At 73.7% G+C, this 449218-nt stretch carries 407 protein-coding genes, 4 tRNA genes, 5 pseudogenes and 1 riboswitch; of the genes and pseudogenes, 171 read left to right on the top strand and 245 right to left on the bottom strand.

Annotated elements, in window-relative coordinates:
- Positions 1 to 130 precede the first annotated feature (130 nt).
- On the top strand, positions 131 to 1006 hold the full coding sequence (locus ACIGHB_RS02080) for an acetylxylan esterase (protein WP_399908745.1): 876 nt from the start codon (positions 131 to 133) through the stop codon (positions 1004 to 1006).
- Positions 1007 to 1081: 75 nt separating this feature from the next.
- On the opposite strand, the gene ACIGHB_RS02075 is transcribed toward ACIGHB_RS02080, so the two are convergent.
- Positions 1082 to 1441 carry a GNAT family N-acetyltransferase gene (locus tag ACIGHB_RS02075; RefSeq protein WP_360310101.1) on the bottom strand — a complete coding sequence of 120 codons (360 nt, stop codon included), beginning with the start codon at positions 1439 to 1441 and terminating at the stop codon, positions 1082 to 1084.
- A 207-nt stretch (positions 1442 to 1648) separates the two neighbouring features.
- Between ACIGHB_RS02075 and ACIGHB_RS02070 the strand changes: the two genes are divergently transcribed.
- Positions 1649 to 2209: an NUDIX domain-containing protein gene (locus ACIGHB_RS02070; protein WP_399908743.1), complete on the top strand. Its 561-nt coding sequence runs from the start codon at positions 1649 to 1651 to the stop codon at positions 2207 to 2209.
- Between the two features lie 13 nt (positions 2210 to 2222).
- On the opposite strand, the gene ACIGHB_RS02065 is transcribed toward ACIGHB_RS02070, so the two are convergent.
- Positions 2223 to 3485, bottom strand: a complete 1263-nt coding sequence (locus ACIGHB_RS02065) for an MFS transporter (protein WP_399908741.1) — start codon at positions 3483 to 3485, stop codon at positions 2223 to 2225.
- A 71-nt stretch (positions 3486 to 3556) separates the two neighbouring features.
- On the opposite strand from ACIGHB_RS02065, the gene ACIGHB_RS02060 reads away from it, so the two are divergent.
- The gene (locus ACIGHB_RS02060; protein ID WP_399908739.1) at positions 3557 to 4552 is read left to right on the top strand and encodes a GlxA family transcriptional regulator; all 996 of its coding nucleotides are present in this window, start codon (positions 3557 to 3559) and stop codon (positions 4550 to 4552) included.
- A gap of 34 nt (positions 4553 to 4586) precedes the next feature.
- On the opposite strand, the gene ACIGHB_RS02055 is transcribed toward ACIGHB_RS02060, so the two are convergent.
- Positions 4587 to 6827, bottom strand: coding sequence for a glycoside hydrolase family 9 protein (locus ACIGHB_RS02055; RefSeq protein WP_399908737.1), 2241 nt, complete (start codon positions 6825 to 6827; stop codon positions 4587 to 4589).
- A gap of 470 nt (positions 6828 to 7297) precedes the next feature.
- On the opposite strand from ACIGHB_RS02055, the gene ACIGHB_RS02050 reads away from it, so the two are divergent.
- Positions 7298 to 10702 carry a S8 family peptidase gene (locus ACIGHB_RS02050; protein ID WP_399908735.1) on the top strand — a complete coding sequence of 1135 codons (3405 nt, stop codon included), beginning with the start codon at positions 7298 to 7300 and terminating at the stop codon, positions 10700 to 10702.
- Between the two features lie 90 nt (positions 10703 to 10792).
- Here ACIGHB_RS02050 and ACIGHB_RS02045 read toward each other — a convergent pair whose 3' ends face one another.
- The gene (locus tag ACIGHB_RS02045) at positions 10793 to 11476 is read right to left on the bottom strand and encodes a DNA alkylation repair protein (RefSeq protein WP_399908733.1); all 684 of its coding nucleotides are present in this window, start codon (positions 11474 to 11476) and stop codon (positions 10793 to 10795) included.
- A 140-nt stretch (positions 11477 to 11616) separates the two neighbouring features.
- Between ACIGHB_RS02045 and ACIGHB_RS02040 the strand changes: the two genes are divergently transcribed.
- The 3 genes from ACIGHB_RS02040 to ACIGHB_RS02030 all read left to right on the top strand — a co-directional run bounded on the left by ACIGHB_RS02040 (position 11617) and on the right by ACIGHB_RS02030 (position 13307).
- The gene (locus ACIGHB_RS02040) at positions 11617 to 11814 is read left to right on the top strand and encodes a hypothetical protein (RefSeq protein ID WP_360322609.1); all 198 of its coding nucleotides are present in this window, start codon (positions 11617 to 11619) and stop codon (positions 11812 to 11814) included.
- 102 nt (positions 11815 to 11916) lie between these two features.
- The gene (locus tag ACIGHB_RS02035) at positions 11917 to 12507 is read left to right on the top strand and encodes a hypothetical protein (RefSeq protein WP_399908731.1); all 591 of its coding nucleotides are present in this window, start codon (positions 11917 to 11919) and stop codon (positions 12505 to 12507) included.
- Between the two features lie 83 nt (positions 12508 to 12590).
- Positions 12591 to 13307, top strand: coding sequence for a DUF6766 family protein (locus ACIGHB_RS02030; RefSeq protein ID WP_360322218.1), 717 nt, complete (start codon positions 12591 to 12593; stop codon positions 13305 to 13307).
- A gap of 19 nt (positions 13308 to 13326) precedes the next feature.
- On the opposite strand, the gene ACIGHB_RS02025 is transcribed toward ACIGHB_RS02030, so the two are convergent.
- The 7 genes from ACIGHB_RS02025 to ACIGHB_RS01995 form a co-directional block, all read right to left on the bottom strand.
- The gene (locus ACIGHB_RS02025; protein ID WP_399908728.1) at positions 13327 to 14166 is read right to left on the bottom strand and encodes a metallophosphoesterase; all 840 of its coding nucleotides are present in this window, start codon (positions 14164 to 14166) and stop codon (positions 13327 to 13329) included.
- Positions 14163 to 14597 (bottom strand): BON domain-containing protein, encoded by a 435-nt coding sequence (locus ACIGHB_RS02020; protein ID WP_399908726.1) that lies wholly within the window; start codon positions 14595 to 14597, stop codon positions 14163 to 14165. The genes ACIGHB_RS02025 and ACIGHB_RS02020 overlap by 4 nt, the downstream gene beginning before the upstream one ends.
- Complete coding sequence (locus ACIGHB_RS02015) at positions 14590 to 15246, bottom strand: nucleotidyltransferase family protein (protein WP_360322239.1); 657 nt, start codon at positions 15244 to 15246, stop codon at positions 14590 to 14592. The genes ACIGHB_RS02020 and ACIGHB_RS02015 overlap by 8 nt, the downstream gene beginning before the upstream one ends.
- Before the next feature lie 5 nt (positions 15247 to 15251).
- Entirely contained in the window at positions 15252 to 16274 is a 1023-nt protein-coding gene (locus ACIGHB_RS02010; protein WP_399908724.1) for an iron-containing redox enzyme family protein, read from the bottom strand.
- Between the two features lie 102 nt (positions 16275 to 16376).
- Positions 16377 to 16661, bottom strand: coding sequence for a CDGSH iron-sulfur domain-containing protein (locus ACIGHB_RS02005; protein ID WP_399908722.1), 285 nt, complete (start codon positions 16659 to 16661; stop codon positions 16377 to 16379).
- A gap of 137 nt (positions 16662 to 16798) precedes the next feature.
- Entirely contained in the window at positions 16799 to 17491 is a 693-nt protein-coding gene (locus ACIGHB_RS02000) for an HAD family hydrolase (protein WP_399908720.1), read from the bottom strand.
- Positions 17491 to 18240 (bottom strand): HemK2/MTQ2 family protein methyltransferase, encoded by a 750-nt coding sequence (locus ACIGHB_RS01995; RefSeq protein WP_399908718.1) that lies wholly within the window; start codon positions 18238 to 18240, stop codon positions 17491 to 17493. The genes ACIGHB_RS02000 and ACIGHB_RS01995 overlap by 1 nt, the downstream gene beginning before the upstream one ends.
- A gap of 167 nt (positions 18241 to 18407) precedes the next feature.
- On the opposite strand from ACIGHB_RS01995, the gene ACIGHB_RS01990 reads away from it, so the two are divergent.
- The 3 genes from ACIGHB_RS01990 (at position 18408) to ACIGHB_RS01980 (ending at position 20498) form a co-directional block, all read left to right on the top strand.
- A complete protein-coding gene (locus ACIGHB_RS01990; protein WP_360320399.1) occupies positions 18408 to 18998 on the top strand; it encodes an SRPBCC family protein in 591 nt (196 codons plus the stop codon).
- Between the two features lie 2 nt (positions 18999 to 19000).
- Complete coding sequence (locus tag ACIGHB_RS01985; protein WP_360320402.1) at positions 19001 to 19480, top strand: hypothetical protein; 480 nt, start codon at positions 19001 to 19003, stop codon at positions 19478 to 19480.
- Positions 19481 to 19655: 175 nt separating this feature from the next.
- Positions 19656 to 20498, top strand: a complete 843-nt coding sequence (locus ACIGHB_RS01980) for a class I SAM-dependent methyltransferase (RefSeq protein WP_399908716.1) — start codon at positions 19656 to 19658, stop codon at positions 20496 to 20498.
- On the opposite strand, the gene ACIGHB_RS01975 is transcribed toward ACIGHB_RS01980, so the two are convergent.
- Both ACIGHB_RS01975 and ACIGHB_RS01970 read right to left on the bottom strand, forming a co-directional pair.
- Complete coding sequence (locus ACIGHB_RS01975; protein ID WP_399908714.1) at positions 20467 to 21669, bottom strand: MFS transporter; 1203 nt, start codon at positions 21667 to 21669, stop codon at positions 20467 to 20469. The two genes, ACIGHB_RS01980 and ACIGHB_RS01975, sit on opposite strands and share 32 nt — an antisense overlap.
- Positions 21670 to 21846: 177 nt before the next feature.
- Positions 21847 to 22134 carry a hypothetical protein gene (locus ACIGHB_RS01970; RefSeq protein ID WP_360320411.1) on the bottom strand — a complete coding sequence of 96 codons (288 nt, stop codon included), beginning with the start codon at positions 22132 to 22134 and terminating at the stop codon, positions 21847 to 21849.
- A gap of 146 nt (positions 22135 to 22280) precedes the next feature.
- Here ACIGHB_RS01970 and ACIGHB_RS01965 point away from each other — a divergent pair, with 146 nt between their 5' ends.
- On the top strand, positions 22281 to 22817 hold the full coding sequence (locus tag ACIGHB_RS01965; protein WP_399908711.1) for an isochorismatase family cysteine hydrolase: 537 nt from the start codon (positions 22281 to 22283) through the stop codon (positions 22815 to 22817).
- Positions 22818 to 22867: 50 nt separating this feature from the next.
- Here the strand turns inward: ACIGHB_RS01965 and ACIGHB_RS01960 are convergent, their stop codons facing one another.
- Together ACIGHB_RS01960 and ACIGHB_RS01955 are read right to left on the bottom strand one after the other, a co-directional pair.
- Positions 22868 to 23086: a hypothetical protein gene (locus tag ACIGHB_RS01960; RefSeq protein WP_360320417.1), complete on the bottom strand. Its 219-nt coding sequence runs from the start codon at positions 23084 to 23086 to the stop codon at positions 22868 to 22870.
- 162 nt (positions 23087 to 23248) lie between these two features.
- Entirely contained in the window at positions 23249 to 24541 is a 1293-nt protein-coding gene (locus ACIGHB_RS01955; protein WP_399908709.1) for an MDR family MFS transporter, read from the bottom strand.
- Positions 24542 to 25164: 623 nt separating this feature from the next.
- Between ACIGHB_RS01955 and ACIGHB_RS01950 the strand changes: the two genes are divergently transcribed.
- The 13 genes from ACIGHB_RS01950 (at position 25165) to ectB (ending at position 40401) form a co-directional block, all read left to right on the top strand.
- Complete coding sequence (locus ACIGHB_RS01950) at positions 25165 to 25641, top strand: hypothetical protein (protein ID WP_360320423.1); 477 nt, start codon at positions 25165 to 25167, stop codon at positions 25639 to 25641.
- Positions 25632 to 26111 carry a GNAT family N-acetyltransferase gene (locus tag ACIGHB_RS01945; RefSeq protein ID WP_360320426.1) on the top strand — a complete coding sequence of 160 codons (480 nt, stop codon included), beginning with the start codon at positions 25632 to 25634 and terminating at the stop codon, positions 26109 to 26111. Before ACIGHB_RS01950 ends, ACIGHB_RS01945 begins: the two co-directional genes overlap by 10 nt.
- A complete protein-coding gene (locus ACIGHB_RS01940) occupies positions 26108 to 27757 on the top strand; it encodes an amino acid adenylation domain-containing protein (RefSeq protein WP_399908706.1) in 1650 nt (549 codons plus the stop codon). The genes ACIGHB_RS01945 and ACIGHB_RS01940 overlap by 4 nt, the downstream gene beginning before the upstream one ends.
- Complete coding sequence (locus ACIGHB_RS01935; protein WP_360320432.1) at positions 27750 to 28688, top strand: alpha/beta hydrolase fold domain-containing protein; 939 nt, start codon at positions 27750 to 27752, stop codon at positions 28686 to 28688. The genes ACIGHB_RS01940 and ACIGHB_RS01935 overlap by 8 nt, the downstream gene beginning before the upstream one ends.
- Positions 28685 to 30373 carry an AMP-binding protein gene (locus tag ACIGHB_RS01930; protein ID WP_399908704.1) on the top strand — a complete coding sequence of 563 codons (1689 nt, stop codon included), beginning with the start codon at positions 28685 to 28687 and terminating at the stop codon, positions 30371 to 30373. Before ACIGHB_RS01935 ends, ACIGHB_RS01930 begins: the two co-directional genes overlap by 4 nt.
- On the top strand, positions 30370 to 31077 hold the full coding sequence (locus tag ACIGHB_RS01925; RefSeq protein WP_399908702.1) for a rhodanese-like domain-containing protein: 708 nt from the start codon (positions 30370 to 30372) through the stop codon (positions 31075 to 31077). Before ACIGHB_RS01930 ends, ACIGHB_RS01925 begins: the two co-directional genes overlap by 4 nt.
- Positions 31078 to 31133: 56 nt before the next feature.
- Entirely contained in the window at positions 31134 to 32393 is a 1260-nt protein-coding gene (locus tag ACIGHB_RS01920) for an NAD(P)/FAD-dependent oxidoreductase (RefSeq protein WP_399908700.1), read from the top strand.
- 113 nt (positions 32394 to 32506) lie between these two features.
- Complete coding sequence (locus ACIGHB_RS01915; RefSeq protein ID WP_360320444.1) at positions 32507 to 33073, top strand: DUF3291 domain-containing protein; 567 nt, start codon at positions 32507 to 32509, stop codon at positions 33071 to 33073.
- A 41-nt stretch (positions 33074 to 33114) separates the two neighbouring features.
- On the top strand, positions 33115 to 35088 hold the full coding sequence (locus tag ACIGHB_RS01910; RefSeq protein WP_360320447.1) for a class I tRNA ligase family protein: 1974 nt from the start codon (positions 33115 to 33117) through the stop codon (positions 35086 to 35088).
- Positions 35089 to 35135: 47 nt separating this feature from the next.
- Positions 35136 to 36380, top strand: a complete 1245-nt coding sequence (locus tag ACIGHB_RS01905; RefSeq protein ID WP_399908697.1) for an FAD-dependent oxidoreductase — start codon at positions 35136 to 35138, stop codon at positions 36378 to 36380.
- A gap of 203 nt (positions 36381 to 36583) precedes the next feature.
- Positions 36584 to 37870 carry a SidA/IucD/PvdA family monooxygenase gene (locus ACIGHB_RS01900; RefSeq protein ID WP_360320453.1) on the top strand — a complete coding sequence of 429 codons (1287 nt, stop codon included), beginning with the start codon at positions 36584 to 36586 and terminating at the stop codon, positions 37868 to 37870.
- Positions 37867 to 39060, top strand: coding sequence for an amino acid:polyamine antiporter (locus tag ACIGHB_RS01895; RefSeq protein WP_399908695.1), 1194 nt, complete (start codon positions 37867 to 37869; stop codon positions 39058 to 39060). The genes ACIGHB_RS01900 and ACIGHB_RS01895 overlap by 4 nt, the downstream gene beginning before the upstream one ends.
- 90 nt (positions 39061 to 39150) lie before the next feature.
- A complete protein-coding gene (gene ectB, locus ACIGHB_RS01890; protein ID WP_399908692.1) occupies positions 39151 to 40401 on the top strand; it encodes a diaminobutyrate--2-oxoglutarate transaminase in 1251 nt (416 codons plus the stop codon).
- 88 nt (positions 40402 to 40489) lie between these two features.
- On the opposite strand, the pseudogene ACIGHB_RS01885 reads toward ectB, so the two are convergent.
- Positions 40490 to 40843: pseudogene (locus ACIGHB_RS01885) on the bottom strand (winged helix-turn-helix transcriptional regulator); the annotation flags it as partial.
- A 101-nt stretch (positions 40844 to 40944) separates the two neighbouring features.
- Between ACIGHB_RS01885 and ACIGHB_RS01880 the strand changes: the two are divergent.
- Together ACIGHB_RS01880 and ACIGHB_RS01875 are read left to right on the top strand one after the other, a co-directional pair.
- Entirely contained in the window at positions 40945 to 42156 is a 1212-nt protein-coding gene (locus ACIGHB_RS01880) for a pyridoxal phosphate-dependent aminotransferase (RefSeq protein ID WP_360319371.1), read from the top strand.
- A gap of 160 nt (positions 42157 to 42316) precedes the next feature.
- Positions 42317 to 43615: an acetyl-CoA carboxylase biotin carboxylase subunit family protein gene (locus tag ACIGHB_RS01875; protein ID WP_399908690.1), complete on the top strand. Its 1299-nt coding sequence runs from the start codon at positions 42317 to 42319 to the stop codon at positions 43613 to 43615.
- 66 nt (positions 43616 to 43681) lie between these two features.
- On the opposite strand, the gene ACIGHB_RS01870 is transcribed toward ACIGHB_RS01875, so the two are convergent.
- The 9 genes from ACIGHB_RS01870 to ACIGHB_RS01830 form a co-directional block, all read right to left on the bottom strand.
- On the bottom strand, positions 43682 to 44578 hold the full coding sequence (locus ACIGHB_RS01870) for a peptidoglycan-binding protein (protein WP_399908688.1): 897 nt from the start codon (positions 44576 to 44578) through the stop codon (positions 43682 to 43684).
- Positions 44579 to 44836: 258 nt separating this feature from the next.
- The gene (locus ACIGHB_RS01865; RefSeq protein WP_399908686.1) at positions 44837 to 45283 is read right to left on the bottom strand and encodes an SSI family serine proteinase inhibitor; all 447 of its coding nucleotides are present in this window, start codon (positions 45281 to 45283) and stop codon (positions 44837 to 44839) included.
- A gap of 469 nt (positions 45284 to 45752) precedes the next feature.
- Entirely contained in the window at positions 45753 to 47459 is a 1707-nt protein-coding gene (locus tag ACIGHB_RS01860; RefSeq protein WP_399908684.1) for an FG-GAP-like repeat-containing protein, read from the bottom strand.
- 48 nt (positions 47460 to 47507) lie between these two features.
- Positions 47508 to 48683: a transglycosylase family protein gene (locus ACIGHB_RS01855; RefSeq protein ID WP_399908682.1), complete on the bottom strand. Its 1176-nt coding sequence runs from the start codon at positions 48681 to 48683 to the stop codon at positions 47508 to 47510.
- Between the two features lie 136 nt (positions 48684 to 48819).
- Positions 48820 to 50127, bottom strand: coding sequence for a peptidoglycan DD-metalloendopeptidase family protein (locus ACIGHB_RS01850; RefSeq protein WP_399908680.1), 1308 nt, complete (start codon positions 50125 to 50127; stop codon positions 48820 to 48822).
- Positions 50128 to 50298: 171 nt separating this feature from the next.
- The gene (locus tag ACIGHB_RS01845) at positions 50299 to 51609 is read right to left on the bottom strand and encodes an FG-GAP-like repeat-containing protein (RefSeq protein ID WP_399908679.1); all 1311 of its coding nucleotides are present in this window, start codon (positions 51607 to 51609) and stop codon (positions 50299 to 50301) included.
- Positions 51610 to 51776: 167 nt separating this feature from the next.
- A complete protein-coding gene (locus ACIGHB_RS01840; RefSeq protein WP_399908677.1) occupies positions 51777 to 52682 on the bottom strand; it encodes a hypothetical protein in 906 nt (301 codons plus the stop codon).
- Positions 52683 to 52739: 57 nt separating this feature from the next.
- Positions 52740 to 52919: a hypothetical protein gene (locus tag ACIGHB_RS01835; protein WP_399908675.1), complete on the bottom strand. Its 180-nt coding sequence runs from the start codon at positions 52917 to 52919 to the stop codon at positions 52740 to 52742.
- Between the two features lie 143 nt (positions 52920 to 53062).
- A complete protein-coding gene (locus ACIGHB_RS01830; RefSeq protein ID WP_399908673.1) occupies positions 53063 to 53419 on the bottom strand; it encodes a hypothetical protein in 357 nt (118 codons plus the stop codon).
- A 148-nt stretch (positions 53420 to 53567) separates the two neighbouring features.
- Between ACIGHB_RS01830 and ACIGHB_RS01825 the strand changes: the two genes are divergently transcribed.
- Positions 53568 to 54560, top strand: coding sequence for a LuxR C-terminal-related transcriptional regulator (locus tag ACIGHB_RS01825; protein WP_399908671.1), 993 nt, complete (start codon positions 53568 to 53570; stop codon positions 54558 to 54560).
- A gap of 166 nt (positions 54561 to 54726) precedes the next feature.
- Here the strand turns inward: ACIGHB_RS01825 and ACIGHB_RS01820 are convergent.
- Positions 54727 to 54800: transfer RNA gene (locus tag ACIGHB_RS01820), tRNA-Pro, on the bottom strand.
- Positions 54801 to 54905: 105 nt separating this feature from the next.
- Between ACIGHB_RS01820 and ACIGHB_RS01815 the strand changes: the two genes are divergently transcribed.
- A complete protein-coding gene (locus ACIGHB_RS01815; protein ID WP_399908669.1) occupies positions 54906 to 55430 on the top strand; it encodes a DUF309 domain-containing protein in 525 nt (174 codons plus the stop codon).
- A 32-nt stretch (positions 55431 to 55462) separates the two neighbouring features.
- Here ACIGHB_RS01815 and ACIGHB_RS01810 read toward each other — a convergent pair whose 3' ends face one another.
- Complete coding sequence (locus ACIGHB_RS01810) at positions 55463 to 55828, bottom strand: DUF488 domain-containing protein (protein WP_399908667.1); 366 nt, start codon at positions 55826 to 55828, stop codon at positions 55463 to 55465.
- 29 nt (positions 55829 to 55857) lie between these two features.
- On the bottom strand, positions 55858 to 56460 hold the full coding sequence (locus tag ACIGHB_RS01805) for a TetR/AcrR family transcriptional regulator C-terminal ligand-binding domain-containing protein (protein ID WP_399908665.1): 603 nt from the start codon (positions 56458 to 56460) through the stop codon (positions 55858 to 55860).
- Positions 56461 to 56647: 187 nt separating this feature from the next.
- On the opposite strand from ACIGHB_RS01805, the gene ACIGHB_RS01800 reads away from it, so the two are divergent.
- From ACIGHB_RS01800 to ACIGHB_RS01770, 7 genes are all read left to right on the top strand, one after another.
- On the top strand, positions 56648 to 57529 hold the full coding sequence (locus ACIGHB_RS01800; RefSeq protein WP_399908663.1) for a phosphatase PAP2 family protein: 882 nt from the start codon (positions 56648 to 56650) through the stop codon (positions 57527 to 57529).
- Positions 57526 to 58572 carry a DMT family transporter gene (locus ACIGHB_RS01795; protein ID WP_399908661.1) on the top strand — a complete coding sequence of 349 codons (1047 nt, stop codon included), beginning with the start codon at positions 57526 to 57528 and terminating at the stop codon, positions 58570 to 58572. Before ACIGHB_RS01800 ends, ACIGHB_RS01795 begins: the two co-directional genes overlap by 4 nt.
- 136 nt (positions 58573 to 58708) lie before the next feature.
- Positions 58709 to 59752, top strand: a complete 1044-nt coding sequence (locus ACIGHB_RS01790; protein ID WP_388881335.1) for an SPFH domain-containing protein — start codon at positions 58709 to 58711, stop codon at positions 59750 to 59752.
- Positions 59749 to 60642, top strand: a complete 894-nt coding sequence (locus tag ACIGHB_RS01785; protein WP_399908659.1) for a hypothetical protein — start codon at positions 59749 to 59751, stop codon at positions 60640 to 60642. Before ACIGHB_RS01790 ends, ACIGHB_RS01785 begins: the two co-directional genes overlap by 4 nt.
- 224 nt (positions 60643 to 60866) lie before the next feature.
- The gene (locus ACIGHB_RS01780; RefSeq protein ID WP_360319934.1) at positions 60867 to 61733 is read left to right on the top strand and encodes a GNAT family N-acetyltransferase; all 867 of its coding nucleotides are present in this window, start codon (positions 60867 to 60869) and stop codon (positions 61731 to 61733) included.
- Positions 61734 to 62666: 933 nt separating this feature from the next.
- Entirely contained in the window at positions 62667 to 64361 is a 1695-nt protein-coding gene (locus ACIGHB_RS01775; RefSeq protein WP_360319943.1) for a S8 family serine peptidase, read from the top strand.
- Between the two features lie 222 nt (positions 64362 to 64583).
- The gene (locus ACIGHB_RS01770; protein WP_399908656.1) at positions 64584 to 67559 is read left to right on the top strand and encodes an AAA family ATPase; all 2976 of its coding nucleotides are present in this window, start codon (positions 64584 to 64586) and stop codon (positions 67557 to 67559) included.
- Between the two features lie 77 nt (positions 67560 to 67636).
- Here ACIGHB_RS01770 and ACIGHB_RS01765 read toward each other — a convergent pair whose 3' ends face one another.
- Entirely contained in the window at positions 67637 to 68311 is a 675-nt protein-coding gene (locus tag ACIGHB_RS01765) for a 1,4-alpha-glucan branching protein (RefSeq protein ID WP_399908655.1), read from the bottom strand.
- Between the two features lie 161 nt (positions 68312 to 68472).
- Here ACIGHB_RS01765 and ACIGHB_RS01760 point away from each other — a divergent pair, with 161 nt between their 5' ends.
- Together ACIGHB_RS01760 and ACIGHB_RS01755 are read left to right on the top strand one after the other, a co-directional pair.
- A complete protein-coding gene (locus ACIGHB_RS01760) occupies positions 68473 to 69795 on the top strand; it encodes a hypothetical protein (RefSeq protein ID WP_360312322.1) in 1323 nt (440 codons plus the stop codon).
- Between the two features lie 57 nt (positions 69796 to 69852).
- Entirely contained in the window at positions 69853 to 70320 is a 468-nt protein-coding gene (locus ACIGHB_RS01755) for a hypothetical protein (protein WP_399908652.1), read from the top strand.
- 59 nt (positions 70321 to 70379) lie between these two features.
- Here ACIGHB_RS01755 and ACIGHB_RS01750 read toward each other — a convergent pair whose 3' ends face one another.
- Positions 70380 to 71714, bottom strand: a complete 1335-nt coding sequence (locus ACIGHB_RS01750; RefSeq protein ID WP_399908650.1) for a cytochrome P450 — start codon at positions 71712 to 71714, stop codon at positions 70380 to 70382.
- A 280-nt stretch (positions 71715 to 71994) separates the two neighbouring features.
- Between ACIGHB_RS01750 and ACIGHB_RS01745 the strand changes: the two genes are divergently transcribed.
- Positions 71995 to 73452: a cellulose binding domain-containing protein gene (locus tag ACIGHB_RS01745; RefSeq protein WP_399908648.1), complete on the top strand. Its 1458-nt coding sequence runs from the start codon at positions 71995 to 71997 to the stop codon at positions 73450 to 73452.
- A gap of 19 nt (positions 73453 to 73471) precedes the next feature.
- On the opposite strand, the gene ACIGHB_RS01740 is transcribed toward ACIGHB_RS01745, so the two are convergent.
- Positions 73472 to 74995 carry an AMP-binding protein gene (locus tag ACIGHB_RS01740; protein ID WP_360312341.1) on the bottom strand — a complete coding sequence of 508 codons (1524 nt, stop codon included), beginning with the start codon at positions 74993 to 74995 and terminating at the stop codon, positions 73472 to 73474.
- A 75-nt stretch (positions 74996 to 75070) separates the two neighbouring features.
- Here ACIGHB_RS01740 and ACIGHB_RS01735 point away from each other — a divergent pair, with 75 nt between their 5' ends.
- From ACIGHB_RS01735 to ACIGHB_RS01715, 5 genes are all read left to right on the top strand, one after another.
- Positions 75071 to 75754, top strand: a complete 684-nt coding sequence (locus ACIGHB_RS01735) for a TetR/AcrR family transcriptional regulator (RefSeq protein ID WP_399908646.1) — start codon at positions 75071 to 75073, stop codon at positions 75752 to 75754.
- Between the two features lie 129 nt (positions 75755 to 75883).
- Positions 75884 to 77503, top strand: a complete 1620-nt coding sequence (locus tag ACIGHB_RS01730; RefSeq protein ID WP_399909344.1) for an acyl-CoA dehydrogenase family protein — start codon at positions 75884 to 75886, stop codon at positions 77501 to 77503.
- Between the two features lie 298 nt (positions 77504 to 77801).
- Entirely contained in the window at positions 77802 to 78392 is a 591-nt protein-coding gene (locus tag ACIGHB_RS01725; protein WP_399908644.1) for an RNA polymerase sigma factor, read from the top strand.
- Positions 78389 to 78832, top strand: a complete 444-nt coding sequence (locus tag ACIGHB_RS01720) for a hypothetical protein (protein WP_399908642.1) — start codon at positions 78389 to 78391, stop codon at positions 78830 to 78832. Before ACIGHB_RS01725 ends, ACIGHB_RS01720 begins: the two co-directional genes overlap by 4 nt.
- A gap of 257 nt (positions 78833 to 79089) precedes the next feature.
- The gene (locus tag ACIGHB_RS01715; RefSeq protein ID WP_399908640.1) at positions 79090 to 80736 is read left to right on the top strand and encodes an ABC-F family ATP-binding cassette domain-containing protein; all 1647 of its coding nucleotides are present in this window, start codon (positions 79090 to 79092) and stop codon (positions 80734 to 80736) included.
- Positions 80737 to 80748: 12 nt separating this feature from the next.
- On the opposite strand, the gene ACIGHB_RS01710 is transcribed toward ACIGHB_RS01715, so the two are convergent.
- Positions 80749 to 82743 (bottom strand): serine hydrolase domain-containing protein, encoded by a 1995-nt coding sequence (locus tag ACIGHB_RS01710; RefSeq protein ID WP_399908638.1) that lies wholly within the window; start codon positions 82741 to 82743, stop codon positions 80749 to 80751.
- Positions 82744 to 82868: 125 nt separating this feature from the next.
- Here ACIGHB_RS01710 and ACIGHB_RS01705 point away from each other — a divergent pair, with 125 nt between their 5' ends.
- Positions 82869 to 84731 (top strand): sensor histidine kinase, encoded by a 1863-nt coding sequence (locus ACIGHB_RS01705; protein WP_399908636.1) that lies wholly within the window; start codon positions 82869 to 82871, stop codon positions 84729 to 84731.
- Between the two features lie 13 nt (positions 84732 to 84744).
- On the opposite strand, the gene ACIGHB_RS01700 is transcribed toward ACIGHB_RS01705, so the two are convergent.
- Both ACIGHB_RS01700 and ACIGHB_RS01695 read right to left on the bottom strand, forming a co-directional pair.
- Positions 84745 to 85353, bottom strand: coding sequence for a response regulator transcription factor (locus tag ACIGHB_RS01700; RefSeq protein ID WP_360312355.1), 609 nt, complete (start codon positions 85351 to 85353; stop codon positions 84745 to 84747).
- A gap of 111 nt (positions 85354 to 85464) precedes the next feature.
- A tRNA-Pro gene (locus tag ACIGHB_RS01695) sits at positions 85465 to 85538 on the bottom strand.
- Positions 85539 to 85910: 372 nt separating this feature from the next.
- Here ACIGHB_RS01695 and ACIGHB_RS01690 point away from each other — a divergent pair.
- Entirely contained in the window at positions 85911 to 87119 is a 1209-nt protein-coding gene (locus ACIGHB_RS01690; protein WP_360312357.1) for an acyl-CoA dehydrogenase family protein, read from the top strand.
- Positions 87120 to 87190: 71 nt separating this feature from the next.
- Here the strand turns inward: ACIGHB_RS01690 and ACIGHB_RS01685 are convergent, their stop codons facing one another.
- The 5 genes from ACIGHB_RS01685 to ACIGHB_RS01665 are packed head-to-tail and all read right to left on the bottom strand — an operon-like array spanning position 87191 to position 91084.
- A complete protein-coding gene (locus ACIGHB_RS01685) occupies positions 87191 to 87757 on the bottom strand; it encodes a GAF domain-containing protein (RefSeq protein ID WP_360312359.1) in 567 nt (188 codons plus the stop codon).
- Positions 87754 to 88377 (bottom strand): ATP/GTP-binding protein, encoded by a 624-nt coding sequence (locus ACIGHB_RS01680; RefSeq protein ID WP_360312361.1) that lies wholly within the window; start codon positions 88375 to 88377, stop codon positions 87754 to 87756. The genes ACIGHB_RS01685 and ACIGHB_RS01680 overlap by 4 nt, the downstream gene beginning before the upstream one ends.
- On the bottom strand, positions 88355 to 88726 hold the full coding sequence (locus ACIGHB_RS01675; RefSeq protein ID WP_360312479.1) for a DUF742 domain-containing protein: 372 nt from the start codon (positions 88724 to 88726) through the stop codon (positions 88355 to 88357). Before ACIGHB_RS01675 ends, ACIGHB_RS01680 begins: the two co-directional genes overlap by 23 nt.
- Before the next feature lie 2 nt (positions 88727 to 88728).
- On the bottom strand, positions 88729 to 89163 hold the full coding sequence (locus ACIGHB_RS01670) for a roadblock/LC7 domain-containing protein (RefSeq protein WP_351105369.1): 435 nt from the start codon (positions 89161 to 89163) through the stop codon (positions 88729 to 88731).
- Between the two features lie 7 nt (positions 89164 to 89170).
- Positions 89171 to 91084 (bottom strand): sensor histidine kinase, encoded by a 1914-nt coding sequence (locus tag ACIGHB_RS01665; RefSeq protein ID WP_399908632.1) that lies wholly within the window; start codon positions 91082 to 91084, stop codon positions 89171 to 89173.
- A gap of 533 nt (positions 91085 to 91617) precedes the next feature.
- On the opposite strand from ACIGHB_RS01665, the gene ACIGHB_RS01660 reads away from it, so the two are divergent.
- Positions 91618 to 92025 (top strand): NTP pyrophosphohydrolase, encoded by a 408-nt coding sequence (locus tag ACIGHB_RS01660; RefSeq protein WP_399908630.1) that lies wholly within the window; start codon positions 91618 to 91620, stop codon positions 92023 to 92025.
- 15 nt (positions 92026 to 92040) lie between these two features.
- Here the strand turns inward: ACIGHB_RS01660 and ACIGHB_RS01655 are convergent, their stop codons facing one another.
- On the bottom strand, positions 92041 to 93342 hold the full coding sequence (locus ACIGHB_RS01655) for a serine hydrolase domain-containing protein (protein ID WP_399908629.1): 1302 nt from the start codon (positions 93340 to 93342) through the stop codon (positions 92041 to 92043).
- Positions 93343 to 93565: 223 nt separating this feature from the next.
- Positions 93566 to 95182, bottom strand: coding sequence for an alpha/beta hydrolase (locus ACIGHB_RS01650; protein WP_360312369.1), 1617 nt, complete (start codon positions 95180 to 95182; stop codon positions 93566 to 93568).
- 377 nt (positions 95183 to 95559) lie between these two features.
- Here ACIGHB_RS01650 and ACIGHB_RS01645 point away from each other — a divergent pair, with 377 nt between their 5' ends.
- Positions 95560 to 96627: a mechanosensitive ion channel family protein gene (locus ACIGHB_RS01645; RefSeq protein WP_399908627.1), complete on the top strand. Its 1068-nt coding sequence runs from the start codon at positions 95560 to 95562 to the stop codon at positions 96625 to 96627.
- A 12-nt stretch (positions 96628 to 96639) separates the two neighbouring features.
- Here ACIGHB_RS01645 and ACIGHB_RS01640 read toward each other — a convergent pair whose 3' ends face one another.
- Entirely contained in the window at positions 96640 to 96897 is a 258-nt protein-coding gene (locus tag ACIGHB_RS01640) for a DUF6479 family protein (RefSeq protein WP_399908625.1), read from the bottom strand.
- Between the two features lie 179 nt (positions 96898 to 97076).
- Here ACIGHB_RS01640 and ACIGHB_RS01635 point away from each other — a divergent pair, with 179 nt between their 5' ends.
- On the top strand, positions 97077 to 97589 hold the full coding sequence (locus ACIGHB_RS01635; protein WP_388881402.1) for a GNAT family N-acetyltransferase: 513 nt from the start codon (positions 97077 to 97079) through the stop codon (positions 97587 to 97589).
- Between the two features lie 28 nt (positions 97590 to 97617).
- On the opposite strand, the gene ACIGHB_RS01630 is transcribed toward ACIGHB_RS01635, so the two are convergent.
- The 8 genes from ACIGHB_RS01630 to ACIGHB_RS01595 form a co-directional block, all read right to left on the bottom strand.
- Positions 97618 to 97815: a hypothetical protein gene (locus tag ACIGHB_RS01630; protein WP_399908622.1), complete on the bottom strand. Its 198-nt coding sequence runs from the start codon at positions 97813 to 97815 to the stop codon at positions 97618 to 97620.
- Positions 97816 to 97930: 115 nt separating this feature from the next.
- Positions 97931 to 98572: a response regulator transcription factor gene (locus ACIGHB_RS01625; protein ID WP_360312379.1), complete on the bottom strand. Its 642-nt coding sequence runs from the start codon at positions 98570 to 98572 to the stop codon at positions 97931 to 97933.
- Positions 98565 to 99857, bottom strand: coding sequence for a sensor histidine kinase (locus ACIGHB_RS01620; protein WP_399908620.1), 1293 nt, complete (start codon positions 99855 to 99857; stop codon positions 98565 to 98567). The genes ACIGHB_RS01625 and ACIGHB_RS01620 overlap by 8 nt, the downstream gene beginning before the upstream one ends.
- A gap of 57 nt (positions 99858 to 99914) precedes the next feature.
- Positions 99915 to 100676, bottom strand: coding sequence for an ABC transporter permease (locus tag ACIGHB_RS01615; protein ID WP_399908618.1), 762 nt, complete (start codon positions 100674 to 100676; stop codon positions 99915 to 99917).
- Between the two features lie 62 nt (positions 100677 to 100738).
- Positions 100739 to 101647 (bottom strand): ABC transporter ATP-binding protein, encoded by a 909-nt coding sequence (locus tag ACIGHB_RS01610; RefSeq protein ID WP_399908616.1) that lies wholly within the window; start codon positions 101645 to 101647, stop codon positions 100739 to 100741.
- Positions 101648 to 101728: 81 nt separating this feature from the next.
- The gene (locus ACIGHB_RS01605; RefSeq protein ID WP_399908614.1) at positions 101729 to 102028 is read right to left on the bottom strand and encodes a hypothetical protein; all 300 of its coding nucleotides are present in this window, start codon (positions 102026 to 102028) and stop codon (positions 101729 to 101731) included.
- 338 nt (positions 102029 to 102366) lie between these two features.
- Positions 102367 to 103050 carry a ScbR family autoregulator-binding transcription factor gene (locus tag ACIGHB_RS01600; RefSeq protein WP_399908612.1) on the bottom strand — a complete coding sequence of 228 codons (684 nt, stop codon included), beginning with the start codon at positions 103048 to 103050 and terminating at the stop codon, positions 102367 to 102369.
- Positions 103051 to 103083: 33 nt separating this feature from the next.
- Positions 103084 to 103713, bottom strand: a complete 630-nt coding sequence (locus ACIGHB_RS01595) for a TetR family transcriptional regulator (RefSeq protein ID WP_399908610.1) — start codon at positions 103711 to 103713, stop codon at positions 103084 to 103086.
- A gap of 571 nt (positions 103714 to 104284) precedes the next feature.
- On the opposite strand from ACIGHB_RS01595, the gene ACIGHB_RS01590 reads away from it, so the two are divergent.
- Both ACIGHB_RS01590 and ACIGHB_RS01585 read left to right on the top strand, forming a co-directional pair.
- Positions 104285 to 105193, top strand: a complete 909-nt coding sequence (locus ACIGHB_RS01590) for a ScbA/BarX family gamma-butyrolactone biosynthesis protein (RefSeq protein WP_360312393.1) — start codon at positions 104285 to 104287, stop codon at positions 105191 to 105193.
- Positions 105194 to 105346: 153 nt separating this feature from the next.
- Positions 105347 to 106117: a LuxR C-terminal-related transcriptional regulator gene (locus tag ACIGHB_RS01585; RefSeq protein WP_399908608.1), complete on the top strand. Its 771-nt coding sequence runs from the start codon at positions 105347 to 105349 to the stop codon at positions 106115 to 106117.
- 193 nt (positions 106118 to 106310) lie between these two features.
- Here ACIGHB_RS01585 and ACIGHB_RS01580 read toward each other — a convergent pair whose 3' ends face one another.
- Positions 106311 to 107288, bottom strand: coding sequence for an aldo/keto reductase (locus ACIGHB_RS01580; protein ID WP_399908606.1), 978 nt, complete (start codon positions 107286 to 107288; stop codon positions 106311 to 106313).
- 242 nt (positions 107289 to 107530) lie between these two features.
- Between ACIGHB_RS01580 and ACIGHB_RS01575 the strand changes: the two genes are divergently transcribed.
- From ACIGHB_RS01575 to ACIGHB_RS01530, 10 genes are all read left to right on the top strand, one after another.
- Positions 107531 to 108022: a hotdog fold thioesterase gene (locus ACIGHB_RS01575; protein ID WP_399908605.1), complete on the top strand. Its 492-nt coding sequence runs from the start codon at positions 107531 to 107533 to the stop codon at positions 108020 to 108022.
- Between the two features lie 138 nt (positions 108023 to 108160).
- On the top strand, positions 108161 to 109126 hold the full coding sequence (locus ACIGHB_RS01570) for an AvrD family protein (protein WP_399908603.1): 966 nt from the start codon (positions 108161 to 108163) through the stop codon (positions 109124 to 109126).
- Positions 109123 to 110124: a beta-ketoacyl-ACP synthase III gene (locus tag ACIGHB_RS01565; protein ID WP_399908601.1), complete on the top strand. Its 1002-nt coding sequence runs from the start codon at positions 109123 to 109125 to the stop codon at positions 110122 to 110124. Before ACIGHB_RS01570 ends, ACIGHB_RS01565 begins: the two co-directional genes overlap by 4 nt.
- Positions 110125 to 110179: 55 nt before the next feature.
- Positions 110180 to 110434 carry an acyl carrier protein gene (locus ACIGHB_RS01560; RefSeq protein WP_360312405.1) on the top strand — a complete coding sequence of 85 codons (255 nt, stop codon included), beginning with the start codon at positions 110180 to 110182 and terminating at the stop codon, positions 110432 to 110434.
- A 14-nt stretch (positions 110435 to 110448) separates the two neighbouring features.
- Positions 110449 to 111204 (top strand): histidine phosphatase family protein, encoded by a 756-nt coding sequence (locus ACIGHB_RS01555; RefSeq protein ID WP_399908598.1) that lies wholly within the window; start codon positions 110449 to 110451, stop codon positions 111202 to 111204.
- Positions 111201 to 111494 carry a putative quinol monooxygenase gene (locus tag ACIGHB_RS01550; RefSeq protein WP_360312409.1) on the top strand — a complete coding sequence of 98 codons (294 nt, stop codon included), beginning with the start codon at positions 111201 to 111203 and terminating at the stop codon, positions 111492 to 111494. Before ACIGHB_RS01555 ends, ACIGHB_RS01550 begins: the two co-directional genes overlap by 4 nt.
- Positions 111495 to 111497: 3 nt before the next feature.
- On the top strand, positions 111498 to 113078 hold the full coding sequence (locus ACIGHB_RS01545; RefSeq protein ID WP_399908596.1) for an FAD-dependent monooxygenase: 1581 nt from the start codon (positions 111498 to 111500) through the stop codon (positions 113076 to 113078).
- A 62-nt stretch (positions 113079 to 113140) separates the two neighbouring features.
- Positions 113141 to 113716 (top strand): carboxymuconolactone decarboxylase family protein, encoded by a 576-nt coding sequence (locus ACIGHB_RS01540; protein WP_360312413.1) that lies wholly within the window; start codon positions 113141 to 113143, stop codon positions 113714 to 113716.
- An 11-nt stretch (positions 113717 to 113727) separates the two neighbouring features.
- A complete protein-coding gene (locus ACIGHB_RS01535; protein WP_360312415.1) occupies positions 113728 to 114708 on the top strand; it encodes an aldo/keto reductase in 981 nt (326 codons plus the stop codon).
- Between the two features lie 21 nt (positions 114709 to 114729).
- The gene (locus ACIGHB_RS01530; protein WP_360312417.1) at positions 114730 to 115677 is read left to right on the top strand and encodes a ketoacyl-ACP synthase III family protein; all 948 of its coding nucleotides are present in this window, start codon (positions 114730 to 114732) and stop codon (positions 115675 to 115677) included.
- A gap of 62 nt (positions 115678 to 115739) precedes the next feature.
- On the opposite strand, the gene ACIGHB_RS01525 is transcribed toward ACIGHB_RS01530, so the two are convergent.
- The 3 genes and pseudogenes from ACIGHB_RS01525 to ACIGHB_RS01515 form a co-directional block, all read right to left on the bottom strand.
- Positions 115740 to 116597: a helix-turn-helix transcriptional regulator gene (locus ACIGHB_RS01525; protein ID WP_399908593.1), complete on the bottom strand. Its 858-nt coding sequence runs from the start codon at positions 116595 to 116597 to the stop codon at positions 115740 to 115742.
- A gap of 116 nt (positions 116598 to 116713) precedes the next feature.
- Complete coding sequence (locus tag ACIGHB_RS01520; RefSeq protein WP_399908591.1) at positions 116714 to 118159, bottom strand: MFS transporter; 1446 nt, start codon at positions 118157 to 118159, stop codon at positions 116714 to 116716.
- 151 nt (positions 118160 to 118310) lie between these two features.
- Positions 118311 to 119509, bottom strand: a pseudogene (locus tag ACIGHB_RS01515) (MBL fold metallo-hydrolase).
- A 112-nt stretch (positions 119510 to 119621) separates the two neighbouring features.
- Between ACIGHB_RS01515 and ACIGHB_RS01510 the strand changes: the two are divergent.
- Entirely contained in the window at positions 119622 to 120800 is a 1179-nt protein-coding gene (locus ACIGHB_RS01510; protein ID WP_360312425.1) for a Glu/Leu/Phe/Val dehydrogenase dimerization domain-containing protein, read from the top strand.
- A 62-nt stretch (positions 120801 to 120862) separates the two neighbouring features.
- Positions 120863 to 121468 carry a TetR/AcrR family transcriptional regulator gene (locus tag ACIGHB_RS01505; RefSeq protein ID WP_360312427.1) on the top strand — a complete coding sequence of 202 codons (606 nt, stop codon included), beginning with the start codon at positions 120863 to 120865 and terminating at the stop codon, positions 121466 to 121468.
- Positions 121469 to 121606: 138 nt separating this feature from the next.
- On the opposite strand, the gene ACIGHB_RS01500 is transcribed toward ACIGHB_RS01505, so the two are convergent.
- The 3 genes from ACIGHB_RS01500 to ACIGHB_RS01490 all read right to left on the bottom strand — a co-directional run bounded on the left by ACIGHB_RS01500 (position 121607) and on the right by ACIGHB_RS01490 (position 124036).
- Positions 121607 to 122398 (bottom strand): SIMPL domain-containing protein, encoded by a 792-nt coding sequence (locus tag ACIGHB_RS01500; RefSeq protein WP_360312429.1) that lies wholly within the window; start codon positions 122396 to 122398, stop codon positions 121607 to 121609.
- Between the two features lie 153 nt (positions 122399 to 122551).
- Positions 122552 to 123574, bottom strand: a complete 1023-nt coding sequence (locus ACIGHB_RS01495; protein WP_399909342.1) for a DUF6745 domain-containing protein — start codon at positions 123572 to 123574, stop codon at positions 122552 to 122554.
- A gap of 135 nt (positions 123575 to 123709) precedes the next feature.
- Positions 123710 to 124036 carry a hypothetical protein gene (locus tag ACIGHB_RS01490; RefSeq protein ID WP_360312431.1) on the bottom strand — a complete coding sequence of 109 codons (327 nt, stop codon included), beginning with the start codon at positions 124034 to 124036 and terminating at the stop codon, positions 123710 to 123712.
- Positions 124037 to 124205: 169 nt separating this feature from the next.
- Between ACIGHB_RS01490 and ACIGHB_RS01485 the strand changes: the two genes are divergently transcribed.
- The 5 genes from ACIGHB_RS01485 to ACIGHB_RS01465 all read left to right on the top strand — a co-directional run bounded on the left by ACIGHB_RS01485 (position 124206) and on the right by ACIGHB_RS01465 (position 129520).
- On the top strand, positions 124206 to 125171 hold the full coding sequence (locus ACIGHB_RS01485; RefSeq protein ID WP_399908588.1) for an STM4015 family protein: 966 nt from the start codon (positions 124206 to 124208) through the stop codon (positions 125169 to 125171).
- Positions 125168 to 126373, top strand: a complete 1206-nt coding sequence (locus ACIGHB_RS01480) for an STM4014 family protein (protein WP_399908586.1) — start codon at positions 125168 to 125170, stop codon at positions 126371 to 126373. The genes ACIGHB_RS01485 and ACIGHB_RS01480 overlap by 4 nt, the downstream gene beginning before the upstream one ends.
- A 119-nt stretch (positions 126374 to 126492) precedes the next feature.
- Positions 126493 to 127314, top strand: a complete 822-nt coding sequence (locus ACIGHB_RS01475) for an STM4013/SEN3800 family hydrolase (RefSeq protein ID WP_388874406.1) — start codon at positions 126493 to 126495, stop codon at positions 127312 to 127314.
- A complete protein-coding gene (locus ACIGHB_RS01470; RefSeq protein ID WP_399908584.1) occupies positions 127311 to 128648 on the top strand; it encodes an STM4012 family radical SAM protein in 1338 nt (445 codons plus the stop codon). Before ACIGHB_RS01475 ends, ACIGHB_RS01470 begins: the two co-directional genes overlap by 4 nt.
- 8 nt (positions 128649 to 128656) lie before the next feature.
- Positions 128657 to 129520 carry an STM4011 family radical SAM protein gene (locus tag ACIGHB_RS01465; RefSeq protein WP_399908581.1) on the top strand — a complete coding sequence of 288 codons (864 nt, stop codon included), beginning with the start codon at positions 128657 to 128659 and terminating at the stop codon, positions 129518 to 129520.
- On the opposite strand, the gene ACIGHB_RS01460 is transcribed toward ACIGHB_RS01465, so the two are convergent.
- Both ACIGHB_RS01460 and ACIGHB_RS01455 read right to left on the bottom strand, forming a co-directional pair.
- Positions 129507 to 130310, bottom strand: a complete 804-nt coding sequence (locus tag ACIGHB_RS01460) for an SGNH/GDSL hydrolase family protein (RefSeq protein ID WP_399908578.1) — start codon at positions 130308 to 130310, stop codon at positions 129507 to 129509. The two genes, ACIGHB_RS01465 and ACIGHB_RS01460, sit on opposite strands and share 14 nt — an antisense overlap.
- A 168-nt stretch (positions 130311 to 130478) precedes the next feature.
- Positions 130479 to 131447: a peptidoglycan DD-metalloendopeptidase family protein gene (locus ACIGHB_RS01455; protein ID WP_399908575.1), complete on the bottom strand. Its 969-nt coding sequence runs from the start codon at positions 131445 to 131447 to the stop codon at positions 130479 to 130481.
- 4 nt (positions 131448 to 131451) lie between these two features.
- Positions 131452 to 131615: riboswitch (cyclic di-AMP (ydaO/yuaA leader) on the bottom strand.
- Positions 131616 to 132003: 388 nt separating this feature from the next.
- On the opposite strand from ACIGHB_RS01455, the gene ACIGHB_RS01450 reads away from it, so the two are divergent.
- On the top strand, positions 132004 to 132825 hold the full coding sequence (locus ACIGHB_RS01450; protein WP_399908572.1) for a tyrosine-protein phosphatase: 822 nt from the start codon (positions 132004 to 132006) through the stop codon (positions 132823 to 132825).
- A 24-nt stretch (positions 132826 to 132849) separates the two neighbouring features.
- Here the strand turns inward: ACIGHB_RS01450 and ACIGHB_RS01445 are convergent, their stop codons facing one another.
- From ACIGHB_RS01445 to ACIGHB_RS01365, 17 genes are all read right to left on the bottom strand, one after another.
- Complete coding sequence (locus ACIGHB_RS01445; RefSeq protein WP_360312484.1) at positions 132850 to 133014, bottom strand: DUF6126 family protein; 165 nt, start codon at positions 133012 to 133014, stop codon at positions 132850 to 132852.
- 29 nt (positions 133015 to 133043) lie between these two features.
- Positions 133044 to 133673 carry a helix-turn-helix domain-containing protein gene (locus ACIGHB_RS01440; RefSeq protein WP_360312447.1) on the bottom strand — a complete coding sequence of 210 codons (630 nt, stop codon included), beginning with the start codon at positions 133671 to 133673 and terminating at the stop codon, positions 133044 to 133046.
- 74 nt (positions 133674 to 133747) lie between these two features.
- Positions 133748 to 135133: an aspartate aminotransferase family protein gene (locus tag ACIGHB_RS01435; RefSeq protein WP_399908568.1), complete on the bottom strand. Its 1386-nt coding sequence runs from the start codon at positions 135131 to 135133 to the stop codon at positions 133748 to 133750.
- Between the two features lie 10 nt (positions 135134 to 135143).
- On the bottom strand, positions 135144 to 136160 hold the full coding sequence (hpnH, locus tag ACIGHB_RS01430) for an adenosyl-hopene transferase HpnH (RefSeq protein ID WP_360312451.1): 1017 nt from the start codon (positions 136158 to 136160) through the stop codon (positions 135144 to 135146).
- A 7-nt stretch (positions 136161 to 136167) separates the two neighbouring features.
- Positions 136168 to 136827, bottom strand: a complete 660-nt coding sequence (locus tag ACIGHB_RS01425; RefSeq protein ID WP_399908564.1) for a 1-hydroxy-2-methyl-2-butenyl 4-diphosphate reductase — start codon at positions 136825 to 136827, stop codon at positions 136168 to 136170.
- Positions 136827 to 138848: a squalene--hopene cyclase gene (gene shc, locus ACIGHB_RS01420; RefSeq protein WP_399908561.1), complete on the bottom strand. Its 2022-nt coding sequence runs from the start codon at positions 138846 to 138848 to the stop codon at positions 136827 to 136829. Before shc ends, ACIGHB_RS01425 begins: the two co-directional genes overlap by 1 nt.
- A gap of 107 nt (positions 138849 to 138955) precedes the next feature.
- Positions 138956 to 140056: a polyprenyl synthetase family protein gene (locus ACIGHB_RS01415; protein WP_360312457.1), complete on the bottom strand. Its 1101-nt coding sequence runs from the start codon at positions 140054 to 140056 to the stop codon at positions 138956 to 138958.
- Positions 140053 to 141453, bottom strand: coding sequence for a hydroxysqualene dehydroxylase HpnE (gene hpnE, locus ACIGHB_RS01410; RefSeq protein WP_399908558.1), 1401 nt, complete (start codon positions 141451 to 141453; stop codon positions 140053 to 140055). Before hpnE ends, ACIGHB_RS01415 begins: the two co-directional genes overlap by 4 nt.
- The gene (hpnD, locus tag ACIGHB_RS01405; protein ID WP_399909340.1) at positions 141453 to 142391 is read right to left on the bottom strand and encodes a presqualene diphosphate synthase HpnD; all 939 of its coding nucleotides are present in this window, start codon (positions 142389 to 142391) and stop codon (positions 141453 to 141455) included. Before hpnD ends, hpnE begins: the two co-directional genes overlap by 1 nt.
- A gap of 2 nt (positions 142392 to 142393) precedes the next feature.
- Positions 142394 to 143311 (bottom strand): squalene synthase HpnC, encoded by a 918-nt coding sequence (gene hpnC, locus ACIGHB_RS01400; protein ID WP_399908555.1) that lies wholly within the window; start codon positions 143309 to 143311, stop codon positions 142394 to 142396.
- A gap of 229 nt (positions 143312 to 143540) precedes the next feature.
- A complete protein-coding gene (locus tag ACIGHB_RS01395) occupies positions 143541 to 144176 on the bottom strand; it encodes a TetR/AcrR family transcriptional regulator (RefSeq protein ID WP_399908552.1) in 636 nt (211 codons plus the stop codon).
- Between the two features lie 120 nt (positions 144177 to 144296).
- Positions 144297 to 145085, bottom strand: coding sequence for an ABC transporter ATP-binding protein (locus ACIGHB_RS01390; RefSeq protein ID WP_360312465.1), 789 nt, complete (start codon positions 145083 to 145085; stop codon positions 144297 to 144299).
- Entirely contained in the window at positions 145078 to 146010 is a 933-nt protein-coding gene (locus ACIGHB_RS01385; RefSeq protein ID WP_360312467.1) for an ABC transporter permease, read from the bottom strand. Before ACIGHB_RS01385 ends, ACIGHB_RS01390 begins: the two co-directional genes overlap by 8 nt.
- 164 nt (positions 146011 to 146174) lie before the next feature.
- Complete coding sequence (locus ACIGHB_RS01380) at positions 146175 to 146954, bottom strand: CDP-alcohol phosphatidyltransferase family protein (protein WP_399908548.1); 780 nt, start codon at positions 146952 to 146954, stop codon at positions 146175 to 146177.
- Positions 146932 to 147993: an iron-containing alcohol dehydrogenase family protein gene (locus ACIGHB_RS01375; protein WP_360312471.1), complete on the bottom strand. Its 1062-nt coding sequence runs from the start codon at positions 147991 to 147993 to the stop codon at positions 146932 to 146934. The genes ACIGHB_RS01380 and ACIGHB_RS01375 overlap by 23 nt, the downstream gene beginning before the upstream one ends.
- Positions 147981 to 148730: a sugar phosphate nucleotidyltransferase gene (locus ACIGHB_RS01370; protein ID WP_388873379.1), complete on the bottom strand. Its 750-nt coding sequence runs from the start codon at positions 148728 to 148730 to the stop codon at positions 147981 to 147983. The genes ACIGHB_RS01375 and ACIGHB_RS01370 overlap by 13 nt, the downstream gene beginning before the upstream one ends.
- Positions 148727 to 150544 (bottom strand): DUF5941 domain-containing protein, encoded by a 1818-nt coding sequence (locus ACIGHB_RS01365; RefSeq protein WP_399909338.1) that lies wholly within the window; start codon positions 150542 to 150544, stop codon positions 148727 to 148729. The genes ACIGHB_RS01370 and ACIGHB_RS01365 overlap by 4 nt, the downstream gene beginning before the upstream one ends.
- 410 nt (positions 150545 to 150954) lie before the next feature.
- On the opposite strand from ACIGHB_RS01365, the gene ACIGHB_RS01360 reads away from it, so the two are divergent.
- The 3 genes from ACIGHB_RS01360 to idi all read left to right on the top strand — a co-directional run bounded on the left by ACIGHB_RS01360 (position 150955) and on the right by idi (position 154147).
- Positions 150955 to 151896, top strand: coding sequence for a cation diffusion facilitator family transporter (locus ACIGHB_RS01360; protein WP_399908544.1), 942 nt, complete (start codon positions 150955 to 150957; stop codon positions 151894 to 151896).
- 189 nt (positions 151897 to 152085) lie between these two features.
- On the top strand, positions 152086 to 153363 hold the full coding sequence (locus ACIGHB_RS01355) for a GNAT family N-acetyltransferase (RefSeq protein ID WP_399908541.1): 1278 nt from the start codon (positions 152086 to 152088) through the stop codon (positions 153361 to 153363).
- A gap of 151 nt (positions 153364 to 153514) precedes the next feature.
- On the top strand, positions 153515 to 154147 hold the full coding sequence (gene idi, locus ACIGHB_RS01350; protein WP_399908538.1) for an isopentenyl-diphosphate Delta-isomerase: 633 nt from the start codon (positions 153515 to 153517) through the stop codon (positions 154145 to 154147).
- Here the strand turns inward: idi and ACIGHB_RS01345 are convergent.
- Positions 154113 to 154628, bottom strand: a complete 516-nt coding sequence (locus tag ACIGHB_RS01345) for an ATP-binding protein (RefSeq protein WP_360321613.1) — start codon at positions 154626 to 154628, stop codon at positions 154113 to 154115. The genes idi and ACIGHB_RS01345 overlap by 35 nt on opposite strands.
- Before the next feature lie 130 nt (positions 154629 to 154758).
- On the bottom strand, positions 154759 to 155454 hold the full coding sequence (locus ACIGHB_RS01340; RefSeq protein WP_399908534.1) for an HdeD family acid-resistance protein: 696 nt from the start codon (positions 155452 to 155454) through the stop codon (positions 154759 to 154761).
- Positions 155455 to 155525: 71 nt separating this feature from the next.
- Between ACIGHB_RS01340 and ACIGHB_RS01335 the strand changes: the two genes are divergently transcribed.
- Entirely contained in the window at positions 155526 to 156278 is a 753-nt protein-coding gene (locus ACIGHB_RS01335; RefSeq protein WP_360321607.1) for an enoyl-CoA hydratase/isomerase family protein, read from the top strand.
- Between the two features lie 3 nt (positions 156279 to 156281).
- Here ACIGHB_RS01335 and ACIGHB_RS01330 read toward each other — a convergent pair whose 3' ends face one another.
- On the bottom strand, positions 156282 to 156923 hold the full coding sequence (locus ACIGHB_RS01330; RefSeq protein ID WP_399908531.1) for a DJ-1/PfpI family protein: 642 nt from the start codon (positions 156921 to 156923) through the stop codon (positions 156282 to 156284).
- A gap of 13 nt (positions 156924 to 156936) precedes the next feature.
- Positions 156937 to 157959: a GlxA family transcriptional regulator gene (locus ACIGHB_RS01325; RefSeq protein ID WP_399908528.1), complete on the bottom strand. Its 1023-nt coding sequence runs from the start codon at positions 157957 to 157959 to the stop codon at positions 156937 to 156939.
- Between the two features lie 325 nt (positions 157960 to 158284).
- Between ACIGHB_RS01325 and ACIGHB_RS01320 the strand changes: the two genes are divergently transcribed.
- Both ACIGHB_RS01320 and ACIGHB_RS01315 read left to right on the top strand, forming a co-directional pair.
- Positions 158285 to 159151: a hypothetical protein gene (locus ACIGHB_RS01320; protein ID WP_360321598.1), complete on the top strand. Its 867-nt coding sequence runs from the start codon at positions 158285 to 158287 to the stop codon at positions 159149 to 159151.
- Positions 159152 to 159281: 130 nt separating this feature from the next.
- Positions 159282 to 161726: a Tex family protein gene (locus tag ACIGHB_RS01315; RefSeq protein ID WP_399908524.1), complete on the top strand. Its 2445-nt coding sequence runs from the start codon at positions 159282 to 159284 to the stop codon at positions 161724 to 161726.
- Positions 161727 to 161997: 271 nt separating this feature from the next.
- On the opposite strand, the gene ACIGHB_RS01310 is transcribed toward ACIGHB_RS01315, so the two are convergent.
- Positions 161998 to 162612, bottom strand: coding sequence for a TetR/AcrR family transcriptional regulator (locus tag ACIGHB_RS01310; protein ID WP_399908521.1), 615 nt, complete (start codon positions 162610 to 162612; stop codon positions 161998 to 162000).
- A gap of 72 nt (positions 162613 to 162684) precedes the next feature.
- Between ACIGHB_RS01310 and ACIGHB_RS01305 the strand changes: the two genes are divergently transcribed.
- Positions 162685 to 163110, top strand: a complete 426-nt coding sequence (locus tag ACIGHB_RS01305) for a hypothetical protein (protein ID WP_399908518.1) — start codon at positions 162685 to 162687, stop codon at positions 163108 to 163110.
- Here the strand turns inward: ACIGHB_RS01305 and ACIGHB_RS01300 are convergent.
- The 5 genes from ACIGHB_RS01300 to ACIGHB_RS01280 all read right to left on the bottom strand — a co-directional run bounded on the left by ACIGHB_RS01300 (position 163064) and on the right by ACIGHB_RS01280 (position 167926).
- Positions 163064 to 163468, bottom strand: coding sequence for a hypothetical protein (locus ACIGHB_RS01300; RefSeq protein ID WP_360322464.1), 405 nt, complete (start codon positions 163466 to 163468; stop codon positions 163064 to 163066). The two genes, ACIGHB_RS01305 and ACIGHB_RS01300, sit on opposite strands and share 47 nt — an antisense overlap.
- Positions 163465 to 164202, bottom strand: coding sequence for a 2-phosphosulfolactate phosphatase (locus tag ACIGHB_RS01295; RefSeq protein WP_399908515.1), 738 nt, complete (start codon positions 164200 to 164202; stop codon positions 163465 to 163467). The genes ACIGHB_RS01300 and ACIGHB_RS01295 overlap by 4 nt, the downstream gene beginning before the upstream one ends.
- Positions 164202 to 165839, bottom strand: coding sequence for an ABC-F family ATP-binding cassette domain-containing protein (locus tag ACIGHB_RS01290; RefSeq protein ID WP_399908512.1), 1638 nt, complete (start codon positions 165837 to 165839; stop codon positions 164202 to 164204). Before ACIGHB_RS01290 ends, ACIGHB_RS01295 begins: the two co-directional genes overlap by 1 nt.
- A 357-nt stretch (positions 165840 to 166196) precedes the next feature.
- Entirely contained in the window at positions 166197 to 166502 is a 306-nt protein-coding gene (locus ACIGHB_RS01285; RefSeq protein WP_360315864.1) for a hypothetical protein, read from the bottom strand.
- A gap of 116 nt (positions 166503 to 166618) precedes the next feature.
- A complete protein-coding gene (locus ACIGHB_RS01280) occupies positions 166619 to 167926 on the bottom strand; it encodes a M14 family metallocarboxypeptidase (RefSeq protein ID WP_399908509.1) in 1308 nt (435 codons plus the stop codon).
- Between the two features lie 223 nt (positions 167927 to 168149).
- Here ACIGHB_RS01280 and ACIGHB_RS01275 point away from each other — a divergent pair, with 223 nt between their 5' ends.
- Positions 168150 to 169679 (top strand): M1 family metallopeptidase, encoded by a 1530-nt coding sequence (locus tag ACIGHB_RS01275; RefSeq protein ID WP_399908506.1) that lies wholly within the window; start codon positions 168150 to 168152, stop codon positions 169677 to 169679.
- A gap of 25 nt (positions 169680 to 169704) precedes the next feature.
- Here ACIGHB_RS01275 and ACIGHB_RS01270 read toward each other — a convergent pair whose 3' ends face one another.
- Positions 169705 to 170607, bottom strand: coding sequence for an oxygenase MpaB family protein (locus ACIGHB_RS01270; RefSeq protein ID WP_360315872.1), 903 nt, complete (start codon positions 170605 to 170607; stop codon positions 169705 to 169707).
- Positions 170608 to 170776: 169 nt separating this feature from the next.
- The gene (locus tag ACIGHB_RS01265) at positions 170777 to 171268 is read right to left on the bottom strand and encodes a hypothetical protein (RefSeq protein ID WP_360315875.1); all 492 of its coding nucleotides are present in this window, start codon (positions 171266 to 171268) and stop codon (positions 170777 to 170779) included.
- A 172-nt stretch (positions 171269 to 171440) separates the two neighbouring features.
- Here ACIGHB_RS01265 and sph point away from each other — a divergent pair, with 172 nt between their 5' ends.
- Positions 171441 to 172421, top strand: a complete 981-nt coding sequence (gene sph / locus ACIGHB_RS01260; protein WP_399908503.1) for a sphingomyelin phosphodiesterase — start codon at positions 171441 to 171443, stop codon at positions 172419 to 172421.
- Between the two features lie 22 nt (positions 172422 to 172443).
- On the opposite strand, the gene ACIGHB_RS01255 is transcribed toward sph, so the two are convergent.
- Positions 172444 to 172899 carry a hypothetical protein gene (locus ACIGHB_RS01255; RefSeq protein ID WP_399908500.1) on the bottom strand — a complete coding sequence of 152 codons (456 nt, stop codon included), beginning with the start codon at positions 172897 to 172899 and terminating at the stop codon, positions 172444 to 172446.
- A 127-nt stretch (positions 172900 to 173026) separates the two neighbouring features.
- Between ACIGHB_RS01255 and ACIGHB_RS01250 the strand changes: the two genes are divergently transcribed.
- Genes ACIGHB_RS01250 through ACIGHB_RS01240 form a run of 3 tightly spaced genes read left to right on the top strand, consistent with a single transcriptional unit; the run spans position 173027 to position 174571 of the window.
- Complete coding sequence (locus ACIGHB_RS01250; RefSeq protein WP_360315884.1) at positions 173027 to 173236, top strand: helix-turn-helix domain-containing protein; 210 nt, start codon at positions 173027 to 173029, stop codon at positions 173234 to 173236.
- Entirely contained in the window at positions 173236 to 173778 is a 543-nt protein-coding gene (locus ACIGHB_RS01245) for a Clp protease N-terminal domain-containing protein (RefSeq protein WP_360315886.1), read from the top strand. Before ACIGHB_RS01250 ends, ACIGHB_RS01245 begins: the two co-directional genes overlap by 1 nt.
- Positions 173779 to 173833: 55 nt before the next feature.
- A complete protein-coding gene (locus ACIGHB_RS01240) occupies positions 173834 to 174571 on the top strand; it encodes a MerR family transcriptional regulator (RefSeq protein WP_388873441.1) in 738 nt (245 codons plus the stop codon).
- On the opposite strand, the gene ACIGHB_RS01235 is transcribed toward ACIGHB_RS01240, so the two are convergent.
- The 4 genes from ACIGHB_RS01235 to ACIGHB_RS01220 form a co-directional block, all read right to left on the bottom strand.
- Positions 174558 to 176732: a 3-hydroxyacyl-CoA dehydrogenase NAD-binding domain-containing protein gene (locus ACIGHB_RS01235; protein WP_399908495.1), complete on the bottom strand. Its 2175-nt coding sequence runs from the start codon at positions 176730 to 176732 to the stop codon at positions 174558 to 174560. The genes ACIGHB_RS01240 and ACIGHB_RS01235 overlap by 14 nt on opposite strands.
- 44 nt (positions 176733 to 176776) lie before the next feature.
- A complete protein-coding gene (locus tag ACIGHB_RS01230; RefSeq protein ID WP_360315894.1) occupies positions 176777 to 177991 on the bottom strand; it encodes an acetyl-CoA C-acetyltransferase in 1215 nt (404 codons plus the stop codon).
- Between the two features lie 67 nt (positions 177992 to 178058).
- Positions 178059 to 179210, bottom strand: coding sequence for an acyl-CoA dehydrogenase family protein (locus ACIGHB_RS01225; RefSeq protein WP_399908492.1), 1152 nt, complete (start codon positions 179208 to 179210; stop codon positions 178059 to 178061).
- A complete protein-coding gene (locus ACIGHB_RS01220) occupies positions 179207 to 180400 on the bottom strand; it encodes a CaiB/BaiF CoA transferase family protein (RefSeq protein ID WP_399908489.1) in 1194 nt (397 codons plus the stop codon). Before ACIGHB_RS01220 ends, ACIGHB_RS01225 begins: the two co-directional genes overlap by 4 nt.
- A 247-nt stretch (positions 180401 to 180647) precedes the next feature.
- On the opposite strand from ACIGHB_RS01220, the gene ACIGHB_RS01215 reads away from it, so the two are divergent.
- Entirely contained in the window at positions 180648 to 181865 is a 1218-nt protein-coding gene (locus tag ACIGHB_RS01215) for a saccharopine dehydrogenase family protein (RefSeq protein WP_399909336.1), read from the top strand.
- Positions 181866 to 181926: 61 nt separating this feature from the next.
- On the opposite strand, the gene ACIGHB_RS01210 is transcribed toward ACIGHB_RS01215, so the two are convergent.
- The 4 genes from ACIGHB_RS01210 to ACIGHB_RS01195 all read right to left on the bottom strand — a co-directional run bounded on the left by ACIGHB_RS01210 (position 181927) and on the right by ACIGHB_RS01195 (position 183824).
- Complete coding sequence (locus tag ACIGHB_RS01210; RefSeq protein ID WP_360315903.1) at positions 181927 to 182358, bottom strand: RidA family protein; 432 nt, start codon at positions 182356 to 182358, stop codon at positions 181927 to 181929.
- Positions 182359 to 182475: 117 nt separating this feature from the next.
- Positions 182476 to 182922, bottom strand: a complete 447-nt coding sequence (locus tag ACIGHB_RS01205) for a VOC family protein (RefSeq protein WP_399908486.1) — start codon at positions 182920 to 182922, stop codon at positions 182476 to 182478.
- Positions 182919 to 183059, bottom strand: coding sequence for a morphogenic membrane protein MmpA (mmpA, locus tag ACIGHB_RS01200; RefSeq protein WP_399908483.1), 141 nt, complete (start codon positions 183057 to 183059; stop codon positions 182919 to 182921). Before mmpA ends, ACIGHB_RS01205 begins: the two co-directional genes overlap by 4 nt.
- Positions 183060 to 183119: 60 nt before the next feature.
- Entirely contained in the window at positions 183120 to 183824 is a 705-nt protein-coding gene (locus ACIGHB_RS01195; protein WP_399908480.1) for an endonuclease V, read from the bottom strand.
- 62 nt (positions 183825 to 183886) lie between these two features.
- Here ACIGHB_RS01195 and ACIGHB_RS01190 point away from each other — a divergent pair, with 62 nt between their 5' ends.
- A complete protein-coding gene (locus ACIGHB_RS01190) occupies positions 183887 to 184447 on the top strand; it encodes an SMI1/KNR4 family protein (protein WP_360315911.1) in 561 nt (186 codons plus the stop codon).
- Between the two features lie 34 nt (positions 184448 to 184481).
- Positions 184482 to 184781 carry a YciI family protein gene (locus tag ACIGHB_RS01185; RefSeq protein ID WP_360315913.1) on the top strand — a complete coding sequence of 100 codons (300 nt, stop codon included), beginning with the start codon at positions 184482 to 184484 and terminating at the stop codon, positions 184779 to 184781.
- Positions 184782 to 184824: 43 nt separating this feature from the next.
- Here the strand turns inward: ACIGHB_RS01185 and ACIGHB_RS01180 are convergent, their stop codons facing one another.
- Complete coding sequence (locus tag ACIGHB_RS01180; protein ID WP_399908476.1) at positions 184825 to 186048, bottom strand: WD40/YVTN/BNR-like repeat-containing protein; 1224 nt, start codon at positions 186046 to 186048, stop codon at positions 184825 to 184827.
- Between the two features lie 181 nt (positions 186049 to 186229).
- Between ACIGHB_RS01180 and ACIGHB_RS01175 the strand changes: the two genes are divergently transcribed.
- The 3 genes from ACIGHB_RS01175 (at position 186230) to ACIGHB_RS01165 (ending at position 189214) form a co-directional block, all read left to right on the top strand.
- Positions 186230 to 186721: a (4Fe-4S)-binding protein gene (locus ACIGHB_RS01175; RefSeq protein ID WP_399908473.1), complete on the top strand. Its 492-nt coding sequence runs from the start codon at positions 186230 to 186232 to the stop codon at positions 186719 to 186721.
- 140 nt (positions 186722 to 186861) lie between these two features.
- Positions 186862 to 187278 (top strand): SsgA family sporulation/cell division regulator, encoded by a 417-nt coding sequence (locus tag ACIGHB_RS01170; protein ID WP_360315917.1) that lies wholly within the window; start codon positions 186862 to 186864, stop codon positions 187276 to 187278.
- A 253-nt stretch (positions 187279 to 187531) separates the two neighbouring features.
- Complete coding sequence (locus ACIGHB_RS01165; protein ID WP_399908470.1) at positions 187532 to 189214, top strand: ABC-F family ATP-binding cassette domain-containing protein; 1683 nt, start codon at positions 187532 to 187534, stop codon at positions 189212 to 189214.
- Here ACIGHB_RS01165 and ACIGHB_RS01160 read toward each other — a convergent pair.
- Entirely contained in the window at positions 189200 to 189676 is a 477-nt protein-coding gene (locus ACIGHB_RS01160) for an ATP-binding protein (protein WP_360315921.1), read from the bottom strand. The genes ACIGHB_RS01165 and ACIGHB_RS01160 overlap by 15 nt on opposite strands.
- A gap of 192 nt (positions 189677 to 189868) precedes the next feature.
- Between ACIGHB_RS01160 and ACIGHB_RS01155 the strand changes: the two genes are divergently transcribed.
- The 3 genes from ACIGHB_RS01155 to ACIGHB_RS01145 all read left to right on the top strand — a co-directional run bounded on the left by ACIGHB_RS01155 (position 189869) and on the right by ACIGHB_RS01145 (position 192172).
- Positions 189869 to 190714, top strand: a complete 846-nt coding sequence (locus tag ACIGHB_RS01155; RefSeq protein WP_360315924.1) for a helix-turn-helix transcriptional regulator — start codon at positions 189869 to 189871, stop codon at positions 190712 to 190714.
- Positions 190715 to 190725: 11 nt separating this feature from the next.
- Complete coding sequence (locus ACIGHB_RS01150) at positions 190726 to 190992, top strand: hypothetical protein (protein ID WP_399908466.1); 267 nt, start codon at positions 190726 to 190728, stop codon at positions 190990 to 190992.
- Between the two features lie 205 nt (positions 190993 to 191197).
- Positions 191198 to 192172, top strand: a complete 975-nt coding sequence (locus tag ACIGHB_RS01145; RefSeq protein WP_399908463.1) for an acyl-ACP desaturase — start codon at positions 191198 to 191200, stop codon at positions 192170 to 192172.
- Positions 192173 to 192200: 28 nt separating this feature from the next.
- Here ACIGHB_RS01145 and ACIGHB_RS01140 read toward each other — a convergent pair whose 3' ends face one another.
- Together ACIGHB_RS01140 and ligD are read right to left on the bottom strand one after the other, a co-directional pair.
- Entirely contained in the window at positions 192201 to 192473 is a 273-nt protein-coding gene (locus ACIGHB_RS01140) for a WhiB family transcriptional regulator (protein WP_360315931.1), read from the bottom strand.
- Positions 192474 to 192518: 45 nt separating this feature from the next.
- Positions 192519 to 193631 (bottom strand): non-homologous end-joining DNA ligase, encoded by a 1113-nt coding sequence (gene ligD, locus ACIGHB_RS01135; protein ID WP_360315934.1) that lies wholly within the window; start codon positions 193629 to 193631, stop codon positions 192519 to 192521.
- 52 nt (positions 193632 to 193683) lie between these two features.
- Here ligD and ACIGHB_RS01130 point away from each other — a divergent pair, with 52 nt between their 5' ends.
- The 3 genes from ACIGHB_RS01130 to ACIGHB_RS01120 all read left to right on the top strand — a co-directional run bounded on the left by ACIGHB_RS01130 (position 193684) and on the right by ACIGHB_RS01120 (position 197513).
- On the top strand, positions 193684 to 194742 hold the full coding sequence (locus ACIGHB_RS01130; protein ID WP_360315937.1) for an ATP-dependent DNA ligase: 1059 nt from the start codon (positions 193684 to 193686) through the stop codon (positions 194740 to 194742).
- 356 nt (positions 194743 to 195098) lie between these two features.
- Positions 195099 to 195347 carry a hypothetical protein gene (locus ACIGHB_RS01125; RefSeq protein ID WP_388874417.1) on the top strand — a complete coding sequence of 83 codons (249 nt, stop codon included), beginning with the start codon at positions 195099 to 195101 and terminating at the stop codon, positions 195345 to 195347.
- A 159-nt stretch (positions 195348 to 195506) separates the two neighbouring features.
- Positions 195507 to 197513: an MDR family MFS transporter gene (locus ACIGHB_RS01120; protein ID WP_399909334.1), complete on the top strand. Its 2007-nt coding sequence runs from the start codon at positions 195507 to 195509 to the stop codon at positions 197511 to 197513.
- Positions 197514 to 197639: 126 nt separating this feature from the next.
- Here the strand turns inward: ACIGHB_RS01120 and ACIGHB_RS01115 are convergent, their stop codons facing one another.
- On the bottom strand, positions 197640 to 198086 hold the full coding sequence (locus tag ACIGHB_RS01115) for a YchJ family protein (RefSeq protein WP_399908459.1): 447 nt from the start codon (positions 198084 to 198086) through the stop codon (positions 197640 to 197642).
- A gap of 128 nt (positions 198087 to 198214) precedes the next feature.
- On the opposite strand from ACIGHB_RS01115, the gene ACIGHB_RS01110 reads away from it, so the two are divergent.
- A complete protein-coding gene (locus ACIGHB_RS01110) occupies positions 198215 to 199558 on the top strand; it encodes a 6-phospho-beta-glucosidase (protein ID WP_399908456.1) in 1344 nt (447 codons plus the stop codon).
- A 55-nt stretch (positions 199559 to 199613) separates the two neighbouring features.
- Here ACIGHB_RS01110 and ACIGHB_RS01105 read toward each other — a convergent pair whose 3' ends face one another.
- The 3 genes from ACIGHB_RS01105 to ACIGHB_RS01095 all read right to left on the bottom strand — a co-directional run bounded on the left by ACIGHB_RS01105 (position 199614) and on the right by ACIGHB_RS01095 (position 201619).
- Complete coding sequence (locus tag ACIGHB_RS01105) at positions 199614 to 200432, bottom strand: SAM-dependent methyltransferase (protein WP_360315950.1); 819 nt, start codon at positions 200430 to 200432, stop codon at positions 199614 to 199616.
- Positions 200433 to 200506: 74 nt separating this feature from the next.
- A complete protein-coding gene (locus ACIGHB_RS01100; protein WP_360315952.1) occupies positions 200507 to 200743 on the bottom strand; it encodes a DUF397 domain-containing protein in 237 nt (78 codons plus the stop codon).
- Entirely contained in the window at positions 200744 to 201619 is an 876-nt protein-coding gene (locus ACIGHB_RS01095; RefSeq protein WP_360315955.1) for a helix-turn-helix transcriptional regulator, read from the bottom strand. It lies immediately after the preceding gene.
- Positions 201620 to 201867: 248 nt separating this feature from the next.
- On the opposite strand from ACIGHB_RS01095, the gene ACIGHB_RS01090 reads away from it, so the two are divergent.
- The 3 genes from ACIGHB_RS01090 to ACIGHB_RS01080 are packed head-to-tail and all read left to right on the top strand — an operon-like array spanning position 201868 to position 203552.
- A complete protein-coding gene (locus ACIGHB_RS01090; RefSeq protein WP_360315958.1) occupies positions 201868 to 202374 on the top strand; it encodes an ATP-binding protein in 507 nt (168 codons plus the stop codon).
- Positions 202368 to 202808, top strand: a complete 441-nt coding sequence (locus ACIGHB_RS01085) for a hypothetical protein (RefSeq protein ID WP_399908451.1) — start codon at positions 202368 to 202370, stop codon at positions 202806 to 202808. The genes ACIGHB_RS01090 and ACIGHB_RS01085 overlap by 7 nt, the downstream gene beginning before the upstream one ends.
- 33 nt (positions 202809 to 202841) lie before the next feature.
- Entirely contained in the window at positions 202842 to 203552 is a 711-nt protein-coding gene (locus ACIGHB_RS01080; RefSeq protein ID WP_399908448.1) for a class I SAM-dependent DNA methyltransferase, read from the top strand.
- Here the strand turns inward: ACIGHB_RS01080 and ACIGHB_RS01075 are convergent.
- The 5 genes from ACIGHB_RS01075 to ACIGHB_RS01055 form a co-directional block, all read right to left on the bottom strand.
- Positions 203549 to 205108 (bottom strand): hypothetical protein, encoded by a 1560-nt coding sequence (locus tag ACIGHB_RS01075; protein ID WP_399908445.1) that lies wholly within the window; start codon positions 205106 to 205108, stop codon positions 203549 to 203551. The two genes, ACIGHB_RS01080 and ACIGHB_RS01075, sit on opposite strands and share 4 nt — an antisense overlap.
- A 72-nt stretch (positions 205109 to 205180) precedes the next feature.
- Positions 205181 to 205268 (bottom strand) — tRNA-Leu (locus tag ACIGHB_RS01070).
- Between the two features lie 288 nt (positions 205269 to 205556).
- Positions 205557 to 206189, bottom strand: coding sequence for a class F sortase (locus tag ACIGHB_RS01065; RefSeq protein ID WP_399908442.1), 633 nt, complete (start codon positions 206187 to 206189; stop codon positions 205557 to 205559).
- 80 nt (positions 206190 to 206269) lie between these two features.
- Positions 206270 to 206905: a hypothetical protein gene (locus ACIGHB_RS01060; protein WP_399908439.1), complete on the bottom strand. Its 636-nt coding sequence runs from the start codon at positions 206903 to 206905 to the stop codon at positions 206270 to 206272.
- Between the two features lie 166 nt (positions 206906 to 207071).
- Positions 207072 to 208016, bottom strand: a complete 945-nt coding sequence (locus ACIGHB_RS01055; RefSeq protein WP_399908436.1) for a beta-ketoacyl-ACP synthase III — start codon at positions 208014 to 208016, stop codon at positions 207072 to 207074.
- 219 nt (positions 208017 to 208235) lie between these two features.
- On the opposite strand from ACIGHB_RS01055, the gene fdhD reads away from it, so the two are divergent.
- Complete coding sequence (gene fdhD / locus ACIGHB_RS01050) at positions 208236 to 209063, top strand: formate dehydrogenase accessory sulfurtransferase FdhD (protein WP_399908433.1); 828 nt, start codon at positions 208236 to 208238, stop codon at positions 209061 to 209063.
- A gap of 18 nt (positions 209064 to 209081) precedes the next feature.
- On the opposite strand, the gene ACIGHB_RS01045 is transcribed toward fdhD, so the two are convergent.
- Genes ACIGHB_RS01045 through ACIGHB_RS01035 form a run of 3 tightly spaced genes read right to left on the bottom strand, consistent with a single transcriptional unit; the run spans position 209082 to position 211116 of the window.
- The gene (locus ACIGHB_RS01045; RefSeq protein WP_360315979.1) at positions 209082 to 209465 is read right to left on the bottom strand and encodes a (2Fe-2S) ferredoxin domain-containing protein; all 384 of its coding nucleotides are present in this window, start codon (positions 209463 to 209465) and stop codon (positions 209082 to 209084) included.
- Positions 209462 to 209983, bottom strand: coding sequence for an isochorismatase family protein (locus ACIGHB_RS01040; RefSeq protein WP_360315981.1), 522 nt, complete (start codon positions 209981 to 209983; stop codon positions 209462 to 209464). Before ACIGHB_RS01040 ends, ACIGHB_RS01045 begins: the two co-directional genes overlap by 4 nt.
- A 35-nt stretch (positions 209984 to 210018) precedes the next feature.
- On the bottom strand, positions 210019 to 211116 hold the full coding sequence (locus ACIGHB_RS01035; protein ID WP_399908430.1) for a bile acid:sodium symporter family protein: 1098 nt from the start codon (positions 211114 to 211116) through the stop codon (positions 210019 to 210021).
- A gap of 139 nt (positions 211117 to 211255) precedes the next feature.
- Here ACIGHB_RS01035 and ACIGHB_RS01030 point away from each other — a divergent pair, with 139 nt between their 5' ends.
- From ACIGHB_RS01030 to ACIGHB_RS01015, 4 genes are all read left to right on the top strand, one after another.
- On the top strand, positions 211256 to 212128 hold the full coding sequence (locus ACIGHB_RS01030; protein ID WP_399908427.1) for a LysR family transcriptional regulator: 873 nt from the start codon (positions 211256 to 211258) through the stop codon (positions 212126 to 212128).
- A 325-nt stretch (positions 212129 to 212453) separates the two neighbouring features.
- A complete protein-coding gene (locus ACIGHB_RS01025) occupies positions 212454 to 214295 on the top strand; it encodes an AMP-dependent synthetase/ligase (RefSeq protein ID WP_399908424.1) in 1842 nt (613 codons plus the stop codon).
- Between the two features lie 164 nt (positions 214296 to 214459).
- A complete protein-coding gene (locus ACIGHB_RS01020) occupies positions 214460 to 215251 on the top strand; it encodes an aldo/keto reductase (RefSeq protein WP_399909332.1) in 792 nt (263 codons plus the stop codon).
- A gap of 8 nt (positions 215252 to 215259) precedes the next feature.
- Positions 215260 to 215745, top strand: coding sequence for an RICIN domain-containing protein (locus ACIGHB_RS01015; RefSeq protein WP_399908421.1), 486 nt, complete (start codon positions 215260 to 215262; stop codon positions 215743 to 215745).
- Positions 215746 to 215773: 28 nt separating this feature from the next.
- On the opposite strand, the gene ACIGHB_RS01010 is transcribed toward ACIGHB_RS01015, so the two are convergent.
- Positions 215774 to 216820 (bottom strand): class I SAM-dependent methyltransferase, encoded by a 1047-nt coding sequence (locus ACIGHB_RS01010; protein WP_399908418.1) that lies wholly within the window; start codon positions 216818 to 216820, stop codon positions 215774 to 215776.
- 278 nt (positions 216821 to 217098) lie between these two features.
- Between ACIGHB_RS01010 and ACIGHB_RS01005 the strand changes: the two genes are divergently transcribed.
- Positions 217099 to 218727 (top strand): ABC-F family ATP-binding cassette domain-containing protein, encoded by a 1629-nt coding sequence (locus ACIGHB_RS01005; RefSeq protein WP_399908415.1) that lies wholly within the window; start codon positions 217099 to 217101, stop codon positions 218725 to 218727.
- On the opposite strand, the gene ACIGHB_RS01000 is transcribed toward ACIGHB_RS01005, so the two are convergent.
- On the bottom strand, positions 218724 to 219461 hold the full coding sequence (locus ACIGHB_RS01000; protein WP_399909330.1) for a class I SAM-dependent methyltransferase: 738 nt from the start codon (positions 219459 to 219461) through the stop codon (positions 218724 to 218726). The genes ACIGHB_RS01005 and ACIGHB_RS01000 overlap by 4 nt on opposite strands.
- 97 nt (positions 219462 to 219558) lie before the next feature.
- On the bottom strand, positions 219559 to 219864 hold the full coding sequence (locus ACIGHB_RS00995) for a 4a-hydroxytetrahydrobiopterin dehydratase (protein ID WP_360316004.1): 306 nt from the start codon (positions 219862 to 219864) through the stop codon (positions 219559 to 219561).
- Between the two features lie 101 nt (positions 219865 to 219965).
- Between ACIGHB_RS00995 and ACIGHB_RS00990 the strand changes: the two genes are divergently transcribed.
- Positions 219966 to 220769, top strand: a complete 804-nt coding sequence (locus ACIGHB_RS00990; protein WP_399908412.1) for a helix-turn-helix domain-containing protein — start codon at positions 219966 to 219968, stop codon at positions 220767 to 220769.
- On the opposite strand, the gene ACIGHB_RS00985 is transcribed toward ACIGHB_RS00990, so the two are convergent.
- From ACIGHB_RS00985 to ACIGHB_RS00955, 7 genes are all read right to left on the bottom strand, one after another.
- On the bottom strand, positions 220759 to 221175 hold the full coding sequence (locus ACIGHB_RS00985) for a hypothetical protein (RefSeq protein ID WP_399908409.1): 417 nt from the start codon (positions 221173 to 221175) through the stop codon (positions 220759 to 220761). The genes ACIGHB_RS00990 and ACIGHB_RS00985 overlap by 11 nt on opposite strands.
- Positions 221176 to 221326: 151 nt before the next feature.
- Positions 221327 to 223129, bottom strand: a complete 1803-nt coding sequence (locus ACIGHB_RS00980) for an alpha/beta hydrolase (protein ID WP_399908406.1) — start codon at positions 223127 to 223129, stop codon at positions 221327 to 221329.
- Between the two features lie 104 nt (positions 223130 to 223233).
- Positions 223234 to 223401 carry a hypothetical protein gene (locus tag ACIGHB_RS00975; RefSeq protein WP_399908403.1) on the bottom strand — a complete coding sequence of 56 codons (168 nt, stop codon included), beginning with the start codon at positions 223399 to 223401 and terminating at the stop codon, positions 223234 to 223236.
- A 53-nt stretch (positions 223402 to 223454) separates the two neighbouring features.
- A complete protein-coding gene (locus ACIGHB_RS00970; protein WP_360313786.1) occupies positions 223455 to 223862 on the bottom strand; it encodes a hypothetical protein in 408 nt (135 codons plus the stop codon).
- A gap of 66 nt (positions 223863 to 223928) precedes the next feature.
- A complete protein-coding gene (locus ACIGHB_RS00965; RefSeq protein WP_399908399.1) occupies positions 223929 to 225359 on the bottom strand; it encodes an amino acid permease in 1431 nt (476 codons plus the stop codon).
- 84 nt (positions 225360 to 225443) lie between these two features.
- The gene (locus ACIGHB_RS00960) at positions 225444 to 227645 is read right to left on the bottom strand and encodes a phage holin family protein (RefSeq protein WP_399908396.1); all 2202 of its coding nucleotides are present in this window, start codon (positions 227643 to 227645) and stop codon (positions 225444 to 225446) included.
- A 104-nt stretch (positions 227646 to 227749) separates the two neighbouring features.
- On the bottom strand, positions 227750 to 228154 hold the full coding sequence (locus ACIGHB_RS00955) for a hypothetical protein (protein ID WP_399908393.1): 405 nt from the start codon (positions 228152 to 228154) through the stop codon (positions 227750 to 227752).
- Positions 228155 to 228244: 90 nt separating this feature from the next.
- On the opposite strand from ACIGHB_RS00955, the gene ACIGHB_RS00950 reads away from it, so the two are divergent.
- On the top strand, positions 228245 to 229024 hold the full coding sequence (locus tag ACIGHB_RS00950) for an MBL fold metallo-hydrolase (protein WP_360313778.1): 780 nt from the start codon (positions 228245 to 228247) through the stop codon (positions 229022 to 229024).
- Positions 229021 to 229671 carry a DedA family protein gene (locus ACIGHB_RS00945; RefSeq protein WP_399908390.1) on the top strand — a complete coding sequence of 217 codons (651 nt, stop codon included), beginning with the start codon at positions 229021 to 229023 and terminating at the stop codon, positions 229669 to 229671. Before ACIGHB_RS00950 ends, ACIGHB_RS00945 begins: the two co-directional genes overlap by 4 nt.
- Here the strand turns inward: ACIGHB_RS00945 and ACIGHB_RS00940 are convergent.
- Together ACIGHB_RS00940 and ACIGHB_RS00935 are read right to left on the bottom strand one after the other, a co-directional pair.
- Positions 229651 to 230691, bottom strand: a complete 1041-nt coding sequence (locus ACIGHB_RS00940) for an MBL fold metallo-hydrolase (RefSeq protein ID WP_360313774.1) — start codon at positions 230689 to 230691, stop codon at positions 229651 to 229653. The genes ACIGHB_RS00945 and ACIGHB_RS00940 overlap by 21 nt on opposite strands.
- Positions 230688 to 231953, bottom strand: coding sequence for an aminotransferase class I/II-fold pyridoxal phosphate-dependent enzyme (locus ACIGHB_RS00935; protein ID WP_399908386.1), 1266 nt, complete (start codon positions 231951 to 231953; stop codon positions 230688 to 230690). Before ACIGHB_RS00935 ends, ACIGHB_RS00940 begins: the two co-directional genes overlap by 4 nt.
- Before the next feature lie 521 nt (positions 231954 to 232474).
- On the opposite strand from ACIGHB_RS00935, the gene ACIGHB_RS00930 reads away from it, so the two are divergent.
- Positions 232475 to 233311, top strand: a complete 837-nt coding sequence (locus tag ACIGHB_RS00930) for a methyltransferase domain-containing protein (protein WP_399908383.1) — start codon at positions 232475 to 232477, stop codon at positions 233309 to 233311.
- 234 nt (positions 233312 to 233545) lie between these two features.
- Complete coding sequence (locus ACIGHB_RS00925; protein ID WP_360313768.1) at positions 233546 to 233881, top strand: DUF6204 family protein; 336 nt, start codon at positions 233546 to 233548, stop codon at positions 233879 to 233881.
- Here the strand turns inward: ACIGHB_RS00925 and ACIGHB_RS00920 are convergent.
- The 3 genes from ACIGHB_RS00920 to ACIGHB_RS00910 all read right to left on the bottom strand — a co-directional run bounded on the left by ACIGHB_RS00920 (position 233862) and on the right by ACIGHB_RS00910 (position 235268).
- Entirely contained in the window at positions 233862 to 234407 is a 546-nt protein-coding gene (locus ACIGHB_RS00920) for a GNAT family protein (protein ID WP_360313766.1), read from the bottom strand. The genes ACIGHB_RS00925 and ACIGHB_RS00920 overlap by 20 nt on opposite strands.
- A gap of 250 nt (positions 234408 to 234657) precedes the next feature.
- A complete protein-coding gene (locus tag ACIGHB_RS00915) occupies positions 234658 to 235020 on the bottom strand; it encodes a hypothetical protein (protein WP_360313764.1) in 363 nt (120 codons plus the stop codon).
- Positions 235017 to 235268: a LapA family protein gene (locus ACIGHB_RS00910; RefSeq protein ID WP_360313762.1), complete on the bottom strand. Its 252-nt coding sequence runs from the start codon at positions 235266 to 235268 to the stop codon at positions 235017 to 235019. Before ACIGHB_RS00910 ends, ACIGHB_RS00915 begins: the two co-directional genes overlap by 4 nt.
- 158 nt (positions 235269 to 235426) lie before the next feature.
- Between ACIGHB_RS00910 and ACIGHB_RS00905 the strand changes: the two genes are divergently transcribed.
- From ACIGHB_RS00905 to ACIGHB_RS00895, 3 genes are all read left to right on the top strand, one after another.
- On the top strand, positions 235427 to 236188 hold the full coding sequence (locus tag ACIGHB_RS00905; RefSeq protein WP_388873599.1) for a GntR family transcriptional regulator: 762 nt from the start codon (positions 235427 to 235429) through the stop codon (positions 236186 to 236188).
- A 134-nt stretch (positions 236189 to 236322) separates the two neighbouring features.
- Positions 236323 to 237438, top strand: a complete 1116-nt coding sequence (locus ACIGHB_RS00900; RefSeq protein ID WP_399908377.1) for an adenosine deaminase — start codon at positions 236323 to 236325, stop codon at positions 237436 to 237438.
- Positions 237439 to 237500: 62 nt separating this feature from the next.
- On the top strand, positions 237501 to 238178 hold the full coding sequence (locus tag ACIGHB_RS00895) for a GntR family transcriptional regulator (protein ID WP_360313756.1): 678 nt from the start codon (positions 237501 to 237503) through the stop codon (positions 238176 to 238178).
- 134 nt (positions 238179 to 238312) lie between these two features.
- On the opposite strand, the gene ACIGHB_RS00890 is transcribed toward ACIGHB_RS00895, so the two are convergent.
- From ACIGHB_RS00890 to ACIGHB_RS00870, 5 genes are all read right to left on the bottom strand, one after another.
- Positions 238313 to 239257 carry an LD-carboxypeptidase gene (locus ACIGHB_RS00890; protein ID WP_399908373.1) on the bottom strand — a complete coding sequence of 315 codons (945 nt, stop codon included), beginning with the start codon at positions 239255 to 239257 and terminating at the stop codon, positions 238313 to 238315.
- Positions 239254 to 241254, bottom strand: a complete 2001-nt coding sequence (locus ACIGHB_RS00885; RefSeq protein WP_399908370.1) for a S9 family peptidase — start codon at positions 241252 to 241254, stop codon at positions 239254 to 239256. The genes ACIGHB_RS00890 and ACIGHB_RS00885 overlap by 4 nt, the downstream gene beginning before the upstream one ends.
- A gap of 81 nt (positions 241255 to 241335) precedes the next feature.
- Positions 241336 to 242796 (bottom strand): M20/M25/M40 family metallo-hydrolase, encoded by a 1461-nt coding sequence (locus ACIGHB_RS00880; protein WP_399908367.1) that lies wholly within the window; start codon positions 242794 to 242796, stop codon positions 241336 to 241338.
- Entirely contained in the window at positions 242789 to 243622 is an 834-nt protein-coding gene (locus tag ACIGHB_RS00875; protein WP_360313748.1) for a M55 family metallopeptidase, read from the bottom strand. The genes ACIGHB_RS00880 and ACIGHB_RS00875 overlap by 8 nt, the downstream gene beginning before the upstream one ends.
- Positions 243623 to 243721: 99 nt before the next feature.
- Positions 243722 to 245455, bottom strand: coding sequence for a hypothetical protein (locus tag ACIGHB_RS00870; protein WP_399908364.1), 1734 nt, complete (start codon positions 245453 to 245455; stop codon positions 243722 to 243724).
- A 207-nt stretch (positions 245456 to 245662) separates the two neighbouring features.
- Between ACIGHB_RS00870 and ACIGHB_RS00865 the strand changes: the two genes are divergently transcribed.
- Entirely contained in the window at positions 245663 to 246889 is a 1227-nt protein-coding gene (locus ACIGHB_RS00865; RefSeq protein WP_399908361.1) for a hypothetical protein, read from the top strand.
- A 10-nt stretch (positions 246890 to 246899) separates the two neighbouring features.
- Here the strand turns inward: ACIGHB_RS00865 and ACIGHB_RS00860 are convergent, their stop codons facing one another.
- Together ACIGHB_RS00860 and ACIGHB_RS00855 are read right to left on the bottom strand one after the other, a co-directional pair.
- The gene (locus tag ACIGHB_RS00860) at positions 246900 to 249368 is read right to left on the bottom strand and encodes an MFS transporter (protein ID WP_399908358.1); all 2469 of its coding nucleotides are present in this window, start codon (positions 249366 to 249368) and stop codon (positions 246900 to 246902) included.
- Positions 249369 to 249628: 260 nt separating this feature from the next.
- On the bottom strand, positions 249629 to 250072 hold the full coding sequence (locus ACIGHB_RS00855; RefSeq protein ID WP_388873628.1) for an SRPBCC family protein: 444 nt from the start codon (positions 250070 to 250072) through the stop codon (positions 249629 to 249631).
- A gap of 171 nt (positions 250073 to 250243) precedes the next feature.
- Between ACIGHB_RS00855 and ACIGHB_RS00850 the strand changes: the two genes are divergently transcribed.
- From ACIGHB_RS00850 to ACIGHB_RS00840, 3 genes are all read left to right on the top strand, one after another.
- Entirely contained in the window at positions 250244 to 251275 is a 1032-nt protein-coding gene (locus tag ACIGHB_RS00850) for an Rv2578c family radical SAM protein (RefSeq protein WP_399908354.1), read from the top strand.
- Between the two features lie 112 nt (positions 251276 to 251387).
- On the top strand, positions 251388 to 253145 hold the full coding sequence (locus ACIGHB_RS00845) for an alpha/beta hydrolase (protein WP_399908351.1): 1758 nt from the start codon (positions 251388 to 251390) through the stop codon (positions 253143 to 253145).
- Positions 253146 to 253226: 81 nt separating this feature from the next.
- Complete coding sequence (locus ACIGHB_RS00840; RefSeq protein ID WP_360313736.1) at positions 253227 to 253670, top strand: RidA family protein; 444 nt, start codon at positions 253227 to 253229, stop codon at positions 253668 to 253670.
- A gap of 73 nt (positions 253671 to 253743) precedes the next feature.
- Here ACIGHB_RS00840 and ACIGHB_RS00835 read toward each other — a convergent pair whose 3' ends face one another.
- On the bottom strand, positions 253744 to 254361 hold the full coding sequence (locus tag ACIGHB_RS00835; protein WP_360313734.1) for a HEAT repeat domain-containing protein: 618 nt from the start codon (positions 254359 to 254361) through the stop codon (positions 253744 to 253746).
- Between the two features lie 358 nt (positions 254362 to 254719).
- On the opposite strand from ACIGHB_RS00835, the gene ACIGHB_RS00830 reads away from it, so the two are divergent.
- The 9 genes from ACIGHB_RS00830 to pssA all read left to right on the top strand — a co-directional run bounded on the left by ACIGHB_RS00830 (position 254720) and on the right by pssA (position 265672).
- Positions 254720 to 256501, top strand: coding sequence for a 3-hydroxyacyl-CoA dehydrogenase family protein (locus ACIGHB_RS00830; protein WP_399908348.1), 1782 nt, complete (start codon positions 254720 to 254722; stop codon positions 256499 to 256501).
- An 82-nt stretch (positions 256502 to 256583) separates the two neighbouring features.
- A complete protein-coding gene (locus ACIGHB_RS00825; protein WP_388873645.1) occupies positions 256584 to 257441 on the top strand; it encodes a TetR family transcriptional regulator in 858 nt (285 codons plus the stop codon).
- 419 nt (positions 257442 to 257860) lie between these two features.
- Positions 257861 to 259198, top strand: a complete 1338-nt coding sequence (gene ccrA / locus ACIGHB_RS00820) for a crotonyl-CoA carboxylase/reductase (RefSeq protein WP_360313728.1) — start codon at positions 257861 to 257863, stop codon at positions 259196 to 259198.
- A gap of 10 nt (positions 259199 to 259208) precedes the next feature.
- Complete coding sequence (locus ACIGHB_RS00815) at positions 259209 to 261269, top strand: protein meaA (RefSeq protein ID WP_399908344.1); 2061 nt, start codon at positions 259209 to 259211, stop codon at positions 261267 to 261269.
- Complete coding sequence (locus tag ACIGHB_RS00810; protein WP_360313724.1) at positions 261266 to 262240, top strand: CoA ester lyase; 975 nt, start codon at positions 261266 to 261268, stop codon at positions 262238 to 262240. The genes ACIGHB_RS00815 and ACIGHB_RS00810 overlap by 4 nt, the downstream gene beginning before the upstream one ends.
- A gap of 4 nt (positions 262241 to 262244) precedes the next feature.
- Entirely contained in the window at positions 262245 to 262769 is a 525-nt protein-coding gene (locus ACIGHB_RS00805) for a MaoC family dehydratase (RefSeq protein WP_319013327.1), read from the top strand.
- 3 nt (positions 262770 to 262772) lie between these two features.
- Positions 262773 to 263978: an acyl-CoA dehydrogenase family protein gene (locus tag ACIGHB_RS00800; protein ID WP_360313722.1), complete on the top strand. Its 1206-nt coding sequence runs from the start codon at positions 262773 to 262775 to the stop codon at positions 263976 to 263978.
- 169 nt (positions 263979 to 264147) lie between these two features.
- Entirely contained in the window at positions 264148 to 264804 is a 657-nt protein-coding gene (locus ACIGHB_RS00795) for a phosphatidylserine decarboxylase (RefSeq protein WP_319013328.1), read from the top strand.
- On the top strand, positions 264797 to 265672 hold the full coding sequence (gene pssA / locus ACIGHB_RS00790; RefSeq protein ID WP_360313800.1) for a CDP-diacylglycerol--serine O-phosphatidyltransferase: 876 nt from the start codon (positions 264797 to 264799) through the stop codon (positions 265670 to 265672). Before ACIGHB_RS00795 ends, pssA begins: the two co-directional genes overlap by 8 nt.
- A gap of 58 nt (positions 265673 to 265730) precedes the next feature.
- Here the strand turns inward: pssA and ACIGHB_RS00785 are convergent, their stop codons facing one another.
- The 8 genes and pseudogenes from ACIGHB_RS00785 to ACIGHB_RS00750 form a co-directional block, all read right to left on the bottom strand.
- Positions 265731 to 266231, bottom strand: coding sequence for a GNAT family N-acetyltransferase (locus ACIGHB_RS00785; RefSeq protein ID WP_399909328.1), 501 nt, complete (start codon positions 266229 to 266231; stop codon positions 265731 to 265733).
- 69 nt (positions 266232 to 266300) lie between these two features.
- Positions 266301 to 266717, bottom strand: a pseudogene (locus ACIGHB_RS00780) (GNAT family N-acetyltransferase); the annotation flags it as partial.
- Positions 266714 to 267850, bottom strand: a complete 1137-nt coding sequence (locus ACIGHB_RS00775; RefSeq protein WP_360313720.1) for a winged helix DNA-binding domain-containing protein — start codon at positions 267848 to 267850, stop codon at positions 266714 to 266716. The pseudogene ACIGHB_RS00780 and the gene ACIGHB_RS00775, both read right to left, overlap by 4 nt.
- Positions 267851 to 267910: 60 nt before the next feature.
- Positions 267911 to 269179, bottom strand: coding sequence for an ABC transporter substrate-binding protein (locus ACIGHB_RS00770; RefSeq protein WP_360313718.1), 1269 nt, complete (start codon positions 269177 to 269179; stop codon positions 267911 to 267913).
- Positions 269176 to 270258 carry a branched-chain amino acid ABC transporter permease gene (locus ACIGHB_RS00765; protein WP_399908338.1) on the bottom strand — a complete coding sequence of 361 codons (1083 nt, stop codon included), beginning with the start codon at positions 270256 to 270258 and terminating at the stop codon, positions 269176 to 269178. The genes ACIGHB_RS00770 and ACIGHB_RS00765 overlap by 4 nt, the downstream gene beginning before the upstream one ends.
- Positions 270251 to 271141, bottom strand: a complete 891-nt coding sequence (locus tag ACIGHB_RS00760; RefSeq protein WP_360313716.1) for a branched-chain amino acid ABC transporter permease — start codon at positions 271139 to 271141, stop codon at positions 270251 to 270253. The genes ACIGHB_RS00765 and ACIGHB_RS00760 overlap by 8 nt, the downstream gene beginning before the upstream one ends.
- The gene (locus tag ACIGHB_RS00755) at positions 271138 to 271908 is read right to left on the bottom strand and encodes an ABC transporter ATP-binding protein (protein WP_399909326.1); all 771 of its coding nucleotides are present in this window, start codon (positions 271906 to 271908) and stop codon (positions 271138 to 271140) included. The genes ACIGHB_RS00760 and ACIGHB_RS00755 overlap by 4 nt, the downstream gene beginning before the upstream one ends.
- A 236-nt stretch (positions 271909 to 272144) precedes the next feature.
- On the bottom strand, positions 272145 to 273002 hold the full coding sequence (locus tag ACIGHB_RS00750; RefSeq protein ID WP_399908334.1) for an ABC transporter ATP-binding protein: 858 nt from the start codon (positions 273000 to 273002) through the stop codon (positions 272145 to 272147).
- A 206-nt stretch (positions 273003 to 273208) separates the two neighbouring features.
- Here ACIGHB_RS00750 and ACIGHB_RS00745 point away from each other — a divergent pair, with 206 nt between their 5' ends.
- Both ACIGHB_RS00745 and ACIGHB_RS00740 read left to right on the top strand, forming a co-directional pair.
- Entirely contained in the window at positions 273209 to 274408 is a 1200-nt protein-coding gene (locus ACIGHB_RS00745) for a helix-turn-helix domain-containing protein (RefSeq protein WP_360313714.1), read from the top strand.
- Positions 274409 to 274442: 34 nt separating this feature from the next.
- Positions 274443 to 275042, top strand: coding sequence for a hypothetical protein (locus ACIGHB_RS00740; protein WP_399908331.1), 600 nt, complete (start codon positions 274443 to 274445; stop codon positions 275040 to 275042).
- Between the two features lie 46 nt (positions 275043 to 275088).
- Here ACIGHB_RS00740 and ACIGHB_RS00735 read toward each other — a convergent pair whose 3' ends face one another.
- Positions 275089 to 276240, bottom strand: a complete 1152-nt coding sequence (locus ACIGHB_RS00735) for a glycerate kinase (protein WP_360313710.1) — start codon at positions 276238 to 276240, stop codon at positions 275089 to 275091.
- A 112-nt stretch (positions 276241 to 276352) separates the two neighbouring features.
- Between ACIGHB_RS00735 and ACIGHB_RS00730 the strand changes: the two genes are divergently transcribed.
- From ACIGHB_RS00730 to ACIGHB_RS00720, 3 genes are all read left to right on the top strand, one after another.
- Complete coding sequence (locus ACIGHB_RS00730; RefSeq protein ID WP_360313708.1) at positions 276353 to 278065, top strand: BCCT family transporter; 1713 nt, start codon at positions 276353 to 276355, stop codon at positions 278063 to 278065.
- Between the two features lie 212 nt (positions 278066 to 278277).
- Positions 278278 to 279276 (top strand): ADP-ribosylglycohydrolase family protein, encoded by a 999-nt coding sequence (locus tag ACIGHB_RS00725; RefSeq protein WP_399909324.1) that lies wholly within the window; start codon positions 278278 to 278280, stop codon positions 279274 to 279276.
- Positions 279273 to 279767 (top strand): NUDIX hydrolase, encoded by a 495-nt coding sequence (locus ACIGHB_RS00720; RefSeq protein WP_360313704.1) that lies wholly within the window; start codon positions 279273 to 279275, stop codon positions 279765 to 279767. Before ACIGHB_RS00725 ends, ACIGHB_RS00720 begins: the two co-directional genes overlap by 4 nt.
- A gap of 7 nt (positions 279768 to 279774) precedes the next feature.
- Here the strand turns inward: ACIGHB_RS00720 and ACIGHB_RS00715 are convergent, their stop codons facing one another.
- The 8 genes from ACIGHB_RS00715 to ACIGHB_RS00680 all read right to left on the bottom strand — a co-directional run bounded on the left by ACIGHB_RS00715 (position 279775) and on the right by ACIGHB_RS00680 (position 286254).
- The gene (locus tag ACIGHB_RS00715) at positions 279775 to 279960 is read right to left on the bottom strand and encodes a hypothetical protein (protein WP_399908327.1); all 186 of its coding nucleotides are present in this window, start codon (positions 279958 to 279960) and stop codon (positions 279775 to 279777) included.
- Complete coding sequence (locus ACIGHB_RS00710) at positions 279957 to 280160, bottom strand: type II toxin-antitoxin system VapB family antitoxin (protein WP_360313700.1); 204 nt, start codon at positions 280158 to 280160, stop codon at positions 279957 to 279959. The genes ACIGHB_RS00715 and ACIGHB_RS00710 overlap by 4 nt, the downstream gene beginning before the upstream one ends.
- A gap of 78 nt (positions 280161 to 280238) precedes the next feature.
- Entirely contained in the window at positions 280239 to 280745 is a 507-nt protein-coding gene (locus tag ACIGHB_RS00705; protein WP_360313698.1) for a methylated-DNA--[protein]-cysteine S-methyltransferase, read from the bottom strand.
- A gap of 12 nt (positions 280746 to 280757) precedes the next feature.
- On the bottom strand, positions 280758 to 282227 hold the full coding sequence (locus tag ACIGHB_RS00700; RefSeq protein WP_399908323.1) for an AlkA N-terminal domain-containing protein: 1470 nt from the start codon (positions 282225 to 282227) through the stop codon (positions 280758 to 280760).
- Positions 282228 to 282370: 143 nt separating this feature from the next.
- Entirely contained in the window at positions 282371 to 283150 is a 780-nt protein-coding gene (locus ACIGHB_RS00695; protein WP_399908320.1) for a metallophosphoesterase, read from the bottom strand.
- A 117-nt stretch (positions 283151 to 283267) separates the two neighbouring features.
- A complete protein-coding gene (locus tag ACIGHB_RS00690) occupies positions 283268 to 283888 on the bottom strand; it encodes an L-threonylcarbamoyladenylate synthase (RefSeq protein WP_360313692.1) in 621 nt (206 codons plus the stop codon).
- 9 nt (positions 283889 to 283897) lie between these two features.
- Positions 283898 to 285331, bottom strand: a complete 1434-nt coding sequence (locus ACIGHB_RS00685; RefSeq protein ID WP_399908317.1) for a phytoene desaturase family protein — start codon at positions 285329 to 285331, stop codon at positions 283898 to 283900.
- Between the two features lie 74 nt (positions 285332 to 285405).
- Positions 285406 to 286254, bottom strand: coding sequence for an inositol monophosphatase family protein (locus ACIGHB_RS00680; protein ID WP_360313688.1), 849 nt, complete (start codon positions 286252 to 286254; stop codon positions 285406 to 285408).
- Positions 286255 to 286388: 134 nt separating this feature from the next.
- On the opposite strand from ACIGHB_RS00680, the gene ACIGHB_RS00675 reads away from it, so the two are divergent.
- Together ACIGHB_RS00675 and ACIGHB_RS00670 are read left to right on the top strand one after the other, a co-directional pair.
- Positions 286389 to 287444 (top strand): biotin/lipoate A/B protein ligase family protein, encoded by a 1056-nt coding sequence (locus tag ACIGHB_RS00675; protein WP_391077336.1) that lies wholly within the window; start codon positions 286389 to 286391, stop codon positions 287442 to 287444.
- A 200-nt stretch (positions 287445 to 287644) separates the two neighbouring features.
- A complete protein-coding gene (locus ACIGHB_RS00670; protein ID WP_399908314.1) occupies positions 287645 to 288451 on the top strand; it encodes a serine protease in 807 nt (268 codons plus the stop codon).
- Between the two features lie 114 nt (positions 288452 to 288565).
- On the opposite strand, the gene ACIGHB_RS00665 is transcribed toward ACIGHB_RS00670, so the two are convergent.
- From ACIGHB_RS00665 to ACIGHB_RS00655, 3 genes are all read right to left on the bottom strand, one after another.
- Positions 288566 to 288650: transfer RNA gene (locus tag ACIGHB_RS00665), tRNA-Leu, on the bottom strand.
- A 99-nt stretch (positions 288651 to 288749) separates the two neighbouring features.
- The gene (locus ACIGHB_RS00660) at positions 288750 to 289163 is read right to left on the bottom strand and encodes a VOC family protein (protein WP_360313684.1); all 414 of its coding nucleotides are present in this window, start codon (positions 289161 to 289163) and stop codon (positions 288750 to 288752) included.
- A 160-nt stretch (positions 289164 to 289323) separates the two neighbouring features.
- Positions 289324 to 289938, bottom strand: a complete 615-nt coding sequence (locus tag ACIGHB_RS00655; RefSeq protein ID WP_399908310.1) for a TetR/AcrR family transcriptional regulator — start codon at positions 289936 to 289938, stop codon at positions 289324 to 289326.
- A gap of 84 nt (positions 289939 to 290022) precedes the next feature.
- Between ACIGHB_RS00655 and ACIGHB_RS00650 the strand changes: the two genes are divergently transcribed.
- Positions 290023 to 290325 carry a hypothetical protein gene (locus ACIGHB_RS00650; protein WP_360313680.1) on the top strand — a complete coding sequence of 101 codons (303 nt, stop codon included), beginning with the start codon at positions 290023 to 290025 and terminating at the stop codon, positions 290323 to 290325.
- A gap of 150 nt (positions 290326 to 290475) precedes the next feature.
- On the opposite strand, the gene ACIGHB_RS00645 is transcribed toward ACIGHB_RS00650, so the two are convergent.
- The 9 genes from ACIGHB_RS00645 to ACIGHB_RS00605 form a co-directional block, all read right to left on the bottom strand.
- Positions 290476 to 291087, bottom strand: a complete 612-nt coding sequence (locus tag ACIGHB_RS00645; protein ID WP_399908307.1) for a hypothetical protein — start codon at positions 291085 to 291087, stop codon at positions 290476 to 290478.
- A 22-nt stretch (positions 291088 to 291109) separates the two neighbouring features.
- A complete protein-coding gene (locus ACIGHB_RS00640; RefSeq protein ID WP_399908304.1) occupies positions 291110 to 301447 on the bottom strand; it encodes a LamG-like jellyroll fold domain-containing protein in 10338 nt (3445 codons plus the stop codon).
- Positions 301448 to 301972: 525 nt separating this feature from the next.
- The gene (locus tag ACIGHB_RS00635; RefSeq protein WP_399908301.1) at positions 301973 to 302986 is read right to left on the bottom strand and encodes a TIGR03842 family LLM class F420-dependent oxidoreductase; all 1014 of its coding nucleotides are present in this window, start codon (positions 302984 to 302986) and stop codon (positions 301973 to 301975) included.
- A 12-nt stretch (positions 302987 to 302998) separates the two neighbouring features.
- On the bottom strand, positions 302999 to 304402 hold the full coding sequence (gene hydA / locus ACIGHB_RS00630; protein ID WP_399908298.1) for a dihydropyrimidinase: 1404 nt from the start codon (positions 304400 to 304402) through the stop codon (positions 302999 to 303001).
- A gap of 19 nt (positions 304403 to 304421) precedes the next feature.
- On the bottom strand, positions 304422 to 305702 hold the full coding sequence (locus ACIGHB_RS00625) for an aspartate aminotransferase family protein (RefSeq protein ID WP_360313671.1): 1281 nt from the start codon (positions 305700 to 305702) through the stop codon (positions 304422 to 304424).
- Positions 305699 to 306538 carry a nitrilase-related carbon-nitrogen hydrolase gene (locus ACIGHB_RS00620; protein WP_360313669.1) on the bottom strand — a complete coding sequence of 280 codons (840 nt, stop codon included), beginning with the start codon at positions 306536 to 306538 and terminating at the stop codon, positions 305699 to 305701. Before ACIGHB_RS00620 ends, ACIGHB_RS00625 begins: the two co-directional genes overlap by 4 nt.
- A gap of 248 nt (positions 306539 to 306786) precedes the next feature.
- A complete protein-coding gene (locus ACIGHB_RS00615; RefSeq protein WP_399908294.1) occupies positions 306787 to 308031 on the bottom strand; it encodes a UL36 very large tegument protein in 1245 nt (414 codons plus the stop codon).
- A gap of 212 nt (positions 308032 to 308243) precedes the next feature.
- A complete protein-coding gene (locus ACIGHB_RS00610) occupies positions 308244 to 308657 on the bottom strand; it encodes a PPOX class F420-dependent oxidoreductase (RefSeq protein WP_360322380.1) in 414 nt (137 codons plus the stop codon).
- Positions 308658 to 308804: 147 nt separating this feature from the next.
- On the bottom strand, positions 308805 to 309182 hold the full coding sequence (locus ACIGHB_RS00605) for a winged helix-turn-helix transcriptional regulator (protein WP_399908290.1): 378 nt from the start codon (positions 309180 to 309182) through the stop codon (positions 308805 to 308807).
- A gap of 66 nt (positions 309183 to 309248) precedes the next feature.
- Here ACIGHB_RS00605 and ACIGHB_RS00600 point away from each other — a divergent pair, with 66 nt between their 5' ends.
- A complete protein-coding gene (locus ACIGHB_RS00600; protein ID WP_399908287.1) occupies positions 309249 to 309914 on the top strand; it encodes an NAD(P)-dependent oxidoreductase in 666 nt (221 codons plus the stop codon).
- Between the two features lie 93 nt (positions 309915 to 310007).
- Here the strand turns inward: ACIGHB_RS00600 and ACIGHB_RS00595 are convergent, their stop codons facing one another.
- Positions 310008 to 310259 carry a helix-turn-helix transcriptional regulator gene (locus ACIGHB_RS00595; RefSeq protein WP_360322389.1) on the bottom strand — a complete coding sequence of 84 codons (252 nt, stop codon included), beginning with the start codon at positions 310257 to 310259 and terminating at the stop codon, positions 310008 to 310010.
- A gap of 52 nt (positions 310260 to 310311) precedes the next feature.
- On the opposite strand from ACIGHB_RS00595, the gene map reads away from it, so the two are divergent.
- A complete protein-coding gene (gene map / locus ACIGHB_RS00590) occupies positions 310312 to 311079 on the top strand; it encodes a type I methionyl aminopeptidase (RefSeq protein ID WP_399908283.1) in 768 nt (255 codons plus the stop codon).
- Positions 311080 to 311142: 63 nt separating this feature from the next.
- Here map and ggt read toward each other — a convergent pair whose 3' ends face one another.
- Positions 311143 to 313107 carry a gamma-glutamyltransferase gene (ggt, locus tag ACIGHB_RS00585; RefSeq protein ID WP_399908280.1) on the bottom strand — a complete coding sequence of 655 codons (1965 nt, stop codon included), beginning with the start codon at positions 313105 to 313107 and terminating at the stop codon, positions 311143 to 311145.
- 115 nt (positions 313108 to 313222) lie between these two features.
- Here ggt and ACIGHB_RS00580 point away from each other — a divergent pair, with 115 nt between their 5' ends.
- A complete protein-coding gene (locus ACIGHB_RS00580) occupies positions 313223 to 313954 on the top strand; it encodes a hypothetical protein (protein WP_360319646.1) in 732 nt (243 codons plus the stop codon).
- Here the strand turns inward: ACIGHB_RS00580 and ACIGHB_RS00575 are convergent.
- Positions 313920 to 315134: a cytochrome P450 gene (locus tag ACIGHB_RS00575; protein WP_399908277.1), complete on the bottom strand. Its 1215-nt coding sequence runs from the start codon at positions 315132 to 315134 to the stop codon at positions 313920 to 313922. The two genes, ACIGHB_RS00580 and ACIGHB_RS00575, sit on opposite strands and share 35 nt — an antisense overlap.
- Positions 315135 to 315345: 211 nt before the next feature.
- On the opposite strand from ACIGHB_RS00575, the gene ACIGHB_RS00570 reads away from it, so the two are divergent.
- Positions 315346 to 316899 carry a CocE/NonD family hydrolase gene (locus ACIGHB_RS00570; RefSeq protein ID WP_399908274.1) on the top strand — a complete coding sequence of 518 codons (1554 nt, stop codon included), beginning with the start codon at positions 315346 to 315348 and terminating at the stop codon, positions 316897 to 316899.
- Positions 316900 to 316951: 52 nt separating this feature from the next.
- Here the strand turns inward: ACIGHB_RS00570 and ACIGHB_RS00565 are convergent, their stop codons facing one another.
- From ACIGHB_RS00565 to ACIGHB_RS00500, 14 genes are all read right to left on the bottom strand, one after another.
- Positions 316952 to 317818, bottom strand: a complete 867-nt coding sequence (locus ACIGHB_RS00565) for an amino acid ABC transporter permease (protein WP_399908271.1) — start codon at positions 317816 to 317818, stop codon at positions 316952 to 316954.
- Positions 317815 to 318459, bottom strand: a complete 645-nt coding sequence (locus ACIGHB_RS00560; RefSeq protein ID WP_360319638.1) for an amino acid ABC transporter permease — start codon at positions 318457 to 318459, stop codon at positions 317815 to 317817. The genes ACIGHB_RS00565 and ACIGHB_RS00560 overlap by 4 nt, the downstream gene beginning before the upstream one ends.
- Positions 318460 to 318476: 17 nt before the next feature.
- Positions 318477 to 319406 carry a glutamate ABC transporter substrate-binding protein gene (locus tag ACIGHB_RS00555; RefSeq protein WP_399908267.1) on the bottom strand — a complete coding sequence of 310 codons (930 nt, stop codon included), beginning with the start codon at positions 319404 to 319406 and terminating at the stop codon, positions 318477 to 318479.
- 14 nt (positions 319407 to 319420) lie between these two features.
- A complete protein-coding gene (locus tag ACIGHB_RS00550; RefSeq protein ID WP_360319634.1) occupies positions 319421 to 320164 on the bottom strand; it encodes an amino acid ABC transporter ATP-binding protein in 744 nt (247 codons plus the stop codon).
- Between the two features lie 168 nt (positions 320165 to 320332).
- Entirely contained in the window at positions 320333 to 320770 is a 438-nt protein-coding gene (locus ACIGHB_RS00545; protein ID WP_360319632.1) for a DUF6278 family protein, read from the bottom strand.
- Between the two features lie 121 nt (positions 320771 to 320891).
- Positions 320892 to 321671, bottom strand: a complete 780-nt coding sequence (locus ACIGHB_RS00540) for an exodeoxyribonuclease III (RefSeq protein ID WP_360319630.1) — start codon at positions 321669 to 321671, stop codon at positions 320892 to 320894.
- A 45-nt stretch (positions 321672 to 321716) separates the two neighbouring features.
- Positions 321717 to 322349, bottom strand: coding sequence for an MBL fold metallo-hydrolase (locus ACIGHB_RS00535; protein ID WP_399908262.1), 633 nt, complete (start codon positions 322347 to 322349; stop codon positions 321717 to 321719).
- A 93-nt stretch (positions 322350 to 322442) separates the two neighbouring features.
- Positions 322443 to 323714: an alpha/beta fold hydrolase gene (locus ACIGHB_RS00530; RefSeq protein ID WP_360319626.1), complete on the bottom strand. Its 1272-nt coding sequence runs from the start codon at positions 323712 to 323714 to the stop codon at positions 322443 to 322445.
- Positions 323715 to 323822: 108 nt separating this feature from the next.
- On the bottom strand, positions 323823 to 325259 hold the full coding sequence (locus tag ACIGHB_RS00525; protein WP_399908259.1) for a DEAD/DEAH box helicase: 1437 nt from the start codon (positions 325257 to 325259) through the stop codon (positions 323823 to 323825).
- Positions 325260 to 325308: 49 nt separating this feature from the next.
- Positions 325309 to 325908, bottom strand: coding sequence for a hypothetical protein (locus ACIGHB_RS00520; protein WP_360319622.1), 600 nt, complete (start codon positions 325906 to 325908; stop codon positions 325309 to 325311).
- On the bottom strand, positions 325905 to 327068 hold the full coding sequence (locus tag ACIGHB_RS00515) for an ROK family glucokinase (RefSeq protein WP_360319620.1): 1164 nt from the start codon (positions 327066 to 327068) through the stop codon (positions 325905 to 325907). The genes ACIGHB_RS00520 and ACIGHB_RS00515 overlap by 4 nt, the downstream gene beginning before the upstream one ends.
- 55 nt (positions 327069 to 327123) lie before the next feature.
- Positions 327124 to 327942 carry an ATP-binding cassette domain-containing protein gene (locus tag ACIGHB_RS00510; RefSeq protein ID WP_399909322.1) on the bottom strand — a complete coding sequence of 273 codons (819 nt, stop codon included), beginning with the start codon at positions 327940 to 327942 and terminating at the stop codon, positions 327124 to 327126.
- Positions 327909 to 328970, bottom strand: a complete 1062-nt coding sequence (locus ACIGHB_RS00505; RefSeq protein WP_360319616.1) for an ABC transporter permease — start codon at positions 328968 to 328970, stop codon at positions 327909 to 327911. The genes ACIGHB_RS00510 and ACIGHB_RS00505 overlap by 34 nt, the downstream gene beginning before the upstream one ends.
- Positions 328967 to 329998: a sugar ABC transporter substrate-binding protein gene (locus ACIGHB_RS00500; protein ID WP_360319614.1), complete on the bottom strand. Its 1032-nt coding sequence runs from the start codon at positions 329996 to 329998 to the stop codon at positions 328967 to 328969. The genes ACIGHB_RS00505 and ACIGHB_RS00500 overlap by 4 nt, the downstream gene beginning before the upstream one ends.
- A gap of 293 nt (positions 329999 to 330291) precedes the next feature.
- Here ACIGHB_RS00500 and ACIGHB_RS00495 point away from each other — a divergent pair, with 293 nt between their 5' ends.
- Positions 330292 to 331284: a Gfo/Idh/MocA family oxidoreductase gene (locus ACIGHB_RS00495; protein WP_399908254.1), complete on the top strand. Its 993-nt coding sequence runs from the start codon at positions 330292 to 330294 to the stop codon at positions 331282 to 331284.
- An 87-nt stretch (positions 331285 to 331371) separates the two neighbouring features.
- Here ACIGHB_RS00495 and ACIGHB_RS00490 read toward each other — a convergent pair whose 3' ends face one another.
- Both ACIGHB_RS00490 and ACIGHB_RS00485 read right to left on the bottom strand, forming a co-directional pair.
- A complete protein-coding gene (locus ACIGHB_RS00490; RefSeq protein WP_360319610.1) occupies positions 331372 to 332058 on the bottom strand; it encodes a response regulator transcription factor in 687 nt (228 codons plus the stop codon).
- On the bottom strand, positions 332055 to 333269 hold the full coding sequence (locus ACIGHB_RS00485; protein ID WP_399908250.1) for a sensor histidine kinase: 1215 nt from the start codon (positions 333267 to 333269) through the stop codon (positions 332055 to 332057). The genes ACIGHB_RS00490 and ACIGHB_RS00485 overlap by 4 nt, the downstream gene beginning before the upstream one ends.
- A 144-nt stretch (positions 333270 to 333413) precedes the next feature.
- On the opposite strand from ACIGHB_RS00485, the gene ACIGHB_RS00480 reads away from it, so the two are divergent.
- Positions 333414 to 333638 (top strand): hypothetical protein, encoded by a 225-nt coding sequence (locus ACIGHB_RS00480; protein ID WP_399908247.1) that lies wholly within the window; start codon positions 333414 to 333416, stop codon positions 333636 to 333638.
- Between the two features lie 2 nt (positions 333639 to 333640).
- Here the strand turns inward: ACIGHB_RS00480 and ACIGHB_RS00475 are convergent, their stop codons facing one another.
- A complete protein-coding gene (locus ACIGHB_RS00475; RefSeq protein WP_360319648.1) occupies positions 333641 to 334579 on the bottom strand; it encodes a DMT family transporter in 939 nt (312 codons plus the stop codon).
- A gap of 141 nt (positions 334580 to 334720) precedes the next feature.
- Positions 334721 to 335329 carry a dihydrofolate reductase family protein gene (locus ACIGHB_RS00470; protein ID WP_399908244.1) on the bottom strand — a complete coding sequence of 203 codons (609 nt, stop codon included), beginning with the start codon at positions 335327 to 335329 and terminating at the stop codon, positions 334721 to 334723.
- Between the two features lie 173 nt (positions 335330 to 335502).
- On the opposite strand from ACIGHB_RS00470, the gene ACIGHB_RS00465 reads away from it, so the two are divergent.
- Complete coding sequence (locus tag ACIGHB_RS00465; RefSeq protein ID WP_399908241.1) at positions 335503 to 336243, top strand: SDR family NAD(P)-dependent oxidoreductase; 741 nt, start codon at positions 335503 to 335505, stop codon at positions 336241 to 336243.
- Between the two features lie 387 nt (positions 336244 to 336630).
- On the opposite strand, the gene alc is transcribed toward ACIGHB_RS00465, so the two are convergent.
- Together alc and allB are read right to left on the bottom strand one after the other, a co-directional pair.
- A complete protein-coding gene (gene alc / locus ACIGHB_RS00460; RefSeq protein ID WP_399908239.1) occupies positions 336631 to 337749 on the bottom strand; it encodes an allantoicase in 1119 nt (372 codons plus the stop codon).
- 3 nt (positions 337750 to 337752) lie between these two features.
- Positions 337753 to 339087 carry an allantoinase AllB gene (gene allB, locus ACIGHB_RS00455; protein WP_399908236.1) on the bottom strand — a complete coding sequence of 445 codons (1335 nt, stop codon included), beginning with the start codon at positions 339085 to 339087 and terminating at the stop codon, positions 337753 to 337755.
- A 329-nt stretch (positions 339088 to 339416) separates the two neighbouring features.
- Here allB and ACIGHB_RS00450 point away from each other — a divergent pair, with 329 nt between their 5' ends.
- The gene (locus ACIGHB_RS00450; protein ID WP_360319596.1) at positions 339417 to 340223 is read left to right on the top strand and encodes an IclR family transcriptional regulator; all 807 of its coding nucleotides are present in this window, start codon (positions 339417 to 339419) and stop codon (positions 340221 to 340223) included.
- Between the two features lie 123 nt (positions 340224 to 340346).
- Here the strand turns inward: ACIGHB_RS00450 and ACIGHB_RS00445 are convergent, their stop codons facing one another.
- Together ACIGHB_RS00445 and ACIGHB_RS00440 are read right to left on the bottom strand one after the other, a co-directional pair.
- Positions 340347 to 341033, bottom strand: a complete 687-nt coding sequence (locus tag ACIGHB_RS00445; RefSeq protein WP_399908232.1) for an ABC transporter ATP-binding protein — start codon at positions 341031 to 341033, stop codon at positions 340347 to 340349.
- The gene (locus tag ACIGHB_RS00440) at positions 341030 to 342103 is read right to left on the bottom strand and encodes an ABC transporter permease (RefSeq protein WP_399908229.1); all 1074 of its coding nucleotides are present in this window, start codon (positions 342101 to 342103) and stop codon (positions 341030 to 341032) included. The genes ACIGHB_RS00445 and ACIGHB_RS00440 overlap by 4 nt, the downstream gene beginning before the upstream one ends.
- A gap of 112 nt (positions 342104 to 342215) precedes the next feature.
- Here ACIGHB_RS00440 and ACIGHB_RS00435 point away from each other — a divergent pair, with 112 nt between their 5' ends.
- Both ACIGHB_RS00435 and ACIGHB_RS00430 read left to right on the top strand, forming a co-directional pair.
- On the top strand, positions 342216 to 343379 hold the full coding sequence (locus ACIGHB_RS00435; RefSeq protein WP_399908227.1) for a sensor histidine kinase: 1164 nt from the start codon (positions 342216 to 342218) through the stop codon (positions 343377 to 343379).
- Positions 343376 to 344014, top strand: coding sequence for a response regulator transcription factor (locus ACIGHB_RS00430; protein WP_360319100.1), 639 nt, complete (start codon positions 343376 to 343378; stop codon positions 344012 to 344014). Before ACIGHB_RS00435 ends, ACIGHB_RS00430 begins: the two co-directional genes overlap by 4 nt.
- A 39-nt stretch (positions 344015 to 344053) precedes the next feature.
- On the opposite strand, the gene ACIGHB_RS00425 is transcribed toward ACIGHB_RS00430, so the two are convergent.
- Complete coding sequence (locus tag ACIGHB_RS00425) at positions 344054 to 344383, bottom strand: DUF5955 family protein (RefSeq protein ID WP_399908223.1); 330 nt, start codon at positions 344381 to 344383, stop codon at positions 344054 to 344056.
- Positions 344384 to 344540: 157 nt separating this feature from the next.
- Between ACIGHB_RS00425 and ACIGHB_RS00420 the strand changes: the two genes are divergently transcribed.
- From ACIGHB_RS00420 to ACIGHB_RS00410, 3 genes are all read left to right on the top strand, one after another.
- Positions 344541 to 345170 (top strand): NTP transferase domain-containing protein, encoded by a 630-nt coding sequence (locus ACIGHB_RS00420; protein WP_399908220.1) that lies wholly within the window; start codon positions 344541 to 344543, stop codon positions 345168 to 345170.
- A 255-nt stretch (positions 345171 to 345425) separates the two neighbouring features.
- The gene (gene aceB, locus ACIGHB_RS00415) at positions 345426 to 347048 is read left to right on the top strand and encodes a malate synthase A (RefSeq protein WP_360319106.1); all 1623 of its coding nucleotides are present in this window, start codon (positions 345426 to 345428) and stop codon (positions 347046 to 347048) included.
- A 233-nt stretch (positions 347049 to 347281) separates the two neighbouring features.
- Positions 347282 to 348427: a GDSL-type esterase/lipase family protein gene (locus tag ACIGHB_RS00410; protein ID WP_399908216.1), complete on the top strand. Its 1146-nt coding sequence runs from the start codon at positions 347282 to 347284 to the stop codon at positions 348425 to 348427.
- A gap of 27 nt (positions 348428 to 348454) precedes the next feature.
- On the opposite strand, the gene ACIGHB_RS00405 is transcribed toward ACIGHB_RS00410, so the two are convergent.
- Positions 348455 to 350257: a hypothetical protein gene (locus ACIGHB_RS00405; RefSeq protein ID WP_399908213.1), complete on the bottom strand. Its 1803-nt coding sequence runs from the start codon at positions 350255 to 350257 to the stop codon at positions 348455 to 348457.
- A 59-nt stretch (positions 350258 to 350316) separates the two neighbouring features.
- Entirely contained in the window at positions 350317 to 351270 is a 954-nt protein-coding gene (locus tag ACIGHB_RS00400) for a fibronectin type III domain-containing protein (protein WP_399908210.1), read from the bottom strand.
- Between the two features lie 143 nt (positions 351271 to 351413).
- On the opposite strand from ACIGHB_RS00400, the gene ACIGHB_RS00395 reads away from it, so the two are divergent.
- On the top strand, positions 351414 to 352025 hold the full coding sequence (locus ACIGHB_RS00395; RefSeq protein WP_399908207.1) for a hypothetical protein: 612 nt from the start codon (positions 351414 to 351416) through the stop codon (positions 352023 to 352025).
- 131 nt (positions 352026 to 352156) lie between these two features.
- Here ACIGHB_RS00395 and ACIGHB_RS00390 read toward each other — a convergent pair whose 3' ends face one another.
- The 8 genes from ACIGHB_RS00390 to ACIGHB_RS00355 all read right to left on the bottom strand — a co-directional run bounded on the left by ACIGHB_RS00390 (position 352157) and on the right by ACIGHB_RS00355 (position 359517).
- Complete coding sequence (locus ACIGHB_RS00390) at positions 352157 to 353497, bottom strand: nucleobase:cation symporter-2 family protein (RefSeq protein ID WP_360319144.1); 1341 nt, start codon at positions 353495 to 353497, stop codon at positions 352157 to 352159.
- Positions 353498 to 353890: 393 nt separating this feature from the next.
- Positions 353891 to 355282, bottom strand: a complete 1392-nt coding sequence (locus ACIGHB_RS00385; protein ID WP_360319116.1) for an 8-oxoguanine deaminase — start codon at positions 355280 to 355282, stop codon at positions 353891 to 353893.
- 75 nt (positions 355283 to 355357) lie between these two features.
- Entirely contained in the window at positions 355358 to 356776 is a 1419-nt protein-coding gene (locus ACIGHB_RS00380; RefSeq protein ID WP_360319118.1) for a nucleobase:cation symporter-2 family protein, read from the bottom strand.
- A 93-nt stretch (positions 356777 to 356869) separates the two neighbouring features.
- Positions 356870 to 357793, bottom strand: coding sequence for a factor-independent urate hydroxylase (gene pucL, locus ACIGHB_RS00375; protein ID WP_360319120.1), 924 nt, complete (start codon positions 357791 to 357793; stop codon positions 356870 to 356872).
- Between the two features lie 5 nt (positions 357794 to 357798).
- Complete coding sequence (gene uraH / locus ACIGHB_RS00370) at positions 357799 to 358206, bottom strand: hydroxyisourate hydrolase (protein WP_360319122.1); 408 nt, start codon at positions 358204 to 358206, stop codon at positions 357799 to 357801.
- A complete protein-coding gene (gene uraD, locus ACIGHB_RS00365; protein ID WP_360319124.1) occupies positions 358203 to 358718 on the bottom strand; it encodes a 2-oxo-4-hydroxy-4-carboxy-5-ureidoimidazoline decarboxylase in 516 nt (171 codons plus the stop codon). The genes uraH and uraD overlap by 4 nt, the downstream gene beginning before the upstream one ends.
- A 155-nt stretch (positions 358719 to 358873) precedes the next feature.
- The gene (locus ACIGHB_RS00360) at positions 358874 to 359212 is read right to left on the bottom strand and encodes a helix-turn-helix domain-containing protein (RefSeq protein ID WP_360319146.1); all 339 of its coding nucleotides are present in this window, start codon (positions 359210 to 359212) and stop codon (positions 358874 to 358876) included.
- Positions 359213 to 359256: 44 nt separating this feature from the next.
- Positions 359257 to 359517, bottom strand: a complete 261-nt coding sequence (locus ACIGHB_RS00355) for a hypothetical protein (protein ID WP_037881565.1) — start codon at positions 359515 to 359517, stop codon at positions 359257 to 359259.
- A gap of 140 nt (positions 359518 to 359657) precedes the next feature.
- On the opposite strand from ACIGHB_RS00355, the gene ACIGHB_RS00350 reads away from it, so the two are divergent.
- The 4 genes from ACIGHB_RS00350 (at position 359658) to ACIGHB_RS00335 (ending at position 364262) form a co-directional block, all read left to right on the top strand.
- Positions 359658 to 360509: a TIM barrel protein gene (locus tag ACIGHB_RS00350; RefSeq protein WP_360319126.1), complete on the top strand. Its 852-nt coding sequence runs from the start codon at positions 359658 to 359660 to the stop codon at positions 360507 to 360509.
- A 44-nt stretch (positions 360510 to 360553) separates the two neighbouring features.
- Positions 360554 to 361444 carry a 2-hydroxy-3-oxopropionate reductase gene (locus ACIGHB_RS00345; protein WP_399908199.1) on the top strand — a complete coding sequence of 297 codons (891 nt, stop codon included), beginning with the start codon at positions 360554 to 360556 and terminating at the stop codon, positions 361442 to 361444.
- 186 nt (positions 361445 to 361630) lie between these two features.
- Positions 361631 to 363088 (top strand): catalase, encoded by a 1458-nt coding sequence (locus ACIGHB_RS00340; RefSeq protein WP_360319130.1) that lies wholly within the window; start codon positions 361631 to 361633, stop codon positions 363086 to 363088.
- A 508-nt stretch (positions 363089 to 363596) separates the two neighbouring features.
- Positions 363597 to 364262 (top strand): HNH endonuclease, encoded by a 666-nt coding sequence (locus tag ACIGHB_RS00335; protein ID WP_399908195.1) that lies wholly within the window; start codon positions 363597 to 363599, stop codon positions 364260 to 364262.
- On the opposite strand, the gene ACIGHB_RS00330 is transcribed toward ACIGHB_RS00335, so the two are convergent.
- Positions 364198 to 365433 carry an MFS transporter gene (locus ACIGHB_RS00330; protein ID WP_399908193.1) on the bottom strand — a complete coding sequence of 412 codons (1236 nt, stop codon included), beginning with the start codon at positions 365431 to 365433 and terminating at the stop codon, positions 364198 to 364200. The two genes, ACIGHB_RS00335 and ACIGHB_RS00330, sit on opposite strands and share 65 nt — an antisense overlap.
- Positions 365434 to 365645: 212 nt before the next feature.
- Between ACIGHB_RS00330 and ACIGHB_RS00325 the strand changes: the two genes are divergently transcribed.
- A complete protein-coding gene (locus tag ACIGHB_RS00325; RefSeq protein WP_399908190.1) occupies positions 365646 to 366635 on the top strand; it encodes an ArsR family transcriptional regulator in 990 nt (329 codons plus the stop codon).
- Here ACIGHB_RS00325 and ACIGHB_RS00320 read toward each other — a convergent pair.
- Complete coding sequence (locus tag ACIGHB_RS00320; RefSeq protein WP_399908187.1) at positions 366632 to 367027, bottom strand: hypothetical protein; 396 nt, start codon at positions 367025 to 367027, stop codon at positions 366632 to 366634. The genes ACIGHB_RS00325 and ACIGHB_RS00320 overlap by 4 nt on opposite strands.
- 233 nt (positions 367028 to 367260) lie before the next feature.
- Entirely contained in the window at positions 367261 to 369048 is a 1788-nt protein-coding gene (gene gcl / locus ACIGHB_RS00315; protein ID WP_360319140.1) for a glyoxylate carboligase, read from the bottom strand.
- 912 nt (positions 369049 to 369960) lie between these two features.
- Between gcl and ACIGHB_RS00310 the strand changes: the two are divergent.
- The 3 genes and pseudogenes from ACIGHB_RS00310 to ACIGHB_RS00300 all read left to right on the top strand — a co-directional run.
- Positions 369961 to 370392, top strand: a pseudogene (locus tag ACIGHB_RS00310) (hypothetical protein); the annotation flags it as partial.
- A gap of 90 nt (positions 370393 to 370482) precedes the next feature.
- Complete coding sequence (locus ACIGHB_RS00305) at positions 370483 to 371250, top strand: TIGR04222 domain-containing membrane protein (RefSeq protein WP_399908184.1); 768 nt, start codon at positions 370483 to 370485, stop codon at positions 371248 to 371250.
- Between the two features lie 19 nt (positions 371251 to 371269).
- On the top strand, positions 371270 to 371812 hold the full coding sequence (locus ACIGHB_RS00300) for a GNAT family N-acetyltransferase (RefSeq protein ID WP_360316991.1): 543 nt from the start codon (positions 371270 to 371272) through the stop codon (positions 371810 to 371812).
- Here ACIGHB_RS00300 and ACIGHB_RS00295 read toward each other — a convergent pair.
- A complete protein-coding gene (locus tag ACIGHB_RS00295) occupies positions 371809 to 373443 on the bottom strand; it encodes an AMP-binding protein (RefSeq protein ID WP_399908180.1) in 1635 nt (544 codons plus the stop codon). The two genes, ACIGHB_RS00300 and ACIGHB_RS00295, sit on opposite strands and share 4 nt — an antisense overlap.
- Positions 373440 to 375122 (bottom strand): AMP-binding protein, encoded by a 1683-nt coding sequence (locus tag ACIGHB_RS00290; protein ID WP_399908177.1) that lies wholly within the window; start codon positions 375120 to 375122, stop codon positions 373440 to 373442. Before ACIGHB_RS00290 ends, ACIGHB_RS00295 begins: the two co-directional genes overlap by 4 nt.
- 128 nt (positions 375123 to 375250) lie before the next feature.
- Between ACIGHB_RS00290 and ACIGHB_RS00285 the strand changes: the two genes are divergently transcribed.
- Positions 375251 to 376099: a LuxR C-terminal-related transcriptional regulator gene (locus tag ACIGHB_RS00285; RefSeq protein WP_399908174.1), complete on the top strand. Its 849-nt coding sequence runs from the start codon at positions 375251 to 375253 to the stop codon at positions 376097 to 376099.
- Here ACIGHB_RS00285 and ACIGHB_RS00280 read toward each other — a convergent pair.
- Positions 376005 to 376652, bottom strand: coding sequence for an SUKH-3 domain-containing protein (locus ACIGHB_RS00280; RefSeq protein WP_399908171.1), 648 nt, complete (start codon positions 376650 to 376652; stop codon positions 376005 to 376007). The two genes, ACIGHB_RS00285 and ACIGHB_RS00280, sit on opposite strands and share 95 nt — an antisense overlap.
- Positions 376653 to 376668: 16 nt before the next feature.
- Positions 376669 to 377775, bottom strand: a complete 1107-nt coding sequence (locus tag ACIGHB_RS00275) for a winged helix DNA-binding domain-containing protein (RefSeq protein ID WP_399908167.1) — start codon at positions 377773 to 377775, stop codon at positions 376669 to 376671.
- A 212-nt stretch (positions 377776 to 377987) separates the two neighbouring features.
- Between ACIGHB_RS00275 and ACIGHB_RS00270 the strand changes: the two genes are divergently transcribed.
- On the top strand, positions 377988 to 379094 hold the full coding sequence (locus ACIGHB_RS00270) for a magnesium and cobalt transport protein CorA (protein ID WP_399908164.1): 1107 nt from the start codon (positions 377988 to 377990) through the stop codon (positions 379092 to 379094).
- 30 nt (positions 379095 to 379124) lie between these two features.
- Here ACIGHB_RS00270 and ACIGHB_RS00265 read toward each other — a convergent pair whose 3' ends face one another.
- From ACIGHB_RS00265 to ACIGHB_RS00225, 9 genes are all read right to left on the bottom strand, one after another.
- On the bottom strand, positions 379125 to 380510 hold the full coding sequence (locus tag ACIGHB_RS00265) for an ABC transporter substrate-binding protein (protein WP_399908161.1): 1386 nt from the start codon (positions 380508 to 380510) through the stop codon (positions 379125 to 379127).
- A 96-nt stretch (positions 380511 to 380606) separates the two neighbouring features.
- Positions 380607 to 384899 carry a discoidin domain-containing protein gene (locus ACIGHB_RS00260; RefSeq protein WP_399908157.1) on the bottom strand — a complete coding sequence of 1431 codons (4293 nt, stop codon included), beginning with the start codon at positions 384897 to 384899 and terminating at the stop codon, positions 380607 to 380609.
- Between the two features lie 81 nt (positions 384900 to 384980).
- Complete coding sequence (locus tag ACIGHB_RS00255; protein WP_399908154.1) at positions 384981 to 388364, bottom strand: CARDB domain-containing protein; 3384 nt, start codon at positions 388362 to 388364, stop codon at positions 384981 to 384983.
- 383 nt (positions 388365 to 388747) lie between these two features.
- Complete coding sequence (locus ACIGHB_RS00250; protein ID WP_399908151.1) at positions 388748 to 389758, bottom strand: LacI family DNA-binding transcriptional regulator; 1011 nt, start codon at positions 389756 to 389758, stop codon at positions 388748 to 388750.
- Positions 389759 to 389881: 123 nt separating this feature from the next.
- Positions 389882 to 391918 carry a glycosyl hydrolase family 28-related protein gene (locus tag ACIGHB_RS00245; RefSeq protein WP_399908148.1) on the bottom strand — a complete coding sequence of 679 codons (2037 nt, stop codon included), beginning with the start codon at positions 391916 to 391918 and terminating at the stop codon, positions 389882 to 389884.
- 297 nt (positions 391919 to 392215) lie between these two features.
- Complete coding sequence (locus ACIGHB_RS00240; protein ID WP_399908145.1) at positions 392216 to 393826, bottom strand: glycoside hydrolase family 13 protein; 1611 nt, start codon at positions 393824 to 393826, stop codon at positions 392216 to 392218.
- Positions 393827 to 393948: 122 nt separating this feature from the next.
- Positions 393949 to 394809 carry a carbohydrate ABC transporter permease gene (locus ACIGHB_RS00235; RefSeq protein ID WP_399909319.1) on the bottom strand — a complete coding sequence of 287 codons (861 nt, stop codon included), beginning with the start codon at positions 394807 to 394809 and terminating at the stop codon, positions 393949 to 393951.
- Between the two features lie 133 nt (positions 394810 to 394942).
- Positions 394943 to 395905 (bottom strand): carbohydrate ABC transporter permease, encoded by a 963-nt coding sequence (locus ACIGHB_RS00230; RefSeq protein ID WP_399908142.1) that lies wholly within the window; start codon positions 395903 to 395905, stop codon positions 394943 to 394945.
- A gap of 95 nt (positions 395906 to 396000) precedes the next feature.
- On the bottom strand, positions 396001 to 397335 hold the full coding sequence (locus ACIGHB_RS00225; RefSeq protein WP_399908138.1) for an ABC transporter substrate-binding protein: 1335 nt from the start codon (positions 397333 to 397335) through the stop codon (positions 396001 to 396003).
- 791 nt (positions 397336 to 398126) lie between these two features.
- Between ACIGHB_RS00225 and ACIGHB_RS00220 the strand changes: the two genes are divergently transcribed.
- Positions 398127 to 399506: an MFS transporter gene (locus ACIGHB_RS00220; RefSeq protein WP_399908135.1), complete on the top strand. Its 1380-nt coding sequence runs from the start codon at positions 398127 to 398129 to the stop codon at positions 399504 to 399506.
- Between the two features lie 251 nt (positions 399507 to 399757).
- Here ACIGHB_RS00220 and ACIGHB_RS00215 read toward each other — a convergent pair whose 3' ends face one another.
- Positions 399758 to 400357, bottom strand: a complete 600-nt coding sequence (locus ACIGHB_RS00215) for a TetR/AcrR family transcriptional regulator (protein ID WP_399908132.1) — start codon at positions 400355 to 400357, stop codon at positions 399758 to 399760.
- Positions 400358 to 400528: 171 nt separating this feature from the next.
- Here ACIGHB_RS00215 and ACIGHB_RS00210 point away from each other — a divergent pair, with 171 nt between their 5' ends.
- Genes ACIGHB_RS00210 through ACIGHB_RS00200 form a run of 3 tightly spaced genes read left to right on the top strand, consistent with a single transcriptional unit; the run spans position 400529 to position 404530 of the window.
- Positions 400529 to 402094: a class I adenylate-forming enzyme family protein gene (locus ACIGHB_RS00210; RefSeq protein ID WP_399908129.1), complete on the top strand. Its 1566-nt coding sequence runs from the start codon at positions 400529 to 400531 to the stop codon at positions 402092 to 402094.
- 32 nt (positions 402095 to 402126) lie between these two features.
- Positions 402127 to 403329 carry an acyl-CoA dehydrogenase family protein gene (locus tag ACIGHB_RS00205; protein ID WP_399908127.1) on the top strand — a complete coding sequence of 401 codons (1203 nt, stop codon included), beginning with the start codon at positions 402127 to 402129 and terminating at the stop codon, positions 403327 to 403329.
- A gap of 37 nt (positions 403330 to 403366) precedes the next feature.
- A complete protein-coding gene (locus ACIGHB_RS00200) occupies positions 403367 to 404530 on the top strand; it encodes a CaiB/BaiF CoA-transferase family protein (RefSeq protein ID WP_360319301.1) in 1164 nt (387 codons plus the stop codon).
- Here ACIGHB_RS00200 and ACIGHB_RS00195 read toward each other — a convergent pair whose 3' ends face one another.
- Genes ACIGHB_RS00195 through ACIGHB_RS00185 form a run of 3 tightly spaced genes read right to left on the bottom strand, consistent with a single transcriptional unit; the run spans position 404531 to position 408636 of the window.
- Positions 404531 to 406030 carry an amidase gene (locus tag ACIGHB_RS00195; RefSeq protein WP_399908123.1) on the bottom strand — a complete coding sequence of 500 codons (1500 nt, stop codon included), beginning with the start codon at positions 406028 to 406030 and terminating at the stop codon, positions 404531 to 404533.
- Positions 406031 to 406072: 42 nt separating this feature from the next.
- On the bottom strand, positions 406073 to 407389 hold the full coding sequence (locus ACIGHB_RS00190; RefSeq protein ID WP_399908120.1) for an amidohydrolase: 1317 nt from the start codon (positions 407387 to 407389) through the stop codon (positions 406073 to 406075).
- Positions 407386 to 408636, bottom strand: coding sequence for an MFS transporter (locus ACIGHB_RS00185; RefSeq protein WP_399908117.1), 1251 nt, complete (start codon positions 408634 to 408636; stop codon positions 407386 to 407388). Before ACIGHB_RS00185 ends, ACIGHB_RS00190 begins: the two co-directional genes overlap by 4 nt.
- 113 nt (positions 408637 to 408749) lie before the next feature.
- Here ACIGHB_RS00185 and ACIGHB_RS00180 point away from each other — a divergent pair, with 113 nt between their 5' ends.
- From ACIGHB_RS00180 to griH, 4 genes are all read left to right on the top strand, one after another.
- Entirely contained in the window at positions 408750 to 409793 is a 1044-nt protein-coding gene (locus tag ACIGHB_RS00180; protein WP_399908115.1) for an Lrp/AsnC family transcriptional regulator, read from the top strand.
- Positions 409794 to 409970: 177 nt separating this feature from the next.
- Positions 409971 to 411233 carry an aspartate kinase gene (locus ACIGHB_RS00175; RefSeq protein WP_360319311.1) on the top strand — a complete coding sequence of 421 codons (1263 nt, stop codon included), beginning with the start codon at positions 409971 to 409973 and terminating at the stop codon, positions 411231 to 411233.
- A 67-nt stretch (positions 411234 to 411300) separates the two neighbouring features.
- Positions 411301 to 412131: a 2-amino-3,7-dideoxy-D-threo-hept-6-ulosonate synthase gene (locus ACIGHB_RS00170; protein ID WP_360319313.1), complete on the top strand. Its 831-nt coding sequence runs from the start codon at positions 411301 to 411303 to the stop codon at positions 412129 to 412131.
- A gap of 33 nt (positions 412132 to 412164) precedes the next feature.
- Positions 412165 to 413271, top strand: a complete 1107-nt coding sequence (gene griH / locus ACIGHB_RS00165; RefSeq protein WP_360319315.1) for a 3-amino-4-hydroxybenzoic acid synthase — start codon at positions 412165 to 412167, stop codon at positions 413269 to 413271.
- A 60-nt stretch (positions 413272 to 413331) separates the two neighbouring features.
- Here griH and ACIGHB_RS00160 read toward each other — a convergent pair whose 3' ends face one another.
- The 9 genes from ACIGHB_RS00160 to ACIGHB_RS00120 all read right to left on the bottom strand — a co-directional run bounded on the left by ACIGHB_RS00160 (position 413332) and on the right by ACIGHB_RS00120 (position 423351).
- Positions 413332 to 414597 carry an MFS transporter gene (locus tag ACIGHB_RS00160; RefSeq protein ID WP_399908111.1) on the bottom strand — a complete coding sequence of 422 codons (1266 nt, stop codon included), beginning with the start codon at positions 414595 to 414597 and terminating at the stop codon, positions 413332 to 413334.
- Between the two features lie 79 nt (positions 414598 to 414676).
- Complete coding sequence (gene griF / locus ACIGHB_RS00155) at positions 414677 to 415597, bottom strand: grixazone synthase (protein ID WP_360319319.1); 921 nt, start codon at positions 415595 to 415597, stop codon at positions 414677 to 414679.
- A 29-nt stretch (positions 415598 to 415626) separates the two neighbouring features.
- A complete protein-coding gene (locus ACIGHB_RS00150; RefSeq protein ID WP_360319321.1) occupies positions 415627 to 416022 on the bottom strand; it encodes a tyrosinase family oxidase copper chaperone in 396 nt (131 codons plus the stop codon).
- Positions 416023 to 416108: 86 nt separating this feature from the next.
- A complete protein-coding gene (locus tag ACIGHB_RS00145; protein WP_399908106.1) occupies positions 416109 to 417485 on the bottom strand; it encodes an aldehyde dehydrogenase family protein in 1377 nt (458 codons plus the stop codon).
- On the bottom strand, positions 417485 to 418543 hold the full coding sequence (locus ACIGHB_RS00140) for an AMP-binding protein (protein WP_388874340.1): 1059 nt from the start codon (positions 418541 to 418543) through the stop codon (positions 417485 to 417487). Before ACIGHB_RS00140 ends, ACIGHB_RS00145 begins: the two co-directional genes overlap by 1 nt.
- Positions 418544 to 418672: 129 nt before the next feature.
- Positions 418673 to 420040: an MFS transporter gene (locus ACIGHB_RS00135; protein WP_360319327.1), complete on the bottom strand. Its 1368-nt coding sequence runs from the start codon at positions 420038 to 420040 to the stop codon at positions 418673 to 418675.
- Between the two features lie 134 nt (positions 420041 to 420174).
- Complete coding sequence (locus tag ACIGHB_RS00130; RefSeq protein WP_399908102.1) at positions 420175 to 421548, bottom strand: FAD-binding oxidoreductase; 1374 nt, start codon at positions 421546 to 421548, stop codon at positions 420175 to 420177.
- Between the two features lie 141 nt (positions 421549 to 421689).
- Positions 421690 to 422553 (bottom strand): AfsR/SARP family transcriptional regulator, encoded by an 864-nt coding sequence (locus ACIGHB_RS00125; RefSeq protein WP_360319331.1) that lies wholly within the window; start codon positions 422551 to 422553, stop codon positions 421690 to 421692.
- Positions 422554 to 422613: 60 nt separating this feature from the next.
- Positions 422614 to 423351 (bottom strand): NAD(P)-binding domain-containing protein, encoded by a 738-nt coding sequence (locus ACIGHB_RS00120; RefSeq protein WP_399908098.1) that lies wholly within the window; start codon positions 423349 to 423351, stop codon positions 422614 to 422616.
- Positions 423352 to 423613: 262 nt separating this feature from the next.
- Between ACIGHB_RS00120 and ACIGHB_RS00115 the strand changes: the two genes are divergently transcribed.
- On the top strand, positions 423614 to 424753 hold the full coding sequence (locus ACIGHB_RS00115) for a helix-turn-helix transcriptional regulator (RefSeq protein ID WP_360319335.1): 1140 nt from the start codon (positions 423614 to 423616) through the stop codon (positions 424751 to 424753).
- A 103-nt stretch (positions 424754 to 424856) separates the two neighbouring features.
- Here ACIGHB_RS00115 and ACIGHB_RS00110 read toward each other — a convergent pair whose 3' ends face one another.
- The 3 genes from ACIGHB_RS00110 to ACIGHB_RS00100 all read right to left on the bottom strand — a co-directional run bounded on the left by ACIGHB_RS00110 (position 424857) and on the right by ACIGHB_RS00100 (position 428246).
- Positions 424857 to 425342: an SRPBCC family protein gene (locus ACIGHB_RS00110; protein WP_360319337.1), complete on the bottom strand. Its 486-nt coding sequence runs from the start codon at positions 425340 to 425342 to the stop codon at positions 424857 to 424859.
- A gap of 194 nt (positions 425343 to 425536) precedes the next feature.
- Positions 425537 to 425854: an SAV_915 family protein gene (locus ACIGHB_RS00105; RefSeq protein WP_360319339.1), complete on the bottom strand. Its 318-nt coding sequence runs from the start codon at positions 425852 to 425854 to the stop codon at positions 425537 to 425539.
- 112 nt (positions 425855 to 425966) lie between these two features.
- Positions 425967 to 428246, bottom strand: coding sequence for an RICIN domain-containing protein (locus ACIGHB_RS00100; RefSeq protein ID WP_399908093.1), 2280 nt, complete (start codon positions 428244 to 428246; stop codon positions 425967 to 425969).
- Positions 428247 to 428478: 232 nt separating this feature from the next.
- Here ACIGHB_RS00100 and ACIGHB_RS00095 point away from each other — a divergent pair, with 232 nt between their 5' ends.
- Complete coding sequence (locus ACIGHB_RS00095; RefSeq protein WP_399908090.1) at positions 428479 to 429477, top strand: LacI family DNA-binding transcriptional regulator; 999 nt, start codon at positions 428479 to 428481, stop codon at positions 429475 to 429477.
- A 132-nt stretch (positions 429478 to 429609) separates the two neighbouring features.
- On the opposite strand, the gene ACIGHB_RS00090 is transcribed toward ACIGHB_RS00095, so the two are convergent.
- The 4 genes from ACIGHB_RS00090 to ACIGHB_RS00075 form a co-directional block, all read right to left on the bottom strand.
- A complete protein-coding gene (locus tag ACIGHB_RS00090) occupies positions 429610 to 432180 on the bottom strand; it encodes a choice-of-anchor A family protein (protein WP_399908087.1) in 2571 nt (856 codons plus the stop codon).
- A 73-nt stretch (positions 432181 to 432253) separates the two neighbouring features.
- A complete protein-coding gene (locus tag ACIGHB_RS00085; RefSeq protein ID WP_399908084.1) occupies positions 432254 to 433150 on the bottom strand; it encodes a YhjD/YihY/BrkB family envelope integrity protein in 897 nt (298 codons plus the stop codon).
- A gap of 221 nt (positions 433151 to 433371) precedes the next feature.
- Entirely contained in the window at positions 433372 to 434163 is a 792-nt protein-coding gene (locus ACIGHB_RS00080) for a DUF4239 domain-containing protein (RefSeq protein WP_399908081.1), read from the bottom strand.
- A 147-nt stretch (positions 434164 to 434310) separates the two neighbouring features.
- Positions 434311 to 435189, bottom strand: coding sequence for an alpha/beta hydrolase (locus tag ACIGHB_RS00075; protein WP_399908077.1), 879 nt, complete (start codon positions 435187 to 435189; stop codon positions 434311 to 434313).
- Positions 435190 to 435549: 360 nt separating this feature from the next.
- Between ACIGHB_RS00075 and ACIGHB_RS00070 the strand changes: the two genes are divergently transcribed.
- Positions 435550 to 436005, top strand: a complete 456-nt coding sequence (locus tag ACIGHB_RS00070) for a tellurite resistance TerB family protein (RefSeq protein WP_399908074.1) — start codon at positions 435550 to 435552, stop codon at positions 436003 to 436005.
- Positions 436006 to 436043: 38 nt separating this feature from the next.
- Here ACIGHB_RS00070 and ACIGHB_RS00065 read toward each other — a convergent pair whose 3' ends face one another.
- Together ACIGHB_RS00065 and ACIGHB_RS00060 are read right to left on the bottom strand one after the other, a co-directional pair.
- Entirely contained in the window at positions 436044 to 436988 is a 945-nt protein-coding gene (locus ACIGHB_RS00065; protein ID WP_360321976.1) for a M56 family metallopeptidase, read from the bottom strand.
- Positions 436989 to 437157: 169 nt separating this feature from the next.
- Positions 437158 to 437565, bottom strand: a pseudogene (locus ACIGHB_RS00060) (BlaI/MecI/CopY family transcriptional regulator); the annotation flags it as partial.
- A 157-nt stretch (positions 437566 to 437722) separates the two neighbouring features.
- Here ACIGHB_RS00060 and ACIGHB_RS00055 point away from each other — a divergent pair.
- On the top strand, positions 437723 to 437923 hold the full coding sequence (locus ACIGHB_RS00055) for a twin-arginine translocase TatA/TatE family subunit (RefSeq protein WP_388874455.1): 201 nt from the start codon (positions 437723 to 437725) through the stop codon (positions 437921 to 437923).
- Between the two features lie 28 nt (positions 437924 to 437951).
- Here ACIGHB_RS00055 and ACIGHB_RS00050 read toward each other — a convergent pair whose 3' ends face one another.
- The 3 genes from ACIGHB_RS00050 to ACIGHB_RS00040 form a co-directional block, all read right to left on the bottom strand.
- Entirely contained in the window at positions 437952 to 439313 is a 1362-nt protein-coding gene (locus ACIGHB_RS00050; protein WP_399908070.1) for a DUF1254 domain-containing protein, read from the bottom strand.
- Positions 439314 to 439458: 145 nt separating this feature from the next.
- Positions 439459 to 440064, bottom strand: a complete 606-nt coding sequence (locus tag ACIGHB_RS00045; protein ID WP_399908067.1) for a TetR/AcrR family transcriptional regulator — start codon at positions 440062 to 440064, stop codon at positions 439459 to 439461.
- An 82-nt stretch (positions 440065 to 440146) separates the two neighbouring features.
- Complete coding sequence (locus ACIGHB_RS00040; RefSeq protein WP_399908064.1) at positions 440147 to 441388, bottom strand: alanine racemase; 1242 nt, start codon at positions 441386 to 441388, stop codon at positions 440147 to 440149.
- Positions 441389 to 441599: 211 nt separating this feature from the next.
- Between ACIGHB_RS00040 and ACIGHB_RS00035 the strand changes: the two genes are divergently transcribed.
- The 3 genes from ACIGHB_RS00035 (at position 441600) to ACIGHB_RS00025 (ending at position 445448) form a co-directional block, all read left to right on the top strand.
- On the top strand, positions 441600 to 442931 hold the full coding sequence (locus tag ACIGHB_RS00035; RefSeq protein ID WP_399908061.1) for a D-arabinono-1,4-lactone oxidase: 1332 nt from the start codon (positions 441600 to 441602) through the stop codon (positions 442929 to 442931).
- A gap of 84 nt (positions 442932 to 443015) precedes the next feature.
- Complete coding sequence (gene corA / locus ACIGHB_RS00030) at positions 443016 to 444098, top strand: magnesium/cobalt transporter CorA (RefSeq protein WP_360321740.1); 1083 nt, start codon at positions 443016 to 443018, stop codon at positions 444096 to 444098.
- Positions 444099 to 444230: 132 nt separating this feature from the next.
- Positions 444231 to 445448 (top strand): sensor histidine kinase, encoded by a 1218-nt coding sequence (locus tag ACIGHB_RS00025; RefSeq protein ID WP_399908058.1) that lies wholly within the window; start codon positions 444231 to 444233, stop codon positions 445446 to 445448.
- 61 nt (positions 445449 to 445509) lie between these two features.
- Here ACIGHB_RS00025 and ACIGHB_RS00020 read toward each other — a convergent pair whose 3' ends face one another.
- The 3 genes from ACIGHB_RS00020 to ACIGHB_RS00010 form a co-directional block, all read right to left on the bottom strand.
- Positions 445510 to 446100: a TetR/AcrR family transcriptional regulator gene (locus tag ACIGHB_RS00020; RefSeq protein ID WP_360321722.1), complete on the bottom strand. Its 591-nt coding sequence runs from the start codon at positions 446098 to 446100 to the stop codon at positions 445510 to 445512.
- Between the two features lie 63 nt (positions 446101 to 446163).
- A complete protein-coding gene (locus ACIGHB_RS00015; RefSeq protein ID WP_399908054.1) occupies positions 446164 to 447144 on the bottom strand; it encodes an NAD-dependent epimerase/dehydratase family protein in 981 nt (326 codons plus the stop codon).
- 43 nt (positions 447145 to 447187) lie between these two features.
- A complete protein-coding gene (locus ACIGHB_RS00010) occupies positions 447188 to 448132 on the bottom strand; it encodes a ScbA/BarX family gamma-butyrolactone biosynthesis protein (protein WP_399908051.1) in 945 nt (314 codons plus the stop codon).
- A 128-nt stretch (positions 448133 to 448260) separates the two neighbouring features.
- Here ACIGHB_RS00010 and ACIGHB_RS00005 point away from each other — a divergent pair, with 128 nt between their 5' ends.
- Positions 448261 to 448938 (top strand): ScbR family autoregulator-binding transcription factor, encoded by a 678-nt coding sequence (locus tag ACIGHB_RS00005; RefSeq protein ID WP_360321713.1) that lies wholly within the window; start codon positions 448261 to 448263, stop codon positions 448936 to 448938.
- The last annotated feature ends 280 nt before the right edge of the window (positions 448939 to 449218 follow it).

Here is a 449218-nt window from a genome sequence, read left to right as displayed (position 1 = left end):
GGCAGGTGCACAGGCGGGCGGGCGCAGGACTGGGCCCGCGCGCACAGACTCCTCGGGCCGGGCCGCTCCACGATGTCCCTGGCCACGGTCGCGAGGACGCGCGACCGTACGGAACCACAGAGGAGTTCCCATGCCAGGGAGAACGAGGCGCCGTCTGTTCGGCGGTCTGCTGCTCGCCGTGCTGCTGGCGCTCGGCACGACACCCGCCACGGCGGAACCCGGGACGGCGACGGCCGGCGGCATCCCGCCGGTGGGCACTGCCTGGGGCGAGCCGGGCCCGTACGAGGTGGACGTGGACATCGAGGCGGTGCACACCTTCTACCACCCCAGGACGATGGGTCCGTCCGGCGAGCGGCACCCGGTGGTGATCTGGGGGAACGGTACGGGCGCCGTGCCCGGGATCTACAGCTCGCTGCTGCGGCACTGGGCGAGCCACGGCTTCATCGTCGCCGCCGCCAACACGCCCACCTCCAACTTCGCGATCAGCATGCGGGCCGGGATCGACGTGCTGGAGCGGCGGAACGCCGACCCCGGCAGCGAGTACTTCGGCAAGGTGGACCTGGAGCGGATCGGCTCGGCGGGGCACTCGCAGGGCGGGGCGGCGGCGGTGAACGCGGCGATCGACGCGCGGGTGGACACGGCGGTGCCGATCCAGCCGGGGCCGCTGACCGATCCGGACCTCACCGACGTGCCGGTCTTCTACCTGGCCGGGCAGCGCGATCTGACGGTGTGGCCGGCGCTGGTGAAGGCGCTGTACCGCGACTCGGGGCACCTGCCGGCCGTCTACGGGGAGGTGCGCGGCGCCGGTCACCTGTCGTCCATCGGGGACGGCGGGGACTTCCGCGCCCCGACCACCGCGTGGCTGCGGTTCTGGCTGATGGGCGACGAGAACGCGCGCGGGGTCTTCTTCGGCCCGGGCTGCGGCGCCTGCGGGGACGACGGGCTGTGGTCGGGATGGGACCGCAACGCACGGGCGCAGGCGATCCCGGGCCCCGGCGGCGACTGAACCACGGGACCAGCCGCGACCGGCGGACCCGCCCGGCCGGGCGCACCACCCGCCCGGCCGGTCGCCCGCCGGGGGTCAGCGGCCGAGACGCGCGTCCAGCCAGCTGAGCACCTCGGGCGTGACCGGGTCGGTGAGGTCGGCGAACTCCTCGTGCTTCTTCAGGAACTTGGCCACGTACGGGCAGACGGGCACGATCCGCATCCCGGCGGCGCGCACGTCGGTCAGCGCCTGCTCGACGAGGATCCCGGCGAGGCCCCGGCCCGCGTAGGCGTCGTCGATCTCGGTGTGGAAGAACACCCGGCGGTCGTCGCGGTCGCGGTACGCGGTGAGCCCGGCCCGCTCCCCGTCGACGAGGATCTCGTACCGGTGCCGTTCGTCCACACGCCGGACGACGGGGGTGCCGGGGGTGACGGTCTCTTCGACCTGCTCGGTCATTGCGGCGGCCTTTCGGGGCGTGAGGGTCGGACGCTCTCGGTCCCGTTCACCCTACTCCGCGGTATCCGCAGGTGGGACGGGCCGGACGGCCGGGATCGGACAGGGAGGCGGGACGGCGGAGCGGCCGAAACGCCTGTGCACGCCGGGAGGGTCGGGCTCGTTGGACACCGGCGAGCCCGATCCCCCGACCGCCCCACGGAGGCCGACATGCAGCCCCTGCCCGCACCCGCCGTACCGCCCCTCCTGCCCGTGGACGAGTTCGTCGCGACGCTGCCGAAGGCCACCCTGTTCGGGGCGGTGTACTTCACCGACGGGGACGACCGTCCGGTGCAGCTCCGCGCCGTCTACAGCGACGACCACCCGTGGCAGCTGCCGGGCGGTACGGCCGAGGCGGGCGAGCGACCGTGGCAGACCGCGGTGCGGGAGACCGAGGAGGAGACCGGCCTCGTGGTGGCCGGTCCCCCGCGTCTGCTGGCGGCCGTCTTCGGACTGCCGGGAGCCGCGTGGCCGCTGGCGACCGCCGGGTTCGTGTTCGACGGCGGGCGGCTCAGCGACCGGCAGATCGCGGAGCTCGTCCTCGACCCCGCGGAGCACGACGAGGTCCGTGTCCTTCCGCTCCAGGACTGGCGGCCCCTGATGCCGCCCCGGGACTTCGTCCGCCTGACCGCCTTCGCGGAGGCCCGCCGCACGGGCCGCGCCGCGTACGTCGGCACATGGGACTGGGACGAGTCCGCCGCCCCGGAGCCTGCGGGGGAGGCCGCTCCTTGACCGGCCCCGCGGCTCAGGCGCTCGGGGCGCGGCGGAGGCCGCGGATCGCCGGGACGGCGAGGAGGGCCGCGCTCGCCGCCACGCAGGTGCCCGCCGAGACAAGAAGGAAGTGGTGCGGGGTGGTCAGGGCGGTGGCGGGACCTGCGAGGAGCTGGCCCGCGGAGATGCCGGAGACCGAACCGGCGAGCTCGTAGGCGGTGACGCGGTTGAGGACCTCGGGCGGGGTGTGGGTCTGCACGCTGGTGGCCCACATCACCGACCAGAAGGCGAGGGCGGCGCCGGCCGTGGCGTGCGCCGCGAAGAGCGCGGAGAGTCCGGCGTCCAGGGCCACGGAGAGCGGCAGCGCGGTGTAGAGGAGCATCGCGGTGGCACCGGCGGCGAGCGGCCGGGCGGGGCGCAGCCGGAGCGCGACGAGACCGCCCAGGACCGTGCCCGCGCCGAGGAACGAGACCGTCAGGCCGTACGCGTGCGGGCCGAGGCGGTCGCCGATCAGGGCCGAACTCAGCGGCACCAGCGGTCCGAAGACCAGGACGCCGTGGACGACCCAGACCAGGATCACCGCCCACATCCACGTCCGGGCGCGGAACTCCCGCCAGCCCTGGCGCAGATCGCGGCGGAGCGAACTCCCCTTCCGGGGCTCGGAGTCCGGGACTCTCCGGGGCAGCCGGAGGAGGGCGAGGCAGAGGGCGCTGACGAGGAAGGTGGCGGCGTCGACGGCGTACACGGTCCCGGCGTCGGTCACGGCGATCAGCAGGCCCGCGAGCGCCGGGCCGAGGAGGTGGGCGAGGGCGTCGGCCACCTTGAGGGTGGCGTTGGCCCGCTGCGGGTCGCGGGCGACGAGCGGGACCATCCCGTTCACCCCGGGCAGGAACATGGCGACGGCCGCGCCGGCCAGCGCCGCCATGGCGAGGAGCAGCCAGAACGGCGGCCGTCCGGTGAAGAACGCCACGGCCAGCACGCCCTGGGTGGCGACCCGGACAAGGTCCGCGCCGACCATCATCCGGCGGGCGCCGAACCGGTCGGCCAGGACGCCGCCGAAGAGGACGAGAAGGACGAAGGTGCCGGTCCAGACGCCGAGGACGAGGCCGGCGCCGGTGACGCCGTACAGCGCGCCGACGGCCAGCGCGGCGGCGACGGGCATCATCGCGTCGCCGAAGAGGGAGACCGCGCGGGCGGTGAAGTAGAGGGCGAACCGGCGGTCCCACAAGGGGTGTCGGGGGTGTGGCGGCGGGAGGGGGGCGGAGGGGGCGCGGAGGCCGGGCCGTTCGGTGGTCACCGCACCGATGGTGGTCCAGACCTTTCGCCGTCCCCAGTGTCCCGAACGACACGATGGAGTACTTTCGCGCCATGACCCTCCGTCCCCGCGCCGGCTCCCCTCCTCCGCACCGGGTCGTGGCGCTGCTCGGCTCCCCGCAGCCGGCCTTCCCGCTGGCCTGCGCGTCCGAGGTGTTCGGCGACCACGGGCCGGCGATCCCCGCGCGGTACGCGTTCGAGGTCTGCGCCGAGCGGCCGGGGGCGGTCGGGACCGACGCCGGCTACGCCATGGTGGTCACGGCGGGCCTGGAGGCGCTGGAGCGCGCGGACACGGTGCTGGTGCCCGGCCGGGGGCCGTCGGCCGGGAGCGGGGTGCCGCCGGAGGTGGTCGCCGCGGTGCGGCGGGCGCACCGGCGCGGGGCCCGGATCGTGGGGCTCTGCGGGGGCGCCTTCGTCCTGGCCGCCGCCGGGCTGCTCGACGGGCGGCGGGCGGCCACGCACTGGGCGCGCGCCGCCGAACTCGCCTCCCTCTTCCCCCTGGTGCGGGTGGATCCCGCGGTGCTGTACGTGGACCACGGCGACGTCGCCACGAGCGCCGGGGCGGCGGCGGGCGTGGACCTGTGCCTGCATCTGGTGAGCGCCGACCAGGGCGCCGCGTACGCGACCCGGATCGCCCGGCGCCTGGTGATGCCGCCGCATCGCGAGGGCTGCCAGTTGCAGTACGCGGAGCGGCCGGCCGCCGGGCCGGCCGCGGACTCGCTGGCGCCGCTCCTGGACTGGCTGGGCGAGCGGCTGGAGGAGCCGGTGTCCGTCGCCGACATGGCGGCCCGCGCGCGGGTCTCGCCCCGGACGCTGACCCGGCGCTTCACCGAGCAGCTGGGCATCAGTCCGGGGCGCTGGCTCCTCGACCGGCGGATCGCGGCGACCCGGGCGCTCCTGGAGGAGACGGACCTGCCGGTGGAGACGATCGCCCGGCGGGTCGGGCTCTCCTCGGCCGTCAACCTCCGCCGCCGCTTCCACGAGGCCCTGCGTACGACCCCCGCCGCCTACCGGCGCGCCTTTCGCGCGGAGCACTCCGGGTCGAGGTAGCGGGGGTCCGGGTAGCGGGGGTCCTGGCGGTGGGTCAGTGCTGGTCGGCCACGAAGGAGGCCATCCAGGTCAGGGCGGAGTTCCAGTTGATGGTGAGTTCGTTGGTGGACCAGGACTGGATGTCGTCGATGTAGCAGAACTGGCCGGTGCAGCCCTTGAGTTTCGCCTGCGCGAGCGGGTCCTGGATGCTGGAGTTGGGGCCACCCGAGAGCGAACCGGCGGGCGGGTGCGGGAGGTTCGGGTCCAGCTGGTGGGCGTACCAGCGACTGTGCTGGTTGTGCGCGTGGACCTCGCCGTAGCCGGTGACGTAGGAGACGTTGAGGGCGTTGCGGCCGAGGACGTAGTCCATGCTCTGGACGGCTCCGTCGCGGTACTTGGCGCTGCCGGTCAGGTCGTGGGCGGTGGCGAGGACGACGGCGTTGTTGAGGATCTGGTGGGTGGAGCCCCAGTCGTACCTCTGGCCCTCGGGGGCGTACGGCATGCCGTAGGGGTGGGCCTTCAGGGTGGCGAGGTAGCGGTCGGCGCCGGCCCGGACGGACTGGCGGACCCGGTCGCGGCCGGGGAGGCGGCTGGGGACGGTGGCGAGGTCGAGGCGGGCGGCGGCGGCGGTGGCCGCCCAGTCGAAGGCGACGGGACCGAAGACGTCGGCGGTGTGGAGCGGTGAGGCCAGGACGTGGTCCTGGAACTCCTTCTCGCCGGTGGTGAGGTAGAGCTCGGCGGCGGCCCAGTAGAACTCGTCGGTGACGTTCCGGTCGGCGTAGGCGCCGCCGCCGATGCCGTCGCTCTCGGAGGCGAGGACGTCGGGGTGGGCCAGGGCGGCGGCCCAGGCGGTGCGGGCGGCGGTGAGCGCGGTGGCCGCGAACCGGGGGTCGTACTCCTCGTAGAGGCGGGCGGCCTGGGCGGCGGTCGCGGCGAGGTTGAGGGTGGCGGCGGTGGTCGGCGGGTGCAGTTCGCGCTTCTGCGGGTCGTCCGCGGGCATCAGCGGCAGGCCGGTCCACTGCTCGTCGTGGATCTTGTGGTGGGCCATGCCGGCGAGGGGCTCGCCGGCCGGGACCTGCATCTTGAGCAGGAACTCCAGTTCCCAGCGGGCCTCGTCGAGGATGTCGGGGACGCCGTTGCCGCTCTCGGGGAGGGCGAGGGTGCCGTCGCCGAGGGCGTCGGGGTCGCCGGTGCGGGCGTGCAGGGCGCGCTCGTGGGTGGCGAGGAGCTGCCAGACGGAGATGCCGCCGTTGACGACGTACTTGCCGTGGTCGCCGGCGTCGTACCAGCCGCCGGTGACGTCCAGGGTGTAGTCGCAGACGCCGGGTTGGCAGGGGACCGCGCCGTCTCCCTGGTTGGGGGCGACGTCGAGGTGGCCGGCCGCGCGGCCGTGGCCGGGGCGCAGGTCCTCGCGAATGGGGGTGCCGCTGCGCTGGGTGTAGTAGAACTTCGCGGCGTCCAGGCGGAGTCGGTCGTACGCCTCGGTGCCGATGTCGAACGGGCGGCTGGTCGCGCCGTCGGCGACGAGGGTGAACCCCCGGCCGGTGCGGCGGTGTTCGCCGAAGTCGAGGGAGTGGACGTTCTGCCCGGAGGAGGGGTCCACTCCGCGCGGGAGGGTGCGGCCGTGCGCGACGACGGTGCCGGCCGCGTCCTTCAGCTGCCAGGGGAGCCGCTCGGTGGCCTCGGTGACGAGGGTGGCGTTCTTGGGGCCCCGGGGCAGGTAGGCGACCTGGTTGACCCGGACGCGGGGGCCGGTGTCGGGCTCGTACGCCTCCGGGGGCACCCCGCCGAGCAGGGAGACGTCGTCGAGGCAGAAGCGCCAGGGGGCGGCGGCGCCGCCGAGCTGGAAGGCGACCTGCCCCCGGTCGGTGTCCACCGGGGAGACGAAGGTGTACGCGTAGCTGTCGCCGGAGACGCTCAGCCGCGGAACGACCTCGTGGTAGGCGTCGTACGGGGCGACCTGGAGGCCGACGACCGCGCGGACGGAGTGGCCGGCGGGGGTGCCGTCGGCGCGGAAGGCGATGCGGTACGACTCGCCCTTGACGAGCGTGAGGTCGTTCTGTCCGACGGCGGCGTCCCAGGTGTTCGTGGTGGAGCCGGGCACGTCGGCGCAGAGGGTGCCGCCGGTGGTCGCGGCGGTGACGCCGCTGGTCCACCAGGAGTCGGCGCCGGAGTCGAAGGTGCCGTTCCTGATGGTCTCGACCTCCTCGGCTCCCGCCGGTCCTGCGGGCACCGCGGTGAGGCCCGCCGCCAGAAGGGCCGTCAGGGACAGCAGGGCGGTACTGCGTCGGTTCACGTCCGGACTCCTCCGAGGGGGGGGTGGAGAGCGCACCCGGAGTGGGAGCGCTCCCAAGCGACCGGTGGCCATCCTTGTGGCCGGACCGCGGGATCGTCAACGGCCCGGACGGGACCAGGCTCCCGCGGCCCGGTTACGGCCAATCGGAGAGCGAGGCTCCGCCAGGGACGGCGGCGCCCCCCGGAAAGCCCCCACACCTGGGACGCCGCCGCCCGTCCGGCACCGCCGTCGCACAGCCATCGCACGGGTGTCACAGGCTCGTCACACGCCCGTCGTCACCCCATCGAACTCACGCCCTCCGGCGTGGCCGGAAACCATAGGCTCCAACGCCCCGCTCCCCCGGCGCCGTTGATCACCGCCCCGGTGACCTCGGATACTGCGCTGGCCGACCGCGGGCGCCGTTCGCGCCGCTGGCCGGATTCGACCACCCCACCTCATCCCAAGCTCCTGGGGGAGACTTGCGCGCACCCGTGCGGAAAGCACGTGCCTTCACGATCGCGGCGGCCACCTCGGTGGCCCTCGTGGCCGGCATGACCGGCCCGGCCACGGCGACCACGCCCACCACTCCGAACAGCCCGAACAACTCGACCAGTTCGACCGGCTCGAACGCCTCCGCTCCCCGCCCGGCCCGGATCGGCGGTGACCAGACCATCCCGCTCGTCACCGGCGACCGGGTCGTGGTGGACGCCGAGGGCCGGATGGTGCGGTTCGAGGCCGCGCCCGGCCGCGAACGCATACCCGTCGAGGTGCGGCGCACCGGCGACCGCACCCTGGTGGTGCCCGCCGACGCGGCGCCGCTGATCGCGGACGGCCGGCTCGACCAGCGGCTCTTCGACCTCTCCGTGCTCACCGACCCCCGGCTGCGGGCGCGTCACCGCTCCGGACTGCGTCTCATCGTCCGGTACGACGGGAACGCCGGCTCCGCGCGGGCCTCGCTCCGCGCCGCCGGGGACACCGAGGTGCGCCGCACCTTCCCGACGCTCGGCGCCGACGCCCTGCTCGCCTCCCAGGACGACCTGACCCGGGTCTGGGAGGCGCTGACCGACCGGCGGGTGGGCGGCGCCCGGACCGCCGCCGCCGGCATCGGCACGGTGTGGCTGGACGGGGTGCGGGGCGCGAGCCTCGACCGCAGCGTCCGGCAGATCGGCGCCGACCGGGCCTGGGAGTCCGGCTTCGACGGCACCGGCGTGCGGATCGCGGTCCTCGACACCGGCGTCGACAAGACCCACGAGGACCTGCGGACCCGGGTCGTCGGCGAGAAGAACTTCTCCGCCTCCCCCGACGCCGTGGACCGCGTCGGCCACGGCACCCACGTCGCCTCGATCGCCGCCGGCACCGGCGCGCGGTCCGGCGGCCGGTTCAAGGGCGTGGCGCCCGGCGCCGAGGTGATCAGCGGCAAGGTCCTCGACGACGAGGGGTACGGCGACGACTCCGCCGTCCTCGCGGGCATGGAGTGGGCCGCCGCCGAGGGCGCCGACGTGGTGAACCTCAGCCTCGGCAGCCCCGACAGCCCCGGTGTCGACCCGCTGGAGGCGGCGATCGACCGGCTCTCCGCCGAGAAGGGCATCCTCTTCGCGGTCGCCGCCGGCAACGACGGCGAGGCCGGCGCCTCGACGGTCGGCTCGCCCGGCAGCGCGGACGCCGCGCTGACCGTCGGCGCCGTCGACCACGACGACCGGCTCGCCCCCTTCTCCGGCACCGGCCCGCGCGTCGGCGACGGCGCCGTCAAACCGGACGTGACCGCGCCCGGTGTCGCCATCACGGCGGCCGCCGCGCCCGGCAGCGCGCTCGACACGCGCCCCGGCGTCCCGCACCCGGCGCCGGGCTACCTCCAGATCGACGGCACCTCGATGGCGACGCCGCACGTGGCGGGCGCGGCGGCGCTCCTCAAGCAGCGGCACCCCGGCTGGACCTCCGCCGAGCTCAAGGGCGCGCTGACCGGGTCCGCCGAGGGCGGGGCCGGCCTCGGCGCCTTCCAGCAGGGCACCGGCCGCGTCCGGGTCGACCGCGCGCTGGCCGGGACCGTGATCCCCGCGCCGGTGTCGCTGGACTTCGGCACGGCCCGCTGGCCGCACGCCGACGACGAGCCGGTCACCCGGAAGGTCGGCTACCGCAACCTCGGGACGGCCGACGTCACGCTCGACCTGTCGGTCTCCGGCCTGGGCCCGGCGGGCGAGCCCGCCCCGGAGGGCTTCTTCACGCTCGGCGCCTCCCGGGTCACCGTGCCGGCCGGCGGAACGGCGGAGGTCGAGCTCACCGCCGACACCCGCGTGGGCGGGACCGACGGCTCCTTCACCGGATACGTCACCGCCACCGGCGCCGGCCTCTCCGTCCGTACCGCCGCCGTGGCCGTGCGGGAGGCGGAGTCGTACGACCTCACCGTCCGCACCCTCGGCCGCGACGGCGCCGACGCCCGGGACTTCGCCAACACCCTGACCGGCATCGCCGGCCCGGCGGCCGGCTTCCAGGCCCGCGTCGACAACGAGCCCGGCAGCCACACGCTCCGCGTGCCCAAGGGGTCGTACACCCTCAACACGGCCGTCTACGAGGACCCTTCGGACTACACCAAGGGCACCGACTGGATCGCGCAGCCGAGGCTCGACGTCTCCGGCGACACGACGGTCACGGTCGACGCGCGCACGACGAAGCCCGTGGACCTGACCGTGCCGGGGAAGGACCGGTCGGACTACGCGGGCACGTACTACGAGCGGGACACCGAGATCGGCCGGGTCGGCAACGGCTGGGTGCTGCGGGGCTTCACCGGCTTCCGCACCGCCCACCAGGGCCCGGCCGTCACCGACGGCTCGCTGCTCCAGACCTGGGACGCCCACTTCCTCAAGGACGCCGGCAGCCAGTACGCGGTGGCCTTCGGCGGGAAGGCGGAGACCGTCGCGACCGGGTACTCCCGGCACGTGAAGGCGGAGGAGTTCGCCACCCTGAAGGTGGGCCTCGGCGCCTCCGCCCCCGGCAAGTCCGCGCTCGCCTCCCCCTACGCACACCTGCCGGGGGCGCCGGAGGGCAACGGCTTCTCCGCCCCGCAGCCGGCGCCGGGCACCCGTACCTTCCACGTCTCGACGGCGGACGGCGTCCGCTGGCTGACCCGGTTCAACCAGCTGGGCGCGCCCGACGAGTGGGGCTACCCCGCCTTCGAAGGCGGCTACGAGACGGCCGCGCCGCAGCGGTACGAAGCCGGCCGGACGTACGGGGAGCGCTTCAACACCGGTGTCTTCGGCCCGCTCCTGGGCGACGGCATGGGCGTCTTCCGTACGGCGCCGGACCCGGCGACGGGCGAGCAGGGGCTCGTCGGCGCGGTGCCGCTGCTGGCCGACGGCCGGGGCCACCCGGGTTCCACCCGGTACTCCTCGGCCACGACGACGCTGTACCGCGACGGCGAGAAGATCGCGTCGAACGAGGATCCGCTGAGCGGTGCGGAGCCCTTCCCGGTCGACGGCGCCGACGCCGCGTACCGGCTGGTCACCTCGGTGGAGCGGCCGGCCGACGTGGCCGGGGTGTCCACCCGGGTCGAGACCTCGTTCGCGTTCCGGTCGCGGCAGGTCGCCGAGACCACGGCGCTGCCGGTGTCCACGGTCCGCTTCGCGGCGCCGGTGGACCTCGCCACGCGGGCCCCCGCGGGGGCGTGGGTCGCGGTCCCGGTGACCGTGCAGGGCTCGGCCGCGGGCAAGAACCTCAAGTCGCTGACGGTGAAGGTCAGCGACGACGGGGGGACGACCTGGCGGACGGTGCGGGTCGCCGGCGGACGCGTCCTGGTGAAGACCCCGGCGAAGGGGGCGGGGATCTCGCTCGCCGCCGAGGTCACCGACAAGCAGGGCAACACGTCGACCGTGTCGATCCGCAACGCCTGGATCGGCGGGTGACGGCCGCCCGTCCGGGGCCGGTGCCCGCCGGGCAGACGTCCCCGGACGGGCGGTGACGCGGGCACCCGCGTGACCTCCGGCGCCGCGCGGCTACGCCTCGCGGCGCCGGACCATCTCGGTGATCCAGGCGGGGGCGTAGGGGGAGGTGCAGCCCGGCGAGGTGGGGTAGTCCTTGAGGACACCCAGGCGCTCGCCGATGGCGAGGGCCCGGGCTCGGTGCGCGGGGTGCTCGATGCCGATCTGGGCGAGGCAGTGGTTCATGGCCCACTGGAGCCGTTCGGGGGCGTCCTTCATCTCCGCCTCGACGGTGTCGAGGAGGGCGTCGAGGTCGAGCCCTTCGGGGCGCTTCGCGACCCGCTCCGTGGTGAGGGCCCAGCCGGCGCTCGCGACGACGGGGTCCGGGTCCGCGAGCCAGGCGCCGCGCAGCTCCTCGGCGTGCGCGCTCTTCTTGACGACGTAATTGACGAGCCAGTCGTGGACCTTGGGGGCGCGGGCCTCGCGGAGCATGGTGTCGAGTTCGTCGCGCGTGAAGGACTTGGGACGGCAGACGAGGAGGGCGAGGAGCCGGGCGGCGGTGTCGCCGGTCTCCCAGAGCCCCCGGGCCAGCTCCTGCTGCGTCTTGAGCCGCTTGGCGAGCGCGCGGAGCTGGGTGAGGTTGACTCCGTGGTCGTCGCCGTGCCGTTCGTTGACCTCGCGTATCCGCGGGTTCTCCAGCGCGGCCAGCTCCGCCGTCACCTCGGCCAGTACCTCGTCCACCGCCGCCGTCCCGGTCATCGGGTCCTCCACTCGTTCGCGTACCGATGCCAGCCTACGGGCCCCGCCGATCCGGGGACGAGCCGCGCCGCGACGGCTGGAGGCGGCCGCTCCGGGTAGACGCCGTCCAGGAGAACCGGAGTGGAAGGGCGGCGAGGACGATGCGGGAGCACCCGGGCGGCGAGGCGTCGGAGCCGGCGGCCGGCTGCCGTTCCCGGCTCACGGACGAGGAGTTCCGGACGCTGATGCGGGAGGCCAGGTCCCTGGCCCGGCGCGGCATCCTCGGCCGCCCGCCACCGGACGAGACCGACTTCGCGCTCCGCGCCCGGCACGCGGAGTTCGGCGCGGCGGTCCACTGAGGGATCCCCGGGGGCGATCGGGTGAAGCCGGTCGCGCGCGCGGCCCCGCGTCTCGGGGCCGCGCGCCCGACGCGGGCAGGGTGGGGCCATGAGGGTGACTCCATGACGCGGCGGACGAGCACGACCGGCGGCGCGCTCCGGACCCGCCCCGCGCTCCGGACCCGCCGCGCGTCCCGGGCCCGCCCCGCGCCCCGGACCCGCCCCGCGCTCCGGACCCGCCGCGCGCTCCGGAGCCGCTCCGTGCCCGCCACCCGCCCCGTGCCCGCCACCCGCCGCCTCTGCCGTGGCCCGGGCGGTGTGCTCGCGGCCGTGCTGGTGGCCGTGGCGCTGCTCGGCGGGTGCGGGGCCTCCGGGGCGCGCGAGGACGGGGCGACCGACGCCGGACGGCGGTTCGCCGCCGCTCTCACGGCCGGGGACTACCGCGCCGGCTGCGGCCTGCTGGCGCCCGAGACCCGCGAGCAGGTCGAGCAGGACGCCCGGACGGGGTGCGGGCCGGCGCTGCGCGAGGCGGGGCTGCCGGAGGCCGGCGAGCCGCGCGGCGTCGACGTCTACGGGAGCGAGGCGCTGCTGCGGATGACCGGCGACACGCTGTTCCTGTCGCGGTTCGACGCCGGCTGGCTGGTGGTCGCGGCCGGGTGCGCGCCGCCGGCCGCGGCGGACGACACGTACCGCTGCTCCGTGAAGGGAGGCTGACGGATGAGGGCCGTGTTCGCCGGCTGTGTCCTGACGATCCTGGGCGGTCTCGCCTACTTCACGCTCATCGGGGCGATGCACCGGTGACGCCCGGGGACGCGGGCCGCCCGGACGGCGGCGGCGGGCGGACGGGCTTCTGGCGGGCCAACAGCCTCACCCTCGTCTTCGGCGGCGCCTTCCTCCTCGTCCTCGCCTGCCAGGCGGTGGCCGGCCGGGCCGAGTTCAACGAGCAGCTGACCGTGGCGGGGCTCCAGCCGGTCGGCTTCGGCGCGTACCTCGCCACCTCCGACTTCGCCGTGGACGTCACCGAGAACTGGCAGTCCGAGTTCCTCCAGTTCTTCCTCTACGTGTACGGGACCGTCCACCTGCTCCAGCGCGGCTCACCGGAGTCGAAGCCCCTCGACCGGGCGGGGACCGAGAGCGAGCGCGAGCAGCGGATGGGCGACCACGCGCGGGCCGACTCGCCCCGCTGGGCGAGCACCAAGGACTGGCGGCAGGCGCTGTACGCGCGGTCGCTCGGCCTGACCATGGCCGCGTTCTTCCTGCTGTCCTGGTTCGCGCAGTCGGTCGCGGGCGCCGCCGCGTACAACGGCGTACGGCTGCGGCAGCTCCAGGATCCGATCGGCTGGGGCGCCTACCTCGTCTCGGCCGACTTCTGGAACCGCTCGCTCCAGAACTGGCAGTCCGAGCTCCTCGCCGTCGCCGCGATGGCCGTCCTCTCCGTCTATCTCCGCCAGCGCGGCTCCCCGGAGTCAAAACCGGTCGGCTCCGCCCACGCGACCACCGGCATCGAGGGCTGAGCGCGCCCGCGCGGGACGGTCACCGCGTGCCGTAGCGGGCCGGGGTCGACGCGGTGGCGGAGTCGGTGCCGGCCGTGGCGCCGGTCCCGTGGCCGTCGAGCGGGAGGCGGTAGAGGGCGAATGCGTGGTCGATCACGGGCTGGGCGACGTTCCGGACGCGGACCCCGCCCGCCGTCATGCCGTGCTCGGTGCCGAGGTGGGCGTGACCGTGCACCGCGAGGTCGGCGCCCTGGGCGTCGATGGCCTCGGCGAGGAGGTAGCTGCCAAGGAAGGGGTAGATCTCCAGCGGCTCCCCGGCGAGGGTGTCGGGCACCGGGGAGAAGTGCGTGAGCGCGACGCGGACGGCGCAGCCGTGCTCGGACAGCTCGGCGAGGGCGCGGGCCAGGAGGGCGGCGCTGCGCCGGGTGGTCCGGACGAACGCCTTCATCTCCGGCTCCCCGAACTCGCCCGCGCTGCGTCCGACGAACCCGCCGCAGAAGCCCTTCACCCCGGCGACGCCGACCTTGTGACCCGCGACGGGCAGGACGATGCTCTCGCCCTCCAGGACGTGCACGCCGGCGTCGCGGAGCACCCGGGTGACCTCGGCGGGCTGGTCGGCGTGGTGGTCGTGGTTGCCGAGCACGGCGACGACGGGGACACCGAGGCCGGCGACCTCGGCGGCCACCACCTCGGCCTCGGCGGCGTAGCCGTGGCGGGTCAGGTCACCGGCCAGGAGCAGCAGGTCGGCGCAGTCGGGGAGGGTCTCGAAGGCGGGGCGGAGCAGGCCCCGGCAGTCCTCGCCGAGGTGGATGTCGCCGACCGCGGCCACGCGGACGGCGGCCGTCCCCGGGCCGGTCCTCTCCGGTCCGAGCAGGGTCATGGCAGGTCCTCCCCGTGGTCGGGCGCGTCCCGGCCGGCGACGGCGATCTCGGTGCGCACCGAGCAGCCGGTGAGGGTGTCGCGCGCGAGGTCCAGGATCTCGTCGCGGCGGGTGGGGCTGGGCACGGTCCCGGTGAGCAGGACGACGCCGCCGCGCCGCTCCACCCGGACACCGAGCTCGGCCTGCCCGTCGACGGCGAGCCGCTCCCGCAGCAGGGCGATGCGGTAGTCGTCCGCGTACGGCTCGGGGCCGGGCGCGGGGTGCGTGAACGGCTCCGGGCGGGACGCCGGGTGGGTGTGCGGTTCCGGGCCGGGCGCGGGGTCCGGGTACCCCGTGCCCCGTGCCGTGTACGGCTCCGGGCCGGGCGCCGGGTGTGCGTACCGCTCCGGGCCGGGCGCCTCGGGGGCGGCTCGCTCCGGTCGGTCAGTCATGGCGGGTCGCCTCCTCTTCTCCGGTCGGCGGGGTGTGCGGGAGGACGTCGAGGAGGCCGAGGAGGTAGAGGAAGGCGACGGCCATGGGGTGGTCGCGGGTCTCCTCGCGGACCCGGTCCCAGTCGACGCGCTCGCGCAGGCCGCGGGCGACCGGCAGCAGGGCGCCGTAGTCGCAGTGGTGCTCGGACAGCGCGGCGAGGCGGCCGGTCATCAGGTCGGTCGGGTCGATCACCGGCAGGTGGACGGAGTCGACGGGGAGGATCCGGGCCCGGTCGAGGAGCTCCGTGGTGACGGCCCGTCCCGCCAGCGAGAAGATCAGGTCGATCTGTTCGCCGCCGCTGCGGGCCTTGATCAGCCAGTCCTCGGGCGGGTCCACGATCCGGATGCCGCGCTCGCGCAGCAGCCCGACGACGGTCTCGGCGTCCTCCGCGCGGAGCGCGAAGTCGGTGTCGTGCTGGAGCCGGACCGGGATGCCGTACGCGTAGGCGGCGACGCTGCCGACGAGGGCGAACGGGCAGCCGGAGCTCTTCAGGACGGCGCCGACCTCCTTGGTGACCTCCAGGATCGCCTGGGTGTGGTCGGGCGGCAGGACGCCGGGGGCCCGGCCGGCTCCGCCGGCGTCGTCTCCGGTGTACGTGGCGTGTGCCATGAGGTTCATTTCTCCTCCTCGACGGGGGCCCGCAGGGCGGTGGAGCCTGAGCGCCAGGCGTCGGAGACGCTCGTGGCGAGGGCGTCCTCCAGGAGGACGGTGGCGCGCGCGCCGAAGGCGACGTCTGCGGCGAGCCCGGGTTCCTCGGCGAGCAGTCCGCCGACGACCTCGCGCCGGACCAGCTGCTCGTGGACGGCGTCGGCCTCCACGTGCTCGTCGTAGAACCGGGCCGCGTCCTCGCCGGCCCCGCACCGGTGCAGGGCCGCGGCGTGGCGGGAGGCGGCGGGCGGCGAGGTGATCTCCAGGACGGCGAAGTGGCCGACGAGGGCGCCCCGGCGGGCGCGGTGGAGGCCGAACAGCGACATGACGTTGGCGCAGGCGAGGGCGGGCGCCCCGACGGCCGGCAGGTAGTGGCCGGGGGACGGGTCGAGCCGGAGGGCGCGCATCAGGTCCGCGTAGAGCCGCGCGTGGACCCGCTCCTCCCGGCCCGCGCCGAACTCGTCGTACAGGATCGTCGCCATGCCCGCCTTGGCGCGCCCGCGCAGCCGGGGCAGTACCCAGGCGTGCGGGTCGGACTCCCGCAGCTGCTGCACCGAGCGCAGCACCGCGTACTCCCGCAGCTGCTCCAGGGTGCCGTGGCGCAGCAGGTGGCGGGAGAGGCCCGCGCCGTCGGGCCGCTCGATCAGCAGGCCGTCGAAGACCTCGTCGGGCGTTTGGGGGCCGGGGCACGCCTCGCGCAGCGCCTCCTCGAACCGGCGCTCCAGGAGGGCGCGCAGGGCGAGCAGGTCCGGGTCCCATTCGGCGGAGTCCGGTACGCCGGCGAAGCCGCGGTAGTGGAGTTCGTAGCCGAGGTGCAGGGCCAGCTGGACGTCCTCGCCGTACGGGTCGGCTGCCGCGACGGCTCCGGGCCCGGGCAGTGTGCCGGGCCGGCCGCGCAGCCGGGCGGCGACGGCGGCGGAGAGGTCCCCGCGGGCCGGGGGCAGGGCGGGCGCCCTGGGCTCCGCGGCGCTCGGGGCGGTGATCGTCATGGCGGGTCTCCTCGGTGGGGAGCGTCGGGCGGGCGGATCGGGGGGGGGAGTCAGCCGGGCGGCTCGGCGGGGGCGTCGGAAAGGCGGCTCGGCGGGGAGGCGTCAGTCGGGCGGCTCGGGGTCGGACCGCCGGGGCCGGGCTCGCCGGCGGTGGCTGGTGTCGCAGAACGGGTCCCGCAGGCTGCGGCGGCACCGGCAGAGCGCGACGACGGGCCGCTCGCTGCGGCGTACGGTCCCGTCGGCCATGACGACCTCCACGGGCCCTTCGATCAGCAGGGGCCCTTCCGCGAGGGGGGTGACCCGGACTGCGGGGTCACGGCCGGCGGGGTCCCGGTCGGCGGGGGCGGGGACCGCCGGGGCGGTGGGCTGCTCTGGTACGGGTTCCACGGTCGACTCCTCCCTCCGGGGGGCCGTGGGGGCCGGGGGCGACCCCGGCCCCCACGGGACGGATGCCCTGACGCCTGCCCCCTCTCCGCCCGCCCATGCCTGGCCGGACCGGCGACGGGACGGTCGCCGTGCCCGGTTCAGCGCGGCGGGCGGGCCAGCGGGCCGCTGTCGAGGTGGCGCAGGAGGGTGAGGGCGTCCTCGTGGACGACGACCGCTCCGGCGTCCTCCAGTTCGCGGCGGCTGGTGCCGCCGGTGAGGAGTCCGACGCAGGGCACTCCGGCGCGTCCCGCGGCCTCGACGTCCCACACGGTGTCCCCGACGAGCACGGCGTCCTCGGGGTCGGCGCCCACCTTGTCCAGGGCGGCCCGCACCAGGTCGGGCGCGGGTTTGGTGGCGGTGACGTCGGCGCTGGAGGTGGCCGCGTCGATGACGTCGTCGGCGCCGAGCCGGGCGCGTACGGCGGCCACCTCCTCCTCCGACGCCGAGCTGGCGAGCACCACCCGCCAGCCCCGGGCGGCGGTGGCGCGCAGCAGTTCGGCGGCGCCGTCGAAGGGGGCGAGGGTGTCGAACCAGGTGGCGTAGAGCGTGGCGTGCGCGCCCGCGATCGCCTCGTCGTCGCCGGTCGAGCGGTCGGCGCCGAGGACGGCGTCGAGGAGCCGGTCCGCGCCCATGCCGACGGCGCGGTGGATCCGGGCCATCGGCACGGTGTGACCGTGCTGCCGCAGGGCCATCCACCAGGTGAGGGTGTGGAGGTAGTTGGTGTCGACGAGGGTGCCGTCGACGTCGAACAGGGCGACGCCGCGGGCCTGGGGTGCGGGGTGCGGGGTCATCACGTCTCCCGGGGGCGGAGGGGTGGCGCGGGGCCGGCGCCGTCCTCGGGCGCCGGCCCGGCGCGACCGGCCGGTGTGGACGGGGCCGTGCCGGGGACCGGGGCGCGGACGGCGCGGATCACCACGAGCTGTTCGGTCCGGGTGCCCGGCGCCGTGAGGCCGCGCCGCTCGAACCAGGCGGCCCTGGCCGTCATGACCGGCCCGTACGGCTGGGTGCGGCGGGCGACCACCTGGGCCCGCAGCCCTCCGGCGCGCAGTCCGTCGAGCGTGGCGGCGACCCCGCTGAGCGAGGACTGGACGAGCAGCAGGACGCCGTGGGGCGCGAGGACGCCGGGCGCGGCCAGGCAGATCCGGTCGAGGAGGAGTCGGCCGTCGTGCCCGGCGTCCCAGGCCCGTGCGGGCCCCGAGCGAGGCGGGTCCGCCTCGGGCGCCGGTACGTAGGGCGGGTTGGCGGTGACGAGGTCGAACCGCTCCCCCACGACCGGTGCGGCGAGGTCGCCGCGCAGGACGCGGACCCGGCAGCCGCGCAGGCGCGCGTTGCGGCGGGCGGCCGTGACGGCCGCCGCGGCGATGTCGGCGGCGGTCGCCCGGGCGCCCCGGCGGGCCGCCGCGATGGCGAGGACGCCGGTGCCGGTGCACAGGTCCAGGGTGCGGGCGCCGCGGTCCAGGCGCTCGCGGGCGAGGCTCTCCAGGAGCAGGGCGGTGTCCGCCTGGGGGGCGTACACGCCGGGCGGTACGAGCGTTCTCATGGGTCGCACCGGGCGCGGCTACCCACTGTGTCGTCCGCCACGCGCGCGTGGCGGACGAACGGGTGAAGAGGTGGGGCGCGTGGGGCGGGCGAGCGGGTCGGCCGGTGGTTACGCCCCCGGGGCGGGGGTAGCCGCGCGCCGACAGGCACTCCGTCGTACCCAGGGAGATGACCGAGATGGTGCACGACACGATCGAGGTGGAGGCCCCGCTGCGCGAGGTCTACGACCAGTGGACGCAGTTCGAGGAGTTTCCGCGTTTCATGGACGGGGTCGAGGAGGTCCGGCAGCTGGACGACCGGCTCTGCCACTGGCGGACCAGGATCGCGGGCGCGACCCGTGAGTTCGACACCGAGATCGTCGACCAGCTTCCCGACCAGCGCATCGCCTGGCGGACGGTCGGTGGCGACGTGAAGCAGCAGGGCGTCGTCACGTTCGAACGCGTCGATGACGCGCACACGCGCGTGCAGCTCAGCATGGAGGTGGAGCCCTCCGGCATCACCGACAAGGCCGCGAAGGCCCTGGGCGTGGTGGAGAGCCGGATCGAGGGCGATCTCCAGCGGTTCAAGCACTTCATCGAGGAACGCGACCGCGCGACCGGCGGCTGGCGCGGCCGGCTGCGCCCCGGCGACAGCGCGGGCGGATCCACCCCCACCGATCCGGCCACACCGACCGACGACATCCCTCCGTACGGCATGGCGACGCCCCCGTCGGAGGACATGCCGCGGCGGGGCGGGCCGCCGTACGACGGCCCCATGTAGTCATGGAACCCTCGGCCGTCGTCATGAACGACCCGCGCTCCGCTTCCGGCCCCGCCGCCGGCTCCGGCTCCGGCTTCTCGCTGCTCGACGTCTCGCTCCACACGGAGGAGCGGGGCCGGCTCCCGGTGGCCCTGGGCGGCGGCGCGGCGGACGCCGTACCCCTGGTCCTCGCGGAGGGCACGGTGGTGAGCCTCGGGCTGACCTTCCGGCTGGGTCTTGAGGTGGACGCGCTGACCTTCGAGGAGGAGCGCGCCCGGGACGGTCGGGTGCTCGCGACCACCCGGACGCTGCTCGGCGGCTTCCGCCGGGGCGGGCCGTACGAGGTGTGGCTGCCGCCGCAGCGGATGCCCGTGGGCAAGGCGCACTGCGGCCTGTACCTGGTCACCGGCCGGGTGACGGACGGCCACGGCCGGGAACTGGCCCGGGAGGACCACCACGTCCGCCTGGTCCATGTGACCGGACCGCCCACGGCCGCCTTCTGAACGGGAGGGGCGGGCTACGGACTGTCACCCGAACGGCCGCCTCGGATGCGGGCGGTACGGCCGGGGTGGACGATCGAGAGGGCGACGGCCCGGCCGGCCGCACGCCCTTCCCTCCCCCGCCCGCGTGAAGGGGTGGTACTCCCATGACCTCACCCATGAGATCACCCGTTTCCTCATGTACGGCCCCCCGCCGGACCCCGTCGTGACCCCGGGCGCGGACGACGGCGGTGGCGGCGGCCGCTACGGCGAGGCCGTGTTCCCGCCGGAGCGGGCGGGCGAGGGCGAGCGGATCGACCTCGGGGCGCTCGCCTACGACGACGTCACGCTGGCCCGGCTGACCGCGCTCGGCGCCGGGCCCGGCTGGCGCTGCCTCGACGTCGGCGCCGGGACGGGCACGGTGTCCCGCAGGCTCCTCCTGGAGGCCGGGGTGGAGCGGGTGCTGGCCGTCGACCGGGACGTACGGTTCCTGGCCGAGCGGCCCGTGCCGGGGCTCGACCCGCTGGAGGCCGACGTCACGGCACCGGACTTCTCCCCCGGCCGGTTCCGGCTCGTCCACGCGCGGTTCGTGCTGATGCACCTCCCGGAGCGGGAGCGGGTGGTGGCCCGGCTGGCGGAGCTGGTCGAACCCGGCGGGTGGTTGGTGCTGAGCGACGCCGTGGACCTGACGACCGAGGTGGCGCCCGGGACGCCGTACACGCGGGCGATGCGGGCCATGTGGCGGGGGCTGCGGGAGAGCATCGGCACGGACGTCTCCTGGGTCCCGGCGTACCCGGCGCTGCTCCGCGCGGCCGGTCTGGCCGGCGTGGCCGCCGAGATCCACGTGCCGCCGCTGGTGCCGGGCAGCCCGATCAGCCGGTTCTGGGCGGACACCTGGGAGCGGAGCCGGGCGGCGATGGTCGCGACGGGCCTGGTGGACGACGCGGCCCTCGACGAGGCCGTGCGGTACCTGGGAGCGGAGGAGTGCGCGGCGCTGTCGGCCGGGATGCTCACGGTGTGGGGGCGTCGGCCCCCGTCCTGATCCGCCGCAGCAGGTAGGCGGCGGCCGAGGCGACCAGGACCAGCATGCAGGCGATGAAGACCAGGCCCGCGCCTTCCAGGCCGAGCGGGTCGGCCAGCAGGCCGACCCCGATCACCGGGATCGAGATGCCGGTGTACGCGACGACGAACAGCGACGAGATGACGGCGGCCCGCCGGTCGGGGGGCGAGGCCGCGGCGACCGCCGTGAGCGCCGCCCGGAAGGCGAGGCCCTGGCCGATGCCGCCGACGAGGGCGGCGAGGACGACGAGGGCGAGCTGGTCGGTGTAGAGGGCGCCGCCGAGCAGGAGGAGGCCGGCGAGGAGCACGGCGCAGCCCAGCGGCAGCGAGCGGGTGGGCCCGACACGCCCTGCGGCGACCTGCCCCGCCGTGGAGGCGAAGAACGCGAGGGCGACGACGAGGCCGCTGACGGCGTGGTTGTCGACGCCCAGATAACGGGCGAGGAAGGCGGGGCTGACGGAGGTGAAGACGCCGAAGAGGGCGAAGCCCACGAAGGAGGCGACGGCCGCCGGCACGAAAACGGCCCGCACGCGCGCGGGGAGCTCGGGTTTCCGGGGGCGTACGGCGCTGAGCGGCTTCGTCTCGGCCACCGTCTCGGGCAGCCACTGGAGGACCAGGGCCGATACGGCGACCAGGGCGAGGTGGACGGCGAAGGGCAGCAGCAGCGGATCGGGGGCGTACTCGGCGAGCAGGCCGGCGAGGAGGGGGCCGCAGCCGAGGCCGCCCATGTTGGCGGCGGTCGCGACGAGGGTGGCGCGGGCGGTGCCGCCGGGCGGGGCGAGCTCCATCACGTAGGCGGTGGCGGCGCCGGTGAAGAGGCCCGCGGAGAGCCCGGACAGCAGCCGGCCGGCGTACAGCCAGCCCAGCGCGTCGGCGCAGAGGAAGCAGACGGCGCTCGCCGCCGCGAAGGCGAGTCCCCAGCGCAGGGTGGGGCGCCTGCCGATGGTGTCGGAGGCGTTGCCGGCGAGCAGCAGCACGCCGATGACCCCGAACGCGTACACGGCGTAGACCACCGTGACGGTGAGTTCGGAGAAGCCGAACTTCTCCTGGTAGAGGGGGTAGAGCGGGGTCGGGAGCGTGGTCCCCGCCATGCACACCACGAACACCGCTCCGCCGAGCAGACAGGGCAGCCACCCGCGTCGATCACCGGCCATACCGGCGACCGTAACCTCCCGCCCGCCACCCCGCTTCCCGCGGAACGGCGAACGGCGCAACGGCGCAACGGCGAGGCCGGGGCGCCGGGGGGGCTCCGCCGTACGCCGTGCCGTGGGGCTGCCGGTCAGCGGACCGCTCAGCCGGTCAGCAGGTCAGCCGGTCAGCCGGTCAGCCGGTCAGCCGTTCGCGCCCGGTACCCAGTAGTTGTGCGTGCTCACCACGCGGGGCCTGGGCCGGTCCGCCCAGCCGAGGTCGGCCGCGACGGGCATCATCTTCTCGGCGAACGCCTTCATCTGCTCCTCGCTCGCCCAGATGTCGAAGATCTCCAGGCCGCTGTCGGTCCCCACGCACGCGTGGGCGAGGCAGCCGTCGAAGACCCCTGGCATGGACTGGAGCCTGGCGTGGAGCGTGTCGTACTGGTCCGTGCTGACTCCGTCGAGGACGGCGTGGACGAGGATCGCCATGATCCTTCCTCCTCGTGAGGCGACGGTCCGCCCCCTCCCCACCAGCACACCACGCCCGCCCGTCGACGGCACCCGCGCGGCTCCGCGTGCGCGACCCCGGCCGTACATGTATGCCGGAGGTACGCGGACGAGGAGGGTGCCCCGCCATGACACGCCCGGCGCTGGTCGTGATCGACATGCTGAACACCTACGCGCACGACGACGCGGAGCTGCTCGTGCCGTCGGTGACGGCCGCGCTGCCCGCGATCGAGGACCTGCTGGACCGGGCGCGGGCGGCGGGGGCGCCGGTCGTCTACGCCAACGACAACTTCGGCCAGTGGCGCTCCCACCACGGGGAGATCCTCGACCTGGCGCTCTCGGGCCGCCACCCGGAGCTGGTGGAGCCGGTACGGCCCGACGACGACGCGCTGTTCGTGGTGAAGGCGCGGCACTCGGTCTTCTACGAGACGCCGCTCGCGTACCTGCTCCGCTCGCTCGACGTGACCGACCTCGTCCTCACCGGCCAGGTCACCGAGCAGTGCGTGCTGTACTCGGCGCTGGACGCCCACATCCGGCATCTGGGCGTGACGGTCCCCCGGGACGCGGTCGCCCACATCCACGCGGATCTGGCGCGGGCGGCGCTGCGGATGATCGAGCGGAACATGGACGGCCGGATCGTCGACGCCGCCGACGTCGTGTTCTGACCGTCCGTGCGTCCGCCTGTCCCTCCGCGCACGGGTTCCGAACGGGTTCGCTAGAGGGCGAACCCCAGGAGGGCCACCTCCATGGGGAGGGCGGGGCGCTCGGGCAGGGCGGGCGGCTCCTGGCCGCGGCCGGTGTGGGTCGGGGGCACCGGGCGCAGGGCGGCGAGGCCGTCGGCGGCCCAGGGGGCGCCGGTGGCGGGGAGGGACAGGGTCATCCTCCGGCCGTCGGGCAGGGTCGTCTCCAGCGTGTTCGGGTCGTTCGTCCGCATGGCACCTCACTCGGTTCGCGCACGTTGGATCACGGCTCTCGGAAGGAAGGACGGAGGCGGGGGCGGAGGAGTTCCCTCCGCCCCACGTGGCCCCGGGACACCGGGGCGGGCGAGGCCGTTTAACTCCGCGTGCGTTCGGGACACCGGGGCGGGCGAGGCCGTTCAGCCCGCGTCGGGCGCCGCCGGGGCCGACGCGGCGGCTTCCGGCTGCTGGTCCCGGTCCTTGTCCCTGGCCTCGGCGCGGCGGGTGAGGCGCTTGCCGATGCCGAGCTGCGCGCCCGCGGCGACGAGGGCGACGGCGAGGCAGCCGATCCAGAGCGGGCCGGCGCCCCAGGTGTGGATCACCCAGCCGCCGACGAGCGGCGCGACGACGGCGGAGCCGGTCCAGGCGACCTGGTAGAGGCCCTGGTAGCGGCCGCGCAGGTGGTCGGGGGAGATGCGGGCGACGAGCGCGAAGCTGGTGGGGGTGTTGCCGATCTCGCCCAGTGTCCAGACGACGATCGAGGCGCCGTAGATCCAGGCGGAGTCGCCGAGGAGGAGGACGGAGTAGCCGATGCCGACCGTGGCCGAGGAGCCGGCGAGCACCCACGACTCGGGGAAGCGCTTGTAGAGCCGGGTGAGCGGCAGTTGCACGGCGACGATCACGATGCCGTTGAGCGCGGCGACCTGTCCGTAGGTGCTCGGCGAGAAGCCGTCCTGGCCCATCGCGATGGGCAGTCCGCTCTCGGACTGGAGCAGGATCGTGAGGACGAGGAACTGGGCGGCGACGAACGCGACGAAGCTCCGGTCGCGCAGCACGGTGCCGAACCCGCCGCCGGCGGCCTCCTCCTCCGCCTCCGTGGGCTCGGCGGCCCGTGCCCGGCCGGGCACCCGGGTCGCGATCATCACCGCGCCGATCAGGGTGGTGGCGCCGTTGAGCCAGAACAGGGCGGTGTAGCCGGTGAGGGAGACGAGGCCGACGGAGAGCATCGCGATGGAGTAACCCACGTTGATGGCCCAGAAGTTGAGCGAGTAGGCGCGGACCTGGTCCTTGCCGGGGATGACGTCGGCGATCAGCGCGTTGTGGGCGGGCCGGGTCGCGTTGTTCGTCACGCCGACGACGAAGGCGCCGACGATCAGGGCCCACGGGGAGCGGGCGTAGGCGAGGGCGATCATGCTGGCCGCGGTGGCGGCGAGGGCGGCGACGAGCGTCGGCTTGTGGCCGAACCGGTCCCCCAGGGCGCCGCCGAACGGCCCCGCCACGAGCGAGCCGACGCCGATGCCGGCGACGACGGTGCCCGCGAAGGCGGCGCTGCGGTCCAGTTCCTCGGTGATGTAGAAGGCGAGCAGCGGCATCACGAACCCGCAGGCGCGGTTGATGAGCTGGGCGGTCCACAGCCACCAGAAGCCGGACGGAAGCCCGCCGAAGGTCGCGGCGAAGGACGCGCGCGCCTTCGTCAGTGGCCGGATTCCCATGCGTTCTCCTTCGTCATGACACCGTCGGACGGGGCGGATGGTACGAGACCGGGGTTCCGCGGGTCCGAACACCGAATGAATACCGGTCGGATCGATTCCGCGAAAGGCGGGAATGCGCCACACGTCTCGAACCGCACCCCGGACGGCACTTCTCGGACATCCCTTTCGGTCAGCGTTTCCCGGCCATCCGTCCGTGGTCGGCACTTCTCGGACAGCGCTTCTCGGACAGTTCACCGGAGAGCGCGCCGGACAGATGCGTGAACCGCCCCTGAATGTGGTTCACCGGGGCGTTGGGGAAGATTTCGGCCGAAGAGTGCCGGTGTTCTTCCGGCGGGGGTTACCGTGGGCTCGATGGGGTCCCCATAGCGGACCCGACGCACCGGAGTTGAACACGTTTCACACAAACGGCGAGGTCAGCGGGGGCTTTCGCGCGGCCCTCCCAATCTCTATGATCTTACTCGCGCACCGACCCCATGCAGTGATGTACCGCGATATATGAGGATCAGACATCTGAGTTCCTCCCGTTCTTCTCAGCACTTCCGTCACGCTGATCCACGACAGCCCGGAGGCGAAGAGCACGTGAAAGACATCGAACGCGAACCGAGGGCGGGGATCAGCCCGCGATGAACCCTCTGACCTACACACCGCGCCTCGTGAAAGCGCTCCCGCCGGTGCACGTGAACGGCCGCGCGCTGAAGGCGTACGCGATGTTCGCCGACCCCGAGCGGGCCGGAGAGCTCCCGAAGCCCGAGTTCCTGGAGCGCCACGCGGCCACGGTGCTGAGCCGGAGCCCGGAGACGGGCGACCACGCGGCCGGCTTCCTCATCCTTCACCGCGGCGCAGAAGGAACGTATCTTCTGGTGAGTCAGTGGTACGACGCCGACATGCTGAAGCACTGGGTGCGCGGCGCGGTGGTCGACACCGAGGGGAACACCGCCTTCGAGCCCCTCCCCCAGCGGGACCTGATCGCCTGCGTCTGGGAGCTCGAAGTGGTGAGGTTCGAGCGGGACGCCTGGGTGAACACCGTGCTGGCGCGCGGCAGCGACGACCGGGCCGCCATCGACGCGTACCTGGAAACGACCTTCTCGGGGTGGGTGTGAAGCACGACATCGAGGTCCGGCCGATCGAGCCGGACCATCTGGACGCGCTGCTCGGACTGTGCGTGGAACACGCGGAGTACGAGAAGGCGGACTTCCACGAGAACGGTCAGGTGGAGCGCTGGCGTTCGGCGTTCTTCGGGGAGCGGCCGGCGCTGCACGGCTGGGTCGCGCTGGACGGCGGGAAGCCCTGCGGCTTCATGACCGTGACCGTCGACTTCGCCACCTGGAGCGCGGAGCGGTTCGCCTACATGGACTGCCTGTACCTCCAGGAGGCGTACCGCGGCAGGGGGCTCGGGCGGGTCTTCCTGGAGCGGCTGCGGGAGTTCGCGCTCGCCGAGGGATGCGGCTGGGCCGAGTGGCAGACGCCCCGGGACAACGAGGCGGGGATCGGCTTCTACGCCCGCATGGGTGCCCGCACCAAGGAGAAGGTCCGCTTCCACTACGACGTAGGGGTGCGTGACGCCTCATGACGATCCGTCCCGAACCGAAGACTCCCGCCCCCTTACCCCCGTGGTCGATCGACCCCTCCGACCAGGGCGGACCGGCGCCCGCGCTCGGCGACCTGGTCCGCTCGGCGGCGCTGAACGGGCCGGACCGTCCGGCCCTCCACGACGGACGACTCGGCCTCACCTTCGCCGAGCTGGAGCGGCGGGCCACGACGCTCGCCGCCTGGCTCGCCGAGCGGGGGGTGGCACCGGACGACCGGGTGGCGATCCTCGCCGAGAAGAGCGCGCTGATGCCGGTGCTGGCCCTCGCGATCTGGAAGTGCGGCGCCGTCTACGTGCCCCTCGACGGTACGGCCCCGGAACCCCGGCTGCGCGGGCTGCTCGGCCGGCTGGAACCCCGGGTGGTGCTCGCCCTCGACGACCGGGAGCCCGTGACCGGCGACGCCGTCTGGGCCGGCCGGACCGAGCTGGACGAGGTCCTGTCGGGGCCGGCGCGCCCCTGGGCGACCGTGCCGCACGGCCCGGAGTCCACGGCGTACATCATCTTCACCTCGGGCTCCACGGGTGAGCCCAAGGGCGTGGAGATCACCGTCGCCAACCTGGTCGCCTACTTCGGCAACCACAACGACGTGCTGCGGTTCACACCGGAGTCCCGGGTGTTCAGCCTCTCCCCCTTCCACTTCGACGTGTCGATCGAGGACACGCTGCTGCCGCTGTCGCTGGGCGCGTACGTCCACCAGTTCCGCGGCATGCACGCCGGCGCGGTGATGCGGGCGGTCATCACCCGCGAGCGGATCACCCACCTGATCGCCGTCTCCACCCTGCTGACGATGATCACCGAGGGCGGGCGGCACGTCACCCGGGAGAACTTCCCGAACCTGGAGATGGTGATGACGGGCGCGGAGGTCTGCGACCCCGGCGTCATCAACGTCTGGAAGGACGGCCTCCCCGAGGTCCGGGTGATCAACGTGTACGGGCCGACCGAGGCGACCATCGTCTGCGTCGCCCACGAGATCGAGCGGGTCGACCGGGAGCGCGTCGGCTCCTACCCGATCGGGCGGCCCCTGCGCGGGGTGGCCGCGCGGATCATGGACGACGGCGTCGAGGTCCACGAGCCGGGCCGCGTAGGCGAGTTGTGGATCGGCGGCGAGCAGGTCATGCGCGGCTACTACGGGCAGCCGGAGGAGACCGCCCGGCGGGTGGTCGAGGTGGACGGCGTCCGCTACTACCGCACCGGCGACCTGTGCGGCTACGACGAGAACGGCGACATCGTCTTCCGCGGCCGGAACGACGACGAGGTGAAGCTGGCCGGCCGGCGGATCCACCTGGGCGAGATCCGGCAGACCGTGCTCAGCTGCCCCGGTGTCGAGCGGGCGGCCGTCGCGCTGGTCCCGCGCCTGGGCCACGACGTGATCGCCCTGGTGGTCATGGCGCCCGACCGGGCGGTCCTCGCGGCCGCGGAGAAGCGCCTCGCGGAGCTGCTGCCCGCGTACATGCTCCCGACCGTGGTCGCCTGGTCGCCGGAGCTCACCGTCTCCTCCACGGGCAAGACGGACGAGAAGGCGCTGATGCGGCGGCTCGCCGAGGCGGCCCGGGACACGAGCGCGACCCGATTCGTGTTCACCCCCGCGGGCGAGGTCGAACCGGTGGGTGAGGACGCCCATGCCTGACGCCGGCACGGACGTGGACGCTCAGGCGGCGGCCCTCCACCCCGAGTTCGCCCGGCTGGCCACCGCCCGCCGGATCATGGCGGTCCGCGGCTCCACCGGCTCCCTCGCGGAGGACCGGGCCAACGCCGAGCGGTGGATCGCCCGCTTCGGCGGCGCCGTGGACCCCGCGGACGGCGCGGCGGTCGAGACGGGCCCGCACGGGGTCACCGTCCGGCCCGCCCGGGAGGACCCGGACAGCCCGTGGGTCGTGTACATCCACGGCGGCGGGATGGTCTACTACTCGACGACCGTCTTCCAGCCCTTCTTACGCACCCTGGCGGGCACCCTCCGAGCGCCGGTGGAGGCGTTCGACTATCCGAAGGCGCCGGAGCACACGGTCGAGGAGTCGGTGGAGCTCCTCGCGGACCGGATCGCCTCCCGCCGACGGAGCCTGACGGACCGTCCGATCGTCCTCGCGGGCGACAGCGTCGGCGGACTCCTCGCGCTCTACCTCAGCCTGCGGGTGCTGCCCGGGGCGTTCGCCCGGATCGTCCTCCTCTACCCCGTGCTCGACCTGCGGACGGAGCGCGCCTCCTACGGGACCTTCGGCGAGGGGCACTTCCTCGACCGGGACGCCATGCGGCTCTTCACCTCCTTCCTCGAACCCCATTTCTCCGCCCGGGACTTCGACCCGATGCGGCTGCCGGACGCGGACCTGGCACGGCTGCCGGACACCTCGATCGTCACCGCGGGATACGACGTCCTGAGGGACGAGGGGCTGGCCTGGGCCGAGCAGACCGCCGGCCGCGCACCCGGCCGCCTGCGGCACCGCCACTTCCCCGACCTGCCCCACGACTTCTGCCTGTACGCCGGACGGCTGGCCTCGGCCGGGAGCGCCGTCGCCGAGATCGCCAGGACCGCCTTCCCCCTCACAGAACGGGACCTGACATGACCGCCAGGACCGGCGCGGTGACGCTGCCGCCGTGGTCGACCGATCCCGCCGCCGCGGGCGGACCTCCGCCCGCCCTCGGCGACCTCCTCGCGGCCCCGGCCCGCAAGTGGCCGGAGCGGGTCGCGATCGACGACGGGGCCACCCGGTACACCTTCGCCGAGCTCGAACAGGGCGCGCTGAGGATCGCGGGCTGGCTGGCCGGGCAGGGGGTGGGCCCGGGTGACCGGGTCGCGGTCCTCACCGAGACCAAGCCTGTCATGCCCATGATCATCTTGGGCATCTGGAAGCGCGGCGCCGTCCACGTGCCCCTCGACTCCGCCGAACCCGGGCACCGGACCCTCGACCTGCTCCGGCGGGTCCGGCCGGCCGCCGTGATCACGCCACGGGGCGCGCCGGACCCGCTCCCCGGCACCCCGACCCTGGACGGGGAGGGGCTGGTCCCCTTCCTCTCCGGCCCCGGCGCGGACGGGGAAGGACCGGTCCCCCACACCTCCGGCCCCGGCGCCCCGCACACCACCCTGGCCCACGGGCCCGAGGACACCGCCTACATCGTCTTCGCCTCCGGCGCCACGGGCGTGCCGCAGGGCGCCGAGATCACCGCCGCCGGGCTGCTCGCCCACTTCACCGGCCACAACGAGGTGCTGCGCCTCACCCCCGACTCCCGGGTCCTGGGCCTCTCCCCGTTCCACTTCGACGTGTCCCTCCTGGACACCCTGCTCCCCCTGTCGGTGGGCGCCTCCGTCCACCAGTACCGCGGCCTCCCGGTCCCCGCCCTGCTGCGCGCCGCGGTCGCCCGGCACGGGATCACGCACCTCCTCGCCGTCACCGTGCTGCTCGACCTGTTCACGCGCGACGCCCGGCAGATCACCCGGGAGAAGCTCCCCAGCCTGGAGGTGGTCATGACGGGGGCCCAGGTCTGCCCGTCGGCCGTCCTCCGCGTCTGGGCCGAGCAGGTCCCCGGGGTCCGGCTGGTGCAGGCGTTCGGTCCGCCCGAGGCCACGATCTTCGGCTTCACCCACACCGTCGGGCCCGAGGAGACGGCCGGCGAGGACCCCTGCCCCGTCGGCCGCCCCCTGCGGGGCACCCTCGCCCGGCTCGTCCGGGACGGGGCCGAGGTCCACGGACCCGGCGCGGAGGGAGAGCTCTGGATCGGCGGCCCGCAGGTCATGCGCGGCTACTTCGACCAGCCCGAGGAGACGGCCCGCCTGGTCGTCGAGGCCGACGGGACCCGCTGGTTCCGCACCGGGGACGTCTGCGCGTACGACGCCGACGGCGCCCTCGTGCTGCGCCGCCACGCGGACGAACGGATCGTGTGGCTGGCGGGCCGCCGCACCCATCTGCACGAGATCGAGCGGGCCGCCCTGAGCTTCCCCGGCGTCGAGCGGGCCACCGCCACCGCGGTCCCGCGCGGCGGCCGCGACGTCGTGGCCCTGGTGGTCGCCGCGAAGGAGCGGCGGAACCTCCCCGACGTGACCGAGCACCTCCGCGACCGCCTGCCCGAGCCCCTGCGCCCGGCCCTGCTCGGCTGGAACCGCCCCTCCCCCGCCCCCTGGGAACCGGACCGCGCCGGGTCCGCCCTGGCCGGACGGATCGGCGCGGCGACCGCCGGACCCCCGCACGCGACGTACTTCGAACTGTCGGCCGACGGCGCCGTCGAACCCTTTGATGACGAGGTGGAGATATGAGCACAGCGGTGAACGACACGGTCAGGGAGAAGGTCGCGGAGTACCTGGAGACGGCGCTGGGCAAGCCGGTGGACCTCGCCCCGCTCCCCGACTCCACTCCGCTCAACACGCTCGGCCTGGACTCCCTCCTGACCATCAGCGTCCTCGTCACCCTCCTGGAGGACGCCGGAGTGGACCTCGGCGAGCACGCCGACTCCCTGGTCACCCCCAGCACCCTCGGCGACCTGTACGCCCTCGCCGGCCGCTTCCTGGGCGAGCCGGAGGAGCAGGCCCCCGCCGCCGCGAGCGGCCCCGCCGAGCCCCGCGAGCAGAACGACCAACTCGCCTACTACCAGGCCAAACTCGCGTACGAGATCGACTCGGCCGACCTCCAGGACGCCCTCGACGCCGGCCAGGACCTCGTCGTGGTCGACGGCCGGAGCAGCGAGTCGTACGCCGCCGAGCACATCCCCGGCGCGGTCAGCGTCCCGCACCGCTCGATCTCCCAGGAGTCGCTGGCCGGCCTCTCCAAGGCACCGCTGTACGTGACCTACTGCGACGGCATCGGCTGCAACGCCTCGACCAAGACGGCGATCAAGCTGGCGACGGCGGGCTTCCGGGTCAAGGAGCTGATCGGCGGCCTCGACTGGTGGAAGCGGGACGGCCACCCGACCGAGGGCCACGCCGCCCCGGCCCACACCCATCACGCCGGCTGCGGGTGCTAAGGCCCGCCGCCGTACCGGAACCGTCCGCCCGAACCGCAGATGTGGGGAGCCGATCCGTGAGCAGCACCGAGGAGCACGACGCAGCGCCGCTGGACGTGGCGGTGGTGGGCGGCAGTCTGGCGGGCTGCGCCACCGCCGTCCACTTCGCCACGATGGGGTACCGGGTGGCGGTCTTCGAGAAGAAGGCGGCCCCCGACACGTACCACAAGCAGCTCTGCACCCACTTCGTGCAGCCGCACACCGTCCCGCTGCTGAACGCCCTCGGGCTCGCCCATCTCCGGGAGCCCGACCGGTCGGTGGCGACCAAGGCCGTGTTCGTGACGCCCGGCGGGGTGGTCGAGACGCCGGGCCCCGGGTACGACCCCGAGCTGCCGGAGTCGTACGCGCTGAACCTGGAGCGGCGGGTCCTCGACCCGGCGATCCGGGAGTCCGCGCGGCGGCACGGCGTCCGGTTCGTCGAGGCCACGGGGGTCGAGGGCGTCGAGCGGGACGAGGACGGCTGGACCGTGCGCACGGCGGCCGAGTCCGGTGCCCGGCGGTACCGGGCCCGGCTGGTGGTGGCGGCGGACGGACGGCGCTCGCGTCTCGCCGGGCTGCTCGGCAACGAGGCCGACAGCCGCCCCAACGAACGGGCCGCGCTCTTCGGCTACTTCACGGGGATCGAGGCGCCGGCCGACAACCGGTCGGTCTTCGTGATGAACGAGCGGGACCTGGCGTGCAGCTACCCGCTCGTCGGCGGCAGGACCGAGCTGGTCCTCTTCGCGGAGAAGTCCCGGGTCGAGGGGTGGCGCGGCTCGGACGGGCGGATGGCGGAGTTCCTGAAGTACTTCGACGGGCTCGCGGAGGCCCCGTCGGTGACGAACGCGGTCCCGGAGGGGCCGCTGCTCGGGTACGCCGACTACCCGAGCCTCATCCGGCGGCCGGTGGCCGGCTCCGTCCCCTTCGTCGGCGACGCGGCCCTGTCCCTGGACGCCATGAGCGGCGTCGGCTGCGGGTTCGCGCTCCTCACCGCCCAGCTCCTCGCCCACTCCTTCGCCGGACGGACGCTGGACGCCGAGGGCGTCCGCGAAGGGCTCGACGCCTACCGGCAGCGGTTCGAGAAGACCCTGCTGCCGCACGCGGAGGGCATCTGCGGGGACTCCCTCGTCGACAAGGACGAGACCACCCGCAAGCGCATGTTCGAGACCATCTGCGGAAATCGGGAACTGAGCGGGAAATACCTGGCACTGACCGGCCGCATGATCATGCCGGCCGAATTCCAGCGCGCCTTCATGAAGGGCCTGATGGCCCGCGGTTCGGCCGCCGCGCGGAAATAGCCCCGCCCCTCGCGTAAAGCTCGTCCGCATCGTCCGCATAAAGAGATTCGCCCCGCAAGAATTACACCGTCCCCCACGACCGGAACCATTTCACGAGGGAAGGACCGAGACCGATGGCGCGTGTCGCGTTCACGACGTTCGCGATCCTCAAGGAACCGTACGGACACCCTGAGGTGCAGGAGTTCGACGACCTGACGCCGCCGACCTTCGAGGAGGCGGAGAACAGCCCGGGATTCGTCGCGCGGGCGAAAGAGGAACCCAACCAGAGCCATCTCAGCAATTTCCACCGGGACTGGGGCGACTGGGGGAAGTTCGAGGTGCCCCGCTTCTACACCGGCGGGCGGACCGACGAGACCGACAGCCGGGCCTGCACCCTCTCCCTCTGGGCCGACCTGGAGTCCGTCTTCGCCTTCGCCTACGGCGGCCTGCACCGCACCACCCTGAGCCGGCGGCACGAGTGGTTCCTGAAGCCGGAGTGGCCGACGTACGCGGCCTGGTGGGTGGCCGACGACGCCACCCCCACCTGGGCGGACGCCTGCGTCCGGCTGGAGCACCTGCACGACCACGGCTCCTCGCCGTTCTCCTTCTCCTTCCGCAAGCCGTTCGACGCCGACGGCGCCCCGACCAAGGTGAACGCCTCGGCCGCCCGCCGCGCCTCCGGCTCCGGCCCCGCCTCCTGACACCGCCCGGCCCGTCCCTTCCACTCCACCAGGGGAAAACCGTGATCACGCGCGCCTTCGACCGTTCGGCGATGAGCTGGTCGTACGAGATGCACCTCCAACCCATGCTGTCCGCGACCGACATCGAGGGCCTGCCGTTCGGCTCCGTCTTCGGCAGCGTCCCCGCCCGCACCACCTCCAAGCGCCACGCCCACCAGGACGGCGAGATGTTCATCGTCCTGGCCGGAAAGGCGGTCGTCGTCCTCGGCGACGAGGAGCGCGAGCTGGGACCGGGGCACGTCTGCTACCTGTCGCCGTTCGGCTTCCACGAGATCCGCAACGACCACGACGAGCCCTTCGACATCGTCTCGGTGTACTGGGAACACATCCCGAGCGCCGTCGCCGTCCTGGAGAAGTCGCCGCCGCGCGACCGGCTCGCCGACCGCACCCTGGTGTGCTGCCCGCCGGTCACCCCCAACGGCGGCCTCCACCTCGGCCACCTCGCCGGCCCCTACGTCCGCGCCGACATGATGGTGCGCGCCCTGCGCAGCACCGGCCGCGACGCCCGGCACACCACCGGCACCGACGACAACCAGTCGTACCTCGCCACCGCCGCCCTGCTTCGGGGCAGCACCCCGACGGCCGTGGCCACCGCCGAGGGCGACGGCATCGTGGCGACGCTCCGCGCGGTCGGCGTCGGCGTCGACCGGCTCACGCGCCCCCTGACGGACCCGGGCCACGGCGACCGGATGCGCGCCCTGCTCGACCTGGTGAAGGCGTCGCCCGCGGTACGGGAGGAGGAGCGGGAGCAGGCGTACTGCCCCGACTGCGAGCTGTCGCTGCACCAGGCGTTCGCCAGCGGGAACTGCGCGCACTGCGACGCGCCGAGCGTCGGCGAGATCTGCGAGGCGTGCGGGCGGCCCAACGAGGCCCGGGAGCTGACCGGCCTGAAGTGCCGGATCTGCGGGACGGCCGCCGTCATCCGCCCGGAGCGCGGGCTCTGGCTCGACATGAACGCCTACGCGGACGAGCTGCGGGAGTACCTGCGGGTCTCGGCCACCGCTCCCGACCTGCGGATCCTGGTGGAACGGCTGCTGGACGAGGGGCTGCCGCCGTACCGGCTCGACCGGGTCACCGACTGGGGCGTCGACCTGGGCGGCGGCCGGGCCCTCGACGCGTGGGCGGACCTCGCGCTGGCCTTCCTCGACGCCGCGAGGACCGAGGCGGAGGACGGCGGTCCCGCCCGGATCGTGCTCTTCCTCGGCTACGACAACAGCTTCTACTACGCGGTGCTGCTGCCGGTCCTCGCCCTCGCGGCCGGCCTGCGGGAGTACCTGCCGGACGCCTTCGTCACCAACCAGTTCCTGCACCTGGGCGACGAGAAGTTCTCCACCAGCCGGGGCCACGCCGTCTGGGCCGACGACGCGCTCGCCGAGGCGGGACCGGACGCCGTCCGCCTGGCGCTGCTGCGCGACGCCCCGGAGGGCCGGGTCACCCGGATCACCGAGGAGCGGGCCGGCCGGCTGACCGAGGATCCGCTGTACCTCGCGGCGCACGCCTGGCTCGACGGCTTCGCGGCGCTGCACGGGGCGGGCGACGGCGTGGTGCCCGGCACCGGCGCCTGGACGGACGCGCACCGCGAGTTCTACCGCTACCTCAACCTGACGACACGTCAACTCGACGGTCTGGTCCTGCCGGAGGCGTTCAGCGCCCGCGGCTACGTCGACCTGCTCGACTCCTTCGTGAAGCGCTGCGCCGAGTTCCGGGCGACGGAGGAGGTGGCCCGCAGGGTGCCGTCGCTGGCGGAGGAGGCCCGGACCAGCCTGGCGCTCGAATACCTGGCGGCCAAGGTCTTCGCCGCGCTGGCCTGGCCGGTCACCCCCGGTCTCGCCGAGCGGGTCTGGACGTGGCTCGGCCTGCCCGGCGAGCCGGTCCGCGAGGCCGACTGGTCCTTCCTGCCCTCCGGCACCCGGTGCGCGGCGCCCGCGCCCGCCCCCGCCACGGCGGCCGTCCCCGCCGCGAGCGGGCGGTCGTGAGCGACCCCGGCCCGGCCGGCCCCGCCCCCGGCGGGGAACCTCCCGCCGTGGCGGACGTCGTGGTGGTGGGCGCCGGGATCACCGGCGCCGCCGTCGCGCACCACCTGGCACGCCGGGGCGCGTCCGTCGTCGTCCTGGAGCAGGCGGCCCGCCCCGGAGCCGCCGGGGCGACCGGCTTCTCCGGCGGGATGGTGCGCGCCTACGACCCCGACCCGGCCGTCGCCCCGCTGGCGGTGGCGGGCCTGGCCGCCTACCGGGACCCGGGGCGCTGGGCGTCGGGGCGGGTCCCGCTGCGCACGGTCGGCGCGGTGACCGCCGCCGACCCCGCAGAGGAGGCCGCCTTACGCGAGGCCGCGCGGCGGATCAACGCGGCCCTCGGCACCACGGCGCACGTGGTGACGGGGCCCTCGGAGGCGGCGGGCGTCCGGCTGGCCGGCGGGATCGCCCTGGTCGAGCCCGAGGCGGGCTGGGTGGCCCCGGCGGAGGTCACGGCGGACTGGCTGGAGCAGGCGCGCGCCGACGGCGCCGCCGTCCGCTGCGGGGTGCGGGTGCGGGCGGTGGAGGCGCGCGGCGGACGCCCGGTGGTCCTCACCGACGCGGGCCCGGTGCTCGCCGGGGCCGTGGTGGCGGCGGTCGGACCGTGGGGGGCGGACCCGGTCCCCGGGCTGCGGCCCGCCGTGCCGGTCCGCTCGCGGTCGATCCAGGTGAGCATCGTCGGGCGCGACCCGTCCGCGCCCGCCCACGCGACCTTCGTCGACCTGCGGACCGGCCTGTACGCCAAGCCGGTCGGCGCCGACCGGACGCTGCTCGGCATGCCGCACCTGGTCTGGGACGCGCGGATCGGCGCCCCGCCGGACCCGGACCACGCGCGGGCGACGGTCGCCGCGCTGACCGCGCACTTCCCGTGGCTCGCCTCGGCCCCGCACCTCGACACGATCCGCGCCGCCGACGCGTACGGTGACCCGGCAGGCGAGGGGCCGGCGTCCGGCCTGCTCACGGGGACCGGCGTGCCCCACGTGTGGGCGGTACGCGGCTGGAACGGCGGCGGCGTGAAGACGGCGCCGGAGGCCGGCCGCCGCATCGCCGAGGCCGTCCTGGCCGACGCGTTTCCGGGCGATACGGCTCCGGTGCGCGCCTTCCCGGCCGATGCGTTTCCGGCCCGCGCCGTCCCGGCCGACGACAGCCCAGCCCGCGCCGTCCCAGCCGATACGGCTCCGGCCCGCGCCGTCCCGGCCGATGCGGCTCCGGCGCGCGCCTTCCCCGCCTCGGACTCCTGTCCCGGCGGCGTCTGACGGCCCGCCAGGCCGCCCGGCCCGCCGTCCGACGGCAGGCCCGGCCCCACCCGCCGGGCCCCACCCGCCGGGCCCGACCCGCCCGGCCGATCCCACCTGGCCGATCCCACCCGGCCCGACCGCCCGTGGGCGGCGCCCGAAGCGCCGCCGCCCGGCTGCACCACTCCCATTCGCTCCCGTCTCGCTCTCGTCAAGGGGGAACAGTGACCACCCGCTGCCATGATGTGCTCGGCATAGGCTTCGGTCCGGCCAACCTGGCTCTCGCCATCGCGCTGGAGGAAGAGGGACACGACCTCGACATCCGCTTCCTGGAGGCCCGCCCGGGCCCGTCCTGGCAGAGCGCGATGATGCTCGACGGCTCGGACATCCAGAACCACCCGGTGCGCGACCTGGTGTCGCTGCGCAACCCGCGCAGCCGCTACAGCTTCATCAACTACCTGTTCGAGAACGGCCGTCTGCTCGACCACCTCAACCTCCCGATGGAGTTCCCGCTGCGCAAGGAGTACGCGCAGTACGTCACCTGGGCCGCCGGCCACTTCGGCCGCCTGGTCGACTACGGGACCCACGTCACCGGCGTCACGCTGGGCCGGGACGCGGACGGGCTGCCGCGCTACACGGTCACCACGTCCGCCGGGGAGACGCTCCAGGCGCGGGCCCTCGTGGTCGGCACCGGTCGGGCGCCGTTCGTCCCGGAGCCGTTCGACGCGGTGGACTCGCCGCGCGTCTTCCATCTGACGCGGTACCTGCCGGCCCTGCGGGAGCTGGAGGAGGCGGGGGTGGTGCCGCGCCGGGTGACGGTCGTCGGCGGCAGCCAGAGCGCGGTCGAGCTCACCCTCGACCTCGCCCGCCGCTACCCGCAGGCCCAGGTGACGACTCTCGTACGGTCGCTGACGCTCCGTGAGAAGGACACCAGCCCGTTCAGCGAGGAGGGGTACTTCCCCGGCTTCACCGACTACTACTACGGCGCCTCCCGTGAACGGAAGGACGCCATCGACCAGTTCATGCGGCTGACGAACTACTCCTCCGCCGACGGGGACGTGCTGCGCGAGCTGTACCGGCTCATCTACGAACAGCGGCTCGACGGCGAGCAGCGGGTGTTCGTCAGCGGCAGCCGGCAGGTGCGCTCGCTCGAAGTCGGCGAGGACGGCGTCCGGATGAGCGTGGACGAGCTGAACACCGGGGTCTCGGAGGTCCACGAGGCCGACTTCGTGGTCCTCGCCACCGGCTTCCGGGACCTCGGCCCGGCCGCCCACCAGGAACGGGTCCCGGCCCTGATGCGCGGGGTGGCGGAGGAGTTCGCGTTCGACGCCCACGGCTATCTGGCCGTCGGCCCGGACTACGAGGTGCGGCCGGTGGCGCCCGAGACGCCGGCGCTCTTCCTCAACGGCCTGTGCGAGTCCAGCCACGGCATCGGCGACGCCGGCTCGTTCAGCCTGCTGTCGCTCCGCGCCAAGGTGATCGCGGAGAGCCTCCGGAAGCGCCTCCCGTGACGGAGCCACCGGAAACGGCACCGGTGGCGGGGCCGGCGGACGCGACGACACCCATGCAGCCGGCCGCGGGGCGGCCCGAGCGGGCGATCGCCGGGCGGGTCGCGGGCGGGGTGCTCGGGGCCGGCCTGCTGGTCATGCCGCCCGTCGTCGCGGACCTCGCGGGCGGGGACGCGCTCCTCGTCTGGGCCGCCCACGTGGTGCTCGGCGGCTCGGTCGCCCTGGTGCTGGCCCTGCTGGTCCGCGCCCGGATCGGCCCGTCCTCGCTGGCGGGGGCGGTCGGGGCGCTCCTCGGCGGCTGGGCGGAGCGGGCGGTGGACGGCGTCTTCGCGGTCGCCTTCACCGCCGGGCAGGCGGCGATCGCCTGGTTCGCCGCGACGGCGCTGCTGACCGCCGCCGACGGGGCGCCGCCCCCGCCGGGCGCGGGCGGGCAGGCGCTCGCCCTGGGCGTGCTGGCCGTGGGCGTGGCGGGGGCGCTGGCTCCGCTGACGCCGCCGGCCGCGCTGCTGCGGTGGCGTCCGTGGGTCGCGGGCGGGCTCGCGCTCGCCTGCGCCGTGTGGCTCTGGCCCGCCGACCCGGGCGCGGGCACGGCGCTGGCGCCGTCGGGGCTCTCGGGGGCGTCGGCGCTGTGGCTGGCGCTCACGGCGCTGTTCTTCGCCGGGGTCGGCTGGGAGGTCGTCACGGCGGCCGTCCCCGCCGCCTCGGCCGGCCCGCGGCGCACGGCCGTCGGCGTGGTCCTCGGCGCGGTCTTCGTGGGGGTCGTCTACCTGGGCCTCGCGGCGGTCCAGGGCCTGGGCGCCCGCGCCCCGGCCGGGGCCCCGCTGCGCTGGGTGCTCGCCGTGGCGACCGCCGCCGTCCTGACGTCCTACGTCCTCACCAACGTCCGCACCGCGGCCCGGATCGCGGCCCGGCTGCACCCCGCCGGGCGCCGGTCCCCCGCGCGGCGCCCCGCCCCGGCGCTCGTCGCGGCGGTCGGCGCGGCCTGCTGCGCCTTCGCCTGGGCGGGGGCGCGGGACGGCGGCGTACCCCTGCTGCTGCTCGGTCCGGCCGCGGCGGCGCTGGTCGGGTACGCGCTGGCCGCCGCGGCGGCGGTACGGCACGGCGGGCCGCTCCTGCGGGCCGCCGGGGCGCTGCTGCTGGCCGTGCTGGTGGGCCTGGCGGTGCTCGCCGTCCCGGCCCTCTCCGGCGTCTGACCCCGCCGGACCGCTCCTCCCTCTCGTAAGGCTCCCTTCCACCCCCTCTCGTACGGCTCCCTTCCACCCCCCTCTCCGAGGAGACCCCTCATGAACGCCTTCCCCCTCGAATCCGAGGTCCGCAGCTACAGCCGGAACTGGCCCGTGGTCTTCGACCAGGCGCGGGGCAGCCGGCTGACCGCCCGTGACGGGCGGGCGTACCTGGACTTCTTCGCGGGCGCGAGCGCCCTCAACTACGGCCACAACCATCCGGTGCTGAAGCGGGCGCTGCTCGACTACCTGGAGCGGGACGGGGTCACGCACAGCCTGGACATGCTGACGGCGGCGAAGGAGGAGTTCCTCGCCGAGTTCGGGGCGCGGGTTCTCGCGCCCCGGCGGCTGGAGTACAAGGTGCAGTTCCCCGGCCCCACGGGCACCAACAGCGTGGAGGCGGCGCTGAAACTGGCCCGGAAGGTGACCGGGCGTCAGACGGTGGTGGCCTTCACGGGCGGCTTCCACGGCATGTCCCTGGGCGCCCTCGCGGTGACCGGGAACGCGGCCAAGCGCGGCGGGGCGGGCGTGCCGCTCGGGCACACCTGGCGGCTTCCGTACGACGGCTTCGCCGACGGCGAGGTCTCGGGCCTGCGGCTGCTCGACGCGATGCTCGACGACAGCAGCAGCGGCCTCGACCTGCCCGCCGCCGTGATCGTGGAGACGGTGCAGGGCGAGGGCGGCGTGAAGCCGGCCGGTGCCGCGTGGCTCGCGGACCTGGCGGAGCTGTGCGACCGGCGGAGGATCTTGCTGATCGTGGACGACATCCAGATGGGGTGCGGGCGGACCGGCCCGTTCTTCAGCTTCGAGGCGGCCGGGATCACTCCCGACATCGTCTGCCTGTCGAAGTCCCTGAGCGGGTACGGGCTGCCGATGGCGCTGACGCTCTTCCGCGCCGAGCTGGACGTGTGGCAGCCGGGCGAGCACAACGGCACGTTCCGCGGCAACAACCCGGCGTTCGTGACGGCGACGGCGGCGCTGCGGGAGTTCTGGGCGGACAGCGCCCTGGAGAAGCAGACCGAGGTGCGGGGCGCGCTCTTCGAGGAGCGGCTCGGCGAGCTGGCCGGGGCGTACGCGGCGCACGTGTCGGCGCGGCGGGGGCGCGGCCTGGCCTGGGGTCTGGCCTTCCGGGAGGCGGCGCTCGCCCGGCGGGTCGCCGACGCGGCCTTCGCCCGCGGGCTCCTGGTGGAGACCTCGGGCTCGGACGACGAGGTGGTGAAGCTGCTGCCGCCGCTGACCGCCACCGACGAGGAACTGGCGGAGGGCCTGGACATCCTGCGGGACGCGGTGGCGGCGGGCGTGAGCGGCTGAGCGCGGGGACGCGGCGGCCGCCGGGGGGTCACGGCCGCGCGGCCGCGGCCGGTTCCGCCGCCACCGGTCCGGTCGTACCGCCGGCGGTGAACCAGTGGGTGCGGACCGCGTCCGTGGGGCGCGGTTCGCCGAGCGCGTCGAGGCCCCAGGCGGCCAGGGCCTCGACGACCGGGCGCAGTTCGGCGCCGCGCGCGGTGAGCTGGTAGACGGTCGCGTTGGCGGGCCGCTCCAGGCGGCGGCGCTCGACCAGTTCCTCGCCCTCCAGCTGCTTGAGCCGGCCCGCGAGGATGTCGGTGGAGACGCCGGGGAGGTCGGCGTGGAGGTCGGTGTACCGCCGCGGGCCGTGCAGCAGCTCCCGGACGATCAGCAGGCTCCAGCGCTCCCCCACCGCGTCCAGGGCTCGGGCGACGGCGCAGTACTGGTCGTAGCTTCGGCGTGGCATGGTCGTCAGCATAGCCAAAGAGTTGGACTTTCCAAGTAGGAACTTGGTAGAACAAAGCAGCCACGGCGGCGCGGATGACGGTCACGGTCGGGAGGCCGCAGATGAGTTTTCGACAGTCCAGCAAACTGAAGGACGTGTGCTACGAGATCCGTGGCCCGGTCGTCGACCAGGCCAACGCCCTTGAGGAGGCGGGTCACAGCGTCCTGCGGCTGAACACCGGCAATCCGGCGCCGTTCGGCTTCGAGGTGCCGGAGGAGATCCTCCAGGACATCATCCGCAACCTGCCCCACGCGCACGGCTACAGCGACGCCCGGGGCATCCTGCCGGCCCGGCGGGCGGTGATGCAGTACTACCAGCAGCGCGGTGTCACGGGTGTGACCGTCGACGACGTCTACCTCGGCAACGGCGCCTCGGAGCTGATCCAGATGGCCGTCCAGGCGCTGGTGGACGACGGCGACGAGGTGCTCGTGCCGATGCCCGACTACCCGCTGTGGACCGCCGTGGTGCGGTTCGCCGGCGGCCGGGCCGTGCACTACCTGTGCGACGAGGAGGCCGACTGGTTCCCCGACCTCGACGACATCGCCGCGAAGATCACCGACCGCACCAAGGCCATCGTCGTCATCAACCCCAACAACCCGACGGGCGCGGTCTATTCGAAGGAGCTCCTGGAGGGCATCCTCGAACTCGCCCGCCGCCACGGCCTGATGGTGCTGGCCGACGAGATCTACGACAAGATCCTCTACGACGACACCGAGCACCACTGCCTGGCCGCGCTCAGCGACGACGTGCTGACCCTCACCTTCAACGGCCTGTCCAAGTCGTACCGCGTGGCCGGATACCGCAGCGGCTGGCTGGTCGTCTCCGGACCGAAGGAGCTGGCCGGCGACTACCTGGAGGGCCTGACCATGCTGGCCGGCATGCGGCTCTGCCCCAACGTGCCGGCCCAGTACGCCGTCCAGGCCGCGCTCGGCGGGCGGCAGTCCATCCACGACCTCACCCTGCCGACGGGCAGGCTGACCGAGCAGCGGGACGTGGCATGGCGGGCCCTCAACGAGATCCCGGGCGTGAGCTGCGTCAAGCCGAAGGGCGCCCTGTACGCCTTCGCCAAGCTCGACCCCGACGTGCACAAGATCGTCGACGACGAGCGGCTCGTCCTCGACCTGCTGCTCCGCGAGAAGATCCACCTGGTCCAGGGCACCGGCTTCAACTGGCCCCGCCCGGACCACTTCCGCTTCGTCACGCTGCCGCGCGCCGACGACCTGGAGACCGCGATCAACCGCATCGGCCGCTTCCTCTCCACCTACCGCCAGTAGCGGCGCGGGAGCGGGCGTACGGTTCCGGCCAAATCCCTGTCCGGGGCCACCGATTGACGTATCACCGGACCGTGGACGCGCCACGGACGGGCAAGCTGGATCATGAAGAGACCGTTCCTCGCACCCGGCACCCGTGGTGCACCCCACCGGAGGAGCTCCGTTGAACCCCCAGAGCCAACGCCCGCCCGCCGTGATCGTCATGAGCGACCTGGCGGCCCTCGCCCGCCAGCACCGGCTGATCACCGACATCGCGGAGCGCGGGCTGGCGCCGCTGGTCGTCGTCGGCCCCACCACCGACCTGGCGAAGCTGACCGGACACATCGAGGACCCGGCCCACCCGCTCTCCCGGATCCGGGCCGTCCGCCAGTTCCCCGACGCCGCGATCGCCGGCGTCCTCGCCTCCGTGCAGGACTGGATCGCCGCGTACGACATACGCGGTGTGATCTGCAGCGGCGAGGTCTTCGTCGACCCGTGCGGCGTCCTCTCCGAGGCGCTCGGCCTGCCGGGCCCCGGAACCTGGGCGGCCCGCGTCTGCCGCGACAAGGTGATGCAGCGCGTCATCCTCCGCGACCACGGCCCCGTGTGGCGGGCCTTCGCCCCCCACCAGCGGGACTCCGCCGCCGCCGACGCGTACCCCGCGGTCGTCAAGCCGGCCGGGCGGATGTTCAGTTCGGGCGTCGTCCGCGTCGAGAACGACGAGGAGCTGCGGGCCGCGCTCACCCAGTACGAGCCGGACGAGACGATCCTCGTGGAGGAGCTGGTCGACGGACCGGAGTTCTCGGTCGAGGCCCTCGTCCACAACGGCGAACTGCTGTGGAGCGGCGTCACCGCCAAGCTCACCAACGAGGACGACAGCCGCTTCTTCACCGAGATCGGCCACACCAGCCCCGCCGACGTGCCGCTCGCCCACTCGGACGCGCTCGTCACCGCCAACGCCGCGATCCTCAAGGCGCTGCGCTTCGACAGCGGCATCACCCACGCCGAGTTCCGGCTCCGCGACGGCCAGCCGGTCCTCATGGAGATCGCCGCCCGCCTCCCCGGCGACGCCATCACCATGATGTGGCACCTCGCCACCGGCAAGCCCATCGAGCCCGCCATCGTCGACCTCGCCCTCGGCGTGCGCCCCGACTACCCGACGCCGACCCGACGGGCCGTGCAGCGCTTCGTCGAGCACACCCCCGGCCGGCTGACGGACGTCCGCTACGAGGGCGAGCCGGTGTCCTGGATCGTCGACGACGCGGTCTGGCCCCTCGTCGAGGCCACCACCCCCGACGCGCCCGCCCGCTGCGCCTCGGTCATGGTCGCCCTCCCCCGGAACGCCCGCCTGGGCACCCTCGCCGACTCGTCCGGCCGCTCGGCCTACGTCGTCGCGGACCTGCCCTGGGACGCCGACCCGGTCGCGGAGGTCCGCGCCTACACGGACCGCGTCGAGCTGACCATCGAGCCCGACCCCGCCTGACCCACCCCGAGGACGGACCCCGCCCGCGACGCGGGGTCCGCCCGACGGCCCCTCGCAAGGGCACCGTCAACCATCCCACCCACCCCACTCATCACGACCCTCGTCCCCGTCCTCGCCGCTCCCCCCGCCCCGGCCGCCCCTCCCGGTCTCGGCGCGCAGGGCGGCACGGGTCAGCGGCCCGTACGCGCCCCGCTCCTCCGGGATGTCACGGGCTTCCTGAAAGCGGCTCAGGGCCACCGCGACGAACGAGCTGAACGTCCCGTCGGCGGAGCCGAGGTACAGGTGGAGCCGCTGGAGACGCCACTGGAGGTCCTCGACCTCGGGCCCGCTGCTGCCGACGCGGAGAACCTCCGGATCCGGACGCCCGGACGGCCGGGCACTCCCGGTGTGCGACGGCTCCGGCGGAGGCGCGACGGGAGACGCCGACGTCCGTACGGGCACGGGAGGACGGGCCACCGGGCTCTCGGTCCCGGCCGCGGTCGGAGTCACGGGGACCGTCGCCGACGGAGCGGAGCGCGTACGCGACGGCCCGGGGCCCGTCGACTCCGCGTCCGGGCTCGACGCGTCCAGGGTCTCCGGGGTCTCCACGCTCTCCGGAGTCGACCGGGTGGGCGGGGTCGACGGGGTCGACGGGATCGGCGGGGTCGACGGGGCAGCCGGCAGATCGGGCATCGTGAGGGTCAGCTCGTCCGGGCGCGCCCGGTCGATTCCGGAGGTGAGCCCGACCGCCAGCCCGATCCCGGCGGCGACCGCCCCGGCGACCAGCAGCGGAAGCGACGGACCGTCACCCCGCCTCCGCCGCCTGGACGCCTTGGCCGCCGCCCTCGTCGGAGTCGGAGCACCGTCGAAGAGTGCGAGGTCCTGCACCCGGGCCCCGGGGCCGTCACCGTCGGGCCGGGCGACCTTGCCGAAGACGTCATGGCCCCGCGACAGGGGGATCGGCTCCGGTTCGGGTGTGCGCATGCGGGTGCTCCAGAGGGGGTGAAGCCGTGGACGGTGCGGCGAGAGCGTGAAGAGCGGGGAGAAGCCGAGGAGACTTTGACCGGCGCTCAAGCTAGCCGTCAACTACCCCCATTCCACCCGAAATGCGCACACTCAAGACGTAGATTCTTAAACAACCCTTAATAAGTGACGCACGCCACTCCCGCAACACCGGGGCGGCACCACGGATCGCCAACTCACCGCAGTGCCGCCCGAGATGACCGCGAGCCGAAGCCTCCGTCAGAAAGCGAAGACCGCGCCGCCCGCCGTACGGGCCCTCAGTTCGCACGGGTTGACGTAGGTCGCGGACCAGGCGACGCGCCGCCCCTGCCAGACCCCGTCACCGGTGAGCGTGACCGGGTTCCACTCGCGCGTACAGGGCCGGCCGTCCCGTAAGCCCGTCAGGCTCGTGAAGTCACCGCCGGCCGAGGTCAGTTCCGCGCAGGCCGCTTCCGGCGCGGGGTGACTCCCGGCCGGGAGCGGCAGGCACGTCAGGGTGACCGCGCGGACGACGGTGCCGACCGCCGGGTCCGCACCCTCGCCGACGGTGAGCACGAGCGCCGACGGCGCGTGAAGGCTTGCGGGCGCCGCCTCGGCGGTGCCGGCGCCGGTGAAGGCGGTGCCGACGAGCGCGAGGCCGGTCACGGTGGCGAACGCGGTGGCGCCGAGGGTACGGAATGTGCGCACGGGGGTGTCCCTTCGCGGGTGACAGAGAAGCTGCGAGCCGATCGGCCGCGCACCGGAGTCTTGTCGACGCGGAGGGTGATCGCACCTGCCGACGCAACGATCCGGCCGCACCCCGCCCGGCGACCTACCGACTGTTCGTTCGCCCAGCTGAGAGGCGGTACCCCGACACCCCGCCCCGCCCCACGAAGCCGAACACCCCAGGTAGTACAAACCCGGACACTCCGCTGACCTGCACCCTCCCGAAACTGGTCCAGAACGCGACGACCCACACCGCCCCATGATCGTCCGGAACCCAGGGCCCGCCCCGCCCCGGCACCCCCGAAAACACGAAAGGCCGCCCCCTCACGAAGGAGAGAACGACCTCCGACCAGCGTTTCCGCATGGTCGGGACGACAGGATGTGAACCTGCGCCTACGTGCTGCCGTCATCGAGCCCGGCGATGACTCCGACGTCCGCTGCGGACGCGTCCTCAGCGCAGCAGGTCGGTGGTGGAGAAGCCCCATCCGGCCTTGACCATGGCGGCGAAGGTGGCGTTTCCGTTCAGCGCTCCGCTGCCGGCGTAGAACTGGACGGTTCCAGCGTGGTCCCGGGCGAGCAGGTCCGGCTTGCCGTCCCCGTTGACGTCCCCGGGGGCGAGGACCGTGTTGTACACCTGCCAGCCGTGGCCGATCTGCGTCCGCGTTCCCAGCGTCCCCGTGCCGGTCCCGGGGTACACGAACAACACTCCGGCCGTGTCGCGTGCGATGACGTCGGCCTTGCCGTCGCCTGTGACATCGCCCGGGGCGAGCACGGTGTCGTAGATGTCCCAGCCATGGCCGATGCGGATCTTGGCGTCGACCTTTCCGTCACCCTTGCCCGGGACGAGGTACAAGTCGCCGTTGTCGAAGGCGACGATCAGGTCGGGGCGGCCGTCGCCGTCCATGTCGGGGGTGGAGTCGAGGGCCGTCGCGGCCTGCCAGCCCCAACCGACCTTCTGCGGCGTGGAGAAGAAGAGCTCGGTGGTGTGGCCGGGGCGGAAATGGAGGTCTCCGGCGCTGTCGATCGAGTACAGGTCCTCTCCGCCGCCGTCGTGGTCGGCGCCCCGTGCGATCAGGCGCAGGTCGCTCATGCCGGCGCCGACCTTGCAGGGGATGGCGGTGAGGCTGCCGTCGGTCCGACCGAAGTGTCGCCAGAGGTCGCCCGCCGCGTCGCGGCGCAGCATGTCGGCCCTGCCGTCGTCGGGGTTGTTGCACGTGGACCAGGTGGCGGCGCCCCGGTAGGCGTAGTGGTCCGAGACCGAGGCGATCCGCGGAAGGGCGTCGCCGGCGACGTTCTTGAAGTGGTTCTTGCTGAGGAAGATGTAGTCGAGCTTGGCCTCGGGGTCGTCAGCCTTCGCCATGAGCGTGGGGGCACCCGAACGGCAGTGCCCGGCTGGGGGGTTGAGGGCGGTGCAGGCGTTGGTGAACCGGCTCGTGTCCGTCTCGTCGACCTCGGTGAAGCGGCCGGTGCCGCCGGAGTGGCTGTAGAGCGAGTCGAGGACCGGGGAGAGCGGCGCGTTGGCCTGGCCTCCGCTGTAGCGAGGGTTGAAGTCGCCGCCCAGGACGACCGGGATGCCCTGGTCGATCCAGGTGTTGGAGAGGGTCGCCAGCTTCTGGGCCTGCTGCTTCGCGACGTTCGTGTTCGCGGAGTACAGGTGCACCGAGCAGCTCCGGGTGGTGCGCCCTTGGAGGGGGGCGTCCACGCAGATGGCCGGCCACTCCTCCGAACCGCCTTCCAGGCCCGTGGCAAGGTCGATGACCTGGAGATTGGTGGCGGTTCCCTTCGTGAAGATCGCGAGGCCGTAGTCGCCCTCCACCGGGTTCGCCACGGAGTCGTCCTTGCAGAGGTCGCCAGAGGTATCCCTGGCCGGCGTCTGCGTGTCGGTGAACTTGCCGGTGTAACCGAGGGCGCCGAGCTTGTCCTCCAGCCTGGAGAACTGCGTCCGGCAGACCTCCTGCAGGAAGAGGACGTCCGACTTCCAGGTCACGGCCTCGTTGTAGACGGTCTGGACGCGGTTGGCGACCTCGTCGGACGCGGTGCTGCAATCCCCGTTGTTGCCACAGATGTTGTAGCTGAGGAAACGCAGGACGGGTGCGGAGGACGGGGTGACGGTGTCCGCCTGCGCGGTGGGGGCGGACAGAGCGGTCAGAGCGGTCACAGCGAGTGCCGCGGCTATCGCTGCTTGACGCAAACGCATGGTGATTCCTCAGCTGTAGATGTGGTAGCCGTAGCCGATCTTGGTGGCGCCGGTGAAGGTGCCGTTGCCGACGCCCATGTGGGTGAAGAGGTCGCCGTTGGTGTCGCGGGCGATGATGTCGGCGACACCGGTCCTGTTGATGTCACCCGGGCCGGTGATGGCGTTGTACTTGTTCCAGCCGGTCCCGATCTTCGTGGCACCCGTGAACGTGCCGTCACCCTTGCCCATGTAGGAGTAGAGGTTGCCGCTCTTGTCCCGGGCCAGGAGGTCGGGGTTCCCGGTGTTGTTGATGTCGCCGGCGCCGATGATCGTGTCGTACTGGTCCCAGCCGTAACCGATCTTCGTGGCACCGGTGAACGTGCCGTCACCGACCCCCATGTGAGCCCACAGGTCACCATTGGCGTCCCGGGCGATGATGTCGGCGACACCGGTGTTGTTGATGTCACCGACACCCACGATCAGGTCGTACTTGTTCCAGCCCCCACCGATCTTCGTCGCACCCGTGAACGTGCCATCACCCTTCCCCATGTAGGCGAAGAGATTGCCACTCTTGTCCCGGGCCAGGACATCAGGGTTACCGGTGTTGTTGATGTCCCCGGCACCGATGACCATGTCGTACTTGTCCCAGCCCCAACCGATCTTCGTGGCACCCGTGAACGTGCCATCGCCCTTCCCCATGTAGGCGAAGAGGTCCCCGTCGGCGTCCCGCGCGAGGTAATCGGCCACACCGGTCCTGTTGATGTCCCCGACCCCGATGATCGGAGAGACACCCGCCACCATCGACGGCACCGGAGTGCCGGGGAAGGGTTCGGCGGTGTCGGCCGCGAGTCCCGCCAGCGGACCGCAGTGCGGCCAGGCCGACTCACCCTGTTCCGCGAGGACCCGCTCGCCGACGATGATCTGCTCGGTCTTGGTGGCGAGGTTGGCCGTGGCGGCGAACTCGGTGCCGCCGAAAGCGGACCACGTCTGTGCGCTGAACTGGATGCCGCCGTAGTACGTCGGCGAGGTGTTGCTGACCCTCGTCCAGTCTCCGCCGCTCTCGCACTGGGCGAGCTTGTCCCAGGTGGCGACGGAGGCAGCGCCGGCGGAGCTGCCGCCCGCCAGGACCGAGACGGAGACGGCGGCGGTCACGGCGAGGACGCCGGCGGCCTTGTGGGCACGGGTTTTGTACGGGCGAGGCTGCATGGGAGGTTCTCCGGAATGGCAGGAGGCACCGGGCGCGAAGGACCGCGGTACGGGGAACGAGAGGACTGGGGGAAGGAGGGGGAGGGGGCGCAGCTCAGGGGCTGCCGCGCCCCGTCGGAACGTCCCCAGGCGCGGTTCAGCTGTAGATGTTGTAGCCGTAGCCGATCTTGGTGGGCCCGGTGAAGGTGCCGTTGCCGACGCCCATGTGGGTGAAGAGGTCGCCGTTGGTGTCGCGGGCGATGATGTCGGCGACACCCGTGTTGTTGATGTCACCCGGGCCGGTGATGGCGTTGTACTTGTTCCACCCGGTCCCGATCTTCGTGGCACCCGTGAACGTGCCGTCACCCTTGCCCATGTAGGAGTAGAGGTTGCCGCTCTTGTCCCGGGCCAGAAGGTCGGGGTTCCCGGTGTTGTTGATGTCGCCGGCACCGATGATCGTGTCGTACTGGTCCCAGCCGTAACCGATCTTCGTAGCACCGGTGAACGTGCCGTCACCGACACCCATGTGAGCCCACAGGTCACCGTTGGCGTCCCGGGCGATGATGTCGGCGACACCGGTGTTGTTGATGTCACCGACACCCACGATCAGGTCGTACTTGTTCCAGCCCCCACCGATCTTCGTGGCACCCGTGAACGTGCCATCACCCTTCCCCATGTAGGCGAAGAGATTGCCACTCTTGTCCCGGGCCAGGACATCAGGGTTACCGGTGTTGTTGATGTCACCGGCACCGATGACCATGTCGTACTTGTCCCAGCCCCAACCGATCTTCGTCGCACCCGTGAACGTGCCGTCACCCTTCCCCATATAGGCGAAGAGGTCCCCGTCGGCGTCCCGCGCGAGGTAATCGGCCACACCGGTCCTGTTGATGTCCCCGACCCCGATGATCGGAGAGACACCCGCCACCATCGACGGCACCGGAGTGCCACAGTTCTTGCTGGCGAACTCCTGGATTCCTCCGCCGTACGACGCGCCGTCGAAGGTGATGGGCTGGCCCACACCGTTGAGGGTCTGCTCGAAGTGCAGATGCGCGCCCTGGGAGTTGCCGGTGTTGCCTACCCTTCCGACGATCTGGCCCGCCCGCACCCTCGCGCCCGCGGTGACGTCGACGGCGGAGAGGTGCGCGTAGTGGGTGGTCCAGCCGCCGCCGTGGTCGATGCGGACGTTTACGCCCGCCCAGCCCCCGCTGTTTCCCGCGACCTCGACGGTGCCGGCGGCGCTGGCCGCCACGGGCGCTCCCGTGTCGTCACCGGGGTATCGGTTGAGGTCGACGGAGTGCGTCGGGTTGTGACCCGCGTACGTGCTTGCCGTCCATATCTCGCCGCAGGGGGCCGGGAGTTGGAAGTCGGGACGCTCGACGGCGTGGGCACCGGAGGCGCTCAAGGTGAGTGTTCCCGCCGAGATGGCAACGACGAGGGCGGAGTTGAGAGAGCGACGCATGGACATGAAGGCCCCTTGTTGAGGAAGTACGTGGGAGAGGGGTGGAGCGAGGGGGGAGCGGCGGAATCCCGGAGCGGTCCGTGTGGTTCCGCCGCTCGTGCCACCAGGGAGAACAGGCACCCTCGACGGCGGCGAGGCCGGAGGTCAGCCGTGGATCAGGCGGGGGTCAGGCGAGGATCACTTGTAGATGTGGTAGCCGTAGCCGATCTTGGTGGCGCCGGTGAAGGTGCCGTTGCCGACGCCCATGTGGGTGAAGAGGTCGCCGTTGGTGTCGCGGGCGATGATGTCGGCGACACCGGTGTTGTTGATGTCCCCGGGGCCGGTGATGGCGTTGTACTTGTTCCACCCGGTCCCGATCTTCGTGGCGCCAGTGAACGTGCCGTCGCCCTTGCCCATGTAGGAGTAGAGGTTGCCGCTCTTGTCCCGGGCCAGGAGGTCGGGGTTCCCGGTGTTGTTGATGTCGCCGGCGCCGATGATGGTGTCGTACTGGTCCCAGCCGTAGCCGATCTTCGTGGCACCGGTGAACGTGCCGTCACCGACACCCATGTGAGCCCACAGGTCACCATTGGCATCCCGGGCGATGATGTCGGCGACACCGGTGTTGTTGATGTCACCGACACCCACGATCAGGTCGTACTTGTTCCAGCCCCCACCGATCTTCGTGGCACCCGTGAACGTGCCATCACCCTTGCCCATGTAGGCGAAGAGATTGCCACTCTTGTCCCGGGCCAGGACATCAGGGTTACCGGTGTTGTTGATGTCACCGGCACCGATGACCATGTCGTACTTGTCCCAGCCCCAACCGATCTTCGTCGCCCCCGTGAACGTACCGTCGCCCTTCCCCATGTAGGCGAAGAGGTCCCCGTCGGCGTCCCGGGCGAGGTAATCGGCCACACCGGTCCTGTTGATGTCCCCGACCCCGATGATCGGAGAGACACCCGCCACCATCGACGGCGCGCGGTCGATTCCGCCGATCGGCGAGACGTAGCCGCTGACCTTCTGGGAGTTGTAGTAACCGGAGGCGCTGATGGTGCCGTAGGTCACGGCGCCGCTCTGGTTGCCGCCGATGGTGGTGATGGTGCCGTCGGCGTTGATGGACCTGACGAGTGCGACGTGATCGGCGTAGCCCGCACCGTTGTAGTTGAAGACCACCGCGTCACCCACGTGCGGCGTCTGCGTCAGACCGCCGTTGTACTGGCCGAAGCTGCCTGCTGCCGCGGTGAGCCCGGTGACGTTCACACCAGCCTGCCCCCACACCCACTTCGCGAAGTCGGCACACCACGCCTCACTGCAGCTGTTGTAATAGCCGGAGCCTCCGGCGCTGTTCGTGTCGCACGGCCCGTTGCCGAGGTTCTGCTCCGCTATCCCCATGATCGTCGAACCGACACTGGCCGCAGCGGGCTGAGCACCGGCGAACACGAGGGCGGGAGCGAGCAGCGAGGTGGCGAGCATTCCCTGCAGGGTTCGCCGGAGGGACACCTTGGGCATGTACTGACTCCTGTCTTTGGGCATGGGGACGTCCATGAGGCACACGGGTGCCGTTGAAGATGAGGGGGCTCGGCGCGCGGCCACCGGTCGGGCGGCGACCCGAACTCACCGCGCGCGTCGAGGAATGTGGTGCCGGAGCACCTGGCGGTGCCGGTGACGGGGGTCGTTCAGGGCGCGATCGTCACCTTCGCCACGGCCTTCCCGGCCTGTTGGTTGGACGGCTGGGAGACCGCGTACACCTGGAGTTCGGTGGCGCCGGCGCCAAGGCCGGCGGCGAGCGCGACCCGGTAACGGATGGTCGTCGTCGCGCCCTTGGGGAGCGGCGCGCCGCCGGTCGCGGCGAGCAGGTAGTCCATGCCCGTCGCCTGGGGCAGCGGGGCCGGCTGCCAGGCACCGCTCACCGGGTCGAGGCGCTCCAGCCGGCCGGCGACCGAGCCGAGGGGTGCGAGCCCGCCGTCGTACTGGTCGAACCGCACCACGGGAGCGATGAGCGGGAAGTCGGTGTCGCCGGTGTTGCGCAAGGTCACACTGAACTCCACCGGCGCGCCGCCGGACACCAGTCGGGGCGCGGCCGGCAGGCCCGTGATCCGCGCGGTGAGCTCGGCGGCATCCCTCACGGTCAGCCGCCCTTCAGGAAGGCGCTGCTGTGTGCCCGTGGGTACGGGATGCGTCGTCGGCGTGGTACGTGGTGGCTCGGTACGGGTCCTGGGAGCCACCGGCGCAGTGTCCTGCGGCGTCCGGAGGTCTTGGGGAGGCTGCCGGGTCCGTCCGTTCGGCTCGGCCCGTCCGGTCTGGTCGGTCTGCCCGGCGTGCTCGGCCTGCGAGAGCGTCGGGGACTGCTGGGACTGCTGGGATTGCTGGGACTGCAAGGACTGTGAGGGCTGCGGGGTGGGCGTCGAGGTCGAGCCGCCAGGAAGTGCGGTTGCGATCGGGGCGGGGGCGGCGGCCCTGGCCGGCATGGCGGGCGGATGCGAGCTGCCGCAGGCCACGAGCGAGCCGGTGAGTCCGGCGGCGATCAGGACCCCTGCGGCGAGCCGCCGAGACGTGTGGGTACTGGAGTTGACGAACTTCATGAGCGGGTTCCTCCGCGCGGGGCCGATGTCTTGCGGTGACGGGCGCAGCCCCGGCGACTAACCCCAGATCATGTTGCCGCTGGGCTCGGAGGCGACGACCACGTTCTCGGTGGCGACGGAGGGAGCGCTCTCGGCCGGATCTGCCGGTCCGTCGAGGGTCGAACCGAGGGTCGAGCCGAGGGCGATGAGGGAGAGAGCGGCGACCGCGGCGGCCTTGACGAGAGCGGTGCGAAGCATGGTCCTGGTCCTTCGTCTGCGAGGTGTACGGCTGTCCGGTGCTCACGTCCCGCGGTGGCGCTTGCTCCGGTGGTGTCTGCCCGGGCGGTGTCCCTGGCTGACGAGTTCAGCTTCGTCGCAGTTCAGGCGGGTTAAAAGAGGAATCAGGTGGACGGAAAGGGCCGTGGACGGATCTGTCCATCGTGGCGAGGAGAGGACAGGAGACGCTCGTAGAACGGGGTCACCAAGGGAACCGTGGCGCTGACGAGCTCCCATGCCGCGAGGGAGGGCTGAGTGGCGAGGGCACGACGGCAGAGCGCCTCGGCGCGTGCCTCGGCCTCGCTCAGCGAGTCCGCGAGGAGGAAGACCGCCACTACGGGATGCGGTGTGGCGTGCAGGTGCGTCACCACGTGCTCGACGCGGTCTTCGTCACGCGCGGCGGAGAGGAACAACTCGTTCAGGTGGGGGGGAAGTACCGCGCCCGGCCCGAGCGGCCTGAGCGCGGCGTGAATCAGCTGCATGGGAGCGAGGTTCCCAAAGTGCGCAACAGGTTCACAGGTCACCATTGATGGCACTTCCGGCAGTGGCCGGAACCGGCCACAGCCTCGACCTGCAGCGATGTCATACAGTCGTTCAATCATCATGTAACTGTCACAAGGGGGGAACCGAATGCTCACCGCACTCGGCCTTGATGCCATGTCTGAAGCCGTGTATCGCGGCATGCTCGCGCATCCACAGGATGGGGTGAACGCCCTCGCCGAGCGCCTCGGGACGACCGGGACAGTCGTGCGCCAAGCCCTGGACACACTGAGCGAGTTGTCTCTGCTGCGCCCGTCCGGCGAACACGAGGGAATGCTGCGGGCTGTCTCCCCTGACATCGGGATGGAGATCCTGATGGCACGACAGCAGGCGGAGCTCGCCGCTCAGCAGCTGCGGATCGAAGCCTCCCGCGCCGCGGCCGCCCAGCTCATCGCCGAGTACGCCGATCTTCGCCCCGCCAGCATGCATCCAGGCGTCGAGCAGCTCATCGGCATCGACCAGATCCGCGACTGTCTGACGCGACTGACCCGGGACGTCCGCGAGGAGGTCATGACGTTCGCGCCCGCCGGCGCCCAGAAGCCCGAACACATCGAGGCGGCGCAACCGCTCGATCGCGCCCTGCTGGAACGCGGTGTCCGGATGCGCACCGTCTATCTCGACAGCGTTCGCAACAGCCCGCACACCGTCGCGTACGTGAACTGGCTCGCCGAACTCGGTGGCCACGTCCGTACCGTCCCCTCGCTGCCCACCCGCATGATCGTGGTCGACAGGACCACCGCCGTGATTCCGGTGAGCAGCGACGACACCGCGGCGGGCGCCGTCGTCCTTACCGGGCAGGGGACGCTCACGGCTCTCTGTGCCCTGTTCGATCACATTTGGGATGTCGCCCAGCCGCTGGGCAACGCGGTCGGCGTCAACAACAAGGGGCTCAGCGCCCAGGAACAGAGTGTGATCGAACTGCTCGCCAAGGGCTGCACCGACGAGGTCATCGCGAAGCGACTCGGCGTGTCCCCGCGCACTGCCCGCCGCCTGGCCAGCGACCTCATGGAGCGGCTGGGGGCGCGCAGCCGCTTCGAGGCAGGAGTCCGCTCGGTCCAGCAGGGCTGGCTCCCCGCCCGCTGACCCGCGGCCGCGGGACGGGGCGGGGCGGGGCGGGGCGAAGCACACACGCAGGCTGCCAGACCAGGACCTTCCCTCCTCCGCCCCGGCGGGCGTCCCGACGCCTGAAACGATCAAGGGGCCGTTTCAGATTGCTCTGAAACGGCCCCTGATCTGCGACTCTTTCGAGTCGGGACGACAGGATTTGAACCTGCGACCCCTTGACCCCCAGTCAAGTGCGCTACCAAGCTGCGCCACGTCCCGGTGCTCGTCGGCGGCGGGGAATCCCGCGTCGGCGTGCAGGAGAACATTACCTCACTCCGCGGGTGGCGATCACCCGTGGGTGGGGCGGGGGCGGAGAATGGCGGGATGAGCGGTGACGGCGGGCGGGCGGGCGGCGGGCGGGACCGGGACGCCGAGGGGCGGGCGCGGAGCGCGCGGCCGCGGGACGGGCTGGGGCGGCCCTTGCCGTACGGGGCGGAGGGGGTGGCGCGGCAGCCCGAGGGGGTGGTGCGGGCGCCGGCGGAGACCGTGCGGGAGGCGCAGCGGCTGCTGGACGCGGGGATGCCGTTCCACGCGCACGAGGTCTTCGAGGACGCGTGGAAGTCGGGGCCCGAGGGCGAGCGGGAGCTGTGGCAGGGGCTGGCGCAGCTGGCCGTGGGGCTGACGCACGCCGCCCGGGGGAACGCGACGGGCGGCGCGCGGCTGCTGCGGCGGGGGGCCGGGCGGGTCGCCGCCTACGCGGACGGGGGCGGGGAGACGTACGGCGTGGACGTCGCCGGTCTCGTGGCCTGGGCCGGGGAGCTGGCCGGGCGCGTCGCCGCGCCCGGCGGTGGTCCTGGTGCCGCGCCTCCGGAAGCCGCCGGGGAGGCTCCTCGGTTGACGGGGGCGTGAGCGGGGTCAGGTGAGGAGGGGTGTGAGCGGGGTCAGGGGGTCAGCTGTTCCTTCAGGACCGTCGTGTGGCTGGTCCCGGGGTCCTTCGTGGCGGTGAGGAGGGTGATCGTCCGCGTTTCGGCGAGGGTGCGGAGGCGGGCGAGGGAGGCGGCTGCCTCGGGGGCTTCGAGTTCGGTCTCGTAGCGGCGGCGGAACTCGTCGTAGTCGCCGTCGGGGCCGTGGTACCAGCGGCGGAGTTCCGTGGACGGCGTGAGGGCCTTCGGCCATTCGTCGACGCGGGCGTCGGCCTTGGCGAGGCCGCGCGGCCAGAGCCGGTCGACGAGGACCCTGACCCCGTCGTCGGGGGACGGGGGGTCGTAGACGCGGCGGACGCGGACGTCGGGGGTGGTGGCGGGCATGGTTCCAGGGTGCGCGCCCCAGACGTCCGTCACCTGTCGACGCGCAGGACCGGCAGCAGGACGGCGTCGACGAAGGCGCGGGCGGCGGAGGCGTCGGGGAAGCGGTCCTCCAGGAGCCTTTCGATGCGGAGCAGTCCCATGAGGCTGGGGGCGACGAAGGCGATGGCCGGGTTGTCGGCGGCGACCTCGCCGCGCTCGACCGCGCGCTGGACGACGGCGTCGATGGCCGCGACCTCGGGGGCGATGACGGTCTCGCGCAGGGCGGTGCGCAGATCGGGGTGCTGGAGGTACGCCTGGGCGACGGCCTCCATCAGCTCGGTGTCCCGCTCGTGGCGGGCGGAGGCGACGCGGGCCGCCTCGTGCAGGTCGCCGGCGAGGCTGCCGGTGTCGATGCCGGTGAAGATCACGCAGCGGCGGGCGGCCAGGGCCGCGGTGACGAGCCGCGGTTTGGTGCCCCACTGCCGGTAGAGGGTGGCCTTGCCGCACTTGGTGCGGGCCGCGACCCCCTCCATGGTGACCGCGTCGTAGCCGCCTTCGCGCAGGAGGCAGAGCACGGCCTCGTACAGCTCCGCCTCGCGCTCCGGCGTGATCTTGCTGCGGCGGGCGGCGGCGGTGGCGGCCTGGGTGGACATCGGGCCCTCCTACGGGAGTTCTGCACATACGAGAGTAGGGGGTGCACAATCGAGACGCAAACGTATCGAGACGCTTGCGTCTCGATGAAATCGGATCTAGAGTTCCTCCGTTTGTTGGGGATGTTGCAGGTTTGACCGATTGACCGATGGGTCGATCGACCGATTCATCGATGGGAAGTGCCGCGCCATGGCTACCCGGATACGCGGGACACGCGGGCCCCGTCCCGCCTCCCCGGCGGAGGGCGCGCGACCGCCCCTCGCGCGCGAGCTGCTGCTCGTCACCGGGCTCTTCCTCGTCTACAAGTTCGGCCGGCTCCTCGCCAACGGCCACGAGACCCGCGCCTTCCACAACGCCGACCGGGTGTGGGACACCGAACGCGCCCTCCACCTCCCCGGCGAGGGCGCGATCCAGCAGCTCCTGCTCCACGGCGAGCCGCTGATCCGGGTCGCGAACACCTACTACGCGGCCGTGCACTTCCCGGCCACGATCGCCTTCCTCGCCTGGCTGTACTGGCGCCGCCCCGCCCACTACCTGTGGTCCCGGCGCGTCCTCGCACTGGTCACCGGCGCGGCCCTGGCCCTGCACATCCTGGTGCCGCTCGCACCGCCCCGGATGCTCGCCGCCACCGGCCTCGTCGACACCGCCCGGGTCTACGGCCCGTCCGTGTACGGCGCCACTCCCGAGGCGGACTCGATGGCGAACCAGTTCGCCGCGATGCCGTCGCTGCACTTCGGCTGGGCGCTGATGGTCGCGATCGGCCTCATCGCGGCGACCCGCTCCCCGCTGCGCCGGTGGTGGCTGCTGCACCCCGCGCTGACGCTCCTGGTGATCGTCGGCACGGCCAACCACTACTGGCTGGACGCCCTCGCCGCGACCGTGCTGCTGGGCCTCGCGCTGCTCGTCGTCCCGGCGCCGCCCGCGAGCCCGTCGGCGCCGCCCGCCGATCAGACAGCGTCCGCCGCTGGGGCCGTGCCCTCCGGGGCCGCACCCTCCCGATCCGTACTCGACGGGGCCGTGCCCTCCTCGGCCGTACCTTCCGCGGCCGTACCCTCCGGGGCGCCGCGATGAGCACCGCCGCCGGCACCGTCCTCGCGGTGCTCCTCTCCCTCGTCTCCTCCGCCGGGTACGCGCTCGCCGCCGTCGCCCAGGCCAGGCTCGCCGCCGCACCCTCGACCCCGTCGGGACGGGGAGCGCTGCGGGCGCTGCTCGCGCGCGGCCAGTGGTGGTGGGCCGTCGGCCTCAACGCCGCAGGAGCCCTCGCCCACGTCGCCGCCCTCCACTACGGGCCGCTGACGCTGGTGCAGCCGCTGGGCGCGCTGACCCTCGTGGCCGCGCTGCCGCTGGGCGCGTACACCGCCCGGCGCCGGGTGACCCGTACCGAGTGGCGGGGCGCGCTGTGGACCCTGGCGGGGCTCGTCGGCCTGGTCGCGGTCACCGGGCCGGCCGCGCCCGGCGAGGCGCTGAGCCTGCGCGAGTCCCTCGTGGTCGCGGCGGCGACGGCGCTGCTGATCGCGGCGCTCACCGCCGGCCGGCGGGCCGGGCGCGGGGACGGCGGCGTGCGGGCCAACGGGCTCGGGCACGCCACCGCCTCCGGGATCGCCTCCGGCGTCGCGTCCGCGCTCACCCAGACGCTCACCGCCGCGCTGGCGGTCGGACTGCCGGGCGGACAGCCGTCGTGGTGGCAGACGACGCTGCTCGCGCTGCTGATCTCGGCGTTCGCGGTCGGCGGCCTGCTTCTCTCGCAGACCGCCTACCGGGGCGGGCTCGCCGCCCCGCTCGCGGTGGTGAACCTGGCGAACCCGGCCGCCGCCGCCGTCATCGGCGTCGCACTGCTCGGCGAGAGCTTCCGCGCGGGCGCCTGGGGCTGGCCGATCGCCGCCGGCGCGGCGCTGGTCGCGGCCCGGGGCGTCGTCCTCCTCACCACCGGAGGTCCGGCGGCACCCGCGCCCGCCCCCGTACGCGTACCGGAACCGGTCACCCTCCGCGCCTCGGAGCCCGCCCCCGTACCCGCCCCCGCCGCACCAGTCGACGAGCCCGGCGCCGCCGCGAGCCTGGCCGGGGCGCTGGGGGGCGCGCTCACTCCCGTACCGGAGGCGGAGCCGGCTCGCTGAGCCAGGGCCCCATAGGTCCGGTCTTCCCTCGGACCCCGCCCCACCGGCACCACCCGCCACCCCACCCCCTTTATGTCACCTTGACGACAACCATCGATCAGCCCTATCGTCATGATGACGACAAGGGGGTTCTCTCATGGCCGACATCACCCGCCGCGCCGGCTGGCGCCATCTCCGCTCCGCGCCCACCGCCCACATCCGCCACCAGCGGCGCGGCCGGCTCGCGCACGACGGCGCCGGGCTCAGCTTCTGGTTCCGGCCGCTCAGCGCGGCGCTGTCCGAAGTGCCGGTGGACGACCGGGAGCTGGCGATGGCCTTCCACGCGCGGACGGCGGACTTCCAGGACGTGAGCGTGCAGTCCACCGTCACGTACCGGATCGGGGACCCGGCCGTCGCCGCCGCCCGCCTCGACTTCTCCATCGACCCCGACACCGGCGCCTGGCGCGGCACGCCCCTGGAGCAGATCGCGACCCTGCTGACCGAGACGGCGCAGCAGCACGCGCTCGACGTGCTCGCCCGCACCTCGCTCGCGCAGGCGCTGGTGGACGGCGTGGCGGCGGTACGGGAGCGGATCACCGACGGGCTCGCCGCCGAGCCCCGGCTACCGGCGACCGGCATCGAGGTGGTCGCCGTCCGCGTGGTCGCGATCCGGCCCGAGCCCGAGGTCGAGCGCGCCCTGCGCACCCCGGCCCGGGAGCAGATCCAGCAGGAGGCCGACCGGGCCACGTACGAGCGGCGCGCGGTCGCCGTCGAGCGCGAGCGGACCATCGCAGAGAACGAGCTGGCCAGCAAGATCGAACTGGCCCGGCAGGAGGAGCGGCTGGTCGAGCAGCGCGGCACCAACGCGCGGCGGGAGGCCGAGGAGTCCGCCGCCGCCGACGCGGTACGGGCGGAGGCGGAGGCCGTACGGAAGGTGCGCCTGGCGCGGGCCGAGGCGGAGGCCGCGCGGGAGGTGGGCGAGGCGAGGGCCGCCGCGCAGACGGCCTGGCTCCAGGCGCACGCCGCCGCCGAACCGGCCGTCCTGCACGCCCTGGCGCTCACCCGGGCCGCCGAGCAGCTGCCCCGCATCGAGCACCTCACCCTCTCCCCCGACGTCCTGACCGGCCTCCTCGCGAAGCTGGGCGACGGCGGTGCCCACCGGGCCGCCGGCGGCCGCGACGGCGGCGGGGCGCGCGCGTGAGCCTGGCGCCCCGGGCGGTCCTCGTGCACCGCAGGACGGAGTACGAGGAGCTGCTCGCCCGGCACGGGACGCACGGCCAGGCGGCCTTCTTCCTGGCGGCGCGCGGCCGCTCGGCCGACGAGGTCCGGGAGCGGCACGAGCGGACGCGGCGGGCGCTCGCCGCCGTCGCCGGGGCCGTGCCGCTGACGTGGCGGCAGACCCGGGTGGAACGCGCCGACCTGGACCGGTTCCTCTTCGGCCCCGAGGACGTGGTGGTGGTCGTCGGCCAGGACGGTCTCGTCGCCAACACCGCCAAGTACCTCGCCGGCCAGCCCGTCGTCGGCATCGACGCCGACCCGGGGCGCAACGCGGGCGTGCTCGTGCGCCACCGGCCGGCGGACGCCCGCGGGCTGCTCCCGTACGCGGCGGACGCCGGTGCCGCCGCCGACGAGCTGACCATGGTCGCGGCGGCCACGGACGACGGCCAGCGGCTGCTCGCCCTCAACGAGATCTACGTGGGGCCGCCCGGCCACCAGACCGCCCGCTACACCCTGGACGCGGGGGACCCGGAGCCCGAACCCCAGGCGTCCTCGGGGGTGCTGGCCGGCACGGGCACGGGGGCGACCGGCTGGCTGCGGTCGCTCTGGCAGCAGCGCTCCAGCGGGCTCGCCCTGCCGTCGCCGACGGAGCCGCGCCTCGCCTGGTTCGTCCGCGAGGCGTGGCCGTCGCCGACGACGGGGACGAGCCGCGTCGAGGGCGTCCTCGGGGCCGGGCAGGGCCTCCGCCTCACCGTGGAGTCCGACCGCCTGGTCGCCTTCGGCGACGGCGTCGAGTCCGACACCCTCGACCTGACCTGGGGCCAGACCGTCCGCCTCTCCGTCGCCGACACCCGCCTCCGGCTGGTGTCCTGACCCGCGCTGCGGCTTCGGCTCCCCGGCGCGGCCGGAATCGATCGGCGCGGCTCGGGGGAGGGTGCCAGGGGGCGCTAGGGTGGGGCGCTTTGACCGATTTGGTGTGCGGTGACAGGCATGTCGTACGACCTGCCGGAGGTCCGGGGCCGGCTCCCGCGAGGGCCGGCTCCGCCCGCCCGTACTCCGCCCCTTCCCCGCTCGCCCCGGCACTCGAAGGAACGCCCGTGACCACGCTCTCCCCCGGTTCGCTCGTCGTCGCCCGCGCCACCCGCGCCGAGTGGGAGCTCGTCCGGGCCTGGTGCGCGGAGGAGGGATGGAACCCCGGACGGGCGGACGGCGACGCCTTCTTCGCGCAGGATCCGGACGGGTTCTTCCTGGGCCGGCTCGACGGCGTGCCGGTCTCCGCCGTCTCGGTGGTCACCTACGGGGACGCCTACGCGTTCCTCGGCTTCTACCTCGTCCGGCCCGAACTGCGCGGACAGGGCCTCGGACTCGCGACGTGGCGGGCCGGACTCGCCCACGCGGGCGGCCGGACGGTGGGCCTCGACGGGGTGCCGGCCCAGCAGGACAACTACCGGCGCTCCGGGTTCGTGACCGCGTACCGGACCGCCCGTTATGTCGGGGAAGTCCCCTCCCCCGGGCGGCCGGTGTCCGGGGTCGTACCGGCCGAGTCGGTCGATCCGGCGCAACTCGCCGCGTACGACGCGGCCTGCCACCACGCCGAGCGGCCCCGGTTCCTCTCCGCCTGGCTGACGACTCCGGGGCACCGCGCCCTGGCCAGGGTCGAGGACGGCCGCGTGACCGGCTACGGCGTCGTGCGGCCCTCGCAGGACGAGGCGCGCGTGGGGCCGCTCTTCGCGGACGGGCCGGCGGACGCGGCGGCGCTGCTCGACGCGCTGGCGGAGGCGGCCCGGGGGTTCGGGGCGCGGGCGATCGCCGTCGACATGCCGGAGACCAACCCGGCCGCGGCCCGCCTCGCGGAGGAGCGCGGACTCACGCCGACCTTCGAGACGGCCCGGATGTACACCGGCCCGGTGCGGCCGGTCGCGACGGAACGCGTCTTCGGCGTCACGACCCTCGAACTCGGCTGAGAGCGACCCGCTTTCGGCCGGTTCCGGCCATTTCGCTCCACCCCGGGCGGCGACCCGGCCCCATACGCGGCCGCCCATGAGGGGACCCGTACGGGGCCGTTCACGCGGGGACCCGTACGGCGCCGCTCCCTCACGGGATCCCGTACGGGGCCACCGCACTCCCGCTCACCCGCCCCCGGCAGACCCCGCGCACCCCTGACCCCGCCCCTGCCCCGCCCCTGACCCCGACGAACCCCGCGTACCCCTGAGGCCCCCCGACGGACCCCGCGCACCCCCGACCCCGCCCCGGATCCCGACGGGCCCCACGCACCTCTGAGACCCCCTCACACAGCCCCGCGGCCACCCCTCCCCGGCCTCGTCGGCACGCGCGCAGCACCGTGCCTCGTCCCCGTGCCCCCGGCATCCTTCCCCGCCCCTGCGCGCCCCTTCGTCGCAGCTCAGGGGCGCTCACCCCGCCCCCGGCCCACCCCCGCGCGCCCGCCCGCGCGCCTCGCCCGGAGGCCGCCGCGGGGGTCCCCCTCCCCGCCCCTGAGGGGCGACAAGGGTTTTCCCCGTATCGCGTTCACCTCCCCGTTCCCTACTGTCCTCCGCACCGGCGGATAACATCCCCCGCAGCGCACCTGACAGGTGCATGCGGGGAGATCACCACCGGTGACGGCCTTGACCCGGGCCGTCGGCGCCGGTGGCGGCGCACGGGCCCCCCAGCCCAGGGACCACGGACGCGACCCCACTTCGCCCCGCGACTCCCGCGCCGCCGCCACTGCTCCGCACCTACGTCGTACTCGAAAGGGCCACACCTTGAACGGTTCCAGGCGGAGAGTCATATCCGTGGTCGCCACCGCCGCGATCATCGGAGCCACTGCCACCACCACCGGGGCGTTCGCCGCCGCCCCGGCCGCTCCCACCCCGAAGCCCGCGCCGGCTTCGCAGACCATGCGGGCGCTCCCCAGCGCCCCGGTCGAGAAGGTCATCGTCACCTACAAGAGCCAGGCCGCCGAGGCCGGTTCCAACACCGCCGCGAAGACCGACACCGCCGAGAAGGCCGCGAAGACGGGCGAGAAGCTCGCCTTCGAGCGACGCCTCTCCGGCGGCGGCGCCCTGGTCGACCTGGGCGACTCCGCCACTCCGCAGGACGTGAACGAGGTCATGGCCGCCTTCCGGGCGGACCCGTCCGTCGCCGCGGTCGAGCCGGACATCCGCGCCTACGCGATGGCCGCCGCGCCGAACGACACCGACTACGCCAAGCAGTGGGACCTCTTCGAGGCCACCGGCGGCATGAACGTCCCCTCGGCCTGGGACAAGACGACCGGCTCCGGCGTCACCGTCGCCGTGATCGACACCGGCTACGCCGCCCACAGCGACCTCGCGGCCAACACGGTCGCCGGGTACGACTTCATCTCCACCTCCTCCGACGCCCGCGACGGCAACGGCCGCGACGCGGACGCCAAGGACGAGGGCGACTGGAACGCCACCGACAACGAGTGCGGCCTCGGCTCGAAGGCGTCGAACTCCTCGTGGCACGGCACCCACGTGGCCGGCACCATCGGCGCCGTCACGAACAACTCCAAGGGCATCGCGGGCATCGCGTACGGCGCGAAGGTCCAGCATGTCCGGGTCCTCGGCAAGTGCGGCGGTTCGTCCTCCGACATCGCCGACGCCATCACCTGGGCCTCCGGCGGCACCGTGTCGGGCATCCCGGCCAACGCCACCCCCGCCAAGGTCATCAACCTGAGCCTCGGCGGCGCCAGCTCCACCTGCCCGAGCGTCTACCAGAACGCGATCAACGGCGCCGTCTCGCGCGGCACCACCGTCGTCGTCGCCGCGGGCAACAGCAACGCCAACACCTCCGGCTTCACGCCCGCGAACTGCTCGAACGTCATCACGGTGGCGTCGACCAGCCGCGAGGGCAACCGTTCGTTCTACTCGAACTACGGCACCCTGGTGGACGTGTCCGCCCCGGGCGGCGAGACCCGCCGCGCGACCGACACGCCCGGCACCGTCACCACGCCCCAGAACGGCATCCACTCCACGCTGAACTCGGGCACGACCACCCAGTCGGCCGAGAACTACAAGCCCTACCAGGGCACCTCCATGGCCGCGCCGCACATCGCGGGCCTCGCCGCCCTCCTGAAGTCGGCCAAGAGCACCCTCACGCCGGCCCAGATCGAGACCGCCATCAAGGGCAACGCCCGCCCGCTGCCCGGCACCTGCTCCGGCGGCTGCGGCACCGGCATCGCCGACGCGGCCAAGACCGTGGACGCGGTCACCGGCACCACCCAGCCGGGCACCCCGTTCACCAACTCCACCGACGTCACGATCTCCGACAACACCACCGTGTCGTCCTCGATCGCCGTCACCGGCCGCACCGGCAACGCCCCCGCCGCCCTCAAGGTCGACGTGGACATCAAGCACACCTGGCGCGGGGACCTGGTCGTCGACCTGGTCGCCCCCGACGGCACGGTGCGCAACCTGAAGGCTTCCTCCTCCTCGGACAGCGCCGACAACGTCCTCGCGACGTACACGGTCGACGCCTCCAGCGAGGTCGCCAACGGCACCTGGAAGCTCCAGGTCCGCGATGTGGCCTCGGGTGACACCGGCTACATCGACTCCTGGAGCCTCACCTTCTGATCCTCCGCTCCACCTCACTGACACCACCCCCCACACCAGCATCACCGCTGGTCAGCGACGCCCTCGTGGTCTACACCACGAGGGCGTCGCCGAGTTCCGGAAAGGTCGGCGGGCGGTGGCGCGTGTCCGTATGCCGGACAAGGCCCCTGGACGGGGACCGTGGGCTCCGTATCCTCTGCGCAGGGCTCATGGGCGGGGCCCACGGGCGGAGGTGGCGACCAGGTGACGACGGTTCCGCACGGCACCCTGCCCGCACGAGCCCCCGGCGGGGCCGGACCCGCGGCCCCGGTGGGCCGCGAGGAGCTGCTCGCCCGGCTGGAGAACGTCCTGCACGCGCGGGGCCGCGCCCTGCTCACGGGGCCCGCCGGCGTCGGCAAGACCGAGGTCGCGCTGGCCGCCGCCGCCCGCGCCGAGGCCCGCGGCGAGACCGTGCTGTGGCTCGCCGCCCTCCCCGCCGACCGCACGATCCCCGGCGCCGCAGCCGCCGCCCTCGTCGCCTCCGTGGCGACCACCGTCGTCCGGCCGGGTCCGCGCACCGAACCGGGATCCCTCGCGGAGGACCCCCCGGCGGGCCCCGCCGACGCCCCAGGCCCCGAAGCGCTGCCCGTCGGCGTGTTCGCCTCCGGCGTCTTCGACGACCTGCCGGGACCGCAGCGCACCGCCGTCGCCATGCTCTGCCGCGAGGCACCCATCCAGCAGGGCGGCTGGGACCCGATCGCCCTGCGCCTGGGCATCGCCCGCATCCTGCGCGCGCTGACCTCCCGGGGGCCGGTGCTGCTCGTCGTCGACGGCGCCGAGTTCCTCGACCCCGACAGCACCGACCTGCTCCGCTTCGCCCTCCACCTCGCCCCGCCGTCGCTACGCGTGATCGCCGTCGAGACACCGGAGCCGTACGGGGACACCCACCCCGCCGACGGACCGGAGCCCGGCTCCCCCGGCCGGCCGCACCCGGTGCACTCCGCGCACCTGTGGGTGCCGTCCGAGGCGGACCTGCTGCTCGTCCCGCCGCTGCACGCCGACGAGATCGCCGAACTCCTCATCCACCACCGGCTGCCGTCCCGGATGGCCGGCCGCATCCACCGCGCCAGCGGCGGCAACCCCCGGCTCGCCCTCGCCGTCGGCCGCTCCCTCGCCGACGCCCGCACCCCCGTGCACCACGCCGAGGCCCTGACGCTCTCCGGCCGCGCCCGGGACCTCGCCCGGCAGCTCCTGGGCGCCGCTCCCCCGCCGGTCCGGGCCACCCTGCTCCTCGCCGCGCTCGCGCTGCGCCCCTCCGCGACGCTGGTGCGCCGGGCCGGACGGCCCGAGGCCGAGGCCGAACTGGCGGCGGCCGAGCGCGCCGGGCTGGTCTCGCTCGCCGAGGACGGCTCGCTCGCCTTCACCGCCGGGCTGCTGCCGTCCACCCTGGTGCACGACGCCTGCTGGGCGGAGCGCAGCGCCGGCCACGCCGCGCTCGCCGAGGTCGTCGACGACCCGGTGGAGGCGGTACGCCACCGGGCGCTGGCCACCGACCGGCCGGACGAGGAGCTGGCCGCCGAGGTCGCGGCGGCGGCGGAGGCCGCCCGGCGGCGCGGCAACAACGCGCTCGCCGCCGAACTCGCCCTGCTGGCCGCCGAGTCGACGCCGGGCCGGGACGGCGCCCGGCGGATCGCCCGCCTGGTGGACGCGGCCGAGGAGGCCGCCCGCGCCGCCCGCGCCGACCTGGCCATGCGGGCCACCACCGACCTGCTCGCGCGGGACGCCTCGCCCGCCGACCGGGTGCGGGCCCGCCTCGCCGTCCTGGACACGGCGGGACAGGGCCTCACCGACCTGGACGACATGTACGTGCACGCCATGGAGGACTCCGAGGGCGCGACCGCGCTCCGGGCGGCCGTACAGCTCCGACTGGCCGTCAAGTACGTGCTGGCGGACGGCGATCCGGAGCGGTCCCGGACGGCGGCGATGGAGTCCGCCGCGCTCGCCGCATCCGTCGGCGACCCGCGCACCGCCGCGCAGGCGCTGACCGTGCAGGCCCGGATGGAACGGGCCCTGGGCTCCCCGGACGCCGAACCGGTGCTGGCCAGGGCACGGGACCTCGAACTCGCGGAGCGTCCGCTCGGCATCCGCAACGCCGCCCAGATCCTGACGATCCGTCACGCCCTGTTCGACGACCGGCTCCACGACGCCCGGGACGAGCTGAACGCGCTGCTGCCGCTGGTGCAGCGGCGCGGCTCGGTCGAGGATGCCATCGAACTGTTCCGTACGCTCGCGGAGATCGAGTCCCGGATGGGCGCGTGCGCCGCCGCCCTGGCGCACGCCGGCCAGTCGCTGGCGCTCACCCTGGAGGCGGGCCTGTCCCCCGGACCCGCCTGGTACGCGCTGGCGCTCGCCGAGACCGCGGGCGGCAGCCTGGGCCGGGCGGCGAGCTACGCGCGGCGGAGCGCGCAGGCGTCGGAGGAGGAGGGCGACCGGGTCTTCCTCTCGCGCAGCCGGTACGCGCTCGGCCGCGTCCAGCTGGTCAACGGCGACGTGGCGGCGGCCCTGGAGACCCTGCGCCGGGTGCAGGCCGACGAGCGGGCGCAGTCGACGGTGGACCCGTCGATGCTGCGCTGGCACGAGGAGCTGGCGGAGGCACTGCTCGCGCACGACGCCGTCGACGAGGCCCTCGCGCTGCTCGCGGAGGTGCGGCCGGTGGCCGAACGACTGGGCCGCACCACGGTGTTGCTCGGGTGCGACCGGGCGCAGGCGCTGTGCCTGGCGGCGGAGGGCCGGACGGACGAGGCGGCGGAGCTGCTGACCCGGACCGCCGGCCGGTTCGCGGAGGCCGGGCTGCCGCTGGAGCAGGGCCGTGCGCTGATGGCGCTGGCCCGGGTGGAGCGGAAGCGGCGGCGGCGGTCGGCGGCGCAGTCGGCGCTGCACGGGGCGGCCACGGTCTTCGAGCGGGCGGGGGCGGCGCCGTGGCTGGCGCTGGCCACGGAGGCGCCGGCCGGCGAGCTGCCGGGGGCCGCGCCGGGCGGTGACGAGGCGCCGACGGCGCTGGCCTCGCTGACGGAGGCGGAGCTGCGGCTCGCCCGGCTCGTGGGGCAGGGCGCCTCGAACCAGGAGGCGGCGGCGAAGCTGTTCCTGAGCGTGAAGACCGTGGAGGCGCGGCTGACCCGCATCTACCAGAAGCTGGACGTCCGTTCCCGCGCCCAGCTGGCGACGGCGCTCCGTCCCTAGGACCCGCGGGACCAGGACCCGCGGGACCAGGACCCGCGTGAACTGGCGGTCCCGGTACGGAGCGCGCGCCGCCCGGGTCAGTCCCGGCGGACCGTGATGTACGCGCCCCTCGCGGTGGCGCCCTCGGCGCCGGCCGGGGTCCACTCGGCGGTGACGCCGCCGAGGACGCCGGAGCCCTCCCGGTCCTCGCCCGCCGCCTGGCTCAGGACCCGGTGGAAGCGGAGGGTGAGCGGCGTGTCGGCGCCGGGCACCCGGATCCGTACGTCGGTGCCCGCGGGCCCGTCGGTGACGTCCAGGACCTCGGCGTCGCCTTCCGGGGCCGGGACGTCCAGGGAGGCGGTGACGGTCGGGTCGGCGGCGTCGCTGACGGACTGCTGCTGGGGCACGGCCCGGCCGGCGAGGAGCGCGTGGACCTGGCCGACCAGGACCGGGTCGTGGGCGCCGTCGTAGATCCAGCGGGTGCCGAGCACGCCGTGCTCGGAGGTGCCGATGAGGGCGGACTCGGCGCCGTCGAGGGGCTTGCCCCGGTACGTCATGGGCACCAGGTACGCGGCCGCGTCCCGGCCCTCGCCGTCGGTGACGACCATGAACTCGATGCCCACCTCGCCCTCCGGGTCGTCGAGCCGGAACCCGCCGCACCTCACCGGGTTCGGTGCCGCCGGGCCCGCCGTGTACCAGGCGCGGGTGGGCAGCCAGGCGGCGATGAGTTCCTGCTTCGTCGGCTGCAACGTGGTGCGGTGGATGACGGCCATGGGCGGGTCGCTTCCTCTCCTCGGGACCAGGAGCCGTCAACGTAACAGAGCCGTGGGCGGGGGGAGGCCGGGCGCCGCCCACCCGGCGTCCGCACGGCCGCGACCTCGTGTGATGATCCCGGGGACGTGGATCCGCGGGTGATCCACGGGGGAGAGAGACCATGGGATTCACGGACGCCAACGGCGTCGACCTGTCGGGTGTCACCGGCAGGCTCGTGCAGACGGTCGACCTGGTGCAGGGCCCCGCCCCGCAGGCGATAGCCACCGACACCGTCAACGGGCATGTCTTCGTGCTCCAGTTGGAGTCCTCGGCGACCGCGCCGGGCGACTCCGGCCACATGTACCTGAACCGCGTCGACCGCGCGACGGGCGCGGTCACCGGTTCCATGCGGCTGAAGGGCTTCGGCCACGGACTGTCGATGGGCTGTCAGGCGGTGGGCGCGGACAGCTACTTGTGGACCGAGTGCGGACCGCTGCACATCACGAGCGGCGGGGTCGCCTTCGGCAAGTCCGTCACCCGCTTCAAGTTCGTCGAGGACGGGGTGCTGGACGCCACGGCGATCCCGCAGGCGCGGAGGTTCACCCCGCCCGGCTCCACGGCGGGCACCGGCCCCTCGCTCGACCCGACCACCGGACTGCTGACCGTCATGTACCACAAGGACGGCAAGCGGCACTTCACCCGGTACGACGCCACGCGCGCCGCCGCCGGCGACTGGACGCCCGTCGGCACGACCTTCGTCATGCCGGCCGGCGAGGACGTCACGCCGGCCGTGCCGTCGCCGTACCCGCTGGAGAAGACGCTCACCTCGCAGGGCTACCAGACGCTGGGCGGCGTGCTGTACGCGTACCACTGGGCGCCGTACGACGCGAAGAACCACCCGGAGACGGTGCCGAGCGCCTTCCCCGGCGTCACCTTCATGACCTCGTACGACTGGGCGACCGGGCAGCGCCTCGACCGCCAGGTCGTCACCTCCGCGGACGGCCTGGAGCGGCGCGAGCCGGAGGGCGTCGCCGTCGAGGTGGACCCGGCCACGCAGGAGACCAGGCTGCTCTTCGGATTCAGCAACACCGTGCCCGGCACGACCGGTTCACGGGACGTCACCGTCTGCTGGTACCCGACGAAGCCGGCGGTGGACGGCGTCAAGGTCCTGGCGGACTGGACGGACCTCACGCTCGCCTCCGGCGTCACCCCGGGCGCCGACCGCCCGCGCGGCCGGCTCGTCGCCCTCGCCGGCACGACCTACCTCCAGCTGCGCGGGAGCCTGAACTGCTCGCTCACCGCGGACGGCAGGATCGCGACCCTGCCGCACCGGCTGCGCCCGACCCGGCTCGCCCGCCAGAACGTGCCGAGGAACAACAACACGGGGCGGTGCGTGTGCCGCGTCGAGGCCAACATCCGCGGCGAGTTGTGGGCGTACGGCGCCTACGCCGACAACGCGATCACCTGGATCGACCTGGACGGCGTCTCGGTCGCCTGGCGCTGACCGCCCGTCCCGCCCCTCCCCCCCGTCTCCCTGTCTCTTCACTCCGGAGGAACCCTCATGTCCCAGCAGCCGACCAGTCGCCGTTCCCTGCTCGCCGCCGCGCTCGCCACGCCCGTCGCCGCCGTCGCCGTCCCCCTCGCCACGGCCGCCCCGGCCGCCGCCGCCCCCGTCGACGGCTGCCAGACCGTCGTCGACTGGACCGCCGTCACGCCCGCGGCCGGGATCACGCCCGACGCCGCCGCCCCGCTCCAGGCCCGGGTCATCCGCCTGGCGGGCACGGAGTTCCTCCAGTTCCGCGGCACCGTCACCTGCAACCTCACCGCCGACGCCACGCTCGGCACCCTGCCGCCCACGATCGTCCCGCCCAAGCTGACCCGCGGCGTCGTGCCCCGCAACAACAGCCAGGGCATCAACGCGATCCGCGTCGAGGCGAACACGGCCGGCGCCGTCAAGATCTACGGCCCGCAGGCGTCCAACCCGGTCACCTGGATCCAGCTCGACTCCTTCTCCTCCGTACTGCGCTGACCCGCCCGCCCCGAAGGCCCGGCGACCATGCCCCCCGCGCACGGCCGCCGGTCCGGCTCTCAGCGCCGCACCCGGAGGACGGCGAGTGTGGGGCCGTCGGGGCGGACGGTGAGGCCGTAAGCGGTCTTGTGGGGGACGGAGAGGAAGCGGGGCACGGGGCCTGGCAACAGGTGTTCGAGGAGGGTCACGGACTCGCGGAGGGCGAACTGGAGGCCCAGGCAGGCGCGGGGGCCGAGGCCGAAGGGGAGGTGGGCGCCGGGGTGGGCGGGGCGCCGGCCGGGGGTGGTGAAGCGGGTGGGGTCGAAGGTCTCGGGGGAGGGCCAGAGGGCCGGATCGCGGTGGACGAGGTAGGGGCAGACGAGCAGGTCGGTGCCGGCGGGGAGGGCGTGTCCCGCGAGGGTGTCGGGCTCGGTGGCGTGACGGGGCAGGATCCAGGCCGAGGGGTAGAGGCGGAGCGTCTCGTGGACGAGGGCCTGGACGGCCTCCCGGCGCTCGGGCGAGCCGTCGGGGCCGGCCGCGAGGGCGTGTTCCCGGGCCTGCGGGTGGCGGTCCAGGAGGAGGTACAGCCAGGTCAGGGTGGTGGCGGTGGTCTCGTGGCCGGCCATGAGGAGGGTGACGAGTTCGTCGCGGATCAGCCGGTCGGTGTACTCGGGCCGGGTCGCGGACGCGTCGACGAGGACGTGCAGCAGGCCGGGCCCTTCGGGTCCGGGGTCGCTGTCCCGGGCGGCGCGGACGGCCCGTTCGGCGACGGCGTCGATGCGGGCGATGTCGGCGGCGACGGCGGCCTGGGCGGCGATCCTGTCGGCGGGCAGGCTGGGCAGGGCGGCCACCACCCCGGCGACGGAGCCGAGTTCGCTCTCGGTGGCCGGATCGAGCGGCGTGCTGGTCAGGGCGCGCCAGATGGTGTCGAGGGCGAAGCGGCGCAGCTCGTCGCCGAGGTCGAAGACCTCCCCGGTGCGGGCGTACGTCTCCCAGCGGGCGGCGGTCACCCGGGCGGCGGCGGTGATCCGCGCCTCGTAGCGGCGCATGCCCCGGCCGGTGAACTGGGACTGGAGGAGCCGGCGTTGACGCTGCCAGGCGTCCCCGGTGGCGGAGAGGACGCCGTCTCCGACGAGGACCCGGGCGCGGTGGGAGCGTTTGACGTACCGGTCGGGGTGGTGGGCGAGGACGTGCCGGACGGCGTCCGGGTCGGTGACCAGCACGGTGGGCGGGAGGCCGGGCGCGGGGCGGAACGCGCCGACCCCGCCGAGCCGTTCGCGGACGAGGGCGAGCAGGTCGACCAGTTCGCCGCCCCGGGCGTGCCAGTCGGCGACGAGTCCGGGGGCGAGTTCGGGGACCGGCCGTCCGGCCGGGCCCGGTGTCTGGCGGGCGCCGGGGGGTGCGGGGATGGCCACGGCGGGGCTCCTGTTCGGCGTCCGCACGCCCTCGCGTGCGGGGTGGCGCGGGCACCTCGCACTGTAGGGGCGCGGGGCCTCGGGGCGACAGCGCGGCTCCGGCCGTGCCGTCGGCGGGTGGCCTGAACTGCGCGTTGTTCGGAGCGTGTTCGGTTGCGTGCACGGAGCGGGCGTACGAGATCCGTCCACTCCGTTGACGCGCCCGCGACAGTAAGGAAGCTTTACTGACAACTACCGCCCCAGCGAACCGCCGCCGTCCGGCGGAAGGAGACGACCCAGCATGCGCAGAGCGATTCCGGCCGCGGTCGCGACGGCCGTCGCCGGCCTGATCGCCGCGGGGTTCACGGCCCCGCGGGCCGAGGCCGCCGCCCCCGCCCTCACCGTCTCGGTCGGCCGGGCGAGCGTCTGGAGCACCGGGTACGGCGCCGACGTGAGCGTGACGAACGGCGGGGACGCGCCCGCGACCGGGTGGACGGTGGAGTTCGACCTGCCGGAGGGCACCGCGGTCACCAGCCACTGGTCGGCGACGAAGACCCAGAGCGGCCGCCACTACACCTTCACGAACGTCTCCTGGAACGGCTCGGTCGCGCCGGGCGCGACCCAGGGCTTCGGCTTCAACGCGAGCGGGCTCGGCCTCCCCCTCAACTGCACGGTCAACGGCGCCCCGTGCCAGGGCGGCACTCCCACACCCACCCCCACACCGACGCCGAGCCCCACCCCGACCCCGACCCCGACGCCCACGTCCACGACCACCCCGCCCTCCGGTCCCGTCATCGACGTCGACACGGCGGCGGAGCTCCGTACCGCGCTCGCCTCGGCGGCGCCCGGGCAGACGATCCGGATGGCGCCCGGCGAGTACCGGGGCTCCTTCGTCGCCCAGCGCCCCGGCACCGCGGACCGGCCCGTCACGCTGACCGGTCCGCGTACCGCGGTGCTCGTCAACGACGGGCCGTCCGGCAGCGGACCGTCCTGCCCGGTCCCCACCGCGGGCTGGGACCCCGGCTACGGCCTGTGGCTGTACCAGGCCCCGTACTGGAACCTGGAGGGCTTCACCGTCCGCGACTCCAAGAAGGGGGTCGTACTCGACGCCTCCCCGCACGTGACCGCGACCGGGCTCCATGTGCACGGCGTCGACGAGGAGGGCGTGCACTTCCGGCGTTCCTCGTCGGACGGCGTGCTCCGCGACTCGACGGTCGAGAGGACGGGGCTCGTCCAGCCGGGGTACGGCGAGGGCGTCTACATCGGCTCGGCCGGCTCCAACTGGGGCTGCCACGGCAACGCGGGCGGCGCCGACCGTTCGGACCGGGTGCGGGTGGAGAACAACCGGATCGGCCCGGACGTCGCCGCCGAGGCGATCGACGTCAAGGAGGGCACCTTCGGCGGTGTCATCCGGGGCAACACCTTCGACGGGCGCGGGATCAGCGGGCAGAACTCGGCGGACTCGTGGATCGACGTGAAGGGCGTCGACTATCTGATCGAGGGCAACACCGGCGTCTTCACGGCGCCGGGCACCTTCGCCAACGGCTACGAGACCCACAACCCGGCCACCACCCCCGCCTTCCCGAACGGCTGCGGCAACGTGTGGCGCGGCAACTCCTCCGACCTCGGCGGTGCCGGCGCCTACGCGATCCGGGTCACGTCGACGTCGAAGTGCCCGGGCCGGCTCAACGTGGTGCACGCCTCGAACACCGTCAGGAACGCCACGAGCGGCCTCACCAACATCGCCGTCACCCCCTGAGGACCGGCCGGGCCCGCGGTCACGCCCCGGCCAGCTCCGACCGCAGCACGTGCTTGGTGACCTTCCCCGAGGGCGTACGGGGGAGGCTGTCGCGGAGCACGAGTTCGCGCGGGATCTTGTAGCGCGCGAGGCGGGGCGCCAGCCAGGTCCGGAGGGCGTCCGCGTCCGGGCGGGCGTCCGCGCGGGGCACGACGACGGCGACGACGGTCTCGCCCCACTGCGGGTGCGGGCGTCCGACGACGGCGACGTCGGCGACGTCCGGGTGCCCGCGCAGGACGCCCTCGACCTCCTGCGAGGCCACGTTCTCGCCGCCGGTGATGATGACGTCCTTCATCCGGTCGACGATCGTGACGAAACCGTCCTCGTCGATCCGGCCGAGGTCGCCGCTGCGGTACCAGTCCCCGGCGAACGCCTCGGCGGTGGCGGCCTCGTCGTCGAGGTAGCCGACCATCCGGGTGTCCGCGCGCAGCCAGATCTCGCCGTCCTCGCCCGCCCGGGCGTCGGCGCCGTCCGGGCGGACGACCCTGAGGTCCACGCCGGGCATGCCGCCGCGCCCGATGGCGCCCGCCTTCCCGACCTGTTCCGCGGGTGAGAGCGAGGCGCCGACCGGGCCCATCTCGCTCATGCCGTAGACCTGGTGGAAGGCGTCGGAGCCGTACGCCTTCATGAGCCGCCGGGCGGTGTCGGCGTCGAGCGGCCCCGCGCCGTAGATCCAGGCGCGGACGGACGACAGGTCGTACGCGGCGAAGTCCGGGACCACCTGGGTGGGGGCGATCAGCGCGATCGGCGCGCCGAAGACGGCGGTGACCCGGTGCCGCTGGACGGCCTCCAGCATGCCGCGCGGCTCGTACTCGCGCTGGAGGACGACGGTGCCGCCGAGGAGGAGGGTGCCGAGGGTCCAGTTGTTGAGCGGGGAGGCGTGCCAGATCGGCATGCAGATCAGGAAGCGCTCATCCCGGTGGAGGGGGACGGTGGCGGCCGTGTAGGTGGCGGCGAGGGCGATGCCGCGGTGGGTGTGGACGCAGCCCTTGGGGGTGCCGGAGGTGCCCGAGGTGTAGAGGATCTGGGCGATCCCCTCGTCGCCGGAGGGCTCGCCGGTCCAGGGCTCGGCGGCGGCGACGAGGGATTCGAAGGAGTCGGCCGGGCGCGCGTCCCCGGTGGCGTCGGGGTGGCTGACCAGCCAGGTCGTGTCGGTGCCGGCCGCCGTCGCGCGGGTGCCGATCTCCGCGTCGACGACGGCGAGGCGGGCGCCGCAGTGGCGCAGCTGCCGGGCGACCTCGGCGGTCTGGAGCTTGTGGTTGACCGGGACGAGGGTGGCGCCCGCGTACCAGGCGCCGAAGGCGGCGAGGAGGAAGGCCGGGGTGTTGTACGTCATCACCGCCACCCGGTCGCCGGGCCGGACCCCGGCGGCGTGCAGCACGGTCGCGGCGCGCCGGGCCTCGGTGGCGAACTCGCCGTAGGTCCAGCGCTGTTCGCCGTAGACGACGGCTTCCTTGGTGCCGGCCGCGCGGGCGGCGCCGTCCAGCAGGGCGCAGAGGTGCATCACGTTCTCCTGACGTGCCCGGGCCGGGGGGAGCCGGCCGTGGCGGGAAACTCTGAATGATGGTTCACTTCTTTCATGGCCTACCGCAAGACCCCTGCCGAGATCCGCCGGCTCGAAGCCGCCCGGGAGCACCTGGTCGCCTGCGCCACCTCGGTCGTCGCCGAGGTGGGCTGGGCGCAGGCGTCCGTGACCGCGGTCGCCGACGCCGCCGGCATCGCGGCCGGCTCCGTCTACCAGCACTTCCCGTCCAAGGCCGCGCTCGCCGTGGAGGTCTTCCGGCGCGCCGCCGGGCGCGAGGTGGAGGTGCTCGGCGAGGTCCTGGCCGCGCCCGGCGACCCGGTCGAGCGGCTGAGCCGGGGCATCCACGTCTTCGCCCGCCGGGCCCTGGAGAACCGCGGGCTCGCCTACGCCCTGCTCGCCGCCCCGGCCGAGCCCGCCGTCGGCGCCGAGCGGCTCGACTTCCGGCGCCGCTACCGCGCGCTCTTCGCCGAGGTGATCCGCGAGGGCATCGCCGGCGGCGCGCTCCCCGAGCAGAACGGCGAGATCACCGCCGCCGCGCTCACCGGCGCGATCGGCGAGGTCCTCGTCGACCCGCTCGGCGCCCCCGGCGCGACCACCACCGAAGCCCTCCTCACCGACCTCACCGCCATGGCCCTGCGCTGCGCGGGCGCCCCGGCCCGCCCCGAGAGCCGAGCCCCCGCGTCCCGGCCCGAGAGCCACGCCCCGGACCGCCCGTACGCCGGCCCGGACGGGCCCTGACCCGGCCGGCGCCCACCGACCCGTACCGCCCCGTCTTCCGGAGGAGCACCCACCGTGACCACGACTCCCGGCTCCGACACCACGACCGCCGGCGTCCCCGGCGCCGCGCCCCAGAGCCGTCCCACCGCCGTGACGCACGCCGTCACCAACCAGGCCCCGCCGCTCACCGGCCACGACGCCGCCGCCGACCCCGTGCTGCTCGAAGGCGTCGAGCGCGAGGGCGCCGGCTGGCACCTGGACGACCTGCACCGCCTCGGCCGGATCGTCGGGAGCGAGGAGGCCCAGCACTGGGCCGACCAGGCCAACCGCCACGAGCCCCAACTCCGCACCCACGACCGCTACGGCAACCGCGTCGACGAGGTCGAGTTCCACCCGGCCTACCACCGGCTCATGGACCTCTCCGTCGGCGCGGGCCTCGCGGGGGCCGCCTGGGCCGACGACCGGCCCGGCGCCCATGTGGCGCGCGCCGGCGGCTTCATGCTCGCCGGGATGCTGGAACCCGGCCACATGTGCCCGGTCTCGATGACGTACGCCGTCGTCCCCGCCCTGCGCCACTCCCCCGAGCTCGCCAAGACGTACGTGCCGCTGCTCACCACCCGGTCGTACGACCCCGGCCTTCGCACCCCGACGGAGAAGAGCGGGCTGCTCGCCGGGATGGGCATGACCGAGAAGCAGGGCGGCAGCGACGTCCGCGCCAACACCACCACCGCCACCGAACTCCCGGACGGCACCTGGAGGCTGCGCGGCCACAAGTGGTTCACCAGCGCCCCGATGAACGACCTGTTCCTCGTCCTCGCGCAGGCACCCGGCGGACTGTCCTGCTTCCTCGTCCCGCGCGTGCTGCCCGACGGCAGCCGCAACACCTTCCGGATCCAGCGGCTCAAGGACAAGCTCGGCAACCGCTCCAACGCCTCCAGCGAGCCGGAGTTCGACGACACCGTGGCCTGGCTGGTCGGCACCGAGGGCAAGGGCGTGCGGACCATCATCGACATGGTGACCATGACCCGCCTGGACTGCGTCCTCGGCTCCGCCGCCGGGATCCGCGCCGCGCTCGCCCAGGCGGCCCACCACGCCCGCCACCGCTCGGTCTTCGGCGCGACCCTGATCGACCAGCCGCTGATGCGCAACGTCCTCGCCGACCTGGCGCTGGAGTCGGAGGCCGCCACCACCCTCGGCCTGCGGCTGGCCGGCGCGGCCGACCGCGCCCGGCTCGGCGACGAGGGCGAGCGCGCCTTCCTCCGCCTGGCCACCGCCGTCGGCAAGTACTGGGTGTGCAAGCGCCAGCCCGCCGCCGTCGCCGAAGCCCTCGAATGCCTGGGCGGCAACGGCTACGACGAGGCGTCGGGCCTGCCCCGCCTCTACCGCGAGGCCCCGCTCAACAGCATCTGGGAGGGCTCCGGCAACGTCAGCGCCCTCGACCTGCTGCGCGCCCTGGCCCGCGAGCCGGAGGCCCTGGCGGCGTTCCGTACGGAGATCGAGGCGGCGGCCGGCGCCGACCGGCGGCTCGACGCGGCCTGGACCGCGCTCCAGGGCGAGCTGCGGCTCACCGAGGACGCGCCGCTGCGCGCCCGCCGGGTCGCCGAGCGGGCCGCGCTCGTCCTCCAGGGCTCCCTCCTCGTCCGGTACGCCCCGGCGGCGGTGGCCGACGCGTTCTGCGCGTCGCGGCTCTCCGGCGACCAGGGCCTCGCCTTCGGCACCCTGCCCCCCGCGACGGACTTCGCCGGACTGCTGACCCGCCTGCCGGTCTGACCGGCGCCCTCCCGCACCCCGACCGCGGCACCCCGCCGTGACGCACGTCCGCACCCCCGCCGCGAAGAAGCTCGCGGCGGGGGTGAATCCTTTTCGCGTCCCGCCGACTCCTTTCCCCGTACCGGCCGCACGGGCCGGTCCACCGGAAGGAGCCACCATGCTGGTCACCGCACTCGTCGCCGTCGGAGCCGTCCTGATCGGGGCGTGCTCCTGGCACCTGCTGCGCCGGTACCGGAGCCGGGTCTGACCCGGGCGCCCACCGGAGCGACGCGGAGCACCACGAGGAAGAGGACAGCACATGAACCGACGCTTCTCCTGGCCCGACGAGCGGCTGGTCAGGGCGGCCCAGGACGGCGACGTCGCCTCCCTGACCACGGTCGTCATGGAGTCCCAGCCGCACGTGCGGAGGTTCGCCCTGTCGCTGTGCGCCTCCCCGCAGGACGCGGAGGACGCGGCGCAGGAGGCGCTGATCATCCTGTACCGGAAGATCGGCACCCTGCGGGCGACGGGGGCGCTCGCCTCGTGGATGTTCCGCATCGTCCGCAACGAATGCCTCCGGCAGGTCCGGCAGCTCGTCCGGCGGGGCGAGGAACCGGACGCCGGGCAGGAGACGGCGGCGGAGCCGTCCGCCGAGGAGGCCGTCCTGCACCGCCTGGAGGCGCGGCGGATCGCCGCCGCCGTCGGCGCCCTCCCCCGCGACCAGCGACAGGTCCTCCTCATGCGCGACGTGCAGGGCCTGCCCGGCAGGACCGTCGCCCGCGCGCTCGGCCTGAGCGACGCGGCGATGAAGTCCCGCCTGCACCGGGCGCGGGCCGCCCTGCGCCACGCCCTGACCGCGCCCGAACCCGCCGTCCTTGCCCCCACCGCCGAAGGAGACCCGCGACCGTGACCACCCCACGCACCCTCGACACCGAGAAGCCCGCACCGGCCCCCCACGACCACCCCGCCCAGCGCCCCGGCCACCCTGGCGAGCCCACCCAGCCCACCGGCCACGCCGGCACGCCCGGCCAGCCCACCGGCCACCCCGGCACGCCCGACACGCCCGGCCCGCGCCCCGACTACGCCAGCCGGTCCGTCCCGCGCCACCTCGCGCGCGGTGCCGTCGGCTTCGGGCTGATCGCCGGCTCGCTCGCCCTGATCCCGGTCACCGGGCCCGTCAGCCTGCTCGCGGCGCCCCTCGCCCTGATCGCCTTCCGCGGCTGCCCCACCTGCTGGGCGGTCGGCCTGGCGCAGACGATCTCCCGCGGCCGCCTGGAGCGCCGGTGCGCCGACGGCGTCTGCACCCTCACCCCGGCCGGGCCGCGCCCCGCCGGAACGCCCCGGCGATAAATTCCGCACCTCGGAAAGGAACAGCTGTTACGGTGACGGGGACCTCGGCCCTTTCAGGGCCGGACCCCTTCGACGAGGAGCAGCAGACGTGGCGGGTGACGACGACATCTCCGGGTGAGATCCGGAGCTGACGGCCACCGGACGCGCCGAGGAGCGCGACGCCGGAGTGGCCCGTTCGTCGTACCCCTTTTTCCTCGTCCGCCCGGGGCGGAGCCCTGTCCGTCGCCCGCCCCCCGTCCTCGCCCGAGGTCATCGCCATGTCCCACGCCCCTTCCTCCACCACCGTCGTCTGCTCGGACCTGTCGTTCTCCTGGCCCGACGACACCCCCGTCTTCCAGGACCTGTCGTTCAGCCTGACCGGCGGCCGTACGGGCCTCGTCGCGCCCAACGGCTCCGGGAAGAGCACCCTGCTCAAGCTGATCGCCGGTGAGCTGCGCCCCACCTCGGGCACGGTGACCGTCGGCGGCACGCTGGGCTACCTCCCGCAGAGCCTGCCCCTGACCGCCGGGCTCACCGTCGCCGACGTGCTCGGCGTCGCCGAAGTCATCCGCGCCCTCGACGCCGTCGAGTCCGGCGACGTCTCCGAGGAGCACTTCACCACCATCGGCGACGACTGGGACATCGAGGAGCGGACCCGCGACCGGCTCGACCGGCTCGGACTCGGCGGGCTCGCCCTCGACCGCACCCTCGGCACCCTCAGCGGGGGCCAGATCGTCTCCCTCGGCCTGGCCGCGCAGCTGCTCAAGCGGCCCGACGTGCTGCTGCTCGACGAGCCGACGAACAACCTGGACCGGGAGGCCCGGCACAAGCTGTACGACACGCTGGACGACTACGACGGTCTCCTCCTCGTCGTCGCCCACGACCGGGCGCTGCTCGACCGCATGGACGCGATCGCCGAGCTCGGCGGCTCCCGGCTGCGCCTGTACGGGGGTGACTTCACCGCCTACGAGGAGGCCGTGCGGAGCGAGCAGGAGGTCGCGGAGAAGAACGTGCGCAACGCGGAGCAGGAGCTGAAGCGCGAGAAGCGCGAGCTCCAGCAGGCCCGCGAGCGCGCCGAGCGGCGGGCGAGCAACGCCGCCCGCAACCTCAAGAACGCCGGGCTGCCGCGGATCTTCGCCGGCACGATGAAGCGCGGCGCCCAGGAGTCCGCGGGCCGGGCCGGGCAGACGCACGCGTCCCGGGTCGGCGACGCGCAGGCCCGGCTCGACGAGGCCGGGCGCGCCCTGCGGGACGAGCAGCGCCTCGTCCTGGACCTGCCCGACACCCGGGTGCCGGCCGGACGGAACCTCTTCCTCGGCGAGGGCATGCGGGTCCGGTACGACGGGCGGGACGTCTTCGCCGAGGGCGGTGTGGACCTGTCCGTACGGGGCCCCGAGCGGATCGCGCTGACCGGCCCCAACGGCTCGGGAAAGACGACCCTGATGCGGCTGGTCACGGGTGAACTCACCCCGGACGACGGCCTGGTCAAGCGCGGCGACGGGCGGATCGCCACCCTGTCGCAGCGCCTCGACCTGCTGGACCCGGACCGCACGGTGGCGGAGAACTTCGCCGCGTTCGCGCCCGAGCGCCCCGAGGCGGAGCGGATGAACCTGCTGGCGCGGTTCCTCTTCCGGGGCGCGGGGGCACACCTGCCGGTCGGCGCCCTCTCCGGCGGGGAGCTGCTCCGGGCCACCCTCGCCTGCGTCCTGTGCGCCGACCCCGCGCCCCAGTTGCTGCTGCTCGACGAGCCGACCAACAACCTCGACCTGGTCAGCGTGGGCCAGCTGGAGAGCGCGCTCGACGCGTACCGGGGCGCGTTCATGGTGGTCAGCCACGACGAACGGTTCCTCGCCGCGATCGGTGTGAACCGCTGGCTGCGCCTGGAGGACGGAGTGCTCCGCACGACGGGAGCGCCGGGGATGTGACCCGGCCCGCCGTCAGCCGGCGAGCCGGGCGAAGGGCTCTGCCACCAGGTGGTAGGCGAGGAGCATGCCCGCGGTGGAGACGGAGGCGAGCGCGGTGAGCGTGAAGAGGGCGCGGCCGGTGCGGGTCCACCACCCCCGCTGCCAGGCCGCGACCGCGCCCGCCACCACGACCGGGGACGCCACGACCAGGGCCGTACCCAGGCCGGTGACCACGGACAGCAGGGGGGAGCCCAGCGGCACGCTCTCCATCATGGCGTTGCCGTCCGCGACGACCGCCGCGAGCGCCCCCGTGAAGGCCACCGCGAGCAGCCCGGTCACCGCCGCCGCGGCGCGCGCGGCGCGTGCCGCGCGCGGGTGCGGCGGCCGGCCGCGGAGGCGCCGCGCGGCCGCCGCCGCGGGGAACCCGAGCGCGCCGAGGGCCGACACGGCGAGGCCGGACCCGAGCAGGGCCAGGTGCAGGGCCGGGGACTGGCGCCACGACAGCTTCTCGTAGGCCGTCGTCGGCGTCGCCGAGGAGACGAGGAGGCCGTCGGAGGTGAAGGCGAGGGTGGCACCGCTGCCGCCCCGCTCCCGGAAGAGTCCGCCGCCCAGCGCGGTCCAGCGCTGCTCGTGCCGGTCGGGGTCGAGGGAGAGACCGGTGGTGCGCAGCCCGTCCGCTCCGTCCTCCTCGACCGAGACCGCTCCCACCAGCCCTTCGACGGCCATCAGACTCGTGCGGCTGACCCGGGCGGAGCGGTAGCTGCCGGCGTACGCCGCGGGGGCGGGGCCGGGCGCGGTGCCGGGCGCGGTGTCGGCGGCGGCGCCGGGGGCGGTGTCGGGGGTGGCGTCGGCGGCGGTCGGGGCGAGCGCGTCGACGACGTGGTCGATCAGCTGCCTGCCGTCCCACCCCGCGCGGCCGTCGGTGCCGTCGCCGTTGAAGACCACGAAGATCCCCAGCTCCTGTTCCGGAAGCAGCAGCAGGCTGGAGTGGAACCCGGGGATGTCGCCGTCCTTGAACCAGCCGGTGCGCCCGCCGCGCCGCCACTCCTCGTAGCCGTAGCCGATGCCGGGCAGCCGGGGATCCTGACGGTGGTGGACCCGCCGCATCAGGCGGTTCGCCGCCGAGTCCGCGGTGAGCTGGTCGACGAGCCAGCGGCCCATGTCGCCCGCGGTGCTGACCGCGCCCGGGCCCGCCGCGCTCCACGCTCCGTACTGGCCCCGGGCCTCGGCCCATCCTGAGGAGCCGTCGGGCCGGTAGCCGCGGGCCAGGTGCGCCGCGATCCGCTCGGGCTGCGGCTGCGCGAAGGTGGAGCGGGTCATGCCCAGCGGCCGGAGGATGTGCGTGTCGACGTACGCGGGGAAGTCCTGTCCGGAGGCGTCGGCGACGAGCTGACCGGCGAGGGCGTAGGCGTAGTTGTCGTACGCGGCGGTCTCGCCGGGTGCGCGCACCCGCGGGGGCCGACGCGAGGTGAGGCTCTCGGCGAGCGGCCCCACGTCCTCGGGCGCGGTCTCGTTGCGGCCCACGAGGTCGCTGTCGAAACCGGCGGTGTGGGTGAGCAGGTGGTCCAGGGTGACGGGGCGGCCGGGGTGGGTGTCGGGGACGACGACCTCGCGGAGGTGGTCGTTCACGTCGGCCCTCGGGTCGATCCTTCCCTCGGTGACGAGCCGGGACGCGGCCTGGGCGGTGAACAGCTTGGCGAGGGAGCCGAGGAAGAAGCCGGTGCGCTCGGCGTCGACGGGTGTCCGGGTGCGGACGTCGGCGACGCCGTACCCCTTGGCCAGGACCGTCTTCCCGCCGTGGACGACCGTGACGGCCGCGCCCGGGATGCGGTCGTTCCTCAGGTGCCCGGCGACGGCGGTGTCGACCAGCGACTCCAGGTCCACGGGGGCCGCGGCCCCGGCGAGGGCGGGCGCGGTGCCGGCGAGGGCGGGCGCGGCCCCGGCGAACAGGGTGGTCGCGGTGACGGTGAACAGGGCGGTCGCGGTGACGGTGATCGTGGCGAGGGCCCGCATCGGCTTCGTACGCATGCGTCGACCCTCCCGTCCGGGGGCGGGGCGGCGGCAGTGCGAGGCGCACCGGTCCTTGTGTATTTCGCACGGGTGGGGCGTGAGCGGGGGTGGGTGCGACCGCCGGCCGGCGTTAGCGTGGCCCCGTGATCACGTGGGGGGAAGGGACCGGCAGCCGGGACGAGGGCGCGTCGGGGCGGGGCGCGGGAGGCTCACGGCCGCCGGGGCCCGGCGGGGACGCGGCCGAGTCGTCCCGGGGGCCGGTGGCGGTCGTCTCGGTGCTGCCGGCGCTCGTGCTGTTCGGCTTCGCCATCGAACCCGGCCGGCTGCTTCCGGGTCCCGCCGCCGTCCTGGTGCTGTCGGTGCAGCTGGTCACCTGCCTGCCCTGGACGCGGCGGCTGCGCGGGGCGTGGACGCTCGCCGCGCAGATTCTGCTCGCCCCCTGGGCGGGGTTGCCCGGTTTCCTCGCCGCCTCCGTGCTCCTCGCCGTCGAACGGCCGGTCCGCTGGCCGCTGTTCGCCCTCGTCGTGCTCGCCGCGGGACCGCTCGCGCCCGGCGACGGCGGCGTCTTCTCCGTGCTCAACGGCATCGGCAACGCCTTCGCCCACGGGCTCGTCATCTACGCGCTCAGCCGGCTCATCGACCTGTACGCCGAACTTCACGCCACCCGCGGGGCCCTCGCCGCCGCCCGGGTCGCCGCCGAGCGGAAGCAGACCGGTCGGGAGCTGGAGGCGGTCCTCGGTACCGCCCTCGCCTCGGTCATCGCGCTGGCGGGCCGGGGGCGGCAGGCGGCACGGGAGCTGGTGACGGTGGCGCGGGAGGCGGCGGCACGCGTGCGGGCCGCACCGGCGCCGCAGTCGGCCGGCCCGGCGGACACCTCGCCCCGGGCCATGACGCCGCGCCTTGCGTGGCCCATCGTGATCGCCACGCACCTCGAATACCTGGCCGTGGGCGCGGTGTTCCTGCTCGGCGAGGAGCTGCCGGCCTGGCGCACCGCCCTGTACGCGGCGGCGCTCACCGTCGTCATGGCCCTCCAGGCGTACCACTCCCTTCCCCGGCCGCCCGGCGTCCGGCCCCGGTACGCGGCCTGGACGCTCGGCGCCCAGGTCGGCCTCGCCCTGGGCATGCTGGCCGTTCCCGACGGCCCCTACCCCCAGTTGGTCGCCTTCGCCGCCGCGTCCACGCTGATCGTCCTGCCGGCACGGGTCGCCTGGCCGGCCGCGACGGTGCTCACCGCCTCCGCCGCGGGGGCGGCCCTCGCGCGGACCGGCGGGCCGGGGGCGTACGGCACCGCGCTCCTCGTCCTGGACATCGTGGTCATCACGCTGGTCTTCCACGGCCTGGCCCTGCTCACCCGCCTCGTCCACCAGGTCCGGGAGGCCCGCGAGGCGCTGGCCTCGCTCGCCGTGGCGCGGGAGCGGCGGCGGATCGCGCGGGACGTCCACGATCTGCTCGGCTACGGGCTCAACGCGATCGCCCTGAAGGGTGAGCTGGCCGACCGCGTTCCCGACGCGCGGCAGGCCGAGGGCCACCTGGCCGACGCGGCACGGCTGGCCGGGCGGGTCCTCGCCGACCTGCGGGCGATCCCCGGGGCGGCGGCGGAGCTGACGCTCGACGGCGAACTGGCCTCCGCCCGGGAGGTCCTGGCCGCCGCGGGCATCAGGGTGCGGGTGCGGGGAGGCGCCGCCGCCCCGGGTCCGGCGGAGGAGGCGCTGTACGCCACGGTGCTGCGGGAGGCCATGACCAACGTCCTGCGGCACGCTCCCGCGACCCGCTGGTGCGCGATCGAGTTCGGACCGGGCATGCTCCGTGTCACCAACGAGGCCGACCCCGACGGCCGGCCGTCGGCTCCCGCCGCCGACGCCCCGGGCGGCAACGGCATCGGGAACCTGCGCGACCGGGCGGCCCTCCTCGGCGCGCGCCTCCGGGCGGGCCCGACTCCCGACGGACGCGGCTACGCCCTGACGCTGCTCACGGAGCCGCACCCCTCCCCCGCGGCCACGTCGTGACCCGCGGCTCCCGTCAGGCCAGCCAGCCCTGTCGGCGGGCGATCCGCACCGCGTCCAGCCGGTTGCGGGCGTCGAGCTTGGTGACGGCCGCGCCGAGGTAGTTGCGTACCGTGCCCTGCGACAGGTGCAGCTCGCGGGCGATCTCGGCGAGCTCACCGCCGTCGGCGGCGAGCCGCAGGACGTCCGTCTCCCGTGCGGTCAGCGGACTCTGACGGGCCATGAGCGCCTCGGCGGCCAGCTCGGGGTCGATGACGCGCTCGCCGGCCGCGACCCTGCGCACCGCGTCCGCGAGCCGGTCCGGCGGCGCGTCCTTCAGCATGAAGCCGCTCGCCCGGGCCGCGAGCGCCGACCGCAGGATCTCGGGGCGCCCCAGGGCGGTGAGGATCAGGATCCGGCACTCCGGCAGCGCGGCGACCAGGTCGCGGGCGGCGGTCAGCCCGTCCCCGCCGGGCATCTCGACGTCGAGGACCGCGACGGTGGGCCGGTGCGCCAGGGCGGCGGGGACGACCGCGTCCCCGCGGGCCACCTCGGCCACGACCTCCATGTCGGACTCCAGGCCCAGCAGGGCGACCAGCGCCCCCCGGATCAGGTGCATGTCCTCGGCCAGCAGAATCCGTATCACGAGACCTCCCCCGCCTGCCGGGCACGGCCGTCGGCGCACCGCGCCCGGGAACGATCGAGGGGCCGTCTCAGATTTCTCTGAGACGGCCCCTCGATTCACGACTCCGTCGAGTCGGGACGACAGGATTTGAACCTGCGACCCCTTGACCCCCAGTCAAGTGCGCTACCAAGCTGCGCCACGTCCCGGTGCCCGTCTGACCTGGGGTTTCCCCCGGCCCGGCGTGCAAGAGAACAATACCGCACTTCCCCTGGTGGTCACGAACCGCTTGCTCTGCGTCCCCCGGGACGGTGGCTGGAAGCGGCAGTCTTGCCGGTGGCACATGGCAGAAAGTCGCCCCTGGACAAATCCGCCCGGGCGGACTCAGGGGCTCCAGATCCCACCAAACACAGTCCGAAGTGATCGTCAATAGCATCTGTTTCGGACAAAGACCCGGGCAATATTGATCCACCCCGGAAAGATCAACACCATGAAGTGTCGGCCTGTTCGGGACGGGACCACTGCCGATGCACCACCTGTCCGGACCATGCCGGGCAGGCGTTTCGCAGGGAGGGACTCGTATGGACAGCTACTTCAGCAGCCGGCTTCATCATCAGCTCAGGGAGACGGTCCGAGGCTTCGCGGAACGGGAGGTGCGACCCCGGATAGCCGAGATGGAGGAATCCCGGACGGTCCACCACGAGCTGTCCCGGCTCATCGCCGAGCAGGGCTGGCTGGGGGCGACGATCAGCCCCGAGTACGGCGGCATGGGCGCCGGCCACCTGGCGAAGACGATCATCATCGAGGAGCTCTCCCGGGTCAGCGGCGCCATGGGCGCCATGGTCCAGGCGTCCCAGCTCGGCACCGCCAAGATCGTCCACTTCGGCTCCGACGCCCAGCGCAAGACCTGGCTGCCGCGGGTCGCCTCCGGCGCCTGCCTCCCGACGATCGCGGTGACCGAGCCGGAGTCCGGCGGGCACGTCCTGGGCATGTCGGCGAGCGCGGTGCGCGACGGCGACGACTACATCCTGAACGGCAGCAAGGTGTACGTCGGCAACAGCCACGTCGGCGACCTGCACGGCGTCGTGGTCAGGACGGGGCCCGGTTCGAAGGGGCTCACCGCCTTCCTCGTCGAGTCCGACCGGCCGGGCTTCCGGCTCGGGCCGCAGCAGCCCGCGATGGGCCTGCACGGCTTCAGCTTCGGCGAGCTGATCTTCGAGGACTGCCGGGTCCCGGCCGCGAACCGGCTCGGCGACGAGGGCGACGGCCTCGCCGTCGCGTACTCCTCCAGCGTGCTGTACGGGCGGGCGAACCTCACCGCCGTCTCGCTCGGCATCCACCAGGCGATCCTGGAGGAGACCACGCGCTTCGCCTCCGAGCGGATCCGCTACGGCAAGCCGCTCTCCGAACTCCCCACGGTCAAGATCAAGCTCGGCCAGATGCAGTCCCGGCTGATGACCGCCCGGCTCGCCGCGTACCACGCGGTGCACCTGCTCGACCAGGGCCTCTCCTGCGACACCGAGCTGATGAACGCCAAGCTGGTGAACGTCGAGTCGGCCATCGACTCGGGCCGCAACGCCATGGAGATCCACGCCGCCGCCGGCCTCTTCACGGACCGGTCCATCGAGCGCTACCTCCGCGACGCCCACCACATCTTCGCCCCGGCCGGCACCTCCGACGTACAGCTCCTCCGGCTGGGCGAGGTCGCCCTCGGCCAGGACAAGGGCAGCTGGTCGGAGCGGCTCTCCGAGCTGGTCCGCACCCCGGACCTGGAGCCCGCCTCCGCGTGACGGGACGCGCGGGGCCCGTACGGCAGGTGCCGTACGGGCCCTCGCCCTGCCCGGAACCGGTCCGGAACGGGTCAGAACATCGAGTCCTCGCGGCGGTGGATCTGCTCCACCAGCTCCGCCGCCATCGCCTTGATGGTCTCCAGGCCCGACCGGCCCCACGGCCGGACATCGGTGTCGACCACGCAGATGGTGCCGAGCGCGACGCCCGTGCGGTCGATCAGCGGCGCGCCCATGTACGAGCGGATGCCGATCTCGTCGACGACCGGGTTGCCGGCGAAGCGCGGGTAGTCGCAGACGTCCTCCAGGACGAGCGCCTTCCTGCGGACGACGACGTGCGGGCAGTAGCCGTGGTCCCGGGCCATGAACCGGCCGACGCCGCCCGCGCCCGCCGCGCCGAGGTCGGTGCCCGAGTGGGAGCCGCCCGGAGTGTGCAGCCCGGCGAAGAACTGCCGGTTCTCGTCGATGAAGTTGACCATCGAGAAGGGGGCGCCGGTCACGTCGGCGAGCCGGTGCGCGAACTCGTCGAAGGCCGGGTCGGGACGCTCCCCGAGGCCGAGTTCGCGCAGCCGCCGGACCCGGTCCGGGGCCTCCTTGTCGATGGGGGTCAGGAGGAGGTGACCCGTCGGGTCGTAGGTCATGGCGTGACTCCGAAGCTCGGCGCGGGGGCCGGGGTCGAGTTGAGGAGGTGCTGGACGAGGGTCAGGAGGGTACTGATGGCGGAGCTGGAGATCCGGGCGTCGCACAGCACGATCGGCACGTCCCGGCCGAGGTCGAGGGCCTGCCGGATCTCGTCCGGCTCGTAGCGGAAGGCCCCGTCGAACTCGTTGACGGCCACCACGAAGGCGATGCCCCGCCGCTCGAAGAAGTCGATCGCGGAGAAGCATTCCTGGAGGCGGCGGGTGTCGGCGAGGACGACCGCTCCGAGCGCCCCCTCGGACAGCTCGTCCCACATGAACCAGAACCGCTCCTGGCCCGGGGTGCCGAAGAGGTAGAGGACGTTGCGGTCGTCGAGGGTGATCCGGCCGAAGTCCATGGCCACGGTGGTCGTGGACTTGTTCTCCACGCCCTCCAGGCTGTCGGTGGCCGCGCTGACCGAGGTCAGCAGCTCCTCCGTGCTGAGCGGTTCGATCTCGCTGACCGCGCCGACGAAGGTCGTCTTTCCCACGCCGAAACCGCCCGCCACCAGGATCTTCAGCGCGGTGGGGAAGGGATCGGCCGCGAAACCGTCATGGCGTTCAGAGCCGCTGTCGTAGGCCATCGAGCACTGCCTCCAGCAAGGAACGGTCGGATGGGTTGGCGTGGAAGCGCGGGGCCCGCGCGGTGAGGGCCCCGCAGTCCACGAGGTCGGAGAGGAGGACCTTGGTGACGACGGCCGGGAGCCTTAAGTGCGCCGCGATCTCGGCCACCGAGGTGGGCCCGTCGCACAGCCTGAGGGCCAGGCTGTGCTCGGGGCCCATATGGGGCTGCGGGCCGGATCCGGTCGCCATCACCAGGGAGAGCAGGTCGAGCGAGGCGGTGGGCTTGGTCCGTCCGCCACTGACGGTGTACGGGCGGATCAGCCGGCCGGCCGCGTCGTCGAGCCAGGGCCCTTCCTGCGGAGGAGACACGTTCACTGACCGGCGCCACCCGCCGCTGCGGCCGCCTGCCGGGCGGGGGTCACGAGGTACGGGCGGACGCTCTTGACCAGCATCGCCATCTCGTAGCCGAGGACGGCGGCGTCGGCCTCCCGGCCCGCGAGCACGGCCAGGCAGGTGCCGGACCCCGCCGTGGACACGAAGAGCAGGGTGGAGTCGAGCTCCACGACGACCTGGCGGACCTCGCCGCCGTCGCCGAACCGGACGCCGGCGCTGCGGCCGAGCGAGTAGAGCCCGGAGGCGAGGGCCGCCATGTGGTCGGCCGCGTCGGGGTCGAGCCCGTGTACGGACTTCACCAGGCCGTCGGAGGAGAGCAGGACCGCGCTGCGGGTGTACGGGACCCGCTGGACCAGACCGCTCAACAGCCAGTCGAGATCCGAGGAATGGCCGGTCGGCACATTGCTCGCCATCGTGTATCTACTCCTTGTGCGCGTCGCCGTGACGCAGCGACTCCTGGGGGGTGGGCTGGGATTCGGCCAGGCCGATCCCACGCTGGAACGCGGCCATCAGGCCGGGGTCGTGCAGGGCGTGGTCCTCGGCGGCGCGGCCCTGCGGCTGGTCGCGCAGCTGCGGGACCAGGTGCTCCTGGGCGCGCCGCTTGGGCAGGTCGGGCCGGCCGGGCGCCTCCGCGCGCGGCGCGGGGGGCGCCGGCGGTACGGCGGCGCCGAAGCCCGCGGGGGCGGCGCCGTGGTCCGCGTACCCGCCCGCCGCTCCGGTGCCGGAGGGGACGTAGGGGTTCGGGCCGAGGGGCTCCTCGGGCCGGGCGGCGAGCCGCTCCGGAGCGACGGGCGCGGCGGGTGCGACCGGTGCGACGGGCGCGGGGGATGCGGCCGGCGCGGGGGCCTGGTAGGGGTACGCGGCGGGGGCCGGGGCCTCCAGGGGCGCGGTCGCGGGGGCGGGGACCCCGGCGGGCGGAAACGGCGCCGGGGCGTCGGTCCCGGGGTGCGGCGGCCGGTCGGTCTGGGGCCGGTCGTGCTGCGGCTGGGGCTGCGGCTGCGGCCGGCTCTGGGGCTGCTGGGGCTGCTGGGGCGGCGGCGGGGTGCCTCCGCCGGTGACCGCCGCGTTCTGCCGCTCGTGCTGGGCGAGGCCCTCGGGGTCGGCGCCGAGGAGGCCCTGCGGGAGGACGAGGACGGCCTGGATGCCGCCGTAGATGTTCGACTGGAGGCGGACGGCGATGCCGTGGCGCCGGGCCAGCGCGGAGACGACGAAGAGGCCGATGCGGCCGTCCTGGAGCAGATGGGCGACGTTGACCTGGTCGGGGTCGGCGAGCAGGGCGTTCATCTTGTTCTGCTCGGTGACCGGCATGCCGAGGCCGCGGTCCTCGACCTCGATGGCGAGGCCGGCGGTGACGTACTGGGCGCGCAGCAGCACGGTGGTGTTGGGCGCGGAGAACACCGTGGCGTTCTCGACGAGTTCGGCGAGCAGGTGGATGACGTCGGCGACGGCGTGGCCGCGGAGGGTGCCGTCGATCGGCGGGACGAGCTTGACCCGGGGGTACTGCTCGACCTCGGCGATGGAGGAGCGGAGCACCTCGGTCATGGTGACCGGGTTGGACCACTGGCGGCGGGAGATGGCGCCGCCGAGGACGGCGAGGTTCTCGGCGTGGCGGCGGATGCGGGTGGCCAGGTGGTCGACGTGGAAGAGGCCCTTGAGCAGCTCCGGGTCCTCGACCTCGTTCTCCAGTTCGTCGAGGAGCTGGATCTCGCGGTGGACGAGGGACTGGAGCCGGCGGGCGAGGTTCACGAAGACCTCGACCTTCTGCTCGTTGCCGACGCTGCTGGAGAGCCGGGACGCCTGGACGACGGCGGCGACGGCCGCCTCGTGGGAGCGGGCCAGTTCGGCGCCGAGGCGGTCGAACTCGTCGCCGCCGGTGGTGTCGGGGAGGGCGGGCCGGGGGGCGAGGTCCTCGCCGCGGCGCAACTGCTCGACGATCGTGCGCAGTTCGCCCTGGTCCCGGGTCGCGTCGCGGCGGACGCCGGAGACCCGGGCGAGGACGGCCCGGGCGGCCCGGTCGGCGCCGAGGGCGGCGGCCGTCACGGAGGCGATGGCGAGGGCGGCGGCTCCGGTGAGCGCGGCCCACAGGCCGGGCGTCGGGCTCGTGCCGGTGGAGCGGAGGGTGAAGAGGACGGCGGCGGCGCCGCCGAGGGCGACGGCGACGGCGGGGAGGACCGAGGCGCGCAGCAGCTGGGGGCGTATGCGGACGTCGGCGGGGGTGGCCGTCGCGGGCCTGGCCTGAGTCGTGCCGGTGGTCGAGGTGCGAGCGCCCGAACGGCCGTGCCGCCCGCCCTCGCGGCGGTCGGACCGCGGGGCGGGTGCGCGAAGTTGTGACATGGATGTCCTTGGTACGTGCCCGGAATTCGGCGTACTGAGGGGTACTGGGGGTACGGATGGCTGGGGGTGTGCGGGGGCTGCTGATGGTGCTTCAGGTGAGGACGGCAGGTGCGATGAGCCTACCGATGATCACCGACCACACAGAGTAGTCGTCAACCGTTCGCGCGGGGTCCGCAGTTGGCAAACCTGCCCGTAGACCTGCGGAGTCTGCTATCGGGGCCGCCATGGGCGGCTGAGATCGATTGGCCGAAAGTCGCCCTACCGGCAGGCGAATTGCCGCGAGCGGAACCATACGAAAGAGGGCGGAGGCGCCAATTGACCTCTTTCCGCTGCGGAAACGTCTCAGGTCCCGGGCGGACCGGAATCCCCGGAAGGGCGCGGTCCGGCCTTTCCCCGCCCCGCTCGTCACGCAGCGTGCACACGTCCGGAGCGTCGCGTTCCGCCGCCGGACGCCGGTCGCGCCGCCCCGGCTCCGTGACCGTCGGTGAGAGCCGTGCGCCCCGGGCCGGCGCCGGGGCTGCCATGCTGGTGCCATGAGCGCCGAAGCCCCCTCGCCCCGTCCCCTGCTCGTCGTGGACGGGGCCAACGTCGTGGGATCCGTGCCGGACGGGTGGTGGCGCGACCGGCGCGGGGCCGCGGAGCGCCTGCGGGACCGGCTCGCGGCGGCCGGCGGGCCCGCCGACGGGCCGTGGCCGGGGCCGTACGAGATCGTGCTGGTGGTCGAGGGACGGGCCCGCGGGGTGGCGTCCGTGCCGGGCGTCCGGGTGGAGGAGGCGGAGGGCAGCGGCGACGACCTGATCGCCGAGCTGGCCCGGAACGCCGACGGCCGGCCGTGTCTGGTGATCACGGCCGACCGTGAGCTGCGCCGGCGGGTGGAGGAGACGGGGGCCCGCTGCGCGGGGCCCCGCAGCCTCCCCCGTACGACCGGCGGGAACGCCTAGCGCCGGCCCGCGGGGTCAGTGGCGCTCGGGCAGGTCGCGCTCGGCGGGCAGCGGCGCGCTGTCGGCGGTCGCGGCGGCGGACCCGCCGCGCGCGGACACCTTCGGCGCGGGCTTCGGCGCCGGCTTCGGGCCGCAGAAGGCCGCTTCCAGGGTGCCGCCGAGCGCCGTGTTGGCGGCACCGCGGTTGGAGGTGTTCGCGACCGCCGACAGGCTGCGCCGGCCGTCGCGGGTGGAGAAGGCGTACGTGTAGTAGCCCTGCACGGTGCCGGTGTGGCCGAACACCTGGGCGCCGCAGGACAGGTCGTAGCGGCGCAGGCCGAGCCCGTAGAAACGGGTGTCGGTGGTGTCGGTCGGGGTGACCGTCGTCATCTCCTCCATCATCGCCGGGGAGAGCAGCCGGCCGCGCATGAGCGCGCTGGTGAAGGTGTTCAGGTCGGCGGGGGTGGAGATGACGGCTCCGGCCGACTGCGCCCAGGAGACGGTCTGCTCGGTGGAGTCCACCAGCGGCTCGCCGGCCGCGTCCGGGTGCAGGTAGCCGCGGACCCGGAGGCCCTTGATGCGCGTGTCGGGGTGGACGTAGGAGGTGTCGCGCAGCTTCAGCGGCTTGAAGATGCGGCGCTCGTAGGCGCGGTCGACCGGCTTGCCGGTGAGCTTCTCGATGAGCATGCCGACGACCACGAAGTTGGCGTTCGAGTAGCGGTAGGAGACGCCGGGTTCGGTGGTGCGCGGCTCGGCGAGCGAGAGGTCGACGAGCTCCTGGTAGGTGAAGACCCGGTTCCGTACGGCCTCGAAGCCCGGCACGGTGTCGGCGAACATCGCGTTGGTGTAGTCCGCGAGGCCGCTGCGGTGGGTCAGGAGGTGGCGGACCGTGATCCGGTCGTCGGGCAGGAGCCCGGGCAGGTAGCGGTTGACCGGAGCGTCCAGCTCCAGCCGGTCCTCCTCCACCAGCTGGAGCAGGACGACGGTCGAGAAGGTCTTGCTGACGCTGCCGATCCGGAAGCGGGCGTGGATGTCCATCGGCGCCCCGGAGGCGCGGTCGCGGACGCCCGCGGTCAGGCTCTCGACCCCGCCGGGACCGGTGAAGCGCGCCATCGCGCCCGGGGCGCCCTGGGCCATGGCCGCGTCCAGGGCGGCGCGGACGCCGGCCAGGTCGGGGGCGGGGGTCGCCGGGGTCGCGGCGGAGGCGGCGGATCCGGTGGAGGCGGCGGGGAGGGGCGCGGCGGTCGCGGTCGCGGCGGGCGCGAGTCCGGCGGCGAGCGCGGCGATCAGGGTGGCGGCGGCGCCGGTGGTCAGACGGCGGTGGGACGTCAGGGGCACGGTGAATCCTCGGCTGCTCACGTGGTGTTCGGCGCGGCGCACGCCCTCCGTGGCCGCGGGGCCGGGCACACGCGCCGGTGAAGCCGGCCGTGCCCCCGTGCCCACTGATCATGAGGGTCCGCGGCGGCGAAGGGTTCCCGGGCGCGGGGCACACGCCCGGAAATCCTTCGTTCCGGTGGTGCGGGGCCTCCCCGAGACGGGAAGGCCCCGGTCCCGTTTCCGGTCAGAGACCCTGCGGGGACGGCAGCGGGAGCCTCGGCTCGGCGCCGGCCCGCTGCGGCGCCGCCGCGCACGTCACGTCGGACGAGGGCAGCCGGCCCGTCGTCAGATAGGCGGTGGCGGGGGCGTCGGCGCAGGATCCGGAGCCGTACACGCCGTGCCCCTGGCCGCCGAGGACGGTGACCATGCGGGCGCCCTTCATGACCCGGCGCAGGCCCTGACCGCTGACCAGCGGCGTCTGGGAGTCCCACTCGTTCTGCAGGATCAGCGCCCCGCTCGCGTTGTTCACGCGGGTGGCGGGCTCGTCGCCGGCCGGCCAGAACGCGCACGGCTTGATGTGGGAGGCGATGTCGCCGTAGAGCGGGTACGCCGCCTTGTCGCGGATCGCGTCACGGCGGTACCGCTCCGGGTCGCGCGGCCAGGCACGGGTGTCGGCGCAGACGACGGACCAGAAGCTCGCGTCCATGTTGTCGGCGGGGACCTCGGCCCGGGCCCAGGTCGTGGGCGTCGCGGCGAACGACGGCGGGGCGGGGCGCTCCGGCGCGGTCCGCCGGGACGGCGCCGGCGACGGGGTGCCGCCCTCGGCGGCGGTCCTCAGCCGGACCACCAGGTCGGCGGCGGCCTCCGGGTCGAAGAAGGAGGCCCGGGCGCCGGCCCTGATGTCGTCGCCGGTCAGCTTCTGGCCCTCGAATTCGATCGGGGCGCGGTCGGCGCGCGCGACCAGCTTCCAGAAGGCGGCGCGGACCTCCCGGGGGGTGTCCCCGAGCCGGTACGTGGCGTCCCGCCGCGCGGTCCAGCCCGCCCAGCGGGCGAACGCCGGTTCCGCGCCCTCCGCCCACACCTGGATCATGCCGCGCCAGATCCGCGCGGGGTCGACGGCGCTGTCCAGCACGAACCGGTCGGCGCGCTGCGGGAACATCTGGGTGTAGACGGCGCCGAGATAGGTGCCGTAGGAGTAGCCCAGGTACGAGATCTTCCGCTCGCCGAGGACGGCGCGGACGACGTCCATGTCGCGGGCGGTGTTGCGCGTGGTCAGGTGGGGCAGGACGGCGCCGTTCCGCGCCCGGCACTTCTCGGCCACCGTCCGCGCCCAGCGGACGTCCCGGTCGAACGAGGCGGCCTTGTAGGGGCGTTGCCAGTTCAGCTCGTCGCCGGTGAGGCCGCAGCTCACCGGGGAGCTGCGGCCGACGCCGCGCGGGTCGAAGCCGATGAGGTCGTACGTCCGCTTCACGGCGTCGGGCAGTTGCGGGGCCATCCACAGCGGCATGTCGAGGCCGGGGCCGCCGGGACCTCCCGGGTTGAGGAGCAGGACGCCTCGCCGGTCCCGGGGGCTGGTGGCCTTCGCCCGGGAGATCGCGAGGTCGAGCTTGCGGCCGGCGGGGTCGCCGTAGTCGAGGGGGACCTTGAGGGTGGCGCATTCGAGGTCGGCGGGCGCCTGCGGGTCGCAGGGCGCCCAGCGGGGCTTCTGCCGGAGGTACGGCGCTAACGCGTCGGCGGTGGCGGTGGCGGTGGCCGCCGCCGAGGCCCGCGCGGGGGCGGGTGCGGCGACGGCGGGGGTCAGGGCGGGCAGGAGCGTCGCGGCGGCGGTGACGGCCACGACGGAGGCTATCCGGGTGCGCACAGGGCGTCAGTTCCTCGTGGGTGCGGAGGGATCGGTCCGCAGCACCCTTTCGCGGATCGGGTCGGTACGGAATCCCGCGCGAGGAGCGGATCGTGTACGCCTCAGGGAGGAGGCGCGTGCGCCGAAATGGTCCTTGCGGAGGCGAACGCGTACGCCCGCGATCGCGTCCGCCGTCTTCGCGTCCACCGTCCTCGCCCCCGCCGTCTTCGCGTCCACCGTCCTCGCGTCCGCCGTCTTCGCGTCCGCCTGCTTCCGTGTCCGCCTGCCTTCGCGTTCACCCGCCTTCGAGCCCACCCGCCTTCGCGTCCGGGCGGGGCCGGGTGGCCCCGTCCGTCACCGAATTGTTTGGCCGGGGCGGCGGCGGTCAGGCGGAGGGCATGGAGAACTCGCTGCGGCTGTTGATCGCCCTGTGCGGCTCCGCGCTCGTCGCGTACGCCGTCGTCCGCGCGGCGGACCTGACGGCCCGCCGGGCGGACGCCCGGCGCCCCGGCACGCCCTTGTGGGGGCTGCTGCGCCGCTGCCGTACACCGCTGTTCGTCGTCCTGTTCACCGCCCTGCTCGGCTGGGCGGTGCGCGTCACCGACTGGGCGCCGGCGCAGGACCACGCCGGTCTCGCCGCCCGGGTCCGGGTGCTCTGCCTGATCGGCAGCGGCGCCTGGCTGACGGTCCGGGTCGCCACCGCCCTGGTGGAGTCCTCGTACGCGCGCTACGCGGGCCGCACCCTGGACCGGGCGCGGGTGCGCCGGGTGCGGACCCAGGTCACGCTCATCACCCGCGTGATGTCGGTGGCCGTCGGGGTGGTCGCCTGCGCGGTGGCGCTCGTGACCTTCCCGTCGTTCCGGGCGCTGGGCACGTCGCTGCTCGCCTCGGCCGGGATCATCGGGATCGTGGCCGGCGTGGCGGCGCAGTCGACGCTCGGCAACCTCTTCGCAGGCTTCCAGATCGCCTTCGGCGACATGGTCCGGATCGGCGACACGGTCGTCGTCGACGGCGAGTGGGGCCTGGTCGAGGAGATCACCCTCACCTTCCTCACCGTCCGCACCTGGGACGAGCGGCGGGTGACCCTGCCGGTCTCGTACTTCACCTCACGCCCCTTCGAGAACTGGTCCCGGGGCGGCGCCGAGATGACCGGCACGGTCTTCGTCCACTGCGACCACGCCACTCCGGTGGCGGAGCTCCGGGCCCATCTGCGCGACTTCCTCGGCTCGTGCTCCGGCTGGGACGGACGCGGCTGGGACCTCTCCGTCACGGACACCTCGCCCACCGGCATCACCGTCCGCGCGCTGGTCACGGCGAAGGATCCGGACGAGCTGTGGACCGTGCGCTGCGCGGTCCGCGAGGAGCTGGTCCGCTGGCTCGCCAGGGAGCACCCGGCCGCGCTCCCGAGGATCGTCACGTCCCCGCCGCCGGACGGCGGGGACGGACCGGCCCCGGTGACGGGCTGAGGCCCCTCCCGGTCAGCCCCGGACGTCGCCGTCGCCGTGCTCCCGCCGCTCGTCGGGCGTCGACCAGGAGTCGTCGCGGGGTGCCGCGGGCTGCGCGGCCGTGGGGTCTGCCTGGGACCGGCGACGGCGCGCCGCGCGGCGGGAGCCCCACCAGAAGGCGGCGAGGAGGAGGGCGACGACGACGGCCCCGATGACGAGGCCGAAGGCCAGGGCGTTCGAGCCCGCCGAGGCGAGGACGGGTGCGGCCGTGGAGAGGGATGCGCTGGTCATGGGCGCCTTCCGGTCGAGGGCGGGCGCGCGTCGCGGCTCTCGGGCGAGCCTCGCGCGCCAGGACACACGACGCGTCTCTCCCGTAGCGGTGACGACAAACGCGGCGGCGACCACCGACGTACCGGCGCCGGCGGTACGTACCCCGGACGTGCGGCCCGGGTGTCGGGCAAGCTGGGGGCATGAGCGACTTGTACGGTGCCGCCGTCGTCCTGCGTCCCGCCGTCCCGGCGGACGTCCCCGCCCTGGCCGCCGTCCGCGCCACGCCCGAGGTGCGGGCCCGCTGGCGGGGCGCGGACGACCTGGCCGGGGAGGTCGCCTCCGACCTGGAGGACCCCGCGACGCGCTGTCTGACGATCCTGTACCAGGACCGGATCGTCGGCATGATCCAGTGGTACTCCGAGGACGAGCCGGACTACCGGCACGCCGGGATCGATCTGTTCCTCGACCCGTCGGTGCACGGCCGGGGCCTGGGCACGGACGCCGTCCGCACCCTCGCCCGGCACCTCGTGGACGACCACGGCTTCCACCGGCTGGTCATCGATCCGGCCGCCGACAACGCGGCGGCGATCCGCTGCTACGAGAAGGCCGGGTTCCGCCCCGTCGGGGTGATGCGCCGGTACGAGCGCGGCGCGGACGGCACCTGGCACGACGGTCTGCTGATGGACCTGCTGGCGGCGGAGCTGGTGCGCTGAGCCGGCGGCGGCGGGCCGCCCGGCGGCTTCAGCCGCAGCCCCCGCACCCTCCGCAGCCACCGCCGCCGCCGCAACCGCCGCCACAGCTGCTGCTGTTGCTGCTGCCGCCGCCGGCCCCGCCGCTGCTTCCGCCGCCCCCGCTCTTGTCCGAGCCGTCGCGCCCGATGGCGCGGACGACGACCCAGACGACGAACACGACGACCCCCACTCCCACGATCTCCGCCACGGTCTCCCCCTCCGCCGCCGTCCTTCGACGGCTCGGGACGGGTATACCCACCCGTCGGGCGGACGGAGCGGTTCAGGGGCGTGAGCGACGCCACGCCCTCCTCCCGGGGGGCGGGTCAGCCCCGGCCGAGGATCCCGCGGTCGTAGCCGGCGGCGACGGCCGCGGCCCGGTCCTTGACGGCGAGCTTGGCGTAGATGTGGGTGAGGTGGGTCTTCACCGTGGCCTCGCTGATGAAGAGTTCGGCGGCGATCTCCCGGTTGGAGGTGCCCCGGGCGACCAGGACGAGGATCTCGCGCTCACGGGCCGAGAGGGTGGCGTCGACGGGCTCGGCGGGGCGGCGGACGGCGCTGACGAGGCGGGTGGCGACGGCCGGGGAGAGGACGGTGCGCCCCTCGGCGGCGGCCCGTACAGCGGCGAACAGCTCGTCGCGGGGCGCGTCCTTGAGGAGGTAGCCGGTCGCCCCGGCCTCGATGGCGGGGAGGGTGTCGGTGTCCGTGTCGTACGTGGTGAGCACGAGGATCCGGGCGCGGGCGCCGTGCCGGGCGAGGGCGGCGATCGCCTCGACACCGCCGCCGGCGGGCATCCGCAGGTCCATGAGGACGACGTCCGGGTCGAGGCGGAGGGCGAGTTCGACGGCCTCGACGCCCCCGGACGCCTCGCCGAGGACGCGGAATCCGGGGTCGGCGTCGAACATGCCGCGCAGGCCGTCCCGGACGACGGGGTGGTCGTCGACGAGGAGCAGGGTGATCTCAGTCATGGCGGGCCAGCGGTACGCGAACGGAGATCGCCGTGCCCTCCCCCACCGCCGACTCGACCTCGACCTCCCCGGCGAGGCGGGCGGCGCGGGCCCGCATGCCGTCGAGTCCGAAGCCGCCGTGGGAGCCGCGGGCGAGGGGCGCGGCGGGATCGAAGCCGCGTCCGTCGTCGCGGATGTCGAGGACGACCTCGTCGCCCATGTACGAGAGGGTGACCCCGGCGCGGCCGGCCCCGGAGTGGCGTTCGGCGTTGGCCAGCGCCTCCTGGGCGATGCGGAGCAGGGTGGCGGCGACCTCGTCGTGGAGCGGGTGCGCGGTGCCGGTGGCCGTGAAACGGCCGCTGATGCCGGTGCGTTCGGACCAGCCGGCGACGGTCTTCTCCAGCGCGTCGGGCAGCGTGTCGTGCTCCAGGGCGACCGGGGACAGGTTCTGCACGGAGCGGCGCGCCTCGCCGAGGCTGTGCCGGGCGAGCGCGGCGGCCCGCTGGTGGTGGACGCGGGCCTGCCCGGCGTCGGCGGTGTCGGCGGCCTGGAGCTGGGCGATGATGCCGGTGAGCCCCTGGGCGAGGGTGTCGTGGATCTCGGCGGCGAGCCGGCGGCGTTCGTCGGCGACGCCGGCCTCCCGCGCCTGGAGGACGAGTTGGGCCTGGAGGGTGGCGTTCTCGGCGAGCGCCTGCTCCAGGCGGGCGTTGGTCCGGGCGAGCTGGGCGATGGTCGCGGAGCGTTCGGCCGCCTTCTCGGTCTCCTTGGCGCCGAGGTGCGCGAGGCCGGTGGCGAGTCCGGCGTTCAGGAGGAACAGCGCGGTGAAGGCCACCCATTGGAGGGTGGAGGACGGCGGCAGCCCGCCGGACTGGGAGCCGGCCATGGTGAGGGCGACGGCGAGCAGCCCCGACCGGACGAACAGCGGCCGGTTCGGCAGCAGTTGGACGGCGTCGAAATAGCCGACGCAGGCGAAGACGGCGAAGAACGGGTTGAGCCAGGTGAGGACGAAGGCGAGCGCCGTGCGCAGCGCGAAGTAGGCGGCGGAGGCGGGCCCCGGGGCGTCCGGGACGAGCGGGTCGGCTCCGGGGTCGTCCGCGCTCCCGGGAGGCGGTACGGGCGTCCGCCGCGTCTGCCAGGACAGCTGGAGGACGAGGACGGCGGCGACCAGGACGCCCGCGACGACCGGCTCGGTCCCGGGCATCATCTCACCCGCGGTGGCTCCGGAGAGCGCCGTGGCGGTGCCGAGGAGCACGTACGGCCCCCAGCGGTGGAACTGCCGCCACCGTTCCTCGACCGTCACCGCCATGCCCCGTACCCCTTCCGCCGCCCCGTACCGCCGTACGCCCCCGCCCTGCCCCTTCCGTCACTCCCAGCGGAAGCGTCGGATCGCGGTCGCCGTCAGCGCGACCGCCCAGAAGGCCATCACGCCGACCGCGAGCAGGCTCGGCCAGCCGCCGCGCGTCGCCTCGTCGAGGGCCCGCGAGGCGGCGCCGTACGGCGTGAACTCCACGATCCGGCGCAGCGTATCCGGCATCGCCTGGACGGGCACCCAGACGCCCGCCGTGAACATGGTCGGGAAGAAGACGGCCGTACCGACCGCGGTGGCGATCTTCTGGGTGCGGGAGAGCCCGCAGACCGCCGAACCGAGGGCCAGGGCGCCCGCGGCGGCGAGGAGCAGCGCGGCGAGGTAGCCGGGGAGGTTCTCGGGCAGGGCGACGGCGAACGCGGCCCGGCCGACCGCGATCACCAGCAGCGCGGAGACCAGCGCGGCGGCGGCGTGCAGCACGAGCTGGGCGGTGAGCAGGGCGGCCGGACGGACCGGGGTGGCGGACATGCGGCGCAGGATGCCGCGCTCGCGGTAGCCGGCGAGGACCGGTGGCATGGCCTGGAGTCCGGCCATGATCAGGGCGAAGAGGACGGAGACGGGGACGTAGAGGTCGATCACGCGCCGGCCGCCGAGCTCGGGTGAGACCTCCCGCATGGACGGGATGAGCCCGAGGATCACCAGGAGGACGGTCGGCGAGACCATCACCCAGAACAGGGAGGCGGGTTCGCGGGCGAAGAGGCGGGCCTCGGTCCTGAGGACCGCGCGGGTGGCGGAGGCCGGTGCGGTGGTGGTGGCCATGGGACTGCTCCTGTCGCGGAGGGGCGGTGTCGGGGACCGTCGGTGTTCAGGGCGGGCGGTGTTCAGGAGGGTCCCTGCCCGGAGGTGAGGTCGAGGTAGGCGTCGTCGAGGGTGGTGTCGGTGATGCGCAGGCCCCGGGCGGTGACCGCGCGGCGGGCGAGCAGGGACACGAAGGCGTCGACGGTGGCGTCCGTGCCGGTCACGACGGTGCGGCCGTCGCGGGAGGTCACGTCCGCGGCGCCGGGCAGGGCGGTGAGTTCGGTCGGGTCCAGGGGGCTGTCGTCGGCGAAGGAGATCATCCGGGCGGTGGCGGAGCGGCCGATGAGCCCGGCGGGGGTGTCGAGGGCCGTGACCCGGCCCCGGTCGATCACCGCGATGCGGTCGCAGAGCCGCTGGGCCTCCTCCATGACGTGGGTGACGAGGAGGACGGTGACCCCGCCCGCGCGGATGTCCTCGACGAGCGCCCAGGTGTCGCGGCGGGCCCGGGGGTCGAGCCCGGTGGTGAGTTCGTCGAGGACGACGGCACGGGGGTCGCCGACGAGCGCGAGGGCGATGAAGAGGCGCTGCTTCTGTCCGCCGGACAACTTCCCGAAGCGGACGTCCAGATGGGCGTCGAGCCCGAGCCGCGCGGCGAGCGCGCGCCAGTCGGCGGGCCGCTCGTAGAAGGAGGCGTACAGCTCCAGCGCCTCCCGGACGGTGAGTTTGGCCTGGAGCTCGCTCTGCTGGAGCTGGATCCCGAGCAGCCGGGTGATCCGGTCGTGGTCGGTGACGGGGTCGAGCCCCGCCACCCGCACCACGCCGGAGTCGGCGGTCCGGAGTCCGGCCACGCATTCGACGGTGGTGGTCTTTCCGGCGCCGTTGGGTCCGAGGATCCCGAAGATCTCTCCCTCGTCCACGGAGAAGGAGACGCCGTCGACGGCCTTCCGCTCCCCGTACGCCTTGCGCAGTTCCCGCACTTCGATCATCGGCATGCCCTCACGATCGCGCCCAGCGGGCCCCGTCCGGTATCGGCCGTCCCGCTCGAACCGCGGTCAGCCGATCGGTTGATGGCGCTACGACGACCGGGTCGGCGGGAGGGCCGTGGGATCCGACACGTACGTGGTGTCGACCATGCGGCTCAGCTTCCTCCGGGCGCGCGGCGCGTGACCGCGCTCCAGCCTGATCTCGGCGAGTGCCCGCGCGGGCCCCGTGACGACGTACGACAGCGCCAGGACGGGCGTGCTTCCGAGCGTGGCGGCGATCCGGCCCAGCGCCCCGGGGCTGTCCCGGAGCGCGACGACCAGCGTGCAGGTGTCGACGGGGGCGGCTTCGGGGAGCGGGGTGCCGGGGAGGAGGAAGCTGTCGAGTGCCATGGGTGTTCCTGTCCAGGTGTGCCGGCCGGGTGGGCCGTCGTGTCAGGGGTTCCGGGAAAACGAAAAGACCCCTCGTGGAACACGAGAGGTCTGCGTGCGGGCGGTGGCGTCGGCCGGGAGGGATCGCCTCCGGGTCACACCGGTGCCGGCACGCGGGCGCTGATAATGAGCCGCCGCAGCATGCGGACAGTTTCCCACGCGCGCCGCGATTCGAGAGGGACGTCTCACTCTCCGGACAGCGGTCCCTCGGCGGCGGGGAGCGCCACGAGGTCCGGCCGCGGGAGGCGGATCCCGTGGTCCCGGCCGAGGGCGCGGCGCCGCGCCGCCGGGCCTTCCGGTCAGCCGAGCGGCGCGGGCGGCACCGCCGGGGCCACCGGGGCCGCCGGGGCCACCGGCTCCCTCGCCGGCTCGGGGCGCGGCGGGGTGACGCGGAGGCGGGTGAGGACCTCCTCGCGGGCGACCGCCGGAAGGAAGTACCGCCACAGGGCCGCGACCTGTTCCAGGAGGTCGCGCCGGCCGGTCGAGATCTCGGAGAAGAGCTGCACGCCGGAGTACGAGGCCATCAGGATGGTGGCGAACTCCCGCTCGTCGACGGCGAAGCGCAGCTCGTTGCGGGTGCGCGCGGCGAGCAGCTGATGGTGGAAGAGCTCCGCCCACTCCTCGTACGCCGTGGCGTCCCGGCCACCGAACTCCTGCTGCTCGACGGCGAGTCGGACGCTCGCCCGGAACAGGACGTTGTCCTGGAGTTCGCGGGCGAGGTGGTAGCTGGTGTCGATGAGCCGCTGGAGCCCGTCCTGGCCCTCCGGGAGTTCGACGAAGCTCTGCTGCGCCGCGAGGACCGCCTCGGCCATCTCCTGCTTCGACTTGAAATGGAAGTACATCCCGCCCTGGGTGACCTGGGCTCTTTCCATGATCATCCGAATGCTGGCGGCATGGTATCCGCACTCGTCGAAGACTTCGGCGGCCGCCCGCAGGACGGTTTCACGCGTCCTGACGGCACGCTCCTGGCGGATTCTGGACATCGGGGGGCCTTGCCCTTCAAAAACGATCGATCGTTATTTTATGTCAACTTGCACGCTCGGCGCGCCGAGCGGCCGGGAGGAGTCGAGGAACCCCTCCCAGAGCGAGGCCCACAGCCGACCGCACTCCTCCCGGGGCGCCTCCAGCACCCGGGCCTGCCGGCCGCGGATCCAGTAGCCCGTCCCGTAGACGAAGTGGGCCACGAGCATCTCCACCTGCTCGGGACTCAGCCGGCCGGGCAGCTGTCCGCTCAGCCGGGCCTGCTGGGCCAGCCGCCGGACGGTCGCGAACCAGTGCGCGGACCAGGTCACGCCCGCGTCCGGCCGGTCGAGTTCGAGCCGGATGGAGGAGCGCACCTCGACGTACTCGTGGATGCTGCGCATCAGGTCGGACACCAGGTCACCGATCTGGCCCAGGGGTTCGCGCCCCGCCCTCACGGGCGCCGGCTCCCCCGGTGCGACGCCGACGAGTTGGCCGGCCCGCCGGATCACCGCGTCGGCGAGGTCCTCCTTGCGCTCGAAGTGGAAGGTGAGCGCACCCGTCGAGAGGCCGGCCGCCTTCGAGATCCGGCTCAGGGAAGTGCCCGCGTACCCGTGGCGGTCGAACTCGACCGCGGCGGTGCGGATGAGGGTCGCCCGTGTCCGTGCGGCCCGCTCTTGTGTCATGACTCTGGCCCTTGTCTCCTTGCCGGTGCACACCCCTCCCAGCAGGGGCGCCGACGGCGCCGCGCCGGCCGCGGCACCAGGGCCCGTCGCGATGTCGTCCGAGGTAAAGACTGTACAAAGAAGGGCCGCCGTCCGGATCGCCACGTCGCCACCCTCGGCTCGATCTGGCCGCAACTTACAGAACGTTCGCCTTGTTTACGCCCCCTCGTGCAGCAGGAATCCTTGTGACGCTCCTCACGGCGGAGGGGGTGCACCGGCGCGAAGTGAGCGCAGTTCAGCCAATCGCGGCTCGATCGAAGCGGCGTGCCGCCTCGCCGCGAGGGCTCTCCATCAAGCGTTCGAGCGAGGGTGGCCGAGAGCTTCTTCGGCCGACGGATGGCTTGAAGTGACCCTTCGGATCCAGGTCGACAAAAAAAACGATCGTCCTTTACCTTTCATGAGCCGCAGGGCATGCGGCCATCTACGGACGACGACGTTCGTGCTCTCGATCGAACGCAGGCATCTGCTCGTAGGGTTCGGAGTACTGCACATGTCCTTGATTCCTCCTCTTCCGACCGCTGGAGTGACCCCCGTGTCACGGAAGCTGGTCCACAAGTCCGCCGTCAGCGAGGTCCTTCTCACCGGCTACGAGCCGCTGGGCGACGACACGTTCGCCGTGACCGCCCAGTGGCCCCGGTCGCACGGCTTCTACGAGGTCGTGGCGGGGTCGCACGACCCCCTGCTCGTCGTCGAGACGGTCCGCCAGTGCATACCGTTACTCAGCCACCTCGGCTACGGAGCCCCCGACGACCACCGGCAGATCTGGGACAACCTGACCTGGTCCGTCACACCCGGGGCGCTGCGGGCCACCACGGCCCCCGCCGACCTCCGCCTGATCGTCCGGTGCCGCGACGTCGTGAGCCGGGGCGGCCGGCCCGTGGCGATGGTGCTCTCCGCCGAACTCCTGCGCGACGGCGCTCCGCTGGGCACCGCGACGACGCGCTTCACGAGTCATTCCCCTTCCGTCATCACGCGCCTGCGCGGCCCCTACCGGAAGGTCCTCAGCTCGGCCCTGCCGCCGGTCGCGCTGCCCGCCCCCGTGCCGGCCGACCGCGTCGGAAGGGCCCGCCCCCGGGACGTCGTCCTGGCGCCCGGCGACGGTCCGCACCGGTTCCGGCTGCGGACGGACGGCAGACACCCCGTCCTCTTCGACCACGAGACGGACCACGTTCCCGGGATGCTCCTCGTGGAAGCGGCGCGCCAGGCGACGCTCGCGGTCGTCCACCCGGACTCGGTGCGGATCACCGGGATGGACAGCGTCTTCGACAGGTACGTCGAACTCGGCAGCCCCTGCCTCGTCGAGGTCGAGCTGCTCTCCGAGGCGTCCTCGGCCGAGGTGACCACCCGCGTCACGGCCGTCCAGGACGGAGCGACGGCCTTCACGACCCTCGTCAGCGGGCGGCGCTCGCCCGCCGTCGACCACTTCGCGGGGAGCTACTGACCCGGTGCCCGCGCCGGATCGGACCGGGCGCGGAGCCCGCATCCGCCGGAGCACGGCCGGGAAGCCGCCGCGATGCCGGAGCGCCGTTCTCCCGCGCCGAGCGGGCACGGGCGGCGTCCGCCGACGGCGGGCCACACGAACCAGGGGGAGATCATGCAGGAGACGGAGCGGACAACTCAGCGGAGGGACGGCGGGCGCTCCCCGTCCGCACCCGAGGCCGTCGTGGGGTGGCACCCCCAGCGGCTCTCGGCGGATCCCCCCGAGGTGCGGCTGGCGGACTGGCCCGCCAGTGTGGCCCTCGTCAGAGACACCGTCCTGCGCGCGAGCGTCGGGGACCTGTGCCTGATGCTCACCCCCGAACTCCTCGACGATCCAGGCGTGTTCGCGCAGGTACGGACCCTGAGCAGCGACGCCGTCGCCGGCGGCGCGCGGGTGCGCGTCCTCCTCCAGGTCGAGGCCGAGAACTGCGACGCCCTGGCCGGCCACATCCGGAGGATGGCCGACACGGGGGCCCGGATGCGGGCCATGTCCCGGTCGGGGGGACCGATGGTCGTCATCGACGACGACCTCGCGGTCCTGCCGACCCTGCCGGACCTCTCCACGCGGCACTGCACGCTGCTCCGCGGACGGGCGCTGGTCGCCGCGTACCGGGCGCTCTTCGACACGGCCTGGCGGCTCAACGCCTGGGAGGACGGCCTCGGGTTCCCGTTGGGGCACCCGTCGCACGACCCCATCGGCCTCACGGCGCGCGAGCGCGAGGCATTGCAGCTGCTCGCCGAGGGGCTCACCGACGAAGGCATCTCGCGGCGGACGGGCCTGTCCGTGCGGACCCTCAGGCGGGTCATCGCGGGAGTGATGCTGCGTATGGGGGCCCAGAGCCGCTTCCAGGCCGGGGCGGAAGCCGCTCGACGGCACCTGATCTGAGCGCGCGCGGGTCCCGGGGGCGACACGCCTCCCGGGACCCGCGCGACGCCGCGGTGACGCGGTGGGTCACGGCGTGGAGAGCAACGGGCGGAGCGAATTCCGCCTCGTTCTTCGCGTAACCCGCCTCATTCTTCGCGTACTCCGCCTCGTTCTCCGCGTACTCCGCCTCGTTCTCCGCGTACGCCGAATCAGGTCAGATTCCGGTGCGGGAAAGGTCGCCCTCCGCGTACCGCTCACCCGCGGGCGCACTCACGGAATCGAGCCGGCGGACGTGGTCGTCCGCGAGGGAGATCGAGGCGGCGGCCGCGTTCTCGGTGACCCGCGAGGCGCGCCTCGTACCGGGAATGGGAACGATGTCGTCACCCTTCGCGAGAATCCACGCCAGCGCGACCTGGGCAGCTGTCGCACCGATCTCCGAGGCGACGGAAGCGACCTCGTCCGCGAACTTGAGATTTTCCTCGAAATTACCGTTCTCGAAACGGGGGGTGGACAGCCGGAAATCATTCTCGTCCAGGATTTCACGGCTCCGGATGGCCCCGGTCAGAAAACCCCGGCCCAGGGGCGAGTAGGCGACGACGCCGATTCCGAGCTCCCGCAGGGCGGGCAGCAGCGTCTCGGTGGGCTCGCGGGTCCAGATCGAGTACTCGATCTGGAGCGCGGAGACGGGGTGGACCGCGTGCGCGCGGCGCACCGTCTCCAGGCCCGCCTCGGAGAGGCCGATGGCGCGGACCTTGCCCTCCGCGACCAGCTCCGCCATCGCGCCCACCGTCTCCTCGATCGGCGTGCCGGGGTCGACCCGGTGCTGGTACAGGAGGTCGATGTAGTCCGTGCCCAGGCGCCGCAGCGAGCCCTCCACGGCGGTGCGGACGTTCTCCGGGGAGCTGTCGAGGACGCCCGCCCCCGCGCCGGCGTGCGAGACGAGACCGAACTTGGTGGCGATCACCGCTTCGGAGCGGCGCCGGCCGACGGCGCGGCCGACGAGCTCCTCGTTGACGAACGGGCCGTAGATCTCGGCCGTGTCGATGAAGGTCATCCCCCGGTCCAGGGCCTCGCGGACGGCCCGCTCGGCCTCCGCGTCGTCGCTGCCCGCCCCTGTGTAGTAGTCGGACATCGACATGGCTCCCAGACCGATCCGGGACGTTTCGAGACTGCCGAGCGAAACCTTCTGCACGGAAAACCCTTTTCTCTCCTGCGGGCCGGTCGGACGGCCTGACAGAGCGCAATCTACCGTCCGCACAGGGCCGCACCGTCCACGGGAACGGCCCCTGGCAGGCAGCTGCCACGAAGAATCCCGCCCCATGGCATGAAGCCGCCCCCGGGGTGGCATCAAGCGGCCACTCGCTTCCCGTACCCGAATCCCGGTGCTCTAATTTTCCCGGTACGCAGATCCGGTCGGAGAAACTGGAGCAGTCGATGCCGAAAGAGACACTCGGTCCCATACCCGTGAACGAGGCGTACGCGACCGAACAACTGGCACGGCGCATGGGAATCGAAATCGTCACATGCGAACCGGGCCTCGTGGTGGGGACCATGCCGGTGGCGAGCAATCGGCAGCCCCTCGGAATCCTGCACGGCGGGGCGAACGCGGCTTTCGCGGAAACCCTGGGATCCGTGGCGGCCTTCCTCTACGCCGGCCCCGGCGGCAACGCCGTGGGCATCGACCTGTCCTGCGTGCACCACCGGTGGGTCTCCTCGGGAGTCCTCCGCGGAGTCTGCACCCCCCTCGCCGAACGCATGACCATGGCGACGTACGAGATCAGCATCCGCGACGAAGCGGACCACCGCGTCTGCACCGCGCGTCTGACCTGCGCCGTCCGGCGCCGCAAGCCGAGGCAGCCGCGGAGCCGCCCCGGCGGGGCGGTGCCGCCGCGAACGGCCTACGCCACCGGCCGTGCCACGCCGTGAACCCACCCCTCGATTCCACCCCGCGCAACCACCCCGCGCACCCACCCCGTGCACCCACGCCGTGAACCCACGCCGTGAACCCACGCTGTGAACGGAGCACCCATGACAACGAGTTCAGCACCACCGAGGGCGGAGTCCGTGGACGATCTCCTCGGACCCGCCGGCGGGCGGTTCTTCGGCCGGGGCTTCCGCCGGGTCGCCTACGAGATCGGCGACGTCCGCCTGGTCCCCGGCCCCCAGGGCACCGCGACGGCGACGTCGACCGTCGGCGTCCGGTACCCCGCCGACTGGTCGAAGAAGAAGGCCGGGTCGGACCTGCGCCCTCACTTCAGCACCGTCGACGGCCTCGTCATCGCGGCCCAGCTGGCCGAGGCGTGCCTGAGCGGGCCCGGCGGCGGTCTGCGGGACGCCTGGCTGCGCCGCGTACGGATCTCCGCCGGCACCGCTCCCCAGGAGGACCTCACGGGCCTGCGCGCCGACGCCGTCCTGCGCGGCACCGAGGCGGCGCGGGAGCCCGGCAGGGCGGTGTCGCGCGTGGACTGCTCGATCGGCACGATGCGCGTCCGCGCCGAGGTGGAGCACTCCGCGGCCCACCGGCCCTCCGGGGCGTACGAGGGCGGACTCGACGCCCTCCTCGGCCCGGCGCCCGCGCGCTACTACGGCACCGGCTTCACCCTCCGCACCCAGCACATCCGCCAGGTCGACGTCGACCCGGGGCAGCCGCGCGCGTCCGCCCTGCTCGACCTGACCCACGACGACGCCACCGTGCCCGACGCCGGACTCGAAGGCGCCTTCCAGCCGTCCGCCTCGATGATCGACGCGTTCGTCACGGCGCTCCAGCTCGGCCAGGTCATGCTGTACGACCTCGACGACATGCGCCGCCAGGACAGCAACACGCTGTGGATGCGGCAGACCACCCTCACCGCCTCGCGCCCCGACCGGGGCGACACCGCGCTCCCCGTCGAGGTCGAGCTGGCGGAGACCGAACTGCACCGCATGCGCGGAGAGACGTGGCGGACCCTCGACATCGTGGGCCGGCTGCCCGGCCTGCGGGTGCGTTCCGCGGTCGCCCACCAGCTCCCGGAAGGCCACGTCAGCGCATGAACCGAGCAGCAGTGATCGCCGGCGTGGGGGGCCACGTACCCGCCCGCGTGGTGACCAACGACGAACTGGCCACGCGCTTCGACACCTCGGACGCCTGGATCCGCAGCAGGACCGGCATCGCGCAGCGCCATGTGATCGACGCCGGCGTCACCACCAGCGACCTCGCGGCCGAGGCCGGCCGGAGGGCCCTGAAGAACGCCGGAGAGGACGCCGCCGACCTGGTCATCGTCGCCACGACCAGCCCGGACCGGCCCTGCCCGGCCACCGCGCCCACCGTCGCCGCCAAGATCGGGCTCGGCGAGGTGCCGGCCTACGACGTGGCCGCGGTCTGCTCCGGCTTCCTGTACGGCCTCCAGGCCGGTGCCGGCGCGGTGCTCGCCGGATACGCCCGGCGCGTCCTGGTCATCGGCGCCGAGGCGTTCAGCACGCTGCTCAGCCCGACCGACCGGACCACCGCCGTCATCTTCGGCGACGGAGCCGGAGCCGTGCTGCTGCGGCCCGGCCGAGCGGACGAGCCGGGCGCCGTGCACGACATCCACCTCGCCAGCGACGGCACGATGGCGGACCTGATCACGGTGCGCGGCGGCGGCGCCGAGGAGCGCGCCGGCGGCGGGACACCGCGCGAGGAGCACCGGTACTTCCAGATGGAGGGGAAGTCGGTCTTCCACGCGGCGGTGCGCCGCATGACGCAGTCCTCCCGGACGACCCTGGCCCGCACCGGGTGGGAGATCGAACAGGTCGACCGGCTCGTGGGCCATCAGGCCAACACCCGCATCCTGCACGCCGTCGCGGAGCAGCTCGGCCTGCCGCCCGAGCGCGCCGTGATCAACATCGACCGGGTGGGCAACACCTCGGCGGCCTCCATTCCGCTCGCCCTGGCGGACGGGATGGAGCGGGGCGAACTCCGCACCGGGAACCGGGTGTTGCTGACCGCCTTCGGCGGCGGCGCGACCTGGGGGTCCGCGACGGTGACCTGGCCCGACCTGCCCCTCTCCTGAACGCCGCTCATCAACTCCCTTCCGTCCCACCCTTTCCACAGAAACGAGGCACCCCATGTCCGGATCCGTCGCGACGATGATCATCGAGATCCTCACCGGCAAGTTCGACGTCCCCGCCGAGGACGTCACCCAGACCACCGTCCTCGAGGACGTCGAGGTGGACTCGCTCGCCCTCCTGGAGATCTCCCTCATCCTGGAGAAGCGCCTGGGCGTCTCCATAGAGGAGGGAGTCCTCAACTCCCGGCAGACCGTCGAGCAGGCCGCGGACGTCATCGCGCGCCTCGACGACACCGCGCCGGCCGCGGTCTGAGCGCCGGAGCCACGGTGCGCATCGTCCTGCTCCGGCACGGAGAGACCGACCGCAACACCGCCGACCTCTTCCAGGGGCAGGCCGACCTCCCGCTGAACGCCGCGGGCAGGAGGCAGGCACGCGAGGCCGCCGAGGCCCTGAGCCCCGGCGCCTGGGCCGCGGTCTACTCCTCGCCGATGATCCGCGCGGTACAGACGGCGTCGTACGCGGCCGAACACCTCCGCGCGCCGCACCACGTGCTCGACGGGCTGCGCGAGCGGCACCTCGGAGACCTGGACGGCCGGCACCGCGCCACCTTCGGGCGGCAGCACCCGGACGCCCTGCGCCGGCTGCTGGACGACCTCGACCACGCCCCCGCCGGAGGCGAGACCGGCCGGGCCGTGCTCTCCCGCTCGGCCCGCGCCCTCGTCGACATCGCGCGGGCCGAGCGCGGGAGCGGCGGGGCGGTCCTGGTCGTCACCCACGGCGGGGTCCTGAACCTGCTGGCCCGCGCCCTCACGGGCAGGGCCTCCGGGCACCGCCCGCTCGTCGCCACCTGCGCCGCGGCCTGCCTCGACGTCGAGTGGCCGCCGCAGGGCGGACCGCACGCCGTGCTCCGGGCCGACGGCGTCGCCGCCCGCGACTGCGAACCCGACGTCCTCCCCCGCGCGCTCCCCGGCGGCGGCCCGTCCGTCGCCCTGGAGGACCTCGCCACCGAAGCCCCCGACGCCGCCCCCGCCGCGTCCCCCACCGACCCCGACCCCGACACCGAAAGGGCCCTGCTGCCATGAGTATCGAGATCACCGTCGTCTTCGACGTCGAACCCACCCGGTTCCCCGCCGTCCAGGCCGCCTTCCGGGACCTGTGCGAGGCCACCCGCCAGGAGGAGGGCGCCCTCCGCTTCGACGCCCTGCTGTCGGCGGACCACCCGCACTCCGTCGTCCTGGTCGAGGAGTGGGCCGACCAGGACGCCATCGACCTGCACATGAAGCAGCCGTACGTGGCGGAGTTCCTCACCCTGGTCGAGGGCGCCTACACCCGCACGCCGGCCGTGCACCGCCTGCGCCCCCTCGACGTCTGAGCCATGAGCGACGACGTACGAGAGCGCCCCCGCGTCCTGATCGTCGGCGCCGGACCGGTGGGCATGGTCCTCGCCTGTGAACTCCTCACGCACGGCGTGCGGGTGGACATCATCTCCAAGCTGCGCCGGGAGAGCCCGCACTCCCGCGCCACCATCCTGTGGCCGCGGGTCCTGGAACTCCTGGACCGGGTCGGCGTCGGACGGAAACTGGTCGAGAGCGGCCACTACTTCGACCAGATGAACTACTACTCGCAGAAGAAGCTGATCGGGCTGATCCGCTTCGACCGGCTGCGCGGCGTCACGTACCCCTTCGCCATCACCATCCCGCAGTGGCGCACCGAGCAGGTGCTGGAGGGCCACCTCTCCGAACTGGGCGGCGCCATCGCCTACGACACCACCTTCGTCGGGGGCGCGCAGGACCCGGACGGCGTGGACTGCGTCCTCCAGCTCCCCGACGGGAGCCAGGAGAAGCGCCGGTACGACTACGTCGTCGGCGCGGACGGCCACAAGAGCGCCGTACGTGAGGCGTTCGGCTTCGAGTTCGCGGGGCGCACCCTGCGCACCCGGCTCGCCATCACCGACGCCGAGATCCTCGGGGAGACCACGAGCAGCGAGGCCGCCTACTACCTCACGCGCGGCGGCAACATGGTGCTGGCCCCGCTCGGCGACGGGATCTTCCGCGTCGGCGCCAGCGTCCCGGACGGCTGGACAGGCGACCAGCCCGACCGGGCCTTCTTCGAGAAGCTCCTCGCGGAACGGGTCCCCGGGAACCGCAGGCTCGGCGAGATGAAGTTCAGCGGGGTCTTCACCGCGCACGTCCGCTCGGCCGGCCGCTACGCCCGAGGCCGGGTCTACCTCACCGGCGACGCCGCCCACGCCATGAGCCCCTCGGGCGCTCAGGGCGTCAACACCGGCATCCAGGACGCGGTCAACCTCGGCTGGAAGCTGGCCGGCGTCGTCCGCGGCGCCTATCCCGCCGACCTGCTGAGCACCTACGACACCGAACGGCGGCCCGCCGTCGACGCGGTGGCGGACCTGTCGACCCGGCTGGCCCGCATCGGCCTGTACTCCAGCCGCCGCAAGACCCTCGCCCGCGACCTCGCCTACCGGGTGGGCAGCGGCACCCGCGCCCTGGAGAAGCTGCTCGCCCCCCGCCTCGCGCAGGTCGACACCCACTACGGCCCGCGACCGCGGCGCGGCACGTTCGTCCCCGGAGAGCGCGTGCCCCTGGGCTGGCTGGACGCGGGCGGCGCCCCGGTGCTGGCCGTCCACCGGTACACCGTCCTGCTGTGGCCGGGGCTCCAGTACGGCCACGACGCCTGGGTGTCCCTGGTGGCCGCGCTGCGCGGGGAGCTGACGGCGGCGGCCGTGCACGACCTCGGCGGCCGGCCGACCGGCCCGCTGCTCCCCCGCCTCCCCCGGACGGCGCACGCGCTGCTGGTGCGCCCCGACGGGCACCTCGACGCGATGGTGCCCCTCGACGTCCACCGCTCCGCGGACACCGTCCGGGCCGTGGCCTCGGCACTCGGCCGCCGGGGCACGGGCCTCGCGACGGAGCCGGCCGTGCTGCGGCCGGCCGTCTGACACCCCACCCGTACACCCGTCCACCCATCCCCTTTTCTTCCATCCTCCCGAAGGAGCACACCATGACCGACACCACCGCGCCCCGCGTCGTCCTCACCGAGGTCGACGACATGACGCCCGAACAGCGCGCCGTCTACGAGAAGTTCCAGTCCAACCTGACCCGGGCGCTGCTGCTCACCAAGGACTCCGCCGCGGCGCACCTCGCCCTCGGCGGCACCTTCACCGTCGGCCTGCTGAGCCTGCTCGACCGTGAGGTCGTCGTCCTGCGCGTGGCCCACCTGCGGGACAGCGAGTTCGAGCGCTTCCTGCACTACCCGCTCGCGCGGAAGGCCGGCCTGGACGACACGGAGATCAAGGCGATCGAGGAGGCCGACTACGCCCAGCTGCCGCCCGGGCGCGCGGCGCTCGTGCGGTACGTCAGCGAGTGCATGGAGCAGCACAAGGCGAGCGCGGAGGCGTTCTTCGCCCTGCGCGAGTTCTACGACCAGCACGAGATCGCGGAGATCACCCACCTCGCCGGCCACAGCGCGATGACCGCGATGTACCTGGCCAGCCTCGACATCCCGCTCGACGAGGGCATCGCGTCCTGGGGCCGGCTGACCGAGGTCCGGGACGCCGTCCAGGGCCAGTCGGGCTGAGGGGAGCGACGGTGCAGTACGTCCGGCTGGGGTCCTCCGGCCTGAAGGTGTCCCGCCTGGCGCTCGGTTGCATGAGCTACGGCGAACCGGGGAGGGGCACCCATCCCTGGTCGCTGGACGAGGAGGAAAGCCTCCCGTACATCGCCCAGGCGCTCGATCTCGGCATCAACTTCTTCGACACCGCGAACGTCTACTCCCTGGGCACCAGCGAGGAGTTCCTGGGGCGCGCCCTGCGCAAGCTGACGCGCCGCGAGGACGTCGTCGTCGCGACCAAGGTGTACGAGAAGCTGACCGAGAACCCGCTGTCCGGCGGCCTGTCGAGGTCGGCGATCCACCGTGAACTGGACGCCAGCCTGCGGCGCCTGGGCACGGACTACATCGACCTCTACATCGTCCACCGCTGGGACCACGACACTCCGATCGAGGAGACGATGGAGGCCCTGCACGACGTCGTCCGCGCCGGCAAGGTCCGCTACATCGGCGCGTCCTCCATGCACGCCTGGCAGTTCGTGAAGGCGCAGTACGTCGCCGACCTGCACGGCTGGACGCGTTTCGTGAGCATGCAGAACCACTACAACCTCCTCAACCGGGAGGAGGAGCGGGAGATGATCCCGTTCTGCCACGCGGAGGGCGTGGGGGTGACGCCGTGGAGCCCGCTGGCCCGGGGCCGTCTCGCCCGGCCCTGGGACACGGAGTCGCCGCGCACCGCGGGCGATCCCGTCCAGGACCGCTTCTACGGTCCCACCGAGCGGGCCGACCGGCAGGTCGCCGGCGCCGTCGCCGAGGTCGCCGCCGCGCGCGGCGTCCCCATGGCCCAGGTGGCCCTCGCCTGGATGCTCGGACGGCCCGGCATCACCGCCCCCGTGGTGGGGGCGACCCGGCCGCACCACCTCACGGACGCCGTCGCGGCGCTCGACCTGAGGCTGGACGCCGCCGAGACCGCCCGGCTGGAAGCACCGTACGTGCCGCACGCCGTCGTGGAATACGTCTGATCGTGAACAGGTGGATACGACATGGCCATAGCTGACTACGCCCTCGCCCGGCCGCGCGGCCGGCGCACCGTCGACGAGGTGAGCCGGGCATCGGGGTACACCCCCGAGAAGCTGGCGCAGATCCTGCCGTCGGAGACCTTCTCGGTGCTCGCCGACGACGAGACCCCCTGGGGTCTGGGGCTCGACGCCGCGCGCGACCTGCTCCGGCGCTCCCCGGTGCCGCTCGACGACATCGGCCTCGTGCTCTACGCGGGGTCCAGCGAGTGGGGCACGCCCTTCTGGTCGCCCGCCGCGAAGATCGCCGCGGAACTCGGCATCGGGAACGCGCACTGCTTCGAGGTCTCCAACTTCTGCAACGCGGGCATGGTCGCGGTGAAGCTGGCCGACGAGCAGGTCCGTGCGGGTGCTCACCGGCACGCGCTGGTGATCGTCTCCGACCGGCTGAGCCGGCTGGTGGACTACTCCACCGGCTACTTCGAGCTGTTCAACTTCGCGGACGGCGCCGCGGCCGTCCTGGTGTCGGAGCAGGGCCGGTACGAGGTGCCGGCCGCCGCGCACCACACCGACCCCCAGTGGGTGGACTCCTACTACGGGGTGCTCCGGGAGGGGGAGGTGAAGGTCGAGCGCGGGGAGAAGCTCGACGGGCTGGGCGAGGCGTTCCTGGAGAACTTCACCGGGCTCACCCACCGGGTGCTCGGGGAGATCGGGGCGACGGTGGACGACGTCGACCACTTCCTCGTGACCCACGGCAACCAGGACACCCAGCGCAAGTTCCTGGCGGAGCTCGGGGTCCCGGAGAGCCGCAGCGTGTTCCAGTACCACCTGGACGGCCACCTCGGAGGGACCGATCCCTTCCACGCGCTGCGCGAACTGGAGGAGGCGGGCCGCGTCCGTACGGGCAGCCTGGTCCTCGTGGTCACGGGCGGCTCGGGCTTCACCTGGGGCGTGACGGCGTTGCGCCGCGTCTGAGGCGGGCGCGCGGCGAAGGGGCCCGGCCGGAAACTCTCCGGCCGGGCCCCTTCACGCCGTCCTCAGCCGCCGGCGGACTCCAGGTCCACCTTCAGGAGCCGCAGCGACGCCTCGTGCGGGGAGTCGGGCTCGGCGTGGTAGAACTTCAGGATGTTGCCGTCCGGCAGTTGGGCGGACTGGTACATCAACTCCAGCTCGCCGACGACCGGGTGGTCGAAGAGCTTCGTGCCCTCGACGCAGTTGGCCACGTCCTGGCGGCACCAGAGCGAGCCGAACTCGCTGCTGTTGATGGTGAGTTCGCCGATCAGGCCGGCCAGCTCCGGGTCGTGGCGGTGGCTCCCGGTGATGAAGCGCAGATAGGCGACGTTCGCCTCGGACTCGGTGCGCCAGTCGGCGTACAGGGATCGCACGCGCTCGTCCAGGAAGTTCATCTTGATGATGTTCGGGCGCCGGTCCGGGTCGTCGACGAGGCCGAGGTCGAGGTGCGGCGCGAACAGCGCGTGGAAGACGGGGTTCCAGCCGACGATGTCGCAGCGGTAGTTCAGCACGGCCGCGGCGACGGAGTCGAAGGACTCCAGCAGCATCCTGGTGGGGGCGGCGAGTTGTCCGTCCCGGGGCTTGCTCCGTCCCGGCTGCTCCGGGGAGCCGATCTTCAGGAGGTAGTCCTGCTCGTCGCTGTTGAGCTCCAGCGCACGCGCGATGGACAGCAGCACCTGGGGTGAGGCGTGCGCGGTGTGCGACTGCTCCAGCCTGGTGTAGTAGGTCTGGCTGACCCCCGCGAGGGTCGCCACCTCCTCGCGGCGCAGGCCGGGCACCCGGCGGACGCCGCCGCCCGGGCGCAGCCCCGCCTGCTCGGGCCGGACGCGCTCCCGCATCTGCCGGAGGTAACTGCCGAGGTCCGCGTTCATGATCTGGTCCACCTCTCTCATTATGAAGAGTCCCGGCGCCAGGGCAATCGGCACCGGGGGTATGGCAGGAAGCGGCCGGTGAGCGGAGGCTCCGCTCACCGGCCGCTTGACGACGGCCGCGCGGGGGATCAGTCGGTCGTCGTCGTTCGGGGGGACCGGGCGCGCAGCACGAGCCACAGCACGAGGCCGACCACGACCTGTGCCGAGCCGGTCACGCCGATCGCGGTGTGGATGCCGGTGAGTTCCTCGGCGGCCGTCACGGAGCCGTGCCCGATGACGCTCGCGAAGACGGCGCTGACCAGCGGGATGCCGATGGCGATGCCGACCTGCTGGCTCTGGGTGGCCATGCCCGTGGCCATGCCCTGCGAGTCGGCGTCGGCCGAGGAGGTGGCGATGACCATGAAGCACAGCGCGGCGAGCATCGAGAAGAAGGCGTTGACGAACTGGGTGACGATGAGCGGGAGGAGCCAGAAGGAGTCCGCCGAGGCCCACACCCCGAACAGCATGAAGGCGCCCTGGAGGAACAGCGAGATCCCGAGCAGCGAACGGGGCGACACCTTCTGCAGGATGCGGGGGCCGACGACGCCGGCGATGATCTGCCCGACGCCGATGCCGAGGAGCACGAGGCCCGCGGTCATGGAGGACAGGCCGAGGACGTTCTGCACGTAGAGCCCGGTGAAGAAGATCAGCGCGGTCTCCCCTCCGAAGATGAAGAGGGCCGCCAGGTTGCCGAGGGCGATGTCCGGCTTCTTGAGGATCTTCACGGGGACCAGGGCGTCGGCGGTACGGCTCTCGACCGCCCAGAACGCGACGAGCAGGACGGCGCCGAGTGCCAGGGAGGCGCCGGCCAGGGCGTCGAGACCCTCCTCGCCGACCCGGGTGACGCCGTAGATGCCGGCGAACATGCCGAGGGTGATGAGGACCGCGCCGGGCACGTCGATCCGGCCGCGCCGCTCGGCCCGGCTCTCCGGCACGACCAGGGGCACGACCAGGATCGCGGCGATGGCCACCGGGATGTTGATGAAGAAGGCCCAGCGCCAGGAGAGGGCGTCGGTGAGCACGCCGCCGAGGACGGCTCCGACGCTGAACCCGGCGCTCATCATGATGCCGTTGAGGCCCAGGGCGCGGGCGCGCAGGGTCGGCTCGGTGAAGGCGGTGGTGAGCAGGGCGAGTGCGGCCGGCGTCACCGCCGCGGTGGCCAGGCCCTGGAGGGTACGGGCCACGAGCAGCATTTCCGGGGTGCCGGCGACGCCGCCGAGCAGCGACGAGACGGCCAGGACGACCATGCCGGCGGTGAAGATCCGCCGGCGGCCCACGAAGTCACCGACCCGGCCGAACACGAGGGTGCAGCCCGCGGCGCACAGCGCGAACATGGTGGTGATCCATTGCAGGCTCCCCGTCTCGAAGCCGAGGGCGACCCCGACCTCGGGGAGAGCCACGTTCAGTACGGAGAAGTCCGCGGCCATCATGAACTGGGACGCCAACAGCACGACGAGGGCCGCCGTCTGGCGGCCGCTCATCCGCGCGGTTGCCGAGGGCGCGATCGTCGCCTGCGCGGTTTCAACGCTAGTCATGGCTCCACCCTGATCCGCCCGGGCGCCCCCAGCCAGCCCCTCCTCCGGGCCACCACCGGCGAGGGTGGTACTGCCAGTGACACCCTCACCAGGGCGTCACTAGACCGGCTCCCGCCCCCGGCGGCCGCTCAGGCGTCCCCCTCGCGACCCGTCAGCGGTCACCGGCCAGGTCGAGATCGCGCCGGGGCGCCTCCTCCGGCTCCGGCGCCGGCTTCGGACGGCGCCACGGGGTGGCGAGCGGCGGGGAGACGGTGCGCCACCAGGGCTCGGCGGGCACCTTCCCGGCGGGCTCGAAGGGCTGGCCGGGGCGCGGCAGGGCGACCGCCTGGCCGGCCTCCTCCCCCGCGTCCTTCGTCCACTCGCCCGGTTCGGCCCAGGCGTGCGGGGCCAGGTTGAAGGTGGCCCAGTGGATCGGGAGGAGCACGCCTCCGGGGTGGCCGCCCTGGAGTCGAGGTGGGCCCTGAGGCCCTCGGCGGGGGTCATGTGGATGTCGGGCCAGAACTCGGAGTAGGCGCCGATCTGGATCATGGTGATGTCGAAGGGGCCGTGGGCCGCGCCGATGTCCTTGAAGCCCTGGAAGTAGCCGGTGTCGCCGCTGTGGAAGATCCGGTGGCGGGGGCCGCGGACCGACCAGGAGGCCCAGAGCGTGTGCTGCTGGTTGCGGATCGCGCGGCCGCAGAAGTGGCGGGCGGGGGTGGCGGTGAGGGTGAGGTCGCCGATCTCGGTGGACTCGTGCCAGTCCAGCTCGCGCAGCCGGGAGGCGGGTACGCCCCAGTGCTCCAGGTGGGCGCCGACGCCGAGCGGGACCGCGAAGAGGGTGTCGGTGCCGGCCAGCGCCTTGATCGTCGGCAGGTCGAGGTGGTCGTAGTGGTCGTGGGAGATCACGACCACGTCGACCGGACCGAGCGCGGCCAGCGGCGCGGGCGCCGGGTGGAGCCGCTTGGGGCCGACGAAGGAGAAGGGCGAGCAGCGCTCTCCCCAGACCGGGTCGAAGAGGATCCGCACCCCGTCGATCTCGGCGAGCACGCTGGAGTGGCCCAGCCAGGTGATCCGCAGGCCGGTGGCGGCCGGGCGGGCGAGGTCGGCGACGGTCGTCGGGTGGACGGGGATCACCCCGGCGGGGGCCCGGCGGGCGCGCGCCTCCTTCTCGAAGTAGATCTTGGCGAGCGCGGAGGTGGAACCGGACGGGCCGCGGCGGGCCTGCTCGGGGTTCTGGAAGACGCCGTCGGCGAAGTGCGGCGAGCGGCGGATGCGGGCCAGCCGCTCCCCCGTGGGCTCGGCGCCGAAGGACTCGGGCCGCAGGGTGCGCAGCCGGGCCCGCAGCGAACGGTCGGAGCCGGTACCGGTCACAGGACCTCCTGGTCGACGGTGGTCGTTCCATTATGGGCGGCGGCGCCGGGGATCGTCCCGGCCCGTCGGCCATACTGAACGGACGTTCAGTAAGACGACCCGGAGGAGTCCCATGACCACCGCCCCGCTCATCTCCCTCACCTGGACCGACCACGTCACCGGCCGCCGCGGCCATCTCGTCGTCGACCGGCTGGTCAGGGGCGTCGCGAGCGGCGGGCTGCGGATGCGGGAGGGGTGCGGCGCCGAGGAGGTCGCCGGGCTCGCCCGGGGGATGACCATGAAGGAGGCGCTGCACTGGGACCCGACCGCCCGGTACGTACCGCTGGGCGGCGCCAAGGGCGGCATCGACTGCGACCCCCGCTCCCCCGAGGCGTACGGCGTCCTGGTCCGCTACCTGCGGGCGATGCGGCCGTACGTGGAGCGGTTCTGGACCACCGGGGAGGACCTGGGGCTCACCCAGGAGACGGTGGACCGGGCGATGGCCGAGGCCGGCATCGACTCCTCGGTGCAGGCCGTCTTCCCGCTCCTGGAGGACGAGACGGCCGCCCGGAAGCGACTCGCGGACGCCTTCGCCGTCGAGGTCGACGGCATCGGCCTGGACGCCCTGGTCGGCGGGCTCGGCGTGGCCGAGTCGGTGCTGGTCGCCCTGGACCGGGCCGGCCGCCCGTACGAGGGCACCCGGGTCTCCGTGCAGGGCTTCGGCACCATGGGCGCGGCCACCGCCCGCTTCCTCGGCCGGGCCGGGCTCACGGTGGTGGCGGTCGCCGACGTGCGCGGCACGATCGTGAACCCGGACGGGCTCGACGTGGAGGCCCTGATCACGGCCAGGGACGGGCACGCCACCGTGGACCGGACGGCCCTGCGCCCCGGCGACCGGGAGGAGCCCGGCGACGCCTGGCTCGCCGTCGACGCGGAGGTGCTGGTGCCGGCCGCCGTCTCGTACGCGATCGACGGCGCGAACCAGGGACGGATCCGCGCCCGCTGGATCGCCGAGGCGGCCAACATGCCGGTGCTCCCGGAGGCCGAGGCGGCCCTCGCCGCGCGCGGGGTGACGGTGCTGCCGGACGTGGTGGTCAACTCCTGCACCAACGCCTGGTGGTGGTGGACGCTCTTCGGCGACGTCGAGGCCGACGCGGACCAGGCGTTCGCCCGGGTACGGAGCGCGATGCGGGCCCTGGCGAGCGCGACGCTCGACCGGGCCGAGGCCGACGGCGTGTCCCCCCGCGCGGCGGCGCACGCCCTGGTCGCGGAGCGGCTGCCGCTGATCGCGGAGCGCTACGGCTGGTACTGACCGACCCGCACCGGTCGTCGCGACGATCATGACCTCGTCATGTGCTGTGTAGGGTGACGAGCGTGGCGAGAGTGCGGTTGAGCGTGGCCGAGCGGCGCGAGGAGCTGCTGCGGGCCGCCGTCGAGCAGATCGAGGCGCGGGGTGCCACCGCCGTCCGGATCGCCGACGTGGCCGCCGCGCTCGGCGTCAGCAACGCGCTGGTGCTCTACCACTTCTCCACCAAGGAACAGCTGGTCGCCGCCGCCTTCGCGCACGCGGCCGAAGGCGATCTGGCCCAGCTGCGCCGGATCCTCGGACGCCGCTCGACGGCGGGGCGGCGGCTGCGCGCCGCCGTCCGCTGGTACGCCCCGACCGGGCAGGCCAAGGGCTGGCGGCTGTGGATCGAGGCGTGGGCGGCCGGGCTGCGCGACCCGGAACTGCGCCGGGTCGCCGCCGCCCTCGACCAGGAGTGGAAGTCCGCGCTGACCGCCGTGATCGAGGAGGGGGTCGCCGCCGGCGAGTTCCCCTGCCCCGACCCCCGGGGCGCCGCCTGGCGGCTCACCGCCTACCTGGACGGCCTCGCCGTCCAGACCACGGTCTACTCCGGCGGCCTCTCCCGTGCGGCGATGCTCCAGTGGGCGGACGCTGCCCTCACCCGCGAACTCGGCCTGCCCCCGGACGGGGGCTGACACCGGACGGGGGCTGACACCGGACGGGGGCCGACACCGGACGGGGGCCGACACCCGTCCGGCACCGGACAGGGGCTGCCCCCGGACGGAGCCGGCACCGGGGGGGCTGACCCGCCCCCCCCCTGGCGCGCCGCTCGTTCAGAGCAGTTCGAAGACGGCCGAGACGGTGACCTGCTCCTCGATCTCGCCGGGGGCGAGCGGCACGCTCGGCTCGTCGGCCGGCATGGACGGCATCGCCCCGTGGCCCGGCCGCAGCGACTCGCCCTCGCTGAGCGAGACCAGCCGGCCGAGCCGGTGGCCGCTCAGCCGGGCGTGCTGGGACGCCTTCTCGTACGCGTCCCGGTACGCGGCCTCGCGGGCCTTGGCGCGCAGTTCCTTCGGGTCGGCCACGTCGAAGACGACGCCGTTCACCCGTCCGCTGTCCCCGGTGGCGTCGTTGACGGCCCCGATGACCTGGCCGGCCCGGTCGATCCGCCGGACCTTCACGGAGAAGCTCTGGCTCGCCTGGTAGCCGGTCACCTTGGACTCGCCGCGGGTCGTCTGGGTGTAGACGGGGGTGACGGAGAGGCTCTCGGTGCGGATGTCCCGGTCCTCGACGCCCTCCCCGCGGAGGACCGTGAGCAGCGACTCGGCGGCGGTGGACTGCCCCGCCATCGCCTCCTTGGCCGTCGCCTTGGTGACCTCCACGCCCACCGAGAGGATCGCCAGGTCGGGGGCGGCGGAAGCGCTGCCGCTGCCCGTGACGGTGACCGTCGCCGGGGCCTCGGCCCGGACGGCGGCGCGCGGGGCGGACCGCTCGGCGGCGGCCGTCGCGGGGGCGGCGGTGCCGAGGAGGAGCGCTCCGAGCACGGCGCCGCCGGCGGTGGCGGCGAACAGCCGGGCGGCGCGGACACGGCGGTCCTGGCGGGCGGGCGCGGGGCGGTGCGGCACGGGCGGTCCCTTCGACGGTGGGTGCCGGTGGCTCCGGCGGGCACATCCCAGCACCCGGAGCCCTCGCCTCCCGGGCGCCACTCCTGACCGGCGCCGCCCTTCACCTCTCCGTACCAGCGGGCCGGCCCCCCGCACCGCGGGGCCCGCGCCGCGTCAGGTCTGGACGAGGGGCTCGTACGCCTCCGCGCCCAGGCCGAAGGTCCAGGCCACGCCCTCGCGCGCGGTCCGGGTGGCGGGCGGTACCCGCAGCCAGTAGGTGCGGTGGCTGCCGTCGGGCTCGGGCGTCGAGTTGACCACCTCGACCATCACGACGTCCTCGTCGTCGTCCAGCGCGATCCGCCACAGCACGCCCGCCTCGTCCCCGCCCTCGGGGCGGGCCCCGGAGTCGTCAAGAAAGCGCTCGTAGCCGTAGAACTCCAGCATCACCCGGCGCAGTTCGGCGTTCTCCTCCTCGCGGATCCGCTCCGGGGCGAGGTCCGCGAGCCCGGCCAGGAAACCGGGCGTGACCGGCATGCCCCGCCAGGCGTGGAGGGCGAAGCCGTCCCGGTGGGCGAGGGCCGGGCCGTCGCCCCGGTCGAGCCGGCCGGCCTCGTCCCGGTGCAGCTCCACGGGGCGCTCGCAGACGACGGCGACCCTCTCGTACGGCCACCACCAGCCGGCCTGCTCCGCGACGGCCGCGAGGCCGGCGAGCCTGCTCCCCTGCCCGTCGAAGGCGGCGAGCCAGGCGGCGTCGTGCTGGCCGAGCACCGCGTCGTACAGCAGCTCGCGGCCGGCGAGCTCGGTGAGGACGCCCGGCTCCTCCCGCTCCCCGAGCACGTCCAGGATCCCCGCCCTGACCCGCTCGGCGAGCGCCCGCGTCGGTTCCCAGAGCCGGGCGCCGGTGGCCTGCCAGTGCGCCGTCCAGCCAGCCGGTCCGAGCGCGTCGTGGAGTCTGCGCCGCTCCTCCGCCCACGGCAGCGTGCGCACCTCCTCGCGCACCGAACGGCCGCGGTCCGCGAGGCCGGCGACCAGCTCGACCCCGGCGAGCGGCGAGTCCGCCCAGACGACCCGCTCCGGCGCGGGGAGCCCGGCGGCGGCGTAGGCCAGCCGGATCCCGGCCTCGACGGCGGTCCGGTCGGCGGGCCCTGTGGCCGCCGCGACACCCCGCCACTTCTCGTACACGTCCCCGCCGTTCATCGCCCCGTCCCCCACCCTCGTCACCTCTGCCGCCTTCGTCACCGCTGCCACCTCTGCCACGACCTTCATGTCCGTCACGTCCCCCACCTCTGCCACGTCCCCCGCGCCTCCCCACCCGCTCCGGCCCCGCCCCGGTCAGTCCGCCACGATCCGGTACGCCCCCGGCACGTACTCCCGCTGCCGCACCACCCGGTACCAGCCCCGGGGGAGGACGATCGGCGCGTGCTCCTCGTGCACCAGCCGGCCGCCCTCGGGCAGGTCGAGGAGGAAGGGGCCGTACGGACCCGGCTCCCGCACCAGCCGGCCGGGGCCCGGCACCGCGTGGGCGTGTCCGGTGACCTCGCCGAAGGCGAGCACGAGCCGTCCCCTGCCGTCCCTCGGCTCGCCCCGCGCGTCCTTCGCCCGGGCGGGCACGGCCCGCTCGTCGACGGGCACGATCAGCACGTCCCCCTGCCGGTACATGGCTCTCCCCTTTCCCGTCCGGAGCCCATCGCCCGAACACGAGAACGACGCTAGAGGCCGCCACTGACAACGCGTCGGATCCGCCCACCCGCCGCCCCCGGCTGTCGGTGGGACTTGGTAGAACTCTTGGCGTCAGCCCGTACAGCCGTCCGTCGTCTGGAGCAGCGTCATGACCATTGGGGTCCACCTGGAGGAGTTCCACGACCTCCCCGTCTTCGACTTCCCCGACGCCGACGCCGACGCGACGGCCGGGCTGCCCGACGCGGCGTCCGTGGCCTGGCGGGTGTCGGGCCCGACGTACTGCGACTCCGGGGACGAGAAGTGGGGCGCGCGCTTCGAGCGCTTCCTCAAGACCGTGGACACCGGCCGGGTCCGCGCGATCGTCGTGGGCGGCTGGGAGGACGCGTACGAGAACTCCTCGGCCGGGGTCGTCACCGCCTTCCTCGGGGCGAACGACCGGCTGACCGCCCTGGAGGCGGTCTTCCTCGGGGACATGACCTTCGAGGAGTGCGAGATCTCCTGGATCGTCCAGTCGGACGTGACGCCGCTGCTCTCCGCCTACCCGGCGCTGCGGGAGCTCGGGGTGCGCGGCGGGACCGGCCTCGCCTTCCCGGCGCTGCGCCACACGGGCCTGGAGACCCTGGTCGTGGAGTCCGGCGGGCTCGGCGCCGACGTCGTGCGCGGCATCGCCGGCAGCGACCTGCCCGCCCTGGAGAACCTCGAACTGTGGCTCGGCACGGACGAGTACGGCGGCGACTCCTCCCCCGAGGACCTGGCGCCGCTGCTCTCCGGCGAGGCGTTCCCCGCCCTGCGCAGCCTCGGGCTGTGCAACAGCGTCGTCGAGGACCAGGTGGCCGCGGCCGTGGCGAGCGCCCCGGTCGTCGCCCGCCTCGACCGGCTCGACCTCAGCATGGGTGTGCTCACCGACGAGGGCGCCGCCGCGCTCCTCGACGGCCAGCCGCTGACGCATCTGCTGGAGCTGGACCTGGAGCACCACTACCTGTCCGAGGCCATGGCCGAGCGGGTCACCGCCGCGCTCGCCCCGCACGGGGTGCGGGTCGTCCTGGACGACCCGCAGACCGCCGAGGACGACGGTGACGGGGACGTCTGGCGCTACGTCGCCATCGCCGAATGACCGCCGGCCCGCGCCTCGTCGTCGTCGGCGACCCCTCGGGGCGGCGCGTCGCGTTCTTCCAGGACGCGCTGCGTGCCGCCGGGCTGCCCGGGGCGCGGGCCGTCGGCTGGCTCGACGTGCTGCGCGGCCGGGCCCGTCCGGCGGCGGGCGAGATCGTCCGGGTCGACTCGCCCGGGGAGGTGCCCGAGGTGGACCGGATGCTGCGCGGCGCCGACGACCCGGCCCGGGTGGAGGGCGGCAGGATCTGGTACGAGCGGTTCACCGCCGCCGTCGCCGGGCTCGCCGCCGAGGCCGCGCGGGCCGGTGCCGTGCTGGTGGACGACCCCGCCGAGACGGCGGTCCTCTTCGACAAGCGGCTCACCCACGGGCGGCTCGCCGCCGCCGGGGTGTCCGTGCCCGCCTCGCCGACCTCCGGTCCCGGCGGGGCGCCGGTGCGGGGCTGGGACGACCTGGTGGGGCTGATGGCCGGCTCCGGGCTGCGCCGGGTCTTCGTGAAACCGGCCCACGGCTCCTCCGCCTCGGGAGTGCTGGCCCTGGAGACGGCCGGGGCGGGCCGCGTGCAGGCCGCCACCTCGGTCGAGCGGGACGCGGCCGGACGGCTCTTCAATTCGCTGCGGGTACGCCGCTACACGGGCGCGCGGGAGGTCGGGGCGCTGGTCGACGCGCTCGCCCCCGACGGGCTGCACGTGGAGCGCTGGCTGCCGAAGGCGACGCAGGGCGGCCGGGCCGCCGACCTGCGGGTGGTGGTGACCGGCGGGCGCGCCACCCACGCGGTGGTCCGCACCAGCCGCTCCCCGCTGACCAATCTGCACCTCGGCGGCGCGCGTGGGGACCTGGCCGCCGCGCGGTCGGCGATCACGGCCGCCGGCGGCCGCTGGGAGGACGTCCTCGCCGGGTGCGAGCGGGCGGCGGCGGCCTTCCCCGGCACCCGGTGCGTCGGGGTGGACCTGCTGCCGGGCACCGGCTGGCGCCGCTTCGCGATCGGCGAGGTGAACGCCTTCGGGGACCTGCTGCCCGGCCTCACCGGCCTCCCGGGCAGCGGCTCCGAGGGCCTGGACACCTACGGCGCCCAGGTCGCCGACCTGCTGCGCGCCTTCCCCGCGTCGGGCGGCACCGCGCCCCGTACACCCGGCACGGCAGGAACGTGCCCAGCAGGAACGTGCCCGACAGGCACGAGCACCCCAGAAACGAGCCCCGCGTGAACCAGCCCCACCCCACGAGCCGACCCGAGCCCGTGAACCAGCCCCACCCCACGAGCCGACCCGAGCCCGCGGACCGGCCGCGTGCCGTGCACCAGCCCCACCCCGTGGCCCGCCCCGACATGAACACGATCGTCGGCAGCCACGACCTCCTCCTGGTGACCCTCGACACCCTCCGGTACGACGTGGCCGCCGAGCTGGCCGCCGCCGGGCGCATCCCGAACCTGGCCCGCCACCTCCCGGACGGCCGCTGGGAGCGCCGGCACGCCCCCGGCAGCTTCACCTACGCCTCCCACCAGGCGATCTTCGCCGGCTTCCTGCCGACCCCGGCCGCGCCGGGGCCGCATCCGCGGCTCTTCGCCGCCCGGTTCGCGGGCAGTGAGACCACCGCGGACGGCACCTATGTGTACGACGCCCCCGACCTGGTCACGGCGCTCGCCGCCGACGGCTACCGGACGGTCTGCGTGGGCGGGGTCGGCTTCTTCAACGGGCGGCCCCCGCTGGGCTCGGTGCTGCCCGGGCTCTTCCAGGAGAGCCACTGGGAGCCGTCGTTCGGGGTGGCCTCGCCGACCTCGTTCGAGGCGCAGGTGGCGCGCGCCGAGGAGGTCGTGGCGGCGCTGCCGGCCGACCGCCGGCTCTTCCTCTTCCTGAACGTGGCCGCGCTGCACCAGCCCAACTGGTTCCACACCCCGGGCGCGAGCCGCGAGGCCGGCGACACCCGGGCCACCCACGCGGCGGCGCTGGAGTACGTCGACCGGCACATCGGGCGCCTCTTCGCCGCGATGAGCAGCCGCCGCCGCTGCTTCGCGATCGTCTGCTCGGACCACGGCACGGCCTACGGCGACGACGGGTTCACCGGTCACCGGCTGGGCCACGAGGTGGTGTGGACGGTGCCGTACGCGCAGTTCACGCTGGCCGGCCCGGACGAGGGGGCCGCCGCGTGACCGGGACCCCGCCGCCCCGCCCGTACCGCTCGTACGTGTACGCCTACCCGCACAAGACGGCGTACCGGCCGCTGCCGGAGCGGCCCGGTCTGGCCGCGCTGTGGGCGGGCGAGCCGAAGGACGCCCTCTCGCTCTACGCGCACATCCCCTTCTGCGAGGTCCGCTGCGGCTTCTGCAACCTCTTCACCCGCATCGGGGCCCCGGACGAGCTGACCACCCGCTACCTCGACGCGCTGGACCGGCAGGCCGTGGCGGTGCGGGAGGCGCTGGGCGGCGCGGAACCGGTGCGGTTCGCGACGGCGGCGTTCGGCGGCGGTACGCCCACCTTCCTGACCGCCGGCGAGCTGGAGCGGCTCTGCGACATCGCCGAGCACCGGATGGGCGCGGATCTGCGGGCGGTGCCGCTCTCCGTGGAGACCTCCCCGGCCACCGCGACCGCCGACCGGCTGGCGGTCCTCGCCGCGCGCGGCGCGACCCGGCTCAGCATCGGCGTGCAGAGCTTCGTGGACGCCGAGGCGCGGGCGGCGGTCCGGCCGCAGCGGCGCGCCGACGTGGAGGCGGCGCTCGGCCGGATCCGGGACACCGGCGTGCCGGTGCTCAACATCGACCTCATCTACGGCATCGACGGGCAGACCGAGGAGTCCTGGCGGTACTCGCTGGACGCGGCGCTCGCCTGGCGTCCCGAGGAGCTGTACCTGTACCCGCTGTACGTGCGGCCGCTCACCGGGCTCGGCCGCTCGGCCCCGGCGGAGTCGGACGGGGAGTGGGACGCGCGGCGGCTGCGGCTCTACCGGCAGGGGCGCGACCACCTCCTCGGGCACGGCTACGAGCAGGTGTCGATGCGCATGTTCCGGCGGGCGGACGCGGGCCCGTCGGGCCCCGAGGACCACGCCTGCCAGACGGACGGCATGATCGGTCTCGGCTGCGGAGCCCGCTCGTACACCTCGGCGCTGCACTACTCCTTCGACTACGCGGTGGACATGCGGGAGATCCGCTCGATCATCGACGCCTACACGGAGACGGGGGACTTCTCCCGGGCGCAGGTGGGCCGGTGGGTGGACGGGGCGGAGGCGCGCCGCCGCCACCTCCTCCAGTCGCTGCTCCAGGCGCAGGGCATGGAGCTCGCCGGGTACGAGGAGCGGTTCGGGTCGGGGGCGTTCGACGACTTCGGGCCGGAGCTGGAACGGTTCGCCGGGTACGGCTGGCTGGACGGGTCGGCGCCGGACGGGCTGCTGCGGCTGTCGCCGGAGGGGCTCGCGCACTCGGACGGGCTCGGCCCCGAGCTGTTCTCCCCCGCCGTACGGGCCGCGATGGCCGCGTACGAGCCGAAGTAGGGGCGGGCGTGGACCTGACGCTGCTGTACCGGGGGCCGCTCGCCTCCTGCGACTACGACTGCCCGTACTGCCCGTTCGCCAAGCGGCGGGACAGCCCGGAGACGCTCCGCGCGGACCGGGCGGCGCTGGAACGGTTCACCGGCTGGGCGGCCGGGCAGACCGGGGACCGGCTGCGGATCCTCTTCACGCCGTGGGGCGAGGGCCTGGTCCGCTCCTGGTACCGGCGGGCGCTGGTGGAGCTGTCGCGGCTGCCGCACGTGGAGCGGGTGGCGATCCAGACCAATCTGAGCTGCCGCACCTCGTGGCTCGACGGGGCGGACCTCGGGTCGCTGGCCCTGTGGTGCACGTACCACCCGGGGCAGACCCCGTACGAGCGCTTCCTCGGCAAGGCGCTCGACCTGGCGGCCCGGGGCGTCCGGTTCAGCGTGGGCGTCGTGGGCCTGCCCGAGCACCACGCGGAGGCGGTGCGGCTGCGGTCGGCGCTGCCGGACCACGTCTACCTGTGGGTGAACGCGGCGGAGGGGCACGCGTACACGGACGCGGAGGCGGCGGTGTGGACGGAGATCGATCCGCTCTTCGGCTACAGCCGGCGTCCGCACCGCTCGGCGGGGCTGCCCTGCCGGACCGGCGAGTCGGTGGTGTCGGTGGACGGCGAGGGGACGGTGCGGCGCTGCCACTTCGTCAGGGCCGAACTGGGCAACCTGTACGACGGCTCCTACCGTGCCGCGCTGCGGCCCCGGGCCTGTCCCCTCGCCGCCTGCGACTGCCACATCGGCTACGTCCACCTGGAGACGCTGCCGCTGTACGACGTGTTCGCCGGCGGGGTCCTGGAGCGGATCCCCGCCGGCCGTCCGGGAGCTACAGGGGCATGAGGTCGGGGCGCTTGGCCTCGACGTGGTCGCCGGAGCTCTCGCCGCGCAGCCGCCGCCCGATCCACGGCACCAGGTACTCGCGCGCCCAGTGGATGTCGTCCCTGCGGACCTCCAGCGGGCCCCGGGCGGGCAGCGGCGGCCACGCCTGGTCGGGGTCGGCCGGGACCGGCAGGCCAAGGACCTGGGCGGCGCGGAGCGCGACCCGGGTGTGCCCCTCGGGCGACAGGTGCAGCCGGTCGTCGTCCCAGGCGCGCCGGTCCTGGACGGAGCGGAGCGACCACAGGTCGAGGACCGGGCAGTCGTAGCGGTCGGCGATGGCGCGGACGTGGGCCGTGTACGTGGCGATCTTGCCGCGCAGGTGCTTGAGCACGGGCACGTCGCGGGTGTCGAAGCCGGTGGTGACCATGACGGTGCCGACGGCGGAGGTGAGGTCTTGGACGGCCCGCTCGAAGCGCTCGGCGACGTCGTCGGGGTCGGTGCCGGGGCGGATGATGTCGTTGCCGCCGGCGCAGAAGGTCACCAGGTCGGGGGCGAGCTCCTTCGCCCGGGGGACCTGCTCGGCCACGATCTGGTCGAGGAGGCGTCCGCGGACGGCCAGGTTGGCGTAGCGGAAGGACTCGTGGTCCGGCAGCTGGTCGGCGAGGAGCACCGCGAAGCGGTCGGCCCAGCCGACGTAGGTGCCGTCGGGTCCGGGGTCTCCGACGCCCTCGGTGAAGCTGTCACCGATCGCCGCGTACGACCCGAATGACCCGAACGCGTTCTTGTCTGTTTCTCTCGAATCGTCTGCCACGTCAGCACATCCTTCCGTTTCGGATGTGACCTACGCGACCGTAAGGAGGGGTTGACGGCGGGTGATATATGCCACCGATAAAGAATTTGCCAAGCCGGAATAGCCGGAGCGGGGCGAAGGCCCCGCACCGGGGGTGCGGGGCCTTCGGACGGCCGTGGGCCGGACGGGTCAGATCGACACGCCGTGCTGGCGCAGGTAGGCCAGCGGGTCGATGTCCGCGCCGTAGCTCGGCGAGGTGCGGATCTCGAAGTGCAGGTGCGGGCCGGTGGAGTTGCCGGTGGAGCCGGAGAGGCCGATCTGCTGGCCGCCGCTGACCGACTGGCCGGCGGAGACGGCGAGGGAGGAGAGGTGGGCGTACTGCGAGTAGTTGCCGTCGGCGTGCTGGATGACGACCTCGTTGCCGTACGCGCCGCTGTACCCGGCGGAGACGACCGTGCCGGCGCCGACGGCGCGGACGGTGGTGCCCGAGGAGGCGATGAAGTCGGCACCGGTGTGGTAGCCGGAGGACCACATGGAGCCGGAGGCGCGGTACGGGGTGGAGACGCCGCCGGAGACCGGGGCGACCCAGCCGGTGGAGGCGGTCTGCGCGGCCGGCTCGGCGGCGGCCGGGGCGGCGGCGCGGTCGGCGGAGCGCGAGGCGCGGGTCTGCTCGCCGGACGACTGGGCCTTCGGGGCGGCCTTGCGCTCCGCCTTCGGGGCGGCCTTGGCGGCGGCCTTCGGCGCGGCGGCGGGCTTCGGGGCGGCGGCCTTGGCGGTGTTCTTGGCGCCGAGGGTGAGCTTCATGCCCGGGAGGATGAGCGAGGGGTTCTCGCCGACGACCTGGCGGTTGTCGGAGTAGAGCTTCTGCCAGCCGCCGGCGACGTTCTGCTCGGCGGCGATCTTGGACAGGTAGTCGCCGGCGACGACGGAGTACGTCTTCGGGGCGGCGGCCTTGGCGGCCGGGGCGGCGGCCGGGGCCTGCGCGGCGGCGCTCACGACGCCGGCGGAGACGGCGGCCGGGGCGGCCTGCTCGGCGGCGTGCGCTCCGGTGGCGCCGATCAGCGGCAGGGCGACGACGGCGCCGCCGGTGCCGGCGGCGACCAGGCCGCGGGTGATGAGGGTGGACTTCTGGCGGCGGTGCTTACCGTTCGCGGGCATGGCGAATTCCTCTCCGGCGCCTGCGAGGTGAGCTGTCGGGTTCGGACTGGAGATGCCCGGCCGCGTTTCTCACGCGGCTTCACCCCGAGCCGTCCTGCGTCGCGGGACCGGCGTACTTCCTTGGGTCCCCCGCTCCTGCCATGCGATGGGATGGGGTCGAATTCCGGACGGTGGCAGGATTCGGCGGTCCGACCGGATTGACGGCGACGCTAGACGAGCGGGGTCGACGCGAACAAGCCGCCGTATTCCGCGGGCATTCCGGGGCGATCTTCGGGCCCGGAATTCCGGTCACCCTCCGTGGATGACGGTCCCTCGATTCCCTTTTCAGGGAGGGTGATTGAACCGGGCGGTCGGCCACGATCCGTCACTTCTATGACGCTGCTCACGCGCGGAATTCCATCTCCCCCTCAACCAGGGCGCGTTACCGCAAGACCTTCCAATACGGACAGATCGCCCATTACCGACCAGGGGGGTGCGCCGCGCCCCTCGCCCCGGGATGATTGCGGGGGGAACCGATCTCGTCCGGTCCCGTGAACGCCTACCCCCAGGAGCATCCGTGACGCAGCAGTTGCCGCAGGTCCAGCCCCTCGAACCCGGCGAGCCCGAGCTCGCGGAGGTCCGCAACTTCCGGGACGTGGGCGGCCTGCCGACGACGGACGGGCGCGCCGTCCGCCCCGGCGCCCTGTTCCGCAGCGGCCACCTCGCCGACGCCACCGAGTCCGACGCCGCCTTCCTGGACGGCCTCGGCCTGCACACGATCTTCGACTTCCGCAACGCCGCCGACGCCAAGGTGGAGGGGCCGGACGTCGAGCTCCCGGGCGTACGGAACGTGAACATACCCCTGAGCGACCCGGCCGACGGCAAGGAGTTCTGGCGGATGGTCCGCGAGGGCGACCTCGACACGCTGCGGGACCTGCTGGGCGACGGCAAGGCCGCGGAGCGGATGACGGTCTCGTACCGCCGGATGATCGTGGAGCGGACCCACGAGCACAGCCGGGTCCTGCACGCCCTCGCCGAGGACTCCGTCCCGGCCCTGATGCACTGCGCGGCCGGCAAGGACCGCGCCGGGCTCTCGATCGCCATCACCCTGCTCGCGCTGGGCGTGGAGCGCGAGGCGATCGAGGCCGACTACGTGAAGTCCGACGCCCCCCACCGCCGCTACAAGGTGCGCCGCAGCTCCACCGCCCGGGACGCGATGGCGCCCGAGGTGATGGAGCTGCTGAGCCCGCTCTTCGACGCGCGGGTCGAGTACCTCCGGGCCGCCTTCGAGACGATCGACGCGACCTGGGGCTCCGTGGACACCTACCTCGCGGAGGGCCTCAAGCTGGCGCCCGAGACCCGCGAGCGGCTGCGGGAACGGTTCCTCACGGAGGCGTGAGCCCCGCGCCGCCGCGGGGTCCGGCTACTGGTTCTGCCCGCCGAGCATGAAGAGCAGGTAGAGGAAGCCGGCGAAGAGGTGACCGGCGATCAGGTACGCGAAGAGGCGGAGCACCAGCCCCTTGGGGAACTTGCCCTCACCGCGCTCCTCGCCGGTGACCGGGGCGGAATTCACTGACTTGTCGGGCATGTCGGTCATGTCGGTCGACCTCTCGGGGCTCAGCGGGAGTGCGGGGCGCCGCCGCCCAGGCACAGTTCGGCGGCGGGGCTCTGCAGGAGCGTGTGGACGAACAGCACCTCGGCACCGGCGCGGCCGGCCGCGCCGATCCGGTGCGGGGTGAGCGAGTCGAAGTGCGCGCTGTCCCCGGGATCGAGCAGGTGCACGGTCTCGCCGAGCGCGAGCCGGACCTGCCCTTCGAGGACGTGCAGCCACTCCTCACCGGGGTGGACGCGCACGATGTCGGCCCGGGTGGCGTACGGCACGTGGACGCGCAGGCACTGCATGGCCCGGCCGGCGCCGCCGGCCTGCCGGTAGATCCAGCCGTCGGCCTCGACCGGCTCGGAGCGGCCGGCCCGGATCACCGGGTCGCGCTCGGCCGGGGTCTCCCCGAGCAGCTCGGCGACCGTCGTACCGTAGATACGGGCGAGGGCCAGCAGCATCGGCAGCGAGGGCTGCCGGTTCCCGGTCTCCAGCCGCGAGAGGTGGGCCGGGGAGAGTCCGGCCCGCTGGGCGGCCGCCTCCAGGGTGAGCCCCCGGCGCCGGCGCAGGGCCCGCAGCTGCGGGGCGACGTCGGGCAGGAGGTCGGGGGCGGCGGTTTCCGGGGCGGAGCCCCGGGGGACGTGGTCCATGGGTCCATTCCGCCAGGTTCATGCCTCTGAGGCAAATTTCTTGCCCCAGAGGCAAAAGCCCCGGCGTGCGGCTGTCAGCGCTGTGCGACCGCCTGCTTGACCAGCGTCTTCCCGAAGTCCCAGAGCAGCCCCCCGCCGCCGTGGGCGTCCTCCATGACCTCCGTGAAGGCGGTCACGAAGCGGTCCACGTCCGCCTCGTCGATCACCAGCGGCGGGATCAGCTTGATCACCTCCAGATGGTCCCCGGAGACCTGGGTGAGGATCCGGTGCCGCTGGAGCAGCGGCACCACCACCATCTGTGCGAAGAGCCCCTTCCGGGCCGTCTGGAGCATCGCCCACCGCCCGCGCAGCCCCAGCGAGCTCGGCCGGCCGAACTCGATCCCGATCATCAGCCCCCGGCCGCGCACCGCGTGCAGCAGCTCGTACCGGGGCACCAGCTCCTCCAGGCGGCCCTTCAGGAGCCCGCCGACCCGCCGCACGTGCGCGACCGTCCCCTCGGACTCCATCACCGCGAGCACCGCGAGCCCCGCCGCCATCGCCTGGGCGTTGCCGCCGAAGCTGGCCGAGTGGACGAGGACCCGGTCCATGGACGAGTAGACCTTCTTGAAGATCCACTCCTTGCCCAGGGTCGCGCCGACCGGCACGTACCCGCCGGAGAGCGCCTTCGCCACGCACACCAGGTCCGGCTCGACCCCGTCCTCGTGCTGGTACGCGTAGAAGTCCCCGGTCCGGCCGAGGCCGGTCTGCACCTCGTCGGCGATCAGCAGCGCCCCGTGCCGGCGCAGCAGCCCCTGGGCGGCGGCGAGGAAGCCGGGCGGGGCCTCGTGGACGCCCTTGCCCTGGATCGGCTCGACCACGAAGGCGGCCACGTCCCCCTTCCGGAGCTCGCGCTCCAGGGCGTCGAGGTCGCCAAGCGCGATTGGCGTGTCCGGGAGGAGCGGGTCGAAGCCCGCCCGGAAGCCCTGCTCGCCGTTGACGGAGAGGGCGCCGGTGGTGAGGCCGTGGAAGGCGTGGTCGCAGTAGACGATCCTCGGCCTGCCGGTGGCGTACCGGGCGAACTTCAGCGCGGTCTCGACGGCCTCGGTGCCGCTGTTGCCGAAGAAGACCCGGTCGAGGTGGGGGCTGTGGGCGAGCAGCCGCTCGGCGAGCAGTCCGGGCAGCGGCGGGCAGTCGAAGCGGGTGAGGTCGGGCAGGTCCGCGTCGAGGACGTCGTGGAGGGCCTTGCGGACGACGGGGTGGTGCCGGCCGAGGCCCATGACGCCGAAGCCGGCGAGCATGTCGAGGTGGTCGTTGCCCTCGGCGTCCCAGAAGTGGGCGCCGGCGGCCCGCTCGTAGACCTTGTCGAAGCCGATGGTGTGCAGCATCCGCGGCAGCTGCGGGTTGAGGTGCCGGGCGTGCAGCTCGTACCGCTCGCCGCCGCGCTCGGCGAGCAGCGCCCGCAGGTCGAAGCCGTCGGTCATGGCCGGCCCCTCAGCTCCCGGAGACGGTCTCGCGGACCGCCCGCAGCGACTCCTTGAGCGAGCCCATGGTGGCGAGCACGGCGGTGGGTTCGTAGCCGCAGTGCGCCATGCAGTTGGCGCAGCGCGGGTCCTTGCCTCGGCCGTACTTGTCCCAGTCGGTCTCCTCGACGAGTTCGCGGTAGGTGGGGACGTAGCCGTCGCTCATCAGATAGCAGGGGCGCTGCCACCCGAAGAGGGAGTAGTTGGGGATCGCCCAGGCGGTGCAGGGGAAGTCGGCTTTTCCTTCGAGGAAATCGAGGAAGAGCGGCGAGTGGTTGAGGCGCCAGCGGCGCCGGTTTCCGCCGGCGAACGCCTTCTTGAAGAGTTCCCTGGTCTGTTCGACGCCGAGGAAGTGTTCCTGGTCGGGTGCCTTCTCGTAGGCATAGGCGGGCGAGATCATCATTTCGTCGACCTGGAGGTCGTCGTTGAGGAAATTCAGCACCTCGATGATCGTCTGCGGGGTGTCCGTGTTGAAGAAGGTCGAATTGGTGGTGACCCGGAATCCGCGCCGCTTGGCCTCCTTGATCGCCGCCACGGCCTCGTCGAACACGCCCTCCTTCGCCACCGATTCGTCGTGGCGTTCGCGCAGTCCGTCGATGTGGACGGCGAAGGCGAAGTAGGGGGACGGCGTGAAGTCGTCGAGCTTCTTGCGGAGCAGCATCGCGTTGGTGCAGAGGAAGACGTATTTCCGGCGGGCGACCAGCTGGCGCACGATCTCGTGGATCTGAGGGTGCATCAGCGGCTCGCCGCCGGCGATGGAGACCATCGGGGCGCCGGACTCCAGGACGGCGCCGACCGCCTGGGCGACCGGCATGCGCTGCTTGAGGACCCCGGCGGGGTGCTGGATCTTGCCGCAGCCCTCGCACTTGAGGTTGCAGGCGTAGAGCGGCTCCAGCTCGACGATGAGGGGGAACTTGTCCCGCTTGCGGAGCTTCTGTTCGAAGAGATAGGTCCCGACCCGGACGGACTGACGGAGCGGCATGGCCATAACTCGCTCACCTCCTGGGGAGCAGCAGAGAACGGTGCCATTCGAAGAAAGCGGGAAGGACGGCACGAAGGACGCGGAAGGCCGATATTCCCCCGCGTACGGTGCCGATACGGACCAGTTCGTGTTCGGGGGCGTCCACGACCACCCGTACGGCGGCAACGGACCGGGGTCCGGCCGCCCGGGCGGTACGGAGGGTGGCGGCGGACTCCATGTCGACGGCGATCGCCCCGCCGGCGGCGAGCGCGGCCCGCTCGGGGCCCCGCACCACGTGGTCGGAGCCGGTCAGCGGCCCGGTGTGGACGGTGCGCCCGGGCAGTGCCCTGGTCAGCGCCTTGACGAGCAGGTCGGTGCCGTCGCAGACGGTGGTGCCGGCGGGGTCCCGGGTCTCCTCGGCGACGACCAGGTCGCCGGGGTGCATGCCGGGCGCGAGCCCGGCGCAGAAGCCGGAGGCGATGACGGCGGCCCCGCCCCAGCCGTGCCGGGCCAGCGCCAGGGAGGCGCCGCGGGCCGCGTGGTCGGGCCCCATGCCGGTGCGCACCACCCGGACGGGTCCTGGCGCCCCGCCCCGCTCGCCGCCCCGCAGGGCGAACCGCTCGATGCCGAGGGCGCAGGCGATCAGCAGCGGCGGGGCGGCCCCGGCGTCCCCCGCCGGGCGGTCGCGGTCCATCACCCCTCCTTGTGGTGGAGCGTGGGTTCGCCGTGCAGGTACCGGCCGAGCGCGGTGAGCGGGAAGACCTGCCGGTAGAGGTGGTAGTTGATGGAGAAGTCCCAGGGGAAGCCGGTGCCGGTGAAGTACGGCTCGTCCCAGGAGCCGTCCTCGCGCTGGGTCTCCGCCAGGAACGCGACGCCCCTGCGGGTGGTGTCGGAGTCGCGTTCCCCGGCGGCGAGGAGGGCGAGGAGGGCCCAGGCGGTCTGCGAGGCGGTGGAGGTGCCGCGGGCGATCCAGGTCCGGTCGTCGTACGAGCGCAGGTCCTCGCCCCAGCCGCCGTCCGGGTTCTGGACGGAGGCGAGCCAGGCGACGGCCCGGCGGACCGCCGGGTGGCCGGCGGGGATCCCGGCGGCGGCGAGGGCGGGCAGCACCGAGCCGGTTCCGTACACGTAGTTGACGCCCCAGCGGCCGAACCAGGCGCCGTTCGGGTCCTGTTCGGCGAGCAGCCAGTCGATGCCCCGGCGGGTGCGGGGGTGGTCGGCCAGGCCCTCGTGGGCCAGCATCTCCACCACGTGGGCGGTGACGTCGGCGGAGGGCGGGTCGATGACCTCACCGAAGTCGCAGAAGGGCAGTTTGTTGGGCAAAACGCCCGTGTTGTCGGCGTCGAAGGCGGCCCAGGCGCCGTTGCCGGACTGCATGCCGGCGGTCCAGCGGGCGGCGCGGCGGACGGCCGCGTCCACCCGGGCCGGGTCGGGGTGGCGGACCCGGCGCAGGGCGAGGATCACCTCGGCGGTGTCGTCGATGTCCGGGTAGTTGTCGTTGTGGAACTCGAACGCCCAGCCGCCGGGCGGGAGTCCGGGGCGGCGCACCGCCCAGTCGCCGGCCTTGGTGATCTCCTCGCCGAGCATCCAGTCCGCGGCCTTCACCAGCGCGGGGTGGTCGGCGGGCAGGCCGGCGTCGGCGAGGGCGATGGTGGCGAGGCAGGTGTCCCAGACGGGCGACTGGCACGCCTCGATCATCCGGACCGGGCCCTCGGGCTCCTCGCGCCAGACGGCGAACCGGTCCAGGGACTCCAGGCCGGCCCGCATGACGGGGTGCTCCAGGTCGTAGCCGAGCAGGTGGAGGGCGATCACCGAGTAGACGGCCGGCGGCTGGATGCCGCCCCAGCAGCCGTCGTTCTCCTGCCGTTCGACGATCCACCGGGCGGCGGAGTTCATCGCCGCCCGGCGCAGTCCTGGCACGGCGACACGGTGGTAGAGGTGCAGGGCCTTGTCGAGGCGCTGGAAGAGGCCGTCCCAGCCGGTGAGCGGGGCGAGCGGGCGCGGCGGCGCCGGGCGGTCCGGGTCGGTGTGCAGCTCGTCGAGGGTGAAGGGCGCGGGGCGGACCGGGCGCTTCGCGGAGACGATGGTGAGCGGCACGATGGTCTGCCGGGCCCAGCAGCCGAAGTCGTAGATGTTCAGCGGGAACCACGAGGGCAGGAAGACCAGCTCGGGCGGCAGCTCGGGCAGGTCCTCCCAGCGCCACCAGCCGAACAGGGCCAGCCAGATCCGGGTGAAGACGCGGGCGGAGGCGATCCCGCCGCGGGCCCGGACGCGGGAGGCGGCGCGGGCCATGTGCGCGGCCTCGGGCCGGTCCCCGGCGAGCCGGAGGGCGACGTACGCCTCGACGGTGGCGGAGAGGTCTCCGGGGCCGCCGTAGAAGGTGGGCCAGGTGCCGTCCTCGTACTGCCGGCTCCGGATGTGCCGGGCGGCGGCCTCGACGGTGCCGGGGTCGAGGATGCCGAGGAACTGGCGGAGCAGGAGGTCCTCGGCGTCCATGGTGACGTTGGTCTCCAGGTCGCCCTTCCACCAGCCGTCGGGGGCCTGGCGGGCGAGGAGGTGGTCGGTGGCCCTGCGGGTGGCGAGGGCGGCGGCCTCCTCCAGGAGTGCCGGGGCGGCGGCGAGGCCGTCCGCGGGGGTGGTGCGGTGGTGTGGAGTGGTGCTGGCCGCGGGCGCGAGGGGGCCGAGGGCCCCGGCGTTTCCGTCGGTCGTCGCTGTCATGGCTTCCCCTTCGTGCAGTCTGTGTCCTCTGCTCCTGCGGGTCTGCCGTCGGCCGGTGCCGGGTGGCACCGGCCGGCGACTGCGCACTCATATCTGGCGGTGGATGATCATTTCTTCCGTACGACGACGAAGTCGGCGAGGGCGATCAGCTGGTCGCGCACCCGGGCGGGCATGTCCACCTCGTGCAGGGCGCGCAGCGCGATCGCGTGCTGGCGGCGGGCTTCCTCGGCGGTCCACTCACGGCCGCCGGCCTCCTCGATGAGGGCGGCGCGGTAGGCGAAGTCCTCCTCGGTGAAGGAGTCGAAGGCGGGCGACTTGGCGTCCTCGGCGAGCAGCCGTCCGAGCCGCTCGGACGCCTCTCCGCCGGCCGCGAGGGCGGCGACGACGGGCAGGGACTTCTTCCGCTGCCGCAGGTCGCTCCAGGTCTGCTTGCCGGTGGCCTCGGGGTCGCCCCAGATGCCGAGGAGGTCGTCGACGGCCTGGAAGGCGAGGCCGAGGTGGTAGCCGTACTCCTCCAGCTTGTCGGCGGTGCGGTCGTCGGCGCCGCCGAGGACGGCGCCGATGGAGACGGCGCAGGCGAGGAGGGCGCCGGTCTTGTTGCCCTCCATCTCCAGGCACTCTTCGACCGTGACCCGCTCGCGGTGCTCGTAGGAGATGTCCTGGGCCTGCCCGTCGATGAGCTTGCGGTTGGCCGTCGTCAGCCGGCGGGTGGCGCGGCCGGCCTCCACGGTGCCGAGTTCGAGGAGGACCTCGTTGGCGAGGGCGGAGAGCGCGTCGCCGACCAGGATCGCCTGGGCGGGGCCGAACACCTTCCACACCGTGTCGCGGTGGCGGCGCTGCTCGTCGCCGTCCATCAGGTCGTCGTGGAGCAGCGAGAAGTTGTGCACGAGCTCGACGGCGACGGCGCCGGGGACGCCGACCTCGGGCGCGGCTCCGGCGGCCTCGGCGGAGAGCAGGGCGAGCGCGGGACGCACGGCCTTCCCGCTGTCGGCGTCGGTGGGGTTGCCCTGGGCGTCGATCCAGCCGAAGTGGTAGGCGGCCACGGTGTCCATGGGCGACGCGAGCCGGCCGACGGCCGCCCGCATGACGGGGGTGGACAGGGTCCGCCCCCTCTCCAGCAAGGCGCTGACGTCGGCGGTGTCGACGGCCGGGGTCCCCGGGGGCACGGTCGGCACGGTCTCTCCTCTGGTTCCTGTGATCACACTCATGCCGCCTCCTGCAGCGGATGGTCATGGCGGCGGCCGAAGGCGGAGAGCGCCGCGCCGGCGGCGCTGAAGCCGCTTCGGACGGCACCTTCCATGGTCGCGGGCCAGCCGGTGGCGGTCCAGGCGCCGGCCAGGTAGAGGCCGGGCGCACGGGTGCGGGCGGCGGGGCGGAGGCGCCCGACGCCCGGTGTGGGGGCGAAGGTGGCGGTCCGTTCCCGGGTGACGAAAAAGTCGCGGACGGCGGCGCCGCGGGCGGCGGGCAGCAGTCGTTCCAGCTCCGGCAGATAGCGCTCGCGCAGGGCGGCGACGGGTGTGTCGATCTCGTCCTGGGCGGCGGACTGCGAGATGGCGAGGTACTGCCCCGTGCCGGTGAGGCCGGCGGACTCGGTGCGGTCGAAGACCCACTGGACCGGGGAGCCGAGGGCGGTGAAGAAGGGCCGCCTCAGCACCTTGCGGTCGTAGACCACGTGCAGGTCGAGGATGGGCGCGGTGCCGATGTCGAGGAGCCGGTCGGCGTCGTCGAGCGCGCCCTCGGGGAGTAGGGCGTGGGTCTCGGTCTGCGGCACGGCGAGGACGACGGCGTCGGCGCGCAGGGTCTCGCCGGGTACCTCGACGGTCCACCGGCCGTCGTCGGTACGGTCGATCCGCTCGGCCTTGGTGCGCAGCAGGGTCCGGACGCCGAGGCCGTCGAGGGTCTTGGCGGCGAGGGTGTCGTGGAGGTGGCCGAGCGGCACGTGGGCCCAGCCGATGTCGGCGGCGCCGGGGTCGGTGAGCAGCCCGGTCTTGAAGACCATGGCAGCGAGTCCCATGGAGGAGTCCTGGGCGGGGGCGTTGAGGGTGGGGACGCCGATCAGGTCCCACAGCGCCTCGATGGCGCGGGGGGACTGGCCGTGCCGGCCGAGCCAGGTCGCGAAGTCGACGCCGTCGAGGGCCGGGTCCGCGGGGTCGAGCCGCTTCAGCGCGAGGGCGGCGCGGCCGACGGAGGCCCGCTCGGCGAGGGAGAGGTGCGGGTACGTGGCGAGGCTGCGGGCCAGGTGGAAGGGGACCGGCAGCGGGTCGCGGCGGATCCGGCCGAGGCGGGGGCCGCGCGGGTGGGCGACGTCGAGGACGGGCACGTCGAGCCGGTCCTGGAGCGGGGCGAGGCGGGCGCCGTCGACGCGGTCGAGGAACCACCGGTAGGCGGTGCAGCAGCGCAGGTAGACGTGCTGGCCGTTGTCGACGGTGAGGTCGCCGCGGCGGAAGGAGAAGGCGAGGCCGCCGAGCCGGGGCCGTCCTTCGAGGAGCGTCACGCCGACGCCCGCCTCGGCGAGCTGGAGCGCGGCGGTGATGCCGGCGAGCCCGCCGCCGACGACGACGGCGCTGGGCCCCGGGGTGCCGGGCGGGTCGTGGGGGGCGGCCATCAGGTGCGCCTCCTGACGGTGGAGCGGGCGATGTGGCGGGCGTCGAGGCCGGAGAGGCCGCGGACGGCGACGTACGCCTTCTCCGGGCCGGGCAGCGAGACCCGGCCGCGGAGCACGGCGGAGGGGTCGCGCTCGATGCGGTCGAGGAGGCGGCGGTAGATGCCGGCCATGGCGGCGACGCAGGCGCCGCTGCGCCGGTCGAGCATCGGCAGCAGCCGGTAGCCCTCGGCGAAGAGGGTGCGGGCGCGGCGGACCTCGAAGTGGACGAGGCCGGCGAAGTCGGCGCCGGCGGGCAGGACGGACGCGCCGAAGCCGCTCTCGCAGCCGAAGCGGGCGAGGTCGTCGGCGGGCAGGTAGGTGCGGCCGTTGCCGGCGTCCTCGCGGACGTCCCGGAGGATGTTGGTGAGCTGGAGCGCGAGGCCGAGGGTGTCGGCGTACTCGGCGGCCTTGTGGGCCCCGGCGGCGCCCGGCTGGGTGCCGAAGACGCCGAGGGAGAGCCGGCCGATGGCGCCGGCGACGCACCGGCAGTAGACCGCGAGCTCGTCCCAGGTGCGGTAGGTGGCGCCGCGGACGTCCATGAGGACGCCGTCGATGAGCTCGTCGAGCCCTTCGAGGGGGATCGGGAAGCGGCGGGCGGAGTCGGCGAGCGCGACGGCGACGGGGTCGGTGTCGTCCTCGGCGACGTCGTCCTTGCGGACCCGGTCGAGCAGGGTGCGGGTGGCCTCCAGGCGTTCCCGCTTCACCTCGGGCGCGAGGGTGCCGTCGCCGATGTCGTCGACCCGCCGCGAGAAGGCGTACAGCGCCGACATGGCCTGCCGCTTGTCGGCGGGCAGGAGGCGGATGCCGTAGGCGAAGTTGCGGGCCTGCTGTCCGGTGACGGCCTCGCAGTAGCTGTACGCGGCCTGCACTGGCGCGGACGGCCGGGCCGCTTCCTCCACGGTCACGTTCCCCCCTCTCGGCGCGCCCGGAGCAGGACCGCTCCCGCCTGGCGCGTCAGGCTCGGCTTGGTGGGCTTCGGCGGTCCGGCGAGGACGTCGAAGCCGGCGGCCGCGATGGCGTCGAGCGCGGCGAGTCCGCCGGCGGTGAAGCCGGTGAGGAGCAGGCGGAGGCGGCCGTGGACGCTCGCGACGAGCGGGAGGCCGGAGTGCAGCAGGGCGCGGGCCCGCTCGGCCTGGAAGGCGACGAGGGAGCGCACGGCGGCGCCCGCGCCGGGCCGGGCGAGCTCGTCCTCGGTGACGTGGAACCGCTTGAGGTCCTCGGCGGGCAGGTAGATCCGGTCGCGGCCGAGGTCCTCGGCGACGTCCTGGAGGTGCTCGACGATCTGGAGGGCGGTGCAGATCTCGTCGGAGCGGCGGATCCGCTCGGGGGTGGCGGTGCCGGTGATGCCGAGGACGAGCCGGCCGACGGGGTTGGCGGAGAGCTCGCAGTAGGCGAGGAGGTCGTCGTACGTCTCGTACCGGCGGACGAGCTGGTCCTGGCGGTTGGCCCGGATCAGGCCGAGGAAGGGCTCCGGGGTGAGGTCGCGGCGCCGGACGGTGGGCTGGAGGGCGCGCAGCAGCGGGTGGCGGGGGGTGCCGTCGAAGACGCGGCGCAGGTCCTCCTCGAAGGCGTCGAGGAGGAGGAGCCGGTCGGCGGCCTCCCGGGGGCCGAGGCCGAGGAAGCGGGCGTCGGCGCCGCCGGGGGCGAGGTCGCCGTCGCCGATGTCGTCGACGAGGCGGGCGTATCCGTAGACGGCCATGAGGTCGTCGCGCCAGGCGCGGGGCAGGTAGAAGGGGGCCACGGGGAAGTTCTCGTCCGCCGCCTTGCCGAGCGTGGTGCGCGAGGGATCGTCGGCGCGCACGTACCGGGAAGCCGTCACCGGGCGGCGCCCGGCGCGGGGACGGCGACACCCACGTGAAGCTGGAGATTCTGCGTCATGGCCGTCATATCTCCCGTTCTACACTGCCGATCCAATCCATCCTATTTCGGACACGCCGCCGCGCACGGAGCACGCGCCCGCCGGAATGTCCCGGGGGCGCCCTGGGGCGGTGTGGATCAGACCGGTACAGCTTACGTTGTACGAGAGATGTCGCCATTCGGGGGGCAGGTCAGCGGGGACGGGCCCCCGAGACGACCATGGCGAGGGTGGTCTCGACCACGTCGGCGCGGCGCTGGGCGGAGAGCCGGCGCAGCGGGCCTTCGAGGAGCAGCAGCGAGAGGCCGTGCACGGCCGACCAGGCGGCGGCGCCGGCGGCGGACCTCCGGCCACCGGTCCGATCGAGGGCTTCCAGGGCCTCGCGGAGCAGGGTGAAGGCGCGGGCCTCGGGCTCCGGGGGGACCGGCGCGCCGAGGGGGCACTCCTCCGCGGCGGGCCGGACGGCGCCGAAGGCGGCGCGGTAGAGGCCGGGGTGCTCGACGGCGAAGCCGACGTAGCCGCGGCAGAGGGCGGCGAGCCTGCGCTCGGCGGCGAGGGCGGGGTCGTCGGCGCCGGGCTCGCGGGCGGCGGCCCGCTCCATGGCCTCGGCGAGGCGGGCCCTGGCGTGGGCGCGGACGGTACGGAGCAGCTCGCCGCGTCCGTCGAAATGGCGGTAGGCGGCGGTGGGCGAGACACCGACGCGGCGGGCCGCCTCGCGCAGGACGACCCGCTCGGGGCCGCCTTCGGCGGCGAGGCCGACGGCGGCGCAGACCAGGGCGTTGCGCAGGTCGCCGTGGTGGTAGTTCTTTCCGCCCGCAATCCCTGCCATGGGCTCATCCTGCCCGATGTTGACCGCATGAACATTCCGCCCGGGGGTCCCGGCGGCGAAAACCGACAGCGCCCCCCACCGGGCGGTGGGGGGCGTTCGGCGCGCGGTGCGGCGCGGGCGTCAGCGGGCGGTCTCGCGCTCGTACGCCTTGAGGACCTCGTCGGTCGGGCCGTCCATCAGGAGCTGGCCCTTCTCCAGCCAGAGCACCCGGTCGCAGGTGTCCCGGATGGACTTGTTGCTGTGGCTGACCAGGAAGACCGTGCCGGCCTCCTTGCGCAGTTCGCGGATGCGCTCCTCGGAGCGGATCTGGAACTTGCGGTCACCGGTGGCGAGCGCCTCGTCGATGAGGAGCACGTCGTGGTTCTTGGCCGCCGCGATGGCGAAGCGGAGCCGGGCGCCCATGCCGGAGGAGTAGGTCCGCATCGGCAGGGAGATGAAGTCGCCCTTGTCGTTGATCCCGGAGAAGTCGACGATGTCCTGGTACCGCGCGTGGATCTCCTCGCGGCTCATGCCCATGGCGAGTCCGCCGAGGATGACGTTGCGCTCGCCGGTCAGGTCGTTCATCAGGGCGGCGTTGACGCCGAGCAGCGAGGGCTGGCCGTCGGTGTAGACCCGGCCGCTCTCGGTGGGGAGCAGGCCGGCGATGGCGCGCAGCAGGGTCGACTTGCCGGAGCCGTTGGTGCCGATGAGGCCGATGGCCTCGCCCCGGTAGGCGGTGAAGGTGACGCCGCGGACGGCGTGCACCTTGCGGACGCCCCGGCTGACCTCGGCCTTGTCCCGGCCGACGATCCGGCTGAGGGCCGCGGTGGCGCTGCCCTTGCCGCCGCCGCCGGTGTGGACGCGGTAGACGATGTGGACGTCGTCGCAGATGACGGTGGGCGTCTTGGCGCCCGGGATGGTCTCAGCCACGGCCGTACCTCTCCTCGGCCTTCCAGAAGTAGACGAAGCCGCCGATCCCGAGGAGCAGCGCCCAGCCGACGCCGGTGGCCCAGACGTGGTCGGGCAGGTTCTCGGAGCCGTAGCCGTCGATGAGGGCGAAGCGGATCAGGTCCATGTAGACCGCCGCCGGGTTGTACATGAGGATGTCCGCGATCCACTGCGGCTTGCCCTGGAGCATGATCGGGATCGAGAACATGACGCCGGAGGCGTACAGCCAGGTACGCATCACGAAGGGCATCAGCTGGGCGAGGTCGGGCGTCTTGGCGCCGGCCCGGGCCATGATCAGCGCGAGGCCCACGTTGAAGACGAACTGGAGCATGAGCGCCGGGATCACGAGCAGCCAGCTCGCCGACGGGTAGCTGCCGGAGACCATGACGATCGCGACGAGCACGATCATCGAGAAGAGCAGCTGCTGGAGCTGCTGGATCGAGAAGCTGATGGGGAGGCTGGCGCGCGGGAAGTGCAGGGCCCGCACCAGTCCGAGGTTGCCGGAGATGGCGCGTACGCCGGCCATCACGGAGCTCTGCGTGAACGTGAACACGAAGATGCCCGTGACCAGGAAGGGGATGTAGACGTCCTTCTCCATGCCCTTGCCCGCGCCCAGGATCAGGCCGAAGATCAGGTAGTAGATCAGGGCGTTGAGCAGCGGCGTCGCCACCTGCCAGACCTGGCCCAGCTTGGCCTGGCTGTACTGGGCGGTGAGCTTGGCCGAGGAGAAGGCCATGATGAAGTGGCGATGGCTCCACAGCTGCCGGACGTACTCGAACAGTCCGGGCCTGGCGCCGCTGACCGCGAGGCCGTACTTCGCGGCGAGGTCGCCCGGGGTGAGGCCCGCGTCGACGGAGGCCGGAGGCGCGCTGGTCGCGACCGCCCCGCCCTGGTGAATGTCACTCACAGTCGAAACTTTCGTGTTCACGATGTGCGGCACGTGGGGTGCCACGATGTCAGCTGACCGGTGGGCGGCCCCCGGCACCGGGTCCGCCGCCACACCGTACGCCATCCGGGGGGCCCGCCGGGACGCCGGGCGATCTTCCTGGCGGCGGCGGGCCCGGGGGCCGGTTACTTCAGTCTGCTGGACGCCAGCACCGACACGAGGTGCAGGACGGTCTGGAGCAGGGCGATGCCGGCGAGGACGGCGACGCCGAGGCGGGAGAAGAAGAGGTCTCCGCGCATCTGGTCGGCGACGGCCAGGACCAGGATCAGCAGGGACGCCTCGATCCCGAGGATCAGCCGGTGGAACTTGAGCGCGGCGGCGGCCCGGCGGGCCAGCGCCATGCCGGAGGAGCGGGGCTCGGCGGCCGCGTCCTTGACCGGGGCCATGCCGTTCTGGTGGCGGGCGACGCCGACCAGGTCGGTCTCGGCCTTGATCAGGATGGCGCCGAGCGCCGCCAGGGTGCCGAGGAAGGCCCACAGCCAGTCGATCCGGCCCTCGCCCCACAGGTCGGCGGCGCGCAGGCCGAAGCCGACGAGCACCGCCGCGTCGCACAGGTAGGCGCCGACCCGGTCCAGGTAGACGCCGGCCAGCGAGTACTGCTTCTTCCAGCGGGCCAGCTCGCCGTCGACGCAGTCGAGCAGCAGGTACAGCTGCACCGCGACGACGCCGAGCACGGCGCCCCACACGCCCGGCACCAGGAGGGCCGGGGCGGCGAGGACGCCCGCCAGGGTCATCAGGTACGTCAGCTGGTTCGGGGTGACCCGGGTGTTCGCCAGCTGGCGGGTGATCCGCAGCGAGATCTCCCGCATGTAGAGGCGGCCGCCCCAGTGCTCGCCGCTCCGCCGGTCCTTCACACCCGGCGGGTGGACGACCGGGCGGAGCTCAGCTACCGATGGCTTTGGCATAGTCGGCGTACGCGTCCCTGATCTCGTCGGCGGACAGGTCGAGGTGTTCCAGGATGGTGAACCGGCCCGGCCGGGTCTGCGGGGCGAACTCCACCGCCTGCACGAACTCGCCGACCGTGAAGCCCATCTCCTCCGGCAGCACGGGCAGGCCGTGCCGGCGCAGGGTCTCCACGATGACGCCGGACTCCTCGCGGGCACCGCGCAGGTGCATCGCGAAGGCCGCGCCGAGGCCGCACTGCTCGCCGTGGCTGGCCGCGCGGGCCGGGAAGAGCAGGTCGAAGGCGTGGCTGATCTCGTGGCAGGCGCCCGAGGAGGGACGGCTGTCCCCGCTGATCGACATGGCGATGCCGGACATCACCAGGCCCTCGGAGAGCGTGACCAGGAAGTCGTCGTCGCCGACGCCTCCGGGGTGCCGCAGGACCGCCTCGCCCGCGCTGCGGGCCATGGCGGCCGCCAGGCCGTCGATCTTCTCGCCGGTCTCGCGGTGGGACAGCTCCCAGTCCGCGAGGGCGGAGATGTTCGAGATGGCGTCGCCGATGCCGGAGCGGATGAACCGGATCGGGGCGTCCCGGATCACGTCGAGGTCGATGACGAGCGCGATCGGGGTGGGGACGCCGTACGAGCCGCGCCCGTTGTCGTTGTCCAGGGTGGAGATCGGCGAGCAGATGCCGTCGTGCGAGAGGTTGGTCGCTATGGCCACCAGCGGCAGCCCGACCCGGGCCGCCGCGTACTTCGTCACGTCGATGATCTTGCCGCCGCCGAGGGCGACCACGGCGTCGTACCGCTTGCCACGCATGGCGTCGGCGAGCTTGACGGCCTCGTCGATCGTGCCGCCGGAGACCGTGTACCAGTCGGCACCGGGCAGCTCGGGGGCGAACTGGTCGCGGAGCTTGAGCCCGGAGCCGCCGCTGATGACGACGGCGATCTTGCCGTTGCTGGAGATGCGCTGGTCCGCGAGGAGCGCGGACAGGTCGTCCAGCGCCCCCCTGCGGATGTCGACGACGACCGGCGACGGGATCAGTCGGGTCAGTACCGGCACGCGATCTCCCGGCCCTTGGCGAGGTCGTCGTGGTTGTCGATCTCGACCCAGGAGACCTCGCCGATGGGCTCGACGTCGACGGTGAAGCCGCGGTTGACGAGCTCCTGGTAGCCGTCCTCGTAGTAGAGGTCGGGGTCGCGCTCGAAGGTGGCCTTCAGGGCGTCGGCCAGCTCCTCGGCGGCCTCCGCCTCGATGAGGGTGACGCCGATGTACTCGCCGGTCGCGTCGGCCGGGTCCATCAGCTTCGTGATCTTCTGGACGCCCTTGCCCTCGACGGCGACGACCTTCATCTCCTCGTCGGCGAGGCGCTTCACCGTGTCGAGGGCGAGGATGATCTTCTGGCCCTTGCCGCGGGCGGCGAGCAGGGTCTTCTCGACGGAGACCGGGTGGACGGTGTCGCCGTTGGCGAGGATCACACCGCGCTTCAGGACCTCACGGGCGCACCACAGGGAGTAGGCGTTGTTCCACTCCTCGGCCTTGTCGTTGTCGATCAGGGTGAGGGAGAGGCCGTACTGCGCCTCCAGCGCCTCCTTGCGGGCGTAGACGGCCTCCTTGCGGTAGCCGACGACGATCGCGACCTCGGTGAGGCCGATCTCGGCGAAGTTCTTCAGCGTCAGGTCGAGGATGGTGGTGGAACCATCTCCCGCAGGGTCCACCGGCACGAGGGCCTTCGGGAGGGTGTCGGTGTAGGGGCGCAGTCGCCGTCCGGCACCGGCTGCCAGAACGAGGCCGATCATGCTGTTTCTCCTTCGTCGTGAACGGCGGGTGCTCCGGAGGAGACCCAGAAGCGGATGGACTCCACGAGCACCACGAGGGCGAGCGCGCCCGCCAGGGCGGTCAGCGCCAGGGTGAAGTCGTCGCCGCGGCCCGCGAGGAGCGCGGCGAGGACGGTCACCAGGAGCGTGCGCCCCTCGTGTCCGCCGGTGATCCGCACCAGCCAGGCGGGCGGCGCGCCGGTGCCTCCGCGAATGCGGTACACCGTGTCGTAGTGATGGTAGGCGACCGCCGCGACCAGGCCGAATGCGGCGGGCACGGCCTGCGGGACGTCCGACCGGGCGGCGAGCAGCAGGATCGTGCCGTACTCGGCGGCGCGGAAGAGCGGGGGGACGAACCAGTCGAGGGCGCCCTTGAGGGGGCGGGCGACGGCGAGCCCGGCGAGGAGCGCGTAGCCCCCGGCGGCGCCGACGGTGGCCCAGCCGCCGACCGGGGCGGTGGCCGCGACGGCGAGCATGAGGGCGGCGGCGAGGAGCGCGGCGAGCGGCGCGGGCGCCGGGAGGCGGCGGGTGATCCGGCCGATGCCCTCGGCGAGCGGCCCCGAGTCGGCGAGGGCGGCCAGGGCCGCGGCGGCCCGGTCCGAGCGCGGGCCGCGGCGCTTCACGGAGCGCAGCAGCCGGCCGGCGGTGGTGTAGCAGGCGGCGAAGGCGCAGCCGGCGATGAGCGCCCAGAAGACGATCCGGGGGGAGGTCACGGCCGTCAGGACGGCGATCATCGCCCAGCGCTCGCCGATCGGCAGGATGATCATGCGCCGGGCCCAGACCGTCCAGCCGACGCCGTCGAGCCTGCTGGAGAGGGCCAGGCTGGTCTTCGCGGTGGAGCCGGGGGCGGCCGTGTCGGCTGTGTTCGCCTCGTTGAAGGAGAAGTCGACGACGTGCCGGCAGGTCATGAGGATCATCGCGGCCAGCGCGAGCGTCCACACGTCGTCCCCGCCGCGGGCCGCGCCCAGGGCGAGGCCCGCGTAGAAGGCGTACTCCTTGGCCCGGTCGAAGGTCGCGTCGAGCCAGGCGCCCATCGTCGAGTATTTGAGCGCGTACCGGGCGAGCTGCCCGTCGGTGCAGTCCAGGACGAAGGAGACGAGCAGCAGGACGCCGGCGGCGACGTAGCCGCCGCGCTCCCCGGTGGCCGCGCAGCCGGCCGCGATCAGGGCGGTGAGCAGCGAGGCGGTGGTGACCTGGTTGGGGGTGAGGCCGCGGCGGGCGCACCAGCGGGCGATGTACCGCGAGTAGGGGCTGATGAAGAAGGTGGTGAAGAAGCCGTCGTGGGCCTTCACGGCGGAGCGGAGGCGGACGGCCTCGTCGTCGACGGCGTCGACGGCGGCGCGGGCCTCGTGGCGGGCCGCGGCGTCGGCGGGGACGGTGGCGACGAGGGTGCCGAGCGCGGGCCGGTGCACGGTGACGCCGCCGGCGTCGAGGGCGTCGGCGACGGCCTCAATGAGGTCGCGCTCCGGCTCGTCGGCGACGGCCGGGGCGGTGAGCGCCGGGGCCGCGGTCAGCGCGCGGACCAGCGCCGGGCGGGCCTCGGGCTGCGCCGAGAGCGCGCCGGGCACGGCGGCGGCAGGGAAGCGGGGGTCGGTCAGCGCGAGGCGCAGGGCGTGCGGGTGCCCGACGAAGCGGGAGTCGACGAGGGCGACGCGCTCGCCCGCGGGGACGGCGGCCAGGAGGGTACGGGCCTCCTCGGGCCCGTCGGCCCGGCGGACGTCGAAGCCGAGGGACCGCAGATCACCGTCGAGCGAGGATCCGGGTGCCGGCGGGCCGGTGAGGATGGCGGTCGACAGACGAACTCACTCCTTGGAACGGGCAGTGGGCCGGCGGGGCCCGAACGGCCCCGGGCACGGGGGTGCGCCCCGTCACCGGGCGGCGGCACGTCGGCTGAGGCTATCGGATGAACGGAGCGTGAGTTCACCGAGGCTTCGCACGCCGGACTCCCCCCGGTCCGCCCCTCGCCGCCGGGGTGCGCCGCGCTCCGCGTGATCATCATCGGGGATCGGCGGCCCGCCCTCCAAACCGGTGCCGGAGGACCCTCGCGGGCATTCCGGCAGGTGATCGTACGAATGCCGGTCGGCTGGGCATCGCCGCAGGTCAGAGCAATGACAACGGTGTTCAGTACCGTGTTGCGCATACCCCCCACCCGTAGTTCACTGGCGACTTGGGGCACCGCATCGCACAGGATTTGGGAGGCCATGTCATGGGGGCTGGACACGACCACGGGCACAGCCACGGGGGGACGCCGCCGACCGGCACCGCGGGCGCCGCGTACCGCAACCGGTTGCGGATCGCGCTCGGGATCACGCTCTCCGTGATGGTGGTCGAGATCATCGGCGGCATCGTGGCCGACTCGCTCGCCCTGATCGCCGACGCGGCGCACATGGCGACCGACGCGATCGGGCTCGCGATGGCGCTGCTCGCGATCCACTTCGCCAACCGGCCGCCCTCGGGGAACCGCACCTTCGGCTTCGCCCGCGCGGAGATCCTGGCGGCGCTCGCCAACTGTCTGCTGCTGCTCGGCGTCGGCGGGTACGTGCTCTTCGAGGCGGTCCAGCGGTTCATGGAGCCGGCCGAGACCAAGGGCGGGCTCGCCATCGCCTTCGCCGCGGTCGGCCTGGTGGCCAACGTCATCTCGCTGTCCCTGCTCATGCGGGGCCAGAAGGAGAGCCTCAACGTCCGCGGCGCCTATCTGGAGGTGCTCGCCGACGCGCTCGGCTCGGTGACGGTGATCGTCTCCGCCGCGATCATCCTGGCCACCGGCTGGCAGTACGCCGACCCGATCGCCTCCCTGGTCATCGGCCTGATGATCGTGCCGCGCACGGTGAAACTGCTGCGGGAGACCCTGGACGTGCTCCTGGAGGCGGCGCCCAAGGGCGTCGACATGGCGGAGGTGCGCGCGCACATCCTGGCCCTGCCGGGCGTCGAGGACGTGCACGACCTGCACGCCTGGACGATCACCTCGGGGATGCCGGTCCTCTCCGCGCACGTGGTGGTGGACGCGGAGGCGCTGGACTCGGTGGGCCACGAGAAGATGCTCCACGAGCTCCAGGGCTGCCTGGGCGACCACTTCGACGTGGAGCACTGCACCTTCCAGCTGGAGCCGGCCGGGCACGCGCAGCACGAGGCGAAGCTCTGCCTGTGACTGCTAGGCTCGTCGTACGAACACGTGCGTGAAAGGAGCTGAGGTTGATGACCGTCGCGAGCGAGGCCGCCTTCCGCGGCCGCACCCGGTCCAGCTTCAGCTCCCGGGTCTCCGGCTGACCTGATCCCGGTTCTTCCACCGGTCCGTCACGTCGTCGGCCGGGACCCTTTCACACCAAGGGTTTCCACGTTGTCCGACAACGACATCCAGAACGACATCGAGCACGCTTCGGCGTTCCGCGACGCCTTCTTCGCCCTGCACCACGGTCTTCCGCGGCAGGGTCCCGGCTCCGACGCCACCACCCGCCGTCTCCTCGCGCTCGCGGGGCCGCTCCCGGAGCGTCCGCGCGTCCTCGACCTGGGCTGCGGCCCCGGCCGCTCCGCGCTGCTCCTCGCCGCCGAGGCGGGCGCCGAGGTGACCGCCGTCGACACCCACGAGCCGTTCCTCGACGAGCTGCGCGCGGCAGCCGCCGCGCGCGGTCTCGCCGACTCGGTCCGCCCGGTCCTGGGCGACATGGGCTCGCTGCCCCACCCCGACGGCTCCTTCGACCTGGTCTGGGCCGAGAGCTCGGTCTACGTGCTCGGCTTCGACCGGGCGCTCGCCGAGTGGCGCCGGCTGCTCGCACCGGGAGGGACGCTGGTCCTCACCGAGTGCGTGTGGACCACCGGCGCCCCCGCCCCGGAGGCCCGCGCCTTCTGGGACGAGCACTATCCGCTCCGTACGGTCGCGGAGCTCACCGCCGTCGCGGCCGGCGCCGGGTACCACGTCCTCGGCACCTTCCTCCAGCCCGAGGGCGACTGGGAGGAGTACTACGGCCCGCTCGGCGAGCGGGCCGACGCCGCCGACCTCTCCGTGCCCGGCACGGCCGAGGCGGTGGCGGCCACCCGCACCGAGATCGGGATCCGCCGCGCCCACGGGGGCGACTACTGCTACGCGGGGTTCGTGCTCCGTCCCGCCGATCCCCGCTGGCCCACCCGCCCCGAGCGGGAGTCCGACCGCGCGGCCGTGCGCGAGGTGACGGCGGCGGCCTTCGGGTCGCCCGCCGAGGCCGAGCTGGTCGACGCCCTGCGCGCCGACCCGGACGCCTGGCTGCCGGGCCTGTCGGTGGTCGCCGAGGCCCCGGACGGTTCGGTCGCCGCGCACGCGCTGATCACCCGCTGCCGGGTGGGCGGGGTGCCCGCGGCGGCACTCGCGCCGGTCTCGGTGGCGCCGGAGCACCAGCGCACCGGCGCCGGGCAGGCCGTCACCCGGGCGGTGCTCGACGCGGCGCGGCTCGCGGGCGAGCGGCTGGTCCTGGTGCTGGGCCACCCGGAGTACTACCCCCGGTTCGGCTTCGTACGGGCGTCCGAGTATGGAATCAAGCCAGGTTTCGAGGTTCCGGACGAAGCGATGATGGCCCTCGTCCTGGACGCCTCCGCTCCGGTCCCGGCGGGCACGATCGCCTATCCGGCGGCTTTCGGCGTCTGACCTGCCCCTGACGGTCCCGCCGCTCCCCCGCTCCGGTGTACTCCGGTGCGGTGGGAGCGGCGGGCCCCGGCCGCCGAAGTGCGGACAAGCCGGTTTTGTACGGCAGACTGGGGTGGCCCCCACGGGCCGAGGACCGAAGCGAAGGATGGGTATGCCGACCACACAGGGCACCGCGGCCGCGATCGCGCCGGGGCTTGCGCCGAAGCTCTCGGCGAACGGCGCGGAGCCGTCCGCCACCCCGGAGCCGATCATGCTGGAACTGGTCGACGAGGCCGGGAACACCATCGGGACGGCGGAGAAGCTCGCCGCCCACCAGGCCCCCGGGCAGCTGCACCGCGCCTTCTCGGTCTTCCTCTTCGACGAGGAGGGCCGGCTGCTGCTCCAGCGCCGGGCGCTCGGCAAGTACCACTCCCCCGGCGTCTGGTCGAACACCTGCTGCGGCCACCCCTACCCGGGCGAGGCCCCCTTCGCGGCGGCCGCCCGGCGCACCTTCGAGGAGCTCGGCGTCTCCCCCAGCCTGATGGGCGAGGCCGGCACGGTCCGCTACAACCACCCGGACCCGGCCTCGGGTCTGGTGGAGCAGGAGTTCAACCACCTCTTCGTCGGTCTCGTGCAGGCCGTGCCGAAGCCGGACCCGGAGGAGATCGGCGAGTACGCCTTCGTCACCCCGGCCGAGCTGGCCGAGCGGCACGCGGCCGCGCCGTTCTCCGCCTGGTTCATGACGGTGCTCGACGCGGCCCGCCCGGCGATCAGGGAGCTGACGGGTCCTGCCGGGGGCTGGTGACCCGGCCGTCTGCCGTCCCCGGCCCCGGTGCCATCGGGGCCAGGGGCAGGGCCGCCCAGATGATCTTGCCGCCGCCCGCGGTGTGCTCGACGTCGCAGGCGCCGCCCGACTCCAGGGCGATCTCCTTCACCAGGTGCAGTCCCCGGCCGCCGGTCTGGCCGTAGTCCGCCTCCAGGGCCTTGGGCCGGTAGGGGTGGTTGTCCTCGACGGACACCCGCACCCACTCGGGCCCGATGGCCACCTCGACCGCTATCTCCGGGGAGAGCAGCGCCGCGTGCCGCACGGCGTTGGTCACCAGCTCGGAGACGATCAGCAACAGCCCGTGCCGGATGTCCTCGTGGACCGGAACTCCCTGGCGGGCCAGCAGGTCGCGTACCGCGTGCCGGGCCTGGGGGACGGAGACGTCGACCGCGGGAGCGGTGAAGCGCCAGACTCCTTCGTAGGACGGTGGCCGGGCGGGGACACCTCCGCGGGTCTCCATGGTCCGGTTCCCACCCTCGTGCTCGATTCTCGCCACACTGCGAGTCTTGGCAATCCGGAGGGGTCTCCCGACCTACTGACCAGAAGTCGACACCTATCGGCCACCTTCTGATCGGTGGCGTATGCCGACGTCAGTTGTTCGACTGATCCTGCGCGTTTTCCGTGGGGGGCGCCGGGGGCGGCTGCGTGGCCGGTTCCGGCTTCGTGTCCAGGTCGGACCTCTCCTCCGGCTGGGGGGTGACCATATCGATGATCCGCCGGCCGCCCACGCCGATCGCGATCAGCCCGAGGCCGTCGAAGAGCAGCGCCAGCGAGAAGAAGACGCCGATGACGTACCGGGTGCTGTCCGGCCAGTCGAAGAGGACCAGCAGGCCGAGCAGCAGCCCGAAGGCGCCCTGGAACAGGGTCCAGCCGAACTGCGGTCCGCGCACCACCAGACTGCCCACCAGCCGGAAGACCCCGCCGGTGAGGAAGAGCAGGGCCGCGAACATCGTCAGCGCCTCGGCCGTGCCCTCCGGGTGCCGCAGCACCACGCAGCCGGCCGCGAGGTTCACCGCCGCCACCACCACGGCCAGCCAGAAGTAGCTGGTGCCGCGTGACTGGTACGCCTGGAGGAGCCCCACCAGGCCGCCGATCAGCAGCAGCCAGCCGAAGAGCCACATGGACGTCAGGGTGGCGAGCCCGGTGTAGACCAGGCCGACGATCCCGCAGATCACGAGGATCACGCCGAGCGCGGCGAGCCAGCCGAAGCTCCGCCCGAGGCGCTTGCCCTCGCGGGCCATCTCCTGCACGGGATCACGGCCGTCGTCCCGGGTCTCCCTGGCCATCGCGCCTCCTCACGGCTGCCTGACGACCCCTTCCTGATCGTACGTTCGGCACCGGTGGATAGCATCCGGCCATGGAGACCGCGGAGCCCCGGCTCGTCGACACCGTCACGGACGGGGTCGCGACCCTCGTCATCACCAACCCCGCCAAGCGCAACGCGATGACGGCCGGCATGTGGCGGTCGCTGCCCGGCACGCTCGACCGCCTCGCCGCCGACCCGGCCGTCCGGGTGCTCGTGCTGACCGGCGCGGGCGACACCTTCTGCGCCGGCGCCGACATCTCCACGCTGCGCGAACCGGGCGACGAGCAGCAGTCGCTCGCGGTCCGCGCCGAGGAGGCCCTCGCGGCCTTCCCCAAGCCGACCCTCGCCGCCGTCCGCGGCTACTGCGTCGGCGGCGGCAGCCAGCTGGCCGGCGCCTGCGACCTGCGCTTCGCGGCCGAGGGCGCCCGCTTCGGGATCACCCCGGCCAAGCTGGGCATCGTCTACCCGTCCTCCTCCACCCGCCGGCTCACCGCCCTGGTGGGCCCGGCCACCGCCAAGTACCTGCTCTTCTCCGGCGAGTTGATCGACACCGAGCGGGCGCTGCGGACCGGCTTCGTCGACGAGGCGCACCCGGCGGAGGAGCTGGCGAAGCGGGTCGAGGAGTTCTGCCGGATCCTCGTCTCGCGCTCGCTGCTCACCCAGGCGGCGGCCAAGGAGTTCGCCGACGGGCGCCTCGACCGGGACGCCCACTGGGCCGCGCAGGCGCACGGCAGCGGCGACACCGCGGAGGGTGTCGCCGCCTTCCTGGAGCGCCGGGCGCCCCGCTTCACGTACGGGCTCTGAGGCTCAGCCCTGGGGCAGTTCCTCGGTCGCCACGCCCCGCCAGCGCGCCACCAGCTCGGCCGGCGCCTTGAGCGGGGAGCCCGCGTCGTACGGGGGCTGCGGGTCGTACTCCGTGAGCAGCTGGACCGTCATGGCGGTCTCGTCGCCCGCGATCCGGCCGAGCAGGTGCAGGCCCATGTCGATGCCGGAGGAGACGCCGGCGGCGGTCACGTACTTGCCGTCAAAGACGACCCGCTCGCCGGTGGGCTCGACGCCCAGCTCGCGCAGCTCGTCGAAGGCCAGCCAGTGGGTGGTGGCGCGCCGGCCGGTGAGGAGTCCCGCGGCGGCGAGGAGGAGCGAGCCGGTGCAGACCGAGGTGGTCCAGGTGCTGGTGGCGTCGGCGGTACGGAGCCACCGCTGGATCTCCGGGTCGTGCGCGGCCCGACGCGTCTCGGGGCCGCCGGGGACGAGGACGATGTCCGGGTGCGGGACGTCGGCCAGGGACTTCTCGGCGGAGAGCGTGAGGTTGCCCTGGTCGTTGCGGACCGGGCCGGCCTCCTTGGCGACGAAGACCGTCTCCGCGCCGGGGAGGCGGGAGAGCATCTCGTACGGTCCGACGGCGTCGAGCGAGGTGAAGCCCTCGAAGAGCAGGATGGCGATCTGCACGGTGTGAGCCCTTTCAGCTGGCGGGTGCGGTGACGGACGGTGTGGCGGGCGTGGTGCCCGGCGGGACGAGGGGCGCGTGGAAACGGCGGCGGTAGTCGGCCGGGGCGGTGCCGAGCGCCTTGGTGAAGGCGCGGCGCATCGCCTCGGGGGTGCCGTAGCCGGCGGCGCGGGAGACCTCCTCGACGCCGCGGGTGGTCTCCTCCAGGAGCCTGCGGGCGTGTTCGAGGCGGATCCGGTCGACGTAGCGGCCCGGGGTGACCCCGGTCTCGGCGTGGAAGGCGCGGGCGAAGTGGCGGGGCGAGAGCCGGGCGCGGGCGGCGAGCCGTTCGACCGACAGGTCCCCGTCCGGGTGCTCGGCGATCCACGTCTGGACGTCGCGCAGCGGTTCGCGGCGCGCGGTCTGGGCGGCGAGCTGGGCGCTGAACTGCGCCTGGTTGCCGGGCCTGCGGAGGAAGACCACGAGGAGCCGGGCGATGGTCAGGGCCGCCTCCCGGCCCAGGTCCTCCTCGACCAGCGCGAGGGCCAGGTCGATGCCGGCGGTGACCCCGGCGGAGGTGGCGATCCGGCCGTCCCGGACGAAGATCGGCTCCGGGTCGACGTCGACCTCCGGATAGCGACGGGCCATGTGCTCGCAGGCCATCCAGTGGGTGGTGGCCCGGTGGCCGTCCAGGAGCCCCGCCTCGGCGAGCCGGAGCGCCCCGGTGCAGACCGAGACGAGCCGCTCGGCGCGCGGGCCGTGGGTGCGCAGCCAGTCGACGAGGTCCGGGTCGCTGCCCCGGGTCCCTTCGCCGCCGGGGACGACGAGGGTGTGCGGCGGCCCGCCCGCGACGGCCTCCGCGAGCCCGGTGTCGGGGAGGATCCGCAGGCCGCTGCTGGTGCGGACCGGCCCGCCGTCGAGGGAGGCGGTACGGATCGGGTACGGGTCCGCCTCGGCGCCCGCGGCCCAGCCGGCGGCGTGGAAGACCTCGACGGGGCCGGTGACGTCGAGGCTCTGTACGCCGTCGAAGAGGACGACGAGGACGGGGCGCGGGGTCATGGCTCCATCCTTCGGGCCCGCCGGGTATGGCCGCAAGGACGACGACCCCACCTTTCCTGCCATCCGGTGACGGGAGGCGGGGGGCTGCTTCGAGGGGTGCTTCGGGGGCTGTCTCGGGGGCTGCTTCGAGGTCTGTCTCGGGGGCTGTTTCGGGGGCTGTCTCGGGGGCTGCTTCGAGGTCTGTCTCGGGGGCTGTTTCGGGGGCTGTCTCGGGGGCTGTTTTCTCCTGCCGTGCGGTGGCGGGAGGGCCGGGGCCTGTCATCCCGTGGCAGGAGGACGGGGGGCTGTTCCCTCCGTACCAAGCAGTCGGTTAGGTTCTGGTGTCATGACGACCTCACTGCCGCCGCGCGCCGGGCGCCGCTGCCACAACGCCCTGAACCCGCTCCACTCGACGCTGTACTTCTCCCCCGACCTGGACCGGGAGTTCGGCGCGCTCGGCTTCACCGACCCCGCCGCCATGCGGCTCGCCGCCCGCTCCGCCCCGCTCGGCGCCGTCGGCGCCGGCACGGTCGCCGCGACCTTCTACAACTACAAGTGGGAGCTGCTGGCCGAGCACCTGCCGGCCGTCTGGGAGACCGCCGCCCCCGCCGCCGTCCTCGACGCCCGCCTGCGCACCGCCGACGCCACCCTGCGCCGGCTGCTCGGCGACGAGGCCGTCGCCTCCCCGGAGATGGCCGAGGCCGCCGGGCTCGCCCTCAAGGCCGCCGAGGCGTGTACCCGGCAGGCCCGCCCGCTCTACTCCGCCAACGCCGACCTGCCCGTGCCCGAGGAGCCGCACCTCGCCTACTGGCACGCGGCGACCCTGCTCCGCGAGCACCGGGGCGACGGCCACCTTGCGGCCCTGCTCGCCGCCGGCCTCGACCCGGTCGAGGCGCTCGCCTCCCACACCGCCACCGGCAAGGGCATGGCGCCGCGCTGGGTCCTCGGCACCCGGGGCTGGCGCCGTGCCGACTGGGAGGCCGCCCGGGACCGGCTGCGCGAGCGCGGGCTCCTCGACGCCGACGGCGAGCTGACGGAGGCCGGCGGCCGGCTGCGGGACGAGCTGGAGGAGACAACGGACCGCCTGGACTCCGCCCCCTACGAGCACCTCGGCGCGGCCGGCGTGGAGCGGCTCACCGAGCTGGGCCGCGGCTTCCTGATCGCCGCCGCGGGCGCGGGCGCCTTCCCCGCCGACCTCGTCGGCAAGGGCTGAGCCGGCGGGGCCGGGCCGCATCCCGTGGCGGCCCGGCGCGCGCGAGGACGGGTCGGTTGCCGCGTACGGGTGACCGACCCGGCAGAATGCCGGTGCAAGCAGTAGGCACGAGAAGGCGAGTCGGGACACCGTGACGACGTCCATCGAAGCAAGGATCGCCGAGGAGCTCGGCGTACGCGAGCGACAGGTGAGGGCCGCCGTCGAGCTGCTCGACGGCGGCTCCACCGTGCCGTTCATCGCGCGCTACCGCAAGGAAGCGACCGAGATGCTCGACGACGCGCAGCTGCGCACCCTGGAGGAGCGGCTGCGCTACCTGCGGGAGCTGGAGGACCGGCGGACCGCCGTGCTCGACTCCGTGCGCGAGCAGGGCAAGCTCACCGAGGAGCTCGAAGCCAGGATCCTGGCCGCCGACACCAAGGCGCGCCTGGAGGACATCTACCTGCCGTTCAAGCCGAAGCGGCGGACCAAGGCGCAGATCGCCCGGGAGGCCGGGCTCGCGCCGCTGGCGGAGGGGCTGCTCGCCGACCCGTCGGTGGAGCCGGCCGCCGCCGCGGCCGCCTTCGTGGACGCGGACAAGGGCGTGGCGGACGCCTCGGCCGCCCTGGAGGGCGCGCGGGCGATCCTCACCGAGAAGTTCTCGGAGGACGCCGACCTCATCGGCGAGCTGCGCGAGCGGATGTGGGGCCGGGGCCGGCTCGCGGCGAAGGTCCGCGAGGGCAAGGAGCAGGACGGAGCGAAGTTCGCCGACTACTTCGACTTCTCCGAGCCGTTCACGGCGCTGCCCTCCCACCGGGTCCTCGCGATGCTGCGCGGCGAGAAGGAGGACGTGCTCAGCCTGGACCTGGAGCCGGAGGAGCCCACCGAGGGGCCGTCGTCGTACGAGCCGATCGTGGCGAGCCGCTTCGGCATCGCCGACCGGGGGCGCCCCGGCGACAAGTGGCTCCAGGACACGGTCCGCTGGGCCTGGCGCACCCGGATCCTGGTGCACCTCGGGATCGACCTGCGGCTGCGGCTGCGGACGGCCGCCGAGGACGAGGCCGTCCGGGTCTTCGCGGCGAACCTGCGGGACCTGCTGCTCGCCGCCCCGGCGGGCACCCGGGCGACGCTGGGCCTCGACCCCGGTTTCCGTACCGGGGTGAAGGTGGCGGTGGTCGACGCGACCGGCAAGGTCGTCGCCACCGACACGATCTACCCGCACGTCCCCGCCAACAAGTGGGACGAGTCGCTGGCGAAGCTGGCCCGGCTCGCGAAGGAGCACGCGGTCGAGCTGGTCGCCATCGGCAACGGCACGGCCTCCCGCGAGACCGACAAGCTCGCCGGTGAACTCCTCGCGAAGCACCCCGAGTTGCAGCTGACCAAGGTGATGGTCTCGGAGGCGGGCGCCTCCGTCTACTCGGCCTCCGCCTTCGCCTCCCAGGAACTCCCCGGCCTGGACGTGTCGTTGCGCGGCGCGGTGTCGATCGCCCGGCGCCTCCAGGACCCGCTGGCCGAGCTGGTGAAGATCGACCCGAAGTCGATCGGCGTCGGCCAGTACCAGCACGACCTCGCCGAGGCGAAGCTGTCGCGCTCGCTCGACGCGGTCGTCGAGGACTGCGTCAACGGTGTCGGGGTGGACGTCAACACCGCCTCCGCGCCGCTGCTTTCGCGGGTCTCCGGGATCAGCGGCGGCCTCGCGGAGAACATCGTGGCGCACCGCGACGCCAACGGCCCCTTCCGCTCCCGCAAGTCGCTCAAGGACGTGGCCAGGCTCGGCCCGAAGGCGTACGAGCAGTGCGCGGGCTTCCTGCGCATCCGGGGCGGCGACGACCCGCTGGACGCCTCGTCGGTGCACCCGGAGGCGTATCCGGTGGTGCGGCGGATGGCGAAGACCACCGGCGGCGAGGTCGCCGCGCTGATCGGCGACACCGGCACCCTGCGGTCGCTGCGGCCGGCCGACTTCGTCGACGACTCCTTCGGCCTGCCGACGGTCACGGACATCCTGCGCGAGCTGGAGAAGCCGGGCCGAGACCCCCGGCCCGCGTTCAAGACCGCGACCTTCAAGGAGGGCGTCGAGAAGATCGGCGACCTGGTGTCGGGGATGGTCCTGGAGGGCGTGGTGACGAACGTGGCCGCGTTCGGCGCGTTCGTGGACGTCGGTGTGCACCAGGACGGTCTGGTGCACGTCTCCGCCATGTCGAAGACCTTCGTCAAGGACCCCCGGGACGTGGTGAAGCCGGGTGACGTGGTGAAGGTGAAGGTTCTCGACGTCGACATCCCGCGCAAGCGGATCTCGCTGACGCTGCGCCTCGACGACGAGGCGGTGGCCGAGGACGGCGGGGACGGCGCCGGCGGTCAGCGCCGCGACCGGGGCGGCCGCCCGCCCCAGCAGCGCCAGGGCGGCCAGGGCCGCGACCGGGGCCAGGGCCGGAGCCAGGGCCAGGGGCAGAGCCGGGCGCAGGGGCAGAGCCGGGGGCAGAACCAGGGCCAGGGCCAGGGCCAGGGTCGGGGCCAGTCCGCCGCGCCCGCGAACAGCGCGATGGCCGACGCCCTCCGCAAGGCGGGCCTCCTCGGCGAGGGCGGCGGCAAGCGCCGCTGACCCCCGCGCCGCACGCCCAGGACACCCCGGACGCCCCCGGCCCCGCCCACACGGCGGGGCCGGGGGCGTCCGGCGTACACGGCGGGGCGGGGACCTGCCGGAGCGCCCGTACGCCGGGGGCAGGGCCGCCCTCGGCCCTGGTACGCGGCGGGCCAGGGTGCGGCGCGCGCGGTGTGGGTGGGGCCGGGACCTGCCGGAGCGCCCGTACGCCGGGGGCGGGGCCGCCCTCGGCCCTGGTACGCGGCGGGCCAAGGGTGCGCGTGGGTGTGGGTCAGGGCGTGGCGGGCTCTGTGGTCAGGCCCTCCGCGAGGGCGCGGGCCGCGGCGGCGACGTGCTCCTCGTCGGCTCCGGGGGCCAGGCCGAGCACGACGCCTTGCCCGAGCCCGACGAAGAGCGCCCGGAGGGCGAGGGCGAGCCGGCGCGCCCGCTCGGCCGGGACGGTGCCCTTCCCGTGCCGCCGCCCGGTGAGCAGCTCGGCGAGGTGCGTGTCCTGCTCCCGGACGGCGACCGCGAGCCGCTCCCCGAGGGCGTCGTCACGCAGGGCCATGTCGAGCAGGGTGATCTGAAGGCCCACGACGGCCCGCGCCCCGGGCGCCTCCCAGCCCCGCCGGTGGTGGCGCGCGAGGGCGTCCACGGCACCGAGGAGGTCGGCACCTTCCGGCACCGCGCGTGCGATCTCCTCGTAGTACGGCCCGAGCCGGTCGGCGACCAGGGCGGTCACGAGTCCGCTCTTGCTGCCGAACAGCGAGTAGACGGCGCCGGTGGTCAGGCCGGCCCGCTCGGCGATCTCGTCCAGCCGCGCCCGGTAGCCGTCCCGGGCGACGAGCTCGCCCGCCGCGTCCAGGAGGGCGCGGCGGTTGCGCTCCTTGGTCTCCGCTCTCGACATTCTCATAATGAGTTTATTCTAGTAACGCGATTACGGATTCTGCGCGCACCACCGGACAGCGGGGAGACGGCGATGGAGAAGGCCCGGGGCGTCATGGCGGCGGGGATCGTCGCGGACGGGATCGTGAAGCTGCTGCTCGGCGGCGCCTTCCTCGCCGGGGCGGTGCCGGCGGGCCGCCTGCTCGGCGTGTCCGGCGCGCTGTGCGCGGTCGCCGGCGCGGCGCTGCTGCTCGGGGGCGCCGTGGAGCTCGCCCTGCGCAACCGCCGGCCGGTCCGGAGGTATCTGCCGCTGATGGCGGCGTACGACACCGGATGGGCGCTCGCCACGGCGGCGGGCGCGCTGGTGGCGTGGCGGGGCGGCGGGGCCGGGGGCGAGATCTGGGTGGGCTACCAGGCCCTGGCGCCGCTCGTCTTCGCCGCGCTGCTCGCGGCCGGACCCGCCGCCGCGGGGGTCACGGCAGGAAGCGGAGCGCCCAGTCGGCCCGGTTGGCGATCGTGAGATCGTCGTCCTCGGTGAGGGGCCGCAGGACCCGCTCGGCGGTCTTCGGGTCGGCCTGGACCAGGTCGACGATCTCCGTGGCCAGGCCGTCCTGGTCGTCGCCGAGGTCGGCGGCCGAGGCGCGGACGAGGACCGGGAGGGTGGTCGGGCCGCCGAGGGCGGCGACGAGGCCGCCGAGGAGTTCGCGGGCGTAGCCGTTGCGCTCGGCGACGGCCCGGTCCAGCTCGGACTCCAGGCGCGGCAGCAGGGCCCGGTCGCCGCCGGCGGCGATCTCGTCGGCGAGGTCGATCGTCGCGTCGACGTCCGCGTCGAGGTCGTCCAGCATCGCGAGGAGCCGGGTCACGCTGTCGTCGGTCATGGTGCCTCCGTAAATGCGCCGTCCACGAGGACCGGCACGGTCGTGGAGCCGTCGGTCTCGGCGGCCACGGCCACGTCCCCGGGACAGCCGTACTCGTACAGTTCACGACCCGAGTCGCAGCCGTGCAAGGCGGCGGCCGGGTCCTCCGTGGCCGCCCACAGCGTGGCCGCCGCGGTCGCCTCCGGGGTCAGGGGGAGCCCCGGCGCGAGGGCGCGCAGGGCGTCGAGGACCGCTCCGGCCCCGAGGAGGTCCTCCAGGGCGGGGCGCAGCGAGCCGTCCGGCCACCGCTCGCCGGCGGCGATCACGGCGAGGGGGCGCGCCTCGGAGCCGTATCCGTCCCGGAGGATCCGTTCGGCGACGGCGGTGCGGTTGCGCAGCGAGGCGGCGATCACCGTCGCGCCGTCCGCCGCGGCCCCGGCGGCGATCGTGGAGCCGTTCGGGGACGGCAGGACCAACCGGGCGGGCCAGGGCGAGGGGGCGGCGCGCAGGGCGGCCGGGGAAAGCGACCACGGATGGGCCGCGGTGGCCTCGCCGCGGCCGACGGCGAGGACGGCGTCCTTCTCGCGGGCGTACGCGGCGGCGGTGGCGTCCCGCCAGCGGTAGGGGTGGACGGCCGTGCCGCCCTCGACGGCGACGCCGACGGTCGTCGTGAACGACAGGACGTCGACGACGACCACGCAGGCCGGGGCGAGGGCCCGCGCCTCGACGGGCCCCCAGCCGAAGGCGACGGCCATCAGACTTCGGTGACCTTGCCGTCGGCGACCTCGACGCGGCGGTTGACGCGGACCGCGTCGAGCATGCGGCGGTCGTGGGTCACCAGGAGGAGCGTGCCCTCGTAGGTGTCGAGGGCGGACTCCAGCTGTTCGATGGCGGGCAGGTCGAGGTGGTTCGTGGGCTCGTCGAGGACGAGGAGGTTGACGCCCCGGCCCTGGAGGAGGGCGAGCGCGGCGCGGGTCCGCTCGCCCGGGGAGAGGGTGGTGGCGGGGCGCAGCACGTGGTCGGCCTTGAGGCCGAACTTGGCGAGCAGGGTGCGGACCTCGGCCGGTTCGGTCTCCGGGACGGCCGCGCAGAAGGCGTCGAGGAGGGTCTCGGTGCCGTGGAAGAGCTTGCGGGCCTGGTCGACCTCGCCGACGACGACTCCGGAGCCGAGGACGGCGTCCCCGGAGTCGAGCGGGAGGCGGCCGAGGAGGGCGGCGAGGAGGGTGGACTTGCCGGCGCCGTTGGCCCCGGTGACGGCGACCCGGTCGGCCCAGTCGATCTGGAGGGTGGCCGGTCCGAAGGTGAAGTCGCCGCGGCGCACCCCGGCATCGCGGAGGGTGGCGACGACGGAGCCGGAGCGGGGGGCGGCGGCGATCTCCATGCGCAGCTCCCACTCCTTGCGGGGCTCCTCGACGACGTCCAGGCGTTCGATCATGCGCTGGGTCTGGCGGGCCTTGGCGGCCTGCTTCTCGCTGGACTCGCCGCGCAGCTTGCGCCCGATCTTGTCGTTGTCGCCCGCCTTGCGGCGGGCGTTGCGGACGCCCTTGTCCATCCAGTTGCGCTGCATGAGCGCGCGGCTCTCCAGGGCCGTCTTCTTGTCGGCGTACTCCTCGTACTCCTCGCGGGCGTGCCGGCGGGCGGTGGCCCGCTCCTCCAGGTAGGCGTCGTAGCCTCCGCCGTAGAGGGTGATCTGCTGCTGGGCGAGGTCGAGTTCGAGGACCTTGGTGACGGTGCGGGTGAGGAACTCGCGGTCGTGGCTGACGACGACGGTGCCGGCCCGCAGGCCCTTCACGAAGGCTTCCAGGCGCTCCAGGCCGTCCAGGTCGAGGTCGTTGGTCGGCTCGTCGAGGAGGAAGACGTCGTAGCGGGAGAGGAGGAGGGAGGCGAGGCCCGCGCGGGCGGCCTGGCCGCCGGAGAGGCCGGTCATCGGCTGGTCGAGGCCGACGGTGAGGCCGAGGGAGGCGGTGACCTCCTCGGCGCGCTCATCGAGGTCGGCGCCGCCGAGGTCCAGCCAGCGCTCCAGGGTGGTGGCGTACGCGTCGTCGGCGCCGGGGGTGCCGTCGACGAGGCCCTGGGTGGCCTCGTCCATCGCCGCCTGGGCGGCGGCGACGCCGGTGCGGCGGGCCAGGAACTCACGGACGGTCTCGCCCGCGCGCCGCTCGGGCTCCTGCGGCAGGTGGCCGACGGTCGCGGTCGGCGGGGAGAGCCTGACCTCGCCCTCCTCGGGGGTGTCGAGCCCGGCGAGCAGCCGCAGCAGGCTGGACTTGCCGGCGCCGTTGACGCCGACGAGGCCGATGACGTCGCCGGGGGCGACGACGAGGTCGAGCCCGGCGAAGAGGGTGCGTTCGCCGTGGCCGGCGGCGAGGTCCTTGGCGACGAGAGTGGCAGTCATCAGACCACGCATCCTACGTGGACGGCCGGGGGCGCCGGGGTACGGTCCGGGGCGCGGGCGGCGGGCGCGGGCGCGGTCCCGGGCAGGGGCGCGGCGGGCACCGGCGCGGTCCCGGGCAGGGGCGGCGGGCACGGGCGGCGGTCCCGGGCACGAGCGGGCAGCCGGCGCGGACGGCCGGCGCGGGCACGGGCGGCGGGCCGAGCGGGCGAAGGCACCTCGGTGGGCTGAGCGGGCGAAGGCACCTCGGTGGGCCGAGCGGGCGAAGGCACCTCGGTGGGCCGAGCGGGCGAAGGCCCCCGTCCGGAGGGACGGGGGCCTTCGGCGGGAGAGCGGGACGGGAGCCGTCCCGCCGCCCGGTCACTTCCAGAGGGGCGGGGCGACGACGTCCTCGGAGCGGGCGCACTGCTTGGCGCGCTTGTCGAGGGCCTCGGCGCGGGCGTAGGCGCGGCGGGACTCCTCGCGGGCGCCGAGGCGCTTGAGCTGGGCGGCCCGCTGGCGCTCGTCCTGCGCCTGGTTCTTCAACTGCTGGACGTTGCAGGTGCGGTGCGGTGCCGCCTCGGCCGCCGGGGCGGCGGCGGTCTGCCCGAGCAGCAGGCCCCCGGCCAGCAGCGTCGTGGCGAACAGGGCGGGCAGGGTGCGGCGCGCACGCGTCGCGTGGTGCATGTGGTTCTCCAAGTCGGGGCCGTACGGGCCCGCATGAGGCATGGTCAATACCGACCGGTAACTTTACCTGGAGCGAAGGGGCCGATCGGACATGCCCCGCCGTATCCACCCGATCGTCAACACTCCTCCACAGGACGCCCACTGACGAGGTGATAGGTCGCGCGGGCGTCGAGCAGCAGCGGGACGAGCATCCGCTGGGACTGGCGCAGCGCCACGAAGGCGCCGCCGCCGGGCCTGCGGCTCACGGTCACGCCGTGCAGGGCGAGTTCGTCGCCCGCCTCGGCGTACTGCGCCGCGTCGAGGTGGTAGCCGCAGGGCGGGTCGGCGAGGATCTCGGCGGCCTCGGGCGGGTCGTTGTCGGCGCCGCCGAGGTAGACGGGGCCTCGGTCGGCGAGGCCGGTGAGGCGGGCGGCGGCGGAGGCGGCGGCGAGCGGGCCGCCCCGCTCGGAGACGTACGCGAAGACGTCCCTCAGCGCGGTGAGGTGGGTGGCGACCCTGCGGCGCTGGTTGAGCGCCGGGTCGCGCTCCTCGGCCGCGCCGAGCGGGTCCTCGCGGGTCTCGGCGAGGAGGGCGGTCATGTGCTTGATCCCGGCCGTGTTGCGCAGGATCCGCTCCTGGCCGTCGCCGGCGACCTGCTTCACCGGGCGTCCGGTGAGGGGGTCGGTCCAGATGCCGTAGACGCCGTGGGTGTACCCCGCGCGGCCGGCGCCGGGCCGGACGTACTCCTCGGAGAGGGTGCGGGACTCGGCGTGGACCCGGGCGTGGGCGTCGAGGCTGCGCGGCCAGAGGGCGAGCAGGTCCTTGTCGTAGTAGCCGGGGGTGGCCTCGTACTCGTGGAGGTCGTGGACGAGGTCGGGGCGCCGGTCGCGGACGACGGCGGCGAGGGCGCGGGCCTCCGCGGTGCGCAGGGCGAGGTGGTCGCGGTTGACGTCGATGCCGGCGGCGTTGCCGCGGGTGTCGGCCTCGCGCCCGTCGGGGTTGGCGTTGGGCAGGACGAGGACGGTGGTGCGGGCGAGGAGGCGCCGGGTGCCGGGGTCGCGGGTATGGGCGAGGTCCCGGACGGTGGTGAGGCACGCCTCCCGGCCGGCGGGTTCGTCACCGTGCTGGCCGCAGACGAGCAGGACGGCGGGGGCGCCGTGCGCGGGCCCGAGCGCGGCGAGCCGGAGCGGTCTGCCCTGCTCGGTGACGCCGAGGGTCGTGACGGTGACCCGGTCGCTGCCCCGGTCGACGGCGGCGAGGAAGTCCCGCTCCTCCGCCTCGGTCGTCCAGCGGGCGCCGCCGCTCGTCTCGAAGCCGGTCCGGGGCGGAGCCGGCCGCTCGGGTCCCGCCGCCTTCGCCGGGGCGGTGACGAGGGGCAGTCCGAGCACGGCGGCCCCGGTGGCGAGGGCCAGGACGCGGCGGGCGGCGCGGAATCGCTTCGGCATGGGCGGGAACGTACTCGCCGCGCCGGGCGGGGCGGAAGACCGTGTACGGGAAACGGGTGAACCGGCGGTTCATGTCGGCCGAATGGCGATCGTGTGACGGGACGCGCTCTTTACGTGACCCTGCGTCGCGTGGTTCATAGAGTCCGAAAGCGTACGAACTAAGGACCGACGCCCACCCACGCGTCTTACGCCGCCTGCGTCTCATACGACTTGGAGAACACCCGTGCACCGCAGAATCATCGTTCCGAGCGCCCTCGCGGCCTCCCTGCTGCTGGCGATCCCGGCATCGGCGGCCGACTACGTCCCGGGCGCACCGGGCATCGGCGACTCCTACTACCCCGCCAGCGGCAACGGCGGCTACGACGTCTCCCACTACGACCTGCGCCTGAAGTACCAGCCGGCGACCGACCTCCTGGAGGGCACGGCGACGATCCTGGCGACGACCACGCAGAACCTCTCGCGCTTCAACCTGGACCTGGGACTGAAGGCGTCGGAGGTGCGGGTCGACGGGCGCCTCGCGGTGTTCAGGGCGACCGGCGCGCACGAGCTGGAGATCGTCCCCGCGGTGCCACTGCCGAAGAACAAGCAGGTCACGGTGGTGGTGAGGTACGCGGGCAAGCCCTCCGACTTCAAGGTCGACGGCTGGTCCGCCTGGCACCGCACCCCGGACGGCGGGGTCGCCGCGCAGGAGCCGGACTCGGCCGCCTGGTGGTTCCCGTCCAACGACCACCCGCGCGACAAGGCCACCTTCGACGTGTCGGTGTCGGTGCCGGACGGAACCCAGGCCATCAGCAACGGCGTGCTCCAGTCGCAGTCCTCCCGGCTCGGCTGGACCCGCTTCAACTGGCGCTCGAACAAGCCGCAGGCGACCTATCTGGCCACGCTCGCGGTCGGGAAGTTCGACATCACCACGGACCGGACCGCGAACGGGCTGCCCGTCCTCAACGCGTACAGCAAGGACCTCGGCGACAACGCGGGCGCGGCCCGCGCCTCGATCGAGCGGACCGCCGAGGTCGCGGAGTGGCTGGAGGGGGTCTTCGGCCCGTACCCCTTCAACGCGCTCGGCGGCTACGTCCCCAACGTGACCAGCGGCTACGCGCTGGAGACCCAGACCCGGCCGTTCTACAGCCCGCGCCAGTTCGCGAACGGCGCCAACGTGTCGGTGGTCGTGCACGAGCTGGCCCACCAGTGGTACGGCGACAGCGTCTCGGTGCGCGACTGGAAGGACATCTGGATCAACGAGGGCTTCGCCCGCTACAGCCAGTGGCTGTGGTCGGAGAAGGAGGGCGAGGGCACGGCCCAGGAGCTGGCGGACTACGTGTACGCCACGCGGACGGCCGAGGACCCCTTCTGGACGGTGAAGCCCGGCGACCCGGGGCCGGACGCCCAGTTCCACATCGCGGTGTACGACCGGGGCGCGCTGGCGCTCCAGGCGCTGCGGAACGAGATCGGCGACGAGGACTTCTTCGCGATCCTGAAGGGCTGGCCGCAGCGGTTCGCGCACGGGAACGCGCGGGTCGCGGACTTCGTCCGGTACGCCGAGCAGATCTCCGGCAAGCCGCTGGCGGCGCTCTTCGACACCTGGCTGTACGAGCCCGGCAAGCCGGCCGCCGGTCCGTCGCCGGCCGCGGCGCCCGCGGCCCCCTCGGCGCGGGCGGCGGCGCCGGAGCACCTCCGGGCGGAGCCCGCGCAGCCGAGGTCGTGGAAGAAGATCGCCGCGACGAACACGGTCCACGACCACGAGAACCACTGAGCCGGTGCCCCTCGGGGGCCGTCCGTCAGCGCGCGGCGCGGCGGGCGGCCTCCCGGGCGCGCCGGGCGAGCGGCAGATAGCGCAGCCGCTCGGGCAGGACCGGAACGACGACCCGGACGATCCGGGCGAAGCGGCGCAGCCTGCGCTCCTGCTCCGGCGTCCACTCCAGGCCGATCGCCGCGCGGGCGTCCGGCGGCATCAGGCCGACGGTGAGGAAGGCGCGCACGCGCTGGAAGGGGCGGCGGAGCAGCGGCCAGAGGGGGCGGAGCGCGAGCCGGAGGAGCAGCGGGCCCCGGTCGGGCGCGGGCACGGGGGCGTCCGGGTCGATGAGCTCGCGGACGACGGCGGTGGCCTCCAGCTCCTCCGCGAGGACCCGGCGGTAGTAGGGCCAGAACTCCTCGGGGGTCTGCGGCATGTCCCGGTCGTGGATGCCGAGGATCCGGCCGACCCGGAGCCACTCGGCGTACAGCCCGCGGTCCTGGGCCTCGGTGAGCGGGCGGTGGAGCAGGGCGAGGCCGTGCCGGTAGACGGGGTAGCCGGTGGCGTGGACCCAGGCGTAGTAGGCGGGGGTGAGGGCGTGGTAGCGGCGCCCGTGCGCGTCGGTGCCCTGGATGTCCCGGTGCAGCGCGCGCAGCCGGCGCCCCTCGGCGGCGGCCTCGTCGCCGCCGTACACCCAGAGCTGGACGGAGCGCAGCGAGCGCTCCCCACGCCCCCAGGGGTCGGTGCGGAAGACGGAGTGCTCGTCGACGCCGGCGCCGATCGCCGGGTGCGCGACCTGCATGGTGAGCGCGGCGGGCAGCATGAGCAGCGCCCGGACGTCCCCGGCGACGCTCCACAGCACGCCGCCGACGGGCGGCGGGGCGGGGTCGGGGGCCCGCCGCCCGCCGGCGGCGCGCTCCCGGGCCTCGGTGCCGGACCTGGTGCTCATACGGGTGTCCCCCTGTCTCTCGCCTCGGTGGCCGGGGATGTCCCCCTGCCTTTCGCCTCGGTGGCCGCCTCTCCAGGGTGCACCTCGGGGGCGCCTTCGGGGCGTACGACGCCGGGGCCGTCCCCTGGGGCTCTCGCCCCGGGAACGGCCCCGGTGTGGTGGTTCGCGGTCAGGCGCGGTCGGCGCCGACCGGCTCGCCGACGATGCGGCCGGCGAGGGCGCGGGCCCAGGCGTCGACGTCGGCGTTGAGCTCGCGCTCGGCGGCCTCGCGCTCGGCGGTGATCTTCGCGGCGCCGGCGACGAGGATGGCGTCGCGCTCGGCCTGGCCCTCGGCGCGGGCGGCGGCGATGGCGGAGGAGCCCTCCTCGACGGCCTTGGAGCGGATCCGGGCGGCGTCGTGGCGGGCCTCGGCCAGCTCGGCCTCGTACTGGGCGCGGATCTCGGCGGCCTCGGCGCGCAGGTCGTCGGCGCGGCCGGTGGCGCCCTCGGTGGCGTCCTCGCGCTCCTCGATCGTGCGCTTGATCTTCGGGAGGATCACCTTCGCCAGGAAGAAGAAGGTGAGGAAGAAGACGGCGAAACCGAGGATGAGCTCGGCCAGGACCGGGTTCAGCGGGCCGAGGTCCATGTCGAAGATCTTGGCGTTGGAGGCGAGGGTCGTCATGGCGCGCATCCTACCTGGTCGCGGAACGGGCGGATCGTACACCCCCGTGATCGTTGGCGCGCTCGTACGACGCGGGCAAGATTCCCGGCACCTGGAGGCTACCGGAAGGTAACTACGGCTGGTTGGATGGCGCGCGCCGAGTACAACCCCCCACCTCTCGTCGGGAGTTCACGTGTCCCTCAGCACGTTCCGCCGTATCCCCGGTGCCGCCGTGTCCCTGGCGCTCGCCGCCGCCACCCTGGCGGCGACCGCCCCCGCCGCCTCGGCGGCGCCGGACGGGCCGCCCCGCCTCAAGGTGCTCACCTACAACGCCTTCCTCTTCAGCAAGACCCTCTACCCGAACTGGGGGCAGGACCACCGGGCCAGGGCGATACCCGCGGCCCCGTTCTTCCAGGGGCAGGACGTCGTGGTGGTCCAGGAGGCTTTCGACAACTCCTCCTCGGACGCCCTCAAGGCGAACGCCGCCGCCGCGTACCCGCACCAGACGCCCGTCGTGGGCCGCTCCAAGAGCGGCTGGGACGCGACCGGCGGGTCCTACGCGGCGATGACGCCCGAGGACGGCGGCGTCACGATCCTCAGCAAGTGGCCGATCGTCCGCAAGGAGCAGTACGTCTACAAGGACGCCTGCGGCGCCGACTGGTACTCGAACAAGGGCTTCGCCTACGCGGTCCTCGACGTGAACGGCAGCCGCGTCCACGTCGTCGGCACCCACGCCCAGTCCACCGACCCGGGCTGCGCGGCGGGCGAGGCGGCGCAGATGCGCAGCCGCCAGTTCAAGGCGATGGACGCCTTCCTCGACGCCAAGAACATCCCGGCGGGCGAGCAGGTGATCGTCGCGGGTGACATGAACGTCGACTCGCACTCCCCCGAGTACGCCTCGATGCTCGCCGACGCGGGTCTGGCCGGCGCGGACGCCCGCACCGGTCACCCGTACTCCTTCGACACCGAGCTGAACTCGATCGCGGCGGAGCGCTACCCGGACGACCCGCGCGAGGACCTGGACTACGTGCTGTACCGGGCCGGGAACGCCCGCCCGGCGAACTGGACCAACCACGTGGTCCTGGAGTCGTCCGCGCCGTGGACGGTCACCAGCTGGGGCACCTCGCACACGTACACCAACCTGTCGGACCACTACCCGGTGACCGGCTTCTGAGCCGGCCGCCCGGGCCCGCGGCTCAGTAGCCGGGGCCGCCGAAGGCGGTGTACGCCCAGGCGGCCACGGCTATGCCGACCAGCACCAGGACGACCCAGGAGCCGGCACCCGTGTGCCGGCCCTTGGCCTTGGGGGCCCGCTCCGTCCGCCGTCCGGCCCGGGAGGGCCCGGCGGCCGGGGGCTCCGCCGCCGCCGCGACCTCGGCGAGCATCCGCCGGCAGACGGCGGCCAGCTCGGAGACCGGCGCCGTCAGGTCCACCACGATCTCGGTACGCGCCGGGGCCGTCGTCCCCCCGTCGAGCAGCCGTCCGGCCCGCAGCAGCGCCCGGTCCTTGCCGCCCGTGGGCGCCAGGCTGATCCACCGCCGCACGTGCTCGCCGCGGATCACCACACCCCCGCCCCGCTCCCGGTAGACCGTGTGCTCCCGCCACAGGACTCCGGCCAATTCCGAAGCGGTCTCCCTCAGTTGCGCGTACATCCCACTCCCCTGTTCCGCCCGCGGACGCGGACCGGCCGCCGACTCTAACCCCCGGCCGGACCCCGGACCGACACCGAGGGTGTCAACCGGGGTTGACATGCGAAGGGTGTCAACCTAGATTGACACCATGAGTGATGCGACCGATCTCGCCACGCGGGCCGGCGACCGGGACCCCCGGGTGGGGCTGCGGGCCGTCTCCGCGCTGCGGCGACTGCTGGAACAACTGGAGGCCGTCCAGGTGCGCAGCGCGCGCAACCAGGGCTGGTCGTGGCAGGAGATCGCGACCGAGCTGGGCGTCAGCCGGCAGGCCGTCCACAAGAAGTACGGGAGGCAGTGATGTTCGAACGGTTCACGAAGGCCGCGCGCGCCGTGGTGAAGGGCGCCGCCGAGCACGCCGAGCGGGGTGACGCGGCGACCGTCACCCCGGAGCACCTGCTCCTCGCGCTGCTCGACCGGGAGGACACCCGCGCGGCGGCGGCGCTCGCCCGGCTCTGCCCCCGGGACCGCCGCCCCGCCCTGCTCGACGCCCTCGCCGACGCCCGGCGCCGGGCCGGCCTGTCCCGCGCCGACGCGGAGGCGCTGGCCGGCCTCGGGATCGACGTCGGCGCGATCGTCGCCCGTGTCGAGGAGACCCACGGGGCCGGGGCGCTCTCCGGCGGCCCCAGGGCCTCCGGCCGCCGCACCTTCTCCCGCGAGGCGAAGACCGTGCTGGAGAAGTCGCTCCGGGTCGCACTGGCCCGCAAGGACCGCGAGATCGGCGACGAGCACCTGCTCCTCGCCCTCACCACGACCGGCGGGGTGGTCGCCGAGGCCCTGGCCGACCACGGCGTGACGTACGCGTCCGTCGACTCGGCCCTCACGGCACCCGCACCGCTGTGACCCGGAGGGCCCGGGGTCTTTCACAGCACTGGTGAGACAGCAATACTGTTCCACCATGGAGGACGCGAGCGACGAGGGACTGCCGCCCGGATACACCGTCGACGAGCTGGCCGCGCGGGCCGGGGTCACGGTGCGGACGGTGCGCTTCTACGGGACGCGGGGGCTGCTGCCGCCGCCGGTGATCGGCCCCCGCCGGGTCGGGCGGTACGGCCCCGGGCACCTGGCCCGGCTCGCGCTCATCGAGGAGCTCCAGCGGCAGGGCATGACGCTCGCCGCGATCGAGCGGTACCTGGAGCAGCTGCCGCCCGAGCTCAGCGCGCAGGACCTCGCCGTGCACCGGGCGCTGGTGGCGTCGTGGGCGCCGGAGTCCGCCGAGACGATCACCCGGCGGGAGCTGGAGCGGCGCGCCGGACGGGAGCTGGCCGACCGGGACCTCGAACGGCTCGCCGCCATGGGGGTGCTGGAGGCGAGCGGTGACGACGGGGCGTTCCGGCTCGACGGGTCCCTGCTGCGGCTCGGCGTCGAGCTCCTCGACGTGCCCATCGAGCACGAGACCATCCTCGCCTCCCGGACGGTGCTCCTCGCCCACGCCCGGTCCGCCGCGCAGGAGCTGGCGCGGCTGTTCCAGGAGGAGGTGTGGAGCCCGTACCGGGAGAACGGGGAGGACCCGGACCACCTCACCGCGATGAAGTCGCTCTCGGCGCACATGCAGCCGATGGTGGTCCAGGCCCTCGTCACCGCGTTCCAGCGCTCGCTGAGCGAGGAGCTGCGGTCCGCGTTCAGGAGTCCGTGAAGGTCTCGCCCCGCTCCGCCTTCTCCACCAGCAGGGCCGGCGGGGCGAAGCGCTCGCCGTACGTCTCCGCCAGCTCGCGGGCGCGCGCCGTGAAGCCGGCGACGCCGCCCTCGTAGCCGTTGATGTACTGGAGGATGCCGCCGGTCCAGGCCGGGAAGCCGATGCCCATGATGGAGCCGATGTTGGCGTCGGCGACCGAGGTCAGGACGCCCTCCTCCAGGAGCCGGACGGTGTCCAGGGCCTCCGCGAAGAGCATGCGCTCCTGCATGTCGCGGAAGGGGATCTCGTACCCGGGCTTGGTGAAGTGCTCGCGCAGGCCCGGCCAGAGCTTGCCGCGCTTGCCGTCCTCGGCGTAGTCGTAGAAGCCGGCGCCTCCGCTGCGGCCGGGGCGGCCGAACTCGTCGACCATGCGGTCGATGACGGCCTCGCCGGGGTGGGTGACCCAGACGCCGCCCGCGTCCTCGATCGCCTTCCTCGTCTCGGTGCGGATCTTCCGCGGGAGGGTGAGGGTCAGCTCGTCCATCAGGGAGAGGATCTTGGCCGGGTAGCCGGCCTGGGCCGCGGCCTGCTCGATCGAGGCGGGCTCGATGCCCTCGCCGACCATGGCGACGCCCTCGTTGAGGAAGTGGCCGATGACGCGGGAGGTGAAGAAGCCGCGCGAGTCGTTGACGACGATCGGCGTCTTGTTGATCTGGCGGACCAGGTCGAAGGCGCGGGCCAGGGCCTCGTCGCCGGTGCGCTCGCCCTTGATGATCTCGACCAGCGGCATCTTGTCGACCGGCGAGAAGAAGTGCAGGCCGATGAAGTCGCCCTGGCGCTCGACCCCTTCGGCGAGGACGGTGATCGGGAGGGTGGAGGTGTTGGAGCAGAGCAGCGCGTCGGGGCCGACGATGTGCTGGATCTCCTGGAAGACCTTGTGCTTGAGCGCGGTGTCCTCGAAGACGGCCTCGATCACCGCGTCGCAGCCCGCGAGGGCCTGCGGGTCGGCGGTGGGCGTGATGCGGGCGAGCAGGGCGTCGGCCTTCTCCTGGGTCGTACGGCCCCGGGCGACGGCCTTGGCGCACAGCTTCTCCGAGTACCCCTTGCCCTTGGCGGCGGCCTCGTCGGTGACGTCCTTGAGGACGACCTCGATGCCGGCGCGGGCGCAGGAGTAGGCGATGCCGGCGCCCATCATGCCGGCGCCGAGCACGGCGACCTTGCGGACCTGGCGCTTCTCCACGCCCTTGGGGCGGCTGGCGCCGGAGTTGACGGCCTGGAGGTCGAAGAAGAACGCCTGGATCATGTTCTTCGCGGTCTGGCCGGTGACCAGCTCGGTGAAGTACCGGGACTCGATGACCTGCGCGGTCTCGAAGTCGACCTGGGAGCCCTCAACGGCGGCGGCCATGATGTTGCGCGGGGCCGGGTAGGGGGCGCCGGCCAGCGTCTTGCGCAGGTTGGCGGGGAAGGCCGGCAGGTTGGCGGCGAACTTCGGGTTCGACGGGGTGCCGCCGGGGATGCGGTGGCCGGGGACGTCCCAGGGCTGGGCGGACTCCGGGTGCGCGTCGATGAAGGCGATGGCCTTCGCCATCATCTCCTCGGGGGTGGCGGCCAGTTCGTGGATCAGGCCGTTGTCGAGGGCGCGCTTCGGCGTGTACTGGGTGCCCTGGAGGAGGACCTTGAGCAGGGCGTCGGTGATGCCCATGAGGCGGACGGTGCGGGTGACGCCGCCACCGCCGGGCAGCAGGCCGAGGGTGACCTCGGGCAGGCCGATCTTGGAGCCGGGGGCGTCGAGCGCGATCCGGTGGTGGGAGGCGAGCGCGATCTCGTAACCGCCGCCCAGGGCCGCGCCGTTGAGGGCGGCGACGACGGGCTTGCCGAGGGTCTCGATGCGGCGCAGGGCGCGCTTCATGTCCATCGCGGCCTCGAAGATGGGCCCGGCGTGCTCGGGGCCCGCCTGGATCATGTCCTTGAGGTCGCCGCCGGCGAAGAAGGTCTTCTTCGCGGAGGTGTAGATGACGCCGCGGACGGAGTCCTTCTCGGCCTCCAGGCGGTCGGCGACGGCCGTGATCGACGCGCGGAACGCCTGGTTCATGGTGTTGGCGGACTGGTTCGGGTCGTCGAGGACGAGGGTGACGATCCCCGTGGCGTCCTGCTCCCAGCGGATGGTGGTGCTCTCGCTCATGCTGATGCTTCTCCGGTGGCCGTGTGCGGGTGCGGACGGGGTGGTCAGACGCGCTCGACGATGGTGGCGATGCCCATGCCGCCGCCGACGCAGAGGGTGGCGAGGCCGTAGCGCTTGTCCTGGCGCTCCAGCTCGTCGACGAGGGTGCCGAGGATGATCGCGCCGGTGGCGCCGAGCGGGTGGCCGAGCGCGATCGCGCCGCCGTTGACGTTGACCTTGTCCAGCGAGACGCCCATGTCCTTGACGAAGCGGAGGACGACCGCGGCGAATGCCTCGTTGATCTCGATGAGGTCGATGTCGTCGATGGTGAGACCGGCCTTGGCGAGCGCCTTGCGGGCGGCCGGGGCGGGGCCGGTGAGCATGATGGTGGGCTCCGAGCCGGAGACGGCGGCGGCGACGATCCGGGCGCGGGGCGCCAGCCCGTACCGCTCGCCGATCTCCTTCGAGCCGACGGCGACGAGGGAGGCGCCGTCGACGATGCCGGAGGAGTTGCCGGCGTGGTGGACGTGGTCGATCTCCTCGACCCAGTGGTACTTCTGCAGCGCGACCGCGTCAAAGCCGCCGAGCTCGCCGATGTCCGCGAAGGACGGCTTGAGCCGGGCGAGGGAGTCGGCGGTGGTGCCCGGCCGCATGAACTCGTCGTGGTCGAGGACGGTCAGCCCGGCCCGGTCGACGACCGGCACGACGGAGCGGGCGAAGCGGCCCTCCTTCCAGGCGGTCGCGGCACGCTCCTGGGAGAGGGCGGCATACTCGTCGACGTCGCGGCGGCTGAAGCCCTCGATGGTGGCGATGAGGTCGGCGCCGATGCCCTGCGGGACGAAGTTCGTCTCCAGGTTGGTCATCGGGTCGGCGAACCAGGCGCCGCCGTCGGAGGCCATCGGGACGCGGGACATGGACTCGACGCCGCCGGCGAGGACGAGGTCCTCCCAGCCGGAACGGACCTTCATGGCGGCCATGTTGACCGCTTCGAGGCCCGAGGCGCAGAAGCGGTTCTCCTGGACGCCGGCGACGGTCTCGGGGAGCCCGGCGGCGATGGCGGCGATCCGGGCGATGTCGGAGCCCTGGTCGCCGACCGGGCCGACGACGCCGAGGACGATGTCGTCGACGGCGGCCGGGTCGAGGCCGGGGTTGCGGGTCTGGATCTCGCGGATCAGGCCGGTGACCAGGTCGATGGGCTTGGTGCCGTGCAGGGAGCCGTTGGCCTTGCCGCGTCCGCGCGGGGTGCGGATCGCGTCGTACACGTACGCTTCGGTGCTCACGGGAAGCCTTTCGCGGTGAGGGTTTGCGAGGAGCGGGAGGGGTCGGGGCGGGGCGCCGGGGGGCGGGTCAGCCGAGGAGGGAGCGGCCGATGATCTCCTTCATGATCTCCGTCGTGCCGCCGTAGATGGTCTGGATGCGGCCGTCGGTGAAGGCGCGGGCGACCGGGAATTCGCTCATGTAGCCGTATCCGCCGTGCAGTTGCAGGCAGCGGTCGGCGACCCGCTTCTGGAGTTCGGTCGCCCACCACTTGGCCATGGAGGCGTTGACGGGGTCGAGGCCGAGACCCGTCGGATCGGCGTGCTCGGCGATACAGCGGTCCACGAAGGCGCGGGTGACGGCGCACTCGGTGGCCATCTCCGCGATCTCGAACCGCACGTGCTGGAGCCTGGCGAGCGGCCGGCCGAACGCCTCGCGCTCCTTGACGTACCGGGTGGTGAGCTCCAGGAGGTGCTCGGCGCCGGCGATCCCGGCGACCGCGATGGCCAGGCGCTCCTGGGCGAGGTTGGTCATCAGATGGACGAAGGCGCCGTTCAGCTCGCCGAGCAGGTTCTCCTTGGGGACGCGGACGTCCTTGAAGAAGAGTTCGGCGGTGTCCTGCGACTTCTGGCCGATCTTGTCGAGGTTGCGGCCGCGCTCGAAGCCCTCCATGCCGCGCTCGACCACGAGCAGGGAGAGGCCGTGGGCGCCGCCCTCGGGGGTGGTCTTCGCGACGACGATCACCAGGTCGGCGAGGATGCCGTTGGAGATGAAGGTCTTGGAGCCGTTGAGGACCCAGTGGTCGCCGTGGTCCTCGGCGGTGGTGCGGATGCCCTGGAGGTCGGAGCCGGCGCCGGGCTCGGTCATCGCGATGGCGGTGACGGTCTCGCCGGAGCAGAAGCCGGGCAGCCAGCGCCGCCGCTGCTCGTCGGTGGCGAGCTTGGTGAGGTACGGGCCGATGATGTCGTTGTGGAGGCCGATGGCGAGGCCGGGGGCGGCCGCCCTGGTGAACTCCTCGGCGAGGACGGAGGCGTACCGGAAGTCGGGGTTGCCGCCGCCTCCGTACTCCTCCTCGACGGCGATGCCGAGCAGACCCTGCCGCCCCGCGGCGAGCCATGCCTCGCGGGAGACGATGCCGTCCTTCTCCCACTGCTCGTAGTGGGGCAGCACCTCCTTCTCCAGGAAGGTCCGGACGACCGCGCGGAAGGCTTCGTGGTCCTCGGTGTAGAGCGTGCGCTTCATACGGTCTTCGTCTCCTGGGTGTGCGGAGCGTCGTGGGCGTGCGGGGCGTGCGGGGCGTCCTGTGCGTGGAGGGCCGGGACGGCCCAGTCGCGGGCGACCTCGGCGGTGTCGGCGCCGGGCAGGGCGGGGCCGGTACGGAGGGTGCCCGGGGTGGCGGAGAAGCGGGGCGCGGGCGCCGGCTGGACCAGTCCGCCGTGCTCGGCGAAGGTGGCGCGGGCCGCCAGGTGCGGGTGGGCGGGGGCCTCGCGGAGCGAGAGGACCGGGGCGACGCAGGCGTCGGTGCCCTCGAAGACCTCGGTCCACTCGGCGCGGGTACGGCTCCGGAAGCGCGCGGCGACGGCCTCGCGCAGCTCGGGCCAGCGGGCGAGGTCGCGGCGGAGGGACGTGGCCCCTTCCAGGCCGAGGAGGCGGGCGAACTCGTCGTAGAAGCGTTCCTCCAGCGCGCCGACCGCCATGTGGCCGCCGTCGGAGGTCGCGTACACCCCGTAGAAGGGGCAGCCGCCGTCGAGGAGGTTCACCCCGCGCCGGTCCTGCCAGCCGCCGGCCGCGACCATGGCGTGGATCATGGTGGTGAGGTGGGCGGTGCCGTCCACGATGGCCGCGTCGACGACCTGCCCCTCGCCGTGGGCGCGGGCGTGCTGGAGGGCGGCGAGGACGCCGATGACGAGATAGAGGGAGCCGCCCGCGTAGTCGCCGACGAGGTTGGCGGGGATGGCCGGCGGCCCGTCCGGGTCCGGGCCGATCATGCCGAGGGCGCCGGTGACGGCGATGTAGCCGATGTCGTGGCCGGCCGTGGGGGCGAGCGGGCCGTCCTGGCCCCAGCCGGTCATCCGGCCGTAGACGAGCCGGGGATTGCGGGCGAGGCACTCCCCCGGCCCGACGCCGAGGCGTTCGGCGACGCCGGGGCGGTACCCCTCGATCAGCACGTCGGCGCGCTCGACCAGGTCGAGGACGGCGGCGGGGCCGCCGGGGCTCTTGAGGTCGAGGAGGACCGAGCGCTTGTTGCGGTTGGTGAGGTCCTTGGCCGGGTCGACGCCGATGCCGGCGCCGCCGGGGCGGTCGACGCGGACGACGTCGGCGCCGAGGTCGCCGAGGAGCATGGCGGCGAAGGGGCCGGGCCCGATGCCGGCGAGTTCCACCACCCGGACGCCGGCGAGCGGGCCGGTCCGCTCGGTCTGCCTCGTGCCCATCGAGCCCCCAGGAGTGTGTGACACCAATGATGTAACACCGGAGATGCTAGGAACGTGTTCCACTCGGCACAAGCCCCCGGGCCGAGCAAGCGCTTGGATATTCGCCGGGCGGACGGGTCCGCTATCCTCCGCCGACGACATGCGGACGGCATCGCGGACGACGTGCCGTCGACACGCCGGCCGCATCGCGGACGGCATCGCGGACGCCGGCGCCGACGGCACCGGCCAGGGACGGGAGTGGGGCTCGATGGAGACAGGGGCGGGCGCGGGGCGGGACCCGGGCGGGGAGGCCGGAGCGCGGCCGTACGACGTCGTCCTCTACGGGGCGACCGGGTTCGTGGGCGAGCTCACCGCGGAGTATCTGGCCGAGCACGCCCCCGCAGGGTGCCGCTGGGCCCTCGCCGGACGGTCGGCGGCGAAGCTGGCGGCGCTGCGGGACCGGCTCGCCGCCGTCCGGCCGCACTGCGCGGACCTGCCGCTGGTGGTCGCGGACTCCGGCGACCCGGCCGCGCTGCGCGAACTCGCCCGGTCCGCCCGGGTGGTGGCCTCCACCGTCGGCCCGTACGTCTGGTACGGCGAGGGGCTCGTCGCCGCCTGCGCGGACGCCGGCACCGACTATCTGGACCTGACCGGCGAGGCCGAGTTCGTCGACCTCATGTACGTCCGCCACGACGCCCGCGCCCGGGAGACCGGCGCGCGCCTCGTGCACGCCTGCGGCTTCGACTCCGTCCCGCACGACCTCGGCGTGCTGTTCACCGTGGAGCGGCTGCCGGAGGGCGTACCGCTGCGCGTCGACGGTTTCGTCCGGGCCGGCGCCGTCTTCTCCGGCGGCACCTTCGCCTCCGCGCTGACCGCCTTCGGCCGCGGCCCGGAGATGCTGCGGGCGGCCCGCGAGCGCCGGCTGCACGCCCCCCGTTCGGTGGGCCGGCGGGCCCGCGCGCCGCTGGGCGCCCCCCGGTTCAGCACCGAGACGGGCACCTGGGCGCTGCCGCTGCCCACCCTGGACCCGCAGGTGGTGGCCCGGTCGGCGGCGGCGCTCGACCGGTACGGCCCCGACTTCCGCTACCGCCACTACGCCTCGGTGAAGACGCTGCCGATGGCGCTCGGCGGCACGGCGGCGATCGGGGCGGCCGTCACGGCGGCCCAGGTGCCGGCCGCGCGGCGGTGGCTGATGGACCGGTACCGGGCGGGCGACGGCCCGTCGGCCGAGCGGCGCGCCCGCAGCTGGTTCACCGTCCGCTTCGTCGGCGAGGGCGGCGGGCGGCGCGTCTTCACCGAGGTGTCGGGCGGCGACCCGGGCTACGACGAGACGGCGAAGATGCTCGCGGAGTCGGCGCTCTGCCTGGCCCTGGACCCGCTGCCGAAGACGGCGGGCCAGGTCACGACGGCGGTGGCGATGGGCGACACGCTCATCGCCCGGCTCGGGGCGGCGGGCCTGCGCTTCCGGGTGGCACACGCGGAGTAGCGGCCGGGAGGGGCCGTCACCCGCCGGTCCCGCACCGGTCCGACGGTCACGGGCCCGCCGTTCACCAGCCGATCATGTCGGGGGCGGTGTCGTCGGTCACGACCGCGTCGATCTCGACCTCGACCAGCCACTCCGGGTCGATGAACCGGGACACCTCCACGAAGGTGCAGGCGGGCCGGACGGCGGCGAACCGCTCGCCGTGGGCGCGGGCCGCCTCCCGCCAGGTCGTGGCGTCGGTGAGCATGACCCGGGTGCGGACGACGTCCTCCGGGCGGGCGCCGGCCTCGCGGAGGGCGGCCTCGGCGATGTCGAGACAGCGGACGGTCTGGGTGTAGACGTCGCCGGGTGCGGTGGTGGTGCCGTCGGGCGCGATCGGCGCGGTGCCGGCGACGGAGACGTACGGGCCGTGCCGTACCGCGCGGGAGAAGCCGATCTCCGGTTCGAGCGGGGAGCCGGAGGAGACGAGGCGCCGGGATGTGGTCTGCGGATCCATCCGCTCATCCTGCCCACCGCGCACGCCGTCGAAGCGGAGAACGACGACGGGCGACGACGGGCGACGACGGGCGACCGACACGGGCGACCGACGGGTCCGGGCGCGCCGCCGGGCCCCTCAGGCGCCCATGAGCCGGAACGGGTGCCCGGCGGGATCCGCGTACACCCGCCACAGCGGTCCGGCGTCCGCGCCGGAGCCCCCGTCCGCGCCGTCTCCGCTCTCCCCGGATCCGCGCTCCCCGGATCCGCGCTCCCCGGGTCCGCCCTCGCTGAGCGGCACCGCGCCGAGGGCGAGCACCCTCTCGTGGGCGGCGGCCGGGTCCGGGACCCGGATGTCCAGCAGGAACTGCTGCTCCGGGGCGCCCCAGACGGGCGGCCGGTGGTCGGCGACGTCCTGGAAGGCGAGGACGGGCCCGTGCGCGTCGCGCAGCACGGCGGAGCCCGCGCCGACGGCGAGCCCCGGGTCGGGCGCCGTGATCTTGCCGCCCAGCACCTCCCGGTAGAAACCGGCGAGTTCGTGGGCGTCGGGGCAGTCGAGGACGACGCAGCGCAGCCGCCCGTTCATCCGGTCGTCCAGTCGGTGAGCACGTACAGGACGGCGCAGGTCCAGGCGAGCGCGGAGAGCGCGGCGACCGCGAGGGCGGCGGGCAGCGCGCGGCCGGCGGAGCGGCCACGGGGGCGCGTGGTGACGGGGGTTGTCATGACGGCCACTGTGCCGTGGGGGTCTGACAGCGGACATCCGTACGGGTACTCAGACGCTACTCAGGGCGCGGCGCCGGCGGTGAGCGCCTCGGCGAGCGCGCGCCGGCAGAGCGCGTCGGCGTGCCGGGTGGTCTCGGGGATCCGGTAGCGCGGGGCGAGCGCGAGCGTGTGCGCGCAGGCGTTGCCGAGGGAGATCCGGTGCCCGACGGAGACGAAGACGGGCTTGACCCCGCGCCGGGTCCGCAGCGCCCTCCCGACTTCCTCGCCGCCGGCGAGCAGCGGCGCGAAGTCGCCCCGTTCCGGGCCGGGTTGCTCGTACGAGAAGGTGAAGGGGTTCTTGGCGACGCCGATCGCGGGCCGGCCGGTGAGCACGCCGAGGTGGCTCGCGAGCCCGAACCGTCGGGGGTGGGCGAGGCCGTATCCGTCGCAGACCAGCAGCCCCGGGTCGGCGGTGAGCGCGTCCAGGGCGGCCAGCACGGTCGGGATCTCGCGGAAGGCGAGCAGGCCGGGGACGTACGGGAAGGAGACCCGCCCCACGGCGGTCGCCCGCTCCACGACCGCCAGGGTCCGGGCGTCGAGGACCACGGCCGCGGCGGCGACCAGGTCCCGCTCGTCGTCGTAGGCCACGTCGAGCCCGGTGACGTGCCCCTCCCCCGCCGGCGGCCCCTCCTCCGTCAGCACGAGCCGCCCCCGCAGCCCGCGCTGGACCTCCAGCGCGGTCTCCTCGTCGGCGGGCCAGCCCGCCGGAACGCCGATGATCCCCATGCGGCCACCCTACGGCGGAGGCGTCCGGGCCCCCTGTCACCGGGGTGCGGTAGCGTCCCCGGATGACCGCGATCGACGAGCTCGTACGCCTCTGCCCGCCGCCCTCCGAACCGCCGTCCGCCGTGGACTGGGCGGGGACCGAGCGCGCGCTCGGGGTGCCGCTCCCCGACGACTACAAGCGGCTGGTCGAGACGTACGGCCCCGGGGTCTTCTCCGAGACGGTGTGGCTGCTGGCCCCGGACGCGGGCCGCTCCCACGTCGACCTGCTCGCGCAGACCGCCGAACGGGACGAGATCCTGGAGTCGTTGCGGGAGTGGGAGGCCGACGAGTGGCCCGAGGAGCTGGGGGAACCGGGGGCGCGGGTGGTGCCCTGGGCGTACGAGGAGGGCTCGGGGGCGTTCCTGTACTGGCTGGTGCGGCCGGACCGGGACCCCGGCGAGTGGCCCGTCCTCTACAACGAGGGCCGCGGTCCGCTGTGGGAGCGGCACGGGCCGGGGTGCGCCGCCTTCCTCCTGGGGGTGCTCACGGGCACGGTGGAGACCTCGTACTTCGGCTACCTGTACGAGACGCTGAAGCCGGCGGAGCACCGTTTCGAGCCGGACTCCTCGCTGCCCGAGGACTGATCGACGGGGCCGGGCACGCCGGTAGCCTGGGCGCATGTTCGTACTGGAATTGACCTACACCGCGCCCGTCGAGCGGGCGGACGCCCTGATGGACGCGCACATCGCCTGGCTGGACGAGCAGTACGCCGCCGGGGTGTTCCTCGCGTCCGGGCGGAAGAACCCGCGGGACGGCGGGGTGATCCTGGCGGCGGGGGTCGACCGGGCCGCGATCGAGCGGATCGCGGCGGCCGACCCCTTCAGCTCCGAGGGCGTGTGCGCGTACCGGATCACCGAGTTCTACGCGTCGAAGACCGTGGAGGGCCTGGCCGGCTACCGCGAGCAGCCGCCGGCCTGACCCCGGGGCCGTCGGCGGCGGCTCGGCTCCTCGGCGCCGTCCCTCAGTGGCGGGCGAGCCGGGCGACGCGGCCCTTCTCGCCCGAGGCCCAGCAACCGCCGTCCGGCGCGCAGTCCACGGTGTCGTACGAGCCGGTGTCCACGGTCCGCCAGGTGCGGCCGCCGTCGCGGGTGAGGTCGGTGCCGGTGGGTCCGACGGCCAAAGCTGCGCCCTTGGCGCGCGGGAGCCAGGCGGCGGCGGAGCGGTAGGCGGGCGGGGGCGTGGCGGCCGGCGTCCAGGTGCGGCCGCCGTCGGCGGTGACGGCGGCGGCGCGCGGGGAGGGCTGTCCCGTCCGGTAGTCGCCGCCGACCGCGAGGCCGTGGTGGCGGTCGCGGAAGGCGAGCGCGAAGACGCCGCGGGCGGGGTCGCCGGCCGGGACCGGGCTGTCGGTGACGGTCCAGGTGCGGCCCCGGTCGGCCGAGTGGAAGACCCGGGCGGTGGCGGCGCCGCCGGTCGCGAACCAGACGTCGTTCCCGCCCCGGTCGGCCGTGATCAGGCACTGCCCGCTCGCGGCGAAGCCGGCCTCGCCGGGGAGCGCCGGGGGCATCCCGGAGTCGGGCAGGACGTGCCAGCTGTGGCCGCCGTCGCGGGTGGCGAGGACGCGGAACCTCCCGTCGACCGGGTCGCTCAGGGCGAGGCCGTGGCGGCGGTCGAGGAAGGTCACGCAGTCGTAGAAGGCGCGCGGGTCGGTGTTGCGGAAGGTCTCGGTCCAGGTGGCGCCGCCGTCCTCGGTGCGCAGCAGCCGGGACGCCTCGCCCTCGCCGATGGCGAGCACGACGGCCCGCCGGGCGTCGAACGCCTCGACGTCGCGGAGTTCCAGGCCCTCGCCGCCGGGCGGGGAGACGTTCCGCCAGGTGCGGCCGGCGTCGGTGGTGCGCAGGACGGTGCCCCGGGAGCCGGCGGCCCAGGCGGTGCGGCGGTCCACCGCGGCCAGGCCGCGGAAACGGACGTCGGTCCCGGTCGGGGTGAGCTGCCAGCCCGCCGACGAGGCGGGGGCCGTGGCGGTCACGGGGGTCATGGGGGTCGCGGGTGTCACGGAGGCCGTGAGGGTCACGGAGGCCGTGGCCGTCGCGGGTGTCACGGAGGCCGTGGCGGTCTCGGGTGTCGCAGGGGCCGTGGGGGTCTCCCCGGCCCGCGCGGGGGCCGCGAGGGAGAGCGCCAGCGCCGCCCCCACCAGCCCCGCCGTCATCGTGCGGCGCGTCGTTCGCATCGTTCGCACAGGTGTCATGGCGCCGGAAGCTAGCGCGGGCGGGCGGGCCCGTCCAGAGGGCCTCCGGAGCGGCGCGCCCCGCCTCCGCCCACCCGCCTCCGCCCGCCTCCGTCCGCCTCCGTCCGCCTCCGGAACCGCCTCCGTCCCGTCCCCGTCCCGTCGGAGTGCGGGGCGCGCCGGGCGTTCCTAGGCTGGGATCATGACTGAGGTGCCGGCGGAGGCCGGGACGGAAGCCCCGGCCGAATCCCCGATCGCGGAGAAGCCGCGGCTGAAGGAGTACGACGGCGAGGGCATCACCGTCACCTTCGAGCCGCGCCGCTGCCTGCACGCGGCCGAGTGCGTCCACGGCCTGCCCGAGGTCTTCGACCTGTCCCGCCGCCCCTGGGTCCTGCCGGACGCCGCCGCGTCCGAGCGGGTCGCCGAGGTGATCCGGCGCTGCCCGTCGGGTGCGCTCCGGTACCAGCCGGTGGAGGGCGGCGCGGAGGAGCGGCCCGACGTCCCCACGACGGTGCGCCGGAACTCCTCCGGGCAGCTGGTGCTCCGCGGCGACCTGCTGGTCTCGGGCGAGCGGGGGGACCTGCGCGAGACGCGGGCGATGCTCTGCGGCTGCGGGGCCTCGCGGAACCAGCCGTACTGCGACCGCTCCGGGTCCTGCGCGGAGCCGGACGACGACGTGCCCGAGCAGCGGTAGCGGTCCTCCGGAAGCGGCGGTGACGCACCTCACGTAGGGGGTGAGTGCACGAACCGGCCGTTCCGCTCGTCTTCATGAGTGTCAGGTGCCCTGGTGTCGGGGAGACGCACAGGATCGCAGCCCCGCGAGAGGAGCCCGCCGTGTCCGCCGTGATCGAGCAGCCCGTCCAGGCCCGTCTGGTCGCTTCCGCTCCCCGGATGGAGACCGTTCCCGCCACGCTCCGCTACGACCGCGGGGACCCGTACGCGGTCAGCATGGCCTTCCCTCCGCCGGCCACCCTGGAGGGGGTCGAGGTCTCCTGGGCCTTCGCCCGCGACCTGCTCGCGCAGGGGGTCGACCGGCCCGCCGGCGACGGGGACGTACGGCTCCGGCCGTACGGGTACGACCGCACGGTGGTGGAGTTCCACGCACCCGAGGGGGTGGCGATGGTCCACGTGCGCACCTCGGAGCTGCGCCTCTTCCTGGAGCGCTCGCAGCACCTGGTGCCGGCCGGGCGCGAGCACCAGTACCTGGACTGGGACCGGGACCTGGCCGCGCTCCTGGGCGAGCTGCCCTGAGCGGTCCGCCGTAATCCGGTTGCCTCCCCCGTGGGCGGGGTCCTACCGTCGGTGGGGTCAGATCGCCTCCCGATCGGAGCCGGAACGTTGATCTTCTGAGGTCCCGAGACACCGTGCCGCGCGCGTGCCCCGTGCCGTGCGTGCCGTTCTCGACCTCGGTGGACGAGCCGTTCCCCACGCTGCCCGCGCCCCGGTGTCTCACGCGTCGCACCCCTTCCACGCTCACACCGTGCTCGCGGCACCGGAGGCCCTCGTGTCACATCAGCCTGTCTTTCTCTCCACCACCTCGCTCTCCTTCTCCTGGCCGGACGGCACCGAGGTCTTCGGCGACCTCGGGGTGACGATCGGTCCCGGCCGCACCGGCCTCGTCGGCACCAACGGCTCGGGGAAGTCGACCCTGTTGCGGCTGCTCGCCGGGGAACTGACCCCGAGCGCCGGTTCCGTACGGGCCTCCGGCGAGATCGGGTACCTCCCGCAGAACCTGGTCCTGGACACCGGCCGGCGGGTCGACGCGATCCTCGGGATCGACCGCGAGCGGGCCGCGCTGCACGCCATCGAGGCGGGCGACGCGGCCGAGGAGCACTTCGCGGTGCTCGGCGACGACTGGGACGTCGAGGAGCGGGCCCTGGTCGCGCTCGACCGGCTCGGACTCGGCTCGATCGGCCTGGACCGCACGGTCGGCGAGGTGTCCGGCGGCGAGTCCGTGCTGCTGCGCCTGGCGGCGCTGCTGCTGGCGCGGCCGGACGTGCTGCTGCTCGACGAGCCGACCAACAACCTCGACCTGTACGCCCGTTCGCGCCTGCACGAGACGGTCGAGAGCTGGTCGGGGGTGCTGGTGGTGGTCAGCCACGACCGGGAGCTCCTGGAGCGGGTCGACCAGATCGCCGACCTCCACGACGGCGGGGTGAGCTGGTACGGCGGGTCCTACTCGGACTACGAGGAGGCGCTGGCCGCGCAGCAGGAAGCCGCCGAGCGGATGGTGCGGGTCGCCGAGGCGGACGTCCAGCGGCAGAAGCGGGAGCTGGCGGAGGCCGGCCAGAAGCTGGCGCGCCGGAGGCGGTACGCGCAGAAGAGCTACGAGAACAAGGTCGTGCCGAAGGTCGTGGCCAACACCCGGCGGGGCGCCGCGGAGGTGTCGGCGGGCAAGCACCGCAATCTGCACGCGGACCGGCTGGCGGAGGCGCGGGAGCGGCTGGACGTGGCGGCGGAGGCGGTGCGGGAGGAGGACGAGATCCGCGTCGAGCTGCCGCACACTTCGGTGCCCCCGGGGCGCGAGGTGCTGCGGATCCGCGACCTGGAGCTGCGGTACGGGGCGCGGGTCGAGGGCGGGTTCGAGCTGCGGGGCCCGGAGCGGATCGCGCTGACGGGCCGCAACGGGGCCGGCAAGACCACCCTGCTGCGGACGATCGCCGGGGAGCTGGCGCCCGTGTCGGGAGAGGTGGAGCGGCTGGTGCCGCTCCGTTTCCTGCCGCAGCGCCTCGACGTCCTCGACGACGGGCTCAGCGTCGTGGAGAACGTGGCCCGGTTCGCGCCCACGGCGTCGGGGAACGCGATCAGGGCCCGGCTCGCGCGGTTCCTGTTCCGGGGGGCACGCGCGGATCAGCCGGTGGGCACCCTGTCGGGCGGGGAGCGGTTCAGGGCCACGCTGGCGGCGCTGCTGCTCGCGGAGCCCGCTCCGCAGCTGTTGCTGCTGGACGAGCCGACGAACAATCTGGACATCGCGTCGGTGCGGAAACTGACGGCGGCGCTCCGCGCGTACGAGGGGGCGCTGGTCGTGGCCAGTCACGACCTGACATTTCTGGAGTCGCTGGGGATCACGCGCCGGCTGCTCCTCGACGGCCGGTTGCGGCCGACGTCGGCGGAGGAGCTCCGTGCGGTGGCGGGGTCCCGCGCGGGGTCCGCGTCGGGGTCTGACGTGAGGTCAACGGTGGAGTAACGCCCAGGACTTGGTGCCGCCCTCGGGAGTGAGGGCGGGGGCCAGGCCCCAGTCGCCGCCGTGCTCCTCGACCGCCGCGGCCAGCAGCCACATGCTGCGGCTGCGGCGGTCGCGGCATTCCTCGGCGGCGTCCGGCATACGGTGGGCCGGATGCTGGTCGTAGACGACGATCCGCAGAGCGTCGTACTGCCAGCGCAGCCGCAGCGCCATCTCCCGATCGGGGGTGAACCGGTAGGCGGCGGCGACGAGTTCGGACGCGGCGAGGGCGGCGGTCTCGCGGAGCTCGGCGAGGCCGTGACGGGTGAGGAGGCCGCGGACGGCCTCGCGGGCGAGGCCCGCGCAGTAGGCCCCACCGGGGAGCAGCATCGAGTAGCTGAGGTTCTCCGTGGCGGGGGGTATGGGCCCGGCCGCCGAGGTGGCGGCCGGAAGGCAACGCAGGGCGCCCTTCATCGGATTGCTCACATTTCCTGTACATGGGGGTGCTCTGCACACGGACATGGTCGCCCCGTGTGAGACTTGCGCTACCGACCGTAGCGCAGAAGCGGAGCACAGTGCTACTACTTGCAGGTAGTGGCGCCGTTTTCGGACAGAGAGCGATCAGCGGCGCGGGAACGGGGGCGGCGGGAGCCGCCCGGCAGGACGAGGGAGAACGACGTGCCACCCAGGAGCAGCCCCACCGCGCGCCAGCAGCGACTCGGCGCCGAACTGCGCAAGCTGCGCGAACAGTCCGGCATGTCGGCCCAGCAGGCCGCCGCGCTGCTCGGCGTCGACCGGACCCGCATCCCCAACGTGGAGTCGGGGCGCTTCGGCATCAGCCCCGAGCGGGTGCGCACCCTGGCCTTCAACTACGGCTGCCCCGACACGGCCCTGGTGGACCTGCTCGCCGCCATGGCCCAGGAGCGCGACCGCGGCTGGTGGGAGGAGCATCGCGGGCTGCTGCCGCCCACCCTTCTCGACATCGCCGAACTGGAGTACCACGCAGCCGAGTTGGCCACCGCCGTGACCACCCACGTGCCCGGACTGCTACAGACCGAGGAGCAGGCGCGGGCGGTCTTCGACACCGCCGTGCCGCCCCTGCCGGGACCGGACCTGGAGGCCCGGCTCGCGCTGCGGCTGCGCCGCCAGGAGACGCTGGACCGGCCGGTGCCCTACGAGGCGGTGATCCACGAGGCGGCGCTGCGGATGCAGTTCGGCGGCCCGAAGGTCGCCCGGGCCCAGCTGGAACACATCCTGGAGCAGTCCGAGCGGGCCACCGTCACCGTACGGGTCATCCCCTTCGCCGCCGGGGGTTTCCCCGGGGCGGGACAGTCGTTCACCTATGTGTCCGCGCCCGTGCCGCAGCTCGACACCGTCCAGCTCGACTCCTCGCACGGCTCGATCCTCCTCGACGCCGACATGAAGCTGCGCCGGTACCAGGGCCTGCTGGAACGGCTGCGCGGGCTCGCCCTGTCCACCGCCGACTCCCGCGCGTTCATCCGCTCGATAGCCCAGGACCTGTGAAGGACCCCACCATGCCTCACACCATGAACGTCACGTCGTCCGTCTCCCCCGCCTCCGCCACCGCTCCCGCCTCCCCCGTGACCCCCGCCGCCGAGATCACCTGGGGTGACGCCTTCTGCAGCGAGGGGGCCAACTGTTTCCGCTTCGGCCTCGACGACGCCGGCCGGGCCTACATCGGGTCGACCCTCACCCCCGGGGAGTACGTCAGCGACTCGGTCGAGGCGCTGCGCGCGCTCATCTCCGCGGTGAAGTCCGGCGCCGCCGACCATCTGCTCTGAGTAGCCGATCAGGTGTTCTCGGGTGACCGATCGCGACGTGACCTGCATCTCTTTTACCCGCACGAGCTGCGCACATAACGGAACGTAACCGGACAACGTCCGAGCGGGGCTTGGTCGGCGCCTTACGGAGCCTTAACCTACGGTTTCGTAACCTACGAGTCCGTAGGTAGTTCCGTTCGCTCTCTCTCCGTCCCCAGGAGTCCCCGTGACGCTCACCTCTCCCCACCTCGGCAGCTCGGCAGGGTGGACCGACGCCCGCTTGCTGTACGCGTTGGAAGAGGTGGTGGAGAAGGAGCTCAACCGGCACCTCAAGGTCGTCAAGGACTGGATGCCGCACGAGTACGTGCCGTGGTCGGACGCCCGGAACTTCCCCGGCTTCTTCGAGGACGGCGAGCCCTGGGACCCCACCCGGTCGCCGGTCACCGACATAGGGAAGACCGCCCTCGTGGTCAACCTGCTCACCGAGGACAACCTCCCGAGCTACCACCACGAGATCGCCAGCCTCTTCGGCCGCGACGGCGCCTGGGGCACCTGGGTGCACCGCTGGACCGCGGAGGAGGGGCGCCACGGCATCGTGATGCGCGACTACCTCCTCGCCTCCCGCGCCGTGGACCCGGACAAGCTGGAGCAGTTCCGGATGTCCCACATGAGCGAGGGCTTCGAGTCGGACAACCGCCACTCGATGCTGCACTCCGTGGCGTACGTGGCCTTCCAGGAGCTCGCCACCCGCATCTCGCACCGCAACACCGGCCACCAGTCCGGCGACCCGGTCTGCGACCGGATGCTGGCCCGCATCGCGCTCGACGAGAACCTGCACATGATCTTCTACCGCAACCTGCTGAAGGCCGCGCTGGAGATCGCCCCCGACCTGGCCATGCAGGCCGTCCGCGACGTGGTGGTCAACTTCCGGATGCCCGGACACGGCATCCCCGGCTTCGAGCGCGCCGCCGCCCAGATGGCGATCGGCGAGATCTACAACATGCGCATCCACCACGACGACGTCCTGGAGCCGGTGCTCCGGCACCTGAAGGTCCTCGACATCGCCGGTCTCGGCCCGGAGGGGCTGCGCGCCCAGGAGGAGCTGGGTCTCTACATGAACGGCCTTGACGCGGAGGCCACCAAGTTCGACGTGAAGCTCGCCGCCCGCAAGGCCCGCATGGCCGCGCGCGCCGCCGGCTGAGCACCACCGCACTCCCCCCGGGGGCGGCTCAGGAGCGCTGCGCGCGCCGGAGCCGCCCCCGCTCCTTCTCCGAGAGCCCGCCCCAGACCCCGAACCGCTCGTCGTGCGCCAGCGCGTACTCCAGGCAGGCGACGCGCTCCTCGCAGCCCCCGCAGAGCTGCTTGGCCTCGCGGGTCGAGGAGCCGGGGGCCGGGAAGAAGAACTCGGGTCCCGCCTGGGCGCACAGGGCGTTCTCGCGCCAGGAGAGGTCGCCGGCGGGGCGGGAGGCGGGGAGGGTCAGGACATCCGTGTCGGTCTGCATGGCTCCACCCTGACGCGGGGCGCTAAACACACCGTCAACGTCCGATCAATGCGGCTCGTCGGCCGCCCCGGAATCCGCGCCGGACGGCGAGCCGGCCTCCGCGCCGGACGGGGAGCCGGCCTCCGCGCCGGGAGCCGCGCCGGCGCTCTTCTTCGCCCGGCTCGGCTGGACCCGCTTCGGCTCGCCCGGCATCTTCGGGTACTCCGGCGGATAGGGCAGGTCGCCGAGGTCGTGCTCGGCCTCGTCGCGCCGGGCCAGTTCGAGGAGCGGCTCCAGGTCGAAGCGCTCGTCGTCCATGTCGGCGTGCACGTCGCCCAGCTCCGCGTACCGGGCGGGCATCGTGCGGATGTCGAAGTCCCTCGGCACCGCGTCGTCGATCTCCTCCCAGCGCAGCGGCGCGGAGACGGGGGCGTGCGGCCGGGGCCGGACCGAGTAGGCGGAGGCGATCGTGCGGTCGCGGGCCGTCTGGTTGTAGTCGACGAAGATCCGCTCGCCGCGCTCCTCCTTCCACCACTTCATGGTGACCCGGTCCGGCATCCGCCGCTCCAGCTCCCGGCCGCAGGCGATGGCGGCCCGCCGGACCTGGACGAAGGTCCAGTCGGGGCGGATCGGGACGAAGACGTGCAGACCGCGCCCGCCGGAGGTCTTGGGCCAGCCGCGCAGCCCGTACTCGTCGAGGACGGCCCGCAGCTCGTGGGCCGCGCGGACGGCGTCGGCGTAGTCGGTGCCGGGCTGCGGGTCGAGGTCGAGGCGGAGCTCGTCCGGGTGGTCGGTGTCCGCGCGCCGCACCGGCCAGGGGTGGAAGGTGACGGCGCCGAGGTTGGCGGCCCAGAGCACGGCGGCCGGCTCGGTGGGGCACAGCTCGTCGGCGGAGCGGCCGCTGGGGAAGGTGATGTGCGCGGTGGGGATCCAGTCCGGGAGGTACTTCGGGGCCCGCTTCTGGAAGAAGGACTCGCCGGTCACCCCGTCGGGGTAGCGCTCCAGGGTGGTGGGGCGGTCCCGCAGGGCGCGCGTGACGCCGTCGCCGACGGCGAGGTAGTAGGTGACCAGGTCCAGCTTGGTGTAGCCGGGCTCCGGGAAGTAGATCTTGTCCGGGTTGGAGACGCGGACGGTGCGCCCGCCCGCCTCCAGTTCCACCGCTGCCGTCTTGCCTGCCATGGGCGCCACCCTAGAGCTCGCCGACCTTTGCCGCATACCGGACAATCAACCCATGGATCTGCCGGTGATGCCGCCCGTGAAGCCGATGCTCGCCAAGTCCGTGAAGAAGATCCCGCCCGGGATGCAGTACGAGGCCAAGTGGGACGGCTTCCGGGCGATCGTCCATCGCGACGGCCCCGAGCTGGTCATCGGCAGCCGTACCGGCAAGCCCCTCACCCGCTACTTCCCCGAGCTCGTCGAGGCGCTGCGGGAGCGCCTGCCGGAGCGGTGCGTGGTGGACGGCGAGATCGTCATCGAGCACGGCGGCCGGCTCGACTTCGACCGGCTCAGCGAGCGGATCCACCCGGCCGACTCCCGGGTGCGGATGCTCGCCGAGACCACCCCCGCCCGCTTCGTCGCCTTCGACCTGCTCGCCCTCGGCGACGACGCCCTCCTCGACACCCCGCTCGCCGAGCGCCGCGAGGCCCTGGAGCGGATGCTCGACGGCGTCACCGCCCCCGTCCACCTCGCCCCCGCCACCCGGGACGCCGAGCTGGCCGCCCGCTGGTTCGAGCAGTACGAGGGGGCCGGGCTCGACGGGGTGATCGCCAAGCCCCTCGACCTGCCCTACCGGCCCGACGCGCGCCTGATGTACAAGATCAAGCACGAGCGGACCGCCGACGTCGTCGTGGCCGGCTACCGCTTCCACAAGAGCGGCCCCGTCGTCGGCTCGCTCCTCCTCGGTCTGTACGACGACCGGGGCGCCCTCCAGCACGTCGGCGTCTGCGCCGCCTTCACCGCGCAGCGCCGCGCCGAGCTGATCGAGGAGCTGGAGCCGCTGCGGATGGACCCGCCCGACGGGCACCCGTGGGCCGCCTGGGCCGAGGAGGCCGCCCACGCCGGGGCCAGGCTGCCGGGCGCGCCCAGCAGGTGGTCGGGGAAGAAGGACCTGTCCTGGGTGGCGCTGCGGCCCGAGCGGGTCTGCGAGGTCGGCTACGACCACATGGAGGGCGACCGCTTCCGGCACACCGCGCAGTTCAAGCGCTGGCGCCCGGACCGCACCCCGGAGTCGTGCGGGTACGACCAGCTCGACGAGCCCGTCTCGTACGACCTGTCGGACGTACTGAGCTGACGATCGTCCCGGTCCTGGCGTCCAGGCGCCACGTGATTTCCTTCACATCACGACCGCCGTCCAGGGGCTTGCGCCCCGCCCGGCCCGCCCCGCCGCCCTCCTCCGCCGCTCGCGTCGCGCAAGATCCGTACGGAATCCCGGACCGGCGCCGTGCCCCGTACCTGCGGGAACGCCCGCCCGCGCGATCACCAGGCCCGGAGGGTGCCGGAAGGGTGCGCCCGCGCACTGCCGGCGGGGCGGGCGCCCCCGGCGTACGGCGGCGCCGGAGCCGTACCGGAACCGCTTCCGCCATCCGGTACGTATGGAGGTGAGAGCCCTTCCCGTCCGCCCCCACGAACCGCTAGGACTGACCCGTGATCGCCTCGCCCTCCCCCCTCGTCCCCGTCCCGATCCCCGACCGCGTGGCCGCCCTCATCGGCTCCTGCCTGCCCGCGCACGTCCTCCAGGCGGAGATCGAGGCGGACTGCGCGGCGCGCGAGGTCTACCGCTTCCGCGGACCGCTCTGCGCCGAGGACCGGGCCGACCGCGAACACGCGCTGGCCGTTCTCGCCCGGGCCAACAAGATCCTGGCCAAGCACCACCCGACCCTGCCGGTACGCCCCTGACGGTATCGCCCGTTCGGCCGCACCCGTCGGGCAGCGGAAGCCGGGCGGTGTGACGCTGCGAGGGTGACCACGACCAGCGACGCAAGCCCCGCCGCCCCGGCCGCGCCCGCACCGCCCGTGCTCGACGGGCGCCGCCGCAACATCGTGTTCGGCACGATCATGCTCGGCGTACTGCTGGCCGCGCTCGACCAGACCATCGTGGGCACCGCCCTGCCCACGATCGTCGCGGACCTCGGGGGCGCCGCCCACATGTCGTGGGTCGTCACCTCCTACCTCCTCGCGGAGACCGTGGCGACGGTCCTGGTCGGCAAGTTCGGCGACCTCTTCGGCCGCAAGGTGATCTTCCAGATCTCCGCCGTCGTCTTCATCACCGGCTCGTTCCTCTGCGGCCTCGCCACCAACATGACCCTGCTGATCGTCTGGCGCGGTCTCCAGGGCATCGGCGCCGGCGGGCTCATGGTCACCTCGATGGCGCTGATCGCCGACGTCATCCCGCTGCGCGAACGCGGCAAGTACCAGGGCGCGATCGGCGCCGTGTTCGGCGTCTCGACGGTCATCGGGCCGCTGCTCGGCGGCCTGTTCACCGACCACGCCAGCTGGCGCTGGGCCTTCTACGTCAACGTCCCGATCGCCATCCTCGTCGTCATCGCCGCCGCCCGCACGATCCCCTCGGTCCGCTCGGCGAGCCGGCCGGTCATCGACTACCTCGGCATCGCGCTGGTCGCGGTCGGCTCCAGCGCCCTGATCCTGGCGACCAGCTGGGGCGGGAACGAGTACGCCTGGGGCTCCGGCGTCATCATCGGGCTCTTCGCCGGCGGCATCCTCGCCCTCGGCCTGTTCTGCTGGGCGGAGTCCCGGGCCGCCGAACCCATGCTGCCCATGCGGCTGTTCCGCAACCCGGTCTTCACCGTCTGCTCGGTGCTGAGCTTCGTCGTCGGCTTCGCGATGCTCGGCGCGATGACTTTCCTGCCGACCTATCTCCAGTACGTGGACGGGGACTCGGCGACGGTCTCCGGCATCCGGACCCTGCCGATGGTCGTCGGCCTGCTCATCGCCTCCATCTTCAGCGGCAACGTGGTCAGCAAGACCGGCCACTACCGGATCTTCCCCATCGTCGGCTGCGCGGTGATGGGGATCGGGCTCTTCCTGCTGTCACTGATGGACGAGACGACCGGCACCTGGGCGGAGTCGCTCTACATGTTCGTGCTCGGCGTCGGCATCGGCCTGTGCATGCAGGTCCTGACGATCGCCGTGCAGAACACCGTCGACTACGCCGACCTGGGCACCGCCACCTCCGGCGTCACCTTCTTCCGCACCCTGGGCAGCGCCTTCGGCACCGCCGTCTTCGGCACGATCTACGCCAACGCCCTGGAACCCAACCTGACCGCGGGGGTCGCCGAGGCGTCCGCCCTCGCCCGGCAGGCCGGGCTCGACCCCTCGGGCGTGGCGACGGCGGCGCAGAGCCCGCAGGGGGTGCACGGGCTGCCCGACGGGGTCGCCGAGCCGATCGTCCGGGCCTACGCCGACACCCTCCACACCGTCTTCCTGTGGACCGTCCCGGTCGCCGCCGTCGGCTTCGTCGTCGCCCTCTTCCTCAAACAGGTGAAGCTGCGCGACACGGTCCGGGAGGCCGCCCCCGACATGGGCGAGGGCTTCGCCTCCCCCACGAGCAGCGGCGACTCGGCCAAGATCCTCGAACTCGCGGTGGGCCGACTGCTGCGCCGCGTGGACATGGACACCGCCCGGCGGATCGTCGCCGGCTCCGACACCCGCCTCGACACGGCCGGCGCCTGGGCGGTCATGCAGGTCGAGCTGCACACCCGGACCGTCGGCCACGCCAGCCTCGGCCTCATCGCGGCGAGCCGGCGCCTGCCGCCCGAGGTCATCCTCCCGGCCTTCGACCGGATGGTCGACGAGGGCTTCCTCACCCGCGACGGCAACCTCCTCTCGCACACCCCGGCCGGCGCCCGCGAGGCCGAGATCATCACCCACGCCTGGGGCGACTGGCTCGCCGACCGCCTGGAACAGGAGCGCGGCCGCCCCAGCGGCCCCGAACTCCGCGTCGCCGCCGACGCCATCGCGAAGAAGGCGGTCGCGGAGGACCTCTCCACCGGCCTCCCGGCGGGCGGCACGTGGAACCGGACGGCGGTCGGCTCGGGACGGTGAGCCCGAGGGCCGGGAAACCGGCTCGCCTCGGGCTCGTCGCCGCCGTCACTCGCCTCGGGCACGTCGCCGCCGTCGGTCGCCTCGGGCACGTCGCCGCCGTCGGTCGCCTCGGCTTCGTCGTCGCCGTCAGTCGTCGGGGAAGTCGCCGTCGACGTAGACCCAGGCCCCGTCGTGGCGGGTGAAGCGGCTGCGCTCGTGGAGGGCGCCGGCCTCGCCTCCGTGGACGTACCGGGCCCGGAAGGTGACCGTGCCCCGCTGGTGGAAGGGGGTGCCCTCGCTCGTGTCCAGGATCTCCAGGCCCGTCCACCGCATGCCGGGGTCGAGGTCGAGGCCGCCGGGCCGGGTCTCGGGGGCCCAGGTGCGCAGCAGGTAGGCCGCGTCGCCGACGACGAAGGCGCTGTAGCGGGAGCGCATCAGCAGTTCGGCGGTGGGCGCGGTGGTGCCCGTACCGGCGTGGAAGCGACCGCAGCAGGTCCCGTAGGCGGCGTCGAGCCCGCAGGGGCAGGGCGCTCCGGCGGTGACCGGGGCGGGCGTGCGGGGGCGGGGGCGGGGGCCGGTCTTGCGTCGGGACATGCCGTCATTCTCCCCCAGCCGGCCACGCGGCCGGCCCCAGTGGCCGACTGCCCGGGATGCGGACGGCGGCGTGGACGCCGGGTCCGGTTCGGGCCGTCCGGCGGGGGTGTCCGAGTAGCGTACGGAGCATGCGACTGACGATTCTCGGAGGCGGCGGATTCCGGGTGCCGCTGGTGTACGGCGCACTGCTCGGCGACCACGCCGAGGGCCGGATCACCCACGTCACCCTGCACGATCTCGACGCGGACCGGCTGACGGCCATCGCCCGGGTGCTCGCCGAGCAGGCCGAGGGGGTGGTGGACGCGCCCGTCGTCACGGCCACCACCGACCTCGACGAGGCGCTGCGCGGCGCGGACTTCGTCTTCTCGGCGATCCGGGTCGGCGGCCTGGAGGGCCGGGCGGCCGACGAGCGGGTGGCGCTGGCCGAGGGCGTGCTCGGGCAGGAGACGGTGGGCGCGGGCGGCATCGCGTACGGCCTGCGGACCGTGCCGGTCGCGGTCGCGATCGCCCGCCGGATCGCCGCGCTCGCCCCGGACGCCTGGGTCATCAACTTCACCAACCCGGCGGGGACGGTGACGGAGGCGATGTCCCGGATCCTGGGCGACCGGGTCATCGGCATCTGCGACTCCCCGGTCGGTCTGGGGCGCCGCGTCGCGCGGGTGCTCGGCGCCGACCCCGACCGGGTCTGGATCGACTACGCGGGCCTCAACCACCTGGGGTGGCTGCGCGGTCTGCGGGTGGACGGGCGGGACGAGCTGCCCCGGCTCCTCGCGGACGAGGCGCTGCTGGGCTCGTTCGAGGAGGGGAAGCTGTTCGGCACCGAGTGGCTGCGGTCGCTGGGCGCGGTCCCCAACGAGTACCTGCACTACTACTACTTCAACCGGGAGGCCCTCGCCTCCTACCGGGGCGCCGCCAGGACCCGCGGCGCCTATCTCCTCGACCAGCAGGCCGGTTTCTACGCGGAGGCCGGCGAACCGGGGACCCGCGCCCTCGACGCCTGGCACCGCACGCTCGCCGACCGGGAGGCGACGTACATGGCGCACAACCGGGAGGCGGCCGGGGCCGGCGACCGGGCCGAGGAGGACCTGGAGTCGGGCGGCTACGAGAAGGTGGCGCTGGCGCTGATGCGGGCGATCGCGCGCGGTGAGCGGGCCACGCTGATCCTGAACGTGCGCAACGGGTCCGCGCTGCCGGGTCTCGACGCCGACGCGGTGGTCGAGGTGCCGTGCCTGGTGGACGCGGGCGGCGCCCGTCCGGTGGCCGTGGACCCGCTGCCGTACCACGCCATGGGGCTGGTCCAGGCGGTGAAGGCGGTCGAGCGGGAGGTGCTGGCGGCGGCGGAGAGCGGGGCGCGGGCGGACGCGGTGAAGGCGTTCGCCCTGCACCCGCTGGTGGACTCGGTGGCGGTGGCCCGCCGGCTGCTCGACGGCTACACGGCCGCGCATCCGGGGCTCGCGTATCTGCGGGGATGAACGCGTCAGGCCCGCGGAGCGGACTCCACGGGCCTGACGCGCGTACGGGTACGGCTCAGGGCTTGCGGGCCACCGCGGCCCAGCCCGGGATCGGGTCGTCGCCCTGGACCGGCACCGGCTCGCCCAGCTCGGGGTGCCACTCGGCGGTGAGCGACACGCCGGGCTCGACGAACTCCAGGCCGTCGAAGAAGACCGCCAGCTCGTCGCGGGTGCGCGGCCGCAGGGTCAGCCCCCGCGCCTTGTACATGCCGACGGCCTTGGCCGCGCCTTCGGGGTCGAAGTCGCCGGTGACCTGCGAGAGCACGAGGTAGCTGCCCGGGGCGAGCTGGTCGACGAGCTTGGCGACGATGTCGTGGGCACCGTCCTCGTCCCCCAGGAAGTGGAGCAGGGCCAGCATCGACAGGGCGATGGGCTGGTCGAAGTCAAGGACCTTTCCGGCCCGTTCGAGGATGGTCTCGGGGTCGCGGGCGTCCGCCTGGATGTACTCGGTGGCCCCTTCGGGGGTCGAGCGCAGCAGGGCGGCGGCGTGCGCGAGCACGATCGGGTCGTTGTCGCAGTAGACGATCCGGGACTCCGGCGCGGCCGCCTGCGCGATCTGGTGCAGGTTGGGCTCGGTCGGGATCCCGGTGCCGACGTCCAGGTACTGGCGCACGCCGCGGTCGCTGAGCCAGCGGATGGCGCGGTGCATGAAGGCGCGGTTGACCCGGGCCATGTCCCGGCCGCGGGCGTCGACGGTGAGGAGCTGGCGGGCCATCTCCTCGTCGACGGGATAGTTGTCCTTGCCGCCGAGGAACCAGTCGTACATCCGCGCCGGGTGCGGCTTGCTGGTGTCGATCCGTATCTCGCTCCGCGCGGAAGCGGGTTCCTCGGTCATCGGCTCTCCTGGTCGGGACGAACGGGTGGCGCTGCTACAAGAGTTACGCGACGGTAGCGGGGTGACGGAAGGGGTCAGGTGAGCAGAAAGTCAGCCTGACCGGATTTGGCTCCCGCGATGAACGCGGCCATCTCCCCGTGGGTGTAGATGAGGGCGGGTCCTTCAGGGTCTGCGGACTGTCGCACGGCGACCCTGCCGTCGGCCAGCTTCATGGCCTCCACGCAGTTGCCCCCGTTCCCGCCGCTCCAGGGCTTGTGCCATCCCTCGGCACCGAGCTCCGCGGCGGGCATGCCGTTGTATATGCGATCCATTCACAGCTCCTTGCGGAGATCCCTGAGGATCTCCTTCGTGCGTTGTGCAGTCGCGGCCTGCGCCGCCATACGGTCCATGACCTCCAGGTGGGACGCCACCTCGGGGCGTGCGTCGAGGTAGACGGCGCCGGTCAGGTACTCGCTGTAGACCATGTCCGGGAGTTCGGGCATGGCGAAGCGGAAGAGGACGAAGGGACCGTACGTGCCGGGGTGGTGGCCGGACGCGAACTCCGCGATCTGCAGGGTGACGTTCGGCAGCTCGGACGCTTCGAGCAGCCGGTCGAGCTGGTCGCGCATCACCTCGGGCCCGTCGCCGACCGGCCGGCGGAACACCGTCTCGTCCATGATCACCCAGAACTTGGGGGCGTCCTCCCTGGTCAGCAGGGACTGGCGCTCCATCCGCAGGGCCACATGCCGGTCGATGTCCTCTTCCCGCGCGGCGTCACCGCCGCCGCCGACCGCTCCACTGCGCAGAATGGCGCGGGCGTACCCCTCGGTCTGGAGCAGACCGGGGACGAACTGGGGCTCGTAGGCCCGGATGAGGCTCGCGGCCCCCTCCAGGCTGACGTACATGGAGAACCAGCCGGGCAGCACGTCGTGGAAACGCTGCCACCAGCCGGGCAGGTTGGCCTCCTCGGCGAGGGCGGTGAACGCCTCCGCCTCGGCGTCGGTGATCCCGTAGGTCTTCAGCAGCAGCTGGACGTAGGGGATCTTCAGCGCGACCTCGGCGGTCTCCATGCGGCGGACCGTGGCCGGAGCGACGTGGAGGACCTTGGCGGCCTCCTCCCGCTTGAGGCCCGCGCGCTCGCGCAGGTCCTGCAGACGCCGGCCGAGGACGACCTGTCCCACGGTGGGGGCGGACCGCGGCTCGCTCACTCTCAGACCTCCCCGACGCGCTGTTTCGATGAGTGTGCCACGAAGCCCGGCCAGAGAGAACACGGCACTCTGCAATTTTCAGAGTGCCACTTGCCAAGTGTCCGAGTCAGGAGGACAGTGTTCCGGTGAACCAGTACACACTGCCGCCGGTGCGCCCCCGGGCCCCGGCGACAGCGGTGTACGGCAGCCCTGCCCACTGTTGTGAGGAACCGGTCGTGGCTTCTGGTAACGCGCAGCCCTCAGGTCTCATGAGCTCCCGAGTCATGGCCCAGCGCCCGCAGCACCGCCACGACCCCGCCCCTCACGACCCCCGGCACTGCGAGTCCCACCACCGCGAACCGCTCCACCGCGACGCCCTCCGCCGCTTCGCCTTCGAGCTGCCCGCCCGCACCGAGTCCGTGAGCCGCGCCCGCCACCTCGCCGAGGAGCGGCTGGCCCTGTGGGGCCGCGGCGCCGAGATACGCGACACGGCCGCCCTGGTCGTCTCCGAACTGGTCACCAACGCGGTCCTGCACACCGCCAGCAGCCGGATCGTCTGCGAGCTCCGCGAGGGCGCCGAAGCGCTCCGGATAGCCGTCCGGGACGAGGGCGGCCCCGCCGGCCCCCGGATCCGCGACTGCGGCGCGGACGAACGCGGCCGGGGCCTCCTGATCGTCGACGCGCTCTGCGCGTCCTGGGGGGCGGAGCGCACCGGCCACGGCACGGCGCAGATCGTCTGGGCGGAGCTGCCCCACTCCCTGGGAGAGCCATGCTGAAGTCCATGGCCACCCTGCTCGTCCCCCGCGCCCGCCGCTCCCCCGAGAACGGCCCCGGACGCGCCCCCGCCGTCACCGCGACCCGCCTCACGGTCCCCACCGGCCTGAACACCGGGCTCGGGTGCGACGCCGTCGGCGTCCCCGCCCGCTTCGGCTTCAAGATCCTCTCCCGGCTCCCCGCCAAGGGCTGCGTGTACGCCGACACCGACTGGTGGTGGTGGCTCGTCCCGGCCGGCTCCGACCTCGACCTGACCTGGCCGCTGCCCGCCTGCTACGCCCCCGGCGCCGAGATCCCCGACCGCGGCCCGCGTCTGATCCACCACCCGGACGGCACCTCTCCCTACACCCCGCCGATCCCGCTCTACCTGCTGGCCTGCCAGCTCACCGGGACCGCCCCCGCCTGGCCGGCCCCGCCGGTGCGCAGCGCGTTCTGACGCGCCTCGCGCGGGCTGCGTAGAGTCGGCCCCATGTTCACCCCGCAGGGCCCGACCCTCCGCGAACTGGCCAGGCAGGCGCTCTCCTCGGTCGAGGACGGCTACGACCTCCTGGCGCCCACGTTCGACGCGACCCCCTTCCGCACCCCCGACCGCGTCCTCGCGGCGGTGTCCCGCGCCCTGGCGGAACTCGGCCCCTTCGAGTCGGGCCTGGACGTCTGCTGCGGCACCGGAGCCGGCCTCCCCGTCCTGCGCGCGGTCTGCGCGGGCCGCGTCACCGGCGTCGACTTCAGCACGAACATGCTGGCCGAGGCGCGCCGCCGGCACCCCGCCGCCACCCTGGTCCGCGCCGACGCCCGCGCCCTCCCCTTCGCTCCCGCCTTCGACCTCGCGGTCAGCTTCGGCGCCTTCGGCCACTTCCTCCCCGCCGAGCAGCGCACCCTCTTCGCCCAGGTCCACGCCTCGCTCCGCCCCGGCGGCACCTTCGCCTTCCCGCTCCCGGCCCCGCCCCGGGTCGGCTCCCGCGCCTACTGGACCCTGTGGGCCTTCGACGCGGCGATGCGCGTCCGCAACGCGCTCCGGCACCCCCCGTTCGTCATGTACTACCGCACCTTCCGCCTCGCGGACGTCCGCTCCGCCCTGGAGGGGACCGGCTTCGAGGTCACCCACCTCCCCCTCCCCGACTTCGGCACCCGCCCGGACGGCGCCCCGAACTGCCGGCTGGTGGTGGCGCGGAAGGTCTAGCCCTTCGGTCCGTCCGCCCCGCAGGGGACGCGGGGGGAGTCGGCCGGGACGAGGCGGAGCTTCTCCAGCGGGACCTTCAGGCCGGCGCGCTCCTCCGCGTCCCAGAGCACCACCACTCCCCCGGAGTCACCGAGTTTGAGGTAGGCGCGCTTCGGGTCCAGGACCCCGCCGTCCACCGGGACCTCGGCGAGCTTGCCGACGGGAGAGGGGCAGACCCACTCGGGGTCGATGCCGTAGTAGCCGGCCGGGGTGCGGCCCGCCGCGGCGGCGGTGGCGGCCTTCTTCCCCGCCGTGCCGGCCGCCAGCAGGCCGTACCCCATGAAGCCGAGCAGGACCAGCACGATGCTCATCACCAGCACCACGAAGTTGCCGAACAGGCGGTCCTTCACGTGCCAGTGGAAGTGCTGCATGTAGCCGAGCAGGCTCGGGGCGATGAACCACAGGCTGAGGCACGCGGTCAGCTTGAGCATCGCCATGAACTGGTAGGCCCGCGGTATCTCCACGTCCTCCAGGTCGACGCCGAAGGCGTCCAGATACATGACGTGCAGCGCGGTGCCCATGCCGGGCAGGAAGCCGAAGGCGAGCGGGATCAGCGCCGGAAGCAGCCAGGGGGCGACTCGCTGCCAGCTCCACTGGCGCACCAGGAGACGGAGGCCGTTCGCCACGGCCGCCGCCGTCAGCACGCCCATCAGGACAGGGGCCGCGACTCCTCGGTCCGGCACCTCCCGGGCCAGGAAGGCGCCGGCCGCGCCGCTGAACAGGACCAGCCCGACGGCGATGGTGGCCGTGGCCGCCCGGGAGCTTCCCTGCGGGTCACGCGAGGCGGTGACCGCCGCGCACCAGCCGATCAGCGGCAGCAACGCGAGGCTCGGCCACGACCACCGGTCCTGGACGAGCAGCACGTCCATGACGCGGGCGCCCAGCAGCATGGCCAGCACCGCGCACGCGAGGAGGCCGCCCATGACGCGCGCCGACGCCCGGCGACCGCCCAGCGCGCTCACCGGTGTCGACGTGGGTGCGGCGCCCGAGGGCCGGCGGACGGCGACCCCCGCCCCGGGCACCGGCGCACCCGGCAGCGGCCTCGCGGCCAGCCACCGGGCGGCCTGTGGTGTCGCCGCCGTGATCAACCGGCCCGTGTCCCGGGTCCCGAGGTGCTCGGCGCGCCAGAGTTCGAGCCGCTTGCGGGCCCGGACGGCCGCGGTCGCGTCCGCGGGGACCTCGGGCCTGGCGTAGGCGTACCAGCGCGGCAGGTCCTTCACGTCCCGCTCGACGCCCTCTACCGCCAGGACCCGCATGTCGAGCTGGAGCTCGTCGCCGATCAGCTCGATCCGCTGCCGGGCGCCGGAGACCGCGTTGAGCCGGCTGCCGGGGAAGCGGGCCTCGATCAGATAGCGGACGCGCCGCTCGGCGAGCGGGAGCGGATCCCGGCCCTGCCGGTCGAGCACGGGCCACCCCCGGGCGGCGAGGGCCTCCTCGAACAGCTCGTGCTCACCGCGCAACCCGCGCAGTTCGACGAGGGCCGTGGCCCGCCGGTCGAATCCAGCCCCTCGCGGCATCCGCCGCTCCCTCCCCCGAAGGTGCAGATGACGAGAAAGGCCGGTCGATACGAGATCGACCGGCCTGTTCCGTGGTGTCCGAGGGGGGACTTGAACCCCCACGCCCGATAAAGGGCACTAGCACCTCAAGCTAGCGCGTCTGCCATTCCGCCACCCGGACAAGGTGTCTGTCGTGATCGCGGGTGTTCCCCGCGGCGACATGGATAACTCTACCAGGGGTTCGCGGGGGCTTTCACCGGCGTTTTCCGTGGTCAGTCGGGGGTGGTGGGTGGGGGCGGCCCGTGCGCCGGGTGGACCCCGGGCCGTGACCCGGGCGCACGGGGACCGCCCATCCCCGGGGATGCCGCCGTGGCGGCCGGGAGCACGGCGCCCCCCGACGCCTGCTCCGGGATCCACCCTGTCCCCGGGGGGTTGGTCCAGGCCAGTCCCGAGGCCGGATTACGTCAGGTCAGCGGAGGGCGGTGAGCCGGGCGGAGACGACGACGTTGCCGGAGTAGCCGCCGGCGCGGGTGTAGGGGCCGCCGCAGGTGATCACGCGGAGCTCGGGGGCTCCGGTGGAGGCGTAGACGCGGTCGGCGGGGAAGTCGTCCTTGGGGACGAGTTCGACGCCGTGGACGGTGAAGACGGCGGTGCGGCCGTCGGCGCGGTGGATGTCGATCGCGCGGCCCCGGGTGAGGGCGCCGAGGGAGTGGAAGACGGCGGGGCCGGCCGGGGTGTCGACGTGGCCGACGACGACGGCGGTGCCGGGTTCGCCGGGGGTGACGGCGCCGGCGAACCAGCCGGCGCGGCCGGGGTGCTCGGGCGGCGGGGCCTCGATCCAGCCGTCCGCGTCCAGGCCGACCCGGGTCAGGGGCGCGTCCACGCCGATCGCGGGGATCGTGACGGAGAGCGGGGCGGAGCCCGGGAGGGCGGGGCGGGCGGGGAGCGGCGAGGCCGCCGGGGCGGGGGCGTCGGCCGCGAGGGGCTGGGGCGGGCCGGCGGCGGTGAGCTGCTCCGTACCGCCGCGGACGAGGTGGACGCCGGTGAGGAGGAGGATCGCGACGACGCCCCAGGCGCCGCGCCGGCCGTACGCGCTCTCCACCGGCTCGGCCTCCTCTGCTCGGGTGGGTGCTGGTCGCCCCTCCGTCCCGGACCTCGTCACACCGGGACGGAGGGGCCGTCTCAGGGGCGGTCGCCGGTCCGGCCGCGGCGGGTGAGGACGACGGCGGCGGCGAGGGCTCCGGTGATGAGGACGGCGCCGCCGGCCAGCTCGGCGGCGCCGAGCGCGTCGGAGCCCGTGGAGCTGCCGAAGCCGGCCTTCACGCCCTTGTGCGGGGTGACCGGGGCCGGCGGCGGGGTGGTGCCGTGGGTGATGGTCAGGCTGGTGGTGCCGCGCTCGCCCTTGCAGTCGAAGGCGATCTCGTACTCGGCGCCGGCCTTGGCTTCGACGTCGACGGTCGCGCTGCCGGGGCGGCCCTCGGTGAGGGTCACGGTGTCGAAGATCCCCGAGGTGACGGTCACGGACGGCACCTCGCAGCCGTCGCTGGTCAGGGTGACGGTGCCGCCGGGGGCGACGGTGCGCGGGGTGACGGAGAAGCCGAAGGAGGTGATGCCCTGGCCGGTGGGGTCGCCCGTCCCGGCGCCCGGTCCCGATCCTGTCCCGGCGCCCGGTCCTGGTCCTGTCACGGCCTCCGCCCCGGCGTCCGGTCCCGCGCCCGTACCGGCGCTCGCCCCGTCGCCCGCGAACGCCGCGGGGGCGGACAGGGCCACGGCCGCCGCCGTGAGCAGGGCGGCGGAAGCGGTGCGTATCGCGCGCATGCGGTCCTCCGGGTCGCGGCGGGGGCGGGGCGCGGAGCCGCTCCGCGTCCGGGTCCGGCACCGTCGGCGCCGGCATCCCCACCGCGTTCGAAGCTAGGCGCGCCCGGGGGCCGCCGCCACCGGTCCCCGCTCGCGCTCGGCCGAACGGGGCACCCGGCCGTGCCGGTCAGGGGATCCGGACGACCTGGCCCGCGTAGGAGAGGTTGCCGCCGAAGCCGAAGAGGAGGACGGGGGCGCCGGAGGGGAGTTCGCCGCGCTCGACGAGCTTGGCCAGGGCGAGCGGCACGGAGGCGGCGGAGGTGTTGCCGGAGTCGACGACGTCCCGGGCGACGACGGCGTTGACGGCACCGATCTTCGCGGCGAGGGGTTCGATGATGCGCAGGTTGGCCTGGTGGAGGACGACGCCGGCGAGGTCCTCGGGGGCGATGCCGGAGCGGGCGCACGCCTCACGGGCGAGGGCGGGGAGCTTCTGGGTGGCCCAGCGGTAGACGCTCTGGCCCTCCTGGGCGAAGCGCGGCGGGGTGCCCTCGATGCGGACGGCGTGGCCCATCTCGGGGACCGAGCCCCACAGCACGGGGCCGATGGCGCCGGTGTCGGTCTCGGTGGCCTCGACGATCACGGCGCCGGCGCCGTCTCCGGTGAGGACGCAGGTGGTGCGGTCGGTCCAGTCGGTGATCTCGGTCATCTTGTCAGCGCCGATGACGAGGGCGCGGCGGGCGGCCCCGGCCCGGATCGCGTGGTCGGCGGTGGCGAGCGCGTGGGTGAAGCCGGCGCAGACCACGTTGAGGTCGAGAGTGGCGGGCGCGCCCATGCCGAGGCGGGCGGCGACCCGGGCGGCGGTGTTGGGCGAGCGGTCGATCGCGGTGGAGGTGGCGACGATGACGTAGTCGATGTCGCCGGGAGCGAGGCCGGCGGCGGCGAGCGCCTTGCCGGCGGCGTGCGCGGCGAGCTCGTCGACCGGCTCCTCGGGGCCGGCCATGTGCCGCGTGCGGATGCCGACCCGGCTGAGGATCCACTCGTCGCTCGTATCGACCAGCTCGGCCAGGTCGTGGTTGGTCAGTACCTTGGCGGGCTGGTAGTGCCCGAGCGCGGCGATGCGAGTGCCCGTCATCCCGGGACCCCCTCGATGGTTCGTTCAGCGGCAGGAACCACCCAGTCTTGCCAGCGACTGATGGGTAACCGGTGACGTAAACCACCAAGATTCCCCCGAGTCGCTTGGCCGACCGTGACAAGGGGGCGGGCGGCGCACCGGATCGGGCGGGGGTTCGGGGGGTGGCGGAGAATGACACGGTCAGGGGCAGGAACACCGACGGAATCGAAGGCGGCGGGGATGGGACGGGTCACCGAGCGACGGCGGGTCACGCGGATCCGGGGCGGCGCGGTGAGCGCGCGGCCGGACACGCTGGTGGCGGAGGAGCCGCTGGAGATCCGGCTGAACGGGCGGCCGATCGCGATCACGATGCGGACGCCGGGCGACGACTTCGCGCTGGCGGCGGGCTTCCTGGTGAGCGAGGGGGTGCTGGCCGCCGCGGCGGACGTGCGGTCGATCGTCTACTGCGCGGGGGCGAAGGAGGACGGTACGAACACGTACAACGTGGTGGACGTGAAGCTGGCGCCGGAGGTCGTCGTCCCCGACATCACCCTGGAGCGGAACGTCTACACGACCTCGTCGTGCGGTCTGTGCGGCAAGGCGAGCCTGGACGCGGTGCGGACGACGGCGCGTTTCCCGATCGCCGACACTCCCCCGGTACGGGTCTCCCCCGCGCTGCTCGCGGAGCTGCCGGACCGGCTGCGGGCGGCGCAGAAGGTCTTCGACACGACGGGCGGGCTGCACGCGGCGGCGCTCTTCTCGGAGGACGGCGAGCTGCTCGACGTACGGGAGGACGTGGGCCGGCACAACGCGGTGGACAAACTGGTGGGGCGGGCGCTGCGGGAGGACCTGCTGCCGCTCGACCGGGCGGTGCTGCTGGTGTCGGGGCGGGCCTCCTTCGAGCTGGCGCAGAAGGCGGTGATGGCGGGGATCCCGGTGCTCGCCGCGGTGTCCGCGCCGTCGTCGCTCGCGGTCGACCTGGCGGCGGAGACGGGTCTGACGCTGGTCGGGTTCCTGCGCGGGCCGGACATGAACGTGTACGCGGGCGAGCACCGGATCGCGCTCTGACCGCCCCGGGGGACGGGGTCAGTTCTTCGGCGGGTCGATCATCTGGAGGGTGAGGGTCGCCGGGGGCGGGGCGAGGCCGGGGCCGCCCGCCCCGGTCCAGGCGAGGATGTCGTCGAGGCAGTCGTCGTCGAGGGTGAAGGCGATCCAGGCGGCCCGGCCGCCGCGCCGGCGGCCCTCGGTGGAGGGCTGGACGACGACGATGTTGGCCTGGGCGCAGGGGCCGAGGCAGTCGCTGGTGCGGACGGCGAGCTTCCCGCCGGAGGCCGCGGCGGCGGCGCGGAGCCGGTCGAGCTGGGCGTCGTGGTCGGTGCCGGGGTTCTTCCGCGGGTCGCCGCAGCAGCAGCCCCGGCAGACGACGAGGGAGCAGGGGCGGGCCCCGTAACGTATCGGGACGCGGTTCATCCGCGGCCGTCCAGGACGATCGCGGGGACGGCGGCGACGGTGCCGAGGCGGGGGAAGTCGAGGTCGACGGAGGCCCGGTGCTCGTCGGCGGTGAGCGCGGTCATGGCGTCCTCGGCGAAGACGAGGTCGTAGCCGAGGTCGGCGGCGGCGCGGGCGGTGGACTCGACGCCGAGGTTGGTGGCGATGCCGGCGAGGACGAGGGTGCGGACGCCGAGGCCGGTGAGCAGCTCGTGCAGCCCGGTGTCCTGGAAGCCGCCGATGGTGCGCTTGACGACGACCGGCTCGCCCTCGCGCAGGAGGTCGGGGACGAGCTCGCTGCCGGCCGGCTGGACGGGGACGCCGGGCCGCTCGACGCGGAGGTGGACGACGGGGGCGCCGGCGGTACGGAAGGCGGTGGCGAGCCGTCCGGCGGCGGCGAGGACGTCGGTGCCGGGGCGGGGGGCGAGCGGCAGCGCGACGATCCGTTCCATCAGGTCGACGAGGAGGAGCGCGGTGCGGCCGGGATCGAGTGAGGGCATGGGAGCACCGTAGCCGCCCGGATCGGCCCGGATGATCACCGCGGTGGGGACGGTGGCGCGATCCGGCCGGGGCCGGCGGGGGAAGCGGATACGGGGGCTTCGGCGGAGGCTTCGGCCGGGCCGGGGGCGGGGGTGGCGGGTGCGGTGGCCGTGTCGGTGGGCTCCGGGTCGCGGGCCCGGCGCTTGGCGAGGACCGCGCAGACCATCAGCTGCATCTGGTGGAAGAGCATCAGGGGCAGCACGGCCAGGGAGGCGTGGGCGCCGAAGAGGACGCTCGCCATGGGCAGGCCGGCCGCGAGGCTCTTCTTGGACCCGGCGAACTGGATGGCGATCCGGTCCGCCCGGCCGAAGCCCAGCTTCCCGGCCCCGTACCAGGTCAGGGCGAGCATCAGGGCGAGGAGGACGGCCTCGGCGGCGAGCAGCAGGGCGAGCCGGCCGGGGGTCACCAGGTGCCAGATGCCGGCGACCATGCCCTGGCTGAAGGCGGTGTAGACGACGAGGAGGATCGAGCCCCGGTCGACGTACCCGAGGACCTTCTTCCGGCGGGTCAGGAAGCCGCCCACCCAGGGGCGCAGCGCCTGCCCGAGGAGGAAGGGGACCAGGAGCTGAAGGACGATCCGCAGGAGGGCGTCGGCGGAGAGGCCGCCGGTGCTGCCGCCGAGCAGGGCGGCGGCGAGCAGCGGGGTGAGCACGATGCCGGCGAGCGAGGAGAAGGAGCCGGCGCAGATGGCGGCCGGAACGTTGCCCCGGGCGATCGAGGTGAAGGCGATCGACGACTGGATGGTCGAGGGGACCAGGCAGAGGAAGAGGAAGCCGCTGTAGAGCTGGGGCGTGAGGACGGCCGGCACGAGACCGCGGGCCGCGAGGCCGAGCAGCGGGAAGACGAGGAAGGTGCAGCCGAGGACGGTGAGGTGGAGCCGCCAGTGGCGCAGTCCGTCGAGCGCCTCCCGGGTGGAGAGCCGGGCGCCGTAGAGGAAGAACAGCAGCGCGACCGCGCCCGTGGCGGCGGCCTCGGCGACGGTGGCGGCCTTGCCGGAGGCGGGCAGCAGGGCGGCGAGGCCGACGGTGCCGAGCAGGGCGAGGACATAGCCGTCGACCGGCAGCCAGGAGGGCAGGAGGGGGCGTCGGTTCATGGCTCCACGCGGGGCTGGGCGGTCAGTACGCGGTCCCGTGACGGGCCGGCGCGTGCTCCCATCCTGGTCCACGGGGCGGTCATCGGGAATCCCGTACAGCCCACTGACTGTCATCACGATCCGCGATAGCGTCGGGAGGGTGTACGAGCCCACCCAGCTGCGCACCTTCCTCGCCGTCGCCCAGGCGCTGAGCTTCACCCGGGCGGCCCGGCGGCTCGGGCTGCGCCAGTCCACCGTCAGCCAGCACGTGCGACGCCTGGAGGAGGCGACCGGGCGGCCGCTCTTCACGCGGGACACCCACAGCGTGGAGCTGACCGAGGACGGTCAGGCGATGCTCGGCTTCGCCCGCACGATCCTCCAGGCGCACGAGCGGGCGGCGGCCTTCTTCACCGGGACGCGGCTGCGCGGCCGGCTGCGGTTCGGCGCCTCGGAGGACTTCGTGGCGACCCGGCTGCCGGAGATCCTGGAGTCCTTCCGGCGCGCCCACCCCGAGGTGGACCTGGAGCTGACGGTCGGCCTGTCGGGGACGCTCCAGGCGCGGCTCGCGGCGGGCCGGCTCGATCTGATCCTGGCCAAGCGGGGTGCCGGGGCGGACGGCGACGGCGGGGTGCCGGTGTGGAGCGACGTCCTCGTGTGGATCGGTGCGCCGGGGCTGCGGCTCGACCCGGACCGGCCGGTGCCGCTGATCGTCTATCCGTCGCCGGGCATCACCCGGGCGCGGGCGCTGGCGGCGCTGGAGGCGGAGGGCCGGGCGTGGCGGATCGCCTGCACGAGCTCCAGCCTGAGCGCGAACGTGGCGGCGGCCAGGGCGGGGCTCGGCGTGATGGCGCACACCCGCGGCCTGGTGCCGCCGGGCCTCGTCCCCGTACCGGCGAGGGCGGGCCTGCCGGAGCTGGGCGGGGTCGACTTCGTGCTGCGCAAGGGCCGGCGCGGCGGGGCGACGCAGGACGCGGCGGACGCGCTGGCCGAGGCGATCCTGGAGAGCGGCGACGGGCTGCGACGCCCGGGCTGAGGCCGCGACGACCGCGGCGACCCGGCCGTCACGCCCCGGGCGCCGGCGCCCGGCGGGACGCCGCTCCCCCGGCCGGGCGTCGTGGCGTGCTCGGCCGGTACAGATTCGGTGGAGACTTCCGGCCCCGCGGACGTACCGGTCGGTACGCAACGGCCCCCGCACTTCGGTCGATTACCCGCCCACCCGCCCTGACCAGTACGAACGAGGAATGTCGCGGCTTGGTGAAGGTCCTGCCGCCGCCGCTCCGGGTGGGGTACGGTCACGGCGCCGCAGCCGTCACAGCGGCCCCTTTCAGCCACCGAGCCGTCGAGGGAGGACCAGGTCCGTGCGCGAGTTCACCGTGCCGCCCGTCGAGGCGGCCCCCCTGAGCGGCGGCCTCGCGGACGCCGTCTTCGCCCGTGCCGCCGACACCCCCGACGCGGTCGCCTTCGGGCGACGGACGGCGGACGGGGGCTGGGAGGACGTGAGCTCCGCCCTGTTCCGGGACGAGGTGCTGGCCCTGGCGAAGGGGCTGATCGCGCACGGCGTGCGGTTCGGCGACCGGGTCGCGATCATGTCCCGCACCCGCTACGAGTGGACCCTCTTCGACTTCGCCCTGTGGACGCTCGGCGCCCAGCCCGTGCCGGTCTACCCGACCTCCTCCGCCGACCAGGTGCACTGGATGCTGCACGACGCCGAGGTCACCGCCTGCGTCGTGGAGCACGAGGACCACGCGATGACCATCGGCTCCGTGGTGGACCGGCTGCCGCGGCTCCAGCGGCTGTGGCAGCTCGACCCCGGCGAGGACGCGGGCCCCGGCGCGGTCGCGGAGCTCACCGCGGCCGGCGAGGGCATCGACGAGGAAGTGGTGCACCGGCACCGGCGCGCGGTCACCCCCGATTCGGTGGCGACGGTCATCTACACCTCGGGCACCACCGGCCGCCCCAAGGGCTGCGTGATCACCCACGGCCACTTCATGGTCGAGACGGACGCCCTGCTGGTCGGCTGGGAGCCGGTCTTCCGCTCCCGCCCCGGCGAGCGGGCGTCCACCCTGCTCTTCCTGCCGCTCGCCCACGTCTTCGGGCGGATGGTGGAGGTGGCCGCGGTCCGCGGCGGGGTGAAGCTCGGGCACCAGCCGTCGATGACCGCCGCCGCCCTCCTGCCCGACCTGGCCACCTACCGGCCGAGCTTCGTCCTCGCCGTGCCGTACGTCTTCGAGAAGATCTTCCACGCGGCGCGCCGCCGGGCCGAGGCGGACGGCCGCGCCGGCGTCTTCGACAAGGCCGTGGACGTGGCCGTGAAGTACGCGGAGGCCCTGGAGCACAAGGCGTTCGGCGAGGGCCCCGGCCCGTCGGCGGCGCTGCGGGTGCAGCACCAGTTCTTCGACAAGACGGTCTACGCCAGGGTGCGCGAGGCGCTCGGCGGGCGGATCAAGTACGCGATGTCGGGCGGCTCGGCGATGGACCGCAGGACCGGGCTGTTCTTCGCGGGCGCCGGGGTCACCGTCTTCGAGGGGTACGGCCTGACGGAGACGACCGCCGCCGCGACGGCGAACCCGCCCGGCCGGGTCAGATACGGCACGGTGGGCCGGCCGGTGCCCGGGACGACCGTGCACATCGCGGAGGACGGCGAGGTGTGGGTCCACGGCGGGCAGGTCTTCTCCGGCTACCTGGGCGACCCGGCGGCCACCGCCGCCGTGCTCAACGACGGCTGGCTCGCCACCGGCGATCTCGGCGCGCTCGACGACGAGGGCTATCTGACGATCACCGGGCGGAAGAAGGAGATCCTGGTGACCTCGGGCGGCAAGAGCGTGGCGCCGACCGGCCTGGAGGAGCGGGTACGGGCCCACCCGCTGATCGCCCAGTGCCTCGTCGTCGGCAACGACCGGCCGTACATCGCCGCCCTGGTCACCCTGGACCAGGAGGCCGTCGACCACTGGCTCGCCATCCAGAACCGCCCGCCGCTCTCCCCCGCCGAGCTGGTCCGCGACCCGGACCTGGAGACGGAGATCCGGCGCGGCGTGGTGGCCGCGAACACCCTGGTCTCGCAGGCCGAGTCGATCCGCACCTTCCGCATCCTCGCCCACCCCTTCAGCGAGGAGCACGGCCTCCTCACCCCGTCGCTGAAGCTGAAGCGCAAGGCCATCGAGCGCGCCTACGCGGCGGAGGTCGAGGCGCTGTACGGCTGACGGCTCGGTGCCGCGCGTGCGGAATGTTCCGGGGCCGGTGATCGTTGGACAGCGGGGGCGTGCCGCGGCACGCCCGCCGCGTACGACCACGACGACGTAAGGATCCATCCCACGTGAGCACGGACAACAAGGTCCCCTCGGTCATCCTGAACAACGGCGTGGCGATGCCGCAGCTCGGCTTCGGCGTCTGGCAGGTGCCGGACGCCGAGGCGGAGAAGGCCGTGGCCACCGCGCTGGAAGCCGGATACCGCTCCATCGACACGGCGGCGATCTACGAGAACGAGCGGGGCACCGGCCGGGCCGTGGCGGCCTCCGGGATCGCCCGCGACGAGCTCTTCGTCACCACCAAGCTGTGGAACAGCGAGCACGGCCACGACGCGACGCTGCGCGCCTTCGACACCTCCCTGGAGCGCCTCGGCCTCGACCACGTCGACCTGTACCTCGTCCACTGGCCGGTCCCGGCCCAGGACAAGTACGTCGACACCTACCGGGCCCTCGAGAAGATCCTCGCCGACGGCCGCGCCAAGGCGATCGGCGTCTCCAACTTCCTCCCCGAGCACCTGGAGCGGCTGACCGCCGAGACCTCCGTGGTGCCCGCGGTGAACCAGATCGAGCTGCACCCGCAGCTGGCGCAGGCCGAGTCCCGCGCCCTGCACGACCGGCTCGGCATCGCGACCGAGGCGTGGTCGCCGCTCGGCCAGGGCCGGGGGCTGCTCGACGTCCCCGCGCTCGTCGCCATCGCCCGCAAGCACGAGCGCACCCCCGCCCAGGTGGTGCTCCGCTGGCACCTCCAGCTCGGCAACGTGGTCATCCCGAAGTCGGTGACCCCGTCCCGGATCCGCGAGAACATCGAGGTCTTCGACTTCGAGCTGGACGCGGAGGACGTCGCCGCGATCGCCGCGCTCGACGAGGGCCGGCGCCTGGGCCCGAACCCCGCGCACTTCAACATGGCCTGAGGCGCCCGGTGACGACGGGGACGAGGGACGGGGGCCCGGCCCCCGTCCCGGACGGGCTCTACCGGGTGCGGAACGTGGGCAGCGGACTCGTCCTGGAGGTGTACGCCGGTTCGCGGCGGGGCGGCGCCAAGGTGCAGCAGGGCGCCGCCGCGGACGACGCCCCGGGGCAGCGCTGGCAGGTGTCCGCGGTGCCGAACGGCGGCGGGCTCTACCACCTGGTCAACGCGGCCAGCGGGAAGCGCCTCGACGTCGTGAACGCCTCCACGGAGCCGGGCGCGCTCGTCCAGCAGTGGCGGGCGAACAACTTCGGCGCCCAGGAGTGGATCATCGAGCGGGATGTCGAGGAGCCCGGCACGGTCACGCTGGTGAGCTTCGTCAGCGGGCTGCTGCTGGAAGTGGCGGACGGTTCGGCGGCCGAGGGCGCCGACATCCGGCAGGGGGAGGACACCGACTCACCGTTCCAGTGGTGGCGGCTGGAGCCGGTGCCCTCCTGAGCGGGGCACGGACGGCGGCCCGCGCGGTTCAGCCCTTGCGGGCGGTGTGGACCGTGTGGGCCGTCAGGTGGAAGAGGTCCGTGCGCCGGTGCAGGGACTGCGCGTCGGCCGGGTCGAGGAGGCGGTCGAGGGTGGCGCGGTCCTCGGCGTCCAGCCGCTCGCCGAAGCCCTCGCGGAGCCGCCCGAAGTGGCTGACGGCGAGCTCGCGGACGACCTGCGGGACCGGTGCCGGCACGTCCACGAGGAAGGTGCGGGTGCCGGCCGGGGTGAGGCCCGCGGAGACGAACAGGGCGCGCCAGTCGTCCGGTTCGCGGGTGGAGCCGGGCAGTTCGGCGCGCATCCGGGCGAACTGGCCGGCGTGCTCGGCGTCGAGGCGGGCCTCCAGGCCGGGGCGGCCGATGCCGATGTCCCGGGGCAGATGACGGGGCGGCAGCCCGCCCTCGACGAGCGCGATCAGACCTCCGGGGCGCAGCGTCTCGGCCAGGTCCGCGACCGCGGCCCGCTGGTCGCCGATGTGGTGCAGCGAGTTGCCCGCCCACAGCAGGTCGGCCTCGCCCAGGGTGCCGTTGTCGGCGGGGAGTTCGGCGCGCAGGGTGGCGACCCGGTGGCCGAGGCCCCGCTCCTCGGCGCGGGCGCGGGCCCGCTCCAGGAGCTCCGGCGTCGCGTCGACGGCGACGGCCTCGGCGTAGGGGAACGCCTCCGCGAGGAGCGTGGTGATGACGCCGGGACCGCTGCCGACGTCGAGGAGCCTGCGGACGCCGATCGCCGGGACGAGGGTGCCGAGCCAGGCGGCGGCCTCGCGGTAGGAGGTGCCGGCGACCTCGGCCTGGCGCTCCAGGAGCGGGGCGAGCCGGCCCCAGTCGAGCGCGGCGCCGTCGCCGTGGGAGTGGTCGTGGGAGTGGGACTGGTCGTGGGACTGGTCGTGGCCGGGTCCGTCACCGTGGGAGGAGCCGTGACCGGCGCCGTGACCGGCGCCGTGAGGGTGGTCGTGGCCGGGCCCGTGGTCGTGGCCCGGCCCGTGGTCGTGGGCCTGCGGGGCCGGGGCGGGCGCGGGGGCTTCGCGGTGCTGGGTCATGGGACCAGCCTGCGCCGCCCCTCGACGCGGCGCAAGAAAAGTTGCCGGTACGGCAAACGCCTCGGGAGCCCGCCGCACGGCGCGGGAGGTCCGCCGCCGGCCCGGCGAGCAGGCCGGGGACAAAAGTCCCGGGGGGTTTCCCGGTCCCGCTGTTAGCCTGGGCGTATGGGTGCGTTCCACTACTACTTCCTCTGATTCCGGGTACCGGCCCGGCCGCCGTCGCGGCCGTGCGCCGGTTTCGTGTGCCCTGATTCCACGAACCCACCTGAGGAACACCCATGCGCGAACGCGCTCAGCTCTCCCTCCGTCACGCCGGCGTCGCCTTCGGGGACCGCCGCATCCTCGACCAGGTCTCCTTCACCGTCCGCCCCGGCGAGAAGGCCGTCGTCGTCGGTGAGAACGGCTCCGGCAAGTCCACCCTGCTCCGGCTGCTCGACGGCACCCTGGCCCCCGACGAGGGCGAGGTCCTGGTGCGCTTCCCGGGCTCCGTCGCCCGGCTCGCCCAGACGCTGCCGGAGACGTACCCCGTCGGCCCGGACGACACCGTCCGGCACGCCCTCGACCTCGCCCTCGCCGAACTCCGCGAGCTCGAGGCCGAGCTGAGGGCCGCCGAGGCGGGTCTCGGCGCGGCGGGCCCCGACGAGCTCGCCGCGTACGGCGAACTCCTCGACCGCTTCGAGGAGCGCGGCGGCTACCGCGCGGACGCCGAGGTCGCCGCCGCCCTCGACGCCCTCGGCCTCGGCCACGTCACCGCCGACCGGCCGCTCGCCACCCTCTCCGGCGGCGAGCAGGCACGGCTCGCCCTCGCCTGCGTCCTCTCCTCCGGGGCCGAGCTGCTGCTGCTCGACGAACCGACCAACCACCTCGACCGCGACGCCGTGGACTGGCTGCGGGCGCGGCTCGCCGCGCACCGGGGCACCGCCCTCGTCGTCACCCACGACCGCGCGTTCCTCACCGGCTTCGCCACCACCGTCCTGGAGGTCGACCGGGACACCAGGACCGTGCTGCGGTACGGGGACGGCTGGACCGGCTACCGGGCGGCGAAGGCCGCCGAGCGGCGCCGCCGGACGCAGGAGCACCTGGAGTGGCGGGAGGAGGTGGCCCGCACCGAGGAGCTGGTCGCGGCGGCGGGGCAGCGGCTCGCGGCGACCGGGAAGGATCCGCGCCAGGGCTTCGGCAAGCACCGCCGCTCCAGCGAGAACAAGCTCTCCGGGCAGGTGCGGACGGCCCGCCGCCGGCTCGAGGAGCTGCGGCGGGAGCCGGTGGCCGCGCCGCCGGAGCCGCTGCGCTTCGACGGGCGGTTCGCCGGGGACGGCGCTGAGCCGCCCGAGGGGCCGCTCGTGGAGCTGGAGGACGTGGTCGTCGGCGGCCGGCTCGCCGTGGAGAAGCTGCGGATCGAGGCGGGTGAGCGGCTGCTCGTCTCCGGGCCCAACGGGGCCGGGAAGACGACCCTGCTGCGGGTGCTCGCCGGCGAACTCGCCCCGGACGCGGGGGTGGTGCGCCGGGCCGGCCGGGTCGGTCACCTCGCCCAGGAGCTGCCGCACTCCCCCACCCGCCGCACGGCCCTCGCGGTCTGGGCGGAGGGCCGACCGGGACCGCCGGAGGAGCACGCGGGTGAGCTGCTCGCCCTGGGGCTGCTGCGGGAGGAGGACCTGGCGGTGCCGGTGGCCGCGCTGTCGGCCGGTCAGCGCCGGCGGCTCGAACTCGCGCTCCTGGTCTCCCGCCCCGCCGACCTGCTGGTCCTGGACGAGCCCACGAACCACCTCGCGCCCGCGCTGGTGGAGGAGCTGGAGGAGGCGGTCGCCGCGTTCCCGGGCGCGGTGGTCGCGGTCTCGCACGACCGGGAGTTCCGCGAGCGCTTCACCGGCCGCCGGCTCGAACTGGCCGGGGGCCGCGTCTCCTCCTAGGGGACGGGCTTCGCGTGGGCCACGAGCCGGTACTCCGGGTCCGCGCGGGGCCGGTCCTGGTCCGGGAGGGCAGCCAGGGCTCCCGCGAGGGTGTCCGTGGTGGCCGCGTCGCCGCGGAACCAGGAGGCGTAGTGGCCGGCGCGGAGCCTGCGGGCGGTGCCTCGCGGGGTGGCGCCCTGGCCGTGCCCGGTGAAGGCGGTGGCCCCGGCCGGGGCGAGGCCGTGCGCGGCGGCGAGCGCGCCGACGCGCCCGGCCAGGTCGCGGGCGGCGGCGGCCGACCGGTGCGGCCGGAGCAGGGCGTCGATGTCGCTGCCGACGTCGTGGGCGGCGTCCTTGTCGACGGTGACGGCGAGGACGCCGCCGGGGCGCAGCACCCGGGCGGCCTCGGCGACGATCTCCCCGGTGTACGGCACCAGGTGGAGCAGCCAGACCGCGCAGACGGCGTCGAGGCTCGCGTCGGGGAACGGCAGCCGGCGGGCGTCGGCGCGGACCACCCGGCCGGGCAGCCGCCCGGCCGCGGTCCTGAGCATGGCGTGGGCGGCGTCGGCGCCGAGGACGCGCAGTCCGGCCCCGGCGATCCGCTCGGTGACGAGGCCGGTGCCGCAGGCGAGGTCGAGGAGGGTGCGGGCGCCGGGCGGCAGGAGCCGCAGCACGGCTCCGGCCGCCGCCTCCGCTCGGGGCACACCGCCCCGGGTCTCGTCGTAGTGCGCCGCCTCGGTCTCGTAGTCGAGCAGGGTGTCCGCCATGCCGGGGATCGTACGGGGGCCGGCGTGGCGAACGATCCGGCCCGGGTGGGCGGGGCCCGGCGTGGCGCGGCGGGCGGACGGTGTGTCAGTGGGCGCCGTGGGCGGGGGCGATGGCCTCGACGCGCTCGGCGAGGGCGAAGTCCTTGTCGGTGAGGGCGCCGCCGGCGGAGTGGGTGTGGACGGAGACCGCGACCGAGTCGTACCCGAGCGTCAGATCCGAGTGGTGGTCCAGCTCCTGCTGGATCTGGGCCACGTGGACGACGAGGGCGGTGGCGGCGAAGTGGTCGGCGAGCCGGTAGGAGCGGACCAGGCGCGCGTCCTCGACGGACCAGCCGGGAAGCTCCCGCAGTCGGTCCTCGATCTCCTTCTGCGACAGCGGCTGCGTGGGCACGGGGTGCTCCCTCCGGTCGGTGGTGCGCGGGGCGGGTTCGAGGTGCGGATGTGCCCCCGGGGGAACGTACCCGGGTCACCCCTCTGAGATACCGTCTGCCCATGACGACAGTCGTGAACGACACGGGAGTGGGGCCCCTGCTGCGCGACTGGCGGGAGCGGCGGCGGCTGAGCCAGCTGGAGCTGGCGCTGCGCGCGGACTCCTCGGCGCGGCACATCTCCTTCGTCGAGACCGGGCGTTCGCGGCCGAGCGAGGAGATGATCCTCCGGCTCGCCGAGCACCTGGAGGTGCCGGTGCGGGACCGCAACGTGCTGCTGCTCGCGGCGGGTTACGCGCCCCGGTACGCGGAGTCGGCGCTCGACGCGCCGGAGCTGGAGACGCTGCGGGAGGGCATCGAGCGGCTGCTCCAGGGGTACGACCCGTACCCGGCGCTGGTGGTGGACGGCTCGTACACGGTGGTGGCCGCCAACCGGGCGATCGCGCTGCTGATCGAGGGGCTGCCGGAGCATCTGCTGACCCCGCCGATGAACGTCATGCGGGTCACGCTGCACCCGGAGGGCCTGGCGCCCCGGATCCGCAACTTCCGCGAGTGGCGGGGGCATCTGCTGGCCCAGATGGAGCGTCAGATCGCCTACGCCCGCTCGGACGCGCTGCGCGCGCTGTACGAGGAGGTGGCGGCGTATCCGCTGCCGGAGCCGCACCCGGGCGACCAGGAGGATCCCGAGCCGTACCCGTACTTCGCGCTGCCGCTGCGGATCGAGCACGACGGGCGGGTGCTGTCCTTCGTGTCGTCGATCTCGACCTTCAACACGCCGATGGACGTGACCGTCGCCGAGCTGGCCATCGAGACGATGCTCCCGGCCGACCCGGCGACGGGGGAGTACCTGCGGTCCCTCAGCGCGTAGCGGCGCGCAGCGCGGCCCACTGGAGGAGGGCGAAGCCCGCGACGGTGCCGGCCTGCACCGGGGTCCAGACGACTCCGGCGGTGGTGGGCTCCAGCCAGGCGGCGAGCGCGACGAGGCTGAGGGCGGCCCACAGCAGGTTGGCGTCGATGACGAGCTTCACGCCGAGCACCGGGGGCTGCGGGCGGGCGGCCAGCCAGGCGACGCCGGCGGCGTAGGCGGTGAGGAAGACGCCGAGGCCGAGGAGGAGCGTGCGGTCCACGCCGAGGAGTTCGCCGAGCGGGCCGGCGGCGACGGCGTAGGCGAGGCCGTTGGCCCCGGTGACGGCGGCGTCGAGGGCGAGGAACCGGCGCACCATGGACTGCGGCTGGGTGGTGCGGGAGAGTCCGGCGAGCAGGGCCTGGGACATGACGGATCACCCTCCTGAAGGGGTCGCTCGTACGGTGGGGCCCGGCGCCCGGGCGGAGTGCGCCGCCCGGGTTCCGGTGGTGAAGAGCTTGCCGCCTCAGGAGGGCGCGGGTCGATTACCCCGGAGGTCATGCGGGCCGCCGGACGGCCCGTCAGTAGGCGGCCTGGCGGTGCCCGATGAAGGCGCGGAGCCGGGTGGTGTCGGCGTCGGTCCAGCCGGCGGGCGGGACGACGGCGGCCCAGCCGTCGACGGCCCCGGCGCCGTAGCGGTGGCCGTGCGGGGCGTCGACGCCGTACGAGACGGCCATGTCGACCGAGGTCTGCCAGAAGGTGACGAAGGGGAACCAGCGGATCTCGGGGGTGATGTCCGGGCCGAGCGGGCGGGAGAGCCAGGCGGGCCGGTCGAGGAGGAGGTCGGGCGACCACCAGACGACCGGGTCCGAGGCGTTCTGGAGGTAGACCACGCGGGGGTGTTCCCAGACGGCGGACGGCCGGGCGAGGTCGGCGGCCGGGAACTGGGCGAAGCGGACGCGGCTGCCGCCCTCGTACTGGGGGCGCCAGACCGGGCTGCCCGGGTCGCGGTCGCGGCGGAGCTCGCGGGAGATCGGCGAGAAGTCGGGCGGGCCCATGATCAGGGCTCCGTCGGTGCCGGCGAGGAGGGCGTCGGCGGTGCCGAAGGAGGCTTCGACGGCGTAGGCGCCGAGGCTCTCGCCGGTGACGACGAACGTCGGCCGGCGGTCGGCGGGCAGGGTGTCGAGGCGGGCCCGTACGGCGTCGACGAGGGCGCGGGTGGCCTGGCCGGCCTTCTCCTTGTCGACGAGGAAGGAGACCCAGCTGGGCAGGTACGAGTACTGGACGGCGACGATCGCGGTGTCGCCCCCGTACATGTACTCCAGGGCCTCGGCGGCGTTCGGGTCGATCCAGCCGGTGCCGGTGGTGCCGGCGACGGCGAGCACGGCCCGGTCGAAGGCTCCGGTGCGGTCGAGTTCGCGGACGGCGAGGGCGGCCTGGGCGGCGAAGGGGCGGTCGTCGGAGAAGGCGACGGGCGGGGTGGACGGCACGTAGACGCGGACGGGGTCGCGGGCGGGGCGACCGCTCCAGGCGGTGAGCGCGGCCCGGGTGGGTGTGGAGCCGGTGAAGTTGCGGCCCTGGTAGCCGAGCGCGTCCCAGTCGAGGAGGGAGCCGGGGCCGCCGGAGACGTAGCGGGACGCGGGGCGTTCGATGCCGGCCTTGGTGCCGCCGTTGGTGGCGGCGGCGATGCGGTCGGCGATGTCGACGATCCCCCGGTCGTAGACGATGTCGCGGACGCCGACGAGGACGGCGAGGGCGGTGAGCAGCGCGCCGGTGGCGTAGGCGGCGGGGCGGGGCAGGAGCCGGCCGAGCAGCCGGATGAGGGTGACGGCGGCGAGCCGGACGAGCCGGGCGAGGACCAGCGCGAGGGCCAGGAGGGCGAGTCCGATGAGGGCGATCATCGGGGTGTGCCAGGTGAGCGAGGGCGGCAGGTCCTGGAGGACCCGCAGCCGGCGCTGCATCCGGGCCGACTCGGAGATCAGCCAGACGCTCGCGACGGGGGCGAGCAGCCAGTACGCCTGCCAGCAGCGGGCCCGTATCCGCTCGCCCGGCGGGCGGGGGACGACGGCCCGGAAGAGCCAGGCGAGGGTGGAGCCGAGGGCGTAGCCGATGGCGGCGGTGATGCCGCCGACGATGCCCTGGAGGTACCAGGGGCGGGGCACGAGCGAGGGGCTGAGGCTCGACCAGAAGAAGACGGTGGCGAGGCAGAGCGCGGTGAGGTCGGGCCAGCGCCGGACCCGGTACGCGGGGTCGGGCCGGTCCCAGTAGGGCCGCCGCGCGAAGGCGGCGGCGCGCCGGGCGGCGCGCCGGGCCGTGCCGGGGGCCGGGCCGGAGCGCGGTCCCGTGGACCGATCGGGGTGGGTGGTCCGGTCGGTCGAGGTCATCCGGTCAGCCTGGTACGGGCGGACGGGTGACCGCAAACCGGATTCTCCGGCGGGCGGACGGATCCGGCCGCCCGGCGCGGGGCAGGGCGGCCGGTCCCGGCGGGTCAGCGGGCCGGGGGCTCCCGGTGCGGGCGCGGTCCCGCCGGGGCGGGATCGGGCTCGGGGGCCGCTTGCGCGGGCGCCGGTTCGGCGGGGTGCTCGGCGGCGCGGCGGCCACGGGCGACCTCGGCGCGCAGCAGGGCCTGGAGGACGGCGTACGGGTCTGACGTCATGGTGGTGCTCCTCGCGGGTGCGGGATGGGTGGGGGCTGCTGCGGCGGGGCCGGTCAGCAGCGCATCACCACCCGCCGGTGCGGGAGCGCGCGCGGAGCGGGTACGGGACGGGGGGCGCCGCGCCGGGGGGCGCGGCGGGCGGCGCGGGGGCGCGGGGGCGGCGGGACGGGGCGGACGCGGGTCCTGCGGTGCCGGGTGCGGCCGGGGAGGCCGGCCTCGGCGGGGCCGGGTTCGTACGTCTCGCCGACGGGGTCCGGCACGGCGGGCGCGCCGGCCGGCCGGGGTTCGGCGGCGGGTCCCGGCAGGGCGGCCGCGGGGCCGGTCGCGGCGAGGGCGGCGAGGACGAGCAGCGCGCCGCAGACGAGGAGGAGGAGCCGCCGGACGCGTGCCGGAGTGCCCGCCGGGGTGGCGGGCGCGCGGTGCGGCCGGGCCGGGTGGGCCGGCCGGGGTGCGGGGCTCACGGTGATCCGTACTGCCCCGCCGGGCCGGCCGGCGCTCCGTCCGGGCGGGAGATCCGCCCTCCTGGACTACGCCTCCGGGGCCGGATTCACCGCCTCGGCGGCGTCTCCCCCGGTGGCGGCGGCGCGGCGGCGGGCGGCCATCCAGGCGTACACGAGGACGCCGGCGAAGAGGAAGAGGACGCCCTGGTAGACGGCGGCGTAGCCGGATCCGGCGACGAGCCAGAGGGAGAAGCCGAAGGCGGCGAGGGCGAGGAGGGTGTCGCGGACGAGCCGGGAGCGCGAGACCCGGTCCGCCTGGCCGGAGAGCAGGAAGTAGATCTGGGCGGCGGCGGAGAGCAGGTAGGGGACGGTGGCGGTGAAGGTGGTGACGAGGACGAGGATCTCGAAGACTCCGCTCGGTCCCGCCGTGTAGTTGTAGACGGTCAGCAGGGAGGCGAGGACGACGGTCACGAGGACGCCGACGGTGGGCACGCCGCGCCGCTTCACGGTGAAGACCTTCGGGAAGAGGCCGTCGCGGGCGGCGGCGTAGGGGGTCTGGGCGCTGAGCAGGGTCCAGCCGTTGAGGGCGCCGAGCATGGAGACGAGGGCCATGCAGGCGACGGCGGTGCCGCCCCAGCCGCCGCCGAACATGAGGTCGACGGCGTCGGCGAAGGGGGCGCTGGAGCCGACGAGGTCGTCGTGCGGGACGGTGCCGAAGACCGAGACCATGGTGAGCAGGTAGAGCGCGGCGGCGGCGAGGGTGCCGAGGACGGTGGCGCGGCCGACGTTGCGGCGCGGGTCGCGGACCTCGCCGGCGCTGACGGCGGCGGACTCGACGCCGAGGTAGCTGAAGAGGAGGATCGCGGCGGAGGCGGAGACGGCGCCGAGCGCGCTCTCGTCGCCGGCCCGGAAGGGGCCGAGGTTGGCGCTGTCGAAGAACAAGAACCCGCCGACGGCGACCAGCAGCAGCGGGACGAACTTGAGGACGGTGGCGACGAGCTGGACGGCGCCGACGTACCGGGTGCCGGCGAGGTTGGCGAGGGCGGGCAGCCACTGGATCAGCAGGGCGGCGGCGATCGTCGCGGTCGTCGATCCGTGGAGGGGCAGGAGGACGTCGAGGTAGCCGACGGCGGCGACGGCGAGGGCCGCGTTGGAGACCCAGGCGGTGATCCAGTACGACCAGGCGGCGAGGAAGCCGGCGAAGTCGCCGAAGGCCGCGCGGGCGTAGACGTAGGGGCCGCCGGTCGTCGGGTGGCGGCGGGCGAGCCGGCCGAAGACCAGGGCGAGGGCGAGGGCGCCGAGGGTGAGGACGCCGAAGGCGACGAGGCTGATCGTGCCGAAGGGGGCGACGGAGGCGGGCAGGAGGAAGATGCCGCCGCCGATGATGTTGCCCATGACCAGGGCCGTGGCGATCGGGAGTCCGAAGCGCCGGGTGTGCTGTCCGCCGGTGTCCTGCCGCGTGGGAGTGGAGGTGGGGGTGGGCGTGGGCGTGGCGGGGGCCGTGGGGGCCGTGCTCATGGGGGTGGTGCGCCTTCCGTCGTGCAGAACCGGACATCGCTCCGGAACCGGACCATGGTCGACGACGGCGAACACCTGTCCAAATCAGTGGTTTTTGTCCGGCACGACCGGCCCCTTGACCGGAAGAACTGGTTCCGCTTCCGCTTCGGGCAGGGAATCCTCCCGAGTCGCCGCCGGGCGCTCCAGCGGCACCTGCGGCCCGTCGCTCTCGCGCAGCCAGCGGCGCAGCACGCGGTGCACCCGCTCCGCGCCCACCAGCTCCGCGCCCTCTGTGCCCTCTGTGCCCTCTGTGCCCTCTGTGCCCTCCTCGATCGGCGGCGACAGCTCCGGCGGCGACAGCAGGAAGGGGTGCGCCTGCTCCCCGCCGAGCCCGCCGTGCGAGCCGATCTGCTCCTCGAAGGCGTGCACGGTGCCGGTCGCCGGGTCGTACATCGAGTTGACCATCACGTCGGCGACGTGCGGGAAGCCGTCGGTGCGCCGGACGGCGTCGGCCGCGCCCGGGCCGAACACCGCCAGCGGCCCGTCGTCGGCCAGCTCCGCCACCGGCACCTCGACCCCGTCGGCGGCCAGCACCACCGAGCCGTGCTCGGCGCTCGCCACCAGCAGGAAGCCGATCCCCGGATGCTGCGCGAGGGTCCGCAGCAGCGCCGGGTGGCGCCGGTCGATCTCCTCCTTCGTCATCCGGCGCGGCACGTCGGGGAAGGAGATCAGGCCCAGGTTCCCCGAGGCGAGGACGACCGGCTCCGACGGACGGGCGGGCAGCTCCCGCTGGGCCTCCTCACCCGTCTCCACGGGCCGGTGCAGGGCGCTGCGCAGCGCGTCCCTGGCGGCGTCCCTGGCCTCCGCGCCGCTGCGGGTCCTGCCGACCCGGCGGGAGACCGGCAGCCCGCAGCCCGCCCGCACCAGGTCCTTCAGCGTCAGCCCGTACGCCCCCTCGAAGGTCTCCCCCGGGCTCTGTCCGTGGTCGGAGAGGAGCACGATCCGGTACGGCCGGGGCGCGTGCTCGGCGACCCGGGCGACCAGGGCGAGGGAGCGGTCGAGCCGGCGCAGCACCTGGTCGGTGTCGCGGCCCCGCGGTCCCGAGTGGTGGGCCACCTCGTCGTACGCCACCAGGTCGGCGTAGACGGCGGTCCGGCCGGCGAGCATGTCGCCCATGACGGCGGCGACCACCACGTCCCGCTCGATCACCGTCGCGAAGGCCCGGACGAAGGGGTACGTGCCGCCGCGCGGGATCCGCGGGCGCTCGCGGCGCAGCCGGGCCCGGGTCGACTGCGCCACCTCGCGGACGACCTCGTTGACGAAGGAGCCGGCGGTGCGGACCGCGTTGGCCGGGTCGGAGAAGTACGCGAAGTAGCCGGCGCGCGAGCGGTTCCGGCGGCCCCGGCGGGCCGCCACGGTCAGCACCAGCGCCACCTGGTCGGCGCCGCCGCTGAAGAGGTTGCCCCGGGAGGCGCCGTCCAGGGTGAGCAGTCCGCCGTCGCCGGTGCGGCGCACGGCCCGGCGCTGGAGCTCCACGGCGCTCGCCGGCCGGTTCGACACCATGAGCCGGCCGGTGTCCTTCTCGTACCAGCGGAAGGCCGGCACGTCCTCGTTGCTGCCGTGCAGGATGCCGAGCTGGCTGGCGCCGGTCTGGCTCGACCAGTCCGTCCGCCACGGGGTGAGCCGGTGCCCCGCGTCCAGCCAGCCGGCCACCGTCGGCATCACGCCGTCGGCGACGGCCGACCGCAGCACCTCGTGGCCGACGCCGTCGAGCTGGAGGAAGACCGTGCCCGGCGGGGGCGCCGGGACGGTCCGGGGGTCGCGGGGGCGGGTGCGGCCGGTCAGCCGGTAGAGCCGGCGGCGGTAGGCGTCGTCGTCCCGGACGGCGAGCGCGGTGGAGGTCGCGGAGGCGACGGCGGACATCACGGCGGCGACGACCACCGCCGTCTCCGGGTCGGCGGCCCCGCGCCCGTCCGGGATCAGCCAGAGCGCGACGAGCAGCAGCGAACCGTTCAGGAAGAAGACCAGCAGACCGAGGACGAGCGCGGGGACGAGGAGCAGGGCGCGGACCACCAGGGGCCAGACGAGCGCGGTCAGCAGACCGAAGGCGCCGGCCGCCCACGCGGCGGTCAGCGCCGTCCTGGTCAGGCTGTCGCCGTCGGCGGACTGCAGCTGGAAGTCGGGCAGCAGCCCGGCGAGCGCGAGGAGGGTGACCGTCGACACGGCCCACACGGTGAGCACGCGTACGGCCGTCCGCCCCGCGGTGCGCCAGCGGTCGGTGCCGCCGCCCCTTCGCCCGTCGCCCACGCCGCTCGTCACCTTTCACCCAAACGTCCCCCTACCCTGACACACCTACCCACGCGGGGCGCACGGCACATCGGGCGGGGGCGGACGGTGAGGGCCGCCGCGGGTCAGGTGCCGTCGTAGCCGGCGGTCGGCATGGAGAGCCGCCGGTGGACCGCCGCCTTGGCCGCGGAGTCGTAGGCGGGCGGCGCGGCGCCGGCCGTCTCCACCCGCACGCCCCGGCGGGCGCACTCCGCGCGGAAGCCGGCGACCGAGGTCAGGGCGCGGGCCAGGACGCGCTCGTTGGCGGCGACGAAGAGGTCGACCTCCCCCGACTCCACATCGGCCCACAGTTCGTCGTGGTCGGGGCGGACGCCGTAGAAGAGGAGCTGGCGGGCGAGGACGTACCCCCGCTCGACGGCCCAGCGGGCACACGCGGCCTGCTGGCCGCGCGTATCGACGAGGAACGGTTCGGAATCGAGTTCTTCGAGCGGGGTGAGGCTGGCGATCGCCGCCACCCGGACGTCGTTCATGCGCCGACCCTACTGCGCCGGGGTGCCCCACGGGAGGGCCGCCGGGCCTCTACCCTCGACAGGGAGGACGCAGGGCGACGGAAGGGCGGCATGCCGGTGGAGGTCACCTGGTGGGGGCACGCGACCTGCACGGTCGAGGACTCCGGGGTCCGGTTCCTCACCGACCCGCTGTTCGCCCGGCGCCTCGCGCACCTGCGGCGCCGCCGCGGCGCCCCGCCGCCGCCCGAGGCGGCCGTGGCGGAGGCGGTCCTCGTCTCGCACCTGCACTCCGACCATCTGCACCTGCCGTCGCTGGCCCGGCTCGCGCCGGGGACCCGGGTGCTGGTGCCGGCCGGCGCGCCCGACGCCGTGCCGGGGCTGCGGCGGCTCGCCGCGGCGGGGCTGCGGCTCACGGAGGTGGCGGTCGGGGACGAGGTGACGGTGGAGGGCGTGACGGTACGGGCGGTGCCGGCGGCGCACGACGGGCGGCGGCTGCCGTTCGGCCCGCACCGCTCCCCCGCGCTCGGGTACGTCGTCGAGGGCGAGGCCCGGACGTACTTCGCCGGGGACACCGGTCTCTTCGACGACATGGCGGAGGCGGTCGGGCCGGTGGACGTGGCGCTGCTGCCGGTCGGCGGCTGGGGCCCGTACCTGGGCCACGGCCATCTGGACGCGGGCCGCGCGGCGCAGGCGCTCGCGGAGCTCTCCCCGGCGGCGGCGGTGCCGGTGCACTACGGCACGTACTGGCCGATCGGCCTGGACGGCGTGCGCCCGCACGAGTTCCACGCGCCGGGCGACGAGTTCGCCCGGCACGCGGCCCGGCTGGCGCCCAAGGTCGTGGTGCACCGGCCGGCGCACGGCGAGCGGGTGCGGCCGGAGGTCGCCCGGTGACAAGTGCGTTGCTCGCCGCCGTGGGCGACCTGCCGCCGGAGTCGACGCAGCAGGCGGTCGGCTTTCCGTCGCTGTTCCTGCTCGTGGCGCTGGGCGCCCTGGTGCCGGTGGTGCCGACGGGCGCGATCGTCAGCTCGGCGGCCGTGGTCGCCTTCCACCAGTCCTCGCCCCTGTCGCTCCTCGTCGTCTTCCTGCTGGCCTCGCTCGCCGCGTTCCTCGGCGATCTGGCGCTGTACTGGCTGGGGCAGCGGGGCGTGCGGTCGAGGAACGGTTCGCGGTGGCTGGCGGCGCTGCGCTCCCGGGTGACGGCGGACCGCCTCGCGCACGCGCAGGAGCGCCTCGACACCCATCAGGTGTCGGTGCTCGTGCTGTCCCGGCTGGTCCCGGCCGGCCGGATCCCGGTGATGCTGGCCTGTCTGCTCGCCCGCATGCCGCTGCGCCGCTTCGCGCGCGGGGACGCGGCGGCCTGTCTGGCGTGGGCGGCGACGTACCAGCTGATCGGCGTCCTGGGCGGCTCGCTCTTCCCGGAGCCGTGGCAGGGCGTGGTGGCGGCGGTGGGCCTGACGCTGCTGATCAGCGCGGGGCCCGCGGTGTGGCGGCGGGTCCGGGGCGGCCGGGGCGAGGTGCTACGGCACGAGGACGCGTGAGCCGCCCACCGGGAGGTCCCACAGGTCCTCGCGGGGCAGCCCCGCGCGTTCCCAGGCGGCCCGGACGCGGGTGAGGGGTTCGAGGACGGGCTCGGAGGACAGGACGAAGGTGGCCCAGTGCATGGGGGCCATCCGGCGGGCGCCCAGGTCCAGGTGGGCGCGGACGGCCTCCTCCGGGTCGGTGTGGACGTCCCGCAGCCACCAGCGGGGGTCGTAGGCGCCGATGGGGAGGAGCGCCAGGTCGATGCCGGGGTGGCGGCGGCCGATCTCGGCGAACCAGTGGCCGTAGCCGGTGTCCCCGGCGAAGTAGACGCGGTGGCCCGCGGGGTCGGTGAGCACCCAGCCGCCCCACAGGGAGCGGCAGGTGTCCAGGAGGGTGCGCTTGGACCAGTGGTGGGCGGGGACGAAGTCGAAGCGGACGCCGTCCAGTTCGGCCGCCTCCCACCAGTCGAGTTCGGTGACGCGGGTGAAGCCGCGGCGGCGGAACCAGCGGCCGAGGCCGGCCGGGACGAAGGCCGGGGTGGCGCGCGGGAGGCGGCGGAGGGTGGGGGCGTCGAGGTGGTCGAAGTGGTTGTGGCTGATGACGACCGCGTCGACCGGCGGCAGGTCCTCCCAGCGGACGCCGACCGGGGTGAGCCGGGCGGGGGTGCCGAGGATGCGGCGGGACCAGACCGGGTCGGTGAGGACGGTGAGGCCGCCGGCGCGCAGGATCCAGCTGGCGTGTCCGGCCCAGGTGACGGCGAGGGTGCCGGGGCCCGCGGGCGGCGGCGGGCCGGGCTCGAAGGGCAGCAGCGGCACGTCCCGCAGGCCCTCCGGCCGGGGGCGTACGGCGCCTTCCCTGGCGAGCCGGGCGAGCGCGCGGACGCCGGGCAGGGGCGCGGTGAGCCGGTCGGCGAAGGTGCGGGGCCAGTCCTCGCGGAGCCGGCCGAGCGGCTGGAGGACGGAGGTCGGCGGGGTGGCGGGCGCGGCCGGGTGCGGTGCCTCGGCGGCCGGGGCGGGGCGGGCCGTCCGTTCGGTCATCTGCGGGCTCCGTTCTGCGCGGTCGGGTCGGCCAGGTCGTCGAGGGCGGCGGACAGCTCGGCCAGGGCGCGGACCGCCTGGGGCAGTTCCTCCGGTGTACGGGAGGCGAGCGTCTCGGCGCGCTCGGGCGGGTCGGTGCCGAGCAGCGGCCCGGTGTCGAGGCGGACGCGGAGGGCGCCGAGTTCGTCGCCGAAGCGGTGGCCGCCGGGGACGGGCCGGCCGAGCCGGGCGGTGAGGTACTGCTCCAGCTCCAGGGAGTCGGTGACCCCGCGGGCGGCGAGTCCGGGGCGGAGCGGCCCGAGGTCGGCGTAGAGGTGGCGGCCGGCCCGCGGGGGCCGGGCGAGGGCGCCGGCGGCGAGGACGGCGCGGTGCGCGGCGGCGGCGAGCCGGCCGTGGACGGCGGCGGCCCGCAGGGCGGGTACGGAGACGTCCTCGGGTTCGTCGAGGGCGTGGGCGGCGGCGGGGGCGACGGGCGCGGGGAGGACGGCGCCGAGCGCGGTGAGGACGTCGAGGGCGCGGGCCCGGGGGTCGCCGTAGCGGTCGGAGCGGGCGCGGCCGGCCGGCGGGAAGCGGGCGATCGCGCAGGGCCAGGCGGCGGGGACGAGGCCGCCGCCGGCGAGGTCGGCGAGGACGGTGACGTCGTCGGGGCACATCTCGGCGGGGCTGACCAGGACGGTGTCCCGGGGGTCGTGGAGGGTGTCGCGCCAGGTCTCGTCGCTGACGATGTGGAGCCCCTCCGCGACGGCGGCCTCGCAGCTCTCCCGGACGAGTTCGGGCGGGGCGACGGTGGCGGTGGGGTCGTCGGCGACGGAGAGGAGCAGGACGCGCGGGTCGCCGCCCTCCGCGCGGACGCGGCGGACGGTCTCCAGGAGCGCGTACGGGTCGGGGACGCCGCCGGCCTCGGCGGTGGTGGGCACGTGGTACGCGGGCCGGCCGAGGAGCCGGATCTGCGGGGTCCACCAGGCGGGGCTCGGGCGGGGCAGCAGCACGTCGCCGCCGTGGGCGGCGAGCAGGGCCAGGAGCAGGGCGGGCGCGCCGGGCGCGGCGAGGCCGTCCTCGGCGTGGCCGCGCAGACCCCGGCGCCACCAGTAGCCGGCGGCGGCCTCGCGCAGTACGGGGCCGCCGCCGGGCGGTTCGGGGGAGGTCCGTCCGGCGGCGGCCGCGAGGAGGGCGGCGAGCCCCGGGGGGACGGGCCGGCCGCTCTCGGGCGCCGGAGGTCCGTAGCGCACCGGGCCGCGGCCTTCCGGAGCCGTCTCCCGCATGTCCCGTACCTCCTGAGCGCGCGGGGGCGCCGGGCACGGCATCCCCGAGCCCTTTATACGAAGGTTCGCGCCGGTCCGCCCGCCCAGATGACGGTGACCGGGTGACGGGCGACCGTGTCGACGAGGCGCCCCGGCGCGGGTGGTGGGCCGGTGGACGCGGCCGGTCTCCGGGGTGGCGCCGAGGGCCGTCCGGGTGACGGGGGCGGGGGCGGGGAAGTTGCGGCGGCGGCCCGGTTTCCCCCACGGTCCGGGCCGCCCCCGCGGGTACGCGCCCCCCGTCGCGCGTCCCCCCCGAGGGAAAGATATAGAAGTCGCTTCTAGAAACCAACTCCAGTCCGAGATCTTTCTCGCCGGACACTCCTGGACCACCCGCCCCGGACGCCGCCGAACTCCACGGCGCGGGCGGCCCGTTCGGGCGAGCGGGGCGGAGCGTCCGGTGTCCACATTTCAAGACGCCCGTCTCACCATCCGTCGCGAGCCCCTACCGTGGAAGCACCACCCACACCGAGGGAGTCGGTTCGATGACGCACGCCTCCGAGCAGTCCCGGGTCCACGAGACCGCCGTCTACACCCACGGCCACCACGAGTCGGTGCTCCGCTCGCACACCTGGCGCACCGCCGCCAACTCGGCGGCCTACCTGCTGGGCGAGGTGCGCCCCGGGCTCGACGTGCTGGATGTCGGCTGCGGGCCCGGCACCATCACCGCCGACCTGGCCGCGCTGGTCGCCCCGGGGCGGGTCACCGCCGTCGACGCCGCCGAGGACGTGCTGGCGAAGGCGCGCGCGACCGCCGCCGAACGCGGCCTGGAGAACGTGGAGTTCGCGGTCGCCGACGTCCACGCCCTGGACTTCCCCGACGACTCCTTCGACGTCGTCCACGCCCACCAGGTGCTCCAGCACGTGGGCGATCCGGTCCAGGCGCTGCGCGAGATGCGGCGCGTCTGCCGGACCGGCGGGATCGTCGCGGCCCGCGACAGCGACTACGGCGCCTTCGCCTGGTACCCGGAACGGCCCGCGCTCGACGGCTGGCTGGACCTGTACCACCGGGTGGCGCGCGCCAACGGCGGCGAACCGGACGCCGGGCGGCGGCTGTTCGCCTGGGCCCGGCAGGCCGGCTTCACCGACGTCACCACCACGGCGGCCGCCTGGTGCTTCGCCACCGCCGACGAGCGGGCCTGGTGGAGCGGCCTGTGGGCGGACCGCACGACCGCCTCCTCCTACGCGGAGCTGGCGGTCGAGGGCGGCCACGCCACCCGCGCCGAGCTGGCGGAGATCGCCGCGGCGTGGCGCGAGTGGGGCGCGCGGGAGGACGCGTGGTTCATGGTCCCGCACGGCGAGATCCTCTGCCGCGTCTCCTGAGCCCGTCGCGACCGGCCGGGCACGCCCTGCGGCGAGCCCGTGGCGACCGGCGGGGCACGCCCCACGGCCGCGTGCGGGCCCGTCGACCCGTGCCGTCCGGCTCGGCTGGACCGAGGGCGCGACCAGGTCTTTCCGCCGCCCGAAAAGGGCGCGCGGGCGGCGCGGGGGCCTGCCTAGGGTGGAGGGTCGTCCGCCGTCGGGGCGGGCGCCGGGAGCACCACGGGAGTACGAGAGATGGGCACGCCACACACCTACCGGGTCATCGTGCGGGGCACCTTCGACGGGCTGTCGCCCGCGAGCAGGGAGCGGCTGCTGGCCGAGGTGGAGGAGCACGGCCTGGCGTCGATGCGGTTCACCGAGGAGGGGTCGCTCAGCTACGACCGGACGCTCAGGCACTTCTCGTACCGGCTGGTCGTCACCTCGGACGCCGAGGACGGCGACGAGATGGCGGGCGCGCTCGCCGAGGAGCGGGTGGAGGCGGCGCTGGGCGCGCTCGGCCACGGGTACACGGGGCTGAGGTCGACCGTGACCGACCTCGACACGATGAAGATCAACCGCAAGGGTCGGTGATCGCCCACCGCTCGTGGTCCCGCCAGGCCCCGTCGATGAGGAGCATCGCCGGCGAGAAGCCCTCCAGGCGGAAGCCGGCGCGGCGGACCAGGGCGCGCGAAGGGGCGTTGCCCGGTTGGATGTTGGCCTCGAGCCGGTGCAGCCCCATCGGCCCGAAGGCGTGTGCCAGGAGCAGGCCGAGCGCCTCGCCCATCAGGCCGCGCCCCGCGGCGTGCGCGAAGGCGCCGTAGCCGAGGGCGCCGCTGCGGAAGGCGCCGTGGACGATGTTGTTGACCGTGAGGAAGCCGGCGATGCGGCCGGCCGCCTCCCGCTCGCAGACGAGGAAGCCGGCCCGCGCCGGATCCCCGGTCAGCGCGCCCGCGTAGGCGGCGTACCGCTCGGCCGTGCGCGGCGGGAAGAGCCACGGCCGGTGCAGTTCCACGCTCTCCTCGGCCCGGGCGGTGAACTCCTCCCCGTCGGCGAGCGTGAACGGCCGCAGCCCCACGCGGGGCCCGGCCGTGAGAAACGGTTCGTGATCATCGGGCATGCGCCCAGGCTAGGGCCTGTCCGGCGGATCACGCCGTGGCCCCGGCCATGATCCGCCGGACAGGCCCTAGGGCGTGTCTGACAATTGGCGTCGGATCAGGCCGGGTCGTCCGGTGCGTGCGATCGGCGTGCGGCCGGGGCGCCCTTGTAGCGGAGCTACTGGGGCGTTTCGGCCGTGCGGCGAGCGTGCGTGCCGGGCGGGCCGGACCCGACGGGAATTGTCAGACACGCCCTAGTCGGGGCGGGGCCGGTCAGCGGCGGGCCGCGGTCACCCGGACGGGGCAGGGTTCGCCCTTGCGGAGGACGCCGATCACGACCGTCGTACGGCGGTCGAGGCCCGTCCCCGCGGACGGGTACTGGGTGCAGACACGCCAGCGCGGCGGCCACAGGACGCGCCGGTCGCGGCCGCTCGCGTCGTGGACGTCGAGGCGGGTGCGGTGGTCGAGGCGGGTGAAGACCCGCCACAGGCCCCCGCCCCGGAAGTCCGGCATCGGCGGCCGGGCGCCGGCCGCCGCCTCCCGGGCCCGCCGGAGGTCCGTGTCACCGGCCGCACCGGCCGCCACCGCGGCGACGGCCAGCGCCGCGCCCGCCCCGATCAGGGCGCCGCGCTTCACTTGTTCCTCCGGGGGCCCCTCCGGGCCGCGTACCAGCCGCAGATCGCGCCCAGCACGGCGGTCGCGAGGAGGGCGAGGTAGAGCGGCATCGTCACCTCCGGGATCAGCAGCCGGATCTTGACCTGGCGGGTGTTCTCGAAGATGAAGACGAGCAGCAGGACCGCGACGACCGCGATCCCGATGCGCCCGGGGGTGATGGCGCCGAACCGGTCGCCCCGTTGCGTGCCCGCCGTGTCCTTGGGACTCATGCCCGCCCTCTCCTCCGTCGTCCGTCTCGGGCGTACCCGTGGGACCAGAATGGGGGGACATGCACCCCGGCGGGCGGGTGGACGACGCCGTCCGGGTGACTTGTCAGACAACCTTGGGCGGCTACGGTGGTGGCCGGACGACGGGACGAGGAGGAGCCTTGGCGCTCAGCGGGCACCGGCGGCGACCGGTGGTGGCGCTCTACGAGCGGATCGCGGACGCCGTCCACGACGGCACCTACCCGCCCGGCTCCACCCTCCCCTCCGAGCCGAGGCTCGCCGCCGAACTGGGCGTGAGCCGGCCGGCCCTGCGCGAGGCGCTGCTGCTCCTCCAGGAGGACGGGCTGCTCACGGTCCGCCGGGGCGTGGGCCGCACGGTCAACGCCCGGCCGCCCCGGCGCGGCTTCGAGCACGTCCAGCCGCTGGAGGAGCTGATCGGCGGCGGCACCGGCCCCCGGGTGCGGGCGCTGCTGCGCACCCTGGAGGAGCCCACCGACTTCACCACCCAGCACCTGCTGGCCCCGGCCGGTGCCGAGCTCCGGTTCTGGGAGTCGGTGCTCGGCGGCGAGTCCGGGCCCGCCGCGCTCAGCCACGAGTGGGCGGCGGCCGACGAGGTCCTGGACCGCGTCCACCCCGCCTTCGCCGCCGCGCTGCGCGCGTGCGCGGACGCCCCGGGGCAGGACCGCGCCGTGTCGATGCTCGCGGTCCTGGTCGGCGCCTCCCGCGAGGTCGCCCTGCTCGCCCACAGCGGGATCACCGCCACCCTGCTCGGACGGCGCCGCGGCGAGCAGCTGGGCCGCCCCGCCGAGACCCCGGCGGTCCTGGTCACCCAGGTGGTACGCGTCGGGGACACCCCCGTCCTCGCCGCGAAGCACATGCTGCCGACGGGCGCCCCCGCGCTGCCGGTCCTCCAGTCCCACTGAGCCTCCGCCCCGGGCGCCCCGCACCCCCGGCCCGCGACCGGAGCGCGCACGGGACCCCCGCCCTCGGAGCCGTACCGACTTCTCCCCGGTGGCCACGGGTGCGCCGGGCGGGTCATGACGTACACTTCCCGGCCATGCACTTGTCTGACAACTCCGCTGCGTCCGCCCCGTCCTCCTCGGCCGCCCCGTCCGCCCGGGCCGCCGTCTCCGACTGGATCCGCCGCGCCCCCAAGGCCGTCCTCCACGACCACCTCGACGGCGGGCTGCGCCCGGCCACCATCGTCGAGCTGGCCCGCGCCTGCGGCTACACCGCGCTGCCGACCGAGGACCCGGCCGAGCTCGCGGTCTGGTTCCGGGACGCCGCCGACTCCGGCTCGCTGGAGCGCTACCTGGAGACCTTCGCCCACACCTGCGCGGTCATGCAGACCCGCGAGGCGCTCGTCAGGATCGCGGCCGAGTGCGCCGAGGACCTGGCGGCCGACGGCGTCGTCTACGCCGAGGTGCGGTACGCCCCCGAGCAGCACCTGGAGGCCGGGCTCACCCTCGACGAGGTCGTCGAGGCGGTCAACGAGGGCTTCCGCGAGGGCGAGCGCAAGACCGGCGGCCGGATCACCGTCCGGGCCCTGCTCACCGGCATGCGGCACACCGACCGCTCGCTGGAGATCGCCCGGCTCACCGTCGCCCACCGCGACAACGGCGTGGCCGGCTTCGACATCGCCGGCGGCGAGATCGGCAACCCGCCCGCCCGCCACCTGCCCGCCTTCCAGCACCTCAAGCGGGAGAACTGCCACTTCACCATCCACGCGGGCGAGGCCGTCGGCGCCGAGTCCATCCACGAGGCCGTGCAGGTCTGCGGCACCGAGCGGATCGGCCACGGCGTGCGGATCACCGACGACATCGCCGAGGACGGCACCCTGGGCCGCCTCGCCTCCTACGTCCGCGACAACCGGATCGCCCTGGAGGTCTGCCCGACCTCCAACCTCCAGACCGGCGCCGCCAAGGACTACGGCTCCCACCCGATCGACGAGCTGCGCCGCCTCGGCTTCCGCGTCACGCTCAACACCGACAACCGCCTGGTCTCCGGCACCACCATGAGCGAGGAGTTCCAGCACATGGCGGACGCCTTCGGGTACGGCCCCGAGGTCTTCGAGGAGTTCACGGTCGCCGCCCTGGAGGCCGCCTTCCTGCCGCTGCCCGAGCGCGAGCGCCTGATCGCGGAGGTCGTGCGCCCGGGGTACGCCGCCCTGTGACGGCCCGGGGAGGGCGGCGGGCGCCGTCCTCCCCGGTGGAAGCCCGATGGAACAATGGCGCCATGACAGCTGCTGAGGAGTTCAGGCCCGAGTCGGAGCGGATCACGCGCGCCCTGCGCGACCAGATCATCGACGGGACGCGGGCTCCCGGCAGCCGGCTGGTGGAGCGGGAGATCGCCGCCGAGCTGGACGTGAGCCGCCTCCCGGTCCGCGACGCGCTCCGGGACCTGGTCAACGAGGGGCTCGTCACGCCCCGGCCGCGCACCTGGGCCGTGGTCCGCGAGTTCACCGCCTCCGACATCGCCGACCTCGTCGAGGTCCGGTCCGCCCTGGAGATCCTCGCCTTCCGGCTCGCCGCCCAGCGCCGCACCCGCGCGGGCCTCGCCAAGCTGCGCGCCGTCCTCGACGCCGAGCAGGCCGCCGCGGCACGCGGCGACGGCGCCGAGGCGCGCCGCGCGGCGGCCGACTTCCACGAGACGGTCACCGAACTCGCCGACAACGCCCTGCTGAACGAGCTGGAGGGCACGCTGCGGAGCCGGATGCGGTGGCTGCTCGGCCAGCACGACGAGTTCGCGGTCGTGGCGGAGGAGCACGAGGAGCTGTTCCGGCGGATCGAGGCGCGGGACGTGGAGGGCGTGGAGGAGCTGGCCCTGCACCACCTGGAGACCAGCCAGAGCAAGGCGACCGAACACCGGCGCCGGCTGGCGGGCGAGAGCGGCGAGAGCCCGGCCGCCGAGTAGCCCCTTCGCCGCCGGGCAGCCCCTCCCCCGGGGACGGCGGTCAGGTCAGGGCCGGTACGTCGAGGGTGAGCGTGCTCGGGACGGCGGTCAGATCAGGGCCGGTACGTCGAGGGTGAGCGTGCTCGGGACGGCGGTCAGGTCAGGGCCGGTACGTCGAGGGTGAGCGTGCCGGCGTCGGCGTCGAGGACGGCCGGCACGCCGAGCGGCACCGTCGGCGCGGCGGGGTCGTGCCCGAAGCCCATCCGCTCCACGACCGGCACGCCCAGACCGCCGAGCCGGTCCGCGAGCAGCGCCCGGACCTCCTCGTACGGGCCGCACTCCTCCCAGGAGCCGAGGGCGATCCCGGCGACGCCGTCGAGCCAGCCGGAGCGCAGCAGTTGGGTGAGGATCCGGTCGAGGCGGTACGGCTCCTCCCCCACGTCCTCCAGGAGGAGCAGCCCGCCCCGGGCGGAGGGGCGGGCGTGCGGGGTGCCGAGGTCGGCGGCGAGCAGGCTGGCGCAACCGCCGAGGGTGACACCGGAGGCGCGGCCCGGCACGAGGGTGTGGCCGGTCGCCGGGGTCCGTACCGTCTCGGGTGCGAAGAGCGTGGCCCGCAGGGACTCCCGGGTGCGCGCCTCGGTGAGGAAGGCGGCGGTCGCAGGCATCGGGCCGTGCAGGGTCGCGAAGCCGGCGCGGCGGGCGAACGCCTCGTGCAGGGCGGTGACGTCGCTGTAGCCGATGAAGGGCTTGGGGCCGGCCGCGCGGATGGCCGGCCAGTCCACCAGGTCCACCATGCGCTGGGCGCCGTAGCCGCCGCGCGCGCAGATCACGGCGGCGACGGAGGGGTCGGTGTACGCCTGCGACAGGTCGCGGGCCCGGTCGCGGTCGGTGCCCGCGAGGTGGCCGAGGGCCCGGTGGGCGTCGAGGACGTGCGGGCCGACGACCGGTTCGAGGCCGAGGCGGCGCAGCAGGGCGAGCCCGGGCAGGAGCCGGTCCTCGGGCACCGGGCCGCAGGGGGCGACCACGGCGATCCGGTCGCCGGGCCGCAGCCGGGCGGGGCGGGCGAGCTCCGGCACGGGCGCGGCGGCGGGGGCGGTCATGTGCGCAGCTCCAGCTCCGGCACGTCCGGTCGGTCGAAGCCGAAGACCCGTGCGTAGAGGGCGAGTTCGGCCTCCAGGGCGCGGATCACGGTCTCGGCCTGCCGGAAGCCGTGGCCTTCGCCGGGGAAGGCGAGGTAGGCGTGCGGGATCCCTCGACCGGCGGCGCGGGCGAGGAGCCGCTCGGCCTGGGCGGGCGGACAGATGACGTCGTCGAGGCCCTGGAGGAGCAGGAAGGGGGCGGTGATCCGGTCGACGTGCGCGATCGGGGACCGCTCCTCGTACCGCTCGGGCACCTCGTCGAGCCGGCCGATGAGGCCGTCGAGGTAGCGGGACTCGAAGTCGTGCGTCTCGTCGGTGGCCCAGCCCTTGAGGTCGAGGACGGGGTAGATGATCGTGCCGCAGGCGTAGACGTCGGTCCGAGCGAGGGAGCAGGCGCTGGTCCAGCCGCCGGCGCTGCCGCCGCTGATGGCGAGACGGTCGGGGTCGGCGCTGCCCTCGGCCGCGAGGGCGCGGGCGACGGCGGCGCAGTCCTCGACGTCGACGACGCCCCACTCGCCGCGCAGCCGCTCGCGGTAGGCGCGGCCGTAGCCGGTGGAGCCGCCGTAGTCGACGTCGGCGACGCCGATGCCCCGGGAGGTGAAGTAGGCGGTCTCCAGGTCGAGGACGAGGGCAAAGCGGCCGGTGGGGCCGCCGTGGGCGCGGATGACGTAGGGCGGGAGCTCGCCGGCGGGACCGCTGGCGTCGGGGTTGCGCGGCGGGTACACGTGGGCGTGGATCTCCCGGCCGCCGGGGCCGGTGAAGGTCCGGGTGACGGGCTCGGGGTAGTGGGCGGGGTCGACGCGGTCGGTGTGGGGGGAGCCGATGACCCGGGTGCGTCCGGTGCGGGTGTCGAGTTCGACGATCTCGTGGGAGCGGTCGGGGCCCGCGGCGACGCCGAGGACGCGGGTGCCGTGGACGGCGAGGGTGGCGCCCCAGACGGTCCAGGGCCCCGGGGCGTCGACGAGGGCGCCGCTGTCGGGGTCGAGGATGCCGAGGACGGCGTCGCCCCGGCCGTGGAGGACGGCGATCGGCCCGGTCTCCAGGGCCTTGAACCAGGTGAGCCCGGTCTGCCAGAGCGGCCCGGCGAACTCCTCCTCGCGCGGGCAGAGCGCGGCGAGCGGTCCGAGGGTGCCGTCGGCGGCGACCTCGGCCCGGTAGAGGTTCCACCAGCCGGTGCGGTCGCTCGCGAGGAGAAGCCGTCCCGCCGCGTCCCAGTCGGCCTGCGGCACCGACTCCTCCGGCCCGCCCGCGACGGTCCTGGCGTCCTTGAGCCCGCCGTCGGCGGTGATCTCGGCGAGGACGGCCTCGGTGCCGTCCCACGGCATCCGGGGGTGGTCCCAGCCGAGCCAGACCGCCCGCCGCCCGTCGGGCGAGATCCGGGGCCCGGTGACGAACCGGTGGCGTCCGTCGGAGAGTTCGCGGACGGCGGCCCGGTCGTCGGCCGCGGAGCCGTCGAGGGGGACGGCGGCGAGGACCCGGCGGACGTCGGTGGGCGCCGGGCCGGTGAACTCCTCCAGGACGCACCAGACCTCGCCGCGCTCGGGCCGGAGCACCGGATCGGCCCAGCGCAGGCCGCCGCCGACGGCGGAGACGGGGGTGAGCGGCCGGGGCTCCGCCCCGGGCCCGGCGTCGGGCTCGTAGACGTACAGCCGCTGGTCGGGGAAGTGGCAGAAGACCACGAGGGGCCCGCCGGAGGGCTGTTCGACGGCGGCCCAGGGGCGGCCTCCGTACTCGATGACCCTGCTCCGCACGTTCCACGGCGGGGGCAGCACGGTCTCCTCGGTGCCGTCGGCGCGCCGCCGGACGAGGGTCCTGCGGCCGCCCTCGACGGGCCGGGGCGCGGTCCACCACACCTCGTCGCCGACGGTGGCCAGATGATCGAGCCGTCCGTCGCCGGCCGCCGCCAGGGCGGCGGTGACGGGCGACGGCCAGCTGCCGTAGGCGGCCGTGTTCTGCATCCTTCGATCCCCCCAGGGTCCGGGTCGGTACGCGCGGTCAGGCGCTCTTCGGGTAGCGGTCAGGCGCTCTTCATGGAGCGGTCAGGCGCTCTTCAGGTAGTGGTCGAGCACCCGCACGCCGAAGTGCAGGGCGTCGACGGGGACGCGTTCGTCGACGCCGTGGAAGAGCGCGCCGTAGTCCAGGCCCGGGGGCAGCTTCAGCGGCGAGAAGCCGTAGCCGGTGATGCCGAGCCGGGAGAACTGCTTGGCGTCGGTGCCGCCCGACATGGTGAAGGGCAGGGCGTGCCCGTCCGGGTCGAAGCGCTCCACGGCGGCCCGCAGCCGGGCGAAGGTCGGGGAGTCCACAGGCGCTTCGAGCGGCACCTCGCGGTGGTGGAACTCCCAGGCGACGTCGGGCCCGGTGAGCAGGTCCATGGTCGCCGCGAACTCCTCCTCGGTGCCGGGCAGCATCCTTCCGTCGACGTAGGCGACGGCCTCGCCGGGGATGACGTTGCACTTGTACCCGGCCTGGAGCATCGTCGGGTTGGCGCTGTTGCGGACGGTGGCCTCGACGAGGGCGGCGGCCGGTCCCAGCTTGTCGAGCAGGAGCGGCACGTCCAGGTCCGCGTCGTCCGGGTCGATCTCGATGCCGTGCAGCGCGGCCAGTTCGGTGAGGGCGGCGCGGACGGTGGCGGTGAGCCGGACGGGCCAGGTGTGGTCGCCGACGCGGGCGACGGCGGCGGCGAGGCGGGTGACCGCGTTGGTGTCGTTGACCTTGGAGCCGTGACCGGCCCTGCCGCGGGCGGTGAGCTTGAGCCAGGCGGTGCCGCGCTCGCCGGCCCCGATGGGGTAGAGCGTCATGCCGGGGTGCGGGTGGAAGCTGAAGGCACCGGACTCGCTGATGCCCTCGGTGCACCCCTCGAAGAGGCCGGCGTGACGGTCGGCGAGGAAGCCGGAGCCGTCGGCGGCGCTGTCCTCCTCGTCGGCGGTGTAGGCGAGGACGATGTCGCGGCGCGGCCGGACGCCCTGGCGCGCCCAGGAGCGGGCGACGGCCAGGACCATCGCGTCCATGTTCTTCATGTCGACGGCGCCCCGGCCCCAGACGACGTCGTCGCGGACCTCGCCGGAGAAGGGGTGGACGGTCCACTCGGCCGGGTCGGCCGGGACGACGTCGAGGTGCCCGTGGACGAGGAGCGCCGGGGCGGTCGGGTCGGTGCCGGGAATGCGGGCGACCACGTTGGTCCGGCCGGGGGTGCGCTCCAGGAGGACGGGTTCCAGCCCGGCGCCGGCGAGCCGCTCGGCGACGTACTCGGCGGCGGGGCGCTCGCGGCAGTCGCCGCCGCCGCGGTTGCTGGTGTCGACGCGGATGAGGTCGGAGGTGAAGGCGACGACCTCGTCGAACGCCCGCGCGTCCGGCCCGTCGGAGGACGCGCCACCGGGGGACGTGACCTCGCGGGACGGGTTCCGGGCGAACGCGACCTCGCGGGACGCGACCTCGGCGGACGGGGTCTCGGGGGACGCGACCTCGGCGGACGGGGTCTCGGGGGACCTGCTGCTAGCCATACTGCTCCTCCACGGCGGCCGAGACGATCGTCGTGACCGCCTTGAACGTGCGGATCGCCTCGTACATCGTCCCGCTGGTGTACGCGACGCGCCGCTCACCGCTGCGCGCCACGCCGGGAACCACCGTGGCGGCGGCGCCCAGGTGCTCGGCGTCGAACTCGACCTCGACCTCGTGCGGCCCCGCGTGGACCGGGTCGTGGCGGACGGCGAGGGCGGCCGCCTCGCGGGCCGCGGCGCGGATGTCGGCGGCGGTGCGGGCGGGGGTGCGGCAGACCGCCGCGTACCGGGAGACGTGGTCCTTGACGGCGACCTTGGGTGCCTCGGGGGCGTACCCGAGGGCGTCCTCGCAGGTGAGGTCGTCGCCGGTGACGAGGACGACGGGCACGCCGTACTCGGCGACCACGTGCGCGTTGAGCACGCCCTCGCTCGCCCGGAGGCCGTTGAGCCAGACACCGGTGATCGAGTTGGCGAGGTACGTGTGGGCGAGGACGCCCTCGGCGCCGGCCCCCGTGTGGTAGCCGACGAAGGCGATGCCGTCGACGTCGCCGTGCTGGACGCCCTCGACCATGGAGAGCGCCTTGTGGCGGCCGGTGAGCATCTGGACGCGGTCGTCCAGACGCTCCAGGAGCAGGTTCCGCATGGTCCAGTGCGCCTCGTTCACCAGCACCTCGTCGGCACCGCCGTCGAAGAAGCCGAGCGCCGCCGCGTTCACGTCCGAGGTGAACATCGGGCGGCAACGCTCCCACTGGGGCGTGCCGGGCAGCACGTCGGCGGGCCAGGTGACGCCGGTGGCGCCCTCCATGTCGGCGCTGATGAGGATCTTCATGACTGGCACCGTACGCGCGACCCGGCGGGCGTACCACCCCTGTGGATAACCGTCGTTGGAGTGGACCAATGACACCGGCGCCCGGAGGGTACCGGCACGTCAGGGCCCTCCGGCGAGGGTCCGGGGGTCCGTCTCGGCCATGCGGCGCAGTGCCTCGGCGGCGCGTTCGGCGGGCGGTCTCCCGTCGTCGGGCAGGTGCCACAGGAACTGGCGCGGGTCGCCGCTTCCGTCCGGGGGCGGCCCGGTGAAGGTGACGACGGTGATGTCGGGGTCGCGGTGGTCCGTACTGATCCAGCCCTGGCGGAGGCCCCAGCGGGTGAGCAGGTCGGGCCGGTCGCGGAGTCCGGCGGTGAGCAGCCGGGCGGTGTGCCGGGCCGGCCAGGTCCAGCCGTGGTCGTGCTCCGCACGGGCGATCTCGGCGTCGTAGGCGTCGGCGTCGAACCGGTACTCGGGGAGCGCGGGCGGGCGGCCGGGCCGTCGCCAGTCGCTCCACACCACGTGCGCGCCCACGCGGCGCACGGTGACGTACAGGGCTCCGCAGCACTCCTCCGCGCAGGAGGTGACGCCGAGACGGACGTCGCGGGGCCGGGTGGCGGCCCGCAGGGCTCCGCCGTCGAGGAGTGGTTCGGGGGTGCCGCCCCGGCCCTGGGCGAAGGCTTCGGGCAGGAGGGGGCGCCCGTCGACCAGGACGCGCGTCTCGACGGGATGCGGCTCCACCGGGTCGGCGACGGCGACCTCGATCCGCAGCCGGGGCGCGGCGGAGGGCGTGTCGCGGGGCGTGCCGGGGCGCGCCTCGCGCAGGCGCCGGGCGGTGCGCCGGATCCAGTCGGCGCGCCGGCCCGTCTCCGTGGGCTCGCGCACGGCGTCCAGGAGCAGCCCGAGGACCGCCTCGCGCCGTCCGGCCGGCCAGTCGAGGAGGTGGGAGGCCCCGCTGTGGAGGTCCTGGGCGAGGGTGACGAGGCGGGCCTGGTGGCCGAGGTCCGGCGGCAGCAGGCGGGCCCGTTCGGCCACCGTCCCGTAGAGGGCGCGGGCGTCGGCGTACTCCAGGATCTCGACGCCGTGGTCCCCCTGGGTCACCGTCCGCGCGAGGAGGCGCAGCGCCTGGCCGAGCAGCGCGGTGTCCTCGGGCGCCGCCCGGTCGAGGAGGTGGGCGAGGCCGGTGGACTCGGCGACCCGCCGGGCGTGGTCGGGCCCCATGCGCCGGTCGCCCGGGGCGAGCCCGAGGAGTCGTTCCCGTACGGCCGCGTGGTCCCGCGCGGCGAGGGCCTCGACGAGCGGGCGGGCACGGTCGCTCGTCGGGTAGTGGGTCAGCCACAGCAGGGCCGCGGCGGGCCGGTCCAGCTCGTCCAGGACGGCGACGGCGTACGGGAAGACCCCGTCGAGCCGGCCGAGCGCCCGCAGGTACGGCAGGTCCTCGGGCTCGCCGAGGCCGCGCAGGAGCCCGAGCCCGGCCGCCACGCCGTGGACGGTCGTCCCGTCGCGGACGAGCCGCCGGGCGAGGGCGCGGGCGGTGCCGGGGTCGCCGTGTTCGACGGCGGAGGCGGTGGGGAAACAGAGGTGCTCGCGGACGCCGGTGGCGGCGAGCGCGCGGTCGGTCTCGGCGGCGGCGAGCTCCGGGTCGGGCCCGGTCAGCGCGGAGAGCAGCAGGCGCGTGACGGTCGCCCGCGCCTCCTTGTACGGCATGCGGCGCGGCGAGGCTTCCGGCGGTCGCGCGGTGTCGGGGAGCGGGTGGCCGCCCCGGGGCGGCGGGGAGTCGGGGGCGGCGCCGGCGAGGCCGCGGGCGTACGCGGAGAGGGAGGGCGCGGGCGTCGGCCGCGCGGGGGCCGCGCTCAACGGGCGGTGCGGGTCTCGATTCCATGGATCATGGAGGCATCGTGCCCGGCCCGCCCTCGCGGACGCCACCGGTTTCTCGGACGATCGGACTGCGATCGGACTGCGATCGGACTGCGATCGGACTGCGAATCGGGCCAAATATCGCCAAGAGGTACGTATAGGCTGTCGGCCGCAGTTGTCCCGCCCGACCCATCCGGAGTGTTCTCGGTGACCATCGCCCTCGATCCGTCCGACACCACCCCCGCCGCCCCCGTCTCCGAGCCGGAGGAGAACTTCTGGGTCCCGGAGGGCTCCCCCACCCCGGAGGCGCCCGAGGTGCCCCAGGCAGCCGAGGACGAGGTACCCGAGGCAGCCGAGGACGAGGTACCCGAGGCAGCCGGGGACGAGGCGCCCGAGGAGGAGCGGGAGGAGGCGCCGGTCTCCGCCGACCCCGCCGACCACGACCCCGTCGTGGTCCGCGACGCGCAGGAGTTCGGGGTGTACGCCCGGACCGGCGGGTGGGCGTTCGCGCTGAAGGTGGCGCGGAGCGTGCGGCCCGGCGGGCAGCCGGCCGAGGGCGTGGCGGCGCGGAAGGTGTCCGCGCGGGCGTTCGCCGCGCTCGCCGGCTGCTCGGCGGAGCGGGTGATGCGCTACTACAAGGCGTGGGACATGGCGGCGGACGACGGTCTGGTGCCGCAGTTCGAGGTCCTCGAACCGGGCGCCGACATCGACCTGCCGGACGCCGACGTGTGGCTGTCGTACTACACCTCCCGCAACAGCGCCTCCTCCGTGCGCGGCCAGGCGATCAGCGCGGCGGCGGAGGCGGAGGGCATCCGCCCGACGAAGGCCCTGGAGGTGGCGGAGAACCCGACGGCCCTGCGGGCCGCGATCCTCGCCGACCCGGGGACGGCCGAGGCCGCGCGCGGGGCGCTGCTCGACCGGATGAAGGACGATCCGGCGCTCCAGACGGAGCTGGCCCGGGCCATCGCCCGCACCGACGACCTGAAGAAGGCGGTGGCGAGCGAGGCGAAGGTCGCCGACCGGATCGGCTACGTCCGCCAGATCGTGGAGAACGGCCAGATCAGGACCCCCGCCGGGCAGACGGTGGAGGCGCCGGCCGAGGTGTGGGCGGAGGCCGAACGGCATCTGTCGCTGATCGACGAGCTGGACGACACGGAGGAGGCCGGCGAGTGGGCCGGCGAGGCGTACGAGTCGGTGAAGGGGCTCGTCGCCAAGGCCGTCGAGGAGGACCCGGCGCTGCGGGTCCAGGAGCGCAGGACCCGCTTCTACAGCTCCCTCCAGAAGGCCACGAAGGTCTTCGAGGAGCTGACCCTCGACGAGGTGATGGAGGAGGAGATCTACGAGGAGGACATGCTCCAGCGCCTCGAAGCCCTCCAGGAGGCGATCGGCAGCTGCATCGCCGCCCTGCGCAAGGCCGCGCCGCCCGCCTCCTGACCCGGCCGCGTCAGTCCTGGTGGCCGAGCTGGAGGTCGCGTTCGGTGCGGCCGCCGCCGGCCACCTGGAGGACGGTGGCCACGGGCGGGTAGCCGGCGGCGATGACCGTGTACTCGCCGGAGGACAGGTCGACGAAGCGGAAGGTGCCGTCGGGGCCGGTGGTGAGGGTGTCGACGACGTTCCCGGCGGCGTCGAGCAGGGTGACCCGGGCGTCCTCGACGGGCCGTCCGCCGCCGGCCCGGACGGTGCCGCGCAGGACGGCGCCGCCGGCCAGTTCGATGTCCTGGCGGGTCTCGCGGGAGGACTGGACGCTGACCTGGACGGCGGCGGGCCGGAAGGCGGGGGCGCTGGCGGCGAGCGTGTACTCGCCCGCGATCAGTTCGGTGATCACGTACCCGCCCTCGCGTCCGCTGCGGGTGGAGGCGACGACCTCGCCGCGTACGTCGGTCAGGGTGACGGCAGCGTCCCTGACGGGCGTGCCGTCGGCGGTGAGGACGCTGCCGGCGAGGCGGCCGGCGCCGCCGAGGACGACGTCGAGCTCGACCGGCCGGTCGCCGACGGTGACGGAGACGGCCTGCGGCTGGTGCCCGCCGGCGGCGGCGATGAGCACGTACGAGCCGCTTCCGGGCACGCTGAGCGCGTACCGGCCGTCCTCGCCGCTGGCGCCGCGGCCGATCTGGCGTCCGCCGACGTCGATGAGGGTGAGCGCGGCACGCGGGACGCGGCTGCCGTCGTGGTGCTGGACGGTGCCGCAGACCGGCAGGCCGCCGTGGTGGACGGCCGCAGCGGGTCCCGGGGCGGCGTGCCGGGCGTGCGGCACGGCCTGGACGGCGGTGGCCCGGTCCTGGTCGTAGGGGATGTCGGTGGCCTCGGGGGCGGGGGTGTGGTGGGACACCAGCGGTTGCTCCTTGAGGAAGAAGGCGAGGACGAGGCCGAGCACGAGGACCGGCACGAGGTAGAGGAAGACGCGCGGCATGGCGTCCGCGTACGCCTGGATGTAGAGGTCGCGCAGGGCGGGCGGCAGGGCGTGCACCGTCTGCGGGGTGATCGCCTCCGCGGGCGGCAGGGCGGCGCCGTGGACGCCGGAGCCCTGGACGGCGGGGAGGCGGTCGGCGAGGGCGTCGTCGAGCCGGGCGGCGAAGACCGTGCCGAAGATCGCGGCGCCGACGCTGCCGCCGATCTGGCGGAAGTAGTTGTGGGCGCTGGTGGCGGTGCCGAGGTCGGCCGGGCGGACGGAGTTCTGCACGGCCAGGATGAGCACCGGCATGATCAGGCCGATGCCGGTGCCGAGGACGGCCTGCCAGAGGCTGTGGGTGAGGCGGGGCGTGCCGATGTCCATGCGGGAGAGCAGGCCCATGCCGAGGACGGCGAGCGCCGAGCCGATCACCGGGTAGATCCGGTAGCGGCCGGTGCGGCTGATGAGCTGTCCCGAGACGACGGAGGCGAGGACGATGCCGCCCATCAAGGGGAGCATCAGGAGCCCGGACTCGGTGGCGGTGGCGCCCTCGACCATCTGGAGGAAGCTCGGCAGGTAGCTGGCGGCGCCGAAGAGGGCGATGCCGACGACGGCGCCGACGAGCGCGGTGACGTTGAAGACGGAGTCCCGGAACAGCCGCAGGGGGATGAGGGGTTCGGGCGCGAAGTGCTCGACGACCAGGAAGAGCAGGACGGTTCCGGCGGCGCCGCAGCCGAGGGCGATGATGACCCGGTCGTCCCAGTCGTACTCCGTCCCGCCCCAACTGGTCAGCAGGACCAGGCAGGTGGAGGCGGTGGCGAGGAGCAGGGTGCCGAGGACGTCGAAGCGGCCGCGGGCCTTCGGCTTGGGCAGCTTGAGGACGGCGGCGACGACGGCGAGGGTGACGAGTCCGAAGGGCACGTTGAAGTAGAAGCACCAGCGCCAGGAGACGTGGTCGGTGAAGAAGCCGCCGAGGAGCGGTCCCGCGACGGAGGCGAGGCCGAAGGCGGCGCCGATCAGGCCCATGTAGCGGCCGCGTTCGCGGGCCGGGACGATGTCGGCGATGATCGCCTGGACGCCGATCATGAGGCCGCCGGCGCCGACGCCCTGGAGGGCGCGGAAGGCGATGAGCTCGTCCATGGAGCGGGACCAGCCGGCGAGTCCGGAGCCGATGACGAAGACGACGATCGCGAAGAGGAAGACGCTCTTGCGGCCGAGGAGGTCGCCGAGCTTGCCGTAGACGGGCAGGCCGATGGTGGAGGTCAGCAGGTAGGCGGTGATCGCCCAGGACATCCGGTCCAGGCCCTGGAGTTCGCCGACGATCTTCGGCAGGGCGGTGGCAACGATCATCTGCTCCAGGGCGGCGAGGAGCAGCGCGAGCATCAGGCCGAAGAAGACGAGCCGGACGCGGCGGGGGTCGAGCGGGGTCTCGGCCGGGGGCTGCGGCGGGGTGCCGGCGGGCGGGCCGTCGCCGGGGAGCGGCGCGGCTCCCCCGGCGTCCTTCACCAGCGTGATCGCACCCACGTACGGCTCCCCTCGTCACGGCTTCGCCCTGGCTCGGTAGCGGCCTCGGCGCCGGGCCATTCTTCGCATCGGGCGCGAAGCGGGAGCAAGTCGGACGGTACGGACGGGGGGTGACGGCCGGGGAGGTGAACCCGGGTGCGCGGAGGCGCACTTGCGGCGCCCATCAGCGCGTTTACGGAACTCCCCGCGCCCCCTCGGCGGCTCGGGCGCCGGTACGGGGGCGGCGGGGAATCCACTCGAATCGGTGAACGCCCCGGGCGTTACTTCTCGGTCTCGGCGGCCAGGTTGGCGAGCACGGCGTCGTGGATCCGGGCGAGGCCCTTGGGGGCGAAGGTCCGCTCGAAGAAGCCGCCGATGCCGCCGGCGCCGTTCCAGACGCTGCTGACGACGGCGCGGGACTTCCCGTCGCCGGCCGGGGTCACGGTCCAGGTGGTGACCATGGAGGAGTTGCGGTCCTTCTCGACGAGCTGCCCGTCGGTGGGCTCGGTGACCTCCAGGAGGCAGTCGCGGACGCGCTTGCTGGTGGCCTGGAGCTTCCAGTGGACGAGGGTGCCCTCGCCGTCGCCGCCCTCGCGCACCTCGTACTCGCTGTACTGCTCGGGCAGCAGCTTCGCGCGCGCGCCGCTGTAGTCGGCCAGCGTGTCGAACACGGTCTCCGCGTCCGCCGCGATGATCCGTTCCGTCGTGGCCTCGACCTGCGCCATCGCTTTTCCTCCAGCTCGTGGTTCTTCGGGGTTGTCTCGGGGCTGCGGGCCAAGCGAACCACGTGGCTCGCGGGGCGCGAAATCCGGGTTGCGACGATCAAGAGAACAGATGTTCTATTCTGGATCCGAGAGCAATCGAACGTACGAACGAAGTCGATCGAGGAGGCGTCCATGCGCTGGGACCACCTGGGCGAGACCCCGTCCACGCCCGCCGACGCCGCCCTCTTCGGCGCGGACGCGGTCACCACCCGCACCTTCGACACGCCCGAGTTCCGCGGCATCACCTTCCACGAGGTCCGGGCCCGCTCCATCCTCAACCGGGTCCCGGGCGTCTCCCGGATGCCCTTCGAGTGGACCGTGAACCCCTACCGCGGCTGTACCCACGCGTGTGTCTACTGTTTCGCCCGCAAGACCCACAGCTATCTGGACCTCGACACCGGCCTCGGCTTCGACTCCCAGATCGTGGTCAAGGTCAACGCCGCCGAACTGCTCACCCGGCAGCTCGCCTCCCGCCGCTGGCAGGGCGCCCACATCGCCATGGGCACCAACGTCGACTGCTACCAGCGGGCGGAGGGCAGGTACCGGCTCATGCCCGGCATCCTCACCGCGCTGCGCGACCGCGCCAACCCCTTCTCGATCCTCACCAAGGGCACCCTGATCCTGCGCGACCTGGAGCTGCTGACCCAGGCCGCCGAGGTCACCGAGGTCGGCGTCTCCGTCTCGGTCGGCTTCACCGACGAGGAGCTGTGGCGCACCGTCGAGCCCGGCACCCCCGCCCCGCACCGCCGCCTCGACGTGGTCCGCGTCCTCGGTGATCACGGCATCGGCTGCGGGGTCCTCATGGCCCCCGTCGTGCCCTTCCTCGGCGACTCCCCCGAGCAGCTGCGCGCCACCGTCCGGGCCATCGCCGAGGCCGGCGCCGTCTCCGTCACGCCGCTCGTCCTCCACCTGCGGCCCGGCGCCCGCGAGTGGTTCATGAGCTGGCTGGCCCGCCACCACCCCCACCTGGTCGGACGGTACGAGCGGATGTACGGGACCGGGGCCTACGCGCCGACCTGGTACCAGCGCCGGATCACCCGCCAGGTCCACGAACTGGCCGCCGAGTACGGCATCGGACCGGCCCACCGGTCCGGCCCCCGGCGGATCCCGCGCCCCTCCCCCGCACCGGCGGCGTCCGGACCGGAACAGCTCACCCTCCTGTGACCGGGGCGACACGCCGAAAGGTCACCTGACACGCCGTCATCGTCCCCTCCGTTCGGGTCGATTACCGGCGGAACAGGTCGTGTCCCGCGCCCCGCGGGGCACTTCACGCTCCATGACCACCCGCGCAGGAATGCTGATCGCCGCTGGGGCACTGGTCGCCGGGACGGTCACCGTCCTGCCCGCGTCCGCCGCAGGCACCGGCGAGCCGACCCCCCGCCCCCTCCCCCCGCTCTCCTGGACCGCCTGCGGCACCCAGGCGTACCCCCGGCTCCAGTGCGCCACCCTCAAGGTGCCGCTCAACCACGACGACCCGGCCGGCCGGAGCATCACGCTCGCGCTGACCCGGGTCCCGCACACCGCCGAGACCTCCCTCGGCCCGCTCTTCGTCAACCCCGGCGGCCCGGGCGGCAGCGGCCGCGGCATGGCCGGCTACGTCGCCTCCTCGCTCCCCGCCGAGGTCGCCGCCCAGTACGACGTCATCGGCTTCGACCCGCGCGGCGTGGGCAAGAGCGAGCCCGCCCTCGACTGCCGTCCCGGCCACTTCGACCCCGTCCGCCCCGACTCGGTGCCGCGCGGCACCGACGCCGAGCGGACCGCCCTGGAGCGCGCCCAGGCGTTCGCCGCCGCCTGCGGCAAGAAGCACGCCGACGTCCTCCCGTACATCGACACCGTCTCCACCGCCCGCGACCTGGACCTCATCCGCAAGGCGCTCGGCGCCGAACGGATCAACTACCTCGGCTACTCGTACGGCACCTACCTGGGCGCGGTCTACGCCCGGCTCCACCCCGAGCGGGTGGGACGGATGGCGCTGGACTCCGTCGTCAACCCCAACGGCGTCTGGTACGAGGACAACATCGCCCAGGACTACGCCTTCGACACCCGCCACAAGGACTTCATGGCCTGGGTGGCGAAGCACAGCGCCGTCTACAAGCTGGGCAAGGACCCGGCCGCCGTCGAGGCCGCCTGGTACCGGATGCGCGAGGAACTGCGCGACTCCCCGGCGGGCGGCAAGGTCGGCCCCGGCGAGCTGGAGGACACCTTCCTGCCCGGCGGGTACTACGACGGCTACTGGCCCAAGCTCGCCACCGCGTTCTCCGCGTACGTGAACGAGCAGGACCCCGCACCGCTCAAGGCCGCCTACGAGCGCTACGCCGAGGCCGACTCCGCCGCCGACAACGGCTACTCGGTCTACACCGCCGTCCAGTGCCGGGACGCCGCCTGGCCCAAGGACTGGAACGTCTGGCGCAAGGACAACTGGGAGGTGCACGCCAAGGCGCCCTTCTCCACCTGGAACAACGCCTGGTACAACGCTCCGTGCGCGTTCTGGCCGGTGGCACCGCTCACCCCGCCGGAGGTCGCCAACGACCAGCTGCCGCCGGTCCTCATCCTCCAGGCCACCGACGACGCCGCCACCCCGTACGAGGGCGGGCTCGCCCTGCACCGGATGCTCCGCGGCTCCAGCCTGGTCGTCGAGCAGGGCGGCGGGAACCACGGCGTGACCCTGGCCGGCAACGACTGCCTCGACAAGCACCTGAGCACCTTCCTGGCCACCGGCACCGTGCCGCGCGCCACGGGCACGTCCGAGGTCGACGCGGTCTGCGCCGCCCTGCCGGCGCCCGAGCCCGACCCGGTCCCCGCCACGCCGAAGACCACGGGCAAGGCGGCCGGGAAGGCGGCCGGCGAGGTCGCCGCGGAGGCCGCGCCGGAGACGGGCACCGAGAAGACCGCTCCGGAGACGGCCGCCGAGACCGCCGAGAAGGCCGCGGAAGCGGCTCCGGAGCCCGCCACCAAGGCCGCCGTCCCGAGCGGGTCGGCCCGGGTCCTGCCGGCCGGGGCGACCCTCCACGGACTCCTGGGTCACGTGCGCTGACCTGCGGAGATCCCCCATCGACCACGCCCGCGCCGCTCGGAGGCGCGGGCGTTGTCAGTGGCGTGGGCGAGGATATGGGGCATGACCAGCCACCTGACCCACGTCCCCGCCCCCGAGGGCGTCGCGCCCAGCCCGCAGTACAGCCACGTCGTGTGGGGCACCGGGCGGTTCGTCGCGGTCTCCGGGCAGGTCGCCACCGACGCCTCGGGGGCCGTGGTCGGCGGGGCGGACCCGGCCGCCCAGGCCCGGCAGGTCTTCGCGAACCTGGAGCGCTGCCTGGCCGCCGCCGGCGCCGGCTTCGGGGACGTGGTGAAGCTGACCTACTTCCTCACCGACGTGGCGCACCTCCCCGCCGTGCGGGACGCGCGGGACACGGCCTTCGCCGGCCTGCCGCTGCCGGCGAGCTCCGCGGTGCAGGTGGACGCGCTGGTGCGGCCGGAACTGCTGATGGAGATCGAGGCGTTCGCGCTGGTCCCGGAGGAGCGTCCCGAGGAGGGGCGGACGGGGCTCCGGCTCATACGGTGACGCGTGTGCCCCTCTTCCGTGCCCAGGAGCCGGCGTGCCGACGCCCGTGCCGCCGGGCCGGGGCGGCGGCCGTTCAGAGGGCGGGGCCGCCGAGCAGCGCCAGTGAGCGTTCGGCGGCGCGGCCGAGGCGGGGGTGCGGGAGGGCCGCTTCGAGGACGTCCCGGGCCTGGGGGTCGCCGAGGGCGCCCAGGCCCTCGACGCAGGCGAGGCCGACCCGCCAGTGCGGGTCGCCGGCCGCGAGGCGGCGCTCCAGGACGGTGACGAGGGCCGGGGCGGACTCGGGGGCGCGCAGATCGGCGAGGAGCCGCACCGGCAGGAGCGCGTAGGCGGCCCGGAGTTCGTTGGTGGCGAGCGCGGCGGCGGCCCGGGCGGTGCGCGGGTCGCCGAGGCGGAGGAGGGCGTGGGCGGCGGTGACGCACCGCTCGGGGTCCCGGTGGTTGAGAAGGAGGACCAGGGCCTCGAAGGCGCGCGGGTCGCCGGCCACGCCGAGCCGGTAGGCGGCGATCTCGCGCGCCCACAGGGGCCGGCCGGGGGCGGTGAGCAGGGTGTGGAGTTCCTCGGGATCGGTGATACGGGCGAGTTCTCCGAATACGGCGGGAAGGCTTCCCTCTTCGTTCTCGACCTCGTCCCGCAATCGATCGATCATCGAGCAGAATTCGGGATCGTCGGAGATTCCCTCGGCGTTTTCCATGAATCCGAGGCTATCGGCGATCCAGATCACATTTTCCCGACTTCCCAGGACTGGCGCGCTCGTTACCGGCCGGTTAATCTCAACTGAGCGGGGAACCCCCGCACTTTCCGCCTCGGCCTGGTGACGCAGCCGAGGTGGGCGCTGGTCGGTTCGGCAGTTCTCGACGTGGCTCAGGGACAGAGCCTTCGTCCCCCCTTTTTCCCTCTCCTCAGGCCCTCGCCGCCGTGCACCGGGTCCGCATTCCCGTACGCCGCGGCGCTGCCTCCGGGCAGCCGGCCGCGCCCTCGGCATTTCACGCGCCCCTCTTCTCCCGCGCGCACCGCCTTCAGTCGTCACTCTTCCTCCCAGGAGTCCCCTGATGGACACCCCTCTCTCCACCATCGCCGTCGTCGGTCTCGGCACCATGGGCACCGGCATCGCCGACGTGCTCGTCCGGGCCGGCCGCGAGGTCGTCGGCATCGACATCAGCGAGTCCGCGGCCGCCCGGGCCGTCGCCGCCCTGGAGGCGTCCACCGCCCGCGCGGTGGCCCGTGAGCGCATCACCGAGGACGAGCGGCAGGACGCGCTGGCGCGCTTCCGCGTCTACTCGGACCTCCAGGCCGCCGCCGCGGCCGACCTCGTCATCGAGGTCGTCCCCGAGGAGTACGAGACCAAGCAGGAGGTGTTCCGCGCGCTGGACGGGATCGTCCGCCCGGACGCGATCCTCGCCACCGGCACCAACGCCCTCTCGGTGACCCGGCTCGCGGCCGACTCGGCGCACCCCGAGCGCGTCCTCGGCCTGCACTTCTTCGCGCCGGTCCAGGCGATGAAGCTGGTCGAGGTGGTCTCGTCGGTGCTGACCGACCCGCGGGCGGTGGACGCGGTGACGCGGCTGGCCCAGGACCTCGGCAAGGAGCCGGTGGCGGTCGGCGACCGGGCCGGTTTCATCGCGGACGGGCTGCTCTTCGGCTACCTGAACCAGGCCGCGGCCATGTACGAGGCGCGTTACGCCTCCCGCGAGGACATCGACGCGGCGATGAAGCTGGGCTGCGGCCTGCCGATGGGCCCCCTCGAACTGCTCGACCTGGTGGGCGTCGACACCGCCCGTACCGTCCTCGACGCGATGTACCAGGCGTCCCACGACCGGCTGCACGCCCCCGCGCCGATCCTGAAGCAGCTCGCCGAGGCCGGGCTGACCGGCCGCAAGGCGGGCCGCGGCTTCTACACGTACGCGGCGCCGGGCTCGGCCGAGAAGGTCGCCGACGCGCTGACCCCCGGGGCCTCGGGGGCCGGCGGCGCGGGCCGCGCGGTCCGCTCGGTGGGCGTGGCCGGCTCGGGCACGATGGCCTCCGGCATCGCCGAGGTCTTCGCCAAGGCCGGGTACGACGTGGTCCTCGCCGCCCGCTCGCAGGAGAAGGCGGACGCGGCCAAGGCGTACATCGCGAAGTCGCTGGCCCGCTCGGTGGCCAAGGGCCGGCTGACCGAGGAGGCCCGCGAGGAGACGCTGGCCCGGATCGCGCCGGCCGGTTCGCTGGACGCCTTCGCCGAGGTCGACCTGGCGGTCGAGGCGGTCGCCGAGGACCTGGCGATCAAGCAGGAGCTGTTCGGCCGGCTCGACAAGATCTGCAAGCCGGGCGCGGTGCTCGCCACCACGACCTCCTCGCTGCCGGTGGTGGCCTGCGCGAAGGCGACGAGCCGCCCGCAGGACGTGATCGGCATGCACTTCTTCAACCCGGCGCCGGCGATGAAGCTGGTCGAGATCGTCCGTACCGTCCTGACCGCCGACGACGTGCACGCCACCGTCCGCGAGGTCACCGCGAAGATCCGCAAGCACGGGGTGGACTGCGGCGACCGGGCCGGCTTCATCGTGAACGCGCTGCTGTTCCCGTACCTGAACAACGCGGTCAAGATGGTCCAGGAGCACTACGCGACCCTGGACGACGTCGACACGGCGATGAAGCTGGGCGGCGGCTACCCGATGGGCCCGTTCGAGCTGCTCGACGTGGTCGGTCTGGACGTGTCGCTGGCGATCGAGAAGGTGCTCCACCGGGAGTTCCGCGACCCGGGCCTGGCCCCGGCGCCGCTCCTGGAGCACCTGGTGGCGGCCGGCTGCCTCGGCCGCAAGACGGGGCGCGGCTTCCGCGAATATGCCCGGCGCTGAGCCCGGCGAGCCTCGGCGGGGGTGGGGCGGGCTCCTGGAGCCCTCCGGCGCTCCGCCCCCGCAGGCGCGTCTTCCTGCACCGATGCAGTACGTTCGGGTCATGCCCAAGGCCGTGAAGACACCCCGTGCCACCACTCCGTCCGACGCTCAGGAGAGCGCGGCGGGGACCCGTGCCGCCGCCCAGCGGCTGAAGATGCGGCGGGAGCTGGCGGCCGCCGCGATGGAGCTCTTCGCGACGAAGGGGTACGAGGCCACCACGGTCGACGAGATCGCGGCGGCGGCCGGGGTGGCCCGGCGGACCTTCTTCCGCCACTTCCGGTCCAAGGAGGAGGCGATCTTCCCGGACCACGACGACACGCTGGTGCGGGCGGAGGCGGTGCTGAACGCGGCGCCGCCGCACGAGCATCCGCTGGACACGGTGTGCCGGGGCATCAAGGAGGTCATGAAGATGTACGCGGGCTCCCCCGCGATCTCCGTGGCCCGCTACCGGCTGACCCGCGAGGTGCCGACGCTGCGCGAGCGCGAGATCGCCTCGGTGGCCCGCTACGAGCGGCTCTTCACCCGCTACCTCCTGGGCCACTTCGACGAGCGCGACCACCACGACGGCAACGACGACCCGCTGCTCGCCGAGGTGGCGGCCTCCGCGGTGGTCACCGCCCACAACCACGTGCTGCGCCGCTGGCTGCGGGCCGGCGGCCAGGGGGACGTGGAGACCCAGCTGGACCACGCCTTCGCGATCGTCCGGGAGACCTTCGGCACCGGGATAGGCGCGGGCCGTCCGGCCCCCTCCCCGCAGCTGCCGCAGCCCGAGCGGGAGCCGGTCGCGGCGCCGCCGGCGCAGGTCTCCACGACGGGTGACGTGGTGGTCGCCGTGGCCCGTACCGACGCTCCGCTGGACGAGGTCATGCGGACCATCCAGCAGGCGCTGACGAAGGGCTGAGGCGCCTCTTCTCCCGCACTTCGAAGGTCCGGCACGAGGGCCGCCCCCGGTTTCCCGGGGGCGGCCCTCTTCGCGTTCCCCCAGCTCAGAGGGGCATTCGATCGATCATCGCTCATCCGTGAGCACCTTTTCGCATCTGAGAGAAATTGTTGGCACGCAGTGCCTTGTCACGTGACACGGCGTGCCATACGTTGATGTTGTCCGGGCGGCCGGAACACACCGAGAACGCGTGTTCCGACTGTCCCCACAGCCCTACGGCCGTGCGCCCGGACGCCTGCGTCACAGGCACCCTCGCGCCCCACCACGGCGCCGCCACAGCACCACCGAGCCGAACCGACGGCACACCTCCACAGCAGCAGCACTCCCCGACGTATCCCTCAGGCGTCCGCTCCCCGGACGCTCTCCGCCGGAGGCACACCGTGAAGGAAATCCTGGACGCGATCCAGTCGCCGGACTCCACGTCCGCCGACTTCGCGAACATCAAGCTCCCCGAGTCGTACCGGGCCGTCACCGTCCACAAGGACGAGGCGGAGATGTTCGCCGGGGTCGAGAGCCGCGACAAGGACCCCCGCAAGTCGCTCCACCTCGACCACGTGGCCCTGCCCGAGCTCGGCCCGGGCGAGGCGCTCGTCGCCGTCATGGCCTCCTCGGTCAACTACAACTCGGTCTGGACCTCGATCTTCGAGCCCGTCTCGACCTTCGGCTTCCTGGAGCGCTACGGCCGCCTCTCCGAGCTGACCAAGCGCCACGACCTGCCGTACCACGTGATCGGCTCCGACCTCGCCGGCGTCGTCCTGCGCACCGGCCCCGGCGTCAACGCCTGGCAGCCCGGCGACGAGGTCGTCGCCCACTGCCTCTCCGTCGAGCTGGAGTCCTCGGACGGCCACAACGACACCATGCTCGACCCCGAGCAGCGCATCTGGGGCTTCGAGACCAACTTCGGCGGCCTCGCCGAGATCGCCCTGGTCAAGTCCAACCAGCTGATGCCGAAGCCCGGCCACCTCAGCTGGGAGGAGGCGGCGGCCCCCGGCCTCGTCAACTCGACCGCCTACCGCCAGCTGGTCTCCAACAACGGCGCCGGCATGAAGCAGGGCGACAACGTCCTCATCTGGGGCGCCAGCGGCGGCCTCGGCTCCTACGCCACCCAGTTCGCCCTGGCCGGCGGCGCCACCCCGATCTGTGTCGTCTCCTCCCCGGAGAAGGCCGACATCTGCCGCGCCATGGGCGCCGAGGCGGTCATCGACCGCAACGCCGAGGGCTACAAGTTCTGGAAGGACGAGAACACCCAGGACCCGCGCGAGTGGAAGCGGTTCGGATCCAAGATCCGCGAGCTCACCGGCGGCGAGGACATCGACATCGTCTTCGAGCACCCCGGCCGCGAGACCTTCGGCGCCTCGGTCTACGTCACCCGCAAGGGCGGCACCATCACCACCTGCGCCTCCACCTCGGGCTACATGCACCAGTACGACAACCGCTACCTGTGGATGTCGCTGAAGCGGATCATCGGCTCGCACTTCGCCAACTACCGCGAGGCGTGGGAGGCCAACCGCCTGATCGCCAAGGGCAAGATCCACCCCACCCTCTCGAAGACGTACAGCCTGGAGGAGACCGGCCAGGCCGCCTACGACGTCCACCGCAACCTCCACCAGGGCAAGGTCGGCGTCCTCGCGCTCGCCCCCGAGGAGGGCCTCGGCGTCAGCAACCCCGAGCTCCGGGCCCAGCACATCGACGCCATCAACCGCTTCCGGAACATCTGAGGTCCCGAAGATGACTGAGCGCCAGAAGGACCGGCCGTGGCTCATGCGGACGTACGCCGGTCACTCGACCGCCGAGGCGTCCAACGAGCTGTACCGGCGCAACCTCGCCAAGGGCCAGACCGGTCTGTCGGTCGCCTTCGACCTGCCGACCCAGACGGGCTACGACCCCGACCACATCCTCGCCCGCGGCGAGGTCGGCCGGGTCGGCGTCCCCGTCTCGCACCTCGGTGACATGCGCCGGCTGTTCCAGGACATCCCCCTGGAGCAGATGAACACCTCGATGACCATCAACGCCACGGCGATGTGGCTCCTGGCGCTCTACCAGGTGGCGGCCGAGGAGCAGGGTGCGGACATCACCAAGCTCCAGGGCACCACGCAGAACGACATCGTGAAGGAGTACCTGTCGCGCGGGACGCACGTCTTCCCGCCCGGCCCCTCGCTCCGCCTCACGACGGACATGATCGCGTACACGGTCAACAACATCCCGAAGTGGAACCCGATCAACATCTGCAGCTACCACCTGCAGGAGGCGGGGGCCACTCCGGTCCAGGAGATCTCGTACGCGATGTCCACCGCCATCGCCGTCCTCGACTCCGTCCGCGACTCGGGGCAGGTCCCCGAGGAGCGGTTCGGCGAGGTCGTCGCCCGCATCTCCTTCTTCGTGAACGCGGGCGTCCGCTTCATCGAGGAGATGTGCAAGATGCGCGCCTTCGGCCGCATCTGGGACACGATCACCCGCGAGCGGTACGGGATCGAGGACGCCAAGCAGCGGCGCTTCCGCTACGGCGTCCAGGTCAACTCGCTCGGCCTCACCGAGGCCCAGCCGGAGAACAACGTCCAGCGGATCGTCCTGGAGATGCTGGCCGTCACCCTCTCCAAGGACGCCCGCGCCCGCGCCGTCCAGCTCCCGGCCTGGAACGAGGCCCTCGGCCTCCCCCGGCCCTGGGACCAGCAGTGGTCGCTCCGCATCCAGCAGGTCCTCGCCCACGAGTCCGACCTGCTGGAGTACGAGGACATCTTCGCCGGCTCCCACGTCGTCGAGGCCAAGGTCGACTCCCTCGTCACCGAGTGCCTCGCCGAGATCGAGCGGATCCAGGAGATGGGCGGCGCGATGGCCGCCGTCGAGTCCGGCTACCTCAAGGCCCAGCTGGTCTCCTCGCACGCCGAGCGGCGCGCCCGGATCGAGTCCGGCCAGGACAAGATCATCGGCGTCAACGTCTTCGAGACGACCGAGCCGAACCCGCTCACCGCCGACCTCGACACGGCGATCCAGACCGTCGACCCGGCCGTCGAGGCCCGCGTGGTCGGCGCCGTCACCCGCTGGCGCGCCGAGCGCCAGGAGTCCACGGACCGCCAGGGCAACGGCGACCCGTTCGTCTTCCCCACCACCCAGCAGGCCCTGGAGCAGCTCAAGGAGGCCGCGCGCGGCACCGAGAACCTCATGGAGGCCACCCTGGAGTGCGCCCGCGCCGGCGTCACCACCGGCGAGTGGGCCGGGGCGCTGCGCGAGGTCTTCGGCGAGTACCGCGCCCCCACCGGCGTCTCCTCCGCCCCGGTCGCCGTGCCGGCCGAGTCCGGCTCCCCGCTCGCGGAGGTCCGCCGCAGGGTCGACCGCACCGCCGAGGACATGGGCGTCGGCAAGCTCCGCTTCCTGGTCGGCAAGCCGGGCCTCGACGGGCACTCCAACGGCGCCGAGCAGATCGCCGTCCGGGCCCGCGACGCCGGGTTCGAGGTGGTCTACCAGGGCATCCGGCTCACCCCGGAACAGATCGTGGACGCCGCTCTGGAGGAGGACGTGCACGCCGTCGGCCTGTCGATCCTCTCCGGCTCGCACGCCCAGCTCGTCCCGGACGTCCTGGACCGGCTGAAGCAGGCCGGCGCCACCGACATCCCCGTCGTGGTGGGCGGGATCATCCCGAACGCCGACGGCGAGGAACTGCGCCGCGCGGGCGTCGCGGCGGTCTTCACCCCGAAGGACTTCGGCATCACCGAGATCATCGGCCGTATCGTCGACGAGATCCGGAAAGCCAACAAGCTGAATCCCCTCGAAAGCACGGAGGTCCCCGCATGACCAGCACTCCTTCCCCTGTGAACCGGCTGCGCCCCCGCCGCTCCTGTCTCGCGGTGCCCGGCTCCAACCCGCGCTTCCTGGAGAAGGCCCAGGGCCTCGCCGCCGACCAGGTCTTCCTCGACCTGGAGGACGCCTGCGCCCCGCTGGCCAAGCCCGAGGCCCGCCACACCATCGTGAAGTTCCTGAACGAGGGCGACTGGACCGGCAAGACCCGCGTGGTCCGCGTCAACGACTGGACGACCCACTGGACGTACCGCGACGTCGTCACCGTCGTCGAGGGCGCCGGCCAGAACCTCGACTGCATCATGCTGCCGAAGGTCCAGGACGCCCAGCAGATCGTCGCGCTCGACCTGCTGCTCACCCAGATCGAGAAGACCATGGGCTTCGAGGTCGGCAAGATCGGCATCGAGGCGCAGATCGAGAACGCCCAGGGCCTGAACAACGTCAACGCGATCGCCCAGGCGTCGCAGCGCGTGGAGACGATCATCTTCGGCCCGGCCGACTTCATGGCCTCCATCAACATGAAGTCCCTGGTCGTCGGCGAGCAGCCGCCCGGCTACCCGGCGGACGCGTACCACCACATCCTGATGAGCATCCTGATGGCGGCCCGCGCCAACAACCTCCAGGCGATCGACGGCCCCTACCTCCAGATCCGCAACCAGGAGGGCTACAAGGCGGTCGCCCAGCGCGCCGCCGCCCTGGGCTTCGACGGCAAGTGGGTGCTCCACCCGGACCAGGTCGCCGCCGCGAACGAGATCTTCTCTCCCTCGCAGGAGGACTACGACCACGCCGAGCTGATCCTCGACGCGTACGACTACTACACCTCCGAGGCGGGCGGGAAGAAGGGCTCCGCGATGCTCGGCGACGAGATGATCGACGAGGCGTCCCGCAAGATGGCCCTGGTCATCTCGGGCAAGGGCCGCGCCGCCGGCATGCAGCGCACCAGCAAGTTCGAGATCCCGGAGGCGTAGCACCATGCAGTTCGGACGCACCTACGAGGAGTTCGAGGTCGGGGCGGTCTACAAGCACTGGCCCGGGAAGACGGTCACGGAGTACGACGACCACCTCTTCTGCCTCCTCACCATGAACCACCACCCGCTGCACATGGACGTGAACTACGCGGAGAACACGACCGACTTCAAGCGGAACGTGGTGGTCGGCAACTACATCTACTCGCTGCTGCTCGGCATGTCCGTGCCGGACGTCTCCGGCAAGGCCATCGCCAACCTGGAGATCGAGTCGCTGCGGCACGTGGCGCCGACCTTCCACGGCGACACGATCTACGGCGAGACCACGGTCCTCGACAAGACCCCGTCGAAGTCGAAGACCGACCGCGGGATCGTGTACGTCGAGACCAAGGGCTACAAGCAGGACGGCACGCTCGTCTGCGTCTTCCGCCGCAAGGTGATGGTCCCGACCGCCGAGTACATCGACGCGCGCGGCGGCGAGCAGCCCGGCCGCCCCGAACTCATCGAGCCTTCCAAGAAGCCGGAGAAGTAAGCCATGGCGCGACTCGCCCAGACCCACGGACTGACCGACGTCCAGCAGGAGATCCTGGCCACGGTCCGCGACTTCGTCGACAAGGAGATCATCCCGGTCGCGACGGAGCTGGAGCACCGAGACGAGTACCCGCAGCAGATCGTCGACGGGCTCAAGGAGCTCGGCGTCTTCGGTCTGATGATCCCCGAGGAGTACGGGGGCCTGGGCGAGTCGCTGCTCACCTACGCGCTGTGCGTGGAGGAGATCGCCCGTGGCTGGATGTCGGTCTCCGGCATCATCAACACCCACTTCATCGTCGCGTACATGCTGAAGCAGCACGGCACCCAGGAGCAGAAGGACTACTTCCTTCCGCGGATGGCGGCCGGCGAGACGCGCGGCGCGTTCTCGATGTCGGAGCCGGGCCTGGGCTCGGACGTGTCGGCCATCACGTCGAAGGCGGTCAAGGAGGGCGACGAGTACGTCCTCAACGGCCAGAAGATGTGGCTGACCAACGGCGGTACGTCAACGCTGGTCGCCGTTCTCGTCCGAAGTGACGAAGGCCACCCGGAGGGCACCGCCCCCCACAAGTCGATGACGACCTTCCTCGTCGAGAAGGAGCCCGGCTTCGGAGAGGTCCGCCCCGGCCTCACCATCCCGGGCAAGATCGACAAGATGGGCTACAAGGGGGTCGACACCACCGAGCTCATCATGGACGGCCTGCGCATTCCGGCCAATCGGGTCCTCGGCGGGGTCACGGGCCGAGGCTTTTACCAGATGATGGACGGTGTCGAAGTCGGCCGCGTGAACGTGGCGGCCCGTGGCTGCGGCGTCGCTCAGCGTGCTTTCGAACTCGGCGTCCAGTATGCCCAGCAGCGTCACACTTTCGGAAAGCCGATCGCCCAGCACCAGGCGATCCAGTTCAAGCTGGCCGAAATGGCTACCAAGGTCGAGGCCGCCCATGCCATGATGGTGAACGCAGCACGCAAAAAGGACTCCGGGGAACGAAACGACCTCGAAGCGGGGATGGCGAAGTACCTCGCCTCCGAGTACTGCAAGGAGGTCGTGGAGGATGCCTTCCGCATTCACGGCGGCTACGGGTTCTCGAAGGAGTACGAGATCGAGCGTCTCTACCGCGAGGCGCCGATGCTGCTCATCGGTGAAGGTACCGCCGAGATCCAGAAAATGATCATTGGCCGCCGACTCCTGGAGGAGTACCGCTTCCAGGGCTGATTGTCGGTTTTGAGTCGATACGGCCGCGAAGAAGATCACACCCCGTGTTCGTCTTCCGGCCGTCGACTCGGTTCCTGGCTTGCCCAGTTGCGCCCCGCAACCGATAGCATCGCCGGAAAGCCGCCGTCCCCCGTTGCCAGCGCGGCATCATCCGCTACGAAGGTCATCCATGCCCCACAGCCCAAACTCTGCACACCGCGACAGCCTCAAGGGCGCACGCATCGCACGCGGAGCATCGCCGTGGCTTCTGCCGACCGTCGCCACGGCGGCGCTCAGCCTCGCGCGCTCCGGCCGCTCGAAGCGCGCCCGGGCGATCGCCGTGCCGACCACCGCGCTCGCGGCCGGCATGCTGTGGTTCTTCCGCGACCCCGAGCGCGAGATCGCTCAGGGCCGGGTCATCTCCCCCGCCGACGGCGTGGTGCAGAGCATCATGCCGTGGAAGGACGGGCGCACCCGGGTCGCCATCTTCATGAGCCCGCTCAACGTGCACGTCAACCGTGCGCCGCTGGCCGGCACGGTGACCTCGGTCGAGCACGTCCCCGGCGGCTTCGTCCCGGCCTTCAACAAGGAGTCCGAGAACAACGAGCGCGTCGTCTGGCACTTCGACACCGAGCTCGGCGACATCGAGATGGTCCAGATCGCGGGTGCCGTGGCGCGGCGCATCGTGCCGTACATCCCGCAGGGGACCAAGGTCGAGCAGGGTGACCGGATCGGCCTGATCCGTTTCGGCTCGCGGGTCGACATCTACCTTCCGGAGGGTGTCGAGGTCGCCGTCGAGGTGGGGCAGGTCACGACCGCGGGGGTGACTCGCATTGACCGTGATTGATCCCGACACACGAGCCGCCGAATGGGGCGCCGACGCCGAGGCGGAGGCGGCCGACGAGGCGGAGGAGATGCCGCTGTCGCTGAGGCTGTCCATAGCGGACGCCCTCACGCTCGGCAACGCCACGTGTGGCTTCATGGCGGTGTACTTCACCACCACGGGCATCCTCATCCCGCACCTCACCGGCAGCACGGAGACGGGCATGGCGCGCAACAGCGCCGCCACCGCCGTGATACTGATGCTGTGCGCGGCGATCTTCGACCTCTTCGACGGCATCGTGGCGCGCAAGCTCCGCAGCTCGCCGATGGGCGCCGAGCTCGACAACCTGTCGGACCTGATCAGCTTCGGTCTGGCCCCGGCGTACTTCGTGCTCGTCTACGGCATGGTCGCGGACGACGCGCAGCAGAAGGTCTCGGCGGTCGCCGCGATCGTGGTGCTGCTCGCGGTGGTGCTGCGGCTCGCGCGGTTCTCCTGCGTGACGATGAAGGACGGGATGTTCCAGGGCATGCCGAGCCCCTTCGGCGCGCTCACGGTGGTCTCGATCATCCTCCTGGAGCTGCCGTTCATCCCGACGCTGCTCGCGATCATCGGCACGGCGTGGCTGATGGTGAGCCGGGTCGAGTACCCCAAGCCGCGGGGTGTCCTCGCCGCGGCCATGCTCAGCTGGATCGTCGGAGCGATGGCCATGCTGGCCGCCTGGGCCTTCGACGCCCCGGGCGGGCAGTTCCTGCTCCAGGCCGGCTGTGCCCTCCAGGTCGTGCTGGGCGCCGTGATCCCCCTCTTCGCGACGGCCCGCCGAGTCAACACCTTCCGCGGCAACCGGCGTGAGAGCCGGGAGGCGCGGCAGGCGGAGGCGGCGCAGCTGCGCTGACCCCCGGTCGTACGGAACGGGTGAAGGGCCCGGAAGCATCGCGCTTCCGGGCCCTTCGTCATGCCGCGAGGAGCTTGTAGTAGAGCGTGGTGGCCCGGAGGGTGCCCGCGGGGTCGGCGGCGTACTCCGGGATCGTGCCGGCCGGGATCCAGCCGGCGCCCCGGTAGAGGCGTTCGGCGGGGCTGTCGGTCTGGGTGTCCAGGACGAGCAGGGTCAGGCCGGTGGCGGCGGCGTGGGCCTCGGCGGCGGCCAGCAGGCGGCGGCCCAGGGCCCGGCCGCGCGCCGCGCGGTGGACGAGGAGCCGGGCTATCTCGCCGCGGTGGCGGCCGTTGGCGGTGACGGTACGCAGGAGGGTGACGGCCCCGGTGACGGTGCCGTCCGGCCCGAAGGCCGCCCAGACGTCCCTGGCGCCGGCGACCCCGGCCCACCAGGCGGCGGCCTCGGCCGGGTCGAGGGGCGCGAGGTAGCCGACCGAGGCGCCGCCGTCGACGGTGTCCACGAGAAGGGCGCCCAGGGCGGTCGCGTGGGCGCGGACGGCCTCGGGGGTGAGGAGCTCGATCCGGTCGCCGGGGGCGAGCCGCTTCTCCAGGCAGAGCAGGCCCGGACGGTCGTCCCAGGAGGCGGCGGGCTCGAAGCCGAGCTTGCGGTAGAGGGCGAGGGGGCCCTCCCGCCACTCCCATACGGTGAGCCGGACGGCCCCGGCGCCGGCCGCGGCGGCCCGCCGCAGCGCCTCGCCCATCAGTGCGCCGGCCAGTCCCCGTCCCCGGGCCTCCGGCTCGACCCACACCCGCTTGACCTCGGGCACGGTGCCGGCCTTCAGGACCAGGCAGCCGGCGGCCTCCCCCGTCTCGGGGGAGGTGGCGAGCAGGACGGTGTCGCCGGCGAAGGCGGTGACGGGGTCCTCGGTCTCGGCGCGGCGGGCGGGCGGCAGGTCGGCGGGGCCGGACACCGCGGCGCCCTTCTCGGCCTCGGTGGCCAGGTGGTAGGCGGCGAGCAGGGCGGGCAGGCCGGGGTGGGCGGCGTTCTCCTCGATCAGCACGTTCATGATCCGAGGATCACACCGCCAGGTTTCGGCGAGGTGACGCCCTCCCCGCCGGCCCCCTCGGCACCGTCGGCCCCGCCGGTCAGGAACGCGGCCAGCGCGGCGCCCTCGTCCGTCACGGCGGTCCGCTCGGTCCGGGACAGGGGCCGCAGCGGGGTGACGACGAGGTCGGGGCCGCGCAGGGTCCAGGTGGCGGCGACCCGGCCGTCGACCAGGGCGACGCGCTCGCCGGCGACGGAGAGCAGCCGGTGGTCGTGGTCGATGATCCGGCTCCGGTCGTGGTAGCCGAGGATCGCGTTGTCGAAGGCGGGGAGGAAGCGGACCGGGGCGGGGGTGTCCGGGTCGGGCCGGGGCGCGTCGGGGAGGTCGAGGAGTTCACGGCCCCGCTCGTCGCGGAAGGTGACGAGTTCGTCCCGTACGGCCTTGACGGCGGCGGGCAGTCCGGCGAGGCCGCACCAGGCGCGGAGGTCGGCGGAGGCGGCGGGCCCGTAGGCGGCGAGGTAGCGGCGGACGAGGGCCTGGCCGACGGGGTCGGTGGGGTCGTCGGGGAGCGGCGGGATCGCGCGGCCCAGCCAGCCGGAGAGGGTCGCGTTGCGGACCCCCGCGCGGGAGCCCCAGAGGCCGCGCGGGGGAAGCTGCACGGTGGGCAGGACGCCGCCGACGATGAGTTCGCCGAGGGCCCGGCGGGGCGGTTCGGGCCAGCGGTCGGAGACGGCCTCGACGAGTTCGGCCAGGGTGCGGGGCTCTCCGTCGGCCATGACCGCGTGGGCGGCGGCGCCGAGCTCGTCGGGGTCGACGCCCGCGAGTTCGGCGCGGTAGGTGGTGAGGACCCTCTGGCGGAGCATGGCGTCGTGGCGGGCGCGCCAGGCCAGGGCGTCGTCGGCGGTGACGAGGTGGATGGTGCGGCGCATCAGGGGGACGCGTACGACCTCGCGTCCCGTGAGGAGGCCGTCCAGGGTCTCCGGGCGGAAGTCCCTCACCCGCGACCAGAGTCCGGTGAAGGGCTCCTGGGGTTCCTGGGCCTGGAGCCCGCACAGGTGGGCGATGACGTCGAGGGCGGGGGCGTCCGTGCGGGCGAGGAGGTGCTGGCGGGCGAGGGCCGCGCGGTTGAGGGCGCGGGGGGTGAGGACGGTCATGCCGTCACGCTCCCACGGAAAGAGGACAGTTTCCGTCCTCTTTCCGTGGGACACGGGCGGTCAGGGGGTGTATTCCTCGGCCGCCTCGGAGACGAAGGGCTGCCGGACCGTGCGCATGCCGCCGGGCACCTTCTTGTCGGGCTGGATGATGACGGACTGGCGGGACGACGGGGACTTCGGGTCGCTGAAGTCGTGGGTCATGCCGAAGCCGGGGTCGTGGGCGCTGAGGATGAGGAGCGCCTTGGCGACGCCCTCCCGGGTGAGGTCCTCCTGCTCGCACGCCTTCTTCAGGATCTCGCCGAAGGCCGCGGCGGCGGTCCAGCCGGCGACGACTCCGTTGTCGAGGCCGTCGTCGGGGTAGGCGGCCGCGTAGTCGGCGGCGAGCTTCTTCGCGGCCGGGGTGTCGGCGCCGATGGGGAGGCTCGGGGAGGCGAACCAGTACATCTTCTCCAGGGCCGGTCCCGCCTGGGTGCCGAGGAGCTGCGGGGCGAAGGCGGAGTTGTTGCCGACGACGGGGACGCGGAGGCCGGTGGCGGCGGCCACGCCGACCAGGGAGGCGGCCTGGCGCGGGCCCGCGCTGATGAGGACCGCCTTGACCCCGGCCTGCTTGAGGGCGGCGACCTGGGCGGACATGTCGTTGTCGGTGGGCTTGATCTTCTGCTCGACGACGGTCAGACCGGCCTTCTCGGCGGCGTACTTCGAGCCCTTGAGGGCGTTCTCGCCGTAGTCGCCCTCGAAGTAGACGTGGCCGAGCTTGTCGCCCTTCTTCAGCCCCTTCTCCGTGACGAGGAAGTCGACCGCGTTGATCGTCTCGACGTCGTAGGTGGCGCCGAGGACGCGGATGTACGGGGAGCCGAGCAGGGACGCCGACCACGCCTGGGGCATGACCAGGCCCTTGTCCTGGCCGTCGACGCGCTGCTTGACGGCGGCGACGAACGGGGAGCCGATGAACTGGGGGTAGCCGATGACCTTGGGCTCCAGCTCGGTGTAGGCGGCGAGCGCCTTCTGCGGGTCGTAGCCGTGGTCGCGGACGGTGAGCTCCAGCTTCCGGCCGCAGACGCCGCCGGCGGCGTTGGCCTGCTTCACCCACAGCTGCTGGGCCTGCGTGACGCTCTTGCCGAGGGTGGCGTACACGCCGGTCATGTCGGTGAGCGCGCCGAGCGCGATGGTGGTGTCGGTGACGCCCTCGCCCATCTTGACCCCGCCGGCGCCGGTCTCCTTGCCGTCGCCGGTCTTCGCCTTGGAGCTGCACCCGGCGGCGGTGAGCGCGACCAGCGTCGCGAGCGCCGCGGCGAGGCCCCGCACGGCCGCCTGTCGTCTGTGCTTCATCGTGTCTCCCCTGAGGGTCGGTGGATCGGGGTGCGCGCGACGAGCCTCGCGAGGCCGCCGGGCAGGAAGAGGACGACGCCGACGACGGCGGCGCCGTAGAGGTAGCGGGCGGCCTCACCGGGGGCGATGTCGCCGGTGCCGGGCGCGGAGACCAGCGGCAGGGCTTCGGCGTACCGGTTGAGCACCTGCGGGAGCAGGGCGACGAAGACCCCGCCGGCGACGGCTCCGGCGACGGAGCCGAGCCCGCCGATGACGATCATCGCCAGGTACTCCAGGGAGAGCGCCATGCCGAAGTACTCGGGCACGGTCCGCTGGAAGACCAGGGCGAGCAGGACGCCGGCGAGCCCCGCGTACATGGAGGAGAGGACGAAGACGGCGGCCCGGTGCCGGGCGACCGGGATGCCCATGACGCCGGCGGCGATCCGGTGGTCGCGGATGGCGTTCATGGCGCGCCCGGGGCGGCCCCGGAGCACCCCGCGGGCGAACAGCACGCCGCCGGCGAGCAGCGCGAGGCCCAGGTACCAGAGCTTCTCGACGGCCCCGAAGGGGACCTGGGCGACGAGGAGTTCGGTGTCGTCGAAGGTGAGGCCGAAGAGGTTGAGCGGGGGGACGGCCCGGCCGTTGTAGCCGCCGGTGAGGTCGTGGGCGTTGAAGAGGACGTGCTGGCCGATGAAGATCAGCGCGAGGGTGGCGATGCCGAGGTACGCGCCGTGCAGCCGGCCGGCGATGGGGCTGAACACCCCGCCGGCCAGGCCCGCGAGGACGACGGCGAGGACGGCCGCGAGCCAGCCGGGCAGGCCGAGCCCGCTGAGGCCGTCGGTGCCGTCGCCGGCGAGGGCGCAGTAGCCGTAGGCGCCGACGGCGAGGAAGAAGGCGTGGCCCATGGAGAGCTGGCCGGTGGCGCCGGTGAGCAGGTTGATGCCGATGGCGCCGATGGCGGCGGCGATGGCGAAGAGCCCGGCCTGGAGCCAGAACCGCTCCAGGTAGAACGGGAGGGCGAGGAGGACGAGGCCGGCGGCGGCGTACCCGTACGCCCTGAGGGGGATCGCCTTGACGGGGTTCCCGGTGCGCTCAGACACGGGCGAGCTCCTTCGTGCCGAAGAGGCCGGCCGGGCGGATCAGCAGCACCACGACCATCACCAGGTACGGGGCGAGATCGCCGATCCCGCGCCCGAGGAAGGCCAGGTCGGACTGGTAGCCGGTGGCGAGGGACTCGACGACGCCGACGATCAGCCCGCCGGCGAGCGCGCCGGTGGTGGAGTCGAGGCCGCCGAGGATCGCGGCGGGGAACGCCTTGAGGGCGGCGAGCGAGGTGCCGCGTTCCAGGCCGGGGGTGGGGAAGACGGTGAGGAAGAGCGCGGCGACCGCGGCGAGCGCCCCGGCGACGGCCCAGGCGCCGAGCGAGACCCGGCCGAGCCGGACGCCCATCAGGGCGGCGGTCTCCTGGCTCTCGGCGGCGGCCCGCATGGCCACGCCCCAGGAGGTGTGCCGGAAGGCCAGGAGGAAGGCGGTGATGAGCAGGGCGGCGGCGAGGAGTGCGGCGATCCGGGTCTCGGCGATCGTCACCGGCCCGAGGGTGACGACGGAGTCGCCCCACGGGTCGCCGAGGGCGAGGATGTCGGTGCCGATGCGGCGGGTCAGCTCGGTGGCGAGGAGGATGTCGACGCCGATGGTGACGATGGCGAGGACGCTGTGGTCGCCTCCCCGGTGGCGGCGCATGACGAAGAACTCGACGGCGGCGCCGACCACGGCCGCGCCCGCGATCCCGGCCGCCAGCGCGGGCCAGAAGCCGAGGGGTTCGTGGAGGACGGCGACGAGGTAGCCGCCGGCCAGGAGCAGGGAAGCGTGGGCGAAGTTGACGACCTCCGTGGCGCGGAAGATGACGACGAAGCCGAGGGCGATGAGGGCGTAGACGGAGCCCAGGGAGAGCCCGTTGATGAGGAACTCGGCGAAGGTGCTCACGCGGCGGTCTCCTCTCCGAGGTAGGCGCGGACGACCGCCGGGTCGTTCTGTACGTCGGCGGGGCTGCCGTCGGCGATGCGGCGGCCGAATTCGAGGACGGTGACGGAGTCGGCGAGCCGCATCACCAGGCCCATGTCGTGCTCGACGAGCAGGACGGAGATGCCGAGGCCGTCGCGGACGCCGGCGATGACGGCGGCGGTGCGGCGGCGTTCGTCGGCGGTCATGCCGGCGACCGGCTCGTCGAGGAGGAGCAGGGTGGGCTCCATGCAGAGGGCGCGGGCCAGTTCGGCGAGCTTCTGCTGCCCGTACGGGAGCGAGCCCGCGGGTTTCGCGAGCTGGTCGCCGAGGCCGACGAAGTCCGCGATCTCCCGGACGCGGGCCCGGTGCCGGGCCTCCTCGCGGGCGGCGGACGGCAGCCGGAGCCCGGCGGCGATAAAGCCGGTGCGGGTGAGCCGGTGGCGGCCGAGCATCAGGCTGTCCTCGACGGTGGCGCGCGGCGGCAGGGCCAGGTTCTGGAAGATCCGTCCGACACCGAGGTCGGCGATCTTGTGCGGCGGCAGCTCGGTCAGCTCGTGCCCGCCGAGCCGTACGGAGCCGGAGGTTGCCTTGTACACCCCGGAGAGCACGTTGAAGCAGGTGGACTTCCCGGCGCCGTTGGGCCCGATGAGGGCGTGCACGGTCCCGGGCCGGACGGTGAAGTCGACCCCGTCGAGCGCGGTGAGCCCGGCGAACCGGACGGTGAGACCGGTGACGGCGAGGACGGGCACGTCGGGGCGGGCGGTCCCGGCCGGGGGTGCGGGGGCGGGGGCAGGGGCGGAGCCGGGGGTGTCGGCGCCGACGTCGGCGGGGCCGGGCGTTCCGGCAGGGCCGGGCGTCTCGGTCGGGCCGGCCGTCACAGCGGTCCCGGCCGTCTCGCCGGTCCCGGCCGTCTCGGCCGGGGTGCGCGGGGCGGGCACGCCCCGGGCGTCGGTGCCGGGGGTGTCGTCCGGCGGTGGGGCGGTGCTCATCGGTTCTCCTTGCGGCGCAGGCCGCGGGCGGGGACCCGGGCCTCTTCGTCCCAGCGGGACAGGACGGGGTGGGCGGCACGGGCCCGGGCGGCGTCCTCGGCCGCTTCGGCGTCCACGACGCCCAGGTAGCGGCGGCGGACCTCGTCCGAGGCGGCCAGCTCCTCCGCCGGGCCGGAGAGGGTGACCTCGCCGACCTCCAGGACGTACGCGTGCGAGGCGAGCCTCAGCGCGAGCGCCGCGTTCTGCTCGACGAGCAGCACCGCCGTGCCCTGCGCGTTGATCTCCCGGACGGCCTCCCCGATCCGGGCCGCCATCAGCGGCGCGAGCCCGAGCGACGGCTCGTCGAGGAGCAGCAGCTCGGGGGCGGCCATCAGGGCCCGGCCGACGGCGAGCATCTGCTGCTCGCCGCCGGAGAGCAGTCCCGCGGGCTGCCGGGACCGCTCCGCGAGGACGGGGAACAGCTCGTGGACCCGGCGCAGCGCCGCGGCCTTCGCGGCGCGGTCGCCGCGCCGGGCGAGCCCGCCGGCCCGCAGGTTGTCCTCGACCGACATCCGGGCGAAGACCTGCCGGCCCTCCGGGACCTGGCAGACGCCGGCGGCCACGACCCGGTCGGGCGGCAGCCCGTCGAGCGGCCGGCCGGCCGCGGTGACCGTGCCGGAGACCACGGCACCGCCGTGGAAGCGCAGTGTGCGCGAGACCGCCCTCAGCAGTGTGGACTTGCCGGCGCCGTTGCCGCCCAGGACGGTGACGACGGCGCCCGCGGGCACGGTCAGCGACACGCGCCGTAGCGCGTGCACCGGTCCATATCCCGCCGTCAGATCCGTCACCGTCAGGGCGGGTGCGGTACCTCCCATGACTCCCCTTCCGGGCCGCCTTGTTACTCGGCCGTGTTACTCGGCCGTTCGGTGGCGCTCACCCCAGCACCGCGCCTGACCGCCCGTCCACGCCCGGCGGGACAAACGATGCCGGTGACCAGCGGGGCCGCCGGGGGGCTGTGCATGCGCACAACGCTGCGCGTCAGGGCGTTGCCGTGCGGCCCGCGGCGGTGGATGCTCCCGCCATGGGACGGCGCAGACGGCGGACCGGTGACGACTGGAAGGCGCTCGCACGGGCGTGCACGGCGCTTCTGGAGCGGGTGCCGGAGCTGGTGGACGAGCATCTGACGGAGCTGCACGCGTACGAGCCCGCCTACGGGCGGATCGTGCCGTACGACCAGCACTGGCAGGAGGCGCACGAGGCGATACGGATCGGGATCGAGATGATCTCGGCGCCCCGGCACTCGCCCCGGCGGGACCTGGAGCACGCGGAGCTCCTGGGCCGGCGGCGGGCCGAACAGGGCATGCCGCTGGAACTGGTGGTGCACGCGTACCGGCACGCCGGGCACCTGGTGTGGGAGGCGCTGATCGAGGGCGCGGGGGCGGACACCGGTCAGCTCGCGGCGCTGATGCAGTCGGCGACGACGGTCTGGTCGGCGGTGGACGCGCAGGCGGACCGCGCCTCGGAGGCGTACCGGGCGACCGAGGCGGAGCTGCGGCGCCGTACCGACGAACAGCTCCAGGCGCTCGTGGACGCGCTGCTCGGGGGCCAGCGGGCGCCGGAGCTGGTGGCGCGGGCGGCGGCGGGCCTGGACCTGCCGGAGCAGGGGCGGTACGCGGTGGTGGTGCTGCGCCCCGACCGGCGGGAGGAGCGCGAGCCGTTCCACCGGCAGGTGCGGGGCGAGGGGCTGCGGTTCCTGTGGCGGATGCGGGCCGACTGCGAGATCGGGGTGGTGGCGCTGGCCGAGGGGACGGACCTGGACGCGCTGGCGCAGCTCCTCGACGGGCGGTGCCCGGGCCCCGGCGGCATCAGCCCGGTCGTCACCGGCCTCACCGAGCTCGGCCGCGCCCGCCGCCTCGCCGAACTCGCCCTGCGCACCTGTCCGCCCGGCTCCCGCCAGGTGGTCCGGCTGGACCGCCGGATGGCCGGCGCGCTGATCGTGGGCCGCCCCGACCTGGCCGAACTCCTCGTCACCGACGTCCTCGGCGGGCTCCTCGAACTGGACCCCGCGGACCGCGCGGTGCTCCTGGAGACGCTCGACGCGTGGCTGGACTGCGAGGGCTCGGCGGGGCGCGCGGCGGGCCGGCTGTACTGCCACCGCAACACGGTCTTCAACCGCCTGCGGCGCCTGGAGCAGCTGACGTCGAGGTCGCTGTCCCGCCCCCGCGACCTCACGGAGATGACGCTGGCGCTGGACGCCTTCCGGCTCACGGCGTCCGGGTGAGGGGCGGGGCGGCCGGGCCTGGCAGGATGCACCCGTGACGATCATGGCGAACACGCGTACGGCACCGCTGCCGGTCCTCGGGACGGTGCTGATCGCGGTGGGGGTGCTGGCGCCGGTGGCCCAGCCGGTGGGGGCGTGGGTGGCGGAGGCGACGCGGTACGTCGTGCTGCTCGGCGCGTTCGGGGCGGCGTGGCCGTACTGGCTGGCCGGGTTGGCGCTGTGCGGCGCGGGCGTCCTGCGGACGGGCGCGCGGCGGCCGGTGCGGCAGGCGGTGGCCGTCGCCTGCGCGGCGGGGGCCGTCCTGGTGGTGTTCTTCCGGCTGGTGCTCTTCGACGTGTTCGGCGCCGGCTGGGAGGAGACCCAGCGGGTTCCCGCGCCGGGCGGCGGCGAGCGGGCCGTACGGGTCGAGCAGGGCGCGGCGATGATCGACCCGCTGTGGCGGGTGTCGGTGGTCGAGGGGTCGGGGCTCACCGCGCGGAGCCACGAGGTGGCGACGTACGGCGAGCCCACGGGCTTCCACGCGGTCGCGTGGGACGGCCCGGACGCGCTCCTTGTCACCGACGGCGACGGTACGAAGCGGATCACGCTGGACCCGTCGACCGGCGCGCCGGACCGGACGGTCGACGCGGGCTGACGGCGGCCGGGCGCCCCGCGGCGCCCGGCGCTCGTACCGCCGCGCGCTACGCCAGGAAGTCGCGGGCGATGTGGGAGGCGACCTCCTCCAGGAGGGGGCCCGCGTTCGGGATGGACTTGGCGGGGTCCGGCTCCAGGGCCGAGAGGGGGTAGGCGCGGCGGATGCCGGCCGCGCCCAGGGTCTCCGGGGGCAGGGCCAGGCGGCCGCAGACCGCGACGACCTCCTTGCCGGCGGCGCGGGCCGCCGCCGCGACCCCCGCGGGGGCCTTGCCGTGGAGGGTCTGCTCGTCGAGGGAGCCCTCGCCGGTGATGACGAGGGTGGCGCGCTCCAGGGCCGGGGCGAAGCCGAGGACCTCCAGCATCAGCTCGATGCCGGGGCGGAAGCTCGCGCCGAGGAGGAGGGCGCCGTAGCCGATGCCGCCCGCGCCGCCCGCGCCGGGCGAGGCGGCGAGCTCGCCGGCCTTCGGGCCGATCGCCTTCTCCAGGACCCGCGCGAAGTGGGCGAGCGCCGCGTCCAGGGTCTCGACGTCCTCCGGCGAGGCGCCCTTCTGCGGGCCGTAGACCGCCGGCGCGCCCTTGGGGCCGGTCAGCGGGTTGTCGACGTCGCTGGCGAGGATGAACTCGACCTCGGCGAAGCGCGGGTCCAGGGCGGACAGGTCGGCGGAAGCCAGCTCGGCCAGGGCCGCGCCGCCGGGGCCGACGGGCTCGCCGGCCGCGTCGAGGAAACGGGCGCCGAGCGCGGCCAGCATGCCCGCGCCGCCGTCCGTGGTGGCGCTGCCGCCGACGCCGAAGACGATCGTGGTGGCGCCGGCGTCGAGCGCGGCCCGCAGCAGTTCGCCGGAGCCGTACGTCGTGGCGGTCAGCGGGGCGAACGTACCGGCCGGGAGGAGCTGGAGGCCGGACGCCTCCGCCATCTCCACGACCGCCGTGGTGCCGCGCAGCGCGAACGCGGCGGTGACCGGTGTGCCGACGGGCCCCGCGACCCGCACCTCACGCCGCTCGAACCCGGCCGCCACGGCCGCCGCGACCGTGCCGTCGCCGCCGTCGGCGACGGGCAGGGCCTCGACCGAGAGGCCGGGGACGACCTTCCGGAGTCCCGCCGTGACCCGCTCCGCGACCTGTACGGCCGTGAGCGAGCCCTTGAACTTGTCGGCCGCCACGAGCACGTGAGCGACCTGAGTTGCTGCTCCGTCCGTCACCTTGCATCCCTTGCTTTCGAACAGGCAGTCGCGCCAGGGCCGACCCTATCCGTACCGCAAGACGGCGTGCCACCCCCGGATAACGAGAAATGTCCGACCATAGTGGGCTCACATGAGCACGGATATGAACGATCGGACGCCTCCGGATCACGTACCGGAACGGCACGCGCCCGACGCGAAGGTCATCGGCATCGGCGTGGCGGCCGTCGTCGCGGTCGTCGGGTGGGCCGCGCTCGGCAAGGACTCCTTCGACAGCGCCTCCTCCTCGGCCCTCTCCTGGGTCCTGGACAACTTCGCGTGGCTGTTCGTGGTCGCCGCCGACACCTTCCTGGTGCTGTGCGTGGTGATCGCGCTGAGCCGCTTCGGCCGGATCCGGCTGGGCGCGGACGACTCGGAGCCGGAGTTCACCAATCTGGCCTGGATCGCGATGATGTTCAGCGCCGGCATGGGCATCGGCCTGATGTTCTACGGCGTCGGCGAGCCGCTCCAGCACTTCCTGAGCCCGCCGCCGGACAGCGGCGCGCCGGCCGGGACCGGCGCCGCGGCCAGGACCGCGATGGAGTACTCCTTCTTCCACTGGACGCTGACCCCGTGGGCGATCTACGGCATCGCCGGGCTCGCGCTCGCCTACGCGGGCTTCCGCAAGGGCCGCGGCAACCGGCTGAGCAGCGCCTTCGTCCCGCTCATCGGGGCGCGCCGGGCCGCCTCCTGGCAGGGCAGGGCGATCGATCTGCTCGCGGTCTTCGCGACCGTCTTCGGCACCGCGACGAGCCTGGGCCTGGGCGCCCTCCAGGTCGCGGAGGGCCTGAACATCACCATGGGCGTCGAGGACTCGACCGCCACCGAACTGATCATCATCGCCTCCCTGTCGGCGGCCTTCGTCCTCTCGGCCTTCTCCGGCCTGCACAAGGGCGTGAAGTGGCTGTCGACGCTGAACATCGTGCTCGCCGCCTGCCTGGCGCTCTTCGTCTTCCTCCTCGGCCCGACCGTCTACATCCTGGACACGATCCCGGCCTCGGTCGGCGGCTACCTCCACGAACTGCTGCCGATGGCGAGCCGGACCGGCGCCTTCACCGACCGCGACTGGCTGGGCGCCTGGACGATCTTCTACTGGGCGTGGTGGCTGTCCTGGGCGCCGTTCGTCGGCACCTTCATCGCCCGGATCTCGCGCGGCCGGACGATCCGCGAGTTCCTGGTGGGCGTGCTGCTCGTCCCGTCGGGGGCGACGGTCGTCTGGTTCTGCGTGATGGGCGGCACCGCGATCCGGCTGGAGTCGACCGGCGAGGCCGATCTGGCGGCGGCGGTGCAGGACGGGGTGGAGGCGTCGCTCTTCGCGATGCTGAGGGCGCTGCCGCTGGGCACGGTCACCTCGGTCATCGCGATGCTGCTGGTGATGACGTACTTCGTGACCAGCGCCGACTCGGCGTCGCTCGTCATGGGCTCGCTGACCAGCCGGGGCTCGCTGCACCCGCCGACGTGGCTGGTCGTGACCTGGGGCGTGCTGATGGCGGCCGTCGCGGCGGTGCTGCTGGTGGCCGGCGGCCTGAACTCGCTCCAGACGGCGACGATCCTGGTGGCGCTGCCGTTCGTGGTGGTCATGCTGGTGCTCTGCTGGGCGCTGGTACGGGAGCTGCGGGAGGACCCGGGCGCGGGCCCGGCCCGGCACCACGCCCTGCACGGCATGCGGGACGCGGTACGGGCCCTGGTCGGCGAGGCCCTGACCGAGACGCAGGGCGGCGGCTCCCGGCACCACCGCCTCCACCGCGCGGCCCGCTCCCGCGCGGACACGGAGAGCGGCGAACCCCCGAAGGACGGCGGGGCATGACGGACGCCCCCGGACAGCGCCCGGATCCCGCCGGCCCGGGGCACGTCGGCCCGGGGGGCGTCGGCCCGGGGCGCGGCGGGCCTGGTCCCGTCGGCCCTGCTCCGGTCGGCCCTGGCCCGGTCGGCCCTGGCCCGGTCGCCGTGCCGGACCTCGCCACGGCGGACCTCGCCGACCGGATTCTCGGTGGCTGGACCGGGCGGATCGCCGGGAACATGCTCGGCAAGCCCGTCGAGCGGGGCGACCACTGGACGAGGGAGCGGATCGACGCCTATCTGCGGCTCACCGGCGCCCTGCCGCTCACCGACTACCTCCCGCCGCCGCCCGACGGCGCGGAGGGCTTCGCGCTGCGGCCCGAGTGGCCGCTGTGCGTGCGCGGCGGGATCCGGGAGAGCTGCCGGGACGACGACGTCGACTACACCCTCCTCGGACTGCACCTCCTGGAGACGTACGGCTTCGGCTTCACCACCGAGCAGGTGGGCGAGCTGTGGCTGTTGCGGCTGCCGTACCTCCAGACGTACACCGCCGAGCGGGCCGCGTACCGGAACCTCGCCAACGGTCTGCGCCCACCGCTGACCGCGACCTACGACAACCCCTACCAGGAGTGGATCGGGGCCCTGATCAGGGCCGACGTCTACGGCTGGACGAGCCCCGGCGACCCGCGCCGGGCGGCCGGCCTGGCCCGCCGCGACGCGGTCGTCTCGCACACCGGGAACGGCGTGTACGGGGCGATGTGGGCGGCCGCCCTCATCGCCGCCGCCTTCACCGCGCCCGACGCCCGCTCCGCGCTGGTCACCGCGCTGGAGGTGGTGCCGCCGGGAAGCCGGCTGGCCCGGACCGTGCGGGAGACGATCGCGCTGTACGAGGCGGGGCTCGGCTGGTCGGACGCGCTCGACGAGCTGGCGGTCCGCACGGCCGGCCTCCACTGGATCCACGTCGTGCCGAACGCGGCGGTGCTGACCGCCGGACTCCTCTACGGCGAGGGCGACTTCACCCGCACGATCGCCCTGACCGTGCGCGGCGGCCTCGACACCGACTCCAACGGGGCGACGGCCGGGTCGGTGGCCGGGGTGCTGTGCGGGGCGGCGGCGATCCCGCCGCAGTGGTCCCGGCCGCTGCGCGACCGGGTGCGCAGCGCCGTGTACGGCTTCGACGGGGCCGGGATCCGCGACCTCGCCGAGCGGACCCTGCGGCTGGCTACGCTTCCCCCATGACCACCACCGACTACGCCACGTACATCGCCGGCCTCCCCCGCGTACTCGCCGCGTCCGCCGCGCTCTTCCGGGACGCCCGGGGCCGGGTCCTGGTCGTGGAGCCGAACTACCGCGACCACTGGGCCCTGCCCGGCGGGACGGTCGAGTCGGACGCGGGCGAGACGCCCCGGCAGGGGGCCCGCCGGGAGACCGCCGAGGAGATCGGTCTGGACGTGCCGCTGGGGCCGCTGCTCGCGGTGGACTGGTCGCACGGCACGGGCCGGCCGCCGATCGTGGCGTACCTGTACGACGGCGGGGTGCTGGCCGAGGAGCGGTTCGCGGAGATCCGGCTCCAGGAGGAGGAACTGCTCTCCTGGAAGCTGATCGAGCCGTCCGAGGTGCCGGCCCATCTGCCGGGGAGCCTGGGCCTGCGGGTGCTGGCCGGCCTGCGCGCCCTGGCCGACGGGAGCGGTCCGGCGGAGCTGGTGGACGGCCTGCCCGCCGAGACCTGACGAACCATCACTCCGATGGCGTGGGAACGGGTTTGGAGTCGTCGCCGCCCCGTTCGTAGAAGCCCGTGATCGCCACGGACATCAGCAGCATCGCGAGGGCGGCCAGCAGGATCGCGGCGATGAGCATGCCGAAGCAGCCACCGACGAGCAGCCGGGCGCGCCGGTCGGGGTCCTGCCCCGTCGGGGCGCTCATCCCTGCGGGGGCTCCGGCGGCAGCATGTCTCCGGTGCGGTTCGCCTCGTCGCGGGTGGCGGTCCTGGCCTCCGTGCGGTGGCCGCGCGCGATGTAGTCGCGGACGACGGCCTCCACGGCGTCCTGGGGGCTGCCCACGCCCGCCAGGACCATGACTTCCACGACGAGTTCGGCGTCGAGCGCGATGTTCACCTTGGCCATGGACCGGAACTTAACACCGGGAAACCCGGTCACGGGAGCCGTTCGGCACGGTGCTCGCGGATCGCTCCGGCGGCCGGACTAGAAGAGCGCGTCGGGCAGGCCGGAACCGCCCGACTCGAAGGCGAGCAGGCGCTTCTTCCGGTCGACGCCGCCGCCGTAGCCGGTGAGGCTGCCGCCGGAGCCGATGACGCGGTGGCAGGGGACGATGATGCTGACCGGGTTCTTGCCGTTGGCGAGACCGACCGCGCGGGAGGCGCCGGCGCTGCCGAGGGCCTCGGCGAGTTCGCCGTACGTGCGGGTCTCCCCGTACGGGATGAGCAGGAGCTGCTCCCAGACGCTCCGCTGGAAGGGGGTTCCCTCCAGGTGGAGCGGGAGGTCGAACGCGGTGAGTTCGCCCGCGAAGTAGGCGTCGAGCTGCCGGATCGTCTCGCCGAAGGGGCGGGGGTCCCGGTCCCCGAAGGTCTCCTCCGGCGGGCGGTGGCGCTGGTCGGTCATGTGGACGCGGCTCAGGACGCCGTCGACGGCCACCAGGGTCAGCGGCTCGTAGGGGCTGTCCACGACCGTGTGCACGACGGTGCGGGGCATGGCTGGACTTCCTTACGCGGGGAGGTGGTTGATCGGGTGGGAGTCGGTGGCCCAGAGGTACTGGACGGCGTAGGCGCGCCAGGGCGCCCAGTGGGCGGAGCGGGCGGTGAGCGCGGCGGGGGTGCCGGGCAGGCCGAGCCCCTCGGCGGCGCGGCGGACGCCGAGGTCGCCGGGGAGGAAGGCGTCGGGGTCGCCGAGCGCGCGCATGGCGATGACCTCGGTGGTCCAGGGGCCGAAGCCGGGCAGGGCGAGCAGCCGGGCCCGGGTCTCCGCCCGGTCGGTGTCGGGGCCGAGGACGAGTTCCCCGCCGGCGAGGGCCCGGACGAGGGTGAGCAGGGTGGCGCGCCGGCTGCGGGGCAGGGCCAGGGTCTCGGGGTCGAGCCCGGAGAGCGCCTCGGGGGTGGGGAAGAGGTGGGTGAGGCCGCCCTCGGGGTCCTCGATCGGCACGCCGTGCGCGGTGACCAGGCGGGCCGCGTGGGTGCGGGCGGCGGCCGTCGAGACCTGCTGGCCGAGGACGGCGCGGACGGCGAACTCGGCCGGGTCGACGGTGCCGGGGACGCGCCGGCCGGGCGCCTTGTCGACGAGCGGGGCGAGCAGCGGGTCGGCGCGGAGCCGGTCGTCGACGGCGACGGGGTCGGCGTCGAGGTCGAGGAGCCGGCGGCAGCGGCTGATCGCGTGGGTGAGGTCGCGCGGGTCGGTGAGGGAGAGCCGGCAGGCGATGTGGTCGGGGCGCGGGGTGAGGGCGACGATGCCGTGGCCGTACGGGAGGGTCAGGGTGCGGCGGTAGGCGCCGTCGCGCCACTCCTCGACGCCGGGGACGGCGGTGGCGGCGAGGTGGCCGAAGAGGTTGGACGGTTCGAGCGGGGCCCGGAAGGGCAGCCGGAGGCTGATCACGCCGGGCGTGTGCGGCGCGGCGGGGCGCGCGGCACGGGCGCGGAGTTCACCGGGGGTGAGGGCGAAGACCTGCCGGACGGTGTCGTTGAAGGAGCGGATCGAGGAGAAGCCGGAGGCGAAGGCGATCTCGCCGAAGGGCAGTCCGGTGGTCTCGACCAGGATGCGGGCGGTCTGGGCGCGCTGGGCGCGGGCCAGGGCGAGCGGGCCCGCGCCCAGCTCGGCGAGGAGCTGGCGCTCGACCTGCCGGGTGGACCAGCCGAGGCGGCGGGCGAGCCCGGGGACGCCCTCCCGGTCCACCACCCCGTCCTGGATGAGCCGCACGGCGCGGGCGACGGCGTCGGCGCGCACGTTCCACTCCGGGGAGCCGGGGCTGGTGTCGGGCCGGCACCGCTTGCAGGCCCGGAAGCCGGCCCGCTGGCAGGCCGCGGCGCTGGGGTGGAACTCCATGTTCTCGGGCTTGGGCGGGACCGCCGGGCAGCTGGGGCGGCAGTAGATCCGAGTGGTCAGGACGGCGGTGAAGAACACGCCGTCGAAGCGGGCGTCCTTGGACTGGACGGCCCGCACACAGCGCTCGGTCTGGGTGTGCATGGATCCAGGATCGGTGATGCGCGGGCGTCCGGCTGGCAGAAAAACGACATGGACCCCGAGGCGCCCTGAGGCCGGCCGTGCGGCGGGGCCCTGGGGTGAACCGCCCTGGGGCGGGGCCCTGGGGTGAGCCGCCCTGGGGCGGGTCAGTCGCCGACGGGCACCGTCCGGTAGTGGGTGGTGAGCCGTCCGCCGTCGTCGAGGACGTGGAAGGCGATGCCGGGCGGGGCGTCCAGGTGGACGTACGGGCTGCCGGGGCTGGGGTGCTCCCAGGGCAGCTTGATCGTGGAGACCGTGCCGGGGGCGACGAGCAGCGGGCGGCCCGCGAAGGTGGTGGCGGCGGCGGTGTGGGCGTGGCCGGCGAGGAAGGCGGTGAGGTGCGGGTGGCGGTCGGCGAGCGCGGCGAGCCGCTCCTCGCCGAACTGGCGGATCTCGTCCACGTACGGGGTGTGCAGCGGGACCGGCGGGTGGTGGAAGGCGACGAGGACGGGCGTCTCGCGCGGGGTGTCGGTGAGGACGCGGTCCAGCCGTTCCAGGGTGGTGTCCTCCAGGTACCCGTCGTGCTTGCCGGGGATCGAGGAGTCGCAGACGGCGAGGACGAAGCCGTCGCCGCGCAGGACCTGGTCCACGGGGGCGGCGGGGGCCGGGTCGCCTTCCTCGTGGAGCAGCGGCCCGAGGCCGGCCCGGAAGGCCGCGCGGTCGTCGTGGTTGCCGGGGCAGACGACGAGCGGGTGGCGGCCGGCGAGGAGGGCGCGGGCGCGGTCGTACTCGGCGGGTTCGGCGTGGTCGGCGATGTCGCCGGAGACGAGGACGGCCGCGAGGTCATACGGCAGGTCCTCCAGGTGGCGCAGGACGGCGCGGGTGCGCGCGGTGGCGCGCTCCCCCGCGTCGATGTGGATGTCGCTGACGTGGGCGATGACGATCACGCGTAAGCCTCCGGCGGTCGGGGTGAACGGTGGTTCACCCGACCGACCGTACGGTGATCGCGCGCGGGCGCGTAAGGGCCACCGGCCGCGAGGTGGCCCTCCCGGCCCCGGGTTCGCTCACTCGAAGCGGGTGGGGTCCCCCGCGCCGACGCGGACGACCTCGGGTTCGCCGCTGGAGAAGTCGACGACGGTGGTGGGGACGGTGCCGCAGTCGCCGGAGTCGAGGACGGCGTCGACCTGGTGGTCGAGCCGCTCCTTGATCTCCCAGCCCTGGGTCAGGGGTTCCTCCTCGTCGGGCAGGAGGAGGGTGGAGGAGAGCAGGGGTTCGCCGAGTGAGGCAAGCAGCGCCTGGGTGACGCCGTGATCGGGGATGCGGACGCCGACGGTCTTCTTCTTGGGGTGGAGCAGCTGGCGGGGCACCTCCTTCGTGCCGGGCAGGATGAAGGTGTACGCGCCGGGGACGGCGGCCTTGACGGCGCGGAAGACCCGGTTGTCGATGTGCACGAGCTGGCCGAGCTGTGCGAAGTCCGCGCACATGAGGGTGAAGTGGTGCCGGTCGTCGAGGCGGCGGATCTCCCGGATGCGGGTGAGGCCGTCGTGGTTGCCGATGCGGCTGCCGAGGGCGTAGCAGGAGTCGGTGGGGTAGGCGATGAGCCCGCCCTTGCGGATCGAGTCGGCCACGCCGTCGATGATGCGCGGCTGGGGGTTCTCGGGGTGCACGTCGATGTACTTGGCCATGGGGCGAGTCTAGGTTCCGGCGGCGTCGAGGTTTCTGAGATGGCGCCAGACGGCCTTGGCCGCGTTGTGCCCGGACATCCCGTGGACGCCGGGGCCGGGCGGGGTGGCGGAGGAGCAGAGGAAGACCGCCGGGTGGGGGGTGTGGTACGGCCACGGGGACAGGGTGGGGCGCAGCACGAGCTGGAGGCCGCGGGCGGCTCCGCAGGCGATGTCGCCGCCGACGTAGTTGGCGTTGCGGGCGGCGAGTTCGGGCGGGCCGGCGGTGGCGCGGGCGAGGACCCGGTCGCGGAAGCCGGGGGCGAAGCGCTCGATCCGGCGCTCGATGGCGTCGGTGAGGTCGCCGCGCCAGCCGTTGGGCACGTGCCCGTACGCCCAGAAGACGTGCCGGCCCTCGGGGGCGCGGCTCGGGTCGACGAGGCTGGGCTGGGCGGTGATGAGGAAGGGCGTGTCGGGGGCGGTGCCGGAGGACGCCTGGCGCAGCGCGGTGTCGATCGCGCGGGCGGAGGGGCCGACCTGGACGGTGCCGGCCCGGCGGGCGGCCTCGGCGGTCCAGGGCACGGGCCCGTCGAGGGCGTAGTCGATCTTGAAGGCGGCGGCGCCGTACTCGTAGTGGGCGTAGTGGTGGGCGCCGAAGCCGGTGATGCGGGCGAGGGCGGTGGGCGAGGTGTCGAAGAGGTAGGCGCGGGCGGGCGGGAGGTCGTCGAGGCGTTTGACCTCGTACCCGGTGTGCACGGTGCCGCCGAGCTCGGTGAGGTACGCGGTGAGGGCGTCCGGGATCGCCTGGGAGCCGCCCCGGGGCACGGGCCAGCCGACGGTGTGCGCGGCGATCGCGAAGACGAGGCCGACGGCGGAGGTGGCGAACCCGTCGAGGGGCGCCATGACGTGGCCGACCATGCCGGCGAGGAGGGCGCGGGCCTTCTCGTCGCGGAAGCGGCGCAGCATCCAGGTGGCGGGCTGGAGTCCGGTGAGGCCGAAGCGGGCGAGGGTCACCGGGTCGCGGGGCAGCGCGGTCAGCGGCAGCTGCATGAAGTCCCGGGTGAGGTCCTCCCACCGGCCGAGGAAGGGGGTGACGAGCCGGCGGTAGGTGCCGGCGTCGCGCGGCCCGAGGGAGGCGGCGGTCTCGGCGACGGAGCGGGAGAGGACGGCGGCGGTGCCGTCGTCCCAGGGGTGGGCCATGGGCAGTTCGGGGTGGAGCCATTCCAGGCCGTACCGGTCGAGCGGCATGGTCCGGAAGACGGGCGAGCCGGCGCCGAGCGGGTGGACCGCGGAGCAGGGGTCGTGGCGGAAGCCGGGGAGGGTCAGTTCCTCCGTACGGGCTCCGCCGCCGACGGTCTCCCTGGCCTCGAAGACGGCCACGGAGTGCCCGCGCCGGGCCAGCTCGACGGCGGCGGTCAGTCCATTGGGTCCCGCCCCCACGACGACGGCATCGAGCATCGACGTCACCTCGGACTCCTCACGTCGGCCGACGGTACGGCAGGGCCAGGATAGGCCCGGCCCCGCCCGCTCCTGGTCATGCGTCAGTCCCCGGCCGGGCCGCCGGCGAGGAGGGCGCGGATCCGCTCGGCGGTGGCCGCGTCCCGGGCGGCGGTGAACGGCAGCGCGTTGCCCCCGGTGATCCGGAACGGCTCGCCCGTGACGGTGGTCTGCGCGCCGCCCGCCTCCGCGACCAGCAGCAGGCCCGCCGCGTGGTCCCAGGCCAGCTCCCAGCTGAAGGCCGTGGCGGCGAGCTCGCCCCGGGCGATCGCCAGGTACTCCAGGCCGGCCGAGCCGCAGGGCCGGGGCCGGACTCCATCCGTCACCAGGCCCAGGAGGGCCCGCTTCTGGTCGGCGGTGGTGTAGTCGGGGTGCGAGGTGGCGACCTCCAGGACCGCGCCCGGGGCGGGCGAACCGGACCGTATCCGCTCGCCGTTCAGGAACGCGCCGCGCCCGCGCACGGCGACCGCCAGCTCGCCGAGGGCCGGCGCGTACGTCCAGGAGGCGAGGAGCTCGCCGTGCCGGGCGAGGGCGACCAGGGTGCAGAACCCCGGGTCGCCGTGCACGAACTGGCGGGTGCCGTCCACCGGGTCGACGATCCAGACGGGCGCGTCGCCGCGCAGCCGCCCGTACACCTCCGGGTCGGCGTGGACGGCCTCCTCGCCGACCACGACGGAGCCCGGCAGCAGGGCGGTCAGCGCCTCGGTCAGGTGCTCCTCGGCGGCCCGGTCGGCGACCGTCACCAGGTCGTAGGGCCCCTTCTTCTCGACGATCTCGTGGTCGGCGAGCTGTCGGAAGCGCGGCATGATCTCCGCCGCGGCCGCCTTGCGGACCGCTTCCTCCACCTCGGTCGTACCGCCGTCGAGGACGTGCTCAAGGAAGGATTCGATCATGCGTCCAGCTAAGCACGCGGGTCCGACAATCGGTACAGGGCCTCCGCCGGGGCCCGGCGGGGGCGGCACCAGGAGTACGCTTTGGGCGGTTTCACCCCTTGGTCTTCGAGCTCTGCGAGAGGCAGGTCGATCCGGTGCACGGCGAGTACAAGGTCCCCGGCGGGAAGCTGGTCGTCGTCGACCTCGACGTGGTGGACGGGGCGCTGGCCCGGGTCCGGGTGGCGGGCGACTTCTTCCTCGAACCCGACGAGGCGATCCTCGCCATCGACCGCGCCCTGGAGGGCGCCCCCGCCGACACCGACGCCTCCGGGCTCGCCGCCCGCATCGACGCGGCGCTACCGCCGGGCACCCAGATGTTCGGCCTCACCACCGAGGGCATCGGCGTGGCGGTCCGCCGGGCGCTCGCCCACGCCACCGACTGGACCGACTACGACTGGCAGCTGATCCACGAGCCGCCGCAGGACCCCGCCCTGCACATGGCGCTCGACGAGGTCCTCACCGCCGAGGTCGCGGCCGGCCGCCGCCCGCCGACCCTGCGGGTCTGGGAGTGGGGCGCGCCCGCCGTCGTCATCGGCAGCTTCCAGTCCCTGCGCAACGAGGTCGACCCGGAGGCCGCCGGACGGCACGGCATCCGGGTGGTGCGCCGGATCAGCGGCGGCGGCGCCATGTTCATCGAGCCCGGCAACACCATCACGTACTCCCTGTCGGTCCCCGACGCCCTGGTGCAGGGCCTCTCCTTCACCGACAGCTACGCCTACCTCGACGACTGGGTGCTCGGCGCCCTCGGCGACATGGGCGTCAAGGCGTGGTACCAGCCGCTCAACGACATCGCCACCGAGGCCGGGAAGATCGCGGGCGCGGCGCAGAAGCGGATGGTGACCGGCGGCGGCGCGGTGCTGCACCACGTGACGATGGCGTACGACATCGACGCCGACAAGATGACCGAGGTGCTGCGGATCGGGCGCGAGAAGCTCTCCGACAAGGGCACCAGGAGCGCGAAGAAGCGCGTCGACCCGCTGCGCCGGCAGACCGGTCTGCCGCGCGAGGCCGTGATCGAGCGGATGATCGGCTCCTTCCGGCAGCGGTACGGCCTCACGGAGGGCGGGATCACGGAGGAGGAACTCGCCCTCGCCAAGGAGCTGGCGGAGTCGAAGTTCTCGTCGGAGGAGTGGACCGCGCGGGTTCCTTAGCGGGACTCGGCAGCCCGGCGGGGGGGGAATTGACCGCCCGCGGGGTGCCTGGTGGGGGCCCTTCGTACGGTGACGCTGCCGCTCGCCGCCGCGGCCCTGGCGATCACCGCGCTAGCCCTGCCGAGGCCGGGCCGGTGACCTGCCCCGTACCGGCTCGTTGACGCCATGGACACGCTGGGTCGACGGCCACGGAGGACACCTTGGGACGGGCGAGAGCTCTGGCGGCGGCACTTCTGGGGGCGCTTCTCGCGACGGCGCCGGTCGGGCCGCCCGAGGCGGCGGCGATCGTCGGCGGCCGTGAGGCGGCCCCGCGGGCGTACCCGTACGCGGCGGCGCTGGTCGACACGGCGCGCCACCGGCAGTTCTGCGGCGGCGTCCTGATCGGCCCCCGGCACGTCCTGACCGCCGCCCACTGCCTGACGGGCTTGTACGCCGACCCCGCCCGGGTCGCGGTCCTGCTCGGCGACCACGACCTGCGGACGGCGACGGAGTCCCGCCACGCGCGCGTGGCCCGCCCCGCCCGCTTCACCCCGCACCCCCGTCACGACCCCGGCACCCACGAGAACGACCTCGCCGTGATCACCCTGTCGGCCCCGGTCCGCCCCGACGCCGGAGTCCGCCCGATCTCGCTGCCCGCCTCTGGCGAATCGTTCGCCCACACCCGTCTGGAGGCCGTCGGCTGGGGCGCGACCTCCTTCGGCGGAGCCCCCTCCCCCGTGCTCCGCACGGTCACCCTGGACACCCTCACCAACCCGGCCTGCGCCCTCCGCGGTGTCGACGGCCTCACCCCCGCCCAGCTCTGCACCTGGACTTCCGGCCGCGACTCCTGCGTCTACGACTCCGGCGGCCCCCTCGTCCACCGCTCCCCCAACGGCCGCCCCACCCTGGCCGCCCTGGTCTCCTACGGCCGGGGCTGCGCCACCGACACCCCCGCGGTGAACACCAGAATCACCTCCCACCTCCCCTGGCTCACCCACACCACGGACCTCCACCCCCCGCCCTCGTGACCGCAGGCAGGAACAAGCAGGAAGATGAAGAAGAGGCAGGAAGGGGCAGGAACGCATACGAAGACGAGCCGTGCACTCCGGTTCGCACCGGCCTGCACGGCTCGTCTTCGATCGTGTCCGAGGGGGGACTTGAACCCCCACGCCCGATAAAGGGCACTAGCACCTCAAGCTAGCGCGTCTGCCATTCCGCCACCCGGACAAGGTGTCTGCCGCCCGCCGGTTCCCCGTGTGGCGACGAACATCAATCTACCAGGTGTTCGAGGTGCTTCTCACCCGCGTTTGCGGTGGTCAGGGCGGGTCAGGAGGGCTTGATGGTGACGTTGACCATCCACGTGACGCCGAACTCGTCGATGCACATGCCGAAGATGTCGCCCCACATCTGCTTCTCCAGGGGGACCGTGACCGTGCCGCGCTCGGAGAGCTTGGTCCAGTAGCCGCGGAGTTCGGTCTCGTCCTCGCCGCTGACGCTGACGCTGATGTTGTTGCCGGGGGTGTAGTCCATGCCGGGCGGGGTGTCCGAGGCCATCAGCGTGAAGCCGGCCGGGGTCTCCAGCATGCCGTGCATGATCTTGTCCTCGAACCCGGGCGGCGCCTCGCCGAACTGGGAGAAGGTGTGGACGACGAGCTCGCCGCCGAAGACGTCCTTGTAGGCGTCGAGTGCCTGCTTCGCCTGGCCGGTGAAGCTGATGTAGGGGTTGAGCCGGGAGGCCACGGGTCGCTCCTCTGGGGGGGTGGCTGGGTGCGTGCGTGCGACCTTAGGCATCCTGTCCGCCCCGTGGCCGGTGCCGCGCCGGGAGCGGGGGCGGTGTTCGCCCGGGTGTCGGTGCGGCGGGCGGGCGGGGGCCGCCGCGGACGGCCCGGGTGAGCCGCCGTCACGCGCACAAGGTGCGCTCCGCGGTCGTCACCAGGAGGTCGGCGGTGGCGTCGGCGGAGGCGCCGCGGCCGGTGTACAGCAGGTCGAAGCTGTCGAAGGCGGTCAGCAGCCACAGGACGTCGGCGGCGTGTTCGGCGGTGAGACCGGGACGCAGCAGGTCCTGCTCGGCGAGCCGGCCCGCCAGGTGGGCCATGCCGGCCGCCCGGCCCTGCTCGAGCCGCCCGACCGCGCCGCCGACGGCGGCGGAGTCCAGCAGGGCCATGGACGAGAGCACCCGCAGCACGTCCCGGTGGGCGGCGTACATCTCCACGACGCCGCGGACGCCGCCGCGCAGTCCCTCGCGGGCGTCGGGGTGGGCCGACCTCTCGATCATCGACGCGAAGCCGCCGCGCTGGAGCAGGTCCGCCCCGACGGCGTCGAAGAGCCCCGCCCGGGAGCCGAAGACCAGGTAGACGGTCGGCCGGGCCACCCGGGCCGCGCGGGCGATCCGGTCGACGCTCAGGGGCGTGGACGGCGCCTCCCGGAGTTGCTCGTAGACCGCGTCGAGGATCCGCCGCCGGGTCTCCTGTGCCGACTCGGCGCGCAGTCGCTGCTCGTACTTCCGGGTTGCCATGAGCGCCATCCTAGTCCGCTTGACAGCCTGTATTTCGAAAGACAGGGTGTTGCGTGAATCAGTCGTCGAACGAGGGAGACGAGAGTGACCGCGCGAGTGATGATCCGGTGGAAGCTCGGGGCCGACGCGCCGGCGCGCCACGAGGAGCTGCTCCGTACCGTGTACGCGGAGTTGGACGCCCTCCGGCCGCGGGGGCTGCGGTACGACACGTACCGGCTCGACGACGAGGTCACCTTCGTGTCCTTCGTCGAGCTGGCGGACGGCCCGGGCGTGCTCGGCGGGCTGCCCGCCTTCCAGCGCTACCGGGCGGCCCTCGACACGCTGTGCGCGGAAGCGCCGGAGATGACCGTGCTCCACAGCGCCGGGGCGTACACGTCCCTCGGCTGACCGGAAGCCCGGTACCCGGCACCCGGCACCCGGCACCCGGCACCCAGCGGCCCGGTGGCCCGACGGCCCGGACGTTCCTGCCCGTGGTGACGGAAAGGGCGGGCTGCTGGTGCAACCAGCAGCCCGCCCTTCATCCGTGCCTGGGGCCTGTCAGTCGAACTCGCCCGCGTACGGGTCGGGCTGACCGGTCCACGGGTCCAGGCCGGCGTCCTGGCGCCGCCTGGATTCCCGCGCGTGCAGGAACGTCGCGCGGCCCGCCCCCCACAACCGCTCGTTGCTCAGGGGACACTCCCCCGCATCGGCGCGGAGGATCCCCAGCAAGGTCTTCACCATCCCCGGCGGCAGCACGGCCCAGGATGCTTCGGACCGGGAGAAGACGGCCACGGGCCATGCGGCGGGATCGTCGCCCCGGGTGATCCAGCAGAGGACGTCCCCGTCATCGGCGGCTCCCCAGACGAGGAAATCGTCGACGCTGTACAGACGCGCGGATTCCGGATCCTTCCATTCCTTCGCGGAAAAGCTCCGCCTCGTCATTTCCGGCAGCCGGTCCACACCCGGCCACAGTCGCCCAGGGGAAACGCCGGGAATCTGAACGGTGATTCCCGGACCGATTTCCCCCTCTCCGTAGAAGGAGACGAACTCCTTGTAGTCGGAGGGGAAATCGAGCCCGTACGAAGCCGCTACCGCATCCCAGTCGACGCGGTTGCCGGAATCCCCGACCGCGGTCAGCACGCCGGTGAGCTCCACCATGTCGCGGTGCATGATCTCTCTGATTCTCCTGCTTCTAGGACGTGCCGGGGAGCGGAACGGGGCCACCTTGGAACTGAACCCGTCCCATGTTGTACCACTGGCCGTACTTGAGGCTGTAGATCTTGTTCTCGACCGTGTCATGGAAGAGCTGCTTGGATCCGCCGCCCTTCCAGTAGACCGTCGCCTTCATCTCGTATCCGGTGGGAACCGTGCGCGCCCCTTCGTACTTCGGGGTGACCTGGTAGTGGACGACGTGCCCCGCGTCTATCGCGTCCTTCACCTGGGTCTCGTACGTGTACATGTTCGGCTCGAATCCCGGCTGCACCGTCGAGTAGGGATTCGCGTTGGCGGCCCGGGAACACGTCGAGAGGTTGTCGAGCCGGTCACCGCTGCCACTCAGCTGCTTGGCGAGGAGATGGCAGGCATTGCGCCAGTTCTGCGGGTCGGGCGCACCGAGATGCCCTGCGTAGCGCTTCGCCCAGTCATAGCCCGGAGGACGGTACATAGGCTTCTCCTCAGTGCCTGTGTTGGGCTTGGAACCGGGGTTGTTGGCCTTGTCGATGAAATGGGAATCGAGGCAGGCTTCCACCCCGGTGGCACGGTTTCCGTTGTTCTCGTCGAGCGGCCCGTACGTGCGCCACCCGCTGCCCCACATCCGGCAGTCACGCGGACCGCCCTGATCGGTGCCGCCGCCCGGGCCGGGGTCCGTGCCCGGGGCGTCCTGGGGGTCGGGAGCGTGGTCCTGGTCGAAGACCGTGTCGGCCGCGCCGGACAGCATCGCCAGGAGGTTCGCCCCGCTGACCGCCATGTCGACGGCCTTCGTGGCGGTCCAGACCGCCTGGGTCGGGTTCCAGTCCGGCTTGGGGATGTGCTTCGGGGCCGGGACCGGGTTCGGGCCCTTGTTCGGATTCTGCGGGATGGGCGGCTTGGGGGGTGCGGTCGGCCTGGTCGGGCGCGTCAGGGTGGAGGTGCCTCCGCGGCTGCCACCCGAGTAGTTGTTGCCACCGTGGTAGGTCCGGCTGGGCGCGGGTGGCGACGACGTGGATCCGCCGCCGCCGCGGCACTTGGCCTGCCAGGGCATGAGCATGCAGTCGGTGCGCCGCTGCTGGGGCGGAGGGCTCGGCTCGACCCAGCCCGGGCACATGTACTGGGAGACTCCGGGCTTGCCGCAGCGTTCGCCGGCGCCGTTCGGGATGCTGTCGTGGCCCGCGGTCCAGGTCTCCCAGAAGACGCATGCCGGGCTCAGGCCGAGCTTCATCCACCCGAGCTTCGACCGTCCGGGCTTGAAGCAGCTCAGCACGGAGTGGCCCGACGGGTCGATCCCGTTCGTCGGACCGGCGTTGCCGTACGTGTAGCGGTTCGCCTGGACCGACGGGTCCGGGTCGAGCTGCCACGTGTCGCGGCTGGTGAAGCCGCCCGTGCCCGGCTGGTACCAGCGGGCGGCCATGTTGACCTCGCCCGTGGACGAGTCCGTCCAGCCCGACTGGTAGCCGACGGACGGGTTGGCGCCCGAGGACGCCGTCACCTTGCCGGAGGCGTCGTACGCACGCGACGAGGTGACCGTGGTGCCGTCCGGGGACAGGCCGGCGACCAGGTCGGTGTGTCCGTCGGTGACGGCCAGGCGCGCCGAGCCGGCGGTCCCGGTGGTGGCGCTGGCGAGCAGCGTGCCGCCGGGAGTGCGGCTGTAGGTGGACGTGCCGTCCTTGACCAGGTTGTTGGAGCCGCCGTCATAGGTGAAGGCGGTGCCGTTGTGGGTCATGACCCGGTCGAGCGAGTCGTAGGTGAAGGTGCTCGTCCCGTTGTTGACCGTGCGTTCGAAGGCGTCCGAGTCGATCGTGCGGGCGGCGCCGGCGGTGTCGGTGATGCCCTTGACCGTGCCCCGCGCGGAGTAGACGAAGGTCTGCGTGCCCCAGGTCTGGAGCCGGTTGCGGGAGTCGTAGGTGCCGGAGGTGTCCCCTCTCTTGGTCAGGTTGCCGGCCTTGTCCCATTCCCAGGCGGTGGTCGTGCCCCCGCTCGTCTCGGACGTCATGCGTCCGGCGAGGTCGTAGGCGTACGTGCGCTCGCCCGCCCCGGCCGTACCGGCGGTGGTCTTCCCGACCATCCGGTCGTCGAGGTCGTACGCGTAGGCCGTGCCCTGGACCACGGCGCCGGTACCGGTCTCCTTGACGCTGTCGTCGGCCAGCCGGCCGAGGGCGTCGTAGGTGTACGAGCGCTTCGAACCGATCGTCCAGGTCCCGCCGGTGGCGGGGCGCGCGTACTCCTGGGAGGTCAGGCGTCCGGCCGCGTCGTAGTCGCTGCGCACCTGGGTGCCGGTGAGCGGGTCGGTCGTGGTGTCGAGACGCCCGGCCTGGTCGTAGGTGAAGGCCGTCGTGCCCGCCGCGTCGGTGCGGGAGGTCATCTTGCCGTCCGCGTCGTACGCGTAGGACGAGGTGCCGGACGGGCCCTCGGCGGACAGCAGCTGGCCGCGGTCGTTGTAGGTGGAGGCGTCGCTCGTGAGGACTCCGTCGCCGCCGACGCCGGTCACGCGGCCGGCGAGATCGTACGACAGGGTGCGCGGGCGGGTGGCCACGGCGGTTCCGGAGCCGGTCTCGCCGGTGAGCCTGCCCAGGGCGTCGTACGTCTTGTGACGCTTGACGTTGCCCGGCAGCAGCTCGGTGACGAGCTGCCCGGCCGCGTCGTAGACGTTGGTCCAGGTGCGGACGTCGGCGTTCCAGTGCTGGGTGGTGGCCGGTTCGATCGTGGACTCGGGCAGGCCCCACGGGGTGAACGTGTAGTACGTGGCCTTGCCGCGGCCGTCGGTCAGGCGCGTGCGGTTGCCCACCGCGTCGTAGCCGAAGGTCGTCGTGATCGAGTCGGCCGCGGTGACCGGCTCGACCTGCTTCGTCATCCGTCCCAGCGCGTCGTAGGTGTACGTGCGGCGCGCGCCGTCGGCCGAGACGGACGCGGTGACGTTTCCGTCCGCGTCGTACTCGGTGGCGACCGATCGCAGCGCCGTCGTTCCCGTGCCGTAGTCCGTCACGGATGTCGGGCTGCCCGCGAGGTCGTACGCGGTGACGGTCCTGCGGCCGGTCGCGTCCTTGCTCTCGGTGCGGCGGCCGAGCCCGTCGTGGACGAGGCGGGTGACCCCGCCTCCCGGGTCGGTGACCGTCAGGGTCTGGCCGGCCTTGTCGTGGCTCGCGGTGGTCCGTCGCCCGCCGGGCGTGGTCGAGGCGACCTGATTGCCCGCGTCGTCCCAGGTGAAGCGGGAGACGAGGTTCCGCAGGGTGGGCTTGCGCTCCACCGTGGTGGCGGTGAGCTTGCGGCCCAGTTCGTCGTAGGTGGCTTCGGTGCGTGCTCCTGTGGGGTCGGTCGCGGAGAGCGGCAGACCGGTCGGGGTCCAGGTGTAGGTGGTGACACCGCGGCCCGAAAGGTCCGTGGAGGTGCCGGAGAAGGTGGTGGCGGCCGGGTCCTGGAGGTTCTGGGTGCCGCCGACCGACGGGTCCGTCCTGCGTACCAGGTTGCCCAGCTGGTCGTACGCGTAGTGGACGTCACGGCCCAGCGGGTCGGTCGTGGAGGCGACGTTGCCGAGCTTGTCGTACGTCGTGCGCGTCACGGCGGTGATGGGCGTCGCGGCACCGGGCGGCGTGTAGTCGGGCAGCGTGACCGCGATCGGGCGGCCCAGTTTGTCGGTCTCCGCCTTGGTGACGAGGCCGCGTGCGTCACGCGACTCGGTCACCTCGCCGAACGTGTTGTAGCCGACGAGGGTCCTGGGGGTGACGGCCGTGGCCGCGCCGCCGTTCTCCTCTGCCTGGATCTGGGGCATGGTCTGCTCGACCAGGCGGCCCAGGTCGTCGTACCGCCCGGTGCTGGTGTTGCCGCGGGGGGTGGTCTGGGTCAGCGGGAGGCCCCGCTGGTCGAAGGTGGCCGAGGAGACCCGGGTCGTGGTCCCGTCGGTGACGGTCGTCTTCCTCGGGTTGCCCACCGCGTCGTACTCGGTGGTCGAGGTCACCTTCTTGCCGGTGCCGTCGATGGACTGCGTCGACTCGGTGAGCCGGTCCTCGTCGTCGTAGGCGAAGGTGGAGACCTGGTTCAGCCCGTTGGGGTCGAACACGGAGCGGGTGGTGCGGCCCAGGGCGTCGACCGTGTGCACGGTCGTGCGGCCGCCGCTCGCGGTCTGGGAGACCACGTTGCCCGCGCCGTCGTAGACCGTCGACTCCAGAAGGATGTCCTTCTTGGTGCCGTCGGACTGGGTGACCTGCCTGGCCGTCGCCGTGGCCCGGAGGCCGTCGTGGTAGTAGGTGAACGCGGTGGTGGCGCCCATGGCGTCCGTCGTCGATGCCAGACGGCCCGCCGGGTCGTACGCCTTCGAGCCCAGGACCAGGTCGCGGACCTGGCCGGACGGGTCGCCGGTCCAGTTCTTCAGCACCGACTCGGCCGGCTGGCCGCGCTTGGTGTAGGTGTGCGTGACGACGTTGCCCGCGGGGTCCGTCTCACTGACCACGCGCCCCAGGGCGTCGTGGCCGAACGTCGACTCGTTGCCGTCGGCGTCCTTCACGCTGTCGTTGAGCCCGCGCGCGTCGTAGCCGTAGGTGGTGGTGCGGGTGGCGTCGCCGCCTGTGGTGTCCTCCAGGGATTCGGTGAGCAGGCGGCCGTCGGCGTCGTACGTGCGGCTGATCCTGGCGGTGTGGGTGACGCCGGTGATCTCGTTCTTGACGCCCGGGCCGGTCTCCGAGGTGATCCGGGACATGGTGTTGTGGACGTACGAGGTGGTGATGCCGGCGGGGTTCGCGTCGGAGAGCTGCGTCTCGGTCAGCTTCCGGCCGATGCCGTCGTAGGTGTACGTCGTCACCACGCCCGAGGGCGCCGTCGACTTGGCCAGGTCACCGCCGGCGAAGTAGGCGTACGAGGCCGTGGCCCCGCCGGTGCTCTTCTTCGTGGCGACCAGGCCGGCCGGAGTCAGTCCGCCGCCCACCGCGGGCTCGGTGCCCGTGGTGTAGGTGGTGGACGCCGTGCGGCCGTCGGCGGACGTGACCGTGTCGGTCTGGCCGAGCGCCGTGTAGGAGGTCGTCGTCCGGTAGCGGTTGTCCGCCGGGCCGGAGGAACGGCCGTCGCGGAGCGCGGTCTGCTTGCCGTTGCGCAGGTCCAGCGGGTCCGCGGCGTTGTGGTGGTACTCGGCGAACGAGGTCCAGCAGGAGTTCGCGTCCCGGCACGTCGTGGTCGAGACGGTGTTGCCGCGCTCGTCGTGACCGGTGATGGTCGAGTGACCGTTGGGGTCGGTGACCGTGTGCAGGAACCCGCCGGTGTCGTACGCGTACGTGGTGACGCCGCCGTCGGCGTTCGTCGAGGCCGTACGGCGCTGGCCCCGGATCGCGTCGAAGGTGCTGCTGGTCCTGGCTCCGGTCGGGCCGGTGACCGTCACCGTCGACGCCAGCGTCGAGCCCGAGGCCACGTGACGCGCCTGGTACTGGGCCGCGACCTGGGACGGGGTGAGGCTGTGCCGGTACACGGACAGCTCGTCCAGCCGGCCGGTGAAGTAGCTGACGTCCGCGGGCGCGGAGGGCCAGAACCTGGCGAAGCCGGCGCCGAGGAAGGTACGCGTGTTGGACTGGTGCCCGACCGGCGCGTTGTCCTTCTGTGCGACCTGGGCGCCGTCGAGGTACAGCGTCTGTACCCCGGCCTCGGCCGTGATCGCGGCATGGTGCCATTCGTTGTCGGTGACCGTCGCCGCCGACGCGTTGGACGCGGTGACCCCGGCCGAGTAGTACTCGCCGTGCAGCCTGCCGTCGGCTCCCACGTACAGGACGGGAGTCCAGCTGCCGGAGGGCCCGGTGGCGCCGGCCATCGGGGCCGACTGGTCGGAGAGGATCACGCCCGGCTTGTCGGTGCGGAACCAGACGCTCGCCGCGACGTCCGTGGTGCTCGTGCCGAGTGCGGGCAGTTCCGCCCAGCCGTCCCCGTCGAACTGCGCGGCCGAGCCGTCGGCCGGGCCGAACACGCCGTTCGTTCCGAGGGCGGCCTTGGTGTACGAGCCCTCTCCGCCGTTCGCGGTGACCTTGTTCAGGACCTTGGAGCCGGACGTCTCGTCCAGACGCCAGAAACCGGCCGGGGCGTGCCCCATGACGACACCGCGGTACTGGTCCCCGTTGCCGGTGACCAGACGCGTGCGGGCCTTGTAGTGGTCCGCGACGGTCTGGGCGTCGAGCTGCCTGGTGTAGAGGGCGGCCTCGTCGAGGTGACCGTCGAAGTAGCGGGTGGCGCGCGCCTGCCCGTCCCATGCCTCACTGGAGTAGCCGCCGCCGAAGTAGGCGTGGGCCAGTGTCTCCGGCTTGACCACGCCGGACTTGGAGCCGATCCGGGCCCCGTCGAGGTACAGCGTCTGCCCGGTGGGGCCTCCGGTGATGACGACGTGGTGCCACTTGCCGTCCGTGACCTTCACGCCGCCCATGACGGGCCAGCCCGCCGACGGGCCGTCCCACAGGTGGCCGCGCAGCTTGCCTTCCGCGTCGATGAGCAGGCTCGGGTTCCACATCGTGGGCGTGGTGCCCAGTTCGGTGTCCTGCAGACCGAGCAGGACGCCGTTCGGCTTCTCCGTGCGGAACCACAGCTCGACCGAGACCGCGGTGGCCCCGGATATGGACTCGCCGGGGACGGAGACGGCGCCCTTGGCCCCGTCGAGGGTGACCGCGCCGTCGTCGCCGTCGAGGAAGGCGCCGACCGTGCCGAGGGCGACCCCGTCCTGGTAGGAACCGTTGCCGCCGGCGGGTATCTCGTTGAGGGCCGAGGCGCCGCTCGTCTCGCCCAGGCGCCAGTAGGCCACGGGCTGGCCGGCCTTGACGGACTCGGCGTAGGCCGCGGATCCGGCGCTGTACACCGGGGCCGAGATCTGCCAGGTGCCGCCGTTCTCGTCGGTCACCTTCGTCGCGCGCTCGGTGTCGGCGTCGTACTCGGCCCGCCCGCCCGTCCGGCCCGAGGGCAGCGTCGTCCTCGACAGCTTCGACGATCCGGCGCGGGCGAGGTGATGGGCCTTGACCGTGCCGGAGTCGAGGGCGCGGTGGTAGACGGCGACCTCGTCCATCAGGCCCTTGAAGTAGCGGTTGCCGTACGGGCCGCCGCCTCCGTCCCAGCCGCCGTCGGAGAAGCCGGCGCCCAGGTAGGTGAAGGTCTTGACGGAGTGGTCGACGGGCCCGGTGCGGGTGCCGACGGCCGTGCCGTCCAGGTACAGGGTCTGGCTGGTGCCCGTGCTGGTGAGAACCGCGTGGTGCCAGTTGTTGTCGGTGACCGTCGCGGTGGAGGTCAGCGGGGTGGCCCAGCCGTCCGACTTCTCGAACGTGCCGCGGAGCTTGCCGGCCGAGTCGACGGCCAGCACCGGGTTGTAGCGCGTGGGGTGCGTCGGACCGAGCGGGTCGTCCTGGAAGCCGACCAGGACCCCGCTGGGCCGGTCGGTCTTGAACCACAGCTCGACGGAGAGGACCGTCGAGGACGCCAGGGTCGACTCGGGCAGCTGGATGTGGGAGTCGGTGCCGTTGAAGGACGCCGCCTTGTTGGCGGTGCCGGTCAGCGCTCCCGCCGAGCCGAAGCCGATGTCGCGGTACCGGCCGGCGTTCAGGCCGGTACGGGAGACCGCCTCGCTGGCCGCGGTCTCGCCCTCGGTCTCGTTCAGCCGCCAGTAGCCCACCGGGCCGGCGTCCTGCACCATGCTCCGGTAGTGCGAGCCGCCGGTGTACTCGTACACCGTGCACGCGGTCGCGGACGCGGGGGGACAGACCTTGGCCAGCCGGTCGCCCTCGTAGGTGTAGGACCAGACGAGAGCCGGGGACGACGGGCCGACCGCGTCCGTGGCCACGGACGCGACGTGCGAGCCGCTCCAGGTGAAGGTCAGCGCTCGCTTCGACAGGGAGTCCGTCGCCTTGGTCAGCTTGCCACCCGTGTAGGTGAGCAGCTGCTCGCGCCCGTGGCCGTCCTTGATCCTGGTGAGGCGACCGGTCGCGTCGAAGGTGAACAGGGACGCGCTCGCGTCCCGCAGGGTCCAGCCGCCTCCGGAGACGGCCGTCAGCACGCCCGCGGAACCGGACGGCGCGCTGTAGGTGCCGTCCGCGTTCCGCCCGAAGCGGACCTGGCTGCCGTCGTCGAGGGTGACGACGACACCGCCGTCGGGCTCGGCCGCGGCCCGCATGTCCCAGCGGGTAGCCCAGCCGGCGCCGAAGGCACTCGCCGTGCGCGGGTCCTGCGAGTTGTACGTGCGGGTGACCGCGAGCTCGGGGCCGACCGTGGGCACGGCGGCGTCCGTCGCGGCGGTGGCGTAGTTGCCGGAGCGCTCGCCGAAGCTGCGCCCGCTGTCCGCACCGCCGAGGTGTGAGGTGATGACGGGCTGCGGAACCTGCGTGGTCAGGATCGACGGTGCGGTCCGGGCCGACTGGTCCTTGCCGTCGTTGGCGTACGCGTACCAGGCGTAGGTCTTCGCCCAGCTCAGCCAGCCCGCCGGAACGGTCCAGCTCGGCGAGGCCGCGTGGGTGTTGCCCCGGCAGTTCTTCCGGGTGTCCTTGCCCTCGACCTCGCACACCTCGAACTGATAGGTGAGCGCGCCGGGGGACTTGTCCAGGTCATGCGCCGAGGCCCACAGGGTCGGGTTCAGGGTGTCGACGACCGTGCCGCTCGGCGGGGCCGCGCCGGTGACGTAGGGCGGCGCGTTGACGGCGTCGAAGCGCACGGTCGGTCCGGGGACTCCGTCGTCGACGAAGCTGCGGACGCCGTACTCGTCCATGGTCCACTGGATCGTGTAGGTTCCCGGCGCCAGTGGTGCGATCCTGGCGTCGACCGTGGCGGAGGCTCCAGGGGCGACGTCATGGGGCATCGGCGTCCACCGGATCTTGCTCCAGTAGTCGCCGCCCACCTTGTTGCCGGCGGCGTCGAACAGGTCGTAGCGCAGCTTGTAGTTGCTGGTCCTGCCCCAGGTCTGCTGCCCCTGGTTGGTGACGGTCACCTTGAAGGTGCCCTCGCCGGTGGCCGTCGGGGGCTGGACGAAGCCGCCCAGGCCGTAGGCGGCCCCGTACTTCGACCACGTCACGTCGAGACTGGGCGCGCCGCCGGGGTAGTCGTCGGAGCCGAACTGCTTCCAGGTCCTGGAGTCGTTCGTGGCCGCCTTCACCGCCAGGCCGTAGTTCGGCTTGCGGCCGTGCGTCCAGTCGTCGACGAGCTTGCGGCCGGAGGCACCGAGCGGGATCGACTCCCATGCGGGTCCACAGGACCAGGTGTTCGTGCCCGACGGTCGCCAGCCGTGCGCGAAGGACTTCGAGCCCAGAGCGCCGCCGGTCGCGGGACCGGGGTAGCTGGAGGTGGATCCCTCCGACCAGTTGGACGTGATCTCGTGGACGGTCACCGGCCGTGCGGTGCAGGAGTACGACCAGGTGTTGTAGAGGCTCAGGTTCGCGTTGATCACGAACGCGTTCTTGAGGGTGGTGTCCAGGCCGCTGAACTTCATGAACGAGGCGGCCTTGTGACCGCCGCCGTCGTACGTGCCGACCTTCAGGACGGTGTCACTGGAGAAGTTCTGGTTGTAGGGCGACTCGACATACGTGCCGGACACCGCCCCGAGGCCGTTCACCGAGGGGTCGACTTTCACGGGGAAGACCCGCTCGGGGTCGGCCAGCCACGTCCGGTCGAGCTTCACGACCAGGATCTGGCGGGAGCCCTCGCGCACGATCTCGTAGGAGACACCGGAGGAGATGACGCCCTCGTTGGAGTGGGGGGTCTTCTTCGAGTCCTCCATCCAGCCCGCGGGCATCCAGCCCTGCTGACGGCCCGTGCCGTCGACGAAGGAGATACCGCCGTGGCCGTCGAGCTTCGCCGTCAGGCCCTTCAGGACCAGCGGGAAGCGCCACTCGGTCGGCGCGCTCCTGTCCTTGAGGACCAGCGTCTCCTTCATGGAGGCGCTGCCCGCGATCAGCTCCACGTCAGCCGAGGGGCGGACCTCCGGATACGTGATGACGCTGCCGTTCACACGTCCCCGCGAGGGGGCGGCACCCTCGATCGCGTAGCCGATGGACGCCGTCTCGTTCACCCCGAGTCGCACCAGGGTCGGGGCGTCGGCGAACTCGGAGAAGTAGACCTGGTCCTCCGTCGACCGGGCTTCCCAGCCGGAACGCGGAGTGGCCTGGCCCGCGGCGGCCGCGTCGGCCGTGGCCAGCCGGGTGTCGATCGGCTTCCACGTGCCGTCCTCGCCGCGGAAGTTGACGGGCTCGTTGTAGAAGCGGGTCGTGAAGGTGCCGTCCTCGTTGGCGAACGTACGCTCCTTCTCGGCCCGCTTGCCCGCGACCTCGGAGCTGGCCTCGGGGTCGAAACCCTTGGGTGCGGCCCGGCGCGGGGACGGGACCTCGCGGTAGGAGGGCACGGGCACCTGAGGTGCCTGGCCCAGCCTCAGCCGGGTGGTGCCGGAGTCGGGGGCGAGTTCTCCCGGTGCCTTCAGCGCACCGGCGCGTCCTCCTCCGGCCCGCGCATCGGTGGCGTCACCCGAGGCGCTGTGGCCTCGCCCGCGTGCCGATCCCCAGCCCTGCTCGGGCCGTTCACCGGGCCCAGGGCGAAATGTGGCGGTGTCCCCTTGGGACACCGCCAGTGCAACCTGTTCCGTACCTGTCAGAACGGTCAATATGAAACCCACTAGGAGCACTAGTGGTCGCGCTGTACGCACGCAACTCCCCCGCAGAAACGAATAATGTCGGCCAGTCCTATCCACTTCCCTTCAGAAAGCACAACTTTCGGCCACAGTCTCAGCCACCACGCCCGGGGGAACTCGCCTGCCATAGCGGGCATTTGTGGCGCATCATCACCTCGGCTCGCCCAGTGGATCCATGCCAGTGGGCAAGATCACTCAAACCCCCCAACCCCACCCGGCCCCGGCGACCGCGCGGAGGTCTCGGCAGCGTCAGCGGAACAGCGGGATGACGTCCGAGCCGTACGCGTCGATCGTGGCCTCGCGGTTGTCGTGCATGTCGTAGACGGCGAACTGGTCGACGCCCAGGCTCTTCAGGTGGCGGAGCTTCTCGACGTGGGCCTCGGCGGGGCCCAGGAGGCAGAAGCGGTCGACGATCTCGTCGGGGACGAAGGTGGTGTCGGGGTTGTCGGCGCGGCCGTGGTGGGAGTAGTCGTAGCCCTGCCGGTCCTTGATGTACGCCGTCAGCTCCTCCGGGACCATCGAGGAGTGTTCGCCGTACTTGGCGACGAGGTCGGCCACGTGGTTGCCGACCATGCCGCCGAACCACCGGCACTGGTCGCGGGCATGGGCGAGCGCCTCCGGGGAGTCGTCGGCCGTCACGTACGCCGGGGCGGCGACGCAGATCGTCAGGGCGTCCGGGTCGCGGCCGGCCTCCACCGCCGCCTGGCGCACCGCCTTGACCATCCACTCCGTCAGGAACGGGTCGGCGAGCTGGAGGATGAAACCGTCGGCCTTCTGGCCCGCCAGGGCGAGGGCCTTGGGGCCGTACGCCGCCATCCAGACCGGCAGCTTGCCGTTCTTCACCCAGGGGATGCGGATCGGGTTGCCGTCCACGCTCGCCTCGCGGCCCTCCGCCAGGTCGCGGATGACCTCGATGGCCTCGCCGAGGCGGGCCAGCGTGTTGGGCTTGCGGCCCGCCACCCGCATCGCGGAGTCGCCGCGGCCGATGCCGCACACCGTGCGGTTGCCGTACATGTCGTTGAGGGTGGCGAAGGTGGAGGCCGTCACCTCCCACGTACGGGTGCCGGGGTTGGTGACCATGGTGCCGACGTGGAGCAGGCTGGTGTGTTCGAGGATCTGGCTGTAGATGACGAAGGGTTCCTGCCAGAGCACGGCGGAGTCGAAGGTCCAGCCGTAGCGGAAGCCGTTGCGCTCGGCGCGCTTCATGAGGCTGACCACCTGCGAGGCGGGCGGGTCGGTCTGCAGGACGAGTCCGAAGTCCACTGCGGTGGCTCCCTAGTTCAGGTACTGACAGGTGGATCGGGGGATGAAGGCCCCGTGGCCGGCGTGGCCGACGTACTTGCGGTGGTCGATGACGACCTCACCGCGCGAGAGGACGGTCTCGACCTGGCCGGTCACCGTCCTCCCCTCGTACGCCGAGTAGTCGACGTTCATGTGATGGGTCTCGGCCGACAGCACCTGGGTGGCGTGCGGGTCGTAGAGGACGATGTCGGCGTCGGCGCCGGGCGCGATCGTGCCCTTCTGCGGGTACAGGCCGAACATCCGGGCCGGGGTGGCGCAGGCGATCTCGATCCAGCGGCGGCGGGTGATGTGCCCGTCCACGACGGCCTGGTGGAGGAGGTCCATGCGGTTCTCCACCCCCGGCAGGCCGTTGGGGATCTTCGAGAAGTCCCCGCGCCCCAGCTCCTTCTGCCCCACGAAGCAGAACGGGCAGTGGTCCGTCGACACCACCTGGAGGTCGTTCGTCCGCAGGCCCCGCCAGAGCGCCGCCTGGTGCTCCTTCGGCCTCAGGGGCGTGCTGCACACGTACTTGGCGCCCTCGAAGTCCGGCTCCGCGAGGTTGTCCGTGGACAGGAAGAGGTACTGCGGGCAGGTCTCGCCGAAGACCGGAAGGCCCTTGTCCCGGGCGAGCGCCAGTTCGGCGACCGCCTCCTCGGCCGAGACGTGGACCACGTACAGCGGGGAGCCGGCCACCCGGGCGAGCTGGATCGCCCGGTGGGTGGCCTCCGCCTCCAGGAGCGCCCTGCGGACCTCGCCGTGGTAGCGGGGGTCGGTCTCGCCGCGCGCCAGGGCCTGCTCCACCAGGACGTCGATCGCGATGCCGTTCTCCGCGTGCATCATGATCAGCCCGCCGGTGCCGGCGGCTACCTGCATGGCCCGCAGGATCTGCCCGTCGTCGGAGTAGAAGACCCCCGGGTACGCCATGAACAGCTTGAAGGAGGTGATGCCCTCCTGGATGAGCAGGGGCATCTCCCGCAGGGTCGTCGGCGTGACGTCCGACATGATCATGTGGAAGGCGTAGTCGATCGCGCAGTTGCCGTCGGCCTTGGCGTACCAGGTGTCCAGGCCCTCGCGGAGGGTGTGGCCGACGGACTGGACGGCGAAGTCGACGATGGTGGTGGTGCCGCCCCAGGCGGCGGCGCGGGTGCCGGTCTCGAAGGTGTCGGAGGCGAAGGTCCCGCCGAAGGGCAGTTCCATGTGGGTGTGGGCGTCGACGCCGCCGGGGAGGACGTAGCGGTCGGTCGCGTCGAGGACGCGGTCGGCGGTCCAGCCGGCCGCCGTGTCGGAGCCGTGGGCGGCGAGCGCGGCGATCCGCCCGTCCTCGACGAGGACGTCGGCGTGGAGTTCGTCGGAGGCGGTGACGACGAGGCCGCCCCGGATCAGGGTTCGGGTGCTCATGGGCGTGCTCCCCTGGCGACTAGAGGGATCGGAGGGCCTGTTCGAGGATGGCGGCGCCCTCCTCCGCCTCGGCGACGGTGAGCGAGAGCGGGGGCGCGACGCGCAGGGCGCTGGTGTCGTGGCCGCCGCCCTTGCCGATGAGGAGGCCGCCCTCGCGGGCCGCTTCCAGGACGGCGGACGCGGCCTCGGGGGCGGCGCGCCCGGTGACCGGGTCGGCGAGCTCGATGCCGATCATGAGGCCGCGCCCGCGGACCTCGCGGACGGCGTCGACGCCCGCGGCGGCGGCGCGGAGCCGTTCGATGAGCAGGCCGCCGACCCGGCGGGCGTTGCCCTGGAGGTCGTGGTCGAGGAGGTGGCCGAGGTTGGCGAGGCCCGCGGCCATGGTGACGGGTGAACCGCCGAAGGTGGAGATGGAGTTGGCGTCGAGGCAGTTCATGATCTCGGCGCGGGCGACGACGCCGCCGATCGCCATGCCGTTGCCGATGCCCTTGGCGAAGGTGAGCATGTCGGGCGGTCCGGCCTGCGCGTGTGCCTGCCAGCCCCAGAAGTGGTCGCCGGTGCGGCCCCAGCCGGTCTGCACCTCGTCCGAGATCCAGAGGACGCCGTGCCGGTCGAGGACGCGGCGGAAGGCGCCGTAGAGGCCGTCGGGCGGGGAGGTGAAGCCGCCGACGCCCTGGACGGGTTCGGCGATGAGGGCGGCGGTGCGGTGGGTGTGGCCGAGCAGGTCCTCCAGGTCCGCGACGGCGGCCTCGGTGAACCGTTCGTCGGTGAGGCCGGCGAAGGGGCCCCGGGTGCGGACCGCGCCGTGCACGTACAGGGTCTGGAGCGGGGAGAGGCCGGTGGGCGACCAGGCGCGGTTGCCGGTGACGCCGACGGTGGAGAAGGAGCGGCCGTGGTAGCTGTTGCGCATCGCCAGGATCTGGTTCGAGCGGCGGTACGCGGTGGCCAGGAGCAGGGCCGTGTCGTTGGCCTCGGTGCCGGAGGTGGTGAAGAAGACGCGGGCGTCGGGGATGCCGGAGAGGGCGGCGATCCGCTCGGCCAGTTCCACCATGGGCCGGTTGAGGTAGAGGGTGGAGGAGTGGACGATCCGGCCGGCCTGTTCGGCGACCGCCTTGGTGACCTCGGGGAGGGCGTGGGCGGTCATGGTGGTGAGGATGCCGCCGAAGAAGTCGAGGTAGCGGCGGCCCTCGGCGTCCCAGACGTGCCGGCCCTCGCCGTGGGTGATCTCGATCGGCTCGCCGTAGTAGAGCGCCAGCCAGTCGGGGAGGACGGCGCGGTGGCGGGCGTGCAGTCCGGTCACGGCCGGACCAGCCCGTCGTACGCGTCGGGCCGGCGGTCGCGGTAGAAGGCCCACTGCTGGCGGACCTCCTCGATCACGCCGAAGTCCAGGTCGCGCACGACGAGTTCCTCCTCCTTGTCGGAGGCGACGTCGCCGACGAACCGGCCGCGCGGGTCCACGAAGTAGCTGGTGCCGTAGAAGTCGTTGTCGCCGTACTCCTCGACGCCGACGCGGTTGATGGCGGCGACGAAGTACTCGTTGGCGACGGCGGCGGCGGGCTGCTCCAGCTGCCAGAGGTAGGAGGAGAGGCCGCGGTGGGTGGCGGAGGGGTTGTAGACCAGCTGGGCCCCGTTGAGGCCGAGTTGGCGCCAGCCCTCGGGGAAGTGGCGGTCGTAGCAGATGTAGACGCCGACCTTGCCGACGGCGGTGTCGAAGACCGGCCAGCCGGCGTTCCCCGGGCGGAAGTAGTACTTCTCCCAGAACCCCTTGACCTGCGGGATGTGGTGCTTGCGGTACTTGCCGAGGTAGCTGCCGTCGGCGTCGATGACGGCCGCGGTGTTGTAGTAGAAGCCCTCGGACTCGACCTCGAAGACCGGGACGACGATCACCATGCCGGTCTCACGGGCGAGTTCCCGCATCCGGGTGACGGTGGGGCCGTCCGGCACGGGCTCGGCCCAGCGGTAGTGCTCGGGTTCCTGCACCTGGCAGAAGTAGGGGGCGTTGAACACCTCCTGGAACCCGATCACCCGGGCGCCCTGGCGGGCCGCCTCGCGGGCGTGCTCCTCGTGCTTGGCGATCATGGATTCGGTGTCGCCGGTCCAGGTCGCCTGGACGAGGGCGGCGCGTACGACGGTCATGAGCAGCTCCTTCGGCGCGGCGTCAGAGAGCCTCTACGCCCGTAGACACGATGCGTAGGAGGAGAACGTAAGCCCCGTCACACCCCGGAGCAAGACTGCCGCCCGGAAGCAGCGCAGTCGATCATGTTTCATACCGGAGTGGTCCACACCGGACACGTACCGACACGGGAGGAGTCCTCCCCGCTCACACCTTTCCGGCCGCGCAGGGTTGTGCCCCGGGCGGTGCCGGTGCCGTACGCCTCCGGACCTCAGGGGCCGAGGACGCCGGCGACGCGCAGCGCGTGCCGCAGGGCCCGGTCGTCGGCGGGCGACAGGCCGCGCGCGGCGGCGCCGAGCCGGGGCAGCAGGAGGGCCGGGTCCACGGCCGCGAGCCGCGCCGCCTCCTCGGGGGTGCGGGCCCGGAGGAAGGCGGTGAGCAGCGCGTGGGCCTCGCGGTCGTGGCGCTCGGCGACGAGGGCGGCGACGGCCCCGGCGAGCTCCTCCACCGGCCGGGCGAGCCCCTGGCGCAGCAGCTGCTCGCAGTCGTCGGCGCGGCCCGCGTCGGCGAGCGCCCCGGCGACGGCGGCCAGCCGGTCGGGCGGCAGCGAGGCGGCCTCCCAGAGCAGGGTGCCCCAGTCGGCGCCGAACCCGGCGCGGTGCAGCGCCTCGGCGAGGGCGGGCAGCCGGCCGGGGGGTCCGCCGAGCGCCTCGCAGAGCAGGACGTGGGCCTCGCCGGTACGGCCCTGGGCGCGCAGCCGCTGGAGGGCGTAGACGGCGTTGGCCGCGGCGCGGCCGGCCTCTTCGGCCTCGTCGGGGCCGGGGGCGGCGGCGGCCGTGGTGTCGGGCTCGGGCGCTTCGGCGGCGCGCGCCGCGCCCCTGACCCGGAAGCGGGCGCCGCGCGGCGCGGCGGCGCCGGCGGGGAGATCGGGTACGGCGGCGGGGGCGGGCCCCTCGGCGACGGCGTCCTCCGTCCCGGCGTACCGGGCCCCGCGCGGCCGGCGCGGCTCCGGCCCCGCGGCGGCGTCGCCGGGCGGCGGGGTCGCGTGGAGCCGGTCGAGGCGGTCGGTGAGGTCGACGATCCGGGCGGTGGCGCGGGCGTGGTCGTCCCGGGTCCAGGCGAGGTCGTGGGCGAGCCGCGCCGCATCCTCGGGATCGGGACGGCGCAGCAGCTCCCGCAGTTCCTGGATCCGGGTCTCCGCGTGGCGGAGTTCGCGCTCCATCAGCTCGCGGCGGGCGGCGAGCGCGGTTCCGCCGCCGGGCCGCCGGTCGTGGGCGCCGGCGGCCGCCGTGTAAAGCCGCCGCCCCCGCTCCGGGTCCTCCCCCACGTCCTGGAGGAGGGATTCGACGACGTCCCAGGGCAGGAGTTCGGCCCCGTCGAGGCAGGCGCGGAGCCCGTCGGGGTCCCGTTCGGCGAAGACGGCCCACCAGCCGCCGGCTCGCTCGGCGCGGTGCGCGAGCGCGCCCAGCCAGTGGGTGAACTCCGCCATCTCCGGCGTCATGTGAGTGACCGTCATGCGCGCGCCCCTGCCCTGCGGTAGAAGGGGACCTTCCGGTCCGCCGCAGGGCATTGCACCGCAGTCGTGTTACGGGACGGCTACGGAACGTTTTCCTTTCCGTGCCCCGGGGACCACATCGATGACTTACCCGCCGGTACGGCCCGGACGGGTTCACACGGGTCCACACGTGTCCACGCGTGTCCACGCGGGTTCACAGGGGTCACAGGGGTTCACAGGGTGACGACGATCCCGGTGTGGGGGCGCTTGCCGAGGCGGGCGAGGGTGGCCGGCCAGTCGACCAGCCAGTACTGGTAGGTGTACTTGCGGGAGAGCAGCCTGCGGACGTGCCGCAGCTCCTCCCCCGTGACGAGCCGGGCGGTGCCGGGGGTCCGGACCGCCCCTTCGGGGATGTTGCCGCGCAGGTCGCAGACGGCCAGCTCGACGCGGGGGTCGTTGCGGAGCCGCTTGACCTTCCAGGAGTCGGTGCGGGTCCACACGTACACCCGCTCGCCCTCGACGGCGTACCAGACGGGGGTGGCGACGCCCGTGCCGTTCTTCCGGAAGGTGGTGAGGCTGAGGTAGCGGCCGCGCCGCAGCTCGTCGGGGAGGCGCGGGGCGGTGCCGGGCGTGTCGTCGGTCGTCATGACCGCAGAGCCTATGCCGGAGCGGGGCCGCGAGCGGGGGTCAGGGGCGGCGCGCGGGAGTCCGCGGGGACCGGGCCGGGGGCGGGGGCGGGGGCGGGCACGGAGGCTTCCGGGCCGGGCGCGGGCGCGGAGGCTTCCGGCGCCGGGTCAGGTTCCCGGGTACGCGGCGCGGGCGTCGCCGATCTCGGCGCCGTGGGCGCGTGCCCAGGCGCAGGCGGTGTCGAGCGGGCCGAGCAGGGAGCGGCCCAGCGGGGTGAGGGCGTACTCGACGCGCGGCGGGTTCTCGTCGTACACGCTCCTGGTGAGGAAGCCGCTGCGCTCCATGGAACGGAGGGTCTCGGTGAGGACCTTGGGGGTGATCCAGGGGAGCGCGGCCCGGAGTTCGCCGAAGCGGCGGGCGGCGCCGTCCTCCAGACAGCGCAGCACCACGCCGGTCCACTTGTCGCCGACGCGGAAGGGCTGGACGGCGCCGTCGGCGCACTCCGGGTCGTCGAACCGGACGGGGATCGGGGGCAGTTCGCTCATGGGAGCGACGGTAGCCGGGCCGGTACCGTTGAAGTAACCGGGTGACTCCGTCCTACCGTCCTGCCCATGAGCGACGACGACACCAGCAAGAAGATCATCGTGTTCGGCGCAGGCGGCCGGGTCGGCCGCGCGGCGGTGGCGGAGGCCGTGGCCCGGGGGCACCGGGTCACGGCGGTGGTACGCGACCCGGCCCGCCATCCGGGCCTGGAGCGGGCGGGCGTGACCGTGGCGCGCGGGGACGCGACGGACCCGGAGTCGGTGGCGGGGCTCGCCGCCGGGCACGACGCGGCGGTGCACGCCTCCGTCCGCCTCGACGTGCCGTCGGAGGACTACTTCGCGGCGACGGCGAAGGCGCTGACCGCCGGGCTGACGGCGGCCGGGGTGGGGCGGCTGCTGACCCTCGGGATCGCCACCACCCTGGAGGACGCGGCCGGCGTGCGGCTGATGGACGCGCCGGACTTCCCCGCGCAGTGGCGGGCGTTCGCGCGCGGCCATGCCGTGGAGTTCGAGCTGCTGACGGCGACGGCCGGGCCGGAGCTCGACTGGCTGATGGTGGTGCCGCCGCTGGACCTGAGCGCGGAGGCGGAGCCCGCCGGCGGCTACCGGACGGCGGTCGGGACGGTCGTGGAGGGTCCCGGCCGGATCGCGCACGGCGATCTGGCGCTCGCGCTGCTCGACGAGATCGAGCGGCCCCGCCACAGCCGGGTCCAGCTGGCGGTCGCGGCGCCCTGACGCGCCCGCACCGCGCCCGCACCACGCCCGCACCGCGCCCGCCGGGCCGGGGAGGAGGCCACGGCGGCGGGGCGGCCGCGGGACCGCCCGCCGTCAGGCGGGCAGCAGCGCGCAGCGGACGATCAGCTCGTCCATCGACAGGTCGAGGACGCCGGCGAGGGCGGCGACGGTGAAGAAGGCCGGGGTGGGGGCGCGGCCGGTCTCGATCTTGCGCAGGGTCTCGGCCGAGAGGCCGGCCGCCGCGGCGACCTCGACCATCGAGCGCTCGCCGCGCGCGTCGCGCAGCAGGCGGCCGAGCCGCTCGCCGCGTTCGCGCTCTTCCGGGGTCAGGGGGGTGCGCACCATGTCCCCCACTCTACCGGCCCGCCCCCATTTTTATACCGGTATAGTAATGGGCATGGTGGAGATCAAGACCGAAGAGAACCTGACGGCCATGCGCGAGGCGGGCCGGATCGTGGCCCGTGCCCTGGCGGCGGCGCGGGAGCTGGCGGCGCCGGGCGTGCCGGCCGTCGCGCTCGACCGGGCCGCCCGCGAGGTGCTGGACGGGGCGGGCGCCGGGTCGCCCTTCCTGGGCTACCACCCGGACTGGGCCCCGGTGCCCTTCCCGGGCGTCGCCTGCGTGTCCGTCAACGACGCGATCGTGCACGGCATCCCGGACGGCACCGTCCTGGAGGACGGCGACCTGGTCTCCGTGGACTGCGGTGCCCGGCTGCGCGGCTGGACCGGGGACGCGGCGATCAGCTTCACCGTGGGCCGGGCCCGCCCGGAGGACACCCGCCTGATCGCGGCCGCGGAGGAGGCCCTGGCCGCGGGCATCGCGGCGGCGGTCGTCGGCAACAGGATCGGCGACATCGCGCACGCCGTCGGCACGGTGTGCCGGAAGGCCGGATACGGCATCCCGGAGGGCTTCGGCGGGCACGGCATCGGCCGGGAGATGCACGAGGACCCGGGGGTGCCCAACGAGGGGCGCCCCGGGCGCGGGATGCGGCTGCGGCACGGCATGGTCCTGGCGATCGAGCCGATGCTCGTCGGGGGCGGCGGGGACCGCTACTACACGGCGCGGGACGGCTGGACGATCCGTACCCTCGACGGCTCCCGGGCCGCCCACGCCGAGCACACGGTCGCCGTCACGGACTCCGGCCCCCGCGTGCTCACGGCGCTCTGACCCGGCCCCGCCCGGCGGTCACCGGACCGGCGTGACGACCCTCGCGGAGCCGCCACCCCGCGGTCACCGTCCCGGAGTGACCACCATCGCGGAGCCGCCGCCCCTGCGGACGGTCTCCGCCGCCGCGAGCCAGCGCCCGCCGGGGAGGCGCTGGACCCCGGTGGCGGCGCCGATCTCCGGGTTCTCCCTGAAGGTGTGCCCGAGGGCTTCGAGCCGGGCCCGTACGGGGCTGCCCCAGAGGCCCGGTTCGAGCTCGGTGGCGGCCTGGTTGCGCTGGCTGGCACGCGGGGCGGCGATGGCGTCGACGAGCGGCAGGCCACGGTCGAGGAAGCCGGTGAGGGTCTGGAGCACGGTGGTGACGATGGTGGCGCCGCCCGGAGAGCCGAGAGCCACCACCGGCAGGCCGTGCCGGTCGAGCACGATCGTCGGGGAGATCGAGGAGCGAGGGCGCTTGCCGGGCCCGGGCAGGTTCGGGTCGTGGACGGCCGGGTTCGCGGGGACGAAGGAGAAGTCGGTCAGCTCGTTGTTGAGCAGGAAGCCGCGCCCGGGGACGGTGATGCCGCTGCCGCCGGTCGACTCGATGGTGAGCGTGTACGCGACGACGTTCCCCCACCGGTCCGCCACCGTCAGATGGGTGGTGTTCTCGCCCTCGTACGTCGGCGGCACGGCGGCACCGGCGGTGGCGCACGGCACCGGGTTCCGCGGGTCGCCGGGGGCCAGCGGGCTGCGGAGGACGGCGTCGTCGCGGATCAGGCAGGCGCGGGAGTCGGCGTACCGCTGCGAGAGCAGGCCCCGGACGGGCACCCGCTCGAAGGCGGGGTCCCCGACCCAGCGCCCCCGGTCGGCGAAGGCGATCCGGCTCGCCTCGATCAGGCGGTGGAGGTAGCGCCGCTCCGAGGCGGCCGAGAGGTCCGTGGACTCCAGGATGTTGAGCGCCTCCCCGACGGTCGTGCCGCCGGAGGACGACGGGGCCATGCTCAGGACCCGCAGCCCCCGATAGGAGGTCTCGGTGGGCGCGCGCCGGACCGTGCGGTACGCGGCGAGGTCCCGCTCCGTCAGGTCGCCGGAGCGGACGACGCGGTCGGCGCCCGCGCGGACCGGCGGGGTCCGGACGGTGCGGACGATGTCCCGGGCGATCGGGCCCCGGTAGAGCGCCGCGACGCCCCGCTCGCCGAGGGTGGCGTAGGTACGCGCCAGGTCGGGGTTCCTCACGACCGAGCCGACCTCGGGGAGGCGGCCGCCGGGCAGGAAGAGGGCGGCGGAGGCCGGGAAGTCGCGGAAACGGGCCTCGTTGGCGGCGGTCTGGGCGCGGTAGGTGGCGTCGACGGTGAAGCCCTCGCGCGCCAGCCGCTCGGCGGGGGCGAGAAGTTCGCGGAGCGGCTTGCTGCCCCAGGCGTCGAGCGCGGTCGCCCAGGTGGCGGGGGTGCCGGGGGTGCCGACGGACCGGCCGCTGGTCATCGCTTCCGCGAAGGGGAGCGGGGTGCCGTTCTCGGTGAGGAGGGAGGCGTCGGCCGAGGCCGGGGCGGTCTCGCGGCCGTCGACGGTGTGGACCGTACGGCTCCGGGCGTCGTAGTGCACGAGGTAGCCGCCTCCGCCGATGCCGGCCGAGTACGGCTCCGTGACGCCGAGGGCGGCGGCGACGGCGACGGCCGCGTCGACCGCGTTGCCGCCCCGCCGCAGGACCTCGACGCCCGCGGCGCTCGCGTCGGCGTCGACGCTGGCGACGGCCCCGCCGTACCCGACGGCGACGGGTACCTTCGCGGGAGCGGGCGCGGGGCCGTGCGGCAGCGCCGGCGCGTGCGACAGCGCGGCCGGCGGGCGGGGCGGGGCGGTGGTCGGCGGTCCCTGCGGGGCGGTCGACGACCGGCCGGGCGGTGCGGCCGCCGGCGGGGCCGTCGTCGGATGGCCGGGCGGGGCGGTCGTCGGACGGCCGGCTGGAGTGGTCGTCGGTGGGGCCGCGGCGCCCACCGAGAGCACCGTCGCGACGGCCGTCGCGATCACCCCGTACCGCCATCCGGAACCACGCATCCCTGACCTCCCGTCAGCGCACCTCCACGCAGCGTAACTTCCGGGACCCCGCGAGGTCAGGACCGCTTTCCGCCCCTCTCGAACGGTCACCCGACCGCCGCTAGCATGCGCCCCTATGGACGAGGACCTGCGGAACATCGTGCTCGGCGTGCTGGCGACCGGCCTCAGCGCGTCCCTGGGCTGGCTCACCCGGACCTACGTGTGGCGCCGGCGGCTCCGCCGCAAGCAGGCGTTCTTCGGCCTGCCCGGCCAGGCGGAGTGCCTGCTCGTGGTGAACCGGGAGGCGGGCGGCGACGGGGCGGTGCACCGCTTCGACGTCTTCGCGCTCCTCGAACTCGCCGCGCTGGTGAAGGACTGCGGGGCGCAGGCGCAGATCGTCCAGCACGACCGCACCCATCTGGGCTTCGGCGACCGCACCGAGTTCTGCGTGGGAGGACCGGGGTCGAACCGCCGGATGGCCGCCCATCTCGGCTCGCTGCTGCCCGGCCTCAGCATGAACACGGAGACGGACCCGGTCGAGGAGCGGGGCGCGATCGAGGTCGGCGGCGAGCGGTACCGGATGGACCCGGGCTCCGTCGAGTACGTGGTGCTCGCGCGGATCACCGCGGGCGACGGCGGCCGGCCGGTCTTCCTCTTCTGCGGGCAGCGGGCCATCACCAACCAGGCGGCGACCCGCTATCTCGCCCGCCACCACGAGCGGCTGGCCCGCTCCCACCGGAGCGGCTCGTTCGTCCTGCTGCTCAAGGTGGTCAACTCCCAGGCGTACGGCCCCGACGTGGTCGAACTGGTGGCCGATGTGACGCGGGCGGCGCTCAGGGCTCCCGCAGCCGTACCGGCAGCGACTTGATCCCGTTGATGAAGTTGGAGACCAGCCGCCGGGGCTCCCCGGCGGCCTCGACGCCCCCGCAGCAGTCCCGCAGCTCCTCGTAGAGCACGCGGAGCTGCAACCGGGCGAAGTGGGCGCCGAGACAGACGTGGGGCCCGTCGCCGAAGGAGACGTGCGGGTTCGGGCGGCGGCCGAGGTCGAGCCGGTGCGGGTCGCGGAAGACGCGCTCGTCGTGGTTGGCGGAGACGTGGAAGACGACGACCTTGTCTCCCTCCGCGATCCGCTCCCCGGCGAGCTCGGTGTCCCGGGCGGCGGTGCGGCGGAAGGAGAGCACCGGCGGGTGCGCCCGCAGCAGCTCGTCGACGGCGGTGTCCATGCCCACCTCGCCCCGCCACAGCCGGCGCTGCTCGCCGGGGTGCGCGCAGAGGGCGAGCACCCCGCCCGGCGCCGCCGACCGCACGGTGTCGTTGCCGGCGACGGTGAGCAGGAAGAAGAACATCTCCAGTTCGGCGTCGGCGAGTTCGGTGGCGGCGAGGGCGGTCATGAGGTCGTCGGCGGGGTGCTTCCGCTTGTACGCGGCGAGCTCCTGCGCGTACGCGAACATCTCGGCGAGCATCGCCGGCGACCTCGGGTTGACGGGCCGCCCGTCGGCGCCGAGCACGGGCGGCTCGTCCGGGTCCTGATAGGCGATGACCCGCTCGGTCCAGGCGTGCAGCAGCGCCCGGTCGCCGGCCGGCACCCCGAGGAGGTCGGTGAGGTTGAGCAGGGCGTAGTCGTCGGTGACGGCCCGGACGAGATCGACCTCGCCGCCGCCCTCCCGCGCCGCCGCGAGGAGCCGCCGGGCCCGCACGCGGGCGGTCGCCTCGAAGCGCTCGATCCTCCTGGGGGTGAAGGCGCGACTGGCGAGTCGCCTCAACCGCCCGTGCTCCGGCGGGTCCTGATTGAGCATCATGCGCCGGATGAAGGGCAGGTCGGCCGGGTCGGGGTCGCGGATCTGGGTGGCCCCGAGCCAGGAGGAGTACGTCCCCGCGTCCTTGAGCACCCGCACGACGTCGGCGTGCCTGGTGACCGCCCAGAACCCCGGACCGGCCGGCCAGCCGAGCACCACGGGCTCGTCCTGCCGGGCGACGGGCGCCCGGTCACGGAGCTCGCGGTAGGCGTCGTGGGGCGGCCCGGCGGCGTGGATCCGTGGGTCGAACACGTCGGGAAGGCTCGTCCGCGTCACGGGTCCAGCCTGAAGCCGGGGACGGGGGCGTGTCCACCACCGGGGCGCCCCAGAAGCGCCCCCTGCCCCCCACTCCAATCGTTACCCGCACGTAACTTACCGACCGGTTACCACGGGTAGCACGTCACGGATAGCGTCGGGCCACTTCACTGCCCCCCATCAGTGACCCCCCATCGAGGAGTGGCCCGTGCGCACATCCCTGGCCCTCGCCGTCTCCGCCGTCCTGGTGGCCGGGACGGCCCTGTCCGTGGCCCCCGCCGTCCAGGCCGCCGAGAGCGGCACGTCGATCCGGTTCGTGGACATCGCCGGCGACGGCGGCACCGTCCTCAAGGCCAACGTCGTCACGCCCGCCGGTGCGGGCGGCTCCGCCCGGTACCCCGTGATCGTGCTGCCCACCAGCTGGGCCATGCCCCAGATCGAGTACCTGGCGCAGGCGCGCAAGCTCGCCGACTCCGGCTATGTCGTGGTGAGTTACAACTCGCGCGGCTTCTGGCAGTCCGGCGGCGAGATCGAGACCGCCGGGCCCAAGGACGTCGCCGACGCGACGAAGGTGATCGACTGGACGCTCGCCAACACCCCTGCGGACCCCGCCAAGGTCGGTATGGCCGGGGTGAGTTACGGCGCCGGAATCTCCCTGCTCGCCGCCGCGCACGACCCCCGGATCAAGGCCGTCGCCGCGCTGAGCGGCTGGGCCGACCTCATCGAGTCGATCTACAGCGGCCGCACCCAGCACCTCCAGGCCGCCGCCCTGCTCGGCGGCGCCGGCTACCTCACCGGCCGGCCCGGTCCCGAACTGGAGAAGGTCCTGGGCGACTTCCTCTCGTCGAACCTGGACCAGGAGGACGAGATGATCGCCTGGGGCCGGCAGCGCGCGGCCGCCACCCACCTCGACCGGATCAACGCCAACGGCACCGCCGTCATGCTCGGCAACGCCTGGGGCGACACCATCTTCCCGCCCAACCAGTACGCGGACTTCTACGAGAAGCTGAAGGGCCCCAAGCGGCTGGAGTTCCGGCCCGGCGACCACGCCACCGCCGAGGCCACCGGCATCCTCGGCCTGCCCAACGACACCTGGACCAGCGCCCACCGCTGGTTCGACCGCCACCTCAAGGGCACCGACAACGGCATCGACCGCGAGCCGCCGGTCCAGCTCAAGCCCCGGTCCGACGGCGGCTACGAGGGGTACGCCGACTGGAAGTCGGTGAACGCGCACCGCGAGCGGCTCGCCCTGAACGACTCCGAGCACGTCTGGGCCAACGTGGACTCCGGCGCCAACGGCGGCATCGTCCTCCTCAGCAACCTCCTCGACCAGCTGGCGCAGACCCCGCCCGCCGTCTCCGTCCCGCTCCTCCCCCGCTCCTTCGCGGCCGTCTGGCAGTCCGGGCGGTACGACTCCGGCGCGGCGGTGCGCGGCACGCCCGTGCTGCACACCACGGTCACGCCGACGAGGTCCAGCGGCACCTTCGTCGCGTACCTCTACGACGTGGGCCCGCTCGGCGTCGGGAAGCTGGTGAGCAACGCCCCCCACACCTTCCACGACAAGACGCCGGGCAAGCCGTTCGCCGTGGACCTGGAGCTCTTCTCCACGGCCTACGACGTCCCGGCCGGCCACCGCCTCGCCCTCGTCGTCGACACCGTCGACCCGCTGTACATCGAGCACAACCCGGCCGGCGCGCAGCTGACCTTCTCCTCCCCCGCGTCCGATCCCTCGTACCTGTCGGTGCCGATGCGGGAGGAGTGATCACGGCTGCTGCCGGGCCGGTTTCAGGCCCGTGCGGGGGCCTGTACAAGGGTCACTCGCGGCCCGGCAGCGTGATCACCGGTGCGGCGGGAGCGACGTCCACCCCCTTGGTGCGGGGGTCGCGGCGCTCCCGTCGCGCGACCCAGGTCGCGAACCAGGAGAGCAGCATGCACATGCCGATGTAGATCGGCGAGATCACGAGGACGACCGGGATGAACGGCAGGTCGTAGTCGAGGTTCGAGGCGATCAGCTTGCCCGCGTGGAGGAACTCCTCGTAGGTGATCAGGTAGCCGAGCGAGGTGTCCTTCAGCGCCACCACCAGCTGGCTGATGATGGCCGGCAGCATCGCGCGCACCGCCTGCGGGACCAGGACCCAGGTCATGACCTGGGTCTTGCGCATGCCGAGCGCGTACGCGGCCTCGCCCTGGCCGCGCGGGACGGCGTGCACGCCGGTGCGGAAGACCTCGGCGAGCACGGAGCCGTTGTAGAGGGTGAGTCCGGCGACCAGCGCGGGCAGCGGCTGCACCTTGAGCGCCACGAAGATGAAGAAGATCATCACCAGCACGGGCATGGCGCGGAAGAACTCCACGAGCAGGGTGGCGATCCAGCGCACCGGCCGGTGGTCGGAGAGCCGCCCGGTGGCGAGGACCGCGCCGAGCGCCAGCGAGAACACGGCGGCGAGCGCGAACGCCTTGAGGGTGTTGCCGAGCCCTTCGAGCAGCAGCTCCTGGATGCCCTCGTACAGGAAGGGCCGCCACTTGACGGCGGTGAACTGGCCGGTGTCGAAGAGGAGATAGAGGATCCAGGCGGCGAGGCCGAGGATCACGGCGGTGGACGCCAGGCCGTAGAGCAGGTGGCGGCGGCGGGCCTGGGGGCCGGGGATGTCGTAGAGGGCGCTGGCCCGCGGTGTGCGGCTCACCGGGCCACCCCCCAGCGCTTCTCCAGCACGTTGAAGACCGCGCTGATGGCGAGGGTGATGATCAGGTAGCCGACGGCGATCCAGACGAAGGTCCAGATGATGTTGTAGCCGAGTTCGCTCAAGGTCTTGTAGGTGCCCAGGAGTTCGGTGACGCTGAAGGCGCCGGCGATGGCGGAGTTCTTGGCGAGGGCGATCAGGGTGGAGCCGATCGGCGGGATCACCGAGCGGAACGCCTGCGGCAGGACGACCGCGCCGAGGGTCTGGCTGAAGGTCATGCCGAGGCTGCGGGCGGCCTCGCCCTGCCCGACGGGGACGGTGTTGATGCCGGAGCGCAGCGCCTCGCAGATGAAGGCCGAGGTGTAGCAGCCGAGCGCGAGGACGGCGAACAGCTCGAAGGGGAGGACCAGTCCGAAGCGCGGCAGGCCCAGCATCACCGCGAAGAAGAGCAGGGTGAGCGGGGTGTTGCGCAGGACGGTGACCCAGACCGTGCCGAAGACCCGGAAGGAGCCGACGGGCGCGACCCGGAAGGCGGCCATGACGAAGCCCAGGACGAGGGCGAGCGCCGAGGCGTAGACGGTGAGTTCGAGGGTGCCGAGGAAACCCTCGCCGTAGAGCGAGAAGTTCTCTGTCAGTACGTCCATGTCAGCGGTGCGGGTCCTCAGTTGGCCGGGTAGCGGTCGATGGGCGGCGGCGTCGGGGCGGGGACCCCGGAGAGCCCGAGGGTCGCGTCGTACGCCTTCTTCCAGTCGCCGTTCTTCTCGTGCGCGGCGATGGCGTCGTCGAGGGCGAAGCGCAGCGCGGTGTCGCCGCGCGGCACGCCGATCCCGTACGGCTCCTTCGAGAACGGCTTCCCGGCGAGCTTGAGTTCGTCGGGGACCTTGGCGGCGTAGCCCATGAGGATGGTGTCGTCGGTGGTGACGGCGTCGACCTGGTAGGTGAGGAGGTTGTCGACGCAGATCGAGTAGGTGTCGTAGGCGACCAGGTCGGCCTTCGGGTAGTCCTGCTGGATGCGCTGGTACGGGGTGGACCCGGCCGCCGAGCAGACGCGCTTGCCGTCGAGGTCCTGGGGTCCGTGGATGTCGTCCTCGTCGGTGCGGACGAGGAGGGACTGGCCGGCCTCGTAGTAGGGGCCGGCGAACCCGACGAGCTGCTTGCGCTTGTCGTTGATGGTGTAGGTGCCGACGTAGTAGTCGATCTGTCCGTTCTGCAGGGCGGTCTCGCGGTTGGCGGAGGCGATGGTGCGGAACTCGACGCCGGTCGCCGGGTCGAAGCCGAGCGAGGCGGCCATCATCTTGGCGATCTCGATGTCGAAACCGGAGTAGCGGCCGGTGGCGGGGTCCTTCTCGCCGAGGTACGGCTGGTCCTCCTTGGCGCCGACGACCAGCCGGCCGCGTTTGCGCGCCCGGTTCCAGGTGGAGGAGTCCGGCAGGCGGAAGTCCGACTGGACGCGGTAGGCGGGGAGTTGGTCGGGCTGCGGGCCCTTGACGGGCGGGCTGCCCGGCCGGCCGCAGCCGGCGAGCAGGGAGCCCGCGGTGGCGAGCAGCAGGGCGAGGGCGAGGGCGCCCGGGCGTCGGTGCGTGCGCGGCATGGTTCCCACCCCGGTCAGTGCGAGAGGATCTTGGACAGGAAGTCCTTGGCGCGGTCGCTGCGCGGGGCGGTGAAGAACTCCTCGGGGGCGCGGTCCTCCAGGATCCTGCCGTCGGCCATGAAGACGACCCGGTTGGCGGCGGAGCGGGCGAAGCCCATCTCGTGGGTGACGACGACCATGGTCATGCCCTCGCGGGCGAGCTGCTGCATCACCTCCAGGACCTCGTTGATCATCTCGGGGTCGAGGGCGGAGGTGGGCTCGTCGAAGAGGAGCGCCTTGGGGTCCATGGCGAGGGCGCGGGCGATGGCCACGCGCTGCTGCTGGCCGCCGGAGAGCTGCGCCGGGTACTTCTCGGCGTGGGCGGCGAGGCCGACCCGGTCGAGGAGTTCGCGCGAGCGCCGGTCGGCCTCGTCCTTCTTCCGCCCGCGGACCTTGATCTGGGCGAGGGAGACGTTGGCGAGGACGGTCTTGTGGGCGAAGAGGTTGAAGGACTGGAAGACCATGCCGACGTCGGCGCGCAGCCGGGCGAGTTCCTTGCCCTCCGCGGGGAGCGGGCGGCCGTCGATGCGGATCTCGCCGGACTCGATGGTCTCCAGGCGGTTCACGGCCCGGCAGAGGGTGGACTTGCCGGAGCCCGAGGGGCCGATGACGACGACGACCTCGCCGCGCCCGACGGTGAGGTCGATGCCCTGGAGGACGTGCAGTGTGCCGTAGTGCTTGTTGACGCCACGCAGTTCGATCAGCGGATCGACGGTCATGCGCTGCCCTGCCCCATTTCTCAGCGGTGTGCCGATGCGGTGTGTCGAGACAGCGCAAACTATCCGCCGAGAAAAGGGACTTCACACCCGACACGCCCGATACCGGGCAAGACGGTATTAGCCGTATTTACGGCAATCGGGTGGTGCCGGGGGTGGCGTGCGGAAAGGTCACTCCTCGGCGGCCTCCGCGTACACCTGGGAGAGCTGGGGGGCACCGGCCATGGCCCATTCGACGCCGTACTCGACGACGGGAATCTCGCGTCCGGACTCCAGGACGACGACCGGGCCGCCGTTCGGCCACACCTGCCAGTGGGCGCCGGGCACGTTCCGGACGATGACCGTGCCGAGGTAGAGGCCCGCGTCGTTGCCGAACCAGGGCAGTTCCTCGGCGTCGTCGCGCCAGCGCGGCGGGAGCTGGTCCAGCTCCTGGAGCGAGTGCGGGGTGTCGTCGAGGGCCACGCCCGCCGCCTCGACGCGGGCGCGGAGCAGCTCGCACTCGGCGAGCAGCTCCGTCACGCCCTCCGGGTCGCGGTCGAAGGCCGCGGCCAGCGGGGACGGGTCCGGCTCGCGCCGCTTGCGCCAATGGTCGAGAAACGGGATGTTCATCGGAACAGCGTCGCACCGTCACCCGCCGGACCACCACCCGGCACGCTGAGATCGTTATGGAGCGCCCGCGCAGGTCACCGGGGTCGGAGGGCGGACCGGCGGCCGGGCTCCGGGGCCGGGGTCAGAGGTCGAGGTCGACGACGACCGGGGCGTGGTCGGAGGCGCCCTTGCCCTTGCGCTCCTCGCGGTCCACGTAGCTGTCCTTGACGGCCTCGGCGAAGGGCTTGTTGCCGTAGACCAGGTCGATGCGCATGCCCTTGTTCTTGGGGAAGGCGAGCTGGCGGTAGTCCCAGTACGTGTACGGGTGGTCGTACTTGAGCGGGCGCGGGACGACGTCGGTCAGGCCGGTCTCGCGCAGCCCCGCGAGGGCCGCGCGCTCGGGCTCGGTGACGTGGGTGGCGCCCTCGAAGAGGGAGATGTCCCAGACGTCGGCGTCGGTCGGGGCGATGTTGTAGTCGCCGAGGACGGCGAAGGGCCGGTCGCCGGCCGCGTCCTCGCCGACGGCCGCCTTCAGCGCCTCCAGCCAGCGCAGCTTGTAGGCGTAGTGCTCGTGGGCGACCTCCCGGCCGTTCGGCACGTAGACCGACCAGACGCGGACCGGGCCGCAGGTGGCGGAGATGGCCCGGGGCTCCTGCACGCTGTCGTAGTCGGGTCCGCCGGGCAGGCCCGTCACGACGTCCTCGAAGCCGACGCGGGAGAGCAGGGCCACGCCGTTCCACCGGCCGGTGGCGCTGACCGCCGACTCGTACCCCAGCGCCCGCAGCTCCTCGGTGGGGAACTGCTCGGCGGTGCACTTGGTCTCCTGGATGCACAGCACGTCGGTGCCGCTGCTCTCCAGCCAGGCCAGCAGCCGGGGCAGCCGGGCGGTGATCGAATTGACGTTCCAGGTGGCGATGCGCATGACGCCCAGCCTACTGGCGGGCACCGACAGCGGCCCGGAACCCGCTCACAGCTCGGCCGACGCGCCGGGGTCGAGCCGGCGGTGGTCGGTGCCGCCGAGGCCGCCGATCTGCCGGTCGTAGATCGGCCGGGCCAGGTCGGTGAGGAGCGCGTCGTGGATGTCGTACGCCCGGCGCGGCCGCACCTCGCGGACGTAGTCGATCACCTCGGAGATCTTGTTCCACGGGGCCATCACGGGCAGCAGCAGGGTGTCCACCGGGCGGCCGGGGACGGTGAGGGCGTCGCCGGGGTGGAAGACGGTGCCGTCGACGAGGTAGCCGACGTTGGTGACGCGGGGGATGTCGGGGTGGATCACGGCGTGCAGCTCGCCGTGGACCTCGACGTCGAAGCCCGCGGCGGTGAAGGTGTCGCCGTGCCCGACGGTGTGGACCCGGCCGGGGTAGGCGGGGGCGAGCTGTCCGGCGACGCTGCGGAGCGTCCAGAGCTCGGCGGCCGGGTTCGCGTCGAGCGCGGCGCGGAGCCGCCCCTCGTCGAAGTGGTCCGGGTGTTCGTGGGTGACGAGGAGGGCGTCGGCGCCGAGCACCGCGTCCTGCTCGGTGAACCCCCCGGGGTCCAGGACGAGCGTCCGCCCGTCCTTCTCCAGCCGCACGCACGCGTGGGACTTCTTCGTCAGCTTCACGGCCCCACCCTACGCCGGGCGTCCGGGCCCGGACCGGGCCGACGCGGGAGCCTCCGTGCCGGGCGTGCGGGCCCGGCCCGGGCGGTGCGGGCCCTACGCCGGGGGCGTGGTCTCCTCGGTGATGACCCGGCCGACCGTCGCGAGGGCGGTCTCGGCGGCGGGGAGGCCGCAGTAGACGGCCGTGTGGAGCACGATCTCGCGGATCTCGGCGGGCGAGAGGCCGTTGCGGAGCGCGGCGCGGGTGTGGTCGGCGAGCGCCTCCCGGTGGCCGCCGGCGACGAGGGCGGTCAGGGTGACGACGCTGCGGGTGCGGCGGTCGAGTCCCTCCCGGGCCCAGACCTCGCCCCAGGCGTACCGGGTGACGAGCTCCTGGAAGTCGGCGGCGTCCTCGTCGGCGAGCGCCCGGTCGACATGGGCGTCGCCGAGGATCTCGCGGCGGAGCCCGAGCCCCTTCTCGTACGGGTCGGGGCGGGTCTCGTCCGTCTCCTCCCCGTCCTCGGCGGCGGCCGGGGCGGGGGCGGGCTCGGCGGGGGCCGGCGGGGCCGCGGGGACGGGCGGCGGTACGGCGAGGCTGCCGCTGGTGTCGTGGCCGGTCGCCGAGAAGTGCTCCAGGAGCAGGTCCGTCACGGCGGCCGGCTGCTCGACGGGCGCGAGGTGGGAGGCGCCCGGCACGACGGCCAGCTTGGCGTCGGCGATGCCGGCGACGAGGGTGCGGGCCTCGGCGGGGCCGGTGACCCGGTCCTCGGAGCCGACCAGGACCAGCGCGGGCACCCCGATGCTGCCGAGGGCGGCGCGTACGTCGAAGACGGCGAGGGCCTCGCAGGCGGCGACGTAGCAGGGGGCGTCGGTGGTCCGCACCATCTGGACGGCCCAGTCGACGATGGCGGGCTGGTTGGCGGCGAAGTGCGGGGTGAACCACTGCTCGGGCGCGGTGCGGGCCATCGGCTCCAGGCCGTTGGTGCGAACCACCACCCCGCGCTGGCGGAACTCGTCGGCGGTGCCGAAGCGGGGCGCGGTGGCGACCAGCGCCAGCGAGGCGACCCGGTGCGGGGCGCGCAGCGCCAGGTCGAGGCCGACGGCGCCGCCGAGGGAGCAGCCGGCGTAGCCGAAGCGCTGGACGCCGAGGTGGTCGAGGGTGGCGAGCAGGCGGTCGCCGAGCTCCGCGACGGAGGTGAAGGGCTGGGCGGGCGCGCCGCCGTGGCCGGGCAGGTCGAACCGGACGACGCGCCGGTCCCGGGTCAGCTCCGGGATCTGGCGGTCCCACATGTGGAACGTGGTGCCCAACGAGGGGCCCAGGACCAGGACGGGAGCGTCCTCGGGCCCGTCGACTCGGTATTGCAGGGTGTTCGTCGGTGTCTCACTCACTCGCCCGACCCTCTCATCCCGCCGCGCGCCGCGAGGCGCCGGGGCGGAACTCGGGGGTGTGACGAAGCTCGCGGGGCCGTGGCGCGGGCGGCCGGCGCGGGCTCTCCGTCACCGGCCCCGGCGGATCCTGGCGGCCTTGCGGGCCTCGGCGAGCTTGCGTTCCTCGGCGGAGCGGCGGGACTCGTTCCTGGCGCGGCCGGGCTTGCCGGGGACGGTGCCGATGCCGCGGAACTGCGCGCCGCCGCGCTTGGGGCCCTCGGTGCTGGGGGCGCTGCCGGCGACGGGGACGCCGGACGGGGCCTTGGCGCCGGTGATACGGCTGAGTTCGGCCTCGCCGGAGCGGACCTGGGTGACCCGGGGCCTGAGTCCCGCGTCGGCCATCAGGCGGAGCACGTCCTTGCGCTGGTCGGGCATGACCAGTGTGACCACGGTGCCGGAACCGCCGGCCCGGGCGGTGCGCCCGCCGCGGTGCAGGTAGTCCTTGTGGTCGGCGGGCGGGTCGACGTTCACGACGAGGTCGATGTCGTCGACGTGGATGCCGCGCGCGGCAACGTTGGTGGCGACCAGGACGGGCACCTCGCCGGTGCGGAACCGCTCCAGGGTGCGGGTCCGCAGCGGCTGCGACTTGTCGCCGTGCAGGGCCGCGGCCCGGACGCCGCTGCCGAGCAGGTGCGCGGTGAAGCGGTCGACGGACGCCTTGGTCGCCAGGAACATGATCACGCGCCCGTCGCGGGCGGCGATCTCCGTGGCGGTGGCGAACTTGTCGGCGCCGTGCACCTGGAGGACGTGGTGCTCCATGGTGGTGACGGCGGCGGCCGAGGGGTCCACGGAGTGGACGACCGGGTCGTGGAGGTAGCGCTGGACCAGGTGGTCGACGTTCTTGTCGAGGGTGGCGGAGAACAGCATCCGCTGGCCCCCCTCGCGGACCAGGTCGAGGATGCCGGTGACCTGGTCCATGAAGCCCATGTCGGCCATCTGGTCGGCCTCGTCGAGGACGGTGACGCCGACCCGGTCGAGGCGGACGTCCTTGCGCTCCACGAGGTCCATGAGCCGGCCGGGGGTCGCGACGACGACCTCGGCGCCGTCGCGGAGGGCGGTGGCCTGCCGGCCGATGGACATGCCGCCGACCACGGTGGTCATCCGCAGCCGCAGCGCGGCGGCGTAGGGGGCGAGGGCGTCGGTGACCTGCTGGGCCAGTTCGCGGGTCGGGACGAGGACGAGCGCCCGCGGCTTGCGCGCCTCGGCCCGCAGCCCGGCGGTCCGCGCGAGCAGCGGCAGCCCGAACGCGAGCGTCTTGCCGGACCCGGTCCGCGCCCGCCCCAGCACGTCCCGCCCTGCGAGGGCGTTCGGCAGGGTGGCGGCCTGGATCGGGAAGGGGGTGGTGACCCCCGCCGCGGCGAGCAGCTCCCGCACCTCGGCGTGCAGCCCGGCCTCGTCGAAGGAGGCGACGGCGGGCAGCGCCGGCGTGGGGCCGGCCGACCGCGCGAAGTCGTCCTCGGGGACGGCGGTGCGGGGGCTACGGTCCGGGTGCGCTGAACTGTTCATGGGTTCCATTGTGGGTCACCCGCCGGCGCGTGCGTGCGGGCCGGGGGCGTCAGGGGCTGGTGGTGGAGACCGCGAAGACGCGGGGGAAGGCCGGGTCCGTGAGGTCCACGGTGATGTCGGTGGCCGGGCGCGGCTCCTCGCGGGTCACCGTGGTGCCCGCCCAGGTCAGGCCCGGGTCGAAGGTCCAGCCGACGATGTCCGCGTCCCGGCCGGAGACGCTGGTCCGGCCCGGGGTGAGCGCGGAGCGGCTGGTGCCGGAACCGGCGAGGAAGGTGTCGAGGCCGGTCGCGGTGGTGGTGAACTGCACGTACAGCCGGCTGGTGCGCCAGTTGCTGGTCTCGTAGTAGGCCACGCCGGACGCGCCCGCCGGGACGGGGACCTCGAAGACCCGGCGCTTCATCAGCGAGGGCCAGTTGTCCTGGAGGCCGACGACGGAGGACTCGCGCTCCTTGTCGATGCCGCTGTCCCTGCTCTGTCCGGCGGAGATCACCAGATAGCCGGCCGGGATGCCGACGAGGAGGACGATGATGATCGCCGTCAGCCAGCGGCGGCGGATCATGCGGCCCCGGTCCTCCGGCATCCGCTCCCGCGGCGTCCGCTGCTCGGGCAGCCGCTCCTCCGGCCGGGGGGACGGGGGGTGCACGGTCATGAGCCGGGGTCCTCGGGGGTGCGGGAGGCCCGGCCGTGCGTCCCGGCGCGGAACGCCTGCGCGTACCGCTCGTACTTCTCGTACCGCTCCACCCGGCGCCGGTTGGCGCGGCGGAAGCGGCGGGCGACGAGCCGGGCGAGGTCGGCGGCGCCGACCATGCCGGCCTCGGGGCCCAGCTGGGCGCGGGTGATCCGGGCCTCGGGGCGGTAGCCGCGGCCGGTGAGGTGGCGGCGGAAGGCGTCCCGGGCCGGGCCGATGAGCAGGTCGTCGGCGGCGGAGACGCCGCCGCCGATGACGAAGCAGGAGGGGTCGAGGGCGGCGGCGAGGTTGGCGATGCCGACGCCGAGCCACTGTCCGATGTCCTGGAGCAGCTCGACGCACATGGCGTCGCCCTCGCGGGCCAGCTCGGTGATGAGCGGGCCGGTGATCTCGGGGACGTTCCCCTTCACCCGGTCGATGATGTTGTACGCCACCGGGGAGTCGGCCGCGGCCAGCTCGCGGGCCTCGCGGACCAGGGCGTTGCCGGAGCTGTACTGCTCCCAGCAGCCGCGGTTGCCGCAGGGGCAGCGGTGGCCGCCGGGCACGACCTGCATGTGCCCGAACTCTCCGGCGACGCCGTACTTGCCCCGCTTGACCCGGCCGTCCTCCAGGATGGCGCCGCCGATGCCCGTCCCGAGGGTGATCATGACGAGGTGGTCCTCGCCGCGTCCGGCGCCGAAGCGCCATTCGGCCCAGGCGGCGGTGTTGGCGTCGTTGTCCACCATGACGGGGACGGCGAGCCGGTCCTGGAGGGCGTCCCTGAGGGGTTCGTTGCGCCAGGCGAGGTGGGGGGCGAAGAGGACCCGGGCCCGGTCGGCGTCGACCCAGCCGGCCGCGCCGATGCCGACGGCGTGCACGTCGTGCCGGTCGGAGAGGTCGAGGACGAGCTCGACGATGGTGTCCTCGACGACCTTGGGGCTCTTGGACTTGTCGGGGGTCTCGGTGCGGATCTTCTCCAGGATGGTGCCGTCGGCGTCGACGACGCCCGCCATCACCTTCGTCCCGCCGATGTCGATGCCCACCGTCGGCACCCGGGGCGCCGAGAGGTGGGAGCGCCGCTCGCGGGTGCCGACGGTCCGCAGGACACCGCCCCGGGCGGCGGGGTCACGGTAGGTGTTCATCGGCTCGATTCTGCCAGGAGGGAGGTCGGGTCCGCGTGATGAAGCCCGGGGCGGGTCACGGTCCGGCGGGGCGCTCCAGCTCGTGGCGGAGGTCGTCCAGCTCGCTGCCGCCCGCCATCTGGCGGGTCAACTCGTCGAGCGTCACCGACGCCTTGGTGTGGCTCGCGGCCATCGTGCCCCGCTTGAGCAGGACGAACCGGTCGCCGACGAGGTAGGCGTGGTGCGGGTTGTGGGTGATGAGGACCACGCCGAGGCCCTCGTCGCGGGCGGCGGCCACGTACTTGAGGACGACGCCGGACTGCTTGACGCCGAGGGCGGCGGTCGGCTCGTCGAGGACGAGGACCTTGGCGCCGAAGTGGACCGCGCGGGCGATGGCCACGCACTGGCGTTCGCCGCCGGAGAGGGTGCCGATGGGCTGGTCGACGTCGCGCAGGTCGATGCCCATGCGGAGCAGCGCCTCGCGGGTGGTGGTCCGCATCCGCTCGACGTCGAGCCGTTTGAAGGGGCCCTTGCCCCTGGTGGGCTCGGAGCCGAGGAAGAAGTTCCGCCAGACGGGCATCAGCGGGACGACGGCGAGGTCCTGGTAGACGGTGGCGATGCCCCGGTCGAGGGCGTCGCGCGGGTTGGCGAGGGCGACCTCCTCGCCCTCGATGAGGAAGGTGCCGGCGTCGTGCCGGTGCAGGCCGGCGACGATCTTGATGAGGGTGGACTTGCCGGCGCCGTTGTCGCCGAGGACGCAGGTGATCTCGCCGGCCCTGACCTCCAGGGAGACCCCTTCGAGGGCGCGGATGTTGCCGTAGAACTTGCTGACTCCGGTCAGCTCCACCAGCGGGGTCGTCGTCACTTGGTGGCCTCCACGCGCTTGCGGATCCAGGCGTTCAGGAGCGTCGCGAGCAGCAGCATCGCGCCCAGGAAGAACTTGAACCAGTCGGGGTTCCACTCGGCGTAGACGATGCCCTTGCTGGTCATGCCGAAGATGAGGGCGCCGATCGCGGAGCCGATGGCGGAGCCGTAGCCGCCGGTGATCAGGCAGCCGCCGATGACGGCCGCGATGATGTAGATCAGCTCGTTGCCGACGCCTTCGCCGGACTGGACGACGTCGAAGGAGAAGAGCAGGTGCTGGCCGGAGATCCAGGCGCAGAAGGCGACGCCGAGGTAGAGGCCGATCTTGGTGCGGTGGACCGGGACGCCGACCGCGCGGGCCGCGTCGGCGCCGCCGCCGACGGCGAAGATCCAGTTGCCGAAGCGGGTGCGGAGCAGGATCCAGGTGGCCACCGCGACGAGGCCGAGCCACCACAGGATGGTCACCTTCAGCTCCACGCTCCCGACGGTGAGCGTCGAGGCGAAGACGGAGTGCGCGGAGGGGAAGCCCTCCATGTCGGCGATCGACTTGGTGGAGACGGTGCCGGTGATCAGCTTGGTGAGGCCCAGGTTGAGGCCGGTCAGCATCAGGAAGGTGCCGAGCGTGATGATGAAGCTGGGCAGTCTCGTACGGGTCAGCATGAAGCCGTTGAAGGCGCCGACGGCCAGGGTGACCAGGAGCGAGACGCCGACGCCGACCCAGACGTTGGCGGTCATCTGGTAGCTGAACATCGAGGACACCAGCGCGGAGCTGGTGACCAGGACGCCGGCCGAGAGGTCGAACTCGCCGCCGATCATCAGGAGCGCGACCGGGACGGCCATGATGCCGAGGGTGGAGGCCGCGTAGAGCACGGTGCCGAGGCCGGCGGGGCGCAGGAAGCCGTCGGCGGCGACCGCGAAGAAGGCGAAGACGGCGATCGCGCCGACGACCGAGCCCAGCTCGGGGCGGGCGAGGAGCTTCTTCAGCGGGGTGGTGCGCAGCAGCCGCTCGTCGACGTGGTCGAGCCCGTCGCCCCCCGCGGCGGGTGTGGTGCCGCTCATCGGGTGCCCCGCTCCGCGTACCGCTTCAGGGCCCCGGCCTGGTCCTTGGTGATGATCTGGGGCCCGGTGAGGACGGGCTTGCCGCCGCCGAGGACGTCGGCGTTGTAGCGGTAGAGCCAGAGCAGGTCGACCGCCTCGTACCCCTGGAGGTACGGCTGCTGGTCGACGGCGAAGCCGAGGGTGCCGGCCTCCAGGGCGGCGGCGACCTTGGCGTTGAGGTCGAAGGTGTCGATCTCGGCCTTGCTGCCGGCGCTCTTCGCGGCCTGGACGGCGGCGTCGGCGAAGGGGGCGCCGAGGGTGACGACGGCGTCGAGGTCCTTGTCGGACTGGAGCTTGGCCTCGATGGACGCCTTCACGTCGGGCATGTTGGTGCCGTCGACGTACAGGTTGACCAGTTCGCCGCCGAAGGTCTCCTTGGTGCCGGCGCAGCGCTGCTCGTGTCCGACGTTGCCCTGCTCGTGCAGGACGCAGAGGGCCTTCTTCTTCCCGCGCTTCGTCAGCTCCTCGCCGACGGCCTGGCCGGCGACGGTCTCGTCCTGGCCGATGTGGGTGAGGGCGCCGAACGCCTTGGACTGCTCGGCGCCGGAGTTCACGGTGATCACCGGGATGCCGGCCTTCACCGCCTTCTCGACGGCCGCCTTCATCGCGTCGGGCTTGGCGAGGGTGACGATGAGGCCGTCGACGCCCTTGGCGACGTACGAGTCGATGAGCTGCGCCTGCTGCTGGGACTCGTCGCTGTGGGCGTAGAGGAAGTTGATGTTGTCCTTGACGGCGGCCTGCTTCGCGCCGTTCTGGACGATGTCCCAGAAGGTGTCCCCGTCGCCCGAGTGGGTGACCATCGCGAAGGTCCAGCGGGGGGTGTCGACGGCCGCCCGGCCCTGGGCCGCGGCGGCCTTGCGGGCGTCCTCCGCCCGCTTGCCGCCCGTGCTGCTGCACCCGGCGAGCGCCGCTGTGAGCGCGACGGCGAGCACGGCGCCGACAGCGGCCCGTACCCCTCCTGTCCGCAGCCCTGTCCGAAGCCTGGTCACGAGACCGTGCCCTCCTTTGTGTCCTTCTGCGTGCATTGCAGTATCGGTCATGAGGGTCTCGGCGCTCGCGACGGGTCCCTCCTCGCGCCCCGGCGGCCCTACGGACGGACCATCGGCCGGGTCGCGGAGGGCCGGGGCCGGTGAGGCCGGGGCGGGCGGCGAGGTCGGTGCCGTCGCGAGGGTAGCCCCGCCCCGGGGCGCCGGGAAGGCGTCACGCCGGCTCCATCGGCGCGCCACCGGCGCTTGTCCTGACAAACCTTGACACCGTCCGGCGGGCGCCCCACGGTGGGGCCATGCGCATCGGACTGATCGGGACGGGCCGGATCGGGAGTTTTCACGCGGGGGCGCTCGCCCGGCATCCGGGGGTCGGCGCGCTGGTGGTCGCCGACGCCGACCCGGCGCGGGCGGGGGCGGTGGCGCGGGCGGTGGGCGCGGAGACCGCGCCGGACGTGACGGCGCTGCTCGGGCGGGACCTCGACGCGGTGGTGATCGCCTCGGCGACGGCCGCGCACGCGGAGCTGATCGGCCGGGCGGCGCGGGCGGGTCTGCCGGCCTTCTGCGAGAAGCCGATCGCGCTGGACGTGCCGGGCACGCTGGCCGCGCTGGCAGCGGTGGAGGAGGCGGGCACCGAGCTCCAGCTGGGCTTCATGCGCCGCTTCGACGCGGGCTACCGGGCGGCGAGGGAGGCGGTCCGCGCCGGGCGACTGGGCAGGCTGCACACGGTACGGACGGCGACCTCGGACCCGGAGCCGCCGCCCGCCGCGTATCTGCCGCTCTCCGGCGGCCTCTTCCGGGACTGCATGGTGCACGACGTCGACATCGTGCGGTGGGTGACCGGCCGGGAGGTCGTGGAGGTGTACGCGCGCGGCTCGGACGCGGGTCCCGCGATGTTCCGCGAGGCGGGTGACGTGGACACGGCGGCCGCGCTGCTCACCCTGGACGACGGCACCCTGGTGTCGGCGACGGCGACGCGCTGCAACGGCGCCGGGTACGACGTGCGGATGGAGCTGGCCGGCGATCGCGACCAGCTCGCGGTGGGCCTGGACGAGCGCACCCCCCTCACCTCGCTGGAGCCGCACTCCCCCGCGCCCCCGCCGAAGCCCTGGCCCGGCTTCCTGGAGCGCTTCGCCCCGGCGTACGAGGCGGAGCTGGACGCCTTCGTCCGCCTGGTGCGCGGCGAGGCCCCCAACCCGTGCGACGGCCAGGAGGCACTGGCGGCGCTCCGGGTCGCGGACGCCTGCGAGCGCTCCCGCCGCGAGCACCGGCCGGTGCGGGTGGAGCCGTAGCTCCCGTCCGTACGGCGGCACCGGCCCCGGCCGGCCGCGCGGACCGTGCCCTGGGCGGGGGTCGCGTGGTCGGTGGCCCCCGTCGCCCTACTCGCCGGTAGGGGCGTGGGGGCCTTCGTCGAGGAGACCGGCGTCATGGACGAGCAGGGCGATCTGGACCCGGTTGTTGAGGTTGAGCTTGGCCAGCAGCCGGGAGACGTACGTCTTCACCGTCGGCACGCTCATGAAGAGCTGTTCGGCGATCTCGGCGTTGGAGGCGCCGCGGCCGACGGCGACGGCCACCTCCCGCTCGCGTCCGGCGAGCCCGGCGAGGCGTCCGGCGGCGGTGTCGCGGCGGGGGCGGGGCTCGGACAGTCCGGCGACGTGGCTCATCAGCTGGCGGGTGACGGCCGGGGAGAGGACGGGGTCGCCGGCGGCGACCCGGCGGACGGCGGCGACGATCTCGGCGGGCGGGGTGTCCTTCAGGACGAAGCCGGCGGCGCCGGCCCGCAGGGCGCGCAGCACCTGCTCGTCGGCGTGGAAGGTGGTGAGGACGATCACCTCGGGGGCGCCGGGCCGGGCGCGCAGCAGTTCGGTGGCGGTGAGGCCGTCGACGTGCGGCATGCGGATGTCCATGAGGACGACGTCGGGGGCGAGGCGGGCGACGAGGTCGGGGACCTCGCTCCCGTCGGAGCCCTCGCCGACGATCTCGACGGTCGGGTCGCCGCCGAGCATCAGGGTGAGGCCCGCGCGGACCAGGGGGTCGTCGTCGACGAGGAGCAGCCGGATGGTCATGGGGGCCACGGTAGCCAGGCGGTGAGGGCGAAGCCGCCGCCGGGGGCCGGACCGTGGTCGAGCCGCCCGCCGGCGAGGGCGGCCCGCTCGGAGAGTCCGATGAGGCCCTGGCCGGAGCCGGGGACGGGCGGGACCGGTCCGTCGGGCGCCGGGTTGCGGACCTCGACGGTCAGCCCGTCGCCGGGACGGCCGCGCAGGGTGACGGTGACGCGGGCGCCGGGGGCGTGCTTGCGGGCGTTGGTCAGGGCCTCCTGGGCGATGCGGTAGACGGTGCGGCCGGTGGCGGCGGGCACCGAGCCGGGGTCGTCCACCGCGGAGTCGAGGAGGACCGTCATCCCGGCCTCGCGGGACTCGTCGACGAGCGCGCCGAGGGTGGCGAGGGTCGGCTGCGGCCGGTCGCCGCCGCCGCTCTCCTCGCCCGGGGCGCGCAGCACGCCGATGATCTCGCGCAGGTCCTGGAGGGCGTCGTGGGCGCTGTCGCGGATGACGCCGGCGGCGCGGGCGATCTGCTCGGGCGGGGCGTCGGGCCGGAACTCCAGGGCGCCGGCGTGGACGCTGAGCAGGGTGAGCCGGTGGGCGAGGACGTCGTGCATCTCGCGGGCGATGGCCTCGCGGGCCAGGCGCTGCGCCTGGGCGGCGCGCAGTTCGGCCTCCGACTCGGCCCGTTCGGCGCGCTCGCGCAGCGCCTCGACGAGCTGGCGGCGGGCCCGTACGAGCATGCCCCAGGCGATGACGAGGAGGGTGAGGGCGACGCCGAGGACGATCCCGAGGGCGGTGCCGGTCTCGGGGTCGGGGCGGACGAAGACGGTGGCGACGGCGCCGGCGAGGGTGACGCCGAGGATCCAGGCGATCTCGCGGAAGGGGCGGCGGACGGCGACGCTGAAGAGGGCCGCGAGCATGGCCCCGGCGGCGACGGGGATGAGGGCGCCGAGGACGGCGAGGGCGGCGGCGAGCCCGACGGGCCACCGGCGGCGCAGCCACAGCGCGCAGCAGGCGAGGGCGCCGACGATCTGGTCGATCAGGTTGACCGCGTCGCTGTTGTACCGGGCGCTGGTGTCGGCGGCGACGAGCCCGAAGAGCGCGGCCAGCAGGAAGATCAGGGTGTCGACGACCCAGTCGCGCACGGTGCGGCGCGGCCGGGCGGCCCCGTCCCCGCCCGGTGCGACCAGGTGGGAGGGGAGCAGCCAGCGCTGCCGGTCCGTTCGCGTCATATCGGCAATGTACTGAGCGGGGGCCCGCCGCACCGGTCCGCGGCGGCCGGCCGCGACCGAAGTCGCGGGAATCGATACTTCGGTCGCGGGGCGGGCGACCGGCGGCCGACGCGGCCGGCCGGCCGGCGGGCCCATGATCGCCGCATGAGGAGATTTCTTGAGGTGACCGGCTTCCTGCTGACCGTCTTCGGGGTCTGCGGGGTGATCAGGGAGCTCACGGGCGGCTGGCTCCCCTTCATGGGTGCGACCCGTTACCTGACCGAGAACGTGTGGTTCCTCGAAGGCCGGGAGGTCTTCACGAACATCGTGGTCGCCGCGCTCGGCCTGGTGCTGATGATCGTCTCGGAGCGGGTCGAGAAGAGGGGCTGAACCTATCGGCCGTCCGCGTCGGCGCTCCGCCGCCCCCAGGCCGTGCCGGCGAGGACCAGGGCCGCGCCCGCGAGGCCGAGGGCGCCCGGCCGGTCGCCGGCCAGGGCGATGCCGGCGAGGGCGGCCCACAGCGGCTCGGTGCCGAGCAGCAGGCTGACCCGGGAGGGCGAGGTGCGGCGGACGGCCCACATCTGCACGAAGAACGCGAAGAGCGTGCAGAAGACGGAGAGGAAGACGAGCCCGGCCCATGCGCGGGGTCCGAAGTCGAGCGCGGCGGCCCAGGGGGTCGTACCGCCGCCGGCGGCGGCGAGGACGGCGAAGACGAGCACGGCGGTGCCGAGCTGGACGGTGGTCAGGGACAGCGAGTCGGCCGACCGGACGGCCTTGATCCGGGCCATGGCGAGGACGTGCACGGTCCGGGCCACCGCGGCCAGGAGGATCAGCAGGTCGCCGAGGGAGGGGGCGGTGAAGCCCGCGCCCTGGGTCAGCAGGACGACGCCGGCGACGGAGAGCCCGGCGGCGCCGAGGAAGCCGCGCGACGGCCTCGTCCGGGTGACGGCGGCTTCGGCGAGCGGGGTGAAGATCATGGTGAGGCTGATGATCAGGCCGGCGTTGGTGGCGGAGGTGTGGACGACGCCGTACGTCTCCAGGAGGAAGATCCCGGCGAGGACCAGCCCGAGGAGTGCGGCGCCCCGCCACTGCGCGCCGGTCAGCGCCCGCAGCCCCTTCCACCCGGCGGCGACCAGGACGGGCACCACGAGCGCGAAGCGCAGCACGAGGACGGCGACGACGGTGTGGCTGGTGGTGATGCCCTTGGCGGCGAGGTAGCTGCCGCCCCAGAACACCGCGACGAGCAGCAGCGGGAGATCGGTGAGCCAGGCAGGGCGCCGGGCGCCGAGGGGGACGGAGCCGGGGTACGGCGAAACGGACGGAGCGGCCATGTCGGTGCGGGTCTCCCACTCGGCTGACGGGGTGGAGACGTCAGCGGCTCGCACACGGAACGATCACCGTACCGGCCGGGGCCGGTGGTGACGACACCCTTTTCCGGCGGCCCTTTCCCGGCCGCTGATCACACCCGCTACTCAGTAGCTGCCGTAGGTGGGGCGGCCGGCCCGCTCGTACGTGTGGAGGGCGACGCCCGTGCCGGTGACGGACGACTCGGTGAGCCGGAAGGCGGTCGGCTGGTCGCCCTCGCCGAAGAAGCGCCGGCCGGTGCCGAGGACGACCGGGAAGACGTGCAGGTGGAGGGTGTCGATCAGGTCGTGGGCGAGGAGGGTGCGGGCGAGCCCGCCGCTGCCGTGGATCTGGATCTCGCCGTCGAGGCGCTCCTTGAGCGCGGTCACCTCCTCGACGGCGTCCCCGCGCAGCAGGGTCGTACCGGCCCAGTCGGCGGATTCGAGGGTGGTGGTGGCGACGTACTTGGGCAGGGCGTTGAGCTTGCTCGCGACCGGGTCGGCGGGGTCGGTCTGCTTCGGCCAGTAGCCGGCGAAGATGTCGTAGGTGCGGCGGCCCAGGAGGAACGCGGTGGGGCGGGCGAAGATCTCCTCGACGCGGCGGAGGAAGTCCTCGTCGCCGAAGGGCACGGACCAGCCGCCGTGCTCGAAGCCGCCGCTGCGGTCCTCGTCGGGGCCGCCGGGCGCCTGGTAGACGCCGTCGATCGTGAGGAACTGGGTGAGGCTGAGGGTGGCCATGGCGGTTGCCTTTCGCTGGTCGGTGCTGTGCTCCCATCCGTATCGACCCCGCCCGGCGCCGCAACTCATCGGTCGGCGCCGAACTCGGTGTCCGAAGGCCGCCAGCACCGGCTCCCCCACCCGGGTTTCCTTGAATCCGCAACCAGTTGTGCGATCTGAGGAGGCAGGGAGCGATGTCCGCGATGAACGGGACGGCGGTGCTGGTGACGGGCGGCAGCCGGGGCATCGGCGCGGCGACGGCGGTACGGCTCGCCCGGGAGGGTGCCGACGTGGCCTTCACCTACGTACGGGACGAGGCCGCGGCGAAGGAGGTCGCGGCCCGCGTCGAGGCGGCGGGCCGCCGGGCGCTGCCGCTGCGCGCCGACGCGGCGGACGCCGGGGACGCGGCGGGCGCGGTGCACCGGGCGGCGGACGATCTGGGGCGGCTCGACGTCCTGGTGAACAACGTCGGCGTCGGGGTCCTCGGCCCGCTGGGCGAGCTGACCCTCGCCGATGTGGACCGGGTGCTCGCGGTGAACGTCCGGGCGGCCTTCCTGGCCTCCCAGGCGGCGGCGGAGCGGCTGCCGGACGGCGGCAGGATCGTCACGATCGGCACCTGCATGACCCAGCGGGTGCCGGGCCCCGGCGGGACGCTGTACGCGCTGAGCAAGTCGGCGCTGACGGGCCTGAACCGGGCACTGGCCCGGGAGCTGGGCGGCCGGGGGATCACCGCCAACATCGTCCACCCGGGCCCGGTGGACACGGACCTCAATCCGGCGGACGGGCCGATGGCGGAAGGGCAGATCGCGCTGACCGCCCTGGGCCGCTTCGGCACCCCGGACGAGGTGGCGGCGGCCGTCGCCTACCTGGCGGGCCCTGAGGGCCGCTATGTGACGGGCGCCGAACTGTCGGTGGACGGCGGCCACGCGGCGTAAGGGCGAGGAGTCGTTCCCGTACGCGGGGCGCGCCTGTCCGGACGGTGCCCGGACGGGCCGGCGAGTGACCTGTCCGGACGGTTCCCTTACGGGCCGGCGAGTGAGCCGAAGGGGCGCGCCGGGGGAACGACCACGAGCGCGCGGAGCCCCGTGAGGAACGAGCGGGGCGAGCACGGTCGGGGTCGTGAGCCCGGCTGAGGCGCCCCGGAGGCGAACCGAGCCCAGAAAAGGGAAGAGCAGAGGGCGCACCGGTGCTGTCGGGTCGGTGCGCCCTCTGGCCGGGCGGGGTGTCGTGCCCGCCCAGTAGGGGGCCCGGACCGTGGTCCGGGGTGTTGCCGGGGGCCGGCCGGTGTCGGCCGACCGGGCCCCGGGGCCGTACGGGCTCGGTCAGCCGCCGAGCTCCTGGTGGCGGGCGGTGAGCCGGGCCGCGCCCGCTTCGGTCAGGGAGCCGAAGAGGCGGAGGCGGGAGATGCCGCCGTCCGGGTAGATGTCGATGCGTACGCGGGAGCCGACGGCCGGCGTGTCGAGGACGAACCGGTGGTTGGTGTCGGGCTGGAGCCGGGTCCGGGGAAGGATCTCGGTCCAGTCCTCGGAGCCCTCGGCGGCGACGGAGAGCGCGGCCCAGCCGGCGCTGTTGCCCTTGAGGTACGCGGTGTCGATCTCGACGGCGCGGATCGCGGACTCGGCGACGAGGGAGTAGCGGATCCAGTCGTTGCCCTTGTCGCGGCGGCGGCGGGTCTCCCAGCCGTCGTCCATCTTGCGGGAGCGGCCGGGCTGGATGGTGTTGGTCGCCGGGGAGTAGAAGCGGTCGGAGGCGTCCTCGACCTGGCCGCCGTTCTCCAGGGCGGCGAGGTCGAAGGTGCCGAGGACGCCGAGCCAGGCCGGGTCGGGGGCGACTTCGCCGTACACGCGGAGGCGGGCGATGCCGCCGTCGGGGTGCTGGTTGACGCGGAGGTGGGTGAAGCGCTGCTCGACGTCGACGGCGAAGCCGTTGGCGGCGTGGCCGCCGATGGCGGTGCGCGGGACGAGGGTCGTCCACTTCACGTCGTCGGCGAGCAGTTCCTCGGGCGAGGGCGAGCCGGCGACGGAGGTGGCCTCGACGGAGACGGCCTGCGGGTAGTTGCCGCGGAAGTGGGCGGTGTCGACGACGATGCCGCGGACGACGCCGGGGGCGCCGAGCCGGACGAGGGCCCAGTCGTGGTCCTCGGCGGTCGGGTGCGGCTCGGCGGCGGAGACGCCGCGGCGGCGGCGGGTCTCCCAGCCGTCCATGATCTTGCCCTTGTGGCCGAAGTGCTCGGGGTCGAACTCGGCGGCCTCGGGCTTGAGCATGTTCTCGCGCTCGGCGAAGAACTCGTCGTTGGCGGCGATGACGCCGGCGCCGAGACGGCGGTCGGCGAGGTCGGCGTACTGGGTGAAGGGGAACTCGGCCGTGCGGTAGTCGGCGTACGGGTCACCGCCGCCGTAGGGGCTGGCGTCGCCGGTGAAGGAAGGTATGCCGGTGCTCACGGGTCAGTTGTTCCTTTCGAGGAGGCGGCCGGAGGGCTCGGCCAGGGTGCCGCGGTCGTTGATCCGCTCGCCGCGCAGCCAGGTGGAGGTGACCACGCCGTGGAGGGTCTTGCCCGCGTAGGCGGTGATGCGGTTGCGGTGCTGGAGCTCGACCGGGTCGACGGTGAAGGTGGCGTCGGGGTCGATGACGGCGAAGTCGGCGTCGCGTCCGGCCTCGATGGCGCCCTTGCGGTCGAGTCCGGCGAGGCGGGCGGGGCCCTCGGACATCCAGCGGACGACGTCCTCCAGGGTGTGGCCGCGGCGGCGGGCCTCGGTCCAGATGGCGGGGAGGCCGAGCTGGAGGGAGGAGATGCCGCCCCAGGCGGAGGAGAAGTCCGGGGTCTTGAGGTCGGCGGTCGACGGGGAGTGGTCGGAGACGATGCAGTCGATGACCCCGTCGGCGAGCCCCTGCCAGAGCGCGTCCTGGTTCACGGCCTCGCGGATCGGCGGGCAGCACTTGAACTCGGTGGCGCCGTCCGGGATCTCCTCGGCCGTGAGGGTGAGGAAGTGCGGACAGGACTCGACGGTGACCTTGACGCCCTCGGCCTTGGCGGCGGCGATGAGCGGCAGCGCGTCGGAGGAGGAGAGGTGCAGGACGTGGACGCGGGCGTCGAGCCGCCGGGCCTGGTTGATCAGGTTCTCGATGGCGGTGTTCTCGGCGTCGCGGGGCCGGGAGGCGAGGAAGTCGGCGTACTGCTCGGAGGACTTCTGCGGGGCGGCGGCGAGGTGGTGGGGGTCCTCGGCGTGGACGATCATCAGCCCGTCGAAGCCGGCGATCTCGGCGAGGGAGCGGGCCAGCTGCTCCTGGTCCAGCTCGGGGAACTCCTCGACGCCGGAGGGCGAGAGGAAGCACTTGAAGCCGTAGACGCCCGCGTCGTGGAGGGGGCGCAGGTCCTTGACGTTGTCGGGCAGGGCGCCGCCCCAGAAGCCGACGTCGACGTGGGCCTTGGACCGGGCCACGTCCTGCTTGACGCGCAGGTTGTCCACGGTGGTGGTGGGCGGGAGGGAGTTGAGCGGCATGTCGACGATCGTGGTGATGCCGCCGGCGGCGGCCGCGCGGGTGGCGGTCCAGAAGCCCTCCCACTCGGTGCGGCCGGGGTCGTTCACGTGGACGTGGGAGTCGACGAGTCCGGGCAGGACCACGTGGTCGCCGACGTCCTCCAGGACGGCCCCCGCGGGTACCTCCGCGTCGTACGGCAGGACCGCCGCGATCGTGCCGTCCGAGACGGCGATGGCCGCCGGCCGCGTGCCCTCCGGGGTGATGACCCGCGTCGAGCGCAGTACCAGGTTGACGTCCACCTTGCCCCTTCCCGTTCCGCTTCCACGAAGCAGAATTTCAACGAACTGTTGAAGGAGTCTGCGGCCGGGAGGAGATGCCGTCAAGGGCGGACCCGGTGCCGCGACTCGCGAGGGAGTCTACCTAGAGGTTTCCACAAAGTGGAATAGGAATTTCGTACAGTAGAAGGTAGCTCCCTACAGGAGGGGCGGACCCGACCCCCGCCGCGCAGCCGCCGACAACGGACAAACACCCCGCTGACCGGCCCGGACGCCGAGCCCCGCACACTGTGCCCGGCCCGACGGCCCGGTAGGCTGCTGCCTTGCCCGCCTGCCCCGAAAGGACCGTTGACGTGCCGACGTCCAGCGCCAGCACCACCGACGCCGCCAAGCCCGCCGCGAGCGGTGGCGTCCAGTCCCTTGAGCGCGCCTTCGACCTCCTCGAACGGATGGCCGACGCGGGGGGCGAGGTCGGGCTGAGCGAGCTCTCCGCCAGCAGCGGGCTGCCGCTTCCCACCATCCACCGTCTCATGCGCACCCTCGTGGCCTGCGGATACGTCCGCCAGCAGCCCAACCGGCGGTACGCGCTCGGCCCGCGCCTGATCCGCCTCGGCGAGTCGGCCTCCCGCCTCCTCGGCACCTGGGCCCGCCCCTACCTGGCGCGGCTCGTCGAGGAGACCGGCGAGACGGCGAACATGGCGCTCCTCGACGGCGACGAGATCGTCTACGTCGCCCAGGTGCCGTCCAAACACTCCATGCGCATGTTCACCGAGGTCGGCCGCCGGGTGCTGCCGCACTCCACCGGCGTCGGCAAGGCCCTCCTCGCGCACACCCCGGACGACGAGGTGCGCGCGCTGCTCTCCCGCACCGGGATGCCGGCCGCCACCGAGAAGACCATCACCACGGCGGACGGCTTCCTCGCGGCGCTCGCGGCGGTCCGCGAGACCGGGTACGCCGTCGACGACAACGAGCAGGAGATAGGGGTCCGCTGCCTCGCGGTCTCGGTCCCCGACTCCCCCACGGCGGCGGCCATCTCCATCTCGGGCCCGGCGGGCCGGGTCACGGAGGCGGCGACGGAGAAGATCGTCCCCATCCTCCAGCAGGTCGCCCTCGAACTCTCCACGGCCCTCGCCAACACCACGGGCAACGGCCAGCCCTGACCCCTCCCGTACCGACGAGACGGCCCGCCGCGATCGCGGCGGGCCGTCTCGTCGCTCCCCGTCCCCTCAGGAGACGCCCGCCCCCTCAGGAGACGCCCCTCCCCTCAGGAGATGCCCCTCTCCTCAGGAGACCCCCGCCGGCTCGCACGACAGGCGGCCGTCCTCGACCGTCGCCAGCCGGTCCGCCGCCGCCAGGTGGGAGCGGTCGTGCGTGACGAGGACCGTCGCGGTGCCCCGGTCGCGGGTCAGGCCGGACAGGAGCGCCACCACCGCCGCCCCCCGCTCGTGGTCCAGCGCGCTCGTGGGCTCGTCGACGAGCAGCACCGCGGGCTCGTTCATCAGCGCCCGCGCGATGTTGACCCGCTGCCGCTGCCCGCCGGAGAGCTCGTGCGGTCTGCGCCCTGCCCGGTCCGCGAGGCCGACCGCGTCCAGCAGCTCCATGGCCCGGTCCCGTACCGACTTCGGCGGACGGCCCGACAGGTGCGCCATGACCTGGAGCTGTTCCGCGGCCGTCAGCGAGGGCAGCAGGTTGGGCTGCTGGAAGACGATCCCGATCGACGTCCGCCGCAGCGCCGCCCGCCCCGCCGCGTCGAGCCCCGCCGTGTCCGTGCCGGCGACGACGACCCGCCCCGCGTCGGGCGTCACGAGGGTCGCCGCGACGGCGAGGAGGCTGGACTTGCCGGAGCCCGACGGGCCGACGACCGCCGTCAGACGGCCCGGCGGGACGGTGAGGGAGACCGCGTCGAGGGCTGTCAGCCGCCCGTCGCCGTCCGGGTAGGTGAGGGTCACGGCATCGAGTGCGAGGCTCATCGGACGCTCCCGAGCGCGGTGAGGGGGTCGACGGCGGTGATCCGCCGGATGGAGAGCGCGGAGCCGACGGCGCCGAGCAGGATGATCACGCCGGCCGGGCCGAGCACGGTCGCCGGCGCGAGCACGAAGGGCACGTCGCCGCCGCTGACCAGCGCGCCGATGCCGAGGGCGAGCCCGGTGCCCAGCAGCGTCCCGGCCACCAGCATCAGGACCGCCTGCCCGAGCGCGTCGCGCAGCAGGTAGGGCGTGGAGGCGCCGAGCGCCTTGAGGACGGCGACGTCACCGCCCCGCTGGATGGTCCACACGGTGAAGAAGGCCCCTATGACGAGCGCGGAGATCACGAAGAGGAAGCCCCGCATGAGCTGGAGGGAGCCGTTCTCGGCCTGGTAGGACCCTATGGCGCTCAGGGCGCCGTCCACCGTCCGCGCCTCCGTCCCGGCGGCCGCGTCGCCCGCCGCCCAGTCGGCGCCGCCGCGCAGCGCGATCACCGTCGCCCGCTCCTCCGTCGTGGTGCCGCTGTGCCCGAGCCGCTGCCAGTCGTCGAGCGTGGTCCACACGACGGGCGTGTGGCTGTACGAGGCGTCCCCGGCGACCGCGGCGACGGTGACCTCCAGCGGCCCGAGCCGGACGGCGTCCCCGGGGCGCGCGTCCAGCTCCTCGGCCGCCGACTCGGACAGGACCGCCCGGCCGGGGGCCACGGCCACGGGGGCCAGCCCGTCGCCCGGCTCGGTGCCGAAGGCGGAGACGGCGGCGGTCCGCTCGCCCGCGACCGCGTCGAGGGTGCGGATGCCGAGCGGCGCCGCCCCGGTCACCCCGGGCCGCTCCGCCCATGTGCTCCACTGCCGCTCCGTCACCGTGGAGTCGGTGAACGAGACGGACCGGCCGGCCGGCGGGGCGGCGAAGGCGATCCGGTCGGCGGGCAGGCCGGTGATCGCGGAGACGTTCTCCCGCGCGAGTCCGGCCGTCAGCCCGGAGAGGAGCCCCACGAGCAGGGTGATCAGCACGATCACCGTGCCCATGAGGGCGAACCGCCCCTTGGCGAATCTCAGGTCTCTGCATGCCACGAACATGGGACCGAGCCTGGTGTTCCCGGCCCCCTCCCGGCATCGCGCCGCGGATGGCTCCGTATTCAAACTTTCGATTGACCCGGCCGGAGTCGTCCCTGTCTACGCTGGTGGGGTCATGGATCCCCGCTCGCTGACCCCCGCCCTCCGCGCCCTGCGCGTCTGCCTGCACCTCCTCGTGGCGGGGCTGCTCGTCCTCGCCGCGGTCCGCTCCGGCTCCCCCGCGGGCACCGTCCTCGCGGGTGTGACCGGCGTGGTCTACGCGGCCGGGGCCCGGCTCCCCGCCGTACGGCGGTCGCAGCGCGCCGCGGCCTGCTGGCTGGCGGTCCTCGCGCTCTCGTGGCTGGCGCTGCTGTGGGTGACGCCGGAGGCGTTGTGGCTCGCCTTCCCGCTGTACTTCCTCCAGCTCCACCTGCTGCCGGCGCGCTGGTCGCTGCCGGCGGTCGCGCTGACGGCGGGCGCCGCGATCCTCTCGTACGTGGGGCACGGCGCCGCGCCGAACCCGGGGGTCTTCATCGGACCGCTGCTCGGCGCCGCCGTGGCCGTGGCGACCGTCCTCGGCTACCAGGCGCTGTACCGGGAGAGCGAGCGGCGGCGGCGCCTGATCGAGGAGCTGATCACCACCCGGGCCGAGCTGGCGGCGGCGGAGCGGCACGCGGGGACGCTGGCCGAGCGGGAGCGCCTCGCGCGGGAGATCCACGACACGCTCGCCCAGGGGCTGTCGTCGATCCAGCTGCTGCTGCGGGCGGCCGAGCGGGCGCTGCCCCCGGGTTCGCCGGCTTCCGGGCACATCGACCGGGCGCGCCAGGCGGCGCAGGACAACCTCGCGGAGGCGCGCCGGTTCGTGCGCGCGCTGACGCCGCCGGATCTGGAGCGCGGGTCGCTGGCGGCGGCCCTGGAGCGGTTGTGCGAGCCGGGCGCCGGGCCGCGGGCCCGGTTCTCGGTGAGCGGGACGCCGGTGGAGCTGCCGACGCCGTACGAGGTGGCGCTGCTGCGGATCGCGCAGTCGGCGCTGGGGAACACGGTGCGGCACGCGGGGGCGGAGCGGGCGGAGATCACCCTGTCGTTCATGGAGGACGCGGTGGCACTCGACGTGGTGGACGACGGGAAGGGCTTCGCGCCGGAGGGGGTACGGGCGTCCGCCGACGGTGGCGGGTTCGGGCTGCCGGCGATGCGCTCGCGGGCGGAGTCGCTGGGCGGCACGTTCACGGTCGAGTCGGCGCCCGGGCAGGGCACGGCCGTCGCGGTCACCCTCCCGCTGCCCGCGGGAGGTGCCCGGTGACGGCGCCCGGGACGGTCCGGCTGCTGCTTGCCGACGACCATCCGGTGGTACGGGCGGGGCTGCGCGCGGTCCTGGACACCGAGCCCGGCTTCACCGTGGTCGGCGAGGCGGCGACGGCGGAGCGCGCGGTGGAGCTCGCGGCGGCCGGGGGCGTCGACGTGGTGCTGATGGACCTCCAGTTCGGCGCGGGGATGCACGGCGCGGAGGCGACGGCGGCGATCACCGGCGTACCCGGCGGGCCCCGGGTGCTGGTGCTGACGACGTACGACACGGACGCGGACATCCTGGCGGCGGTGGAGGCCGGGGCCTCGGGCTATCTGCTGAAGGACGCGCCGCCGGAGGAGCTGGCGGCGGCGGTGCGGACGGCGGCGGCCGGCCAGTCGGCGCTGGCGCCGGCGGTGGCGCACCGGCTGATGGACCGGATGCGGACACCGGCGGAGGCGCTGACCAAGCGGGAGCTCGAGGTGCTCCAGCTGGTCGGCGAGGGCCTGTCGAACCAGCAGATCAGCAAGGTCCTCTTCCTCAGCCAGGCCACGGTCAAGTCCCATCTGGTGCACGTCTTCGCGAAGCTGGGCGTGGACTCGCGGACGGCGGCGGTGGCGGCGGCCAGGGAGCGGCGGCTGATCAGGCGCTGAGCGCCCTCAGGCCCCGGCCGCCTCGGGCGCCGGGCCGACTCAGGCGCCGGGCTGCTTCGGCGGCCCCGGCGGGCCGAAGAGCTCGACGGCGTGCCGGACACCCGCCAGGGCTTCGGACAGGACGCTGACGGAACCGAGCGAGCCGGCCACGAGGAGGAGGCTGCGGCGCAGCCGCCACACCTCGGGGGCACCACTGACGGCCATGGCGTCGAGCGCGGCCAGTTCGTCCTCGGCGATCTCCCGGTCGGCGAACTCCACCCGGTGTCCGGCCAGTTCCCGCCGCAGACGGGCCACGGCGGACCGCAGTGCGGTCACCCTGGGATCCACTGCCTCGCCGGTCACTCGCCTCTGCCCCACGCTCCGCAACACGGTCCCCCGCTCCGAGACGTCCGTTCCCTCCGGCTCCGGGCGGTGGTCGGGCGCCCTGAGTGGGGGTCAGTCAACACCCCGGCCGCCCGGCGGGGAAGAGGCCGGGCGGCGCATTCATGCGACCGTGTCATTCCGTGTCATGCGGTAAGCAGGTCCCATGACGCACACAGCCTCTCCCTCCCCTTCCTCCCCGCCGCTCGTCGCCGGGCTGCTGCTCGCCGCCGGCGGCGGGCGCCGGCTCGGCGGGCGCCCGAAGGCCCTCCTGCCGTACCGGGGCCGCCCGCTGGTGGAGCACGCGGTGCGGGTGCTGCGCGAGGGCGGCTGCGCGGTGGTGCACGTGGTGCTCGGCGCGTCGGCGGAGCTCGTACGGGAGCGGGCGGAGCTCGCGGGGTGCGTGGTGGCCGAGAACCCGGGGTGGGCGGACGGCATGGGCTCGTCGCTGCGGGTCGGCCTGGCCTCCCTGGCGGCGGATCCGCGCGGGGTGGACGCGGCCCTGGTCTCGCTGGTCGACCAGCCGGGGATCGGGGCGGCGGCGGTGGGCCGGGTGCGGGCGGCGTACGGGGCGCGGGACGCGCTGGCGGCGGCCTCGTACGACGGGAGGCGCGGGCATCCGGTGCTGTTCGGCGCGGACCGCTGGGCGGGGATCGCGGCGGGCGCCGAGGGCGACCGGGGCGCGCGGGACTACCTGGCGGCGCACCGGGACGCGATCGCCCTGGTGGACTGCTCGGACGTGGCGGAACCCTTCGACATCGACACCGAGGCGGACCTGTACCGGCTGGAGGGATGAGGCGGGCCGGACGCGGGCACCTGGAGTGAAGGAGCTGGCACTCGGAGCCATGTTCTGTCGACCCGAAGAATCTCGACATCAACAAACGATTGAACTTCCACCATGAGGAAACTAATATCCACTGCATAGAAGCGCCTGATCCCTTGTGACGGCGCTCGCGGCCGTATCTCGGCAACCGCGGCACTCCGTGCCGTCCGTGACGCCCGGCGGCCGCCAGGCACCGCCCGCGTAGTCCGCTGAAGGAAGTGACAGGTCATGTCCGCACCAGCGCCGTCCCCCCTGGTCGTCGTCGACGCCGAGCCCCTGCCGCGCCAGGAGGAGGTGCTGACGGAGGCGGCCCTCGCCTTCGTCGCCGAGCTCCACCGCCGGTTCACCCCGCGCCGGGACGAGCTCCTGGCCCGCCGCGCCGAGCGGCGCGCCGAGATCGCCCGCACCTCGACGCTCGACTTCCTGCCGGAGACCGCGGCGATCCGCGCCGACGACTCCTGGAAGGTCGCGCCCGCCCCGGCGGCGCTGAACGACCGCCGCGTCGAGATCACCGGCCCGACCGACCGCAAGATGACGATCAACGCGCTCAACTCCGGCGCGAAGGTGTGGCTCGCCGACTTCGAGGACGCCTCGGCCCCCACCTGGGAGAACGTCGTCCTCGGCCAGGTCAACCTGATCGACGCGTACACCCGGAACATCGACTTCACCGACGCCCGCACCGGCAAGTCGTACGCCCTCAAGTCCGCCGAGGAGCTGGCGACGGTCGTCATGCGCCCGCGCGGCTGGCACCTGGAGGAGCGTCACCTCGCCTTCGAGGGACGCGCGGTGCCCGGCGCGCTCGTCGACTTCGGCCTGTACTTCTTCCACAACGCGCAGCGCCTGATCGACCTCGGCAAGGGCCCGTACTTCTACCTGCCGAAGACCGAGTCGCACCTGGAGGCCCGCCTCTGGAACGACATCTTCGTCTTCGCCCAGGAGTACGTCGGCATCCCCCGGGGCACCGTCCGCGCCACGGTCCTCATCGAGACCATCACGGCCGCGTACGAGATGGAGGAGATCCTCTACGAGCTCCGCGAGCACGCCGCCGGCCTCAACGCGGGCCGCTGGGACTACCTCTTCTCCATCGTCAAGAACTTCCGTGACGGCGGGCAGAAGTTCGTCCTCCCGGACCGCAACGCGGTCACGATGACGGCCCCGTTCATGCGCGCGTACACCGAACTCCTCGTCCGCACCTGCCACAAGCGCGGCGCGCACGCGATCGGCGGCATGGCGGCCTTCATCCCGTCCCGCAAGGACGCCGAGGTCAACAAGGTCGCCTTCGAGAAGGTCAAGGCCGACAAGGACCGCGAGGCCGGCGACGGCTTCGACGGCTCCTGGGTCGCCCACCCCGACCTGGTCCCGATCGCCATGGCCTCCTTCGACGCCGTCCTCGGCGACAAGCCCAACCAGAAGGACCGCCTGCGCGAGGACGTCTCCGTGGCGCCCGGCGACCTCATCGCCATCGACTCCCTCGACGCGAAGCCCACCTACGACGGCCTGCGCAACGCGGCCCAGGTCGGCATCCGCTACATCGAGGCGTGGCTGCGCGGCCTCGGCGCCGTCGCCATCTTCAACCTGATGGAGGACGCGGCCACCGCCGAGATCTCCCGCTCCCAGATCTGGCAGTGGATCAACGCCGGCGTCGTCTTCGAGAACGGCGAGACCGCCACCCCGGAGCTGGCCCGCAAGGTCGCCGCCGAGGAGCTGGCCGCCATCCGCGCCGAGATCGGCGAGGAGGCGTTCGCCGCCGGCAAGTGGCAGCAGGCCCACGACCTGCTCCTCCACGTCTCCCTCGACGCGGACTACGCGGACTTCCTCACCCTCCCCGCGTACGAGCAGCTCGTCGGCTGATCTCCGACGCACCCCCGCACAGGGCCCGGCCCCCGGAAAACGCACAGATCCGGGGCCCGGGCCCTGTGCCGTGTCCGTGCCGTGCCCGGCGCCGTGTCTGTCGGCCCACAGGGGACGAGACCCAACCGAGATATGCAGCTACCTAGCGGTAATAAGACGCGCCGTGCGAGATTCCGCCATGCCACCGGCCGGCGGCTGTCCCCCACATCACCGCGTACCGCAGGAGCACAGCCATGCCCTCGACCCCCCACCGCGCGCTGCGCGCACTCCTGGCACTGTGTACCGCCGCCGGACTGGCCACCGCCGCCGCCCCGGCCGCCCACGCCTCCCCCGGCCGCGGCCCGACCGCCGTCGTCGCCATGGGCGACAGCTACATCTCCGGCGAGGCCGGCCGCTGGCTCGGCAACAGCCTGACGAACTCCGGCGGACGCGACGGCACCGACCGCGCCTGGACGGGCGGCGGCCACGACCCGTCGCGGGTGTACGGCCCCACCACCGGCGGCTGCCACCGCTCGGACGTCTCCGAGGTCAGGAGCGCCGGACCGATCGCGGCCGACCTGATCAACCTGGCCTGCTCCGGGGCGACCACCGAGAACGTCTTCCGGGCCGCGCGGGGCGGCACGGCGTACAAGGGCGAGGCCCCGCAGGCCGACCGGCTGGCCGCCGTCGCCGCCTCACACGACGTGAAGCTGATCGCCCTGTCCATCGGCGGCAACGACCTCGGCTTCGCCGACGTCATCACCTCCTGCGCCACCGACTACATCGTCTGGTACTCCTACTGCCACGACGACCAGCAGGCCGAGGTGGACGCCCGGATCGACGCCGCCATGGCCTCCGTCGGCAAGGCCGTCGACGAGGTGCGGGCCGTGATGACCGGCGCCGGGTACGCGGCCTCCGACTACCGGATCGTGCTCCAGTCCTACCCCTCGCCGATCCCGCGCGCCGCCGAGAACCGCTACGCCGAGGGCGGCTGGTCCCGGACGAACACGGGCGGCTGCCCGTTCTGGGACGCGGACGCCGACTGGGCGCGGAACTCCCTCGTCCCTCAGCTCGCCGACCGGCTGCGCCAGGTGGCGGTGGCGAAGGGCGCGCAGTTCCTGGACCTGCGGGACGCGCTCCAGGGCCGCGAGGTGTGCGCGAAGGCGAGCCGTCAGGTGACGGCCGCGCAGCCGCCGTCGGGCGCGGCGAGCGAGTGGGCGCGGTGGATCGACAGCCGGTCCACCCAGGGGCTCGTCCAGGAGTCGATGCACCCCAACGCGTACGGCCAGCAGGCGCTCGGACGCTGCCTGGCGCTGATCCACGCGGTCCCGTCGGGCCACCGCGCCTGCCGGAACACGGCGGGCGCGGGCCCCTCGGGGATGTACCTCACGGCGGGCTGACGCTCCTCAGGTGAGGTACGGGGTCCCTCACGGCGGGCTGATCCCCAGCGGGCCGAGGATCCGTTCGGTGCCGCGCCGGTCGGCCTCGGCCATCGCCCGGACGAGGGCGGCCGAGCCGCCCGGCCAGTCGGCGGCGGCCGCGTCGAAGGCGGCCCGCCGGGACTCCAGCGGCCCCCGCTTGCCGGGCAGCCGGTCGAGGACGCGCAGGGCGCGGGCCGACACCGGCACCTGGATCGCGTCGGCGTCCTCGCCGCGCGCCCGGAGCGCGTCGAGCGCGCGGGCGCCGATCACCGGGTCGCGCAGGGCGCCGCGCAGCGCGCCGGGCGGGGCGGCGGCGGTGTCGAGGAGCCCGAACAGGGCCCGTACGTCGGCCGCTTCGGCGGCGTGGGCGTGGCCGGGGGCGAACGCGGCCAGCAGCTCCGACCAGGCTTCGGCGGTGTCCCCGCGCGCGTGCAGCCACGCGGCGAGGACGCGCGCGGCGGGCGCCTGGGGCCACTGGGCGGCCGCGACGAGCAGCTCCCGCGCGGGCCAGGCGGCGGCCTCGGCGGCGGTGGGCGCGGCGATCCGGCGGACCCGGAGGAGGTAGCGGACGGTGGCGGCGCCCCGCGGGGTGAGTCCGAAGGCGTCGCCGGAGCGCAGGACCAGGCCGGTGGCGGCGAGCCGGTCGGTGACGGCGGCGAGTTCGCGGGCGGGGCCCTCCAGACGGGCCCGGTCGGCCTCGCCGAGGCCGGCGGAGCCGAGCAGCCGGACGAGTTCGGGCACGGGCGGGGTGACGTAGGGGCCGGTGACGCCCTCGGGGACGGTGACGGGGACGTCCTCCAGGGCGGGGTCGACGGTCCAGTCCTCGTACTCGGCGGCGCGGCGGGCGACCGAGTCGGCGGCGCAGCCGCGCTGGTAGAGCGCGTACAGCAGGTGCGGGGCCTCGCCGCCGTACGGCTCGTACTCCTCCTCGGCGAGTTCCTCGACGGCGGCGAGCAGCGCGTCGGCGTCCCGCTCGGCGTCGCCGGAGGAGCCGTCGGCGTCGGCGGGCGGCGGGACCGGGATCGAGGGGTCGCCGTAGTAGTCCATGTGCTCGTCGAGGAGCGCGTCGGCGAGGACGAGGTGGGGGAAGTCGTCGGGCCCGGGAGCGTAGTGCGCGTAGGCGCCGGTGAGCTCGTCGGCGAGGCCGGCGGCGGTCCAGCGGTCGAGGAGCGCGGCCGTCACCCGGCCGATGCCGGCGGCGACGGCGTGGTCGGTGAGGAGCGGTCCCGCGGCGGGCGGCTCCTCGGCGTCGCGGACGTAGGCGCGGGCGACGGCCTCGGCGAGCACGGTGTCGGCGAGCGCGGTACGCCCCATGAGGTCGGCGCGGAGCACGCCGTCGGGGAGGGGCGCCCCGTCGAGGGCGCCGATCCGGCGCCGCACGTCCTCGGCGTCGCCGAGGTCGGCGCCGACGGTGCGCAGGAGCGAGGCGTACCAGCGGTGCCAGGTGAGGTTGGCGGGGTCGTTCATGGCCCGTTCGAAGTCGGGCCCGGCCTCGCCGACGACGGCGGCGACGCGCTGCCGCAGCTCGCCGTCGAAGCACCCGGCGAGGGCGCCGAGGACGGCGGGGTAGGCGGCGAGGTCGCCGGGCGGGGCGTAGACGAAGGCCGGCAGGTCCTCGACGAGCAGCTGCCGCACCAGCTCGGGCCGTGGCTCGGGCATGCCGCCCGTCCGGTCGGCGCCGCGCAGCGCGAGCAGCCCGAGGACGGCTTCGGCGGCCCTGGTGAAGGCGGGGTCGCGGTGTTCCGGCCTGCCGTCGAGGAGCGCCAGGAACTGGTCCAGCCCGGTATTGGTGAGAACGGTCTCGGCCACGGTTCCAGGGTAGTTCGGGGGTGCCGGGAACGGCCTGAGGGACACCCCCGGCGGGGGTGTCAGCGGACGGTGACCGCGCGGGGTGCGGAGAAGTCGCCCCAGGTGCCGTCGGGGAGGCGGGCGCGGAGGGTGAGGGTGAGGGTGGTGCCGGGTTTCGCCTGGGCCGGGAAGGTGTAGGTGGCGCGGCCGGGGGGCGGGGTGGTGCCCCAGACGACGGTGGTGGCGAAGCGGCCGTCGATGTGGAGTTCGTGGTGGGTGACGGGGGCTCCGGTCTCCGGCGGGGTCCAGGTGAGGGTGATCTCGCCGGCGCGGGAGGTGGCGGTGAGGGCGAGCGGGGAGGTGTTGGGGGGTGCGCCGGGGGCGGGTGCGGTGGTGAGGTCGGCGGCGGGGCTGTCCGGGGAGGAGTTCTCGGCGGCGTCGCGGGCGCGGAGGGTGAAGGAGTAGGCGGTGCCGGGGCGCAGGCCGGTGACGCGGGCGGTGGTGGCGGTGCCGGGGGCGGTGTGGACGCGGACGCCGGCCTGGTGGACGTCGTAGGCGGTGACGCGGGTGTCGTCGCGGGAGGCGGTCCAGGTGAGGACGGCGGCGTCGGAGCCGGCGGGGGTGGCGCGCAGGGTGCCGGGGGCGGTGGGGGGTTCGCGGTCCTCGGCGGTGGCGCGGAGGGTGGTCGCGGGGACGGCGGGGGTGGCGGGCGAGGTGTTTCCGGCGGCGTCGCGGGCGCGGACGGCGAAGGTGTGGCGGGTGCCGGGGGCGAGGCCGGTGACGTCGGTCATGAGGGTGGTGGCGGGGAGCTCCCTGACCTGGCGGCCGTCCTGGAGGACCTGGTAGGCGGTGACGGCGCGGTCGTCGGTGGCGGCCTCCCACATGACGTGGACGGTGGTGGAGCTCCCCGAGGTGGCGGTGAGGCCGGTGGGGGCGGCGGGCGGGGTGGTGTCCTTCGGCGGGGGGCCGGAGCAGGCGGCCAGGGAAACGAGCAGCGCACTTGTCAACAGGCTTGCGGCGAGCGGGCGTTGCACGGGCCGGCCTCCGTCCGTCGGAAAGGTCCAGACCTATATCGCATGCGGAGGGAGGGGTTCGCAAGGGGGCGGCGCGGGGGCGTTGTCAGTGGGGTGCGCTTCACTGGAATCGTTACTCTCCGTAGTCGATTCTTGGGGGGATCATGACGGACCGTTCGCTGTACGTGTCGCCGGCCGGGGTGCGGCGGCGCGGCTGGACCGACGCGATGGTGCGGGAGCTGCTCGGGCTGCCGGACGTGCAGGGGCGGGACCCGCGCCGGTACGCGCCGGCGCCGGTGCGGCTGTACCTGCTGGCGCGGGTGGAGGCGGTGGAGCGGACGCCGGAGTTCGCGGCGGCGTCCGCGGCCCTGGCGGAGACTCCCCGGAGCGCGGCCCTCGGGGTCCTCGCCGGGAGCCGGCGGTCCGCCGTGCTGGCGGCGGTCCGGGCCGAGCCGATCGAGGTGCCCCGGCTGCCGGCGGCCGAGCTGGAGCGGCGGGCGGTCCGGCACCGGCACCTGACGACCGCGCGCGGTCCGGGCGCGGGCCCGGGCGGGAGGGGGGTCCCGGCGCCGGCCGGCTCGCTCGTCCGGTGGCAGGTGGGCTATCTGCGACAGGCGCTGGCCCGGTACGAGACGCTGCTCGACGGGCTGTACGGCGACGCCGGCCGCCGCGAGGCCGAGCGGCTGCTGCGGCGCAGGCTGTACCGGGCGATCGCCGCCGCGTATCCGGCGCTGGCCGGGGAGTGCGCCCGGCGGATCGCCCTGGAGTCGGCGTGAGCACGGCGGGTACGCCGCCGCCCCGGGCCCCGCGGGGTGCGCGGGGCCCGGGGCGGGCGGGACGGCTGTGGTGCGTGATGCGCGCGCTGACGGGCGCGGGGCTTACGGGGCTTGGCCTGGTGGGCCTGGGCCTAGTGGGCGTGGGCCGTCTTGGCGGTGCGGATCTCCTCGCCCGGCTCCATCGGCGCCGTCACGTCGTCGTCGTCCTTGCGCCCGCCGAAGTGGTTGAAGACCACGTTGAGCAGGACGGCGGCGACACAGCCGGTCGAGATGCCGGAGTCCAGGATGATCTTCGCGGTCTCCGGGAAGGCGTGGTAGAACTCCGGCGCCGTGATCGGGATGATGCCGACGGCCAGCGAGACGGCCACGATGAGGACGTTGTTGTCCTTCTCCAGGCCGGCCTTGACCAGGGTCTGGATGCCGCTGGCGGCGACCGAGCCGAAGAGGACGACGCCCGCGCCGCCGAGGACCGGCCGCGGCACCACCGAGATCAGCGAGGCCGCGACGGGCGAGAGGCCCATGAGGACCAGCAGGCCGCCGCCGCAGGCGACGACGTAGCGGCTGCGGATCCGGGTCATGGCGACCAGGCCGACGTTCTGGGCGAAGGCGCTGCACATGAAGCCGTTGAAGAGCGGGCTGAGCGCGGAGCCGAGGGTGTCGGCGCGCAGACCGCCGGCGATGGTCTTCTCGTCGGCCGGCTTCTCGACGATCTCACCCAGCGCCAGCATGTCGGCGGTGGACTCGGTCATCGAGACGAGCATGACCACGCACATCGAGATGATCGCGGCGAGGGCGAACTGCGGGGCGCCGAAGTGGAACGGCGTCGGGAAGCCGACGATGTCCGCCTCCGCCACCGCGCTGAAGTCGGTGACGCCGAAGGGTATGGCGATCAGGGTGCCGAGGACCAGGCCGACCAGGACGGCGATCTGCTTCAGGAAGCCTCGGGTGAAGCGGCGCAGCAGCAGGACCACGACGAGCGTGATGCCCGCCAGGGCCAGGAACTTGACCGAACCGTAGTCCTCGGCGGCGGGGTTGGGCCCCTGGGCCCAGCCGAAGGCGACCGGCAGCAGCGAGACGCCGATGAGGGTGATGACGGTGCCGGTGACCACCGGCGGGAAGAACCGCACCAGCCGGGAGAACCAGGGAGCGGCGAGGAAGCCCAGCAGACCGGCGACGATGATCGCGCCGAAGATGATGGGCAGCGCGTCGGCCTTGTCGTCCGTCGTGTCGACGATGGCCAGCATCGGGGCCACGCCGGCGAAGGTGACGCCGTTGACGAAGGGGAGCTTGGCTCCGATCTTCCAGAAGCCGAGCGTCTGGAGGAAGGTGGCGAGGCCGGCCGTGAAGAGGCTGGCGCCGGTGAGGAAGGTGAGCTCGGTGCCGGAGAGGCCGACGGCCGCTCCGACGATCAGCGGCGGGGCCACCACGCCCGCGTACATGGCGGCCACGTGCTGGAGGCCGCTGGTGAACATCTTCAGAGGGGGCAGGATCTCGTCGACCGGATGCTTGGTCCGGTCTTCCGGGGCGGTGCCTGCGTCTTGTGCATTGCGAACCTGGGGCGTGTCGGCCACGGCGGTTCCTCCGGTCGGGTACACGTCGGCGGTGACGCGGGTGTCAGGGAGGTGGAGCGATGCGGTGCGAAGTGCAGGAGGTGCGGCTCGGTGCGAGGTGGTGCGGCGCGCCGGAGGAAGGGGTGCGGCGCTGGGGCGGGGGGCCCGACGGGGGTGCGGACGGGTTTCACCGTCCCGGGTGGCGCCGTACGACTTCTGCGTACGACGCCCCCCGGTCGGGCTGCCGCGGGCCCCGCTCGGGTCCGCGGCGACCGGTCGAGGGCCGTCCCCCTCGACCGGACTCCGGGGGGAGGATCAGCCCTGGGCCGCGATGCGGGCCAGGCGCTGGGCCTCCGTGCGCGCGTCACGCGCGATGGTGTCCTCGTCGACGGTGAGCAGTCGGTTGTTCTCCACGATCTGCTTGCCGTTGACGAAGGAGGCGGTGACCGGGGCCGCCGCGCCGAAGACGATGGCGGTGACCGGGTCGGCGATCGACGAGTGGCCGAGGCCGTCGATCTTCCAGAGGACGAAGTCGGCGAGCTTGCCCGCCTCCAGGGAGCCGATGTTGTCGGCGCGGCCGAGGACCTGCGCACCGCCGTAGGTGCCGAGGCGCAGGGCCTGGCGGGCGTTGAGCGCGGCCTCGCGGTGGGCGCCGAGGCGGTTGATGAGCAGCGCGTTGCGCAGCTCGGTGTGGAGCTCGCCGGACTCGTTGGAGGCGGTGCCGTCGACGCCGAGGCCGACCGGTACGCCGGCCTTCAGCATGTCGGGGACGCGGGCGATGCCGGCGGCGAGGCGCGCGTTGGACGACGGGCAGTGGGCGACGCCGGTCTTCGTGCGGGCGAAGGCGGCGATGTCGGAGTCGTTCATGTGGACGCAGTGCGCCATCCACACGTCCTCGCCGAGGAAGCCGGTCGACTCGAAGTAGTCGGTCGGGCCCATGCCGAAGAGCTCGTGGCAGAACTTCTCCTCCTCCACGGTCTCCGAGCCGTGGGTGTGCATGCGCACACCGAGCCGGCGGCCGAGCGCGGCGCCCTCGCGGAGCAGCTCGGTGGAGATGGAGAAGGGCGAGCAGGGGGCGACGGCGACCTGCGTCATCGAGTCGAAGGAGGCGTCGTGGAACTTCTTGACCGTCTCCTCGGTCGCGGCGAGCGCGCCCTCGGTGGTCTCGACCGCGAAGTCCGGCGGCAGGCCGCCGTCCTTCTCGCTGCGGTCCATGGAGCCGCGGGCCAGGGTGAAGCGGACGCCCATCTCGGAGGCGGCGCCGATGATGGCGCCGGAGAGGTCGCCGGAGCCCTGCGGGAAGACGTAGTGGTGGTCCATGGCGGTGGTGACACCGCCGCGGGCCATCATGGCCAGCGAACCCTGGGCGGCGACGCGCACCATCTGCTCGTCGATGCGGGCCCAGGTCGGGTAGAGCGCGACCAGCCAGTTGAAGAGGTTGTGGTCGGTGGCGAGGCCCCGGGTGATCCACTGGTAGAAGTGGTGGTGGGTGTTGACCAGGCCCGGCGTGATCAGGTGGCCGGTGGCGTCGATCCGCCGGACCACGTTCTCCAGGTTCTCGGGAGCCTTGCCGGCGCCGAGGGACTCGATCCGGTTGTCGGCGACGACGAGGTAGCCGGAGGCGTACTCGGTGTCCTGCGCGTCGACGGTGGCGATGGCCGCGTTCTCGATGACGATGCGCTGGGGGGCTGCCGAAGGTGCTGCCATGGCGGTGCTTCCTTCATTCCAGGGGGGTGGGGATCCCTTCACGAGGAGGTCGTGGAGGGAGGGCACGGCAGGACCCTAGGAGGATTTGAGTGCCGGGGCCGTCTGACGGCTCCGGGTGCCGAGATGGTGGAAGAACAGATTCAGCAGGACGGCGACGAGCGCGCCGGCGCTGATGCCGGAGCCGAGCACGGTCTGCGCCCAGGCGGGGAATCCGGCGTAGAAGGTGGGTGCGGCGAGCGGGATGATGCCCGCTCCGAGCGCGACGGCCACCAGGATGATGTTGGAGCTGTCGTCGAGGCCGGCCTCGGAGAGGGTCCGGATGCCGCTGACCGCGATGGAGCCGAAGAGGACGATGCCGGCGCCGCCGAGGACGGGCATGGGGACCAGCGAGACGACCGCGCCGAGGACCGGGAAGGCGCCGAGCACGAGGAGGGCGCCGCCGGCGACGGCGACCACGTAGCGGGAGCGGACCCGGGTGAGCGAGACGACGCCGACGTTCTGCGCGAAGGCGGAGGTCGGGAAGCCGCCGAAGACGGGGCCGAGCAGGGTGGCGATGCCGTCGGTGCGCAGGCCCCGGGTGATGGTCTTCCCGTCGCTGGGCCGGTCGCAGATCTCGCCGAGGGCGAGCATGCCCGCGCTGGACTCGGTCATGAGGACCAGCATCACGATGCACAGGGAGAGGATCGCGGCGGGCTGGAACTCGGGGGCGCCGAAGGCGAAGGGCGTGGGCAGGGCGGCGACGGGTGCCTCGCGCAGGGCGGTGAAGTCGGCCATCCCGAAGGGGATCGCGGCGAGGGTGCCGAAGAAGAGCCCGAGGAGCAGCGCGATCTGCTTGAGGAAGCCGCGGCCGAAGCGCTGGAACATCAGGACGACGACCAGGGTGAAGCCGGCGAGCGCGAGGTACTTCATGGCGCCGAAGTCGGCGGCGGTCCTGTCGCCGCCCTGGGCCCAGCTGACGGGCACCGGCATCAGGGTGACGCCGATCAGGGTGATGACGACGCCGGTGACGAGCGGCGGGAAGAAGCGGAGCAGCCGGCCGAAGAAGGGGCCGACGGCGAGGCAGAAGACTCCGGCGACCATGACCGCGCCGTAGATGGCGGGGAGCTGGTGCCCGGGGGCGCTCGTCTCGGCGATGGCCAGCATGGGGGCGATGCCCGCGGAGGAGGCGGCGTTGACGAACGGGAGCCGGTTGCCGGCGAAGTTCCGGACGCCGAGCGTCTGGAGGATCGTGGCGCAGCCGGCGATGAGGAGGCCGGCGGCGATGAGCCGGGTCATCCCGGCCGCGTCCAGGCCGACGGCCTGGCCGATGATGAGCGGAGGGGTGACGACGCCGGCGTACATGGCGGCGATGTGCTGGAGTGCCGCGGGGACGAGCCGCGAGGCGGGGAGCTTCTCGTCGACCGGATGGCAGGCGGCCTGGGCAGGGGCCTCGGTGGTCGACGGGGTGGAACACGGGCCTTCGGCGGACGCCGGCCCCTTTGCGGGCAGTGCCATGCTGGGTTCCCTCCGGATCTGGTGCCGGTCCCCGCCCGACTGCGGGCGGGCGGGGACCGGATCACTCAGTGCCGCTCAGAGATGTGGTGCCACTCAGAGGTTGGTCATGTCGACCGGGATCAGCGCCTCGGCGCCGTCACGCAGGACCGTGGCCTCGATGAGGCCGTACATGCGGTCCGCGGCGTAGTAGACCTCGTTGTCGTTCTTCAGCCCGAAGGGCTCCAGGTCCACCAGGAAGTGGTGCTTGTTGGGGAGCGAGAAGCGCACCTCGTCGATCTCCGCGCGGTGGTTGATGATCCGCGTGGCCATCTGGTACAGCGTCTGCTGGAGGGAGTACGAGTAGGTCTCCGCGAACGCTTCGAGCATGTGCTTCTTGGTCTGCTCGTAGGACCGCTCCCAGTTGGGCATGCGCTGGTCGTCGTCGGTCCAGTTGAACCGCCAGCGGCCGGACACCTGGGTGGCCAGGATGCGGTCGTACGCCTCCTGGAGGGTGGTGTACTGGTCCTTGATGTAGCCCCAGAACTCCGAGTTGGTGGAGTTCATGACGACGAGGTCCTTGAGGCCGGAGATGACCTCCCACTTGTCGCCGTCGTAGGTGATCTGGGTGACCCGGGTCTCCTGGCCCTTGCGGGCGAAGGAGTGGTTGACCTCGTCGGAGCCGATGAACTTGGAGTTGGCGTCCGAGGAGGCGATGCGCTCCCAGGAGTACTCCTCGATCCGGATGCGGGCCCGCTTGATCGGCTCCTGGCTCGTCACGAAGTGGCGGGCGAGGTGGATGCCGAACTGCTCGGCGGACTCGATGCCGTACTCCTTGGCGAACGCGAAGACGGTGTTCTTCGTCGTGTCGGTGGGGAGGCAGTTGGCGTTGGAGCCGGTGAGGTGGACGTCGCTGAGGTCGCCGGAGAGGGCGACGGAGACGTTCAGGTCCTTGATGTGGTGGGTGGCGCCGTCCCGCGTGATCTTGACGACGCGGTTCTCTGCTTTGCCGTACTGGTTCTGGCCGAGAATCGTGGGCATGTCTGCTAGCTCCCTCGGTAAACGGAGTAGCCGAACGGGTTGAGCAGCAGCGGTACGTGGTAGTGCTCGCCCGGCTTGACGGCGAACGTGATCGCCACCTCGGGGAAGAAAGCACCGGACGGACCGCTGTCCCGATTCGCGGGGGCGTCCTGCTGCGCCTCGGCTTGCTGGTTCTGCTTGCTCAGGAAGTACGTCTCGGTCTCGAAGTCGAGGCGTACGTGGGTGGTGCCGACCGGCAGGGCCGGCAGGTCCTTGCACCGTCCGTCGGCGTCGGTGGCCGAGCCGCCGAGCGCGACCCAGGCGGCGTCGGAGCCGGCGCGGGCGGCGAGGGCGATCGCCACGCCCTCCGCGGGGCGTCCGATGCTGGTGTCCAGGATGTGGGTGGACACCGAGGCCGTGGTGTCGGTGCTCATGCGGCGCTCTCTTCCTCTACGAGACGGGTGAGCCGGATGCGGTTGATCTTGCCCAGTTCGGCGCGGACGATCTCACGCTCCTCCTCGGGCGAGTTGCCGATCCGTTCCCGGACCGCGTCGCGCATCTGCTCGCCGGTCTTGCCGGTGGCGCAGATGAGGAAGACATGGCCGAACCGGTCCTGGTAGGCCAGGTTCAGTTCGAGCATCTCGGCCTTGAGCGCGTCGGAGGAGCCGGCCATCCCGCTCTGCTCGCGGGTGGAGGTGGCATCCCCTTCCTTCGGACGACCGATCGGCGGGTGGCCCGCCATCGCCTCGGCCAGGTCCTCGGCGGTCAGCTCGGCCATGGCGGCGTCGCTGGCGAGGAAGAGGGCTTCGGCGGTGGTGTACGGGCGCTGGGCGACAAGCTTGCTCCCCCACGCCGAACTGGAGCACACCTCGTGGAGCGCGGCGAGAGCCTCGCTGTCCGCGGAGGTGTTGAACCGGGTGAGGCCCGGTGTCGTACCTGAAGTCACGGGAAGCCTCCGTGGCTGTTTTTCGCTGTGCGTCGGACGGGCTGCGGATAGCTAACGCCCTCGGCAACACGACGTCAACACTTTGTTGAAAACTCGGTGACACAAAAGCCGTCGTCCCGACATGCGGACGACGGCTGGTGGCCATGCTTGATCAACTAGGCGTTCTTGGCGCCCTTTTCCCTGTTCAGGGCGGTCTCGCGGTTCAGGTAGTTGTAGACGGTGAAGCGGCTGACACCCAGTGCCCCGGCCACCGTCTCCACGCCGTGCCGCACCGAGAAGGCCCCGCGCGCCTCCAGCACCCGGACGACCTCCTGCTTGGCCTTGCGGTCGAGCTCCGACAGGGGCACCCCGTGCCGCCGCTCCATCGCCGCGAGGATGTGGTCCAGGGAGTCGGACAGCTGCGGCAGCCGTACGGCGAGGACGTCCTCGCCCTCCCAGGAGAGCACGACGTCGTCGGCCGCGGCCTGCGCCGGCTCCAGCACCTCCGCGCCCATCGCGTCGACCAGCGGCTTCACCGCCGCCGTCAAGGGATGCTCGGTCACTTCGCGTCCTCCCCGCCCTCACCGATCACGTTGACCTGGAGCGAGACCCGGGTGGCACCGGCACCGAGCGCCTTGCGCAGCAGCTCGTCGACGGCGGTGAGGACGGCGTCGGCGCCGCCTTCCGCGGTGTTGCCGAAGGGGCCGACATCGACGGCGTCCAGTTCGGCCGACTGGATGACCTCACGGGCCACGACCGCGTGGGCCGGCGCCTCGTCGAGGTCGAACGGCTCGGTCGTGAACTCCACTCTCAAACGCACCATGCCCCCACGCTACGGGCCGTTCGGGCAGCTGGGGAGCCCCGTGGCCGGCGGGTGCCCTTGACAAGTGGGTCGCCCGCCCTGCAACCTTCCACCAGACAGAAAACGACTTCCGCGATACGGAAGGAGCGCCGCCCCTCATGGCCCGCTTCTCAGTAGGCGCCGGCACGGACCAGCGCTTCGATGTGAACCTGTCGATCCTCTTCACGGAACTCCCGCTCCTGGAGCGCCCCGCGGCCGCCGCCGCGGCGGGCTTCACCGCGGTCGAGCTGTGGTGGCCCTGGATCGACACCGCCACCCCCGAGCAGAGCGAGCTCGACGCCCTCAAGAAGGCCCTCGAGGACGCCGGCACCCAGCTCGTGGGCCTGAACTTCTACGCCGGACAGCTCCCCGGCCCGGACCGCGGCGCGGTCTCGGTCCCGGGCGAGGAGTCCGACCGCTTCAAGGCCAACATCGACGTCGCCGCGGACTTCGCCGCCTCGGTCGGCTGCAAGGCGCTCAACGCGCTGTACGGCAACCGCGTCGAAGGCGTCGACCCGGAGGTCCAGGACGCCCTCGCCCTGGAGAACCTGGTCCTGGCCGCCCGCGCCGCCGACCGCGTCGGCGCGATCCTGCTGATCGAGACCCTGAACAAGCCGGAGTCGCCGCTCTACCCGCTGGTGAGCGCCCCCTCCGCGATCGAGGTCGTCGACAAGGTGAACGAGGCCACCGGACTCGGCAACGCCAAGTTCCTCCTCGACATCTACCACCTGGCCATGAACGGCGAGGACGTCAGCGCCGTCATCGCCGAGTACGCGGCGAAGACCGGCCACGTCCAGATCGCGGACATGCCGGGCCGCGGCGCCCCGGGCACCGGCGAACTGCCGCTGGAGCAGCTGCTCGACGAGCTCAAGAAGGCCGGTTACGACGGCTGGGTCGGCCTGGAGTACAAGGCCGCCGACGCCGCCGCGTCCTTCGAATGGCTGCCCGCAGAGGCCCGCCCGGCCCGCTGACGCAGGCCCCCTCCCCGTACGACCTTGTTTTGAGAGGCACCCTCATGAGCAACCTTCCCAAGATCGCGTGGATCGGCCTCGGCATCATGGGCTCCCCCATGTCCGAGAACCTGATCAAGGCCGGCTACTCGGTCACCGGCTTCACGCTGGAGCAGGACAAGCTGGACCGCCTGGCCAAGGCCGGCGGCTCCGCGGCCGGCTCGATCGCCGAGGCCGTCAAGGACGCCGACGTGATCATCACGATGGTGCCCGCCTCCCCGCAGGTCGAGGCCATCTCCTACGGCCCCGAGGGCATCCTGGAGAACGCCAAGCAGGGCGCGCTGATCATCGACATGTCGTCGATCACCCCGCAGACCTCCGTCGACCTGGCCAAGAACGCCAAGGAGAAGGGCATCCGCGTCATCGACGCCCCCGTCTCCGGCGGCGAGGCCGGCGCCATCGAGGCCGTGCTCTCCATCATGGTCGGCGGCGAGCAGGCCGACTTCGACGAGGCCCTCCCGATCCTGGAGGCCCTCGGCAAGGTCATCGTGCTCTGCGGCCCGCACGGCTCCGGCCAGACGGTCAAGGCGGCCAACCAGCTCATCGTCGCCGTGAACATCCAGGCGTGCGCCGAGGCCGTGGTCTTCCTGGAGAAGTCCGGCGTGAACCTCCAGGCCGCCCTGGACGTCCTCAACGGCGGTCTGGCCGGCTCGACCGTGCTGACCCGCAAGAAGGACAACTTCCTGAACCGGGACTTCAAGCCCGGCTTCCGGATCGACCTGCACCACAAGGACATGGGCATCGTGACCGACGCCGCCCGCAACGTCGGCGCGGCCCTCCCGGTCGGCGCCGTGGTCGCCCAGCTCGTCGCCTCCCTGCGCGCGCAGGGTGACGGCGGCCTGGACCACTCGGCGCTGCTCCGCGCCGTCGAGCGCCTCTCCGGCGCCCAGGTCTGATCCACCGCCCCGGATCACCGGGGCCCCTGATTTCCGGTCGGCGGCGGCGCTGACACCTGTCCTGTCGCGCCCAGGCGCCGCCGCCGACCGGAACACCACACTTCGATTTCAACAAACTGTTGACGCGGTGTTTCGAGCGAACTTACGCTCCACGGCAGTCAGCAGCATCCGTACGGAAAGGCCACCATGTCGAAGCGCGTGCTTACGACCGAGTCCGGCGCCCCCGTCGCCGACAACCAGAACTCCGCCACCGCCGGCGTCGGTGGCCCTCTCCTCCTCCAGGACCAGCACCTGCTGGAGAAGCTCGCGCGCTTCAACCGTGAGCGCATCCCGGAGCGCGTGGTGCACGCCCGCGGCTCCGGCGCGTACGGCTACTTCGAGGTGACCGACGACGTCACCGGCTTCACCAAGGCCGACTTCCTCTCCGAGGTGGGCAAGAAGACGGAGCTGTTCATCCGCTTCTCCACCGTGGCCGACTCGCTCGGCGGCGCGGACGCGGTCCGCGACCCGCGCGGCTTCGCGGTGAAGTTCTACACCGCCGAGGGCAACTACGACCTCGTCGGCAACAACACCCCGGTGTTCTTCATCAAGGACCCGATCAAGTTCCCCGACTTCATCCACTCCCAGAAGCGCGACCCCTTCACGGGCAAGCAGGAGGCGGACAACGTCTGGGACTTCTGGGCCCACGCCCCCGAGGCCACCCACCAGATCACCTGGCTCATGGGCGACCGCGGCATCCCGGCCTCGTACCGTCACATGAACGGCTACGGCTCGCACACCTACCAGTGGACCAACGAGGCGGGCGAGGCGTTCTTCGTCAAGTACCACTTCAAGACGAACCAGGGCATCCGCTCCCTCTCCGCCGACCAGGCCGCCGAGGTCGTCGGCAAGGACGCCAACTCGCACCAGACGGACCTGCTCCAGGCCATCGAGCGCGGCGTGAACCCGTCCTGGACCCTGTACGTGCAGGTCATGCCGGCCGCCGAGGCCGCCGAGTACCGCTTCAACCCGTTCGACCTCACCAAGGTGTGGCCGCACGCCGACTACCCGCTCCAGCGCGTCGGCCGGATGGTCCTCGACCGCAACCCGGACAACGTCTTCGCCGAGGTCGAGCAGGCCGCGTTCTCCCCGAACAACTTCGTCCCGGGCATCGGCCCGTCGCCGGACAAGATGCTCCAGGGCCGCCTCTTCGCCTACGCGGACGCCCACCGCTACCGCCTCGGCGTCAACCACACCCAGCTCCCGGTGAACGCCCCCAAGGCGACCGTCGCCGAGAACTACGGCCGGGACGGCGCCATGGCGACCCGCAACGGCTCGCGGTACGACAAGAACTACGAGCCCAACTCGTACCAGGGCCCGGCCCAGATCGACACGCCGCTCTCCGCGCCGCTCGCGATCCACGGCTGGACCGGCACCCACGCGGCCCCGCAGCACACCAAGGACGACGACTTCTTCCAGGCCGGCGAGCTCTACCGCCTGATGTCGGAGGAGGAGAAGACCCGTCTGGTCGCCAACATCGCCGGCGGTCTCTCCCAGGTGTCCCGCGAGGACGTCATCGAGAAGAACCTCGCCCACTTCGCCGCCGCCGACGCCGACTACGGCAAGCGCGTCGAAGAGGCCGTCCGCGCCCTGCGCGAGGACTGATCTTCTCGGATTCCCAGACCGCGTACGGCATCTGACGGGAGGTCAATGCCGTACGCCGTCCGGAACACCGGCCCGGATGAGGGGTGGCCGGTGTTCATGGACAGCGTGAGGACCGCGGTGGCTCCGAGCCAGTGCGGTGGCCAGGACGCCAGGCCCCCCTTCCAGACCTGAAGGAAGGGACCGGCCGAAGCGTCCGCCGGAGCCGCCGCGGTCCCAACGCCCGCCCCCGCAGGGGGCCCACAGACTCCGCCCGGCGGTGCGAACGTCCTGTCGCGCCAGCCTCGCGCCGTCGGGCGGTCACCAGACGAGAGCGCGGAACCAGGTTTACGGTCCCTGGTTCCGCGCTCTTTCGTCGTCTCGCACGCCGGACCCGTCCCGTACGCCGCCGGACCCCGTCCCGTACGCCGGACCAGCGCATCGTTTCTGCGGTGAAGATCCGCACCCGCTCGGGTGAGCGCACCGCGATGCGCCTCCCGTGCGCCCCGGTTCCGGCGCTATCCACCGGTACGTGATCAAGAACCTGATGCGCGGGCTCGTCCCGCTCGCCCTCGTCCTGTCCCCGCTCGCCGCCCCCGCCCCCGCCGCCTCCGCCGGCATCCAGCTCTTCCCCGACGCGCTCGCCGAGCTGACCGAGGCCACCGAGGACTCCCAGGGATACGCGGTGGCCGCCTTCGCCCACTGGGACAAGGGCCTCGACACCGCCGACGACTGCGACACCCGCGCCGAGGTCCTGCTCGCGGAGGCCGTCGAGGCGCCCGCCACCGGCACCGCCTGCGCGCTGACCGGCGGCAAGTGGACCTCGTACTACGACGGACAGACCGTCACCGACCCGGCGCTGCTCCGCGTCGACCACCTCGTCCCGCTCGCGGAGGCGTGGGCCTCGGGCGCCTCCGCCTGGACACCCGCGCGGCGGGCACTGTTCGCCAACGACCAGGGGGCCGCGGCCACCCTGGTCGCCGTCACCGCCCGCAGCCAGAAGGCCAAGGGAAACCAGGACCCCGCCGAGTGGGTGCCGGACGGGAACGCCGCCTACTGCCGCTACGTCGGCGAGTGGGTCGGCACCAAGCTGCGCTGGGGCCTCTCGGTCGACAAGGACGAGATGGAGGCGCTCAAGCTGTTCGCCGACGGCCCGTGCGAGGAGACCGTGGTGCAGCGCTCGACAGCCCCGCAGTGAGCAGGCCGGTGACGACGAGCGAGGCCGCCGCGAGGAGGGCCATCGCCGTCGCCGGGGAGGTGAGCTGCGCGAGCCCGCCCGCCAGGGCCGCGGCGAGGCCCTGGCAGGCGAGCATCCCCGAGCCGTGCAGGCCGAGCGCGTGCCCGCTCGACTCCTCGGGAACGCGCGCGAGCAGCCGCTCCTGGTACAGCAGGCTCGCGCCGTAGCCGACCGCGGACACCGCGACGGCCGCGCCCGCCGCCGCCACGGGCAGCCCCGTACCCCACGCGAAGAGCAGGTACGGGGCCGCGAGCAGCGCCTGGAGGGCGGCGGCGAGCCGGACGCGCAGCCGGGCCGGGACGAACCGCCCCACCAGGGTGTCCCCGGCGAGCATGCCGGCGGCGGCGCAGGCGAAGAGCAGGCCCGCGCGGTCGGGGGCGTACGACACGAACAGCGCCTCGCAGCCGACGATCAGCCCGTTGGGCACCCACAGCGCCAGATAGAGCAGCCGGCGGGGGCGGTCGGCGAGCAGCATGACGTTGGTCCGCCAGGTCGCGGCGGCGGAGACCCGCCCGGTGGCGCGGGGCGGACGGACGGTGAGCCCGCAGCGGTGGAGGAGGCCCGCCAGGAGGTAGAGGCCGGCGCCGGCGAGGAGGGTGCCGTGCGGGGAGAGCACGGCGAGGAGGACGCCGCCGGCGGCGAAGCCGGCGATCTGGCAGAGGCCGACCGCCATGTTGAGGACCGAGCGGCCCAGCAGGTAGCGCTCGCGCGGCAGGATCTCGCCGAGGAGCCCGTACCGCACTCCCCCGCCGAGCGAGCCCACGACCCCGAGGACCGCGAGGAGCCCGAAGGAGACGCCGAGCGGCACCCCGGGCACGGCCTGGACGCCCGTCCCCGCGGCGAAGACGACGGAGACGACGGTCAGCGCGGTCCTGGGCGGCAGCCGGTCCGCGGCGGAGAGCAGGGTCGTGGCACCGAGCAGCTGGGCGAGCGCGGGGCCGAACATCGCGAGCGCGGTCAGCAGCGGCGAACCGGTGGCCCGGAACACGAGCGTGGCCAGTCCGAGCCCCGCGAGGGTCTGGGCGGCGGTCTGCGCGGAGCCGGCGAGGAAGAGGGGCGTGAACTCGGGGGTGCGGAACAGGTCGCGGTAGCGGGGCCCGGCGGCGGGCGCCTCGGTGACGGAGAGGGGCATGGCCGGGATTCTGGGGAGCCGGGGACGGCGCCGGTACTGTTGCGCGCTCCCGCGAAACAACGGGACGGGGGCCGCGCCGGTACTGTCGCGCTCCCGCGAAACAACAAGACGAGGGCCGAGCCGGAACTGTTGCGCGCTCCCGCGAAACAGTGGCACGGGGCGGGGACGGCTGTTTCGCTGGTCTCCGGAGCGCGTGGGGAAGGGAAAACGGCATGGGGTGGTGGCGGCTGGGCGCGGACACGCTCGCCGGGGGCCGGTTCGTGATCTCGCCGCTCGCCGAGACCGTCGCGTCGCTGCAGACCCTGCACGCGGGCCGGGCGGGCCATCCGGGCGAGCGGGAGTGGCTGGCGGATCGGCTGCCCGCGTACCGGGCCCGGCTGGCCGCCGAGCCGCTGGACGCGCTGCTCGTCCGGTCGGCGATCAGCCCCACCTGGAACGCGGACTTCATGACCCCCACCCCGTGGGGCGACGGCGAGCGGGCCTTCGAGGAGGAGGTCGAGGCGGTGCGGGCGACCACGCCGGAAGCCGCCGTCGCCGACCTGGCGGTCTCGGCGGGCGGTCGGGTCCCCGAACCGCTGCGCTCGGCGCGCGACCTGCCGGAGCGTCTCGCCGCGCTGCTCACCTGGGTGTGGCGGGAGACGGTGCTGCCGGAGTGGCCGCGGCGGCGGAGGGTGCTGGAGGCCGATGTGACGGCGAGGACCGCGCGGCTGGCCCGGGACGGCTGGGCCGCGGCGCTGGACGAGCTGTGCCCGGGCCGGATGCGCTGGCTCGGGAACGGACGGCTCCAGGTCAACCCCCGTGACTATCCGCCGCGTTCGGTCGACGGCGGGCGGCTGTTGCTGGTGCCGGTGACGCCAGTGACGGGCTGGGTGTCGTGGGAGGCGCCCGGGGAGGCGGAGGAGCGGTCGGCGATCGTCTACGCCTGCTCCGGGGTGCTGGCCGACCGGTCGGGTCCGGTCGTGCCCCAGGCCCTGGGGGCGCTCCTGGGACCGGCCAGGGCGGGGGTGCTGCTGCGCCTCGAATTCCCGCTGTCGACCAGCCAGTTGGTGGCGCTGACGGGGCAGGGGCTCGGCTCGGTCGGGCGCCATCTGAAGGTGCTGCACGACGCCGGTCTTGTACGCCGGCGCAGGGCGGGACGCTCGGTCCTGTACGACTGGACGGAGGCCGGCGCGGTGCTCGTACGGGCGCAGGCGAGGTCCTAGTCCTCGAACCCCGCCCAGGCGCGGAGGCGTTCGTCGAGCTCGACGGCGTGCGGGAGGGCGGCGAGGCCGGCCGCGTCGGCGGGGACGCCCTGGTGGGCGAGGCGGTCGGCGAGCGCGCCCCAGTGGGCGGCGGCGGCCTGCTCGGGGGTCTGGTCGCCGAAGGGTTCGTCGGGGCCGACGACGGTGCGGGCGTCCGCCTCGACGGACGCGCGGGTCAGGAAGGCGCGGAGGTCCGCGGGGCCGCTCTCGCTCCAGCCGCGGTCGTCGAGGAGGACCAGGGCGCGCCCGTCGGAGAGTTCGGCCTCAAGGCGGGCCGTGACGCTCAGCTGCCGGTCGGTGGTCCGCGCCGCGTCCAGCTCGACGTGGGTGACCAGGCGGGTGACGACGGGCATGGCGGTGTCCTCTCCTCGGCTCGACCAGGCGGGCTCGGCTCGGCGGGCTCGGCTCGCCCCGCCGCGCACGGCTCGCCCCGGCGGGCCCGGTCCGTTCCCCAGCGTAGGCGGCGGACACGGCGACGTGCCCGGCCGGATGGAGCCTGCCGGGCACGTCGTGTCGGGGATGGGGCCCCGGGGTCGGCCCGCCCGCGCCCGTGACGTGGACGACGGGTGCGGGCGGGTCCGGTCGGTCAGACCGCGAGCGGCTTGATCGCGGTCGGCGCGTGGCCCGGCTCGGTGGCCAGGTCCTCGAACTCGGTGACGTCGCTCATGTCGACGGTCTTGCTCATGGCGATGTTGGTGATGCGCTCCAGGATCGCCTCGACGACGACCGGGACCTGGAACTCGACGGCCATCTTCTTGGCCTGCTCCAGCGCCTCGCCCAGCTTCTCCGGGTCGGTGACGCGGATCGCCTTGACGCCGAGGCCCTCGGCGACCTTGACGTGGTCGACGCCGTAGACGCCGAGCTCGGGGGTGTTGATGTTCTCGAACTCGAGGTTGACCTCGAAGTTGATGCCGAGGCCGCCCTGCGCCTGCCGGATGAGGCCGAGGTAGGCGTTGTTCACGAGGACGTGGACGTAGGGGACCTTGTGCTGGGCGGCGACCGCCAGCTCCTCGATCATGAACTGGAAGTCGTAGTCGCCGGAGAGCGCGACGACCGGGGTCTCCGGGTCGGCGGTGGCGGCGCCGATGGCGGCCGGGATGGTCCAGCCGAGCGGGCCGGCCTGGCCGCAGTTGATCCAGTGGCGCGGCTTGTAGACGTGCAGGAACTGCGCGGCCGCGATCTGGGAGAGGCCGATGGTGGTGACGTACCGGGTGTCCGGGCCGAACGCCTTGTTCATCTCCTCGTAGACGCGCTGCGGCTTCATGGGGATGTTGTCGAAGTGCGTGCGGCGCTGGAGGGTGGCCTTGCGGTCCTGCGCGGAGGCGGCCCAGGCGGTGAAGTCGGGGAGCTTGCCCTCGGCCTTCCACTCCTTGGCGATCTGGACGAAGAGCTCCAGGGCGTCCTTGGCGTCGGAGGCGATGCCGTAGTCGGGGGCGAAGATCTTGCCGAGCTGGGTGGGCTCGATGTCGACGTGGACGAACTTACGGCCCTTGGTGTAGGCGTCCAGGTTGTAGCCCGTGTGGCGGTTGGCCCAGCGGTTGCCGATGCCGATGACGGTGTCGGACTCCAGGAAGGTCGCGTTGCCGTAGCGGTGCGCGGTCTGGACGCCGACCATGCCGGCGGCCAGCTCGTGGTCGTCCGGGATGGTGCCCCAGCCCATGAGGGTGGAGATGACCGGGATGTTGGTCAGCTCGGCGAACTCGACCAGCAGGTCGGAGGCGTCGGCGTTGATGATGCCGCCACCGGCGACGATCAGCGGGCGCTCGGCCTCCAGGAGGAAGCCCAGGGCCTTCTCGGCCTGGGCGCGGGTCGCGGACGGCTTGTAGACCGGCAGCGGCTCGTACGTCTCCGGGTCGAACTCGATCTCGGTCAGCTGGACGTCGATCGGCAGGTCGATGAGGACCGGGCCGGGACGGCCGGAGCGCATCAGGTGGAACGCCTGCTGGAAGACGCCGGGGACCTGCGCGGCCTCCAGGACGGTGGTGGCCGCCTTGGTGACCGGCTTGGCGATGTTCGCGATGTCGATGGCCTGGAAGTCCTCCTTGTGGAGCTTCGAGACCGGGGCCTGGCCGGTGATGCACAGGATCGGGATCGAGTCCGCGATCGCCGAGTACAGGCCGGTGATCATGTCGGTGCCGGCGGGGCCGGAGGTGCCGATGCAGACACCGATGTTGCCGGCCTTGGCGCGGGTGTAGCCCTCCGCCATGTGGGAGGCGCCCTCGACGTGGCGGGCCAGCGTGTGGCTGATGCCGCCCACGTTCTTGAGCTCGCGGTAGAAGGGGTTGATCGCCGCGCCCGGCACGCCGAACGCGTTGGTGACGCCTTCGCGCTTGAGGATCTCAACGGCCGCTGCGGCGGCGGTCATACGAGGCATGGGAGTGCTCCTGCTCGGCCGGTCGGTCGCAGGTGCCGGGCGGGCCGCCCGGTCCTGTTTCCGTAATGCGGAAAAACTGTTCTGCTATATGGAAGCAATGTAGGTGCGGCTCGGGACGCCGTCAAGGGAGGGCCCACCTGACGGGCACCGGCGGACCCGCCCCGATGGCCGAAGTCGCACCCCCGCGCGGCCGGATTGGTGGACGATGAAGCGCACGGGAAGAGGGGGTTCGGTGTGGGTGACTCGGTAGCGGTGCACTGCCCGGAGTGCCGGCGGAGCCATACGTACGCGGCGCCCGTCTACCCCTGCCCCTGCGGGAGCCCGGTCGCCCCGCGCCTGCTCCCGGACGCCACCGCCGAGCCGGTCCGGCACCGGAACTGGCTCGACGAGTGGGTCACCGTGCGCTGCCGCGCCTGCGGGCGCGAGGACCAGTGGCCGCGGCCGGAGCTGGGTTGCTCCTGCGGGGCCGTGCTGCGGATCCCGGTGGCACCGGCCACGGAGGAGGCGGTGGGGGCCGGGACCGTGGACCCCGTGCCGGAGGGCGGCCGGGAATCCGAGGGGTACGGCTCCGAGGGGCACGGCCCCGCGGCGTACGCGGCGGACGACTCCGCGGGCCCCGGGCCCGACGCCGACCCGGCGGGCCTCCTCGCCGTCCCCGACACGCGGGTCGAGGACGAGGGCGAGGGTGAGGGCGACCCCGTCGGCGGGGTCGGCGGGGTCGAGGGTGACGCGGACGACGACCTCGGGGACGAGTACGCCGGGGACGGGCCGGCTCCCGTGGAGGCCGCCGGGGACGGGCCGGGTCCGGTCGTGGGAGCCCTGGAGACAGAGGGCTCCCGCGAAGGGGCGCCGCCCGGCCCGCCCGTCTCCGACTGGTTCGGGAACCCGCCGCGGTCCTTCGCCGAGCGGTACCCCGTCCACATCCCGCTGCCGCCGACCGCGCCCCGGCCCGCGCCCGCCCGGGGCGCGTTCCGGCCGGTGACGATCCGGACGGCGTCGGACGCGGTCGCCGCGGCGGCCACGTACCTGCACTGGCTCGGGTTCCTGGAGATCGTGCGGCCGGACGACCGGCACTCCGCCGGGGTGGACCTGCGCGGGCCCGGGCTCGTCGCCCAGGTCGACCCCAGCACCCGGCCCGCCGGGCTGCGAGCCGTCGAGTGCCTGTGGCTGAACGGACTCAGCGCCTCCGCCGTGGGCGTCTTCTTCTCGCTCGCCGGCTACACCCCCGAGGCCCGGTCCCGCGCCGCCGAGATAGCGCTGCCGCTCTTCGTCCTCGACCTCACCGGCACCCCGCAGCCCGTGAACAACGCGGCCGACGAACTCACCTCCGGCGGCGCCATCTGACCCGAACCACGCCTTTCGAGCGAATGGATCCGGCCATCCACGCGTGATGATCACGCTCCCCCGGGCAGAAACACCGGTGGGGGTGGAGGCATGGGAACGGGGACGTGGTGGTGGGTGGCGGCGGTCGTGGCCGCCTGGACCGAGGTGCTCGCCGCGGGGGTGCTGCTGCGCGCCCGGCGGCCGGGCCTCGGGCCGGGCGCCGCCGGGGCGCCGCCCGGGCCGGAGGCGCTGGCCCTGCTGCGCGGCGGACGGCGGGCCGCGGTGACGGTCGCGCTGGTCGCGCTGCACCAGCGCGGCGCGGTCGCGGCCGGACGCAAACATACGATTCGGGCCAATGGCGGGCCCGGCCGGACCAGGGACCCCGTGCAGCTCGGCGTCCACCGCTCGCTCCGCAACGCGCTCGACCTGCGCGCCCTGGCCCTGCGCCCCGAGGCGCGCAGGGCGGTCGACGCGCTGCGGGCCGAGCTGGGACGGGCGGGGCTGCTGCGCCCGCCGGCCCGGCACCGCTCGGCCCGGCTGCTGCTGGCGGCGGCGCCGGCGACGCTCGCGGCCGGGCTCCTCGCGGCGGCGGCCGCCGGCGAGGCACCGGGGCTCCTGCCCGGCCTGGCCCTGGGCGCGCCCGTCCTGCTCGCCGCGCTCGCCCTGCTGCGGCTGCCGCCCGCGACCCGGACCGCCCGGCGGCTCCTCGCCGAGCTGCGGGAGCGGCACCCGCTGCCGGAGCACCGCCACGAGGTGACGGACGGCAGGCTCGTCCTGCTGTACGTGGCGCTGTACGGCGACCCGGCGCTCGCCCTGTTCCTGCCCCGGTTCTCGCGCGACGGCGGCCTGCTCGACCGCCGCGCCTCCTGCGGACGCTGAGCCGGGGCCATACTGGCGTATGCGCATCCGAGCGGCCGCACCGGCCGAACTCCCGCTGCTCCAGTCCATCGAGCGCGCGGCGGGCGAGCCCTTCCGCACTCTCGGCATGGCGGCGATCGCCGACGACGAGCCCCTCCCGCTGGACGTCCTGGAGGGGTACCGGGCGGCGGGCCGGGCCTGGGTGGCGGTCGACGGGGCCGACCGGCCCGTCGCGTACCTCCTCGCGGACACCGTGGACGGCGCCGCGCACATCGAGCAGGTCTCCGTGCACCCCGGCGCGGCCCGCCGGGGCGTCGGCCGGGCGCTGATCGAGCACCTGGCGCAGGCCGCCGGGGAGGAGGGGCTGACCGCCCTGACCCTGACGACCTTCACCGAAGTGCCGTGGAACGCCCCGTACTACACCCGCCTCGGCTTCCGCGCGCTCGCCGAGGCGGACCCGCACCTCACCGAGGGCCTGCGCGCCATCAGCCGCGCCGAGGCCGCCCACGGCCTCGCCGCCTGGCCCCGCGTCTGCATGCGCCGCGAGCTGGCGCCCGCCCCGGTGGTCCGGGAGCCGTCCTAGGCGCCGTCCGCCGCCCCGTACCGCTCGCGCAGCTCGACCTTCCGCACCTTGCCGCTCACCGTCATCGGGAACTCGGCGAGGATCTCCACGCGGCGCGGGACCTTGTAGTGGGCGAGGCGGTCGCGGCAGAAGGCGGCGAGTTCGCCGAGGGTGGGCGGGTCGGCCGGGTCGCGCGGGATCACGCAGGCCAGGATCTCCTCGCCGTACCGCTCGTCGGGGACGCCGACGACCTGCACGTCGGCGATCTTCGGGTGCGCGTACAGGAACTCCTCGATCTCGCGCGGGTACACGTTCTCCCCGCCGCGGATGATCATGTCCTTGATGCGGCCGACGATCCGCACGTACCCGTCCTCGCGCATCACCGCCAGGTCACCGGTGTGCATCCAGCGGCCCGCGTCGACGACCTCGGCGGTCTTCGCCGGCTCGTCCCAGTAGCCGAGCATCACGCTGTAGCCGCGGGTGCACAGCTCGCCCGCGGCGCCGCGCTCCACGGTGAGACCGGTGGCCGGGTCGACCACCTTCACCTCGATGTGCGGCAGGACCCGGCCGACCGTGCCGGTGCGCCGCTCCAGGTCGTCGTCGCGGCGGGTCTGGGTGGAGACCGGCGAGGTCTCGGTCGTGCCGTAGCAGATCGACACCTCCGCCATGTTCATCTCGGCGACCACCCGCTTCATCACCTCCACCGGACACGGCGAGCCCGCCATGATGCCGGTGCGCAGCGAGGACAGGTCGTACGCGGCGAAGTCCGGGAGGTTCAGCTCCGCGATGAACATCGTCGGCACGCCGTACAGCGAGGTGCAGCGCTCCTCCTGGACGGCGCGGAGGGTCGCGGCCGGGTCGAAGGACGGGGCCGGGATCACGATGCAGGCGCCGTGCGAGGTGGCCGCCAGATTGCCCATCACCATGCCGAAGCAGTGGTAGAAGGGCACCGGCACGCAGATCCGGTCCCGCTCGGTGTAGGCGATCATCTCGCCCACGAAATAACCGTTGTTGAGGATGTTGTGGTGGGAGAGCGTGGCGCCCTTGGGGAAGCCGGTGGTGCCGGAGGTGTACTGGATGTTCACCGGCTCGTCGGCGGCGAGCGGTTCGGGGACGAGCCCGCCGGACGGGCGGGCGGCGAACGCGTCCCAGCTCGCGTCGCCGAAGTACACCGCCTCCCGCAGCTCCGGGCACGCGCCCCGGACCTCCTCGACCATCGACCGGTAGTCGCTCGTCTTGTGGGCGAGCGAGGCGAAGAGCAGCGAGATGCCCGACTGCCGCAGCACATAGGCGAGTTCGTGGGCGCGGTAGGCCGGGTTGACGGTGACCATGACGGCGCCGACGCGGGCGGTGGCGTACTGGACCAGCACCCATTCGGGGCAGTTGACCGCCCAGATCCCGACCCGGTCGCCCTTGCGGACGCCGCTGCCGAGCAGCGCGCCCGCGATCCGGTCGACCTCGGCCCCGAACTCGGCGTAGGTCCAGCGGCGTCCGCCGGCCACGTCGACCAGGGCCTCGCGGTCGGGCCAGGCGGCGACGGCCCGGTCGAGGTCGGCACCGATGGTGTCGCCGAGGAGCGGAGTGTCCGCGACCCCGTGCGCGTACGAGAGCTCCGTACGGACCGTGCCGGCCTGGGGCGTCGTTCCCGTCATGCGAGGTCTCCTTCGGTGAACTCCGGCCCGGTGGCGGCGCCTTCGGCGGTGAGGCGGCGCAGCTCGACCCGCCGGATCTTGCCGGAGACCGTCTTCGGGAGCTCGGCGAACTCCAGGCGGCGGACCCGCTTGTACGGGGCGAGGACGGCCCGCGAGTGGGCGAAGAGGGTCCTGGCGGTCTCCTCGTCCGGCTTGAAGCCCTCGGCGAGGACGACGTACGCCTTCGGGACGGCGAGCCGCACCGGGTCGGGGGCGGGGACGACGGCCGCCTCCGCGACGGCCTCGTGTTCGAGGAGCGCGCTCTCCAGCTCGAAGGGACTGATCTTGTAGTCCGACGCCTTGAAGACGTCGTCGGCGCGGCCCACGTAGTGGATGTAGCCGTCCTCGTCGCGGCTGCCGATGTCGCCGGTGCGGTAGTAGCCGCCGGCCATCGCCTCGGCGGTCTTCTCCGGGTCGCCGTGGTAACCGGTCATCAGGCCCACCGGGTTGGCGGACAGGTCGAGGCAGATCTCTCCCTCCTCGACGTCCGCGCGGCCGGTGACCGGGTCGACCAGGGTGACCGCGTAGCCGGGGCTCGGGCGGCCCATGGAGCCCTCCTTGAGCCGCTGGCCGGGGCTGTTGGAGACCTGGACGGCGGTCTCGGTCTGTCCGAAGCCGTCGCGGATGGTGACGCCCCAGCCGCGCCGGACCGCCTCGATGACCTCGGGGTTCAGCGGCTCGCCGGCGGCGACGACCTCGCGCGGCGGCGTCGTCAGCCGGCTCAGGTCGGACTGGATGAGCATCCGCCACACGGTCGGCGGGGCGCAGAACGAGGTGACGCCGTGGCGGTCCATCTCCCCCATCAGCCGGGCCGCGTCGAAGCGCGTGTAGTTGTGGATGAAGACGGTCGCCTCGGCGTTCCAGGGGGCGAAGAGGTTGGACCAGGCGTGCTTGGCCCAGCCGGGCGAGGAGATGTTGAGGTGCACGTCGCCGGGCTTGAGCCCGATCCAGTACATCGTCGCCAGGTGCCCGACCGGGTAGGAGGTGTGGGTGTGCTCCACCAGTTTGGGGCGGGCGGTGGTGCCGGAGGTGAAGTACAGCATCAGCGTGTCGTGGGCGAGGGTGACGCCGTCGGGCTCGAAGACGTCCGGCTCGCGGGCGGCGTGCTCGTACCCCAGCCAGTTCACCCCGTCGCCGCCGATCGCGATGCGGGTGTAGTCGCCGGGCACGTCGGCGAACTTCGCGGTGTCCTCGGCGCGCGCGATCACGTGCCGGGCCCGGCCGCGCTCGACCCGGTCGCGCAGGTCGGCGGGGCCGAGGAGCGGGGTGGCGGGGATGACGACGGCGCGCAGCTTCATCGCGGCCAGCATGGTCTCCCACAGCTCGGCCTGGTTGCCCAGCATCACGATGATCCGGTCCCCGGCGCGGACGCCCTGGGCGCGCAGCCAGTTCGCGACCCGGTTCGAGCGGGCGGACATCTCCGCGAAGCCGACCTTCGTCTCGGAGCCGTCCTCCTCGACGAGGTGCAGGGCGGTGCGGTCGTTGCCCTCGGCGATGACGTCGAACCACTCCAGCGCCCAGTTGAACCGGTCGGGGCGGGGCCAGACGAAGCCGTCGCGGGCCGCCGCGTAGTCCTCGCGGTGCCGGAGCAGGAAGTCCCGGGCGGTCCGGAACTCCTCCGTCGCGCTGGTTGCCGTCATGTGTCCTCCTCATTGCGGGACCGGTCCCGCCCATCGTGTAATCGGTGACCCCGGTGTCACTACCCCCGTTCGGGGGTGAAGGAGCGGCGGGATCCGGCGCGAAGGAGCGAGGGAAGGGGTGTTCCGCCATGGCCGAGCGGATCGAGGCGGTGGAGCTGCGGGCCGCGCTGGTGCGGCTGCGGCGCGGCAGCGGACTGCCGGTCGTCTTCGGCGGCCTGATGGACGGCGGCCGGCCGCTGCGGATCGGCGAGCTGCACGGGGCCGTCACCCCGGCCCTCCGGGGCCTGGCGATCTCCCCCGGCAACGGCCTGGGCGGCAAGTGCCTGGCACTGGCCCGGCCGTGCGCGGTCACCGACTATCCGGTGGCCCGGCACATCACCCACGAGTACGACCTGCCGGTCTCGGCGGAGGGCCTGCGGTCGGTGATCGCGGTGCCGGTGGTCGTCCGGCGGCAGGTGCGCGGGGTGCTGTACGGGGCGCTGCGGGACGCGCTGCCGCTCGGCGAGCGGGTCTTCGACGCGGCGGTGGCGGCGGCCCGGGACGTGGAGCAGGCACTGGCCGTGCGGGACGAGGTGAGCCGGCTCGTGGCCGTACGGGACGAGGCGAACCGGCTCGCGGAGCCGGCGGAGGCGTCCGCCCCGTCCTGGGAGGAGGTGCGGCACGCCCACGGCGAGCTGCGGGCCCTCGCCCCTCGGGTCCTCGACGAGGAGCTGCGGGCCCGGCTGCTCGCCGTCTGCGGCCGCCTGGAGTCGGCGGCGGGCCGGCCGGCCCCGGTCGGGGGCGTGGCACTGACCCCGCGCGAGACGGACGTCCTGGCGGCGGTCGCGACCGGGGCGACGAACGCGACGGCGGCGCGGCGGCTCGGGCTGCGCCCGGAGACGGTCAAGGGCTATCTGCGCTCGGCGATGCGGAAGCTGGGGGCGCACACCCGTCTGGAGGCGGTGGTGGCGGCGCGGCGGGCGGGGGCGCTGCCGTAGCTTCCTCGGGCCGGGGCGCCGCCGTCGCCTGCTCGGGTGGGGGCGCTGTCGTGGCGTCCGCCGGCGGGGGCGCCGCTTGATGGTCCGTCGTCGGGTACAGCGTGCGGGCCTCGACCTCGGGGCCGCGCAGGAGGCGGCTCACGGCCTCGTGGACGTCGTCCCCGAGGTGGTACGGGCCGGTGTGGTGGAGGAGGAAGAACCGCCCGGTCTCGTCGAGGAGCAGCATGGCGCCGTCGAAGGTGGTGTACCCGACCGGGAAGAGCCGGGTGCCGAGGGCGCCGGCGAGTTCGGCGACGTCCTCGCCGCTCTCCTCGTAGATCCAGTGCGGGGTGAGGCCGACGGCGTCGGGCGGGGTGCCCGGGATGTCGAACCGCAGTCCGCCGTACGCGCGGACGAAGGCGCGGGCGGCGGGGAACGCCTCCACGGGGTGCCCTTCCGCGGCGAACCGTTCCGTCACGGTCCGCAGCAGCGCGCCGAGCCGCTCGTCCCCGACGTCCCGCCCGGGACGGTGCCCCGCCCGGGCGAGCAGCGCCGCCGTCTCGGCCCGGCTCATGCGGGGCGGCCCCTCCTCAGGCGTCGGCACGGAACACCACGTCGTACGCGCCGTCGGCGGGGCCGGTGAGGCGGAGGGTCCGTTCGGCCTCGTCGGTGAGCGCCGCCCGGTCGGCGCGGGTCAGCGGGCCGAAGGGCTCGACGGTCAGCGTGACGCGCCCCCGGGCCTCCTCCAGGAACCAGAGGCCGGCGAGGAGCCCGTCGAGGAGGAAGACGCGGTGGGCCTGGTTGCCGGTCCAGGTACGGCCCCGGTACGCGTCGGGGACGACCCGGCGCCGGTCGGCGTGCGAGAGCAGCAGGTTGTCGAACTCGGGCAGGAAGCGGGGCGGGGCGGGGACGGACTCGTCCGGGCGGGGCGCGTCGGGCAGGTCGAAGAGCTCGGTGCCGTCCTCGTCCCGGAGGACGAGCAGCCGGGGCCGCAGCCGCTCGAACACGGGCCGCAGCCGGGTCAGCCCGCACCAGGTCTGCATGTCCTTCACGGAGGCGGGTCCGAAGGCGCCGAGGTAGCGCAGCACGGTCCCGTCGAGGTCGGCGGCACCCTCCGCGGCGCCCCCGAACCACACGTCGGTGGTGGTCAGCGCGACCTGTCCGCCGCTCCCCCACAGCCCGCGCGGGGTGACCTGGACGAGCGGCAGCAGGCAGCGGGCGGCGACGGTCAGGGCCTGCGGGTCGGCGTCCGGCCACTCCTGGAGGAGTCGCTCGCGGAGCTGTTTGGGGGTACGGGGCTCCGCCTCGACGAGCTCACGGGCGAGGGCGGCGAGCCGGTCGAGGTCGACGCCGTCGAGCCCCTTGCGGAACATGCCGAGCTCGCGGTCGATCGCGCCCGGCTGGGCGAGGGCCCGCAGGGCGACGGCGTCGTCGGCGGTGTGGGTGTGGACGGTGGAGCGCAGCGTGACGATCCGTGCGACGGCCCGCGACTCCATGAGGCCGGACAGCTCCTCGGGCCGGAACCCGTCGAGACGGGCGGCGAGGGCGTAGTACGGCGGCTTGGTGTTCTGCGCCTGAAGCCCGACGAGATGGCGCACGGCCTCCTCGACCCCGAGCGGGGAGTGCCGGAGCAGCAGCTGACGGGCGAGCGTGGCACGACCCAGGGCACGGCGCGAGACCGGGGAAAGGGAGTCCATACGGCGACGCTACAAGGCATGGGGGCCAGTACCTGTCCTGTTTCGTGTCGGCCGCGGGCGGAGGGCCGCCCTCCACCGGCGGAGAGCCGCACCCCGGCACGCTCCGCCCCGTCCGGCCCCGCCCCCGCCCGCCCCCTTCTCACCCATATATCCTGATCATCCCATGGGGACCCGGCAGCGGGACCCGCAGCAGCCGATCCGGAGGTACGCACGTGTCCGATCGACGCCCCCGCGCGGCCTGGCGCCGCCATCCGGAGCCGCCCCCGGCGCCCGCGACCCCGGAGTCCCCCGCCGGGGGGCCGAGCGTGATCCAGGCGACGCTGTACCGCGACGGCCGCAAGGTGTCGTCGCCGGCGACGCTGGCGGAGACGTACCGGCAGCTGCGCGAACACCCGGACGGCATGGCGTGGATCGGCCTTCACCGGCCGTCCGAGGAGGAACTGCACTCCCTGGCCGCCGAGTTCGACCTCCATGAACTCGCCGTCGAGGACGCCCTGGAGGCCCACCAGCGCCCGAAGCTGGAACGGTACGGCGACACGCTCTTCGTCGTCCTGCGCGCGGCCCGCTACCTGGACGCCCAGGAGGAGGTCGACTTCGGCGAGCTCCACGTCTTCGTGGGGCCCGACTTCCTGATCACGGTCCGCCACGGCGCGGCCCCGGACCTGTCGGCGGTCCGCCGCCGCATGGAGGAGAACCCCGACCTGCTCGCGCTCGGCCCGGAGGCCGTCCTGTACGCCATCCTGGACGCGGTGGTCGACGGCTACGCCCCGGTCGTCGCCGGCGTGCAGAACGACGTCGACGAGATCGAGACCGAGGTCTTCGGCGGCGACCCCGCCGTCTCCCGCCGCATCTACGAACTCTCCCGCGAGATGGTCGAGTTCCAGCGCGCGACCCGCCCCCTCGTCGGCATGCTCCACGGCCTGATGGCCGGCTTCGCCAAGTACGGCACCGACGAGGAACTCCAGCGCTACCTCCGCGACGTCGCCGACCACGTGACCCACACCAGCGAACGCGTCGACGGCTTCCGCCAGGCCCTCACGGAGATCCTGACCGTCAACGCGACCCTGGTCACCCAGCAGCAGAACGCGGAGATGCGCGCCCTGGCCGAAGCCGGCTTCGAACAGAACGAGGAGATCAAGAAGATCTCGTCGTGGGCGGCCATCCTCTTCGCCCCCACCCTCGTCGGCACCATCTACGGCATGAACTTCGACAACATGCCCGAGCTGCACTGGGCCGGCGGCTATCCGTTCGCCGTGCTGCTGATGGCGGTGGTGTGCACGAGTCTGTACGTGGTCTTCAAGCGGCGGGACTGGCTGTAGACACGGGGCCTCGTCGGGCGGCCGATGTCGTCACTGGTCGGCGAGGACCTCGTTGACCCGGGTCTCCGCCGTCGAGAGGAGTGTGTCGATGTCGGCGTCCTCGTCGGTGAGGATGCCGGACATGACGTCGTCGAGGATCCTGTAGACCTCCTGGGCCATCGGCGGCTCGGCCTTGCCGGGTACGGGGTTGTCCATGAAGGTTCTGAAGTTGGCGACCGGCATGGTGGCGTTCGCCAGACGGGTGGCGTCGTCCTTGGTCTTGGACCCGTCGAGCCAGAAGTTGGGCTGCGGGATGCCGACCGGCAGGCCGTCGGCCCGGGTGCGGGACCAGTCGAACTGGCCCTTGCCCACGGTGAGGTTCTTGAAGTTCAGCCAGGCGATCGCGGCCTTGATCTTGTCGGGCGAGATGCCCTCCTTGACCATGTAGGTGTTGCCTCCGGCGAGCGTGTTCGCGCCACCGGGTATCGGGCCCATGCCGAAGTTCTCGTACCGCGCGCCGAGTTGCTGGACCATGTAGGTGATGTCGTCGGGCGCGGCGAGGAACATGCCGAGTTTGTCGCCGGCGAGCCGCTTCTGCAGGTCGCCCCACTTCAGCAGCTGGGTGCTGCCCATGGAGTCGTCCTCCCAGCGCATGGCGTGGAGGTTCTTCGCGACCTGCCGGCCCAGGTCGGTGTTGAAGGCAGCCTCGCCGCCGGTCGAGTCGACGACGTCGCCGCCGAGGCTGTAGAGCTGGGCGGTGAAGTGCCAGCCGCCGGTGTTGCCGGCGGAGTACTCGCCGAAGCCCGCGACGCCGTCCCCGAGGGCGGCGATCCTCTTCGCCGCGGCACGGACCCCCTCCCAGGTGCGCGGCGGGGCGTCCGGGTCCAGGCCGGCGTCCTCGAAGAGCTTGCGGTTGATCAGCAGGCCCATCGTGTAGTTGCTGGTCGGCAGGCCGTACAGCCTGCCCCGGTGCCGGAGGGAGTCGAGGACGTCGGGGTTGATGTCCTGGAGCAGGGGCACCGTCCAGGGGTTCACGTACGCGGAGATGTCCTCGGCGCCGTTCTCCGCGAGGACCTGGGGCAGGTCGGTGAAGTAGGTGAAGAAGACGTCGGGCTGCGACTTGGCCTTGAGCATCGCGGTGAAGCGTGCGGGCTCCATGCACTGGCCCGGGGTGGACCGGCCCTCGACGGTCACGTTCGGGTACGTCTTGTTGAACTCGGCGACGTCCTCCTTCCATTGCTTCACCTCCGCCTCCCTCGTGGCCGGCGGCATGCAGTCGATGGTGATCGTCACCTTCGTCCTCGGGTTGAGCACGGCACTGGGATCGGAGGAACCGGTGTCCCGCGCACCCCCGCCTCCCCCGCCGCAGGCGGTCAGCGAGCAGGCCACGAGGACGGCGACGGCGTGGTGTCCGCGCCGGAGCGGGGCGTTCTTCATCGGTGGTTCCCTTCGGGCGGTTCGGGCTGGAGCAGGGCGGCGCCCACCGCCGGGTTGCGGTGGGCGCCGGTGCTCCCGCCGTGGGGCGGAGCGGGGTCAGCAGGGGTTGATGTTGATCTTGAAGGTGGACGTGGTGTTCCGGATGTCCTGGGCGTTGTCCCGCAGGCGCAGGCAGGTGAAGGTGACCTCGCCGACGGCCGGGCCCTGGCCGGGCTCGGGCATCTCGTTGGCCCAGATGCCGAAGCCGGACTTCGCGTCGAAGGCGTCGCCGGACTTGCGGGCGCCGGTGATGGAGATGTCGGTGAAGACGGTGTCCTTCACCGGGTTCTCGGGCTGGGAGCCGGTGTACTTGGTCTGGAACATGATGCCGCTGTAGGTGGGGTCGACGATGTCGACGTGGCTGACGCGGATGCCCTGGAAGACCTTGGAGGCGGAGAAGATCCAGATGCCGGGGAAGGTCTGGCTGCCCCAGAAGTGGCCGCCGGACCGGACGATCGAGATGTTCTCGAAGTTCGTCGGGATGGTCCCGAAGCCGTTCATCGGGTAGCCGAAGTCCAGCGACGAGATGGTGATGCCGGAGTAGACCAGGGTGTCGGCGATGTGGATGTTGCGGAAGGTGTTGTCGTAGCCGCCGTAGACGGCCACGCCCGCCGCCCGCCAGGTCAGGGTGGTGGTGAGGTTCTCGTAGACGTTGTTCTTCATGTCGGCGCCGCCGGCGTCGATCGCGGAGAACAGCGCGAAGCTGTCGTCACCGGTGGCCCGGGCGTCGTTGTTGACGACGTGGTTGTCCGTCGACCCGTTGGTCATGTTGACCCCGTCGGCGAACATGTTGCGGATCCGCGAGTTCTTGATCGTGACCCGGTCGGTGTTGGCGCCCCAGTAGAGGCAGACCATGTGCTCGTTCCAGATGTCGTCGATGACGACGTCGGCGACGTTCGCGAAGTCGAAGACCTTGCCCGGACCGTCGATGCGGGTGACGTAGTTGCCGAAGTAGGCGAAGCCCTTGAAGAGCGAGCCGTTCGCGGTGGCCTCGGCGCGGAAGCCGATGTCGGTGTTGTCCTGCGTGGTCGGCGCGTGGAACTTCGTGTACCACGGGCCGGCGCCGACGACCTTGACCGCCTTGCCGTAGACCTGGAACTTGCTGGAAGTCTGGTAGTCACCCGCCGGGAGGTACACGCCGACGAGCTTCCCCGTGGTGTCCATGCGGACCTTGTCGAGCGCGTTCTGCACGTCCTGGTGGGTGAAGCCGGCCGGGACGGTGTACGTGGCCGGGTCCGGGTTGGCGACCGGGGCGACCTGCTCCAGGTTGACGAAGTCGATCGCGTAGTGGGCGGCCGAGTTCGCGGCGTCCTTCTGGAGGCGGATCCTGCTGCCCGCGGGGATGGTCTCCCCGAACATCAGGTTCGCCTCGTCGTAGATGTGGCGCGGGGCGCCGGAGCCCGGGTCGTTGCCGGGGCCGGCCTCGGCGCCGTACAGCCAGGCGTACTTCGAGGTGAGCGGCAGGGCCTTCTTGAACACCCCGTCGACGTAGACGTTGAGGGTCGAGTTGATGCCGCCGCCGCCCGGGGCGTCCGGGATGGAGAAGCGGGTGACCAGGGTGTTGGTGGCGGCGCGGGTGGTGAACTCGACGTACTCGCCGGTCGCGTCGAGGGTGACGGCCTTGCGGCCGGACGCCTCGCCCGCGACGTCGCCGACGGTCCGGTTGGGCCCGACGACGGAGGCTCCGCCGCCGGCGGTGCCGTCCTCCGCCTCGTACATCGTGTACGGCATGTTCGCGCCGCGTCCGACGAACAGCGGCTGCGACTGCGTGTTGTTCTCGCGCTTGACGGGCAGCTCGTTCGCGTCGGCCGCGATGACCGTCCTGACGGTGTACGAGCCGTTGGCGGCCGTCCAGGTGCCGAGGCTCACGACGGCCGAGGCCCCGGGGGCCAGCACGCCGCTCTGCGGGGCCGTCAGCGTCTTGACCACGCCGCCCTGAGCGTCGACGAGCTCCAGCGTGACCGCGCGGTCGCCGGACGCGGTCGGCTCCGTGCCCTGGTTCTTCACCGCGACCTTGAAGGTCACGGCGTCGCCGGCGGTCGGGCTCGACGGGCTGGTCGTCACCGAGGTGGCGAGCAGGTCGGAGCTGGCGACCGGCTTGACCACGAGCGCGGTGGGCCGGGTGTAGGCGTTGTTGGTCTCGTTCTGCTCCAGGACCTCGCCCGCCTCGTCCGCGACCGCGCCGAGCTCGTACGAGCCCGCGGCGCGCACGCCGAGGGAGACGGGGACGGTGGCCTGCGCGCCGGCGGCCAGGGCCGGGACCTGCCCGGTCGCGACCTTGGTGCCGCCGAGCCGGACGGCGACCTTGCTGGCCGCCGCCGGGGCGGCGCCGTCGTTGCGCACGACGGCGGAGACGGTGATCTCGTCGTCCTCCTCGGGCGCGGCGGGCGTCGCGGTGAGGCCGGTGACGGTGAGGTCCGGGTTGGGCGCGGGGACGCCGATCGCCTGGACCTCGGCGATCTGGCCGCCGGGGGCGCCGGTGTTGGCGGTGAACTTCAGCTGGACGTCGGCCAGGCGCGCGGTCAGCGGGATGGTGACCGTGTTGGCGCTCGCCGGGTCGAAGGAGTAGCTCTTCGCCGCGATCCTGCTGGTGAAGCCGGTGGCGCTCTGCTCGCGGCCGAGGACCTCGATGGTCTGGTTGCGGGCCTGCCACGCCTGGGCCGGGTCGAGCTTCAGCACGAGCCGGTCGAGGTCGGCGTTGGCGCCGAGCTTGACGGTGAGGGTCTGCGGGTACGCGCCGCCCCCGCCCTCCCAGTAGGTGGCGGTGTCGTTGTCGTTGGCGTTGCCCGCGGTGAAGCCGCCCATGGTCGAGGACGCCTCGATCGGCTTGCCGACGGACAGGTTGGACCCGGTGCCGCCGCTGCCGTTGCGGGTGACGCTGTTGGAGGCGACGGAGGTGTTGCCCGCCGCGTCCTTGGCGACCACGTGGTAGGTGACGGTGGCGCTCGCCGGCTGGGTGTCGGTGTAGGTGGTGACGCCGCCCGCGACGCTGCCGCGCAGGACGTTGTTCGCGTAGACGTCGTAGCCGGTGACGCCCCGGTTGTCGGTGGCGGCCGTCCAGGTCAGCTTCACCTGGCCGCTCGCGGGCTCGGTGAGGCCGAGGTTCGCGGGGGCGGTGGGGGCCTGGGTGTCGCCGCCGTCGCCGGTGCGGGTGACGGTGTTGCTGTCGGCGGACTGGTTGCCGGCCGCGTCCTTGGCCCGGACCCGGTAGGAGACGGTCTGGTCGGCCGGCCGGGTGTCGGTGAAGGTCGTGACGTCCCCGGCGACGGAGGTCAGCAGGACGCCGTCGGCGTAGATGTCGTAGCCGGACACGCCCACGTTGTCGGTGGAGGCGTTCCAGGTGAGCTTGATCTGCCCGGTCGCGGGCTGGGTGTAGGCCAGGTTCGCGGGGGCGGACGGTGCCTGGGTGTCGCCGGTCGCCGGGCCGTACACCTCCAGCTCCGCTATCTGGGCGGCGGGCTGCACGGTGTTCGCCGTCACCAGGACCCGTACGTACCGGGTGGTGGTGGAGTCCAGGCTGATCGTCGCGGTGTTGTCGTTGCCCGCGTTGAACGCGTATGCCTGGGAGGCCGACAGGTCGGTGAAGGTGGTGCCGTCGCCGCTGCCCTGGATCTTCAGGGTCTGGCTGCGGGCGCCCCAGCCGGCGGGCAGCTTGAGGACGACCCGGTTCACCGCCACCGAGGCGCCGAGGTCGGCCTGGAGCCACTGCGGCAGGGTGTTGTTGGTGCTCTCCCAGTAGCTGGCCCGGTTGCCGTCGTTGGCCTGGGGGGCCGCGTACACCTCGGTGTGGCTGGTGGCGGTGAGCGTCTTGCCGGCGGCGAGGTTCGCGGAGGAGCCCTCGGCCGCGTGCACCTCCAGCTCGGAGAGCTGGGCGGCCTGCCAGCCGGTGTTGGCGGTGACGTTCACCCGGACGAAGCGGGTCAGCGTGGCCGGGAAGGCGACGGTGACCGTGTTGGCCGAACCGGGGCTGAAGGTGTAGGTGGCCGATGCCTTCAGGGTGGTGAAGCTGGTGCCGTCGGCGCTGCCCTGGAGGGAGAGGGTCTGGTGACGGGTCTCCCAGCCGGCGGGCAGCTTCAGGACCACCTCGTCGACGCGGGTGGTGGTGCCGAGGTCGGCCTGTACCCACTGGGGCAGGGAGCCGCCGGCGCTCTCCCAGTACGTGCCCTGGTTGCCGTCGGTGATGGTGCCGGCGCCGTAGCCGGGCTGGGCGCTGCCGGCCGAGGCGGCGTCGCCGAGCGCGATGTTGGGGCCGCCGGCGGCGTGGGCGGCCACCAGGGGGCCGCCCAGAGCCAGCAGGCTCGTCGCGATCGCGGCGCTCAGGCACCGTGATCGCCAGGAGGGGGTTCTCATCGTTCCTCGCTTCGTGGATGGCGGGAGGTACGGCGGGGACGCCCGGACGCGGTGCCGGGCGTCCCCGCCGGTGTCAGGGCGTCAGCCCTGGTTGAAGACGAACTGCGTGCCGGGCTGCGAACAGACGTCGCCCTTGGCGGAGTTCGTGACGGTGACGTCCGTCAGCGTGGCGCTGCCGCGCGCGCCGCCCATCGCGAGGATTCCGCAGCCGTTGTTCGACTTGTCGATCCGCACGTTGGTGATCTTGACGTTCGCCATCTCGCCGCCACCGGTCTTGAACTGGATGCCGTCGTACGTGGAATCGACGATGTCCGTGTCCTTGATGGTGACGCCCGGGATCGGCTGGCCCTGCGGGAACAGGGTGATGGCGCCGAACTCCTGGTCCTCGTTCCAGAACGCGCCGCCCGTGCGGTACAGGGCGTTGTTCGAGATGAGGGTCTGCCCGGAGAAGGGCAGCGGGTCGTGGTCGGTGGCCAGCATGATGCCGGGGTAGTTCATGGTGTCGGCGATGATGTTGTTCTCGATGGTGTTGCCGAAACCGCCGTAGATCGCGATGCCGTTGGCCCGCCAGGGCAGCTGGATCGTGTTGTTACGGAAGTGGTTGTTGGATCCGATGTCCACCGAGGTGTCCTTGACGTACTTGCTGGCCCAGACGGCCAGGGCGTCGTCACCGTTGTTGCGGAAGGACGAGTTGTAGACGGTGGAGTTGCGGGTGCCGTTGGCGAAGTTGATGCCGTCGGCGTAGGTGTTGCGGATCCGCATGCCCGAGAACTCGACGCCGTCGCCCGGCCCCCACAGCTCGGGGATGTTGGTGTAGTCGCGGCCGGCCCAGACGCCGACGTTGGCGTGCTCGATCCAGACGTTGCTGATCTTCGTGCCCTTGCCGAAGCGCCCGTTGAGGCCGACACCGCCCTCTTCCTGGGCGTTGTTGCCGCGGATGGTGCCGGAGCCGAAGATCGCGATGTCCGAGATCTTGGTGTTGTGGTCGATGTCGAAGCCGAAGTTGCCCTCGTGCGGGTGGTTGATGCCGCCCGCCTGGTGCGGCGGGGTCAGCGTGTAGAGCTGCGAGTGCCACATGCCGGCACCCCGGATCGTCACGTCACGGATGCCGACCGTGTTGTAGATCCCCCGGTTCAGCGGGTCGTCGGTGAGGATCTTCTGCTCCTGGCGCCACTGGCCCGCCGGGATCCAGACGCAGGGGATCTCGCCCTTCTGGTCGGCGGTGACGGCGCGCTGGAGGGCGTCGGTGTCGTCGATGCCGTCGTTGGGCACGGCCCCGTACTGGGTGATCGAGACGCACTCCGCGGGCTTCGCGGCCGGCGGGGCGACCTGCTCCAGGTCGATCAGGTCGACGATGTAGAAGGCCGCCGTGTCGCCCGCGTCCCGCTGGAGCCGGAACTTGGTGCCGGCCGGGTAGGACTGGGTCAGCAGGGCGTGGGACTCGTCGAACAGACGGCGGGCGTCGGTTCCCGGCGTGTTGCTGAGCCCTTCCGGGTCGTCGCTGGTGCCGTAGAGCCAGCTGTGCTTCGAGGACAGCGTCAGCTTGCGCACGAACTGGCCGTCGGCGTACAGGCTCAGCGTGGCCTCCCGGCCTCCGCCGGCGGCGGCGTCCGGGATCGAGTTGCGCACGACGATGGAGTTGGCGGCGTTGGTGGAGGTGAACTCCACGTATTCGCCGGTGGAGTTCAGGCGGACCGACTTGCGGCCGGAGGACTCGGTGGCGAAGTTGGTGTGACCGAAGGTCCGCTTGGCGTCGGTGGTGAGCAGGGTGCCCTGGTAGCTGCCGTCCTCCGCCTCGTACTCCGTGTACGGCACGGCTGCGCCCCGGCCGACGACCAGGGAGCGGCTGAAGACGTTGTTGTTCTCGTTGGTCTCCGTCACGGTCGCGGTGGCGTCGGCCGTCGCGGTGAGGGTGACGCCGCCGCTCGCGGCGGTCCAGGTGCCGGAGAGCGGCACGGTGACCGACTGGCCGGCGGCCACCGCGGGCGTGGTCCCGTTCAGGGTGGTGGTCCCCGCGGCGAGGCGGGTGACGCTGCCGGCGGGGACGCCGGTGGTGCCCCGGTTCTGGACGGTGGCCGTGAAGGAGACCTGCGCGCCGACCGCCGGGGAGGACGGGTTCGGGGTGATCGCGGTGACCGTCAGGTCGGGGCCCGGGGTCTGCGTGACGTTCATCTTGCCCGTCGCGGTACGGCTGTTGTTGCCGTTGTCGAGCTCGGGGACCGTGTCGGTCGGGTCGACGGCCGCCGAGACGGTGTAGGCGCCCATCGGGCGCTTGCCGATGGGGACGTTCACGGTGGTCGACTGGCCGGCGGCGAGCGCGGGGACCGCGGCGGAGCCCGCGACGGTGCCCTCGGCGCTGACGTCGACGGTCGTGGCCGGCGCGGCGGCGGTGCCGGCGTTGCGGACGGTGACCTTGGCGGTCACGTCGTCGGCCTCGGACGGGGTGGCCGGCTCCCAGGTGAGCTCGTTGACGACGAAGTCGGGGGCGGGGGCGGCCGTGCCGAGGACCTGGATCTCCGCGACCTGCGTGCCGGGGGCGCCGTTGTTGGAGAAGCCGGTCAGGCGGAGGTCGGAGACCTTGCCGGTCACCGGGATGGTGACCGTGTTCTGGCCCGACGCCGGGTTGAAGGCGTAGTCGGCGCGCGCCTTCAGGGTGGTGAAGCCCGAGGCGGCGGAGGCCCGGCCGAGCACTTCGAAGGACTGGGTGCGCGGGCCCCACGCGGAGTCCGGGTTCAGCTTGACGACGACGCCGGTGACGTCCGCGTCGGAGCCCAGCTTGACGGTGAGCGAGGCGGGGAAGCCGGCGGACTCCCAATAGGTGGACGTGCTGTCGTCGTTGGCGTTGCCGGCGGCGTAGTTCTGGGTGGTGGAGGTGGCCTCGATGGGCTTGTTGCGGGCCAGGTTGGTGCCGGTGACCGGGGGCGGGTCGCCCGGGTCCTCGCCTCCGCCGGTCTCGCCGTAGACCTCCAGCTCGGAGAGCTGGGCGGCGTTCCAGCCGGAGTTGGTCCCCACCTGGACGCGGACGAAGCGGGCCGTGGCCGCCGGCAGGTCGATGTTCACCGTGTTGGCGGCGGAGGGGTCGAACGCGCGCGCCTGGGCGGCGGTGAGGGTGCTGAACGCGGTGCCGTCGGCGCTGCCGAGGACGGCGAGGGACTGGTTGCGCGCCTCCCAGCCGGTCGGCAGCTTGAGCGCGAGGCGGTCGAGGTCGACCTGCGTGCCCAGGTCGACCTGCACCCACTGCGGGAAGGAGCCCAAGGGGCCTTCCCAGTAGGACTGTTGGCTTCCGTCGGTGACGTGGGACGCCGGGTAGCCGCCGTTGGCGCCGCCGGCCGTCGCGGCTCGGCCGAGCGCGAGGTTGGTGTCCGCCGCGGCGGCCTGCGCGGGGACGGGGAGCAGTCCTACGGAGATCAGGCCCGCTGTCAGCAGACCGACCCCCAGCCGCCTGCTCGGGTGTGTGCCTCTCATGGTGACCTCTCCGCATGCGGGCAGGGTTCGTGACCTGTCCCCTGTCCGTGGAGCACTCACCGACGGACGCACAGGGAAGCTCATGGAGCTCGGCAGGATCACGCGCCAAGAGCCCAACATGGCTCTGACAAGGATCGGATGACAGCCAGCCGGGTTCTTGAGTTGCTCTGTGGCTCATTTACGCTGTCAGCCCGCAAGGTTTCTACTGGATGACGACTTTGTCAACGGTTCCCGTTCGATCCCCGGCAAGCGAGGGAGCCGGAAACGACAACGGCACCGATGTCGACGCCGCCAGGGGCGGGGACACCGGTGCCGGTGGGCAGGAGTCATTCAGTTATCGGACGGCAAGTCCCGGTAAAAACGCGGGAGTTCGGGCTCTCGAGTCAGGAAGCCGGCGGCGGAGCCGTCGAGCCGCGGACCACGAGCTCGGGCTCGAAGAGCAGTTCCCCCGAGTGGTGCTGGGTCCCCTGGACCTGCGTGATCAGGAGGTCCACCGCGGCGCGCCCCATGGCCTCGATGGGCTGCCGCACCGTCGACAGCGGCGGTTCCGTGCACGTCATGAACGCGGAGTCGTCGAAGCCCACGACCGACACGTCGGCGGGAACCGCCAGGCCGCGCCGCCTGGCGGCCCTGATCGCGCCGAGGGCCAGGGGGTCGCTGCCGCAGACGATGCCGGTGACCCCCCTGTCGAGCAGCCGCGCGGCAGCGGCCTGACCGCCCTCCAGGGAGAAGATCGAGCGCTCCACGAAGGTGTCGTCCCAGTCCAGGCCGGCCGTCGCGGCGGCCACGCGGGCGGCTTCCAGCTTGCGCCGGGAGGGCACGTGGTCGCCGGGTCCGAGCACGAGCCCGATGCGCTCGTGCCCCAGCGAGGCGAGGTGGCGCCACGCCTGCTCGATGGCGACGGCGTCGTCGCAGGACACGCACGGGAAGTCGAGCCCCTCGATGGACGCGTTGATCAGGACGACCGGGATGTTGCGCTCGGCCAGCCGGTAGTAGTGGTCGTGCGGGGCATCGGCCTGCGCGAAGAGTCCGCCGGCGAAGACGACACCGGAGACGTGCTGCTGGAGCAGGAGTTCCACGTAGTCGGCCTCGGAGACGCCGCCCTTGGTCTGGGTGCAGAGCACCGGGGTGAGTCCCTGCTGGGCGAGCGCACCGCCGATGACCTCGGCGAACGCCGGGAAGATGGGGTTCTGGAGTTCGGGAAGCACCAGGCCGACGAGCCTGGCCCGCTCTCCGCGCAACTGCGTCGGCCGTTCGTAGCCGAGCACGTCGAGCGCCGTCAGCACGGACTGCCGGGTCGTCTCGCTGACTCCGGGCTTGCCGTTGAGGACACGGCTCACCGTGGCCTCGCTGACCCCCACCTTTTTCGCCACCAGAGCAAGTCGTCGCGTCATACACGCAAGTGTAGCGCAAACTACGCAAGCGAGTTTCGCCATCTTGCTTACTCGGGTGGCTTTCCTGACGTAAAAGAATCGAAAGGCGCCCTGCTCCCTCGGTCAGGAAAGGCGGCCCTCGCGTCAGGGCCAGGGGGTGGGCTCCGGGGGCGTGACGACCGGAGGGCGGTCGTCACAGGTGAGGGTGTTCGGCAGCAGCCAGGGCGCGAGCCAGCCGCCGTCGTTGCCGCCCAGGTCGGTCAGCGCGAACTCGGAGCCCGTGGCGGGGAAGTTGAAGGAGCCGCAGTTGTTGACGCCGACGGCCCCGACGTTGCGGGCGTCGACGTTCTCGAAGGTGGCGGAGCCCTTCGTCCGGGCGCTGAGGACGGAGTTGCCGGTGCCGTCGACCCGGATGTCCTTGAAGTGGACGTCCGGAATGCCGTGACGGTCCTTCACCCCGTACTCGCTGACCAGCATGATCGCGTTGTGGGTGGAGTCGAGGTAGTGGTCCCCGGCGACCCGTACGTCGGCGTCGATCGAGCCGTCCAGGGCGTAGAGCCAGAGGGCGCCGAGTCCGATCTTCCAGTTGAGGTCGAGGGTGCCGGCGCGGACGGCGGTGTTGTCGGTGAAGCGGAGGGTGCCGGTGAAGGGCTGGGCGCCGAAGCGGGATCCGGCGTGCAGGGCGCTGCCCTCGCGGACCGGGTCGGCGACGAGGTTGCCGCTGACGGTGTTGTCCTCGCCGCCGTAGATCGCGATGCCGTTGGCGAGGGTGGGCGACTGGACGGTGTTGCGGGTGACGGTGTTGCGGGCGTCGGCGGTCTTCTCCGACCAGAGGGCGATGCCGTCGTCGCCGGTGTTGCGGATGAAGTTGTTCCGGACGAGCGAGTCGGTGACGCCGGTGTGGAAGTTGAGGGCGTCGGCGATCTGGTCGGTGATGATGTTGTTCGTGACCTTGACGTTGCGCAGGGGGCCGTCGAACCAGAGGCCGACCTTGGTGCGGTGCAGGTGGAGGCCGTCGATGGTGGAGTCGCTCATGGCGCCGCCGATGGCGTTGACCTGGTCGGTGTCGATCCGCTCGCGGACGTCGCCCTCGATCGCGAAGCCGCGCAGGTGCACGTCGCGGCTGCCGCCCTCGGAGGCGGGCTTGCCGTAGAGGCCGACGCCGGTGTGGCGGGAGCCGTCGGGCGCGGGCTCGGCGAGGGTGACCTGACGGCCCTTGAGGACGGTGTGCCAGTTGCCGGCGCCGACGAGGGTGACGTCGTCGACCTCGATGTGGCGGTCCACCCGGAAGGTGCCCGGCGGCAGGTAGACGGGCCGGTCGAGGCGGCGGGCGAGGGCGATGGCCCGCTCGATTGCGGGAGCGGCGTCCCGGCGGCCGGTCGGGTCGGCGCCCAGGAGCCGTACGTCGATCCCCCCGCGCTCGACGTGCGGCGGGGCGACGAGTTCGGTGTCGAGGAGGTCGATCACGGTCCAGGCGGCGCGGCTGCCGGCCGGCACCGTCAGGCGTACCTTCTCCCCCGCCCGGAAGGTCTTGCCGAGCTTGAGGCGCTGCTCGTCGTAGAAGTGGGTGGGCCGGAAGGGCTTGTCGAAGACGGGCGCCGGCGTGGTGGCGGACGGGACGCAGGCGCACTCGGCGAGCCACCAGTCGGGGTGGAGCAGGTCGGCGCCGGGGTCGTTGGTGAAGGGGTACTGGTTGTAGAGCCAGGAGTACTGCGAGGTCAGCGCCATCGTCGTGCGGTGGCGGCCGTCGACGGAGACGTCCAGGGGCGCGGTGATGCCGCCGCCCCCGGGCGCGTCCGGGATGCTGTAGCGGACGGTCAGGGCGTTGGCCGCGCGGGGCAGGGTGAACTCGACGTACTGGCCGGGGACGAGCCGGACCGCCTTCCGGCCGGACGCCTCCGAGGGGAGGGTGTACGGGGTGCGGTCCGGGCCGATGACGGTCCCGTCGGTACGGGCGTTCTCCGCCTCCTGCTCGTCGAAGGCGACGTCGGCGCCCCGTCCGGCCACGAGCGCGGGGTCGAGTCCGGCGCGGGTGACGGCCGGGGCCGAGGGGCGGGCGGGTCCGGTGGGTGAGGCGGTCGCCGTGGTGACGGCCGCCTGGCCGAGGCAGAGGAGCGCGCAGGCGACGGCGGTGGCTCTGGTACCGGCGCGCACGCGCGGACGAACGCGGCTGGGGATCATCTGAGCTCGCTTCTCTGACGGTGTGGAGCCGCGGCGAACGGGCGTCGCGGCGGCGGGCGGACGGTGCGTCGGCTGCGAGCGGGGGTCGAGCCGCACGCGCGGAAGCCCCGCTCCCGGCCCCCCACGGAACGGGAACGGGACTTCCGTCGCGGCCGGGGTCAGGTCCCGGCCGCGGCCATCGCGCGCCCCGCGGCCGACGGAGTCGGCGCTGAGCGGCCTGGGGCGCGCGATGGGGTCTTTCCGGAGCCGCCGTCGACGGTCAGGTGCGCCGGCGGCGCGGTCGGGGCGGCCCGGGGGTCATGCCTGGAGCCAGGCGGCGGTGTCCGGGGGAAGGGTGCCGGCGGGGTCGAGGGGGCCGCTCGTGAGCAGGAGCGCGGAGTTGGCCGGGAGTTCGACGGGGGCGGGCGAGAGGTTGACGACGCAGATCAGGCCGTGCTCGCGGGCGAAGGCGAGGACGCCGTCGCCTGCGGGGAGCCAGCGCATCGGTCCGTCGCCGAGGCCGGGGTGGGTGCGACGCAGTTCGAGCGCGGTGCGGTAGAGGGTGAGCATGGAGTCGGCGTCGGCGCTCTGCCGGTCGACGGCGTAGCGGGCCCAGTCGGCGGGCTGCGGCAGCCAGGGCTCCGTACCGGGCGGGGTGCCGAATCCGAAGGAGGGCGCTTCGGCCTTCCACGGCAGGGGGACGCGGCAGCCGTCGCGGCCCGGGTCGGTGCCGCCGGAGCGGAAGTGCATGGGGTCCTGGATGCGGTCGCGGGGGATGTCGGCTTCGGGAAGGCCGAGCTCCTCGCCCTGGTACAGGTAGACCGAGCCGGGGAGGGCGAGGGTCAGCAGGGCGGCCGCGCGGGCCCGGCGGGTGCCGAGCTCCGGGTCGGTGGGGGTGCCGAAGCGCTTCTTGGCGAAGTCGAAGCCGGTGTCCTCGCGGCCGTAGCGGGTCGCCGTACGGGTCACGTCGTGGTTGCAGAGTACCCAGGTGGCGGGGGCGTGGACGGGGGCGTGCTCGGCGAGGGTGTCGTCGATGGTCCGGCGCAGGGAGTCGGGGTCCCAGGGGCAGGCGAGGAAGTTGAAGTTGAAGGCGGTGTGGAGTTCGTCGGGGCGCAGGTAGCGGGCGAAGCGCTCGGAGTCGGGGAGCCAGACCTCGCCGACGAAGACGCCGTCGTACGCGTCGGCGATGGCGCGCCAGGAGCGGTAGATGTCGTGGATCTCGTCCTGGTCGATGTAGGGGTGGGCGTCGGCGCCCTCGGTGAAGTCGGGCAGGTCCGGGTGCTTGGTGAGCAGGGCGGCGGAGTCGATGCGGACGCCGGCGACGCCGCGCTCGAACCAGAAGCGCAGCACGTCCTCGTGTTCGCGGCGGACGTCGGGGTGGTTCCAGTTGAGGTCGGGCTGTTCGGGAGTGAAGAGGTGCAGGTACCACTCTCCGTCGGGCACCCGGGTCCAGGTGTCGCCGGAGAACTGCGAGGGCCAGTTGTTCGGCGGGAGTTCCCCGTGCTCGCCGCGGCCGGGGCGGAAGTGGAACCGCTCGCGCTCGGGGCTGCCGGGTCCGGCGGCGAGGGCGGCCCGGAACCAGGCGTGCTGGTCGGAGACGTGGTTGGGCACGATGTCGACGATGACCTTGATGCCGTGCTCGGCGGCCTCGGCGATCAGCTTCTCGGCGTCGTCGAGGGTGCCGAAGGCCGGGTCGATGGTGCGGTAGTCGGCCACGTCGTAGCCGCCGTCGACGAGCGGCGAGAGGTACCAGGGGGTGAACCACACGGCGTCCACGCCGAGTTGCCGGAGGTAGGGCAGGTTCGCCCGGACACCCGCGAGGTCGCCCGTGCCGTCTCCGTCGCCGTCCGCGAAGCTGCGGGGATAGACCTGGTAGATGACGGCGTCGCGCCACCATTCATGGGTGCGGGAGGGGTGCACGGCTGCCACGGGAGGTCCTTTCGGGCAGGTGGGACTCCGCCGCCGGCCGGGACGGGGCATGGATGGTGCCGGCCGGCGGCGGAGGCGTGTGGGTGGTGAGGCGGGGGGAGGTGAGGGGCGCGGGGCGCGGGTCAGCCCTTGACGCTGCCGGCGGTGAGGCCCGCCATGATGCTCCGCTGGAAGAAGACGAACACGATGATCATCGGAATGCTCGCCATCACCAGACCCGCCATGATCTGGTTCTGCGTCACCTGTCCGGCGGTCTGGGAGAGGCCCACGCTGATCGTCATCTTCTCGCTGTCCGGCAGGACGAGCAGCGGCCAGACGAAGTCCTTGAACACCATCACGATGGTGAAGATGGACACGACGCCGAGGATGGGCCGCGAGATCGGCAGGATGATCGAGACGAGCACGCGCCACGGCGGCACTCCGTCGATCTCCGCCGCTTCGAGGATCTCGTCGGGAATCGAGTCGAAGAATCGTTTGAGCAGGAAGATGTTGAACCCGTTGGCCGCCACCGGGAACCAGATCGCCCAGGGCGTGTTGAGCAGGTTCCAGCCGAAGACCGGCACGTCGGTGACGGTGATGTACGCCGGGATCATGACGACGATCGGCGGGATCATCAGGGTCGCGAACATCGCTCCGAGGATCACGTTGCCGAACATCGGGCGCAGCTTGGACAGCGCGTACGCGGCCGTCACGTCCACCGCGAGGGCGAACAGCCAGGCTCCGACCGAGTAGAAGACCGTGTTCTTCAGGAGGAGCCCGACGTCGAAGAGCTCCCACGCGTCCGCGAAGACCGAGAAGTCCGGGTTCTCCGGCCACAGCGTCGGCGGCATCTGGGCGATCTCCTCGCCCGATTTCATCGCGCCCGTGACCATCCAGTACAGCGGGAAGACGAAGACGAGCGTGAACACGGCGAGGACGGCGGCGAGCACCGTCCAGTAGATCCGCGATCCCCAGCGGGACTTGAGCTCCAGGGGCGAGACGATGGTGCGGGAGTGGCCCTCGGCCCAGTGGGCGCGGCGCCGCTCGCGCGGGCGCTTCGCGGCCGGCGGCGCTCCCTCGGGGGTGTCCCCGGCGGTTTCCGGGTGGGCTGTCGTGTCGACGGTGTTGGCCACGGGACTACCTCTTCTCGTCGCGGGTCAGCCTGAGCTGGACTGCGGCGACCGCAAGAAGAACGATCATGAGCATGACTCCGAGCGCGCTGCCGGCGCCGTAGTTGCCGCCGTAGACGAAGGCGTACTGGTACATGAGGAAGGCGACGGTGACGGTCGCGTTCTCCGGTCCTCCGCCGGTGAGCATGTAGGGCTCGATGAACACCTGCATGGTGGCGACGACCTGGAGCATCAGCATGAGCAGCAGGATCAGCCGGGTCTGCGGGATGGTGACGTTCCAGATCCGCCTGAAGACGCCGGCTCCGTCGAGTTCGGCCGCCTCGTAGAGGTCACCGGGGATGTTCTGGAGCGCGGCGAGGTAGATCAGGACGCCGGAGCCCATGTTCATCCAGGTGGAGACGATGACCAGGGAGATCAGCGCGGTGTCCGTGGAGTCCAGCCAGGACAGGCCCGGCAGGCCCACGAAGTCGAGCAGCTGGTTGAACAGGCCCGGTCCGGGGTCGTAGAACCAGCGGAAGAGCAGCACCGAGACGATCGGGGGCAGCATCACCGGCAGGTACACGACGAAGCGCAGATATCCGCGTGCGTGCCGGAGTTCGTTGAGCACGATCGCGACCGCGAACGGGATCACGTAGCCGCACAGCAGGGCGAGGAAGGTGAAGGCGAAGGTGTTCTTCCATGCCTGGCCGAAGGCCGGGTCCTCGACCACCGAGCGGAAGTTGTCCAGGCCCACCCACTGGGGCTCGTCGACCAGGTTGGTCTCCTGGAAGCTGAGCACGACCTGCCGGATGATCGGCCACCAGGCGAACAGCGCGAAGCAGAACAGGGCCGCGCACAGGAATCCGTAGGCGGTGATGTTGGTGCGAAGCGTCCTTCCCCTGCGTGAGGGACGTGAAGGACGCGAGGGACGAGCGGGTGGCCGGCTCCGCGGCGTCGGGGGCCGCTTCGCCGGCAGGGTGGGTGTGTCCATGGTGATCTCCCGTTCCACGCCGCGGGCAGGGGTGCCGCACTCCGTCGGATGCGGATGCGGATGCGGTGGCGGATGCGGCACCCCTCCCACGACGGTCAGCTCTTCGCCAGAATCGTGTTCGCCTTGCCCTCGGCATCGGCGAGCAGCTTGTCGATGTCGGCGTTCTCGCGGGTCAGCACCGCGGACATGGGCACGTCCAGCACGGCGTAGAGCTCCTGCGCCTTCGCCGGCTCCAGCTTGAGCTCGACGTTCTTCGACCCGTCGAGGTAGGGCTGGTAGTACTCGACCGGCAGGACCGCGTTCTCGGCGCGGAGTGCGGCGATCTCCTTGCCGGTCGGCGAGTCACCCATGTAGTCGTTGTTCGGCACGCCGACGGCCTCGCCGTTGGCCTTGCCGCGCGCGTAGTCGTGACGGCCCTTGCCCGGCGTGTTGAACTGGAAGTCGATCCACCGCAGGCCGGCCTCGGTCTCGGCGGCGCTCGCCTTCGGGTTGATCATGTACGCCTCGCCACCGGTGAGCGACGCCTTGCTCTCGGGTATGGGGGCGATGCCGTACTGGTCCTTGCTTCCCTGGAACTTCTGCACCAGGTCGGTGACGACGTCCGGGGCGCCGAGCATCATGCCCGTCTTGCCGGCCGCCATCTGCTGCATCAGCGCCTCCCAGCCGATCAGCACCTTCTTGCCGACGCTGTCGTCCTTCCAGCGCATGTCGTGCAGTGTCTGCAGGACGGCCTTGCCCTCGGCGCTGTTGAAGGCCGCCTTGCCGTCCACGACCATCTCGCCGCCTCTGCTGAAGACGGACTGCGCGAAGTGCCAGCCGCCGACGTTGCCGCCGCCGTACTCCCCGTATCCGACGTAGCCGTCACCCAGACCCGCGATCTTCTTGGCCGCCTCACGGACCTCGTCCCACGTCTTCGGCGGGGAGTTGGGGTCGAGGCCCGCCTGCTCGAAGAGCTTGCGGTTGTAGACGAGACCGACGCTGTAGCTGACGTTGGGGACGCCGTAGATCTTGCCGTCCTTCGTCAGCATGTCCCGGACGTCCTGGCGGATGCTTCCGAAGTTCTTCACGAGATCCGTGGACGCGGTGATGTCCTTCGCCTGTCCCTTGGCCATGACGTCGGCGTAGTTCGTGACGGGAGCCATGAAGACCGTCTCCATCTGGCCGCCGGCCAGCTTCGCGGCGAAGGTCTTCGGGTCGAAGCACGGCTGCTGGTCCGTGCTCTTGACCTTGACACCCGGGTGCGCCTTCTCGAACGCCTTGACGTCGTCGTCCCATGCCTGGCGCTGCTTGGGTGCCGTCTTCGCCGGCTGACACGCCACGGTGATCGTGACGTCCCCCTCGGCTCCGGTGTCCGTGTCACCACCGCACGCCGTGGCCGACAGGACGAGAGCTGAAGAGATCAGAGAGATCGCGAGGTTGCGGGGCTTCATTACGGCTCCTCCGAGGTGGTACCCAGGGCACTGCCCTGATCGGAGCGTCACACTAGGACGCAGAACAGAGCGACGCAAGATTTCGACCCAACATTGCATGATTACGACTGCGTCACGAGGGTCTTGGACTGCCGAACCTCAGAGTCTGCCCTGATGGCGGTGGCGTCACGGCATCGACAACCGCACCCACAGGGCAATTTCACCCGACAGCTCATCCTGTTCTGATCTTCGTCGACTTCTTGCAAGTTACGTGTCGCTCGCGCCATGCCTCCGGCGGGCGGCGTTCGCCGCGGACGCCTCAGTACGTGCGCATACTGCGCATGATCGCGTGCACCTCGCCGACCACCGGCGGCAGCCTTGAGGTTCGTCCGTCAGCCCTCACCCACTGGGGCACGTCGGCGTCGAACCGCCACTGCCGACCTTCCCTCTCCCGACGCCGGGCGGCCTCGCCCTCACGCGCCGCGGCACAGCCGGTGTCACCGAGGACCGGCTCGCAGATCCTCTTCACCGCGTGCACTCCGTTCGCCACTCTGCGTGCATGTCGCGCCGGCGTGTCCACGGGAAGGAGGTCCGGAACTCTCCCCGCTCCGGTTGCCGCGGCCAATTACTCGCGCGAAAGTCTTGAACAAGACTGTCGTTAACGTACAACCTGTTCGTCATCAGGGACAGAGGTGGACGGCGTCTGCTGTTCATCCGGCATGCGCGCGTCCCCGCGGGAGCTGTCGACCGGCCGTGGACCGGTCCGGTCTCACGGCCTCGCACCCTTCCTCTCCGAGCCGCAGGAGTGACCCGTGATCGAACCCACCTCCCCCTCGCCGCCCGTCGCCGCCGACCGGGCGGCCGCACGGCCCCCGGTGTTCGACCGGCGGCGGGCCTGGCTGATCACGGCGCTGATCGTGGCGTTCATGCTGATCAACCACGCCGACAAGGCCGTCCTGGGCCTCGCGGCCGTGCCGATCATGGACGAGCTCGGCATCAGCAACAGCACGTACGGGATGATCTCCAGCTCGTTCGCCCTGCTCTTCAGCCTCTCCGGGCTCGCCGTCGGCTTCGTCTCCGCCCGCGTGTCCAGCAGGGTGCTGCTGTTCACCATGGCGATCCTGTGGGCGGTGGCCCAGCTGCCCGCCCTGATCGTGGCCTCGGTCCCGGCGCTGGTGGCCGGACGGGTGCTCCTGGGGGCGGCGGAGGGGCCCGCGGCCTCGATGTCGATGCACGCGCTGTACAAGTGGTTCCCCGCGGACCGGCGGGGGCTCCCCTCGGCGCTCCAGATCAGCGGGGCCGCGCTGGCCATGCTGGTCGCCGCTCCGGTCGTGACCTGGCTGATCACGGCTTTCGGCTGGCGGTCCGCGTTCGTGGTGCTCGCGGTGACGAGCACGGTGTGGAGCCTGGTGTGGTGGCGGCTCGGCCACGACGGCCCGTACGGGCAGGAGCCCGCGCCCCGACCGAAGGCCGTGACGCCGGACAGCCCGAGCACACACGCCGGACCCGAGCGGCTGCCGTACCGCCGGCTGCTGCTGAGCGGCACGGTGATCGGGAGCATCGCGGCGGCCTTCGGCGCCTCGTGGGCACTGGCGCTGAGTCACGCCTGGCTGCCCGTCTACCTCCGTACCCAGCAGGGCATGACCCCGGGCGGGGCCGCCACGCTGATCAGCGGGATCTCCGCGCTGAGCCTGGTCCTGCTCCTGTCGGTGCCCCCGATGGCGGACCGGCTCCGGCGCCGGGGGGCCTCGGACCTCTGGACGAGCGCCGCCCCTCAGGGCGTCGCCGTGGCCGTCGCGGGCCTGGCCATGGCCGCCTTCCCGTTCGTCGACCAGCCTTCCGCCCGGGTCGGCCTCCTGGTCGTGGCGTTCGGCGGTCACGCCGTGGCCTTCCCCATGCACTACATGACGACGTCGGCCGTGGTCCCGGCGGCGCAGCGGGGGGCGGTGTTCGGCATCGTCGCCGCCGCCGGGACCCTGCCGAGCCTTCTCGCGCCCTCACTGACCGGGCACCTGCTGGACTCCGCCGCGTCCCCGGCCGCCGGCTACACCCACGCGTTCCTGCTGACCGCCGCCGTGATGGTGGTCTGCGGGCTGGCGGCCCTCGTCCTGATCCGTCCCGAACGGGACGCGCGGCGGCTCGCGCCGGCCCCGGGGGCCGGTGCCGTACCCCGGGCGGCCGCGCGCGCCTAGGGCCTGTCCGGCGGATCAGGGTCGGGTAGGCCACGGCGTCTGGTGCGGTGCATCGCAAGGCGCCGGAGCGTCTCGATAGCGGAGCTATCGGGGCGTTTCGGCAACGCGGCGAGGTGCCGTGCCAGGCGCCGTGGCCCCGGCCATGATCCGCCGGACAGGCCCTGAGCCCTCGGCGCCCCCTCGGCACCCGCGCCCGCCCCCGTCGAACGATCCCCGTGACCTGCCCGGCCGGGCGCCCGTGGCGTGCCCGGTCAGGCCGGCGGGGCCTCGAAGCCGCTGGCCCAGTACCGGCCGCGCATCGCGAGGTCGAGCAGCATGCGCACGACCTCCTCGGCGGGCAGGGACGGGGCGTCCTGCTCGACCCACCAGCGCAGGACGGCGATCTGCTCCCCCACCCAGACGCGGGCCAGGAGCTCGGGGTCGATGCGCGGCTGGACGGCGTTGCGTTCGGCCCGCGCCCTGAACTCCTCGGCGGTGGCGGCCGCGCAGGCGTCGACGAACATCTGCAGCGGCCTCCCGTCCCCCTCGCCGCGCAGCACGATCCGGTACAGGTCGCGCTCCTCGCGGGCGTGCCGCAGCATCTCCAGGACGGGCTTTCCGGTGAAGCCGACCGCGCTGTCGGCGACGGCGGGCTCCAGCCGCTCGCCGAGCTGGACCAGGAGATCGGCCGTCACCCGGGCGAACAGGTCCTCCTTGTCCCGGAAGTGGGCGTAGAAGGTCGCCCGGGCCACGTCCGCCCGCTCGGTGATGTCCTCCACCGTCAGCGCGGTGAAACCCCGCTCCAGGACCAGTTCCACCAGGGCCGCGCCCAGGGCGCGGCGTGAGCGCCTGGTGCGTCTGTCCTCGGCCACCCGTACCTCCTCGATCGTCGCCAGTGCAGGGCGCTCAGTCTAGGAGACGCTTGACACCCGAACAGTTACTGAACAAGCTGTCTGTAATCAGCCTAGTCGTAAATTTACGCAGTCGGCCCGTCGGCCGACACCGTTTCCCCGGCTTCGCGCTTCCCTCTGGAGCACGTCTTGATGAATCTCGGCACGTACCTGTCCCGCAGCGCCCGCTACTGGCCCGACGCCGCGGCCCTCGTCTGCGGGGAGCGGCGGTGGACCTTCACCGAGCTCGACCGCACCACCCATCGGCTCGCCTCCGCCCTCGCCGGCCGCGGCCTGCGCCCCGGTGACGCGGTGGCCTCACTCGCCTGGAACCGCGGCGAGCTCGTGGAGGTCGAATTCGCCCTCTACAAGGCGGGGTTGACCCGCGCGCCGATCAACGCCCGCCTGGGGCGCGGCGAGATCGAGCACATCCTGCGGTACGCCCCCGTACGCGTGCTGGTCTTCGACGCCGCCCACCGCGAGGACGCCCTCGCGGCGATCGCGGCGGCCGGCACCGACTGCCTGCCCGTACCGCTGGACGCGCCGGGCACTCCGGCCGCGAGCGAGGTCGGCTACGAGGCGCTCCTCGCCGAGGGGGACGAGGCCCCGTTCCTCGTCGACGTGGAGGAGTCGGACCCGTGCGTCCTGAACTTCACCTCCGGCTCCACGGGAGCGCTGAAGGCCGCGGTGCAGACGGTCGGCAACCGCCTCGCCAACATGCGCAAGCTGCTGATGTCCGACGAGTCCCGGCCCCGCCCGGGCACCCGCTACCTGGCCTGCGGCCCCATCACCCACGCCACCGGCATGGCCCTGCTGGCCGGCGTCTTCGGCGGCTCGACCACCCACGTCCTGCCCACCTGGAGCCCCGAGGCGTTCCTGGAGACGGTCCAGAAGGAGGGCATCACCACGACCTTCCTGGTGCCTGCCATGGTGAACATGGTGCTCGCCCACCCCGGCGCCGAGGCGTACGACCTCTCCTCGCTGACGAGCGTCCGGGTCGGCGGCGCCCCGATCTCCCCGCGGCGCCTGCGCGACGCCGTGGCGTTCTTCGGCCCGGTCGTCGCCCAGGGCTACGGCCTCGGAGAGACCACGAGCGTGGTCGCGGGGCTGAGCGGCGAGGAGATCGCCCACGCGGTGCGGGAGGACGCCGAGCTGCTCCAGTCGTGCGGCCGTGCCACGTACGACACCGAGATCCGTGTCGTCGACGAGGCGGGCAGGGAGCTCGGCCCCCGGGAGGTCGGCGAGATCATCGTGCGCGGCCCCGACTGCGTCCGCGCGTACTGGCAGGACCCCGAGCTGTCGGCCGAGACCTTCCGCGACGGCTGGGTCCACACCGGCGACCTGGCGTGGATGCGGGAGGACGGTTACCTCTTCCTCGTCGACCGCAAGAAGGACATGATCATCTCGGGCGGGTTCAACATCTACTGCACCGAGGTCGAGGCCGCCCTCTACGAGCACCCCGCCGTCCGGGAGGTCTGCGTCGTCGGCGTCCCCGACGAGAAGTGGGGCGAGGCCGTCAAGGCCGTCGTCGTGCCCCACACCGGCGCGGCCGTGACCGCCGACGAGCTGATCGCCTTCTGCGCCGAGCGGCTCGACCGCTTCAAGAAGCCGGGCTCCGTCGACTTCACCGCCGAACTGCCCCACAACCGCAACGGAAAGCTCGACCGCAAGGCGGTCCGGGAACCGTTCTGGGCCGGTGCCGGCCGCCGCGTCAACTGACCTCCCCCACCCGACCACCGCCGGAGCGCCCCGTGACCTTCTCCCTGCGTCCCTCGTACGACGACCCCCACACCGCCCGACTCGTCGAGCGGCTGCGCGACTACCTCGACGGCGAACTCGCCGACTACGAGGCCGAGCGCCGCATCACCCCCACCAGCCGACTCACCCGCGCCGACCTCGAACCCGTCTGGCGCCGCAGCCGCGAACTCGGCTTCTACGGCATCCACCTGCCCGAGGAGTACGGCGGCCAGAACCTCAGCTACACCCAGCTCGCCGCCCTGAAGGAGGAGGTCGGCGCCAGCGGACGCGTCCTGTCCCACAGCGTCCTCGGCGACATGGGCGGCCCGCTGCGCGCGGGCGACATCCTCAAGCACGCCACCCCGTACCAGCTGGACACGTACCTGCTGCCGCTGATCCGCGGCGAGCGCGCCTGCTGCTTCTCCCTCACCGAGACCGACGCCGGCTCCGACGTCCGCTCCATGACCACCACCGCCGTGCGCGACGAGGACCGGGACGGCTTCCGGCTGACCGGACACAAGGTCTTCTCCTCCGCCGGCCCCTTCGCCGACTTCGCCATCGTCGTCGCCCGCATGGCCGGCACCGGCGAACAGGAGGGCGACAAGCCCTCGTTCTCGGCCTTCCTCGTCGACCTCGACAGCCCCGGCTGCCGCGTCGAGGACGGCGCGACCCCCATGTCGGGCGAGCACATCGAGAGCGACATCGTTTTGGACGACTGCTTCGTCCCCGCCGCCAACCTCCTCGGCGAGGAGGGCAAGGGCATGCGCATCGCGCTGGGCCGGGTGACCACCAACCGCCTGCTGCACTGCCCCACCGTCCTCGGCGCCACCCGACGCGCCCTCGACCTGACGCTGAACCGGACCCGCACCCGCAAGGTGGCCGGCGGGCAGCCGCTCCTCATGCTCCAGGCCATCCAGCACAAGGTCGCCGACATGGCCACCGAGCTCTACGCGGCCCGTTCCATGACGTACGCCGCCCTCGCCGCCCTCGACGAGGGCCGCGAGGTCCACGCCGAGGCGTTCATGTGCAAGCTGTTCGTCGCCGAGTCCGCCTTCCGCATCCTCGACGAGGCCGTCCAGATCCACGGCAAGGAGGGCCTGACCCAGGGCAACGAGATCGAGTTCCTCTTCCGCAAGATCCGCATGTTCCGCGTCCTCACCGGCACCTCCGAGATCCAGCGCAACGGAATCGCCAAACTCCTGGCCTTCCACCACTGAACCGCCCCGATCCGCCCCCTCGAAAAGGCCACTCCCCATGACCGCCACTGCTCCGCGCTGGTCCGCCCTCACCGGCAAGCGCGTCCTCGACCTCTCCCGCCTCCTGCCCGGCCCCTACGCCACCTCGATGCTCGCCGACCTCGGCGCGGACGTCGTCAAGGTCGAGGACCCGGCCGGCGGCGACCTCCTCCGCTTCGCCCCGCCCCTGTTCGACGCCCTCAACCGCAACAAGCGCTCCCTCACCCTCGACCTGCGCACCGACGACGGCCGGCGGACCTTCCTCGCCCTGGCCGCCACCGCCGACGCCGTCGTGGAGAGCTTCCGCCCCGGCGTCCTCGACGACCTCGGCATCGGCCTCGACGCCCTGCACGCGGTCAACCCCGGGCTCGTCCTGTGCTCCCTCACCGGGTACGGGCAGACCGGCCCCTACGCCGCCAAGCCCGGACACGAACTGAACTTCCTCGGCCTCTCCGGCTTCTTCGCCGTCCCGGGCCGCCTCGACGGCGCCCCGACCCGCCCCGGCGTCCGCGTCGGGGACATGGCCGGAGCCATGCACGCCGCCCTCGCCCTCACGGCCGCCCTCGCCGGCGACCGCGCCACCCGGCAGGGCCAGCACATCGACGTCTCCCTCTCCGAGTCCATCACCGCCTGGTGCTCCCTCTTCGCCCTCCCCCTCCTCGGCGTCGAGGACCCCCTCGCGGCCGGGCTCGTCCAGGGCGACAACGACGTCTTCGTCACCGCCGACGGCCGCGCGCTGTCCCTGGCCACCTTCGAGGACAAGTTCTGGATCCGGCTGCGCACCGACCTCGCCCCCGAGTTCCCGGAGTTCCCCGAGCTCGACTCCGCCGCGTTCGACCGGCGCGCCGACCGCACCGCCGCGAGGGACCGGGTCGGCGCGCTCCTGCGCCGCCTCTTCGCGGCGCGCGACCACGACTGGTGGCACCAGCGGCTCGACGCCATCGGCGCACCCTGGGCCCCCGTCCTCACCCGCCCCGCCGACCTCCTCACCGACCCCCAGGCCCAGGCCCGCGCGCTCTTCCACGAACCGGCCACCGGCGCCTCCACGCCCCAGGCCCGCTTCCCCGTCACCTTCGACGCGGGACTCGACACCTTCCGCCGGCCCGCCCCCGCCCTCGGCGAGCACACCGAGGAGCTGCTCGCGGAACTCGGCCTGCCCGAGGACCGGCGGCCGGGGGCGTGACTAGGACACCGGGCTCGCCGGGCTCGTGGTGAGCGGGGGGCGGCGGTCGGGGCCCCAGCTCCAGGGCCGGAGCCGCTCCAGGGCCTTGCCGACGCGGAAGACGGTCGGGTCGTCATAGGTGTGGCCGACGATCTGGACACCCGTGGGGACGCCCCAACTGGAGCGTCCGCTCGGCACGTTGAGGACGGGGCAGCGGTTGTTGATGTTGAAGGGGGCGGTCATGGCCGCCCACAGGGGCTCGCCGTGGTCCTCGCCGTTCACCACCAGGCGGCCCAGGAGGTCGTCTCCCGCGGGCAGGCCGGGGACGGCCGTCGTGGGGCAGACCAGGACGTCGAAGGGGGCCATGGCCTCGGCCAGTTCGCGTTGCAGCCGGGTCTCGACGCGCAGGCCGTCGAGGTACGAGACGCGCTCGCGTGCCTCGGCCATGGTGTCGGCGAAGGCCACCGCGTAGGCCGACATGCGGTCCCGGTGCCGCGCCGCGACCTCGGAGACGAGGGCGCCGAAGATCGTGGAGAAGTGCGCGGCGAGGCTGACGAGGAGGTCGTCCCTGGTCCACGGGAGCTCGATCTCCTCGACCACCGCTCCCGCGTCGGCGAGGGCGCGGGCGACCGCACGGGTGTTGGCCTCGATCTCCGGGTGGAGCTCGTACGCGCCCAGGCGGAGGCACAGGGCGACACGCATCCCCGCGACCGTGTCGTACGAGGCCGGCAGGACGAGCTTGGGGCGCAGGGACACGTGGTCGCGCGGGTCGGGTCCGGCCAGGACGTTGGCGAGGGTGACGCAGTCGTCCACGGTGCGGGCCATGGGTCCGTCGCCGCGGTAGTGGTCGGCGGAGAGCGGGGCGGTGCCGGGGATCCGGCCGTAGGGGGCCTTGAAGCCGACGGTGCCGGTGAAGGCGGCGGGGATGCGGGTGGAGCCGCCGATGTCGGAGGCGGAGGCCAGGAGGGTGGACCCGGCCGCGAGGGAGGCGCCCGCTCCGCCGGACGAGCCGCCGGGGGTGAGATCGGGGTTCCAGGGATTGCGGGTGACGCCCCACAGGCGGCTGTGGGTGAAGGTGGCGATGGAGAACTCGGGGGTGGTGGTGCGGGCGTGGATGATGCCGCCGGCGTCCAGGATCCGGTCGATCACCGGGGCGTTCTCGGTCGCGGTGGTGCCGGCGTGGACGAGCGAGCCCTCGGTGAGGGAGCGCCCCGCGATGGCGTGCTTCTCCTTGGTGGCGACCGGGATGCCCTCCAGCGGGCGCGGGGTCAGGCCGCCTTTGCCGAGGAAGCGGTCCTCGGCCCGCCGGGCCTGCGCGAGTGCCTCGTCGAAGAGTCGCTCGGTGAAGGCGTTGACGACCGGCTCGGTCCGCTCGGCGCGGTCGATCACCGCCCGCATCAGCTCCACCGGGGACAGCTCGCGGGCCTCGAAGAGCCGGCGGGCCTCGGTGGCGCTGAGGTAGGCGAGGTCGGCGGGGTCGGCCGGGTCAGCGGGGTCGGCGCAGGGCTCGTACGCGTGCATGCGGGGCCTTTCCGTGGTGGTGAAGGAGGGAGGAGGGGTACGTCAGCCCACCGGGCCGCCGGTGCCGCCGGTGTCCCGGGGGCCCTCGGGGCACAGCCACGCGGCGGCCGCCGCGAGCAGGGTCGTCACGCCGATCCGGATCGTGGGGTCGGGCACGGGGGCGAAGTACGGCGAGTGGTTGGCGGGGACGGTCGCGGGAAGCCCGTCGGTCAGCAGCGCCCTGGGGTCCGCGTCCCGGAAGAGGGCCGGGTCGGCGCCGCCGAAGTGCCAGAAGACCGAGGGGACGCCGAGGGCCGTGCCGAAGACGCCGAAGTCCTCGCTGCCGGTGAGCGTCTGGGGCAGCGTGAAGACCCGCTCCCGGCCGAGGGCGCCGGCGATCGCCGTCATCACCGTGTCCGTGGCGGGCCCGTCGTTGACGGTGACGGGGAAGGAGTTGAGGCCGGTGATCTCGGGGTCCTTCGGGGCGCCGGAGGCGGCGGCCTCGGCCCGGACGATCCGTTCGACGGCCGCGAGGACCCGGTCCCGTACCGCGGGCGTCGTGGAGCGGATGTTGATCCGCAGCTCGGCTGTGTCGGGGATGATGTTCTCCTTGGTGCCCGCGTGCAGCGAGCCGACGGTCACCACCGCGGTCTGCGCCGCCCCCGTCTCCCGGGACACGATCGTCTGGAGCCGCATGACGAGCGCCGCGGCCATGACGACCGGGTCGACGGTCGACTCGGGCGCCGAGCCGTGTCCGCCCCGGCCGAAGAGGCGGACCAGCAGGCTGTCGGAGGCCGCCATCACCGGACCCGGCCGGGTGCCGACGAAGCCGGCGGGCGCGGGGGCCACGTGCTGGCCGAGGCAGACGTCGGCGCGCGGGAAGCGCTCCAGGAAGCCGTCCTCGATCATCGCCGGCGCGCCGCCGACCTCCTCGGCCGGCTGGAACACGGCGACGACCGTGCCGCGCCACTCCCCCCGGGCGGCGGCCAGCCGGTCGGTGGCGCCGAGGAGGCAGGTCACGTGCATGTCGTGGCCGCAGGCGTGCATCACGGGGACCTCGTGGCCCTCGGCGTCGACGGCGGTCGCACGGGAGGCGTACGGCAGCCCCGTCCTCTCCAGGACCGGGAGGCCGTCCATGTCGGCGCGGAGCAGGACCACGGGGCCCTCGCCGTTGGCGAGGACGCCGACGACGCCGGTGCCGCCGACGCCCTCGGTGACGTCCCAGCCCTGCCGCCGCAGCCGGTCGGCGACGATCCCGGCCGTACGGAACTCCTGGAACGACAGCTCGGGGTGGGCGTGCAGGTCCTCGTACACGGCGCGCAGTCCGGGCAGGCGGTCCTGGAGGCCGGACAGCAGACGGGTGAGGGAAGTGGCGGTCACGCGTGCTCCTCTGCGGGCGCGGGAAGGGGGGACGCGCCGGTGGCGGTCCGGAAGGAGGCGGCGTCCTGCGGGGTCAGCAGGGCCATGACGGCGGCGATCACGGCGCCGAGGACCAGGGAGGCGAAGGCCACCTGGTAGGAGAAGGCGTCGGCGAGCGCGCCGACGACGGGCGGTACGGCCATGCCGGCCACCTGGCCGCCGAGGACGACGACGGCGCTGCCCACGCCCACCTGCTCCGGGGCCAGTCCGCTCAGCGGGACGGCCAGGACGGGCATGTAGCAGAGGGAGACGGCGACCGAGGCGAGGGTGCCGAAGACGACGAAGCCGGTGAGCGAGGACGAGTAGGCCGTCAGGAGCAGCATGGCGGAGGCCACCGCCATGGCGGGGACGATCACCTTGCGGTGGTGGCCGCCGAGCCGGTCCGAGATCCGGCCGCCGGCGACGATCGCGCCGGCCGCGGCCAGAGCCGGGACGGCCACCAGGGTCCCGGCCGTGGCGAGGGAGACCCCGTGCTCGTCGACGAGGTAGGAGGGCACCCAGGTGTTGAAGCCCCAGACGATCGCGCTGTAGCCGAACATCAGGGCGCTGAAGCGCCAGACCACGCCCATGCGCAGCACGGCTCGCGCGCCCCCGCGGAGGCTGCCCGGCGCCGGTTCCGTACGGGGCAGCGGGGCGGGGAGCCACAGCCGTACCGCCACGAGGACGAAGACGCCGAGCGCCGCCGTCGAGAAGAACGCCGAACGCCAGCCGAAGGCCGCGATCAGGGGAGCGACGAGGAGCGGGGTGAGGACGCCGGCGACCGCGTTGGAGCTCATGATCAGGCCGTTGGCGGCCATCCGCTCCCCCGGTGCGGTCCGCTCCACGAGGACCTTCAGCGCGGCGGGCGGGAAGACGCCCTCGGCGGCGCCGAACGCGAACCGCAGCACGAGCAGCACGGCGAACGACCAGGCGAAGCCGGTCAGCGCGGTGAACGCCGACCACGTCAGCAGGGCCCAGAGCGTGACCCGGCGCGCGCCGTACCGGTCGGCGAGCATGCCGCCGGGGATCTGGGCGAGGGCGTACGCGAGGAAGAAGGCGGAGACGATCAGGCCCTGCTGCCCCCGGCTGAGGTCGAACTCGGCGCCGAGGGAGGGCAGGACCAGATTGATGACGAGCCGGTCGGCGTAGTCGACGAGCCAGGCGGCGAACAGCAGGGCGACCGTGATCCGGACGGTTCTCCGGGCGGACTGCGGGGACGGAGCAGACACGCGGCACTCCTCATCACCGTGGCCGAAACTGGGCATCGGCCGGAAGTGCCCCTACCATCCGGCCTGTGACCGGAAGCCCCGGAGAATTGCAGGAAAGCATCAGGGAAGGCGCCATGGCACCCGATTCCCGCTCCCCCGGCCCGCCCATGCGCTTCTCCGAGTTGGACCTCGCGCTCGTCGACGCCCTCCAGGCCGCTCCCCGCGCACCGTGGTCGCAGATCGGCAAGGCCCTCGGGGTGGACGCGACCACGGTGGCCCGGCGGTGGGAACGGCTGCGCGCGCACGGTCTGGCCTGGGTCACCGCGTACGACGCGGCGAAGTCGGCGACCGTCGCCTACGTCGAGGTGCGGTGCCGGCCGCGGTCGCTCGAAGCGGTCAGCCGCGCCCTCGCCGGCATGCCGTGGGTCTTCAGCGTCGACGAGACCGCGGGGGACTTCGACCTCCTGGCGTCCGTCGTCGCCGCCGACCTGCCGTCCCTCGGCCGCTCCGTGCACGGTCTGATCGGCGGGCTGAAGGGCGTGCGGTCCACCCGGACCCGCCTCGGGATCACGCTGTACGGCGAAGGCGGCGACTGGCGGATGCGGGCCATGGAGCCCGCCGGGCACGCGGAACTCGCCGCCCCGCGCGCCCCGGGCTCGACCGCGTACAGCGCGCGCATGCACCACCCGCCCGCACCGGAGGACCAGGCCCTGCTCGCGGCCCTCGGTGTCGACGGGCGCCTCGGCTACACCGAGCTCGGGGCGCGGGCGGGAACGAGCGAGCACACGGCCCGCCGCCGGCTCCGGCGGCTGGTCCGCGACGGCGACATCACCTTCCGCTGCGATCTGGCCCATCCGCTCGCGGGGCTCTCGACGGTGGTGCTGTACCGGACCGCCGTCCCGCACACCCACCTCGCGGCCACGGGAACCGCGCTGGCCCGGATGGACGCGGTCCGCCTCGCCGTCTCCGTCAGCGGCTCCGACAACCTCCTCGTGATGGTCTGGCTGCGCGGCCTGCACGCGATCGACCCCTTCGAGGCCCAGCTCGCCGAGCGCTTCCCGCTGCTGCGGGTGAGCGACCGCACCGTCCTGCTGCGCTCCCGCAAGCGCATGGGGCGCCTCCTCGACGACACCGGCCGTGCCACCGGGCACGTCCCCTTCGCGCTGCCCGGGGTGTGACCCCGGGCGCCGCCCGGACGCCCCCCGTCCGCCCCCACCGCGCCGCGCACGCCGGTCTCCGGCGCCGTCACGCTCCGATGCGACCCCGATGCGCTCCGGATAGCCCGGGCGATACGGGGCCCGATACGGCTCTCCGGTTGGCTCGGTGGCACGAGTTCACCGGCGAGTGGGGGAGTGATGGGCAGCACAGTGGTACAGAAGTACGGCGGCAGCTCCCTGGCCACCACCGCACACCTGCGCCGGGTGGCCCGCAGGATCGCCCGCGTCGCCGCGACCGGCCGGCGCGTCGCCGTCGTCGTCTCGGCCCAGGGCAAGACCACCGACCACCTCATCAGCACGGCGGGCGAGATCAACCCCGACGCCGACGGCCGCGAGCTCGACCAGCTCCTCGCCACCGGTGAGGCGGCCTCCGCCGCCCTCACGGCCATGGCCCTGCAGCGGCTCGGCACTCCCGCCGCCGCCCTCGCGGGGGCGCAGACCGGGATCCTCGCCTCCGGGCCGCCGGGCGCGGGCGTCATCGTCGCCATCGACACCGAGCGCGCCGAACGGCTCCTCGACGCCGGCCGGGTCGTGGTCATCGCCGGTTTCCAGGGCGTCGACGCGGCCGGCGACGTCATCACGCTGGGCCGCGGCGGCTCCGACACCACCGCGGTCGCCGCGGCGGCCGAACTGGGCGCCGGTCACTGTGAGATCTACACCGACGTCCCCGGCGTGCTCACCGCCGACCCCCGCCTGGTCCCCACGGCCCGGCTGATGCCCCGGCTCGACATGGACGTCATGGCGGAGATGGCCTTCGCCGGCGCGAAGGTCATGCACTCCCGCGCCGTCGAACTCGCCGCGCTCTGCGGCCTCGACATCCACGTCGGCGACTCCGCGGCCCCCGAGGTCGGCACCCGTATCCACGCGACGGACGGAGACAACATGCTAGAGACCCAGGCCGCCGTCATGGCGGTCGTCCACGACCGGGACGCGGCCCGCGTCACGGTGCGCACCGCGCGGAGTGCGGAGAACCCGGCGCTGAGCGTCTTCCGCGCGCTCGGCCAGCAGGCCGTGCCGGCGGACATGACGTCCGTGCACGAGGAGGACGGCGGCGGCCACACCATCGGGCTGACCGTGCCGCACACCCGGGTCGCGGCCGTACGGGACTTCCTCGCCGCGCACGCGGCCGACGGCGCCGGGGCGCTCACCGTGGACGACACGGTGGCCAAGGTGTCGATCGTCGGCAAGGGCCTGCTCAGCCGCCCCCAGTACGCGGCCCGGATGCTGTCCGCGCTCACCGGCCGCGGCATCACCGCCGGCGCCTTCTCCGCCTCCCAGCTGCGGATCTCGGTGACGGTGCCGCGGGCCGAGGCGGACCGCGCGGTCCGGCTGCTGCACACCGAGTTCGAGCTCGACGGCTCGCCCGACGACGCCCCGCTGACCCTCGCGAGCCGCTCATGAGCCCGGCGGCCGTACCCCGCCCGCGCCCGGGCCGCCCGCACACCACCCCCCTCCGGAAGAGGAAACGATGACCGAGCAGTTGTCCTTCGCCCGCCGGCTACGGCTCCGGAGGCTGTACCGCCACGCCCCGGACCGGCTCCTCGTCGTACCGCTCGACCACTCCGTCACCGACGGTCCCGTGACCGGCGGCAGCCGGGTCGGCGAGCTCGTCGGCGACCTGGCCCGCCACCACGTGGACGCCGTCGTGCTGCACAAGGGCGCGCTCCGGCGGATCGACCCCGAGTGGTTCGCCCACACCTCGCTGATCGTGCACCTGTCCGCCAGCACCGTGCACGCGCCCGACCCGAACGCCAAGTACCTGGTGGCGGGGGTCGAGGAGGCGCTGCGGCTGGGCGCCGACGCGGTCAGCGTGCACGTCAACCTGGGCTCCGACGAGGAGCGCGAGCAGGTCGCGGACCTGGCGGCGGTGGGCGACGCCTGCGACCGCTGGAACGTTCCGCTGCTCGCGATGATGTACCCGCGCGGCCCCAAGATCGTCGACCCGCGCGACCCCGCCCTGGTCGCCCACGCGGTCCAGCTCGCCGCCGACCTCGGCGCCGACATCGTGAAGAGCCCGTACGTCGGCTCGGTCGAGGCGATGCGGGACGTCACCGCCACCGCCGCGGTCCCGGTCATCGTGACCGGCGGTCCCCGCAACGACGACGAGGCGGCCACCCTCGCCTACGTCGAGGAGGCCCTCTCGGGCGGCGCCGCCGGCATCGCCATGGGCCGCAACGTCTTCCAGGCCCCGAACCCGGGCGCCCTCACCGACAAGCTTTCCGACCTGGTGCACGGACGGCGCTCCGCCGTCCCCGCACCGCCGCTCCACCCGCACCGCGTCGTCCAGACGACTCGCTGAAGCGTTGACAGACCGACAGATCAGGAGAGTTCCGTGAAGATCAGCTGGCTCGACATCCGTTCGCTCGGCGAGGCCCGTGAGGCGATCCTCCAGGAGGCGCTGCACCACCGGGTGGAGGCGGTCGTCGCCGACGACACCGAGCACCTCAAGGACCTGCCGCCGACCATCACCAAGGTCCTGTTCCCGCAGGGCAAGCCGCTGCCGGAGGACTTCGGGGACGCCACCGTCGTCATCGTCGACCCCGACAAGCACGGCGTGTCCCCGGCCGAGGTCGCCCTGGCCCACCCCGAGGTGGAGGTCGGCCGTTTCGTCGAGATCGTCGACGCCCCCACCCTGGAGGACGCCTGCGAGTCGGCGCGCACCGAGAAGTGGAGCGTGCTGCTGTTCCGCGACCCCACGAAGATCCCGCTGGAGATCGTGATCGCGGCGGCGGCTCGGGCCACCGGTTCGCTCGTCACCGTGGCGCAGGACGTCGAGGAGGCCGAGATCATCTTCGGTGTCCTGGAGCACGGCTCGGACGGCGTCATGATGGCCCCGGCGAAGGTCGGTGACACCGCCGCCCTGAAGCGGGCGGCCCAGGCCGACGTGCCGAACGTCAACCTCACCGAGCTGCGGATCGTGGAGACCACCCACATCGGCATGGGCGAGCGGGCCTGCGTCGACACCTGCACGCACTTCCGCGAGGACGAGGGCATCCTGGTCGGCTCGCACTCCAAGGGCATGATCCTGTGCGTCAGCGAGACGCACCCGCTGCCGTACATGCCGACCCGCCCGTTCCGGGTCAACGCCGGCGCGATCCACTCGTACACGCTGGGCAAGGACGAGCGCACCAACTACCTCAGCGAGCTCAAGGCCGGCAGCAAGGTCACCGCGGTCGACGTGAAGGGCAACACGCGTCTGGTCACGGTCGGCCGGGTGAAGATCGAGTCCCGTCCGCTGATCTCCATCGACGCCGAGGCCCCCAACGGGCAGCGGGTCAACCTGATCCTCCAGGACGACTGGCACGTCCGGGTCCTCGGCCCGGAGGGCGTGGTGCTCAACAGCACGGAGCTGAAGCCGGGTGACATCGTGCTCGGCTACCTGCCGAGCGAGGACCGTCACGTCGGTTACCCGATCGACGAGTTCTGCCTGGAGAAGTAGGTCCCTCCGCGGTGAGCTCCCGGCCGTGTCACCCTCGCGGGTGGCACGGCCGGGGCCGTTTCACGCGGTGGCCGAGCGGGCCTTCGCCTCCGGCGCCGGCCCGGCCGGGTCGCCCGGCGCCGCACGGCGCGCCGCCGCCCGGCTCAGGAACACCGCGACCGCTCCGGTCAGGCCGGCCGCGGCGAAGACGAAGAAGCCCCACCGGCCGTGGCCGCGCGAGAAGAGGTAGCCGCCCAGCCAGGGGCTGAGGACGGCGCCGAGCCGGCCGACCCCCGCCACCCAGCCGAGCCCGGTGGCCCGCAGCGCCGCCGGGTAGTGGCCGCCGGCGACCGCGTAGACCATGGTCGAGGCGCTGTAGAGCCAGATCCCGGTGACGGTGACGACGACGTACGTCACCGCTACGGGCATCCGCGCCGAGAGCAGCAGCAGGGAGCCCGCCGTCAGCACGAACCAGGTTCCGGCCACCGGTACGGCGCCGAACCGCGAGGCGACCCAGCCGGCGAGGAGCATGCCGGCGATGCCGCCCGCGTTGACCGCCATCAGGAAGCCGACCGAGGAGTCGAGCCCGTAGCCCGAGACCCGCATCAGCTGCGGCAGCCAGGTGCTCAGGCCGTACACGAGCATCAGGCCGCAGGCGGAGGCCAGCCACAGGAGCAGGGTGGACGCGCGGTGCGCGGGCCCGACGAGCTCGGCCACGGCGTGGGTCCGCCGGGGCCGCCCCTCGTCCCGCCGGGCCCGGCCGGCCAGGACGGTCGGCGACTCGGGCAGGAAGCGGAGCAGCAGCGGTACGACCACGAGCGCGGGCAGGACGCCCGCGGCGAAGGCCCAGCGCCAGCCGTGCGAGGGGGCGAGGGCGAGCCCGACGCCGGTCGCCGTCATGCCTCCGGCGTGGTACGCCGACATGACGATGCCGGTGGCCAGCGGCAGCCGGCGGGCGGGGGTGAACTCGGCGACGACGGTGAGGCAGACGGGGATCAGCCCGCCCAGGCCGAGGCCGGCCAGGAAGCGGCCGGCGCCGAAGACGCCGACCGAGCCGGCCGCGGCGCAGACGCCCGAGCCGGCGGAGAAGGCGAGGACGCAGCCGACGAGGACCGGGCGGCGGCCCAGGCCGTCGGTGAGGCTGCCGCAGCCGAGGGCGCCGAGCAGCATGCCGAAGGTGGTCCAGCTGCCGATGGTGCCGGCCGTCGCCGTACCGAGACCGAACGCGGGGTCGTCGAGCATGTACGGCAGGCTCGCGCCGTACACCATGACGTCGAAGCCGTCGAAGAAGACCGCCGCCCAGCACAGGGCGAGGACGGCCACGGGAGAGTGTCTTCGGGCGAGCACGATTCCTCCTCGGGGTGGGAAGACACGAAGGCGCCGGACCCCGGCCTCCGGGGAGACCGCGGTCCGGCGCCTGGGGGCGTCAGTTGTCGTAGCGGTACCACTTGGTGTGGTCGATCAGGTCCTTGGGCCTCATGGTGTGCCAGGGACCCAGCGGGGTGTTGAGGTCGGGGACGTCCTGGGTGGGCTCCACCGGAAGGTAGGGCGGGACCTCGGGGTTGCGGGCCTGCCACAGGGCCCAACACCGGTCGATCATGCAGTGGTTGAGGAAGAACACCGGATCGTTGGGCGAACCGATGTACATCATGTGGCCGCCGACCCACACGTGCCCCGCCGCGTGCAGCTTGCCGGCGCTCTGCTCCCAGGCGAACTTGGTGTAGCCCTCCAGGTGGTTGCGGAAGCTGGCGTACGGCGGCTCGCTGCCCGAGGTGTGGTTGAACGGCGCCGAGTCGTACACCTTCAGGTTCAGGGTGTCGTCGAGCTCCTTGGGGGTGGGCAGCCGGTCGGTCAGCGTGCCCATGTCCCGCACCAGGTAGTCCCGGTCGTCGTGCGTGTAGTTGCCGTTGAGGGCGGGGTGCTCGTCGCCGACGGGGATGACGCTGACGTTGAGGACCCAGCCGTTGTCGCGGGCGAACGGGCCGGTCATGACCCGGCGGTCGCCGGGGCGTCCGTTGCCGCCCATGAAGTTGTCCGCCCACAGCGGGGAGTCCACCCCGTGGTCGGTCGACCAGTCCCAGTAGGGCAGGGTGACCCGCTTGTCGACCTTCTGCAGCTCGCGCTCGAAGCGCAGCAGGTACTGGCGGTGCCAGGGCAGGAAGCCGGGGTTGATGTGGCCGAGCCGCTTGCCGGTGACCTTGTCCAGGTAGTCCTGGGAGTTGATGCGTATGTGCAGGTCGACGAAGCGGTCGTAGATGCCTCTGCGCTTGATCTCCTTGACCGCGTGGATGAAGCGGCGTTTCTCCTCGGCCGTCATGTCGAGGTGGTTCTTGCGTACGTGGACCATGGCGGAGCTCCGTTTCGGGGGCGGTCGGGTCAGGCGGGCGTCGTGGCGTCCATGACGTGGGCGCCGTGGACGGTCGGCAGGAGGTGGGCGCCGCGGAGCTCCTCGACGGCGCGCCGGGCGGCGACCAGCGGGGTCGGCGCCATCTCGTAGTGGCAGAGCGAGCTGAGGTAGGCGTCGTCGGCGAACTTCATGAGGTGCAGGGGACGGTCGTCGATGAACACGCCGCCGCCGGCCGCGGCGGACGCGACCCGGATGGTGCGGCCCTGGTACGTCTCGGTGTACTCGCCCCCGTCGGCGCCGGCGGCGGCCTGGGCGGGGGCCTCGTCGGCGCCGGCCGCGCCGGTGACGAAGGGGACGGCGGCGGCGGAGGCGACGAGGGCGGCGCCGGCGGTCAGTTTGACCATGTCGCGTCGTTTGATGGACACGCTGGATTCCTCTCTGAGGGGGACGGAGGGGGACCTTGGGGTGGGGACGGGAGGGGAAACGGTTCAGCGGTACGGGGGCGGGCGCGTCAGCCCGCGGCCACGACGCCCTTGGGCTCCAGCAGGAACTGCGTGTAGTTGTCGTCGTGCGGGATGCCCGGCACCGCCGTCCACGGCAGGACCGGACCGCGCGTCACCTTGCGGACCGACGGCTCGCGCACGGCCGCGTCGACCAGCTCCTCGTCCTCGGTGAGCAGGTTGAGGGCCAGCGACTCGCGCAGCGGGGCGACCCCGTCGGCGGCCGTCCAGGGCGCCACGACCACGAACGGGAACGGCAGCTCGGTGCCGACCACCGGATGGTCGACCCGGTCGACCGACAGCACGACCGGCCGCAGCAGCCGCGAGCCGTCGGCGAGTTCGACGACCGTGCCGGCGCCCGCCGGGTCGTGGTCCGCGCTGTGGTCGGTCACCCCGGGCGTCGCCCGCAGCTCGTCCACCTGGCGCCGGATCCGGTCCGCCCGGTCCCGGTCGGCGACCAGGAGGGTGGCACCGGCGGTGGTGACGGGCACGCTCGGCAGGGCGGCCAGGCGCGCGGCGAGCGCGTCGGCGACCTCCGGCACCGGGCGTGTGGTCAGGACCGCGGAGAGGTTGGTGCAGCGGGTGCCGCCGTCGAAGGAGGCGGAGAGCGCCAGGTGGGCGACGGTGGGCTCGTCGGCCTCCGCGTCCAGCAGCGCCTTCGTACGGCCCGGACCGCGTACGGCGACCGTCTCGTCGCCCTGCCAGCGGCGCACGGCGCTGTCCCCGCCGTACACGATGCCGCGGTCGGCCTCCTGGAGCAGGAACTCGCCGGTCTTGTGCGAGGCCGGCAGGAAGGCCAGCTTCCGCGCCGGCAGTCCGGCGGCGAGCAGCGCGCGGGTGAGCCGCAGCGGGGTGAACGGGTCGCGGCTGCCCGGCTTCACGGCCACGCTGTAGCCGTGGAAGAGGGCCTGCGCCCAGGTGACGTTGGGCGTCGGGTGGTTGCTGGCCATGACGGCGGCGAAGACCCGTCCGCGCGCCACCCAGCGGGTCGCGAAGCCGGCGCCGAAGCCGGTGCCGGGCAGTTCGGCGGCGGTCGTCTCGGACAGCTCGCGCAGTTCGTCGACGAGGTCGCGGACGGACTGGGCGACGGCCGCCGCGGTGAGGCCGGTGGCGTACGAGACCCGGTCGGCGTACTCCTCGGGCGACTCCCCCTCCAGGGTGGCCTCCTCGAAGAGCCCGGCCGCACGGTCGAAGACCTCCTGGGCGACCGGGACGCCGTCGGCGTGGGCGCGCAGCTCGCGCAGGGCGGAGAGCGCCATGAGCCGGGGCGCGGAGCCGACGTCGGCGAGGTCGCCGCCGCGCACGTCGGGCAGCCGGCCGCGGTCGGAGCTGGTGACGGGCCGGCCGCAGACGAGCGGGTCGACGGGGATCGGCGGGGTGCCGGTCATCAGTAGACCCCCTCGATCACGCGCACGTCGTCGACGGCCCGGTAGGTCTGGACGTCGGCGAGGCCGTCCACGGGAGAGCCGGGGCGCGGGGCGATCCGGATCGCGCTGTCCCGCTCCAGGACGTTGGGCAGGAACATCTCCTCGGCGACCAGGTGCAGGCGGACGCGGCCGCGCTCCCCGTACGGCACGGGCCGGCCGTCGTCGTCGACGAGTTCGAGGCGGGTGGTGGCCGGGTAAGGCTCGAAGACGCACGGGTGGCTGTCGCCGGGGGCGGCCGGGCGCTGCGGGGCGACGCCCATCAGGCTGTTGCCGTAGACGCCGACGACGGCCGCCTCGGGGAAGAAGTCCTCGTCCAGGGTGCGCAGGCTCTCGGCGCTGATGGAGGTGCCGGCCCAGATGACCGCCTTCACCTCGGCGCGCACCCGCTCGTAGAGCGCGGGGCGGGCGCAGAGGGCCTCCAGGAGCGGCGGGGTGGTGCTGAGGACGGCCACCTTCTGGCTGGTGAGGATGGTCTCGGCCTGGTCGAGCAGGTGCTGGACGTAGCGCTCGGACTCGTCCTCGCGGCCGTCGGCGAGCAGGCGCTTGACCCAGCGCGGGTCGAGGTCGACGGTGTGGAAGAGGGCGCCGGACAGGGCGGCGTAGCGGGAGACGTCGTAGCCGATGACGTGCGGGCCGCTCGGGCCCAGGTGCAGCCAGTCGCCCTCGGCGGGCACGCCGCTCTCGATGAGCCGCTGCCGGGCCCAGACGAGGAGTTCGGCGCGGGCGGCGCTGTCGACGATCCGTTTCGGGGAGCCCGTGGTGCCCCCGGAGTCGTACACGCGGAAGACGCGGCCGGAGACGCCGCGCGGGATGAGGTCGCCGACGGGCACGGTGCGCAGTTCGGCGCTGACGTCGGGGAAGCGGGTGAGGTCGGCGAGGCCGCCGACGTCGGTGAGCGGGTCGAAGCCGAGGCTGTCGCGCTTGGCGAGCCAGAACGGCGAGCCGGTGCCGGCACCGAAGTGCCAGGCCATCAGCTTGCGTATGTGCAGGTCGAATTCCGTGGTCGGGGAGTCGGTCATGGCGGGTACTGGTCTCCTTCAACGCGAAGAGGCGCCGACGTGCCCATCCTTCGGTCGGCGCCTATCGCGGCTGTATTGGTGTTGTTTCGGTGCGGGGGCCGCGGGGCGGCCTGGTGGACCTGCCGGGGGTCAGGCCCCCTTGGCGGCGCCGTCCCCGGAGCGCAGGGTGAGCGCGGCGGCCGCGGCGACCAGCGGGAAGACCGCGACGACGGCGAGCACGGTGGTCAGGTCCATCGACTTGACGAGCGCGCCGGCGGTGGCGCTGCCGACGCCGCCGCCGACGAAGAAGGTCAGGTTGAGCAGGCCCATCGCGCCGCCGCGCTGGGCCGGTTCGATGTGCGCAGCCATCAGGGCGGTGGTGATGACCTGGGTGACGGCGAAGGCGGCGAAGCCGAGCGAGGCGCCGATGAGCAGCGGCGCCGGGTGGGTGGTGGCGGCCGTCAGGGCGAGCACCAGGGCCATCGCGAGGGCGATCGCGCTGAGCATCACGGCGCCGGCGCTCCCGCCGGCGAACTTGCCGGCGAAGCGGGACAGGACCGCGCCGACGATGGCGCCGGGCAGCAGCCACGAGCCGACGGCCAGGACGCTCCAGCCGTGCCCGCCGACGAGGATCTGCGGCACCAGGTACATGGCGGCGAACAGGCCGGCGTAGGCGCCGACGCCGGTGACCGAGGCGCGCAGGAACACGCTGTCCGCGACGAGGCGGCGCGGCACGAACGAGCCCTCCGTGGTCCGCACCCGCTGGATCAGGCCGCCCAGGGACACCACGAGCGCGGCGGCGAGGGCGATCACGACCGGGGTGGACAGGCCGAGCGCGTACGACTGGATGAGCAGCAGGAAGGACATGGCGGCGGCGGTCAGCAGGACCGCGCCGGGCAGGTCGAGCTTGCGTCCGCTGCCGGCCCGGGCCGAGGCGGCGCGCAGGCACAGCGGCACCGCGAGCAGCGACAGGGCGGGCAGCACCAGGGCGATCCGCCAGGTCACCCACTGGGTGAACACGCCGCCGGCGAGGGTGGCGCTGGCCGAGAAGACGGCCATGGTGGCGCCGAATCCGCCCAGCACCTTGGGCCGGTCGGCGGGGGGCGCGGCGGCGCAGAGGGCGAGGGCGCCGGAGGTCATGGCGCCGGATCCCGCGGCGAGGACGAAGCGGCCGCCGACGAGGACGCCGATGTTCGGGGCCAGCAGGCAGATCAGGGTGCCGACGGCGAGGACGGCGGAGCCGACGAGCAGCGAGGCGCGGACCCCCTTCGCGTCGGCGAGGCGGCCGAAGAGGGCGGTGCCGACGCCGAGCGCGAGGGCGTGGGCGGTGAGCACCCAGGCGGCGGTGGCGGGCGTGGCCTGGAGGGCCTTGGCGACGTCGGGCAGGGCGACGCCGGCGGCGGTGACGCCGAAGACGGCGGGCCCGAAGAGGGCGCCGTAGCGGAGTCCGGCGGAACGGGCGCCGAGGACGGCGGCCGGCTGCCCGGGAACGGTGGACAGGGCCTGGTCGGTGGTCATGGGTCTCCTCCTGGGGAGACGAGCGGGGTCGCGGGACGGGGAAGGGGGGCCGGGGCTGCGCGGCAGCCGCGGCGGAGGGAGGCCGGGCGGGCCCGCCGGGGGTTGTACGGGCCCGGCCCGGCCGGCGCGGGGGCTCAGGAGGCGCCGGGGAGCAGCGCGTGTCCGAGCCGGAAGGTGTTGTGCGGGTCGTAGTCCTTCTTGACCTGGAGCAGCCGGGCGAGGGTCGCCTCGTCGAAGCAGTCCGGGGCGGAGCCGGCGGTGTCGGCTCCGGCGAGGAAGTTGAGGTAGCGGCGCCCGGTGGACCAGCCGGACAGCGGCGGGAGCACGACGTCCGGGGAGCCGGGCAGGGAGAGCGTGGACAGGGTGTACGCGCCGTCGCGGCCGACCGCGTTGGGTACGGCCGGCGGCCGGGACAGCGCCCCGCCGAGGTGCCGGAGCTCCACCATCGGGTCGGTGCAGGCGCTGCCGGGACCGGCAGCGGCGAGCAGGGCGGCCAGCGCGTCCTCGTCGAACTCCCGCAGCACGAGGTTGCGTTCGTGGTAGGGAAGCGGCTCGGTCGGGTCCTGGTGGATCTGGGCGACGTCGCGGTACGGCATGTCGGCGACGGTGTCGGCGAGGAGCGTGCCGGCCTCGCGCAGCGGGCGCACCAGCTTCTCGCCCTCCTCCTGGCCGCCGGTGAACGCGATCCGGACGTGGACGGCGAGTTCGCCCGCCGGGTGGCCGGGCACCTGGTGCAGTCCGGGCAGCCGGAGCAGGGCCACGGAGGAGGTCAGGGTCTCGGGCACGGTCCGGGTCCAGTCGCGCCAGGCGTCGAGCACGGCCGCGGCCTGGGCGCCGGGGAAGTAGAGGCCGCCGCCGTAGAGCCGGGTGACGGGGACGAGGCCGAACTCCAGGGCGGTGACGATGCCGAAGTTGCCCTTGCCGCCGCGCAGCGCCCAGAACAGTTCGCCGTGGCTGTCGGGGGTGACGGTGCGGTGCTGTCCGTCGGCGGTGACGAGGTGCACGCGGGTGACGTGGTCGGCCGCGTATCCGTACAGCCGGCCGAGCGGGCCGAGGCCGCCGCCGAGGGTGTAGCCGACGACGCCGACCAGGTGCGAGGAGCCGTTGAGGGGTGCGAGGCCGTGGTAGGCGGCGGTGGCGATGACCTGGTGCCACTGGGCGCCGGCCTCGACGCGGGCGATCCGGGCGACGGGGTCGACGGCCACGGTGTTCATCCGGTGGGTGGTGACGAGCAGCGCGTCCTCGGCGGGGGCGGCGATGCCGTGGCCGGTGGCCTGGACGCCGACGGGCAGCCCGAGTTCGGCGGCGACGCGGACGGCGACGGCGACGTCCTCGGCGGTGATCGCGCCCACCACGATCGCCGGGTGGTGCCGGCCGATCCGGTTGAAGCCGTCGAGCTCGGCCTCGTACCCCGGGTCGTCCGGAAGGAAGACCTCGCCCTTCACCTCGGAGACGAGCCGGTCCACCGCCCCGTCCGGGATGGCTGAGTACTGAGGCTGGCGAGCCATGGGCGGCCCCTCTCTCTGTGTACGGCGGATGTGCGCCGTGCCTGGATGCGCCCCGAGTCTTTCCGTCGCGCGCGGGGCGCCCCATCCCCTGCGGAGGAGGGACTTCGCCCGGCCCTCCCCCCTCAGCTGAGGGGGGGCCGGTCAGTGGCGGGCGCGGCCGGCGCCCGCCGGCTGCCCGAAGAGCAGGGCCTCGTCGGGCCAGGAGTGCGGGACGGAGCCGTCGGGCAGACCGCAGCGGTCGGTGGTCGTCTTGTCGGTGGCGCCGAGGATCAGGCTCTCGATCGACTGGAGCCGTTCGCCGGGCACGATGCCGAGCTCGTCGCGGAAGCGGCGGTGGGTGTCGCGGAACAGCGCGAGGGCGTCCGCGGTCCGCCCGGAGCGGAAGAGGGCGATCATCAGCTGGGCGATGAGCGTCTCGCGGAACGGGTGCTCGGAGACGTGGTGGGTGAGCTCGCCGAGGACCCGGCGGTGGTAGCCGAGCCGCAGCTCCAGCTCGTAGCAGTCCTCCAGGGCGGAGTGGTAGTCCTCGTGGTACTTGAGCGCCACGGTGTCGAGGAGCGGGCTGCCGAGTCCTTCGCCGAGAGGCCCCCGCCACAGGGCGAGGGCCTCTCGGTAGAGCGACGCCAGCTCGCAGTCGGGGCGGTCGGCGGCCTCGCCCCGGGCCCTGGATATCAGGCGGCTGAAGCGGTGCAGGTCGATGGCGGATTCCGGGGTCCTCAGCCGGTATCCGGTCTTGTGGGTCTCGATGGTCGCGGCGACGTCGCCGGAGGCGAACTGGCGGCGCAGCGAGGAGACGCAGATCCGGATCTGGCTCCGGGCGGTGGCGGGTGGCGCGTCGCCCCAGATGGCCCGGATGAGACGGTCGACGGGGACGACCCTGTTGCCTTCGAGCAACAGCATGGTCAGCAAGATGCGCTGCCGGTTGCCGCTCAGCTTCACCTCGCCGCCCGCGCCGTGCACGACGAGCGCCCCCAGGGCGAGAAAACTCGCCGGTTCCCTGGTCATGGATCTCTCCCCCAAGATCGGATTGCCGGTGGAATTCGGACGCCGATCCGACGACCGTTCTCACCAACTGGGCAGCAACTTTATTGCCCAGCCTTCCGGCGCAGCCAGCCTGTGGCTGATTTCCCTACCCAAAGATGTCAATTCGTCGAGAACTCGTGCCCGGTCGAGTCTTCCGGCGTCCAGGGCCCGCAGGCCCGAGCGATTGGCCAGCTCGATCACCCGAATCTTGGCCGATTCGTCGTCGGCGGCGACGAATATGTCGACGGGATGCCCGTCGATCAGGCCACGGTAGATCGACTCCGCGTCGCCGGCGGCGCAGGCCCGCACCCAGGAGGCGCCGGGCACGGCCGCCATCAGGTCTCCCATCCCCGCGCCGGACGCCCGGGACCCGTACCCGCCCGCCGCGCACGGGCCCGCCGCGCACGGGTCGGTCCCGTACGCGTCCGCCCCGCAGGGGTCCGCGCCACACGGGTCGGTCCCATACGCGTCGGTCCCGTACGCGTCGGTCCGCGGCGCCGTCACCTCCACGAGCACCTTTCCGGCCAGCAGCCGGCCGTGCCGGCGCAGGAACTCCAGGGAATCGGCCCGGTCCAGCGCGAGGATCACGAGACCCGGACGCAGGGCGGCGCGGATGCTCGACGCCTCGACGACCCCTGGGGTTCCGGCCATCGTCTCGCGGGCCACCAGGCGGGCGCGGCCGGCGCTGCGGTCGGCGAGCCGTACGATCGATCCCGCCCGCGCCGCACGGCGGGCCATGGCCCTGCCCATGGCGCCCGCACCGATGATGCCCACCCTCATACGCGTCCCACCGCCTGCCGAGAAGTCACTGTCCGAAAAGGCGCCGTGGAGTACCCCGGGCCCTGTCGAAATGCACACGGAAAAAATTCTCCCGCAGTGTTCCCTCCGTTCCATCCCCCCTTTCGGGGGGTTGCGCGAGAACGCGTCGACCTGTCGAATGAACGCTCTCGCAGCGCCTTAATCCTTTGCTGACACGACCTTGGGTTTCACCCCCCTCAAGTGAGGGGTTGGCGACCGGCCCGCGGCCTGTCAGGATCAAGGGGTGACCAGTGCCAGCCGCGTTTCACGCGTTTCCCGAATCGAGATCGGCCGCGCCGAGCTGCTCGCCCGGGCCGCGAAGGCCGACGACGCCCTCGGCATGTTCGCCGAGGCGTCCCACCACGTCCGACGGCTCCTGCCGTACGACGCCGCCGTCTGGCGCGTCACGGACCCGGAGACGGGCATGATGGCCGCGCCCATCCGCGCCGAGAACCTCGACGAGCACGGCTGCGCCGTCTACTGGGAGACCGAGCTCTTCACCGAGAACGTGAACCTCTTCCGCGACCTCGCCCAGGCCAAGGTGCCGGTGGCGGGCCTGCGCGAGACCACCGGCGACCTGCCGGCCCGCAGCAGCCTCTACCACTCCTTCATGAAGCCCCGGGGCCTCCAGGACGAGTTACGGGCCGTGCTGCGCGTCGGCGGCCGCCCGCACGGTCACATCAGCCTCTTCCGCGCCCACGGGCGGCCCGCGTTCGGCCCGGCGGAGACCCGGCTCGTCGAGAGCCTGGTCACCCCGCTCGCCCGCCGGCTGCGCTCCTTCGCCGGCACGGCCCCGCAGGCGCTGCCGGACTCCCCGCACGGCCCCGGCCTGCTGCTCTTCGACGCCTCCGGCGCCCTCCTGTCGGCGAACGACGACGCCCGCGCCCACCTCGCGGACCTCCCCGAGGGGCCGGCCATCACCGCCGCGGGGCTCCGGGTGCCCGCCTGGGTCCAGGCCACCGCGCTCAAGGCCCGCGCCATCTCCCAGGACCGCGACCGGGGCCACGCCCGGGTCCGGGTGCGCACCCGGACCGGCCACTGGCTGGTCTGCCACGCCTCCTGCCTGCGCGAGGCGGACGGACGCCTCGGGCCCTCGGCCGTGGTGATCGAGCCGGCCAAGACCTCCGAGATCGTGCCGCTGATCGTGGACGCCTTCGAACTGACCGAGCGGGAGACCGAGGTGACGCAGTGCATCGCGCGCGGGCTGCCCACCGGGAAGATCGCCGAACAGCTCCACCTCTCCCCGCACACCGTCCGCGACTACATCAAGGGCGTCTTCGAGAAGGTCGGCGTCTCCAGCCGCGGCGAGCTGGTCGGCAAGCTCTTCACGGAGTACTACGCGCCGTTCGCGGAGAAGGGGATCGTCCGGGTCCACGGCGAATGAGGCGGGAGCACGGGTTCACCGACGGCCCGGGCCCGGCGCTTCCGGCACCACGGGCGGTCTCCGCGCCTCGGGCGGTCCCGGCACCGCGGCCGGTCTCCGCGCCTCAGGCGGTCATGCGGGCCGTCTCGGCGATGCGGGCCAGGGTGGTCCGCATGCCGGCGCGGTTGACGGCGACGCGGCGGGCGGTGTTCGTGCCGGCGAAGACGGTGCCCAGCAGTTCGGCGGCCCTGGCCCGGCGGCCCCCGGTCCGCAGGTCCTCCCAGAACTCGGTGAGCCGCGTCCCCTCCCCCTCCGGCTCGAATCGGTAACCCCAGCGGGCGATGGGCAGTCCGAGGACTCCGACGTCGAAGACGAACTCGCCGCCCGGAGCCGCCCGGACCACCCGCCCGAAGGTCGGCCAGGCGAAGGGACCTCGCCGGTTGAAGCCGACGAAGCGGGTGCCGGCGCGCGCGGGCGGCCGCGGCACCCACACGTACCGGCACTCCGGACTCCAGCGCCCCATGTTCCGCAGGTCCGACACCCACGCGTAGACGCGCTCCGGCGGGGCGTCCACGACCGTGCTCTCCTCCAGGCTCCACTGCCGTTCCATGACGGTCTCCCCTCGCCCGGTACGGGACGGCCACCGACCCGCTACCCGCGGGTAAGGTACCGGATCGGCAGGCCCGTTCGTAGGCCGTCGCCATACCCGCCGGCCGTCGCCGTACCCCCCGGCCGTCGCCGTACCCGCCGGTCGTCGGCGGTACGGCTCGGATCGGGGAGGGGTCACGTCCGGCGGCGGCCGGCTCAGGCCACCGGCGCGGGGACGGGTGCCGGGGCGGGTGCGGGGAGGCGCGCGGGGTCTATCCGCAGTTCGCGGACGCCCAGCGGCGCCACGAGCGCCCGCAGCGCCGGTTCCGACAGGACGATCCACGCCTGGGCCGGCCCCAGGACCTCCCTCAGCCGGGCGGGGCAGCTGAAGGCGACGGCGGTCCTGTCCCCGAACGGCGTGCGGAACAGCCGGGTCACGCAGGCGCGGGGACCCGGCCGGACCGGCACGCAGAGCCGTCCGGCCCGGCGCCGGCCCCCGGGCTCCGCGGCGTCTCCGTACAGGGCGTCTTCCATCGGTTCCTCCCGGACACAGAGCGGACCCCCGGCGCGGTCGGCGCCGGGGGTTTGTCACCAGGGCTCTACCCGGCACCCGCCGGGCCAAGCCGCCGCCCCGCACTCCCGTGCGTCAGCCCACCGTCCAGCGCTGGAGGGCGCTCCCGGTGTCCGGCTGCTGGGTGACCCGCGCTCCGTTCGCGGGAGAGGCGGCGGTCAGGAGGAGGCCGCTGCGCACCGAGGCGACGGTGGAGGTGCCGTCGGGGAGACGGGTGAGCGTCCAGCGCTGGTTGGGGCCGCCATGGCAGGTCCACTGGATGACGCGGGCGCCGGCGGCGGTGGAGCCGTTCTCGATGTCGGCGCACTTCCCCGAGGCGTTGTTGCGCAGTTCGTGGCCTCCGCCGGCGCGCGGGGTGAGGGTCCACTTCTGGTTGGCGCCGCCGTTCGGGGTCCAGGTGACGAGTCCGGTGCCGTCGGCGGTGCTGTGGTCGGGGTTGTCGAGGGCCTTGCCGCCGGTGGTGAGGGTGACGGTCCGGGGGGCGTCACCGACCGGGGTGAGGCCGAGGGTCTGCTCGGCGGCGGTGCGGCCGGCGCCGACCGGGGAGCCGGTGGTGTCGGTCCAGCTGCGGGCGGGGGTGGTCTCGGCGGCGCGGGCGGGGGTGCCGGAGAGGGCCAGGACGAGGCCGCTGTACCGGTTGACCAGCTTGACCGTGCCGGTGGGGGTGTTGTCGGCGGCGGAGGCGCCGGGGACGACGAACCAGTCCTGGCCGGGGCCGGAGGCGGCCGCCGTGACCACGGGTTTCGTGCCCCACGCGCGCGTGGCGGGCGAGGTGGAGGCGACGCCGAGGAGGCCGCCGGTGGCGGCGTTGGCGATCCGGTAGGAGCCGTCGCCCTTGGCGGTGAAGGTCCAGTGCTCCAGCGTCGAGCCGGTGGGCGCGGCCGTGGACGTGGTGGCCGTTCCTCCGGAGACCTGGGCGAGGACGCGGCCGCCGGCGGCGGAGACGCGGTAGGCGCGGCCGGTGTCGACGGGGGCGGCGGGCGTGTCCGTACCGATGCTGAGGTTGACGTACTCGGCGCTCGCGCCGCCCGAGCAGCCGAAGGAGCAGTAGGCGCGGAAGTCCTTGCCGACGATGCCGGATCCGGTGCGGTTGCCGGCGTCGAGGAACCAGCGGTACCAGGACGCGGTCCGGTAGCCGCCGGTGTCGCCGAGCCGGAACCACTTCTGGGTGGTCAGGTCGGTGGTGGCGTAGATCTCCTGCGGCGCGTTCCCGCTCTGGTCGACGGCCTGCGGCTCGCCGATGTACAGACCGAGGTACGCGTTGTAGGTGATGTCCATGACGAAGAGCGGCGAGGTGGCGGGGGTGAGCCCGGCGGCGACCTGCGCGCTCACCGAGCCGGAGTGGGCGGGGTCGTACTCCTTCTCCTTGGGCACATAGCCCGTGGCGCTGCCCGCGCCGACCGGGACCATGGTGGACTCGCGGCCCCCGACGCCGGGCTGGGTCCAGGCTCCGTCGTACCACTTGCGCCACGAACCGGGCGCCATCTTCCCGGAGATGGGGGCGCGGGCCACGTGTCCGTAGAAGGCGGCCCAGCCGCCGCCCTTGTTGACGATCCGGGAGCCGTAGAAGGCGTAGAAGTAGCCGGACGCGGTGTCGACGAAGAGCCGGGGGTCGCCGGTGCCGTAGTGGTACGTCTGCTGCGGGAAGGCGGCGGTGTCGTCGCGGTCCGTGCTGTACGGCGAGGTGATGACGTGGTCCTTGATCGTCCAGGTCCGGCCCTGGTCGGTGGAGACCGCGTAGTCGATGCCGTCGTAGTGGATGCCGTCGGCGAAGGGCTGCGGGGTGAACTCGTTGTGGACGAGGCCGTACCAGTCGCCGGTGTCCGGATCGACCCACATCCCGGTCAGGTCGCAGTAGTTGCGGTGGGCGTAGCCGCTGCCGGCGGGCGCGGCGGTGGACTTCACTCCGGTGGGGCTGTTGTTGCAGCGCCAGGTGGTGTCGTTGTTGCGGTCGGCGGAGTTGGCCGGGTTCACGGCGTCGCTGATCGCGGCGGAGCGGTTCGCGGAGTCGAAGTCGGCGCCGGTGTAGAAGGTCCACTTGCGGGGGTCGTTCGCCCCGTAGAGCGCGTGGGCCTGCTGGTAGTAGAAGGTGCCGTCCTTGTCGGTGTAGGGGCTGGCCGGGGTGTCGTCGGGGCGGTTCCACGCACCCTTGGCGCCGACGGTGACCGTGTACGTGGCGGTGGCGGAGGCGGGCGCGGGGGCAGGCGCCGGGGCCGTTACGGAGGCGGGTGGGGCGGCACGCGAGGGGGCGGGTTCGGCGCCGGCCGGCGGGGCGGCGGCGAGGGCGGTGACGCCGGTCGCGGCGAGGGCCGCCGCGACGAGCGTCCTCACCCGTCCGTTGCGCGAGAGGTGCACGAGTACTCCCTGGGGTGGAGGAGCCTGACCGCTGGTGGCACGGACCCTAGAGCGCATTTGACCGGTAAAACAAGAGGTGCGGATCCACCGGATCCCCTTCTCCGCAAGGGAGTTGACCGCGCGTCCGCAGCTCGGCGGGCCGTCGCCCGCGCCTTGACCGCAGGTGAGGGCCCGGTTACGTTGCGAGCGGGCAAGATCGACGGGGCGGGACGGGGACGACGGGGGCGACGTCATGGTCACCATGCAGGATGTGGCGGAGCGGGCCGGCGTCACCAAGCAGACCGTCTCGAACGTCGTCACCGGGCGCGTCGCGGTCCGCCCGGCCACCGAGGCGCGCGTCCGCGCCGCCATCGCCGAACTCGGGTACGTGCCCAACCTGGTGGCCCGTTCCCTCGCCACCGGCAGCAGCCGCACCGTCGGGCTCTTCGTGCCGACCGTCTCCACGCCGTTCTACGCGGACGTGGTCGAGGAGGTCGAGGACGCGCTGGAGGAGCGCGGGTACCGGCTGCTGCTCTGCACCACCCGGCTCGACGGGGAGCGGGCCCGCCGCCATCTCGCCGCGCTGGCCAGCCGTTCCGTGGACGCCCTCCTGATCGCCGGCGACCAGGGGCTCACCGGCCATCTGCCGCTCCTCGCGGACGCCCGCTTCCCGGTGGTGCTGTGCGCCTGGGAGACCGCGCTGCCGGACGGCTTCCCGGTGGTCACGGTCGACTACGAGCACGGCGGCCACCTCGCGGGCCGGCATCTGCGGGCGCTCGGGCACGAGCGGGCCCTCGTCCTCGCCAGTCCCGCGCACACCCTCCGCACGGCCGGCTTCCGCCGGGCCTTCCGCGAGGACGGGATCCCGCTGCCGGACGCCGCCGTGCGGACGGCGGCCGAACCCACCTTCCGGGGCGGCCTGGCGGCGGCGCTGGACGCGCTGCGCGCCCACCCGGAGGCGACGGCGCTCTTCGCCACGCACGACGTCCTCGCGGTCGCCGCCGTGGAGGCCGCCCGCGCCCTGGGCCGCGCCGTCCCCGGCGACCTGTCCGTGGTCGCCCACGACGACACCCCGGCCGGTGTGCTCTCCGGCGCGGCGCTCACCAGCGTGGTCCTCCCCAAGCGGGAGCTGGCCCGGCAGGCCGTCGACCTCGCCCTCGGCGCCGCCGGGTCCACCGTCCGGCCGGACCCGCGCCCCCGCATGCTGCTGCCCGCCCTCGTCCCCGGCGACAGCACCGCCCCCGCGCCCTGACGGACCGACGGCGCTCCTCGTACCCTCCCCGCGCCCTGACGGACCGGCGGCGCTCCTCGTACCGCCCCCGCGCCCTGACGGACCGACGGGCGGACGGTGCTCCGCGCACCGTCCGCCCGTCGGGTCACTCGCTCAGACGCGGGCCTTCCGCGCCTTGCCGGTGGGGCACTCGTCGCCGTAGCCGCCCTCGTGGCCGTAGCCCTCTTCGCCGTAGCCCTCGTCCCCGTAGCCCTTCGGCTCACAGGGGTCCGGGCCCGGGCCGGGGTCGTCGCCCCGCTCGTTGTCCAGGGTGACGAACACGGCCTCCTGCTCGGCGCTCACCACGTACGGCCCGCTGACCGGGTCCGCCGGCAGGTCGTACCCGTCGGGGGCGGCGGTCTCCCGCAGGTAGTACGTCCCGTGGTCGAGGTCGCCGAAGCCGCACATCCCGGCGAAGCCGGTGGTGCAGGGCGTGCCGACGCGGGTGTCGGGTGTGTCGCCGTCGGTCTGGAGCCCGTCGACGCCGTTCGTCTCCTCCCAGAGCTCGAAGGTGGCGCCGCGCAGCGGCATCCCGCTGTCCGCGTCGGTCTTGAAGAGGCGCACGGACCCGGTCCCCGGCGGGATCGGGGTACGGGAGTTGGACGCCTGGGTGGTCACCCCGGCCGCCGCGTTGGCCTCCGTCAGGACCAGCGGGCCGAACACCGGGTCGGCCGGCAGGTCGTACCCGTCGGGCGCGTCCGTCTCCTGCCAGTAGTACGTCCCCGTCTCCACCGTCCGCTCGCAGACACCGTCCGCGCCGGTCACGCACGGCGGACCGACCAGGGTGTCCGGGTCGCCGCCACCGGTCTGGAGCCCGGCGACGCCGTTGGTCTCCTCCCACAGACGGAAGGTCGCGCCCGGCAGCGGGTCGCCGCTCTCCGCGTCCGTCTTCACCACCCGCACCTCACCGGTGACCGCCGGCGTGGCCGAGTTGTCCGCCTCCACGGTGACACCCGCCCCCGCGTTGGCCTCCGTCAGCACAAGGGGACCGAAGACCGGGTTCGCCGGCAGGTCGTACCCGTCGGGCGCGTCCGTCTCCTGCCAGTAGTACGTCCCCGTCTCCACCGTCTCCTCGCAGACACCGTCCGCGCCGGTCACGCACGGCTCGCCCACGCTCGTGTCCGGAGTCGCGCCCCCGGTCTGGAGGCCGGGAACACCGTTCGTCTCCTCCCACAGCTGGAAGGTGGCGCCCGCCAGCGGGTCGCCGCTCTCGGCGTCCGTCTTCACCACCCGCACCTCGCCGGTGACCGCCGGCGTGGCCGAGTTGTCGGCCTCCACGGAGACACCCGCCTCGGCGTTCTCCTCCGTCAGCACGAGGGGACCGAAGACCGGGTTCGCCGGCAGGTCGTACCCGTCGGGCGCGTCCGTCTCCTGCCAGTAGTACGTCCCCGTCTCCACCGTCTCCTCGCAGACACCGTCCGCGCCGGTCACGCACGGCTCGCCCACGCTCGTGTCCGGAGTCGCGCCCCCGGTCTGGAGGCCGGGCATGCCGTTCGTCTCCTCCCACAGCTGGAAGGTGGCGCCCGCCAGCGGGTCGCCGGTCTCGGCGTCCGTCTTCACCACCCGCACGTCGCCGGTGACGGTGTTGGGGGTGTCGCACGCCGGGAGGTCGCCGTTGAACGGGTAGGCGTGGAACTCCTGGCCGCCGCTCTCGCCGACGCTGGTGTGGGTGAGGGAACCGGTCGTGAAGAAGCGGCCGTTGATGCCGGGCAGGCTCACGGTCGTCGCGGACGCCTGGTTGCCCATGAGGAAGCTGCCCTGGAACTGGCCGGTGCCCGCGAGGTCGATGGCGGTCGCGTCGGGGAAGTTCCACAGCAGCCGCTCGCGGTAGGCGTTGAGCGGGTCGTCGGTGTCGGCGATGCCGCCGCTGTAGGTGCGCAGGGTGCGGTCGGCGCCGAAGACGTTGACGAGGATCGTCGCGCCGTCCGGGATGTTCGCGAAGACGATGCCCTGCTGTCCTTCGTTCGCGGCCTCCATGTCGAAGTCGACGTTGAAGACCTGGAGCGCGGAGCTGCCGTCACCGGTGAAGAGGGTCTGGCCGCCCTGGTTCTCGGCGGTGCCGGTGGGGGTGCGCGGGGAGCCGTCCACGCGCGCGTAGCACTGGCTCGCGGCCGTCAGCTGGTCCCGCAGGGCGGTGTACGGGGCGGCGGCGTCGTCGTCCTGTACGAGGGTGGACTCGACGGTGCCGGTGACGGTGCCCGCGTGGCGGACGACACCGGCCTCGGCCAGCAGCGACTGGCCCGTGGCGACGGTGATGTCGCCGCCGGTGGTCAGCCAGTCCGCGCCCTCGGAGGGCGGCACCTTGGAACCGACGCCGACCTCGCCGACGTTGTAGACGCCGTCCGCGGCCTTGTTCATGTCGAAGGTGTCGAGGACGACGATCCGGCCCTCGGCCTCGGCCGCCCGGCCCCGGACCAGGTAGTCGTCACCGACGTAGATGTTGATCGCGTCGTCGCGGCCCTTGATCGGGTCGTTGTCGATCGGCGGGAAGGGGCTCGGGCAGCCGGGCGGGTCACCGGGGATGCAGGGGCCGAGGCCGCCCGGGAGCGTGGCGGCCGCCGCGGGGGCGGCGGCCGGGCCGAGGACCAGGGCGGGGACGGACGCGAGCGCCAGGGCGCAGGCGAGGCCCGTCGCTCCCGCGCGCCGCCTGGGGCGCGCCGGGGGGCGAGTCGTGTGCTGTGTCATGCCGGGAGTCTCGGAGCGCGGCCGACGGCCCACCACTCGCAGGGCCTCCGGTTGGGCCGGTCAGGGGGCAGGCTCACCCGTCAGGTCCGCCGGCTCCGCCGTCCGGGGCGGCACCCGGGGCGGTGGGGCCCTCCGCGTCGATCCGGTCGGTGCCGAGCCTGCGGCTGAGGGAGGGTTCGCGGGCGAGTACGGCTCCGATGGTGAAGGCGAAGGTCAGCGCGGCGCAGACGACGATGAGCCAGGACAGCAGGGTGAGCACCAGGCCGAGGGCGCCGTACTCGGCGAGGGCCCGGTTGAGCGCGCCGGGCATGTAGAAGCGGGCGGTGATCCCGAGGACGGTGGAGGCGGCGGCGCCGAGCAGGGCGCCGGGCAGCAGGGGCAGCCAGGGGACGCGTTTGGCGAGGAGGAGGTGCTGGGTCCAGAGCCAGACGCCGGTGGCGAGGGTGAAGAAGAGCGGGACGCCGAGCCAGGCGCCGGCGCCGAACCCGTCGCGGATCGGCGCCTGGAGGAGGACGACGACGACCAGGGCGAGCAGCCAGACCGCCCACCGCCAGGCGGCGATCCGGGTGCCGGCTCTGGGCAGGCTCCAGGCGCGTTCGCAGACTCGGGCCATGGCGCGGCTGAAGCTGGTGGCGGAGACGAGGGCGATGAGGGCGCCGACGGCGCCGCTGGTCTCCCGTACCCCCGCGGCGGTGTTCTTGTCGAAGACCTGCTGGAGCTGCTGGTCGGCGGAGCCGGTGAGGCCGAACATGGCGCGCAGGGACTCGCGGAGCTGGTCCCGCACGGGGGCGGGGGCGAAGGCGGCGAGGGCGAAGAGCAGCGGGACGGCCGCGAGGAACGCCTGGGCCGCGAGCCGGGTGCCCGCGTCGAGGAGGCTGCCGCCGACGAGCCGTTCGGTCACCTCGGTCAGGACCGGGAAACGCCGCTCGGCCCCGGTGCGCAGTTCCCGCACCCGGTCCTTCCACGCCATCGCGCCTCCCGCCCCGCCCCGCCTCGCCTCGCCCCGTCCGGCCGGTTCTCCCCGCCGAGGATGAGCTCCCCCGCGGACGTGCTCCGCCGCGGACGTGCTCCGCCGCGGACGTGCTCCGCCGCGGACGTGCTCCGCCGCGGGCGTTCTCCGCCGCGGGCGTTCTCCGCCATGAGACGGCACGACCGGGGCCCCGGCCACCCGGCGGCGGCCGGACGGGTGGGTCACGGGGCCCAGTAGCGGGCCAGCGCGCCTTCCTTGTACGGGGCGGGGCTCACGCTCAGCTCGCCCGCGAAGGGGCGGTCGAGGACGAGCACGAACAGCAGGCTGAAGCCGATCAGACCGGCGACGGAGGCGACGAAGAGCACCTGGATCCGCAGCCGCCGCATCCCGTACAGGAAGGTCAGGGGGACGAGGACGAGCGCGCCGCCGAAGGCCAGGACCTGGAGGAGCGGCGGGAGTTCCTGCTCGGCCATGGTGATCCTGGCGCGGCGCTGCGCGGCCACGTCGTTGAGGCGGGCGACGGCCTCCTCGTAGAACACCTCCTCGCGCGGGGACGCGGGGTCGTACGCCTGGAGCACGTCGAAGGCGTCGACGAGGCTGCGCTCGGTGGCGCCGTACTGGGGGCGGCCCTCGCGCATCCGGGGCCACTGCTGTTCGACGACGGCGTGGACGTAGTCGCCGAGGGCGGCGTCGAGTCCGGCGCGGACGTCCGGCGGGAAGGCGGCGGCGTCACGGGCGATCAGGGCCACGTCGGTGGCCTCGGCGGCGACGATCGTCTGGGTGCTCTCCAGTTGGGTCCAGAGGGTGACGATGACGAAGGCGAGGATGATGCCGTAGATCGCGCCGAACATCCCCAGGGTCACGCCGACCATGTCGTTGTGCTCCCCCTCGGCGAGCGACGGGTGGCGGCGGCGGAGCAGCACGCTGCCGGCGACGGCGAGCACGACGGTGCCGCCGACGAGGAGGACGGCGAGGGTGAGGGAGCTGAAGTGGTTGAGCAGCCAGAGCGACATGAGCGCGGAGTGTAGGGAGCGGGCGCGCACGTCCCGGACCACGACCGAGGCGTACGCCCCCGGCGCATGGGGAGAGTGCACACCATCGGGTGACGCGGCCCGGCGCCCCGGGCCACGTCACATCACGTCACGTCACGTCACGTCACATCACGTCAGGCGGGTGAGGAGGTCGGCGAAGAGAGCCGGGCGGCTCACGTAGCCGACGTGCGAGGTGGGCAGGGTGTGCACGTCGAAGGGGTGGTCGGGGGTGAGTTCGTCCGCCTTGCGGATCATGAAGTCCTGGACCGCCGGGGTGAGGCCGCGGTCGCAGGAGAGACGGACGTAGGTGTGGGGCACCCGGCGCCACGCCTCGGGGCGGACGAGGGCGGCCGGCTCCATGACGCCGTGGTTCTCGTCCGCGTCGAGCGAGTCGAGGAAGTGGCGGAACAGGGGGTCGGGCGCGTCGGCCATGATGGCCTCCTTCAGCACGGCGAACGCCTCCGGGTCGGTGTGGGCACGCCGCCAGTCGAGGCGGACGACGCCGGGGTCGCGGCCGGGGGCGTCGTACGGGACGGCGACCCACGCCACCGCCGCGTCGAGGAGGCCGTCGTCCGCGACGTCCCACGGTTCGGTGAGCATGGCGGGGTCGGCGAGGCAGAGCGCCGAGAGGTAGACGACCCGGTCGACGAGGTCCGGGGCGGCGTTGACGACGGCGGTGAGGGTGAGGCCGCCGAGGCTGTTGCCGGCGAGGACGACCGGGCCGTGTCCGGCGAGCCGCCGGAGGACGCCGACGACGTGCTCGACGTTGTCGGCGAGGGTGACGCCGTGCATCGGGGAGGCTTCGCGGGTCAGGGCCGTACGGTCCTGGGCCGGCCGGTGGTAGGAGGCGGGGCCGTCGGCCCGGTCGCCGTGGCCGGGGAGGTCGACGGCGTACGAGCGGTGGCCGCGCAGGGCCAGCTCGTTCCGGAGCGGGGTCCAGGCACGGGCGTTGCTGGAGCCGCCGTGCACGAACACGAAGGTGGGGTACGGGCGCTGGTCTGAGCGCATGGGAGAGATCCTCGTCATCCTGAGGCGAACGGTGGACGCGGGTGACCTCGGGACCGGTGGGCGCGACAGCGCAGCCAGAACGCGGGCGCGCGGACGCGCGGACGCCTGGCGGAATCGGACGCGCGCCGTGTGCGGGCGCGTCGGCGTGCGCGCGGGGCCGGGGCCGGGGCCGTGGTCAGCGCGCGGAACGGAGCCGGTTCGCCCGGAAGTTCTGGATGACGGAGCACATGCGGCCGAACCTAACAGCCCGCCCCCGCCCCTTCGCACCCCTTTTCGGGCTGGTAGCTTCCACCTGCTAACTTCTACAGCACTGTAGAAGTTCGAGCCGGAGCAGTCCGGACGAGGGAGAGTGAGCCGACGATGGCGCTGTGGGACCGGATCAAGGAGTCCGCCTCGACCATGCAGACCCAGCTGACCGCACGGAAGAACGAACTGACCAGCGGCGCCTTCCGGGACGCGAGCATGGCGATGTGCGCGCTGGTCGCGGCGGCCGACGGCACCGTGGACCCGGCCGAGCGGAGCCGCGTGGCCCAGCTGATCGCCGCCAACGAGGTGCTGCGGAACTTCGACGCGGCCGATCTCCAGCGGCGCTTCGACGCCCAGCTCGACCGGCTCGCCGCGGACGTCGACTTCGGGAAGGTCGCCGTCCTCCAGGAGATCGCCAAGGCGGCGAAGAAGCCGGCGGAGGCCCGCGCCGTCGTCCAGATCGGCATCGTCATCGGCGGCGCCGACGGACACTTCGACCCGGCCGAGCGGTCCGTCGTCCGCGAGGCGTGCTTCGCGCTCGGCCTGCCCCCGCACGAGTTCGACCTCTGAGACACGAGTTCGACCCCTGAGACCCGTGGGCGCCGGGCCTACAGCGGGGTCGCCGCCCTGAGCACCGCGTAGAGCGTCACCGCCGAGTTCGCCGAGGCGAGCGCCGAGGCGGCGGCGCCCACCAGGGCGCCCCACAGGGCGAGCCCGACGGCGGTGAAGACCGGCGGCCAGGCACGCGGGCCCGGGGGCGGCGGCGCGAGGAGGGCGGCGACCCGGCGCGGCACGGGACCGGCGACGGCGAAGGCCGGCAGGGCCGCGGGACCGGCGCCGCCGGAGGCCAGCGCGGCGCGCCCGATGGCCCGCGCGACCACGCGCCGGCTGCCGACCCGTACCGCCGCCTCCTCGTCCGCCCAGCGCTCGGCCGAGTACGTGACGGCCGTACGGAGCGGCCTCAGGAACGGGTTGGCGGCGGCGGCCAGCCGGGCGGCGAGCAGCAACAGGTCGTGCCGGCCCGTCAGATGCGCCCGCTCATGGGCGAAGAGGGCCCGCCGCTCCGCCGGGCCGAGACGGGCGAGCATGCCCCGGCTGACCACCACCCTGCCCCGGGAGCGGCCCGCCGGGGCCGGGAGGGCGTACGCGTACGGGACGGGGTCCGGCAGCACCGCGACCGGGCGGTCCGGCAGCCCGGCGAGCGCGCGGGCGGCCCGCCGGCGGACGCCCCGGTGGCGCAGCAGCACCCGGCCGCAGACGCCGACCACGGCGAGGAGCGCGGGGATCGCCGCCCGGCCGGCGACCTCGTCGAGGGGCACGGCGGCCCGCACCTCCGGGTCCGACCAGGCGTCAGGGAGCGGGTTGCCGGGCAGTTGGGCCGTGCCCACGACCATGAGGAGCGCGAGGCAGAGCGTGCTGCACACGGCGAGCAGCGCGGCGACGGCGGTGAGCAGCCGGGTCGCGGTGCGCGGGTGCAGGTGGTGCTCGGCGAGCCGGGCGACGGGCCACGCGGTCAGCGGCAGGACGAGCGGCAGGAAGACGAGGACGCCCACGGTGTCAGCCCTCCCCCGCCCCGTCGTCTTCCCCTGCTCCCGCCTCCGGCTCCCCCTCGGCCTCCGGCTCCCTCTCGGCCTCCGCTTCTCCCTCGGCCCTCGGTTCTCCCTCGGCCCCCGTTTCTCCCTCGGCCCCTGGGTGTTCCCCGGCCTCCGTGCCTTCCCCGGCCTCCGGTTCCTCCTCGGCGCGGGCGAGCAACTCCCGGAGGAGTCGTTCGTCGGAGGCGGGGAGGGTGGTGACGAAGCGGGCGAGGACGGCCTCCCGGTCGCCCTCGCCGTCGAGCAGCCTGCGCATCCGCAGGGCGGCGAGCCCGGCCTCGTCGGCCATGGCGGTCCACTCGAAGGACCGGCCGGCGCGTTCCCTGGCGACGGCCCCCTTGGCGTGGAGGCGGGTGAGGATGGTGATGACGGTGGTGTACGCGAGGGTGCCGCCGAGGCGTTCGCGCACCGCGCCTGCGGTGACCGGGCGGCCCGCGGCCCGCACCGCGGCGAGGACCTGGGCCTCCAGCTCGCCCTGGCCGCGCCGGCGCCCGGCGTCCCCGGCGGGCTCCGGCGCCCCGGCGTCCCGCTTCTTCATCCGTCGTCCCCCTCGCCGTTCCCGGCCGGTCGCCCGGACCGTCCGGGCGCCGTTCATCGTTCGGGGGGTGACCCTACCCGCTCCTTCTACGCCCCTGTAGATTGACGCGGGTCGGACCAGCGTCCCGTAGCCCGCCAGGAGAGTCCCCGTGTTCGGTATGAGCGAGATCGCGATCCTGCTGATCGTCGTCGCCCTGGTGGTCGGCGCGAGGAAGCTGCCGGAGCTGGCGCGCAACGCCGGCAAGGCGAGCCGCATCCTCAAGGCGGAGGCGCGCGAGATGAAGGCCGGCGACGCGCCCCGCGAGCCCGCGGCCACCTACACCGTCAAGGAGACGCGGACCTCCGCCGAGGACCGCTGAAACCTCTCCGTACGCCGCCCGGCTCCGGTCAGTCGCCCGTCCCGGTGGGGACGGTGAGCAGCGGCGGGCTCCAGCGGCCGTCGAGGACGGAGGGGTCGGGGCCGTACAGGCGCAGCACCGCCGTGAACGGGCCGGCCGGGGCGGGCAGCCAGTTGGCCGCCCGCTTGGGGTCGGTGGGCCGTTCGTGGGCGAGGTGGAGCGTGAGCCCGCCGTCGTCGTCGTAGACGATCCCCGGGGTGCGGTCCCCGATCGCGTTCCGGCCGATCGCGTTCCAGACGATCGCGTTCCGGCCCATCGCGTTCTCGGCGAGGTGCCCTCCGGGCGGCCCGTGGAGCGAGGCCGACCAGAAGAAGCGGGCGGGCGGGAGCTGCCCGGGGAGGAAGCGGATCGTGTACGCGCGCCGGGCGCCGTCCGGCGGTCCGTGACCGGCCGGGTCGCGCAGCCGGCCGCTGGACCACATCTCCGCCTCGGGGAGCCCGTACAGGCCCTGGTGCGCGGCGACCGCGCGGCGCAGCGGATCGGCGCCGATCTCGGCGCGGGTGCCGAAGAGGGGCGCGGGGCGCCGGGTCGCGGCGACCGCCTCGGCGAGCCGGGCCCGGCCGTCGGCGAGGCCCGCTTCGAGGGCGGCGCGGAGCCCGGGGGCGAGCGCGCCGGGCTCGAACGCGCCGCCGCCGTCGACGCCGAGGACGGCGAGCCGGGCGCGCAGCGCGCGGTCGGCGTCGAGGACCGGGCAGAAGCGGAGGAGGAAGTCGAGGGCGGTGAAGAACGCGACGGGGTCGGTCTCCCCCGGCCGCACGACCGGCCGGAGCGGCTCCTCCGGCGGATGCGGGGCGGCGGTGTCGGTGTACGCGGAGAGCGGGCGCAGCCGGTACCGCTCCTGGAGCGCGCGGACGGCCGGCACGTCCTCCGGTCCCGCGAGGCGGGTGCGGCCGACGATGCCGACGAGCCGGGTGGCGGCGCGCAGGACGCCGGTGACGCCGTCGGGGACGGAGCCCGTCCAGCCGGGCCCGGCGACGAGGTAGTCGCCCGCGCCGGGGCCGGTGGCACGGGTGCCGACGAAACCGACGTACACGGTGTCGAGGTCGTGCACCGGCAGGACGTGGTAGCGGTCGGTGGCGGGGACGGACAGCACCCAGGGCTCGGCCCGGAGGTCGAGCCAGGCCACGGAGCGGACGGTGTCGACGTCCGGTCCGGCCGCGTCCCCGCCGGCCGGGACGAGCGGTGCGGCGTGGTGCCGGAAGCGGCCGAAGCCCCCGGCGGCGGGGGCTTCGGGGTCGATCGCCTGGGCGTGGAGGGTGCGGTAGTTCTCCAGGAGGGGGTGGCCCCAGATCCACGCCTCGGCGGCGGTCCGCCGCGCCTCCCCGGCCGTCGGCACCGCGCGCTCCGCCATGGCCACCCTCCTCACCTGCCGCATTTCCGCCCAAACTGCCACGCTTGGGGACGGGCTGCATCCGGGAGGAGGGGGTGGCCTCGCGGGACGCGGCGCTACGGGACGGGGCGCGGGGCTACGGAACGCGGTGCTGCGGGACGCGGTGCTACGGACCGGGCAGGGGCTCGGCGACCGAGGCGAGGTAGCGGGCGTACTCGTCGAGCGCGGCCAGGGCCTGCTCGTCGTCGCGGTCGATCAGCCAGGTGAGGGTGAGGCCGTCGAGGACGCCGAGGCCGTGGCGGGCGAGGACCGCGAGGTCCACGGTCCAGGCGAGGCCGGCCGCCCGGGCCATCGACTCCAGGTGGGCGCGGTTCACGTCCAGGTAGTGCCGGTACTGGCGGCGGGCCAGGTCGGCGAGGCCGGGCCTGCGGAGCGCGTACTGGGTGACCTCGTACGTCACCAGGTGCTCGGCCGGGCGGGCGCGGACCTGTTCCCAGTAGGCGTGGAGGATCGCGCGGACCTTCTCGAAGGGGGTGGCGCCCTCCGGGTGGGCCAGATCGGCCGGCGGGAGGTTCCGCTCCATGATCCGCTCGATGACGGTCTGGAACAGCTCCTCCTTGGAACGGAAGCAGTAGTGGAAGGCGCCGAGCGGCACCCCCGCCTCGGCGACCACGGCCCGCGTGGTGGTCTCGGCGACCCCGTCCCGGATCATGACCCGGATCGCCGCCTCCGCCAGCTGCTCACGGCGCTCGCCTGCGGAGAGTCGGGGCATGGGGGGCTCCTCGCGGGGGACGGGGCGGGACCGGCCGGGCGGCGGGCCGGGTCACGGTATCGCGGGGGAGGATCGGCAGGACCTAGAGGAAGGCCATGCCCTCGCCGCGGTACGTGGGGACCTCGTCCACCACCCGGTCGTGCTCGACGAGGTGGAGGGTGTCGACGCGCTCGCAGAGCTCGCCGGCCTTGGCGTGCCGGAACCAGACGCGGTCGCCGCAGCGGAGGGTGTCGGCGGCCGGTCCCACGAGCGGCGTCTGCACCTCGCCCGCGCCCTCGGAGCCGAGCGTCCGCAGCCCCGCCGGGTGGACGGGGACGGGCAGCCGGTCCGGTCCCGGGGCGCCGGACGCGGTCCAGCCGCCGCCGAGGACGGTGACGTGGCCGGGGGCGGGGCGGCGGACCACCGCGAGCGCGAAGAAGGCGGCGGGCAGCGGGCTGAAGCCCCGGTAGTGGTCGAAGAGGGCGGGGGCGTAGAGCCCGGAGCCCGCGCCGAGTTCGGTGACGGCGGGCTCGGCGGAGGTGGACTCCAGGCTGCCGGTGCCGCCGCCGTTGACGAACTCCAGCGGGGCGACCTCGCGGACGGCGCGGACGGCGGCGGCCCGGCGGGCGCGCAGCTCGCGGGCGGAGAGCCGCTGGACCGCGCGGACGGCGGCGCGCATCGGGCGGCCCTGGCCCGGCTGGTCGTCGCCGACGCCGGCGATCTGCCCCTCGTACGCCATCACGCCGACCAGCCGCAGCCGGGGGCGGGCCACCACGGCGCGGGCCAGCGCCGCCGCCTCGGCCGGGGCGTGCAGGGGCGAGCGGCGCATGCCGAGGTGGACCCGGCCGCCGAGCAGGCGGAGCGAGGCGTCGAGGTCGAGGCAGACCCGGACCGGGGGCCCGGAGGCCCCGACGGCCGAGGTGAGGAGGTCGAGCTGTTCGGCGGAGTCGATCATCACGGTGACGCGGGCGGCGGCGTCCTCGTCGTCGGCGAGGCGGCGCAGCGCGTCGGTGTCGGCGGTCGGGTAGCCGACGAGGACGTCCGCCCGGGGGTCGTGGGCGGCGAGCCAGAGCGCCTCGGGGAGGGTGAAGGCGAGGACGCCGGCGAAACCCGGGCGGGCCAGGACGTCGTCGATGAGGGCGCGGCAGCGGAGCGACTTGCTGGCGAGCCGGATCGGCTTCCCGCCGGCGCGGCGGGCCATCTGCGCGGCGTTGGCGCGCAGCGCGCCGAGGTCCACCACGGCGAAGGGCGGCTGGAGGCCGGCGGTCGCCTTCTCCAGGTCGGCGAAGCCGGCGGGGCGCGGGGCGGGCCCGGTGGAGGCGGCTGCGGGGCGGGCGCTTTCCATGGTGGGCGGCCTTTCGTGGACCTGTGGAGGAGAGGGCGCGGGCTTCTCCGGGACCGGTGGCGACGCCGTCACGTTCTCTTGGACGAGTGTCCAAGTCAAGCCTCCGGGACCCTTGACTTGGACACTCGTCCAAGTCCACCCTTCCGGACGAGAACCGGCGGTGACCCGCCCTCCGACCTCCACGGACCCCGGCCCGAAGGGAACGCCCGGCATGAGCGGCAGCGAGAACGGCGCCGTCTGGCGCAACTGGGCCGGCAACGAGGAGGCCCGCCCCCGGCGGGTGCTGCGCCCGGCGCGCACCGAGGACGTCGCCGCGGCGGTGAAGGACGCGGTACGCGACGGGCTGCGGGTCAAGGCGGTCGGCTCCGGGCACTCCTTCAGCGGCGTCGCCGTCGCCCCGGACGTCCAGCTCCGCCTCGACCGGCTCGACGCCGTGGACGCGGTGGACCCCGAGACGGGGCTCGTCACCGTCGGCGCCGGCATGCCGCTGTGGAAGCTGAACCCGCTGCTCGCCTCCCACGGGCTCGCCCTGGAGAACATGGGCGACATCGACCGGCAGACGGTCTCGGGCGCGATCTCCACCGGCACCCACGGCTCCGGCATCCGCTTCGGCGGCATCGCCACCCAGGTGCGCGCGCTCGAACTCGCGCTGGCCGACGGCTCGGTGACGGTCTGTTCGGCGACTGAGCGGCCCGAGCTCTTCGCCGCGGCCCGGGTCGGCCTCGGGGCGCTCGGCGTCCTCACCAAGGTCACGCTCCAGACCGTGCCGCTCTACGCCCTGCACGCCCGCGACGCGTCCATGCCGGTCGCCGAGACCCTCGGCCGCATCGACGAACTCGTCGCGGAGAACGACCACTTCGAGTTCTTCTGGTTCCCGCACAGCGACACCACCCTGACCCGCCGCTTCCGCCGGCTCCCCGCCGACACGCCCCTCTCCCCCATCGGCGCCTTCTCCCGGCGGCTCGACGAGGCCGTCAGCGGGCCCGGCTTCGAGGCCCTGAACCGGCTCGGCACCCGCGTGCCGCGCCTGGTGCCGCCGATCACCCGCTTCGCCGCGCGCGCGATGTCCTCCAGGACCTGGACCGACCACGCGTACAGGATCTTTGCCTCGGTGCGCGATGTCCGCTTCCACGAGGGCGAGTTCGCGATCCCGCGCGCCCACGCGGCCGAGGCGCTGCGCGAGCTGCGGTCCTGGATCGACACCCGGGGCGAGCCGGTGTCCTTCCCGCTGGAGGTGCGGTTCACGGCCGCCGACGACATCTGGCTCTCCACCGCGCAGGGCCGGGAGAGCTGCTACATCGCCTTCCACCAGTACCACCGGATGCCGTACCGCCGGTACTTCGACGCCTGCCAGCAGATCCTCGGCTCCTACGGCGGCCGTCCGCACTGGGGCAAGATGCACGACCTCGACGCGGCCGGGCTGCGGCCCCGCTACGAGCGCTTCGACGACTTCGTGGCGCTCCGGGACCGGCTCGACCCGTCCGGCGTCCTCTCCAACCCGTACCTCGACCGGGTCCTCGGCGCGCCCCCGGCGGCCGGCTGATCACCCGGTCCGGGGGCTGACCCCCGGCCGGGGGCGGGTGGCACACTGGCTCCGGTCTGCCGAAGGAGTACCACCGTGTCCGTCATGCAGCGCCTGCGCACCGCCGTCCGCCGGACCTACCGGCGGACCGTGGACCTGAGCCACCCGGCCCGCTCCCCGCTCGGCAGCGCGGTCGTGAACTGCGTCGTGTACGTCGACGGGGTGCGGCGGACGGTCCGGGGGACGAGCGCCGAGGACGCGCTGCGGTACGTGCGCCGGGGCGGGGACGGCTTCGTGTGGATCGGGCTGCACGAGCCGGCCGAGAAGGAGCTGACGGTCCTCGCCGAGCTCTTCGGGCTGCACCCGCTGGCCGTCGAGGACGCGGTCCACGCCCACCAGCGCCCCAAGGTCGAGGAGTACGACGGGGTGCTGTTCGCCGTCCTCAAGACGGTCCGGTACGTCGAGCACGAGGAGCTGACCGCGACCAGCGAGGTGGTGGACACCGGCGAGCTGATGGCCTTCGTCGGACCCGACTTCGTGATCACCATCCGGCACGGCGGGCACGGCTCCCTCGGGCCGCTGCGCGAAGCCCTCGAAGCGCTGCCGGAGCAGCTGGCCAAGGGCCCGTCGGCCGTGCTGCACGCGGTGGCGGACCACGTGGTCGACGACTACCTCGCCGTCGCGGACGCGGTGCAGACCGACCTCGACGCGATCGAGAACACGGTCTTCTCCGGCCAGGCGGGCCGCGGCGACGCCGGCCGGATCTACCAGCTCAAGCGGGAACTGCTGGAACTGCGCCGGGCGGTCGCCCCGCTCTCCCGCCCGCTGACGGCGCTCGCCACCCGGCCCATGCCCCTGGTCGACCCGGAGATCCGCGCCTACTTCCGCGACGTCAACGACCACCTCGCCCGCGTGACCGAGCAGGTCGCCTCGTACGACACCCTGCTCGACTCGGTGCTCCAGGCGCACCTGGCGCAGGTCACCGTCGCGCAGAACGAGGACATGCGGAAGATCACCGCCTGGGCGGCGATCGTCGCGGTGCCGACCATGGTGTGCGGGCTGTACGGCATGAACTTCGACCACATGCCGGAGCTGCGGTGGACCTACGGCTATCCGCTGGTCCTCGGGGTGATCGCGGTCGCCTGCTTCGTCATCCACCGGGGCTTCCGCCGCAACGGCTGGCTGTAGCGCAACGGGGGCGCACCCCGGCCGCGCCCGGACCGGGGCGCACCTCAGGCCGCGCGTCCGTATATGAGAGGTTTGCTCCGTTAATCCGGTCGGTGAGTCGTCCGACCGGCCGGCGGAGAGGTGCGGTACGGCATGGCGCGGTGGGACGGGACGGGGACGGCGGCGGGCCCGGAGGGGGACCCCGGGGCGGCGGACGACGAGGCCCGCTGGTTCCGGGTCCTGCTCCACGTGGGCTTCTTCCTGCTGCTCGGCTCCTCGCTGACCCGGTTCCTGATGCGGCACACCGGGGAGGGCATCGCCCCCTGGGTGGTCGGGCTCGCCGCCGTCCTCGCCGTGCTGTACGTGGCCGAGCCCGCGCTCACCGGCGACCGGACCCGCCGGCACCTCTGGCTGGGTGCCTGCTCGGCGACCTGGATCGCGCTCGTCTTCCTCGCCCCGAGCTTCGCCTGGTGCTCGATCCCGCTCTTCTACCTCGGGCTGCGCGAGCTGCGCCCGCCGGCCGCGGCCGGCTACATCGGGCTGCTCACGGTGGTCTCGGTCACCGCGCAGCTGCGGCTGGCCGGCCGTTTCGAGTTCGACATCCTGCTCGCCCCGCCCGCCATCGCCGCGATCTGCGTCGCCGTCTTCGTCCGGATGGACCGGCAGACCGAGCGGCAGCGCGAGCTGATCGCGGACCTCGTCCGCACCCGGCGGGAACTCGCCGCGACCGAGCGCCGCGAGGGCACCCTCGCCGAGCGGCAGCGGCTCTCCATGGAGATCCACGACAGCCTCGCCCAGGGCCTGTCGAGCCAGCGGATGCTGCTCCAGGCGGCCGACCGGACCTGGCGGTCGGACCCCGAGACGGCCCACCGGCACGTGCGCGCGGCCGGCGAGATCGCCGAGCACAACCTCGCCGAGGCCCGCCGCTTCGTCCACGACCTCGCCCCCGCCGACCTCGCCGGGGGCGGCGGTCTGGACGAGGCGCTGCGCACCCTGGCCCGCCGGGAGTCCACCGCCGGCCTCACGGTCCGCTGCCACATCGAGGGCGTGCCGGTCCGCGCGCTGCCCGACCGGGTCCAGTCGGCGCTGCTGCGGATCGCGCAGGGCGCGCTGGCGAACGTACGGGAGCACGCGGACGCCCGTGCCGCCGCGCTCACCCTCACGTACCTCGACGACCAGGTCGTGCTCGACGTCGCCGACGACGGCAGGGGCTTCGACCCGGCGGCCGTCCGCGCGGACGGCGGGGAGCGCGGCCACGGCCTCCCGGCCATCCGCACCCGCGCGCGGCAGCTCGGCGGCACGCTGACCGTGGAGTCCGCGCCCGGCGAGGGCACGGTGCTGTCGGCGGCCGTCCCGCTGCCGGCGCCCTGAGGCGACGGACCGAGGACCTGCGGCGGCGGGCGACGGACAGGGAACCTGCGGCGGCGGCCGGTCAGGCCGGGTGGGCGACCCGGGCGGTGATGCGGGCGATGCGCCGCGCCGACTCCTCGGGGGCGGCGACCGGCTGGACGATGTGACTGACGGTGAGCCGGACGATCGTCTCGACGGCGAGCCCGCGCGACACCTCGTCCACCTCGGGCCACGCCTCGATCGCGTACGCGTCGAGGAGGGCCATCGCGGTGCCGAAGACCGGGTCGGTGCGGGTGGTCAGATAGGCGAGCAGGTCGGCGTCGTCGCCGCCCCGCGCGGCCACGAGGACGCTCTTGATCAGCGGGTTGTCGACGGCCTGCTGGAGCGTGTACCGCACCCCGGCCTCGGCGGCCCGCTCCAGGTCCCCCCGGTGCGCGTCCAGCTCCTCCCGGATCCCGACGAGGAACCGTTCCAGCTCCCGCTGGACCAGTGCCCCGCCGATCGCCTCCTTGGACCCGAACTCGTTGTAGAGGGTCTGCCGGCTGATCCCCGCGACCCGCGCGACGGAGGTCATCCGCAGCACGCCCCACCCGTCGGCCGCGACGAGCCCGTACGCGGCGTCGAGCACCTGCTCCCGCAACAAGGACCGAACAGTCTCGCGAAAACGTGTCATCGTGCCCCCACCTTAGGGCCTGGGAGGCCGCCGGCCGGGCGCTCCCGGCGCCGAGGTGACGGACTACGGCCGATCGGCGCGGGCCGAGAGAAATTGGCGGTACCAGGCCAGGTGCCGGGAGAAGGCCGCGGTGAAGCCGGGGCCGGGGCCGCGGCCGAAATCGGTCCAGGGGCGCTCGTCGGCGAACCAGTGGTCGACGCCGAAGATCTCCAGGTGGTGGGCGGCGACCGGGTTCCCCGCGAGCAGCGCGCGGGCCTCGGCGAGCTCCACCGCCGGGCCCCGGGCGTCCCGCACCGAGGCCGGGAGCAGCGGTTCGACGGCGGCGAGGAGTTCGGCCTCGGAGACCGGATCCGGGTGGGCGACGCAGTACGCGCCCGGCCTGGTCGCCGGGGAGAGCGCGGCGCCCAGCAGGGCGCCCGCCAGGCTCTCGACCTCGACCATCGAGTGCAGCGAGCCGGCCCCCGCGAGCGGTCCGGGCAGGGCGGCGAGCAGCGTCAGGAGGCCGGGGACGACCAGCCGGTCCCCCGTCCCGTAGACGAGGTGGGGGCGCAGCACGGTGCCGCCGGCGTCCAGCACGTACCGCTCCCCCGCGGCCCGGGTCCGGCTGGTCGCGGAGCCCGGCGCGAGGGGGAGGCTGTCGATGTCGGCGGCGCGGAAGGGGCCGCGGCCGTGCACGGAGGCGGTGCTCAGGGCGACGATCCGCCCCGCGCCGGCCCGTCGCGCGGCGGCGACGAGGTCCCGGGTGCCGTGCTCGTTGACCACCTGGAGGACGTCCTCCGCGCCGCCGATCGCAGAGGCGCAGTGGATCACGGCGTCGACCCCGTCGCAGATCCCGCGCAGGCTCTCGGCGTCCCTGAGGTCGCCCCGGACGGTCTCGACGACGGGCCGGCCGGCGGGCGGGGCGCCCTCGGGCGCGACGGGCGCCGCGTCCGGGCGCCGGACGAGCAGGCGGACGTGGTCGAGGCCGGGGTGCGCGGCGGCCGCGGCGGCGACCCGGCCGCCGATGAAGCCGGTGGCGCCGGTGATGAGGATGCGGGTTCCCATGGGACCTTCCGAAGGACGCGTACGGGGCGCGGTGGTGCGCCGGTCAGCCCGCGAGACGCTGGTCGAGCCGGGCGAGCGCGGGAGTGCCGGCCCGCGAGGAGAGGGTGCAGGCGAAGACGGGCTGGCCGTCCTGGTGCCCCTCGGCGCGGACCGTCAGCATCCCGGGGGCGGGGGCGGGCACGACCTCGGCCGTGACCCAGCAGGGCGCCTCCAGCTCGGCGTAGCGGAAGAACGACACGTTCATGACCGACGGGAGGAAGCCCTCCGCGCCGACCAGCGCGTGCGCCGCCTGGCGGGCCGCCTCCAGGAGGAGCATGCCCGGCACGTGGTCGTTGGGGCGCCGGAAGAGCGTCGGGTGGCCGGTGTCGATCCGCAGCTGCCACTGGCCGGGGCGGGTTCCCCGGCCGAGCACGACGTCCTGGGCCCGTTCCCGGCCCACCGTCTCCGGCGGGACGCCGGGTATCAGCGGGACGGGCTGCCCGAGGAGTTCGAGCTGGGGGCCCCTGATCCGGCGGTACGCGGCGGCCGAGGTGCAGCTCGCCACGCCCCTTCCGGTGGCCAGCAGGTTCCCGTCCCGGGTGAGCACGGTGGTGGTGCGCAGCGCGCGCAGCCCCCGGCCGCGGCCCCGGACGTCGGAGAGGATCACGTCGATGGTGACGTCCGCGCCGCCGGCGTCCAGGGCGAGCGCGTCGGGCTCGGCGTCGTAGGAGAGGTCCCAGAGGACGAACTGGGAGTCGACGGGGACGCCGAGTTCGGCGTGGGCGACCAGCATGGTGGCCTGGCGTATGGTCTCGGCGACCAGGATCGGATCGTGCCGGTCGCCGCCGACCGGGGAGAAGTAGGGGTGCGCGGCGGGCCAGGCGGCGGAGACGGAGAAGCGGTTCTCTCTCAACTGTGTCCAGCCGGTGGGGATGATGTCCGCCGGGTCGGAGCGGTGGACGAACTCTCCGGGAACGCTCGTCTTGCCGAGTCGGTCGTGCCGTTCCATGTCTCCCCTTGCGTCCCTTCCCCCCCGGACGTAGAGCCCGGCCCGGCGTAGGGTACGTACGTTCTGGTTTTTTTTTCAATGCTTCACGTCACATGGCGAGAGCACACAGTGAGACAGCGGGAGGGCCTGTGGCGCAACAAGCGCGAGCTATCCGTACACGGCGGGCGATCCTCGAGGCAGCCGCCACCGTCTTCGCGGAGCGGGGCTACGAGCGAGCGACCGTGGGGGAGATCCTCGCGCGCGCCGGGGTGACGAAGGGTGCGCTGTATTTCCACTTTGCATCCAAGGAAGAAGTCGCGACCGGCGTGCTCGACGCGCAGCTGCTCGACGAGCCGCTCACCCCGCAGGCGGTGAAACTCCAGGAGCTCATAGACCAGGGCTTCCTCCTCTCCCACCGGCTCCAGCACGACCCCCTGGTCCAGGCGAGCGTGGCGCTCGCCCTGGACAGCGGCGCGGTGGGCGTGAACCGCGCCGTGCCCTTCCAGGCGTGGGTGGACCAGGTGTCCGAGATCCTCACCGTGGCCCGGGCGCGCGGCGAGCTCCTCCACCATGTGAACGTGACGGACACGGCCGAGCTGTTCTCGGGGGCCTTCACCGGCATCCAGACCATGTCCGCCGTGCTGTGCAATCGCAACGATCTTGCTCATCGCACGTCGGTGCTGATGCGGCATGTGATCCCGTCGATCTGCACGCCGGCGATCCTGCTCGAGCTCGACATGTCCGATGAGCGGGCGCTCGCTCTCGCGGCCGAGTACGACGCGGGCCGGCGCCATCGCGACGACATCCTGGCGGACACCTCCGCGTAACCGGGAGCCCCCCGAAAACAGACCACGCGGTTCCTTTGGCGCCCCGACGGCAGACTGCCGTCGGGGCGCTCTGGCGTCATGGCACTGAGTGTGTTTTGCTGAGGGTACTCAGTGCCATACACGGGTGCCGTAGCCGATACCGGGTGCCACAAGCCAGGCCCCGCCCGCAGGTGCCACCAGCATTTCCAGGGAGCTCAAGACCATGGGCAAGGACTTCGACCTGTACCGGTTGTCCGAGGAGCACGAGATGCTCCGGGAGTCGGTGCGTGCGCTGGCGGAG

This window comes from Streptomyces sp. NPDC085460 (assembly GCF_044541975.1).
Taxonomy (GTDB): domain Bacteria; phylum Actinomycetota; class Actinomycetes; order Streptomycetales; family Streptomycetaceae; genus Streptomyces.
The sequence above is the reverse complement of the archived record's forward strand: the minus strand, read 5'-3'. Positions and strand labels throughout refer to the sequence as shown.

Bases quoted from the DNA above. Each gene is read 5' to 3' on its own strand.
- ACIGHB_RS01325 (WP_399908528.1), bottom strand. From the start codon at position 157,959: ATGACCCCGCGCCCCGTCCTCGTCGTCCTCTTCGACGGCGTACAGAGC.
- ACIGHB_RS01075 (WP_399908445.1), bottom strand. From the start codon at position 205,108: ATGCCGCGAGGGGCTGGATTCGACCGGCGGGCCACGGCCCTCGTCGAA.
- ACIGHB_RS00620 (WP_360313669.1), bottom strand. From the start codon at position 306,538: ATGACCGTCGTACGCGCCGCCCTCGTCCAGGCGACCTGGACCGGCGAC.
- ACIGHB_RS00750 (WP_399908334.1), bottom strand. From the start codon at position 273,002: ATGGGAGGTACCGCACCCGCCCTGACGGTGACGGATCTGACGGCGGGA.
- ACIGHB_RS01690 (WP_360312357.1), top strand. From the start codon at position 85,911: ATGGACAGCTACTTCAGCAGCCGGCTTCATCATCAGCTCAGGGAGACG.
- ACIGHB_RS01220 (WP_399908489.1), bottom strand. From the start codon at position 180,400: ATGGGCACGAGGCAGACCGAGCGGACCGGCCCGCTCGCCGGCGTCCGG.
- ACIGHB_RS00175 (WP_360319311.1), top strand. From the start codon at position 409,971: ATGGGCAGCACAGTGGTACAGAAGTACGGCGGCAGCTCCCTGGCCACC.
- ACIGHB_RS00725 (WP_399909324.1), top strand. From the start codon at position 278,278: ATGCTCGGCAAGCCCGTCGAGCGGGGCGACCACTGGACGAGGGAGCGG.
- ACIGHB_RS01775 (WP_360319943.1), top strand. From the start codon at position 62,667: ATGCGGGCGCTCCCCAGCGCCCCGGTCGAGAAGGTCATCGTCACCTAC.
- ACIGHB_RS01715 (WP_399908640.1), top strand. From the start codon at position 79,090: ATGTCCCACGCCCCTTCCTCCACCACCGTCGTCTGCTCGGACCTGTCG.
- ectB (WP_399908692.1), top strand. From the start codon at position 39,151: ATGAACGCCTTCCCCCTCGAATCCGAGGTCCGCAGCTACAGCCGGAAC.
- ACIGHB_RS00890 (WP_399908373.1), bottom strand. From the start codon at position 239,257: ATGACCGCCCCCGCCGCCGCGCCCGTGCCGGAGCTCGCCCGCCCCGCC.
- ACIGHB_RS01970 (WP_360320411.1), bottom strand. From the start codon at position 22,134: ATGGCGATCCTCGTCCACGCCGTCCTCGACGGAGTCAGCACGGACCAG.
- ACIGHB_RS01345 (WP_360321613.1), bottom strand. From the start codon at position 154,628: ATGGAGACCCGCGGAGGTGTCCCCGCCCGGCCACCGTCCTACGAAGGA.
- ACIGHB_RS00475 (WP_360319648.1), bottom strand. From the start codon at position 334,579: ATGGCCGCTCCGTCCGTTTCGCCGTACCCCGGCTCCGTCCCCCTCGGC.
- hpnH (WP_360312451.1), bottom strand. From the start codon at position 136,160: ATGGCCATGCCGCTCCGTCAGTCCGTCCGGGTCGGGACCTATCTCTTC.
- ACIGHB_RS00090 (WP_399908087.1), bottom strand. From the start codon at position 432,180: ATGACACAGCACACGACTCGCCCCCCGGCGCGCCCCAGGCGGCGCGCG.
- ACIGHB_RS01055 (WP_399908436.1), bottom strand. From the start codon at position 208,016: ATGACGGGCACTCGCATCGCCGCGCTCGGGCACTACCAGCCCGCCAAG.
- ACIGHB_RS01680 (WP_360312361.1), bottom strand. From the start codon at position 88,377: ATGGCCTACGACAGCGGCTCTGAACGCCATGACGGTTTCGCGGCCGAT.
- ACIGHB_RS01560 (WP_360312405.1), top strand. From the start codon at position 110,180: ATGTCCGGATCCGTCGCGACGATGATCATCGAGATCCTCACCGGCAAG.
- ACIGHB_RS00020 (WP_360321722.1), bottom strand. From the start codon at position 446,100: ATGACACGTTTTCGCGAGACTGTTCGGTCCTTGTTGCGGGAGCAGGTG.
- ACIGHB_RS01190 (WP_360315911.1), top strand. From the start codon at position 183,887: ATGACCGCGATCGACGAGCTCGTACGCCTCTGCCCGCCGCCCTCCGAA.
- ACIGHB_RS00265 (WP_399908161.1), bottom strand. From the start codon at position 380,510: ATGAAGAACGCCCCGCTCCGGCGCGGACACCACGCCGTCGCCGTCCTC.
- ACIGHB_RS00210 (WP_399908129.1), top strand. From the start codon at position 400,529: ATGAATCTCGGCACGTACCTGTCCCGCAGCGCCCGCTACTGGCCCGAC.
- ACIGHB_RS01180 (WP_399908476.1), bottom strand. From the start codon at position 186,048: ATGACACCTGTGCGAACGATGCGAACGACGCGCCGCACGATGACGGCG.
- ACIGHB_RS01280 (WP_399908509.1), bottom strand. From the start codon at position 167,926: ATGCCGAAGCGATTCCGCGCCGCCCGCCGCGTCCTGGCCCTCGCCACC.
- ACIGHB_RS01115 (WP_399908459.1), bottom strand. From the start codon at position 198,086: ATGTCCCGACGCAAGACCGGCCCCCGCCCCCGCCCCCGCACGCCCGCC.
- ACIGHB_RS00285 (WP_399908174.1), top strand. From the start codon at position 375,251: ATGGCCGAGCGGATCGAGGCGGTGGAGCTGCGGGCCGCGCTGGTGCGG.
- ACIGHB_RS02060 (WP_399908739.1), top strand. From the start codon at position 3,557: ATGACCCTCCGTCCCCGCGCCGGCTCCCCTCCTCCGCACCGGGTCGTG.
- ACIGHB_RS01090 (WP_360315958.1), top strand. From the start codon at position 201,868: ATGAGCTCCCGAGTCATGGCCCAGCGCCCGCAGCACCGCCACGACCCC.
- ACIGHB_RS00850 (WP_399908354.1), top strand. From the start codon at position 250,244: ATGCGCTGGGACCACCTGGGCGAGACCCCGTCCACGCCCGCCGACGCC.
- ACIGHB_RS01615 (WP_399908618.1), bottom strand. From the start codon at position 100,676: ATGGCCACCACCACCGCACCGGCCTCCGCCACCCGCGCGGTCCTCAGG.
- ACIGHB_RS02020 (WP_399908726.1), bottom strand. From the start codon at position 14,597: ATGACTGACCGACCGGAGCGAGCCGCCCCCGAGGCGCCCGGCCCGGAG.
- ACIGHB_RS01415 (WP_360312457.1), bottom strand. From the start codon at position 140,056: ATGAGTGTGATCACAGGAACCAGAGGAGAGACCGTGCCGACCGTGCCC.
- ACIGHB_RS01290 (WP_399908512.1), bottom strand. From the start codon at position 165,839: ATGACTGCCACTCTCGTCGCCAAGGACCTCGCCGCCGGCCACGGCGAA.
- ACIGHB_RS01140 (WP_360315931.1), bottom strand. From the start codon at position 192,473: ATGCAGACCGACACGGATGTCCTGACCCTCCCCGCCTCCCGCCCCGCC.
- ACIGHB_RS00395 (WP_399908207.1), top strand. From the start codon at position 351,414: ATGACGGACCGTTCGCTGTACGTGTCGCCGGCCGGGGTGCGGCGGCGC.
- ACIGHB_RS01965 (WP_399908711.1), top strand. From the start codon at position 22,281: ATGACACGCCCGGCGCTGGTCGTGATCGACATGCTGAACACCTACGCG.
- ACIGHB_RS01175 (WP_399908473.1), top strand. From the start codon at position 186,230: ATGACTGAGGTGCCGGCGGAGGCCGGGACGGAAGCCCCGGCCGAATCC.
- ACIGHB_RS01005 (WP_399908415.1), top strand. From the start codon at position 217,099: ATGCGCGAACGCGCTCAGCTCTCCCTCCGTCACGCCGGCGTCGCCTTC.
- ACIGHB_RS00170 (WP_360319313.1), top strand. From the start codon at position 411,301: ATGACCGAGCAGTTGTCCTTCGCCCGCCGGCTACGGCTCCGGAGGCTG.
- ACIGHB_RS01425 (WP_399908564.1), bottom strand. From the start codon at position 136,827: ATGGACCGCGACCGCCCGGCGGGGGACGCCGGGGCCGCCCCGCCGCTG.
- ACIGHB_RS00015 (WP_399908054.1), bottom strand. From the start codon at position 447,144: ATGGGAACCCGCATCCTCATCACCGGCGCCACCGGCTTCATCGGCGGC.
- ACIGHB_RS00330 (WP_399908193.1), bottom strand. From the start codon at position 365,433: ATGCCCCTCTCCGTCACCGAGGCGCCCGCCGCCGGGCCCCGCTACCGC.
- ACIGHB_RS00350 (WP_360319126.1), top strand. From the start codon at position 359,658: ATGGCCCGCTTCTCAGTAGGCGCCGGCACGGACCAGCGCTTCGATGTG.
- ACIGHB_RS01020 (WP_399909332.1), top strand. From the start codon at position 214,460: ATGCCGCAGCTCGGCTTCGGCGTCTGGCAGGTGCCGGACGCCGAGGCG.
- ACIGHB_RS01520 (WP_399908591.1), bottom strand. From the start codon at position 118,159: ATGACTAGCGTTGAAACCGCGCAGGCGACGATCGCGCCCTCGGCAACC.
- ACIGHB_RS00340 (WP_360319130.1), top strand. From the start codon at position 361,631: ATGTCGAAGCGCGTGCTTACGACCGAGTCCGGCGCCCCCGTCGCCGAC.
- gcl (WP_360319140.1), bottom strand. From the start codon at position 369,048: ATGCCTCGTATGACCGCCGCCGCAGCGGCCGTTGAGATCCTCAAGCGC.
- ACIGHB_RS00920 (WP_360313766.1), bottom strand. From the start codon at position 234,407: ATGCCCGATGATCACGAACCGTTTCTCACGGCCGGGCCCCGCGTGGGG.
- ACIGHB_RS00710 (WP_360313700.1), bottom strand. From the start codon at position 280,160: ATGGCCAAGGTGAACATCGCGCTCGACGCCGAACTCGTCGTGGAAGTC.
- ACIGHB_RS00280 (WP_399908171.1), bottom strand. From the start codon at position 376,652: ATGAGCCGGGCCGAGACGGCGGCGCTGCTCGCCCGGGCGGGGCACCGT.
- ACIGHB_RS01305 (WP_399908518.1), top strand. From the start codon at position 162,685: ATGGAGAAGGCCCGGGGCGTCATGGCGGCGGGGATCGTCGCGGACGGG.
- ACIGHB_RS00465 (WP_399908241.1), top strand. From the start codon at position 335,503: ATGTCCGCGATGAACGGGACGGCGGTGCTGGTGACGGGCGGCAGCCGG.
- ACIGHB_RS01455 (WP_399908575.1), bottom strand. From the start codon at position 131,447: ATGCCCGCGAACGGTAAGCACCGCCGCCAGAAGTCCACCCTCATCACC.
- ACIGHB_RS01645 (WP_399908627.1), top strand. From the start codon at position 95,560: ATGGAGAACTCGCTGCGGCTGTTGATCGCCCTGTGCGGCTCCGCGCTC.
- ACIGHB_RS00805 (WP_319013327.1), top strand. From the start codon at position 262,245: ATGCAGTTCGGACGCACCTACGAGGAGTTCGAGGTCGGGGCGGTCTAC.
- ACIGHB_RS01295 (WP_399908515.1), bottom strand. From the start codon at position 164,202: ATGGCCGTCGCCTTCGGCTGGGGGCCCGTCGAGGCGCGGGCCCTCGCC.
- ACIGHB_RS01105 (WP_360315950.1), bottom strand. From the start codon at position 200,432: ATGACCGAGGAACCCGCTTCCGCGCGGAGCGAGATACGGATCGACACC.
- ACIGHB_RS00195 (WP_399908123.1), bottom strand. From the start codon at position 406,030: ATGCACGCGTACGAGCCCTGCGCCGACCCCGCTGACCCGGCCGACCCC.
- ACIGHB_RS01850 (WP_399908680.1), bottom strand. From the start codon at position 50,127: ATGTCCATGCGTCGCTCTCTCAACTCCGCCCTCGTCGTTGCCATCTCG.
- ACIGHB_RS01480 (WP_399908586.1), top strand. From the start codon at position 125,168: ATGACCGCCGGCCCGCGCCTCGTCGTCGTCGGCGACCCCTCGGGGCGG.
- ACIGHB_RS01060 (WP_399908439.1), bottom strand. From the start codon at position 206,905: ATGCGCGCGATACGCACCGCTTCCGCCGCCCTGCTCACGGCGGCGGCC.
- ACIGHB_RS01835 (WP_399908675.1), bottom strand. From the start codon at position 52,919: ATGCTTCGCACCGCTCTCGTCAAGGCCGCCGCGGTCGCCGCTCTCTCC.
- ACIGHB_RS00010 (WP_399908051.1), bottom strand. From the start codon at position 448,132: ATGGAACGGCACGACCGACTCGGCAAGACGAGCGTTCCCGGAGAGTTC.
- ACIGHB_RS01745 (WP_399908648.1), top strand. From the start codon at position 71,995: ATGCGCAGAGCGATTCCGGCCGCGGTCGCGACGGCCGTCGCCGGCCTG.
- ACIGHB_RS01540 (WP_360312413.1), top strand. From the start codon at position 113,141: ATGACCGACACCACCGCGCCCCGCGTCGTCCTCACCGAGGTCGACGAC.
- ACIGHB_RS00380 (WP_360319118.1), bottom strand. From the start codon at position 356,776: ATGGCACTGCCCGCAAAGGGGCCGGCGTCCGCCGAAGGCCCGTGTTCC.
- ACIGHB_RS01195 (WP_399908480.1), bottom strand. From the start codon at position 183,824: ATGGGGATCATCGGCGTTCCGGCGGGCTGGCCCGCCGACGAGGAGACC.
- ACIGHB_RS00040 (WP_399908064.1), bottom strand. From the start codon at position 441,388: ATGGAAAGCGCCCGCCCCGCAGCCGCCTCCACCGGGCCCGCCCCGCGC.
- ACIGHB_RS01490 (WP_360312431.1), bottom strand. From the start codon at position 124,036: ATGTACCGGCAGGGGGACGTGCTGATCGTGCCCGTCGACGAGCGGGCC.
- ACIGHB_RS01120 (WP_399909334.1), top strand. From the start codon at position 195,507: ATGCTCGGCGTACTGCTGGCCGCGCTCGACCAGACCATCGTGGGCACC.
- ACIGHB_RS00485 (WP_399908250.1), bottom strand. From the start codon at position 333,269: ATGACGCGAACGGACCGGCAGCGCTGGCTGCTCCCCTCCCACCTGGTC.
- ACIGHB_RS01950 (WP_360320423.1), top strand. From the start codon at position 25,165: ATGAACCCTCTGACCTACACACCGCGCCTCGTGAAAGCGCTCCCGCCG.
- ACIGHB_RS01670 (WP_351105369.1), bottom strand. From the start codon at position 89,163: ATGGCGAGCAATGTGCCGACCGGCCATTCCTCGGATCTCGACTGGCTG.
- ACIGHB_RS01445 (WP_360312484.1), bottom strand. From the start codon at position 133,014: ATGCCCGACAAGTCAGTGAATTCCGCCCCGGTCACCGGCGAGGAGCGC.
- ACIGHB_RS01310 (WP_399908521.1), bottom strand. From the start codon at position 162,612: ATGTCGAGAGCGGAGACCAAGGAGCGCAACCGCCGCGCCCTCCTGGAC.
- ACIGHB_RS00290 (WP_399908177.1), bottom strand. From the start codon at position 375,122: ATGACGGCAACCAGCGCGACGGAGGAGTTCCGGACCGCCCGGGACTTC.
- ACIGHB_RS01550 (WP_360312409.1), top strand. From the start codon at position 111,201: ATGAGTATCGAGATCACCGTCGTCTTCGACGTCGAACCCACCCGGTTC.
- ACIGHB_RS02010 (WP_399908724.1), bottom strand. From the start codon at position 16,274: ATGACGATCACCGCCCCGAGCGCCGCGGAGCCCAGGGCGCCCGCCCTG.
- ACIGHB_RS00435 (WP_399908227.1), top strand. From the start codon at position 342,216: ATGGATCCCCGCTCGCTGACCCCCGCCCTCCGCGCCCTGCGCGTCTGC.
- idi (WP_399908538.1), top strand. From the start codon at position 153,515: ATGCCGACCACACAGGGCACCGCGGCCGCGATCGCGCCGGGGCTTGCG.
- ACIGHB_RS01845 (WP_399908679.1), bottom strand. From the start codon at position 51,609: ATGCCCAAGGTGTCCCTCCGGCGAACCCTGCAGGGAATGCTCGCCACC.
- ACIGHB_RS01010 (WP_399908418.1), bottom strand. From the start codon at position 216,820: ATGACCCAGCACCGCGAAGCCCCCGCGCCCGCCCCGGCCCCGCAGGCC.
- ACIGHB_RS01530 (WP_360312417.1), top strand. From the start codon at position 114,730: ATGGCCATAGCTGACTACGCCCTCGCCCGGCCGCGCGGCCGGCGCACC.
- ACIGHB_RS01340 (WP_399908534.1), bottom strand. From the start codon at position 155,454: ATGGCCAGGGAGACCCGGGACGACGGCCGTGATCCCGTGCAGGAGATG.
- ACIGHB_RS00085 (WP_399908084.1), bottom strand. From the start codon at position 433,150: ATGGCGTGGAAGGACCGGGTGCGGGAACTGCGCACCGGGGCCGAGCGG.
- ACIGHB_RS01790 (WP_388881335.1), top strand. From the start codon at position 58,709: ATGGCCGACATCACCCGCCGCGCCGGCTGGCGCCATCTCCGCTCCGCG.
- ACIGHB_RS00070 (WP_399908074.1), top strand. From the start codon at position 435,550: ATGGCGCTGTGGGACCGGATCAAGGAGTCCGCCTCGACCATGCAGACC.
- ACIGHB_RS01810 (WP_399908667.1), bottom strand. From the start codon at position 55,828: ATGCCCGCCACCACCCCCGACGTCCGCGTCCGCCGCGTCTACGACCCC.
- ACIGHB_RS00410 (WP_399908216.1), top strand. From the start codon at position 347,282: ATGCCCTCGACCCCCCACCGCGCGCTGCGCGCACTCCTGGCACTGTGT.
- ACIGHB_RS00645 (WP_399908307.1), bottom strand. From the start codon at position 291,087: ATGCACCGCGACATGGTGGAGCTCACCGGCGTGCTGACCGCGGTCGGG.
- ACIGHB_RS00260 (WP_399908157.1), bottom strand. From the start codon at position 384,899: ATGAGAACCCCCTCCTGGCGATCACGGTGCCTGAGCGCCGCGATCGCG.
- ACIGHB_RS01285 (WP_360315864.1), bottom strand. From the start codon at position 166,502: ATGCACCACGCGACGCGTGCGCGCCGCACCCTGCCCGCCCTGTTCGCC.
- ACIGHB_RS01185 (WP_360315913.1), top strand. From the start codon at position 184,482: ATGTTCGTACTGGAATTGACCTACACCGCGCCCGTCGAGCGGGCGGAC.
- ACIGHB_RS00910 (WP_360313762.1), bottom strand. From the start codon at position 235,268: ATGAGTCCCAAGGACACGGCGGGCACGCAACGGGGCGACCGGTTCGGC.
- uraH (WP_360319122.1), bottom strand. From the start codon at position 358,206: ATGAGCACCGACACCACGGCCTCGGTGTCCACCCACATCCTGGACACC.
- ACIGHB_RS01440 (WP_360312447.1), bottom strand. From the start codon at position 133,673: ATGGACCACGTCCCCCGGGGCTCCGCCCCGGAAACCGCCGCCCCCGAC.
- ACIGHB_RS00965 (WP_399908399.1), bottom strand. From the start codon at position 225,359: ATGAGCACGGCCCCCACGGCCCCCGCCACGCCCACGCCCACCCCCACC.
- ACIGHB_RS02070 (WP_399908743.1), top strand. From the start codon at position 1,649: ATGCAGCCCCTGCCCGCACCCGCCGTACCGCCCCTCCTGCCCGTGGAC.
- hpnE (WP_399908558.1), bottom strand. From the start codon at position 141,453: ATGGCCGCCCCCCACGACCCGCCCGGCACCCCGGGGCCCAGCGCCGTC.
- ACIGHB_RS01575 (WP_399908605.1), top strand. From the start codon at position 107,531: ATGCCGAAAGAGACACTCGGTCCCATACCCGTGAACGAGGCGTACGCG.
- ACIGHB_RS01380 (WP_399908548.1), bottom strand. From the start codon at position 146,954: ATGCCAAAGCCATCGGTAGCTGAGCTCCGCCCGGTCGTCCACCCGCCG.
- ACIGHB_RS01825 (WP_399908671.1), top strand. From the start codon at position 53,568: ATGCTCACCGCACTCGGCCTTGATGCCATGTCTGAAGCCGTGTATCGC.
- ACIGHB_RS01800 (WP_399908663.1), top strand. From the start codon at position 56,648: ATGGCTACCCGGATACGCGGGACACGCGGGCCCCGTCCCGCCTCCCCG.
- ggt (WP_399908280.1), bottom strand. From the start codon at position 313,107: ATGCGTGGTTCCGGATGGCGGTACGGGGTGATCGCGACGGCCGTCGCG.
- mmpA (WP_399908483.1), bottom strand. From the start codon at position 183,059: ATGACAACCCCCGTCACCACGCGCCCCCGTGGCCGCTCCGCCGGCCGC.
- ACIGHB_RS01080 (WP_399908448.1), top strand. From the start codon at position 202,842: ATGTTCACCCCGCAGGGCCCGACCCTCCGCGAACTGGCCAGGCAGGCG.
- ACIGHB_RS00690 (WP_360313692.1), bottom strand. From the start codon at position 283,888: ATGGCCAAGTACATCGACGTGCACCCCGAGAACCCCCAGCCGCGCATC.
- ACIGHB_RS00950 (WP_360313778.1), top strand. From the start codon at position 228,245: ATGCCGGTGGAGGTCACCTGGTGGGGGCACGCGACCTGCACGGTCGAG.
- ACIGHB_RS00875 (WP_360313748.1), bottom strand. From the start codon at position 243,622: ATGAAGATCCTCATCAGCGCCGACATGGAGGGCGCCACCGGCGTCACC.
- ACIGHB_RS00145 (WP_399908106.1), bottom strand. From the start codon at position 417,485: ATGACCGGCACCCCGCCGATCCCCGTCGACCCGCTCGTCTGCGGCCGG.
- ACIGHB_RS00390 (WP_360319144.1), bottom strand. From the start codon at position 353,497: ATGTTCACCAGCGGCCTCCAGCACGTGGCCGCCATGTACGCGGGCGTG.
- ACIGHB_RS01605 (WP_399908614.1), bottom strand. From the start codon at position 102,028: ATGGCACTCGACAGCTTCCTCCTCCCCGGCACCCCGCTCCCCGAAGCC.
- ACIGHB_RS00895 (WP_360313756.1), top strand. From the start codon at position 237,501: ATGACAGCTGCTGAGGAGTTCAGGCCCGAGTCGGAGCGGATCACGCGC.
- ACIGHB_RS00075 (WP_399908077.1), bottom strand. From the start codon at position 435,189: ATGCGCTCAGACCAGCGCCCGTACCCCACCTTCGTGTTCGTGCACGGC.
- ACIGHB_RS00125 (WP_360319331.1), bottom strand. From the start codon at position 422,553: ATGACCAGGGAACCGGCGAGTTTTCTCGCCCTGGGGGCGCTCGTCGTG.
- ACIGHB_RS00885 (WP_399908370.1), bottom strand. From the start codon at position 241,254: ATGCAGAACACGGCCGCCTACGGCAGCTGGCCGTCGCCCGTCACCGCC.
- ACIGHB_RS00720 (WP_360313704.1), top strand. From the start codon at position 279,273: ATGACCACCACCGACTACGCCACGTACATCGCCGGCCTCCCCCGCGTA.
- ACIGHB_RS01935 (WP_360320432.1), top strand. From the start codon at position 27,750: ATGCCTGACGCCGGCACGGACGTGGACGCTCAGGCGGCGGCCCTCCAC.
- ACIGHB_RS01735 (WP_399908646.1), top strand. From the start codon at position 75,071: ATGGCCTACCGCAAGACCCCTGCCGAGATCCGCCGGCTCGAAGCCGCC.
- ACIGHB_RS00880 (WP_399908367.1), bottom strand. From the start codon at position 242,796: ATGGCTAGCAGCAGGTCCCCCGAGACCCCGTCCGCCGAGGTCGCGTCC.
- ACIGHB_RS01755 (WP_399908652.1), top strand. From the start codon at position 69,853: ATGTCCCAGCAGCCGACCAGTCGCCGTTCCCTGCTCGCCGCCGCGCTC.
- ACIGHB_RS01045 (WP_360315979.1), bottom strand. From the start codon at position 209,465: ATGAACCGCGTCCCGATACGTTACGGGGCCCGCCCCTGCTCCCTCGTC.
- ACIGHB_RS01100 (WP_360315952.1), bottom strand. From the start codon at position 200,743: ATGGATCGCATATACAACGGCATGCCCGCCGCGGAGCTCGGTGCCGAG.
- griF (WP_360319319.1), bottom strand. From the start codon at position 415,597: ATGGTCCACGTACGCAAGAACCACCTCGACATGACGGCCGAGGAGAAA.
- ACIGHB_RS01925 (WP_399908702.1), top strand. From the start codon at position 30,370: ATGAGCACAGCGGTGAACGACACGGTCAGGGAGAAGGTCGCGGAGTAC.
- ACIGHB_RS00275 (WP_399908167.1), bottom strand. From the start codon at position 377,775: ATGGACTCCCTTTCCCCGGTCTCGCGCCGTGCCCTGGGTCGTGCCACG.
- ACIGHB_RS01475 (WP_388874406.1), top strand. From the start codon at position 126,493: ATGAACACGATCGTCGGCAGCCACGACCTCCTCCTGGTGACCCTCGAC.
- ACIGHB_RS00130 (WP_399908102.1), bottom strand. From the start codon at position 421,548: ATGGCTCGCCAGCCTCAGTACTCAGCCATCCCGGACGGGGCGGTGGAC.
- ACIGHB_RS01335 (WP_360321607.1), top strand. From the start codon at position 155,526: ATGGAGACCGCGGAGCCCCGGCTCGTCGACACCGTCACGGACGGGGTC.
- ACIGHB_RS01270 (WP_360315872.1), bottom strand. From the start codon at position 170,607: ATGAGCACCAGGTCCGGCACCGAGGCCCGGGAGCGCGCCGCCGGCGGG.
- ACIGHB_RS00305 (WP_399908184.1), top strand. From the start codon at position 370,483: ATGGGAACGGGGACGTGGTGGTGGGTGGCGGCGGTCGTGGCCGCCTGG.
- ACIGHB_RS00505 (WP_360319616.1), bottom strand. From the start codon at position 328,970: ATGAGCGGCACCACACCCGCCGCGGGGGGCGACGGGCTCGACCACGTC.
- ACIGHB_RS00900 (WP_399908377.1), top strand. From the start codon at position 236,323: ATGCACTTGTCTGACAACTCCGCTGCGTCCGCCCCGTCCTCCTCGGCC.
- ACIGHB_RS01620 (WP_399908620.1), bottom strand. From the start codon at position 99,857: ATGGCGGTGACGGTCGAGGAACGGTGGCGGCAGTTCCACCGCTGGGGG.
- ACIGHB_RS01710 (WP_399908638.1), bottom strand. From the start codon at position 82,743: ATGCGTACGAAGCCGATGCGGGCCCTCGCCACGATCACCGTCACCGCG.
- ACIGHB_RS00135 (WP_360319327.1), bottom strand. From the start codon at position 420,040: ATGACCACCGACCAGGCCCTGTCCACCGTTCCCGGGCAGCCGGCCGCC.
- ACIGHB_RS00555 (WP_399908267.1), bottom strand. From the start codon at position 319,406: ATGCCGCGCACGCACCGACGCCCGGGCGCCCTCGCCCTCGCCCTGCTG.
- ACIGHB_RS00110 (WP_360319337.1), bottom strand. From the start codon at position 425,342: ATGGAACGGCAGTGGAGCCTGGAGGAGAGCACGGTCGTGGACGCCCCG.
- ACIGHB_RS02045 (WP_399908733.1), bottom strand. From the start codon at position 11,476: ATGACCGGGACGGCGGCGGTGGACGAGGTACTGGCCGAGGTGACGGCG.
- ACIGHB_RS00470 (WP_399908244.1), bottom strand. From the start codon at position 335,329: ATGGCCACCCTCAGCCTCACCCAGTTCCTCACGATCGACGGCGTCTAC.
- ACIGHB_RS00840 (WP_360313736.1), top strand. From the start codon at position 253,227: ATGACCAGCCACCTGACCCACGTCCCCGCCCCCGAGGGCGTCGCGCCC.
- ACIGHB_RS00120 (WP_399908098.1), bottom strand. From the start codon at position 423,351: ATGAGGGTGGGCATCATCGGTGCGGGCGCCATGGGCAGGGCCATGGCC.
- ACIGHB_RS01300 (WP_360322464.1), bottom strand. From the start codon at position 163,468: ATGACCGACGACAGCGTGACCCGGCTCCTCGCGATGCTGGACGACCTC.
- ACIGHB_RS01795 (WP_399908661.1), top strand. From the start codon at position 57,526: ATGAGCACCGCCGCCGGCACCGTCCTCGCGGTGCTCCTCTCCCTCGTC.
- ACIGHB_RS00320 (WP_399908187.1), bottom strand. From the start codon at position 367,027: ATGCCCGTCGTCACCCGCCTGGTCACCCACGTCGAGCTGGACGCGGCG.
- ACIGHB_RS02080 (WP_399908745.1), top strand. From the start codon at position 131: ATGCCAGGGAGAACGAGGCGCCGTCTGTTCGGCGGTCTGCTGCTCGCC.
- ACIGHB_RS01870 (WP_399908688.1), bottom strand. From the start codon at position 44,578: ATGCGCACACCCGAACCGGAGCCGATCCCCCTGTCGCGGGGCCATGAC.
- ACIGHB_RS01035 (WP_399908430.1), bottom strand. From the start codon at position 211,116: ATGAACCGACGCCCCCTCCTGCCCTCCTGGCTGCCGGTCGACGGCTAT.
- ligD (WP_360315934.1), bottom strand. From the start codon at position 193,631: ATGGCAGGCAAGACGGCAGCGGTGGAACTGGAGGCGGGCGGGCGCACC.
- ACIGHB_RS01915 (WP_360320444.1), top strand. From the start codon at position 32,507: ATGGCGCGTGTCGCGTTCACGACGTTCGCGATCCTCAAGGAACCGTAC.
- ACIGHB_RS01370 (WP_388873379.1), bottom strand. From the start codon at position 148,730: ATGATCGGCCTCGTTCTGGCAGCCGGTGCCGGACGGCGACTGCGCCCC.
- ACIGHB_RS01765 (WP_399908655.1), bottom strand. From the start codon at position 68,311: ATGGCCGTCATCCACCGCACCACGTTGCAGCCGACGAAGCAGGAACTC.
- ACIGHB_RS00580 (WP_360319646.1), top strand. From the start codon at position 313,223: ATGGACGAGGACCTGCGGAACATCGTGCTCGGCGTGCTGGCGACCGGC.
- aceB (WP_360319106.1), top strand. From the start codon at position 345,426: ATGTCCGCACCAGCGCCGTCCCCCCTGGTCGTCGTCGACGCCGAGCCC.
- ACIGHB_RS00445 (WP_399908232.1), bottom strand. From the start codon at position 341,033: ATGAGCCTCGCACTCGATGCCGTGACCCTCACCTACCCGGACGGCGAC.
- ACIGHB_RS01625 (WP_360312379.1), bottom strand. From the start codon at position 98,572: ATGACTGAGATCACCCTGCTCCTCGTCGACGACCACCCCGTCGTCCGG.
- ACIGHB_RS01760 (WP_360312322.1), top strand. From the start codon at position 68,473: ATGGGATTCACGGACGCCAACGGCGTCGACCTGTCGGGTGTCACCGGC.
- ACIGHB_RS01640 (WP_399908625.1), bottom strand. From the start codon at position 96,897: ATGACCAGCGCATCCCTCTCCACGGCCGCACCCGTCCTCGCCTCGGCG.
- ACIGHB_RS00715 (WP_399908327.1), bottom strand. From the start codon at position 279,960: ATGAGCGCCCCGACGGGGCAGGACCCCGACCGGCGCGCCCGGCTGCTC.
- ACIGHB_RS00540 (WP_360319630.1), bottom strand. From the start codon at position 321,671: ATGCGCATCGCCACCTGGAACGTCAATTCGATCACCGCCCGGCTGCCC.
- ACIGHB_RS01940 (WP_399908706.1), top strand. From the start codon at position 26,108: ATGACGATCCGTCCCGAACCGAAGACTCCCGCCCCCTTACCCCCGTGG.
- corA (WP_360321740.1), top strand. From the start codon at position 443,016: ATGCAGCGCCTGCGCACCGCCGTCCGCCGGACCTACCGGCGGACCGTG.
- ACIGHB_RS01855 (WP_399908682.1), bottom strand. From the start codon at position 48,683: ATGCAGCCTCGCCCGTACAAAACCCGTGCCCACAAGGCCGCCGGCGTC.
- ACIGHB_RS01955 (WP_399908709.1), bottom strand. From the start codon at position 24,541: ATGGGAATCCGGCCACTGACGAAGGCGCGCGCGTCCTTCGCCGCGACC.
- ACIGHB_RS00300 (WP_360316991.1), top strand. From the start codon at position 371,270: ATGCGCATCCGAGCGGCCGCACCGGCCGAACTCCCGCTGCTCCAGTCC.
- ACIGHB_RS00255 (WP_399908154.1), bottom strand. From the start codon at position 388,364: ATGAGAGGCACACACCCGAGCAGGCGGCTGGGGGTCGGTCTGCTGACA.
- ACIGHB_RS00050 (WP_399908070.1), bottom strand. From the start codon at position 439,313: ATGGCGGAGCGCGCGGTGCCGACGGCCGGGGAGGCGCGGCGGACCGCC.
- ACIGHB_RS00345 (WP_399908199.1), top strand. From the start codon at position 360,554: ATGAGCAACCTTCCCAAGATCGCGTGGATCGGCCTCGGCATCATGGGC.
- ACIGHB_RS01265 (WP_360315875.1), bottom strand. From the start codon at position 171,268: ATGACGACCCTCGCCTCCAACGCCAAGATCTTCGACATGGACCTCGGC.
- ACIGHB_RS01395 (WP_399908552.1), bottom strand. From the start codon at position 144,176: ATGGCAGGGATTGCGGGCGGAAAGAACTACCACCACGGCGACCTGCGC.
- ACIGHB_RS01485 (WP_399908588.1), top strand. From the start codon at position 124,206: ATGACCATTGGGGTCCACCTGGAGGAGTTCCACGACCTCCCCGTCTTC.
- ACIGHB_RS01725 (WP_399908644.1), top strand. From the start codon at position 77,802: ATGAACCGACGCTTCTCCTGGCCCGACGAGCGGCTGGTCAGGGCGGCC.
- ACIGHB_RS00855 (WP_388873628.1), bottom strand. From the start codon at position 250,072: ATGGCGCAGGTCGAGGCCACGACGGAACGGATCATCGCGGCGGACGCG.
- ACIGHB_RS00985 (WP_399908409.1), bottom strand. From the start codon at position 221,175: ATGTCCCAGGCCCTGCTCGCCGGACTCTCCCGCACCACCCAGCCGCAG.
- ACIGHB_RS01990 (WP_360320399.1), top strand. From the start codon at position 18,408: ATGACCGAGATGGTGCACGACACGATCGAGGTGGAGGCCCCGCTGCGC.
- ACIGHB_RS01975 (WP_399908714.1), bottom strand. From the start codon at position 21,669: ATGGCCGGTGATCGACGCGGGTGGCTGCCCTGTCTGCTCGGCGGAGCG.
- ACIGHB_RS00200 (WP_360319301.1), top strand. From the start codon at position 403,367: ATGACCGCCACTGCTCCGCGCTGGTCCGCCCTCACCGGCAAGCGCGTC.
- ACIGHB_RS00975 (WP_399908403.1), bottom strand. From the start codon at position 223,401: ATGACGTCAGACCCGTACGCCGTCCTCCAGGCCCTGCTGCGCGCCGAG.
- ACIGHB_RS01740 (WP_360312341.1), bottom strand. From the start codon at position 74,995: ATGCACCTCTGCGCCCTGCTGGACGGCGCCGCCCGCGCGGCCGGCACC.
- ACIGHB_RS01960 (WP_360320417.1), bottom strand. From the start codon at position 23,086: ATGCGGACGAACGACCCGAACACGCTGGAGACGACCCTGCCCGACGGC.
- ACIGHB_RS01805 (WP_399908665.1), bottom strand. From the start codon at position 56,460: ATGTCCACCCAGGCCGCCACCGCCGCCGCCCGCCGCAGCAAGATCACG.
- ACIGHB_RS01880 (WP_360319371.1), top strand. From the start codon at position 40,945: ATGAGTTTTCGACAGTCCAGCAAACTGAAGGACGTGTGCTACGAGATC.
- ACIGHB_RS01210 (WP_360315903.1), bottom strand. From the start codon at position 182,358: ATGGATCCGCAGACCACATCCCGGCGCCTCGTCTCCTCCGGCTCCCCG.
- ACIGHB_RS01840 (WP_399908677.1), bottom strand. From the start codon at position 52,682: ATGAAGTTCGTCAACTCCAGTACCCACACGTCTCGGCGGCTCGCCGCA.
- ACIGHB_RS01595 (WP_399908610.1), bottom strand. From the start codon at position 103,713: ATGACACAAGAGCGGGCCGCACGGACACGGGCGACCCTCATCCGCACC.
- ACIGHB_RS01565 (WP_399908601.1), top strand. From the start codon at position 109,123: ATGAACCGAGCAGCAGTGATCGCCGGCGTGGGGGGCCACGTACCCGCC.
- ACIGHB_RS00440 (WP_399908229.1), bottom strand. From the start codon at position 342,103: ATGTTCGTGGCATGCAGAGACCTGAGATTCGCCAAGGGGCGGTTCGCC.
- ACIGHB_RS00495 (WP_399908254.1), top strand. From the start codon at position 330,292: ATGCGCATCGGACTGATCGGGACGGGCCGGATCGGGAGTTTTCACGCG.
- ACIGHB_RS01585 (WP_399908608.1), top strand. From the start codon at position 105,347: ATGCAGGAGACGGAGCGGACAACTCAGCGGAGGGACGGCGGGCGCTCC.
- ACIGHB_RS00940 (WP_360313774.1), bottom strand. From the start codon at position 230,691: ATGACCGAACGGACGGCCCGCCCCGCCCCGGCCGCCGAGGCACCGCAC.
- pucL (WP_360319120.1), bottom strand. From the start codon at position 357,793: ATGCCCACGATTCTCGGCCAGAACCAGTACGGCAAAGCAGAGAACCGC.
- ACIGHB_RS00845 (WP_399908351.1), top strand. From the start codon at position 251,388: ATGACCACCCGCGCAGGAATGCTGATCGCCGCTGGGGCACTGGTCGCC.
- ACIGHB_RS00360 (WP_360319146.1), bottom strand. From the start codon at position 359,212: ATGGGCGCGGAGGTGCTGGAGCCGGCGCAGGCCGCGGCCGACGACGTC.
- ACIGHB_RS01930 (WP_399908704.1), top strand. From the start codon at position 28,685: ATGACCGCCAGGACCGGCGCGGTGACGCTGCCGCCGTGGTCGACCGAT.
- ACIGHB_RS01240 (WP_388873441.1), top strand. From the start codon at position 173,834: ATGGAGGACGCGAGCGACGAGGGACTGCCGCCCGGATACACCGTCGAC.
- ACIGHB_RS02075 (WP_360310101.1), bottom strand. From the start codon at position 1,441: ATGACCGAGCAGGTCGAAGAGACCGTCACCCCCGGCACCCCCGTCGTC.
- ACIGHB_RS00095 (WP_399908090.1), top strand. From the start codon at position 428,479: ATGGTCACCATGCAGGATGTGGCGGAGCGGGCCGGCGTCACCAAGCAG.
- map (WP_399908283.1), top strand. From the start codon at position 310,312: ATGGTGGAGATCAAGACCGAAGAGAACCTGACGGCCATGCGCGAGGCG.
- ACIGHB_RS00800 (WP_360313722.1), top strand. From the start codon at position 262,773: ATGGCGCGACTCGCCCAGACCCACGGACTGACCGACGTCCAGCAGGAG.
- ACIGHB_RS01660 (WP_399908630.1), top strand. From the start codon at position 91,618: ATGAGCGCCGAAGCCCCCTCGCCCCGTCCCCTGCTCGTCGTGGACGGG.
- ACIGHB_RS01815 (WP_399908669.1), top strand. From the start codon at position 54,906: ATGAGCGGTGACGGCGGGCGGGCGGGCGGCGGGCGGGACCGGGACGCC.
- ACIGHB_RS01245 (WP_360315886.1), top strand. From the start codon at position 173,236: ATGTTCGAACGGTTCACGAAGGCCGCGCGCGCCGTGGTGAAGGGCGCC.
- ACIGHB_RS00550 (WP_360319634.1), bottom strand. From the start codon at position 320,164: ATGACCGTCGATCCGCTGATCGAACTGCGTGGCGTCAACAAGCACTAC.
- ACIGHB_RS00705 (WP_360313698.1), bottom strand. From the start codon at position 280,745: ATGCCCCGCACCGTCGTGCACACGGTCGTGGACAGCCCCTACGAGCCG.
- ACIGHB_RS00045 (WP_399908067.1), bottom strand. From the start codon at position 440,064: ATGCCCCGACTCTCCGCAGGCGAGCGCCGTGAGCAGCTGGCGGAGGCG.
- ACIGHB_RS01040 (WP_360315981.1), bottom strand. From the start codon at position 209,983: ATGCCCTCACTCGATCCCGGCCGCACCGCGCTCCTCCTCGTCGACCTG.
- hydA (WP_399908298.1), bottom strand. From the start codon at position 304,402: ATGAGCACCCGAACCCTGATCCGGGGCGGCCTCGTCGTCACCGCCTCC.
- shc (WP_399908561.1), bottom strand. From the start codon at position 138,848: ATGACAGCGACGACCGACGGAAACGCCGGGGCCCTCGGCCCCCTCGCG.
- ACIGHB_RS00955 (WP_399908393.1), bottom strand. From the start codon at position 228,154: ATGAACGACGTCCGGGTGGCGGCGATCGCCAGCCTCACCCCGCTCGAA.
- ACIGHB_RS01435 (WP_399908568.1), bottom strand. From the start codon at position 135,133: ATGACCGACGGCTTCGACCTGCGGGCGCTGCTCGCCGAGCGCGGCGGC.
- ACIGHB_RS01635 (WP_388881402.1), top strand. From the start codon at position 97,077: ATGAGCGACTTGTACGGTGCCGCCGTCGTCCTGCGTCCCGCCGTCCCG.
- ACIGHB_RS00420 (WP_399908220.1), top strand. From the start codon at position 344,541: ATGACGCACACAGCCTCTCCCTCCCCTTCCTCCCCGCCGCTCGTCGCC.
- ACIGHB_RS01600 (WP_399908612.1), bottom strand. From the start codon at position 103,050: ATGTCCAGAATCCGCCAGGAGCGTGCCGTCAGGACGCGTGAAACCGTC.
- fdhD (WP_399908433.1), top strand. From the start codon at position 208,236: ATGGGACGGGTCACCGAGCGACGGCGGGTCACGCGGATCCGGGGCGGC.
- ACIGHB_RS00600 (WP_399908287.1), top strand. From the start codon at position 309,249: ATGAGCGACGACGACACCAGCAAGAAGATCATCGTGTTCGGCGCAGGC.
- ACIGHB_RS00825 (WP_388873645.1), top strand. From the start codon at position 256,584: ATGCAGTACGTTCGGGTCATGCCCAAGGCCGTGAAGACACCCCGTGCC.
- ACIGHB_RS00795 (WP_319013328.1), top strand. From the start codon at position 264,148: ATGCCCCACAGCCCAAACTCTGCACACCGCGACAGCCTCAAGGGCGCA.
- ACIGHB_RS01110 (WP_399908456.1), top strand. From the start codon at position 198,215: ATGCGACTGACGATTCTCGGAGGCGGCGGATTCCGGGTGCCGCTGGTG.
- ACIGHB_RS00810 (WP_360313724.1), top strand. From the start codon at position 261,266: ATGACCAGCACTCCTTCCCCTGTGAACCGGCTGCGCCCCCGCCGCTCC.
- ACIGHB_RS00830 (WP_399908348.1), top strand. From the start codon at position 254,720: ATGGACACCCCTCTCTCCACCATCGCCGTCGTCGGTCTCGGCACCATG.
- ACIGHB_RS00515 (WP_360319620.1), bottom strand. From the start codon at position 327,068: ATGAACACCTACCGTGACCCCGCCGCCCGGGGCGGTGTCCTGCGGACC.
- ACIGHB_RS00385 (WP_360319116.1), bottom strand. From the start codon at position 355,282: ATGGCAGCACCTTCGGCAGCCCCCCAGCGCATCGTCATCGAGAACGCG.
- ACIGHB_RS00605 (WP_399908290.1), bottom strand. From the start codon at position 309,182: ATGAGCGAACTGCCCCCGATCCCCGTCCGGTTCGACGACCCGGAGTGC.
- ACIGHB_RS02025 (WP_399908728.1), bottom strand. From the start codon at position 14,166: ATGACCCTGCTCGGACCGGAGAGGACCGGCCCGGGGACGGCCGCCGTC.
- ACIGHB_RS00230 (WP_399908142.1), bottom strand. From the start codon at position 395,905: ATGGACACACCCACCCTGCCGGCGAAGCGGCCCCCGACGCCGCGGAGC.
- ACIGHB_RS01495 (WP_399909342.1), bottom strand. From the start codon at position 123,574: ATGAACGGCGGGGACGTGTACGAGAAGTGGCGGGGTGTCGCGGCGGCC.
- ACIGHB_RS00105 (WP_360319339.1), bottom strand. From the start codon at position 425,854: ATGGAAGACGCCCTGTACGGAGACGCCGCGGAGCCCGGGGGCCGGCGC.
- ACIGHB_RS00595 (WP_360322389.1), bottom strand. From the start codon at position 310,259: ATGGTGCGCACCCCCCTGACCCCGGAAGAGCGCGAACGCGGCGAGCGG.
- ACIGHB_RS01150 (WP_399908466.1), top strand. From the start codon at position 190,726: ATGCCTCACACCATGAACGTCACGTCGTCCGTCTCCCCCGCCTCCGCC.
- ACIGHB_RS00935 (WP_399908386.1), bottom strand. From the start codon at position 231,953: ATGCGGGAGACGGCTCCGGAAGGCCGCGGCCCGGTGCGCTACGGACCT.
- ACIGHB_RS00835 (WP_360313734.1), bottom strand. From the start codon at position 254,361: ATGGAAAACGCCGAGGGAATCTCCGACGATCCCGAATTCTGCTCGATG.
- ACIGHB_RS01215 (WP_399909336.1), top strand. From the start codon at position 180,648: ATGGAGACAGGGGCGGGCGCGGGGCGGGACCCGGGCGGGGAGGCCGGA.
- ACIGHB_RS01085 (WP_399908451.1), top strand. From the start codon at position 202,368: ATGCTGAAGTCCATGGCCACCCTGCTCGTCCCCCGCGCCCGCCGCTCC.
- ACIGHB_RS00525 (WP_399908259.1), bottom strand. From the start codon at position 325,259: ATGAACAGTTCAGCGCACCCGGACCGTAGCCCCCGCACCGCCGTCCCC.
- ACIGHB_RS00180 (WP_399908115.1), top strand. From the start codon at position 408,750: ATGGCACCCGATTCCCGCTCCCCCGGCCCGCCCATGCGCTTCTCCGAG.
- ACIGHB_RS01830 (WP_399908673.1), bottom strand. From the start codon at position 53,419: ATGCAGCTGATTCACGCCGCGCTCAGGCCGCTCGGGCCGGGCGCGGTA.
- ACIGHB_RS00480 (WP_399908247.1), top strand. From the start codon at position 333,414: ATGAGGAGATTTCTTGAGGTGACCGGCTTCCTGCTGACCGTCTTCGGG.
- ACIGHB_RS01360 (WP_399908544.1), top strand. From the start codon at position 150,955: ATGGGGGCTGGACACGACCACGGGCACAGCCACGGGGGGACGCCGCCG.
- ACIGHB_RS00745 (WP_360313714.1), top strand. From the start codon at position 273,209: ATGGGACGGCGCAGACGGCGGACCGGTGACGACTGGAAGGCGCTCGCA.
- ACIGHB_RS00815 (WP_399908344.1), top strand. From the start codon at position 259,209: ATGACTGAGCGCCAGAAGGACCGGCCGTGGCTCATGCGGACGTACGCC.
- ACIGHB_RS00025 (WP_399908058.1), top strand. From the start codon at position 444,231: ATGGCGCGGTGGGACGGGACGGGGACGGCGGCGGGCCCGGAGGGGGAC.
- ACIGHB_RS01685 (WP_360312359.1), bottom strand. From the start codon at position 87,757: ATGACCTACGACCCGACGGGTCACCTCCTCCTGACCCCCATCGACAAG.
- ACIGHB_RS01250 (WP_360315884.1), top strand. From the start codon at position 173,027: ATGAGTGATGCGACCGATCTCGCCACGCGGGCCGGCGACCGGGACCCC.
- ACIGHB_RS00225 (WP_399908138.1), bottom strand. From the start codon at position 397,335: ATGAAGCCCCGCAACCTCGCGATCTCTCTGATCTCTTCAGCTCTCGTC.
- ACIGHB_RS00560 (WP_360319638.1), bottom strand. From the start codon at position 318,459: ATGGACGTACTGACAGAGAACTTCTCGCTCTACGGCGAGGGTTTCCTC.
- ACIGHB_RS01980 (WP_399908716.1), top strand. From the start codon at position 19,656: ATGTACGGCCCCCCGCCGGACCCCGTCGTGACCCCGGGCGCGGACGAC.
- ACIGHB_RS01510 (WP_360312425.1), top strand. From the start codon at position 119,622: ATGACCACCGCCCCGCTCATCTCCCTCACCTGGACCGACCACGTCACC.
- ACIGHB_RS01985 (WP_360320402.1), top strand. From the start codon at position 19,001: ATGGAACCCTCGGCCGTCGTCATGAACGACCCGCGCTCCGCTTCCGGC.
- ACIGHB_RS00980 (WP_399908406.1), bottom strand. From the start codon at position 223,129: ATGACCTCGACCGACCGGACCACCCACCCCGATCGGTCCACGGGACCG.
- ACIGHB_RS01235 (WP_399908495.1), bottom strand. From the start codon at position 176,732: ATGAGCGAGAGCACCACCATCCGCTGGGAGCAGGACGCCACGGGGATC.
- ACIGHB_RS00775 (WP_360313720.1), bottom strand. From the start codon at position 267,850: ATGACCGTCCTCACCCCCCGCGCCCTCAACCGCGCGGCCCTCGCCCGC.
- ACIGHB_RS01995 (WP_399908718.1), bottom strand. From the start codon at position 18,240: ATGAGAACGCTCGTACCGCCCGGCGTGTACGCCCCCCAGGCGGACACC.
- ACIGHB_RS00245 (WP_399908148.1), bottom strand. From the start codon at position 391,918: ATGATCCCCAGCCGCGTTCGTCCGCGCGTGCGCGCCGGTACCAGAGCC.
- ACIGHB_RS00055 (WP_388874455.1), top strand. From the start codon at position 437,723: ATGAGCGAGATCGCGATCCTGCTGATCGTCGTCGCCCTGGTGGTCGGC.
- ACIGHB_RS02000 (WP_399908720.1), bottom strand. From the start codon at position 17,491: ATGACCCCGCACCCCGCACCCCAGGCCCGCGGCGTCGCCCTGTTCGAC.
- ACIGHB_RS01130 (WP_360315937.1), top strand. From the start codon at position 193,684: ATGGATCTGCCGGTGATGCCGCCCGTGAAGCCGATGCTCGCCAAGTCC.
- ACIGHB_RS00925 (WP_360313768.1), top strand. From the start codon at position 233,546: ATGGGCACGCCACACACCTACCGGGTCATCGTGCGGGGCACCTTCGAC.
- ACIGHB_RS01545 (WP_399908596.1), top strand. From the start codon at position 111,498: ATGAGCGACGACGTACGAGAGCGCCCCCGCGTCCTGATCGTCGGCGCC.
- ACIGHB_RS00730 (WP_360313708.1), top strand. From the start codon at position 276,353: ATGAGCACGGATATGAACGATCGGACGCCTCCGGATCACGTACCGGAA.
- ACIGHB_RS01610 (WP_399908616.1), bottom strand. From the start codon at position 101,647: ATGCCGATGATCGAAGTGCGGGAACTGCGCAAGGCGTACGGGGAGCGG.
- ACIGHB_RS00770 (WP_360313718.1), bottom strand. From the start codon at position 269,179: ATGAAGCACAGACGACAGGCGGCCGTGCGGGGCCTCGCCGCGGCGCTC.
- ACIGHB_RS00295 (WP_399908180.1), bottom strand. From the start codon at position 373,443: ATGACGGGAACGACGCCCCAGGCCGGCACGGTCCGTACGGAGCTCTCG.
- ACIGHB_RS00325 (WP_399908190.1), top strand. From the start codon at position 365,646: ATGGGGTGGTGGCGGCTGGGCGCGGACACGCTCGCCGGGGGCCGGTTC.
- ACIGHB_RS00615 (WP_399908294.1), bottom strand. From the start codon at position 308,031: ATGACGGTCACTCACATGACGCCGGAGATGGCGGAGTTCACCCACTGG.
- ACIGHB_RS00250 (WP_399908151.1), bottom strand. From the start codon at position 389,758: ATGACGCGACGACTTGCTCTGGTGGCGAAAAAGGTGGGGGTCAGCGAG.
- ACIGHB_RS00990 (WP_399908412.1), top strand. From the start codon at position 219,966: ATGACGACAGTCGTGAACGACACGGGAGTGGGGCCCCTGCTGCGCGAC.
- ACIGHB_RS00680 (WP_360313688.1), bottom strand. From the start codon at position 286,254: ATGATCGAATCCTTCCTTGAGCACGTCCTCGACGGCGGTACGACCGAG.
- ACIGHB_RS00700 (WP_399908323.1), bottom strand. From the start codon at position 282,227: ATGCACACCCAGACCGAGCGCTGTGTGCGGGCCGTCCAGTCCAAGGAC.
- ACIGHB_RS00520 (WP_360319622.1), bottom strand. From the start codon at position 325,908: ATGACCGTGCACCCCCCGTCCCCCCGGCCGGAGGAGCGGCTGCCCGAG.
- ACIGHB_RS02015 (WP_360322239.1), bottom strand. From the start codon at position 15,246: ATGGCACACGCCACGTACACCGGAGACGACGCCGGCGGAGCCGGCCGG.
- ACIGHB_RS00140 (WP_388874340.1), bottom strand. From the start codon at position 418,543: ATGACCGACTCCCCGACCACGGAATTCGACCTGCACATACGCAAGCTG.
- ACIGHB_RS00610 (WP_360322380.1), bottom strand. From the start codon at position 308,657: ATGACGACCGACGACACGCCCGGCACCGCCCCGCGCCTCCCCGACGAG.
- ACIGHB_RS01320 (WP_360321598.1), top strand. From the start codon at position 158,285: ATGACGACCTCACTGCCGCCGCGCGCCGGGCGCCGCTGCCACAACGCC.
- ACIGHB_RS00930 (WP_399908383.1), top strand. From the start codon at position 232,475: ATGACGCACGCCTCCGAGCAGTCCCGGGTCCACGAGACCGCCGTCTAC.
- ACIGHB_RS02035 (WP_399908731.1), top strand. From the start codon at position 11,917: ATGACGCGGCGGACGAGCACGACCGGCGGCGCGCTCCGGACCCGCCCC.
- ACIGHB_RS00080 (WP_399908081.1), bottom strand. From the start codon at position 434,163: ATGTCGCTCTGGCTGCTCAACCACTTCAGCTCCCTCACCCTCGCCGTC.
- ACIGHB_RS00490 (WP_360319610.1), bottom strand. From the start codon at position 332,058: ATGACCATCCGGCTGCTCCTCGTCGACGACGACCCCCTGGTCCGCGCG.
- ACIGHB_RS02040 (WP_360322609.1), top strand. From the start codon at position 11,617: ATGCGGGAGCACCCGGGCGGCGAGGCGTCGGAGCCGGCGGCCGGCTGC.
- ACIGHB_RS00545 (WP_360319632.1), bottom strand. From the start codon at position 320,770: ATGAACATCCCGTTTCTCGACCATTGGCGCAAGCGGCGCGAGCCGGAC.
- ACIGHB_RS01665 (WP_399908632.1), bottom strand. From the start codon at position 91,084: ATGTCACAACTTCGCGCACCCGCCCCGCGGTCCGACCGCCGCGAGGGC.
- ACIGHB_RS01255 (WP_399908500.1), bottom strand. From the start codon at position 172,899: ATGTACGCGCAACTGAGGGAGACCGCTTCGGAATTGGCCGGAGTCCTG.
- ACIGHB_RS00035 (WP_399908061.1), top strand. From the start codon at position 441,600: ATGAGCGGCAGCGAGAACGGCGCCGTCTGGCGCAACTGGGCCGGCAAC.
- ACIGHB_RS01225 (WP_399908492.1), bottom strand. From the start codon at position 179,210: ATGAAGCGCACGCTCTACACCGAGGACCACGAAGCCTTCCGCGCGGTC.
- ACIGHB_RS00655 (WP_399908310.1), bottom strand. From the start codon at position 289,938: ATGGCAACCCGGAAGTACGAGCAGCGACTGCGCGCCGAGTCGGCACAG.
- ACIGHB_RS01205 (WP_399908486.1), bottom strand. From the start codon at position 182,922: ATGAACGGGCGGCTGCGCTGCGTCGTCCTCGACTGCCCCGACGCCCAC.